Genomic DNA, 461,373 nt, shown 5'->3' with positions numbered 1-461,373 from the left:
AACCAACGCCGCGTTGGCGGACCAATCTCCGTGGGTACGGTCAGCTGGAATTTCAAGGGTAAAGGCGGGCATCGGCTCACCCGGCAGCTCGTTTGCTGCGACTGCACGCCCTACGGCGTTTAATATAGCTTCTCTTAGCTCATCCGTTGCTTGCTGTACTATTTTTGACATCTTTGTGTTCTGCCTCCTTGATGGTTATCCGAATTTCATTGATGCTGGACAAATCCGCATTAATATCCAGCGTATAATCTACGGCTAGCTCACCGCCTTTATCATGCAGGCGCGAGTCTACTTCACTGGTGAATACGCCTACGAGCAGTGCGCCAAAGCCGGTGTCATATTGGCACTGGTGGCGCTTCCCTTTTTCGAGAATTAAACGGGTGTTGCCACTGCCGCGCATTAAGGTAACGGTATTGTTGCCATCAACCTTTAATACAGAGGTGGTAGACTCGTTGTTGCGGTCAGCGTCGTATTCTTTATATACAATAAAACGTGTATCGCCCTTTGTTACATAAGAGCCGAGCGTAGTAAGCTTTATTTCTCCCACATCGTCGTCAATTTTTTGGCGGCCGATGATATCAATCCAATAGTTCTCTTGCATGGGGAACATCCTCTCCTTGCGGTATCTTCCGTAAGCCGAAAGTACCGTGGTTAGAAATAAACTTTCTCAAACGCAAGCTGAATCAGGCGGTCGAGTAAATCGGGGTAAGATAGGCCGGAGGCCTCCCAAAGCTTGGGGTACATGCTGATGCTGGTAAAGCCCGGCAGGGTATTAAGCTCATTGAGGAGTACTGCGCCATCGCTGTTACGCACAAAAAAATCAACGCGGGCAAGACCACTGCACCCGAGCATACGGTACGCTCTCATTGCATTTTGCCGCACTTCTTCTGCTGTTTCGTCTGAGATATGGGCGGGTATGAATAGTTTTGCCGCCCCGGTCTTGTATTTATCATCGTAATCGTAGAATTCTGCACCAGATGCAATTTCTCCAACAATAGATGCTTCCGGTCGGGAAAGACCCAAGACGGCACATTCTACCTCTTGCCCTACAATCGCTTCTTCTACTACAATTTTAATGTCTTCGCGTGCCGCAAGCTGAATGGCGGCATCCAGTTCCTCGGGTGAACTGACCTTGCTAACGCCGACGGAAGAGCCAGAGTTAGCCGGCTTTACGAATACGGGGTAGCCAAGGCGCGCTTCAATCTTTTTGCGAATTTTCTCCGAACTCGTTAGGTAATTATCGGTAAAGAACCACAAGTAATGTGCTTGTGGGATTCCCGCAGTTTCAAGCAAGCTGTTGGTAATCGCTTTATCCATACACACACCAGAAACAAGCGAGGAGCAGCCAACAAATGGAATACCTGCCATTTGCAAAAGGCCTTGCAATGTACCATCTTCGCCATTTTTACCGTGCAGTACCGGGAACACCACATCTACGGGAATGGTTTCAAAGCCGGTTTCGGTTTGTGCCAAAATACCATGGACGGTGCGGTCCGGCGAAATGAGAGCAGAGCGGTTGGCGGGGTGGTTTTCCCAGCTTCCGTCTTGCATTTGTTCGGAATCACCCGTAAACAGGAGCCAGCGGCCTTCCTTTGTAATACCGATTTTCACAACATCATATTTATCCTGCGGAATATTTTGAATGACAGAGGCCGCGGAAACACGCGAAACCTCATGCTCGGTAGAGCAGCCGCCGAACAAAACGGCGACAGTAGTTTTTGACATGATATTCCCTCCGTATCCTTGCAAAATCGCGAGCGCTCCGGTATGGTGTACACTGCTATATCATACGCCGGCCAAAGCACGGTTCATGCACTGCGTTAAGATACAATATTTCAAATATATATCATAGCATAAGTGGGTGTTGCATGCAATGCGAAATTCGTTGTAAACAATATGAAAACTGCCATCACCCCAAATGAATTTTGCATGGAGTGAGGGCAGTATCTAAATTACAGAGTTTTAGTCTTCTTTGTACTCACCAGCGAATAGCATTTTAATACAGTGTGCAATATACAAGAGAAAGACAAACCAAAACAGACAGGTGAGTGTGTATTGAATATCTATGGATGGGCTGCTGAAAAAGCGAGCTGCTATTCTAGGCAACTTTGTAGAAGCGTAAAGGATGAAGCCGATGAGAACATCACGAGCAATATTCCTTTTGTTTAAATACATCATTGATTCTCTCCTAGCAATATTTACTGCATTATTTTACGTTTTATTTTGTAAGATAACTATGAAGGGAGTTGCGTTTATTTTGCTTCCATAAAAGAAGAAAGTGAAAATTGTCAAATATCTTTTCTCGCTTTACAAAATTAGCCCTAGTGACAATCTGTAAAAAGTAGTGTATACTTAATTACGTATTTTTGTATTTGCAATCGTTTCTTTTGTACTGTATTTGGACAAGATTTGGACAAGCAGAAGCTTGTTCAATGGTTGCTTTGCCATAAAACCGATTTAAATCGATGGATTGATTATAATAGCAGGAGTGATGACAATTGGAACAAAAAGCATTTGACCTGATTGCCGAAAAGGTACGTTCCGTTCTTGTGGAGCAAGGATTCGAAAGAAAGGAGGACGTACAGGAGGAACAGGGAAAAGCTGCGATGTATCTCAGTGAGGATACGGCATACAGCGTGCTGTACGAGAAGAAGGCCAAGCTGTTTCACCTGCGCACCGGCTCAGTAGCCGACGGTAAAGAGGACAAAGAGTGGAAAAAGCTTTCCACTTGGGTATTTGACCCCGAAACAGACTCAATGGCGAATGCAACGAGCATTGCAGAGGATTTTGCTGAAACACTGGGCGGCAGCAGCCGTAAAGAAATCGTTCGCCAGCAGAAAAAAAGAAAGAAAAAGGATGAGGACGCAACAACCGACCCGCTCTTTTTCTTTAACCGCTTAGCCAGTATTTTCCCTGAGCTGCGTGGTGAAATTGCAGAAGAGAAAGCAACCTATGGTACGGTGCGCAGCGTTACCTTTACACGTGAGCATGTAGTTGGCCGTGTAGAGCAGCTTGCAAAAACGTACCCGAATACCGAGCCGTTTAAAAAGCTATGCAATGTTTTAAATGATATGTACGAGCATGGAGATCTGGATGTTCGCTCTTTGATTACCATTGTGCTTCTCAATGGTATGAACGACGAACAGGCCGTTGAAAGCCTAAGTAAAAATTTCAGTGAGGATCTTTTAAAGGTATACAACAAAGCAAAGCTCCTCAAGGGAAAAAAGGTGAAACCGGAGAAGAAGAAAAAGAGCCCAAAATATTCCGGTGAAATGGTACAAACTCTGAACGATCGATTATAAGAAAAAACAGAGCGCCCTGTGCAGCTCAAAAATCAACGTGCAGGCGCGCTCTGGCTTTCTTTTTATGAAATAATAGTTGACCGCTAGAGATTTCTATGCTACAATATATAATACCTCAAAAGGGGTTATTTTTTTGCGCCCTTTTAGAGGGAGGCCGTGGTCCTTTAACGGATCCAATATTTTTCCGTGAAACGGGAGGTGCCGTCATGAGAGTAAAAGTCACATTAGCCTGCACAGAGTGCAAACAGCGTAACTATGACACAATGAAGAACAAGAAGAACGACCCGGACAGGCTTGAGATGAACAAGTACTGCAGATTCTGCAGAAAACATACTGTTCATAAGGAAACGAAGTAAGTCGGAGGGAGAAAACAGATGGCTGAAAAAAAACCGAACCCTCTCGTCAGCTTTGGCCAGGGCGTGGCGAAGTTTTTCCGCGACTGCAAAAACGAACTCAAGAAGATTGTCTGGCCTACCCCAAAATCGGTATTTAAGAATACCGGTGTAGTTCTGGCAGTGATTATGATTATCGGCCTGTTCATTTTCGGTCTAGATACCGTATTTATGAATCTGTTAGGACTGTTTATGAATATTGCGAAGTAAGCGGAGGAAATAACTATGCCGGAAGACGTCAGGTGGTACGTGATTCATACCTATTCCGGGTATGAGAACAAAGTGGCATCCAACCTGGAAAAAACGGTGGAAAATCGTCAGCTTCAGGATTTGATTCAAGAAATCCGCGTTCCGACTGAGATGGTTACTGAAATCAAAGACGGAAAAAAGCGCGAAGTGGAGCGCAAGATTTACCCCAGCTATGTTTTGGTTAAGATGGCCCTTACCGATGAATCCTGGTATGTTGTTCGCAATATTCGCGGCTGTACCGGTTTTGTAGGACCTACCTCCAAGCCGATTCCACTTTCTGATGAGGAAGTGGCGCGCATGGGCGTAGAGAAGAAAACCGTGGAGGTTTCGTACCAGGTGGGCGACTCCGTCCATATTGTGGACGGCCCGCTGGAAGGATTTGTTGGTACAGTCGAGGAAGTGGATCTGGACAAAAACCGTGTTCGCGTTACGGTTTCAATGTTCGGCCGTGAAACACCAGTTGAGCTTGAGCTTGATCAAGCGGAGCTGGTGGCTGAGTAAACAACAGTTTGGTATAATAAGCGGTATTACCGCTCATTATGAGGGGCTTTGCCCCTGTGGGAGGGACGACGCATTTGCGGTTGTTCCGCCATCTACCACGAATTTTGGAGGTGCAACAAAATGGCTCAAAAGGTTACGGGCTTTATTAAGCTCCAGATACCCGCTGGCAAGGCAACCCCGGCTCCCCCGGTAGGCCCTGCTCTTGGTCAGCATGGTGTCAACATTATGGCATTTACAAAGGAATTCAATGAGCGCACAAAGAACGACGTTGGTCTAATCATCCCTGTGGTGATTACGGTTTACGCAGACCGTTCTTTCTCGTTCATTACCAAAACTCCGCCTGCTGCTATTCTGATTAAGAAGGCATGTGGGATCGAGAGTGGTTCGGGTGTTCCGAACAAAACCAAGGTTGCAAAGATTACCCGTGAGCAGGTCAAGAAGATTGCGGAGCAGAAAATGCCCGATCTGAATGCCGCGAGCGTAGAGACTGCCATGAGCATGGTAGCAGGAACCGCACGTAGCATGGGCATTGAAGTCGTAGATTGATCACCCGGGTGGGAGGAATAATCCGATTTTACCACTCAATAGGGAGGAAAACCAATGAAACACGGTAAGAAATATGTAGACGGTGCTAAACTGGTAGAGCGCGCAAAGCTTTATGATCCTCAGGATGCTTTGGAGCTGTGCGTAAAGACCGGCACCGCAAAGTTTGACGAAACAGTTGAAGTCCATGTAAAGCTGGGCGTTGACGGCCGCCATGCGGACCAGCAGGTTCGTGGTGCAATCGTTCTGCCGAACGGCACTGGCAAGCAGGTTCGCGTTTTGGCAATCTGCAAGGGCGACAACCAGAAGCTGGCTGAAGAAGCCGGTGCTGAGTTTGTCGGCGCAGAAGACATGGTTCAGAAAATTCAGTCTGAAAACTGGATGGACTTTGACGTGCTGATTACCACACCCGACATGATGGGTCTGGTTGGCCGCCTTGGTAAGGTTTTGGGCCCGCGCGGTCTGATGCCTAACCCGAAGGCCGGTACTGTTACCCCGGATATCGCGAAAGCGGTTAAAGAGGCAAAGGCCGGTAAAATCGAGTATCGTCTCGATAAAACCAACATCATTCACTGCCCCATTGGCAAGGTTTCTTTCGGTACCGAAAAGCTGCAAGAGAACTTCTCTGCTCTGCTCGGCGCGATTGTGAAAGCAAAGCCTGCTGCTTCTAAGGGCCAGTATGTGAAATCCTGCGTTGTGGCTTCTACCATGGGCCCTGGCGTAAGAATTAACCCCAGCAAGGTTGGCGGAATGTAATTTTCCCCCAGTATTTGCAAAACGGTTTTTTCTTGACAAGCTTTGGGAAAAATGATATAGTATATAAAGCTGTTCTTTGTCCAAAGACAGCAGGTGCGTATGCTTAATGGAACCGTTCTTTCGGTTTCGGCCTGCCGAGGAAAGAGCCGTTCACTTTTGTCTTAATGATTTGTTAAGTGACGCCTTTCCTGCCCTGCAGGAAAGGCTTTTTTATTTATTTGAGAGTGCTGTTAAGCAGCATTTTTAAATAACAATACGCACGATTCCTTTGGATCGATGGAGGTGAATACATTTGCCAAGTGAGAAGATTTTAGCGGAAAAGCAGCAATATGTTGCTGAACTGAAAGAAAGCCTCAAGTCCGCATGCGTCGGTGTGATTGTCAGCTATAAGGGAATCACAGTGGCAGAGGACACCAAGCTCAGAAAAGAACTGCGTGAGGCTGGCGATACCTACCGCGTGGTAAAGAACACCCTGTTGTCCCGTGCTCTAAGTGATGCTGGGATCGAGGGTCTGGACCATGTACTGGAAGGCACGACCGCAATTGCTTATAGCAATGACGATTATGTTTCTGGTGCAAAGATTCTGTCTGCTTTCGCAGATAAGAGCAAGAGTTTTGAAATCAAGGCAGGTTTTGTTGACGGAGCTCCCGTTGATGCTGCTGCAGTAAAAGAGTTGGCGCAGCTACCTTCCAAAGAGGTATTGGTTGCAAAGGCTTTGGGTGGCTTGAATGCTCCCATTACTGGTTTCGTTACCGTGTTGAACGGTACAATGAAAGGCCTCGTAGTCGCACTCAATGCGATTGCCGAGAAACAGGCTGCAAATGCCTAATTGCTTAAATATTTTTTAAAATTGATTTGGAGGTTTCATTATGTCTGATAAAGTTGTTAAGTTGATTGAAGATGTTAAGGCTCTGACCGTTCTCGAGCTCTCCGAGCTCGTTAAGGCTCTTGAAGAGGAGTTCGGCGTTTCTGCTGCTGCTCCGGTTGCTGTTGCCGCTGCTCCCGCTGCTGCTGCTCCTGCTGCTGAAGAGAAGACCGAGTTCGACGTAGTGCTGAAGTCCGCTGGCGCTAACAAGATCCAGGTTATCAAGGTTGTTCGCGAGATCACTGGCCTGGGCCTGAAAGAAGCAAAAGAGTTGGTTGACGGCGCTCCCAAGAACGTGAAAGAGGCTGTTTCCAAGGACGATGCTGAGGCTATTAAGGCTAAGCTGACCGAGGCTGGCGCTGAGATCGAAGTGAAATAAGTTTTTCACTTTTATGAAGGATGCTGTGGAATTCCACAGCATCCTTTTTTTATCTGTTTTTCTTCTTGAAGTTATCTAGAATAAGAAAATAACACAAAACAAAGAAAAAAGGTACGAATGGCAATACTCTTCTAAAATACCAAACAGTTGACAAACATGCAAAATATGGTAGGATTTAATATGCTTCAATTTACTGTTCTATTTTAAAATGAAACCATGTTGTGGAGCAGTAAGCGAAAATATGATTGATGATAGAAGGAAGTGCTGATATGTCGGCTAGGTATATGAAAAAATCGTCGGGCGTGAGCAGAGGTTGGGTGATTCTTTGCTTATTGTTGGCGGCGGTTGTAGGAGCGATTGTATTTTTCTGGGTGACACAAGGGAGAGCACCGTTTTCACCTGCTTCGTCGCAGGTAGGGAGCCAGCCAGCTGCCTCAAGTGTAAGCGAAATATTGTCTGGAGCAGAATCGGCTGCATCTCAATCAGCCAGTTTGTCCTCTGTATCGGGAGAAGCAGTGGTATATACCAATCAAGAGCTGGGTTTCTCCTTTGCACTGCCACCGGAATATGAGGAATATTCCATATTAACTGGAGAATGGAAAGGCGACGATATAAAGAATACTGGAAAGAAGGCTCGCACTTTTCGAGGGCCTCAGGTGACAATACGTGACCCAAGGTGGACGCAGCAGGTGCCGCGGCAAGATATTCCCATTATGGCTTTTACGTTGGAGCAGTGGAATCAACTCCAAAATGGAGAATTTGCAGTTGGTGCTGCGCCCGTAAATCCCAGTGAATTGGGTAGAAACACCAAGTATGTGTTTGCATTGCCTGCCCGCTACAATTATGCCTTCCCGGAGGGATATGAAGAGGTGCAAATCATCTTAGATGGAAATCCGTTGACTGCATTTTAAAGCAGGCACGATGAAATGGAAGCAAGTGTTTTATAAAGATGGAAGAAAGAGGTCAACCCGCATGGGCTGACCTCTTTCTACTAACATAGCTAAGTACTGTTTTTATTTCTTAATAACGGGAATCCATACTTCAAACTGAGCGTTCATAGGGTCTGCATTCAGATACAATTCAATATCCGGACCATTGTCGTATTCATAACCAGAGGTGGGGAGCCACTCTGTAACGATACGCTGCTCCAGCTCTTGAATGGCCTTGGGGCATTGCCCGGAGCCAGAGAAGATAGCCCAAGTAAATGCCGGTACATGGTATTCCTCCAGCCCATTATCTACGGGCTGTGTACTTGCCACTGCAATAAAGTATTTCCAATCATCGGAGCAGCCACATACGCTAGCCCCCAGAATTCCCTTTGGTTCGCTGTCCATCATCATGGGGAACCGCTGCAGGGTACCGTCCATAGTTGCTTTTTGCCACATTTGCGGTACAATTTCAAAGTTCTTTTCAATTTCTTTGTGTAGAGGCTGTGAGACCCCTACAATGCGGAATGCATCTTTCTTTTCAATACGGTAATTCAATTCTTCCACTCCTTTAATTGTGATTGTGAAGCTGAGAGGAGGGAATGATTTAATTGTCGCTTTCTCTCGAACGAGAGAGGGGGCAATGCCGTGCACGCTTTGAAAAGCCCGGTTAAATGCAGTGGGGGAGGTATAGCCATACTTCAGTGCAATATCGATTATTTTTGCATTTTCCTCCTGCAAATCGACCGCGGCACGAGACATTCGCCTTCTGCGAACATATTCCGAAAGCGGAACATCCGCCATATAAGCGAACATTCTTTGAAAGTGATACGAGGAACAGCAGGCAATTTGCGCTAGCTGCTCGTAGTCAATTTCGTCTGTGAGGTGTTCCTCTAAATACGCGATGGTTTTGTTCAATCGGTGAATCCAATCCATATCATTCACTCCTTACCAAAAGTATAGCGAAGAATCGAGGAGCCGTCCTCTCTATTTCTGCACCAAACAGAGAGGTTCGAGTTTTAGTCTTAGTCTTCAAATGGATTTTTTGCATCGGTTACTTCTTGGATGATTACGATTGGGTCTGAAATAAGCCCATATTTGGTATCCTCCGGGTATGTTACGGCAATGGCAGGCTCACTGCCTGCATAAGCAATCATGCTCTCCATAGAGTCCCATTTTGTGCAAAGGAAGAAGTGGGCAAATTCACCTTGCTCCACTACTTTTAAGAAGGCACCTTGGTTGCCCTTGATGGCTAGAGTATCTTTTACACCGGTTTCGTATTCATATTTTTCAAAACCAGCTTTATGTTGTAACGGAACCATACCGTGCCAAGTTCTTGAAATCATAATTATTTCCTTTCATGTCTGTGTTTTATAGTTGTTCACTCATGCTATAATTGGGGTCCAGAAAATGCAGGTGTTTTGAAAAGGTTAGTACAATCAAATTTTCTATTATGTCATTCATGAAATAAGTTGGTAAATCCTTGCTCTAGCATGTTAAAAAGATTTGGTTCAAAATCAAAGGTTAGTTTACAAGCTTCCATTTTGCCATATTGACTACCAAACTTCTTTATGAATTCTTTCAGTAATCGAGTATTCTTTTTGCTTGATGAAAGGTGCATTGGTACTCGCTTTACCAATCGCTATAAAACATGGCATTAAGTAATTCTCGGGGAAGTTTAGCACCTTTCTTGCCCAGTCACCTTCCTCTCCCAAAGGGATACGTAAAGCAGAGGAATACCCCTCGGCGGTAGTTGCAAGCAACATATTCTCAATGCAGCACCAAATGGAAGCAAATCCGTTTAGGTGAGAAAGGTTTTCAGGATGTAGTACATCTGTTTTTTGTTTCAATAAGGGAATAATCACGCAAGCAGCTTGGGTTAACATTTGATATTGCTTTGGTATAGCCTCTATGTAAGCGTTTTGCTGACAAGCATCGTTTAGATTCCAGTCCCGCAATATTTCATGCACTTCTTCGGTGGATATTTGCTCTGGTATTCTCTTTACTAATTTCAAAACGATATGCTTATCCTTAATAACAATGAAGTGCCAGTCTCTCATATGGTCGTTGGTAGGTGCTTTCATTCCTGCCGAAATAATTCTTTCAATCACTTCATCATCAATGGGCTCGCTTTGAAAATCCCGAATCGTACGTCTCGTATCTACTACCTCGTAAAAGTCTTTGCTCATAACACCAACACCTCCTGCTAAATTGTCTTCTTATTATTTCCTATAATAACATAATCTGAAAATCAAAATCAATTTTATAAAAATAAAAAAAGCCAGCCAAAAGGCTGGTTTTTTACTGGAGCGGATGATGGGAATCGAACCCACACGGTCAGCTTGGGAAGCTGAAGTTCTACCACTAAACTACATCCGCAATTCTATTATTATATAATCCACAACTATTGAATTTTATCACATTCCTATTTTGTTTTCAAGGTGTTTTTTGAAAATATTCATTCGTTTTTGCTTTACTTAACATAATTTTTAAGGCAACAGTAAAATATTTCCTTTTTATTCCACACTTTCCACAGAGTTATCCACATACAAGCTCTGGTCACATGGGAAAATGTTAGATTTTAATCGGTTTTCCCCACCAGTTATTCACACAATAAGTGGAAATCTACATCATTTATTAGTTTACATAACTCTAAAAACAGAGAATAAAAAAAGGGAGCCCAACTCGAATTCTGTCGGGCTCCCAAAAGAAATTGGTCGAATATTATGGCAAATTATGCCAATTTGTTACTGCTTCGCCTTAGAGCGAACTTCTTCTTTTGCTTTCTCAATAAAGGCAGACAAAGGCATGGTACCAATATCACCATCGCGGCGGCTACGAACGGCAACAACACCGTTTTCCACTTCCTTATCACCAATCACGAGCATATAGGGAATCTTCTCAAGCTGAGCTTCGCGAATTTTATACCCAATCTTCTCGCTGCGGTGGTCACAGGTAACTTCCAAACCGGCTTCTTCCAGCTGGTTCTTAATTTCATCTGCTTGGTCATGCAGGCGCTCACTGATGGGTAGTACACGAATTTGCTCGGGCATCAGCCACATGGGCAGTGCACCGGCATACTTTTCAATCAGCAGTGCCAAGGTACGCTCATAGCAGCCAAGAGAGGTGCGGTGGATGATATAGGGGTTCTTTTTCACACCGTCCTTATCCACAAATTCCATGCCAAATTTTTCAGCCAGCATCTGGTCAATTTGAATGGTGATGAGAGTATCTTCCTTGCCATGCACGTTGCGAATCTGAATATCGAGCTTGGGACCATAGAAAGCCGCTTCACCAACACCAACCGAATACTGTAATCCCAAGTGGTTTAGAATGCGCTCCATCACGCCCTGCGCCTCGTCCCATTGCTCTGGTGTACCAATGTATTTATTGGTATCTTTGGGATCCCATTGGGAGAAACGGTAGCTGACGTCTTCATGCAGACCGAGTGTTTCCAACATGAAGTTGGCGAGCTCTACACATCCTCTGAATTCGTCTTCGAGTTGTTCGGGAGTGCAAATCAGGTGACCTTCCGAAATAGTGAACTGGCGCACACGAATCAGGCCGTGCATCTCACCGGAGTCCTCGTTGCGGAACAGGGTGGAGGTTTCACCCAAGCGCATCGGCAAATCACGGTAGGAGCGCTGGCGGTTGAGGAACACTTGGTATTGGAACGGGCAGGTCATGGGGCGCAGTGCAAAAACTTCCTTGTCCTTCTCCTCATCACCCATGACGAACATTCCCTCACGGTAGTGATCCCAGTGGCCGGAGATTTTATACAGGTCGCTCTTTGCCATCAGCGGAGTTTTGGTTAGCTGGTAGCCGCGCTTTTTCTCAGTATCCTCCACAAAGCGCTGGAGGGTTTGCAGCACACGCGCACCTTTGGGCAGCATAATCGGCAGACCCTGACCAATATAATCCACTGTGGTAAAATACTCCAGCTGGCGGCCAAGTACGTTATGGTCGCGCTTCTTGGCTTCTTCCACCTTTGCCAAATACTCCTCAAGTTCAGAAGCTTTGGGGAAGGAGATACCGTATACACGCTGCAATGCCTTATTTTTGGAATCGCCGCGCCAGTAAGCGGAGGTTGCCGCAGTTAAGCGAACCGCTTTAATGCTGCCAGTAGAAAGCAGGTGAGGGCCAGCGCAAAGGTCTACAAAATCACCTTGGCGATAGAACGAAATATCTTCGCCCTTGTCTGCGTGCTCTTCAATCAGCTCTACTTTGTAAGGCTGGTCGTTTTCTTCCATCAGCTTCTTCGCTTCGGCAGGAGATAGGAAGAAACGCTCAATCGGCAAGCCTTCTTTAATAATCTTCTTCATCTCGGCTTCAATTTTGGGTAAATCTTCGGGAGTAAGGGTACGGGGGAGGTCAAAGTCGTAATAGAAGCCGCGCTCAATTGACGGGCCAATCGCAAACTTTGCTTCAGGGAACAAGCGTTTTACGGCCTGCGCCATAATATGAGAGGTTGTGTGCCAGTAGGCCTGCTTGCCGTCTTCCTGCTCAAAGGTGAGGATTTCAACGGAACAGTCCTCTTGCAGGGGAGTGCGCAAGTCAACAACCTTGCCGTTGACACGCCCGGCACAAGCGGCCTTGTAAAGGCCTGCGCCAAGGGATTTTGCCACTTCTGCGACGGTAATGCCAGAGTCGTACTCTCGAACATCGTCTTTCAGTGCTATTTTAATCATGGTGATTCCTCCTGATTTGGTTTTTCGTTTGCAAAATATACCGACTATACTTTCCTTTTAATAAAGAAAGGAGTCGTCCATATTGTTTTGATATGAAAAATGGATATAAAAAAAGCCCCACCCCATACTCCTGGGGCGAGACTTGTAATCCCGCGGTTCCACCCGGTTCGGCAAAACAGACGCTTTGCCCTCCTTATGGCCGATAACGGTGCCTGCCGTCACGCCTTAAACAAACAGTTATTCGGCGCGCGCTCCAAGATGGTAATCGAAATTCCATTTGCCACTCCCGCTTTCAGCCGATGACGGGCGCTCTCTGCTGCAAAAATGTTGAATTTGATCTTCTTTTCAACGCTTTTCTGTATTCTGTTTTCATACTACCACCCGCCATCGTCCTTGTCAAGTGAACAGATTCGTGATTTTTCACGATTTTGCACCATATAGCAATCAATTTTCTTGACAGAGGGGCTGTAAAAGTAATACAATTAGAAATAAGATGCGCCTGATGGTACATCTTTGGGATTGACGCACCCAATTAACAACAAAAGTAATAAAAAATATGGAAAAATTAACAGCAAGGAGGTGTCCGTAATTTGAATGTTCCCCTTTGGTTATGTTTGATAATAGCGCTTGGTTGCGCTGTTATTTTTGGGATAGTTGCTTTTTTCGCGGGAGTAAACCACAGAAAGAAAGTTGCGGAATCTGTGATCGGTTCAGCTGAGCAAGAGGCAAAGCGCATTGTAAGCGATGCCATTAAAGCGGCTGAGGCAAAGAAAAAGGAAACGATTCTTGAGGGTAAAGATGAGATTCACAGGCAAAGAACGGAATCGGAGAGAGAACTAAACGAGCGCAGAAAAGAAGTACAGCGGCAAGAGCGCAGAATTCAGCAAAAGGAAGAAACCTTGGACAAAAAGCTAGAGGGGCTTGAGTCGAAGGAGAACGCGATCAACTCCAAGAATAAAAAAGCGGATGAAAGGCTTGCAGAAGCAGAGGCCGTGAAAAAGAGCCAGTTTGATATGCTGGAGCGAATTTCGGGTCTTACTGTGGAACAGGCCAAGGAATATATGCTAAAAAGCCTTGAGGACAAGTTGACGCACGAAAAAGCGGTTAAAATACGTGAGTTTGAGCAGCAGGCAAGAGAAGAAGCAGAGAATAGTGCACGTGAGATTATCTCGCTGGCCATTCAGCGCTGTGCTGCCGACCACGTGGCGGAGGCAACCATTTCGGTTGTGCCGTTGCCGAACGATGATATGAAGGGCCGAATTATTGGCCGTGAGGGACGCAACATTCGTGCCATTGAAACAATGACTGGTGTTGACCTGATTATTGATGATACGCCAGAAGCCATCACGCTTTCCTGCTTTGAGCCGGTTCGCCGTGAAGTAGCCCGCATTGCTTTGGAACGCTTGATTTCAGACGGACGAATTCACCCCGCTCGCATTGAAGAAACCATTGAGAAGGCTCGCCGTGAGGTAGATGCCACCATTAAGCAAGAGGGTGAACGTGCCGTTATTGAGGCCGGCGTAAACGGAATCCATCCCGAACTGATTAAGCTGCTGGGACGGCTGCGTTACCGCACCAGCTATGGTCAGAACGTATTAAACCACTCGCTGGAGGTAGCGTATCTTTCCGGTATTATGGCGTCTGAGCTTGGGCTTGACCCAACATTGGCACGCAGAGCCGGTTTGCTGCACGATATTGGCAAGGCGCTTGATCACGAGATTGAGGGCTCGCATGTGGATATTGGTGTGGATGTAGCGAGAAAGTTCAAAGAGAGCGAAGCCGTAGTACATGCGATTCAGGCTCACCACGGTGATGTGGAAGCGAAAACCGTAATTGCCTGCCTAGTACAGGCGGCAGATGCCATTTCTGCTGCGCGCCCCGGTGCTCGCCGAGAGAATCTGGAAAATTACATTAAGAGGCTGGAAAAACTGGAATCTGTGGCATCCTCCTTCAATGGAGTGGAGCGTTGCTTTGCGATTCAGGCCGGCCGCGAAATTCGCATTATGGTGAAGCCGGATGTGGTGAACGATGACCGCATGGTATTACTGGCTCGCGAAATCTGCGATAAGATTGAGCAGGATTTGGAGTACCCCGGACAAATTAAGGTTAATATTATTCGTGAAAGCCGAGCGATTGAATACGCGAAATAATGCGCTTTTGCGAACCGCTTGCCAGGGGAACCCTTTGGCAGCAGGAGAGGGAACAATTTGTTCCCTCTCTTTTTTTATGTTCTATCCTTTTTGTTTTCCTATTGTGTTATTTTCCTAGGATGGTGTACAATATCTATATATTAAAATTTCGTACACATAGACAAAGCAGCAGCAATAAGCCGCTGCGCTTGCCTCATTTTTTAGAATAGAAAGAGTGAAATTGGATGAATATTCTAGCAATCGGTGATGTAGTTGGTAGCATTGGCTGCCGGTACCTGAGAGAACAGCTCCCTCGCCTGAAAAAGGAGAAACAAATTGATTTGGTAATTGCCAATGGAGAAAACTCGGCAGATGGCAACGGGGTTACACCGGCTTCCGCAGATTTTTTATTTTCCAGTGGGGTAGATGTGATAACAACCGGTAACCATAGCTTTCGCCGCAAAGAAAGCTATGAGCTGTATGATGATTGCGAAACACTGCTTCGCCCCGCTAACTTTCCCAGTGGTGTACCAGGGCACGGCGTGTGTATAGTTGATATGGGCCGTGTGCAGGTGGCTGTAATTAATGTGATGGGTGTTTCGTATTTAGAAAGTCTGGAATGTCCCTTTGCAACAATGGACCGCATTTTAAGCGATCCCAATCTCCCACCGGTTCGCTTGGTCGATTTTCACGCAGAGGCAACCGGAGAAAAAGGAGCAATGGGGTATTATCTTGACGGTAGGGTGTCTGCGGTATTCGGAACGCACACCCATGTGCAAACAGCGGATGAACAGCTTTTACCACAGGGAACGGCATTTCTCTCCGATTTAGGCATGACAGGGCCGATTCGCTCTGTGCTTGGTGTGAAGCCCGAGTTAATCATTCAAAAGCTGCGCACTCACATGCCCGTTCGTTTCGAAATAGCCGAAGGTGCTTGCCGAATGGATGGCGCAATTTTCCATATTAATGAGCGGAATGGAAACGCAATTTCTGTAGAAAGGGTGCAAATAACGACATAATCGACAAATATTGCGCGAACTTATATTTTATTATGATTTATATTAACAAAAATCTCTTGCCAAAAAATAGTTTTTGATTTATGATAGAAGTGCAACTTAAGAGGCGGGAGGTTATGAAAATGGAAGTATTAAAAGTATCATCAAAATCCTCACCCAATTCCGTAGCAGGGGCTATTGCAGGTGTGATTCGTGAGAGCGGTGCCGTAGAGGTACAAGCGGTAGGGGCAGGAGCCTCCAATCAGGCAATCAAGGCAATTGCGATTGCCCGTGGTTATCTCGCACCGTCTGGAATCGACATTGTGTGTATCCCCGCCTTTGCCAGTATCAATATTGATGGTGACGAGCGGACTGCAATGAAACTAATAGTGGAGCCCAGGTAATGTGCTGCCGCAAAATCTTTCGGTGCTTTACCGAATCGGCTCAAATGCGTTGGAGTAAATCCGGGTAAAAGCTCGGTTGATATTCCGTTTAGAAATGCCACAGGATGCTTTTTTATCCTGTGGCATTTCTTTTACAGGGGACGATACCATATTTTCAAGTCTGCCGCGCCCAGCGGGAATAAATGGATTGAATACGGGTCAACATTATGTTATAATATGTAAATAATTATAAGCAGGTGGGAATTCGGTTCGCCATACTTCTGCGGCGCTTTTGCAAAGGCAGCCACGGGCTTTCTCATTTGTATAAATGTGATTTTCTGAAACTGCAGTGCCTTTTCAGGCAGTTTCTCTTTCCAAATTATCTATTGAAGAGGAGATGCGACACAATTGATCAATGGAGCTGAATTAAAGAGCGCTATCTTATCTGGCGCCAACCATATTGTTCGGAACAAAGCTCTTGTAGATGGGCTAAATATTTTCCCGGTTCCGGATGGGGACACAGGCACCAATATGTCTATGACGATTTCAGCCGCTGCAAAGGAGCTGGAAAAGCTGGATGGCGAAACTGGAATTGGCGCTGTTGCCCATACGGTCGCCTCTGCCATGCTGCGCGGCGCACGCGGGAACTCCGGCGTTATACTTTCTTTGCTGTTCCGTGGTTTTTCAAAGGGGCTCGAGGGTTTGGAGCAGGCAACGGGAAGTGACTTGTGCAAGGCACTGGGTCTTGGTGTGGATGCCGCCTACAAAGCCGTTATGAAGCCAACCGAGGGAACCATCCTGACAGTGGCTCGTGTGGCCTTTGAAAAGGGACAGGTTTCTGCGGAGCTGGATGACGACGCTGTGAGCGTTTGGGCAGCAATTTGCAAAGGTGCGAACGAAGCGCTCGAAACCACACCGGAGCTTTTACCGGTACTGAAAAAAGCCGGTGTTGTGGATGCGGGCGGTAAAGGGTTATGCCTTATTTTTGAGGGAATGCTTTCCGTGTTCCAAGACGGCGTGATTTTGGACAGTGAGCAGAGCGTATCTTCTTCGGATACAGCGGGCGTAATAAGTGCCGCGGAGGAATTCCACCGCAATGTGGCGGCAGAATTTGACCAAGAGATTACCTTTACCTATTGCACCGAGTTCATTGTGGGTCGTGACCCTGAAATAGATACAGACCCGCAGGATGATTTGCGCCCTTACCTTGAGGGGATTGGCGACTGCGTAGTCGTAGTAGATGACGAAGAAATTATTAAGGTGCATGTGCATACTGAAACACCGGGTAATGCGCTGCAAAAGGCATTGGAATACGGCCAGCTTCTCACCGTAAAGATTGAGAACATGAAAGAGCAGCACCGTGTAGCCGCGGAAAAAAATCAGGCGAATCAGGCCAATCAGGCGGCTTCGGCACCGGTAGAAGAACGCCCCGCTGCACCGCAGATTGCAGAGCCGGAAGAAGAAATCGGTTTTGTTGCAGTCACCGCAGGTGATGGCTTGCGTTCCTTGTTTATGGATCTTGGCTGTTCACAGGTAGTGAGCGGAGGCCAAACCATGAACCCCAGCACGAATGATATTATGGCGGCGGTTCTTGCTACTCCGGCAAAAACAGTAATTGTGCTGCCAAACAATAAAAATATTATAATGGCGGCAGAGCAGTCGGTTCCCCTTGTCAAAGACCGCAAGGTAGTGGTGTTGCCAACCCGCACCATTCCGCAGGGGCTTTCTGCAATGCTGGCGTTTGACCCAGAGGTTAGCGTTGAGCGTAACACTGTGGTGATGATGGAAGCTGCCGGTTCCGTAGCAACTGGTCAAGTAACCTTTGCTGCGCGTGATTCTGAGTTTGGTGGTCACCGCATTAAAGAGGGCGATATTCTCGGCCTCAAAAACGGGAAGCTGGAAATGATTGAGAAAGATCCCGTGCATACGGTTGTAAAGCTAACCCGTTCCATGGTGAGCCGTACCACTTCATTTGTCACATTGATTTATGGAAAAGGGATTACGGAGATTCAGGCACAGGATGCGTATAACCGTATTAAATCGAAAATCGGCGGAGACGTTGAGGTCACGCTGGTAGACGGTGGTCAGCCGGTGTACTACTTTATCGTTTCCGTGGAATAACTTCCGTTTGGAGAAGACCTGCCATGGCATCGTTGTTTCAAAAAGAGATACTTGAATTAAAGGGCGTCGGCGAAAAGCGCTCCCAGCTGTTCATCAAGCTGGGGGCGCCTACGGTCGGCGCTCTTCTGCGCCTTTATCCGCGTGATTATGAGGATTGGAGCAACCTGGTACCTTTGGCGCAGGCACCGGCAGAGCAGGTATGTGTGGTTCGTGTTACCGTGGTGTCCGCAGTGTCGGAGCAGCGCATCCGCTCTGGTATGACGCTCTATAAGCTGCGGGTAACCGATGGCCAGCACGATGCGTTAATCACCTATTTTAACAATCGTTATATAAAAGAACTGTTGGTTGAGGGGAGAGAGTACCTCCTGCGCGGGAAAGTAACCGGCACACTCCTGCGCCGCGAGATGGCATCTCCCGATTTTATGCCAGCGAATCGACCGTTGCCGTTGCGCCCGATATACCGGCAAACTGCCGGGCTTTCATCTCGCCAAATTTCTTCCGCAGTTCGCTCCGCTCTTGGATTGCTGCCAAACCCACTGCCAGACCCACTGCCAGACCCACTGCCGGAGCCAATGCGAGAAGCCTGCCGCCTGTGCGGCCTGCGGCTTGCTTTAGAGAATATTCATTTTCCCAAAGACCGTGAAGCGTTGGAGCAAGCACGTCGCAGGTTGATTTTTGAAGAGCTTCTCATATTGCAGCTTGGTTTGTTACGCATGAAAAGCCGCGGTCGTCAGCAAACCTCATTGCATATGGAAGTGGATGCCACCGAGGAGTTTTTTAAATCTCTTCCGTTTATACCCACCAATGCGCAAAAGAGAGCGGTTGCGGAGTGTATGAGGGACATGCAAGGGGAATCACCCATGAATCGCCTTTTGCAAGGGGATGTGGGTAGCGGTAAAACTGCCGTAGCAGCCGCGCTTTGCCACAGTGCAATTGCTTCTGGAATGCAGGCAGCGTTTATGGCTCCCACAGAAATTTTGGCTCGCCAACACTTTACTACCATGAGCGGATTGTTAGAGCCGTTTCACCTGCGAGTAGCTTTGCTCACAGGTTCGATTCCTGCTGCTAAGCGACGTGAGATTTTGGAAGAGTTGCAAGAGGGGAAAATTCACCTTTTGGTAGGTACCCATGCGATTTTAAATGAATCGGTAGCGTTTCGTCGGCTCGGTCTGGTGGTAACGGATGAACAGCACCGTTTTGGGGTCGCGCAACGTGCTGCGCTTACCCAAAAGGGGGATCATCCGCATATTCTCGTTATGTCTGCTACACCCATCCCGCGCACCTTGGCGCTGATGATTTATGGTGACTTGGAGCTTTCTGTACTCAATGAGCTTCCGCCGGGGCGGCAAAAAACAGAGACGTATGTGATTGATAGCTCCAAGCGAGCCCGTGCATTTGGTTTTCTACGTAAAAAGATTGATGCCGGGCGGCAGTGTTATATCATATGCCCCCTCATAGAAGACAGCGAGAGCGATATGGCGTCTGTAACCCAGTATGCCAAAGAGCTTCAGGAGAAATGGTTTTTTGCCAATACAGTAGGGGTGCTTCACGGTAAAATGCGCCCTGCTGAGAAAGAGCGTGCCATGGAGGATTTTACTGCCGGACGCACCGATATTTTAGTTTCTACTACGGTTGTAGAGGTTGGTGTGGATGTGCCGAACGCAGTAGTGATGCTGATTGAAAATGCGGAGCGGTATGGGCTTTCTCAGCTGCACCAGCTTCGTGGACGTATTGGGCGTGGCACCGAGAAATCTACCTGCATTCTGGTTTCGGACGCACAGAATGAGGAAGCACAGAAGCGCTTGCGTGTGATGTGCGAAACCACAGACGGCTTTCGAATTGCGGATGAAGACCTTCGCTTGCGTGGTCCGGGTGATTTTTTTGGGGCACGGCAGCACGGTTTACCAGAACTGAAAATAGCGGATATGAGTGCCGATTTTGCACTGCTGCAGCTAGCGCAGGGGGAAGCAAAAGAACTGCTTACCCGCGACCCAGCGATGGAGCTGCCAGAGCACCGCGGTTTACGGGCAGAGGTTCGCCAACTGTTTACTTCCTTAGAATAAAAGACTTCTGCTTTGTTTCGTCAATTATATTTATTTTAAATAATGAAAGCAAAAAGCCGCCGGTTTAACCGACGGCTTTCCTAATATCTTTATAAAAATTACATATCACGGTATTTTTTAACTTTGCGTAGGCGCTTTCTCTTTTTGTTATAAAGCAATGCCAAAACAAGGTAAATAATCACCAGAGTCACAATGATGGCTGCGATGACGATGAACCAAACCGAGGTTACAATCTTTTTCACCACATCGGCCGAATGCAAAAGCTCACTGCGCTCTACCGACTCCGATGCGACCAGATTAATGGTAGTTAACTCTTGATTCGCATAAGTAAGTACTGCGGTTCCCACAACCTGCCCTTTTTTAATAGGAGCTTCCACTTGTTCGGGCAGCTTTGGTGTAATCAAAACGCTGGAGGCAGAAACACCCTTTGGCAATATAGTCGCATAGCTTTTTTCAGCTACGAGAAGCAACTTGTCTTTGTTCCAGGCGTAATCGAGCTTAACTTCTCCCACGCTGGTGCCGCTTTCGACAACGGTTTTAATTTGCAGGCTGCTAAACGCCCATTCATACAGCTTTTTGGAGTCTATCATTTCACCGCGGGTGGGAACGCTCTTTCCACTAGAGTCAATCTTCGGGGCGTGCAGTGCAACCGCCATGTAGCTGTATCCATCACGGATTGCGGTAGAAACAAGGCAGTACCCTGCCTGATCGTGCGAGCCGGTTTTCACACCCTTGGCGTAGCGGTAAAAGTAGTTGCCGCCTGTGTAACGGTCAGTTAAATAGTTCGTAGTTACCAGAGTGCGGGGCTTGGGGTATTTGTTCGTTGCGGGCAGCTCGTACCGCGTTTGTGAGGTAATATCGGTAAAGTATGGTAGAGTCATTGCGTATTTTGTGATGGTATATAAATCGCGTGCAGTGGTATAGTGTTGTTCATCATGCAGCCCATGCGGGTTTGCAAAGTGCGTATTTTTACAGTTTAGCTCCTTTGCTTTTTCGTTCATTAAATCAACAAATTTGCTAATGTCACCGCCGCCCACGTAGTCAGCTAAAACCATAGCGGCATCGTTGCCGGAGGGGACCATAAGGCAGTTTAGCAGTTGTAATGCGGTAAGCTCTTCGCCCTCCAGTACGCCGGATAGTGAACTTCCGGTGCCTTGCAATTGGTCGACTACCGATTTTTTCACGGTAATTTTGGTTCCGCTAAGGTCTTTAATGTGTTCGGATGCCACAATAAAAGTCATTATTTTTGTTGTGGAGGCAGGCTCCATCTTTTTATCTGCATTTTGTTCGAATACAACGGTGCTGGTGTCGAGATTTACGAGCAGAGCCGCTTCAGAATTTAGAGAAAAATCTATATTATAAGCTGCCGCAGAGACTGGCGCCGACGAGAAAATTACACAAACGGTCAGCAAAAAAGTCAATACGGGTGTTAAGCATTTTTTCATGGAAAAATGGCCTCCAATGTGATATGATAAGGAAGAAATAAGGTAAGCGCAACGTTATGTTTTGTATGTAAGATACCAGCAAAAAAACGCTTACGCAATCAGTATAACAGCTAAATATGAAAAGATAAAGATTTCGATAAAAAAAATAGAAATATTTAAAAAGAATGGGCGGGAACGGTCTTGATTTATCTAACGGGAGATATGCACGGTGAACTGGAACGCTTTCAGTCGCCGGAGGTTCGTCGGCTTCGCCGGGGCGATAGTTTGATTATCTGCGGTGATTTTGGTTTTTTGTGGGATGGTGGAAAAGCCGAGCAAAAGGTGCTTAAAAAGCTTGGCTCAAAAAAATATAATATTCTGTTTGTGGATGGCGCACATGAAAATTACGAGCTTTTAGAGCAATACCCGGTTACAGAATGGAACGGGGGAAGGGTGCAGCAAATTAGCGGGAACCTGTATCATCTAATGCGCGGGCAGGTGTTTACACTGGAGGGCAAAAAGTTCTTTACCTTTGGCGGTGGGGAAAGCAAAGACCGGCAAATGTATAAGGATGTTGGCCGTTGGTGGCCGCAGGAGATGCCAAGCAGTGAGGAAATGGAAGAAGGAGTCGAGAATCTTTCAAGGCACCAAATGCAGGTGGATTATATTGTAACGCATGAGCCATCGCCGCGCATGCGAACGCTAATAGACGAAGCACATAAGGTTAGCCCTTTGGAGATGTATTTTGAAGGGCTGGTTCGCTCCGTAAAATTCCAAAAATGGTTCTTTGGCTCCCTTCATACCAATCGAAGTCTTACAGGCAGCCACATTTGTTTGTTTGACCAAGTGGAAAAGGTAGACGGTAGGAGCGGGCCTTTGCATTACAGGTAATAAAGATAAAAAAATCCGTTCTGTGCGGTGAGGCAAGGAGCGGATTGCAGGTTCTAATGAAAATACGGCAGGAGAACGATGATCGCTTCGTTCCCCTGCCGTATTTTTTTATGCTCATGGAAAGTTTGGGGGAGGTCCCGTCATTTCCCGTTATAGGTGTAATTTTCGATTTCAACCTTATCCACTTCCTGGTATGGAGCAAGAACGGAAACCATTTTCACCGGTTTATCATAATTATTAATGCAGTAATGTGTCTCGTGTGGCTCAATGTGAATAAATTGGCCGGGGGTCAGGTGGTGCACCACACCGTCTACCACAATATCAATTTCTCCCTCAATAATATAAAAGTTTTCTTCCATTACATTGTGAAGGTGCGCTTTAAAATCTTGGCCGGGCATAAACTGCACGAGAGCAAAATTCATGCGTGGCCCTTTCATTAGGTACTTTGGCCCGCTGTCGCCAAAGCGGTATTCCTTCTCATTTTCATCAATAATATACATAAATCTCATTCGTCCTTTCTTCTATTGTAAGCCGGGTGCGCTCCACATGGGCTTTGTTAGCTTTTCATGGCAAAGAGCAAGCTGTGCTTCGTACAGTTTGCGCCATACACCATACATTTGCATGTAAATGACGTGGTTTTCTTCGTTTGGTTGGTATTCTTTATCCCACTTTACCAGCTTTGCCGCGGCTTCAGTGGCATCACTATAAATGCCAACGCCTACGCCAGCCAATATTGCGGCACCCAGAGCAGTGGCTTCCTTTACAACCGGTACTTTTACCGGGAGCCCCAACACGTCTGAAAGAATTTGGCACCAGAGTGGACTTTTTGAGGCGCCTCCGGCAAATACAATCTCTTTGGGCATATTTTGTGTTGCTTCTTGAACCAAGTCAAGGTGGCCCTTTGTCACCATTGCGGTATTCTCTAAAATTGCCCGGTAGAATGTATACCGGTTAAACTTTTGCGGGTCTAAATCAAAATTCGTAAAGGTAGGCGCGGCATGCTGCCAACGAATGAAGTTCATTACGTCGGAGAAGGTGCACATCATACCATAGCAGCCTGCTGGAATTTGAGCGGCCTTTTGATCCATTAAATAATAAGGGTCTTTTCCCAGCTTTTCGCCTTGTTGTTTTTCCAATTCACAGAAGCCGTCACGGAACCACCGCATTACCAGCCCGGGTTTAAAGGCAAGAGCCTCGTACTGCCATACTCCGGGAATGGCATGACAATTCACACGAACACGACAGTCAGGGTCTGTTTTCCCATTTGCGGTGTTGCATTCGTACTGCCAGAAGCTCCCGCCGAATACCGCCGCCTGCCCGGGGTTGACTACGCCAACACCGATGCAGCCAAGCTGCGCGTCTCCGCCGCCGGAGACAACAGGGGTACCTACTGCAAGGCCGGTTTGCTTTGCGGCTGCTTCATTCACAGAGCCAACCACCTTACCGCACTCGGTTACTGCAGGGAAGATGTCGGTGCGAAGACCGCATTTTTCAGCGATGGAGGGATCCCAGTCCCGCTTATGTAAATTGAAGATTCCCGTGGTAGAGCCGTTGCTTGGTTCTACGGCGAGAATGCCGGTGAGCTTATGAATCAGCCAATCGTTAAACATGCCAACGGCTGCGGTTTTTTCATATAATTCGGGCATTTTGTTTTTTAACCATAACAGGCGGGGGAGTGCGCTGAGCGCGTAGGTTTGGCCAGACTCCAAATAAATCTCTTTTTCCATTTTGGGGTTGCGCTGAATTAATTCAACCACTTCATCTTCGCTGCGGGCATCCACATTGGCGCAAGCCCATATCTCTTGCCCCTCTGCATTGTAAAGAACAATGCCCTCCCGCATACAGGTGGTGGATATTGCCGCCAGTTCCGCTGGGTCAACTCCGGTTTTTTCCAGCACGCCGCGAATACACCCGCAGGCAAGCTCCCAGTTGGTTACCCAATCAAAATCCATGCTGCCGGGGTATTTGGGGTCTTCCTTGTGGTCCCATTCCTGCTGTACAACATCTACCTGGTTTCCATCCAAATCAAACAGCACAGCTCTTACACTGCCGGTACCGGCATCAACCGCCATCAAATAGTTGCGCGCCATACTCCGTTTCCTCCCGTCTGAAAGTTTATTTCATACAAAAGTGGTGTGCTCTTTATTCTGCTGCTTCACCATCGATTAATGCCTGAGCGGTTTCTTCGTCGGTGATGAGTATATCGAGGTATCTTCCGCGCAGTGCTGCGCGAATACCCTCAACCTTACTTTTGCCTGCCGCTACACCCACCACATTGTCGAGTTGGCGTAGGGTCTCTAGTGGTGTGCTAATCAGGCGGTCTTCAATTCCGGTATGAACTGGGTTGCCGTCTTTGTCAATAAAGTGGCTAAGAACATCGCCAACCGCCCCGCGCATTGAAAGGTACGTAAAATCATTTTTGCTAACAATTCCATTGCTCATGATGGTAGCGTTCTCTGCCATACCGCCGATGCCGATTAAGGTCATGGAGGCGAGCTTTGCCATGCGCATAATCTCCGTTATAGAGGGCTCCTGCATCATTGCCTGCACCATTTCGGGAGAGGACACAAGCAAGGGAGCGGGTAGAAGATACAGCTTTGCATTAAAGATATGCGATTGTGTGTTCGGCAGGTAATAATTCACGCCGCCGGTAAGCGATACCACGGATACGGGAAATTCACTCAGTGTTGCCAAATGGTTTAATACACGGCTGAGCGTATCGCCGTAACCCATATTAATAAAGGAATGCTCTGTAATACGGTCGCTTACATACATGGAGGCAGCTTGTGCGATGGTCTTGTTTACATCGGCAGCATCCGGAGGGGTGGGAACAATAAAGGTATCCTTTAAATCCCATGTTTCAGAAAGCTGGCGCTCCAGCTCCATGCGCTGAACCCCATCTTGGTGTATCTTAAATTGGATGACACCGTCCTGCCTTGCCTTTTCCAATAATTTAATCACGCGCATGCGCGAAATGCCCAGCCGTTCCGAGATTTTTTGCTGGGTCATATTTTCAACATAATAATACCAAGCGGTTTTCACAACGAGTACATCTTCATAATTCAAAAGGGAGCACCTCCAGAGTTGGTTTTGTTTTCCTATCATACCATTCCCGGCGGGGGGGAGCGTCAAGAGCCTCTACCCCCAGGAGGATAACCGGGAATGCTCCGCCCAAGATACTGGGAGGTAACATCTGTACGGAATTGATACAAATGTTACTACGTAAATCATTTGTTTTCAATTTGTAGTATAGCAGGTAACGATTGTAGTGTCAATTGCTAAATGCAATGCATTTTAAAACTATATAAAATGCCAATATATGGTTTGCTGATATTGGATTTGTTGTTTTTATTACTTAAAATATGAGATAAATACAAAAAAATAAAAGGAATATTATCTAGTTTAATGCCTCGTTGCCCGAAAAACCCCGTTGACAAGGTAACAAAAATATCGTATGATAAAAAAGCAGATAAAAATTCAATTTAAAAACAATTGTATTATTCGCTGTTACATATGTCGTTGTAAAATAAAGAAAGCGTTCGAGTTTAAGGTGTATGGAGGGGGAAAAATGGCGCAATCCCAAACGGAGCGTTCCGTCCAGTCTTTACTTTGTGTTCGTGGAATCTGCAAAATGTTTAGCATGAATCAGGTGCTAAAGGGTATTAACCTAGAAATTCACCCCGGTGAAATTTTAGCGTTGATTGGTGGTAACGGAGCCGGAAAAAGCACTCTAATGAAAATCATTATGGGTATTTACCAGCCAGATGAAGGTGAAATTGAAATTCGAGATGAGAAGGTTGCTCTTACAAAGCCCTCAATTGCGTTAACGCACGGTATTTATATGGTGCCGCAAGAGCCGATGCTTTTCCCGAACATGACGGTAGAAGAAAATATTTTGGTTGGTGTAGGGTTCGATGCTCCCGGAGCGGAGCTTCGCCGGCAGCTGACCCAACTGATGGATGATATTGGCTGGCATTTGGATTTGAGCCGCAAAGCAAGCAGCCTTTCCATCGCCGAGCAGCAGCTCGTTGAAATTCTGCGTGGGTTGCTGCGCAATGCTGAGCTTCTCATTTTTGATGAACCCACCAGCGCCCTTACTTTTGACGAAGTAGAAAGCTTATTCCGCTGTATACGCGATTTGCAGGCAAAGGGAATCGGTATGATTTACATAACACACCGTCTTACCGAGGTGTTCGACATTGCCACCCACGTTGCAATTATGTGCGATGGCGTGATTACGCTGCACGGGCAAATTGGTGAATTTACGCGCGAAATGCTGGTAAAAGGGCTGCTGCCACCGAATATGCAGGAGCAGGAGATTAAAGCCACTACGGGAACTTGCTCGGTAAATTATACTGATGCAGAGCCAATCTTTGAGCTGCAAAATTACTCTGGCTATGGTTTTCGTGGAATTAATTTAAAAATATACCCCGGCGAGATTCTTGGTGTTGCCGGTGTGGTTGGTGCGGGGCGCACCGAGCTTGCCACTACCATATTTGGAAAAGATAAGGTATTAGGCGGCCGTGCAATCCTAAATGGAAAGGACATTACCGGGCTATCCACCAAAAAGGTGCTCGAAGCCGGGGTGAATTATGTTCCCGAAGACCGCCACCTCAACGGCTTGTTTAAGATAAGTGACGTGGCGGCAAATACGACCTCTGCAATATTAAACCGCATGGTAATGGGGAAGCTGTTCCTCAACCGCAAGGCGGAGCAAGAGCTTACGCAAGAATACATAGAACATTTTCGTATTAAGGTAACCGGCCAAGAGCAGTTAACCGGTAGCCTCTCTGGTGGAAACCAGCAGAAGGTGGTTATTGCACGGGCGCTTTCAACAAAACCAAAGCTGGTTATTTTAGATGAACCAACCCGTGGCATTGATGCTGTGGCGCGCGGCGAGGTTTACTCCATCATCCACCAGCTTAAGGAGCAAGGTGTTGCGGTGATGTTGATTTCTTCCGATATGGAAGAAATTGTAGAGCTTTCAGACCGCGCCGTAACAGTGTACCAAGGAAAAATCAACGGCGAGTTCTGCAAAGAGGAAATCAATCAGGATAACCTGATGGCCGCCGCCTTTGATGTGATTCAAAGAGAGCAGGTGGTTTCATGACACTGCTAAAAAGAATTGGTAAGGTTCGAGAAATCAGCAGTTTGTTTTTCTTAATTTTATTGTTTGGTTTGGTGGGACTTGTAAATAGCGATTTTTTATCTCCCACAAGCTTATTTAACTGTTTTAACGACAGTGTGGTCTTCACTCTACTGGCAGTTGGCATTGCATATGTAATTTTAACGGGTGAAATCGATGTTTCCATTGGTGCCACGTTGGGGCTTTCTGCGGCTGTTGCCTCCACCATTCTTCGTGATGGCGGCAGTGCGGTGGTTGCCGTGCTGGCATCGGTATTAGTGGGGTGTTTGGTGGGCTTGTTTAACGGCTTTGGCATTGCAAAGCTGGGGATACCCTCTCTCATCTTTACCCTTGGTACAAATGGTTTGGTGCGCGGCCTAGTTTACGTGTATACTGGCGGCGCTTGGGTAGAAAACCTGCCGGCAGGCTTTACCAAAATGGCGAATGTTAAGCTCATTGGCGAGCTTACTACGTTTTATGCGGTCGTATTAGTGGTAGTAATTGCAGCACACTTGGTGCTTACCAAAACACGGCGTGGTAAATATTTTATTACCGTTGGCGATAACCCCGCTGGTGCAACCATGGTGGGTATTCCAACCATGCAAACAAAGATTATGGCGTATGTACTGTGTGGCTTATTTGCTTCCATTGCCGGTATTCTGTATTCCTCGCGCATCGGCTTTATTACTCCCACAGCGGGCAATGGCTACGAAATGAAAGCAATTGCGGCCTGTGTTTTGGGTGGCGTTAGCCTTTCGGGCGGTCTGGGTAGCTTAATTGGAGCTTCCATTGGTGCGGTTATTATGTCTTCCATCAGCCGCATATTGGTGTTCCTCGGTTTCTCATCCGATTACGACAATACCATTACCGGTATTTTATTAATCGTAATCGTGGTAGTTGACGCAGTTGCGCAGAACCGTGCAGCGGTAAAAACCCGCCATGCGCGGCTGGCGTCTCGTTCCGGCCCGCTGAATGAGGAACCCGGTGAGAGGAGGGCTGCGTCATGAAGCAAAGCTTGATTGACCGATTCAGCCAAAAAGTAAAAAGCTGGGAATCGGTGTTACTGTTGATTCTAATTTTAGAATTTGTCATCTTTGGCCTAAAAAATCCCAAATTCTTAAATCCCAATGTACTATTGGGAAGTGTAAATGACATTATTTCCATCTGTATTATTTCTTTGTTTGTTACCTTTGTCATGATTACAGGTGGAATCGATATTCAGGTGGCGTCCATTGTTGGCCTTACCTCCATAGTGGTTGGCGTTACGTGGCAGGATTTTGGCGTAAATATTTGGGTGGCCTGTGTGCTTGCGATTCTTGTTGCCGCGCTGTGCGGTGCTGTTTCTGGATTTTTTGTTGCCTACTGTGGCGTACAGCCTATGGTGGTAACGCTTGGCGGTAGCTTCTTGTACAGCGGAATCGCGCTTTTAATTTCAAAGCTTTCAGCGACACAAAGCTACAAAGGCATTAGCGGCTTTCCGGAAGGCTTTACTCTAATTGCTTCGTTTAAGCTGTTTGGGGTAATCCCAAGCCAAGTGCTCATTTTTGCAGGTCTTACGGTGATTGCCTATTTGCTGCTGCACCGCTCCAAATATGGGCGCAAAGTATTTCTGATTGGGATTAATCCCAGAGCAGCCGAGTACTCCGGGCTCAACAGCCGTTTGATTATTTTAAGCACCTATGTTCTCTCGGCAATTAGTGCGGCAATAGCTGGTATTGTACTTACCTCGTATTTGGGTACGGCAAAGAGTGATATTGGCGTAACTTTTACCCTGCCAATTATTACGGCGGTGGTTTTGGGTGGCACGCTGAGCACCGGTGGTAAGGGTAGTGTAATTGGTACCGCATTGGCGGCATTGGTCATTGGTATTTTGCGGTTTGGTTTGCCGCTGTGCTTTAAAATTAATATGCAGTATCTCGATATTCCCGTTGGGTTACTGCTGCTGATTGTTATAACGGGTCGTGCACTTTCTTCTAACCCCAAGGTGATTCGGTTCATGGCAGGTAGAATTCCTCGGCCATCCGAGCTAAAGAGTTGAGTGGTCCTTATAATGCGCGTTTTGGCAAAAAATCGCCATGCAAATAAAAAATTAGGAGGCTCTTTTCTATGAAAAAGGTACTTGCATTTGTCCTTGCGGCAACCATGGCTTCGCTGCCGCTCACAGGCTGCGCAGGCAACAGCGAAAAACCCGCTGCATCCAGTGGTACAACAGCTTCTCAGACCGCCGGTGGAGAAACCGGTAAAGGTGTGGCAGGCAAAACAGTAGTATTTATCCCCAAATTGACTGGTAATGCGTTCTTTGAATCTGCAAATGCCGGTGCACAAAAATATTCCAAAGAATGGGGCTTTACCGTTAACTATCAGGGCAGCCCGAGTGCCGCTGTTGCGGATCAGGTGCAGGTTGTGAACAACGCCATTTCCAGCGGAGCGGATGCCATCTGCATTTCTTCCGTAGATGCGACCGGTTTGGATTCCGTCCTGAAAAAAGCAAAGGATGCTGGTATTACCGTAGCTACTTGGGACTCCGACGTTTCTTCGGATGCCCGTTCGCTGATGGTTTCTCAGGGAACACCAGATATTCTCGGCAAAATGCTGGTTGATATGGGCGCCGATTCTCTAACCAAGAGAGGCAAAGATATTAAAAAAGATAAAATCAAATATTGCTGGCACTATTCGCAGGCAACCGTTGCCGACCAGAACTCCTGGCAGGTAGCTGGTGAAGAATACATTAAAGCAAACTACCCCAATTGGGAAAATGTAGCTCCCAGCAACTATTACTCCGAGCAGGATGCAGAGAAAGCCGTTTCCATCGGTTCCTCCATCCTCGAAGCACAAAAGGACATTGACCTGATTATCTGCAATGACTCCACGGCACTTCCCGGACAGTTGAAGGCTGCGCAGAACAAGGGCTTAACCAAAGATAAGATTACCATCACTGGTTTTGCTTCCCCGAACTCCATTCGCGACTATGCAAAAGCAAATGTAATTGAGCAGTGGGGCCTGTGGGATTGCGGAATTCAGGGCGCAATGGGCTGCTATCTCGCCGCATACCTAGCTGCGGGTAACACCGTTAAAGTAGGCGACACCATCGATATTCCGAGCATTGGTAAAGTAGAAGTAAAGGCAAACGACAGCTTAGTACCGAACGCCAAAACCGGCGACAGCAACAACGGCGTTGTATTGCTGCCAGAGCGTGTTGTATTTACAACTGCCAACGTAGACAATTACAATTTCTAATTTGTTCGTTTTCAAGTGGAATAAATGAATGAAAGATAGCTGAGGCGAGAATTGAAATACGGGCGCGGCGCGATTGCTTTCCGGTGTTTTACGGCAAGTCTATTGCGCCACAGCCTACACGCGAAAACTCGCACGTTACGGACTTTTTATGGATAAAGGAGATCAATGATTATGGCTGACAAAGACGGCAACAAAGTTGCAAAAGATTATCATGTGGAGGTTCCTTTCGCGAATCAGGGTGGTTTTCATGTGAAAGGCTCAAACAATTTAGATTGGGGAATGAAAAAGCACTTAGCTAATATTTTCGACCCCAAAAGCGGCAACACGGTGATGTTCGCCTTTGACCATGGCTATTTCATGGGCTCCACCGCAGGACTGGAACGTTTGGATTTACTGATTCCAGAGCTTTTACCGCATATAGACGTTCTAATGGGCACACGCGGTGCGCTTCGCACCTGTGTCCCTCCGGAGTGCCGAAAAGCAATTGCCCTGCGTACCACTTCCGGTTCCTCCATGTTAAACGATGACCTTTCTCATGAAGTGATTGCGGTAGATATTGAGGATTCCATTCGCATGAATGCGGACTGCATGGCGGTGCAAACCTTTGTGGGAGCAGACGGTCAGCTTTCTAGCTTAGACAATTTGTCCCGCAGCATTAATGCTGGTTTGCGCTATGGCATCCCGACCATGGGTGTGGTAGCAGTAGGCAAGCAGATGGAGCGTACCGACCGTTTCTTTAAGCTCGCCACCCGCCTGTTAGCAGAGCTGGGTGCCAATATTATTAAGACCTACTACTGCGAGAACTTTGAAGAGATTGTGTCTGCTTGCCCAGTGCCGATTGTTGTAGCAGGTGGTAAGAAGCTGCCGGAGGATGAAGCGCTTACGCTGGCGTATCGCTCCATCAGCGAGGGTGCGCGCGGCTTAGATATGGGCCGTAACATCTTCCAGAGTGAGTACCCCGCCGCTATGGCGGAGGCAATTGGAAAGATTGTGCACCATGGCTTTACCGACAAACAGGCATTTGAGTTCTATCAGGATGCGATTCACCAGTAAAACGTAACGTTGTTCTGGCTGTTGTCATCAATGCAGTGAAAAAATGAAAACTATCGATTACCCCTTATTCTAATTTTGGATAGGGGGTATCAGTCTCTTCTAGAATAAAAAAAGAGGTGAAATACCATGATTGAAAAGAAAAGATTCCACACCATTGAGGAATTGCAGAGGCTCCAGTATTTTGCAACCAAGTGTTCTTGCGACGTAGGCCTGCATTCTGTTGATGGCAGCATTATTGTGGATGCAAAAAGCTATATTGGAATTTATGCTCTTAATTTTAAAGAGCCGGTTTTGGTCGTGAGTGAGTCCAAGGAATTTTTTGATATGATTCAAGGGATTGGCGAAACCTTAAAATAAGCTGTATTTTGCTGATTTTAAGAAAGAAATCACTGTGAGCAGTATTTATAGTTAAAGAACGGCAGAAAATTTAAAGAATAAAAAGGTGTACCCAAGTTTTAACTTTGGGTACACCTTTTTATTTGTGTGTGTATTTACGAATGGAAGATTTTGTTTTATATTAGCAATATTAAGATTGACTTAATTCGTAAGCGCTGTGGATGGGTGTGAAAGAATGTATAAAAATAAAGCTCCGGATGGAAGCAATAATATATGTGGAAAGCAAATGAAGAAATTCCGGGAACAACTGCCAGAAAAAGCTTCTCAAAAGCAATTTTCAGACATGCTTCAAATTGCCGGGTTAGATATTGACAAGAATGCCGTTCAGCGTATTGAAAGCGGAGAACGCTTTGTAACGGACATTGAGCTTAAGGTAATTGCCAAAGTATTGGGTGTAAACTATCAGGATTTACTGGACTAAAACAGGGAAAAGCTTATTGCCCATATGGCAGTGTAACTTCATTGATATCTTAAAAATAGAACAGACTCGCGGGTGGGCTTTCCGCGAGTCTGTTCTTTTCTTATTCTATATTAACGAATGTAATCGTTGCCTACTAATAAGCCACTGATTACATCAGTAGGTATCACAAAATCCACAACACCCATATAACCGGGCGCTACTTCATACTTATCAAAAGAGATTACGAGCTGGTGGTCTTTGTTAATATAAAAATTCTGTTCTGCTGAAATGTTCTGGAACAGCACGGTACCATCTTCATCACTCACACCTTTTACCCAATATATTTTATCGGGGTCCGCCTTGTTTTGGTCAAGCATCTGCTGGCGAATATTCTTGCTGATGACCTCGACATACTTATCGTTTTGGAACAAGCTTGGTAACGTAATAAGCACTTGATTTGTTTTGTCCACAGTATCGTATTTCATTGTGGTAGAAGAGGAGCCAACCGTGTTGACCACATAGCGGCCGAGCGAAAGAATGGTGCTGTCGTCACATTTTATTTCATAGCCGCTGTCGATTCCAAGGTAGCCTCCACCATTTTTCTTGAGCTCGCCAACCTCCGCTTCAAATTCTTCATATAGTTTTTTGTTCTCTTCCATATACTTTTGGTTCAGGCTGTTTTGCAGAGTCGGGTTGCTTTGCAGGCCCTCCACGGCCGGTGTTTTTATATTGGCATGGTAAGTGCCGTCGTCCATCGTATACTCACGGAAGGTAAGCACTTTTACTAGGCTACCTACAACTGGTACATTTCCCATGGTAGCAGCAAATACAGGGCTAATGTTTGCGCCAGTCGCTATGATGGTAAACGCTGCAGCAACAGAGGCTGCGGCAATTCGAATGCCTTTGTGGCTATGTTTGTTTTGCATGGTACTTCTTCCACTCTCCAGCAAGGTTTTTCGAACAATAAAATCCAGTTCATCTGGAATGGGAGTCTCTTGGTATTGCTGTTTAAGCTGATCCAAATCTCGTTGATTCATAAGGGATACCTCCTTTACTCTGTTTCACTCATTTCCACGCGCAGCAACTTTAATGATTTGTAGAGACGTGTTTTCACCGTGCTCAAATTTTCATTTAAAATGGTAGCAATCTCTTCTAGGGTTAAATCTTCAAAAAAGCGCAGTACAACAATGCTGCGGTAAGCACTTGGCAGGCGACTTAGAGCCTGCTTTAGGTCTATGTTTTCATATTGGTCGTCAGTGGCTGTGCAGTTCGCGTGCAGCATAATGTCTTCCTCTGGTTCCGCCTCTCGTTTTTTTCGGCGAAGAAAATCAAGGGATGTATTTACTACAATTCGGTAGAACCAAGGGCGCACGGCGTCGGCTTTGTTCAGCGATTGCTTACCGGTCATCGCTTTATAAATCGATTCCTGCACAATGTCGAGAGCGTCGTCTTTATTATGCACGTAGCTGTAAGCCAGCCGGTAAATTTGGTTTTGGTTTGCTAAAACGTATTGCTCAATTAGTTCTTGTATGTTGCTGTCACCCATTCGTACGAAATGCTCCTTCCCGTATCTGATGGCGCCATCAGTTGTCTTACATATAATAGACGTTTTAGCGCATACAAAAAGTTTTGATAATAAGAAAATATATTTGAAAAATATCTTACTTCCTATTTTGCCCCGAGAATCATCATAAAGAGGTTTGCCTTCGCATAAATTGATAAAAGGAATAATCAGCCGAAAATTCGGCGTTTGTTTTATGCTCTTAAATTTGTATTGCCGAGCTTACCGCGGTTTTATTAATGCAGAAGGAGTGAGAAAATTGTTTATCATTTTAAAAAAGAGGCATGTGGTTGCAATATTAGCGTGCTGTTTGCTGTTAATTGGTGGACCAATTGCTTACCGTTTTACCGCGGGTACGGCGGTTGCGACTGGTGGAGCCGTAAGCTGGGGGCTCAGCTTTCAGGGGCCGCAGGGCAATACGCCAGTGGTAGATGCCAGCCAAGATGAATTAAAGCCTTACAATGCATATTATATTGGCGATACCAACGATAAAAAAGTTTACCTTACCTTTGATTGTGGGTACGAAAATGGGTATACGGCTTCTATATTAGATACGCTCAAAAAACAAGATGTTAAGGCTGGATTTTTTGTAGTTGGCCATTATATTGATACCAGCCCCGATCTGGTAAAGCGTATGGTGGCAGAAGGGCACACGGTAGGCAACCATACCTTCCACCACCCAGACATGGCAAAGATACAGGATAAAGCCTCGTTTGAAAAAGAAATCAATTCACTGGAGAATGCTTATCAAACAGCAACGGGTCAACCTATGAAGAAGTATTACCGACCCCCGCAAGGCAAATATAGCAAAGAAAACTTGCAAATGGCAAACGACTTAGGCTACAAAACTATATTCTGGAGCCTTGCCTATGTAGATTGGTATGTAGATAAGCAGCCAAGCCATGCGGATGCAATGAAAAAGCTGACCTCACGGATTCATCCCGGAGCAGTGATTCTACTACATAGTACTTCTAAGACAAATGCTGAAATTCTTGACCAGCTTATCACTGAGTGGAAAAATCAAGGGTATACCTTTGGTACGCTCGATGAGCTAACTGCAAAATAAACACTTGAAAGCTCTGCCATTTCAATGGTAGAGCTTTTTCATATTACAAATTATTAACGTTCTCTATTACTACGTAAAAACAGCTTTGCAAATGATGCAAATTGTATATCTGTTTAACTAGGAATCGTGGAGAGCATGAAAAAGCATTTTGAATATCACAGTAGCATGTATATCATCAGTATTATTATTTTTGCCTAATTAAGGAGACTGTCTAAATGGAAAATGAATTACAAAAGGACTTTTCGTAAAATCAATTTAGTGAAAGACCTCTTTTTCAAATGGAATTTATAATGTATATTGTAATTACTGGTAGAGAGAACGTGTCAAAATACAGCGGAAATGCTTGCATTTTCACGCTGTATGCATTACAATAGAAAAGTTGATTCATAAGCTGAATTTTTGGCGGAGTGAACATCAAACACCGGCTGTGTATAGGAAAGCAATGGCTTTAATCGTACCTGCGCAGCTGTGGGCGGTGGGAAAATGAGAATGAGAAAAAAGGCGTGGGCGCGCCCGGAGCTTGCTCATTGCCCGTATTTTATCAGCGACCCGGAACAATGGAAAGGGCGCTGGGCACAGTGGTTTACCGAAAAAAAACCGATTCATTTGGAATTAGGCTGCGGTAAGGGTGTGTTTTTGGCTCAGCTTGCGCCTTTGCACCCGGAGGTTTGCTATATTGGTGTAGACCAAAGCCCAGATGTATTGGGTGTGGCACGCAGAAATTTAGAAGAAGCGTATGGTAAACTGGAGAAACCAGTTCATAATGTTGCTTTAATGGCGCATTATATTGAAGACATGCCAAAGGTGCTGGAGATTCAGGATCAAGTAGAGAGAATCTACATTAACTTTTGTAATCCCTGGCCAAAGGTACGGCACCATAAACGCCGTATGACGCACCCCAATCAATTGGATTTGTACAAGCCGTTTTTGGCAGATGGTGCACAGCTTCATTTTAAGACAGATGACGATGACCTGTATGTTTCCACTTTGCGGTATTTGGAAGAAGGCGGTTTTACCATACTGCGTTCTACACAAAACTTACATGCGGAAGATTGGGAGGAAAGCCCCTCTACGGAGCATGAGCAAATGTTTACAGCGCAGGGAATTCCAATCAAAGCGATCATTGCTCTTTGGCAGTTAAAAAAGTGATTCTTGCAGGTTTTGGTAAGTGAACCTTCGTTTTTTGAACAGTGATACTAAAAAAATCATGTGTGGTTGAAAATATTAAACATTGATGAAGAACAAAACGCATAATATTAGTTTTCAGTTGCAAATGATGCTTGGCAGGAGTATAATTTGTAGAAAGATTTTATCAGGCATAGCGGCTCTTTGTAGTTGTTTTGCTTTCACAGTGTGAAGTGATGAACTTTTTAACATTTTAAAGCGTGGCAGTAACTGCTGCCCGCCGCTTTTGGCCCGGCTGATTTATAGAACGAAATGAGCGTAGTCGGACAAGAGGGAAGTCCGCAATATGTATTTTCGGCTTAGCCGATGATATATTACATTATTTTTTAGGAGGAAAAACGATGAAACAGCGTATCTTGGCCGCTGCAATGGCTGCGGTGATGATGGGTACTGCACTGACCGGTTGCGGCAATAAACCGGCGGAAAGCGCTTCTTCTGGTGCTGCAAACACAGGTGCAGAAGAAATTGTAATTGGTGGCTTGGCTCCCTTAACGGGTAATGCTTCCATTTACGGCATAGCAGTGAACAATGCGATTCAGCTTGCGGTAGAACAAATTAACCAGGATAAAGGCGTTCTTGGCAAAAAGATTAAATACATTTCTTACGATACGAAGAATGATGCTACCGAAGCAGCCAATGCTTACAACAAGCTCGTTCAGAACGATAAAATCGTTGCGCTGGTGGGCGATGTTACTTCTACTCCCACACTAGCAGTTACATCGGAAGCCGTTAAAACCGGTATTCCTATGATTACCGCTACCGCGACTGCGGAGGATGTAACCCTCGCGGGTCCGAATGTTTTCCGTGCCTGCTTTACAGACCCCTTCCAGGGTGACCTAATGGCGAACTACGCCAGCAAGAAGCTCAACGCAAAGACCGCTGCCATTATTTACAACATGGCGGATGACTACTCCGTTGGCTTGGCAGAAACCTTTGAGAAGACTGCGAAAGATCTTGGTTTGCAGGTTGTAGCAAAAGAGAGCTACACCACAAATGATGTTGACTTTAAAGCACAGCTTACAAAAATCGCTGCAAAAACTCCGGATGTATTCTTTGTTCCGGTGTATTACCAGGATGTTGCGCTGATTGCTTCACAGGCAAGACAGCTCGGCATTAAGTCCACCCTGATGGGCGGCGACGGCTGGGACGGTGTTATTAAGCAAATTGGTAAAGACAATACCTCCAACGTAGAAGGCGCGTACTTCTGCAGCCAGTATTCAGCGGAATCTGACGACCCGAACCTCAAAAAGTTCCTTGAGGATTATAAAGCAAAGTACAATACAGAGGCCAATATGTTTGCTGTTTTGGGCTATGACGCTTTGCACATTATCGTTCAGGCGATTGAAGAAGCTGGTACAACTGATTCCAAAGCAGTGGTAGAAAAGCTTACCGCTATAAAATACAGTGGTTTAACTGGTCAAGTCGTTTATGATGAAAATCGCAACCCGATTAAACAGGCAGCGATTCTCCAGATTAAAGACGGCTCTTACAAATTCCTCGAATACTTTTCAAAATAAAGAATAACTGTGATAGTCTGGTGAAAAGAGGGCGATTGCATCACCCTCTTTTTGCCGTATTGAATCAAGGAAGGTGCGGACATGGGGTTTATTTCACAGGTGATTAACGGCTTGGGGCTGGGTAGTATCTATGCTCTTGTGGCGTTGGGTTACAGCATGGTGTACGGAATTGTTCAGCTCATTAACTTTGCACACGGCGATATTATTATGGTGGGCGCATATGCGATGTTCATAATGTTAACAGTCGCGGGTGTTCCTCTTTGGGCTGCGGTTATCGGCTCTATTATATTCTGTGTGGTTGCCGGTATGTTCATTGAACGCGTTGCGTACCGCCGCCTGATTAATATGAAAGCACCCCGCATTTCGCTGTTGATTACAGCAATTGGTGTCAGCATTTTTCTTCAGAACCTCTCTCAGCTGCTGTTCACCTCCAGCGGGAAAACGATTCCCGCTATGTTTGATTTTGGTACGCTCGAAGCAGGTGCTCTGCAAGTACCCTCTGCCAGCATTATCAATATTCTTACTTCAGTTTTGATGATGATTGGCTTGAGTTTTCTGGTTAATAAAACAAAAATTGGCAAGGCAATGCGCGCTACCTCGGAAGATGCAGACGCTGCCAGATTGATGGGTATTAACACCAATCATTCCATTGCATTTACATTTGGCCTTGGCTCCGGCCTTGCGGCTGTGGGCGCTGTGCTGTACTGCAACACATACCCAATGATTACCCCCTATATGGGTGGCCTTTTAGGCCTAAAAGCTTTCGTTGCGGCTGTTTTGGGCGGCATCGGCAGCATTCCCGGCGCTATGCTGGGCGGCTATGTGTTGGGTGTTGCGGAGAGCCTTACAAAGGGTTACATCTCTAGCAGCTTTACCGACGCCGTAGTCTTTGGCATCCTCATTCTTGTTTTGTTGGTTCGCCCTGCGGGCCTGCTCGGCAGGAATGTTAGCGAAAAGGTTTAAGGGGGCGCAAAGAAGCATGAATCGAAAAAAAGCCGTTGTTTACGGCGTTATCTTTGCTATAATCGTGGCTATTTACGCCTTGGTTACAGCGCTTACGAGCGCTGGTGTGCTCAATACGTATTACTCCGGCATTCTCATTATGGTTTGCATTAATATTATTTTGGCAACAAGTTTGAACCTTTCTACCGGTTTTTTGGGTCAGCTCATTTTGGGCCATGCCGGCTTTATGTCCGTTGGTGCTTATGCCGCTGCGCTTTTCACCCTGCGCGCCGGTATGCCGGATTCGATCGATTTTCCGGTTGCTCTCATTGTAGGCGGATTGACCGCCGCATTGTTCGGCCTCATTATCGGTATTCCCGCATTGCGCCTGAAGGGTGACTATCTTGCGATTATTACGCTGGGATTTGGCGAAATCATCCGCGTTATTATTATTAATCTCGGGTTTACCGGTGGGGCAAGAGGCCTGCGTGGTATTCCCAGAGATACAAACTTCACTTGGGTGTTCCTGTTGGCGGTGCTAACGGTTGCTATCATTTTTGCGTTCATCCACACCCGGCACGGCCGCGCGGTCATCTCCATTCGTGAAGATGAAATTGCTGCCGAGGCTTCCGGTGTTAATACCACCTACTATAAGCTGCTGGCGTTTATTATGTCTGCTTTCTTTGCAGGGATTGCCGGTGGTTTGTACGCACACCATATTGGTATTTTGAACCCAACTAAATTCGATTTTAACTATTCTGTTGAAATCTTAGTTATGGTTGTTTTGGGTGGAATGGGCTCGATTACCGGTTCGGTCATTGCCGCCGTTGTGCTTACCATTTTGCCGGAGGCACTGCGCGACTTTGCAAGCTACCGCATGCTGGCGTATTCCATTGTACTCATTTGTGTAATGTTGTTCCGTCCCTCCGGTTTGCTGGGACAATATGAATTCTCTTTAACCCGCTTGTTTGATAAGCTGAGCGGCTCAAAGGGAGAGAAAACGACGAAGAATTCCGCATCTGGCGGAGAAAAGGGGGCGTAACGGGTGCCACTTTTAGAAACGAAACATTTGGGAATTGCATTTGGTGGCCTTCGCGCCTTGGAAGATGTGAATTTTAAACTAGAAGAAAATCAGATTATGGGGTTAATCGGCCCAAATGGCGCTGGTAAAACCACTGTATTTAATCTGTTGACGCAGGTATACCAGCCAACGGAGGGTACCATTGAGCTGGAGGGCAAAAGCATTATCGGTAAGAAAACCTATGATGTTACCCGTGGGGGAATTGCCCGTACGTTCCAGAACATTCGCCTGTTCAAAGACATTTCTGTTTTGGACAACGTTCGCATTGCTATGAACTACCAGATGAAGTATTCGGCGCTTGCTGGTATTTTGCGTTTGCCCTCCTATTGGAAGGAAGAAAAGGCAATGACCGAGCGTGCGATGGATTTGCTCTCTGTTTTTAACCTGCAGGATTTGGCTCATTCCAAGGCCAGAAACCTGCCCTATGGTCAGCAGAGAAAGCTTGAAATTGCCCGTGCTTTGGCGGCTTCTCCGAAGGTTTTGCTGCTGGATGAGCCGGCTGCCGGTATGAACCCAACCGAAACACGCGAGCTGATGGAATCCATTCAGCTGATTCGCGACCGTTTCTCTATTTCCATCCTATTGATTGAGCACGACATGAGCTTTGTCATGGGAATCTGCCAGCACTTGGTTGTGCTGGATTACGGCAGAATTATCGCAGAGGGCAACGCGGAAGACATTCGCACAAACCCCAAGGTAATTGCGGCGTATCTGGGAGGAGAATAACATGGGCGCAATGCTTTCAGTGCAGGATTTGGTCGTGAATTACGGCTCGATTCGTGCCATTAAAGGAATCTCATTTGAGGTAAATCAAGGGGAAATCGTTACTCTCATCGGTGCAAACGGTGCGGGTAAAACGACGACCCTGCATGCTATTTCTGGATTAGTGAAAACCAAAGGCGGTACCGTGAATTTTTGCGACAGTGATTTGCTTGGTACCGAGCCGCATAAAATTTTGGGGCTTGGCATGGCACACGTGCCGGAAGGCCGCCGTGTCTTTTCTCGTATGACAGTTATGGAAAACCTCCAGATGGGCGCATACATTCGCAATGACGCCTCTGGCATCTCTGAGGACTACGACATGGTGTTTGACCGCCTGCCACGCCTCAAGGAGCGCCGTAAGCAGGCTGCGGGTACACTTTCGGGTGGCGAACAACAAATGCTTGCCATTGGTCGTGCGCTCATGGGGCGCCCGAAGATGCTGCTTCTCGATGAACCCTCTATGGGTCTATCACCGCTGTTGGCGGGAGAGATATTCAAAATCATTTCAGATGTTAACGATACCGGCGTTACCGTTCTTTTGGTTGAGCAGAATGCAAAAAAGGCGCTTGAGATTGCAGACCGTGCCTATGTGCTGGAGACCGGCAAGGTCGTTATGTCTGGCAATACCGATGAGCTTGCCGATAACGAAGAGGTTCGCAAGGCTTACCTGGGTGGCTAATTTTTATATTTTAGACGAATAAGAGGCGCAGATTTAATAAATCTGCGCCTCTTATTTAGAACAAGGAAAGAATATAAGAATTGCCATCTATTGCCTGTTGTTGCAATTCTACAATTGGCATAATCTTACCATATAGGTAATTGAGTAATTAATGCACTAATACCACTGGATATAAGACTGCCAGAAACTTCAATTGCCAATTCTTTAATAGTATTAAGAGCTTTTTTAATTTTCGAAGGTTCTTCATCTCTTTTAACCATTTTAATAGCGTCTGCTACAGCCTTTTTGATTTCATCTGATTTATCACCAAAATCCTCTAGAAAATCGTCACTTTCAAACGATTTGTTTATTTTATAAAGAATTTTCAACACTTGCTCATAATCAAAATTGTTTTCTACCACCATACTTTGTGCTGAATTATTAATACCCTGTAGCAAATGTGAACCTATAACATCACCACCAATGTATAGTGTGTTTATTACTTGTCCCTTTTCCATATAGTCCTCCAGTCTAGCCGCCGCATTACCAGCGTCTTGCATTGTTACAAAATAATCTCTACCTCGCCCATAAATTTCTTCAGCTACTTTAAAATCAGGATTGCCATAGTCTCTCCAACATTTTAAATCTCCTTTATAGGTCTGCCCATATTCACGATTAAATTCTACTGATTTCTGACCAATACTTCTCAGTAAATTAACTTCTTTTTCCGTTATGCAACTGTTCTCAATAGCGGATTTTATTAAAGTTAAGTCAAATAATATTGTGTTAAAATAAGAAATTGTGGAAATAACAGTGAGTTGAAAGTCAAAAGCAATTTTATCCCAAAAACCACTTTGATGTAATATGTTTTTTTGTTCCAAAATAAAATTTTTTTTATTATTAGTATAATTTATCCAACCTATTATATCTTCAAGTATATCGTGTAATGACTGCTCCTCGTATGAAGTTGCCCCACCAAATATTCCTTGAGCCATAAAAACACCCCTTCAATATATAATATTTACATTACCTACATTTTACTATTCAAGCATTATCCTATTGAGTTGTTTATTATTCCTATAACAACAATCAATCCATCCCGTGACCTGCATGCAGTCATTTAAAATCTATATTTTACATCCATTATATACCAGCACACCATACAACTCAAGAATCAAGGATGCATTCTCTATATTGCTTTAAGAATAAACCACAAATAAACCCCATTCAGCATATTCAAAGCATTGTATAGACAAAAAGAAAAAGCCTTGAAACCCAATGGCTTCAAGGCTTTTTATGGCAGGGGCAGAAGGACTTGAACCCTCGGCACGTGGTTTTGGAGACCACTGCTCTACCAACTGAGCTATACCCCTATCTTATTCTGTAAAAAACAGAAGTGCGGATATTATAGTATCATTTTATGGATGTTCTGTCAATATGTGTGTTGCATTTTTTCCTATACAAAGATTCTTTCTTAGCACTTGACATCTTTCTTATCACCCGGTATAATTATTTTTATGTTATACGGGATAACTAATACCCCTGCCTGGTGGCGGAGGGGAGGGAAAATAAATGGCTGAAATCAGAATCAAAGACAATGAATCTTTGGACAGCGCTCTGAGACGCTTTAAGAAGCAGTGCGCCCGAGCCGGAGTGATTGCCGAGGTTCGTAAGAGAGAAGCTTACGAGAAGCCTTCGGTAAAGCGGAAGAAGAAGTCTGAAGCCGCACGTAAACGCAAGTTTAAGTAAGTTCAAAGTGGATGAAAAGCGGGCTGATTCAGCCCGCTTTTTTAACCATATAAAGAAGTTTTTGGGTAGAGTTATGTGAGAAGAGGAGAGAGGGTATGTCGTTGTTCTTGCCTACGGCTGCGGTGGACAGAGTTACCGACATTACGCCGCAAATGATTAGAGGGATGGGTGCGAGCGCCATAATATTGGATGTGGACAATACCCTTGCCACCCATGGCTCACCAGTGCCGCTAAAAGGCACTGTAGAGTGGGCTCGTGCCATGCAAGAGGCAGGCCTGCTGGTTGTTATTGTTTCGAATAATTTCAAAGAGCGTGTAGCGCCCTTTGCTGATAAATATGGCTTGCCCTTTTTGTGCGTGGCCTTAAAGCCCCTGCCGTTTGCCTATTGGCGGGCAGCTCGCTTTCTGGGCGTTCCGCGCTCCCAGGCGGTAGCGGTGGGCGACCAAGTGTTTACCGATGTGATGGGTGCAAATCTTGCCGGTGTGAAATCGATTTTACTGCGCCCCAGTGACCCAGAGACGAGTATGTCTTTTCGTGTTCGCAGGCGTTTGGAAGAACCAATTCGCCGTAAGATGGAGCAGCGCCAAGCGAAAGAGAAAAATAGTCGGGAGTGAAAAAAGATGGGTAAAAAACGGGTGCTGGTTTTGTTGGGGCCTAACCTGAATATGGTAGGGGTCCGCGAAAAAGGCGTGTATGGAGATGAAACTGCCCAGAGCATTGAAGCGCAGATTCGCGAATATGCGGAAAAGCTGGGCTTTGAGTGTGAGATTTTTCAGTCGAACTGGGAGGGCGCCCTTATTGATAAGATCCATGAGGCGAAAGGTGTGTTTGATGGCGTGGTACTCAATGCCGGCGCACTAACCCATTACAGCTATGCACTGCGTGATGCAGTTGCCTGTTTGCGAATCCCATTTATTGAAACTCATATGTCGAACGTGTTTGCTAGAGAGCCGTTCCGTGCCCACTCGGTATTGTCTGAGGTTTGCGCAGGCGTTGTCTGCGGGTTTGGCAAGAATAGCTACTTTTTAGCGCTGGAGGCTCTGAAGGGCCTGATGTAACGAAGGGAGTCTTATTTCATGATAACCGCCGTGGAACAATTGCAGCAGGTGCTGCGGGATCATATGCTCGAGCAGGAGGCGGACGCCGCGCTGGTAACGTCCTCACAGAACCGCTTGTATTTAACCGGCTTTCCATCTTCGGCTGGTTGGGTACTCATTACAGCACAAAAATCCTACTTTATTACGGATTTTCGCTACTTTGAAGCGGCCGAGCGTCATGTCAAATCTTGCGAAGTTGTTTTAATGAGCCGCCTCTCCGAAAACCTTCGTGAGATTGTACAGGCCCACGGTATTAAGAATGTTTTGGTGGAATATGCTAGCCTTAGTCTTGCAGATGCAAAGAATTACCGCGATATGTTTGGTACAATGGGCGTGCAAACGGTGGAGGACAGTACGCTAGACCGCCTTTTGCGTGGTCTGCGAGCCATTAAAACACCTCAGGAGCTGCAAAAGCTGCGCGATTCTCAGGCGATTACCGACGCGGCTTTCTCGCAGGTGTTACCCATGCTGCGCCCTGGGCTAACGGAGCGTGAGGTTGCGCTGGAGATTGAATTCTTTATGCGCCGCAGTGGTGCCGAAGGGGTTGCGTTTGAGCTGATTGTGGTCTCCGGTGCAAATGGTTCTATGTGCCACGGTGTGCCTTCGGAAAAGAAAATCGAGTCCGGCGATTTGGTGACCATGGATATTGGTGCCTTGCTTGACGGCTACCATTCCGACATGACCCGAACTGTAGGAATTGGGCATTTGTCGGAGGAGCAAACGCGTGTGTACCATACGGTGCTTACCGCTCAGCTCGCCGCCATTCAAAAGGCAGCTCCTGGTGTGGTATGCAGTGAGGTAGACCGTGCTGCACGTGAGATTATTGACCGGGATTACCCCGGAACCTTTGGTCATAGCACGGGCCACGGAGTAGGGGTAGAAATACATGAATGGCCGAATTTTGCCCCCAGCTGCCAGGAGGTTTTACAGCCCGGCATGGTAGTGACCGTAGAGCCTGGAATTTACCTGCCTGGTAAATTTGGAGTGCGAATTGAAGACATGATCGCGATTACCGAGGACGGCTGTGAGGACTTAACTGCCTCCGATAAATCGTTGCTTATTCTACCATAAAACTCGATTCACCAATAAATACCATCGAAAAATAAGACGTTTTTTCTTTATAGAATATCATTTACAGGCGTAAGTGGAGTTTTGCCTCCAATTTACGCCTGCATTTTTTGTAAAAACACGTAAAAAACAGTCATAATATGCTTTTCCGTCTCAAAATAGTCAAAAGAGTGTTGATATTGTCAACTTGCACGGTGTATAATAAAGAACGCAGAAGTCTACGGATGTGGGCTGTAATATGTATGTAACGGAGGAAAAGTGAGATGTTTGAAGAGCTGATTGCACAGCTGGAGGGCAAAAACAGAAGACTTGTGTTCACAGAAGGTTCGGAACCCAGGATTCTGAGTGCGGCCGTTCGTCTTCATCAGCAGGGGATTCTCGTGCCGGTGCTGCTCGGCGACCCGGCTGAGATTGAAGCCGCCGCAAAAGAAGGCGGTTTTAACATTGAGGGGATTGAGATTGTAGACCCCGCTAATTTCGAGAGATTCGACGAAATGGTAGACAAAATGGTGGAACTGCGTAAAGGCAAAATGGATGCAGATGCCTGCAGAGCTGCACTTGCCAAAGGCAACTATTTTGGAACCATGCTTGTAAAAATCGGCTATGTAGATTGCCTGCTCGGTGGCGCAACCTACTCAACAGCAGACACGGTTCGGCCTGCTTTGCAGCTGATTAAAACAAAGCCCGGCAACAAAATTGTTTCAAGCTGCTTTATTATGTACCGAGTGAAAGACGGTAAGGAAGAGAAGTATGCAATGGGTGACTGCGCAATCAACATTGCGCCGAACGAAGATGAGCTGGTTGAAATCACTATGGAGACTGCTCGCACTGCCCGCTTGTTCGGTATTGACCCGCAGGTTGCATTGCTCTCTTACAGCTCCTTTGGTTCTGGTAAAGGCGATTCGGTTACCTTAATGCAGAATGCTACGGCTAAGGTTAAGGAAGCAAACCCCGATTTCCCCGTGGATGGCGAATTGCAGTTTGACGCTGCGTTCTCTCCCGAGGTTGCGAAAACCAAGGCAAAGGGAAGCACTCTTGCCGGCCATGCCAATACCTTTATTTTCCCGGATGTAGATGCCGGTAATATCGGTTACAAAATCGGCCAGCGTTTGGGCGGTTTCGAAGCTTACGGCCCGCTGCTGCAAGGTCTCAATGCTCCGATTAACGATCTTTCCAGAGGCTGCAATGCTGAGGAAGTCTATAAAATGGCAATCATCACCGCTGCACAAAAGTAATTTTGCGCTTCGGTGGTACCGAAAAGCCGCTGTACCAATACGGTACAGTGGCTTTTTCATAGCTATTTGCTTTTAATTGAAAAAATAGAGAAGAAATAGAATATAAGAGAACAAAAAATCCCTCTGGCGAACCAAAGGGATTTGTGTTTTATAGAAGTGGCTTTTACCGGCGCCGTGGCGGCGTGCTGGCGCTGCTGCTCTCATCAACAGAATCGGAGGCTTCAAACTGCATTTTGCGTCGGAGTAAAATATCACGCTGCTTCTCGAACACGTATTGCATCACGGCTTCTTGATCGCGCTTGTCGCGGAAGAAGAAACGGGAGCGGTATTCGTATTGACCATACAGCTCTCTGGATTCATCCGGTGAACCAGCATGCAGAACAATTGCTTCTACGGCAATCATATGGTCCTTAAGCGGTAGGGTACAGTCAATGGGCTCTTCTTCGGAAAGTAGGGTAGGCGAAAGAAAACACAACCCACCTCCACTAATATTTTCACCAGTAGCAAAGTGCACAGGGAGTACTCCGTTTGCATCCGCTCCAAGCATGGGGCGGGTATATGTAAAATCGAAGGTAGTATTTACGCGGTAGAACTCACGGCGCTGAATGGATTCCAGCTTACCGATTTGTATTTTCACAATGGCTACGTTATTTTCTACGTAGTTTGCAAGAACCTTGCCGTCGGTTCGGTATAGCCCGGTTTGCGCGTAAAAAATAAACTCATAATCCTCAAAGGTGGTAAGCCGAATGACTTGCCCTTTAAAAATGGGAGTATAAATTAATAGGGTTTGCTCATCTACAATGGTGTCAATATAGCTCATGTAAGAACGCTTGGGGCCGTCACTAACTTTAACGCTGATGTTGATTTTATCACCTGGGTTGATATAGGATGATCTCATGAAAGTTCTCCTTTCCCATATTGAATGGGAATGCAGGCTGAGCAATTCTCAGAGTGCCTTTAATTCCATTTATTTTTTATGGTATGAAGATATACAGGAACGGGTGATACGTAGCCTCTTAATAAGAAAAGTTACAGTTCATTGACTTTAGATACAGAAAGGATATGGAAAGCACGCAAGTGCAAGATGTATCGATTATAGTAAAATTTTGGTTCTTTTTGTATTATACCATGCGCGATGCAATCGCACTATCTAATTTAAGAAAAGAATGAAAAATATTTTTTATAAAAGAATTCGTGAAAAGCGTATGGAAACGTCGTGTTTTCTAAACTTTATCAGATAATGCTTGAAAAACGGGAAAAAATATTATAAACTATGGGATAGTAAATAATAATTTGGAGGAATAGAACCCATGATATCAGCAGGCGATTTTCGCAATGGCGTGACCTTTGAAATGGACGGCAACGTTGTCTCCATTATAGAATTCCAGCACGTCAAGCCTGGAAAAGGCGCGGCGTTTGTCCGTACCAAGATTAGAAATGTAATCTCCGGAGCTGTGACAGAAAGAACCTTTAACCCCAATGATAAATATCCCACTGCCTTTGTGGAGCGCAAGGACATGCAGTATTTGTACAGCGACGGTGATCTGTACTATTTCATGGACAATGAGACCTATGAGCAGATCCCGATTAATAAGTCTGTTTTGGGTGATAACTTCCGTTTTGTAAAAGAAAATATGGAATGTAAGGTTCTCTCTTACAAGGGCAATGTGTTTGGGGTAGAGCCGCCCAACTTTGTTGAGCTGCAAATTACCGAAACAGACCCCGGCTTTAAGGGTGACACTGCAACCAATGCAACTAAGCCTGCTACACTGGAGACCGGCGCTGTTATTCGTGTGCCGCTGTTCATTGACCAGGACGAAATGATTCGTATTGACACCAGAACCGGTGAATATATGGAGCGTGCATAACGCATAATCTTTATTGATTATCACGTTGTGCGGGCATTTATTTTGCTTTACGGTGCAGGCAAAAGCAAACGCTTTGGGCGCTGAAAGAGCATGGAATCATCCGCTTGCCAAACGGTTTATCTTTTTGGCAAGCTTGATGATATATGATATATTAATGAAAAGGGGGCATCATTATGACCAACACAGAGAAAGTGGCTTACATCCGTGGCCTGACCGAGGGTCTTGAGCTGGATACGGACAAGAAAGAGGTTAAGGTACTCAATGCAATTATTGATTTGCTGGATGATATTGCGCTGACCTTGGCGGATATTGAGGCGGATCACGAAGAGTTGGCAGATCAGCTCGATGCTGTTGACGAGGATCTGGGTACGCTGGAGGAGGAATTCTACGGCGACGAGGATGAAGACGAGGAATATGATGCTGATGACGATGATTGTTATTACGAGGTAACCTGCCCGGCATGCAACGAAACGCTTTGCTTGACAGAGGACATCATCAATGAAGGCCATATCGATTGCCCGAGCTGCGGTGAAAACCTGGAGTTCGATTTGGAAGGCCTTGTGGAGGAAGACGAAGATGGCTGCGGTTGCGGCTGTGAGCATCACCACCACTGATATTTAAGTGGGACAAACCTACTTTGGGAAAACCGGTGCCGTGTGCACCGGTTTTTTCGTGAAAAGATGGCAGAAAACAATTTGATGATAGTTTGATGATAGTATAAGTGGGTTCCTGAAAGCTTGGCTTTGGCAATACAAAATGGTTTGCAAAATAGGAACAAGAGATGGAAAAGAGGGATTTCATGAACATGATGAAAAGAATCACAGGTTTCGTTTTGTCTGCACTTGTGCTGGCATTGAGTGCAGGTTGCGCTAGCCAGCCGGCTGCTTCCTCCTCTGCGGCTGTTCAGCCAGAGAGCAGTATGGCATCCGCTACTGTGGAGAAGAAAGCACTGCGCGTAGGTGTGCTCAAAGGCCCGACCGGTCTTGGTATGCTGCAGGTTATGGAAAACAACAGCCAGAAAACGGCTGCCAATGAATATAGCTTTACCGTTGCTGGCAGCCCGGATGAGGTTGTGGCAAAGCTCGTCTCCGGTGAGCTAGATGCCGCCGCTGTTCCTACCAACCTTGCGGCTACACTTTACAATAAAACGAATGGCAAAGTGCAGCTTGCCGCAATTAATACACTGGGGATTTTATATTTGGTCACCAGTGATGAAAGCATAAAGAGCATTGCAGACCTAAAGGGCAAGAGCATTGTGTCCTCCGGTCAAGGTGCTGTGCCCGAATATGCTTTGGATTATATCTTATCGGCAAACGGTCTGAAAAACGATGTAAAGGTACAATACCTTACCGAGCATAGCGAGGTGGCCTCGCAGCTTTTGGCAGGTAAAATTACGGCGGCAGTTCTGCCAGAGCCGTTTGTAACACAGGTAACCACCAAAAATGCAAAGCTGAAACCCGCCTTGAATTTTACAACGGAATGGGATGCCGCTGTGAAAAAGGCCGACCAAGGTGCGAGTGTTCTTACCATGGGTGCACTTGTTGTACGCAGTGAGTATACAGAACAGAATCGCGGTGCATTCAACGGCTTTTTGGCGGAGTACCAAAAGTCGGTTGAATATGTGAATCAAAACCCACAGCCGGCAGGTGCTTTGTCTGAAAAATACGGGATTATGCCTGCCGCGGTAGCGCAAAAAGCAATCCCCAACTGCAACATTGTATTCATCGCAGGAGAAGATATGCGTGTGAAAGCGGAAGATTTCCTCAAGGTTCTTTCGAACTACAATCCCAAATCCATTGGCGGTGCTTTTCCGAAGGATGACTTCTATTACCAGAATAATGCCGGATGAGTAGGGCGGTTATTCCTCGTGTGGTGCGTACACTGAGCGTAGCAGTGTTTTGGCTTGCCGTGTGGCAGCTTCTTTACCAAAGTGTGGGACAGGAGATACTGTTGGTGTCTCCTGCCCAGACTTTGCTTCGTATTATTACATTGTCACAGCAGGCAGATTTTTGGCTTTCTGCGGGTGTTTCGCTCTATAATGTGGCGCTTGGCTTCTTGTGTGCATCATTTCTGGGAATTGCGTTTGGGGCACTTTGCAGCCGGTTTCATTTATTATATGAGCTCATTTACCCGCTGCTGAGTGCGGTAAAGGCTACACCGGTTGCTTCTTTTATTATACTGGCGCTTGTTTGGATTCAGACGCCTCAAGTACCGGCATTTATTGCGGGTCTTATTGTGTTGCCCATTGTTTTTAGCAATGTGTGCCAAGGGGTTGCCTCAACGGAGCGTGAACTGCTGGAGATGGCACACGTTTTTCGTTTGAGCTGGTGGAAAACATTGCGGCACGTTTATATTCCAACGGTAATGCCTTATTTGGCGGCGGCATTTACAACGGGGATTGGTTTGGCGTGGAAAGCCGGTGTTGCGGCGGAGGTTTTGGCAAATACAAGAGAGTCCATTGGCGGTCGTATTTACGGTGCGAAAATCTACTTGGATACTACCGACCTATTCGCGTGGACGGTTGTGGTCATCGTGATGAGTGTGGCATTGGAACGGCTGCTTTTGGTGTGTCTTCGCCGCATACCTTGGGGGGAGGGGAAACGTTGAAGCTGGAACAGTTAAACCTCCGGTTCTCGGAGCGCACCGTGTTAAAAGATTTCTCTTTGGAATTGCCAGACACCGGTACCGTTTGCCTATTTGGCCCCTCCGGCTGTGGCAAAACAACATTGCTTAACTGTATCGCGGGAACTCAGAAGCCAGAAAGTGGGAGTATGTTAGGGCTTTCGGGCAAGAAAATATCGTATGTATTTCAAGAGAGCCGACTTTTGCCTTGGTCCACTGTACAAGAGAACATAGAGCTGGTGCTTCCTGCGGGAAGTGAGAAAACCGCACGCGAGTGGCTGTCTGCCGTGGGACTGCTTTCGTATGCCGGGCAGTACCCAAGGGAGCTTTCAGGAGGGCAGCGGCAGCGAGTGTCTTTTGCGCGCGCTCTTGCATTTGGTGGCGATGTATTTTTGCTCGATGAACCGTTTCATGCACTCGATTATGCAGCCTCACAAGAGATGGCAGAGCTGTTAAAGCAATCTTTTTCAAATGCACTCAACATTTTAGTTACTCACAATCAAGAGGAAGCGGAGCGGCTTTCCGACATCATTTATTTTTTAGAGGGTCCGCCACTGCGAGTGGTAGGAGTGCAAAAGTGCTCTCTGCAATAATATGGTTCGTTTTCGGAATAATAGAACGAAAGCGAGTATCGGAAGTCGTCGAATTCACGAATTTCATATTTCTTTTGTTGTTTGATTGTGATATACTCTATGAGTTGATATTTTACAATGGCATTCGGGAGTAGTTTACATGAAGAGTAAAAGGGTTAGTTTTTTTTACACGGTGTTGCAAATAATGTTGGACATCGTGTGTGTCTATGCCAGCTATTGGATTGCGTTTATTCTGCGGCTGGATAATAATATTACCCCAAATTATGTGGATGCTTTCCATCGCTTTATGCCTTGGGCGGCAGTTATTTGTGTTGCAGTTTTTACGTTTGCAAAGTTTTATACGACCATGTGGCAATTTGCCAGTGTAGATGAGCTGATTCAGATTTGCTTTGGTACAGGCTTTGCCAGTGTACTTTTGCTTGTGCTGGGCTATACCTTGTTTAATCCAGAACGTTTCCCATTTACGGTGTATGTAATGGGTGGTATTTTACTGCTTTTATTTGTTGGTTTTTCACGCTTTAGCTTCCGTCTGATGCGTAGAGCAAGAAAAAAGAACCAAATGGCAAGAAGCAAGGACAAGGAAGAATTCCACCGTGTTATGATTATTGGGGCAGGTGAAACCGGCTCTATGATTATAAAAGAAATGAAAAGCGCGCCTGAAACCAGTGGTATACCCGTTGCGGCAATTGACGATAACCGTGCCAAGCGCGGCAGCCGCATTCATGGTGTAAAGGTAGTAGGTGGCCGTGAAAGCATTGTACGCATGGCAACTCGCTACAATGTAGATCAAATTTTGCTTGCGATACCAACTTCGAAAAAAAAGGATTTGCAGGAAATACTGCATATCTGTTCCAAAACGGGCTGTCAACTGAAAACCGTACCAGAATACAGTGAGGTTTTGGAGAACGGCGTAGATACAAAATCCATTCGCGATGTGGAGATCACCGACCTGTTAGGGCGAGATGAAATTACACTGGATGTTGATGAAATCTGCGGTTATCTTAAAGATAAAACGGTTCTTGTAACCGGCGGTGGCGGCTCCATTGGCTCTGAGCTGTGCCGCCAGATTGCACTGTTTAATCCGAAGAAAATTATCATATTCGATATTTACGAAAATAATGCGTATGACCTGCAAAATGAGCTATTAATGCGTTTTAAGCGCCTGAATTTAGAGGTTTTAATTGGTTCTGTACGCGACGCAAGCCGCCTGAACCATGTGTTTGAGGTTTGCCGCCCAGACGTTGTGTTCCATGCGGCGGCGCATAAGCATGTGCCCTTAATGGAGCTAAGCCCTGGCGAAGCGGTAAAAAACAATGTGTTTGGCACATTAAATGTGGCAAAAGCGGCAGATAAATACGGTGTAAAGCGCATGGTATTGATTTCTACCGATAAAGCGGTAAATCCCACAAACGTAATGGGTGCTACTAAGCGCATTTGTGAGCTGATTATTCAGTACTTTAGCCGTAACAGCAAAACAGACTACGTGGCTGTTCGTTTTGGCAACGTGCTGGGCAGTAACGGCAGTGTCATCCCATTGTTTAAAAAGCAGATTGCCTCTGGCGGACCGGTAACGGTTACCCACCCAGACATCATTCGCTATTTTATGACGATTCCCGAAGCAGCGCGCTTGGTTCTTCAAGCGGGCGGTATGGCAAGGGGCGGTGAGATTTTTGTGCTCGATATGGGTCAGCCTGTAAAAATTGCAGACCTTGCACGTAATTTGATTCGTCTTTCGGGCTATGAGCCAGACCAAGACATTAAAATTGTTTATACCGGTCTACGCCCCGGCGAGAAGCTGTTTGAAGAGCTGTTGCTCGACAGTGAGGGCGGCTGCGCAAAAACCTCTCATGAGCTGATTTACATCGGCACGCCGATTCCATTCAACGAGGCAACGTTCCTCAGCGAGCTGGATGACCTTCGCCACTGTGCGGGCATTAACAACGTAAAGATGATGGAAATCATTCATCGTTTGGTGCCAACCTACAGCGGCCATGCGGAGAAGAGCGATGCTCTTGCACAGGTGGAGGAAGAGACAGAAGAATAAAGCTTTTGCTAACGAAAAGAGCTAGTGGCTTTTGGCCGCAGGCTCTTTTTTAATATTTATTAATGGCGGTGTAGAAATTCAAAGATGGGTATGGTAAAATTATACAATAAGATAAAAACGAGAGTTTTATGCATATTACAACCGATTTTGGAGCAGATGAAATGCAAATAATCCGCATTTCCATTGCGCAGACATGACATTATCATTCTCATTTGTACTATTTTTATATATTAAAGCCAAAGCGTATCAAAAATGTAACTTCCGTTCTTAAACAAAGATTTCAATAATACACGGGAGTAAAAGGAAATTAATTAAAAAAGGGGACAGTTCTATGAAAAAGTTGTTTTTGTGCTCGTCTTTTCAGGATGTTGCGAAATTTTTGCCAGAGTTTATCCCAAATGACTTGGAGGGAAAGACCGTCACATTTATTCCGACTGCCGCTTTACATGAGAAGGTCAATTTTTTTGTAAAGTCCGGTAAAAAAGCTTTAGAAAAAATGGGGCTAACGGTAGATGAACTGGAGGTTACGACAGCAACTCCATCTGAAATTATTGAAAAGCTGCAAAAGAACGATTTTATTTATGTTTCGGGTGGGAATACGTTCTTTTTGCTTCAGGAACTGCGCAGAGTTGGTGCAGATAAGCAAATCGTTGAGCAAATAGAAGCTGGAAAGCTATACATTGGGGAATCAGCCGGTTCCTTGATTTTGGCTCCCAACATTGAATATGTAAAACAGATGGATGATTGCAAAGAGGCTCAAGAATTAACAAGTTTTGATGCTCTAAATGCAGTCGGATTTTATCCTTTGCCGCATCAAAATAGTTTCCCGTTTCAAAAAGTAGTAGAAAAAATTGTTGCGAATTACAATGAAAAAATACCGTTAAAGACAATTACAAATGCGCAGGCCATCCTTGTGGACGGCAGCGACGTTAAAATTGTGGGATAAAAGACCAAGGCAGTAATTTTTCGCTTTGCTGAAAAGGGCTGATGCAGATAGAATCCCGGGGAGAGATAGAAATGAAGGTTTTGGTAAGCGCTTGTTTGGTAGGCGAAAACTGTAAATACAACGGTGGCAATAATTACGATGAACAGGTAATGGAGTTCTTAAAGGGGAAAGAAGCGATTCTTATTTGCCCCGAGTTATTAGCTGGTTTAGGAGCACCGCGTAATAGCTGTGAAATTGTAAATGGACGAGTGTTTGATAATCAAGGTAACGACTTGGACGAGGCTTTCCGGGAAGGGGTTCGGCTTTCCCTTCAAAAAATAGGGGATGGGACAATCGATTTGGCCATTCTTCAGCCAAGGAGCCCAACCTGTGGCGTTCACCAAATCTATGACGGTACCTTTACTGGTAAGCTGATACCCGGGCAAGGCGTATTTGCCGCTGAATTAATCAAAAATGGTGTTCGGGTGATTGAGCCCTCGGAACTACAAACGATCCCCGAAGAGTGAGTTTGCAGTTTTCCAGTTCTGGCGGGAGTTGGAGGTAACTATTGGTAATTGCATATTTACTATTGTGGAGGGGCTAGACTGTCTTTATAATGGAAATAAATCCAATGTAAAATAATCCATGGAAAAAGACGGTATGACTGCGCTAACAAGTCAGGCCCAAACTGCAAGAGGAGAAATGTAATGAAAAAGCGACCTGTATGGGGAAAATGCTTAGCCGCGCTAATGACCGCCGTAGTACTGGTGCTGTCAGCAGTTCCGGCAGGGGCACAGCAAAGCACAGCAGCTCACACGCTAATGATGGACACCAGAAGCTACCAAATGGCACCCGGTAATCTTTACGATGTTAGGGTGGCCGTTAGCGGTACGAACACCAGCCAGTCGGATGTACGGGTCTATTCTTCTCGTGACTCCGTGGCAAAGGTAAGCCGCATTGCCGGAACAGATCGCTACCGTGTTACTGCACTGCGGGAGGGAACGACCTATATTACCTCTGAGGTGTATGGTGTTCACGCCTCGGTGCGGGTTACGGTTACAAAGGGCGTAAAACAGCAAGGGGAAGCGTGCAGAGCGATTACTGTAATTGGAACAGCCTCTTCCCAAACAGAAATGCGCGCTGTATGGATTCCCTACATGAGCCTTGATATGAGCTCACAGGCAGACCATAGCGAGGCAGCGTTCCAAAAAAGGTACGATTCACTGCTTGCTCAAGCGAAAAATAGCGGGATGAATACCGTGATTGTTCATGTGCGTCCCTTTGGGGATTCTTTGTACCCGTCTTCTTATTACCCATGGTCGCACTTGCTTACCGGTACACAGGGGCAAGCACCGGGGTATGACCCACTTGCTTATATGGTTCAGGCAACTCACCGTGCGGGCCTGAAATTCCATGCTTGGGTGAATCCGCTACGCATTTCGCTGAAATCGTTACCAAGCTCTTTTTCTTCGGATAACCCTGCGGTACAGTGGAAAAATGATTTCTCCAAATCGAATTGGACAATGAGCTGGAACAGCGAATGGTATTATAACCCCGGTGTCGCTGAGGTGCGTGACCTTATTACATCCGGTGTGCGAGAAATTGTTCAAAACTATGACGTAGACGGCGTTCAGTTCGATGATTATTTTTACCCCACAACCGCCACTTCGATAGATAGTGAATCGTATCAAGCAAGCGGAAGTTCTCTGCCGGTGCTCGACTGGCGCCTACAAAATATTAACACCCTGGTTTCTCAGGTATACACAGCGGTAAAGCAAACAAAGCCCAACGTATTGTTTGGAATCTCCCCACAGGCAAATCTTCAAAACAACCGGAATATGGGTGCTGATGTTGCCACTTGGGGAAGCCAAACCGGGTATGTGGATTACCTTTGCCCGCAGCTCTATGTGAACTCTAGCCATACAGTAATGCCGTTTGAATCTACGGCGGCAACATGGCGCAAGCTGGTATCGAACCAAAATGTAAAGCTGTATTTTGGCCTGGCGTTGTATAAAGCTGGCTCAAATGTGGATGGCGGCACATGGTTAACGCCTAGCTCTGTTATGGCATACCAGATTCAGAAGAGCAGAGGCCTTGCTTCCAATGGCTTTATGTTGTATTCCGCGGCCTATTTAGAGAACAGCCAGACCCGTACTGAAATGGATCAAGTAAAAAAGCTGCTTCGATTATCTTAAGCAGCGTGTAAAAAAGAGGAGCGGTTTTATAACCGCTCCTCTTTTTTAGCCTTATATCATAGAATATAAACTAGGTATTGAAGTGCATATACTTACGTGAAATCTTCCGGTAGCTAATTAAAGATGTTTTAAGTTAACCAGCATGTTATGAGAAAAAAACGAATACAGTATAAGTAATCGTTTAAAAAGAGTAAAAGGTATAGCTAATAGCTATAACAGTGTATAGAGAATAAGAGTTACCATATATGTTTACTTATATATTATAATGAGGTTAACAAAAGTATTAGGGAGGGCTTCACAATGAGCAAAAGATTCCACACGGTCGGTAGTTTACTGCGCCCCCAAAACCTATTGGGCTACAAACATCAAATCGAAGAGCGGGATGACATTACGTACCCATTCTACTCCGATTTTGAAGGCTATGAGCAATGCGAGCTTGAGGCAACCAAAGAGGTTGTAAAACAGCAAATACAGCATGACCTTGTGATAATAACAGACGGTGAGTATTCAAAATCGATGTGGCATCTGGATTTTGTTTGGGGCTTTGAAGGCGTGAGCCGCTATATTGCAGACCATGGCTATTTCTTCCGAGATAAAGACGACACCCAAAAATACGAAACACGCCGTGACATTGGGTTGCGCATTACTGCGCCCCTAAGCGGTAAGAACCACCATTTCATAGAGGTGTTTAAGCGTTTGCAATCCATTGCAGGAGAAAAAGAAACAAAGCTTTGCATCCCCTCGCCATCCCACATTTTCGGGGAACTCTCTTGGTCGGATAATATTGGTGGGAAAGATTCCGTCTATGCTACCACGCAGGAGCTTAAAGCGGGTTTAGTAAAGGCATACAACGAGTTTATTGCGGAGTTTGCCGCAGCAGGCGGGAAGATTTTGCAGATGGATGATTGCTTGTGGGAGCTTTTTGCAGACGACAATCCCAATTCCCCTTACACGGGAGAGAATGTGGATCAAGCTACGGTTCATGCCTTGGCATCCGAGTTTATCGACATTAACAATACCGTGATTGATTATGGGCACAGTCTTGGCCTGCAAATGTGGACGCATAACTGCCGCGGCAATTACGATTCCCGCAATATGGGAGGCGGTTCGTACCTCAAAATTGCGAATCTGTTCTTAAAGCAGCTCAAATATGACCGCTTCTTCTTAGAGTGGGATGACGACAGAGCAGGCTCTTTGGAGGCACTCGCCGTATTCCAAGAAAAACCAAATACCGACATTGTGCTTGGTTTGCTTTCCAGTAAAACGAATACGCTGGATGATGAAGAGCGTGTATTGCGTTTGCTCAATGAGGCAGCGCAAATCATCCCAAAAGAGCGTCTATTGTTATCTCACCAGTGTGGATTTGCCTCCTGCGACTGCGGCAATGAGCTCACACATGAAGAGCAGTGGGCGAAAATTGACCAAGGCCAGAAAATAGCCCTAGCATTTTGGGGAGAATAATTTAAAAATTTAATCTATGATACAAAAAAAGCTGGGTTTCTTTTTTTAAAGGAAACCCAGCTTTTTATGAACTGAAACACTTTGGTTAATAATAAAAACGTATAAATTTAATGTTGTAAAAATCGCATGCCAAAAGGTCATCCGAATCCGATTCGTTAATTAGAATATAGTTTGCGCCAACACCCAGCAATGTGCCCGTGCGGTCTGTCATGGTATTTGTGCCAAGCAAAAATTCAACGCGAACCCGGCGCCCAATTTGGGTGCGCAGGAATCCGTTTAAATATTGCAGGCTTTCTACTGTCATTGGCATGGGCTGTGTTAGGTCTGTAATTGCACCGGAAAAGCTCTCTGGTGGAGAGTTGGGTACAAACCCTGTCGGACCGGTGGTAGCTCCCTGCGTAAGTGACGCAGAGGGAGATGCGCCAGCGGGTTGTTGAAAATCTACCTGCTGGTATGGTGTAGTGGTAATTTGGGGAGTCATATTGGGCATGGTCTGTGGCGGGATTTGAGCCGCCATTTGAGCCTGCGCACTCGTGGTGGGCTGCATATTTTGTGCAGCGGCCTGCGGCCATCCACCCATTCCGCAGGATGGGCAAGGGCCAGATTGGGAATAAACCGCACTGTACCCCATGTTTGGTTGATTCATGGTGTCGTCACCTCATTATGTGAGTTTGTATTTTTCTGTGGGCGCGTAAAAGCAATGCTGATAAATATGGCTGTAAAAGGCACCAACGCCTCCGGGTGGGAATGAACTTGGGCAGGTAGGACGAAATGGATTAAAGTAGAATAGGCTGTTGCCTATGCCGGAAAATAAATCGCCAGCAATAATTGCGTCTGCGATTTCGTAGTGAATCTCTTCTGGATCCATATTATAGATATTTTGTGCGTTGTATTGTCCTCCTACCGTTGTCATCATGCAAGTAAACTGGCCGGGTTGTTCAATGATGTTACGGATGCTGCCGCCTTGGCTGACTCGAAAAAATTCGCCGTATGGAACGTTGGCTCTATTTGCCACTACGGTAGCTACCGCTTTCATTCCGGTATCGCCTTCGCCACCGGCTTCGCATTTTATCAGCCTTGCGAGCAATTCTCTTTCATTATAGGGCATATAGCTCATTCCTTGTTTGATACAATTTGCGAAAAATAGCCTTAACACAGTATATGGTTGTACTTTGATTCTGACACAAAATACTTTTTTAGCAGCAAACCCACATAAACCGCAGTGGAAGAATTATACTAATCAGTACCGTAATCTCATTTTTTGAATCAAAATGGATGCGGTTATAGGCATATGGCAAATTTTGCGTTTTACAGTTAGCAAAGAAAAGAGGGGGAGCATGAAAACCATTGTATTGTGTGGTAAACAGAGCGATACGGCTCTTTCGCAGGTGCTGCTCAAAGCTCTGTGCCGGCATGGTCGGGTGCAGTATTTTAACGGAACGTATTTGAAAAGTATTCCCGGTGAAGCGCCGGGCGTTTTTTGTATTTACGATTGCGAAAGACTGCCAGTGATCAACACACCAAACACCATTTTAGTGTTCAAAAACAGCTTTACACCCAGCGCGGGGAAAAGAGAGCTCCCTTATGGAATATCTGCTGTGTTTAGTTCGCGCTGTGAAAAGGCAGCCGAACAGCTTTTGGGCGAACCTGTGATTCCGGTGGCATGCGGTACTTCTTCCAAAGATACGCTCAGTGTTGCCAGCCTTACGGATGGTAGCGCTTGTGTAAGCCTTTTGCGAAGCTTATGTACCCTTACCGATGAAATCTTAGAGCCAAAAGACATTACCGTGGTTTTGCAAAATGAAATTGGAACGTATTCGTTGCTGGCTGCCTGCGCTGTATGCCTATTGTGTGGCATCGATTCAGAAAATGGATATTTTTTTTAATATTACAAAAAATTGTCAGTTATAAAAAATGTTTGATGGCACACAATAACTTTGCAGACGCACAAAGAGTTTTACAAAAAATTATTTAAAAAAAAGATTAGGAGTGTATTTTATTATGGCAAGCAATAAGAATGTTGTTCCTCAGGCTCGTGAGGCACTGAATAAGTTTAAGATGGAAGCTGCTTCTGAAGTTGGCGTAAACCTCAAGCAGGGTTACAACGGCGATTTAACATCCAGAGAAGCTGGCTCCGTTGGCGGCCAGATGGTTAAGAAAATGATCCAGTCCTATGAGCAGAACATGAAATAAAATCTGCTAAATGAAAGGAGCCTCATATCCAACCGGATATGAGGCTCCAATTTTTTAAGGAGGAGAGGTTTTTAAAAACAAATCAATCATTCTTAGCTTTCATAATCTTCTCGAATGCGCTGAAGGTCCGATTCGGAATCTGCTTTAATCCCGGTTGCGAGTAATAGTTGGTCGGTTTGTGGAAGAGAAGAAACATCCACGTCTATTATCTCAAACGGGGTATTCTCTTCGTTTTTAAAAATCCCGATTTTACCGTCATAGCTCCTCACCCAAAAGCCGCCCTGCTGGCTCGCCATGGCAGGCAGGTTACCGTTTTCTTGACTTGATGGGGCATTTGAGGTAAAATGAATCTGATTTTCTGCTGCAGAAGGGGCGAGATTGCCGCTCACCTGAGGACTGAAATGTGCAATCAGCATCAGGCCGACCAGGACCAATACGGTACACACGGCAAGACTGACGAATTTTTTCAAAAGGAATCACCTCAGCGATAGTATTAGTTCATGATGGGAAATTTATACATATCTGCAAGAATATCGGTATTTTGTGCCATCCTATAGATAGGGAACGGTTCCGGGCACAGTATAAGAACAGCAAAAGGAGGTGACCGCCTATGAGAAAAACCGATTTAAACAAGTACGTTGGTGCACCAGATACCAGCCGAGCCGGGAGTGCATCCATCGCCGCGCGCATTGCTGCAAGGGGAGTTGGCAGTATAGTGGCGGTTCTGGCAGTTGCCGGAGTAATTGTACTGGTTTTTTTAATCTCTTTTGTCATGAGTTTTCGCAATGAATCCATCAAAATGGATCTCAATAATTTAAAACTCAATTACACCAGCTTTATTTATGTGAATAACGAGTCGGATCAACCGGTGGAATACCAGCGGCTTTACAGCTCTGAGAACCGCATTTGGGTCGATTACGATAAAATTCCCAAAGACATGAAGAATGCGATGGTTGCAATTGAAGACAAGCGCTTTATGGAACATAACGGGGTAGATTGGCGCCGCACAGCCGGTGCAGTTACCACGCTGTTTACCAAGGGTGGCAGCTACGGTGGGTCTACAATTACACAGCAACTGGTAAAAAACATTACTGGCGATAACGAGGTAAGCCTCACCCGTAAGGTGAAGGAGATTTTTCGTGCCGTGAATTTGGACTCCCGTTATTCGAAGGAGCAAATTCTGGAGGCATACCTTAATGTAGTCAACTATGGCAGCGGGTGCCAGGGAGTACAGGCGGCTGCAAACCTGTATTTTGATAAAGACATCAGCCAGGCTACGCTCGCTGAGTGTGCGTCCATAGCGGCGATTACCCAGAATCCGTACAAGTACAATCCGCTTAATTTTCCAGAGAATAATAAAAATCGCCAGCAAATTGTTCTCAAAGAAATGCTCGACCAGCAAATGATTAGCCAAGATGAATACAACACAGCCATGGGGGACTCGAACCACATGGTGTTCGTGGGCAATAAAAACGAGAATGTAGTCAACGACTCACCGGTATGGAACTGGTATGTGGATGCTATGTTCGAGGATATTGTAGAAGACCTGCAGGCGACTCAGGGCATTTCGAAAGAAAAGGCCGTTTATATGATGTACCACGGCGGCCTTAAAATTTACAGCGCTATGGACCCGAAAGCGCAAAGGGTGGCAGAGGAGGTTGTCTCCGGCAACGGCATGCCGTCTGATAAAAAAATACAGTTGGGCTATTATATGATGGACTACAATGGGCGTGTGCTTGCCACCATTGGCCGCCGCGGTGAGAAAACCGGCAACCGCCTTTTAAGCTACGCGACAGACAGCCAGCGACAGCCCGGTTCCTCCATTAAGCCAATTGCTTCCTATGGCCCGGCAATTGACATGGGAGTTATCAATTATTCCTCCATTTTACCAGATGAGCCAGTAGACAATTATTTTGGCCCTGGAAAACCCGGCCCGAATAACTGGTATCGTAAATTTTATGGTTCCATTACGGTGCAGCGCGCGTTAGAAATTTCTTCCAATGCCGCCGCCGCACGTCTTGTAAAGAAAATTACCCCCAGCGTTTCGTATCGCTTTTTAACCGAGCAGCTTCACTTCACGCATTTAAACCCTAAAACGGATAGCGTGCAGATTTCGGCGATGGCAATTGGTGGTATGAATGGTGGTGTAACAGTAAAAGAAATGACCGCTGCTTACCAAATGTATGGCAACGGCGGCAAATACTTCAAACCGTTTACCTATTACTATGTGGAAGACCACGATGGGAATGTGATACTGGACAACCGTCAGAATGCGGGAACACAAGTGATTAAATCCTCTACGGCGACCATTATGAACCGTGTTTTACGTACCGTTGTATATGGTTCAGAGGGTACCGGTGGCGGAGCCGCCGTAAGCGGTTGGGAGGTATTCGGTAAAACCGGTACAACCGACGAAGATAAGGACAGCTGGTTTGTAGGCGGTACTGCTCAGTGTGTTGCTGGCATTTGGACGGGATATGAAACGCCAAAGTCTCTGTCTTATAACCAAAAAGAAAACTATACCCGGTATGCCACGAAAATCTGGAAGAGCATTATGACCCAGTATTTAGACGGAAAGCAGAAGGTGTCTTTCCCCACAGATTCCAATGTAGTTTCTGCAACCTTCCGTACCGATAACGGAAAGCTCTCTGGTGCAAATGTCGGTGTTGCTACGAAAACCGGTTGGTATGAACGTGGCAACATGCCAGAGGTAGACACCAGTCCACCAATAAATTCGGAGGTTAATTCCGAGGTGATTTCCGAGCCGGAGAATTCCGAACCAGAGAATTCACAAGGAGAATCGCAAGAGGAGTCCACTCCAGAAACAAGCTCTAAGCCGGACTGGGAACCATCAAAGCCATCGAAACCGGAAAATCCGCAGTCGTCTGCGCCCTCGTCCCATTCGCCTGCAAATGGGAATCACCCAGGGCAGGACAACAACGGCCTTTGGCTTCCGCCAGATACGTAAAAGAGCTCCGCAGAATAACAACGTAATCGCTAAAAGCGCCTGAAAAGAGATTTTTCAGGCGCTTTTTTTCCATTCCTTTGCATTGCTTCGTCAAAGCGTACTGCTTTTTTAAAAGTAAGATTCAGATTTTTACACTTTTTCCTATTGAAATGTACGTCGGAAAATGATAAACTGTATTTTATTACAATACAATAGTTCGTGGGTGGTGGACAATGAAAGAGTCAACTTTTTTTCTGGTGGATAAAAAGGTTCTGCCAAAGGTGTATTCCAAGGTTGTGGAAGCCAAGCAGTATATTATGAACTCTGAAGCCGCCAGCACGTCTGAAGCGGCACGGATGGCAGGAATCTCACGCAGTGTATTTTACAAATACAAAGACTCCGTGTACCCGTATCAGCCAGAGGCGACCAACCGTATTTTAACTATTCAAGCGGTGCTGTTTGACCGCCCCGGTGTTTTAATGTCGCTGGTGTCTGAGTTTTACGGAGCGGGAGCCAATATTTTAACCATTAATCAGAACATTCCGGTTGGTGGGAAAGCAATGGTTTCCATCTCAGCCCGCATTAACAATATGCTTGGGACCATAGACGAATTGCTTGCGCTGCTTCGCAATGTGGAGGGCGTGTGCAGTATCGACAACATTACAGACCAATAAATCGAATTATGCTATTGAAATGAATCCTGTGGCTTTCAAGTGGCTTTTTAAAAAGGTTCTTTCCCTGCTATGTAGGATGGAGGAACAACTTACAGGGAAAATTAGATAAGGGGTGTGGATAAAGTGGTAGAAATCGCAATTATGGGGTATGGTGTAGTTGGCTCTGGTGTGGCAGAGGTACTAACCAACCATACAGAAAATATTGCAAAACGTGCAAAAGAAGAAATACGAATCAAATACATTCTGGATTTAAAAGAATTCCCTGAGGATCCGCTGGCGGATCGTTTTACAAAATCATTTGACGATATTTTGAATGATCCGGATGTAAAAGTGGTAGTTGAGGTTATGGGTGGCCTGCACCCGGCATATGATTTTGTGCGCAGCTGCCTGTTAGCAGGTAAGAATGTGGTTACCTCCAATAAAGAGCTGGTAGCGGCAAAGGGCGCCGATTTACTTGCGCTGGCACAAAAGCAAAATTTGAACTTTTTGTTTGAAGCAAGCGTTGGCGGCGGTATCCCGATTATTCGCCCCATGAGCCAGTGCCTTGCGGCGAACGATGTCATTGAGATTGATGGCATCCTCAATGGAACCACTAACTTTATATTGACAAAAATGATTCGTGACCAAATGGATTTTGAAGATGCTTTGGCACTTGCGCAGAAGCTTGGCTATGCAGAGCGCAACCCCGCCGCAGACGTAGAGGGCATGGATGCCTGCCGCAAAATTTGCATTTTGGCTTCCTTGGCATTCGGCAAGCATGTGTACCCCGACCAGGTTCACACAGAGGGAATCACCAAAGTCACTTTGGCAGACGTGGAGTACGCAGAGGTTTGGGGCGGTGTCATCAAGCTGATTGGCCGTGTAAAGATTCTGGAAAACGACCAGATTCATATTATCGTTTGCCCCATGTTTGTTCCTCGCAGCAGCCAGCTAGCCACTGTGGATGATGTGTTCAACGGCATTCAGGTGCGCGGCGACTCCATTGGCGATGTTGTGTTCTATGGCAAGGGAGCCGGTAAGCTGCCTACCGCCAGTGCAGTAGTAGGTGATGTGATTGATTGTGTGCGTCACTTTAAAGCACGCAAGTACCTCTATTGGGAAGATGCCGTGCCGAACTATGTGCGCGATTACCGTGAGGATACCGTTGCTTTTTATGTGCGTGGAAAATTTGAGGATGCTGCTTTTGCATTGGGTCAGGCTGAGGGCGTATTTGGAGCCGTTCGCCAGCTTGTGCGTAAGGGAGCAGAAAAAGATGAGTTTGCTTTCGTAACAGAGCCAATGGTGGAGGAAGAATTCTTGCATTCGTTGGAAGTGATGAAGGGTGAAGGCATCGAGATTCTTTCCACCATGCGTCTTGGTGATTTTTAATTCTGTGATTCTATAGTTTTATTATATTGATTCTCTATTTTTAGAAAGAGGAAACCCCATTATGATTCGAATACAAGTACCGGCGACCAGCGCAAATTTGGGGTCCGGTTTCGATGCGCTGGGAATTGCCCTGAGCTTGTACAATCAGGTTTGGATGGAGCCAAGCGATACGCTTCAGATTTCCAGCAGAGATGCAACCGAAGTACCCCAAGATGAGCATAATTTAGTGTATTGGGCGGCAAAACGCTTATACGAGCGTTGCGGGCATAGCCTGCAAGGCATGCGGATCGAACAAGAAAATAACATTCCTATGGCGCGCGGCCTTGGTAGCAGTTCCGCTTGTATCGTAGCGGGCTTGCTGGGTGCCAATCATTTACTTGGGAATCCTTTGAATCAGCAGGAATTAATCGATTTTGCCGCTGAAATTGAGGGTCACCCTGACAATACCACGCCGGCGCTTTTAGGCGGCCTAGTTACCTCGGCGATGGAGCAGGGGAGAGTTTACAGCGTTAGCGTTCCGGTTTCCGATAAAATTCGGTTTGCGGTGTTTGTACCTCCCTTTGAGCTGAAAACGGAGAAAGCCCGTTCGGTTTTACCGAAGGAATATTCAAGGGAGGATGCGGTTTATAATCTATCGCGTTCTGCGTTGATGACGGCCTCTCTCTTCTCCGGTAATTTGGAAAACCTGCGTGTTGCGGTGCAAGACCGCATTCACCAGCCCTACCGAAAGGGGCTCATTGACCACTGTGATAAAGTATTCGATTTGTGCGAAACTCTTGGCTCACTTGGTACCTATGTGAGTGGTGCGGGCCCAACCATTATTGCAATGGTGGAGGCCGAGCAGGCACAGAACTTTGCACAACGTGCAAAAGCACGTATGGCTGAGTGGGGAGTAGCGGATTGGGAAATTTCAGTTCGCAGTGCAGAGGCACATGGTGCAAAAGTATTTGAAGAAGCCAGTAAAAACGAATGATTTCGCAATATATAATTATCTAATATTGGAGGACAGAACGTTATGAGCTTGATTGTTCAGAAATTCGGCGGCAGCTCCGTGGCAAACGCGGAACGTTTGCGCAACGTTGCCGACATCATCACCAAAACGTATTCCCAAAATAACGACGTAGTCGTTGTGGTTTCTGCGCAGGGGGATACAACGGATGATTTGATTGCCAAGGCAAAAGAGGTAAATCCTCGCCCGTCCAAACGTGAGATGGATATGCTGTTAACAGCCGGTGAGCAAATGTCTGCTTCGCTTCTCGCGATGACCATTGAGCAGATGGGCTTCCCGGTGGTATCTCTTCTTGGCTGGCAGGCTGGTTTTCAAACCGATACCGCCTATGGCTCTGCCCGCATTAAGCGCGTGGTGCCGGACCGCCTTAAGAAAGAGATTGATAAGCGGAACATCGTTATTGTTACAGGCTTTCAGGGTGTGAACCGCTACAACGACATGACCACGCTCGGCCGCGGCGGTTCCGACACAAGCGCAGTTGCCATTGCTGCTGTGTTGCACGCAGACCTGTGCCAAATTTATACGGACGTTGAGGGTGTATACACTGCCGACCCCCGTAAAATTCCCAATGCAAAGAAAATTGATGTGATTTCCTACGATGAAATGCTCGAGTTGGCTACTCTCGGCGCGCAGGTGCTGAACAACCGCTCTGTGGAAATGGCAAAAAAATATAATATTGAGCTGGAGGTTTTGTCCAGCTATAACCGGGTACCGGGTACGATTGTGAAGGAGGCAAGCAAAATGGAAAAAATGTTGATTAGCGGTATCGCAAAGGATAATGGGGTAGCTCGTGTAGCAATTATTGGTGTACCGGATCGCCCCGGTTTGGCGTTTAAGGTGTTTTCAAAGCTCTCTGCAAAGGGTGTTAATGTCGATATTATTCTGCAATCCATTGGTCGCAACGGCACTAAGGATATTAGCTTTACCGTTTCGGAAGACCACCTGCAAGCTACCATGGAGGTTCTTACCCCTTATGTAGAGCAGATTGGTGCTTCCAGCGTGGTATACGATGAAGACGTTGCCAAGGTTTCTATTGTAGGTGCCGGTATGGAAACACACCCCGGCGTAGCCGCTATGATGTTTGAATCCCTGTTTGAGTCCAACATCAACATTCAAATGATTTCTACCAGCGAAATTAAGATTTCAGTTCTGATTGAGCGTAAGGATGCCGATAAGGCGGTTGCGGCAATCCATAACAAATTCTTCCCCGAGGTCGTCGATCAATAAGCCTCCTTAAAATTTTTCTCTCTTTTTAGCGGGAAACAAATTTCATTATAAGAGCAGGAGCTAGCGCGGTTGCGCTAGCTCCTGTTTTTATGCTACAATATAATTGTAAATATATATAATTAAATATTAAATTATTAATTGATTTTGAATGAGGTAGGAGTATGATTTTTAATATATCCTTTATTAAGATGTTGATACTTGTCGGTTTAATGGCTCAATTGATATGGATGATGAGGCAAACATGAAAAAAGTATTGATTATTTTTATAGTTGAAAACATTTTTCTTTTTGTATTCTGTTATTTCACAATGGATTTAGGCCATTTGCTAGTGATTGATTATTTTTTATTAACGTTACTAATTGCTTCCTGGCTCATGTTTGCAATTCGTCTTTATAAGTTTCACAAGCGGTAAAGAACATGCAATGAAAGAAGGAGTTTTCACAACAGTGAAAACTCCTTCTTTCTATACTACTATGGTTGGGATTTTTGCTTATCTTTAAAACTTGTCTTCTTCTGTATCCATTTTGTAAGCAGGGAACCCACTATAAAAAGAAGAGAAGAACCGTTCGCAGGGTAAAAGGTGTAGAAAGGGTCGCGTAAAAAGTCAAAGCTTTCAGCAAAGCATAAATAACTCAATAAAGTAAGAAGCAAAGACAAAAGAAAATAAATTCCCGCCTGAGAAAATAGCTGCTTGACAGTGCTTTTTAAACGAAACTGCGTTAGAATCCCCATGGCAAAGCCGTAGAAATAAAAGCCAAAGAAAACAAAGGGCATGTAGAACAGCCAAATCCAGATCCATATAACATCGCTTTGCTTTGATATAAAAATACTGGTAATGGACAAAAACAGAAACAGTGAGTAAGAAACCTGAAAAAATCGGATACCTAAAAATGTCTTTTTTCTCTGCATCATTTCGTGCCTGCCTGCGAACGAAGTCGCTTCCATTTGCGTATTTTCCCACGAAAGGTTTGGAATGGGGCGGCCGAGTTAATGTGAATCCACCGAGCCAACGGCCAGTTTAATTTATCTCCCGTCCATCGTCGTGCGCCTTGCACAAATAATTCCTGCTCGGTTAGGTTTGTTACCCAACGTAAAAATGTATCTTTTTCCTTGGCAAAGCGCTCGCGAAGTTCCTGTAATGTAAGGCCTTCGCAATTGCGGTAAAAATCTGCATAAAGCTCGCCCAGTCGGTTCCATTTGTAACCGGGAGCAGGCATTTCGGGTATCTTGCCAGAAAGCTCTGTTTTATCCCAGCTCACCACCAGAGGGAGCCAGCCAATTTGGTAAGAAAGCATTTGCGCAGGGGTTTTATCCACACCCTCCAGTAAAAGGTCTTTGTCTTCCTCTGGTATCCCATCAAACTCGGTGATGAATAGCTGATATTTTTGCTCAATGGCTTCTAACAATTCATCTTTGTTTTTATAATCGTAGCTTGCCATAGAAGCCTCCTGTCCGTTACAGTTCGGGAGTTTGTCCGTAAATGCCCTGCACGACAACCTCACCGGAGTTGATTTCGATGCGTTCGCCGTCTTGCTTTTGCACGACCAGCTCGCCGCCCTCGGTAATGTCAACTGCTGTACCTATAATTTTTTGAAGCCCGCGGGTTGCGCCTACCGTACGGTTCAGGGAAACGCAGCTTTCTTTGTAGGCCTTCAGCCATTGGTTACTGCCTTGTACAAAGTATTCCTCATATAAGGCTTCAAATTCCTTTAGGATTTCTTGCAGTAAGGCCACGCGAGAAACCGTTGCCCCCGTTTCAAGCCGTAGCGAGGTTGCTTTTACCTTGAGCTCTTCGGGGAATTCCTCATCGTTTACGTTCACACCAATTCCAACTACTGCAAAATGAACACGGTCTATTTCGGCAGTCATTTCGGTTAAGATGCCGCAAACCTTTTTGCTGCCGATGACAATGTCGTTCGGCCATTTAATCATGGCATCGCACTCCGTTTGTGTGCGAATGGCGCGGCTTACGGCAAGTCCCGCCAGCAAAGTTAAGTTCGAAACCTGCGCGGGTGCGGCGTCTGGTCTTAGCAATATGGAAAACCAAAGGCCAGATTTCGGAGGGCTTTTCCAGGGGCGACCCAACCGACCTTTACCACCGTTTTGCTGTTCTGCTACAAAAACGGCACCATGTATCTCACCATTATGCGCCTGGCGTTTGGCTTCTTCATTAGTAGAATCGATTTCTGCAAACACGCTTACCCTTTGGCCAAACGCATTTGTTTTGAGTTCACCCTGTATTTCCGTAGGCGTGAGTGCATCGGAAGAATTCACAATGCGGTAGCCGCGGTTGGTTACCGATTCAATAACATAGCCGCTTTCCCGCAGGCTGTTGATGTTTTTCCATATGGCAGAGCGTGAAATCCCAAGCTTTCGGCTGAGTTCCTCGCCGGAAAGGTAATCTGTGCTTTCTTTTAAGTATTGAAGAATAATTTCTTCCTTTTTCATATTTCATTCTCCGTCCTTTTTCATACGCTTCTTTTTCCATTATAGCCCGTATGCCACTCAATAGGCAAGCATAGAACAGCAAACACAAGTATTTTCGGAAAATCATGGGACTTTTTTTCAAATAGTGTTATAATAAAGTACACCGAAATAATTACACGGTGCATGCAAGGATGGTGATGCGTGTGCTGGGGCAGCTGTAGAATCTGTACTTTCTCTTTTTGAGGAAGAGAATGGTTTTATGGTGCTTATCATGTTATAATATTAGAATAAAAAGGTACATTTAACGTAGTGTTTTACTCGTGTTAGAGATAAAATAGCGGGAGGGATACGGAATGGACATAAGACCCGGAGATGTTTTGCAAATGAAAAAGCCGCATCCCTGTGGCAGTAAGGAATTTTTAGTGCTTCGCGCCGGTATGGATTTTAAAATTCGCTGCAAGGGCTGTGGGCATGAGGTAATGGTACCAAGGTTGAAATGCGAAAAAAACATTAAGAAAATCTTGAGAGAAGAAACGCAAGATACATTGTAGCTACCAAACCAGTTCGAGCTGTTTTGTAGAATACAGGCAATAAAACAATAATTAAGGTGGTAGCTTACATGTTTGAAAATCTAACCGTGTTTGTAAACCGGCTGGAGGAGTTAAATCAGCGTATGTTCGACCCCGCCGTAGCGGCAGACGCAAAGGGGTATGCCGAGCTGATGAAGGAATATAAAAACCTGGAGCCTATTGTAGATAAGTACCGCGAGTATTTAAAAGCCGTTCAAACCGTACAGGAATCAACGGAAATGCTCGGGGAATCTGGTATTGACCGCGACATGAAAGAGATGATTCAGCAGGAGCTTGACGACGCCAAGCAGCAGATTGAAACAACGGCAGACGAGCTGAAAATTCTGCTTTTGCCGCGTGACCCCAACGATGACCGCAACGTCATTCTGGAAATTCGGGGCGGTGCAGGCGGAGAAGAGGCAGCTTTATTTTCGGCTCGGCTCTTCCGTATGTACAGCATGTATGCAACAAGACGTGGCTGGAAAACCGAGCTGCTAAATGTGAATGAAACAGAGCTTGGCGGGTATAAAGAAATTAGCTTTCAAATCACGGGTGACGGTGCGTATTCGCGCCTGAAATACGAAAGTGGCGTTCACCGCGTTCAGCGAGTGCCCGAAACCGAAACACAAGGGCGCATTCATACCTCAACCGCAACAGTAGCTGTATTGCCGGAGGTTGATGATGTGGAAATTGATATTAACCCCACCGACTTGCAAATTGATACCTACCGTGCCAGCGGTGCGGGCGGCCAGCATATTAATAAAACGGAATCGGCAATCCGCATAACCCACTTGCCCACAGGCACGGTGGTGGAATGCCAGGATGAGCGAAGCCAGTTTAAAAATAAAGACAAAGCAATGAAGGTTTTGCGCTCACGCTTATATGAAGCAAAGCAGAGAGAGCAGGATGCTCAGGTAGCACAGCAAAGAAAATCCCAAGTTGGCACAGGTGACCGCTCCGAGCGGATACGCACCTATAATTTCCCGCAAGGGCGGCTGACCGACCACCGTATCGGCCTTACGCTTTACCGGCTGGAAGAAGTACTCAACGGAGATATTGACGAAGTAATCGATGCGCTGATCACAGCGGACCGTGCCAGACAACTGGAAGAAACGATGGAACGTCAGGAGTATTAAGGCAAATTCATGGATGAGCAAAAAACAACTCTGCGCCTTTCGGCGAGCAGGGAACAAGAGATAAAAACGGCTGGCAGGCTGCTGAAAGAAGGCGGCCTTGTTGCCATACCCACAGAGACGGTTTACGGCCTTGCGGCAAATGCGCTCAATGGCAGGGCGGTTGCCGCTATTTTTGCTGCCAAAGGGCGGCCTATGGACAATCCCTTGATTGTTCATATATCTAAAATAGAACAATGGGCTCCCTTGGTAAATGAAATACCGCCGCGCGCAATGGAGCTGGCAAAGCAGTTCTGGCCGGGCCCACTTACCATCATTTTGCCAAAGTCTGCGTTGATTCCCGATGAGGTGAGTGCGGGGCAGGCAACGGTTGCAGTGCGTTTCCCCTCACACCCGGTTGCCCGTGCGGTGATTGATGCCGCAGGTGTGCCGCTGGCAGCGCCTTCGGCGAATCTATCCGGCAGCCCAAGCCCAACGGAAGCCCAGCACGTTCTGGCGGATTTAGATGGCAGAATTGATGCGATTTTAGATGGTGGTGCGTGTGATGTTGGGGTAGAGTCTACGGTAATTACCTTGGCGCAGGAGGTTCCACGCCTACTACGCCCGGGTGGTATTACACCGGAACAGCTGTCGCAGGTGTTAGGAGATGTTGAAGTTGACCCTGCGGTTCTCAATCCGCTTGCTGCCGGAGAAAAAGTTCTTTCACCTGGCATGAAGTATAAGCATTATTCTCCGCGAGCAAACGTAGTGTTAGTAAAAGGAACTCTTTCTGCTTATAGCGATTACGTGAACAGCCATGCCAAAGAGGGTGTATTTGCACTTTGCTACAATGGTGAGCAGGGCGCACTAAACGTTCCTGCGGTTGCCTACGGCGAGCAGGAGGATGCTTCGCAGCAGGCACGGCATTTGTTTGATGCACTTCGCAAACTCGATGAATTGGGTGCAAAGGTTGTTTATGCCCGCAGTCCGCGGCCAAGCGGTGTGGGCTTGGCAGTATATAACCGGTTGATACGCGCAGCGGGATTTGAGGTGGTAGAGCTTGGCTAACTCAGTGGTAATAGGCCTTACCGGGCCAACCGGCGCGGGAAAATCAACCGTGGCAGGCATTTTTGCCGAATTGGGCTGTGCGGTAATTGATTGCGACATAACCGCGCGGCAGGTGCTTGTGGACTGTAAGCCCTGTGTGCAGGAGCTTTGTGAGGAATTTGGGCAAGATATTATTACGGAAAGCGGCAGTGTTGACCGAGCGCTTTTGGCACGCCGCGCTTTTTCTACCCCAGAAAAGTCTCACCGGCTCAATGCAATTACTCACCCGTGGATTTTGCGTAGGGTAAAGGATGAAATAGAGCAATGGAAAGAAGCCGGTAAGGAGTTTATTATTGTGGACGCTCCCCTGCTGTTTGAAAGCGGTGCCGAAGCGTTTTGCGATAAAACCCTTGCAGTCATCACACCAATGCCATTGCGATTAGAGCGTATTATTCGTCGAGACCAAATTGACCGCGAAATGGCGCTTTCGCGAATTCGTGCCCAACAAGAGGATTCTTATTACACGCAGCGCTCGGATGCTACCCTGCGCGGTGAGGAAGAGCCTGGGGAACTGCGGCGGCAAATGGCCGCTCTTCTAGAAAGGTGGCGCAGATGAAAATCCTTTATGCAAACGGTAATAAGAGAAAAAAGAAGAAACGAGTTCTACCTGTTTTGCTGTTTCTGTTGTTTTTAACTGGAATTGGTTATTTTTGTCTGTCTCAGAGCTATGAAATTTTTAAGAAACAACAGTATCCACTGGCATATCAGGACATCATAGAGAAGGAAGCCAAAGAGAACGGATTGGAGCCTGCCCTGGTGTACGCCTTAGTAAAGGCAGAAAGCAATTTTGACGAAGATGCAAAATCTCGTGCGGGGGCAGTGGGGCTAATGCAAATTACGCCTAAAACGTTTCAATGGCTGCAAACGAAGCTTCCCGGGCAATCGGTCATGGATGAAAAGGCATTGTTAGACCCCAAAATCAATGTAAAGTATGGCTGTTACCTTTTGGCACTGCTCAAAACACTTTATACCGACCAAACAACGGTGCTGTGTGCCTACAATGCCGGTATTGGCTCGGTTGACCGCTGGCTAGCAGACCGTTCCATTTCGCCAGATGGTGTAAAGCTTGAGAAAATCCCATACCCAGAAACAGCGCACTATGCCAAAGCAGTCACGGAGAATTATAAAATCTATCAGGAATTATACGATTTTTAGTTCCTGTTTGAATAGATACTAACAATTTGCAAGGAAGAATCTACTTTATTATTATGAAGCAGAGGGCGCCTGATGAAAAGCCATATGGCTTTATTATGACGAAGGAGGTATTTGCTATGGCGAAGAAAGAAGAAAAAAAGAGCGAGAAGAAAACCACGGAAAAGGAAAAGACAGAGGTAGATAAACTGCGTGAAGAGCTTTTAATCAACCGTAAGAATGGCTTTTTCTCAGTTACTGATGAGCAGGTAAAAGAAGCGGATGAATACTGCGAGGGCTATAAAGAATTCCTCGACCAGTGCAAAACAGAGCGTGAGTGCGTTGCGTTTGCCATTAAAGAGGCCGAGAAACGCGGTTATCGCGAGCTCGATTCCAAAGCCGTTTACAAACCCGGCGATAAAATTTATTACAACAACAGGGGTAAATCGATTGTATTGGCGGTGATTGGTAAAAAGGGTTGCCGTGAGGGTGTGCGTATTTCTGCCGCTCATATCGATTCCCCTCGTCTCGATTTAAAGCCTTACCCGCTTTATGAATCCAATGATTTGGCTTTGCTGAAATCTCACTATTACGGTGGCATTAAAAAGTACCAGTGGACGGCAATTCCGCTTGCTATGCACGGCCGCATTGTGCGCAAAGACGGCAGCTTTGTTGACATTCGAATTGGTGAAGAACCTGGCGAGCCGCAGTTCTGCGTGACAGATCTTCTCCCGCATTTGGGTGCGGAGCAAATGTCGAAGCCGCTATCAAAAGCCATTGAAGGTGAAAACCTGAATATTCTGGTGGGCAGCCGACCCGTTCGTACCGAGACAGGTAAGGGCGAAAGCCTGTTTAAGCTCAATGTAATGCGTATCCTCAACGAAAAGTATGGGGTAACGGAAGAGGATTTCGTTTCCTCTGAAATTGAGTTTGTTCCCGCTTGGCATGCACAGGATTTAGGCTTTGACCGCAGCATGGTAGGTGCTTATGGGCACGATGACCGTGTTTGCTCCTACCCGGCGCTCATGGCGATTCTGGATTGCAAAACTCCGGAGCATACCGCCATTACCGTTCTTGCGGACAAAGAGGAAGTGGGCAGCGACGGCAACACCGGCCTGAACTCCTCGTTCCTGCGCTATTTTGTGGAAACTTTAGCGCAGCAGGATGGTGTAGAAGCCAGAGATGTCTTCACGCAATCCCAGTGCCTTTCTGCGGACGTTTGCGCGGCATATGATCCCATTTATGCCAGTGCCTACGAGCCGGCAAACTCCTGCTACCTGAATAATGGTGTTTCGGTTATGAAATATACCGGTTCGCGCGGCAAATCCGGCACATCAGACGCATCTGCCGAGTTTATGGCTCAGGTTCGCAACCTGTTCTTCCAGCACAATGTGTTGTGGCAGACGGGCGAGCTTGGTAAGGTAGACGCAGGCGGCGGCGGAACGGTTGCCATGTTCATTGCAAACCTAAATGTGGATGTTGTGGACGTTGGTGTTCCGGTGCTTTCCATGCACGCACCGCTTGAGATTGCGGCAAAGCTCGATATTCATATGGCGTATCGCGGTTTTAAGGCATTCTTTGAAACACCCATTGGCGAATAAATCAATAATTAATAGGTGGAGCTCTCTGCAAAGAGGGCTCCTTTTTCTAGTTTATACGAAAACATAAGGTTGGCATCTTTGAGCGTTGTGTGCTAGAATAGCAGAAAGAATGCTCGGATTCTTCTTTTACATAGCAGAACGAATCCGCTCTATGAAAATGTAGAATAGGGAGAATGCGTGTGAAGAAACAGATTCAGGGTGCAGTTTTTGATTTGGATGGAACCTTGCTCGATTCTATGGGAGTGTGGAAAGAAATTGACCAAGGCTCCTTAGGTCGCAGAGGAATACCCGTGCCAGAGGATTACGCGCAGGCCGTAGCGCTCCTTGGCTTTTGGCAATCGGCAGAGTATACCATTCGCCGGTTTGGCCTAAGTGAAACACCAAAGCAATTAACGGAGGAGTGGAACGAAATGGCTCTGGATGCTTACCGCTTTCGCGTAGAGCTAAAGCCCGGCGCCAAGGAATACTTATCTCACTTACGGGAGCGGGGCATAAAGCTGGCAGTAGCTACTTCATCTTACCGTGAGTTGTTTTTACCCACTTTAGAACGTCATGGAATATCAAATTACTTTGATGCAATCGTTACAGTGTCGGAAGTAAGCCGAGGCAAGGGCTTTCCCGATATTTATGAAGAAGCGGCTCGAAGAATTCAGTGTCTCCCACAGGAATGCGCTGTATTTGAAGATTTACCGGATGCAGTGCGCGGCGCAAAAGAAGGCGGGTTTTACACAGTGGGTGTATTTGACCCATACAGCGCAGAGGAAGAACCGCGCCTGCGGGAGCATGCAGACCGTTTTATTCACGATTTTCATGAGCTGTTATAACGTATTTTTCAAAGTCTTTTATTATTAACAGAATGAATTCTCTTTGTTGAAAGACTCGCCGGTGAATAACTGTATTGCCCTAGCCGATACTATGGGCGAGGTGATGTTTGTGTCAAAACAAAGTGTGTATTTTAAAATACCCGGGCTTCATGGTATTCATGAAATCAAGCAAATTAAGCGCGATTTAGATGAAATTCCGGGCGTATTATCCGTAAGTGCAAATGAGCAGGATGACCGAGTTGCAGTTGATTACGACAGCACCGGTACGAATGTATCCGCAATCGAAAAACGCCTTAAGGGAATTTGTAAAAGCGTTGAGCTGCTTGGTAACGAAGACCACATCATGTAAAGAACAACCCTGTGTGAGCAGGGTTGTTCTTTTGCTAATTTGAATGTTTTCAGGCCGATTCACTTAGGATAAACCATTGGAATTTGTGCAAGCTAATTTTGAGGTGATTCTTGTGATTGAAAGTGGTACCAATGGGCTGATATTCCCAATTGCGTTCCGCGAGTTTTTTGATGGGGACGCAGGGATGAAAGATGATTTTTTATCCCTACCAGAAGATGCGCAAAAGCAAATACTGCGAGAGGAATTCCGTACCGGAGCAGATCTTCATGACTGCATAGAGCGGTTTAAGTTAAAACAATAGGAGAGGCATTAACATGGAACCGAAGAAACCCAAAAGTGTATGGCCGATTGAGGAGCAGGGAGAAAAACCAATTCCCGAAGATATATACCCGGTAATTGATACCGACCTGGCTCGTGATAATTTGGAAAATAATATTCCGGACGCCGATTTGCAGGACTTATAATTGAGAATAAAAATGTAAAAACGCACTTCACAATTGTGAAGTGCGTTTATTTTATAAAAAGTACTTTGAATTGGAACTCAATGGAAGAGTGACATGGTGAGGAATAGGGTAGACATTAAGGAGGCAATTAAAGAAACAACGGTAATTTGTGTGTTAATGGAGGGACCTGCGGTATCCTTAAAGGGATCGCCAACGGTATCGCCTACCACAGCGGCTTTATGCGCATCACTGCCTTTGCCACCATTGTGACCAGATTCAATGAATTTCTTTGAGTTATCCCAGAGTCCACCGGCGTTGCTCATAAACAGAGCCAATAACAAACCGCTGACGATATTACCGGTTAAGAAGCCACCAATGGCTTCCACTCCGCCGATAAAGCCAACAATAATGGTCGAAAGAATCGCCATTAATCCTGCGGGGATGAGTTCTTTTAATGCACCATGCGTGGCGATTTCAATACATTTGTCGTATTCCGGAACAACATCCGGGTCGCCTTCTTTCAGGCCTTTGATTTCACGGAACTGGCGGTGAATCTCAGCAATCATTCGCTGAGCATTGCGGTCAACACCAAGCATCAGCATAGCGCTGAATACGGCAGGAATTGATGCACCCACCAGCATACCAAAGAATACAGTGGGGTTCATAATATCAAACCCGGTAATGGGTACAAACCCGGCAATGGATGCGCCGGCTTCATTTACCTCGCTAATAAATGCGCCTAACAATGCAATTACAGTTAGGCCAGCGGCGCCAATGGCAAAGCCCTTTGTGACTGCCTTTACGGTGTTACCGGCGCTGTCCAGCGAATCGGTGATGTCGAGTACTTCGTCACCCAAATCGCCCATTTCAGCAAGCCCGCGGGCGTTGTCTACAATCGGCCCATACGCATCGTTCGAAATAATCATGCCGACTATGGAGAGCATTCCTACGGCAGACATTGCTATGCCGAACATGGGGTAGTTGCCGCCCAGCGGTTCACAGATTTTGTAAGCGGCCAGAGCAGAAACGCCAATGCCAATCATGGCCGGTAACGTGCTGATAAAGCCAAACGATACACCGGATAGAATTGTAAATGCAGGTCCGGTTTCCGAAGCATTTGCAACGTGGTGTACGGGCGGTCTTGTATCGTCTGTAAAATAGTCGCTTGCAATACCAATGACAACGCCAACAAGCAAACCAATAATACTTGCGCCCCAAATTCTCCACTCCAAACCGAAGAACCAGGTTGCCAAAGCGGTTAATAGAGCAAAAATAGCGGTGGTAACGTACGTGCTGCTATTGAGTGCTCGAGTGGGGTTCCCGTTTTTACCCATTCGCGCAGTCGCCACACCAATAATGGAGGCCAATAAGCCGGTTGCTGCGTAACAGAAAACCGTGGCCGCGTTTTGCGTGCCGCCTGCCGCTTTATCTAGTGTAACTGCCATAACAAGAGCGGCAGCCATCGAAGCAACGTTTGAATCAAACAGGTCGGCTCCCATACCGGCAACATCGCCTACGTTATCGCCTACATTGTCCGCTATTACAGCAGGGTTACGGGGATCATCCTCGGGGATGCCAAGCTCAACCTTACCAACCAGGTCTGCGCTTATATCTGCCGTTTTGGTAAAAATACCGCCGCCGGCCTTTGCAAACAGGGCAAGGGAGCTCGCGCCAAAGCTAAAGCCCAGAAGAGACGTTGTGCTATTGGTTAAAATAAATACCAGTGATACGCCCAATAGGGTACTGCCAACGACCGCCATGCCCATTACAGCACCGCCGCGGAACCCGCACATAAATGAGGGCTGAATCCCTTTTTGTGCTGCTTCTGCCGTCTTTTTGTTGGCGATGGTAGCAATTTGAATGCCGATTTTACCTGCCGCAGCAGAAAATACGGTACCTGCCAAATAAGAGACTGCCATAATAATATTAGCAGTTACATCGCCTGTCCACACGGGGGATGGCAAAAACACAAAGATGAGTACGGCCGCAGCGCCTGCAAATTTAGCAAGCACGGTGTATTCCTTTTTTAGGAATGTATTGGCACCACCGCGGATTAGCTCGCCAACTTTGGCGATTTTTTCATTGGAGGATGGCTGCCGCTCCACCCATTTATACAGCCATGCGGCGAAAAGAAAAGAACAGAGAGAGACGATTACAGATACAGCTAGAAACAGATTTACGTTGTCTTTCACAGTATGTCAACTCCTTGCCTTGTTAAAAAATAATCGAAATTGACCATATTGTAGCACAGTTGGTGTCCTTAAACTATCTTAAATAAAGATAAGAAAAAAATAATTAATTGTGTATTTTTCTGATTTTTTTTGATTTAGTGATGGATTTAACAAATTATTCTGCCAAAAATTGGCAGTCTTGATTTTGGCTTGTACTTTCCATAAAAAGCACGTTTTTTGTAAGTAAAAATAGGAATTCATAAGGGTTCATTTGTATTGCTTCTATTCATTTATTTAATAATCAAACATTCCCTGTAAACACTAATCACTGAGGTGATTATACTTGAATTTTCAAAAAAGCAATCATGAAATGCCGGCAGGCTTGCGTATGGCACTAACTGAAAATTTGGAGGCGCTAAACCAATTTACGGCAATGCCTTCAGCTGCACAGGATTCTTTTATTATAGGTGCAAAGCAGGTTTCATCCAAACAGGAAATGCGCTCTTATGTAAAAAATTTAACACAGGCAGAGTAATTTTTTTTAATTTCATAAAAATGAAAAGAAGCCTTCATAAAGGCAAACCGTTTGCACACACTAGCTTTGAGGTGATGGTATGTCTTATATTGACCCTAAAATTAAGCCGAAATTTGAATCTCTTTCCATCGATTTGAAAAATGAGATTCTTGGTCGTGATGTAAAGCTATACACCATGAACGACTTAATGCGATGCTTGCAGGAAATTGTAGACGGTAAATAAGAGTTACCAGCAAGAAAAAACAGCGTTCTTACTTTTGGTAAGAACGCTGTTTTTTTAAGTTTAATAGCTGCCATCTCCACCCATCAGCCTCACCATTTCTTCCACTCGTTCAATTGGGAAGGGGGGCTCACATAACGGCTTCATAGCGATGCTCATCAGCTTCATGGGGTTATCATCAGCCGCAACACGGTTTGATGAGAATTCCCCGCAACGTCGGCATCGGTGAATAATGGCCCATTCGCCGCCTTTGCGTACCCAAACGGCTACGGGTTCCATAATTCCGCCGCAGTCAGAGCTTCGGTCGCCCGGCTCAACATCCAAATGCAGGCTAGAGAGGCAATTGGGGCAATGGTTACGGTGGTCGCTTCCTGCCCCAGCGGGTATAACCTCACGGCCACAAACCTTGCAGGTAAATATATCATTGCAGGCGTGTGTTTTCAAATACCCTTTTTCGTACTGCTTACGTTTATTTTCACGGTTCATAAATGAACTCCTCCAAAAAGTGAATGTTTTCCTTTTGGGAGGAATGCGGATACAATTAGTCGCAAACCTCCCGGTTTACAACTATATCCATAGAATTAAACAGTTTCAAAAAATAGTCTCCTTCTTTTTCATGTTATTAAAGGTGGTTCTAGACCCAGAAAATAAAAGATCTGGATACACCCAAATCATAGCACAAGGTTTGAAAAAAGAAAAGATAATTTTTTCGACATTTATTTTTGTAAAAGCAAAATAAGACGCACCCCACAAAGTGGAGTGCGCAGTTGGCATAAAATTTTACTTGAGTACGAATCTATCGCTAAATGTTTTTTTCTCGATAACACCATTTAAGCCCTTGGAACTTGTAATTTTATATTGTTCACCTTTCGAAAATAGCCCCGAGATGTCTTCAAGTTCGAATGTTTCACCGAATAACTTGCTGGTTACCAGTTTTCCTGTAAACGTTTTTCGTAGCTCGCCTAAATCTTCGTCAAAAATACCGTCTTCACGATACAAATGAACATCTGCGCCAACCGTTTTAAAATAGAACTCCATTCAAAAATTTCTCCTTCAAATGTAAAGTTTCAGCGTCCATATATTGAGAATGATACCATTCTTGTTACATAAAGGGAAGATATTGCTCCCTTTTGAAAAAGATTCTATCTTTTAAGCTGTTGTTCTATTCTTTGTCCATTTTCTTCTTTTAGAGATACACAAGTTGTACGAGAATGAGGAGAATGTAAAATTAATATTCTAAGGAAAAAGCACAGCAAAATTCTCTTTAATTCGTAATCCGGATAAGGGGAGAATATAAAATTTACTCTTATAAAGAGTCAACTGGAACAGAGATTAATAAAAGTATTGCAGGTTGCGACTATTATCAGTATCTATAATAATAAAGAGCGGTCAAGATTAAAACCTTGACCGCTCTTTTTTTGGTGGAGATGAGGGGAATTGAACCCCTGTCCGAAGACCGCCTACCAAAGCTTTCTACGAGTGTAGCCGGTGTTTTTACATTCCCTCCACACAGCGCCCGTCGGCAGGCTCTGTGCTTTAGTAGCCTTTAATCCATGACCGGGTTAAAGGCGTAGCCCGGTTCATGTTCACCGCTAAATGACGCTCTTATCCAGGCCGCGGTACTCCCGGTAAGAACGAGCAGCCTAAATTAGGCTGCTAAAGCAACTTTATTGTTGTTGTTTAATTTTAAGTTTGCGGCTTTTAAAGCGGTTCCGCGCCGCTACTCGCTTACTTAGGCTCACAACCCCCGTCGAAACCATTACATCCCCATATATAATAAGATTCAGGTTTCTTCTGGTATTATGCCCTGTTTTTGTCTTTCATAGCACGTTCAATATCGCGTTTCGCAGCTTTCTCTGCTAAATCTTGCCTCTTGTCGTATAGCTTTTTACCTTTGCATAGGCCAACCTGCACTTTTACCATAGAGCCTTTAAAATACAGCGAAATGGGAATCAGAGAGTAGCCGTCCTGCTTGACGAGGCCGAACAACCGCATTATCTCCCGTTTGTGCATTAGAAGGCGGCGCACACGAAGAGGGTCTTTGTTAAAGATATTCCCCTGCTCATAAGGGCTGATGTGCATGCCGTTGATAAGAAGTTCCCCGTTTATAACCGAACACCAAGCATCCTTCAGGTTTACGCGCCCTTGGCGCAGCGATTTTACTTCGGTGCCCGTCAGTTCAATGCCGGCCTCCATGCTTTCTTCCACAAAGTAATCATGAAAGGCTTTTTTGTTCTGAGCGATGGTTTTGGTTGCTACTTTTCCGGCCATTCCAAAAAAGCCTCCTTTGTTTAAATTTCTCTGCGGCCTTCCATTGCACGGGTCAAGGTAATCTCATCGGCGTATTCTAAGTCGCCGCCAACGGGAATGCCGTAGGCCAAACGAGTTACCGTAATCCCCATAGGCTTAAGCAGCCGTGAAAGGTACATAGCGGTGGCCTCACCTTCAACGGTGGGGTTGGTTGCCATAATAATCTCTTTTACGTCGTCTTTCATACGCGCGAGCAGCTCTTTAATGCAAAGCTGTTCAGGGCCTACGCCGTTAAGAGGGGAGATGGCACCGTGCAATACATGGTATAAGCCCTTAAATTCATTGGTGCGCTCCAGAGCAAATACATCCCGCGGGTCTTCTACTACACAAATAATGGAGTGATCTCGCCCGCTGCTGCGGCAAACCGGGCAAAGCTCTTGATCGGTAAGGTTGCAGCAGTCTTTGCAGTAATGGATTTTCTCGTGCGCTTCGCTGATGGCTTTGGTAAATTGCTCCGTATCCTCTTTGGAGAGGCCAAGAACATAATAAGCAAGGCGCTGGGCGCTTTTATGGCCGATACCGGGCAGTCGTTCAAACTGCTCAATCAGCCGCGCTAGCGGCGCTACATAATACGCGGGCATGGATTAAAATATACCGGGTACGTTAAGTCCACCGGAAAGGGATTCCATGCGCTCGTTTTTATCGGTAACGGCAGCACGAAGAGCCTCGTTGGTTGCAGCCATAATCAGGTCCGAAAGCATTTCCACATCCTCGGGGTCTACAACCTCGGGCTTAATGGTAATCGACTTTACCTCCATTTTGCCGGTAACAACAACCTCTACGGCGTTTCCGCCGGAGGTAGCAGTGTACTCTTTTGCTTCCAGCTCTGTGGTAGCGTTGTCCATTTCTTCCTGCAGCTTTTGCGCCTGACGGGCAATCTGCTGTAAGTTTGCGGCTCCGCCTTTGCCGTAGCCTTCCGGTAATCTTGCTTTCATATCGAAAAAACCTCCCGTTTATTGTTGTATCACTGGGATTCCCGCTGCCGCAGCGTTTTCAGCCAAGGCTTTCAGCGGGTCCTGTTCATTTTGTTGTTCTGCTTGCGGCTTTTTGTAAGGCCCCAATTTATAAGTACGCCCTGTTACCTGCTTGATTGCATCGCGCATTTTATCTCGCTGTGTGGGTCTGCGAAGCAGCTCAAGTGCGGTAGGGCTTGGTGCGTCAATTAAAACATATTCCCCGCTTACATAAGCAGTAGAGCCCGCGAACGAGGCGGCAACCACTCTGGAGTAGTCCTTCATCGTCTGCAAAATCTCCGGCCAAATGTCGAGCGGTTGGGCGGTTGCTTGCAAATCCTCCAAAGAAAGAGGTGTGCCCGGTTCTCTTGCCGGTTGTGCGGGTGAGCTTGAGGCTCGTACCTCCGGTTCCGTTATCACTTCGGGGAAAGAGGGTGGAGTAAGTACCTCCGGCTCATAAGGGGCAGGGGGCGGCTCTTCCAGCCAAGGTGGTGCATCGTTTCTCTCCTGCTTTTGTACCACGGGTGAGGCAGGGGTAGGGAGTGGAGCTGTAACAGCCGGAGCCGCAGTCGCCACAGCAGGAGATACCGATTCCTGGCGAACGGCAGGGGTAGGAGCCGAAACTCCCTTTTTCTCCAGCGCGGCGATTCGCCGTACCAGTGCGTCGGTACCGGAATCTAACTCCGGGGAGCAAAGCCGAAGAACGGCCATTTCCATTTCAATTCGGCGGTTCCCACCACGGAACATTTTCTCCAGCGTTTCCTGCATGGTGTCTAAACAATGCAGGATGACCGGGAGAGGGGTGGGCAGCGCCCGTGATGACATCGCCTCATATTCCTCTTCGGGAACAGCCAAAATGTCTCTGGCGTCCTTCATGGTTTTCAGCAGCATTAATCCGCGAAAATAACCCGAAAGCTCTTCGCAGAGCCTTGCCATATCCTTTGAGGAGGTGTACAGCTCGTCTATCACAAGAAGAGCGGCGGCTGCATTTTTCCCAGTAATGGCGTCTGCCAAGCGGAATAAGTGCTCGCGGCCCGCCAAACCTGCTGTTTGGGTAACGATATCTAAGGTTACATTGCGGCTGCGACCAAGGCATTGGTCAAGCAGTGAAAGTGCATCGCGCAATGCGCCGTCGGCTAGTCTGGCTAAAAGCAGTGCTGCCTGTGGCTCAATGCTGGCGTTTTCTTCCCCTGCAATGTAGGTAAGGCGGTCTGCAATATCCGCCGGGGCAATTCTGCGAAAATCAAACCGCTGGCAGCGAGAAAGAATCGTTGCAGGGAGCTTATGCACCTCAGTGGTAGCTAAAATAAAGATGACGTGTTCCGGCGGTTCTTCCAGTGTTTTGAGCAGTGCATTGAATGCACCAATGGAAAGCATGTGAACCTCGTCAATAATATAAACGCGGTACTTTGCGGCTGCCGGTGTAAAATTAGCTTCTTCCCGAAGGGAACGAATATTTTCTACGCCGTTGTTGCTGGCGGCATCTATCTCCACTACGTCCAAAACAGAGCCGTTGTCGAGCCCACGGCAAATATCGCATTCGCCGCAAGGGTCACCGTCTTTGGGGCTTAGGCAGTTTACCGCCTTGGCCAATATTTTGGCGCAGGTGGTTTTACCGGTTCCCCTTGAGCCGGTAAATAAATACGCATGAGCCAAACGGCCAGAAACCAGCTCGTTTTTTAGTGTGGACGTAACCTGCGGCTGCCCTACAACATCTGAAAACTGCCGAGGCCGCCACTTTCGGTATAAAACCTGGTACATTGGGAGAAGTCCACCGCCTTTGCGCTAATAAACCGAAAGCAAGACAGCTCGCCCCAATTGACGATACATGCAATAGGATATGCGGACGAACAGACACAACCTGCATCGCACCAGCCAATCCGCTTAATGCTGCTCGGTTCCCCGCCTGACATGGTTCACGGCGGCCAGCCGTACAGAGCCCGCCCGCCCGCATATCCTATTGCACGTAATTCTGCCTTGCTTTATCATAAGCTAACTAAAATAGTATAAACGATTTCTGCAAAAAAAACAATACTTTTCTATGATTCAATAAGCCGCATGTCCGACTTTTTCGCTCTTATTTTAACAGGTGTCAGAAATTTTTGCAACCGAAAATAAGGGTTTTGTGTTATAATAATCGAAGTTTTAGTTTCTAGGGTGCCACATTGCATGAGCTTATTCGCTGTAATTGTAATGAATTCAAAAAATGTGTTTTGATCAGTCTCTACTTTTTTCGCATTGCTTGCAGACAATGAATTTATGATAAAAGATCGGTACAGAAAAGTGCAGTGAAAATGGAGGATAAAATGAAAATGACATGGGAAGAGCTAGAGCCGGCATGCTTGCAGTGCCGAAAGTGCGGTTTATGTGAAACACGCACCAATGTGGTGTTTGGTGTGGGTAATCGGAATGCAGACGTTATGTTTATTGGGGAAGGCCCCGGTGAAAATGAGGATTTGCAGGGCGAGCCTTTTGTGGGAAGGGGAGGGCAGCTTCTAGATAAAATGCTTGCAGCAGTAGACCTTGACCGTCACACGAATATTTTTATTGCAAATATTGTAAAATGCCGCCCGCCAAAAAACCGTGATCCAGAGGCAAAGGAGCAGGACGCCTGCCTGCCTTGGCTGCGCAATCAGGTTGCTTTGGTTCGTCCCAAAATTATTGTGTGTTTAGGGCGTGTCGCTGCGATGAAGCTAATAAAGCCAGACATGAAGATAACCAAAGAGCATGGGGAGTTTTACGAGCGAAACGGTGTGCTGATGATGGCAACGCTGCATCCAGCGGCATTATTGCGCAACCCAAACAATAAGCCCGCTGCATTCGAGGATTTTTTAAAGCTGCGTAAAAAGCTGGATGAGCTTCATCTTGCTCCCGCACCAGGTGATCTTCCATTCTAAATAAAAATAAAACAGTTTGAAAAGGGTCGGCACAGGATTGTGCCGACCCTTTTCAGATCCTGTGCGCTGGAACATTCTACCAATTACTCTTGAATACGTTGATTTTACAAGAAAACGCACATTTTCTACAAAAAACGTCAAAAATTCCGTGGGATTCTCTACTGCATATCTGCTGTTATTTAATAATGATTTTCTTTATTGAGCCGATATATCGTGTAAGCATCTGTTAAGGCTAAAAGTGATGGAATAAATTGTGGGAGAACATTAAGCCGAAGCAGATGAAAAATAGGGGGTATGCAGCGTGAATGAAAAATTAAAACGTAAGAAAAGCCTGCGAGGGAAAATCATTTTATTCGTTGGTATTCCGGTCATTTTATCTTACTTGATTGTTGGTTCTGTTATATTAATGATTGTAAGAGATAATGTGAACCAGTTGACCAACCAGCAGTTGGCCTCCGATTCAAAGGCGGCATCAAGGCAAATTGAGAACTTTTTTCAGCAATACATGGCTTTGCCAAGCCAGTTTGCCAAGAATGTTGAAATAGCAAAAATGATGACAGCTACTGCCCAGGGGCAGGCGCTTGAGCAAACTACCCAGTTTGCCAGCCTGACGGATACAATGAAAGGCATGGCAGGGAAAGATGAAAACATTCTATCTGTATGGATGGCAGATGTAGACGCCAAGCAATATGTGGATTCAAATGGAGAGAATGCCAAAAACTACCCAACCTCGGAGCGGCCATGGTTTCAGCAAATGAAAGCACGGGGCGGCCTAACCATGACGGACCCATATGAAGACTTTACTACCAAAAAACAGGTGGTGTCGATTGTAACTCCGGTGTTTCAGCCAAACACCAATGAAATTATCGGTGCAATCGGGCTCGATTTGGTTTTAGATAGTCTTGAAAAGAGCATTAGTAGCTATAAGCTTGGTGAAACCGGATTTTACATTTTGGTTTCGGCTGGAGGGCAGGTCATTTACCACCCCGTTCATGAGAACATTAATAAAGGAATTGCAGATGTAAGCTTGTCTGAAAATTTCGTAAAAGCAACTACTTCACACACCGAAGGCCTCGTTGAGTATCTCTCTGGCGAGGCAAAGACGCATGGTTATCTTTCGCCCGTTGGAGATACCGGCTGGATGCTGGCAACCGGTCTGCCGGATGCGGAGTTCTATGAAAGCTTTAATCAGCTTGTGTGGATTTGGGCAATCGTAATGCTCGTGTCGATGAGTCTTGTTCTGTTAATGATTCTACTCATTTCTAGCCGTTTGGTAGCTCCCATTAAGCTGTTAGAAAAAGCGGCAAGTGAGGTAGCAGAAGGGAACCTGAATGTTACGGTTTCAATTAAATCGCAGGATGAAACTGGCCAGCTCGCTCAGGCATTTGAGCGCATGATTGCGCAGCTTCGCGATTACCGTGATTATATTCAGGAGATCACAAGTACCTTAGACACAATGGCAAAGGGCGATATGCGCATTCATTTACAGCAGGAATATGTAGGTGAATTTGCACCCGTAAAAACGGCACTGCTTGGAATATCCGATTCACTGCGCAATACCCTTTCGTTTATTGACGAAGTGGCGGCGCAGGTGCATTCCGGCGCAGAGCAGGTATCGAGTGCGGCACAAGCTCTGGCAGCCGGTGCAACACAGCAGGCCGCCAGCGTGGAGGAGCTTTCCTCCATGATTGCCCATATTGATGATTCGGCGAGAGAGAACGCCAAGAATGCCGAAAATACGGTTGCTGTATTCGAGCAGTCGAACCAAAAGTTCCAGTCCATTAGTACAAGCGTGCACATGCTGGAAGGCCATATGCGCGACATTAGCGATTCCTCTGCAACCATTATGGGAATTACCCGTGCGATTGAAGACATTGCATTCCAGACCAACATTCTGGCACTCAATGCCGCGATTGAAGCAGCGAGAGCTGGTGCGGCCGGTAAGGGCTTTGCCGTGGTAGCCGATGAGGTTCGTAATCTGGCAGCAAAATCTGCGGAAGCGGTAAAACGTACGGCAGAGCTGCTTGCAAAATCAAACCAAACAGTAGAGCTGGGTGTTTCGGCGGTTAATGAGGTTTCTGGTTCCATTCAAACCGTTATTGAGCTGGGCAGCAAGACCAACGAAGCGGTAGTAGGCATGGGCAAATCCGCGCAGGAGCAGGCCGAAGCCGTAAACCAGATTTCAGAAGGCTTATCTCAAATTTCTGCCGTGGTACAAACCAACGCAGCCACAGCCGAAGAAAGCTCTGCTTCCAGTGCGGAGCTTACCAATCAAGCAGAGGTTCTCCATAATGAAATTCGTAAGTTCCAGCTTCACGAGGCGGAAGAGTCACCATTGGATTTTGCTACAGAAAGGGACTTTGACTTCTAATTTCCACTCAGGAATATAGACGGATTTAATTCGAATTTAGCATTATATATGTGGATAACGACATGAAGTTGAGCGTTTTCTACAAAATACTACAATATTTTTCTTCACCATGTTCTGCCGTTTTTGAATAAAGATTCCATTTTAGTAGCCGATATACCCTTTATGTGCCCGGGTGATTTGATGTCTGCTGGCAAATTCCCTCTCAAAAGCAGACGAATACAACCGGGTAAAAGACTGGGGGATATGGTGTGATAAGAAAAAATACAAATGGACGTAGAAAAAGCTTACGCAGCAAAATCATTTTATTTGTTGGAATACCTGTTATGATCTCTTATCTAATTGTAGGTTCTGTTATATTAATGCTTGTAAGAAACAACATTAGCCAATTGACTAATCAGCAGTTGGCGTCTGATTCCATAGCGGCTTCCAGACAAATTGAAAACTTCTTTCAGCAGTATATGTCTTTACCGGGTGAGTTTTCAAAAAATGTAGCGATTCAAAAAATGATGACCAGCACGGGCAAAGGGCAGTCAATGGAGCAGTACCCAGAGTTTCAGAATTTGAATGAGACCATGAAGAACATGGTTGGCAATGACGACAACATTCTGGCACTTTGGCTTGCAGATGTGGATGCAATGCAATATGTCGACTCCAAAGATTCTGTGGAAAATGATTACCCAGCTTCGGAACGCCCTTGGTTTATAGAGATGAAGCAGCGCGGCGGGATGACCATGACGGACCCGTATGAAGACCTGACGGCTAAAAAGCATGTGGTTTCCATTGTTACCCCGGTGTTTCGCGAAAACACCAGTGAAATTATTGGTGCGGTTGGCCTCGATTTAATCCTCGATAATTTAAGCGAAGACATGCAAAGCTATAAGTTAGGAAAAACCGGGTTTTATGTATTAATTTCGTCTGGCGGGCAAATGATTTTTCACCCAGACAAAGAAAACCTAGGGAAAGAAATAGCGGATGTTGCTTTCTCAGAGAATTTTAAAAAGGCTGTCAATGCAAAAACGGAAGGGCTTATAGACTACACCTCGGCAAGCACACACAGCTATGGGTACCTCTCTCCGGTTGGCGACACCGGTTGGATGGTGGCAACCGGACTGCCGGATGCAGAGTTCTTCGAAAACTTTAATCAGCTTGTTTGGATTTGGGGAATGGTAATGCTAGTGTCCATGATGCTGGTACTGCTGATGATTCTGCTTATTTCAAGCCGTTTGGTTGCTCCCATTAAGCTTTTGGAGAAAGCTGCAAGTGAGGTAGCCGAGGGTAACCTAAATGTATCGGTCTCTGTTAAATCCCAAGATGAAACCGGCCAGCTCGCGCAGGCATTTGAGCGTATGATCGCACAGCTTCGCGACTACCGCGGTTATATTCAAGAGATTAGTACTACGCTCGATACCATGGCAAAGGGAGATATGCGCATTCACCTGCAATACGAGTATGTAGGCGAGTTTGCCCCTGTAAAAACAGCTTTGCTCGGTATATCCGATTCACTGCGCAATACCCTTTCTACCATAGACGAAATTGCGGCACAGGTTAATTCCGGTGCGGAGCAGGTCTCGAGTGCGGCGCAGGCATTGGCAGCCGGTGCAACACAGCAAGCCGCCAGTGTGGAGGAGCTTTCCTCCATGATTGCCCATATTGATGATTCGGCGAGAGAAAATGCCAAGAATGCCGAAAATACGGTTGCTGTATTCGAGCAGTCGAATCAAAAGTTCCAGTCCATTAGCAAAAGCGTTCAGATGCTGGAAGGCCATATGCGCGACATCAGCGATTCCTCTGCAACCATTATGGGAATCACCCGTGCGATTGAGGACATTGCGTTCCAGACCAATATTCTGGCGCTCAATGCCGCCATTGAAGCGGCGAGAGCCGGCGCGGCAGGTAAGGGCTTTGCCGTAGTGGCGGATGAGGTTCGCAATTTGGCGGCAAAATCTGCGGAAGCGGTAAAACGTACGGCAGAGCTGCTTGCAAAATCGAACCAAACGGTAGAGCTGGGTGTTTCGGCGGTCAATGAGGTTTCTGGCTCCATTCAAACCGTGATTGAACTAGGAACACAAACCAATCAAGCGGTAGTAGGCATGGGCAAATCCGCGCAGGAGCAGGCGGAAGCCGTGAATCAGATTTCGGAAGGCCTGTCTCAAATTTCTGCCGTGGTACAAACCAACGCAGCCACAGCCGAAGAAAGCTCTGCTTCCAGTGCGGAACTTTCGAATCAGTCTGAAATACTGCACCATGAAATTCGCAAGTTCCAGCTTCATGAGGCAGAGGAGACTTCCGTATCGACTATGGAAGAAGCGCAGGCAGGTTTTGAACTGGACGAAAGTTTTTAAAAAACAAATTAATGAAACGTAAGCATAAGTAAAAAAGCCGTATCTTCCCTTGAGAGGATACGGCTTTTTTCTTGATAAAATCTAGATTAGCAATTGCAAATAATGGGGATATATGGAGATATTTGGCGACTCAAAATTTCTTTAAGGAAAAAATCATAAATTAAATCTCTGTTTTTTATTAAATTTTTACAATTGACGAACCGATATACATACCAGAGGATACGGATAGAAATGGCAGCTATCTGTATAGCACTTTTAAATAGACCGGCAAAAGGTACTTTTTCTGTTTAAGAGTGGAATGAAAGTTTGAAAGGGAACAAAAAATGAAAAGAGAAAATCAAACGCAAACCAAAGGAACGGCAAAGCGAGGTTTTCAGAGCTTGGGAGCTCGGATGATGGCTTTTATCGGCGTTCCGGTACTACTTTCTTATGCAATAATAGGGGCAATTTTGCTAAGCTTAGTGGGTTCCTCGGTAAGTCACTTAACAGAAAATGAGCTTCAGGCAAAATCGGAAAGTGCTTCGTACCAAGTAGAACAGTTTTTGATGCAGTATTCGCAAATTTCAAGCAGACTTTCCCAGAATGCAGATTTACAGCAAATGATGACAGATGCAAATAAAACTCATTACATGAGTGATGATGCAAGGTTTGCAAACTTGTATCAAACCATGCAGAACATGCGTGGTACCGATAAAAATGTACTCTCCATTTTTATTGCAGATTTGGATGCAGAGCAAAGCATTAACACAAATGGCGGCAACAACAAACAATACAAAACCTCCGAACGCCCATGGTTTATTCAAATGAAGGCGAAGAATGGTGTTACCCTGACGGAACCGTATGAGGATATTAATACAAAACAGCAGGTAGTAACCATAGCCTCACCGGTTTATAAAAAAGGAACCTCTGAAATCATTGGTGCGGTTGGGCTGGACCTTACCTTAACCAATTTGAGCGAGGCAGTGCGGAACTTTAAAATCGGCAAAGAGGGATATTACATTTTGGTATCTGCCGAGGGTAACATAGTCTCTCACCCGAAAGATGATTACCTGAACCAGAATATTTCAAAGACCGACTTAACGGAATCGATTGTAAAGAATTTTCAAAACAAGACGGTGGGGTCGGTACAGTATACCTCTCATACCGTACAAAGCCATGGCTATACCTGTGCGGTAGGTGATACCGGCTGGATGGTCGCCACCGGATTGCCAAACCAAGAGTATTTTCAGGAATTTAATGCGGTTCGTTGGGTTCTTTTGATTAGCTTTGGCATTGCATTGGGTGCTATTTTACTTCTGTTAATCTTTATTTCCAGAAGACTGGTTGCCCCCTTGCGCAAGCTGACGGTTACCGCTAACCAGATAGCCGATGGAAATTTGGATGTTGAAATCGTAGTAAAAAGCCAAGATGAAATTGGGCGTTTGGGAGATGCGTTCAGCCGAACGGTGTCTCAGCTTTCCAATTACAGGGGTTATATTCAAGAGATTGCCAGTACGCTGGAGACAATGGCGGATGGCGACATGAGAATCCATTTGCAGCAGGAGTACGCAGGAGAATTTGCTCCGGTGAAAAAAGCCTTGTTAGATATTTCTTCCTCACTCGGTGCCACTCTTTCCTCCATAGACGAAATTGCGGCACAGGTTAATTCCAGCGCAGAGCAGGTTTCGAGTGCGGCGCAGGCATTGGCAGCCGGTGCAACACAGCAGGCCGCCAGCGTGGAGGAGCTTTCTTCCATGATTGCACATATTGATGATTCGGCGAGAGAAAATGCCAAGAATGCCGAAAATACGGTTGTTGTATTCGAGCAGTCGAACCAGAAGTTCCAGTCCATTAGCAAAAGCGTTCAGATGCTGGAAGGCCATATGCGCGACATCAGCGATTCCTCTGCAACCATTATGGGGATTACTCGCGCGATTGAAGACATTGCATTCCAGACCAATATTCTGGCACTCAATGCCGCTATTGAAGCGGCGAGAGCCGGTGCGGCAGGTAAGGGCTTTGCCGTAGTAGCCGATGAGGTTCGCAATCTGGCGGCAAAATCTGCGGAAGCGGTAAAACGTACGGCAGAGCTGCTTGCAAAATCAAACCAAACGGTAGAGTTGGGTGTATCGGCCGTCAATGAGGTTTCCGGCTCCATTCAAACGGTAATTGAGCTGGGCAGCAAGACCAACGAAGCGGTAGTAGGCATGGGCAAATCTGCGCAGGAGCAGGCCGAAGCCGTGAACCAGATTTCGGAGGGATTGTCTCAGATTTCTGCCGTGGTACAAACTAATGCCGCCACAGCGGAAGAAAGCTCTGCTTCGAGTGCTGAACTATCGAATCAGGCGGAGGTTCTCCATAATGAAATCCAGAAGTTCCAGCTTCATGAGGAAGAGGAGAACGTAACGGAAAATCCCGAGAAAGAGAATGACCCTTTTGCGGATTTTAATTTCTAATCACTTCATGCCTTAAGTAAACATAAATACTCAAATAAAAATAAAGAGTGCCTTGCTTTTTCGCTTGAAAGCAAGGCGCTCTTTCCTATAATTAGATATGAATTATTAAATAAAAATCCCCTGCATTTCGCAGGGGATGAGAGTGAACGCTATTTCGGTTCAGCAAGAACCTCTATGAAACGGTTGGAAAGCACATCGTATTCGTGGTGCTTTAAAATATAATCTTGCCCGCGCTTGCCCATAACCTCCAGCTCTGCCTTTGGGGTTGAGGCAAGAATCTGTGCGGCGCGCGCAATCTCCGCAGGGTCTTCCGGCGGAATGGAAATACCGCATCTCGCATCGGCAACCATGTCGTTGCCCGCCTCAATGGCGAAGATAACAGGCTTTGCCGCCATCATGTAGTCCATCAGCTTATTGGGGCTCACGCCAAAGCGGAAGAGCGGCTGGCGCTGCAAGCCAACATACAAAGCATCCATCTGCTCCAGTAAACCGGGAACCTCGTTCCGCTTCACGGCGGGCAGAGCTTCTACCACGTCGCTTAGCTCCAGATCCTTAATTTTTTGAATCAGGCGGTCACGTTCCGGCCCTTGGCCAACCAGCAGCAGCTTTATTTTTTTATCGCGCAGCAGCTCTCCGGCTTCTAGGTAGCTGTCGAGTGCATTGGCTACGCCATGTGCTCCGGTATATCCAATCAGAAAATAGCCTTCCTCATGGTAACGGCTCAATTTTTCCGCATAGACCGGAGTATCGGTTTCCGCAGTTTCCCAATCCTCTTTCACAATTCCATTCGGGATGCACACAAATTTATCTGGCCGCATGCCGTGCTCAATCATGTGTTCCTGCGCGTTCGGCAAAATAGAAACAATGGTATCGCAATGCTTATAGCAGTAATTCTCTGCCGCCTGCATCAGCATAATGTACGGGTGGTATTTGGGAATTCCCCCCAGCTCCATTGGGCTGAGTGGCCAAAGGTCGTGTACCTCGTAAATCAGCTTTGCGCCATGCTTGTTTGCCATTTTACGCAACGGGTAAATTTCAAGCGGATAGGTGGAAGAGGCAATAATCGCATTTGGCATGCCGGTTTGGGTAATCGCGCTTTCAAAGGTGGAAAGCCCACGGAAAAAAGAGAGCATGTTTTTAATACGCCCCATTCCGTTACCGTGGTATTCCGGCCCGGTAATCCAAAAATAGCGGATGCCGTCAATCATTTCTACCCAGTAGGGTCTTCCTTGCGGGTCGGGATTATCGCCGCGAAGGTGGGAATAGGAGGAGGCCACAATCGTGACCTGGTGCCCCTGCCGTACCCAGCGTTTTGCCATGAAATACGGTCGGTATTCCATGCTTTTGCCGGTGCCGGCGTAGTGATTGGACAAAATGATGTTCATGCCGCAGCCTCCTTAGTTGTTTTGTGAGAGAAGTGCCGCCGCAATTTTCTCGCTGGCTGCGCCGTCTCCAAACGGCATCAGCCCGCGTGCTGCGGGGTCTGGAATCGTGTGTAGTGCTTTCTCAAGAATATCCTCGGTTTCAAGCTTTGCAAGAATGTTCCAGTTGCCGACCAGCGTTTCTACCCATTCGGTCTCCTGCCGCAATGTAACGCAGGGAACCTCCATAAACCATGCTTCCTTTTGCAAGCCGCCGGAATCCGTCATTACCTGCTTTGCTCCGCTGGTTAAGAGCAGCATTTCGAGATACCCCACCGGGTCAATTAGGCGGATATTGCGAAAGCCCTCTTTCGAGATGGCTTCTTCCGCTAGCGCGCGGGTACGGGGATGAATTGGCAGAACCACAGGCTCAGGTAGCTGCTCAAATGCGCGGAAAATACGAACCAAGGTTGGCAGGCCACCGTCGGTCGTTTCTGCTCTATGAAGTGTAGCGAGGCGGTACCCTTTGGGGGTGATGCCGAGTTTTTCATAAATTGCCGCTTTCTCCGGGTTAGCTTTTGCCAGCTTCAGAAAATGTAAAACCGAATCGAGCATAACGTCGCCTGTGATGGAAACGCCAGCGGTAACGCCCTCTTTTTCTAGGTTATCTGCCGCAGTTTGGGTGGGGCAGAACAGCCAGGTAGAAATATGGTCGGTGAGTACACGGTTTTGTTCCTCCGGCATACGGCGGTTATAGGAGCGCAAACCTGCCTCTACGTGCGCCACGGGAATATGCAGCTTAGAAGCCGCCAAAGCCCCGGCCAGTGTGGAGTTGGTGTCCCCGTAAACCAGAAGAACATCTGGCTTCTCAGCGAGCAGAACCTCTTCAATACGCATCAGCATTTCGCCGGTTTGCTTGCCGTGCGAACCAGAGCCAACCCCCAAATTGTACTTAGGGCGGGGGATGGAAAGCTCCTCAAAAAATACGTCCGACATATTGTGGTCATAGTGCTGGCCGGTATGCACAATAATTTCTTCACATGCGGGAGCCAGTGCGGCAGACACCACAGAAGCCTTAATGAACTGCGGTCTTGCCCCAACAATCGTTACGATCTTCACTGGGCGGCCTCCCCTGAACGGTAGCGCACGTCGCTGTCGCTCATATCGAGGGTAGAGAATTCCAAATCATCAAATGAAACAGCCTGTCCGGTTTTCTGGGATTTATAAGCCGCCAAAATAATCTTGAGCGCCTTAATTCCCTCGGTCCCGCTAACAAGAGGCTGCGTGTTGTTGTTAATGGCTGCGATATAATCGGCGTATAGCGCATTGTGGCCATGGCCGTATACGTCGGTTGGGTCTGTTCCTGCCATTGCAGATACCGCCTGATCCTGTGCGGCGGGTGCAGAGAAATTCCATGTTTCTACACGGTTAACCGCAAGGCCGCCAATGACAACCGCACCGGTTTCACCGAAGATAGAAAGGGTTTCTTCCAGATTCTTGGGGTACACGCAAGCGGTGCCTTCAACTATACCGATAGCACCGTTCTTAAAGCGTATAATAATAGCGCCAAAGTCTTCTGCATGAATGTCGCGCAGGTAGTTGCCGGTCATTGCCATAACGGTTTCCGGCTCGCCGCCAAGGTTCCATTGCAGCAGGTCAATGTTATGAATGCACTGGTTCATCAGTGTGCCGCCGTCCTGCTCCCAGGTACCACGCCACGGAGCCTGCTCGTAATAAGGCATGGAACGATTCCACAAAATACGGGCAGTACCGTTTACCAGCTTGCCGAAGCGGTTTGCCTCTACGGCATGGTGAAGCTCTTGAACCGGAGCGTTAAAGCGGTTCTGGTGGCAAACCGCGAGCTTGAGGCCACGGGAGTTGGCTTCCTGAATCATGAGCTGCGCGTCGTGAGTCGAGAGTGCCATCGGCTTTTCTACCAAAACGTGCTTGCCGCGGCGCAGGCAGTCCAATGCGATTTCCGCGTGGTAGCCGCTTTCGGTTGCAATCGAGCAGCAGTCAATCTCTTGCTCTTCGAGTGCTTTTTTATAATCGGTGTAAACGGCAGGGCGCTTACCGGTTTTTTCTTGCAGGCTGTCGGCCTTTTGCTCTGCCCGTTCCTGAATGAGGTCACATACGGCTACAAGTTCCATGAGTCCATCGTTTTCCGCCGCTGCGTCTATGTGGTTTTTCGAGATTCTTCCGCAGCCAATCAGCAGGAAATTCAGTTTTTTCATAACGTTCCCATCCTTCATTTTACATCCAATATTTTCGTTTCTTACGCAGCAAAGAGCGCTGGCCCCGCCGGCGCTCCTTGCCTTGTCTTTGTCACAGAAAACAGCCAAGCCATGAGCGGGCTTATTTTCACCATTTTAATAGGGAAATGCTGTTTGTACTTTAAAAACCATGTTTACAGTAGTTCAATGTTACTTCTGTCTTCTACGCCCTTCATTGCGTTTCTGGTATCGAAAATTGCTTTGGAGAGAGACTGAATCCGGTTGTAATCAAAGCACTCGTGAGCAGTGCAAACAATTACAATGTCCGCATTTTTCAGCTCGTCGTCCGTCAGCTCGGTAAGACCTTGGTGAACCTTGCCCTTGTGCTTGTATTCTGAAATATAGGGGTCAAAGAAGACTGCGTCTGCGCCCTGCTCCAGCAAATGGTCAATTACATTCAGAGCGGGGGACTCGCGGTAGTCGTCAATATCATTTTTGTAAGCAACGCCCAGCACCAGAACGCGTGCACCGTTCATTGCAATTTTATTGCGGTTTAGAACCTTCATTGCACGGTCTACCACGTATTCGGGCATGGCGGTGTTAATTTCGCCGGAGGTTTCAATCAGGCGGGTGTGGTAATCAAACTCGCGAGCCTTCCAGGTAAGGTAGAAGGGGTCAAGCGGAATGCAGTGACCGCCAAGACCCGGGCCCGGATAAAACGCCTGGAAGCCATAGGGCTTTGTTTTCGCAGCGTCGATAACATCCCACACATTAATGCCCATGCGGTTGCAAATAATCGCCATTTCATTGGCAAGGCCAATGTTAATGTTGCGGTAGGTGTTCTCGAGCAGCTTCTCCATTTCTGCAACAGCAGGGGAGTCAACCTCGTAAACACCGCCCTCGAGAACGTTGCGGTACAAAGCAGCGGCAACCTCGGTGCTGTCTTTGCCTACGCCGCCAACAACCTTGGGAGTGTTTTTTGTTTTGTACTGCTTGTTACCGGGGTCAACACGTTCGGGAGAAAACGCAAGGAAGAAGTCCTCTCCGCACACAAGGCCACTTTCCTCCAGAATGGGCTTCAACAGCTCTTCTGTGGTGCCGGGGTATGTGGTGGATTCCAAAATAATCAGCATGCCGGCGTGCATGTATTTGGAAACGGACTCTGTGGAGCCCTTTACATAGCTGATGTCGGGCTGCTGATATTGGTCGAGCGGAGTGGGTACGCAAATGGCAACGCAGTCTACGTTGCTGATAAAGGAGAAATCGCTGGTGGCGGAAAGCTTGCCGCTTTTTACCACATCCTCCAAAGCGCTGTCTACCACGTCGCCAATATAGTTATGCGCGCGGTTTACCTGCTCCACCTTCTGCTCCTGAACGTCGAAGCCGATGGTTTTGTAGCCGGCCTTGGCGATTTCCACAGCGAGGGGCAGGCCGACATAGCCTAACCCAATAATACCAACTGTGGCGGTTTTGCTCTCTATTTTGGAAAGAAGCTCCGTCTTGCGATTTGACATAGTTTGTTACCTACCTTTTTGTTTGCATTTCTTTCACTTTTATCATCAGGCGGAACACTCCGCCGTCTTGTGTAACTATTATTCTGCCAGTGCGTTGAGTGCCTCTGCCACATAGGTGACAATTTCAGTGGTGATATAGCCGTGCATGGGCAGGCTGAAAACACGCTTGCTCAAGCTTTCGCTTACCGGGAAATCACCCTCCTTGTTGCCGTACTCTTCATACACCTTTTGCAGGTGAAGCGCTTTGGGGTAATAGACCATGGTGGGAATGCCTTTATCGGCAAGGCCCTTCATTAAGCGGTCGCGCTCTTCGGTGGTTTTTGCCTTGATGGTATATTGTGCCCAACTCGACACATAATTTTCCGGTACGACCGGAACATCAAATTTATCCTTAAGTAAAGAGGTGTACAGTGCCGCCGCTTTGTTTCTGGTTTCGTTCTCTGTATCAAAAGCGCGAAGCTTTGGCAGCAGAATCGCAGCCTGAAGAGTGTCGAGGCGCGCATTGAGGCCAACGCGAACATTATCGTACTTAAAGCTTCCCTTACCGTGTACACGGATAGAGACAAGCAGATCGTACATTTCTTTATCATCTGTAAAAATGGCACCGCCGTCCCCGTAGCAGCCCAAAGGTTTTGCCGGGAAGAAGCTGGTTGCGGAAACATCGCCGAACACGCATGCCTTGCGGCCTTTATTCATGCCGCCAAAGCCCTGTGCCGCATCTTCGAGCATCCAAAGGCCAAATTCCTTGCAAATGGCTTCCAACTCATCGTAATCAGCCGTTTGGCCAAAAAGGTCAACCGGAATAACGACCTTGGGGTTTAGCTTGCCTTCTGCCTTTACGCGCTCAATCTGCTGGCGCAGAGAAGCGGGGTCAAGGTTAAAGGTGTCTTCTTTTACATCGCAGAAGATGGGGGTCGCGCCCATCAGGCTGGCTACCTCAGCAGTTGCTACAAAGGTAAAGGCAGGTACAAACACGGCATCGCCTGCGCCGACGCCCCAAGCCATTAACGGCATTTGCAGAGCGTCGGTACCGTTTGACACACTTATGCAGTACTTGCGCCCAACGTATTTGCAAAGCTCTTGCTCTAATTCTTCTACCTGCGGGCCGGAGATAAAGTGGCATTCTTCCAGAACCTTCGCAATTCCTGCATCAATTTCCGGTTTCAGGCTACGGTACTGGGCCGACAAGTCGTTGAATTCAATTTTCTGCATGTTTATTGTTCCTCCTTCAGGCCTTCCGGCGTTTGTGTGTACTGCCTGCCGCATTTGGGGCAGTGCAGAGCTTCCTCCAGCGTTTCACCGCATTCACAGGCCCAGCCGCGTTGCCGGGCGGGGCTGCCCATCATAATAGCGTGCGCAGGAACGTCTTTAGTAACCACGCTGCCTGCGGCAATAAACGCGTGTGCGCCTATGCTGTGCCCGCACACTATGGTTGCATTAGCGCCGATGCTGGCACCCTCGCCTACCGGTGTGCGAACATAAAACTCAGTACCGCGCTGTGGGTATTTGCAGCGGGGGCGCGGTACATTGGTAAATACCATAGAAGGGCCGCAGAATACATAATCACCAAGCTCTACGCCCTCATAAATAGAAACATTATTTTGAATTTTGCAGTGATCGCCTACGGTTACACCAGGGGCAATGAATACGTTTTGCCCTAATGTGCATCCCCTGCCAATTTGGCACCCGGAAGAAATATGGCTAAAGTGCCAAACCTTGCTTCCCTCTCCAATGTTACAGCCATCATCTGCGAAAGCACTTTCATGAACATAATAATTTTTCTCGCTCACTATGAGTAACCGCCATTCTTCGGCAGCAAAATAGAAATAGCCGGGTAGCTCGTACGCAGCTGCCGAATTTTGCGCACGGTTTCCGATTTTCTCTCTTTCCGGCTTTCTTTTGGCGCAATCCCTTATTATAGAATAAACCGAAAGAACTGGCATAGGAACAACCTGCCGGTAGTCATAACCGCCGGGGCGCTTAAAACCATGCTCTTCAGGCATTCATAATGCTCTTTTGCTAATACCGTCAAGTTATTATATCGCTATTATTTACCAGAGTCAATCGTTTCAATCTGCATTACCGTGGATTCATATTGACAAGAATTTCCGTTCGTATTATCATAAACAGTAACTTTCGTCTAGTAAATTGTAGAAAACCGGATATTTTGCGTATTCATTCCTGCTCGGCCAATCCGGTGAGAGCCTAAGCAGGGGAAAGGAACAGTTATGAGCAAGTTTGTTAGCCGCGATACGTTTATTCCCTATAATGTTCCAGACATTACAGAGGCAGAAATTGATGAAGTGGTTGCCACGCTGAAATCCGGCTGGCTTGCCAAAGGCCCCCGTACCATGCAGTTTGAGAAACAGTTTGCGGAGTATTTGGGCGCAAAATACGCTGTGGCAATGAACTCCTGTACAGCGGCTCTTCATATGTCACTAGTCGCACAGGGGATTGGCCCTGGAGATGAAGTAATTACCACGCCAATGACCTATGTGGCTACTGCAAATACAATTATTCACACGGGAGCTACTCCCGTTTTGGCAGATATTGATTACCGCACTACCTGCATTGACCCGGATGAGATTGAAAAGAAGATTACACCGAAAACAAAGGCTATTGTTCCCGTGCATTATAGTGGACAGGTGTGCGACCTCGATCGCATCTACGATATTGCAGAAAAACACAATCTTTTTGTTTCTGAAGATGCGGCTCACGCTCTTTGGAGCCGCTATAAAGGCAGACTCATCGGCAATTCGCTCAAGGGTGCCGCTTCCTACAGCTTTTATGCTACCAAGAACCTGTGCACGGGTGACGGCGGCATGCTGATAACCGATGATGAAGAAACTGCAGTAAAAGCACGCATGTTCTCCAACAGCGGTATGAGCCAGAACGCCTGGAATCGTTATGCAAAGGGCGGCACTTGGAAGTATGATATTGCTGAGTTTGGCTACAAAAACAATATGTTCGATATGCAGGCCGCTTTGGGTCTTGTACAGCTCCGCCGCTTGGAGGAGATGCAGGAGGCTCGCCTGAAGATTGCTGCCCGCTACCAAGAAGCCTTCGGCGCGATGGATGCCATTGAGGAGCCTTTTGTTCCCGAGTACACCACGCACTGCTGGCATTTGTATGTGCTTCGCATTGTGCCGGAGGTGCTCACCATTGACCGTGACCAGTTCATTACTGAGCTGAATGCACGCAATATAGGCACCAGTGTTCACTTTATTCCGGTGCACAATATGTCTGCTTATACCAAGCGCTTCGGCTATAAGCCCGATGACTTCCCGAACACGCAGAAGCATTTTGAGCGCTGCTTATCGTTGCCGCTGTACCCCGGCCTGACCGATGAGCAGGTACAGTATATTATTGATGCGGTTGCAGATATTGCTGCAAAATACCATAAATAAGTAGAATAGTATTGAAAAACCGCCTGTTTACACTTGATAAACAGGCGGTTTTTGGTTTCGTATTTTGGCTATTAAAATTACTTTCTGAATAATACCCTACCAGCACGCGGGAGGGTAACGCATTGCTATCTTGCTTTGCCTGCGCGTGAAGCTGGTAGGCAGTAAAAAAACAGACGACGGAAATAACGGCCAATAAAAAAGCCAGTACTCCGAGCCACGTATCATTCCGCTTCTTATTCGGCAACAGTACCCTTCCCTTTCAGCGGGAGAACCCGCAAGGATATGGTTTAAGTGTTGCCAGTATTTGTAAAATCATTCGCTTGCGGTTCCGGAATATAGGGGTCGGATAAAAAATGAGTCAGTATTTTTAGGTGCCGCTGTTCATCTAAGATAATTCGGGCGAACAAGCGCTGAATTTGGTCTTCTGTTATTTGGCAAATTAGCAGCTTGTAGTGAGAGATGGCATCACGCTCTCCCTGTATATCACGTAACAGAATGCTTTTGAGCGTAAATTGGTAATCTGGGAACTGGCCGCTCCAAAAATGGCCGGTCACACCGGATTGCAGCAGCGGCTTTCCCCCTAAATTGAGGATGAGCTTGCCCAAAAGCTCTAGGTGAATTTTTTCAACAAGTGCAATTTTTTGATAAGCGCGGTATATTTCAGGATATTTTTCCAAATAATAGCTGTGTACCAAATACTGATTCACTGCGGTCAATTCAGATCCTCGTCCGGCGTAACCATCCGAAATTAAAGTGGCATACCGAAGGTTTGGTTCCGTTATGACTACCTTTGGGTACGGTAGGTTCACCTGGTAAGGAAAAAGCGTTGCTTGAAGAACGTTTTCTGGCATAGTAATCCACTCCCTGTAAATGGTGGACGGCCTCTCTTATAAGGGTATGAGGATACCGATTGTTTCGTGCAGTTTTTGCCTGTTTTTAGGCCAGAAAATGCCAAGAAATACCGCAGAAAAAGAACAGCAAAACATGGGAAACTGTTTGACAAAACGGCCTCTCCATGATATACTAATCTTGCATTCTAAATGATGTACGAAAATGAGCTCACATCTTGATGTAAGTCATTGTCCGTTAATGATTTATGCAAGATATGGGCTTTTCTTTTTACAGTTTTGGATACAACATTTTTTCAAGGAGGTGCTTTTCTTATGGAGAAAGGTACAGTTAAATGGTTTAATGCAGAAAAAGGCTATGGCTTTATTGCCAACGACAATGGCGGCGAAGATATCTTCGTTCATTTTTCCGCTATTGCTGGTCAGGGTTACAAGTCACTGACTGAAGGCCAGAAGGTCACTTTTGAAGTGGAAACCGATGCTCGCAACGGCAAGCTCAAGGCTGCCAATGTTGAGATTGCTCAGTAATTCTTTTGAATTGAGCTAAAAAGCCGTTCCGCATGGGGCGGCTTTTTTAATTTGCTACCCACCTCGATTTAATGTTGGCTATCCTATCATAGAGTATAAACAAAGAGCCCCACCAGTAATACACTGGTGGGGCTCTTGTGTTTTCTACCGTTCTTCAAGAAATGCTTCACTATATACAAAATTTCGTTTTTGTTTTGCACGGTATAATAAATCATCTGCTTTGTCTAAAAACGTATTTGTGTCAGAGCCATACTCACTCTGGTATTCTGCTGCACCAAAGCTGGCAGTTACCTCAATTTGCTTGGAATCATTATAAATATCCATTTGCTCTACGTTGTGGCGTATTTCTTCTAGAATAGTAAATGCTTCTTCTAGCTTTGTGTTGGGGAAGCAAAGAATAAATTCATCACCCCCAAAGCGGCCTAAAAAATCGTAAGGGCGCAGGGTCATTGAAAGACATACAGCAAAGCGCTTTAGAACGGTGTCACCGAAAATATGGCCATAGGTATCATTAATGTTCTTAAAATAATCAATGTCTGCAATGGCTACGGTAAGTGGCTGGTTTTCCCATCGAGCCTTATTCATCTCGGCACTTAACATATCAATAAAGCACCTGCGTGCCAGCGCTCCAGTTAAATAGTCGTGCATGGCAAGAAATTCGCTTTCCTCTTGGCTTCTGCGTAGCTTTGCCTCGGTTTGCTTATAATCACTTAGATCACGAATCGATAAAACAGCAAGCCACTCACCATTCTTGTCCTGAAACAGGGAGGAGGCGTAGTCTGCAACAAACTTACTGCCGTCACTGCGAAGAAGGGTTAATTCACTGCGCGCTTTACCGTACTTTTCACGCTCCTGTATGGCGAGTGCGAGTTTCGGGTCACCTAAATCCACAATTCCAGCCCGCCCTAAATAACAAAGCTCCTCCTCGGTTCTTAAAAAAAGCTGGCATGCGCTTGGGTTCGCCCGGTAGATTCTTCCCTTAGGGTTTGCAATTAAAATTGCGTCCGGACTATTTTGAAAAATACGCTGATAAAGGTCTTCACTCATTTCAAATTTCATTCGATTTCTCCCATCGTATACTGAAGGCGTGGGCTAGGTTTCTCAGCGTCCGGGTAAAGCAGGTGGGATTCTGCTTGCTGCGCAGGCTGATTCGCATGCAGTGGAAAGATTGCTGCAAGCGAGGTTCTGAAAATGCCATTCAGATTTATTATTAAAAATATATCGAAATTAAAGCCCGGTGTAAAGTGGGAATAAAGAAGAAAAATAATAAAATTTATTTTTTATTTCTGCCAGGTTTTTTTTGAAATATAGGGATTAAAAAGGCATAAATAATTGAATTTTTTCATTGGTTTTTTCTGCAAGAGCAGGTTCGTAGCTCGCATGTAACATTGTTTAAACCTTCCTGATTCTGGATATGCTATAAAACGGGAGGGATTGAACATGAGCAAGCGTGTGGCTGCTTTTTATTCCATTTTTATGGTCTGTTTGTTATTACTAGTCACAAACCTTTACCGGCTCTCAACAGGTAACCAGCTGGCAGAAGCGGCTGACCGCCAAAGCAGCTACCGTTTAACAGTGGCTTCTGGGCGAGGAACTGTTTACGATACTAACTTAAAACCACTAACAGGTACAGAAACCGGCTATACAGCCGTAGTGAACCCCACGCCAGAGGCGGCCTCCATTTTGGCAGATGTTTTGCCGCGCGAGCGAATGGAAGAGGTTTATACATTACTCACGAAGGGCAAACCGTTTTTGCTTACCCTGCCCAAATCGGTTCACGCCGAGGGCATTGATACCTTTGAAACATACCACCGTTATAAAACAAACGACCAAATTGCCGCCAATGTAATTGGGTATTTGGATGGCAGTAATATCGGCGTGGCGGGAATGGAAAAGGCATATCAGGATTATTTATCCGCCGACCCTGGCGGAATAACGGTAAGCTACCGGGTAGACGCCGTAAACCGTGTATTGTCCGGAGAAAATAAAGAGATTAAAGACACCTCAGAGAAAAATAAAAGGGGCGTGGTACTCACGCTTGATGAAGAAATACAAAAAATTGCGGAGAAGGCGGCAAAAAAATACCTGAAAAAAGGTGCCGTTGTGGTTACGGAGGTACCCAGCGGAAAAATCCGAGCCATGGTAAGCCTGCCAGATTTCTCTCAAAACGATTTAAAATCGGCAATGGAGAATCCCGATTCTCCGCTGATGAACCGAGCAATTTCTGCGTATAGTGTTGGTTCAGTGTTTAAGGTGGTTTCCGCAGCAGCGGCTCTGGAGAGCGGCGTTTCACCCGAAACCACCTTTACCTGTACCGGCGGTATTGAGGTTGGCGGGGGAGTTTACCACTGCTTTAATGGTAAGGCACATGGCACGCTCAATATGCAGGGTGCGATTGCCCACTCCTGTAATAGCTATTTTGTCCGCTTAATGCAGCAAATTCCCAATGAAACACTTCTTCGCATGGCGCAATCGCTTGGTTTTGGACAAAGCCAAAGCTTTGCTCCGGGGTACTCCAGTGCGGCGGGCAGCTTGCCGGAACAAAAGGAGCTGCTGGTACCACGTGCACTGGCAAACTTTTCGTTTGGTCAGGGGAAGCTGTCTGCAACTCCAGTTCAAATTGCAGGTTTAATGAACGCAGTCGCTTCCGGTGGTGTGTATACTCCACCCAGTTTGGTGGAGGGACTTGTGGACGAAAAATTGCAGTATGTAGAAAAGACAAAAAGCACACAGGCAGTACGTGTTATGTCGCAGGATACAGCGGCACAGCTACGGCAGTTTATGGGTGCCGCAGTGGAGGAGGGAACTGCCAAAAAGGGTAAGCCGGTACTCGGCGGAGCAGGTATTAAAACGGGCACGGCGCAAACCGGGCAATATGTGGGCACAAAAGAAGTGGAGCAAGGCTGGTATGCAGGATTTTTCCCTCTCAATACACCACGGTACAGCATTGTGGTGCTTTCAGAGGACGCACAGGGTGCCAGTGACGGAGCCCCCGTATTCCAAGAGATTGCCAACGCTTTGCTTTGAAAAACCAATTGACAATACACCTATATCGTAGTAAAATCGGAATTGATTTTGTAATAGAAAAAAAGGCGTTTATGGGAAAAAAGCTGTTTTTGTGTTTGCAGCAGAGAGAGGGTTCCTCCGGCAGTTTGTCGGTTAGGCTGAAAGACCCTTGCAATCAGCAGGCAGCGAGCCCCTCCCGCAGCCGCCGGGTGAAGAGCTCGGCCGTTCCCCGCGTTAAGGGGGTTGAGTGGCGCGTTTCGCGCAATTTGGGTGGTACCACGGGCTTTCTCCGTCCCATTTCGGGCGGTGGAGGTCTGTTTTTTTGTGCGTTACCCTCACCAAAACCGTTCTATTATTTCTTAAAAAAATAGCTTTAAATTGCGGGAGTTCAGCCGCTTTTTGGAGCGGCATTTATAATCAGACAGGAGAGTTTCATAACATGCAGTGGACAGGATTAAACGAGATTCGCGAAAAGTATCTTTCTTTTTTTGAATCCAAAGGGCATTTGCGCCTGAAGAGCTTTTCTCTGGTACCCAATGGCGATAACAGCCTTTTGCTGATTAACTCGGGAATGGCGCCCATGAAAAAGTATTTTACCGGTGAGGTAACTCCCCCTAGAAAGCGTGTAACTACCTGCCAAAAGTGCATTCGCACACCAGACATTGAGCGTGTTGGCATTACGGCTCGCCACGGAACCTACTTTGAGATGATGGGCAATTTCTCGTTTGGTGATTACTTTAAGCATGAGGCAACGGCTTGGGCATGGGAGTTCTGCACCAAGGTGATGGCTCTGCCCGAAGACTGTGTATGGGTCACCATTTATCAGGATGATGACGAGGCGTTTGAGATTTGGACAAAAGAGGTTGGGGTTTCTCCTGACCGTATTGTGCGCCTTGGCAAAGAGGATAACTTCTGGGAGCATGGCTCTGGTCCCTGCGGCCCTTGCTCTGAGCTGTACTTTGACCGTGGGGAGAGCTATGGCTGTGGTTCGTCCACCTGTGGCCCGGGCTGCGACTGCGACCGCTATGTCGAGTTCTGGAACCTCGTGTTCACCCAGTTTGACAGTGACGGCAAGGGTAATTACACTCCCTTAGACCACCCCAATATTGACACCGGCATGGGTCTTGAGCGCCTTGCCTGCATTATGCAGGGGGTAGACAATCTCTTCTTAGTCGATACGGTGCAAAATATTATGAAGCACGTAAGTCGTATTGCCGGAATTCAGTACGGTGAAGACAACCAAAGAGATATTTCTCTGCGCGTTATTACCGACCACATTCGCAGCACCACCTTTATGATTGGTGACGGTGTTATGCCCTCCAACGAGGGTCGCGGCTATGTGCTGCGCCGCTTGCTGCGCCGCGCGGCTCGCCATGGTAAGCTCATCGGCATTAACCGCCCGTTCCTGTTTGAAGTAGCGGAAACGGTAATTGCTGAAAACAAGGATGCCTATCCCGAGCTTTCCGAAAAGCGCGACATGATCGTAAAGCTCATTCACGTAGAAGAAGAGAGCTTTGCCCGTACCATCGACCAAGGCTTACAGCTTTTGAACAACCTGATGCAGGGGATGGAAGGCAAGGTGTTCTCCGGTGAGGACGCATTCCGTTTGAACGACACCTACGGCTTCCCTCTTGACCTGACAAAGGAGATTGTTGCGGAGCAGGGGCTGACCGTAGACGAAGAAACCTTCCGCAAATTGATGACCGAGCAAAAGCAGCGCGCTCGTGCAGCCCGTAAAAATGCAGGAGCAGACGCTTGGGCAGGCGGTGCCAACGGTACCGAAGAGCTTCCCGCAACTACATTTGTGGGGTATGAAGGTCTTACCTGTGAGACCGAGGTTCTGGCTGTCATCAAAGACGGCGAGCGTGTGGATGCCGCAGAAATGGGCGACGAAGTAACGCTTGTGCTTGCACAGAGCTCTTTCTATGCGGAAAGCGGCGGCCAAACGGGAGACACCGGAATCATTGCAGTGGGTGAATCTAAGTTCACTGTAACGGATACCACCAAAAATCCCAGCGGGATTTTCCTTCACCACGGTAAAGTGACGGCAGGCTGCATTTCAGAGGGAGATGCGGTTACCGCAACGGTAGATGGCGAGCGCCGCACCGCGATTATGCGTAACCATACCGCAGCCCACTTATTGCAGGCGGCTTTGCGCCGTGTGCTGGGTGCTCATGTGGAGCAGGCGGGCCAGCTTGTAACAGATGAGCATGTGCGCTTTGACTTTACCCATTTCTCTGCAATGACTGCGGAAGAGTTGCAGCAGACCGAAGCCATGGTAAACCAAATGATTTTGCAGGGGATTTCAGTCGAATGCCGTGAAATGCCCATTGAAGAAGCAAAGAAGCTTGGTGCGATGGCTCTGTTCGGCGAAAAATATGGCGATGTGGTTCGCGTTGTCAGTGCCGGCGAGTTCTCCCGCGAGCTGTGCGGTGGTACACATATCGATAATACCGCAAGGCTTGGCTTGTTCCGCATTGTGTCGGAAAGCTCAGTAGCGGCGGGTGTTCGCCGTATTGAGGGCGTTACCGGTAATGGCGTTTTGGCATTGCTCTCCCGTCAGGCAGAGATGATGCAGGAAACGGCTGCGGCTTTAAAGCTGAGCAATGTATCTGATTTGGTACAGCGTGCAAAGCAGGTAGCCGTAGAACTGAAAGAAAAAGACCGTGAGATTGAAAGCCTGAACGGCAAGCTGGCTTCCGTTCGCATTAGCGGACTTTTGGCAAATGCCCAGCCGGTGGGTGGCGTGCGCGTGATGACGGCGATTCTCCCCGGAACAGGAGCGGATGCGCTGCGTGCCATGTGCGACCAGATTAAGAGCCAGCAGGCAGATGTAGTTGCCATTATAGCAGGCGTAACGGATGGCAAGGCTACCATTGCTGCAACAGCAGGCACAGAAGCACAAAAGCTGGGTGTGCATGCGGGTAAGCTGGTTGGCCCCATCGCGAAAATTGCTGGTGGTAACGGCGGCGGTAAGCCAGATTTGGCGATGGCAGGAGCAAAAGACCCCGCTAAGCTGGAAGAAGCACTGGCAGCAGCCAGTGAAATCATTGCGGGCATGCTAAAGTAATAATATAGAAGCATGTTTTTGAAATAATCTTTTTTATAATTTGGCAGCAATTGCATGAAAAACACATATGCTGTATATGGTTCTCTTTTGGGCTTTTGCTGCCGAATCAAAGATTTTTCAGTTTCCATCAACGTTTAAGTTATCGATCGTAGAATAAGCTTTTTATGTAAGGAGGAATTTTCGATGGATTGTGTATTCTGTAATATCGCAAATGGCGAAATTCCCAGCAAAAAAGTATATGAAGATGAAAAAATACTCGCATTTCACGATTTGGACCCCAAAGCACCGGTGCATATCCTCATTATTCCCAAACAGCACATTGCTTCTGCTTGGGAGATTACCGGTGAAAACAGCGGAATTATTTCTTATATTTTCGAGAAAGCGCCGCAGCTTGCCAAAGAGCTTGGCCTTGCAGGTGGGTTCCGACTTGTAAACAACTGCGGCAACGACGGCGGCCAAACCGTACAGCATTTGCATTTTCACTTGCTAGGTGGTAGGTCTATGGAGTGGCCTCCCGGTTAATGGCACTTCCTTTTTTATTTTATGTGAAGAAAGGTCTGTAATTAGAATTATGGCACAAACATATCAAATGACCATCGCAGGGTGCAAGAGAGAGCTCCCGATTTGCCCCATTGATGAACACCTCGACATTGCCGGCTTTGTCATGTTTGGCGATGTAGAGATTACGGAGCGCGCAGCAGAAGAACTGCTTGCCCGCTGCCCGGAGCACGACGTTGTAATTACAGCAGAGACAAAGGGAATTCCCCTCTGCTATGAAATGGCACGCAGAGGCTGCCGTCGTTATGTAGTGGCGCGCAAAAGCGTGAAGGCTTATATGCGCAACTGCATTCATGTTGAGGTAAAATCCATCACAACCGACCACGTGCAGGATTTGTACCTCTCAGAAGAGGATTATAAGGACCTTGCCGGGAAACGTGTACTGATTGTAGACGATGTCATCAGCACCGGTGAATCTTTAGCTGCCATTGAAAAGCTGGTTCACGAGTTTGGCGGCAATGTAGTAGGCCGTGCCTGTGTATTGGCAGAGGGCGATGCCGCAAAGCGCGACGATATTATCTTTTTAGAGCCGCTTCCCTTGTTCTTTAAATAATTGCTCCAAAGGGTTACCAATACGGTAAACCGGGGTTTTTCGGGAGGGTTTTTCCATGCGCCCCTTCGCACTCATCGGTTTTAGTTACCTGCTGGCGCAAACGGCAGCGGTGTATTTTGGTGCGGCGGGCGCACTTACCATGGGCTGTGTTTGTGGGCTGGCCTTTTGCGTATTGGCCTGTGTGAGAAAAACCCGTTCCCTTCGTACCGTTCAGATGGCGCTGCTTTCGGCAGCAGCGGCGTTCGGCTTGTTTTACGCGTATGCTCAGGCAGTGGTTTTACCCGCTCAGCAAATGAACGGGCGCGACGCAGTGCTGACGGGTACGGTTTGCGAGCTGCCCGTCAGCGCCTATGGACGGTATTATTATGTCATTGAGGTTCAGCATTTGGAGGCAGAGTCGGCTCCCTATGTGGAGCGGGTACGTATTTCTGCCCAGAATGCACTGAGTGTTGAGCCTTACGACACCATACAGGCCAAAGCACATTTTTACACACCACGCGGTGGGGAAGGGTTTGACTCCCCCTCGTATTATGCCTCCAAAGGCATTACCCTGTTTGGTTACCTATATGAGTACGAGCCGGTGAAGATTACCCCCGCAAAGAGTAAGCCGCCGTATTCGGCTGCGCTCTCCTTGCGGCGCGGCATGACCGGGGCTCTCTACCGCTTGCTGCCCGTTAAGCAGGCAGGCCTCTCTGCCGGGGTGCTTCTGGGGGATACCTCTGGCATTGGCGAGCAGGTAAAGTCCGATTTTCAAACGACCGGGGTCACACATATTTTGTCTGTTTCCGGTCTTCATATGACGACTATGGCGCAGTTCTTCCTGTTGTTTCTTGGCTTGCTTCGTCTGCCGCGGCGTGCCGGTGCGGCACTGGCTATGGTAGGGGTATTTGCGTTTATGGCGGTAACAGGCTTTGTGCCCTCCGTACTGCGGAGCGGCATAATGAGCCTGATTTACCTGTTTGGGATTGTAGTGCGCCGCCAGGCAGATTCCCTCAATTCATTGGGAATCGCCGCGTTGCTGATTGGTTCGGCAAACCCGTATGCCGCGGCAGATTTGGGGCTGCTGCTTTCCTTTTCAGCCACGCTTGGAATGATTTTGTGCGCGGGGCCGCTCAGTACTCGCCTACGAGCTATGTATGAAGCCGTTCCGGTCGGGCGTTCTGTGCTCGACGGTGTGAATTCAGCGGTATGTACCACAATTACAGCGACCATCTTTACCTTGCCAATTCTCATTTTGTCCTTTGGCTCGGTTTCACTCATATCTCCTATTTCAAACGTATTGCAAATACTGCCTTCCACCTTGTTGATGGTGAGTGCTGCGATCGGCGCCGGGCTGTATGTAGCAGGTCTGCCCTTTTTAGCGATGCCGTTCGCCTTTGGTACCGGTTTGCTCTCGAATTATATGATTGAGTGCGCAAACTTGCTGGGTAAGGTTCCATGGGCAAGCATTTCGGCTTCTTATGGGTTTGTACACTTGTGGCTTGCCAGCTTGCTTTTGCTTGCGGCAGTGCTGTTGGTATGGCCACCCTCGTATCGGGCAAAGCAGTGCGCTGTTCTGCTTAGCAGTATTCTGCTGTTGTGCGGCGTGTTCTCTTACCAGCTTTCCATGCGAACCGTAACAAGGGTTGCGGTGTTACAGGAGGGTGACGGTATTTGTGTTGTGTTAACGCATCAGGGGCATGGTGCGGTAATTGGCTGTGGAGGTTTTCAAGCATCCACTGCCCGCAGTTATCTGCGTGGGCAAGGGGTAAGCCAGCTTGATTACATACAGCTTTTGAGTGATAATAAGGATGAAGCTCTGCTCGCTTCGGAGCTCGTCTCTTATTTTCAACCGAAACAGGTACTGTTGTGGAAAAACGGGCAGGAGAATGAATTTCTACAAAAGCAGCTCATTCATGCGGAGCGCGTAGAGTATTATGATAGCAGGGCAGAGATAAAGCTGTGGGATAGCATTCTTGTGGAACAATATAAAAATGGCCAGCAAAGCTATACGGGAATTACAGTGAATGGGGTAAGAATACTCCTAGCATCGGCGGAAAGCCGCGCGAACCGGATTCCTGCTATATGGCAGCAGGCCGATTTTGTGGTGGCGGATGACCTGCCGCGCAATATGGAGGCACTTGCGCCGCTGGTAACGGTGCTCTCTATGTCGGAGGAAACCGCGCAGTTTAACCTGACGCATCTTGGTGATATTGGGCTTGTATCGGCTTCCACTGGTGATGCAGGCCATGTAATAATCGACACCCGCCCGGGAGGAAAAATCGTGTTAAGGAGGAGCGTCTGATGCCGGAACTTACGGAAGTCCAATGGAAAAAAGCTGCTGACCGTTTGGAGCTGAACGGTCTGTACTTTATATATGGAGAAGAGAAGTACATCATTTCCGCCTATTTACAGCGGTTGCTGAAAAAAGTGTCGGAGGGCCCATTTGCCGATTTTAACGTTCAGCGTTTTTCGGGTGATGGCTTGTCGGCAGACCGTGTAGCGGATGCGGCAGAGGCTCTGCCGATGATGGCGGAGAAAAAGTATGTGCTCATCCACGATTTGGATGTGGAAAAGCTGCCGGCACGGGAGCTCAATAAGTTGTATGAACTGGTGGAAAACCTGCCGGAAAGCACGGTTTTACTCTTTTTTCAACCAACACTTGTGATGGATGTGAAAAAGTCTGCCGCATGGAAGAAATGGCTAACCACCGTGAAAAAGCAGGGAACGGTATTAGAGGTGCGCCCGCGTGACGGGGCAGAGCTGGAAAAGCTGTTGTGTGCTTACGCGGAGAAACGCGGCTGTACGCTTTCCCGCCAAGATGCAGGCTTTTTGATTACCCAATGCGGAAAAGAGCTGCAATCTCTTTTTCATGAATTGGACAAGCTGTGCGCATACATAGGTGGCGGCGCAATTACAAGGACGATCATTGACCAAATTGCCGTAAAGAATTTAGAAACAACGGTCTTTCTGCTCTCAAAAGCATTGGTTGCGGCTCAGTATGATAAAGCCTATTCTTTGCTCGATTTGCTGTACCAGCAGAGGGAAGAGCCGGTTGCCGTATTGGCAGTCCTTTCGTCTGCCTATGTAGATATGTACCGTGTGCGCGCATGCGTGCAGGGAGGGCATAGCTCAACAGAGCTGGCAAGCTATTTTCCCTATAAGGGCAAGGAGTTTCGCCTAAAAAATGCAGAGCGAGATATGAAAAGCCTTTCTTTGGAAAAGCTAAGGGAGAGCCTTTCTGTTTTGTTAGAGACTGATATTGGGCTGAAAAGCTCACGAACCAACGACCGAATTTTAATGGAGAAGCTGATTGCCCGGCTGCTGCTGATTGCCGAGAAGGAGCGAATAACTTGATTAAAATAAAAGAAGCCGTGATTGTGGAAGGGAAATACGATAAAATAAAGCTGTCTTCGATGATCGATGCTTTAATTATCGAAACGCGCGGCTTTCAAATATTTAAGGATGAGCAGCAGATGGCGCTCATTCGCCGCATGGCAGAAACACGCGGCCTGCTCATTTTAACCGACAGTGACTCTGCGGGTTTTATGATTCGCCACCACCTGATGAGCGCAATCCCGGAGAAGCAGATAAAGCACGCTTATATACCGGATGTTCTGGGCAAGGAACGCCGGAAAGAAAAGGCCTCCAAAGAAGGAAAGCTAGGGGTTGAGGGTGTTTCAAAGCAGCAGATTTTAGAGGCACTTAGTCGAGCTGGTGTTCTTTGTGAAGAGGAAGATTGTGCAAATGATGTGGCTGTTCCTACACGTAAAATAGAAAAAACAGATTTATTTAACGATGGGTTAACCGGCGGCGAAAATAGCACAAAAAACCGGAGACGTTTGCTCCAACACCTAAGTTTGCCAGAACGTTTGGCTACAAATGCTTTGCTGAAAGTGCTTAACAGCATGATGTCCTACGAAGAATACCACGAAATGATAGAAAAACTTTTGAAATAAATCGAATTTTAGTTGACAAGCCTTTCATCGGAATGCTATAATACTCTTCGTCGAGTCGGCATTTTGCCTTTTCGAGATATGCGGCTGTGCTGGAATTGGCAGACAGGCACGTTTGAGGGGCGTGTGTTTTTAACGTATGGGTTCAAGTCCCATTAGCCGCACCAATTCTTTTTTAACCTGCATGATTACTGAATTATTTAGTAATCATGCAGGTTTTTTTTATGACTATTTGTTTGAATTTACGTCCGTACAAGACTTTTACGACACTTGGTACCTCATTTAGATTTCAAATAATAATTTAGTTTGGTTTAACAATTTCTACAAATATAATCTTTCTTTACGTTTTCTTTTTGAAAATCAAAGTGCTATAATAAAAGAAAATGAACACTAAACAAAATACGTCATTTCAAGGATTGTGAAGAGGATTTAAAATATGATAAATTCAAAAATTCGAATAGGCGTAATCGGAGATTATGACGGCCGTCCATCCCATATAGCAACGAACGAAGCAATTACACATTGTGCTTCTTTTTTGGGCTTAAAACAGAAAACACAATGGCTTTCCACCGAATGTTTAGAAGCGGTTAATAAGCAAGAACTAAGCGACTTTGATGCTTTTTGGTGTGCTCCGGGCAGCCCGTATAAAAGTGCACAGGGAGCAATGAATGGAATCCAGTTTGCAAGGGAAAATAACTACCCTTTCATTGGAACCTGTGGAGGCTTCCAGCACGTTGTATTGGAATTTGCTCGCGATGTTCTTAACTTACCAGAGGTGAAGAAAACCGATTTCGATCCATATGTTCCAAATCCATTTATTTCAGCTCTCAGCTGTACGCTGATTGAAAAAACTAGAAACATTTTTTTAACCCAAGGTACAAAGGTTGCACAGATTTATAATGTAAAAAGTTCAGAAGAACGTTATAATTGCAGTTTTGAATTAAATGACCAATTTAAAGAACAAATGCTAACCCATGGCTGGGTAATTGCTGGAGCTGACGAGGCTGGCAATACAAGAATTCTTGAACTACCTCGAAGCAATTTTTTTATAGCGACACTGTTTCAACCTCAATTAAACTCAGTGCCTGAAAATCCTCATAGACTCATTCTTGCTTATTTAAAGAGTGTGCATGAATTTAGCCAAAGGCGAATCTAAACAAAGAGCCGGAGTTAATTAACTCCGGCTCTATTTATACTAAAAAATGTATGAATCATGTATTCAATTAATGTTTGCAAGGTCCTCTTTGAGCAAGCCGTAAATGTAATAATCACACCATGTACTCACCATTTTGCCTTGCCGAATCAGCCCTTCTCTTTGAAAACCACATTTTTCAAGTAGCCTGATAGAAGCGGTATTTCGAATATCTACATCCGTCCAAAGTCGCTGAAGCTCTGTGTTCTCAAAGCAAAACTGGGTTACAGCCATGAATGCTTCATGGGCGATCCCTCTACTGTGGTATTCGTTGGAGAGGCGTATTGCTACCTTAGCCATACGGTCGTTTTCAATCAAATAAACCCATAGCTCCCCAATTGCCTTTTGATTCTCTTTCATTGCAATTCCAAGATGAAAGCTTTTAGTGGGCTTTTCCTCTTTGGAAAATAGTAATTCGGGATTTTTATCCGTTTTCCCCGGGCCTTTTCCCCAATAGGTATAAAGTGATTTGTCCGGCATCCACTCTTTCAAAGCAGGAATATCAGAGGGCTGCAACGGTCGAACGGTAAGCCGCTCAGTTTCGATGATTGGTTTATTGGTTATATAATCTGTCAAAGACATCATATCGCTCCTTTAAAAATAAAGAAATAAAACTTTGTTTGCCATTCAATTCAATACACACTTTCTTTGCGTGTCTGCGAGCAATTGTACTTTCTAGGTTACCAATAGGGTACGATTCGTATAGAAAGTTCAGTGTATGAATGATTGGTTCGTTTTCAATTGTTCTATCTTTATCGAGCTCGATGTTTTTATTGTAGCAAGTATTTTTTATACTTCAACCCTTATTTTCGAATTCTCCAATTTGGTAAGATTACAGGTCAAAGGTTTTACGAAATGCACTGGGTGTAATGCCATGAACATCTTGAAATGCCGCCGAAAATTTGGCGGCGTTTTCATAGCCGCACTGAGCCGCTATATTTTTAATATTAAGTTCATCGTCCGCCAGTAGCTGCATCGCTCGTTTCATTACCGCTTCCCGTTTATAGTGGTACAGTGTTTTGCCATAGAGGCTTTTAAAGCTAATTCGAAGCTTGCTTTCACTCATTTCTGCTATAATACAGAGCTCTTCCGTAGAGGGCATCGGCAGCGGATTTGCATCGATTCTCTCCTTTACACGGTAGAGCTTTTGTTCGTTTTCCCATGTCACATAGTGGCGGCGATTGCGTTTGTGCAGCTCCATGTCTCTGTTATGTGCAAACAGGCACAGCAGCTCCATGGCCTTGCAAAGGTAAGCGGGTGGCGGCAGTCGGTTGCCGCGAACTCCCCAGCGTATCTGCTCCATAACAAGCATAATGTTCGGTGTATCTATGTGGTGCGGCATCCATTCTTTTGCATCATCTAGCAAAATAGGGTAGCTGATTTTGTTGTTTGTTAGAAACGAAGAGATACAGGAATCAAAAATCAATACGCTGGTAAAGCAAACGTGTTCTCCTGCCGGAATGGTAATTCGTAGCGGCTTACCATTGCCAATTACAAGTTGTGTAAATGGCTTTAATTTACGGGCAGCTTTTCCTTGCTGTGTTATGGTAATGGTGCCTTGGTCGATGCAGAAGACCAACAGAAAGTGCCGAGAGGTGCGAATGGTGTAATCTATCTTTTTATCATATTGAAACCAAGCGCTGGCGGCAAATAAGCCCTCACCAGCATGGAGCTCTCTTATCCAGCCGTTTTCCCAAGTACCAGGAAAGAAGTATTCTACAAAATCGTTATCGTGGGTTGTTTTCAAATGGTAGTGCTTTGCCATTGCCCCCCAGCCCTGCTCGTATTCGTTTGTCTTGTCCAATTTGGTAGCCTCCTGCGGTATGTTTGGTGGAATTAGTATAGCATTGAATCAAATTACATTGCAATATAATAGAATCCAAAATGGGATAATTATAATCCAAAACTATTTCATTGCTTTGTTTAAAATATAAAAAAATTGTGTGAATGCTAGGGGTTTAAGCGCAGAGCCTCAAATGGAACTTCTGCAGTTTCTCTGGTTTTCCAATTGACAGAAAGTTGTTCTAATGATACGATTGTATTTAGTTAGCGTAATCTAACCAAAGGGTCGCGCAAAAATAAAAATAGAAGTTAAGCCAAGGAGAATGATGATGAACAGAATCGGCAAGAGAATTGTCCCTGCCATTTTAAGTTTCGCAATGATATTTGCTGCCACGGGTTGCCAGAATACCAATCAAAATGCAAGCCAGCCGCAGGAAAGTGCAAGCTCTGCAATACAGGAAGAAAACGGAATTCGCACGGTTTCTACCGTGATGGGAGACATTAAAGTTCCCGTTAAACCCAAAAATGTGGTGGTAAACTGGTACATAGGCGATGTGTATGCGGCGGGACTCAATGTAGTGGGTTACTACTGCTGGGCGCAGAAAACCATGCCTTATTATGATAAAATGATGGAAACAAAAAAAATCGAAAAGTGGGAGCCGGAAGAAGTAATGGCGCTGGAGCCCGACTTGATTGTTACGTACGATAAGGAAGATTTTGAAAAATTCAATAAAATCGCTCCTGTATTGGTAATTGAAGAAAGCGTTGCCTCTGAAGAGCGTGTTAAAATTATTGGAGAAGCAACTGGTACGGAAGAAACCGCAAACAAAAACATTGCTGTTTTTCAAGAAAAGCTGGCAAATGCTCAAAAAACCCTCCAGACTGACCGCTTTCAGGGAAAAACCTTCAGCATATTAGAAGACTGGGGTCCATCGGGTGAATGGTCTGGTATTGCTTACGAAACAGGCTCCCGTGGCGGTGCGCTCATGTATCATTATTTGGGCCTGAAATACCCAGACAAGCTTGCCGCATTAATTGAAAGTTCAAAGCAGCAAAGAGGAACCATTAGCTATGAGGTCGCTCATGAATATTTTGGTGACTATATTCTGTGGTTCCACCAAGAGGGCAAAGATTCGGAATATATGAAATCTAAGATTTGGAATAGCATTCCTGCAGTTGCTGCTGGGCATGTCATTGAAATTCCCGGTGAATACCAAGGCTTGTTCTACTATTCTGATGTTCTGAGCCTGACGGAACAAATTGATTTTATTGATAAAGCTTTTCAAAATTTAAAGTCTTAACAAGCCATTAACTTTATAGGCCAACAAAGGGCTTATGTTAGCCATATGAAACAACGGATAGAGAGGATTCTTTTTCATGCAACAACTCCCTGCAAAACAGCAGCTGCGCGGTAGAGCGCGCTTCACACTGTATATGCTGGCGGGTGCGGTGCTTTTGGTACTCATGTCGGCGGCATCAATCAGCTTTGGTGCCGCCGACATGAGTCTGTCTACCGCGTGGGGTGCTGTTTTTCACTTCGACCCAAACCTGACAGAGCATAATATCATACAAACTCTTCGTTTTCCCCGCACTGTGGCAGATGTGATTGTTGGGTGTAGCCTTGCCATCTGCGGTGCGCTGATGCAGGGAACTACCCGGAATCCTTTAGCCGACTCGGGGCTGATGGGAATCTCTTCGGGTGCAACCTTTGCAATTGCGGCTTGTATGGCCTATTTTCCCGGGCGCACCTATGGCCAAACTATGCTGTTTGCCTGTATGGGTGCTGCCGTTGCAACCGGGATTACCTATTCCATTGCTTCCATTGGTAAACGGGGAATGACCCCGCAACGGTTGGTTTTGGCCGGCATTTCCATATCGATGCTGTTTGGTGCGTTTTCGCAGTACATTTCTATAAAGTATCATTTGGGGCAGGCTTTGGCATTTTGGACGGCAGGTGGAACGGCAAACGCCAAATGGAGCGAGCTTGCCATTGTTGCTCCTATTTTTCTGATTGCTACCTTGGCGGCAATTGTGTTATCCCCTAGCGTTACCGTTATGAGTTTGGGGGAAGACGTAGCTACGGGGCTTGGGCTGAAAACGGGGCTTATCAAGGGTGTATCCACCATCATTGTGTTGCTTCTTACGGGGCTTTCTGTTGTAGTGGTTGGGCCGGTAGGATTTGTAGGGCTGATTACCCCTCACATTGTTCGCCATTTGGTGGGGGTGGACTACCGCTACATTATCCCTGCTTCCGGTGTGTATGGTGCGCTATTAACGGTGTTTGCCGACCTAATGGGAAGATTAATCAACAAACCGTATGAAACTCCATTGGGAATTATATTTGCCGTAGTGGGGGTTCCTTACTTTCTCTACCTTGCACGTAAGCAAAGGAGGGAGTTTGAATGAGTAAATCCTCAAAACGGCGCTTCACCATTCAAAGGGGCGTTTATGTCATCCTGTTTCTAGCAGTATTAACGCTTGTCATTGCAGTGGTCGGAATGAATTCTGGTAAAATGAATCTTTCTCCCTCAGAGGTTCTCCAAGTCATATTGGGGAAGGGAACCGGAAGGCAGAATTTAATCGTACTAGAGTTTCGGCTTCCCCGTATTATACTTTCGGTGCTTGTTGGATTTGGCATGGGAGCATCCGGCTGTATTATGCAAAGTTTGCTCCGCAACGATATGGCTAGCCCCGGCACGTTGGGTATAAGCTCTGGCTCCGGATTATTTGTCCTTATTTTTGTCGTGTTTTTCTCAGTTCAGGGGATGGCGTCGGCAATTATGCTCCCTCTGCTTGCCTTTGTAGGAGGAATTACGGCGGCCGGTCTCATATATTTATTGTCGTATCGGCGCGGGAGAGACATTTCTCCAACCGGGCTTATTCTTACCGGTGTAGCACTTTCCAGTGGGTATGGAGCGCTTACTACGCTATTAACGCTCAAGCTTGACCAAAATCAGATGGATTTTATTCAGCGCTGGAGTGCCGGTAGCCTTTGGGGAGACAAATGGAGCTACCTAGCGGTTCTTGCCCCATGGACATTGCTGTTGCTTTGCTATGTGTTTTATAAGTCGCAGGTACTAAACACGTTGCATTTGGGCAACCAAACGGCAACAGGTTTGGGTGTGGCGGTTAACCGGGAGTTTTTGGGCCTTTCTTTTGCGGCGGTTGCATTGTCATCCGGCAGTGTGGCACTTGGCGGCAACTTTTTCTTTGTGGGAATGATTTCACCCCATATAGCCCGGCGATTGGTTGGTCCCAATCACAAGGTATTTCTACCGGCTACCTGTCTGGTTGGTGCGGCAGTCGTCTTATTGGCGGACACCATTACACGCAGTATTAGTATGGGAACCGATGTTCCTACGGGGATTGTAATTACCGTACTAAGCACACCATATTTCTTATATTTGCTTGCAAAGTCGAACTGATGGTACGGTATTGGGAGCAATAGAGAGGGAGGAAACATGAATCACACAGGGAACAGCATAACAACTGAAAATTTAGATATTGCTTACGATGAGGCTCTCATTGTAAAAGCGTTGGATATGAAGATACCGCACGGGAAGATTACATCCATTATTGGCCCCAACGGGTGCGGAAAGTCTACGGTTTTAAAGGCAATTGGCCGTATTTTAAAGCCTCAAAATGGTTTGGTCTATTTGTCCGGGGAGGACATTCGCAAGCTCTCAACCAAAGAGGTAGCAAAAAAGATGGCAATTTTGCCGCAAACACCAACTGCACCCAGTGGGTTAACCGTAGGTGAGCTGGTGGCCTATGGACGTTTTCCGCATCAGCGTGGTTTTGGCAAGCTGACTCCAGAGGATAAGGAAATCATTCAATGGGCATTGTCAGTAACAAAGCTGACAGACTTTGAAAACCGGGAGGTAGACACGCTTTCTGGTGGGCAAAGGCAAAGGGTATGGATTGCAATGGCTCTGGCACAGCAAACCGACTTAATATTGCTAGATGAGCCGACCACATATCTTGATTTGGCGCATCAGCTTGAGGTGCTGGAGCTTCTCTACGACCTTAACCGCAGGCAGGGGTGTACCATCGCAATGGTGCTTCACGACTTAAATCTTGCCGCCCGTTTTTCCGACTATATGATTGCCATTCGGAGTGGAAGCATTATAAAGCATGGTACCGCCAAGGAGGTAATGACTTCGCAGGTACTAAGGGATGCTTTTTCAATTGATGCACAAATCGTATATGAGCAGGGCTCTGGCAGACCGGTCTGTCTTACCTATGATTTAATACGTACAGATGCCTCTGCCTTAAAGGAGGCTATTGCAGTATGAAGACCACCCTTCGCGTTTTACGGGAAGCGAAAAAATATTGGGGGCATTTTTCCCTTGCACTACTGGCTTTGGTTATCTCAACCTTTGCGGGCTTTTACACACCTTGGGCACTTCGTGAGCTAACCAGCCTTGCAACGGATGGCTCAGCTCATTTTGCTGCCGAAGCTTTGCGTATTGGCCTATTGCTATTGCTTGCAACGGCGTTGCAGGCGGCGGGCAGCTCGGCTTCCGGTTATTTAAACCATTATGCGGCTTTGCATTATGTAGCAGATTTGCGCGGGCGGCTTTACCGAAAACTTCAGCATATGAGCCTTCGCTATTTTCATAAGAGCCGAACAGGCGATTTAACCGGCCGGGTTGTGAACGATACGATGGACGCAGAAGTACTGCTTGCGCATGTTATACCGGATTTCATCGTCAATATTCTAACCTTCCTGGGTGTGGGCACATTGCTTGTTACCATTAACCTAAAGTTGGCTCTCGTAAGCCTCATAACAATTCCATTTCTTTTGGGTATTACCATTTGGCAGAGCGTTCATGTTTCCCCTACGTGGAAAGAAAATTCCAAAATTCGTGGGGAACTTTCGGGAACGGTACAGGATAATCTCTCTGGTATTAAAGAAATTCAAATTTTTAACCAGCAGGAGCAGGAAGAAAAAAAGGTGGAGAACCTATCTTTGCGCCATAGCCGTGCTTACCTAAAGGCCAGCTTTTTCTTTGAAACAACCTACCCACTGTTGGCATTTGTAACAGCGTTGGGTACCGTTATTGTAGTCGCATATGGCGGTCATTTGGTTGGTACGGGAGAAGTAAGCATAGCCGATATTGTAGGCTTTGTTATGTATCTTTCCATGTTCTACGCGCCAGTCAAAAGCTTTTCTAGCCTAGTGGAGCGCGCGGGAGAGGCCACTGCCGGGTGCCGCCGTGTATTTGAAGTAATTGACGATACACCCGATGTAAAGGAGAAGAAAAATTCTGCGATTTTACCCCGCGTAAAGGGTGAAATTCAGCTTCGCAATCTTTCCTTTTCGTATCAAGAAGATATGCCGATTTTGCAAAATGTGAACCTTACCATTCAGCCAGGGGAAACCGTTGCATTAGTCGGTACAACCGGTGTGGGCAAATCCACCATTGCAAATCTTCTAAACCGGTTTTACGACCCCCAGCAGGGAGCGGTTTTGATTGACGGTGTGGATATTCGTGACGTAACCCTGACCAGCCTGCGAGATAATATCTCGATGGTATTGCAGGACACCTTCCTGTTTAATGGTACGGTGTATGACAACATTGCTTACGGCTGGAAGGAAGCAACAAGGGAAGATGTGATTGCCGCTGCAAAGGCCGCCAATGCACACGATTTTATTGAAAAAATGGAAGATGGCTACGATACGGAGATAGGTGAGAGAGGGATTCGCCTTTCCGGCGGGCAGAAGCAGCGCATTTCTATTGCGCGCGCCATACTGCGTAATTCGCCCATTCTAATTCTGGATGAAGCAACCTCTGCACTTGATACAAAAACCGAGCAGGAGATTCAAGCGGCGCTAGATGAAATTGCAAAGCACCGTACAACATTGGTCATTGCACACCGACTTTCCACCATTCAAAGTGCCGATAAAATTATTGTACTGGATGGTACTGGTATTGCGGAGCTGGGAACCCATGAGGAACTGATGGCGCAAAAGGGAATTTATGCCCGTTTGAATCAGGCAAAGGCTTCATAAGCCGTTTTCTGGAGGTGACGACAGAGGTGCAATTATCAAAATCGCAGGCGCATTACATCAAGGCGGTTTATGAGCTTTCATTGGTTAGAGGGTCTGTTCGCGTCATAGACATTGCCAATCGGCTTTCTGTAAGTAAGGCAAGTGCAAGTCTTGCGGTAAGCAGACTTACAAGCAAGGGTTTGCTATTCAGAGATATACAACGACACGTTTTCCTTACACAGATAGGGGAACGCGAAGTGATTCGGCTGCTGGATAAATTTGAGCTTTTACTTTGGCTACTGGTCACAGTCCTTGGTGTTAATTCAGAGGCAGCAAAGCAGGATGCTTGTTCTATGACGTACCTGCTAAGCAAAGAAAGTATCTGTGCAATATGCCGCTTCATAAAAAAAGAGGCATACGAGAGGAGCCTGTGCATACGCTGCCCTGTTACCTCACAGGTTTGCTGCCAAAGCGTTTCTGGCTAAGTTAACTGGTGACTATTTTTATTTATGAAAACAAAGTAAATGATTGAGGAAAGCTCGGGCGTAATTTGCCGGAGCTTTCCGTTTGATATGTGAGCTTTTGCATGGGGCACGTGGGGTTCTTCCCATTGCAATAAACACAAAGGGGTCTTAAAAAGATAGCAAATGCATAGCTGTTGTATTGATAAACTCTATTTCAGATTGACAAATGGTGCTTACCTTCTATAATTTAGGTAAGCACCATTTATTGTTAATGAAAAGCCTTGTAAAACCGAAACCTGCTAGTGAAAAGAATTCACAAGAAAAACGGGAAAGAAGGGCAAATAAAAATGAACATGAGAGAGCGCATGACCAACGGGCAGCTATTCCGCATTAACGATGAACTAATGGCAGATATGCTTCGTGCTAGAAAGCTCCTGCGACTTTATAATGCCTCAACAGAAGGGGATTGGGAGTACCGCACCAGCATTTTGCAGCAGCTTCTCGGTTCTATGGGTGAGGATGTTTTCTTCGAGCCCAATTTTCGCTGCGATTACGGTAGCCAAATATACATAGGCAACCATTTTTACGCCAATTTTGATTGCGTGATTTTGGATGGTTGCCCTGTTACCATTGGCAATCATGTTATGCTTGGGCCTCAGGTGGGTATTTATACGGCATCACACCCCATTGATGCAAAGGCACGAGCCAGTATGATAGAGCTTGGCAGTCCAGTCACAATTGGTAATCATGTTTGGGTCGGAGGGCACACGGTTATTAAGGGTGGAGTAGAAATCGGGGATGAAAGCGTAATTGGTTCTGGTTCGGTGGTGACAAAATCCATTCCAGCGGGTGTCATAGCCGTTGGGAACCCTTGCCGAGTGCTGCGAGAAATTACGCAAGAGGATGCTGCCATTTGGGAGGAACGAAGACTTCAATTTGAACGTGAATTTGGTTTGCAATAAGAATATTCAGAAGCCTCCGTTTTTTATTCGGGGGCTTCTTTTTTGTCCATCAAAGAAAGAAGATTGTACAGTTTGGTTTTGCTTATTTTAAAATAAAGAATCATTTTTGTTTTTTGTGAATTTTCCTCAAAGTTAAGCCGTTTTTTGTCTTTACTTTCGGTTTGACACCGCAGCAAAGCTCCGATATAATAAGGCTATAAACCTGTAAATTAATGTAAATAAAAGTCGACATGCTTTTCCAGCGAACCCTTACATTGCAATACGAAAATGATACAAATCCAAACTTAACATTGCTCAAAAATCTTATTATAAACTTGATTAAAGGGGTAAAACTTATGATTCATTGGAGAAAAGAATCGGAAAACGCGACACGGTCGTTAGGAGAGACAAACAAAATGCCATTTTTCCGTAAAATTGGTTTTCAGCTAGCTTTATTTGCTATTTGCTCCATTTTGGCAGTGGGTAGTATCAGCGTTCTATATATGTCTTACAGCAACCAAAAAGTAATTCAGCAAATCGACACGGAGCGCAGCCAAATGGCAATTACTACTTTAAATGCAATTACAGAAGATTACGCAACAAAGTCGGCGGTGGATGCCAAGAAGCTGGCGCTTGAGCCGGGTGTAATCACTGCGCTGCAACAGGGAAATGCGGCAGCGATTCAATCGGCTGTTACAGCGTCTCTCAAAGAAATGGTAATGGATGTAGACTTTGTTACGGTCGTTAACAGCCAGGGTGTGGTAATTGCCCGCACACATAGCGATAAAACGGGGGATATACTAGCTAGCCAGCCCGATATTGCAAGTGCCCTGAAGGGTGAGGTAACAACCCATACAGATGTAGGTAGTGAAATTCAGCTTGGCATTCACTCCGGAGCACCCATTAAAGATTCTGAGGGGAAAATAGTAGGCGCAATTTCTACCGGCTATTCTTTGGTGGAAGAAAAGTTTGTAGATAAAATGAAAAATATGACCGGCAGTGAATTTACTATTTTTGTTAATGACGAGCGTGCCAACACCACGATTGAGGACAAAGGCAAGCGTGTGGTCGGTACGAAACTGGATGCAAAAATAGCGAAGCAGGTATTGGAAGAAAAAGAGCCGTATTACGGTTCCGCTACCATTCTTGGTAAACCCTACGCTACAGCCTACCAGCCGATTATTGACACCAACGGTAAAGCAATTGGTATTTATTTTGCAGGCGTATCTCTCGAGGAAACAAATGCCGCGGTACAAATGGCTGTACTCATCGCCGTTGTGCTTGAGATACTCTTAATGCTCGTTACAATTGTATTGCTGATTCGGTTCGTAAGGCGTAAAATCTCACGCCCCTTGGAAGAAATGGCGGAGGTTGCGACCCAGCTTTCGCAGGGCAACCTGAATATTGACCTAGACTACCGTTCGCAAAACGAATTTGGCGTGCTGGCAGAGGCGCTTCGTACCACAGTTGCTTCCCTGCAAAGCTATGTTCACAATATTTCAGAAAAGCTGAACCAAATGGCAGAGCGTGATATGCGTGTGCAGATCGATTTGGAGTATGTAGGTGACTTTAAGCCGATACAAACGGCACTGGTGCAAATTTCAGGCTCCCTGAATGAAACACTTTCGCTTATTGATATTGCTTCGCAGCAGGTGAATACCGGAGCAGAGCAGGTTTCTGCCGCGGCACAGGCCCTGGCTGCCGGTGCTTCCGAGCAGGCGGCTACGGTGGAAGAGCTTACAGCCTCCATTGCTACGGTCGAGCAGCAGTCGGAGGAGAACGTACAGAATGTAAGGCAGGCTACCGAATATGTGGAGCAAGCGGCTTCCGGCATTCGGCAAAGCAACGACGAAATGGTAAAGCTGACCAGAGCCATGGAAGAAATACGCCAGTCATCCGACGAGATTTCGAATATCACTAAGGTGATAGAGGATATTGCCTTGCAGACGAACATTCTGGCTTTGAACGCGGCAATTGAAGCTGCACGTGCCGGTGCGGCAGGAAAGGGATTTGCTGTTGTGGCGGATGAGGTGCGCAATTTGGCGCATAAGTCGGCAGAGGCGGCGAAACAAACTGCGGTATTACTCCAAAACGCAGGCGCAACCGTGCAGGAGGGTAGTGAAACCGCTGAAAATACCTCCCGCGTGCTTTCCGAGGCAGGGGAAAAGGCAAAATTGATTAGTGAATCCATTGGGCAGGTAGAGAGAGCATCCATAGAGCAGGCGAGCGCTATCGAACAAATTACGCTGGGGCTATCGCAGGTTTCTTCTGTGGTGCAGAACAATGCCGCAACGGCAGAAGAGAGCTCTGCCTCCAGTGAAGAGCTGGCTGCACAGGCGCAGGCATTGCAGGAGGAAGTCTCAAAATTTGTTTTGGAGCGGCCTTCCACCGGTAGAAATGATTCCATGGAATATAACGACTTCTTTTAAAAAGAGTTGTTCAGTCAAATGAAAGCTTAATGAAGATGAATAATACCGGCAGGTGACCATTTTAGGGCACCTGCCGGTATTATGTTACCCATTTGTGTTTGTTTTGGTATTCAAAAATAGCAGAAAAGGTCTTATTTCACCTGTGTTTTAGAGTGAATGGAAGAATATTCCTGTGTTTTTCAACAAATCGTGCACCAAAATCATGCAAAAAAATAGAAATATAACTTGTAATCTTCCAAGGATTATGTTAAACTGTAACCAATTTGTTACAGTTGTAATATTTTGTAATGAGAGTAGTTCGCAAATTCATGTAAAATTAGGGAGGATTTCAGAAATGCAGAAATTATTGGCGGCTTGCGCTGCATTTGCCTTTTGTCTGTTAACCATTACTGGTCTGTGCGAACCCGCACAGGCGGCAGAAGTAAAAACCGGCGTTGGCTTGTCCGAGCATGTTCTGAAAGCCCATACAGAAAATTGGAAGTATAGCTACGGTTCTTATGGCCAGCTACGAAATGGCAGCCGCTATACCGATTGCTCCGGTTTGATTAAATCGTATTTATGGTGGACGGGTGAAAAAACAAACCCCAATTCCAGCTTGATGCAAGTTCCGGGTACTGGCAGTGGGATGCTGAGTTCCGCGAAAACGAAGGGTACCATCAATTACAGCAACTGGTCGTCTCTGCCCAGAACACATGGCCTTATTTTATTCCAGCCCGGTCATGTTGGCGTTTATGTTGGCAATAACGTTGGTATTGATAACAGAGACGTAGGCTATAATATGAAAAAAGAGCCGGTTTTTGGTCGTGCAAAAAATAAATGGACAACTTGGTTTAAGCTGAGCCAGCTCAGCTACCCCACTACGGGCTTTGTTACATATGATGGAAACGAATATTATTATGAAAACGGCGAGTACGCCATAAAGACAACTCGTACCATTGGGGACAAAATCTATACCATTGGCGCAGATGGTATCATTACCGGCAGTGCATTAACTCCGGCGGCACAGGCACTTCAGGCAGCGGCTCTCGCACAGCCTACTGAAAACAAACCTACCACAGCAGCGGTACAGCAAACAGTAGCGGGTGACCCCATTCCGGACGATGTGATGCAGGCCGCTGAGGCCTTTTTGGCACCAGTTCAAAAATGATAAATGGCGCTCCGTACTCCCTTTATACATAAAAGGCTTTACAATGGGGGTATACTGAATAGTAGGAGACGCCCACGTGTAATTCAATCGCACCATATTTCATTTGAATCTATTGCGGCAGGGCGGTTTTCCGCTTTGCCGTTTTTATTTTTAGAAGAAACGCAGTGAAAAGCATGAAAATCAAAGGATATGGGAGAAAAACCAATTAAAACCCGCATAAATTGAGCGATATATTCAAAAAATATCAAAATTCGGTAAAAAATCAAATAATATCTTGACAATTCGCATTTTTCACTCTATTATTTTAAAGTGTTGCTTGAATGTGATAAACATATCTTTCCCCCGCCTTTGGCGGGGGAAAGATATGTATTCGAGTCTTTTATAGCAGCACCTTTTACTAGTTGCGTATGCATCTAAAAATCGGCTTTGCTAAGTTGCCGCAGTCAGCAGTGATTGTGAAAAATCCTTTGCGGGGGGCAACAAATACGGCGAGGCTGGGCTTGCGTTCGAGCCAATAATGGTTTGAAGCAACTTTATATTTACCGCAAAGGGGATGCACTAATGGAAAATAATACAATTATTTCATTACAAAACATTGATGTGTCGTTTGGCAAAGAGAATGTGCTGAAAAGCTTCAATCTCAATATCCGCGACGGTGAGTTCGTTACGCTGTTAGGCCCGTCGGGCTGTGGCAAAACGACAACTCTGCGTATTATAGGCGGATTTGTAAAACCAGACACAGGCGATGTTTTTTTTAATGGCAAAAAGATTAACGACCTTCCTGCACATAAGCGGGAGGTAAATACGATATTTCAAAAATACGCGTTGTTCCCGCACCTGAATGTATTCGAGAATGTAGCGTTTGGAATGCGTGTTCACAAAAAGCCGGAAGCGCAAATACGTGAAACCGTTATTCGCATGCTTGAGATGGTAAACCTCAGCGGCTTTGCCCGCCGTAGTGTGAACTCTCTTTCTGGTGGCCAGCAGCAGCGCGTGGCAATTGCACGCGCGCTTGCCAATGAGCCAAAGGTGCTATTACTCGACGAACCCTTGGGCGCACTCGATTTAAAGCTTAGAAAAGACATGCAGACTGAGCTGAAAAAAATTCAACAACAGTTGGGAATTACGTTTGTATTCGTTACGCATGATCAAGAGGAAGCCCTCTCCATGTCGGACACCGTTGTGGTAATGGACAAGGGCAGAATCCAACAAATTGGCACCCCGCAAGATATTTATAACGAGCCGCAAAACGCCTTTATTGCAGATTTTATTGGAGAGAGCAATATTATAGATGGTGTGATGCACCGTGATTTTGTAGTGGAGTTTGCAGGCCGCAAATTTGACTGCCTCGATAAGGGTTTTCGCCCAATGGAACCGGTGGATGTTGTCATTCGGCCGGAAGATATTGAAGTGGTATCTCCCGTTGAAGGGCATATCTCTGGCATGATTACTTCTGTAAACTTTAAGGGTGTACACTACGAAATGATAGTGGATGTGCAGGACTTTAAATGGATGATTCAGTCTACCGATTACCAAGAGGTGGGCAATGAAATCGGCCTGATTTTGCAGCCGGATGATATTCATATTATGAAAAAATCCGAATACTCCGGTACATTTGGCGATTACAGCACCTTCAGTGACGAGATGGAGGAGGATTCTCAGCCCCCGGATGAGGGAGAGGAGGCCGAGAATTAAATGATTAAATCGAAAACTTCATCGGCGCCTTATCTTGTATGGATGGGCATTTTCATTATCGTACCTATGATTTTGGTGGGGTATTTTGCTTTTACCGACCAACAAGGCGCCTTTACCGTAAAAAATATAGCAGAGGTCGGCCAATACTCCAATGTGTTTCTGCGGTCCATTTGGCTTGGGCTGATTGCTACCGTGATTTCATTGGTGATGGGGTACCCACTGGCTTACCTAATTTCACGAGCGAACTCGCACCGGCAGGGCATTTTAATTATGCTGGTGATGCTCCCTATGTGGATGAACTTCTTGCTTCGCACTTATGCGTGGATGACTCTGTTAGAGGATAACGGCATTATTAACACCTTCCTTGTTGGCCTTGGCTTTGGCAGGCTGCACCTGATTAATACAGCAGGTGCGGTGGTGCTGGGGATGGTGTATAACTATGTGCCCTATATGATTCTGCCGATTTACTCGGTGCTGACAAAGATTGACCAGAGTGTGGTGGAGGCCGCACAAGACCTTGGCGCCGGTCGGCGAAAGGTGCTCCTTAAGGTGATTTTGCCCATGAGTATGCCGGGTGTTATTTCAGGCATTACCATGGTTTTCGTACCGTCTGTGAGTACATTCATTATTTCAAAAATGCTCGGCGGCGGCGGTAACCTTTTAATTGGCGATTTAATTGATATGCAGTTTTTGGGCAGTGCCTATAATCCTAACCTTGGCTCTGCAATCTCTCTTGTTTTAATGCTGCTTATTCTCATTTGTATGGGCATCATGAATCAGTTTGACGAGGGAAATGAAGATGGGGAGGGGATGTTGATATGACGAAAACAGTATCCCGTTTCTATATGGCACTGGTGTATTTGTTTTTGTATGCGCCTATCGTAATTTTAATCATTTTCTCTTTTAACGATTCTTCTACCATGAGCCGTTCGGTTTGGTCTGGCTTTTCCCTGCGCTGGTATCGTCGCCTGTTTGAAGACCGCCTCATTTTAGAGGCACTGCAAAACACGCTGATTATTGCACTTGTATCAGCGCTGGGAGCAACGGCGATTGGTACGGCTGCTGCAATTGGCATTAACGGCATGAAGCGTTGGGCGCGGAAAGCGGTAATGAATATTACGAATTTCCCGATGGTGAATCCGGAAATCGTTACCGGTGTATCCCTAATGCTGCTGTTCGTGTTTTTTGCCCGTGCGCTCGGTGGAGTGTCTTTGGGGATGGTATCGCTGATTCTAGCGCATATCACATTCTCTTTGCCCTATGTCATTTTATCGGTCTTACCGAAGCTGCGGCAAATGGACCCGCACCTTTATGAGGCGGCGCAGGACTTAGGCTGCCCTCCGGTTATGTCCTTTTTTAAGGTAGTGTTGCCCGAGATTATTCCCGGTGTTGTAACTGGAATGATTATGGCGTTTACACTGTCGATTGATGATTTTGTCATCAGCTACTTTACCAGTGGTACTACGCAAACACTGCCGATTTATATTTATTCCATGACCAGAAAACGAATTAGCCCTGAAATCAACGCGCTTTCTACGTTGCTGTTCGGTACCATTCTGGTGCTGCTGCTGATTGTAAATGTTCGCCGTTCGAAGGACAAACAGCAGGAAGCAGAGAGGGAGGAGGCATAGTCAATTGAAAAAAAGATTGGCGGCTTTTACGCTTTCATTACTCTTTTTACTGCCTGTTATACTCCCGTTTTCTGCCAATGCGGCAGAAGAGTCAGCGCCCAAAACCGGTGTAACCATTAATGTGTATAACTGGGGAGAGTATATCTCAAATGGCGTGGACGGCAGTATTGACGTAAACAAGGAGTTTACCCGTAAAACCGGAATTCAGGTTAACTACACTACCTTTGAGAGCAACGAGAACCTGTATGCAAAGCTTGTAAGCGGCGGCGCAAATTACGACGTAGTCATTCCGTCCGATTACATGGTTTCAAAACTCATCAAAGAAAAGCTGGTGCAAAAGCTTGATTATAAAAATATTCCAAACTCCAAATATATCGATGCGAATTTTCTAAAGCCGGTCTACGACCCTACCAATGAATATTCCGTGCCTTATACATGGGGTGTGGTTGGTATTTTCTATAATAAAAACCACATCAAAGAAACGGTAGATAGCTGGGATATTTTGTGGAATGAAAAATATGCCGGAAAAATCTTAATGTTCGATAACCCGCGCGATGCGTTTGGAATAGCGCAAAAACGTTTGGGCTTCTCGTTTAATAGCAATAATCCAAATGAGTGGGAAGAAGCGGCTATGCTTCTCAAACAGCAAAAGCCACTGGTTCAGGCCTATGTTATGGATCAGATTTTCGATAAGATGGCGAGTGGAGAAGCATGGCTTGCTCCCTATTATGCAGGGGATGCCGCAACGCTTGTAGATTCGAACCCCGAAATTGGGTTTGCAATACCCACCAAGAACGGGACAAACTTTTTTGTAGATGCCATGTGCATTCCATCCACTGCCCAAAATAAAGCGGCAGCGGAAGCCTATATTAACTTTTTGTGTAATCCTGAAATTGCGGCGGCGAATGTGTCGTACATTGGGTACTCTACTCCAGAGAGTGCGGCAAAGGCACTTTTACCGGAAGAAGTTCAAAACAACCCGATTTATTACCCGCCCAAAGAGATTTTACAACAGTCAGAAACGTTTGCAACTTTGCCGGAAGACACCAACCTACTGCTCGATACCCTGTGGGCAGAGGTGAAAATGGGCGGGCCAGGGCAAACGGCTACGCTTATTGCAATACTTTCTGGTTTCTTGCTGCTTTATATTGCAGTCGTGCTATATAAGCGCCATAAACGTAAATGGGACTTGCAATAGGATTGATTTTATAGAAATGCTTTTGGTGAACGGTTCAGCTCACCAAAAACATTTTTTAATGGAATGATTTGTGTTTATATATTTTTAGCTGCTTGTTCTGCCTAATGTTTATTGTTTTGTATAAAGTCTTTTACGCTAATTTGTTAGAATGGCAGAGAAAATCGAATTCCTTTCCCAAAGTATGACAAGCTGCATATTATGGACAAAAGGAGGAATTTGAAATGCCGATGCCTTTGTGGTGGTGGCTTTACCCTTCTTGCCCACAATGTGGAAGGCCACCTTACCCCCCTTACCCCCCATGGACGCCTGGTCCTCCCGGCCCTCCATGGCCCCCCGGACCGCCCGGACCCCCGTGGACGCCTGGTCCGCCAAGACCCCCATGGACACCTGGTCCGCCAAGACCCCCTAGATTTCGATAATCGTATCGTACCTTTTTGGAGCACATGAATAGACAGGCATAAAACGGAGATATTCTCCGCTTTATGCCTGCTTTTTTATTTATAGCACAAAGTATTAAGTTGTGAAAATAGGTACGTAAGACATAACCCCTTCATTTAAAAACCAATCTGTAAGGTTTTCTGCTCTAAAATAGAACTGTCAATTAAAGTAATGGGCAGTCGTTCTTCTTCCGAGAAGCCGATGGTTTCACCGTCTTGCAAGAGGACGTCCTGTTCCAATACATAACCAACAATATCGTACAAGAACTCCATCACTTCGTTCGGGTCGTGCAGGCTGTTGAGCACTTCCATATTTCTTTTATTAAACTGCTCCATACCAAACGTATAGGCACTAACAGTTTTACCATCTTCACTGTAAATACCGAAGAATACCAGGTTTAATATGGGCAGTTCATCTTGATCCAGAGTAGTTTTCGCAGCATTTATATAAAAATCTGGCTCAAATACCGTGCCCAATGTGTTAATTGCGGTTGCGTGGGGCAGCTTCAGGCAGCTGCTGCAAATCTTAACAAAGAGCTTAGCGGCTTCCTCCACAGGCTTCTCTTTGTTCATTAAGGCAACTAGAATATGTGCTTTATGCTGCTCGGCAACTTCTACGGCCCCCGGCCATCGGAAATTGGTTTTCGCATTCTTTACCGCTTCTTGGTCGGGAATCGGCGCAGGCATTAAGCTAATCGCGAGAGTCATGCCATTTACATCGGCAACAAGAATTTGTCTATCCTCATTCATGCTGGTTTCTGCAAATGAAAGATTCCAATCCTCCCGAATGAGTCGCTGCAATAATTCATTATCGAGCTCCGCTTTATCGAGAAGAATAAAGCTTGCAAAGGTTTTGGTTGGTGTAGCGACGTCTTTTTTTTCATCCAGATTTGCTGTTTCCATAGAATTCTCCCATCTTTATATTGCATTTTATAAATTTATTTATTTTCTAAATAATCAATTACTCCGGCAAATAGAGAGCCGGCCTCAATTTCTTCCTTGTTTTGAAAAGATATGAGTGCTTCTTCTTGAGAAGGAACAGTCAAATCGTACCCTTCCTTTAAAACAACGAACTTGGCTATTCCGGGTGCAATGGCTTTTACCGGGCAGCGGTAAATACACCTCATGCACATATGGCATTTACCACCGAATTGCGGGCGGTGATTCTTCATCGTGATATTACCGGAGGGACACTCCTTGGCGCATAAGCCACAGCCAATACAAGAGCTTTCTGCTTTTAGAAAACGCCCCCATATTTTTGCGCCATAGGTTTCGATTCTCCCGATGTAAGACAAAATTAAGTCTGCTTTGCGGGGAGAGCTTCTTTGAACGGTTCCGCTTAAAAGCGCATCTATCGCATTTTTCACCTTATTCGGCAGAATTTGAATTAACAGGGTGGCCAGTGGCTCTTTTGTTTTTGCTGCAAAGTTTGAGGGCATGATCAGCATACTCTCGTACACAACCCGGTAGCCCTTTTTCTCCAGTCCGCGAATACAGCTCACTCTGCACGCTGTGTTTGGTGAAACCTCACCTCCGCCAGAAACAGAGATTACTGCTGCGTGTGTTCCCGGTGCTTGCTCTAAGGAATTAAGCCACCGGTATACTGCGGCTGGCGCATGAAAAGCATGAACGGGAAACAAAAGGATTAGTAAGTCTTGCGCAGTATTTTCTACCGAGCGCCCGTCCATAATGTGCTCCATTGCGGCTTCAACGCCGTTCTCAAGCAAATAACGCTGAAAATAGTTAGCAGCCATCGCAGTGCCGCCCGTACCAGAGTAATAGGCGATTTTCGCTTTGGAGTAAAGGCTCATAGCAGTATACCTTCTTTCAAAATAAGCATTGATGAAAGCTGCTTTGCAAAGATACAGGCTAAGAATTACTTTATTCTAATATATTTCATCATACCATAAAAAATAAATGACGTCGATTCATACAATTAAAAAAGCTATATGCTTTTGCAATCTTGCTTTCTAACATGGATACAAAAAAACAGCATGCTGGTATGTTGGCTAATGTAACAGAATAACTGTTAAAATTTTTTTTGCAACAAGAAACGATTTTATGCTACAATTAATGTAAATCTAAGTGGAGCGAGGAACAACTATGAAACATGATTATACACGAATGCGAAGAATTCTGATTCGTACTGCTCTCATTATTCTTGGCGCTACACTTTCATCGATTGGGCTTGAGGTTTTTTTAATCCCCAATAATATTATTGATGGCGGAATAGTGGGTGTTTCCATTATGAGCAGCTACATAACGCACCTGCCTTTGGGGATTTTTACGTTTTGCCTGAACCTCCCGTTTTTAATCATGGGTTACCGGCAAATTGGTAAAACATTTGTTATTTCTACGTTGTTTGCAATTATCTGTCTTTCCATTGGTGTTTCGCTGCTTCACCCAATCTCTGGTCTCACGCACGATGTATTTCTCGCCGCGATTTTTGGGGGTATTATCAATGGCGCCGGCGTTGGTTTAATCATTCGTGCCGGTGGTTCTCTGGATGGAACCGAGATGGTAGCCATTATTTTTGATAAGAAAATAAGCTTCTCCATTGGCGAAATCGTTATGTTTTTTAATGTATTCATTCTTGGTTTTGCCAGCTTTTTGTATGGGTGGGACCGTGCCATGTATTCACTGGTTGCTTATTTTATCGCCTTTAAGGTGATTGATATTGTGGTAGATGGCTTTGACAATTCAAAGGGTGTCATGATTGTTTCAGACTGCTACTCCGATATTGCAGATGCGCTGACCGCCAGACTTGGCCGTGGCGTTACATTATTGGAGGGGCACGGTGGTTATTCCAAACTGGAGACTACCGTGATTTATGTAGTGGTATCTCGCTTGGAGCTTACCAAGCTAAAATCCATTGTTTTAGGCTTTGATTGCGACGCCCTAATTACAATTGGTAATGTAGAGGTTGCCGGTAAAAAGTACCGTAAGAAAGCAATCCATTAAATTAGAATAGAAGAGCCTTCTGCCCTTTTCATTAGGTGCGGGAGGCGTTTTTGTTTAGAAGGCTATCCTTTGATTTGCTATGCTTATAACAACTTGTTCAAATTCTTTTCATCACAATTTAAACGTTTCATCATTTTATTGCAATAATCTATACACATGAGTAGGGTATAGTAATATCAATGAAACAAAACACTGCATCCCAGCCCGGCGGAGTGGACGGAATACCGTGCCGCCGGGCAGCAGACGAACAACAAGTGCCTGTAAAACAGGATTTTTATAAAATAACTCTTTTTGTTTTCCTTCCTCTAGTGAACCGCCCATGGATTGGGCGGTTTTCTTATTTCTGCATATGATAGTTTGGGGTGGTGATTAAAAGTGTGTAACCAGGGGAATGACCTTGTTTTGGCAGCAGCTACCATAGCTATGTCTATTTCTCAGGGAAGAAGTGCAAATGAGATCAATATTATGAGCTCAATTTTTACTGCAATTGGGGATAACCTCGCTATTATCGCTGCAAAAGAGGCTGCCTGTTCAGACACCACGAATACATCCAATACTGCAAACACAACAAGTACAACAAATACATCAAATACGGCTAGTACTACCAAAAAGTAAGTACAAAAAATCCGCAGCCCTAAACAGGGAGCGGAATTTTAATAGACAAAACTATGAGAGCTTATGGCGAGGATTTTCCGTAACCACCCTTGCCGCTTGGTAAAGCGCGTTTAATAAATCAGTTTCATATTGAAGGGAGAAAGCCTCCAGCTTTGCATATACTTCTCCTTCATAGGTTGCTACATACTTGGGTGGTAGATGGTTTAGGGCAAATGAAGCAATGTCCATTCTGCATTTGTCGCATTTGCAGCAGTCCAGCATATCGATGGTTTCATCCAGCTTTTGAAGAGCTATGGATTCCATAATGTTTTTCAGTGCAACTTCCATATTTGCCTCCCTCTGCAATTGGTACAACGCGTTTTCACAGAATGCGTTCTTTACCATATTTTAGCATTTATTTTATTATGTGTAAATTAGAGTTTGTAAATGAAAAGCAGGGGTTGTCCTTTAGTGATATTTTCGCATATTGGTTTTGTGAATGCTTTGATTGCAATGGGGGAAAACTGGGCTTGAGGTGATTAATATGCCAAAGGACAGCCAGCCAGACCCCAAAGGCGTTCGCGAACAGAAAAGCAATGGTCAAACTCCGATTACACAGGAGAATCAAAACCAAAATAAGAATGCCAAGAAGCAATCCACAAAACCAAATGATGTATGATTGAGAAAAGCCGCCCGGTATGGGTGGCTTTTCCTTTGCAATATATTTTTATATATAACACAAGTGCGACTGCCACCGCAGAGAAATTCATCTTTCTTTTCATTCGCCCCTCAAGCCGGGACAGGCTCTCCTTTTCTTGATGAGAAGAAAAGGAGGAAAGACGTCCCGTTGGCGGTCATTTTTAGAGCGCTCTCGTCCGCTCGCGGAGACATGTTATTCAGCCTGAATTTTATACTATTTACGAGCGGCAACGCAAAACCTTACGTACAATCTGCAACGCACAGGCTTGTTCCTGTGCGGAAATAAGATGCAGAGCGGGAGCTCACTCGGATTCCAAAGGCAGAGCCTTTGGTCGTTGAGAGGGAATCCAAAGGGAGAGAATCGATACTCTCCCTTTGGAAGGCCTTTGCCTACTTTCACCCTTTCGTGAAAGTAGGTGCCCGCCCCGGCATGAGGGGCAAAGCCTTGCGCCAGCAGAATTCTCTGCGCCTAAGCGCAAAACTTCCTTTACGAACAAAAGCAATAACTCCCTGAATCAAAAGGAAGATTGAATATGGCATGAGGGGCAAAGCCATGCGCCAGCAGAAGTCTTGTGCCCGAGCACAAATTTTTTAGCCAACAAAGGCAACCACTTTTTATATTGAGAAAGACGGCTCATGGTATGAGGGGCAAGCCCTGCGCCAGCAGAGCGCCTTGCGCCATCGCACAATACTTCTTATATAACAAGCCATTTATAATAGCAGATTTTAAAGCGGCTAGTGCCGCAGAGAAATTCATCTTTCTTTCATTCGCCCCTCAAGCCGGGGCAGGCTCTCCTTTTCTTGATGAGAAGAAAAGGAGGAAAGACTCACCAAAGGCTCTGCCTTTGGAATCCGTTTGGGAAACGACCCCAAACCGTAATACAATAGCTACTGGTAAGGCGCTCCATTAAAAATGCCCACTCTCCTAGCCATGATAAAAAAATGAGCAACCCGATTCCGTCCGTCGGCGGTCATTTTTAGAGCGCTCTCGTTAGCTCGCAGATGCCGTGCGATAAGCTTTGCAAAATTAAAATAAAAAAAGCCGGATTTCTAAAAATCCGACAAAACAATGAAGAATGTGATATTTTTTCCCAAAATTCAATTTTAGCATTGCTTTTTCTGGCAAATACTGTTAAACTATGGGGGTAGGGCACATATAAGTGCAAAGCGAGGATGGGTGCTCGAACACCCACCCCCTGCTACGGAGAACACACCTCCATAACAACAGCTTACGCTGCGGATTGCTTCACAATTATAACCCATTTGTTCCCACTTGTAAACAGCGAGGGGAACACAAAAAGGAACATTTTCTGTTCTGGTTGTGAGATGCACTGATAGAATGAGCGCTTGTTGTGGAACTGACCCTGAAAGAGGAGGGTCTATCCGTTACAAGCGCTTTTTGTTGCCTTACAGACAGGGCAACGCGGAGCTGGGGCTCACGGCGGTTCACAAAAGTGATAAGCCGTGAAAGATTGTGGGATTTAATATTGCATTTTTAACAATAACATCACTGAGCACACACATTCACTTTCCACTCCCAGGAAAAAAGTGAACAAGCAAAAGTACCCCTGAGCACAAGAAAGAACCCCTGAGCATATGGAGGAATAAATAGAATCCCCCAGCTTCGCCGCGCTATTGTCTGTAAGAGTATAACGCCGCCGCACAATCGCCCGTGCGGCTCACGCCGTTCCTTCATTGGAACGGCGTTCTTTTTTGCCTGTAGAGCTACCGTACGGATAGCAAACGAACGAAAGAAGCTATTTTATCGTCTTTGTTCGACGAAGTCACTGAAAAAATATCTAAGAACAACAAAACTTGTTGGAAATATAAACCAAATATGCTAATATAAAAATACAACGTATACCTATTTCATACATATATTCATACTGCTGGAGGAGATAAATTGTTTTGCTTTAACTGCGGCACTAAAATTTTAGATAACAGCAAATTCTGTTACCATTGTGGTCAGAAAATAGCACTTAGTGAAGAGGAAAAACAGCAAATTTTAAATGAAACACAGCAAAACTCAACCACTGAACAAGTTCAAAGAGGAACAGATGCACCAAAGGCTCCCGTTTCTAATTCAAATGAAGTAAACCGTTCCACACAAAGTAATACAAGCTCACCCAATGACTCCGCGGCTTCTACCAATCTTGAAGAAAAGAATAGGAAGGCTGCGAAGCATTTTGTTTTAGGTGTACTGGGTTTTGTTCTGGTTATTATCCTATTTGTAATAATAGGGCTTAACTCAGAGCCAGCGTATTCTTCAAACTACAAGTTCACAAGCAATGGCTCGAACACAAGTACATTAACGCCAGAACAAAAGAAAATACGAAAAGCCGTAACAGAAGACATTTTATACAATGTTGAAAACACGGTAAAGAATGATTGTGAGCTTCCTGATACTGCTGTGATAATGCATGATAAATCAAAATGGAATATCGAAAATTCACTTTTTACTTTTGGTGGAACCGTTTCATGCCAAAATAAAGAGGGGTTAGAGAAAACAGAACCATTTACCCTAAAATTATTTATCAGTGAGAAAAAATTATTCAGGGTTTATGCAAAGTTGGGAAGTAAGGAGTTCTATAATATACAAAACCAATACAGTACGATGGGAGCAATCAAAAATTCGGATACGCAAGAGATGGATCTGACAAAAAATATGGAAGGCAAGTTATTAACAATTCACGACAAAGATTATGAAAAGGCAACGCTCGAAGAATTTCAGAGAATTAAAACTGGAATGACTTACGCAGAGGTATGCGATATATTTGGCTCTTTAGGCACGCTTTCCGGGCAAACAAGTGAAAGTGTAAATGTTTATACTTGGGCAGGGAATGGGGAGAAGGACTCTCAAGCGATCATTACGTTTATCGGTCAAAAGGTGTTTTTAACAGCACAGGTTGGATTAAAATAAGAAGAGTATTTGGAGGAGAACGCGTGTACTGTAAATATTGCGGCGTCAAATTACCCGAAAACAGTAAGTTCTGCATCAGTTGTGGAAAAAAGATTGATGATGGTGTAGCACCAGTAGAATACTATGCTCAACCCATAGCAGCTCCGGAAGCTCCCCAAGTACCCGAAGATTTTCAAGTTTCTGAAGTATATGAAGCTCCTGAGGTATATGCAGCTCCCGTCCCCCCAGAACCAGAACCGAAAGAGAATTCAGAAAGTAATGGTTGCGCCTGGCTGTTTATTATTTCTTTTGTCATTGTTATATTAATTATTATAGTAGCTGCGTTAAGTGGTGGTGATGGCGACTTAGATGAAACCCAAAAAGCAGCGTCAGCCACAGTTAGTACAGCAGCAGAGGTGCAGAAAGAGGCACCCCCGCCGGAACCCTCTCTCACACCAAGAGAGCAGGAAATAAGAGCGGTATTTGAAGATAATGCATTATATTGTATTGAAAAAACCATAAAGAAGCAACTGAAAAACCCGGACACAGCTCATTTTACACACGATAAAACAAGCTGGAAAGCACATAACGCAATTTTCACGGGGAGTGGTACTGCTACATACAAAAATGCAAAATCGAATACTGTGACGGAGCCTTTTACCGTAACTGTAATAATGACGACTAAGAGTTTTTTCTCGCTCTATGTAAAACTAGGAGATACCATTTCCGTGAATGATGTAAAAGGTGTAAATAGCCTTGGTCTGGCTACAAAATATGGCTCGTCTATTTTTGGAGTAGAACAGTCAAACTATATATTTGGTAAAGATGATGTCGATTTAATCGCTATATATGACAAAGACTCCGACAAAATCACCTTAGACGAATACAACCGGATTAAAAGTGGAATGGGTTATGATGAGGTCACCGAAATTGTTGGCTCGTATGGTACAGAAATGGCACGTTCTGAAATTGCAGGGTATCAAACATTTATTGTCTCTTGGGATGGAATAGGAAGCTTGGGAGCCAATGCAAATGTTACGTTTAGTAGTGGCAAGGTTTACGCAAAGGCTCAATTGGGGTTACAATAAAAATGAAAAGCCGCTCTCTTTTGCACATGCAGAAGAGAGCGGCTTTTTTACCTGAAAGCAAGCTCAATATATTGTTTTATTTGCTCTAGCGCGGTTTGCTTTTGCGTGAACTTATTTTCGGTTCCGTTAACCCTAGAGAGAATAATATGTTATAATTAAAATGAAAATAATAAAGAAGGTGTATCTATGGATTTATTTACATTCATCATTATGTTGTTGGTTGGTTTTCTATTTTTATACCTTGGCTGGAAAATTTGGAAAAAAGAGCAAATCACACTCATTCATGACTATCATTATACGAATGTTACCGAAGAAAACAAGAGTGCGTATACCCAAAACATTGGTAAAGCTCTAACTTTAATGGGGATAGGAACCTTACTTACAGGTGTAATAAATCTTGTAACAAGCACAGCATATGGTTGGGCTGTATTTGCGGTTTGCTTTGTGGGCGGCCTCATTCATATGGTGATGACACAGAAAAAGTATAATCACGGAATCTTTTAAATAAGAATATTTCAATTTAAGTCCTCATTTAGTCCTCTTAAAATGAATAAGAGCCCGAATGTCATCAATTATAGAATAAAGAAAAACCGCATGAGCACTGAAAATTCAGCGTTCATGCGGTTTTTAAAGCTGGTCCGAGTGGCGAGACTTGAACTCACGGCCTCTTGACCCCCAGTCAAGCGCGCTACCAACTGCGCCACACCCGGAATTGCAACGTGGATTATTCTAACACATTTGTAGAGAAAAGGCAATCCCTTTTTTGAAAAATTACGAAGTTTTTGTAATATATCGTTTTCTCTTGGTTTGTAACCTTGATTTTTACGATTGTGAAGTCTAAGATGAAAAGAAAAGCTATGTGGAGGAAAAAAGAAGTGACGAAGATAGAGCAATTCCAGCAGATGATTGACGAGAGCAGCCGTATTGTGTTTTTTGGCGGTGCAGGTGTTTCTACGGAAAGCGGCATTCCAGATTTTCGCAGTGTGGACGGGCTATATAATCAGTCGTTTCGTTACCCGCCAGAGCAGATGCTTAGCCACACCTTTTTTGTAAAACACACTGCAGATTTTTTTGATTTTTACCGTAAAAAGATGCTCTGCTTGGATGCAAAACCAAACGCCGCGCACCGTAAGCTCGCAGAGCTTGAGGAATGCGGCAAGCTATTAGCTGTTGTTACACAAAATATTGATGGTTTGCACCAACAGGCAGGGAGCAAGCAGGTATATGAGCTGCACGGTTCAGTACACCGTAACTATTGCCGAAAGTGCCAAACAGAATACGATGCCGAATTTATTCTGAATAGCAAAGGCATTCCCTGCTGCACGTGCGGGGGCATCATAAAGCCAGATGTTGTTTTATATGAAGAAGGACTAGATGAAGACGTTGTAAACGGTGCGGTACGCGCCATTCGCAACGCAGACATGCTTATTATAGGTGGAACATCGCTCGCGGTGTACCCGGCGGCAGGGCTAATCCATTCCTTTTCCGGCAATCGATTAGTGGTGATAAATCAGTCGCCAACCTCTGCGGACCGCAACGCCTCTCTAATGTTAAACCAACCAATTGGAGAAGTATTGGAGCAGGTAGTTATCCGGTAAAATAAATATCGAAAAAAGGGTGATTTTTGGTTGACATAATCTTCCTATTGTTTTAAGATTAGAATAGAAATAGGAAGGAGATATTAAAAAGAATGAGACTAAAAAAAGGTCCGAATTCAAAAAAAACGAGAAGAAAGATTGTTTCTGCTGCGGCAGTAATGCTGGCAGTTGTTCAAATGTCTGCAACGGCATCCGCAGCCGTTCCGGTATTTGGCCAGCTAAGCTTAACAAATATGGTGGCAACCTCATTAATGAGCGATTATTCGAGAACGGTTGCTCCGGGGTTAGTAGAAACAAGATTTACTTATACAAATTTGAACAGCAAAATCAATGAATGCTTTATGTTGGAATACGACCCGACTGCGTCACAAATTGATATTACGGTTGGTACTCCAAACGATGCTTCTTATGCAAGTGGTTACAGTTCTGCCACTGTACGTGCACAGGCTGCCGCAGCAATGGCAAAAGGCAAACCTGTGCTTGCTGCCATTAATGGTGATATGTTTAGCATGAAAACAAATCAACCATGGGGTGTCGTGGTAAAAGATGGTGTTGAGTTGCAAGGTACTGTTTCATCCCGTGCATATCGTTGGAATTTTTTTGGAATTAAGAAAAATGGCACTCCTATCATCGATTCCAATGAAAATTACATAAAGTACAAAGATGAATTGCAAAATGCCATTGGTCTTTATGATACGCTTCTTGTAAAAGACGGAAATGTGGTAGCGCAAAAGGATGAAGACCAAAGAACTTTTTCGCCTCGACTTGGTGTGGGTATCCGCGCTGATGGAACCTTATTCTTTATCATGGTAGATGGTCGCCAGTCTCAATACTCTACCGGAGCTACGCTCAAAGAGTTTGCACAGCTTATGAAAGACATGGGCGCAGTGCAGGCAGGTAATATGGATGCTGGTGGCTCCGCTACGCTGCTCAGCCGCACCATGGGTTCTAGTACTCTAGTGCTGCGCAATAAGCCCTCAGACGGCAAGGAGCGCCCCGTACCGAACTCATTGCTGTTTGTAACAAAAGCACATTCCATGTAATTTTTAAAAACATAAAAGATAAAAGAAACTCCTTTCTTCTAAAAAGCGGATCTTCATCCGGCTGATTATAGAAAGGAGTTTCTTGTTTTTTGCTATTTTTTAGCTGGCAGATTTCATCTCCAGCCGGAGTTTGTCGCTGATCATCGCGATGAACTCGCTATTTGTTGGCTTTCCACGCGTATTGTGAATCGTGTACCCAAAATAGGAATTCAGGATGTCGATATCGCCTCTGTCCCAAGCTACCTCAATGGCATGGCGGATTGCCCGCTCAACACGAGAGGGTGTTGTTTCGTAGCGCTTTGCAACACTGGGGTACAGCTGCTTTGTTACTGCGTTTATGATGTCTGGAGTTTGTACAGCCATGATTATAGAATCTCGCAGATAATGGTACCCTTTAATGTGAGCTGGTACGCCGATCTGATGAAGAATTTCTGTAACCTGGATTTCGAGGGATGGCTTGCCTTTTTGTGCCGGTACCGAAGCCTGTTCCGATTTGGGGGCGATACTGCCGCATATTTTCAGTATTCGTTGTGCTAATTCCTTTGCGTCAAATGGGGCAATTACAAAATATGCAGCTCCGGAAAGCATTACCTCACGCTCCAGCGTGGGGCTGCTGAATGTAGACATGACGATGAAGGAAGGCGCCTTTGAGGCGTACTTTTTTCGGATCCCATGAATTACTCCGATCGCATCCAGTCGGGGCATGAACAGGTCCAGAAGAACAACGTCGGGTTGTTCCAGATCAATATGATCCAAAACCCGGAGTCCATCCTTTGGAGAATAGACGACATCAATACCCGCAACTTCAAAATCATGAGAATAGCTTCGAGCAAATTCGTCAGTGTCATTAGAAATCAGCAGTTTTAAATGTTTTTCCATGAACATATCCCCCTGTTTTTTAATTTACAGGCTTATAATACCATATATTGGCATTTATGGCAATAGCTTACACAATATTTTTTGCACGAATTTGGTAATTATATTTCAAAATATAAAAATATTTCGTGTTAAGATGCACTTTTTAGTCTCTCGAAATTTGTTTTTTCGGAGATTTCCATCATATTTTCTGCTAATATTCCATAACCCCGCGTGGGATCATTCACAAATACGTGTGTAACTGCGCCTACTAATTTGCCATTTTGCACAATAGGACTTCCACTCATTCCTTGCACAATTCCTCCTGTTTTACTTAAAAGGGTGGGATCTGTTACTTTTACAACCAGATTTTTTGTTTTTGTGCCATCTTGGTAGTTAATAGAGTCGATTTCAATCGCGTAAGGTTTTGGTGTTGAACCATCAATTGTGGTGTAAATTTGTGCAGCACCTGTTTTTACCTCCTGTTTTGTGGCAAGGGGGAGCGCCTCAGTTGCAACAGGGGAAGTATTCAGGGTGCCATACACACCGCCTTCTGAGTTTGCTTCTAACTGACCTACGGGAACATCGTTGTTAAAATAACCTCTCAATTCACCAGCACGTCCCTTTTGGCCTTTAACAATACCGCTAATAGTGACTGAAACAACATCGCCATTGCGAAGCGGCATAAGCTCATTGGTGTCTACGTCACATATTCCATGCCCCAAACCGCCAAAAGAACCGGTTGCGGGGTCGTAGAATGTTACGGTGCCAATACCTGCCGTGCTGTCTCGCACCCATAAGCCACCTTTATAGCTTTTGTCTACGTCGGATAAAATAGGGTTTAGAGTTGCCGTTAAAGTCTCTTCATTGCGCTTGATGGTCAAATTCATGGGGTTACCGCTGCTGCTTTCAATTAATTTTGCAACCTGATTATTTTGCGTAACCTTTTTGCCATTTATTTCGGTGATAATATCGCCAACCTTTACGCCTGCTACTGCGGCGGGGTTCACCATTTTACCATCGCTTTCAATGTCGGCCACACCGACCACCATCACACCGTTCGTAAATAATTTGATGCCGAAAGGAGTACCGCAAGGCACCAAAAGCTTTTCATTCACTACCTTTACATTGACCGTTTTTACAGGAATTACATCAAACAACATCAATTGCGCTTGGTAGTTTTGATTTGCGGATTTTAAGGAAGATGCGGTAATATCATTGTTATTTGCCGCATCTGTAATGCTAATGCCGGTTTGATTTAATCGCAGCTTCGTACCTGCTGTAACGCGGTATTGATCGGGCAGGGAGTAGTGGTAATACCCTACTGCGGAGCCTGCAATCAAGGTTAAAACGGTAAGCAAACCGGTTAATCGTTGAAAAAATCTTTTTCCTTTTTTCAAACATTCACCTCCTTCCGCATTTAATCTGTGTCAATTCGGAGGCTTTTATGTTGTCAAATCCACATTTTTTTGGATTATCATGGAAAAATAATTTCCGGAGCTAATACCGTAACGATTAATGCCAGAATTTTAAAGAATTGGCTGAATTTTAATTGTAATAAGCAAAATGGCACATTACTACGTTGCTTTCGAAACATAAATCACTATTTTTAGTGTTTTTACTAAAATGGTTATTTACCAATTCTTTATTGGTATAATTAAAAATCACTTTCTTCTTATTTATAAAGTAAAGCCATTTTTATTCTAAATTACTTAAATAGTATCTGCAAAACCAAATGCAACTATTTAAAAATTGAAATGCTGTAATTTTTTCAATAAAACTGCAATAAAAAAGCCGCCGCTATTGCGGCAGCCCTTTATGGTTTATTTGAATAGAGACATAGGGTCAATTAACTTACCAGACTGTTTCACTTCTAAATGCAAATGTGGTTTTTCTACCGATTCAATTGGCAGAACGTTAATTGAGCCAATTTTTTGCCCAGCGTCAATGGAATCTCCCTTTTTCACGAGGAAGGTATCTCCCAAACCGCAGTAGTAAGCAGTAATATTATTGCTGTGCTGTATCACAACAACATTACCAAGGTTACCGTCTGCGTATAGGTCCGTTACCTTACCGGCGTCAATTGCCTTTACGGGGTCACCAATTTTAGAAACAAAATCGGTACCATTGTGTACGCGCCAGTCGAGCATGGTATCGGAATATATGGGGTTGTCTCCGCTAAAGTTTTTCGTTACAGTTTCTCCCACCGGGAAAACATAAGACTCCGGCTTAGCAGCGGTTGCTTTTGCGGGCTGTTCCTTTTTGGGAATGTTATTGCCCGGTGCCTGAGACGAAGCGGCCGGTTTGGAAGAAGATGGAGCTACGGACTGAGGCTGGCTGGATTCGGGCTGAGGAGCCTCCTCTGGCTTGCTGCTGGCATATACGCCAGATTGTGTACGACCGGTAGGCGAAGTAGAGTACGAAGACGTATCCTGTGGGTTCGCATATTTTACTACACTGTCATACGTTGTCCATGCGGCAACACCAACGGCTACCAGGCATACACCCAGCGCGACATAAAAACCCTTGTTGCTTTTCTTTGGGGATTGATTTTCTGATTTAAAATGCAGACTGCTCATCTAATTAGCACCTCCGCAGATATTTTGACCAGAAAAAACACCAAATATGCCGCTCAATAGAAATCTACAAGGAAAATATCAAAAAAGTTTTTTATTGCGTAATTCTTTTAAAAAGTTTCATTTCATAAGCCAAGAAAATCAAAGAATATGCACTCGAAAATAAAAAAGATAGTACTTCTATTCATTATAATCAAAATAATCAAAGAAAATTTTTTATTACTTTCATATGATGTATTTTATCATGTCAAATAATCAGCAGATTTTAGAACAGCCATAAGTAACAGACTTTCCCTTCTATGTATCATTATTTATAGGTTTTGAAAAATGACAGAAAAAAGACCGAATCCAATTGATTCGGTCTTTTTTCGTTAGCTTGAGGGGTATATTGAGGAGGGTAGAACTTTGTATTCGGATGGTGCGGCTCCATCGTTTGAATACACTCATATTATAAGTTGAATTCACTTTCCAGTTGTTAATATGCTATGAATATTCTTTTAACTTTTGCTCTCATGTTATTTTGCATTAAAAATAGTTAAAAATGCAGGGTAAAACGAAAAAAGTGTGAAAAATTCACAAACATTTGTTTGCAATATAAAACACACTGTGGTATGATAAAATAGAATTGGAATACCTGGGAGGAAATGGTATGAAAGGACTCAGCAGCAGCCAGAAAAAGATTTATGAATACTTGAAAGATAGAGCGCAGTATGGCTTGCCGCCATCGGTAAGGGAGATTTGCAAAGCCACCGGGCTAAAATCAACCTCTACCGTACATCTGCACCTGAAAACGCTGGAAGAATTGGGCTACATTCGGCGTGAAGCCGGGCTTAACCGAGCCATTCATATTGAGGGAGCAGAGCAGGTGAGTCGCGTGCCGATTTTAGGCAGGGTGACCGCTGGAGTGCCCATACTTGCGCTCGAAGAGATTGAGGGCTACTTGCCGCTCGTTGGCCACCGCTACCCTGAAAAAGAGCTGTTTGCACTGCGTGTGCAGGGTGAAAGCATGAAAAATGCTGGCATTTTAGATGGCGACTATATTATTGCGCACCGGCAAGAGACCGCGGAGAATGGACAAATCGTGGTTGCACTTATTGATGATGAAGCAACCGTAAAACGGATTTTCTTTGAGCAGGAGTACGTTCGTCTCCAGCCTGAAAACCCGGCGTTTTCTCCTATCTTTTCGCAAAGCGTTATGGTGCTTGGTCGCGTAATTTCTGTTTACCGCTATTATTAATCATACAGATATTGAAGTATATTTTAAAACGGACAATTAGCAAAGCTTTCAAAGGGGAAAAGAAAAAGTTATGGTGAGCAAAGGCGATATTGTGGTTTTCGGCTCGTATCCACTAAGCGGCGAAAATATTTCCGAAAAAGAACCCATTGAATGGCTTGTGTTAGATAAAAGAGACGATAAAATTCTTTGCGTTAGTAAATATTTGCTCGATTGCAGACCATACCATGAGGCGTTGGAAGAAATAACATGGGAAAAGTGCACCTTACGCAAATGGCTGAATGATGTATTCACACTCGTTGCTTTTACCGCGGAAGAGCGAATGAAAATTGTACTTTCTAATGTGGAAAACCCTGCTCAAAACACGCAAGATTTGGTTTTCTTATTAAGCTATGATGAAGCCGAGGAATTTTTAGATTTAGAACACCGGGCAGCCAAAACAACCGCATATAGCCGTGCTCAAAATGCATGGCTACAACAAGAGGATGCCGATAATACGGAGCTGAAAGAGAACGGTACTTGGTGGTTGCGTTATTACGGTGAGGCGAGCGAGGAATCTGAGGGAGAGTTTGAATTTATGAGCTGTGTGAATTATGATGGCGTGATTGAGCCGGCAGCAGAGTCTGTGAATAACAACTCTTGTTGTGTTCGACCTGCCGTGTGGTTCACTCTCTAATGTAACACTCTTCTTCAATGTGTGTTTTAAATGATGGAATGATATTTAGCATGCCACAGAGCATTTGTAATGACCCTCAAAGGTTATTACAATATTTGAATTAGTAGCCGAGAGGGCTTACTGTCTGTAAAATAACAGACGGTAAGCCCTCTTATTTTTTTGAATTGTTGTATTAATAAAAAAGCTCTTACAAGTGTTTCCGTTACCATCGAGAGTACTTCTCTTCTTCAAGTGAAGTAACTGGCGGCGTAAGTCAATGAATGTTGATAGATTAGAGCATCTCTCTTTTCCGCAGGAGTTATTCATGCCTTTTGGCCGTGAAAATCATTGGGATAAAAAAGCCAAGAACAGCCATCAGACTGAAAAACAGTTTTCCGCTTTCCCATAGCTCAGCGGAAAAAAGGCGGTGAATCAGCAGAAATAGTAAGGGGAATAAGACGGGTATCACCAGCATCCATATACGCCCGACTCGTAAAATATACGGCCAGTTGCGGTTACTGAAACGAATTCCGGCCATATTCATGCGAAAAAAACCGTCGCTGTAAGTGTGAATGTTATTTTCATCATAATAAGAGGGCAAAGTTTCTTTTAAAAATAGGTGAAACCATCCCCCGAAGAAAAAGCACAAACCTTCTATTAGTAATAGGTTTTCCACTAACTCCTGTGGTGAAAAACCTGCTGCTAACAGCAAAAAAAACTCCAAAACAACCAGTAACACACAACCGAAATAAAGATAACCTCTTCGTTTGCGTCGGTCTCGCTGGCTGTGGCGCTCCTTGGCGGAAAGACAAATGGTACCAGTTACCAGCTGTTCTACTTGATCCACGTTTAGCTGCTCCGGAACACAAATGTGTTGGCCACTTAGCAGCTCCGTAGTGGTTACTTCTAGTAAATTTGCCAGTGGAATCAAAAGGGTAATGTCGGGCATGCTCAGCCCGCGCTCCCATTTGCTGACGGCTTTATCGGATATAAATAGCTTTTGAGCCAACTCTTTTTGAGTAAGGTTTTTTTGCTTTCGCAGCTCAGATACAAATGCGCCGAATTTTTCTTGGTTTATCTCATAATTCATCTAAGAAACGCCTCCTTACCTGTATCTTACCGCGGTGGCGGTTGTTAGGCAATCAACCGGTGGTAGAATTTGCTTATTTCAGCGTTTTTTACTCAACCATAGGTTTCTTTTAGAAAAGAGATAGAAATGAAAATGGTCGGGAAAATATTCCCGACCTACTTAATCTGCAAGCTCTATTTTTTTCACAGCGACGGCAATCCGCTTTTTCTTTTGGCAGTCCGGGCATTTTCCATAGATGGTAAGACTATGGCGCTCAATTTCAAAACCGGTTGCCTTTGCAAGCCGCATCTCCAATGGGGAGAGAGGGCAGTCATCAAGTTTGATTTTTTTGCTGCATCCGGTGCAAATTAAGTAATGGTCGTGGCCTTCTGCCAGAGCATAGCGAATGATGCCATCTTCAAAATTTATTTTTTGTAAAATACCGGCGGAGGTAAATCGCTCTAAATTGCGATATACAGTAGAAAGAGCCAGTGGCGGGAAGGACGGCTTAAGCAGAACAAAAATATCCTCTGCCGAAACGGGGTCCCGGCTTTTCTCCATAAAACGCAGGATTGCTTCTCGTTGCTTTGTGTTTTTTAGTTCTGCCATGTGGGTTCCTCCTTATAAACAAAGGGGGCTTGCCCCTCTCAATAAATTAATCATAGCTCGGAATTTGAAAAAATGCAAGCAGGCGCATATTCACTAATGGGAACTTTTCGTGTATAATAAGTGCGGATTAAGAGATAGACCAATTTACTTTAGAACTCTTTTAAACCTTTTATTTCTTTGTGAAAAAAGCAATGAGATGGAAAAGAACGGATTGAGTAGATTGAAATCGGTTGGAGGCTTTCATCTTTGGAAAAAATTTATTTGGATAACGCAGCCACCACCCGCGTTTGCGAGCCGGCGGTAGAGCGTATGCTATATGTGATGACTCAGGCATATGGCAACCCCTCATCCCTACACAGCATGGGATTTGAAGCGGAACGCGAGTTGACAGCCGCTCGTGAGGCAATTGCGGGTAGCCTTTCGGTTAGCCCTGCGGAGGTGTATTTTACCTCCGGCGGAACAGAAGCAAACAATATTGCCCTGTTCGGTGCGGTAAAGCGCAACGGCCGTCGTGGAAAACATATTGTTACCACAGCTGTGGAGCACCCCTCTGTGCTGCGCGTGATGGAGCAGCTGGAGCAGGAGGGCTACACGGTAGAATACCTGATGCCAGATTCTTCCGGGCAAATTTCTACGCAGCAGGTGGAACAAGCGATAACTAGTGATACCATTTTGGTTAGCATGATGATGGTAAATAACGAGACGGGTGTGTATATGCCGGTGGAAGCCGCCGCGAACGCAATTCGCCGCAGTAATTCTTCCGCCTTATTGCATGTGGACGCAGTACAGGCCTATGGTAAGCTTGCCTTAAAGCCCGCTCGTATGGGGATTGATTTTATGTCGGTCTCTTCCCACAAAATTCACGGGCCAAAGGGAGCGGGCGCTCTGTATATCGCGGGGCAAAAAAGCTTCCCTGCCAGAACCTTTGGCGGCGGGCAGGAGAAAGGGGTTCGCCCCGGCACCGAGGCGCTTCCCGCAATAGCGGGCTTTGGTGCGGCCGTGCGTGCCCTGCCAAACCCCAAAGAGCTAAAGGCTCATTTTGAGGAGTTGAGAGCTGCACTGCGTGAGCAGCTTTCCCAGCTGGATGGGGTTGTGATTCACTCCCCTAAGGATGCAATGCCGTACGTGCTCAGCTTTTCCGTTCCCGGAATCAAAGCAGAAACATTGCTGCATTTTCTAGCTTCCCAAAATATATTTGTTTCGAGCGGCTCTGCGTGCTCCAAAGCAAAACCTAGCCATGTGCTAACGGCAATGGGTCTAGCCCCCGCTCTGGTAGAGTCCTCTTTGCGGGCAAGCTTTTCCCGCTATACCACTTTGGATGAAATCAATGCGCTTGCCGCTGCTTTAAAACAGGGGATGGAGCAATTGGTGAAAAAATCGTAAGGAGTTTTTATGAAGGAAATTATTTTAATTAAATTGGGTGAGTTGGTACTTAAAGGGCTAAACCGCAAAAACTTTGAAGCATCACTCGTTCGCAATATTCGCCACCGTATCAATAAGCTCGGGAATTTTGATATTCGCGTTGCGCAGTCTACCATTACTATTTCTCCTAAAGGGGAAGAGGATTTAGACGAGGTTGCAGAGAAAATCGGTAAGATTTTCGGCATTGCAGCATATTCCCGTGCGTGCGTGGCAGAAAAAAAGATGGATTCCATTTTAGCGGCATGCCCTGAATACCTTGCCGATGATTTGAATGGTGTAAAAACATTTAAAGTAGAAAGCAAACGCTCCGATAAAAGCTTTCCCCTAAAATCCCCTGAAATTTCTGCCGAGGTTGGGGCATATATAATGGAGAAGTTTTCCCACCTGACGGTGGATGTGCATAACCCGGAGTTGGTGGTAACCGTTGAGGTTCGGGATTTTGGCGCATACATTCACGGCAGCTCCATCCAGGGTGCAGGCGGCATCCCCGTGGGAACCGGCGGGCGCGCGGCTTTGCTGATTTCCGGCGGAATTGATAGCCCGGTTGCCGCATGGTGCATGGCAAAACGCGGAGTGGAGCTTTTCCCCGTGCATTTTGCAAGCCCGCCCTACACTAGCGAACGCGCTGAGCAAAAGGTAGTGGATTTGCTGACAAAGGTAGCTGATTACTCCGGTCGCATGGTGCTTCGCATTGTACCCTTTACGAAAATTCAAGAAGAGATTCTTGCAAAGTGCCCGGAAGAGCTGTTTACCATAATTATGCGCCGCTTTATGATGCGCATAGCAGAACGCCTTGCAGTAGACAACGGCTGTGAAGCCCTGATTACCGGTGAAAGCCTTGGGCAGGTAGCGAGCCAGACCATGCGTGCCATCGCCTGTACCGAAGCAGCGGTAGATATGCCGGTGTTCCGCCCGCTAATAGGTATGGACAAAACGGAGATTATCGCAATCTCCCGCAAAATTGATACCTTTGAAATCTCGATTCAACCGTTTGAAGATTGCTGCACGGTATTTACACCCAAGCATCCCAGAACCAAACCCAACCTGCATTTTGTGGAGCAGGCAGAGGAAAAGCTGGATATTGAAGCGCTGGTGGAAGATTGCATTGCAAATGTAAGATTAACGAAAATAGGATATTATCATTCCGCAGAATAAGGAGATGCCAAATCAATGAAAGCAGAAATCATATCCGTAGGTACCGAGCTGCTGCTCGGGCAAGTGATTAACACCGATGCTTCCTATGTTGCTCGCGCTTTATCTGAGCTGGGAATCGATATGATGTTTTCTTGCACCGTAGGCGACAACAACGGCCGTTTAAAAGAAGCACTCACCAATGCGCTGGAACGCAGTGACCTGGTTATTACCACTGGAGGGCTTGGCCCCACGGAGGATGACCTGACCAAGGAGGCCATTGCAGAGTGCGCCGGTGTTCCTTTGGTGTTGCACGACGAAAGTATGGAGCGCCTCAAAGAGCATTTTGTGGGAAGATATATGGGGCAAAACCAAATCAAACAGGCAATGCTGCCGAAAGGCGCTACGGTTTTATTAAACGACCGTGGCACAGCACCGGGTTGTGCGGTAGAGACAAAAGACGGGAAAATTATTATGATGTTCCCAGGCCCTCCTTCCGAGCTGGTGCCAATGCTTCATAATTACGGAATTCCTTATTTAATGAAACGTGAGAATGCGAGCATTTTCTCAATGAATGTGCATGTATTCGGTCAGGGCGAGGGTGCGGTCGCAGAGATGCTCTCCGACATGACGGACGCCTCGAACCCTACGGTCGCCACCTACGCCAAAGAGGGCGAAATGTATGTTCGCGTAACGGCTAAGGCGGAAAATGCGCAGAAGGCGGAAGAAATGTGCCGCCCGGTTGCAGAGCAAATTCGTGAGCGAATTGGCGACTGCGTGTATGGCATTAATGTGGATTGCTTAGAGCAGCTAATCGTCAATTTGCTAAGTGAACGTAAATTAACGATTGCAACAGCGGAATCTTGCTCCGGCGGTCTTTTGGCAAAGCGTATTACGGATATTCCGGGTTCCTCCAGCATATTTGAAATGGGAGCGGTTACCTATGCAAACCGCATTAAAACCCTGCTTCTCGATGTACCGGAGGAAATGCTGGAAAAGCACGGTGCCGTTAGCGAAGAGGTTGCCGCCGCAATGGCGCAGGGAGTTCGTGAAAAATCCGGAAGTGACATCGGTATCGGCATTACCGGCATCGCCGGGCCGGATGGCGGAACAGACGAAAAGCCGGTGGGTCTCATTTATGTTGGCTTATGCGATAAAGAGGGTACCGTGGTGCGGAAGGTAAAAGTATTCAGCCAGCGCCGCCCCCGCAATTATTACCGAAATACAGCGGCATCTTTTGCACTCGATATGGTTCGCCGCCGCTTGGAGGAGCTACCTTTATGATGGATATTCGAGCGCAGTTAAAGGCTGTGGAAGCAGTGAGAAAAGGGGTGCGCGGGAATCTGCGGCACCTTTCACCAATTCCCTTTGTACCGGAAAAGCCCCGCTACCCTGCTGGGCTTTCTCGCAAGCCTTTGCCGCGTTCAACACCGGAGGCACAGGGTGTGTCTTCAGTGTATTTGGAGCGGTTTCTACGGGAGCTCGATGCCTGCTCCGAGATAAAATTGCACAGCATCGTGGTTCTTCGCCATGGCAAGCTGATAATGCAGGCCAATTGGCGGCCTTACTCTGGTATTTATGCGCAAATGGTGTATTCACTGTCAAAATCCGTAACCGCAATGGCGGTAGGCATGGCGGTGGAAGAAGGGCTGTTTTCTCTCGATGACCGCATTGCAGAGCTGTTCCCCGATAAAGTGCCACCACCGCCATTTCGCAGCAATCGGGTTGGGAAAATCACAGTGCGCCACCTGCTGAACATGACCTCTGGCATTCGGTTTAATGAAGGGAATAGTGTATTTGAACGTGACTGGTTGAAAGCGTACTTTGCCTCAGACTGTGCCTACGAGCCGGGTGAGCAGTTTACGTATAACAGCATGAATTCTTACGTTTTAAGTGCGCTCATACAAAAGAAGACGGGTGAGGGATTATCTGACTACTTGCTCCCACGCCTATTTGACCCACTGGGAATCGACCATGTTGTGTGGGAACGCTGCCCAATGGGAATTGAAAAGGGCGGCTGGGGCTTGTTCCTGCGCCCAGAAGATATGGCAAAGCTGGGTCAGCTCTACTTGCAAAAGGGATTGTGGACGGTTGACGGTGAGCCACGCCGTTTGCTTTCGGAACAATGGATAGCCGAATCGACCGATATGGGGATACGTACCTCCATGGGCGAGCACCAAACCGCCTACGGCTTCCATTTGTGGGAGTTCCCCATACCGGGAGCTTATCAATTCAATGGTGTGTTTGGGCAGTATGTGGTGGTCATCCCTCAAATTGATATGGTGATTGCCATCACCAGCGGGAGTCATGCCCTATTTGTGGATAAAAGTGCTGAAATTATCCAAAAGTATTTTGGCAGTGATGAGGCTTTTCCGGAAACATCCTTGCCGGAAGACTTGCGTGCACTGCGCTCATTAAAAAAGACACAGACGTCACTCTCGCTTTTTCCGGATACAGTTCCGGTACAGCGTCGCCGCACGTTGGTGGAGCGACTGGAGCATAAGCTTTTCCCGGAGCGTTCGGTACCGCAGCTGAGTCCGGATGCCAAATGGATGAACGGCCGCAGCTATAAGCTGGAGAATCAGTACGGTTCAATTTTACCTTTTATTTTTTCGGTGGAAAAAGACAGCTTTCTTCCTGCGATTCAGCGGTTATCGTTTGCATTTGCTCCTGATTTCTGTACCATTGAGTTTTCAGATGGAGAGGAAAAGCAAACCATAAGAGCTGGTTTGGATGGCGAGCCGAGACGCTGTGTGCTAAACGTTAACGATGAGATATACGTAACGGGTAACTTGGCACGCTTAACACGCGATGAAGAGGGCAGGCCGGTATTAAAGCTTTATATCTCATTTTTAGAAACACCCAATACCCGTATCATGAAGTTTATATTCAGCGGAGATCGTATTTTGGTGCGTTTTCAAGAGATTCCCTCTGTTGATAACGCGGCAAAGCTGTTGGCTGATTTGCTGGGTAATTCTGGCGGTAATATGGAAAAAATGCTCTCCGAACGCCTTGGCGGAGAACGTGTACCCGGCTATCTACGCCGAATTGCTGTACCGAAGGCCAGCGGTAAGCTGGATTTAGAGGCTTCGGATAATTAAATGAGTTTCAATAATTAAAAAAGAGATACAGTTTACTGTACCTCTTTTTATTTTATATTATTAAAAATAAATATAAATAATTTGACACTATGCTTTTACTGTCCTATAATCAAATACAAATGTATTTATTTTAAATGAATAAGAAAGATGCCAGGGGGGAGCTGTTTTGGAATCTGAAAAAGAATCAGTAAGGGGTCGTTGCTCTCGATTTTTGAAAAGGAGGATTCCTCTGCCCATTTATTTGATAATTGTTCTATTATTTCTATTCGTATCCGCTGGTATGATGAACCATTTAGAACAGATTAATCCCTCCGGCAAGCTATTTGGAATGTATCGATCTCTACCAACTTCAGCGGTGTATTATAATGCCCGTTTTTTTCACAATGAATTTAAAATTGAAAGACTTTCTCAAAAAGATCCCAATCAAAAAGAGCTTGTATTGGAAGGACGCTATGAGCATTTGAGAGAAAATCTTTATTTGCTTAAGCCTGAAGACCCCTCAAAAAATATGATTGTGGTTTTAGGTAAGCGTAATTTCTATTTTTACGATTCAAAAACAGATAGTATCCCACATTTTTATTAGCTGTCAATTTGTTAGCCTAGATTCTAGCAGGAGGTTGATATGGATAGAAAAGCAATGCGAGAATGGTTTGGTCGTTTTTGTCAGAAAACAATTTCTTTCCCAATTCTTATGATTACGGTTCTTTTATTCTTAGGCTTGTTTGTTGGAATGATGAACAAGATAGACCAAAATACACCTTCTGATTCAATCGATGGCCAATACCGATTGAAATCTTCTTTATCCGATTCTTATACCGCCAGTTTCAATGGAGATAAGTTTCAAGTAAAAAGGTTGGAATCTGCGGTAGAGGGAGAAAACAGAGAAAAGCTTTTGTTAGAGGGAACCTATGAGCATGTAGATGAAAATCTTTATCTGCTCAAAGCGAGCGACCAGACACAAAACGCAATTATTGTTTTAGGCAAAAACTCCTTTTACTTTTACGACGTAGAGAAGAGTACGGAAGTTCAATTTTACCGGCATTAAAAAAGGGGTTCATTCCAGTATTGGAATGAACCCTTTTGGTTTATATTAAAGAATCGCTTTCTTTTAAATATAATGAAGAAATTAATCTACAATAATGCTTTCGCCTGTCATTTCTGGCGGCTGAGGTAGGCCTAGAATCTTGAGCATGGTGGGGGCAATATCTGCCAGCTTGCCGTTTTCACGCAGCTTGCAGGGGTAGCCCACAACACAGAACGGAACCGGATTTGTGGTATGTGCGGTAAAGGGGGAACCGTCCTCCTCGTACATTTTTTCGGCATTGCCATGGTCTGCGGTAATAATGGCTGTGCCGTGCATGCGCTCAATTGCCTCAACAACACGGCCTACGCAGGTATCTACGGCTTCCACAGCGGCTTTTGCGGCATCAAAGACACCGGTGTGGCCTACCATATCGCAATTGGCAAAGTTTAGAATGATGACATCGTACATGCCGCTGTCAATCTTCTCGACCAAAGCATCGGTTACAGCATATGCACTCATCTCCGGCTGTAAGTCATACGTGGCAACTGCAGGGGATTTAATGAGTACACGATCCTCTCCGGGGTATACGGTCTCTACGCCACCGTTAAAGAAGAACGTGACATGCGCATACTTCTCCGTTTCGGCGATGCGTAGCTGGGTCATGCCCAAATCGGACAGATACTCACCCAGTGTGTTTTTTAGGCTCTGCGGGTGGAACGCAACATCAACATTCGGCATGGTTGCATCATACTGTGTCATGCAGACGTAGGTAAGAGGGAAGAAACCGTTGGCGCGCTCGAAGCCCGTAAATTCCGGGTCGACAAATGCGCGAGTCAGCTCCCTTGCACGGTCTGGGCGGAAGTTAAAGAAAACCACAGAATCATTGGCGGAAATGCGACCTTCGGGTCCGCAAACAATGGGTAGAACGAACTCGTCAGTAACGCCGTCTGCATACGATTTTGCAACGGAAGCCACGGGGTCGGTGCTTTGAACGCCCTCGCCCATTACCATTGCGTTGTATGCTTTTGAGACGCGCTCCCAGCGGTTATCACGATCCATTGCATAGTAGCGCCCTGCTACGGTTGCAATTTTACCTACACCAATTTCCTGCATTTTAGCAAGACAATCCTCTACAAAGGCTTTACCAGAGGAAGGAGGAACGTCTCGGCCGTCCAGTAGGGCATGAACATAAACTTCCGTTAAGCCGTGCTGCTTTGCGAGCTCCAATAGCGCGTACATATGGCTGTTGTGGCTGTGCACACCGCCATCGGAGAGTAGACCAATGAGGTGAAGTGCAGTGCCTTTCGCCTTTGCAGCAGCTACCGCTTTGATAAGAGCGGGATTCTTATAAAAATCACCGTCTTCAATTTCTTTTGAAATTCGAGTAAGTTCTTGGTATACAATGCGCCCCGCGCCAATGTTGGTATGGCCAACCTCAGAGTTGCCCATCTGCCCGTTCGGCAGGCCAACATTAAGGCCGGATGCCCCAATTTGTGTGATGGGGTTCTCACGGAAAAGGCGATCCAGATTCGGTTTTTTTGCCGCCATAATGGCGTTACCATATTCCGGGGCATAGCCGAATCCATCTAAAATCATTAAAATCAAAGGTTTTTTCATAAAAGGTTCTCCTTTGCGATACAGTTAAGGGATTAGCCCTCCGTGGCAGCGCGGATAATCTCCGCAAAATCTGCGGCTTTCAGTGAGGCGCCGCCAATTAAGCCGCCGTCAACATCGGTTTGAGTAAGCAGCTCATCGGCATTTTTGGCATTCATCGAGCCGCCATATTGAATGGTGAAAGCCTCCGCAGCTTGTTTGTCGTACAGAGCGGCGATAACCTTGCGGATTGCACCACAAACCTCGCCAGCTTGTTCGGCGGTAGCCGTGCGACCTGTTCCAATTGCCCAAATGGGTTCATAAGCAATGATGACGCGGGAGAGCTCTTCTTTTGTTACGCCTAACAGCGCAATCTTTGTTTGCAGAGCAACCAGCTCTTCAGTAATGCCCTGCTCACGCTGTTCGAGTGTTTCACCTACGCACAGAATAACCGTAAGACCAGCATTCAGTGCGGCACGAATGCGTTTGTTGACTGTTTCATCGGTTTCACCAAAATAGGTGCGGCGCTCACTGTGGCCGATAATTACATAAGTAACACCAATGGAGGTAAGCATGTTCGCGGCAATTTCACCAGTATATGCGCCGCTTTCCTCCCAGTGGCAATTCTGTGCGCCAATTTGAATGTTGGTGCCTTTTGCAGCCTCTAATGCTGCGGGAAGATCAAGGAACGGAACGCATGCGACGACATCGCATTTTGCATTCGCAACCAATGGTGCGACTTCACCTAATAAAATTTTTGTCTGTTCCGGGTTTTTGTTCATCTTCCAGTTACCGGCTATTACGGCTTTTCTTAGATCTTTATTCATAGGAGGGATCATCCTTTCTATCTGTTAGAAGCACCGCGATACGGATGCTCCGTGAAGAAAAGGGCAGACGTGCCGCCTGCCCTTTTGCATCCTTAGTTTTTATCGTTCAGGCAGGCAATGCCGGGCAGCTCTAATCCCTCAAGGAATTCCAGGGAAGCACCGCCGCCGGTAGAGATGTGAGTCATTTTGTCCGCAAAGCCAAGTTGTTCCACAGCTGCTGCGGAGTCACCACCGCCAATAATTGAGATTGCACCGCTTTCGGCTACCGCTTTTGCTACGGCCTCGGTACCTGCCGCAAAGTTTTTCCACTCACTAACGCCCATCGGGCCGTTCCATACAACGGTACCAGCGCCAACCAAAGCAGAAGTAAACAATTCTTGTGTTTTGGGCCCAATATCAAGCCCCATCCAGCCATCGGGAATTCGGTCGGAATCCGAAATCTTGTGGTCGGCGTTTTCGTCGTATTTATCGGCAATCACGTTATCCAGCGGAATGAGGAATTTTACATTCTTCTCTTTTGCTTTTGCCATCATTTCCTGCGCCAGTTCCAGCTTGTCATCCTCGCAGATAGAGGTGCCAATGGAGTAGCCGAGTGCCTTCATAAAGGTGTAAGCCATACCGCCGCCAATGATGAGCGTATCGACTTTATCCAGCAAATTGCTAATTACGCCAATTTTATCGGATACCTTTGCACCGCCCAAAATGGATACAAAGGGGCGCTTGGGATTCGCAAGAGCGCCGCCCATAACGATAATCTCTTTCTGAATCAAATAGCCGCATACAGCAGGCAGGTAAGCTGCCACACCAGCGGTGGAAGCATGTGCGCGGTGTGCAGTACCAAACGCGTCGTTTACGTAAATTTCAGCCAAAGACGCCAATGCCTTTGAGAAATCTGGGTCGTTCTTTTCTTCTTCCTTATGGAAACGCACGTTTTCGAGAAGAGCCACTTCGCCTTCCTTTAAAGAAGAGCAAATTGCTTTGGCGCTGTCGCCAATCACATCTTTCGCCATCTGCACAGGCTGGCTGAGTACCTTAGAAAGGTATTCAGCAACGGGTGCCAAAGAATATTTGGGGTTGAATTCTCCCTTCGGGCGACCCAAGTGAGAGCAGAGGATGACCTTTGCGTGGTGGTCAATCAGGTAACGGATGGTTCTGAGAGCCTCATCAATACGCTTGGGGTCCGAAATTTTTCCTTCGCCGTCAAAGGGAACATTAAAGTCACAACGGACCAAAACGCGTTTGCCCGCTACGTCAATATCTTCCACACTCTTTTTGTTCAGATAGTTCATATGCTGCACTCCTTATTTTATAGAAATGGATACTTCACGGTTAACGTGGGTTGTAATGCTAAGAATAATCATTGTAAGCAAGTTTTTCTATGAAGTAGCAAATGGTTTTGCTTGTATGGGACACACTATTGTTAAATAATTAATTATCTCATACTATTTTATAATATATTTCATTTCTTTTCAAGTGCGTAGGGCTTTTTTATTCGATTACCGCACAAAATTACCATTCAAAGCTTCGCGGCTGACCAATTTGATTTAAACGGGGGTAATCCCATTGGCGAAGCACCTCATAAACGCCTATTGCCACAGCGTTTGAAAGATTTAGGCTGCGTGCTTCTTCCAGCATGGGAATTCGCACAACGGAATCGGGATTTTCTTGCAAGAGGGCTTCCGGCAGGCCGGCGGTTTCTTTGCCAAACACAAGGTAGCTGTTGTCTGGGTAGGTTGCCTGCGAATGGTTACGGGGCGCTTTGGTTGAAAAATAGAAAAAATGCCCGGAATTTTGTTTGAAGAAATCGGACAAATTATCATAGTAGCGAATATCGAGCAAATGCCAGTAATCTAGCCCGGCACGCTTTAGTTTTTTATCGTCAATGGTAAAGCCCATTGGCCCAACTAAGTGCAGGGTAGCTCCGGTTGCGGCACAGGTACGCGCCACATTGCCCGTGTTCTGGGGAATCTCGGGTTCTACCATCACAATATTTAGGGTTGCCATGTTTGGGTAATCCTTTCACGGTTAGTTTGGGAATTATTGTCGTTTACCATACCAATCATAATGCAAGCGACAGAAAAAGTCTATTGCTAAAACAACAAAAAAATCAAAAAAATACAAAGTTCAGCGAGAATAGGCGCGTATCTCATCTGATTTTATATAGAAAGTGAAAAAAGTTAGTGTTGCAAAAAGGCTTGGAATCATTCCCCATTGAAATGGTTTTGCCATAATCTTTCTGATTATCTATCGAGTGTGGAGGGAATAAATAATGTTGGGTCTGAAAATGATCTACACCATATGGAGGGTATGCGAAATGTATAATGAAACAAAAGGATTCATGAAAGGCATTAGTGCAGGGCTGGCAGCCGGCATGGCAATTGCCAGTGTGGGCAGCAAAGCGATGAAAGGCAACAACCGTCAAATCAAACGCACAGCCAATAAGGCAATGCGTAAAGTAAATGGCGTGCTGGACAACATGGAGTATATGTTCAAATAAAAACAGCCCAGGCACGGCTGCCGTAAAACGGATGCGGAACTTCCGCTTTGTTTTACGGCAGCTTTCTTTTTGAAGAAAATCGCAAAAAACCGCCACGTTTCCCTTGCCAAAGAAACTTGCATCAGATAAACTAATTTAATGTAACATAAATCGGTTTTGTTTTGAGTATTTCACTACTCTTAGAATGAAATGGAACAATTGCATACTTTTCGATTATAAATATGATGATCAGGCATTGGGAGGTTTCGAGCCATGCAGGTTTCGGAGCAAGAGATACTAACAATTTATTATAAAGGGTACAGCGCCCTCGCTTCACTGCACGGGTTGTTGTACCAAGCCCGAAAGGATTTTTTTGAAGCTGGCGGGTTACATAAGAAAAAAGAACGTCTTTCCTATTTAGAAGATGGCCTGATGGTACAGGTGCGCTACACCTTGTCTTCGAGCAGCTTTGCTTGGGAAAAACACGTAGACCGCCGCCTGATGGAGCAGGTAAGCTCTACGCCGGACGTATGGCTGCTTTCCTATTATAATGAAAACGGTTCGCTTCGCAGCAGAATCCAATTTAATAAGGAGCATCATTTGGAGCAGGCGGAATTCTTTGCGCCGGATGGCTCAGTACAAGAGCTTCTCTCTGCTTCCACAGAGAAGCCGGGTACGCTAACACTCACACGCAAAGAGCAAAATGGGGATGAGAGCCATACCGTGCTAGTTGCCTGCCCCATTTTTATGGGAACCGCAGAACAGGCAAGGATTGATTCGGAAGTGGGCGAGCCACAGGTGATTGCTGCCCGACTGGACGGTGATGTGTGTTATTGCTCGCAGGAGGAATACCAAAAGCGAATTGAATTGCAAGAGCGGCTGAAAAGCGGAGCAATCTCGTTAATCCCTATTTTTACACCGGACAAGCCCGCTTCTGCTCCTCCTACTGTAGAGGAAAAGCAAGACGAAAAAAAGAAGTTTTCAAATCCTCTCGAGAATCCGGAGCCGCACATTGGCGTAGCTGATTTAATGGAGCAGATACGAAAAATGGAAGAGGGCTTGGGCATCCGCCATGGGGAAATATGCAGGAATTCTCAATTGATGCAGGATTTACCAAAAAAAGATTCCACCCAGCCGGATGTTCCAGAAGCGCAAAGCAATCCTTCGGAAAAAGCAACTCCGGAGCAAGAGGAGAAAACACCTCCCGTTCGGTATACGGTGGCAAAGTGCGGGTTTGATGGAACCGTGCGCGCACCGGGGCTGTCTGCTCCCATAGCACCGGAATTACCAGAGGCGGCAGAGGAAATCCCGCGGGCGGTGCACCACATTGTCATCAGCCAAACGGAGCATTACCTGTATTATGGTGAGCTGCTGGGCGGGGAACGCCACGGCAGGGGCAGAACCGAAATGCCGAGTGGCAATACCGCCTATGAGGGAACGTATTCTCGTGGCATGCGGGATGGCTTTGGCTCTTTCTATTATAGAACGGGCCGTTTGTGCTATGCCGGTTCTTGGCGTAACAATCTTCGAGACGGTGCAGGTGTGGGCTTTCGACCGGACGGCAGCGGCCTGTATGCCGGTATGTGGCAGGAGGACCGCCCCGGTGCTTCTGGCGCAGTGCTGGGAGCGGATGGCGCGGTGTGCTACGCAGGTGCGCTCCAAGATGGGCAGCGCCACGGCGTGGGCGTCAGCTTTCGCAGAAAGGATGGCACTCTGCTGGTGGCTCGCTGGCAAAACGGCGTACCTAGCGGCGAGGTAACGCTGTTTGATGCGAACGGCTGCATCTGTTATTCCGGCGAGTGGAAAAACGGAGTGCGCCATGGAGTGGGTACCTCTTATACCCCAAATGGACAAATTGAATTTTCGGGCAAATGGCAAAACGGACGACCGGTTAACGGCGAATGAGAAAGTGAGAACCTGCCTGCAAAACAGCTTGTTCCAAAAAAATCCCATGCAGCGCATGGAAAGAAAAAAGACAGAAAAATGTAATAATTCATAAATTGTTAACAATTAGTCTATGAATTGGACATAACTGAATTTGCCATGGAAAATACTGAGAAACCTAGGCGTACCAAGGCTTCGCGGGGTGTTAAAATTTGAAAAAAAGGCAAAAATGTCCTTGACATTCTGTCCGCTATCCCGTATAATTCAACTAAACATATAAACGGTGTGGCTGTAAGTTTCTTACGGAACGGTGGTTACTTCCGTTTGTTCTGGGGGGCGAAACCCAGAGCTGCCATGTATGTTTACGTTTCATAAGCACAACGCAAATACGCACAACAAAAACGATATTTTTAAGGAGGACTAAAAAGGATGAACAAAACCAAAAGCAAAGTTTTGTCTCTGGTTCTGGCTTCTGCCATGATCGTTTCAAGCTTTTCATCCCTGAACTTTGCATCCGCTGCTACTTCTACTCGTGAGAATGGCAGACTGACCGTTGACACTGATGAGCTGTACTTGGTGAGCAACAGTAATCAAGATGGTCTGATTAACATCGATGAGTTCCTTGGCGACCCGACAGTAAAAACTTATGACAACGAGGAAGCAAGTGATGTTGAGTTTGTAAGCTTCACTCATGCATCTGGTGACCGCATCGTGAAGTCCATTAAGGATAACACCAAGGGCGATAACGATGTTGAGAATGCGCTTTATTTGTCGAAAGACGCAAAGGGCAAAGAAGTTATCACTGTTACCTATGAAGGCGAATATGATCGTGATGACAAAACCGTTAAAGTAAGAGCAAAGAAAGACATCACGATTTATGCTAACCCTGTAGGTGCTCAGATTGTTGCAAAAGTAACAGATAATGAGATTGTAGATGATAAGCCTGATTCTGTTGAAGTTGCTTCCACCAATGATAAAGAATTGACCTTTGGTGTGTATGAGGCTTCTCAGGTTTCGGATTCTTCTATGCATGCTAAGTACACTTTAGTTACAACAGACAAGGGCTTTACTGTTAAAACAACAAGCGATAAAGCTTTTGCTCTTAATAAAAACGTTAGAGTTCCTTTTGAAGCTGGCGTTTACACTCTTCCCACTACCTTTAAAGAGGTTGGTGAAGGTAACGATACTGTAGATTCTGCCCGTGAAGCTCTTGCGGATGCAAAGGCAGCTCTTGCAAATTATACAGCAGGAGACTTTACTGCTCTTGAGGAAGCTGTAACTAAAGCAAAAGATGAGTTAAAAACTGCTCAGGATGATGAAAATTATAAAGACCTAAGCAAAACCGATTTAGAGAAAGCTGTAGCTGACGCAAAAGCTGCCGATGATGCTGCTTCTACCGCTGAAACGCAGGCTGCTCTGGCGGCTGCACAGGATAAACTTGAAAAATACAATACTGCTGCAGCTACCGTTGTTACAAAAACTGCTGCTGTAAAAACTGCAGAGGATGATCTAGCAGATGCTAAAGCCGGAGATGTAACAAAGAAGGCTGCTCTTGAAAAGGCAGTTACTGATGCTAAGACTGCTTTAGATTCTGCTCTTAAAGGCGACAATGTAAGCAAAGTAAAATATGCTTCTACTGGCACAATTTCCACTCAGGCTACTCTGAACACAAAAACAGATAGCGATAAGAAGGACACCTACAAATTTACTGTTGCTAAGCAGTGGACTGTAAATTACAGTGGCCTGGAGATTAATAAGAAGGGTAGTTCTACTTATATTAGTGAATATGGCGAGTCCATTGATTTTGATAGTGATAAGTGGAGCACCGAGCAAAAGTCCAAAGCAATTTCCATCACTGGCTATGATATTAAGCTAGCTGATAATGTTACTGCTCTTGATGTAAACGGTGGTAAGGTTGGTAAAATTACTGGTAATGATGCTGCTAGAATTACAGTTGATGGAGCTACTACTGGTGACATTGAGTCTAACATAATTGACATTGACGACGGTAATGTTGGTACCTTGAAGCAAAAGGGCAATAACCCTACAATTACTATTGACGAAGGTAAAGCTAAGGAAATCGACGCAGACAAGGCTGTTGTTACCATTAATGGTGGCACAATTGCTGGTGATGTCAAGGGTAAAACTGTTGACATCGACGCTGATGATGATGAAATTGCTACCACCATCAACGGCAATGTAACAGCAAAAGACAAAGATGAACCCAAAGTTGAGATTTCTTCTTCTAGCGATGCTCTTGTTAAGATTACTGGCACTGTAAAGGGCGAGATTTTCTTGAATGACGAGAACGTTTCTATTAATGTAGTTGATGCTGACTACGAGAATGATCTCACATTTGATGATTTCACTGGTTCAATTAGCTCTATCATCAATACTTCCGATGTAAATATTGATGTTTTGGGTGCTTCTAAGGTTGTTGTAAAAGGTACTTTAGATGCTGGTTCCATCGACATTGAAGATGAAGATGGTATGCTCACAATTGCTGGTGGCCGCATCAACAGTGTATCTGGTGATGGTACTTTGGCAGTTCCCGCTGGCAAGCTGTTCATTGAAGACAGCATGGAAGACATTACACTGAAGCTCACCGATGGTTTGTCTGCTGGTGCAACTGCATTCCAGGCTTACTCCAGTGCAGTCAGCGTTGATGATTTCAAAACACTCGGCTACACAGTTGAGCAGAAGGCTGCAAATAGTGATGTTGATAAGTTTGTAATTTCTGCTGTAACTTTTGCTGGTGTGCAGCTCAACAAAGCTGATCTCTCTATTGCTAAAGGCTACTCTGATACTTTGAGCGTTGCTAACTATCCCACTGGTACTGCACTGCCTGCTGGCGCTTCCATTCATTGGGATATCGATGCAAATGATGATTATTTCACCATGACCACCGATGGCAACACTGCTACTATTAAAGCACTTGACTTTAACAAGGATTATGCAACTGATAATAAAGCAACTGTAACTGCTACTGTTGTTGATGAAAACGGCAATTCTATTGACGGTTATGTGTCTGCTTCTGCTACAGTTATTGCTACCGCAGTTCCTGCTTCCACTGTTACTGTTGACACTAAGACAGTTAACATGGGCACTGGCTCTGTATACCAGTACATTGCAAAGTCCTCCACTGGCGCAGTTATGACTGCTGCTTCTTCCGACACTCAGATCGCAACTGTTGAGCTCTTCAACGCTGCTGATGCTCGTGGCTACAAGTTCCAGATTAAGGCTCTTGCTGTTGGTACCGCAACCATCACCACAACTGATGCGAACGGCGCAACTGCAACCACAATCGTGAACGTTTCCAAGGTTAACGGCACACTGAAGGCTGATACAACTTCCTACACCTTTGCTCCTGGCAAAGCATACGATGTGAAATTCTCCACCACCGGCACAACTGCTGTTCCGGTTGTTACCGTAAATGGTAAGGTTGTTTCCATCGCTCCCCGCGGCAATGGCGTTTACAGAGTAACCGCTCAGAACCCCGGTACTGCTTATGTAGTTGCTAAGGTTGGCGATACCCACGTATCCGTTAAGTTTGTTGTTGCTAATGGCGCAGCATCTGCCGGTGTAAAGGGTAACAACGTTTCTAACCTGAAGTAATTTAAGTTACTTTTGAGTTCGAAGTGAAGTAAATAATTACTGTTAGCTGTATTTGCGTTGCGGCGGTTTGGATTTCATCTTCCAGACCGCCGCTTTGTGCGTGTGCGCGCGAAATGTGCCAAAATAAGGGGGCTGCCGTATGGCAGCCCCCTCTTGTGCGTTTTATTTTACTAGTGTTGCGCCGGGGTAATACCAAGCAAGAATTTGCTGGTAGTTGGAGCCATGCTCTGCCATGTATTCGGCACCTGCTTGGCTCATTCCGACTCCATGCCCGTAGCCCTTTACCGTAAAAGTGAATTTCTCTTTCGCATAGGTAACCGTGTAATTTGCTGACCGCAATCCGAATGCTGTACGTACCTCACCGCCCTTTACGGTTTTGCCACCAAGTGCCTGAGTTATTACCGAGCCGGAAGAGGTTCTTTCGGCTTTGCCAAACCATTTCGTGGGGTCACCATTTAGCGAGATACCCCATTGCTTTTGCGACGCCTGCTGCACCTGCTGTGGCGCTAACGTAACCGTAGTGTTATAACCACTGGCGTAAACATCCCCCGGGCTTGCAACGGGTACGAGGTAGCTGTAATCGCCGCCCCAAATATCCTTTGCCGCCTCCGTGTTGCCGGATGATATGGCATAGTAGGTTGCGCAAATTAACTGCCCGTCGCTCTTGAGCGTTTGCCCGTATACGGCATCGGCAACCTGTCCCAATGTTTTGTAATAAGTATCAAAGTTCTTGCCCCAGCGCTTCTGCATTTCCTCTTTGGTGGTGTAAAGCTTCCAGCCGGAGATGTCTGCCGAAAAATCGGCTCCTTTGAGAGCGGCATCCGGCTTCTCCTTTTGCTGTGCGCGCAAGCGGCCGTAATAGGTGTATGCACTCACCGCCTGCGCCTTGAGGGCCTCTACCGGGCTTTCAGGAGACATCTCAGTTGCTACGGCGCCGTACAGGAACTCCTTGTCGTCCACCGTGAGCACTTTGCCGGTGGGCTCATCCAGAATCTTAAATACGGCGGCTGTTTTCGTGCTCGGCGGTGTTTCTGTTTTCGACTGCGATTCAGGTGCAGGTGGTTGGCTGCTTTCCACACGAGATGGAGTAGGGGGAGAGTTACCTTTATCTGGTACCTTTGCGCCCAGAGCAATTAAGGGGATGAGCAGGAGGAGAAGAAATAGAACCAAGCACCATGCAGTTTTGCCTTTCATACGGGCTCCTTTCCCCGCAAAGCCGCCACTTGTATTGACTTTGCGGGATACGTGATATAAAATGATGAATAGATTGAAAAGTGTGCCAGAAACGGGGAGATCGCAGAGCGACCGCCGGGCTGAATAGAAAGGGCCTTACTAGAATGATAAAAAAAGTATGGATCGTATTTGTGGTTGCTTGCGTATTGGCAATGCCAGTTCGCCTGTACCAATTAACCAATTTTGTAGACAGTAAAACGGGCTTTTTTACGGATGGAGACGTTACGGCGGGAGTGGTGTCTGCCGCATTGATATTAGGCTGCGCAGGCATTTTGCTTCTTGTGCGGCGAGAGAAGCAAGTCGCCTTTACCTTTGGGGATTTGTCCGGCTTTCCGGCAGTTATTTTCGGCGGACTCAGCGGAGCCGCTTTACTCATATTTTCGGTTCGCCAGCTCATGCTTGTGGCGGGCGGGCGCGACAATTGGTACGACGACCCTACGCAGCAGCTCCCCATTTGGGTGCAGCACCCGGGGCTTTACGGCTCGCTGGCGCTGCTAGGCGCTATGGCAGCAATCAATTTTTTAGTGCTCACTTATGGCTTGGCAGTTGGCAGAAATCCTTATAAAGCCTTACCTGTGGCTTCTCTGTTCGTGCCGCTTTGGTCTTGCCTCGATTTAACGGTGATGTTCGTTCGTTATACCGAGGTTGTGAACACCATTGAGAGCCTGTATTCTATGTTTATGGTAATCTTTTTGCTCCTATGCCTGTTTGCGCAATCTCGTTTTTTAGCCGGAGTGGATGACCTTCGCAGCCGCAGGCTGATGATTTCCTCTGGCTTGTGCTACAGCCTGTTGGCACTCACGGTTACCGTGCCGAATCTATTGATGTATGCGTTGGGCAAGGGTGAATTTTGCTCCATGAGTATGGAGAGCAGCGTTTTGTACTTGGTTATTGCACTGTTTTTACTTTCGCTGGGTGTAAAAATCTCTGCGTTGGGGAATGCTCTTGCAAAACACCAAGAAGCAAATATAATTAGTTAATTTTTTCGCAAAGTCTTGTATTATTCCTGAAAATCATATAGAATAATGGAAAGACAAGGAAAGCTTTAAATCGATTAATAGGAGGTTGTACTATGTCTATTAAAATTGGCATCAACGGATTTGGCCGCATCGGCCGTTTGGTATTCCGTGCGGCGGTGGCTCAACCAGATGAATTCGAGATTGTTGGGATTAACGATCCCTTTATTGATCTGGATTACATGGTGTATATGGTGAAGTATGACACAATGCACGGCAGATTTGAGGGCGAAATCGGCACGAAAGATGGCAAGCTGCTTGTAAACGGCAAAGCAATCAATGTTCATGCTGAGAAAGACCCCAAGAACATTCCGTGGGGTGCTGACGGCGCCGAGTATGTTGTGGAATCCACCGGTGTATTTGCAACAAAAGAGAGTGCTTCCGCTCACATTGCCGCAGGTGCAAAGAAGGTTGTTATCTCTGCTCCGGCTAAGGATGAGACTCCCACCTTTGTGTGCGGCGTTAACCTAGATGTTTACACCTCCGATATGACAGTTGTTTCCAACGCGTCTTGCACAACCAACTGTTTGGCTCCGCTGGTAAAGGTGATTAACGATAAGTTTGGTCTTGCAGAGGGCCTTATGACTACCGTTCACTCCACTACCGCTACCCAGAAAACAGTAGACGGCCCCTCCGCAAAAGACTGGAGAGGCGGCAGAGCTGCGTCTGGCAATATTATTCCTTCTTCCACTGGTGCTGCGAAGGCTGCAACCTTGGTTATCCCCGAGCTCAAAGGCCGCTTGACTGGCATGTCTTTCCGCGTTCCCACCTTGGATGTATCTGTGGTTGATTTGACCTGCCGTTTGGAGAAAGATGCAACCTATGAAGAGATTTGCGCAGAAGTTAAGCGTGCCTCTGAAAACGAGATGAAGGGTATTTTGGGTTATACAGAGGATGCCGTTGTTTCCTCCGATTTCTTGGGCGACCCCCGTACCTCTATTTTCGATGCAGAAGCGGGCATCATGCTGAATTCCAACTTTGTTAAGCTGGTTTCTTGGTACGACAATGAGTGGGGCTACAGCAACAAGGTGCTCGATTTAATTAAGCACATGTTCAGTGTCGATCATAAATAAAAGTGGCTGTTTTAAGCCGTTTTTGAATACTACAACAAAATAGTAGTAATTGTATTTTGTTGTGCTTGGTGCGATAAAATCCACTGAGTTAAAACAATGATACAAAAATAAGACCGTTCCTTTTTGATTAGTGATCTAATCGAAAAGGAACGGTTTTTTATGTTGCAGTAAGATATACCGATTCATTTTAAGAAAAGATATGCTGTTTGTAGCGTCAGGTAAAGTATCCGCTAAACTTAGTGCAATTTACAACTTCATAACATAACGATGATATAATAAACTTTGGTGGTGATGATATGGCGAACATCTTGATTGTGGAAGATGAATATACAATAAACGAGTTAATTAAAAGAAGCTTGCAGCTTGTGGGCCATACATGTTTTTGTGTGTATGATGGAAAAGCTGCACTGGAAGAAATGCAAACAGATAGATATGACCTTATTCTTTTGGATGTTATGCTCCCAGAGCAGGATGGATTCTCTCTGTTCGAGAAGGAAAACCGGACACCAACTATTTTTTTAACCGCAAAAGATAGTTTAGTCGATCGAATAAAAGGGTTTTCCTTGGGTGCGGATGATTACATTACAAAGCCCTTTGAAATGCTGGAATTGACTGCGCGTGTCGAAGCCGTTTTACGGCGCACCAGAAAAGACACCAGAGTATTTGAACTGGAAAATGTTCGAGTGGAGTTTGATGGACGTTTGGTTTACCGTAACCAGCAAATGGTTGATTTAACACCAAAAGAATATGAATTATTGGAAGTTTTGATTACGAACCGTAATATTGCCCTTTCACGCGATAAGTTGTTGGAGCTAGTGTGGGAATATGATTTTGAGGGCGACTGTCGGACCGTAGATGTACATATTCAAAAGCTCCGGAAAAAATTGGGGTGGGAAGCTTGTATAAAAACAGTGTACAAGCTTGGGTATCGGCTGGAGGTGCTGGCATGAAGCGGCGAACCTTTTTCATGACATTGCTGCTATTTGTCATTACTATTCATGTCGGCATCATGCTCATCGCTTTCCACACTTATCGCGAGACGGTTGGGCAGGCCAAAGAAAGCTCCTCTGCCTTGCATTATTACATTTCATCAGGGCTGCTTCGGGATATTACCGCTCTTGACAGCCGCGGTGTTGATTATAAACAAGGCATTGCCGATTTATCTCAGCCTTACGGTATTCTAGCAAAAAATCAAAAGGCAGGCATCGCTATTTATGATGAAAATGCGTTGGTTTACTCAAGCCTTGGTGAAAAAGGTGAGGTGGGTTTTTCCGAGCTACCCCAAAACAGAGACCGTCGAATCACGCTGAAAAAGAATGGTGGCAGCTTGAGTGTTTGGGTAGCTGGTCGTTTGCCGGAGCCCTATAACAATTATGCGCTTATTTACCGCTCTGATATTTCTAGTACTCTACAAGGCTGGAACCGCATGAAAAACACGATGTTTGGTGTTGGGCTAATTATCTCAGGATTTTTGGCAATTGGTTTGCGGGTGCTCTTAAACAGGCTGTTCCAGCCATTAAGTGATATATCCAATACATCCAAGCGGATTGCCGCAGGCGACTATGCTACTCGCCTTACCATAAAGGGAACTGATGAGCTAGCGGCCATGGCAAACAGCTTTAACCAAATGACCGACGAAATACAACGGCAAATGCAGGAACTGGTTGCTACGGCGGAAAACAAACAACTTTTTATAGATAATTTTGCTCATGAACTAAAAACACCATTAACTACAATTTATGGGTATGCTGAATATTTACAAAGAGCTGCTATTTCAGAGGATGAGAAGCAATTTGCCTTGGAGTGCATTCTGTCTGAGAGCAGCCGGATGCAGGCAATGGCTTATCAAATGATGGAGCTGGCAAATCTGAGAATCGATCAAATTCATATGGAGCATCTTTCTGTAGAAGATCTGTTTCAAAAGGTAAGGCAAGCCATGCTGCTAAAAGCATCGCAAAAGAAAATTGACTTGCTGTTCTATTGTGAGATACAGAAGATTTATGGCGATGTGAATTTGTTGGAAAGTTTGCTAATCAATCTGATTGATAACGCGATTAAGGCTAGCAATCCGGGTAGTCCAATTATGGTGAAAGCTTTTGAATATGACGATGCACCAATCATTACTGTGGAGGATAAAGGAAAGGGAATTCCGCAAAAGGCACTCTCCCAAGTGACCCAGCCATATTACCGGGTGGAAAGGCATAGGCATCGTAGTGATGGCGGAGCCGGGCTGGGTTTGGCAATTTGTGAGCAGATTGTGGAGCGACACAAAGCAAAGCTGACTCTTACCAGCAACCCCGGAGCTGGAACAACAGCAACGATAACTTTTACAACTTTAACATAACCTGATGATAACTTGCCAATATTGCAGATTTATTCTTATGTTGTAGTAAAACACAATACAATTTAAGGAGATGTTAGGATGGAATACAAAAATGAAAAAAGGAAAAACGGAGCTGGTAAAACCTTTCTTGCCGCTATTTTAATGCTCGGCGCTGTCACCGGGATATTTCAAGGGTTGACCCAAGTAGCTGTAGCTGCTGAGAGCAGCAAAGTAACTACACTGGCAACCAATTACCCTGTTAGCTCCAACACTGCTGCAACACCGGCACAAAGTAAGAATCAGGATGGATACGTAAAGCCGAACTACACCGTCGTAAACAACGACCTTGAGTCCTACCGGAACAGTAAGCCCACCGCGAACGATATATCGCGAGACAAAGCTGCTGAAATTGGTGCAAAGGCACTTTGGTCCGTTTTTAAGCTTAACCTTAATGGAAAAACCATTGAAATGGGGTATAATGCTGCTCATGACACGATTCGCGCAAAATGGTCGGGTGAATTTTGGGTCGATGGAAAAAAGGGACCGGAGCACCCGGTTTACATCTTTACAATTGATGCCATTACAGGAGAAGTCTATACGGCGGGTTATGGCAGAATTATTTCTGCAAAGGTCAATCTCGGTTACGATGCAAATCTCGCGAAAAACCCTACCGAAATGGAGAACATTGCAAAGCAATATGCAGAAAAGCTTAATGTGGTAGGTGGTGCTGTAAAATCTTCTACCATTGCCTCGCAAGGCTATTCTTACAATGACCCTACTGTAAACTTCCGTATTGTGGGAGAAAACGGCCAACTGGCCATCATTCAATTGTCCCGATATGACAAAGCGCTTTTGGATGTTAGCTACAATGGTGACGTATTGGAACAGGATGCCACCATCAAGCAACTTGATAAAGAGTTGGCAGAAATGGATAAAGCACCGAAGAGCTCCAGTACTGCGGTGTTAGAATCGAAAAGCAAATAAGCTTGCTACAAACTTCAACGAAATACTCACATAAGGGCAGTCTGTATCCTTAGAAACTCTGAAAAGAAGCGGATGTTTTACACTATTTAACGCTTGTAAGAAAATAAAACCGTTCCTCTTTGGTTAGTTCTCTAATCGAAAAGGAGCGGTTTTTTTGTATTACATATAGAAACTATTGATTGTATATTTTTATGGTGTATCTTAAAAATAAACTAATTCATTTTTTATAACTGGCTGACAAAACGTTAGGCTTATATTATAATACTTACAACCATATTGTGGGAATTGGGATGTTTAAGAAAGCTCTAAACATCGAATGACCAATCGTTTTTAATCCGCTGTGAATGTCTTATACTCAATAATAATAGAAGCAGGAGTGGTTTTATGCAAGAATCTCATCCGTTGTTTGGGGAGCTGGAATACGATGAATATGAAGGATTTATTACAAAGAAAGTCGTTCTGTTTTCTGGCGAGGAAGCAGAAATAGAATTGGTAATATCAGATCCATATGAGGAGGGTGAAATTCAAGAGGAACACTGTGAAGCTTATGAAGCAATGCTTGCAAACTGGGACAAAATAGTGCCGGATGTTTTACAGGCTATTATCAAATACCAAAATGAACATTGGAACGATAGTGATCATACACAAAGCTACCCAATGTTCAAAACGGTGGATGATGTGTTGGAACATGTTAAGCTTATTAGTATTCGAATCGATGCGCAGCCTCATGAGTCCCTGGAGCTAGAAGGAAGATTTGTTGTATTGATTTTCAGTGCGGAGTGGGTTAATAATGATTACGAGCTTTTAAGTGTTGCTCTCGTCAATGAGAAAGTGATTGAGGTCACCGACCAAGATATTTAAGCGGAACGGTATAGTTGAAACAAACACGAAGGCAAAAAAGCTCAATACGGATTTGCTCTGCGTTTCGAAGTAAGAAAGACGGTATATGTGCGAAAGCACGTATACCGTCTTTCTAAAATTACGATACTTGTAGTCAAATAATAGTAACAAAGTTTGTGTTGGGATTCGCTAGTTATAACGGGAAGAATAACGAAAAATAGGCAGTCCTCTCTTTCTACTAAAATATGACAAGGTGACTCGAGTAAGATACAATAATGTGGTCTAAGTTCCAAGGAAGCAATATCTCTTAATGCCAAAACTGCCTACCAAGATTTCACTCATTTTGTCGAGAAAGAAAAACGCAAATCTCTTTACTCATTACATAAGCATTTTCTCTATTATTTGTAATATATAAACAAATTATTGAGATTACCAATGAATTTGTTTTAAGAAAATTACTAAAACTATTGAATTTTTAAGGATTTATGGTATGATGAAAACAGAAAGCTCTGGAAGGAAGTGGATTCACATGTCATTCATAGCACAAAGCTCTAATTTGCCTCTTTTTCTGTTTCATCAGGGTACAAATTACAGAGCTTATGAGTATATGGGCATGCACGAAGCGGAACAGGACGGGTCCCCCTGCATGGTGTGCCGTGTATGGGCTCCGAATGCTCTTTCGGTTACCGTTGCAGGCGAGTTCAATGACTGGGATGCCGACGAGCATTCATTGAAGAAAATCAGCCAGGGCGTTTGGGAGGGTACTTTGCCTTTTGTATTGCCCGAGTTTACCTCCTACAAATACTGTGTAGAACAGGTGGATGGTACAAAGGTATTTAAAAGTGACCCTTATGCATACCATTTTGAAAATGGGTTTGGGAATGCATCAAAATATTATTCTCTACCGCAATACCAGTGGAAGGATGCCGCATGGAAGCGCAAGCAAGCGCAAAAGCCCCATTATAACCAGCCGGTTAATATCTATGAGCTTCATGCCGGTTCGTGGCGTAAAAATGCGGACGACAGCTCCTATACCTACCGCCAGCTTGCAGAAGAGCTGATTCCCTATGTGGTCGAAATGGGTTACACACACATAGAGCTAATGCCATTGACCGAATACCCATTTGAAGGCTCTTGGGGCTACCAGGTTACCGGTTATTTTGCACCTACCTCTCGCTATGGAACACCGGCAGATTTTATGTATTTTGTAGACCAGTGCCACCATGAAGGTATCGGTGTAATTCTTGACTGGGTTCCGGCACACTTCCCAAAAGATGAAAATGGCCTGGCTCGTTTTGATGGAACCCCTTGCTACGAATATAAGGACCCGAAAAAAGGGGAGCATAAAGACTGGGGCACTTTGGTGTTTGACTACGGCCGCAGTGAGGTCATCAGCTTTTTAACCTCCAGTGCTGTGTTCTGGCTGGAGCAATACCATATTGACGGTATTCGTATGGATGCCGTAGCCTCAATGCTATATCTCGACTACAGCCGTGAGGCGGGGGAGTGGCTTCCCAATGAAAAGGGTGGCCGTGAGAATCTGGAGGCAGTCACATTTATTCAGAAGCTCAACGAAGCAGTGTTTGAGGCTTCTCCTCATGTAATGATGATTGCGGAGGAATCAACCTCTTGGCCGCTTGTTTCCCGCCCTACCTATTGCGGCGGCTTGGGCTTTAATTATAAGTGGAATATGGGCTGGATGAACGATATGCTTCGGTATATGTCGCTAGACCCCATTTACCGCAGATATAACCACGATAACCTCACGTTTTCATTCTTCTATGCTTTTTCTGAGAATTTTATCTTACCCATTTCTCACGATGAAGTAGTACATGGAAAATGCTCACTGATTAATAAAATGCCCGGTTCGAATGAAGAAAAGCTGGCCGGTGTGCGTGCCTTTATGTGTTATATGATGGCGCATCCCGGAAAAAAACTTATCTTTATGGGAACGGAGTTCTGCCAGTTTGTAGAGTGGAACAACGAAAAGCAGCTGGAGTGGTTTTTGCTGGAGTACCCACTGCACCAGCAGGCGCAAGGCTTTTTTAAGGCACTCAACCACTTCTATTTGCAAACCCCCGCTTTGTGGCAAATCGATTTTTCGTGGGAAGGCTTTTCATGGATTTCGAACGACGATTACACCCAAAGTGTGATTTCGTTCCGCCGAATTGACCAAGCGGGGAAAGAACTGATTGTTGTTTGTAATTTTTTACCCGTTCAAAGGGAAAACTACTGCATTGGTGTGCCGTTTGACGGTATTTATGAAGAGGTGTTTTCTTCTGACCAAGCAGAATTTGGCGGTACAGGCATTAGCAATGGAGATTCTATTTCGGCTCATCCCGTTCCCATGCACGGGTACAATCAAAGCATAAGCTTAACACTGCCGCCGATGTCTGTATTCTATTTAAGATGCAAGCGCCGCCGCCCTAAGAAAAGCAGCGGTAAACGACTGAAAGATGAAAGCAGCGAAATAAAATAGCGGCTCTTTTAAATACAAGCCAAGGAGGTAAATAACGATGTTGCCAAAACAAGAAGTAGTGGCTATGCTGCTGGCGGGCGGGCAAGGTAGCCGCCTGGGGGTGCTGACCAAAAATCTAGCGAAGCCAGCGGTACCTTATGGTGGCAAATACCGTATCATCGATTTTCCGCTTTCCAACTGTGTCAACTCCGGTATTGAAACAGTGGGCGTGCTTACGCAGTACCAGCCTTTGGTACTCAATGACTACATAGGCAGCGGCCAGCCGTGGGATTTAGACAGTATGGATGCTGGAGTTCATATGCTTGCACCGTATCAGCGTGGGCGTAAAGCAGACTGGTACAAGGGAACGGCGAATGCAATCTACCAGAACATTCCGTTTATTGAAAGGTACCATCCTGATTACGTTGTGATTCTCTCTGGCGACCATATCTACAAAATGGATTACTCTAAAATGATTGCTTACCATAAGGAAAAGGAAGCAGACTGCACCATCGCGCAGTTTGAGGTGCCGTGGGAAGAGGCCTCTCGTTTTGGAATTCTCAATACAAGGGAAGATGGCTCCATTTATGAGTTTGATGAAAAGCCGAAAAAGCCGAAAAGCAATAAAGCTTCCATGGGCATTTACGTTTTCTCTTGGAACAAGCTAAGAAAGTATTTGGAGCTCGATGAAGCCGAGGCGAAATCCTCCAACGATTTTGGTAAGGATTTGCTGCCGGCGATGCTAGAGGCCGGTGAGAGAATGTACGCCTATGAGTTTACCGGTTACTGGAAGGATGTTGGTACCATAGAAAGCCTGTGGGAGTCCAACATGGATTTGCTCAACCCACACACAGAACTGGATTTGGGAGAACCTTCTTGGCGAATTTATTCCCGTAACCCGGTGATGCCGCCGCATTATCTGGCGCCGGAGGCAAGCGTGCAGAACTCATTAATCGCGGAGGGCTGCAATGTATACGGTGAGGTGGATTTTACGGTTTTGTTCGCGGGAACGTATATTGCACCGGGTGCAGTGGTTCGAGATTCCATTATCATGCCGGGCAGCCGAATTGAAGAGGGTGCCGTAGTGCAATACGCAATTGTTTCTGAAAATGCCGTAATCGGTAAAGGTGCCGTGGTAGGGGCAAGACCCGAAGAAATGGATGACAAAACCAAGTGGGGAGTAGCCGTAGTTGGTGAAAATTGTGTGATTCATCCGGGAGAAATAGTACCCGCAAAGGCAATGATTGATGCGGAGGAGGTGGCGAAATAATGCGCGGAAATAATGTAGTAGGGTTATTGTTTTCAAATGTACATGAAGAAAGAGTGCGCGAACTGACTGAAAAACGCGCAATGGCCTCTGTTCCGTTTGGCGGGCGGTATCGGCTTATTGATTTCCCCCTTTCCAATATGGTCAACTGTGGCATCAATAAAGTGGGTGTGATGACCAAAAGCAATTACCAATCGCTCATGGATCACCTTGGCTCTGGTAAAGCGTGGGATTTATCTCGTAAACGTGAGGGCTTATACATGTTGCCGCCGTTCGGTGCGCAAAGCTCCATATCCAATAGTCGTATCGATTCGCTTACGGCTGCATTTCGCTTTCTTTCCAGCTCAAAAGAGGAATATGTTCTGCTCAGTGACTGCGACACAGTTGCCAATATCGACCTGAAAAAGGTGATAGCAGCCCATATGGAAAAGCAGGCAGATATTACAATCGTTTATCGCTACGGGAAGATTCCCCCTAAAATATCGAGTGTTGGCGTGTTGCAGCTTGACCCCGAATTCCGCGTGAGAGATATGCTCATAGACCCACACGTAGAGGGTGAGTGCAATTACAGCATGAATATAATCCTTATCGGCCGCCAATTGCTGATGAAGCTGGTAGAAGATTGTGTAAGCCGAAACTTGTACGACTTCCCAAGGGATTTACTGCAAAGGAATATACCGCATTACCGTGTGTATGCCTATGAGTTTACCGGCTTTATGCAGGTGATTTCCTCCATGAATTCCTATTTTGAAGCTAACATGGCACTCATGCTGCCGCAGGTGCGCTCGCAGCTTTTCTGCCCGGACCGCCCCATTTACACCAAGGTGCGCGACGATATGCCCGCGCGCTATGGCCTTGGCTGCCATGTGTCAAATTCGTTGATTGCAGATGGCTGCCAAGTAGACGGCGAGGTTCATAATTGCGTGCTGTTCCGCGGCGTAAAAGTTGGCAAAGGCGCAAAGCTTGAAAATTGTGTGATTATGCAGGACAGCATTATCGGGAGGGACAGCCGCCTGAATTATGTTGTAATTGATAAAGATGTTGAGATAAAGCAAGAACGCTCTCTCATGGGATTCCAGTCGTACCCCGTATTCATTAGTAAAGGAAGCACCGTATAATTGACAGGAGGCGTTGTGATGAAAGTATTATATTGTACCAGTGAAGCTCTTCCCTTTGCCGCTACCGGTGGCTTGGGAGATGTGGCAGGTTCCTTGCCCCAAGCATTGCGCCGCCGTCTCATCGGCTGCCGTGTGGTAATGCCGCTATACGATGATATTCCGCAGGAGCTGCGCGACCAAATGCATTTTGTTACCAGCCTTTCGGTTCCGGTTGCATGGCGTAGGCAGTATTGCGGCGTATTTGAGGCAAAAGCGGGCGGGGTTATTTATTACCTAATCGACAACCAATATTATTTTAAACGCCCCGGTTTATACGGCCATTACGATGATGCGGAGCGGTTTGCCTTTTTATCGCGCGCGGCACTGGAAATGCTGCCGGCTATTGATTTTAAACCCGATATCATTCATAGCAACGATTGGCAAACGGCAATGGTTCCCGTGTATTTTCGTTTGTTTTATGCAAATAATCCTTGGTATGAGGGAATTAAGACGATTATTACCATCCATAATATTCAGTACCAGGGCAAATACGGGAAGGAACTGATTCGTGACGTTCTGGGCGTTCCGGAATCTGCTGCTCAGCTATTGGAATACGATGATTGTGTCAATATGCTCAAAGGCGGTATTGAGTGCGCCAATTGGGTAACCACCGTTAGCCCTACCTACGCAAATGAGATACTCGATTCTTGGTTTGCTTACGGGCTCGAGGGGATTTTAAATTCACGTTCCTGGAAGCTTTCCGGCATACTAAATGGGATAGACAATGTACATTACGACCCGGAGAACGACGCAACACTTGCCGCACCTTTCAGTGCGGAAGACCCGGTTGGCAAGGCGGAAAATAAGCGTGCCCTGCAAGAACAGCTTGGCCTTGCACAGGATGCAGATGCACCGCTCGTTGCCATGGTGACACGGCTTGTGGCGCAAAAGGGGCTCGATTTGGTACGAGATTCGTTTGAGCGCGTTATGCAAGAAACAAACGCACAGTTTGTGTTGCTTGGTACTGGCGAATACGAGTATGAATGTTTCTTCCGCGATATGCAGAGCCGTTATCCCGGACGTGTATGTGCGTTTATTGGCTTTGCGCCGGAGATTTCACGCCGTGTATATGCCGGGTGCGATATTTTCTTAATGCCGTCCAAAAGCGAGCCTTGCGGTCTTTCGCAAATGATTGCTCTGCGCTATGGGGCAATCCCCGTGGTGCGTGAAACCGGTGGCCTCAAGGATTCCATCCAGGACAGCGGCGATGGGGAGGGCAATGGCTTTACATTCCAAACCTACGACAGCGGCGATATGGTTTACGCCTTATACCGCGCGCTGGAGGGCTACGCGAATCAAGAGGGCTGGGATATTTTAGTGCGCCGTGCCATGGCATGCGACAACAGCTGGGGCCGTTCAGCCAATGAATACATTCGACTTTACAGGGAGCTGCTGAAACAGTGAGTAGAAAGCATTACACACCTCGATATTCCAAATACAAACGAAATAATTTTCCCGTGCTTCTGCTGGTAGGTCTTCTGCTGGCAGGGGCAGGGGCTTTTGCCCTATTTGGGCCTTTTTCTCCGTTTAAAGTGACAACACCAGTCCCTAGTGTATCAAAACCTGTGGCGTCGTCATCGGTTCCGCAGTCGCAGGCATCCTCCTCGGCATCTTCAGAGGTTACTCCGCCTGTGGTTGAGGGGGTAGGGATTTTTAAGGATGCTTACCCCAAGGCATCGCAAGCTCTTGCGGGGATGTCTGTAAAAGAAAAAGTGGGACAAGTCTTTTTATTCCATGCGCCCACTACCGGAGACGTGCAAACGGTAACGAATTACCAGCCGGGCGGTTTTTTTCTCTCTGCAAACAGCTTTGAGAAAAAAACTCCGGAGCAGGTACGTGATATGCTGCTAGGGTACCAGCAGGCCAGCAAGGTGAAAATGGCGCTTGCAGTTGACGAGGAGGGTGGCACCGTTACGCGCATAAGTCAGTTCTCTGTGTTAGCACCCAAAAAGTTTCGTTCCCCGCAGGTGGTTTTCGCAAACGGCGGGTTTGACGGTGTGAGTAAGGATACCATCGACAAAGCTGATTTATTGCTCTCTTATGGTATCAATGTGAATTTAGCCCCAGTGGCAGACGTTACCTTTGAGAAAAGCGCCTACATGTTTCCTCGAGCATTTGGGCGCAACGGGACACGTACCGCCGAATTTGTAAAAACGGTAGTGGAAGCTGCGAACAGCAAAAAGCTTTCCAGTACCCTTAAGCATTTTCCGGGGTACGGGAGTAATCCGGATACGCACACCGGTGTGGTGACGGACAATCGAGAGATGAAAACGTTCCGCGACAGCGATTTTCTGCCTTTCCAAGCGGGAATAGAGGCCGGCGCGCCCTGCGTTCTGGTTTCGCACAATATTGTAACGGCAATGGATGGAGAAAACCCGGCGTCGCTTTCCAAAGAGGTTCACCGCATTTTGCGGGAGGAGCTAGGCTTTACCGGTGTTGTCATGTCGGACGACCTCTCCATGCAAGGCTTGCGTGAGAAAGCAGGGGAGAAAAGTGCCGCACCTGCCGCCTTTTCGGCAGGGAACGACTTGCTTCTCTCTACTGATATTTCGGGAGATTTTGAAGCGCTGTATGCCGCGGTGCAGAACGGGACCATCACACAGGAGCGGCTCGACGAAAGTGTGCTGCGCATTTTAGCATGGAAGTATTCCATGGGAATTTTGAGCGAATAAAACATTAGTAAGCTTTTTAAGAATAGCAGGGAAAAGAGAGTGTTTATGAGTAAGTATGACCCTTTGTGGAAACATTTGAAGGAAGATGACCGCAGCCAATTTCGCCTCAGCTTTGATGAAATTAAAGAGGTTCTCGGCTTTGAAATTGACCATTCCTTTTTGAATTATAAAAAGGAAGCGAAAGACTATGGCTATCAGGTTGGGAAAATCTCGTTAAAAGAGAAGCATGTTTTGTTCCAAAAATTGAATGAAGAGCAATAATCGAAATTAGCAATACTGAGAGTATATATTTTTTGTAATAATTTTAAACTGTACTATTTGTATAATAACTAGCAGAAGCATTCATATGCTAATCCCCAAGGGTTTTCCCTTGGGGATTTTTTGCTGACTAAAATTTCATTGAAGATTTGCTTAACTTTTGAGTTGGTTGCGCGAGGATAAAGCTTGCAATAAGAGATACAGATTTAACAAACTGTTCTATTGGCACAAAAATATTAAACTTTAGTAAAAAATAGTTGACATTATTGTGATTTGGGATTAGTATATTAACAGAGTAAATGAATTAACTCCGTGAACTCACTGAAGCAAGAAAAGGATGGCAAGCTAAAATGACAGGAGCAATCGGTAAAAATAATAGTGACTTGATTGAAATGAATCGCTCCGCTGTTGTGAAAATATTACAGCAGCAGGAGGTGTGTTCCCGGGCAGATATTGCCAGGCAAACGGGCCTTTCACAAGCGGCTATTACCAAAATAGTAGCCTCAATGATGGAGATGGGTACTGTAGTCGAAGTGGGAATTATTACGGGCAGCGACAATCGCCGTTCCATTGGGCTTCGCCTCAATGCAGATAAGCACCAAATTATTGGAGTGAAATTTGCAAGACAGATGTTTGCGGTTGGCGTGTTCGATATTTCAGGTAAAATATATACCCACACCGAAACCAAGTATCCTCTCGATGAAGAGCCCCAAAAGGTTCTTTCTGCCATGAAAAAGCAAATACACGAGATGCTGAACAAATATGAAAATGTCGTTTCCATTGGTCTTGCGGTTCCGGGGCCCTACCTAAGAGAAGAAGGACGCATTGCAGTTGTTACGCAAATGTCTGTTTGGCACACGATTAATTTTATAGAAGAATTTAAAGAAGAGTTTCATAAACCCGTTTTTATTGAGCACGATGCCAACGCAGGTGCGCTGGCGGAGTGGTTGTTTGGAGGGCACACCCAGCCACTGCACACACTGGCTTATTTTTTGGTAGGTGATGGTGTCGGTGCCGGAATCATTGAACGCGGCCGCCTTTTTCTGGGCGTGCAGGGCACCGCATGTGAAACCGGGCATATCAGCATAGACGTTCACGGCCCGCGCTGCGAATGCGGAAACTATGGTTGTTTGGAAATGTATTGTTCGGCATCCGCTATCTTAAAGAAAATACGAGAGCGGTTACCCGAGTGCCTTCCCAGTGATAATCCAAAGTGCAGTGATGCCTGCCTTTCTCTTTTTGAGGCAGCTCGCGGCGGTAATAGAATCGCGCTGGATATTGTCCGCGAAACCGCAGAGTATATCGGTTACGGCTGTGTCACACTGATTAATGCCTATAACCCAGACATTATTATTATAGGCGACGCTGTTTCAAAGGGTGGAGATTTACTTCTGCCGATTGTACAGGAAGTGGTAAGGCAGCGCGTTATTCCCGAGCTGCACACGAAGGTTCGAATTCAAATTTCTGACCTTAAGGTGGACCCAACGCTGTATGGTGCTGCCGCCACAGCAACGGATAAGGTTCTGCAACTTCCAAGCCGGTTTTCGGAAGCTGGAAGAAAGGAGCAAGAGAATTGATTCATCCCGAAACAATGCAATATCAAATAGTCTTCTGCGATATTGACGGAACGCTATTAGATTCCAACCATTGTATCTCGTCGGGTACCAAAGAGAAAATACAGGAACTTGATTCCATCGGTATTCCTTTTATCCTAATTTCGGCTCGAATGCCTTCGGCGATTTTCTCTGTGCAGCGCGAGTTGGGGATTCGGGCACCCATTGTTTGTTACAGCGGTGCGCTAATTCTGGATGAGCACGGAGAGCTTATCCATACACTTGGCATTGACCGGGAAAAAGCCATTCAAATCGATGACTTTGTAAAGAAAAACTACCAGCAGGTTTGCTGCAGTACGTATTTCTACAATCACTGGTTTTCAGACAATATTCAGGATAAATGGATGGTGCAGGAACAGAGCATTACGTCTTGTGTTCCGAAAGAAGGAAAAATTCCCGAATTTGTTCCGCAAGCGGGGCAAGTACATAAGCTTTTGTGTATGGGGGAAGCGAGTGAGATTGAAGACCTCGGCCATGCACTAATAAAAGAGTTTTCTGGTCTTTCCGTTTACCGCTCTAAGAATACGTATTTAGAAATCATGAATGGAGCGGTCTTAAAATCAAGAGCAGTAACGTGCCTTTGTGATTACTACGGGGTTCCCATTGAAACGGCCGTGTCCTTTGGCGACAATTTCAATGATTTAGATATGCTTCTTGCAACCGGTACTTCTTTTGCAATGGGTAACGCACCGGAAGAAGTAAAAAGGCAAGCACAAAATGTAACGTTCGATAACGACCATGAAGGAGTGCTTGAGGGACTAAAACAGTTGAACTTTGCAAAAAAACACATATGATATTTGCTTGCACCATGCAAGCGTATAGGGAGTGTGGTCATGGAACATCCTTTAATCCTACAGATGCAAGGTATTACCAAGCTCTTCCCGGGCGTGCGTGCGCTCGACAATGTGACGCTCGAGGTACATAGAGGTGACGTTCACGCAATTTGCGGTGAAAATGGCGCGGGAAAATCAACGTTAATGAAAGTTCTGTCCGGTGTTTATCCCCACGGCTCCTATGAAGGTAAGATTATTTTCATGGGCAATGAAGTTGCTTTCAAGGACATTAAAGAATCTGAGAATGCCGGCATCGCAATTATTCACCAAGAGCTGACAATGATTCCGGAGCTTTCCATTACCGAAAACATCTTCATGGGAAATGAGATTGTTAAGCATGGGCTGATTGATTGGAACACGGCACGGCACCGCACCGTAGAGCTGCTGGAACGAGTGGGGCTGTCAGTGGAGCCGGACACTCTCATTAAGCATTTAGGGGTAGGGCAGCAGCAACTGATTGAAATTGCCAAAGCTCTTTCTAAAAATGTAAAGCTTTTGATTTTGGATGAACCAACCTCCGCGCTCAATGAAGCGGATTCGGAGAACTTATTTAATCTCATGCGGGGTTTAAAAAGCAAGGACATCACCTGCATTATGATTTCGCACAAGCTCAACGAGATTGCAGAAATTTCGGACGCTGTTACCGTTATTCGAGACGGACGAACGGTTGAAACCTACGCGGTAGAGGCGGGTCATGTGGATGAAGACCGTATCATTCGCTCTATGGTGGGGCGCTCCATTGAAAACCGCTATCCTGAGCACGAGTCACATCCCGGGGAGGTTATCTTCGAGGTGTCGGACTGGACGGTCGACCACCCGAATATTCCGGGGTGTCAGGCTTGCAAAAACTCCAGCTTCTTCGTTCGAGCAGGAGAAATCGTCGGTTTTGCAGGGCTTATGGGTGCGGGAAGAACCGAACTGATGCGTTCTATATTTGGGCGCAACTATGGGGTGTACCTTGGCGGTACGATTAAAATTAGAGGGAAAGAAATTCACGTTCCCTCGGTTGCCTCCGCCATCCGTCAGGGCATCGCATATGTTCCAGAAGACCGGAAGAACTTAGGGCTCAATCTGCTCGACAGTATTCGGAGCACGATTGTTTCTGCGAATTTAAAAGGTATATTGCAAGGACACCTTTTAAATTTAGACAAAGAATTTCAGGTGGCAGAAAAATACCGCCACTCTCTGAATATTAAAACGTACAGTGTCAACAGCGGCGTTAGCACGTTATCCGGTGGAAATCAACAAAAGGTTGTTCTTGGCAAGTGGATGTTTACCGAGCCGGATGTTTTAATTTTGGATGAACCCACTCGCGGAATTGATGTTGGCGCAAAGTACGAAATCTACCGCCTGATTCATAAGCTTGCGGATGAGGGGAAGGCAGTCATTATAATTTCTTCGGAGCTGCCTGAACTGCTTGGAATATCCGACAGAATCTACACCATTTTTGAGGGAAGCATCACGGGCGTGCTAGACCGAGCGGAGGCGAATCAGGAAAACCTGATGAGGATGATGACGAGTACCTCTGGGTCGGAATTGAACGCAGGAAAGGACAGTAGAATCTATGAAACATGTTAAGAAAGTATTTGGCGGCGGTCTGCGGCAGTACAGCATGGTAATTGCTTTAGTGGCACTTACCCTTATCTTTAATATTACTTCCGGCGGGAGAATGATTACGTCTTCCAACTTTCAAAACTTAATCTCTGGAAACGCTTATGTATTGGTACTGGCGATTGGAATGCTAATGGTCATTGTCATTGGGCAAATTGATTTGTCTGTGGGTTCGGTAGCCGGTTTTTGCGGTATGGTGATGGCACTCACAGCGCGGGATTTGGGATTGCCGTGGTGGGCCGCGGTACTGCTCAGCTTGGCAATAGGTGCTGCAATTGGTGCGTGGCAGGGATTCTGGCTCTCAAAGCTTGGAATTCCCGGTTTTATTACCACACTGGGCGGTATGATGATTTTTCGCGGTGGCGTGATCTGGATTTCAAAGTCGATTTCCGTACCGGCTCCGGCAGAACTAAAAGTAATCGGCGCGGGATATTTGCCCGATTGGGGTCCTGCTTTTACGGGAATGAACAATTCCACATTGCTACTCGGAATCCTTGCCGTTGCTGCTTATGCTTTTATGGAGCTTCGCAAGCGTGACCGCTTATCGAAACTTACCGGAAAATCAGAGGAGCTGTGGCCGGTGGTGGTTCGCATTTGCCTCGTCGGCATTGTAATTGGTTACTTAACATGGATTTTCGGCACAGGGCGTCCCGGCACATCGTTCCCCGTACCGGGCTTAATCCTTGTGATTCTGGTCATTATTTACCACATCATTACGGAGCGTACCCGCTTTGGTCGCCACATTTATGCGGTTGGCGGTAACAAAAGCTCGGCGGCTCTCTCCGGCGTGAATGTCCCCAAAACCTATTTTCTAACAATGCTCAATATGTCTATGCTGGCTGCATTGGCAGGAATTATGTTTGTAGGCCGCTCCACTGCGGCTGGCCCGTCTGATGGAACCGGATGGGAACTGGATGCCATTGCATCGGTCTTTATTGGCGGTGCGGCTGTTTCCGGTGGTGTGGGTACCATTATGGCAACGATGGTTGGCGGTTTGGTGATGGCAGTTCTCAACTCCGGGTTGATGCTGATGGGAATTGGTGCGGACCGCACACAGGTGATTAAAGGTCTTGTTCTGCTTGCCGCAGTTGCATTTGATGTTTTCAATAAGCAACAGGGCCGCGCGTCTATTATTGGAAGGCTGTTCCCTACAAAGGAAAGCACCCCCAAAGAAGGTAACCCTGCTGATAGCAGTTCTTAAGAGACTGATGGCCGGGCCTTACATATTAGTCGAAGGACTTAAAACAGGAGGTTAGTATGAAAAAGAAAAAAAGCTTATCCCTGTTCCTCGTGGCATCCTTTATTATGGCAGCACTCACCGGCTGTGGCGGCACAGCCTCCAACACCAGCTCTGCGGCACCCGCAGCACCGTCCGCTGCAGCTTCCGGTGAAAAGGGTTTTGCAGCCGATGCAACCATCGGCGTAGCACTGCCTTGGCTTGGAACGCAAAACTGGGCAGAAGCGGATAAAATGTTTAAGGAGCAATTGGAGGCTGCTGGATTTAAGGCAATTGTTCAGCATGCCGACAATAAGGTTCCCCAGCAGCAACAGCAAATTGAGTCGATGATTCAGAACGGCGCCAAGGTAATTGTTGTTGGCCCCGTCGACGGTTCTCAGCTTGGTGCAGTTTTGGAAGAAGCAAGCGCAGCCGGCATTAGTGTAATTGGCTACGATCGTCTGCTGGAAAACACAACCGGTGTCGACGGAGTCGTACAGTTTGGCAGTATCAAAACCGGTGAGCTGCAAGGTCAGGCTTTACTGGATGGCTTAGCTGCTCAAAAGGGCAAAGGCCCCTATAACATTGAACTGTTTGGCGGCGGCCCTGCTGACCCCAACGCCCCGAACTTCTTTAAGGGCGCGATGAAAGTGCTCCAGCCCAAAATTGATGATGGTACCTTAGTGGTTGTCTCCGGCCAGAAAGACTTTACGCAGTGCGCTACTATGGATTGGGATAATTCGAAAGCGCAGGCTCGTATGGATTCCCTGCTTTCCGGTTTCTACTCTGGCAAAGAAATCCACGGTGTTCTTTCTCCCAACGATGGCATTGCCCGTGCGATTATTACCGCTTCCGAGCAGGCCGGGCAGAAAATCCCCGTTGTTTCAGGTCTTGATGCAGAAAATGAGTCCGTTCAGTGGATTTGGTCTGGCAAACAGTATTCCACTGTTGCCAAGCCCACCGATGTTCTGGTAGGGAAAACAGTTGAGATCATTAAAGGCTTGCAGGCAGGTAAGGGAATGCTCGCTCCTGATACAACCGTAAATAACGGCAAAAAGGATGTTGGTGTGTATGAGCTCGCACCTGTTGTAGTTACAAAAGAAAATGCAAAAGAGGCATTTGCAAATGATGCCGGACGCATGGCACTTCTGAAGTAAAAAAGTACAAAATAAGAGAAATATCTTCATGACTTTCTATTCCAATTAGAAATACTGTTTTCTCTTTTGTGAAGGGACGGTGAGGGATGATTCCTTTGCCGTCCAATTCATAGAAGCACATATTTCAGAGAAGAATTTTGATTCATAATGATTCTAAACGAGTGTTACAAAAACACGACACTTGTACTCCTTAAGTAAAAAGGGTGTAGAATTGAAATTTATACTTCTTTTGTGGTAAAATAAGACAACAGTATAAAATGGTGATTCATATTCATGAAGCTTGCCGGAAGTTATCGCAAAAATGGTTGTTTCGAGCGATGAAAGCAGGTTTTAAATTTGGATTTATAGTGCAATATTTTGGTGCTGCAAAGTGCCTGCTGTCATTTTAGATTAGCTCGACTATAATTATTTCGGGAGTGATTGAATGTTCGATATCGTCGCATTGGGTGAGCTGCTGATTGATTTTACATACCATGGCATAAGTGAGAACGGTACACGCCTATTTGAGCAAAATCCGGGCGGAGCGCCTGCGAACGTATTGTGTGCTGCCTCGAACTTAGGCCTGAAAACATCGTTTATTGGTAAAGTGGGTAAAGATATGCACGGCGAGTTTCTGCGCAAGGTGCTGGAAGAAAAGGGCGTTGATACGTCCGGATTAATTAGCGCAGAGGATGTGTTTACAACCCTTGCCTTTGTGGAACTGTCTGAAACAGGCGAGCGTAAATTTTCTTTTGCACGAAAGCCGGGAGCAGATACGTGTCTGTTAGCAAGTGAAGTAAATCGTGAGCTAACAGAAGCGTGTAAAATTTTTCATTTCGGTTCCCTCTCCCTTACGAACGAGCCTTCGCGTTCTGCCACAATAGAAGCGGTGAAATCTGCGAAGAAGGCAGGGGCGATTATTTCTTATGACCCCAACTATCGTGCTCCATTGTGGAACAGCGAAAAGGAAGCCGCAGAGGTAATGCAAAGTGTTCTTCAATATGCAGACATTGTGAAAATTAGTGATGAAGAAGTCGGTATGATTACAGGAGAATCCTCTCCCGAAGCTGCCGCCAGCCATCTTTTTCAAAAGGGAATTTCTTGTGCGGTAGTAACACTTGGCAGCGATGGTGCTTATACCGCAGTGAAAGGCGCATCTGCTCTTGTTTCTGTTCCCGATGTTCCAGTGGTAGATACCACAGGAGCAGGGGATGCTTTCTGGGGTGGTTTTCTTTATCAGCTTGCGGTAAGCGGGCTTCGCCCCAATGAGCTTCATGAAGAGCAACTCCAACAGTTTACGGAGTTTGCCAATGCGGTTGCCACACTGTGTGTTCAAAAGCGCGGGGGAATCCCTGCAATGCCCACAATTCATATGGTTACAGATTTTTTGAACCGAAAAGAGGGATGACGATGAAACGCAGTGAGATTAACAAGGCGCTGGCAGAAATGGAGGCGTTCGTAAAGGAATACCGCTTTGCTCTGCCGCCCTTCTGTTCCTTTACACCGCAGGACTGGAAAACCAAGGGCAGTGAGTATGACGAAATACGCGATAATATGCTGGGCTGGGATATCACAGACTACGGTTTGGGCGACTTTAACAGAGTCGGATTTTCACTGATTACCATTCGAAACGGAAACTTAGCAAAAAAAGAGCAATATGCCAAGACCTATGCCGAAAAGCTGCTCTATTTACGCGAGGGCCAATACTCGCCGATGCACTTCCACCGGAGTAAGATGGAAGACATAATCAATCGCGGTGGCGGCAATGTGCTGATTCGCGTGTACAACTCCACTCCCAGTGAAGAACTGGACGAGGCGGGGGAGGTTTGTGTTCATATGGATGGCCGAGTATTTACGGTTCCCGCAGGAACACAGGTGCGCTTAATACCGGGTGAGAGCATTAGCATACAGCCGTATTTGTACCATGATTTTACCGTAGAGGAAGATACAGGGCCGGTGCTGTTGGGCGAAGTAAGCCAATGTAACGACGACAATACCGATAACCGTTTCTTAGAACCGATTGGCCGATTCCCCACTATTGAGGAAGATGAGCTACCCTACCGTTTGCTCTGCAACGAGTACCCGAAGTCGTAATTTGTATTGGGAAATGAGCGGCGAATGGTATTTTATAGTAATCATAAATACAAAAGCCTGGTTTTAACTTACCTCGTGGTAAGTTAAAACCAGGCTTTCTTATTTCTATTATTCCTTAAGAATTACAGCTGTAATTCTTAAGGAATAATGTTGTTGCATTTTATGCCGTGCCGTATAAAGCTATGGCTCGAATAGTAGTGTCGTATGAATCAGTTGCATCTGTATGATAAGGAAGTGTATAATGAGGTATGCTGTAACTTGTAAAGACCCCCGCGCTTTTGTATTTCATTGTCTAGTATTGACTTGTTCACATAATTCAGTTACAGTGTTAATAACCCCCAAAAAGGATTTCCTTTTAAGAATAATAACCATGGTGTTTATCTAAAACATATTCTTTGGAAATTCAGGTCGTTAGAAAAATGGCTTTAAGGAGCATCCTCAAATATTGAGGTTAGACAACCGAAAAGAGACTAAAAAAAGAAGAAGCAACGACTTAAGAAAGTAACGCTGCTTCTCCTCAATACTAGATATGTATTGTTTTCTAGGCTTTATGTTACATACTATTTATCCAAATGCCTTAGTCCCATGCGGGATTCAGCACTTTGTACCAAATGGAATAGAGAACCGGCAAACAGCGGGTATTGTTCTTGAAGTAATTCCGGAGAGAGCAAAGGAGCTTGTTCCTTTTTTAACCCTTTTTCCTGCTCCAAATCTTCACCACTTGCAACATATTCTGCGTTTGCCTGTGCAATGGAGAGTGCCGCGTCGGAAAGTCCTTTGTCTAAACCGTGTGGCGCTACAAACATGCCTTGTGGATTTTTGGGGTTTGCCGAATAAATAATACGAAATGCTTTATAAACAGCAAGTGTCAAACAGGCAGAAATCTCAGTAGTAAGTGCCTTGTTTCCACATTTTTGTAGCTGGCTGAAGATAATATTCAACGAGTTTGCAAGCAGCTTTTTATTGAGTACCGGCAGTAAGCTGCCTTTCATTACATTTTCTTTTCCAACAGTATCCGGCTCGGGGATATCCTCTACGGTAAGGGTTGCCCCGCTGCGGTCTGGGGTGCGCCCCAAGAGATAATCGCAGGACACATTGTAAAAATCGGCGGCTCGCACTACAAAATCAAGCCCGCATTCGCGAATGCCTTTTTCGTAGTGAGAAAGCAGAGCCTGCGAAACGCCAAGCTCTTCCGCTACCTTTTTTTGACTATATCCCTGCTCTTTCCGCAGTAAAGTCATGATTCTGGAAAAATTACTGTTCATTGCCGGAAAACCCCCGTCGAAATTTGTATCTCTTTAACGTATTGTAAAGTATATAACAAATACAACGGATTGTAAACCGCTAGATGTCGTAGCAAGAAGTAAAAAAGGAGCAATATCTTATGAAGTCATATCTAATCCACGTAATTCGCCATGGAGTTACCGAGGCAAATGCCCTTGGCCAGTATGTAGGGCGTACCGATTCCCCCCTTTCGGAGCAGGGGATTGAGCAATTAATGCAAATGAAAGAGCAGCAGGATTACCCCGCTGTTCAGGCATATTACAGCAGCCCTCTTGCGCGCTGTGTGCAGACCATGCAGATTATATACCCAGAGACGCAACCTAATCTGATTGAGGATCTTCGCGAGTGCGATTTTGGCGATTGGGAGGGCAAAACAGCCAAGGAGCTGGAAAACGACCCCGAGTTCCTGCGCTGGATTGAGAGCGGCCAGCAGGCGGCACCCCCTAACGGAGAAGACAGCAAAGCATTTATATCGCGTGTTTGCACCGCGTTTGAAAAGTTGGTGGAGGAACTGCTTAGCTCAGGCACGACAAGCGCTGCGGTAGTTATGCACGGTGGTGTTATGATGGCACTGCTTTCTGCCTATGGCTTACCCCGTGCTTCTGCTTATGAGTGGATGACTGAACCGGGTTGCGGCTACACCCTGCGCATTACTCCCGGGCTATGGATGCGCTCTATGGTAGCAGAGGTTATCGCTACTATTCCCAATGGTGAGCAGGGCACTCTTCGGGAGCATACGGTTATCGATTTGGCGAGAGAAGCGGCAAACCGTGCCTATGGCAAAGAAGAGCATTCCGAAAATTAATGGTTGACAAATCGAAAACCTACTCATATAATAGTATCAATTTCATAGACCATTTGGTCCCCCAAAGACTTTGAAGGGAATAAGACATTTGGCAATGCAGTCAGAGAGCCGGCGGTTGGTGCGAGCCGGTGCGGAGCCCAGTGTGAATAGCTCATCCCGGAGTCGCCGGCCTGAAGAACGTTTTGTAAGGCCGGACGCAATAGGCAGCGTTAACAGCCGGAGCCTTGTTAGAGGCTTTTTAAGGGTGTTCTGCGAAAGCAGATTACCGAATCAGGGTGGTACCGCGGGTTTGTCTTACACAAATTCGCCCCTGACTCAGCACTTAGCTGAGTCAGGGGCTTTTTTTGTTATTATGCCAATTTACAATGGGGAATTCAGCAAATGGTGAAGTAATTAGATTCATGTTTAAAAGGAGAGATCAATTATGGTAACAGGCTTTCAAAAGTATATCCCCTTTCAGCCGGTTCATCTGCCAGATCGTCAATGGCCCGAAAACACCATCCGCAAAGCGCCCGTATGGTGCAGCGTAGACCTACGCGACGGCAACCAGGCACTGGTAACTCCCATGAATTTGGATGAAAAGCTCTTGTTCTTCCAAACCCTTGTAGATATTGGCTTTAAAGAGATTGAAGTGGGCTTTCCCTCCGCTTCAGAAACGGAATACGAGATGCTGCGTGCCTTAATTGACCAGAATCGAATTCCGGACGATGTTACCATACAGGTTTTGGTGCAAGCTCGCCCACATTTAATTCACAAGACCTTTGAGGCAATCTCAGGGGCAAAAAATGTGATTATCCATCTTTACAACTCCACATCTACCTTACAGCGCAAGGTTGTTTTTAACACGGATATGGATGGGATTATTGACATTGCGGTCAATGGTGCGAAGCTGGTTCGTGAGCTGACGGAAGAAGAAGTGAAAAGGAGCGGCGCAAACGTTCGCTTTGAATACTCACCGGAGAGCTTTACCGGCACGGAGATGGATAACGCCATCCGTATTTGTGAGCGGGTGCTCGATGAGCTCAATGCCACACCAGAGAATAAAGTGATTCTCAACTTGCCCAACACCGTAGAGGGGAGCACCCCCAATTGCTATGCAGACCAAATTGAATATTTTTGCCGGAATATGAAAGGGCGAGACCGAGCGATTATCAGCATTCATCCCCATAACGACCGTGGCTGTGCGGTCGCAGCTACCGAGCTGGGAATGATGGCGGGCGCTGAGCGTGTAGAAGGAACCATCTTTGGCAACGGCGAGCGTACCGGCAATGCAGATATTATGGTGGTTGCCATGAACATGTATACGCAGGGCATTGACCCACAGCTCGATTTCTCTAAAATGAATGAAATCCGCAAGGTGTACGAAAGCTGCACCAAAATGGTGGTTCACGAAAGGCACCCCTATGCGGGTGAGCTGGTGTTTACGGCGTTCTCGGGCTCGCACCAGGATGCCATCAAAAAAGGTGTGGATTATATGGAGAAGAGCCGCTCGCCGTTGTGGCAGGTTCCTTACCTGCCTATCGACCCCGCAGACGTGGGACGCGAGTACGAACCGATTATTCGCATCAACAGCCAGTCTGGCAAGGGCGGTGCGGCATTTATTATGCAGCAGATGTTTGGCTACAACCTGCCAAAAGAAATGTACCCCGAATTTGGTATGGTGGTGCAAACCGCTTGCGACAACCTCGGCCGCGAGCTTCAGCCACAAGAGATTTACGATTTGTTCCAGAAGGAATATATTCAGATTCGCTATCCCTACAACCTCAAAAGCTACCGGCTGTATGAAGAAAATGAAGCCGACGGTGAGACCATCGTTCACTTTGAGGGTGTTCTGCGCTTCCACCACGAAGACCATAAAATTAGCGGCGTAGGTAACGGACCCATCGATGCGTTCTTTAAAGCTCTGGGTGGCGTTGGCATTCAGAACTACCGCTTTGTATCGTACCATGAGCATGCGGTCTCCAAGGGCGCAGACTCCAAGGCGCTGTCTTATATTCAAATGACAACACCCGATTACAAAACCGTGTTCGGTGTCGGTCTGGACAATAACATCAGTCTGGCATCCATTAAAGGTATTGTTTGTGCCATTAACCGTGCGCAGCTTTCGACTGCCAGCAATAACTTCTAAAGAAACGTTTGGTTCCCCTGTGCTATGCAGGGGAACACAGCATGTTCTCATAGTAAAAAGAATGGAAGCGTTAAGGAGGAACACAGATGCAAAATTATCGCATTGCCGTACTCAAGGGTGACGGAATCGGGCCAGAAATCGTGGAGCAGGCACAACGGGTGTTGGATTGTGCTGCACAAAAATTTGGATTTACCGTAGCATATACGCCTGCACTGCTTGGTGGCTGCGCCATCGATGCAGTGGGAACAGCTTTGCCGCAGGAGACGATTGATACCTGCAAAGCTTCCGATGCCGTTCTGCTCGGCGCGGTGGGAGGCCCAAAGTGGGATGTACTGCCCGGCAACCAGCGGCCGGAGACAGGACTTTTGGGAATTCGCAAGGCGCTTGGTCTGTTTGCGAACCTGCGCCCCGCGGTTATTTTTGAGCCGCTTCGGGGAGCATCCCCCATTCGGCCAGACATCATTGGTTCTTCACTTGATATTATGGTTGTGCGTGAGCTCACGGGTGGTATCTATTTCGGGGAGCGTGGAACAAAGCAGGTAAATGGGGCAGAGGCTGCCTACGATACCGAAATGTACAGTGTTCCTGAAATTGAGCGCATTGCCCGTGTGGGCTTCGATATGGCTCGCAAGAGAAATAGCCGCCTGTGCAGTGTAGATAAAGCAAACGTGCTCGATTCCTCCCGACTTTGGCGCAAAATAGTGACTCGAATCGGTGAAGAGGAATACCCGGACGTAGCGCTTAGCCATATGTATGTGGATAACTGCGCGATGCAGCTGGTGCGTAATCCCGGCCAGTTCGATGTCATCGTGACCTCTAATCTGTTTGGCGATATTCTGTCTGATGAAGCTTCTATGATTAGCGGCTCCATTGGAATGCTCGCCTCCGCCAGCTTGGGAGCGGAAAATCCGGGTATGTATGAGCCAATACACGGTTCGGCGCCGGATATAGCCGGTCAGGGAATCGCAAACCCTCTGGCAACCATTCTTTCTGTGGCGATGATGCTCCGCTATTCCCTCCATCAGCCGCAGGCCGCCTCCGCCATTGAGGCGGCGGTAGACGCCGCCCTGCGCCAAGCCCGCACCTCGGATTTAAAGGAAGAAGGGCTGAAAACCGTAAGCTGCGAGGAGATGGGAACGCTTGTCTGCGAACTGCTGTGAGAAAGAGGTAGGCTTTGGGGAAGAGAATCCGGAATTGCCGGATCTTAGCTTTCAGAGGGGGCTGAAAGACGGCCTGCCAATTTGTCTTGGGTACCTTTCGGTATCGTTCGCATTCGGGATGACAGTGGCTCAAAGCGGGATGCCGATTTGGGTTGCAATCTTTATTTCCATTACCAATGTAACCTCCGCTGGGCAGTTTGCAGGGTTTGACCTGATTCTGCATGGCGCGAGATACCTTGAAATTGCCATTACTACCTTGGTAATTAACCTGCGGTATTTTTTAATGTCACTGTCCCTTTCGCAAAAGATAGATAGTGGGATGACCACACTTCAGCGGCTTGTGCTTTCGTTTGGAATTACAGATGAGATTTTCGCCGTAGCCATTCAGCAGCCGGGAATGGTGGGGGCACGGTATCTTTCCGGATTAATTACCACACCGCTTGTGGGTTGGACGATGGGTACCTTTTTAGGAGCGGCCGCAACAGGATTTCTTCCAGAGAGCTTTCGAACTGCCCTTGGAATTATGATTTATGGGATGTTTATTGCAATCATTATACCTCCGGTGCGGGTGTCGCGCCCAGTGGCAACGGTGGTGGTGCTCTCTGCCGCTTTAAGCTGCATATTCCGCTATATTCCTTTGTTCCATGGTCTTTCCTCCGGTTGGGCTACCATTTTATGCACGCTCATTGCCTGTACGTTTACCGCACAGCGTTACCCGGTAAGCTGCCCGGAAAGCGAGGGTGCACAATGAATACGGCTTATGTAATCTCCTGTGTTTTGCTGATGGCAGGGGTAACGTATTTGATACGGATGCTGCCAATGGTGGTTTTTCGGCAAAGGCTTGAAAATCGCTTTTTACGCTCCTTTCTAGCTTATGTTCCATATGCGGTGCTCTCTGCGATGACCTTTCCGCAGATTTTATATTCGGCAGGTGGTATGGCGGCTTCCGTAGCAGGACTTATGGTAGCACTTATTCTCGCGTTTCGCGGCAAAGGACTTTTGGTGGTTGCACTGGGGGCAGCAGCGGCAGCACTGCTTACACAGCAGTTTTTATTGCTATAATTTTAGATATGATTGGAAAAAGGCTTCTGCAACCAGCAGAAGCCTTTTTCTTTATATGCACTTGAAGGAAACTGCGCTTTTGTTTTCTTGAGTTATATGGTAGAATATATTATTAATATTTTATAGTATAAAAAAGCTGAATAACATGTCTCTGCGAGCGGACGAGAGCGCTCTAAAAATGACCGCCGACTGACGAAATCGCTATTTGCTTCTTTATTATGGTTATGAGAGTGGGCATTTTTAATGGAGCGCCTTTACAGTAGCTTTTGTTATACGGCTTGGGGGCGTTCCCCAAATGGATTCCAAAGGCGGAGCCTTTGGTGAGTCTTTCCGCCTTTTCTCCTCATCGAGAAAAGGTGAGCCTGCCCCGGCTTGAGGGGCGAATCAAAAGAAAGAAGAAATTCCCTGCGGCACTAGCCGCTTTGAAATTTTCTTTCGTGCTTGTGTTAAGCTACCTTTTCAACTTAGAAAGTTATTGCTTTGTTAGAATTAATAATATTGCGCTCGGGCGCAAGGCTTCTGCTGGCGCAGCGCTTGCCCCTCATGCCGGGGCGGGCACCTACTTTCACGAAAGGGTGAAAGTAGGCAAAGGCCTTTCAAGGGGAGAGTATCGATTCTCTCCCCTTGAATCCCCTCTCAACGACCAAAGGCTCTGCCTTTGGAATCCGAGTGAGCTCCCGCTCTGCATCTTATTTCCGCACAGAAACAAGCCTGTGAGTTGCAGTTTGTGCGTAAGGTGTTGCTTTGCCGCTTGTGAATAGTATAAAATCCAAGCTGAATAACATGTCTCTGCGGGCGAATGAAAAGAAACAAGAATTTTTCTGCGGCACTGGCCGCTAAAATATCTTGCATTTTAAATCAATTATTACATTATTAAAACTCCATTTACTAGAATTAAGAAAGGAGCAAAGCAATGAGCACGGAATATTCCATCTTACAAAATACCGCTTTGTTCCGGGGAATAGAGGAAAGCGACCGAGAAGCAATTGTCTCGTGCTTGACCAACGGTGTTCGGGAATGTATGAAAAATGAAGTTATCTTGCTGGCAGGTGACCCGGTAGAGTGGATTGGCGTTGTATTAAAAGGCCGAGTGCAAGTGGTGAAAGAAGATTTGTTCGGCAATCGTTCGATTGTTACAGAGCTTAGTGCGGGAGATATTTTTGGGGAATCTTTGGCGTGTGCACAGGTGCGCCAAAGCCCGGTTTCCGTTATAGCCAGTACAGACTGCAAGGTAATGCGGCTTTCTGCGGAGCGGCTACTTACGCCATGCCCAGCTATGTGTGGGCACCACTCTACGTTGCTGCGTAACATGATGCAGCTGCTTGCTGAAAAAAATGTGTACTTAAATCGAAAAATGGAAATCCTATCACAAAAGACGACGCGCGAAAAGGTGATGGCTTACCTTGGCGAGCAGGCACAGCGGCAGGGTACGTATTCTCCCGTAATTCCATTTTCACGCGAAGAGCTTGCCGATTTTTTATGTGTAAACCGCAGTGCGCTTTCCAAAGAGTTGGGGCGCATGCAAAAAGAGAACATCATACGTTTTCATCGCAACCAATTTATTTTATCTACGGACAAGCACGCAGACTAACATACAGCAATGACCATCACATGGTCTAAGGGCCATAAAATAGCGGAGGTTTCATGAACAGTTTATCCAACATTTCTACAATCAAAGAGATATTAGGTCGCCATGGGTTTCATTTTAGCAAGGCCTTGGGTCAAAATTTTCTCATTAACCCCATGGTTTGTCCGCGCATGGCGGAAGAAAGCGGTGCTTCACCAGAGAGCGGTGTGTTAGAGGTTGGCCCCGGTATTGGAGTGCTAACGCGTGAGCTTGCGGAGAGTGCGCAGAAGGTGGTTTCTGTTGAGCTTGACCGCCGTTTGCTGCCAGTATTGGAAGAAACGCTGGCGGATTATGATAATGTAACCATTGTGAATGAAGATGTGCTAAAGCTCGATATTAAGGAGCTGCTGGAGCGTGAATTTGCAGGTATGCCGGTGTCGGTCTGTGCGAATCTTCCCTACTATATCACTTCACCAGTTATCATGCGATTTTTGGAAGAGCGGCTCGATATAACCGCCTTAACCGTCATGGTACAAAAGGAAGCCGCAAGGCGCATTTGCGCAAAGCCGGGCACGCGCGAGTGCGGCGCAGTTACGATTGCAGTGCATTATTACGCAGAGCCAGAGATTTTATTTGAGGTATCTCGTGGCAGCTTTATGCCAGCTCCCAATGTGGATTCCTCCGTTATTCGCCTTACCCTACGCAAAGAGCCGGCTGTAAAAGTAGAAGATGAAGCTGGCTTTTTTAAATTGATACGTGCGGCATTTGGTCAAAGAAGAAAAACCATGCTCAACTCCGTTTCGGCCGGCTTATCTCTGCCAAAAGAAACGGTTGGCACTGCGCTCGATGCCGCGGGGCTTGACCGCCGTGTTCGTGCCGAACAGCTTACCATGCAAAATTTTGCGGATTTGTTTGCTTGCCTGAATTCACAAAAGGAGTGATTCTGAGTGCTAAACACAGATGAAAAAATTGCAAAATTCTTTTTTGCGTTTGGGTTACTGCTTGCCTTGGGTGCGATGGTTCTTGGTCCGCTGGATATTCGCAGCTGGTCCATTGCCTGTGGGGTAACAGCATCTTTTGTGGCGCTTGCCGGTATGTTCTTTGCGTTGCAGAGCTGGAATGAACCGGATGAAGTGTTTATAGAACAGCCGGAAATGGCTGTTACGATCAAAGAGCAAGCGTTACCAGAAGTACAGCAATCCCCTGTGGAAAGCAAAAAAGCTTCCAATGAAGAGAAGCCTCCAATAACCTAACCCAACGAACCCCTTTTAAGCGACTTAGAAGAGGGGCAGTATGATTGATATTGGGCAAAACCGGCAGGAATGATTCCCGCCGGTTTTTCAGCCTTAGCAGTAAGGCTGTGCCGCCATACAGCTACGCCGGTTCTGCGGAGCTGTATGTTCAATCAGCCCGCATGCGATTTTGCTGCCGGAATCACCGGATGGCTGTGATGTAAAATTATCCGGATGAGAGTGGATGATAACGGTACGCCCAATCACCTGTGAGACCGTGAAACGGTCGGTAAAGAAAGACAAATAGGCAAAACCGTTATTTCCAAACAACGGTGGCATATCACCTGCGTGTGCCGGGTGCGGGCAGTTCTCCGGATTAAAGTGCCCACCGGCGTCTGCGAAAGGGTCGTTTTCGTTCCCGGTGCATGCCTTTCCCTCGTGAATATGGAAGCCGTACACGTTCACCGGGCAGGGGCTTTCCCCTAACGGCAGGCCGCGTACCAAAGCGGAAACAAGAACACCGTTCTCCATTTGGTGTAACTGCATGGTCCCGTGTAGCTGCGGGTATGCGTTACTTCCTTTTATAATGGCTTTTGCATCGGGGTATCGTCTTGCGGCATTCTGAAATGTATAAAAATCGAGCACAACAGCACCTCCTGCTCTATTGTATGCTTCTCTAAAAGAAAGTGATAAACAAAAGCCTGTGTGGTGCAGGGGGCAGGAGCGAATACTGGTTAATTAAAGTGGCACTTAGAAAATAGCCATTAGTTGACAACTCCCTAAAATCATCGTATTCTAAAGCTAATTCATAAGCAAAGGAGAGGCGCTTGGGTTGATTTATCGGATAGCGATGCCAATGAAACAGCATCTGGTCACATATCTTCAGGAGAATCAATTGCAGTTCCCAGAGCACGTTGAAATCACATACTTTATTTACGAGACTATAGAGCAGCTTTGCGAAATCTATGAGAAAATTCACGGCGATTTTCAGGGAATCATAACGAGTGGTGTTATTCCAAACCATGTACTCGAAGAGCTTCGCCAAGGGGATTCCCCATGCCTGAGCTATTTGGATATTGATATTGAAAACACGTACCGTATTCTCCTGCGCGAAAGCATTCGCCGTAATCAGCAGGATTTTTCGCGCGTTGCGGTAGATTTTATTGCAGATAAAATGACACTGACGCAGGCGATTGAACAAAATACGCTAGATGCAATCGCAAGGGAATACGACAATACCTTTCGTCATTTTAGTTTAAGTGTTATTGAAGAAGAGGAAAAGCGATTCTCGCATTATGTGGAAGAAAAGTTCCGTGCGGGGGAAATCGATTTTGCTGTAACCTACCTCTACTCAACCGCGCAGCGTATGAAAGAAATGGGCTATTCGTGCTATTACATTTACCCAAGCCAAAACGCGCTCACCAACACGGTTAAAGAGGTTGTGTCTAAAATTGATGCCGCCCGAGCCAGAAAAAGCTACCCTGCCAACGTGTTAATCTCCTGCGCGGAGATGATGACACGAAAGTATGGTAATTCCGAAATGAAGTTTTTGGCGTATAAAAAAGAGATTTTAACGCTGGTTAGCCCTTACAGTGGCAGCCTCACTGTAAAAGACAGCCGGGATGGCTTTGAGATTTACACAGATTGCGATACCCTTGCAAAGCTGACTGATCACTTTTTAGGCTGCCCTTTTTATACTCACCTACAAAAAACGCTGAATTTTACCGGAGCCATCGGCTACGGAATCGGGCGTAACTTTTACCAGGCACGCATGAATGCGATGGATGCGGTTCGCCATGGTGAAAATTTTGGTGATGAGACCCACCGGAGCTTCCTGATTGATGAAGAAAATAAGATTGTATGTATGACCCCCAGTAACGAGATTGACCTCATAATCTCAGACGTGGAGAGCGATTATATTTACCGTATGGCGTCGCAGGTAAAGCTTTCACCCGAAACAGTTTCTAAAATCATACATGTGCTCAAGGAAGAAGGTACCGATGAAATCTCATCTCTCGATTTAATCAATCGGTTGGGGATTTCTACGCGTACCGCTAACCGTTTCCTAGCCAATCTATTAAAGTATGGTAAGGCAGAGGTAATTGGGCAAAAACGAATTGTACCAAAGGGCAGACCGGTTAATATTTATAAAATTCTGCTGGAATATTAAGATAGAATAATGGCAGGAAAGGGGATTGCAAAAATGGCAAACGATGCGCAGCCTTGGCTGGATGAATATTTGCTCTCAAAACCCGGCGTGACCAAAGATTTCAAAGAGGAGTGGGGATGGCTGCGCTACCAGGTGGGCGGAAAGCTGTTTGCGGCTAGAATGCGCCCCGGCGCTGAGCACGACCCGCAGTATGCGGGAAAAGACCTGCTGAATGTAAAGTGTGACCCCATGTATGCTGAGCTTTTGCGCAGGGAGCATAGTGAAATACTACCCGGCTTTTATATGAATAAGCAGAACTGGAACGCAATTTATTTAGAAGGCGATTTATCCCCGGAGCTTTTAAAGGAATTGTGTGATGCTTCCTACCGGTTGGTATTTGAGAAGCTCACGAAAAAGTTGCAAAAGGAATTATTGGGAGGCACGGTATGACCCGTGTTTTATTGGATGCAGACGGCTGCCCGGTGGTAGAGGAAGCCGTGCGGATTTGCCGCCGTAATGGGGTCGAGTGCCTGATTTTATGCGATACCTCGCACCAGTTTGAAAAAGAGGGTGCAAAAACACTGGTTGTGTCCAAAGGGGCAGACAGTGTGGATTTTGCTTTGGTAAACTTGCTACAGCCCGGCGACGTGGTTGTTACGCAAGATTATGGTCTTGCGGCGATGTGCTTGGCGCGTGGTGCAAGAATTCTAAATCAAGATGGAATGGAATACACCGCAGAGAATATCGATGCGCTTTTGCTTGCCCGCCACACGGCAAAAAAGATACGAAAAGCTGGAGGTCGGCTGAAGGGACCGCGGAAGAGGACAATCGAACAAGACCTTGCTTTTCGTAATGCACTGGAACAATTACTTGGGGAAACTTGAGAGGACGCACCTCATACTGTCATATGGCAGAATGAGGTGTTACTTATACAGTATGAAATACGCAATAGGCAGAGGAGGCACCCAGCTTGGAGAAAGAAGAGATGATTTCGCTTTGCTTACAGCTTGGCGGGTGTTATGTAGATTACCCGTTTGACGACGTATGGGCAGCCATACGGCATAGAGAAAGTCGTAAAACCTTTGCGTTTATTTATGAGCATCAAGGAAACTTGTGCGCCAATTTAAAATGTGAGCCAATGGATGGAGATTTTCTTCGTTCTGTTTATACCGGTGTGAAACCGGCTTACCACATGAATAAAATGCATTGGAATACGGTACTGCCCAACAGCGACGTGCCGCTGCAGGAACTAAAAGTGATGGTCAATAAAAGCTACGAGCTGACAAAGCCTAAGCGTAAACGAAAGAGAAGTGGTGAGTGCGCTACGATGGATCAGCAAACAATCAGTGGAACGGTGTGGGAGCTGGAAACAGACAGGTTGGGTTTTCGCCGCTTACAGCAGGACGACCTAGCGGTATTGCGGCCTATTCTGGGAGACGAGAAGACAATGTACGCATGGGAATATGGCTTTACAGATGCGCAGATTAATGAGTGGATTGAGCGGGCACAGGAGAGGTACCAGTCCTGCGGGTATTCCTACTTTGCCGCGATTGAAAAAGGAAGCGGAGAGCTGATTGGCCTGATGGGAGTTTTACCAGAAGAAATCAATGGGGAGCACTTTTGCGGGCTTGGCTATATCGTTGCACGTGCATATTGGGGAATGGGCTATGCGGCAGAAGGCGCGGCCGCTTGGATGCAATATGCCTTTGAGAAGCTGAGCACAGAACAGGTGATTGCCGAGATTCGCCCGGAGAACACGGCTTCTCGCAAAGTAGCGGAGCGGCTGGGGATGAAAATTATAGGTGAATTCACAAAGCACCATCATGGCAAAGAAATGCCGCACCTCATCTACGCAAAGCAAAATAAAGTAGAACCCAACTAGAAATAATTGTACTTTGCAGGAGGAGAGAAAGTATGGAGAGTCAGTTAAAACCGGGGATTTATCGGCATTTTAAGGGCAATGAGTATGAATTACTCTATATTGCAAAGCATTCTGAAACCCTAGAAGAAATGGTGGTTTACCGTGCGTTGTATGGGGAGCATGGAGTTTGGGTGCGCCCTGCCCATATGTGGAGTGAAACTGTGGAACGGGACGGGGTAGTTACCCCACGCTTTACTTATATTGGTGATTAAAACAAAAAGCCCTTGTCCAGAAAATCGGACAAGGGCTTTAGTAATTATTAGTAATTAGAGGATAGGTTATTTTTGCACCTTGCGTTTATATTGAATGAGTCCTTTGGCTTCTAGATCGTCTAAAAACGCAAGGCAACCCTCCATAATATCGTGATAAGTCACTTCAAAATTACCGGTAAACCATGGGTCTGCAATGTCGCGCGGGTGCTCTGTAAAATCGAGTAATCGGTGTATCTTTTTCGTATCTGCCTCACGGAGTATACGAGTCATGTTATTTAAATTTGAGGTTTCCATCCCCAATAAATAATCATACGATTCCCAGTCGCACTGCGTAATGTGAATTGCTCGCTTGCCCGCACAAGAAATATGCTGTTCCGCAAGTTTTTTTACCGTTCCACTGTGCACCGGATTGCCAATTTCTTCTCGGCTGGTTGCGGCGGAGTCAATGATGAGCTGGTCATCACAGCCGCGTTCTTTTGCAAGGTGCTTAAGTAAAAACTCAGCCATGGGCGAACGGCAGATGTTCCCAAGGCAGACAAATAACACTCGTACCATAAGAATCTCCTAACAATTATCTTTGAAATAGAAAAGCTTTTAAGACCATTATAACATGAATCAAAGTTTTCTAACAAGGCATGGAAAAGGATGGTAGTTGAGAATGCTTGCCCCAATCTGCGTTCACTGGTATACTTTATTCATAAGAAAAAATTAGCCGGAATAAACCGGATTTTGAAATAGGAGGACTTTCATGAGACCAAGCAGAAGAATGTCGAAAGAAGAAGCAGAGCAGTTGTTGCACGAAGGAACCCATGGGGTGCTTTCGGTTGCCACCCAACAAGGGGAGCCGTACGGCGTGCCGCTCAACTATTTTTATGTGCCAGAAGAGCAGGCAATTTATTTTCACTGTTTTGTGAAAGGTAGAAAAATAGAATATTTAAAAGAGAATGACCGTGTAGCGTTTGTGGTCATTGGCAAAGAGACGATCATACCGGAGAGGTTTGTCACACATTACGACAGTGTTATGGTAGAAGGCCATGCTGAAATCATTTCAGACCCAGAAGAAAAAACAAAACGACTGATTCAGCTTTGCGATATTTTCGCTCCCGGTGTTCTTGAGCGCAGGGATGAAGTCATTCGAAAACAGTTACCGGCAGTTAGTATCGTGAAAATTCATATAGAAACGCTTACCGGTAAGAAAAACAGGGATGATTAATCCGCATGATTTTACGTAAGTTAGTGCCCCGTAGTTTTGGTTTATACAAAGCTATGGGGTGCTTTTTTATAGCTAAAAGCCGAATTTACTTACTTAAAAAACCGCGCAGACCAGCATAGCTTGCTCGTTCAATAAATTGTGCGATTTCCTCCGGATTTTTTTTCATTCCTGCTAAAATCCACTGCTGTATAACAGAAACACTTCCATTTACGGAATAGCAATACAGCATTTCTATTTGTTCCTCATCTTCTTGTAATCCGGCTAGCTTCCACTCCGCAATGGTCTTATCGTGCGCTAAATAAATGATTCGTCTTAGAAAATCCTTATCTCCATTTTCTGTAAAAAGCACGTTGCAAAGATCGCTGTTTTTATAAATTGCACGGCAAATTTCCGTTAAAAGGGTCGAGATTCGGTCGTTCTTTAAAGAACGTTCAATTGATTGCTTAATTTGCTCAAAAAGTTCATCCTCAATACTCTCAAGCAATTCTTCAGGGCTATTGTAATGCGTGTAAAAGGTGTTGCGATTTATTTTGGCATATCGGCAAAGCTCAGTTGGTGTTATTTTTGCAATAGGCTTAGTTTTAATTAACTCCAAAAGAGCTTCTCGAAGAAATAATTTGGTGTATATGACTCTGCGATCCATTTTCTCATTGCTTTGCGGCATATCTTTCTCCTTTATCTGTTAGTTAACGAACACATTTTATAATAACTGATAATAAATAGACGGTTTTAAACGAACACGTTGTTGATTAAATAACATGATGTAAGTATAATTAAAGCATAAACAAAAGTCAAGTGAACGCCAATAGCCTTAAGTGATTTTATAATTTTCTATAAAGGCAGTATATTTGTACACGAATACAAAATAACTTGGAGGTATGTAGCAATGAAAAAATACGATGTTATTGTCATCGGCGCAGGTCCCGGAGGTACAACGGCGGCAAGTCTGCTCGCTCATTCCGGTAAAAAGGTGCTGCTTTTAGACAAAAATCCAAAGCCCGGCGGAAGAATGATGACAATCCATAAGGACGGATTTTCCTATGAGATGTTCCCTATAAACTGTGTGCCGCAACACAATTCTTTATTTGAAAAGCTCAGTAAAACTTTAGGAAAGCAAGATGAAGTAAAACTGATTTTAGGAGACGATTTTGGCATTGGCAAGCTGTTTTACGAGAATGAAAACGGAAAAATAACAAGCTGGCGAATGGGCTATCAGTTCCCCGGAGTGCTAAAAATACTCGGTTTTCTCGGCGTAAAGCCGTGGCATTTTAAGTCACTTGTGCAAATGGCACGAGTGGCAGGGAAGCTGCGCTCTATGAGGGAGGAAGAGATTAACGAGCTATACCAGATTTCGGCGATGGAGTACCTAGACAGCCTTGGCCCTATGCCTGCTGGGTTTCGTACCTTTTTGCTTGCCACCTTTGGTGAGGGTGCTTTTGAAATGCCGTCTGACCATGTAGCGGCAGGCGAGATGGTTAAAATGTTCCAACAGACCATAGCGGGGAGCGGCGGCCGTTATTATGAGGGCGGCGTCGGTCATTTCTTTGAAGTGATGGCGTCAACCGTTTTAGAAAAAGGCGGAGATCTTCAAATGAATACAAGGGTAAAATCCATTCAAATTACAAACGGAAAGGTGAGTGGTGTAACCACAGAATCAGGAGAAACGTATAACGCTCCCGTTGTGATTAGCAATGCCGGTATACGGCAAACGGTCGTAAAGCTTGTCGGTGAAGAGTTTTTTGAGAAAGATTATGTTGAGAGAATTAAGGCGCTTGAGAGCAACCTTGCTTGTGTAGGCTACCGCTATTTTACGAGCCGCCCAGTATTAACAGAACCAATGAATGTGCTGTTCCCCGAGGGGTGTGCCTCAAAATACGAGGAATTTGAAGCCATAGAGCGTGGTGAATCAAAGCCAGAGCGCGGGTATATTTATCTTGGTACTACTTCGCTATATCCCAATATGGCACCCGTAGGGCAGCAGGTTATTTATGCGGTTGTATCCTGTATGCCAGACCCGAAGGTAGACCCCAAGTGCTACCTGGAATACATTGAGCGGGGAGTTCGAAAGATTGCACCGGAGTTGTACGAGCCCGGCGTTATCAGTCGTACTGAAATTATGACTACGGCAATTGTACCTGGCCTTGGAAATGATGCAATATTCCCTGGGCAAGGTGGTGAATCTTACGGAATAGCAAACTCGTTAGGACAAGCAGGACCACAACGCCCGAAAGCAGAAACACCGATTGATGGTCTGTATATTGTGGGCAACGACGCAGAGGGCTTTGGTCTTGGAACCCACCAAGCAGTAGATTCGGGATTTAAGGTATATGAAAAAGTAATGGAAAGGATGGAAAAGGCATGAAAAAAACAACTTATATTGTAACGGGTGCAGCAGGGCACCTAGGCAGCTATGTAGTAAAATTGCTGTTGGAGCGGGGAATGGAGGTTCGTGCGCTACTGCTGCCCAATGAGTCCATCCCATCGTTTATTGAAGAAAACCGAAGTTTACTACAGGAATACACAGGGAATGTTTGCAACTTTGCATCTCTGCCCCCTCTATTTGAGGGAAATGGAATGAATGAATTTATTGTCATTCATTGTGCTGGTATAGTGTCAATAACGCAAAAAGAGGACAGGCGTGTTTACGATGTAAACGTGAGTGGCACGAAAAATATAATAGATGCCTGCCGGCAGTATGCAGTAAAACGATTGGTATACATTAGCTCTGTTCATGCCATTCCGTCTTTGCCGCATGGGAAAATCATGCGGGAGATACCTTCTTTTTCACCAGATGCTGTTCCTGGTTATTACGACAAAACAAAAGCAATTGCAACACAAATGGTATTAGATGCAGCCATAAAAGGTTTAGATGCGGTTGTGATTCATCCCTCTGGCATTATTGGGCCTTATGGCCTTCCAACAGGGAATATGGCGCAAATGTTTATGCTTTATATGCGCGGGAAGCTTCCTGCCGCAGTACAGGGTGGCTTTGATTTTGTAGATGTTAGAGACGTGGCGAACGGTGTTATTTCAGCTGCAACCAACGGGGAGTCTGGGGAATGCTACATCCTCTCCAATCGATTTATTCATTTAAGGGAAATGTTTGATACACTTGCAAAAGTAAGCGGACGGAGCAGACTGAAGATGAACCTGCCTATATGTCTTGCAAAAGCAACGGCTCCCTTTATGGAGCTCTACTACCGACTAGCGGGTAAAACACCGCTTTTTACACGGTATTCCTTGCGTACATTATCTGAAAATGCCATGTACTCCCATGAAAAGGCAAGTAACAAGCTTGGCTACCAAACTCGACCTATTATTGAGACAATTACCGATACTGTAACATGGATTAAAGAAATGGAGTAATCATTAAGCGTGAAGATGAAGGCGGCAGATTTTATACTGCCGCCTTTTTTATCGTTTTTTGAGTGTTCGTTTTCTCAGGCAATGGTATTAAGAGCAATGAAAGGGTAGTATTTACACTGCTAATATTTTTCGGTATACTTATGTGAAAGAATTATGAAGGCTGTGAGAGGAGATGCTTATGAAAACATTAATCGTAAATGAGATTGAGGGTTTCCCAATAACGGCTGAAGAGAGCTTCGACTTGTGTACAACAATGGTAAAAGATTGCCTTGGCTGTTGGAGCTGCTGGTGGACGACGCCAGGCAGGTGTGTGCACAAAGACCTAGATAATTTTTATAAAGAGTACCTTGCCGCAGATCAAGTGCTCTTTTTTGCAAAGCTAAACCGTGGTTTTGTAAGTGGAAATATGAAAACACTGCTCGACCGGATGATTCCTCATTTTCTGCCATACTGTGTTTTTGAGAACGGTGGCACCCGGCATTCACCACGCTATGAAAAATACCCGAACATTGCGTTTTATTACGATGGTGAATTTGAAGAGGAGGAAGATCGTGCACTATTTACGGCTTATATCCAAAAAGTGTTTGATCAGTTTTATTCCCCTCGAATTCATATTGCCCCTTTGTCAAGCTATGTTGCAAGTGAGGAGAGTGCCGTATGAAAACCCTTATTCTAAATGGCTCGCCCAAGGGGAATTCAGAAAAGAGCGGGAGCTATTTTCTCGCGAAAGCGTTTGTAAGCCAAATGGAGCACCCTTGCGAAATACGCGCTCTTGCGACTGAAAATCAGGAAGAATTGGTACAGTACATGGGCGGATTTGACCACATTATCCTCATTAGCCCCAATTACATTCATGCACTCCCTGGCATTGTAATCAAGTTTTTAGAAAAGCTTACCCCGCTAGAAAGCTCCAATAGAGCGTTTGGCTTTATCATACAATCTGGCTACCCGGAATCTGCGGAAAGTGAACTTATCGGCAAATACGTTACGAAATTGGTACAAAGGTTAGGGTATGAGTGTTTGGGTACCGTAATCAAAGGAGAATGTGCGGGAATTGCTATCATGCCTAATATGTTCCAAAAGTTGGCGAAGCGATTTGCCGCATTTGGAAAAGACTATGAGCAGACAGGTGTTTTCTCGAATGCTTTTATTGAAGAATTTGGTGAACCATATCGGCTCTCCGATTCTAGCATTCGCAAATTAAACATGCTAGATAAGATTGGTGTTGCCAAAATCGGCTGGCATAAAATGCAGAAAAAACATGGAGGCTATGAAAAGCGGATGGATACCCCATTTGCCCCAGCAACGCAAGTAGAAAGAACATAATTTGATTTTAAAGATTTGCAACCAAAGCAAGACCGCCGTGTGAAAAACACGGCGGTCTTTTTTGATAAATCCACTGAATCAATAGAGAGATTAATACACTTAAAGGTTCTCAAAAAGCGGCTCAATGTGTTCTTGAATCAAGCGAATTCGATCTGTAACATTCGGTAGAAAAAGAGCTGCTATGGCAATGACCAAGCCTTTCTTTTCGTTCACGTAAACCACGTTGCCGCCGTCTCCTATAGCGGCATAGATGTGCTCTTTTTCATTGATTACCCACCAAAGGTAGCCGTACGAAAGCTCACCCCAACGGCTGTGCTCCTTTGTGCTTTCCACCACCCAAGAGGCAGGTACAATCTGCTCATCATTCCACATGCCACCGTTATAATAGAGCTGGCCTATTTTCGCCATCTCCTCCGGTGTTAAGAAGAGCCCCCAGCTTGCAGGGTTGCGCCCTTGAGGGTCTGCCACCCACCCACAGGTGCCTTTGGTGTTCATTAGGGTATTGTGCTCTTCCTCAGTGCGTAAAAACACATTGTGGGGTACGTGAATTCCCAAAGGGATAAACAGATTTTCGTTGGCAAATTCGAGAGTAGAGGTACCCGTTGCATTTGCCAAAATGCCCGATAAAATATGTGTTCCAACAATTGCGGCGTATAAAAATTCTCCGGTATATTCGCCCCCTAATAAATCCAAAGCGGCGGTAACCCAGTCTTCGCTTGCAAAAAACGCCGCGTAAGGCTCTTCTTTGTATTTATAGGGAGCTGTCATCGTAAGCAAATGCCGTATCGTAATGTTTTGTATAGTGGTTTCGCCTTCCGGAATGGTGTAATCCGGGAAAAAATCCAGCACCTTTTGTTCCACACCTTTGATATAGCCTTTTTCAATGGCAATGCCTATCAATGTGGAAAAAACACTCTTTGTTACAGAGAAGATGTGAACGGCATCCTCGGGGGTATAGCTATTCCAATATTGCTCATATACCTTGCCACCGTTCTTCTCTACCAAGATGCCGGTAATATTGCTGTAGTCATTTTGAATTAACTGCTCAAAGTGCAGAATACTTGTGTTTTTCATGCGGTTTTGTTCCTCCTTTTTGAATAAAAGGATATCCTTGCTATTAAGCATAAGGGCATTAAAAATCATTTGCAACCCCTATTTTAAAATAATTTAAAGAAAAAAGACATTAGCGTTTTTCACGTTAATGTCTCTTTTAAAACCGAATGCTATTAAAAATAATAAGCTTTTATTTAAACAACTGCTTTACTTGCGAATTGGCTGTTATACAGCTCTTCGTAGAATCCTTTTTTACGGAGCAGTTCTTGGTGGTTCCCTTGCTCAATAATGCTGCCGTTTTGCATCACCAATATTAAGTCAGCATCTCGAATGGTAGATAATCGGTGTGCAATTACAAAGCTGGTTCGCCCCTGCATCAGCTGTTTCATTGCTTTTTGAATTTCTGTTTCTGTTCGAGTGTCGACGCTGGAGGTGGCTTCATCCAAAATTAGCATGGAGGGATTCGCAAGAATCGCTCTGGCAATGGTAAGCAGCTGCTTTTGACCCTGCGAAACATTGGTGCCGTCTTCGTTTAAAATGGTTTGGTACCCTTGCGGCAAGGTTCGAATAAAGTGGTCTGCGTGTGCGGCCTTGGCGGCGGCAATCACTTCTTCTAACGTTGCGTCGGGGCGGCTGTAAGCAATATTCTCTTGTATGCTCCCTTGAAAAATCCAAGTGTCCTGCAATACCATGCCAAACATTTTCCGCAGAGAGCCACGTTGAAACTGTGTGATATTCACATCGTCAATTTTTATTGCTCCGCCTTGTATTTCGTAAAAGCGCATCAAAAGGTTTACTAGAGTGGTTTTCCCCGCGCCCGTAGGGCCAACAATAGCAATGGTACTGCCGGGGGTTACCGCTACGTTCATGTTTTCAATAAGCATAGAATCTTCACGGTAGCCAAAGGTTACATTCTCAAAGGTAACCTTTCCGTTTACCTGTGCAAGTTGTTTTGAATTTTCAGTATCGGGCACCTCTTCTTCTTCGTCTAAAAGCTCAAAAACACGCTCAGCGGAGGCAACGGCAGATTGCAGCATGTTTAATATATAAGAGATTTGCGTCATAGGCTCGGAGCACATATCTACATACTGAAAGAATGCCTGAATACTGCCGAGCGTAATTGTGCCCTGTACCGCAAAAATACCGCCAACAACTGCAACGACCGCATAACCGATTTTACCAATAAAGCGAATCAATGGCTCAATGGAAAAGGCGGTAAACTGCGCTTTTCGGTTGGCATTGCAAAGCTGTTCATTCACCTCTGCAAAGGCGTTGATGGTCTTTTCTTCGCCGCTGAAAGCCTTTACAACGACTTGCCCGGTAAAGGATTCTTCAATTAGGCTGTTTAGTTCGCCAAGGTGCTTCTGATTATCTGCAAAATGACCCTCAACCCTTTGCGCGATTTTGGTTGTTATTACCATAGAAAGCACAAGTGCCGCAAGCGTAATTAGGGTTAAAATAGGGTGTATGATCAGCATGATAATTACGCCTGCTACAATGGTTACGGCAGAGGTAATAAGCTGCATCAGCCCTTGCTGAAGGCTATCTGCTACCTTTTCAAGGTCACTGGTGGCACGGCTTAGCAAATCTCCCTTTTTATGGGCATCATAATACTTTAGGGGTAAACGGTTGAGCTTTTGGCTAATTTCTTTGCGAAGCCCCATTGTAAGGGTTTGCGCCACGCTAGCCATATGAAACTGCTGGAGATAAATAAATAGAGAGGTAAAAACGTAGACACCCAGCAGAATGAGGATGGTCTTTCCAATGGTAGTAATGTCTACCTGAAATTTGATGCCAGTTAATAAAGAGGCCTTTATGCCATCGGCCAACTGATTAATGATACTACCCATGATTAAAGGAGCCGCAAGGGTAAGTGCGGAACTAACGAGAACGGTAATGAGTATGACTAGCAGCTTCGTTTTTTGTTTGAACAAGTATTTTAATAGGCGTTTGGTGGTTAATTTTACATTTTTTGCTCGTTCTACGGAGTTATCCATCCCCATATCAAACCCGCTGATTTCTGGGCTGTTATTATCACTCATTTGTTTCACCTCCTAATGCTAGTTCTTCTTCCCGCAGCTGGGAAGCAGCTATTTGCTGGTATACATCGCAGTGCTTCATCAAATCTTTGTGCTTGCCAATGCCTGCAATTTTGCCGTCGTCCAGCACAATGATACGGTCTGCTCCCATAATAGTGCTAATGCGCTGTGCAACAATAATTAGGGTTGAATTCCCAACCTCCTCCTTGAGTGCCGCTCGTAGCTTTGCATCGGTTGAAAAATCGAGAGCAGAGAAGCTGTCGTCAAACACGTAAAACTCGGGTTTGCGGATAATGGCACGGGCAATGGCAATACGCTGTTTTTGCCCGCCAGAGAGATTCCCGCCGCCCTGTGCAACGGGGGAGCTGTAGCCATCCTCCATATTGATAATAAAGTCATGCGCCTGTGCAATTTTGGCGGCGTGCTCCATTTGCTGCTCGGTCGCGCTTGCCATGCCATAACAAATGTTTTCTGCAATTGTACCACTGAATAAAAAGGTTTTTTGAGGAACAAAGCCGATTTTATCTCGAAGCTCTTTTTGCTTCATTTCTCGAATATCTACACCATTTAGGAGAATGCTCCCACTTTCTATTTCATAGAATCGCAGAATCAGGTTTGCAATGGTGGATTTACCAGACCCGGTTCCACCAATAATCGCAGTTACCTCGCCCGGCTTTGATTCAAAGGTTAAGTTGCTTAATACAGCCTCCTCGGCATTTGGGTAGCGGAATGTAACGTCTTTAAATTCCAAGTGCGCGTGTTCTTGTGTTTTGGAAGAGGGAATTGTGGGGTCCGTTATGGTAGGCTCTATCGAGAGAACCTCATTAATTCGGGCAGCACAAGCTTGTGCACGCGGAATATACATGAACATCATAACGCCCATAATAAGAAAGATTAGAATCAAAAAACAATACTCGACCATGGCGATAATGTCACCAATGTGAATCGCTCCCTCAGCGGCGCGTACACCACCAATCCATAACACACCAATAATGCCACCGTTTATAATCAGCATTGCAATCGGCTGTAAAACAGCAATCATTTTATTAATTCGAATGTTGTTTTCAGCGTAATCAATCGCCGCACCATCAATACGTTCTTTTTCATAGCTCTCCCGGTGGAATGCGCGAATCACACGAACACCAATAATGCTTTCCCTTAGGATCCGGTTAATGTTATCCATTTTTAATTGGATTTGTTTAAAAAGCGGAATCACTTTTTTACCCAGTAGTGCGGCAGCCACTACAAAAATCACCATAGTTGCCACAATGATGAGCGACATTACCCGGTCTTTTGCAAATGCTAGGATAAGCCCGCTAACCGCCATCACTGGGGCGGGCAGCAAAAGCAGGACAAATAAAACGGCACTATCGCCAATAAGCGTTACATCGCTCGTTGCACGGGTAATCATGGATGCAGTACCGATTTTGTTAAAGTCGTTGAGCGAAAAGGTTTGCACCTTGGTGAAAATAGCCCCTCGAATGTCTCGAGCAAGTCTGGCAGAAATATCTGCTCCCAGGCGATTGCTCCAAACCGTTACCCCTCCGGTAAGAGCAGAAACAAGCAGCATGAACGCGCCTGTTTTGATGATGTAAGGAATATTACCGACTAAAATTCCCTTGTTTACAATATCTGCTGTGAGAGTAGGGACATACAGGGTTCCCACTGTCATCGTAAAGGTTAAAACAATGAGTGTGATTAATGCGACTTTATAAGGTTTTAAGAAACGAAAAAGCTGAATCATAAGTAACTCCCTGCTTGTAATAATTGATTTCGCTCTTTATAATAAGGTATAACGTAACCAGATAGTCAAGGGGGTATTTTAATTTTATTATGGCTAAATATTTAAGTGACTATTTTTCGACGGGTGAATTTGCAAAAATATGCGGAGTAAATAAAAGAACCCTTTTTCACTACGATGACATTGGACTGTTTCAGCCCGCCATTACCGATGAAAAAGGGTACCGTTATTATTCTTCCGAACAGTTCGATATTTTTCTGATTATCACGATGCTCAAAGAGCTAAGTGTTCCACTGCATGAAATGAAGCAGTATCTGGATGAAAGAACGCCGGAAAAATTGCAGGAATTATCTCGCCAGAAGATTGTAGAAATTGATCAAAAAATTGCAAAGCTTCACCAGATTAGGCACCTGCTGACAGAATCCATTCAGGTTACCGAGAAAGGGATTCATGTAGACGACCAACAGATTTTTCTGGAGGAACAGGAAGAAGAGTACCTGATTCTCAGCGATTTATTGTATGAGATTAGTACAAAGGATTCGATTCAGTGGATGCATGAATTCAAGCGCTTTGAAGACCAGGTTACTTCAGAAAGTACGTCTTTTGTAGGTACAATGCTGAGCCGAGAAGATATTCTAAATCGCAACTACTTTCATAATATTTATTTCTTTGCCAGAACAACGAAAAGGAGCGATGCTACTTTTATAAAACCCAAAGCTCTTTATTTAATCGCTTTTCACCGGGGAAGTTATAAAACAATTGGCGATACCTACGAAAGAATCAAAGGCTATTGTATTCAAAATTCTTTTCAAATCGGCGATTTTTCGTTTGAAGATAGCCTGTTTGATAATGTTTCTCAAAAAGAGGAAGACGGCTATTTAATGCAGATAAGTATTGCGGTTGAAAAGATAAAATAATTTGAAAACAACCTGCTTTTAAAGCAGCTTTTGTGCCCATTCTACTGCCTTGGCAGCATTTTCTTCAGGGTGTTTCTTGGGGTCTTGAAAGTCTATTTCGCCAATAAAATCATTATTAGGGATAGTGGCTTTTATAGTTGCCATACACTTTTTGGCTCCGCCGCCACCATGGGAGGCGAATAAAGCAATCCGTTTGCCGGTAATTTGGTATTTGCTGAAAAAGGTTTTTAAGGGAGGAGCAAAAGAACCGGCCCACACAGGTGTTCCTAGAATGATGGTGTCGTAGCGGCTTAAATCGATGGGGTCGTTTGTAAGTTCTGGTTTCTCTCCAAATAGAACACTTTTTCCGCCCCAAAAGAACTTTTGAAAGCCTTGCTTAGGGTATTCTTTGCTGGTTTTGAGTTCGGTTAAATCGGCACCTACCGTTTCCGCAATGGTTTTTGCAATCAGTTTCGTATTGCCTTCGAATGAAAAATAAACAACTAATGCAGCCATACATAAATCTCCTTTTCTATAATCATATTTTATGATTGCCTCTTCATCGGCTTCGGATTTTCCCCGGGGCCGATGTTTTAATACATATCTATAAGAGAATAAGGGAAGTGCAGCATTCTATTATTCGTTTTTTTCATTGTTTCTTTCGAGAATTCTTCGTTTGGCTTCCTCTGCCCACTTTTCCATAGCGGAATAAACATAAACGCCGCACAGAGCCGTGAGCTGGCTGTAAAAACACTCCACTTCTTCCGAACGTTCATCCATTTGTACCATGTAACTGTTCATTTCTTGAACGAGCCTTTTGTTTCGAGTTTTAAACTCATCCAGATGGGTGAGCAGTGTTTGTGTTTCCGCATTTTTACCAAATGAGATTTTAAGCAGTATTTCGTAGCGCAGCTTCTCTATTTGCGGCTCTTTTTTCAGCCAGTTGGTTAGCTCGAGCCGACCAGCGTCGGTAATCTGGTATATAATTTGCCCGCGTCCATTTTCGAACTTCGCCTCCGGTTCGCAGTTGGCATACCCTTCGGCAACTAGCTTTTTTAAGGTTGGGTATATTTGCCCGTAGCTCTCCTGCCAAAAATAGCTGTATTCGTTTTCAATCCACTTTTTTATGGTATAGCCGGTTTGCGGCGAGTGCGCCAAAATACCCAGTATTACAAATTTTGATAGTCCTGTGTTTTCTCTGATGACAAAACCCTCCTCTATAATATATCATTATGATACATCCAGTTTTATAAAATGTCAATTAAATAGTTGACATTTAGTCAGTACTGAGTATACTATAAATAGTCAGTGCTGACTAAAAGGAGATATAAACATGATTCCACTTTATATTTTGGGCCTTTTACTGCGTTTTGGCCCGCAGCATGGGTATCAGATTAAAAAAATGCTGGAGGAGCAGCTGGAAGATTTTACGCAAATTAAGCTGCCAACGGTGTATTATCATCTAGAAAAAATGCAGGCCAAAGGGTTAATTACCGCCCATAGCGATAAACAGGGCGCACGGCCAGAAAAAACAGTGTATGAAGTAGGGGAGGCAGGCGCCGCGCACTTTCAGGAGCTTCTGTTACAATCACTAAAAATAGAGTACCGCCCAACCTTTGACATTGACGGTACCATTTATTTTTCCGATTCTCTAAAGGAAGGTGCTTTGGCGGAGAGCCTGAGTGCTCACATAGATAATCTACAAGCAATAATTGCGGGTCTTGAAACACATTGCAACGAAACCTTAGGGTATATTCCCGCGCAATATAGAACCTCTGCAAAAATAATTTTTGACCATCATCTTCTGCATTATAAAGCAGAGCTGGAATGGGCATTGCAATCTCGAAACAGCTTAATAGAGGAGGCAAAGAAATGATGAAATTGCGAGTGATTGAAACGAACGAGGGAATTCAGAACGAAGTAACCGTAGAAATGTTCGACCAATTTGCACGCGGTATGCGCGACAAGGGATGGAACGGCGTAGACGCTATGGCGGCCTCCGGTCTTACTGGCGGCAATATGCTAGAGCTTGGACCAGGGCCTGGCTATGTAGGGTTAGAGCTGGCAAAAAAGCTGAATGCGGTTAGCCTTACCGGGTGTGAAATTAGCCCCGCTATGATTCAATTTGCAGAAAAAAACGCCACAGAGTACGGAATTAAAGCCAACTATGTTCTAGGGAACTGCATGGAGCTGCCGTTTGAGGACGAAAGCTTTGATACGGTTTTCTCAAATGGCTCATTGCATGAGTGGGAGAATCCTATTCGTGCATTTAATGAGATTTACCGGGTGCTTCGCACTGGCGGTCGGTACTGTATTACGGATTTGCGGCGCGACGTACACCCGCTGAAAAAGGCGATGATATTCTCTTCTACCCAACCAAAAGAAATGCGCCCCGGATTTATCAGCTCATTAAATGCCGCATATACCATATCTGAAATTACAGAGCTTTTGCGCAACACTGACCTGAACAAAGCAACGGTTACTGCCGATTTTTTTGGTCTTTGCATCTGTGGGGGAAAGTGAGTGCTTTAACTTATTTATATGTTAAAAAAGAAGTGGTTCTAATCTCATTTGAGATAGAGCCGCTTCTTTTCATGATGATATAAGTAATACATTATTTTGCCGGCACGCTATGGTTCAAAAAGTAATCAATGTCTTTTGCAATGTGGAGGAGTGCATGCCCCGCACCGGGTATCATTTGCACCTCTGCGTTGGGTAGCAGGGTGTTAATTCGTCTTTCGGTTTGTTCGGCATAAAGCATGGTGTCCTTTTCCCCCAGGATACAAAGCACAGGCATGGTTAGTTTGCAAATTTCTTTGCTCTTAAACAAAGGAATTTTCTCAAGCCTTGGTTTAAAATGCCTTGCAATTGATGTGGTGTAATGAATTGCCGATTTTGGTGGGATTACATCGCCGTATAAAGAGTGAGCAATGATGAACCTGCCCTGTTTACCGAGTAGCATAAGCGGCAGCGATTTTAGCATAAATGAGGCTCTTTGTTTCCCGAATCCGGATGGATTAATCAGTACAAGCTGCGATACCTTTTGAGGGTAACGAATGGCATACGCTGCCGATAAGTGACCTCCCAAAGAAATGCCCACAAATGCCGCTTGGGGAAGATTTAACCCTTTCAGAACATCATCGAGCCAATCCGTATAGGTTTCATTGGCAATCGAAAGCTGATTCTCTGCGCTTTTCCCTGGCTCGCCAGGAATGTCGATGCAATACACACAGTGGGAATTGCATAGCTCCCTTACGGTTGTCATCCACATGGCAGAGTTAGAACCGGAGCCATGCAGCAAAATCACCGGTGGGTTTTGTTTCTCTCCGCTTTGCAGCACAAAGGTGTGCCCTAAGCACGTAATGATAAAATGCTGTTCATAAGCTACCGGCCACCGAGAAAGCATGTTGTTATAGGCATTTAAAACGGCGGTTCGTCCTTTTTCTGTTTTGTAAATGTTATGGTTACCCATGCGTTAAACCTCCTGTATACCCATTAACCATTGCTCTGCCTCGTCAGTAGAGTAAAAAAACCGGTACTCATTGCTTTTATTTGCTTCCAACATCATTTCGCGGAAGCGCAGAGGTAGCTCGAAATTTTCCTCCAATACAAAAGCTGTTCGAATTTGGTAATTCACAAGCTTTTGCAGAATTCCTCCGGCAGAGCCGGAAGAGAGCTGAAAAAATTTACCGGAGAGTGCCTGTGAGGGAATACAAAGATTGTTTGTATTGTTTTCGGCACATAGACACATTAGGTCTATGGCGTGTTGTTCTGTTTCAATACGGTTTTCAGCGGTAATAATATTAAGGTAGCTCCCTGCGTTACAGGGGATGATATGATACGTTACATTCATGTTTGCGTTGCTCCTTTTTTAGTTTGCTCCAGCAATTCAGTTCGTACAGACTTTACCCAGTCAATTTCGAATTTGCAGGATGAAATCGCATTTTCAGCCATTTTGTTCCATAAAAAAATTTCTTTTTCATTACGGTCGGGGTAACCCTTACGCCGCTCGTGTTTTTCTTTTTGGTAGGCAAGCTGAAGAGTAAGCTCTTCTTCATATTTGCAAAGCAGCTGCATTGTCTCTTCATCATTCAAAACACCGGACCATGCAAGCTGAACAAAAAATGCTTTCTTAAATTCCGGCGCTTCCGGTACGGTGAGTACCCAATCTTTTAAAGCATTTTGACCCTTATCGGTAATGGTATATGTTTTTTTGGAGGGTCCACTTTTCGGCTGCTCCAAGATTGAGCTAACAAGGCCATCTCCAAGCAATTGAAGTAGAGATTTATATATTTGATTATTATTACCGCTCCAATATAGAATTGCCGAATCTTCCATCAGCTTTTTTATATCATACCCGGTTAAAGATTTCCAACTCAAAAGACCTAAAATTGCGTATTTAATCGACATTGTGATTCCTCCTGTTATAGTAGCCATATGTTAAAAGTAACATATGGTGTTCTATTTGTCAATTTATTTTTTAATTTAAATATTAAAGAGGGATTGCTTTTAGCTTCCGCTTTCTAAAATTAAAGAATAAAACCTGACCGAAGGTGTCAAGTTATGCTATGTATAATAACAATAAATAAGAGAAGGGGGTATATGAGATGAAGCACGAGTGGAGAAAGCATGAAAAAGAAAGATACGGCGCAAAACAAACTGCTAGAATTGTGACAATTCCGTTGCAAAAATTTATTATGATAAGTGGTAAAGGCAACCCAAACGAGGCTGATTTTTCAGACAGAGTTTCAGCATTATACACATTAGCATATGCAATTAAAATGGGGTATAAATCTGCAATTTTGAGTAAAGAAATTGTAAGCGATATATTGGATTTTACGGTCTACCCACTTGAGGGAATCTGGAAGCAAAAAGAAGGAGCAGAGCTGGTAAAAGAAAATTTGGAGTACACCATTATGATTTGTCAGCCCAATATTATAACAGATGAAATGGTACAGGAAGCATTAGAACGAGTGAAAAGAAAGAAGCCGAATCCGCTGTATGAAGAGATTAACTTTGAGGCAATGCAGGACGGTAAATGTATTGAAATTTTGCATGTTGGCTCGTTTGATGATGAACCGGCTTCTTTTAGTAAAATGGATGAATTCGCAAAAGAAAAAAGTTTAACGCGTGTGGGTGATTCTCATCGAGAAATTTATTTAGATAATGCAAATCGCGTTGAAGTAAGCAAACGCAAAACTATATTGAGGTATTGTGTAACGTAAATAAAATGGATTGTTCCTCCATATTAGAACAAATAATAAACCTCTCATTACGGTACATAATGAGAGGTATTCTGCAATAAAAGGCTAGAAAGTGCTGGACTTTAATGAAATAAAATGTTCCTCTTGACATAAAATTTTTATTCGGCTACGCTTTAAACAAGAGATGGCGCCAACTCTCAATTCAATAAAATGGAGAGTTAAATATGTATCATGTTAGATGCAGCGGAACACATTATGAAGCAGGGTACCGTTGGGGGTGCCTTGTACGCAAGAACGGAAAAAAGCTGGATTCTTGCCCAACCTTTGCGCTTACAGAGGAAACTTATGCTTTTGCAAAGGAATGTGTGACGGAATACGAAACGCATTTCCCAGAGGTGTTGGACGAAATAAAGGGCATCGCAGAGGGAAACGGGGTCCCGGTAGAGACTCTGCAAGCCTTGCTGTTCAGTATGTACTGCTTTTCGTTTGATAACAAATGCACCTGCTTTGCTTTTCGCACTCCGGATGAAATTGTATTTGCCAGAAACAGCGATTTTCTAGTAAGCCTTGAAAAGCTTTATATGAACTGCCTGTACCGCCTAGAGGGAGCCTTTGCCTTTAATGGCAACACAACTGCCTTTGTACAAATGGAGGATGGAGTCAATGAGCATGGCTTAGCAGTTGGATTAACCTTTGTGTACCCTCATGTTCGAAAGCCTGGGCTTAATTCGGGAATGCTGGTGCGCTGCCTGCTTGAGAAATGCCGCACTACCGCACAGGCAATTAATTTGCTGCACTCCCTGCCAATTGCCTCAGCACAAACGCTTACCATCGCAGACAAAAGCGGCGAAATCGCCGTAGTGGAATGCAACCCCGTAGCCATTGAGGTGATTCGTCCTCGTGAGGGAGAGGGATTTGTAGCAACGGCAAATAACTTTAATTCTGCTCCCATGTATCCGTTCCGAAATCCGGACATTGACGATTGGAGATCCGATGAGCGCTATCAAACCGCGCGAAATGCGTTGGAGCAAAACAGGGAAAGCTATACGGTACCGTTTGCACAGGACATCTTAGCCGGGAAATACGGCTTTATGTGCCAATATGACCGAAAGAAAAATGCCGACACGGTTTGGTCGGTGGTATATGATCTCAAGCGTAAGCAAATCTGGAGGGTGGAGGGCAACCCAGCCCGAAAGCCTTTTGAAGAAGATAAAAGAATGAAGCTCGAATATTGAGTTTTCGAAATGATTGTTCCATAGATGAATGGATAAAAAATATACGTAGAATTTTGAGAGAGAGAAAGCCGAGGATTCGCCTGAATGAAAAATGACCGTTTGTTTCAGCTATTGTATTTGCTTTTGGAAAAAGGGACTTATACGGCGCCGGAGCTTGCACAAAAGCTAGAGGTGTCGGTGCGTACCGTGTACCGCGACGTAGAGGCACTCTCTATGGCGGATATACCGGTTTGTACTACGGTGGGCAAGGGCGGCGGAATCTCACTTATGCCGGGGTACACCTTTGAGAAAGCACTGCTTTCCGGCGAAGAACAGAACCAGCTTCTGTTTGCGGTGCAAAGCCTTCAGGCAGCCGACCAAGAGGTTGGTGCACTGCTCAGCAAGCTGGGCTCGGCATTTCAAAAGCCCACACAAAATTGGATTGAAGTAGATTTTTCACGCTGGGGAATGCGGCGAACCGATACCGCCCGTTTTGAGCTGCTAAAGAATGCGATTCTGGGGAAGCAGGAGCTTTCACTGCTATATTGTGGAACAAATGGAGAAACCAGCGAGAGAGTGGTTCATCCTCTCAAGCTAATTTATAAGGACAAGTATTGGTATTTGCAGGCTTTTTGCCTGAAAGCACAAAATTACCGCGTGTTTAAGGTTGGCCGTATCATTGATATGAGCACCACGGGAAAAATATTTGAGCAAGAGTATACCCAGGCCTTTCCATCTTCCATTGAAATGCCAATGGAGAGCGGTAACGGTGTTACTCTAAAATTACTATTTTCCAAACGTGTATCTTTTCGGGTATATGATGAATTTGAGCATAGCAGTATAACACCGCTCGAAGATGGCAGCTTACAAGTTGAGGTTGTCTTCCCTCCGGATGATTGGGTGGTAAGCTATTTAATCTCATTTGGAACTGAGGTTACCATTCTTGCACCCGAAGAAATAAAGGCACGGGTGGCGAATGAAGCAGAGAAAATTTGTTTGCAACATAGAACGTGACATGCAGTTGTCAGCTTTTGAGTGATACAATAATCTTACGAAACAATTATTTGGAAGGAGATTATAAAATGGAACAGAAATTTTGCCAATGCTGTGGAATGCCAATGGGAACCGGAGAGGATCTATACGGTACAGAGGCAAACGGCAATAAAAGCGAAGATTATTGTAGCTACTGTTATGAAAACGGCCAGTTCACATTTAACGGCAGCATGGAGGAAATGATTGAAATCTGTGTGCCGCCTATGGTAGAAAGTAACTCTTTTATGAATGCCGAGCAGGCACGCGGTATGATGCACCAATTCTTCCCGATGCTTAAGCGTTGGAAGAAGGACTAAGTATTGTTTGCAAATCTTAGCTTGCGGTCAGCTTCTTCCTGGGGAGTGAAATAGGATGCACTATAAACAAGTAAAATCAATTTTATCTCCCAAAAACGGGATGAACTTATACCGTGGCTGTACCCATGGGTGTATCTACTGCGATTCCCGCAGTGATTGCTACCAAATGCAGCATCGTTTCGAGGATATAGAGGTAAAAGCAAATGCAATTACCCTACTGGAAGAAGCACTGCTAAAAAAGCGAAGCCGCTGTATGATTGCAACCGGTTCGATGAGTGACCCCTACCTTCCACTTGAAAAAACGGAGCAACTAACGCGCCGCAGTCTTGAACTGATTGACCGCTATGAATTCGGCTTTTCGGTCATCACAAAATCAGACCTAATTTTACGAGACATTGACTTGCTGCAAAGCATCCACCGGAAAGCAAGGTGTGTGGTCCAAATGACGCTCACCACCTACGATGAAGCGCTGTGCCGTAAGCTCGAGCCAAATGTAGCGACTACGGCACGGCGCTTTCAGGTGCTAAAAGAGCTGCAAAAAGCGGGAATTCCCACCGTAGTTTGGATGACCCCCATTCTGCCGTTCCTCAATGACACCAAACAGAATATTCAAGGGTTGTTGGAGTATTGCGGGGAGGCTGGTGTACAGGGGATATTAACGTTTGGTATGGGGCTAACGCTAAGAAGCGGTAACCGGGAGTATTATTACCAAAAGCTAGACGAGCATTTCCCCGGTGTAAAAGAGCAATATATTCGGAAATACGGCACAAGCTACCAGCTTGGCCTACCCAATTCCCATGAGCTTGACGCCATAGTAGCAAACTTTTGCAGAAAAAACCATATGCGCTTTGAAACGAGTTCGGTGTTTGAGTACCTTACTCATTTTGACGATTCCGGTGGGCAGCTTTCCTTATTTGATGCACAATAGTTTAAAATCGGGGCGATGTTTTTCGCCCTGATTTTTTTTGCTTTTCATTATTCATATTTTTATTATTAGAATATAGAATTTCCAAATACTGGTAGTTATGGTATACTGTGCTTACTTTTCGCTGAACAGAATTTTTGTTAACATATCCTTTTATTACAATAGAAATCAAATGGTATGGGAAGTGAAAGCATGCCCAGTTCATCCAATCAAAAAATGAAGCTGCTGTATTTGATGCGTATTTTTTTGGAACGCACAGATGCAGACCACTCGATGTCCATCCAAGAGCTAATAGCGGCACTGGCGGAGTATAAGATTTCTGCCGAGCGAAAATCGATTTATTCCGATATTGAGCTGCTGCGGGAATTTGGGCTCGACATAGAAATGAAGAGAAGCAAAACGGTTGGCTATTACGTTGACGCGCGAGAGTTTGAATTGCCAGAGCTAAAGCTGTTGGTTGATGCCGTGCAAAGCTCCCGTTTTATTACCGCAAAAAAAAGCAATGAGTTAATCCGAAAGCTAGCGGCTTTAACAAGCAAGCCGCAGGCAAGCCAGCTTTGCAGACAAGTGTACGCTACATCTCGACCCAAAACCATGAACGAAAGTATCTACTATAACATTGATGCCATTCATACCGCAATTCAGTCGGGCTATAAAATATGCTTTCAATATTTTGATTACAATGCTTATAAGGAGCGGGTTTACCGCAAAGAGGGTGAAAACTATTGCCAAAGCCCCATCGCACTGTGCTGGGAGGACAATAAATATTACCTTATCTGCTACAGTTCCAAATACGAAAATTTTGCGAACTACCGTGTAGACCGAATGAGCAATGTAACCGTTTGCGAAGAGACCGCACAAAAACCGCAGGATTTTGATGTAACAGAGTACACAAAGCAAATGTTTGGCATGCACAGCGGTGAGTTGGTAACGGCTACCCTGCGGTTCGAGCAAAGCCTTACAAATTCTGTTATGGACCGTTTTGGTCCCGACGTCCCTTTCTGCAAAAAGGGTGATTATATTGAAATTTGTGTGGAAGTTTTGAGTAGTCCCGTGTTTTTTAGCTGGATGTTCCAGTTTGGCGACAAGGCAGAAATCGTAGCCCCCAAAAGCCTTATCGCTTCTATGAAAGAGTTATTGCAGCAGCAAGCGGCAAAGTACCAGCAATAAAGAAAAAGGGCATTCCCGATGAATACTCGGGAGTGCCTTTTTTCTACAAACAGCTTACACGGCAGTTGCTTCACTTGCCTTGAAATGGTATGATTACAAAAGAAAAAACGTGCCGTAGCATCACCGTAAAAAATGGCGTAGCGGCTTTTTAATAAATGGGTATTGGGGAGCAATATGAAACGACTGGCAGTTGGAATTTTGGCTCATGTAGACGCAGGGAAAACCACTCTTTCAGAGGGGCTGCTTTATACCTGTGGGCGCCTGCGGCAATTGGGACGAGTAGACCATAAAAATGCTTTTTTAGATACAGAATCCTTGGAGCGGGAACGTGGAATCACCATCTTTTCCAAACAGGCGGTTCTGCCAATCGGGGATTTGGAAGTAACCCTGCTCGACACACCGGGGCATGTGGATTTTTCCAGCGAGATGGAGCGCACCTTGCAGGTGCTTGATTACGCAATTCTTGTCATTAGTGGTGCAAGCGGGATTCAAAGCCATACCAGAACCCTCTGGCGGCTTCTTAGTCGCTACCAGATTCCGACCTTTCTTTTCATCAACAAAATGGATTTACCCGGGACAGAGCGAGAGCATGTATTGCAGGAGTTAAGAGCCTCTCTTTCGGAGGGCTGTGTGGATTTTGGAGCAAAACAAAGCGGCGATGAGTGGATGGAAAACATTGCAGTGTGCGACGAAGAAGCGATGAGCCGTTACTTAGAGAAAGGCTCGCTTTCCAATTCAGAGATTGCCGAGCTTATTGCAAGTCGTAAGGTGTTCCCTTGTTATTTTGGCTCTGCCTTGCGCCTGCAAGGGTTAGAAGAGCTAGTGAAGGGATTTTCCTCCTACACAAAGCTACCGCAATACCCGCAGAATTTTGCCGCACGTGTATTCAAAATTACCCGTGATTCGCAGGGAAACCGTTTAACGCATGTAAAGGTAACGGGCGGTACCCTGCGTGTAAAAATGCCGCTAAAAACGCAGGATAGCGAAGAAAAGGTGGATCAAATTCGCATTTACTCCGGCGCGAAATATCAGTCAGTGGAGCAAGCACCTGCCGGAACCATCTGTACAGTAACGGGGCTGAACCAAACCCGTGCAGGGCAGGGGCTGGGGGAACAGCACGCGGGGGAGGCACCCGTACTCGAACCCATGCTAACCTACCGGGTTTTATTGCCTCAGGGGTGCGACCCCCACGGTGCCATGCAAAAGCTAAGTGTACTAGAGGAAGAAGACCCACAGCTTCACTTGGTTTGGAACGCACAGCACAGTGAGATTTCACTGCAACTAATGGGTGAGGTTCAGCTCGAGATTTTAAAAACACTCATATTCGAACGCTTCGGCCTAAGCGTAGAGTTTGGGTCGGGAAGTATTGTGTATAAAGAGACCATTGCCGCACCCGTTGAGGGGGTGGGACATTATGAACCACTGCGCCACTATGCCGAGGTGCATCTTCTGCTGGAGCCGGGAGAGAGAGGGAGCGGTGTTCAGGTTTTTTCCTCCTGTCCCGAAGATTTGCTCGGCCGAAGCTGGCAGAGGCTGGTTTTAACACACTTGGAGGAGCGGGTTCACCGCGGTGTTTTAACCGGAGCTCCTATTACTGACCTGCGTATTACGCTGGTGGCAGGGCGCGCCCATGTAAAGCATACGGAGGGCGGCGATTTTCGCCAAGCCACCTACCGCGCTGTGCGGCAAGGGTTGATGAGTGCCGAAAGTATTCTGTTAGAGCCATGGTACGATTTTCGTTTGGAGCTTCCTGCGGAAAATGTAGGACGCGCCATGACGGATATTCAGCGCATGGGTGGGAGCAATACCCCGCCGGAGCCGGAGGGAGAGCTGACTCTCCTTACAGGCAGTGCGCCCGTGGCTGGCCTGCGAGACTATGGTCGAGAGGTATTATCTTATACCAGGGGCAGGGGAAAGCTGTCTTGCTTTTACCGCGGCTATGAGCCGTGCCAAAATGCACAGGAAGTGATTGCAGAAATTGGCTATGAGGCGGAGCGTGACCTTGCGCATCCGGCAGATTCCATTTTCTGCACTCACGGAGCAGGTTTTTCCGTACCGTGGAATAAAGTGCGGGAATACATGCATGTTGAGAGCGGCTGGCAAAGTGGTGGTGAGGCAGAGCAAGAGAAAGCGGTTTTACCTATTCCGGGGAGAGTACCTGCATCTTACACAGGTGGTTTGGAGCAGGATAAGGAATTGCAAGAAATATTTGAGCGCACCTATGGCCCGGTAAAGCGGCGCGATAGGATGCCGCAAAAACCGGTTATGGGGGCAATTTCGCCTGACAGACCCACTGAGCCGATTCGCCCAATTGCAACCGGACCGGAATACCTGCTGGTAGACGGTTACAATATAATTTTTGCATGGGACGAGCTAAAAACAGTGGCTCGCGAAAGCCTCGATACCGCACGGAAGCTGCTGATGGATTTGCTCAGCAATTACCAAGGCTACCGCCAGTGTGAGGTTATTTTGGTGTTTGATGCGTACCGTGTTCCGCGGAATACCGGCGAGGTGCAGCGTTACCATAATATTAGTGTGGTATATACCAAGCAGGCAGAAACCGCCGACGCATACATTGAGAAAACGACCTATGAGCTAGCGCGCAAATACCGTGTTCGTGTTGCAACCTCTGACGGCATGGAGCAGATGATTATTCTGGGGCATGGGGCACTTCGGGTGTCTGCCCGCATGTTCCACCAAGAGGTGGAGGCAGTAGGAGGGCAAATTGCGGAGCTACTCGCTCAGATTAACCGAACGGAAAAGTCACTCCCAGTTCAGGCTGCATACCAAAAGGCGCAAAGCAGTAAGGAGACAAAACCGAAGAAAAGTCTTTCTTAAATTACGGTAGATTGGTTGACGTAAGGAAGCATCCGTTCTATAATAAATTCGAAAATAGAAATAACGGCGGTTGTTGAATGGTATTTTCAATAAGCCTTTCCCAAAAGTGGGAAACGGTGTTAGAACGCAATTAAAAAGGAGCGGTTAAAAATGGATGCAACGTGCGCATATTGTGTGGAAGGCGAGCTGCTAGATAAGTTTGGTATTAAAATTTGTGAGCTCGATACCTCAAAGGTATATTTGTTCAAAGAGCAATCTCATGAGGGACGAGTGGTCGTCGCTCATAAAAAGCATGTGAGTGAAATGATTGAGCTTACCGACGAAGAGAGAAACGCTTATTTTGCGGAAGTTAACCGTGTGGCAAAGGTGATACACCAGTTGTTTCACCCGGAAAAGGTAAACTACGGCGCATATGGAGATACTGGCCACCACCTGCATTTTCATTTGGTTCCAAAGTACCGTGATGGAGCTGAGTGGGGCGGTACATTTGCCATGAATCCCGACCAGGTTTATTTTGATGAGAAGAAAAACGCAGAGCTTATCAGCCGCATTCGCGAAGCACTTTTGGCAGACTAATTTCATTTTATAGTATATAATTTTAGAAAGTGTTTTTCTAAAGAAGATACAAAAAGAAGCTTATCAACATTATTTAAAAAAATGTTGATAAGCTTCTTTCTTATTATTATAAGATTAGTATTTTTAGATATTTTGCAGGCTCTGCTCAATATCTTCTATAATATCCTCTATATTTTCAAGACCAACCGAGAAACGAATCATACCGGGGTTAATACCGGCGGCTACCAGCTGTTCATCGGTTAACTGGCGGTGGGTTGCACTGGCAGGGTGCAGTACGCAGGTGCGAATGTCTGCCACATGCACTTCAATGGAAGCAAGCTTTAGGCCATCCATAAGCTTTACAGCATTGTCTTTGCCACCCTTAATGATAAATGTGATAACGCCACTTGTTCCTTTTAGGTACTTTTTCGCCAAAGCGTGGTATTTGTCTCCCTCTAAACCGGGGTAAATGACTTTCTCAATTTTGTCAGAGGCTTCCAGATATTTTGCCACGGCAAGTGCATTGTTGCAGTAGCGCTCCATGCGCACAGCAAGTGTTTCAAGCCCTAAATTTAACAGGAACGCAGAGTTTGCCGCTGGGTAAGCACCGTAATCGCGCATAAGCTGCATTCTGGCTTTAATAATGTATGCCGCTTTACCGTAGTTCCCTACATAAGTAATGCCATGGTAAGATTCATCCGGCTCGGTAAAATCTGGGAATTTACCGTTCGTCCAGTCAAAGTTGCCGCTGTCTACAATTACGCCGCCAACCTGCACAGCGTGGCCGTCCATATACTTTGAAGTAGAGTGCACGATAATATCTGCACCAAATTCAAACGGCTTGCAGAGAATGGGCGTAGCAAAGGTGTTATCTACAATCAAAGGAATGCCGTGGCTGTGCGCAATGCGGGCAAACTTTTCAATGTCGAGCACGCTTAAAGCAGGGTTCGCGATGGTCTCACCAAAAATAAGCTTGGTGTTTTCACGCACAGCGGAACCAATGGTCTCTTCATCCGCATCGGCATCCACAAAAATACATTCAATGCCATAGTTTTTCAAAGTTACAGCAAACAGGTTTAAGGTTCCTCCGTAGATTTGAGAGGTGCTAATGAAGCTGTCTCCCACTTTACAAAGGTTTAAAATAGCAAGAAGGGTAGCGGCCTGACCAGAGGAAGTGCACATAGCACCTACTCCGCCCTCCAGCTCCGCAATTTTTTGCTCCACTGCCATCACTGTTGGGTTGGCAAAACGCGAATAAATGAGAGCTTTGGTCGGCTCATCGAAAACGTCTCCCACCTCTTGGGTAGAATCGAATACATAGGTGGTGCTTTGAACAATGGGAACCATTTTCGGCTCCGAATTTTTGGGTGTATACCCGCTGTGAATGCACTTTGTTTCGTCCCTCATGCTAGTTTTCCCTCCTGGTTAATAGTAAATCTGCGAGAATGGTTTTCCGAATAGGCTTATCATACCGTATAGAAGAGCCAGTTTGCAAGCCGATTTGTGATTGCTATGCGATGAAAGCCTTACTTTGGCAGGGGTTAGGTATTGGTAGATACGGTGTCCCAATCGTCGTTATCGGTGTTTTTCCCAATCAGCCAATTAAGCCCCCAATGCCGCTCTACCACTACGCTGGAGTTCAGGCCGGCAGGTGCTTCTTTACCGTGTATACGGGCTTCCACGCATGCCCAGTCGTAGCGGAATATCAAATCGGCTTCATCTAAAATTTCTTCTATACTGCGGGGTGAGGTGCTTTGTAAAAACTCCTCAAAGCTATTGCAGGAGCTTACGACTTCAATAGCATGCTCACAGTCACAAATTTGGTCTGGGTACTTTAGCTCATTCACTAGCCCCAGTGCCCAAATCAACGGCCAATAGGCTTCGTATTTCCAACCTAAATTAACAGCATCCTGTTTTGCTGGCTCACCAAAGAATATCTTTCTCTCTGCGGGGGTCAATTCTTCGGTAACGCCATAGGTCTCAAGCATGGAATGAAAAAATTTGCGAGATTCCTCTACGTCTCCATCGTGGGCAAGGTCGCAGGCGACCTGCACACTGAGCAGGCACGCAATGGCACGCTTTGCAATTTCTTCTGGAGTACGTGGGGTTACATCGATTTCAATGACTGGAAGATGCTCAATGTAAGGAACACCCTTTTCTTTTAAAATAGCAATGGAGCGCGCTTTACGTTCCTCCTGCTCAGGAGTAACCGATTCCCTGTCATAAGGAGGAGGGGGCTGCTGTGCTTGCTGCTTTTGCAGTTCCTCTGCCTGTTGCATCCAGTACGCACGAATCTTTTCAACCATTTGAATCGATTTTTCTACGGCCGTTTTAGAATCATACGGTTCCATTTCGCTAAACACATGCCCGCAGTGCTCGGTATCGCCAGGCTCATAGCCTCCGCAAACACCCAGTAGCCATTTGCCTAGAAAGCCTTTCTTGTATTTAAAGATATAGTAATGGTACTCATGTAAGTCAAATTCACCAGCACATTCTATTTTTGAGGGAGGTGCGCCGAGCTCGTGTTCATCCGCCAGCCATGCGGTCATGGCCTGCATAGCGCTTTGCATTTGATTCTGATCCATGGTTGCGCTCCTTTTCTGTGGTTTGAGTTGTTAGTATATTACCATATATTTCTTTTTAATAAAAGGAGGATGACAGAAAACGCATTGACAGCACACAAAAGGAGTGTTACAATCTATTACCAATGGTAATTACCACTGGTAATAGATTGGAGCGAGTAACTTTGGCGATCCGCAAACCCATCACAAAAGAACAGATAATTAATAGAACACTAGAGCTGCTGCAAAACCGACGCGATGTGCAGAACCTGAACATGCGTGAAATTGCGCGGGATTTGGGCTGCGCCCATACAAATCTGTATAACTATTTTTCATCGTATACAGAGCTATTGTGGGAAGCGCACGCTACGTGCATGGAGAAAATGTTAGAACAAATCTGCATGGCAGTTCACACAACGCTTGCACCGGAGTGTAAATTGCAGGCTTTTTTTAATGCCGTGGTGCGAGTGTATTTAGAAAATACGGGTTGGTTCCGCCTTGTTTGGCTTGAGTATTTGGGGGAGCAGCAGCCAGAGAGCAATATGCTTGCGGTGGCAGCAGCCCGAGGGCAAATGAACGGTATGGTGGCACAAATATGGCAAGGGCTAAGCGGAAGGCCGCCTGTTGCTACGAAATTAGAGGAGACAGTGCATTTTGTACACTGCTATATTGTCGGAGAGATTTCGAATTATATTTCTGGACGCCGCCTTATTAAAGAGGAAGAGGAATTTTGTCATTCCGTTGTTCGCCAAGCGGTGCAAAGCACTATGTTACTGTTAAAGGAGGAGTGATGTGTTTTGGGGTTTGAGTTAGGATTTTTAAATCAGGGTTTAATCCTAAAACAAGCGGTAGGGGACATTTTAAAGTGTAATGAAATCTCTGCCCATTTTGGTTTGCAGTTAACAGAACAGCAGGCAGTACAGCTGGTGGAAACCCGCTCATTTGCACTAAAAAGAGAGGGGAGAATTGAACTTGGCGGAGGGGTCATACAAAAACTCATTTACGCATTTAGTGACTCTCCGTACCTGATGAACCAAAATTATGAGTCTACGCTTCACGAACTTGTGGAGCTGTTTTATTTTTATAAGAATGAAACGGAAGACCGCATTAGCGATGACGAGCTAATTGACTATATGAAACAGGCTTATGATGGCCCCTGTGCGGGTTCTTTGCAGCTTTTGGCAGGCAGGGAGCTGTACCGCCTTGCAGAAAATATACGGTGGGGGAGGCCTGCCGAATACAACGAGGATTTGAATGATAACGAAGAGGAGGATGAAGAATGAACTCGCTGGAACGAATTAGCCGAATTGACCGTTCACAGCTTAGTGGTGCACACTTTGTTTCCTCCTTGCTTGAGCAGGCCTACCATACCGAAGTGCTAACGGTGGCGCAAATCGAGGCTATACAACTGGCGTGCCTTTCGGTTTTGGCTCGCCAAACCCAGCTATATAATGGGCTTGATAGCAGCTCGGTTCGGGTGGAAGAGGCAGAGGGAATTATGGAATCCATCTTGTTTACCATAGGTATTGCCCTTAAAGAATATGAGAATCCTGACGATGCCGCCCAAGCACTGCTTAGCGATGGCGCAGAGGCTTTGTTTCTTCGCGGCAGCAAAAAAATAGACAGACTACTCAAAACAACAAAGCTGATACATGTGAGCTTGCTGCGCCGCCTCTTTGTTACGCCGAATGTGTTTTACCGCTCAACCCTCGAAGATGGTATCAACGGCTTTTTTAAGCTGTACCGCCCGCAGTTTTCGGCACAACAAATCCATATTACGGCAGATTACCCATTGCTGCAGCCCGTAGAGGATTTAGCCGGTATTGAATTGATACGGGAGTATTTAGAACGGGCAGACAGTGAAAACCAGTTTTGCGCCTGTTTTAACCCGGCTGCGGTGGATGCACTTTTTTGTGGATTGCCGATCGACTACCGGGAGCTTCCTGTGAATCTATGCGGCCCTGTTCTCACTGCGGCAATTGGTTGTGCATTGTGCGGGAAAAACTTTTATACCCTGAGCGTTTCGCAGCAGGATTTGCTCTTCTTGAGGGATAAACTAATTCCAATGCCAAAAGAAGAATTATTGCAACTTTTTGAGGCTGTGTTCCATAAAATTTGCGAAGCACTGTCTCTGCCGGAGAGAACAAAGGAATATCTTATGGCGGCATTGCCCGGTATAACGGTTGAGGTAGAGAATGCGGTTCACAACAATACCATGAGCAGTATTTTTTATATAGCGCGTATTCGGCAGAGTGGAAAACGCTCGTAAATTGTTAAGCTTTGCAAGAGGCAATGCCCCAAGTAAATAGACGTTGGGTACTTTGAGCTGGAATTGACAAGAGGGTTTAAACCTCCTATGATAATTGTGTGAACGGCTGCCTGCCGCTTTGGGTAGAATCAGCTGAAAATGGGAATGCAAAAGGAGCAATAGCGAATGAAAATAACAGTCATCGGCAGTGGGCGTTGGGGCGGATTTATCGCATGGTACCTTTCCGGCTTGGGGAAAGAAGTTACCATCTACGGCAGGCCAACCAGCGAGCAGTTTACAAAGCTGCGGCAAACTCGAACAAACGGGCTTGTTACTTTCCCCGATACCGTTCAGTTTTGCGATGATTTAGAAAAAGCAGTACAAGAAGCAAAAATCATAGTCATCTCCATTCCATCTCAAAGCCTGCGAGGGCTCATGCAGCAGCTTTCTTCCCTTTCTTTGCAAGGTAAGACGGTGGTGCTTTGCATGAAGGGAATTGAAGCCTCTACCGGTAAGCGTTTAACAGAGGTTGCAGGGGAATTCCTTACTCCCGATACGGGAGTTGCCATTTGGGTTGGCCCCGGCCATGTGCAGGATTTTACTGCCGGAATACCCAATTGCATGGTAATCGATAGCAAAAGCCAAGAGACCAAGCGGTTTTTAATCGAGCAGTTTTCTGGCAGTATGATTCGTTTCTATTACGGGGAAGACCTTCTTGGAAACGAGGTTGGGGCGGCCTCGAAAAACGTAATCGGCATTGCCGCCGGTATGCTGGATGGCCTAAATAAAACGGCGCTAAAGGGTGCGCTTATGTCTCGTGGCACCCGTGAGATTGCCCGCTTAATTAAGGCAATGGGCGGCAACGAGATTTCTGCTTATGGTCTGGCGCACCTGGGCGATTACCAGGCAACAGTGTTTTCGCCTTACAGCCACAACCGTGCCTTTGGTGAGCGTTTTGTAAAAGGCGAGCATTATGGCGAGCTGGCAGAGGGCGTTGCCACCACTCGTGCGATGCTTCGGCTGGGCGAGCAATATGGTGTGGAACTGCCCATTTGCAAAGCGGTTGAAGCTGTCATTCACAGCGGACAAGCGGCAGACAAGGTGCTTTCTGATTTATTTTTGCGCAGCCAAAAGGCGGAATTTTAAAGAGAAATAAAATAAGTCATCATTCATTTACTGTTCCTTTCTTGACAAATACAAAAAACGAACTATACTATTTCATATACTTAACTAATTAATAAATAGAATTTTATTTATATGGTGTAGTTTCGCCCCCCGAATAAAGAGGGTTGCGTACATGGTTTTACTTTTATGGGAATTTGTTAAAGTAAGGGTTCAACAAAATGGGGGAGGGCTAGTATGTCTGCCAAAAAACGTACAGACGAGCTGTTTGTCGTGTTACATTATTTAAAAAGAATGAAGGATTTGATTCCTGAGGTACCGGGTGTACCGCAGGGTGAATTCATGATGATGCACAAAATACATTGCTGCTTGCAGGAGGGTGGCTGCCAAGGGAATGTACCGGGTGTTAAGGTATCGAAACTAAGCTCTAACATGGGAATGTCGATGCCGGCGGTATCTCAAATGCTCAAATCTTTGCAAAAAAAGGGCTTGGTTACCCGTACCGCTGCTACTGATGACCGCCGTGTTGTATATGTGGCACTTACGACAGAGGGCGAACGCGTATTCTCAAATGCGATTGACCGATTTTTAGAGCGTGTAGATGCGGTAGCGGCTCTTTTTGGGGAAGAAAAGATTAACCAAATTACTGTGCTGCTGGAGGATTTGGGTCATGCCGTAGAGCGTGTACGTGCAGACCAGCCTGAAAAATTTGCACAGCATATTTAAAAAGTATGGACAGTTGGCACTTTTTCCGCTATACTACTGGATGATAGAAAAATAGTGAAACAATAGCACAGAACAGGCACACTTTGAAAGCTCCGTTATTTTCAAGGTGTGCTTCTTTTGAGCGCGCGGGAAAAGAAAGGAAGTCCGGAATGAAGCACCTGATAGACCCGTTGGATTTTACCGTAGAGGAAACGTTCGAGCTGCTCAAAGTAGCAGACCAAATAGCGCTGAATCCCTCCGCCTATGCTGAGGCGTGCCGCGGCAAAATATTGGCCACGCTGTTTTATGAGCCAAGCACGCGAACCCGGCTAAGCTTTGAATCAGCCATGCTGCGCCTTGGTGGCAATGTGCTGGGCTTTGCCTCCGCAGAGAACAGCTCGGTAAGCAAAGGGGAAAGCGTGGCAGATACCATTCGTGCCGTATCGTGCTATGCAGATATTTGCGCCATGCGCCACCCCAAGGAGGGTGCACCGCTGGTTGCTTCTCACTATTCCAGCATTCCGGTTATCAATGCAGGGGACGGCGGTCATCAGCACCCGACCCAAACATTAACGGATTTAATGACAATCCGTCGTAAAAAAGGTCGTCTAAACCAAATGACCATTGGCCTTTGTGGCGATTTAAAGTTTGGTAGAACCGTGCATTCTCTCATGAAGTCCCTCGTGCGCTTCGGTGACATTCACTTTGTTCTCATTTCACCCGAAGAGCTTCGTGTGCCGAGCTATATTATGCAGGATGTTCTTCTGGCGAACAACGCTTCGTTTGAGCAAGTGTTCACGCTAGAGGAAGCAATGCCAAAGCTGGACATTCTATACATGACCCGTATTCAAAAAGAACGCTTCTTTAATGAAGAGGATTACGTTCGTTTGAAAGATACCTGCATTTTAACAGCGGACAAGCTTCGTGCGGCAAAGAGCGACCTTGCCGTACTGCACCCGCTGCCCCGTGTTAATGAAATTACGCCGGAGGTAGACAACGACCCCAGAGCGGCCTACTTTGAACAGGCACAGAATGGCGTTTATGTAAGAATGGCCTTAATCTTAAAGCTTTTGGAGGTGGCGGCATGCTGAATATTGATAGCCTCGAGCACGGTATTGTAATCGACCACATTCAAGCAGGCTCTGGTATGCAGGTGTACCACTTGTTGGGGCTGGATTCTCTGGATTTAAGTATCGCCATTATTAAAAATGCCAAGAGCAATCGACTGGGTAAAAAAGACATTATCAAGATTGAGGGAAAAACGGATTTGAATCTTGACATTCTGGGGGTAATAGACCATAATATTACCATCAATGTGATTGATATGGGGAAAATCGTTGAGAAAAGAAGCTTGGAGCTTCCAAAGCAAGTAACAAATGTGATCCGCTGCAAAAATCCGCGCTGCATTAGTAACGCGGAGGAGGGCGTTGATCATATTTTTCGGCTTTGTAATGAAAAATCGCAGCTTTACCGCTGCATATACTGTGAACAGGAGTTTCAAAAATGAATATTTGGCATGATATGTCTCCCAAAAGAATTAACCCTTCCGATTTTATTGCGGTAATCGAGATTTCGAAGGGCAGCAAGAAAAAGTATGAGCTGGATAAAGAAACCGGTATGATTATTTTGGACCGTATCCTTTATACCTCCACTCACTACCCGGCAAACTATGGCTTTATCCCTAGAACCTACGGTGATGACCGTGACCCGCTCGACGTTCTTGTGCTTTGCTCTGAACCCCTTGAGCCCCACACTCTGGTTCGCTGCTTCCCCATTGGTGTTATTTCTATGTTAGACGGCGGCCGTAGTGACGAAAAAATTATTGCAATCCCGTTTAACGACCCCACCTATAACCAGTATCAAGACATTAATGAGCTACCTACTCATATTTTTGATGAGATGTCTCATTTCTTCCGTGTTTACAAGGAACTGGAGAACAAAGAGACTGCTGTTAAAGAAGTAAGCGGTCGTGAAGAGGCTGTACGAATTATTGAAGCGGCTTTGGATAGCTATTTAGAAAATTTTTGCAAATAAAAAACGAAGAAGCTCTCTTGATGAATCCCGATAATGGATAGAGTTTGGGAGGAGTTTACAATAGAAGTATCCGGCTATGAGCGGAGCGTTCCGCTTACTCTGTTGTATTTTGCCGGGATTTACCGATGCTTCCGGTCGTTTTTTTCGCTAATCGGCACTGTGTTGGGAACCTGCTTTAAAGCTGGTTGCCGCCAAATTGCCGGTTGGCGTTTTTTTATTTTGAATAGAGAGGAGAAAAGGAGTTGAATACAAAAAAACGAAATTGCGGTAAGCTTTTGAAAGTTTTGCTGTGGGTTTTGTTGGGAGCAGCGTGCTTTTTTGTTTCACAGCCGCTTTTGCGCATCCCTTTACTGGCGCTATTGAGCAAAAGTGTAGGCTTTACCATGTTTGCTACGCTCGACCCCATATTAGCGGTGGTTGTGATCGGCCTTTCTGCCGGTGTGTTTGAAGAGGGCTTTCGCTTTTTATGTAAGCAATTTTTGCTTCGCCCCGCCAAGTGCACCATAGCCCAGCCCCTGCTGTTTGGGCTGGGTCACGGAGGGATGGAAGCATCTCTTGTATTGGTTCCTCTGTTTTTACAAGGCTACACATTTGGCGATTTAAAGATGGCACTTCTTGAGCGGGTTCTCGCTGTGCTGCTTCACCTGTTTTTAACAGTAATTGTTTGGAATGGGTTTCAAACTGGCCAGCGCTTTCGCTACCTTTTGGTAGCCATTGTGTTACATGGAGTGGTGGATTCTGTTTTGCCTTTGCTTACCAAGTATGGAATACCGGTTGGAATTGTAGAGTTGATTTTTGGAGCAATGGTTTTGTGTATTGGTGCATATGTGTTTCTGTCTCGAAAGCTTTATTTACAAGGAGGAATACTTAGTGGAACAGAGAAAATGGAAGCTTAACAAAGTATTTGCGATTACTGTGGTGTTGACGCTGTGTGTTGCAATTCTTACTGCGTGCGGTGGGCAAAAGCCGCTTTCTTCCGATTTTGATACGGATAAGGTAAAAGCTGCTACATCAAAGGTAATTACAGCGGTAAATGAGCAGGACGGCGAAGCCTTGCGCGAAATTAGTGATGATGCAATGAAAACAGCATTAACAGATGAAGCACTTGCTCCGGTCTTTCAAGCAATTGCAGAGGGCGGTGTGTTCCAAGAGGTAAAAGAAATAAATGTATCCAGCTCCACAGATCCCAAAACAAAAGTGGAATATGCGGTAGCAGTTGCAAAAGCCCAATATGAGAAAAAGGCATTCGTATACACCATATCCTTTACAAAGGATATGAAGCTGGCCGGACTATTTTATAAATAAAGAGTTCAATTGCATAGATTTTGGAGCGAGAGAGATTCTTTCGCGGTTAGGCTGTAAGTAAGTTAATAAAAGTAAGACGGAACCGGCATGCTCCACTAAGCAGTGAGTAACGGTTCCGCTTTTCTTTTTAATAGAAGAATAAATAAAATATGAAAAAAGGGATTGACTCTCACGTAACGTGATAGGGTATGCTGTAAACAACAACGAGAAGGATAACGACTTTTACAATAGGGTGATTGATTGTAAAAGCTAGGTTTCGAAAGGAGTTTAAGGATGAAAACAGTAAAACAAATTTCTTTGTTAACGGGTGTCAGCGTTAGAACTCTTCAATTTTATGATGAAATTGATCTATTTAAGCCATCCCAAGTGACCGATGCAGGCTACCGATTATACGATGATGCTTCTCTAGGGGTATTACAACAGATTCTATTTTTTAAAGAGTTGGACTTTACGTTGAAAGAAATAAAAGAAATTATGGATGACGCAACATTTAATAAAATGGAAGCTTTTAAAAAGCAGAAAGCTCTCATTCAAATGAAGCGAGATCGACTCAATAGACTGCTTAATTTATTAGAAAAACTGGAAAAAGGAGAAACAGTTATGGATTTTGAAGAATTTGATATGAGCGATTATTTTACAGCACTAGATGAGTTTAAAAGAACGCATACAGATGCAATCGTGAAAAAGTTTGGAGATTTAGATAAATTTGATGAAATGGTGAATGAAATAAAATCAAAGGAATTAGAGATTGCAGAACTGGCGGTTAAGCAATATGGTAGTATAGAAAACTATGTGAAAGCTTCGGAAAAGAATCTGGAGAAAATATTGGTTGAGGATGCAGAAACAATTGATGTTGAACAATCAATTGCAAAGACGGATTTGCTTACCCGAAAGCTTACTGCAGATTTCAGTAAGGATGTATCTGCAAAAGAAGTTCAAGAAGTGGTTCGAGAACTAGTCGACTGGTGTAATCAAAGTAACAGCAGCTTTGATGTAGGGGAAAATTACTGGACATCTATGATTGAAAACTACCTTACCAATCCAATTTTCATCAATGTTACCGACAAAAAATACGGTGTAGGTGCATCGGAATATATGGGGAAAGCATTGCAACATTATTTTGGAAAACAATAACCAATATTCCAATATTTAAATGAACTGTTTGGGTCTTTAGATAAAGTAAGAGCCGTTGCATCTTAAATTAAGACGCAACGGCTCAATTTCTTAATAAGTTAGGTAAGCTTTGATAGAACTGGATTCGGCTTGCTAAGGAATATTTGCTCATTGTATGTGCTTACATATAAATTCCGTGCAAAATTCTTCTAATTGCTTTAGCCCTTTTGCTTCAACAGGAAAGTGCCCTGCTCCCTCCAATATGTGTAGCTCCTTATTGCAAGCAAGTCTATCAAAAAACAATTTGCTAAGGCGAATATCTGTCCAACGGTCGTTTTCGGGGTGTACCAAAAGAAATGGACACTGAGTAAAACATTCCGGCTCAACATCAATAATCGGATTGAGCATAGAGTGAATGAACGATAGCGGTACACTTGCGCCGGATGATTTTTTGTCTCTCATCAGCAATTCTGCAAGGTCATTATTGTTTGCTATTGCCCTCATATTCGCCACCAGTTTCATAGGTATTTTTAACGAACCGATTATTCTGTGAGTGGCAGAAAGCAAAGCGTTTCCAATCACCGCAATAAAGGGACTGCGAGCTGTCATTTTTCTGATATGCTTATTTCGTTGATCGAGAATACAGGTTGCAATGATACCACTTATATCGGAACATCTGGTTGCTACTTGGTAGGCAAGCATTCCTCCCGCACTTAACCCGAAAAGAAAAATTGGTACCGTATCGCGGTGAAACTGATTCACCACTTGAACTCCGCAATCCACCCACATATCGTAAGTAATGCTACCGCTATATTTCGTACACCCATATAAAGGTAAATCTGGACAGATTATTTCAAATCCATTTTTCATCAACGGAAAAGCAATAAACGAAAGTAGCCGACCATTTCCACCTACTCCGTGAAATAGTACAATACGTGCCAGGGGCTTTTCAACCGTGTAATGGTCAATATGCAAATTTATGTTCCCAATAGTCATGAATTTCTCTAGTGGAGCGGTATTTGAAGTAAGTCTATTATCTAAGGGTAAATGTTTTTGCACATCTTTCCAACAACTATCGTTTTTATAGTCCACTGCTTCACCTCGAATCACAAATGTGAATTCGGTACCAAAGTATAAAATGCTTCTACTAACTTTTAAAACAGTTTATTTTACAACCACTCATCGCAATCTGTAGCCATTTGTTGCAGAATTTCTACGAATTTTCCAACATGGTAGCCATCGCAGACCGCATGATGGCATTGGATGGCAAGGGGCATCTTGATTTTATTGTTTTCCTCTTTATATTTCCCAATGGTGAAGATCGGCAAGAGATACTTCCCGTCTGAAAAAACATTGATATTAAACGCTGAAAAATCCAACCACGGAACGCTGGAGATAGTAAAAGTATTGGGTGCAACATGCTCCTGTGGAAACAGCTTTCCATTGGCATACTGTGCTGTATTTTGCAAATAAGCACGATAGAAGGTATCAAAACAGTGGGTATGCTTTGTCCATATGGTTGAAAAGGTTTTTGTATCCGAATTCAAAACGGTATATACGGGGTCGATTATCTCCCAATAACCCAAACGCTGTTCGGCATTGACTGTCATTCGAAACTCCGGCAATTGATTTACCACAGTAGAAAGCATAAAAATTTGCGCGGGGTAGGCTTTTAATCCTCGTTCTTTTAAGCGAATTTGCAGATTTGTAATATCGATGTCTACCGTTATGCTATAAGAGCAACGAACATTGTTTATATAATGTTCGTAGTGCTCTTTTCTTGCCCATTGCTCCATTTGTATTTCAATAAAGTTCATAATATTAGCCTCCTAAAATTATAGAATGTATTTTAAGAGGCATTATTTCTCGTTTTAACCATTTTCATGTACCTCCTTAATGTTAGAAATAATTTGAATCCATAGAGTTATTTTGTTTAAGATTATCGTACCATAAATTTTGGTAGACTTCTATCGTCTTAATATGGAAAAGCACCGGAAAGTACATAACGACTTCCCGGTGCTTTGTGCGTAAAAGGATTATATCAGTTTCAGCCATACTTCCATGTTTGTGGTTTCAGGCGAATGGCTCGCATATCGCTCCGCACAAAAGGCCTCGGTTTGCAGCTTGTGGTTCGGTAGCCACGTGTTGTAAACATATTGTTGTGCTTTGTAAAGGGCATCCATAACAAGTGTCTGAAAGTTCTCCGCTTCAAAGGAACAAATGAGATACTTGCCTGGTGGTAGCTCCCAAAGCATAAATCCGTTCGGTGCCTTTGCATGACCAGACCTTGCACCTGCAAAATAGCTGAAGAAGCCATCCTCCAAGCACGGATATGCCACACCAATTTCTTCAGTATTCTCAGCAAGTCCAAGTAGGGTTTGTTTCTGCTCATGAAAGCTACCCCAAAGAGCTTCCAGCGGGTCAATGCCAGATTCAATCCCCAGTCCTTCTATAAATGGAATCGGTATGTCCTTTTTTACGCCAGTAAAATAAACCGGCTCCGCAATTTCCCGTCTGTTTATTTCCAGAACAATTCCGTCAGTGATTAAGGGCACACCTTCATCAATCAGAGTGTAGTAAAGCGAAAGCTCGGGCTTTGTCATATGGTTCAGTGTTTGCGGGTTTTTCCGGTATTCGTCCGGTGTCATCCCGAAGGTGCTTTTAAAGGTGCGGGAGAAGTGCTCGTGGGAGGAGAAACCAAGGCCGATTGCAATGTCCAAAATGCGCTTGTCTTTTTGGAGCAATGCCTCCGTTGCCTTTGCCATACGGCGGAGTTTTATATACTCGGCAACCGGTTTTTTAACCAGTCGGCGAAACAGCCGCTGATAGTAAAAAGGGGATAAAGATGCCATTTTTGCAAGACTTTCTATGCTGATTTCTTCATCCAAATGATACTCAATGAATTCTATGGTTTGTTGTATTTGTTCCCATGCGTGCATATGAACACCTCCTTCTCCACCAGAATATCATGCTGGAAGGTCCCGCGCTTGATTGGGAATGCCTTTTTAACTGCTCTTTAAGATTTTACCATGAAAGTGAAATTGGGCCAACGTGAATATTAAGAAGTCGTCAATATCCTATCTTGCTCCAAGGCTTTCGTTACAGTGGTCTACCATTCAGAGATAAAATGAAAGAAGCGGCTGTGTTCTTCGTAATTGAAAACACAGCCGCTTCTTTTTATATTTATTTGGAGGTTGGGATTGAGGGTATATTAAAATGAGTGATGAATGTTTAAATAGTGTCAAGTGCCTGCTGCAAATCGTAAAGAATATCATCAATATGCTCTGTGCCAATGGAAAGGCGAACGGTATTGGGCTTAATCCCCTGCTCCTGCAACTCCTCTGCGTTTAGCTGAGAGTGGGTGGTAGACGCCGGATGAATCACCAGCGATTTTACGTCCGCTACATTCGCGAGCAAAGAAAAAAGCTGAAGATGATCAATGAATTTAGTAGCTTCTTCGGCGCCGCCCTTTACCTCAAAGGTAAAAATAGAACCCGCACCATGGGGGAAGTATTTTTGATACAGAGCGTGGTAGGGGCTGTCTTTCTGGGCAGGGTGGTTTACATGCTCAACCTTCGGGTGGTTCCTCAAAAAGTCAATGACTTTGAGGGTGTTTTCCACATGGCGTTCCACGCGAAGAGATAGAGTTTCAAGCCCTTGCAGGAGAAGAAACGCGTTGAAAGGAGAAATGGCACTGCCCGTGTCACGCAGTAAAATCGCACGGATTCTGGTTACGAATGCGGCGGCTCCTACATCTCTCGAAAAGCTCAAGCCGTGGTAGCTTGGGGTTGGCTCGGTAAGCCCGGGGAATTTACCAGAGGCTGCCCAGTCAAATTTACCAGAGTCAATAATAACACCGCCAAGCGTCGTGCCGTGACCGCCAATAAACTTAGTAGCGGAGTGAATTACAATATCTGCTCCATGCTCAAGGGGGCGAAACAGATTTGGGGGAGTAAAGGTGCTGTCTATCACCAACGGAATGCCATTCTTATGAGCGATGGCGGCAATTTGCTCTACGTCGATTACGTTGGAGTTCGGGTTGCCGAGGCTCTCTATGAATACTGCTTTCGTATTCTCTTGAATGGCTGTCTCAAAGCTTCCGTTTTCGTCGGGGTCCACAAAGGTGGTGGTGATGCCATACTGCGTCAGGGTGTGAGCCAGCAAAGTGTAAGTGCCGCCGTAAATGGTTTTGGCGGCAACAATATGGTCGCCTGCCTGTGCCAAATTAAGAATGGTATACGTTACAGCAGACGCACCCGAGGCCACAGCCAATGCGGCGACTCCTCCCTCTAAGGCAGCAATTCGCTTTTCAAATACATCCTGTGTACTATTGGTCAGGCGGCCGTAGATATTGCCTGCATCCGCCAGACCAAAGCGGTCTGCCGCATGTTTGCTGTTTTTAAATACATACGAGGTCGTTTGGTAAATGGGAACAGCTCTTGCGTCAGAAGCGGGGTCCGGCTGCTCCTGGCCTACATGAAGCTGAAGTGTTTCAAATTTCCATTGATGATTTGATTGATTGCTCATTACAAATTCTCCTTTAAAATAAAGTGTGGGGTTCAGTACGCTTTTCGGGAGTTGCCGCACATTCGACAACCAACCAAGTGGTATAGTGTGTAGGAATTTAGTTTCATAACGGACAGCTCCTTTCTAAAAATAACCGAACTGATTTACCACGCAAGAGTGGAGAAAACAGAGTACTACTTAAATACAATATAAACATATATAATTAATATGAATGCGTTTTCACTAGTATACTAGAGAAGGAGGGAAAATGTCAATCTTTTTTTGAAATATCTGCATTTTCTTCTGAACTACTTTTTAATGATGCTTGTACTTTCTTTTGCGCTGTCGTTATAATCTGGCGAATACGCTGCATGGATTCCGGGCTCTGAATGGAGCGCATGCGGGGGAACGCTTCGATAATTCTGCGGTGCATGGGGTGCGTTTGCGATTCCAAAAATTCCTGCTTGCTTTGCAGCAAACGAAGCCGAATCCGGTTTTCGTCATTCACAAAATCAAGAATAGAGCTGCGCAGTCGCTCCACGCTGTCTGTTTGCAATTCGTCCTTTTTCTGGCGAAGCTCTTCTAGGGTTTGGCGAAGACTGAGTAGGCTTTCTGCTTTTAGCTCGTCTGCCTTATCGCGCAGCTCATCTAAAGAGTGCTCCAACTCTGCCAAGTTGGCTTCTGCCGCGGTGGCAGTGCGCTCGCGAATTTCATCTAAAATGATTTGCAGCTGAGCAAGCTTGCCGTTCATGCGCAGGATTCCCATGGTTGTTACTGTTGCGTCCAAAATAAAGTACACAAACAACCCTCCCGCGAGTGGGAACGTTGCAGTGCGGGGTAAGTCGCTAAGCAGGGAGTTTACCAAGGGGTGCAGTACCTCCAGCACAAAGGTAGACATTACACCAAATAACAGAGAGTTCGTTAGGCAAACACGCCCGTTAATTTGGTATTTATGATTCGAGTAGTCCCACCAAGAGGTGTGGAATAGCTTTTCTAGCAGAACACTGGTGAGGTATTCTAATACAGAAGTGAGAATTACGGCAGAGAAAAAAACCGCAACTAATTCCATTGGGAATGCAAAAATACCCTGAAGAGGGGTAAGCGCCGCTAAAATAAGCAGTGCACCAAACCCGTATACCGGGCAAAATGGGCCATTTAAAAAGCCCCGATTAATCCATCTTTTTTTCGGTACGGAGCAGTAAATACTTTCACATAACCAGCCTATCATGCTGTAAACAGAAAAATAAAGTGTTAGTGTGACAAACGTTTGCATGGGGAGCCCTCTTTCTGCTGAGATTCTAAGTATAGATTCTGCATTTCAGTTTAGGGACTTGCACTTCGTTTGTCAATTGGAATTTGTTGTGAGAATAGCAGGTGCACTGCGCCCTGTTAAGGAATGCACCCAGAGAAGGTCATCCTTCCCAAGGCTGCCACACAAAATTAAGAATAAAGTATAGAGCAAAGGCGTTAGCAGCACTTGCAAAATAACACACTGATAGGGAAGCAGGAGCGAAAAAGGAGCGAATCGCAGCATTAGAGTGACGAGTAAAACGGAAAGTGAAGTACACAGTATCGGTTTTAACACCCAATCCATCATTTGAATCGGCACCTGTGTGACTTTGATTAAGCGATGGATACTAAGGCTTGCATTAAAAATGGTGCTGAAAAATACAACGGCTATGTACCCCTTCATTCCCCAAACGGGAATGAGGGAGTAAATGAGCACCACGCGCAGTGCGGAATCTGATAAATTGTATTTGAGGGAGCTCATTTGCTGGTCGAGTCCTTTTAAGATGCTGTCTACAATACCGTCTAGGTACATGAGCGGAACCAGCGGTGCCAGAATGCGAAGCAAAATTCCCGTTTGCTCGTTCTTATAAAAGGTAAGCCCTATGTCACGTGAAAAGCCAAGAAAAATGCCCATGATTAAAAAGGAGAAGAGTAAGGTCATTTGCATGGCACGCCCAGTTGCACGAGCAATGGTACGCTCTTTGCCAGAGGCATTGGCTTCTGCCATTTCAGGGATTAGAAGTGCTGCCAAAGCAGAAAGAAGCGCCGCAGGGAAATAGAGAACCGGCATCACCATTCCTTGAATCACACCGTACTGTGCCATTGCGCTCAACGCATTGGAGCCGTTCTTTCGCAGTCCGGAGGGGATAAGCAGATTTTCTACTGCATTTAAGATATTGCGGGCGGTGTAACCGGTCATGGAGGGGAGAGCAATGCGTAAAATTCCCCACAACGCTCCCTTGCCGCGTGATCGGTGGCGGCGCAGGCGGCGAATGTCCCAAAAGTAAAGAATACCGTTAAATAGGCAAGATACCATTTCACCTGCAGTGGAACCCAGCATCAAAATGAGGCAGGCACCCTCCAATGTTTGAGGAGCTAGGAGGGCAAACAGTGCCACGGCAATGCCAATGGTGGCAAGTTGCTCTAAAATCTCTGCGGTAGCAGGGCGCAGTGCTTTGCGCATAGCAATAAAATAGCCGCGTAAGCTGGCAGAGATAGCCATGAAGGGCAGGCCGGGTGCCAGCATTTGCAGCGGGCGGGCGGCAGCTGGCTCATTGAGCAGAAACTCTGCAATGGGCTGAGCGAGGAATAACAGTACCGCCATGGCGGCAAGACTTAAGGTAAGCGAGCAGGCAATTCCTTTTCGAACAGCGCCCTTTGCGTAGCCGGGGTCTTCCTTCGCCATAGCTTCGGCTACCAGCCGGGTAACGGCTAGGCTGATGCCAGAGGTAGAAATGGTAATCGCTAAAATAAATACAGAGAAAATCAGCTGGTAAAGGCCAAGCCCCGCCGCCCCAATGCGATCCGTAATAAACACGCGGTACCCAATGTTCAGCATCCGCATAAAGAGCGAGCCGGCTGTTAAGATTAAGGTGTTAATTAGAAACTTGCGTTTATTCATAAGGTAAAGCACCAATCCTGTTCTCTATAAATTCCGTAGGCGTATGGTCAAATGTATTCGTACGCCCGGGAAAAATATGTACAATTCCTGCACAATCGTGTACAATAAGGTGCAGAACAGAAAGGGGAACCGTATAAAATGGAATGGACCGAAGTAACCATCACCGTGCCAGCCAATTGTGTGGATGTGGCAGGCGACATTGCCCAAATGGTAGTGCCCTACGGTATTTATATTGAAGATTATTCAAACTTAGAGCAGGAAGCGTGGGATATTGCTCACATAGACCTGATTGATGAGGATTTATTAAAGAAAGACCGCACCAAGGCACTGGTGCATGTGTATATTGACCCAAAGGAAAACCCCTCAGAAGCCGTGGCGTTTTTAAGCGAGCGCTACCGTGCCGAAGGAATTGATTTTACTATTGATACCGGTTCTTGCCTCGAAGAGGACTGGATTAATAACTGGAAGAAATACTTTAAGCCAATGCCCGTGGGAAACCGCCTGTTAATTCGCCCAACTTGGGAAGACGAATACGATGCTGGCGACCGTGCAGTGCTTCACCTCGAACCCGGTGTAGCGTTTGGAACCGGAACGCATGAAACCACCCGTTTGTGCATGGAGCTGTTGGAGGACTACATTACACCCGGCAGTGAAATGCTCGACGTAGGCTGTGGCAGCGGAATTTTATCGATTGCGGCTCTTTTGCTGGGGGCAAAGCATGCCATTGGGGTAGATATTGATGAGGCGGGCGTTCGTACCGCAATTGAGAACGCACGTATAAACGGTATGGAAGAACGCTTTACCGGTATTCACGGCAATCTCACAGACAAGGTAAGCGGTCAATTCGATGTGGTCGCTGCCAACATTGTAGCCGACGTAATCATTTTGCTGACGAACGATATTCGTCAGTTCCTAAAGCCCGATGCTGTGTATCTTATCAGTGGCATTATTGATACGCGCGAGCAGGATGTTCTTGCCGCCATTGAGAAGGATTTTGAAATTCTTCAGCGTCGGGAAGAAAAAGGCTGGGTAGCGATGGCTCTTCGAGCAAAAGAATAACTTTTACAAGTTGCTACTCGTGGTAGATTTTAAATAGCAAAGGCACGTTTCTATTACTAGAAACGTGCCTTTTTATACTTTATGTATATAAACGTTGATAGAATTACAAGATTAATGACGTGTACTCAAAAGTTCTAAAGATTTTTCTCGCAGTTCTTCTGTGGCACTGCGGGGGTCAGCGGCTTTCATAATGGCAGATACAACCGAAATTCCGGCAATTGGTATTCCTTTTAGAATGTCACAATTATTGGCATTCAGCCCGCCGATTGCCACCACAGGAATAGAAACACTGCGGCAAATATCATCAAGTGTGCGAACGGGCGTTAAAACGGTTTTTACCTTTGTAGTGGTGGGGTAAATGGCCCCAACTCCAAGGTAATTGGCTCCTTCCTTGGCGGCTTGCTGTGCCTGCTCCACCGTCTTTGCGGTTGCACCCACAATTTTATCAGAGCCAAGAATCGCACGAGTACAAGCAACGGGAAGGTCGCTTTGCCCCACGTGCACGCCCGCCGCATCTACTGCCGCGGCAATGTCTACCCTGTCGTTAATCAGAAGAGGAATATTATAACGGTCACTGATGAGTTTTACTTTTTGCGCCAGATGATAAAAATCACGGCTGGTTTTTTCTTTCTCCCGAATTTGCAGCAGGGTAACCCCTCCCTGGCAGGCGAGTTCAATCTTTTCGAGAAAGATGGACTCATCGATTCCCGTGCTGTCGGTCACAAGGTAAACGGTAAGATCAAGCATGGTGTATCCTCCCTTTCTGAATGGTAATATTCATTGCATTTTCAAGCTGTGTATCAGTAACAAGGTGTAAAAAATCCATGAAACGAAGAAAGAAGCTTGCGGGTCCCGGCTGCCCCTCCTGCGCCAGCTCTCCGCAAATGTTTAGGTACGAAATTGCCAGAATCGCAGCGGCAAAAGGCTCCCCCGCAGAAAGAAAACCAGCAGTGAGTGCGCCGAGCATACACCCGGTTCCTGTAAGTAGAGACATGCTTTCACAACCGTTTTTTAATATAGCGGCAGTTGTTCCGTTCGTTACAATGTCGATAGCTCCTGTGCAGGCAATCACAGCGCCGGTGTCAATCGAAAGCTGATGGAGTGCGGCAATGTGTTCCTCCAGCGTTTCTTCACGAACACGGTCTTCTTCGCCTGCATCAACGCCCTTAGCGTGGCTTTCGAAACCGGAGAGAGCCTTTAGCTCGGAGCTGTTGCCCTTAATGATGCACGGCCGGCACTCCTCAATAAAATCACGTGCAAAGTGAAGGCGCGGCTCACTGCATGCTACCCCCACGGCGTCGATCACACAAGGGATGTTATTTTCCCGAGCGGCTTTGCCAGAGAGCATCATCGCCTGCATGCGCACCTCATTGATATTCCCTAAATTAACGCTAAGTGCTTGTGCCTGCTTGGTAATTTGCGCGACCTCCGGTGGGTATTCCGCCATAATGGGTCGTGCTGAAATAGAGAGCAAGGCGTTGGCACAGTCTTTTATCACAATGGGGTGCGTAATGCAGTGAATGAGTGGTTTTTGTTGTTGCACTCGGTGCCTGATTTGCAGCAGCTCAGAGGTTTCGAATGTTGGTTTTGTGAGATTTATCATATACCTTCGCCCCCAATTGTTTTTGTATTACGGTGAGCATTCCTGTTTTCGCGAGTGCGTTTAAAAATACAAAGGCAATACTTCCGCCGATGATTGTACCGCCAAGGAAGAGCGGAATGTAAAATGCCCAGCCGATTCCCTGTTTGCCCACCAGCAGTGTCATTACTGGGTAAGAAGCAAGGGAGCCGATAATACCCGTGCCAATGATTTCACCAATCACGGCAAAGATGAGCTTGCCGCCAGAGAGCCGGTACAAAATACCGGAAAGTGCTGCTCCGAATATGGCACCAGTAAGAGCAAGCGGAGGGATGCCCATCAGGGTCATACGCAGAATGCCAATGGTAAAGGCGCACGCAAACGCATATCCCGGCCCCAGAAAAACAGCACACACAATATTAATAAGGTGAGCCATGGGGCACATTCCCTCAATACGCAGAATGGGGGAGATAACAACACCGATTGCGACCATCATTGCCAACATGACCAGCTTTAAAAAACGCGGATTTTCTTTCATACATCATTCTCCTCAACATAGAATATAGCCCATATTTCAGCTTCTTTTGATGAAATACAGATAGACCATATTGCGGGATTTAGCGGCGTTTCGGCTCGTAAGGGCGCAAAAAAAGACAAAGAAACAGCAGGCCGGTACGGCGCCAACGCAATATTGGCCGGTCGAAGCTTTATTGCTTCCTCTCAGCCCGAAACACGGGCTCCCTCGCTATTTCATTGTCTTTTTTACCGGCCTAGGGAGCTCCCCCTCTGCCGGGTACTTGGTTTGGAAATCTCCATTTTGCGGCGAATCAAAATGGGCGGCGCCAAGTAAGGCGCCGCCCATATCACATGTTGTGGTAACAGCATAACTCCCTACGTTGGCATAATCCAAATCAGGTACGAGGGTATCAGGTTCATTCCTTTTTCTCAGCCCGAAACACGGGCTCCCCTGTTATTTCCGCTTTAGTATAGCACAGCCCTGCGGGGCTGTCAAATCAAAATTTAGCGTTGTTTTAGGTTTCGATAGGAGGTGTATCGGTACCCTGCTGGTCAGCCTCAGACACCGGAAAGGGTGGGGGCGTTTCTAGCAAGCTATTGTCTAACTCTTTACTTTCTTTGCTGGAAAGCTCTGTTTCTTCCGGCTCGGGTGTTGGTAACAGTGGGAATGTAATCGAGGCGCAAAACAAATCGGCATCCGTGTGAATGGTAAAGCTGCCGCCGCAGGCCTCTGTAAAGCTTTTAGCAATAGAAAGCCCAAGGCCGGAGCCGTCGGTACTGCGAGAGTCGTCTCCCCGTACAAAGCGCTCCGTTACATCCGGCAGGTTATCTAAAAGATAGCGGGAAGTGTTTTTTACCTGTGTGATTGCAGTACCGTCTTTTACGGTGAGCTGAATGAAAACGCGAGAGCCCTCGAGGGAATACTGCAGCGCGTTACGAATCAAGTTTTGGAACACACGGTACATTCGGTTGCCGTCCGTTAAAATATATACCGGCTCCTGCGGTAAATCCAGACGAAGAGCCAAATGTGCAGAGGCAACGGATTCCTCCATATCGGCAAGTGTTTGCTCAATAAGCTTTTGCAATATCAACGGCTCGGGGTGCAGCTCAATGTTCCCCGTACTGGCTTTGGAAACCTCGAAAATATCTTGCACCATCTTTTTTAGGCGGTCAGCTTTGCCTGCCAGTATTTCAATATAATCCTGCACGTGTTCCGGTAAGTCGCTTTCCTGCCGTAGAAGGCCAATGTAATTGATAATTGAGGTAAGCGGCGTTTTAATATCGTGCGATACATTCGTAATCAACTCAATTTTCATTCGCTCTGCCCTAACCTGGTCCTCTACTGCGTGGCTGATGCCAGACTGAATCAAGTTTAGGTCTTCCGCCGCAGGAGCAAGCGCAGAGTCTTCATTAAGCAGAAGTGGTGGCGTTTCGGCACCGGCCTTCATTTCTGAAATACGGTCAGTCAGCTTTGCAAAGTCGGCTAACATGCCTGCGAAAAAGCGGGTGTACAGCAGCAGTACTACTAGTGCAGCTGCCGCAGTAATCCAAGCAGCAAGGGAAGAAGTAACGATACGATATACCCAGAATAAAATTCCCTCGGTAACGGCAAATAAAAGAAATCCACTAAACACACGCTGCTGAAAATGCTTTTTCATCTGGTGCGATAGGTACCAGCTTTTTGTACTGCGGTAACTGTTGTGCAAGTAAACTTTGTGGTTATAATGCAAATCGTTAACCAAAAACAGCACTGTCCAGAACAGGAGCAATAAAGGGAAGAGAGTTGCTTTTAGGTTATGCTTTTCCCAAAGAGGAACAGCGCAGGTGTAAACCACCCATGCAAAAAAGAGCATTTTAATTTCGAACCAAACTCCACTGCTTACTTGGGCGATTTGGCGGTCCACTTGTATCTTTTTATTTCGGTTAAACAAGTAAAGCACAAATAAAAGCAAAGCAAGAACGATTGCCGCAGCACTGCCAAACCAAAGAGCCTGCAAAGAGAACAATTCATCTGTTGCATTCGATAGTACGGCAGAGCTACGGTCAGTGCGAAGGTTGGGGGAAACGACCATAATCAATGAAAGGTCGGAAAGCCTGGGGTAATCCGACCACAAATCCCCGTCTTTATCGGCAAGTTCAGAAAAATAAGAGCGGTAACCGTCCGTATCAATCATAGCGTCGGTATCGTATACACGAGTACCGCCCCGCTCGATGACGAGACTGTCACCATCAAACAACAGCATAAAATTGTAACCGTCGGGAGCGCCCATTAGGTAGCTTTGCAGTAGCCGAGCATTGCGGGCGCTTTCTGGGTCGGTAGAGCCGGTGTTGCTGAGGGTGTTGCGGGAGTTTTCCTGTGCAAACAGTAATATATTTGCACTTTCCCATTTTAAATTGGGATACGATTTTGAAAAGGTACCTCTCTGCTCATCATCTGCCAAATCCATAAGAGCAGCATATGCTATTTCGCTTACATCTTTGCGAAAAGCATTAGTTTCTTGAGGGTTGTTATCAATTGCGGTATTGAGAGACTGCTTGGCTTGTGCCACAGCCGTTGAACCTGCCAAAACCGTTTGCACCGTGGCGCTTACCGCAGTAAACGCAATGCTGACACTGATGATAAAGCAGAGCCAAATGAATAGATTACTGCTTTTCCGGTTTGTCGATTTTGTATCCAATCCCCCACACCACCTTTAAATATTCGGGTTCCTTTGGGTTAATTTCTATTTTTTCACGAATGCGGCGAATGTGAACCATCACCGTGTTTTCAGCCGAGAAAGCCGGCTCGTTCCAAACCCGTCGGTAAATCTCTTCTGCCGGGAAAATCCGCCCGGCGTGCTTCATTAACAGCTCAACTATTTTTGTTTCGGTAGCCGTTAAGCGTACCGGCTCGCCGTCTGCGGTGAGGGTGTGGTTGTCCGTATCAAAGGTAAGGCGCCCAATTGTAATTAGGTTTTGCGACGTAGAGTGAATATCGCCCAGCGAGGTATAACGGCGAAGCTGCGATTTCACCCGGGCAACCAGCTCCTGCGGATTAAATGGCTTTGTAACGTAGTCATCTGCTCCCATAGAGAGCCCTAAAATTTTATCGCTGTCTTCCGATTTTGCAGAAAGTACAATAATGGGAAGATTGCGGCTTTCGCGAATCTTTAAGATGGCAGCAAGACCGTTTTGCCGCGGCATCATTACATCAATTAAAATAAGGTGAATGTTCCGGCTCATGGCAAGCTCTACGGCTTGAATGCCATCGTAGGCGCACAAAACCTCGTAGCCCTCTTTCTCTAAATAAATGGAAATGGCACGAACAATTTCTTTGTCGTCATCCACTACCAGAATACATTGTTTTTCCATCTTAGGTATTCCTCCAGACTGAATCACATTGGCATAGCCAGTTTTACTCTGCGCTATGTGGGAGCGGTACTGTAAAGCGGCATATATGTAAGCAAAATAGCACGTATAATCTAATCATAATACAAAAACCTAACAAAATTAAAGCAGTTTTCTTACAGCTCTCTTACGATTGTTTTGAGAGGCTTCCCTTTCATCAAAGAAAATGTTTTGATGAAAGTACACTTACTTGCGATGCTTTTTTATCAAGTGAAAACATGCGTAAAACAATTATAACACAGCATGGCTTTCTGTGTCATCCCGGCGTTTTTTGGTAATGTTATTGATTGGGAAAAAGTAATAGGGAAAAAAGAACAAAAGAAAATAAAAACCGCGAAAGCTTCTGTTACTTTTACATCTATCATCCCACCCCAAATATGGTATAATTGCGGCAGGCAGTTTGTTATGCTGCATTATGAATAAATAAGAGCAATATAAGACCGGAACAATGGTGTTCTGGCGCCAAATTCATGCAAAAGTCAGGAGTGTGTATTGCGCATGCAAACACCCGAGCTTTCTTTGATTCTGCCTGTGCGGGATGTTGAAATAGAATTACCTGGGATTTTACGCTCCATAGAGGAGCAGGTTGGCGACGCGGCAGCGGAGTGGATTATTGTAGACATGGGCTCGGAAGACCAAACGGTGCTGCGCGCGGTACAATACATTAAGGAAGAACGCCTGCACGGCTTTGTCATTCAAAATGGCAGAGAAAGCGTTTCTGCCGCATTGAATACCGGCATGCAGAAGGCGGCAGGGGAGTATATTACCTTTGTGTTTGCAAGGCGGCTGTACAGTGGGTACCTTGCTTCCTATATCGCGGCAGCGCGGGCAACAAAGGCAGATTTTCTCTACGGCAGTGTGGAGACTTCCGCTGAGCAGGGGAAGGGAAAGTCTTTGGCAACAGACGCTCTTTCTTGTGTTCTGCAAATGGTGCAGGGTCGCCAGCGGATTGATATTGCGGCACTGATGGTGCGAAAAGGGTTTTTAAAGCAGCAAAAGCTGTATTTTCAAGAAAGCTGCAGGCATGGTTACAGTGAGGAATTTATGTATTGCTGTTTGCTTTCTGGTGCAAAAACGGTAAAGGTTCCGGTACTTCTCAAGCGCAAGAGCGAGCTGGAGCTGTGGCGCCCAAAGGCTGCACCTGCCGGCCGCGAAATCTTTCAGGCGATAGAAGCGATGCTGCGGGTGCAGGCGGTGATTGAAAACCGCTGCTCGGAGAATCACGAGCTGTGCGATAGCTTTGAAGAGCAAAAGCTGCCCGAAACCGTAATGAATTGTGTCGATATTCTACTACGAGAGGGCCTCGGCTATAATGCGGTGCGTGGCTACCTGCGAGTAGAGGGGTACGACCGCCTTTTGGTGCAGGGCAAAAGAACCAGCCGTACTTTACGTGCTCGCATTCGGCTGTGGAAGCTGCTTCCGTGGATGTACCGCCCATCAGTTATAATTTAAAAAACCAGCAAGCCGCTAAGCTCGTGCGAGTTCTTTCTCGTGCCGGTTTAGGCGGCTTTTTCACCCCTGTTTTTAAGCTGCTCCAAGCCCTCCCATGTCTTGCCGCAGAGCGCAGAATATGTTATACTCTATGGATACCGTAGCATAGGAGGTTGCTTTTTTTGACAGAGAAGCTGATTGAGACTACGCGGGAATTAAACCGTGAGCAGCATATAGAAGAAGTGGCGCAGATTATGTCCATCCGTGCCCGCGGTGCAGTGCCAATGGCGTGCGTACGAACCTACGGCTGCCAACAGAATGTGGCAGACGGAGAAAAAATAAAAGGACAATTGGAACAAATGGGCTTCTCTTTTACAGAGGACGAAGAAGAGGCAGATTTGATTCTCTTTAATACCTGTGCAGTGCGCGAGCATGCGGAAGACCGTGTGTTTGGCAATGTAGGTGCTTTAAAGAACATAAAGCACCGAAACCCTTCTCTTCTAATCGCGGTTTGTGGCTGTATGATGGAGCAGGAGCATGTGGCGGAGAAGATGAAGAAAAGCTTCCCGTTTGTTAATTTGGTGTTTGGCACCCATGTTATTCATAAACTACCGGAGCTTTTGTTCCGTACACTCACAGATGGTCGGCGTGTGTTTGAGCGCGGCGACGACAGTGAGGATAAAACGATTATAGAGGGTTTGCCCATCCGCCGTGACGGCTCGTTTAAGGCGTGGGTAACGGTAATGTATGGCTGCAATAATTTTTGCACCTACTGCATTGTACCTTATGTGCGTGGTAGGGAGCGCAGCCGTAAGCCCGAGGCGATTCTCGAAGAGGTACGCTCACTCGTAAGTGCAGGCTACCGAGATATTACCTTGCTTGGGCAGAATGTAAACTCATACGGCAAAGAGTTGACTCCAGCTATCAGCTTTGCAGAGCTTCTGCGGCAGTTAGATGAGATTGAAGGGGATTTTCAGCTTCGCTTTATGACCTCCCACCCAAAGGATGCTACACGTGAATTGATTGATACGATTGCGCAGAGCCGTCATATTTCTCACCATGTGCACCTGCCGTTTCAGTCTGGCAGCAACCGGGTGTTAAAAGCAATGAACCGCAGCTATACGCGTGAAAAGTACTTGGATTTGGTGGCCTACGCCAAAGAGAAAATTCCAGATTTATCGCTTACCTCCGATATTATTGTGGGCTTCCCGGGGGAAACCTATGAAGAGTTCTGTGAGACCGTAAGTCTTATTAAAGAGGTGGAATTTACCTCGCTGTATACCTTTATCTATTCACCCCGTGTGGGTACCCGTGCGGCGGAAATGCCAGACCCCATTCCCTACGAAGAGAAATCCCACTGGCTTCGCGAGCTTCTTGCTGTGCAGGAAGAAATTGCAGAGAAGCGCTGCTCGGTGATGGTTGGTACGGTACAGTCGGTTTTGGCAGAAGAAAGAAGCCCCAAAACCGGGCTTTTGGCTGGGCGCAGCGGTGGAAATATTATGGTGGAATTCGCTGGTGGAGATGAGTTGATTGGCCAGTTCTGCCAAGTACGTGTAACGGCTGCCCGAATTTGGCTTTTAAATGGGGAATTGGTATAATCACCACTGCTCTTCCGTGATGGGTGTATTTAGACGATTCTGCGATAGCGCTTTTTTACGGGCATGCTAGTATCGATTCCCTAATAAGCCGCGAATAAGGCTTAGCTAGAGGCGAAAAGCAGCGCTTTTTAAAAGTGTTTTCGGTATGGATACAGCCGCCTTTCGGCGACGCAAAATGTTATGAAATTTTTAGGAGGTACAATACCATGGACGTTATTGAGATGGCACGCCAGCTTGGCAAAGAGATTCAAAAGGATGAAAGATACCTTGATTTTCAAAAGGCTCGCAAAGAGAGTGAAGAGAATGAGGAGCTTCAGCAGATGATTGCTGACTTTAACCTCAAGAGAATCGCCATTAGCCAAGAGGGTGGTAAGACTGACCGTGACGAGGATAAAATGCAGCAGCTCAACGAAGAATTGCGCACCACTTACGACAGTGTGATGAATCACCCTGCTATGATGGACTTTAACCTTGCCAAGGAAGATATGGATACGATGCTTCAGCGCATTAGTGCTATTATTAATGCTTCTGCGGATGGAGAAGATCCCGATTTGGCAGACTACCAGGCCGGCGGATGCAGCTCTGGCGGTTGCTCCAGCTGCTCTGGCTGCCACTAATCATACGCTTTGCTGAAAACACGTTCCCCCGCTATTTAGCGGGGGAACGTGTTCCACAGCTTTTATTTTAGAATCAGCAAACAGACGGGGGATGGAGAAATGGCGGATCTTTCGCCAATGATGAAGCAATACTTTGAGATTAAGGAACAAAATCCGGATACCCTGCTGTTTTTCCGGCTGGGTGATTTCTATGAAATGTTCTTTGAGGATGCAAAGCTGGCTTCTAGGGAATTGGAATTAACTTTAACGGGGCGAGACTGTGGACAGGAGGAACGTGCGCCGATGTGCGGTGTACCGTTTCACAGTGCAGAGAATTACATAGCGCGCCTGGTTGCTAAGGGCTACAAGGTAGCAATCTGCGAGCAGATGGAAGACCCCTCAGCGGCAAAGGGGCTTGTAAAACGCGCGGTCATTCGCGTCATTACCCCCGGTACGGTAATGGAAAGCAGTATGCTTGACGAAGCAAAGAACAACTTTATATGTTCGGTTTACGTAGGAGGAACAAATGCAGGCGTTTGCTTTGCAGATATTTCTACCGGTGAGTTGCATACCACCGAGCTTGCGGCAGATTCGCTGCGCGAGCTGGAAACGCAAGTAATAAATGAACTGGCACGCTTTTCTCCCCGCGAGTTACTCATTAACCCCGAAGCGTTGCAACTAACGGGACTTGGCAAGTTTGTAAAAGACAAGCTTAGTGCATCACTGGAGTGCTTGCCGCAGGAGGAAACGACCGGCGCAGAAGAGCTGCTAAAAGCGCAGTTCTCACCGGAACGGCTTGGTGACTCCGGCATTTTGGCAGACCTCTTAACTGCAAATGCAGTTAGTAATTTGCTTTTATACCTCAAACGAACCCAGCGCACAGGTTTGGAACGTATGGATACCATTGAACGGTACTCCGGCTCACAATTCATGGGGCTCGATTTATCGGCCCGGCGCAACCTGGAACTCTTGGAGACAATGCGTGGCAAAAGCAAGCGTGGCTCCTTACTCTGGGTGCTCGACAAAACCAAAACGGCGATGGGCAAACGGCTCATCCGCGTATGGATTGAACGTCCACTTCTCAATCCGGCACAAATCATTCGCCGCCAAAATGCGGTGAAGGAGCTTACAAAGGACAGCATGTTCCGCGATGCAATCGCCGAGCAACTTTCTGGAATCCACGATTTAGAGCGTTTGATGACCCGCATTGTATATGGCTCAGCCAATGCAAGGGAACTGCGCTCGTTGTGTGCTGCGCTGTCACAATTACCAGAGCTTCGGCAGCGTTTGGAGGGTGTTTCTTCCAATCTGCTACAAGAAATATGCGGGAAGATTGACCCGCTGAACGATGTTGCTGCATTGGTGGAAAGCGCCATCGTAGAAGAACCTCCGTTTTCCATCCGTGAGGGCGGGATGATACGCCCCGGCTACCACAGTGAGCTTGACGAGCTGCGAACCGATATGGGCAGCGGCAAAGAGATTATTGCTCAGCTCGAAGCGCGGGAACGTGAGAAAACGGGAATCCCCAAACTAAAAGTAGGCTACAACCGGGTATTCGGTTATTATATTGAAATTTCGAATTCGTACCGCGATAAAGTGCCGGACGAATACATAAGAAAGCAAACGCTCACCAATTGCGAGCGTTTCATTACACCGGATTTAAAGCAGCTCGAGGGTCGCATTCTAGGCGCACACGAAAAATCAGTGCAGCTGGAGGGTCAATTGTTTGAGCAGGTTCGTACCGCAGTAGCGGCACAGCTGGAGCGGGTACAAGCAACAGCCGCCGCCGTAGCACAGTTGGATGTTCTTACCTCCTTTGCGGCTGTTTCCGTTGCCAACGGTTACCTGCGGCCGGAAGTAAACCTCAGCGGAAAAATAAAACTAAAAGAAAGCCGCCACCCCGTTGTAGAGCAGTTGCTGGACGGCGGGCCGTTTGTACCAAACGACGTTGAGCTTGATCCTGACGAAAACCGTGTTGCCATTATCACTGGCCCGAACATGGCTGGTAAATCCACCTACATGCGTCAAATTGCACTTATTGTGCTCATGGCGCAAATCGGCTGCTTTGTGCCTGCGCAGTCGGCTGAAATTGGTGTGGTAGACGCTATATTTACCCGCGTGGGCGCTTCGGACGATATGGCCTCCGGACAGTCTACCTTCATGGTGGAAATGGCAGAGGTAGCCGATATTCTAAAAAATGCGACCAGCCGCAGTCTGTTAATCCTTGACGAAATTGGGCGGGGAACCTCCACCTTTGATGGAATGAGCATTGCCCGTGCCGTGCTTGAGCATGTAGCGGACAAGCGTTCTCTGGGGGCAAAAGCGTTGTTTGCAACGCATTACCATGAGCTAACGGTCATGGAGGAGCTTGTCTCCGGTGTGAAGAACTATAACATCGCCGTTAAAAAGCGTGGGGATGACATCACTTTCTTGCGCCGTATTGTACGTGGTGGGGCAGACGACAGCTTTGGTATTGAAGTAGCAAAGCTTGCGGGGGTGCCAAACTCCGTTGTGAACCGTGCCAAGCAGGTACTGCGTGAACTCGAAAGCGGGCGGCCGGTTACCCCCAAGGGAGCCGCAAGAAAACAGCGGGAAGAAGAACCCGCACAGCTTTCACTTGTGCCGCAGCAAGAATCCAAAGTGGTGGAGCGCCTGCGCACGGTAGACGTCAATACGCTAACACCCATTGAATGTATGAATGTACTCTTTGAGCTGAGTCGTCTCGCACAAGAGTGAAGGGATAAATGAACCGATGCAGGGAGGGAAATAGATGGGGAAAATTAACTTACTGGACAAGCACGTAGCCGAGCTGATTGCCGCCGGTGAAGTAGTAGAGCGCCCGGCTTCCGTGATTAAGGAGCTGGTCGAAAACTCTATTGATGCCGGTGCAACCAGTGTTTCCGTTGAGATACAAAACGGCGGCGCTGTCATGATGCGTGTAACCGACAACGGCAGCGGCATTGCGCGGGAAGATGTTCCCACAGCGTTCTTGCGCCATGCGACCAGTAAGGTGCTGCATGAAGAGGATTTGGAATCCATTGGTACTCTTGGCTTTCGTGGTGAGGCATTGGCCTCCGTTGCAGCAGTGGCAAGAATTGACCTGCTTACCCGCACCGAAGAAGAGCTTGCCGGAACGCACTATGTTATAGAGGGCGGCGAGGAGCAGGCCTTTGAGGATGCCGGCTGCGCACGCGGAACGGTTCTTACTGTGCGAGATATTTTCTTTAACACCCCTGCAAGAATGAAGTTCTTAAAGAAAGACACCGTGGAGTCGAACGCCGTTGCCGCAGTCATGGATAAAATCGCACTCTCTCATCCGGAGATTGCCGTTCGCTTTGTGCGAGATGGAAAAGAAACGCTGCGTTCCCCCGGGGATGGTCAGCTTAAATCGGCCGTATTTGCGGTGTTTGGCCGTGAATTCACCGCAGGGCTGATTCCGGTAGAATATGAATTGCAGGGCATAAAGGTCACGGGTTTTGTGAGTAAGCCCTCCCATGCCCGCCCCAACCGCAGTATGCAGCAGTTCTTTATCAACGGGCGCACCATTCGAAGCCGCACCGCGCAGGTAGCATTGGAACAGGCATTCAAAGGCTCATTGATGGTTGGTAAATTCCCGGCCTGCGTGTTGCACATGCAAATCCCGGTACAGGCAGTGGATGTAAACGTTCACCCCGGTAAGCTGGAGGTTCGCTTTATCAATGAACGCCCCGTGTTCGATGCGGTGTATTACGGAGTGAAAACGGCACTCACTAAGGGGGATTCCCCCAATAAAATAACACTGCCGGTAAAGCCAGAGCAAACCGAACCGCAACCCATTCGTGCAAGTGCATCCCCTCTGCCATTTGATGTGCCAGATACAAAGCCACAGCAAATTGCAATGCCAGCCATCTTTGGAGCTGCCACTCCGGCTGCTCCTGCACTTCATGACAGTGCATTGGAAGATCCGGTTGAAATTGCCGTGCCGACAACGCCTGCGTATCGTAGTGCAGAGGTATCCACCTCGCCATTTAAAGAGGGACGCAGGTGGCAGGATGCTCGTTCCGCTCTTCCGGTACATACCCAAGAAAAAGAACCTGCGTTAACAAGTCCTGAGCCGGAGGAATGGAGCATGTCATCGAGTGGCGAGGCAGTACCCGCCAGCACGGCATTTGTTCAAAGCTCCATAGAAATACCGAACCAAAAGACAACCGAACCACTGGAAAATGAACCGTCTGTATTACCCCAAACCGTGGAACCACTTGAAGTGCAGTCTTCTGTACCGGTGCAAGGGGATTTTCGTTACATTGGTCATGTGTTTGGTACGTATATCCTCTTAGAGCGTGATGGAGATGAAGGCGAAGAGCTGGTGATGGTGGACCGCCACGCGGCACATGAACGCCTTCTATATGAACGTCTTAAGGAACAAAGCGGAACGGCATTTTCACAAATGCTGCTAACTCCCGTTCCAGTTTTATTAGAGAAGAATGAATATGCGGCTGTTTTGGCTTCGCTGGAATTATGCGAAACAGCTGGTTTTGAAATAGATGATTTTGGCGGCGGTACCGTTCTGGTACGCAGTGCGCCGTTGTCGCTAACCGGGGAGGATATTCCCGATGCGGTGATGGAGATAGCAGGTTACTTGGTGCAGTCTCGAACAGATGTAACTACCGAGCACCTAGACTGGTTGTATCACAACATTGCCTGCCGTGCGGCAATGAAAGCGCATGACGACCGTTCCCCGGAGGAACTCATTGCTTTGGTGCGCCAGCTTGATGAAAACCCACAGCTACGCTATTGCCCACACGGTCGCCCGATTTCCATCGTGCTTACTCGAAAAGAGCTAGAGAAGCAATTTGGCAGAGCATAACGTTAGTGCAATGTGAAAATTTGAGAATTTAATTGGTACATTTTTTATTTCCAATAAATACTCCTAATCATGGAGAATGGAAACAAATGATGCTATTTTTTGAGAGGAGGAAGCTTATGCCGGAAGAAAAAATACCACTGCTTGTTGTGGGCGGCCCAACTGCGAGCGGGAAAACACGCCTTGCCGCAGAATTGGCGCTTCGTCATAATGGCGAGGTGGTCTCTGCGGATTCCATGCAGATATACCGCGGGATGGAGATTGGAACGGCAAAGCCCACTCCGGAAGAGATGCTGGGTGTACCGCACCATCTCATGGGCTTTGTAGAGCCTGGCAAATCTTTTTCAGTGGCAGATTATGTGGCTCTTGCTAAGAGTACCATTGAAGAGATTCACAGCCGCGGTAAGCTGCCGGTTTTGGCGGGCGGTACGGGGCTGTACATTCGCTCGTTAATCACCAACACCCAGTTTACCGAGGTAGACAATGACCCTAACTTGCGAGCGCAATTGCAAAAGCGAGCAGAGCAGGAGGGAGCAGAGAGCCTATTGCAGGAGCTCGCCGAGTTCGACTCCGAATCTGCCCAGCGTATTGAGCCACGCAATTTGCCCCGGCTGATTCGTGCCATTGAGCTATACCGTGTTACAGGAGTTACCATGACAGAGCATTTGCGGCGTTCCCGCCTTGCGCCGTCTCCCTATCATTCGTGTTTTTTATGTCTTGGCTTTCGTGACAGAGAAAAGCTCTATGAGCGTATTAATTTACGGGTAGATGAAATGTTCGAACGTGGATTGGTGGAGGAAGCAAAGCAGATGCTTGATATGCCCAGCGGTGCTACGGCAATGCAGGCAATTGGCTACAAAGAGCTGCTGCCGTATTTTCGTAGTGAAATTACTCTGCTACAGGCAAAAGAGACGATTCAGCGAGAAACCCGCCGCTATGCCAAACGCCAGCTTACGTGGTTTCGCAGGGAAGAGCAGGCAAGGTGGCTGTATGTAGATGAGTACCCGCAATGGGAAGAACTCTTTACCGCCGCAGAAGAAATTATGGGGAGGGAGCTGCATGAATAATCCGATTTTAAAACGCCTGGTTTCGGGCCTAATCGGCCTGCTGCTCCTTTTTTATATTGGGAATCAAATATACAATGCTAGTTATAGCGGCGTAAAAACAGAAACGGCTGTGTACGCCAATGCGGAAGATATGGTTCAAATGACGGGAACCGTCATTCGCAAGGAACAGCTTCTTCGCCAAAATGTGCAGGGGGTTCTCACGTATCCTTTGGGAGAGGGGGGTAAAATTGCAAAAGGCGGCGTAGTTGCAGAAATATACGATAGCGCAAAGGATGCAACTCAGCAACAGCAAATGGAATACCTCACCGCAGAGATTGCTCGCCTGCAAAGCCTGAGTAACCCGGGAGATACGTATGCAGCAAACCCCGGCTCGCTGACCAAGCAAATTAATCAAAGCCTTTCTGAAATATTAACCTCTTTGCAAAGCAAAGATTATAATGATTTGCCCTCGCAGAGAAATACCCTTTTGTACCGTATGAACGAGCAACAGGTGGTTACCGGTGTAACCAAAGATTTTACTGCCCGCATCGCAGAGCTGCAAAGCCAGCTCAGTGCAATACCCGCCGCCAGCGGCAGAAAAATGGGGCAGGTGAAGTCCCCGGTTTCCGGCTACTTTGTCAATGCGGTGGATGGATATGAATCGCAGTACAATTATGCCTCTGTAAAGGAGCTTTCCGTAAATGACCTGAAAGCAAAGAAAAAGCCGCAGGTTTTGGGCGGCGACGTCATTGGCAAGGTGTGCGAAGAGTTTAACTGGTATTTTGCGGCCGTAGTCAATCAAGATGATGCCCTAAAGCTTAAGGAAGGCAACCACGTCACCATTAACTTCCCGTTCGCAGTGGGTAAAACGGTTCCGGCTGTCGTGCTAGCTGTGAACCAGCCGAACCACCAAGGGGATGCCGCCGTTATTCTGCGTTGTTCTTATATGGATACTGGGATCGCTTCGGTTCGTGATGCTACCGTTCAAGTACAAGCCGGAACGTATTCCGGTATTATGGTTAGCCAGAAGAGCATCCATTTTGAGAAAATCACAAAGGAATTCAAGCAGGAAGACGGTAAGAAGAAAACGGTAACCAAAGAAGTGCAAGGCGTTTATGTGATGCATGGCAATTCCATTGAATTTGTGCAGGTGATTCCACTGATGAGCAGCGGCAGTTATGTAATCTGCAAAGAACTCAGCGACACAGATTCGGAGTGGAAGGAGCTTATGACAAAATCCTCCATACGGTTGTACGACGAGGTTATTTCAGAAGGGACGGAGCTATATGATGGAAAAGTCGTTAAGTGAAACGGAACAGGATTACGCAGAGAAAATGCGTGACCTGGAAGAGAACCTGAAGGTAGTTCGGGAAAATATAGAAGAAGCCGCCGTGAAATCCGGCAGAAGTGCGAGTGAAATTACCTTGCTTGCGGCTACTAAAACTGTGGCGGTTCCGGTGATCAACCGTGCGGTGGAGCTTGGTGTAACTCATATTGGTGAAAACCGAGTACAGGAGCTGTGCGATAAACTTCCCAGCCTTGCCCCGTGCGACCGCCAGTTTATCGGCCATTTGCAAAGTAATAAAATAAAATTTTTAATTGGTCAGGTAAGTTTAATTCAGTCTGTGGATAACGAAAAGCTCGCCAAAGAAATTTCGAGGCTCTCTGTCACAAACGGTACGGTAACCAATGTATTGGTCGAAGTAAATGTTGGGCACGAAGAAAATAAATCTGGTATTGTGCCAGAACAGCTCGAAGAACTGATGGTAAACATTTCCAGCCTTCCCGGCGTTTTGGTACGCGGGCTCATGGCAATCCCGCCCGTATGCGAAAATCCGGAAGATTCTATGCCATATTTTTCGAGGATGCAGCAATATTATGTTGACATCAAGGCGAAAAGAATGGATAATATTCACATGGATTTCTTATCCATGGGCATGTCGTCGGACTATGCTCAGGCTATCCTTTGTGGAGCTAATATGGTTCGAGTGGGCTCGGCTCTTTTCGGACCAAGGAAATATCAAATCCTTTAATATAATTAGGGAGGCAGTGTAAAATGGCCGGATTGGTTCAAAAGTTCAAAGATATGTTAGGCGCTCCTGAAGATGAGTATGAGGATGAAGAATATGTGGATGACCGTGCCGAAGAGATTATCTCTGGCTCGGAGAACCATGCAGATACAATTCGTGAGCGAGAAACAGTAAGGCGCGGCGGCAGTACTGGAGGCAGCAATAAGGTAGTGAATATACATGCTACCACGCAGCTGCAAGTGGTATTGTTTAAGCCGGAGCGGTTTGGGGAAGAAACCCGTGCCGTAGCGGACGAGCTGCTGAAAATGCACACCGTAGTACTTAATCTGGAAAATACCAATAAAGACGTAAGCCGCCGTATCATCGATTTTCTAAGCGGTGTGGCTTATGCGAACGGGGGTAAAATTAAGCGTGTTGCGGCAAGCACCTTTATTATTACCCCTTACAATGTAGAGCTAACCGGCGACGATGTGCTGGATGAGCTGGAAAACAACGGCGTTTATTTCTAATGAAGCGGAATTCCCCTGAGGAGAATGCCATACTAGAGGCAAGGCTTCTGGATGCGGTGCGTCTCTGTTCCCGGCGGTATGAGCCGGTATTTGTGGGCTTTCTCTCAGAAGCGGAGGCCTTCTTGGCACAGGGTGTACTGCGCCGGGAGGGCTTTTTCCACTATTTGTTCTGGGGCGGCTTTGATGGTGCCGAGCGTGTGATGTTCGGCGCGTTCCCCGAGTATTTAGAGCCGCAGCCCGAGCTGTTCCCCCTTGCCGCCGTTACCGCCTCTTTCCGTGAGTGTGACAAGCTCACTCATCGCGATTTTTTGGGTTCGTTAATGGGGCTTGGCATTACACGCGACACGGTAGGCGATATTTTAATCGAGCCGGGCCGCAGTGTTTTGTTCTTGCGGGAAGAGATGGCCTCCTACGTGCAAACACAGGTGGAAAAGGTTGGCCGGGTAGGGGTAAAGCTTACACCCGGCTTTCAGGAGCCACTGCCGGGTGGGCTTGGTTTTGAGCCGTTTTCTTCGGTCATTGCATCCCCCAGGCTCGACTGCGCCGCTGCGGCGGCACTTCGAACCAGCCGGGAAAAGGCGGCGCGCCTGGTGGAATCAGGTGGAGTGCTTTTGAACGGAGTGCAAATTTTGTCCGTTTCTGCTGTGGTAAAGGAAGGGGACCGCCTGTCCGTTCGGGGAAGCGGTCGGTTTATCTTGGATCAGGTCGGCCCCGAAACAAAAAAAGGCCGTGTGAACTTGAGTGGAAGAAAATATAGATAACAGGAGGTTTTTGTCGTGCTTAATCTCAACGATATTATTAATGTAAGCTTTCGTAAATCCAATTTTTCGGGCTACCGTACCGAGGATGTTGACAGCTTTATTGACCAAGTAAAGGATTCTTACGACCAGCTTTTAAAGAAAACCATGGAGCAGGCAGAGGCATATGAGTCGCTGGCTACGGAAAAGAAAGAGCTGGAGAAGAAGCTTTCTGTTCTGGCAGTAAAAATTGAAGACTACCGGCTGGAAGAAAGCGAGATTAAGAATGCTCTTGTGAGCGCACAAAAGCTCGGCGAGTCTTCCGTGCGGGAAGCACGCCATAAGGCAGAAATCATTCTGAAGGATGCCAACTTAAAAGCCGAGCGGATTCTCGGTGCTGCCAAGGCAGACGTTGTGGAGCAGCAGCGCGAGCTGGATGACCTAAAGAAAAAGGTCATTGAGTTCCGCACAAAGCTTCTAGCAATTTACAAAGAGCATTTAACTCTTATCGATGCAATTCCCAGCCGAAAAGAAGAGTTTTCGCATGAGGAAAAGCCCGCTGCTTCTGTATTAGACACCGAACAGCAGCAGGAGGAAGAGCCGGTGCCGGAGGCGCAGCATTATATGCCGGAAGAGCCGGTTGTTCACGCAGACCTGGAGCCGGAATACACCCCGGTATCTGAAAAAGACGATTTTGCGGTGGACGCAGCCGTATTTGACACAGAATTCCCAAGCCATGACCTGCGTTACGATGTATTAAAATTTGATGAAGTGGATGAATCCGGAGTATAATATATATATTACCCGCGTAGCGGGGCCGGAGTATTTCATAGACGGAGAGAGGACGGAGAAATCCGCCCTTTTTTCCTGAAAGAGAGGGAGTTTCTTTTGCCTTATATTGCAATCTGTTTATCCTTTGCCGCCGTTGCGGCAGGAGTTGCCATAGACCAAGTTCTGAAAAGCATAGTAATCCAGCAGTTAAAACCGCTGGGGCAAATTGAGTTAATACCGGGGTTCTTTAACCTTACTTATGTAGAAAACCGCGGTGCGGCGTTCGGTATGCTCGCAAATCACCAATGGCTGTTTATTGTAGTGACTGCGGTGGTTTGTATTGCCATTGCTGCTGCGATTATCTTTTACCAGAATCATACTGCTCTTACCCGAACAGCGCTTACTTTGGTATTGGCTGGCGGCATCGGCAATATGATTGACCGCCTGCATACCCAGTATGTGGTAGATTATATTCACTTTCAGTTCTTCCCACCGGTGTTCAATTTTGCAGATATTTGTGTAACCGTGGGCTGCGCTCTGCTGATTGTTTACCTGCTCTTCTTTACGGATGAAAAGGGAAGACCCAGACAGCCGGGGCGGTATTCCAAATACGCACACTATAATCAAAACAGAAATCACAGAATGGGTGGTTAAGGTGCAAAAAAAGCTGCTGGTAATAGGAGCAGAGCATCAGGATGCCCGCGCAGATTTGGCAGTAAGCGAACTGCTGGAGGATGTGACGCGCTCCGGTGTGCAAAAGCTTATGCTATCTAGTGCCGTAATGCGTGGCGGCCGTCCACTTTCCAAAAACGACCGGGTTGCTGAGGGGGATACCATTGAGGTTCTTCTGCCTGACCCTGCCCCGATGGAGCAGGCAGAGCCAGAGAACATCCCGCTCGACATTGTGTATGAGGATGACGACCTGCTTGTAGTGAATAAACCAAAGGGAATGGTGGTTCACCCGGCTCCGGGCAACTATGATAAAACCTTGGTAAACGCACTGTTGTATCACTGCGGCGATTCCTTGTCGGGCATTAACGGCGTCATTCGCCCCGGCATTGTGCACCGTATTGATAAAGATACCAGCGGTCTGTTAATCGTTGCAAAAAATGATTTTTCGCACCAAAATTTAGCCGCACAAATTAAGGCGCATTCCTTTACCCGGGAATATGAGGCAGTTGTTTACGGTCATTTACGGGAGGAAAGCGGTACGGTTGAGGCTCCCCTTGGGCGTCACCCAAACGACCGCAAGAAGATGACCGTCACAGAGAAAAACAGCCGCCATGCGATTACGCATTATCAGGTGTTAGAAGAGCTGCGTGGCTTTAGCTATGTGCGTCTTCGGTTGGAGACAGGCCGCACTCATCAAATTCGTGTGCATATGGCCTATTTGGGGCACCCGGTTGCGGGTGATGTAGTGTATGGACCGAAAAAGGTGATTACTTCGCTCGGCGGGCAATGCCTGCATGCAAGAACCATCGGCTTTTGCCACCCGCGCGATGGTCGCTACATTGAACTTACCAGCCCGCTTCCACCATATTTTACTGCTTTTTTAACACGTTTGCGGAATGAATCGGCTTCTTCTTACCAATAAGTAGCTGGGAATAAAAGCAGAATTTGTTCCTGAGCAGATGCACAATGAGGAGGATTTCTCTTTTGAAGTTTCAAGATGTATTTTTGGTATCGGATTTAGATGGTACCCTCATTGGTGAAAACCACACAATACCGCAGCGCAATATCGATGCGATTCGGCGCTTTCAGGAGCAGGGCGGTCGCTTTGCCATAGCAACGGGACGCTCCATAGATTCCGGTGCTCGCTATTACCGCAGAGTGTTCCCAAAGGGTCTTTGCGTGATGCTCAATGGCTCTATTTTATACGACTGTGAGCTTGACCATATTGCGGCTGTGTTTTCGCTTCCACCCGAAGCAAAGGAATATGCGCGCCGTTTGGCAGAACACTTTCCAGAAATGGGCTATGAGGTCTTTACGCAGCGTGAGCAGTATGTTGTAAAAGAGAACCAGCTCGTAAATGAGCATATGGAGCATGAAAACCTGCCTTGCACCCCCGTGGAGGATGATAGCATTACGGAGCCGTGGTGTAAGGTGCTGTTTGCCGCTGAACCGGATGTTAAACAGAGAATGCACGCATTTACGGAAACATTCGCACACCCGGGTGTGCGCTTTGTGCAGAGCGATGCCCGGTTTTTAGAAATGCTGCCGGAGGGTGTGGATAAAGGCAGTGCTTTGGAAGAGATTCTACGCCAAACAGGATTGAAAAGAGAAAAATTAATTGCCATTGGCGATTATTATAACGATATTGAAATGCTAAAAACGGCTGGCTTTGCCGTAGTACCATCCAATGCGCCGGAAGAGCTTCAGCAGATGGCGGACTTAGTGGTGGGCGATTGTCGTTTTGGTGCGGTAGCCGATTTGATTGAATATTTAGAACGCGCTTAATTTGCTTATGGCGGTGGGAATATGGATAACGATGCCCGTCAAGTACGGTGGCTGCTTGCCATCGCTGTCTTTCTCTGCGCGTTAATCATTGGGTATAATGTTCTTTTTGTGCCGCAGGTTACGCTCACTACCGTAGTAAGAACGGATACCTCTTCAGCGGTACAAGCAAAGGCTTCTGCCAATGTGAAGCAGACGGAGAGCTCTCAGCAGGAGGCCTACGAGCCGGAATCTGTGGAGAAAACAGCTTTGGTTAACCTGAATACAGCGGATGCCGGGCAGCTGGAAACATTGCCCGGTGTTGGACCGGTAACAGCAAAGAGGATTATAGCCTACCGGGATTCCGTTGGCGCCTTTCGCACGAAAGAGGAACTCATGCAGGTAGATGGCATTGGGGAAAAGACGTTCGAAAAACTACAAAATTTTATAATAGTAGAAGATGAGAGTAGTGAGGCAGTAGCATCAGCCGACAGTATGCCATAGACGGGTTATTTATTCGATTAAATGCAGTGCGCATCGAACCGGTATGAAGAACGCCGTTCCATAAAGGAACGGCGTGAGCCGCACGGGCGATGTGTGCGGCGTTATACTCTTACAGACAATAGCGCGGCGAAGCTGGGGGATTCTATTTATTCCTCCATATGCTCAGGGGTTCTTTCTTGTGCTCAGGGGTACTTGTGCTTGCTCACTTTTTTCCTGGGAGTGGAAAGTGAATGTGTGTGCTCAGTGATGTTATTGTTAAAAATGCAATATTAAATCCCACAATCTTTCACGGCTTATCACTTTTGTGAATGCCGTGAACCCCAGCTCCGCGTTGCCCTGTCTGTAAGGCAACAAAAAAGCGCTCGTCACGGATAGACCCTCCTCTTTCAGGGTCAGTTCCACAACAAGCGCTCATTCTATCAGTGCATCTCACAACCAGAACAGAAAATGTTCCTTTTTGTGTTCCCCTCGCTGTTTACAAGTGGGAACAAATGGGTTATAATTGTGAAGCAATCCGCAGCGTAAGCTGTTGTTATGGAGGGACCTTCTCCGTAGCAGGGGGTGGGTGGTGGTACACCCATCCTCGCTTTGCACTTCTAAGTGCCTTACAAAATATATTAAACCACATTTTACCAAATAACGCAATAATAAATTTTAATTATGGGAAAAATCATCACAATCTTCATTGTTTCGTCGGATTTTTAGAAATCCGGCTTTTTTTATTGCTATTTTTAGAGTGCTCTTGTCCGCTCGTAAAAACATGCTCGGAAGCTAATTTCTTTCTTCATTTATGAGCGGTAAATCAAAACCTAATTTGCAATCTGCAACGCACAGGCTTGTTCCTGTGCGGAAACGAGATGCAGAGCGGGAGCTCAGTCGGATTCCAAAGGCAGAGCCTTTGGTCGTTGAGAGGGAATCCAAAGGGAGAGAATCGATACTCTCCCTTTGGAAGGCCTTTGCAACCTTTCACCCTTTCGTGAAAGGTTGTGCCCGCCCCGGCATGAGGGGCAAAGCCCTGCGCAAGCAGAAGCCTCGCGCTCCGAGCGCAACATTATTAATTTTAGCAGAGCAAAGACCTTTACGAAATTAAAGGAGTATCACATGGCATGAGGGGCAAAGCTCTGCGCAAGCAGAATCCTTGCCCCGTAGCGCAATACTTCTTTACTAATAAAACAACAACTTGAATTTAAGACATAGCCTAGCCCCCGGCATGAGGAGCAAGCCCTGCGCCTAAGCGCAATACTATTTTTAATAGCCAAGCAAAAACTTGCTAGATTTAAAGAAAAAGCATGTTTAGCATAAAAAATAGGTGAGGTTTACCCTCACCCAATCGCTGTATTTTTATTTCTCTATTATCTTACAATTACAGAATCTTTGGTGCAACAATCACTTGCAAAAAAGAAGTTTTCAATAACAATGAATTTGCTTTTCAGGAAACGGACAATAGTTCCAACCAATAGTGCTGCAATTAATGTACCTTCTCCAATACCTGTAATCTTGTGGAATAAAACCAACCCAATCAGGCCAGCTATCACGGTGAATAGCGTATCAATTGCTACCTTTGTTTTCCCAAAATCCGTATGTAAGGTCATGGATATTGCCTTTACAAAAGCTTCTCCAGGAAGCAATACGACATCTGCCATCATTTGGGTGTTGACTCCTATGGCTAATAGCATACAACCAATCAAAAGAGAGATCAGTTTCTCCCAATAGGCGCTTGGTGTTAAAAAGGTTAATAGATTCATTGTTAAATCCATAAACCATGAGAATGCGATGGAAGCAGGTATTTGCAGATAATACTGCTTTGGAAAGTCTTTCTTTAATAAAAGCAACTGTATGATGATGAGAACAGCGCTCATGTACAATGTGAACATTCCAATTGTAGGTTGAAAGCCAAAGCTCAAGGCATAAGGGATGCTTGAAATGGGCGATGTTCCGAGACCTGCTTTGGTTACAAAGCTAATGCCAAAATCCGTAATAAAAATACCAACTAAAAAAATGAAATAACGCTTTAATGTATCATGCTTAGTCAACGAGTTCCTCCATGGTTCCTGAATTATGTGTAAAGCTGCTTATTCTTAAGCAAGAGAACTAATAACAAAAAACGTTCCAATTATACTGCTTTTGTCGAATTTTGTCAACAAGAATTAACCATAACTGTGGTTAACCTTTTGGATTAAAACTAACATTGCTTATAAATGGATTGTATATTAGAAGATTAGTTGGTAAAATAATGAAAGAAAAGGAGGCGTTGTTTATGGCGGTGAATCCCCTGCAAGATATTATGAATCATTACATGTGGTGCTTTGGTTCGTATTTCATTGCAATGACCATTATTCTTTTCAATGCGGCACGCAGCTTATACTTTTTTCTTAGAAGTAAAAAGCGCTCTATATACCCAAAGAGAGGTCTCCTCGATTTGTTGATAAGCCTTTTGTGCGGAGTATCTTTATATATGGGGCAAATGTTTCAAGGTGTTTTGGCGGATAATAACGTGCCTGGGCTCTACCAATGGTCAAGCTATCTATGGCTGTTATGTTTAGCCTCACTTGCACTTTTTGTGGTACAGGCGGTATTTTATATCAAAACGCCCTCGGTTCGCCCCAGACCCGTAATAACAGAAGAAATTCCAGCACTGCATGATGAAAGCGAGCCCAAGCCACCCGCTGAACAAGATACTTGATAACAGTTGTAAATAAGCGCAAAAACTACGTTAATAGCTTTAAAGAATCCAAAAAAGGAAGCACTTGCAGTTGCAAGTGCTTCCTTTTAAAATAGGCTAAGTTTTTATTTTAGTCCCCAAAGCTGATTCCGATATCTCGTGCGGACTGAATCAAATCGCAATCCAGCGGTACTGCCTTGAGCTTGCCGGCTACTTCACTGAGCGGCACGGGAACAATCTTTTGGTTTTGCAACGCCACCATACAGCCAAAATGACGGTCTTGAATCATCTGTGCGGCGGCAGTACCCAGGCGTGTTGCCAGAACACGGTCATAAGGGCAAGGGCTGCCTCCTCGCTGGAAATGCCCGGGGATGGTTACTCGAACCTCATTGCCGGTTCTCTCACCAATCTCCTTTGCCAAGCGGTAGGAGAGAGAGGGTTCTGTCATTTTGGCTCGTTGTGCCTTAAATTCTTTCTTAGAAAGCGTGGCTTCTTTTACAGAAAGCGCACCTTCCGCAACGGCTAAAATCGAGAACTGTTTGCCAGAGCGCTTTCTTTGTTGCAACGCCCGGCAAATGGAATCAATGTTGTAGGGAATCTCCGGTAACAAAATGGCGTCTGCGCCTCCAGCAATGCCAGCGTGCAGTGTTAGCCAGCCGACCTTGTGTCCCATTAGCTCCACGATAAATACGCGACCATGTGAGGTGGCGGTGCTGTGAATGGAATCGATAACGGTAGAGGCAATTTCAACTGCGCTTGAAAATCCGAAGGTCATTTCGGTATTCCAAAGGTCATTGTCAATGGTTTTGGGCAGTGTAATCACATTGAGTCCCTCGCTGCTGAGCAGGTTAGCGGTTTTATGGGTGCCGTTGCCTCCTAATATAACCAAACAATCGAGGCGCAGCTTTTTATAATTGCGCTTCATCTGTTCCACTTTTTCACTTTGGCTGCCCTCGGGGCCGCGAATCTCTTTAAATGGTTGGCGAGAGGTACCAAGGATGGTGCCGCCCAGTGTTAAAATACCGGAAAAGTCGCGCGGGTTCATCTCCCAGTAATCGCCCTCCATCAGGCCACGGTAACCATCGCGAAGCCCGAAGATGGTTACATCCTCCTCAAATTTTTCGTAAAGAGCTTTTCCCACTGCACGTATTGCGGCGTTTAGGCCTTGGCAGTCGCCTCCGCTTGTCAGAATCCCTACTCTCATGAGTTGTGTTGCCCCTTTCCTTATTTGAGCCGCTTTGCCTTATCCGCATCACGAATCGGCTCCATCAGCTTGCTTTCCTCTGTTTTTTTCAGTTCCGATACATTTTTCTTTGCCATAGTAGAGAACAAAGACTGACAATTGATGGCGGCCTTGCCACGGCGGCGGTTTACTTGTAGATAAGCCGTGTCTGGCTGCATCATGCGTGTATTTACATTGTCGCTTTTCATAATTTCTAATATATCAAATGCACGGCGTTTTAAATCCTCACCCTCAATGGGGAAGACCAGCTCTACACGTCGGTCTAAATTACGGGGCATCCAATCTGCACTGCCCATGTATATTTTGGGTTCCCCCGCGTTCTCAAATGCAAAAATACGGCTGTGCTCCAAAAGCTGCCCCACGATGCTTTGTACAGTGATGGTTTCACTCATCCCCGGCAGGCGAGGAATGAGGCTGCACATACCTCGCACGATTAGGTGAATGGGCACGCCCGCCTTTGAGGCTTCGTACAATAGGCTAATTATTTGCGAATCAATGAGGGCGTTTACCTTTACTGTAATTCCGCTCGGAAGACCCTTCTTGGCGTTTTCGGTTTCCCGACGAATCATCCGTGCAAAAAAGCTGCGCATACTCTGCGGAGCTACTACAAATTTGCGGTACTCCGGCGGGCGGGAATAGCCGGTAAGTACGTTGAACAGGGAGGAAGCATCAATTCCATACGGCTCACGGCAGGTGAACACGCCAATATCGGTATAGATTTTTGCGGTAGAGTCGTTGTAGTTGCCGGTTCCCATGTGAACATAGCGGCGGATTCCATCCTCTTCCCGCCTTACTACGAGTAAGATTTTACAGTGGGTTTTCAGGCCTGCTAAGCCGTATATCACATGGCAGCCGGCTTGCTCCAGCTTTTTCGCCCAGTTAATGTTGTTTTCTTCATCAAATCGCGCTTTTAGCTCGACTAATACGGTTACTTGCTTCCCGTTTTCTGCCGCACGGATGAGAGCGCCGATAATGGGAGAGTGCCCACTTACGCGGTACAGGGTTTGCTTAATCGCCAATACATCCGCGTCGTCGGCAGCACGGCTGACAAAATCGACCACACATTGAAAGCTTTCATAGGGGTGGTGTACCATCCGGTCTTTTTCACGAATGGCTTCGAAAACATCTTCATATCCCCAAAAAGCCGCTGGTGGGTATACGGGCTTAATGGGGTCAAAGCACAGCGAATCGTACCCGGGAAGTGATGCAAATTTGGTAAGGTAGGTAAGGTCAATCGGCCCGGGAACCTCAAATAAGTCGTGCGATTTTAAATCGAGCATTTCCACAAGAAAATCTTTGATATCAGGGTCGCAGTTCTGCAATATCTCAAGTCGAACAGGGCGCCCCCGCTTTCTCTTTTTAATGGATTTTTGCACTTCAGTGAGCAGGTCTTCCGCATCCTCGTCAATTTCCAAATCCGAATTTCGGGTTAAACGGAAGGGTGAACATGCCTCAATTTGGTGCATGCTAAATAGTGTATTAATCTTATACGATATCATATTCTCTAAAAGCACAAAAACCTTGCGTTCTGGGTCGGGAATCTGCAAAAAGCGAGAGAGAATAGAAGGTACCTGTACCACGGCAAACAGAGATTCCTCTTCCCCTTTTAGGCGAACTGCCAGATTAAGGCTCTTATTTGAGAGCATGGGGAACGGGCGGCTGCGGTCTACCGCAAGCGGCGTTAATACAGGGAAAAGAATTTTATCAAAATAATCGGAGAGGAAGAGTTGCTGCTCCTCATTTAAATCGTTTGGGGTGCTAAAGAAAATATTTTCTTTTCGCAATGTAGGCAGTATGGAGCGGTGCAAGGAGTTATACTGCTGCTCCGTAAAGGTTCGAATTTTGCGAGTCAGGCGAATCATCAGCTCTTCCGGTGTAAGGCCGGAAAGATCCGGTATTTTGTAGCCGGACTGCACCTGCGCTTTTACTCCTGCAACGCGAACCATAAAAAATTCATCCAAATTAGAAGAAGTAATTCCTAAAAAACGCAGGCGCTCCATCACGGGGTTTTCTTTTTCAAAGGCTTCTTCCAACACGCGCCAGTTAAAGTCCATCCAGCTCAGTTCCCGATTCACAAATGGGAACTGCTTGTTTTCGTTCATTGTTTTTCCCCTTTCCTCAAAGCATTAGCGTTTTTATATTCAGCACAGGGTGAATCCCGAATACCTCCTGAAAAAATGGCGCACATAAATCGAACGCCCATTTTTCAAGAGTAAGGTTTCCGTCACTGGAGCTTGTAATCACAAGCCGGTCTTTTTCAAGCTTAATTGCAATGTCCTTAAGTTTTTGTGTCTGCGATTTATCTAACGCATTTGAAAGGCGGAAAATTGCCACCAGCTTTGAAATCATAAGGCGGGTTTGTTTATCGAGCCGATTAAATTCGGGGTCGTCATCACTGGGAACGTTGTATTCATCGTAGCTTGATAAAAAGGCAACCATCAGCACTTCGCGATCCGTCAGGCCGTAGATATCAATGTTCTTTACAAGGTCAAATGTACTGTTGAGGTGTTCCTTCGAATTAATATAATACCCTGCGTCGTGCAGAATGCAGGCCAGCTCTAATATGAGCCGGCTTTTATAATCCATCCCATGTATTTTCTTAGTTTTGTCAAAGATACGGCAGGAGAAACGGCGAACGGCATCCGAATGCGAGGGATTACAGCGGTAACGGTCTGCAATCCACTGTGCACAGGAGATAGAGCTGTTAATGACATGAGTCTCGTATTCTTTTTTGCTTTTGGGTACGAGCATCTGGCGCAAAATCGCATCCCAAAGCTCTATTTTGGGGCAAATCACCCGGTCGGCGTGCGTCAACTCAAGGAGCTGCATATAAATCACAAGCACCGGGTACAGCACCTGCGCACTTGCGTCTGTAATGTCGTATTTGGCGGCAAGGGTGTCCGGAGTCATAACGCGAACCTCTTGCAGCAAGCGGCCGATGAGCTCGGACTGTATGACGTAATGCCCCTTTTCAGGCTTTACACCGCAAATACGTGCAATCAGCTCAATTTCGCTCCCTGCAAGCACAAGGTTGCGAATGCTGTTCAAACGGCCGGGGATGGGGATATGCCGCACGGTAAGGTTCAGGTATTCCTCCACCACCGTATCAAAATCGCCGCTGTTTTCTTGAATGCTGCCGAGCATGTTATACAGCTTCATTGGCCCGATTGAGATGTTCTGGGAAAATATCATATTGGTTCCGTCAAAAATGGAAAGACCAATACTCCCTGTACCAATAAAAGAAATGAGTGTGTTACCCGCCGGAAAATTCGGCATGGATTTTATAGAGTTTAGTATCTCGGAGTAGATGAGCGTTTTTTCTTGGTCATCCTCCAGAACCTGAACCGAAATACCATTTTGTATTTTCAACTGGTCGGTAATGTAATCGCGGTTTTTTGCTTCGCGCAAAGCGGTGGTAGAAACCACACGCGGCTGCTCAGCACCATATTCCTTGAGTACGTCGCTGTAACCATGCAAAGTAGAAGAAAGCTTCCAGAGGCTCTCAAAGCTGATTTTTCCACCGTGAAAAACCTCAGAACCAATTTTAATGGGGTATTCTAACCGGTCTAAGGTTACGATATTATCTTTTTGCAATTGTGCGATTTTCATTTTCAGCATGCTTGAGCCGATGTCGATTACAGCGGCTACCTTACCGCCTTTTTTACGGTTCATGTACACAGAGCCTCCAATACTCAGCAAGATTTCATTAGTATTCTCTTAAATTGCTGGAATTCTTTGAAACGCTTCGAGAAAAAACAGATTTTCTATTCTATTACTGAATGGTAGCGTAGGTTCTTATTCTGTATTCTACAATAGAGCGGTAAGAGCAAAAATATTGTAATTTATTATAGCAAAGCGTATTCTGAATATCAATTCGCTCCGTTTTAAAATTTCATTTAAAATCAAGTTATATTTAGTGTGTTAAAATTGGACTTGCCGTAAGAGTAACAGCTTTGTTATTGCAAGAACGCATAAAAATGTGGTATACTTTCTAAATATGAAAGATCGGGTGATGTGCGTTTCCCCCGAAAACACCGGGCTGAACCGGAATGCCCGGCGTTACCCGCCGGAAATGGCTATGGCGCCAACCGGCGGGATAACGCCCGCTTTGTGTGTCCATAATAGCATTATGGAGGAACCAGTATGACTGACTTTGAGCTATGCATGAACTGTATGACGGAGCGCCCGAGCGGCGAACCTTGCCCTCACTGCGAGTCTTCGGCAAATGAACCGCAGCGCCCTGATGCCCTGCCACTGAAAACAATGCTGCAAAACCGGTATTTGGTTGGAATGGCGCAAAAGGTGAATGGAGAGGGCATCTCCTATATTGGCTATGACAGTGTGCTGAATATTAAAACTCTTATCCGTGAGTTTTTTCCTCAAACCATGGGCGAGCGCCTGCCAGACGGTAAAACGGTGCGCATTATTGACGGCAGTGAAGTCACTTTTGGAGAATACCGAGAATCCTTTTTAAACGATGCCCGTGAGCTGGCTCACATGCGGCAGCTTTCTGCCGTAGAGCAGATTTACGACATATTTGAGGAAAACGGAACGGCTTATACCGTAGCGGAATGGGAAGAGTGCATTACGCTGCGCTATTTTGTGGAGCGCCGCGGTGGAAGTATTGATTGGAATGCCGCCCGCCCCTTATTTATGCCAGTGCTGTCTGCACTCTCTACCTTGCATTCCAAGGGAATAAACCACCTTGGTATTTCACCCGATACATTGGTGATTTTGCAGGATGGCCGCATGAAGCTCACCGATTTTGAGCTGGATGTGGTTCGCCGTATGGACACAGACCTCCCGCCAGATTTGGTAGCGGGCTGTGCTGCGCTAGAGCAGTATGTAATGAATTATGTACCGGATGAATCAACGGATGTGTACGGCTTTGCGGCATGTCTGTTTTTTGCACTGACGGGTGCACTGCCGCAAGATGCTTTGCGCCGCAAGACCGATTCCCGCTTGATGATACCCACCAGTACACTTAAAAGCTTGCCGCCTTACGTGATTACCGGCCTTGCCAACGCATTGCAGGTGATGCCCTCCAAGCGCACTCCTCATTTTGAGCGTTTGCGGGCAGAGCTTTCTGCTGCGCCAACAGTCACGGCAAAAATAGAGCAGCCACTGCCGCCGGAAATCCCCATGGAACCCGAGCCTACTCGCAAAGGTATTCCTGGAATGGCTTGGGCAATCGGTTCTGGTGTGGTTTCTCTGGCTGTTTTTATCTGTCTGGGAATTTTCTGGCTGTTTCCACCTAGCTATGGCAGTCCCGCTGGAGTGCCAAATTCGGCTGCAATGAAAGCCGAAATAGAGTCGTATGACTCCGATATGCCAATGGCTGGAGCAGGGGCACCGGCCGCAGGGGGCGGGGGCACTTTAGGTGCTGAGCTTTCTGAAGCTGACCGTTTACCGGTACCAAACCTGGTAGGGCAGAAGCTCGATGATATTCTGGCTGCGGAAAGTGCCGGAACTGAAAGCTACGATATTTTAGTATCTGACAAAGAGTTTAATGACACGGTCGCCGAAGGCAGAGTGATTAGTCAATCTCCCGCAGAAGGGGAATTGGCTCCTGCCGGTGTAAAAATAGTGGTAGTAGTAAGCCAGGGTGCAAAAATGCGAGCACTCCCCGTAATTCGTGGAATGAGCCTTGAGGACGCATCGCTTGCGGTGGCAACTTCGGGCTTAACTCCTGCAAAACGGGATGTTTTTGATGATTCAATTCCAGCAGGGCAAGCAGTGGGTTACCAAAACCAGGAGGCTGGTGATACACTGGAATACGGCGCCCATGTAGTTATATTATTAAGCAAAGGGCCGGATCCATCTGTATTGGGCGGTCCCACTAGAAGCGGAGGATCTTAATAACAATGGTTAAAGTTGCACTAATCGCATATACTCCGCAGCCGGAACAGACGGTGGCAGCTGCCGCTAAGCTCTGTTATTCCGCTGCGGGTGTGGAACATATTATGGACGGGCTTACCGAAGAAAAAACAGCTCGTTTTGTGGAGATGCTCTCTGAAATTGGGCATGAAAGCCCCATTGAGCATGCTTCATTTACATTTGCAATTGAGGGTGTATCGCGTGCGTTTTTGGCACAGATGACCCGCCACCGCATTGCCTCTTACAGCGTGCAAAGCCAAAGATATGTGGCGGAGCATCAGTTTGGCTATGTTATTCCGCCTGAAATAGAGAATATACCGGAGGCAAAGCAAGAGTTTATTGCCTCTATGGAGGACGCGCAGCGCCGATATGAGAACATAACGCTTATTTTGCAAGAAAAGCACCAAGCTGAAATGATTGCTCAGGGTAAAAAGCCGGAGGAGGCTGCCCGTGCTTCCTTGAAAAAAGCAATTGAGGATGCTCGATTTGTATTACCAAATGCCTGCGAAACAAAAATGATTTGCACTATGAATGCTCGTTCACTCTATAATTTCTTTTCGCACCGTTGCTGTAACCGTGCACAATGGGAGATTCAGGAGGTTGCGGTTCAAATGCTGCGTTTGGTGCGTGGTGTAGCACCAAACCTGTTTTCTCACTGCGGGCCACCCTGTGTGTTTGGTGCTTGTCCCGAAGGGAAAATGAGCTGTGGAAAAATGACTGAGGTTCGCGCATTTTACCAGAATCTGGAGTCGAAACCGTGAGCGGGCGTCTCATCGTAATCGAAGGGCTGGATGGCAGCGGAAAAGCAACCCAAACCGAACTGTTATGTCGGGCGTTGGAGCTAAATAACGTTCCGCTAAAAAGGGTTTCTTTCCCGGATTATCAAGAAAAATCCTCTGCGCTTGTAAAAATGTATTTGGGTGGTGAGCTTGGTGCGCACCCGCAAGAGGTAAATGCGTTTGCGGCCAGTTCTTTTTACGCAGTGGATCGCTTTGCGAGTTATGTGCGGCATTGGCGGCAAAACTATGAAGCGGGCAATTTGATAATTGCAGACCGTTACACAACATCGAATATGGTGTACCAAATGACAAAGCTGCCCCACTCCGATTGGAATTCTTATCTGGATTGGGTTTGCGATTTTGAGTATAATAAGCTTGAGCTTCCCTCACCGGATGCCGTGATTTATTTGGACGTGCCTTTGGCGATTTCTCAGCGGCTGCTGCGGGAACGGTACGAGGGTGACGAAGCAAAAAAAGACTTGCACGAACAAGATACGGCTTTTTTGGCGGCTTGCCGGGAAAGTGCCTTGTATTGTGCCCAAAAACTAGGTTGGCTGGTTCTCTCTTGTGCAGAAAACGGCCAATTAAAGCAAATACAGCAAATCCATGAGGAAATCATGGAAAGCGAAATCATAAAGGAATGTGGCTATGTTAAATTTTGAATATGCAACGATCGAGGATCGCGAATGGCTTCAGCCAATTTTGGCGGCCAGCGGCAAAATGGGGAGCGAGAATGCGTTCGGTACCCTGTTTATTTGGAATGAATCGTATCATTCCCGTATTTGCCGTCAGGATGGATATGTGCTTTTGTCCTCGGGCGAGCATTTTCACACGTATAATTTCCCCTATGTGGCAGACCCCGCCAATGCCGGCAGTCTCCAGGATGCGTTGCAGCTTCTGATGGATGATGCGGCGGAAAAAGGGTACCGTTTTCAAATGTGGGGCATGACGGAGCAGCAGGTTGCCCGCATGGAAGAAGCAATGCCCGGCGTATTTGAATTTAGTATAGATAGAGACGGCGCAGATTATATTTACAATAGCAGCGACCTCATTGAGCTTGCGGGTAGAAAATACCACGGTAAGCGCAATCATATCTCCAAATTCAACCGCCAGTACCAGTGGGAATATGAAGATGTAACGGTCGATACGCTCGAAGCTTGCCGAGAGGTAAGCCGTGAGTGGTGCAAACAAAATGGGTGCGACCCCGAAAATGGGCTCGACAAAGAGGTGCGCGCGCTTCGTAAAGCGTTCGCAAACTTTAAAGAGCTGAAGCTTTCCGGTGGGTTAATTCGAATTGACGGTAAGCCGGTGGCTTACACCATTGGGGAAGAAATCAATCCGCAGGTATTCCTGCTTCATTTTGAAAAGGCACTCGCTGGGTACGACGGTCTATATGCTGTGATTAACAACGAGTTTGCCCGCCGCAATTTGGCAGGCTACCAATATATTAACCGTGAAGAAGATTTGGGGCTGGAGGGCTTGCGTAAAGCCAAGCTGTCTTACTACCCTGCTATTATATTGGAGAAGTACCGTGCGGTACTGAAGGGAACGGAAAAATGAGCGGCAGAATCATCAAGCTGGCCCATTGGGGCATGCAGCCAGAGCTAGAAACGATTTGGCAGGTATGCTTTGGGGACCCCAAACGCCCGACCGCCTTCTTTTTTAATAATGCCTTTCAGCCACATACCTGCCTTGTGTATGAGGTTGACGGCAAGGTGGCTGCAATGGTGCACATGCTGCCGGTGAGTATGGCGCAACCAGGGGGCATAGTGCGCGGCCATTACATTTATGCAGCGGCCACTCTGCCACAGTACCGGAAGCAGGGCTGCATGGGCGCTTTACTGCGGGCGGCGGCACATTTGGGTTTACGGCGCGGCGAGCATTTTTCATGTTTGCTGCCATCGAGCAATGCTTTGTATGATTACTACGCAAATTATGGTTATGAAGAAACTTTTTACACCCGCTTTGTAACGCTTTCAGCAGAGGAGCTGTCTTTGTTTTCTTCCGCTAGTGTACCGCGAGGTTCCATTATTCTAGGTTATAAAACAATGAAAGAAGTACGCAATAAGCGGCTTTCATCGATTATGGGTTCTGTGCTGTGGGGCGAAGAGGCTCTTTATTTTGCGGAGGGCTTTAACCGCCAGTACGGTGGCAAGCTGGTTTCTTCCCAAACAAAAGAAGGCGCTGCTTGGGCACTTTGCCGCTCAAGAGAAGATGGCTCCTGTGAAATAACGGAGCTAGTGGCAGATAAAGCGACCTTCCCGGCGCTAGCGGGCAGACTTCTTACTGAAATGCCTGCAAGCAGCTATCACCTGCGACTCCCCGTAGATGATGTTCTGCTCCCGCAAAGAGGAGAGATCGAGCGATTTGGAATGCTGCGGCCAATCAGGCCGTTAGAATATAACGGCAGGGTCTACCTTGGCCTTACGCTGGATTAATAAATAAGGGGTTGTGACGGATATGACATATTTATTTTTAGCGAATGGATTTGAAGAGCTGGAGGCTTTCACACCGATCGATTTGCTTCGGCGTGCCAATGTTCCAGTTCAAACAGTAGGAGTCGGCGGCAAACAAATCGTGGGTGCCCATCAAATTCCCGTAATCGCAGATCTTGAAGAAAGCGAAATTTCTTTGAGTGACCTCGATATGGTCATTTTGCCCGGCGGTTTACCGGGAACACCAAATTTAGAGAAGTCCCAAATTGTAAAGGATGCCGTAATGGCTGCGTATGAAAAAGGTGCTTATGTGGCGGCAATCTGTGCAGCTCCTTCTATTTTGGGACATATGGGACTGTTAAAGGGTAAGCGTGCCACGGTAAGCGACGGCTTTGTTTCGGAAATTACTGGAGCAGAGTATACCGGCGAGCTAGTTACAATGGGTGGAAAAATTATTACGGGGCGTGGCCCGATGGCTTCAGTCGCATTTGCGCTGCAGCTGGTTGATCTTTTGGCGGACAAGGATGCCGCGGAAAAGCTGAGGAATTTGATGCAATGCCAGTAAAGAACATCAAAGAAATTAAGACAGGTCTGCGCAGCAAATATCGCAGACTCAGAGAAGACCTGTCGGAGGAGGAAAAGCGGAGCCTGGATTCTGAAATTCAGTCGCGCCTACTTTCTTTACGGGAATATAGTCAGGCAGATACGGTATTTACTTACATCAGTAAAGAGCTGGAGGTTGATACCCTTGCCATTGTGCGGGCGGCATGGGCAAACCAAAAGCGTGTAGCGGTTCCCCGCTGTATACCAGGAACCAGAGACATGGAGTTTTATTACATTCGTTCCTGGCAGGATTTAGAGCCTGCGTCTTTCGGTGTAATGGAGCCGGTAGTGGAACGCTGTGAACGAGTGGAAGACGAAAGCAAGGGCTTTTGCTTGGTGCCCGGCTTTAGTTTTGACGTGCAAGGCTTTCGTCTTGGGTATGGCGGTGGGTATTACGACCGCTTTTTATCGCGGTTCGGTGGCTTTACAGTTGGTATATGCTATTCCTTTTGCGTTCAGTGGAATTTACCGCACGGCTATTACGACAGGTCGGTCGATCTTTTAGTAACAGAAAAGTATGTACGCCGTACTTCGGCAAAAGTAAGATAGGGGGTCTGTTATGCGCGAAGATGAAAATCGGCGGCAGAACCGTAGCAATGAGCAGCAGAATCGTGCCCGGGATTTTCGGGTAAACATCAATGATGATGCGTATCGTGCTGATTCTGGTGCGCAAAGTGCTGGTGAGCCGGACGTGCTGCACAGCTACAGTAGCCCGCAGACACGCAAAGCAATGGTGGAATCTGAAATGCGCGCCATGAAAGCAGAGGAACGTGCCCTCAAAGAAAGAAGCCGAGAAAAGGGACGCCGTAATCGCAACTTTTTCCGCATGATTTGGGTAGCGATGGTGATTATTCTCGGTATTGGTATTGGCCAATACCTTGTAACTGGCATTGCAGATATGCTCGCTTACCAAAAGCAGCAGACCAAAGTGACGGTAGACATTCCCAAAGGCGCCAGTGTGGGTGAAATTGCGAAGGTGCTTTATAAGGGCGGCGTGATTAACGAGCCTGGCTTCTTTCAACTGTATTCTGGTATTACCCGTGCAAACAATGCTTATATGAATGGTACCTTTGAGTTGGAAACAGACATGGATTACGAGGCGATTATCAATTACCTTCAAACCGACAACAATCGTACCGATATTGTTAAGGTCATGTTCCAAGAAGGTTTAAATGTGCAGGAGATTGCCGCACTAATGGAGAAAAGCGGCGTTTGTTCTGCCAAAGAAATCTTAGAGTATGCGAACTCGCAGGATTTCAATAATTATGAACTTATTAAATCGCTTGGAAATGCCAGCAATCGCTATTATATGCTGGAAGGCTACCTGTTCCCAGACACCTACGAGTTTTATAAGGATGAGGACCCCAAGCAGGCACTGGGCAAAATGATTAACAATACCAGTAAAAAGCTTACAACTGCCATTCGCGATAAGGCGAAGGAGCAGGGGATGAGCATTGATGAAGTGCTGAACCTTGCCTCCATTATTCAGGCGGAATCGGCGGATGAAGACGATATGCTACAGGTCTCTTCTGTACTGCACAACCGCTTAAAGAATGGTGTAGCAACGGGAACACAAAAGCTTGGCTGCGATTCTACCATATTCTACCCCTACCGCACAAAGGCACAGGTGCCTGAGGCGCAGAGGGATACGTACACGAGCCGGTACAACACCTATGAGATTACCGGGCTTCCTCCGGGGCCAATTGTGAACCCGGGTATTGCCGCAATTAACGCGGCGCTGAGTCCGGCAAAAACCGATTATTATTACTTCTGCCACTCTGCGGATGGTAAGGCATATTATGCGAAAACCGCAGAGCAGCATCAGAAAAACTTAAAAAAGGCGGGTCTAACTAAGTGAAGATGGAACTATTGGCTCCTGCGGGAGATTACGAACGGCTGGAATCTGCTCTGGCCTTTGGAGCAGACGCTGTTTACTTGGCAGCGAAGGAATTTGGAATGAGAGCCGGCCCTGCCAATTTTTCACCCGAGGAGCTTGCGGCCGCTGTTGAGGCAGCACACCGACAGGGTACCCGTGTTCACATGACCTGTAATGTTTTGCCTCGTGTGGATGAAATGGACCGCCTGCCGGATTTTCTGCGCCATGCGCAGGAGGTAGGCGTAGATGCTTTTATTATTGCAGACCTTGGCGTTATGAGATTAGCGCAAAAGCATGCACCCAATGTAGAGCTGCATGTGTCTACACAGGCGGGTGTGGTAAACCACGAAACGGCGAATGCGTTTTATGAGATGGGTGCTTCCCGTGTGGTATTGGCAAGAGAGCTGAGTATGGATGAAATTTCACAAATTCGTGCCAAAACTCCCTCAAAACTGGAGCTAGAGGTGTTTGTGCACGGTTCCATGTGTATGTCTTTCTCTGGTAGGTGCTTACTGTCGAATTACATGACGGGTAGAGATGCGAACCGTGGCGATTGTGCACAGCCCTGCCGATGGTCTTACCGGCTTGTGGAAGAAAAACGCCCGGGTGAGTATTACCCTATTGAGGAAGATGAGCGCGGAACATACATTATGAATTCTCGCGATATGTGCATGATACGCTACATTCCGGAGCTGCAAAAGGCGGGAGTAAGCAGCTTGAAAATTGAGGGCAGAGCCAAATCGGCCTATTATGTTGCAGTAACGGTCAATGCGTACCGCAATGCAATTGATTTCTGCCAGGAGCACCCGGGTGAGCCGCTGCCGGAATGGATTGCAGACGAGCTCAACAAAATCAGCCACCGGGAATATAGCACCGGCTTCTACTTTGGCCAGCCGGGGCAGGTGTACCAAAACGGCGGATATGTGCGTGAGTATGACGTCGCTGCGGTCTGTGAGGGCTGGGAAGACGGTGTTGCCACCTTGTCGCAGCGTAACCGCTTTTTCCCGGGTGATACATTGGATGTGTTAGAGCCTGGCTCAAAGCCTACTATAATTACACTAGGGCAACTGTTCGACGCGAAGATGCAGCCCATTGAAGCGGCTCCTCATGCAATGATGAAGGTCTTAACCAAAACGGAGCAACCGATAAAACCCGGTGCGTTGCTGCGGCGTAAACGCGGTGAATGATTGTGTAAAGATAAAAGGGCAGAAAGCCAACAATGCTTTCTGCCCTTTTATAAATGATGAATTGTCAAGACAAGTGCGCCACTTCGTGAAGAAAGACTTGAATGGGGGATTTCCACCCCAAACACTTACGAGGTCTGGAGTTGATGAGAAAGAGGTTGTGAGTTAATTGTTCTTGGCAGACCAAAGCAAGGTTTGTTTTCTTAGGATAAAACTCCCGCAATAGACCGTTGGAATTCTCGTTGCTTCCACGCTGCCAAGAAGAGTAGGGGTCAGCAAAATACAAAGTTAAACCCAATTGTTCTTTAATCGCTGTACAGCAAGCAAATTCTTTACCACGGTCTGTCGTTCCAGTTTGAAAAGCACCCTTTGGAAGGATATTGTAAAGTGAAGTAATGGCTGTTTGCATAGAAGAAGCAGTTCTATCTGGTGTTTTGAAAGCAGTGTACAGACGGCTTTTCCTTTCTACAAAGGTAGCAAAACAACCTTTGCTTTCTCCACGGCTGGAAACCATACTGTCCAGTTCCCAGTGACCAAAAACTTCTCTGCTTTTGACCTCGTGTGGTCGCTCAGAGATGGGTATTCCCATAGAAAACTTACCACGCTTTTCAGTCTTTCTGCGACTACCCTTTTGCCGTAGGTTCCGCACGGTAACTGCTGAAAGAACACCAGAATAAAGCCAATTGTATATGGTTTTAAAACTGACTCTTCCTAATGTTACTGTATGGGCAATTTGTTCAGGTGACCAAGTTGCCCAAAGCTTTTTTGTGATTGTAGCAACTAAATCATCCGTGCGTTTTCCCTTGGGTTTAGAATGTTTGCGTCGAGTACTGTATGCAACCTGTGCATGCTCACCGCCATAGCCTTCACTGGTCGCATTACGGTGAATCTCACGGTCAATACTCGAACGATGGCGACCTAGCCTTTGCGCAATTTTTCTGTGCGAGTAACCTAGTGACAATAATTCTTCTATCCTGCCGCGCTCATATGTGGTAAAATGGTGGTAGCTCATACTGTTGCCTCCGTTTGAATGTTGTCTAGACAACTCCATTCTACACGAAGTTTTCAGTATGGGCTATTTTTTACCCTATATCTCTGGCGCACTTCATTTTACAATCTATCAAATAGAATTATTATCTTGAAATTGTATTTTTGCCGTTGCTTTTTGCCTTATACAGCTTTTTATCTAGCTCCTCAAAAAATTCTGTGGCAGAGAGCTCGTCTGTTTTATTGATTGTGGAAACACCGCAGCTTATTGTAAGGGAAACCCTGTTGCCGCGAAGCTCAAAGATTTCCTGTTCCATTTGTTGGCGGATTTTTTCTGCAATGCGAAGCGCCGCTTTTTTGTCGGTTTCCGGCAAAACCATTAAGAATTCATCGCCGCCGTACCGGGCTACCCAATCTTTTTTATCACGGGTGTTATTTTTTAGAATCTGAGCGGCTCTTTGCAGTACCTTGTCACCCATTGTGTGTCCGTTGGAATCGTTAATGGATTTAAACTCGTCAATATCAATTAACATGGCAGAAAGAACGCCATGGTTTAATGTGGTGGAATAGAGATCAACCGGTAATTTTTCGTTAATAAAACGCCGGTTATATATTTGGGTAAGCTCATCCGTTATCGCAGCCTGATTCAGGTGCTCAATTATCTCGCTAATTTCTTGAATGCTTTTTCCTTTTAGGTCTGGTACGATACCCGTTTCAGAAATATCCTTTAGCATTTCAACAATATAAGTAACTTTGTTGAGCACAATTGGTGTGGCGAACACCATAAATATTTTATCTTTATTGTATTCTATCTTTAAAAAGGTATCATTTTCATTCGCAGCGCGCATGGAAACGCAGTTGGCACAGTGGCTGTTCTTTTTCCATAGTTCGTAGCAAATGCTTTCCTCAATCAGTTCTGTTTGGTTGCAGGACAGTGTAACAACACGTTTTTTGAGTGGATCAATAATACGAACCAGATTATACATTTTATTGAATTGCTGCAAACATTGCATGAGCTGCTGTGTGTTTTCCATTAAGGGCATTCCACGATAACCTCCGGCTATTTCAGTGCATGAACTGCTCAACATCGCTCTGGCGATAGAAAACGTCCAGTTGTTGAATAAAGATATTATAACATGTAGATATATACTGTTCAAGCGTAATAAAAGCAAAAAATGCAAATTGAGAATGATACGTTTTCTTAAGTATAAGTATGGTCAGTGTTTCTTGGCTCTAGTAATAAGGAGGCTTTATGGATATTACACCAAAATTTGAGATTGCAGTGGTTGGCGGCGGGGCCGCAGGGCTGATGGCTGCATGTGAAGCAGCTAAGACGCTACGTAGTGGCCTTGTTGCCTTGGTGGAGGCTGCCCCACGTGTTGGTAAAAAGCTACTTGCCACGGGAAACGGCAGATGCAATATTACAAATCAATCAGCCGATTGGGCGTTGTACCATGGCGAGGCGACGCTCGCCCAAAAGGTGTTTGAATCCATTACTCCTGCGGAGGTTCTGCACCACTTTGAAGAGATGGGGCTTACCTGCCGAGAAGAAGAGCAGGGAAGGGTGTACCCACAAAACGGCCAGGCTTCTGCCGTGTTGGATTCTCTTCGCTTTTCGTTACAAAAGTACGGTGTAGTAGAGCTCTGTGGTTCTGCAACAATAAGTATTGAAAAAAAGAAGAAGGCTTTTTTGCTTCACCAAGAAAATGGAACAACCATTCAGGCGCATAGGCTTATTTTGGCGCAAGGAGGAAAAGCCTCGCCTCAAATCAGCTCTGAGCAAGGCGTGTCACTGGCGGCTGCGCTTGGCCATAGCCAAACGGCACTCTTTCCGGCTTTGGTGCAGGTAACGGTTCCTCCGACTCTTGTTCGTGCGCTTAAGGGTGTGCGGTGCCCCGGCGCAGTTCGCTTTCTGGCAGATGGTCATGCCGTAAAAGAAGAATTGGGAGAAATCCAGTTTACCGAGCGGGGGTTATCCGGTGTATGTGTGTTTCAGCTATCCCGCCTAGCGTCTGAATTTGCGGCACTGAAAACCGTTCAAGGCAAGGCGTGTTCGAATGCAAAAATCGCCATTGATCTTTTGCCGGAAAAATCCTTTCAGGAGGTTTGCGACCTGTTACGCCGTTTGGCGTTGATTTACCCGGAGCTGCCAGCTAGGGATATGCTATTTGGCGTACTGCCCAAACGCATTGGTCAGCAGGTAATTACAACAGCACTGCAAGACAAAGCGGCAGAACCGGCAGGAAAGCTAAAAGTACCAGTTATAAAAGCAATAGCCGCTGTGCTAAAAGGCTGGGAATTCCCGGTCACCGGAACGCTCCCTTGGCAGCACGCACAGGTAATGGCAGGGGGCGTGCCTTTATCAGAGCTATGGGTTCCCTCAATGGAGTCTCGTATCTGCCCCGGTGTGTATATGGCTGGGGAACAACTGGATATTGACGGGGACTGCGGTGGCTTTAATTTGCACTGGGCATGGATAAGTGGTATGGCAGCCGGCAGAAGCGCCGCAGAGGCGGCAATGGAGGAAACCAAATGATTAAAATAGCAGATATTACCTTACCCCTTTCTGCGGGGAGAGACGAGCTGGTAAAGCAGGCTTCCGCTCGCCTAAGCTTGCCGGAGAAAGAAATACTATCCCTTAAAATAATCAAAAAATCGGTGGATGCCCGAAAAAAGCAGGATGTCCATTTTCAGTATACCGTAGGTGTGACACTAAAAAGCGGAGAAGAGAAGGCAGTTGGTAAAAGCCGGGATGCGAAAATCTCGCTCGTGGAGTCTTACCACTACGAGATGCCCATATGCCGCAGGCTTGTAAAACGCCCGGTAGTGGTTGGGTTTGGCCCGGCAGGGATGTTTGCAGCGCTCATTTTGGCGCAGGCTGGGCAGCGACCTATCGTGTTGGAACGCGGTGCCGACGTAGAGAAACGAACTCGCCAGGTAGAAGCTTTTTGGAACGGCGGCGCGCTGAATCCCGATAGCAATGTACAGTTTGGGGAAGGCGGCGCTGGAACATTTTCGGATGGCAAGCTCAATACCGGAACAAAGGATGGGCGTGCCGGTAAGGTGTTTGAGGAGCTGGTAAAGGCGGGTGCCCCCGAAGAGATACTATATGAAGCAAAACCACATGTGGGTACCGATTTACTTCCCGGAATCGTAAAAGCGATTCGGGAGCAGATAATAACTCTAGGTGGTGAGGTTTGTTTTGAATCTAAGCTTATTGAAATGATTTCGCAACAAGGTAAAGTAAATCGAGTTGTGGTGGAGCGTGATGGAGAAAGACAGACCATTGAAACACAGCATGTAATTTTAGCGATTGGTCACAGTGCGCGCGATACCTTTGAAGCAATTTTGGAACAGGGAGTGACAATGGAGCAAAAACCTTTTTCCATTGGCGCACGTATCGAGCATTCGCAGGCGGAGATAAATCGTGCGCAATATGGTTCGTTTGCGGGGCACCCCGCGCTGGGCGCCGCAGATTATAAGCTAGCTGTTCATTTAGAAAATGGGAGAGGGGTATATACCTTCTGCATGTGCCCCGGCGGTCAGGTGGTTGCCGCTGCATCTGAACCGGGAAGACTGGTAACAAACGGAATGAGCCGTTGGGCTCGCGACGATATAAATGCGAATGCAGCACTGCTCGTTGGTGTGAATTCTACAGATTTTGAAAGTGAGCATCCACTGGCAGGAATGCATTTTCAAAGAAAGTGGGAAGAGGCCGCATTTCGTGTCGGGGGCGGAGATTTTCGTGCACCTGCCCAGCGTGTTGGCGATTTTCTAAAAGGCAAAGCATCGCATTCCTTTGGAACAATGCCGAGTTACCGCCCGGGTGTTGTTCCGGCAGATTTATCATCCTGCTTGCCCACATATGTAGTAGAATCCATGCGACAGGGAATTTTGTTAATGGAACGCAGATTACACGGATTTTCTAATCCGGATGCCGTACTGACCGGTGTTGAAACACGTAGTTCTTCTCCCGTGCGAATTATCCGTGGAGCAGATGGCCAGTCGCTCACCCTTGGCGGCCTTTACCCCTGTGGAGAAGGCGCCGGGTATGCAGGTGGAATTGTGTCTGCCGCAGTAGATGGAATCCGTGCTGCGGAAGCTGTTTTAAATTCTGGGGAATAGAAAATACTTGGAAAACGGCCACTCCCGCACCCTATAAATTTGTGTGAAGTCCGAATGAGTGCGGGTCTGGCTGGGTATGCTAACGGCATGTGACTTTAGCACACCGGCGTTTTTAAATATGTAGGCTTCCCAGAAGCGACAGATTTCCTACTTGTATTGCAAAACATTCCAATATTTATAGGATTTTTTTTAGAAACCTATTGACATTCGTTGGAATTTTGCTATAATAAATGACGTTGCTTCTGGCAATTAAATAGTTTGATGCGGAATTGTGTAATGGTAGCACGACAGACTCTGACTCTGTTTGTCTGGGTTCAAATCCTAGTTCCGCAGCCATATAGCCTCGGGAAACCGAGGCTAGCTTTTTTCGAGGTGTGGCTCAGCTTGGTAGAGCGCTACGTTCGGGACGTAGAAGTCGCAGGTTCAAATCCTGTCACCTCGACCAACGAAAAACCCGCATAGATGCTGGAAAATCCAGTGTTTATGCGGGTTTCTTTTTGCCTCTAGTATCATGATAAAACATTACTAAAAACAACGAAAAATTAGTAAGATGCAAGTCAAAAAAACAATCTTCACATCTCTTTCAAGAGATGTGGAGATTACTTTTTTACCCTCCACAAACCATTGGTCCTCTTCGAGTCATATATAGCGTTATTGTTCCTGAATTTCTACTGCTTTTTTACTTTTGGGACAATTGATTTTGAACATCCTTCTGTGAATCCATCTTTTCGTACAAAGGAATACACCTTATTGGAGAATTCTATGATATAAAGATGATTCGTTTGAACCGTTCTCTTGATGTCCTTATAAAATAGTGTTTGAACTGTTTCTGCCCCGAGCATTGTCCCTAAACGATCCAAATAAAAGATCATCCTCCCAGTACTGTTGTGAGTCATGTCATACTGCTTATAGCGTAATCCACCAAGCCAATATGGAAACACAACGTATACGAAAATGGAAATGATCAAACAGAAAGTCATCAGGATCAATAGTGATCCTGATACGATGCAAGTATTTAACAGGGCTGATACAATAGCAACCGCATAGATAACCGCCACACAAATAATTACAATCGTAAAAGTTACTTTAACCGACTTTTTCTTGATTGCCTTCTCAAATTCAATAAAAATCAGATTTACATAACGATAGATTATTTACTGCCAAGACGTCATTGTGGTTCATGTTTTTAGCTTCCTATCTCTGCACGACGAATGCAGCGCATACCATATGTATTACAAGCACAATGATGTATGGATTATCAATCAAACTAAACGTATTGATCAATTAAAGCGATGTTAGTTTCTGTACTTGCTGCAAAGTTATTATTTTGACTTGCGCTTGCGGCATTATTCCACGCTTCATTATAGATACCCAAAAGTTCTGATTCACGGGCGTTTTCTGCCTTTGTTCCATAAGAGATCCATCTGCCATTTGAATAAGAAGCCACCATTTCACCATTGCTGTCGTAAAATTCAGCGTAAGACACGTCAGTTGCTTCTTTACAATACTTAACGCTGCCAAGCAAATAGTCAATCAGGTTAAGTGTTTTAGGCTGTGGATTGTTATTTTTTAATATTGCTTTTAATCCACTAGAGATAATATTCTTTCTGTCCGGAGAAACAGTAGAGACATAACTTTTTACCAGGCTTCTAAACCCAGCGGAATCTGACTGAAATTTTCCGTCAGATTGGTCTTTTTTTGCCTGTTCGATGATGGCCTCTTTGTATTCTCCATCGCTCATGGCAGGAGCTTTCTTCGTATTAAAGTTAAAATTGCTATAATTCGGAGAAGGTATACTTCCGGACTTTTCAACACCGGATAGTAAGCTGTTTTTTGCGAATGTACTATAATTTTCTACGCGCATTTTATATCTCCTTACTCTTTATTTTAACACATAGGAACAGACCATATCTGTAAGATTCGGAATCATGGCAGACTTATCACAAGGACGGCCAACTATCCATATGCTGTGAACGACCTCTTCTGCATTCTTAAAAATCAAAAAGGCCGCGTTATATGTATTGGTGACTCTTATTCATCTTCGGTTTTCATTAAATAGCTGCGCGATATGGTGAATCATTTCTGTCTCGCAATGGTTAACGAACTCATGCTGAATTCACCACCATCTCTGTTTCCATTTTACATAACAAGATTGTATAAGTCAACAAACAAGAGTTTGTGCTCTTATTCTTTAAAAAACAGAGAACCTTCTAATACCACGTATATATGAGAGGTGAGATTTGTAATTTTACTCTTGACAGAACGCTGTTCTGTGATATAATTTATACAAAACATTGTTCTGTGAGAAAGAAGTGTTATGATGCGAATTGTAAAAGCGCCGGAGATACGGCGGCAGGAGCTCATAGATATTGCTTTGAAGCAATTTATAGAAAATGGCTATGAAAAAACGTCAATACGCTCTATTTTGAAGGAAGCGGGTGGAGAAATTGGCATGTTTTATCATTACTTTAAATCTAAGAACGAAATATACGAGGCAGTTTTAGAGCATTACAATGAGAAGTACGTTACCAAAGTCACCGAAATTATTGATGCTGACGGCTTGAGTTTTGACGAGAAGTTGAATCAGTTATTGACCGGTCTGCCAGATTCAATTTCCGAATATCGCCTGATGAATACCAAAAAAGTGAATGCTGAGATTATGACGGCATTGCATTCCAAAACATTGCTAAAGGTGGTTCCTTTGTTTGAGCGGATGATACTTGAAGGCTTAGAAAAAAAGAACTTGAATGCACCTGTACCAAACACTCGCTTGCTTAGTCAATTTATTCTTTTTGGCATAAGTGCTGTTATTCATGATCGTGAGGTAAATTCGATAGAGGAAAAATACAGCCATATTAAGGCACTTATTTCAATAACATTGGGTACAGAGTTATAAATGAATCAACATGTAGGAGATAACAGATTGAAAATATTAGTGTTTGGAATAGGTGTATTAGGCAGTTATCTTACTCATGAATTGCTGAAGGCAGGACATGAAGTTACTGCCTTTGCTCGCGGTCAACGTTATACTGATTTGCAAAATAACGGACTCGTTATTCAGCATGTTAAGCAGAAACGAAAGACGATTGATAAAATATCCGTTATTAATCATTTAGACGAGCATGACGAATACGACATCATCTTTGTCGTATTACAAAAGTCACAGCTCTTTGAGGCATTGCCTCTACTGGCGAAGATTACGAGTAAACGAATTGCCTTTATAGGAAATAATGGAAAAATCGAAGAAACCTTAACAGATTTTCGGAGAATGTCTACCGCTAACCCAAAACTGTTGTTTGGTTTTATCAGCTGCGCAGGACGCCGGGATGGAATTACAATTCATAACTGGCATACCAATAAAGGCAGAATGGTGATTGCTCCCTTTGAAAAAGATTCTCAGACGGAGGCATTTATAACAAAACTGCTTGATGGTACTGATATACAGCCGATTTTGAAAAATGATATAAGCGCCTGGTTAAAGCACCACAGTGCTATGATTACTCCGCTGGCCCTTGCCATACAGTGTGAAAGTACAGCCGGACGCAATTTAAGGAAATCGCAAGCATTGTTGATTGCTGTCAATGCTACCATAGAAGCAATCCAGATGTTTGAAAGACAAGACATTCGAAATGAGCCGCCTCACAGCAAGAGGTTAATGAACTGGCCAGCGAAACGGTGGCGGTGGATTCTGGCGCGGCTTCTTGCTACAAAAACAGGGAAAATCATGGCGATTGACCATTCTCGGGCTGCTATTGGTGAAATTGATTTATTGGCTCAGGAGCTTTTGGACTATTCTAAGAGGTATCAATATCCATTACCTTCTTTGGAAAAATTGTATCGAATGGCAAAAGAAAAGAACGCACGGAATCTGAAATCCTGACCTGGCGTATCTTTTGTTCCCTAATATGCGCCTTAATCTTGCTTCATGTTTTCAGCGGCAAAAGCAGCCCGACTATATACTGAAGTTGTGAAAAACCATGCCAGTCCGCCAAGGGGGCGATGCGTCCTTTAAAAAAATTGAGGGCAGCCACAATGCGGCTGCCCATTTTTGTATTATCCAAAACAACGTTCACAGCATCTGTGGCAACGTCGCCGGCAGCATTCATTACGGCACCAACGGCAACGCTCATGGCAGCGACGACGATTATCGCTATTACTATCGTTATCTCTGTGATTGTCACAATCATCCGAATCCCAATCATCACGCCAAAATCTGCGGCGATTGAAAGAATCTTCAAGCATTATAGGAACCCTCCTTTCTCAAGGGGTTTGTACATAATATGGAGCCTGTGCTAGGCTTGTCAATGTGCAGATATGGGATGTTTGCTACGAATATCATAGAAAAATTCTGCTGTAATACCAGATATTTTATCTAAGCAAGCAATAATTGTGAAGTGCATCAATGCCTAGGGAACGAACACTGTGTTAAATCCAAAAGGGAACTGCAAATAGGAAAGTATGGCACACCCACCTAGTGGTAATTATTCCAAATGAACGTTACACTGCTTTGCTTGCTTAAAAAGGGGTAATAAAAAAGCGCCTAGCTAAAGCAAGGCGCTCTATGGATTATTATTTTATTTGGATATACGGATGTTTTGTGTTCGAAATTTCTCTAAATTCCACTCGAAAGCAATCTAAAGATTCTATTAATGGCAACAGTTTTTTATGGTTATAGTTCCGAGAATCAAAATCAGGGAATTTTTTATTCATAGTATTCCCGACAATTGCTAAGGATGCCCAACCGTTCTCATCCGCTTGTTCCTCAACAATTTTTTTAAGCTCTTTAATCAGGTCCTCGTGTTTCATGATGCCTTGAATAAGTGGATTGGCAACTTTCAATTTGGTGTTAGAATCTTCGCTTTTTAATACCAATGATTCTAAATATTTAAAGGTTTCACAAGCTGTTTTAAAAGGCTTTGGAGTTTTAGATTCGCCCATCCCTATTACAAACATTCCAGACTCCCTAAGTCGCGATGCTAGTTTTGTAAAATCACTGTCACTAGAAACAATGCAAAACCCATTCACTTTTCCGGTATATAAAATATCCATAGCATCAATTATCATAGCAGAATCAGTCGAGTTCTTCCCATTTGTATAATTGTATTGCTGTATAGGGGTGATTGAGTGCTCTAATAGCTTTTCTTTCCACGAAGATAATTGTGGCTTCGTCCAATCTCCGTATATTCTTTTATAAGTTGGGATACCATAATTTACAATCTCATCTAAAATAGCAGATATGTATTTATGTGAAACATTGTCTGCATCTAGCAATACTGCAATCTTTTTCTCCTGTTCCAAACCATCCCGCCCTTTTTATTCCATAATATGTCAAATATTTACAAAAGTCAAGAGGGCGCGCTTTGTGATTTATACTATGGCGCCAAAAAACACCTTTTAATTTTCTCAAATTTTTATATTGTTTGTTGAGAAATAATAAAAGCAACTAATCCTATTCTACGACCATTGCAGATTTGCAGAACGCATTCAGTATGGAGATTTATATTTTTATTGTGATGGCTTTCAATATATATTAGCTATACGGCTCCCTTGCCCAAGTCTTTACGGCAAGGTGTTCATACCAGGTACATATCCATGCTGTATTATGTAAACAAATATATTAATGGAGGTCTTGTTATGAGCCGGAATGAAAAAGCAGTTTTAAAAAGCAAATTAGCAGTGTATACTGCCTGCTATCAGCAGGCGAAAAAAACAAAGGACCACAAGCGGATGGATCTTCTGGACACGATAATGAATGATTTAAAAAATGAAATTTCTATGTTAGTTGATTAGAGAGAAGCTCTTGCTAAAGCAAGGGCTTTGTTTTTTGTATATAGGGTTTATCTTTTAGGATAAAGGCTTTGTATTCGCATAAGCTAATTTTGAGGTGATGATATGGATCATAAAACAAAGTCTTTAAATACCGATGACCGGGCAAGCAACAAAGGAATCAGCGCAGACATTGCGAAAAGCAAGCCTGAAAATCAAAATCAAGATCATAACACCAAAAAGGTTGCTTTGGGTCCTAACACAAAACGTTGATAAAAAGAGCTCTTAGCTTACGGCGAGAGCTCTTTTTATAGGAACAGCAGAGATTTCTTAACGTAGATTCCGTCTTATCCTTAGCCCCACGGATTCTCTGCCAATATTAATAAAATGGTAGGTTGTTTGCCTCGCATACTTTGTGATTAGAAAGCTATACTAAGCTTAAAGTGAGGGAATAAGATATGATGCATGATACCGAATTGCTACAATATGTGTATAAAACTACCGATATGGGCTGTAAGGGAATTGAATCTGTTCAAAACTACGTTCAAGGTACGGCTCTAAAGGAAAAGCTTAGAGAACAAAAAGAGGAATATCAAAAAATTCGTGCGCAGGCTCAAAGCTTGCTTGCGTTAAGAAAAGAGCCACCGAAGAGTGTGGGTGCTGTTGCCGAAATATCTGCAGATGTTATGGCAGCTGGTAAGATTATGGTTAACCATACGGACTCAAAGATTGCGGAGATGACGATTCAAGGGAATCAAATGGGCGTAAATAAGACAATAAAGCATCTGCATGATTATAGTGGAAGTAATGATATTGTACGTGCCTTGACCCAAAAGCTGTTAGCCACAGAAGAAGCAAACGCAGAACAATTAAAAAGATTTTTATAATTTGATTAGATAAAAAATAGTAGATAAAAAGTATGAATAAACGGCTCTTGCTTTACAGCAGGAGCCGTTTTCGTTATCTATCACTTGAGATTTTAAAGACATCAATCTCGTTGTTATTACTCTTTAATATGATTTTAAGAAGATAATTAAATCACATCTTTTTATTTTGCTGATGCCTAAAAAATATAGCCATTTCAACAAGTTTCTGTTTGTTCTCTTTCGTTAGATTCTTAAATTCATTTAACATGGAATTAGTTAAATCATCATAGTTGTCGTCCTCTCTACACAAAAGTGATAAGTTTGACTCTTTCTCTAACATATCGTTACTTACATATGTGGGAAGGATACTATACTTTTCTTCCAATTGTATTATACATTTTTCAAGTAACTCGATAGATATTATTTCATCGAATTTTTCATGAATATGCGGTTGAGGTGTATAACTACGAACTTCAATTCTAACACAACAGTTATTGGTATCAAAAGTTTGGCAATAAACAATAAGAACATATGAATTTCCAAACTCTTTGCTAACAGCCAATTCTGGAGCATAAACACGTAGTTTATATCCGTTCCCTAAAAAACTTCTTAATTCCAATAAATCCTTTGTTGGATTATAGCGATGTGATTCGTTGCCAGTTAAGTAATCGACAGTAACTCCAAAAAAATCCGCCAATGTTTGCAGTGTTTCTATTGATGGCTGTGTAATTCCATTTTTCCATCTACTTATTGTAGCTTGGGTAATTCCGGTCTCTTTAGAAAGACGATAAGGGGTGACATTTTTTAATTTCATCAAATTGGATAATATTTCAAACATATTTTGTGCACCTCGTTAAACTTACTTAAAGTTAAGTATATGCATTGACAAATTAATTAAAAACTATTAAAGTTAAATTATAAGCTTACTTAAAAGTAAGTAAAACGAGATCGGTAAGCTATATTTTACTTACAGTAAAAGAATTATATAACTTTATGTAAGTATTTTCAATAGCAAATTACTTAATACGTGTTTTAAAAACTAATTTATTTAGCGTTCTGTGTGCGTACCAAATACTACTACAGTCATATTTATAATTTTATAAAAGTGACTATTAAAATGTTTTAAGAGAGAAGGTGTAATTAAATTGAAAATGTAGATAAAGGACATATGTAAAAATGCAATCTGAATAAATAAACAGAAATCCTTTTGCGGGAGGTAATCGGATTGAATATTAGGTGATATTTGAGAATTGGTGCCACACAAATTGGAGTATAAATAAATACAGTAAAATATAATTAATGAAAAGGGGTAAAAAATATGGATAAAAAATACGCTGAGTTCGTTGGTGTAGATAAACTACACTACGCAAAGATTACCGAGGACAGTGAAAAAAATTATGCTACAGAGACACCCAAATATCTTGCACCAATCGCTGAAATAAGCAGTGAGGTTGAGATTGAGAATACTTCTACTTATTATGACAATAAAGCGGCTTTTAACTATGTTTCAGAAGGAACAACTACTTTGACTATTACGGTAAGTGGTGTTCCGGCCAAAACAGCAGCGGAACTTTTGGGTAAGGACTACGATGAAATTAATGGTATGGTACTGGATGACGGTGTACCCACCCCACCGAATGTAGCTTTGTCATTTCGCTTTAACAAGGGTGCAGAAGACTATCGCTATTATCAATACCTTAAAGGAACTTTTTCTGGTGGAGCTGAAGAAGCAGCGTCCAAATCTGGTTCTGTTGATGCAAAGACATACGAACTAACGTTCACAGCTGTCGTAACCACACATGAATTTAAGGTTGGGGAGAAACAAAAGGGTCTTAAGCGTATTTTTGCCGATACTGATGATGCCAACTTTAAGTCAGCTATTGCTGCGGGATGGTTTGAAAAGGTACAAACACCTATTTTGGGTGAATAAAAATAGGCCGGTTATTACCGGCCTTATAACAATTACAGCTCAACGTGTGAATAAAGGGCGATAACATATCAAAAGGAGTCAAATATGAAAACTCTTACACTAGAACTTGGTAAAAAATTATATACTGCAAATCGAGTAACGGCTTGGCAGTCGAGAGAAGCTTTTGCAATAAACCGTGAATTGCTTGATTTTGTCAAAAGGGCAAAAGCGTTGGATAATCCAACAGAGGACGATATGGCTGATATTTTAAAACAGATGGAAGAGAGCAATGATAGAAAAGCAAATCTTATCTGCGAAGTATATGGATGTAAATTTTCTGCAGATGAACTTTTGAAAGCATTAACAAGTGAAGAAGTTGATACGCAAATTAATAATCTTGTATATGGAATCATGGGTATTGTACAAAAAAACGAATAAGGGGTAAACAAAATGCCCCTGAAGAAAATGTAGACCCTGAAATGGTATTGATTGGATTATATCGAGAAATTGCAAAACATTATACCTGGAGTTTATATGAAATTGATAGAACAAATTTAGAGACCCTTCTTGATTTCTTATGGTACCAGGATCCAAATACTCGAATAATAAAAGGAAGAGAATTTCGTAGAGCGCCCGGTGTACCAAAGTGGTTGTGAACAAAAATAGTAGTTTTCATTTTACCTGTTTATTTTCTATAAGATTATTAATTTCTATATATTATTAATTATATTCTGGTACGATACGGTCTATATATGAAAGCTGGTGAATAAATGGCAATAGACAACAATCCGCGTGATGAAGAGAAAGAATATAAAAAGCGAGCTCAATCGTTGACAAACGCACAAAAAAATCTTTCAACTGAAACGCAAGCTCTCTCAAAAGCCTATGAACAAAACAACCAATCGCAAAAAAGTCTTTCTTTACAGAACAAAACATACGCAAAACAAATTGAACAACAAAAGAAAAATATTGATGGGTTGAAAGATGGGTTAGTTGTCTCCTCAAAAATATATGGCGAAAACAATGAGAAAATACAAAATTGGCAAAAGACGATAAAAGATGCGACTGCGGATGTAAATAGTCTTGAGCATAAGAATGAGAGCAGCAGTAAGGCTTTAAATAAAGCGGATAAATCAACTGGCGCTTCTTTAGATGTGACAAACGATTCCCAAGACGTTGGTCAAAGTTCAAATGATACTAATAAAAAGACTGGTAAAAAATCTTTTGTTAGTGTTATGAAAGATATAGCCAGCGCTTCCAAGGATATAGCGGTAGAATTTATCGAGAGTGCAGCTAGCGTTAAAGCAGAAAAATCACAATTTGAGCAAACATTCGGAGATATAAGCAATGAGGCAGAAGCAGCTGTACAGAGAGTAGGGATCTCAACTGGCATATTAGATACTAGGCTAAATAGCACCGCTTCTTCTATTTATGATTTTGCTCACTCAAGCGGTGGTACGGCTACTGAATCGATGGGGTTTATGGAAGAAGCTCTACAGGCGGCGGCAGATAGTGCAGCCTATTATAATAATAGCTTGGAAGACGCCAGTGTTACATTGCTATCTTTTATAAAAGGAAACTATGAAAATGATACTGCTCTTGGGTTATCCGCTACGGAGACAGATAGAAATGCAAAAGCTACCGAACAGTTTGGTAAAAAATTTGATGATTTGTCTGAAATACAAAAGCAACAAACATTATTAAAAATGGTAACTGACTCGCAGAAGTTAAGTGGAGTTATGGGACAAGCATCTCGTGATGCAGACAGTTGGGATAATGTACAGGGGAACTTAAACGAAACGTGGAGGCAGTTCCAGGCGAAAATTGGAACGCCTCTACTGGAGAATTTGATTCCAATTCTTCAAGGTTTAACAAGTGGATTTCAGGATTGGATGGCGTCAATAGATGTTGATAAAATAACTGAGCAAGTAACGGGTCTTTTTACAATCATTAAGGATAATGGTGCAACTATTGCCTCGGTTCTTGCAACTGCGTTAGTATCTTTTGGTACATTTCAAACGGTCTTATTAGCTGCAAAAGTGCCAGCTCTCGCAATGCTTGCAGTAACTGAAGCTCAAAATGCAGTTTTGGCTATACAAGCAGTTCGAGCGTTAGGTGTAAAGGGAGCTATGGAGTTATTCTCGGGAACTACCAAAGGGGCAAGTGTTGCACAATGGCTTTTAAATGCCGCAATGAATGCCAACCCTATCGCGTTAATTATTGCTGCTGTAGCAGCTCTTGTCGCTGGAATCATAGTTCTTTGGAATACCAATGAAAGTTTTAGAAATGCGGTTATTGGAGTATGGGAAAATATTAAGCAGGTAATTTGTGATGTGGTTACTAACATAATTAATTTCTTTACAGTTACGATACCTGAAGCGTTTAACTTACTAAAAGAGCGATTGAGTGGTTTGTCTGAGTGGTGGTTCGGATTATGGGAATCCGTTAAGCAAATATTTACAGCAGTATGTTTCGCAATATTTTCTTTTGTACAAGAACAAATACCACAAGTTATTGAAAGTTTTTTAAGTTGGTTTTTTGAGTTGCCAACAAACATTGGAAATGCGCTCGAGGCAGCGTTTACTACTTTTCTTGATTTCGGCGCATCTATATTGGGGTGGATTACGTCAGAGTTGTCTGATATTATGCAAGGTATATATGGCTGTTTTGGGTTACTACCTGAACAAATACAGATATACTTACAAACGGTTTTAACAAACATCATTATTTGGGGAATGAGTTTTTATACCTCAGCATCAACCGCTGTGACCAATACGGTTACTTCTATATGGACTTGGTTCTCACAGCTTTCTCTACAAATTCAGACAATTTTAACTACAATCATAACAAATGTGATCTTATGGGGAGTGAATTTATTTACTTCAGCAACCACAGCAGCAACTAATACGGTTACTTCTATTGGAACATTGTTTTCGCAGCTCCCCATGCAAATATGGACGTTTTTTACGGACGTTGTTAATAAGATTATTCTTTGGGCTCAGAACATGGTTACAACTGCAACAACTGAATTACCAATGTTTGTAGGGACAGTAGCTGGAATCATTGGAGAATTGCCAGGCAGAATGTTAGAAATTGGTACAAACATTGTAGAAGGAATTTGGAATGGCATTTGGGGCTCAATGGATTGGCTGCAAGGCAAGATTAGGGGCTTCGCGAATAATATTATTGATGGTTTTAAAAGGACCTTAAAAATACATTCTCCATCCCGTTTGTTTGCAGATGAAATAGGAACAAATATAGCTCTTGGAATTGGCGTAGGATTTGAAGATAGTTTGAGAGTGGTTGCATCAAATATGGCATCTGCTGTGAGTGAATTAATTCCACAAATGGATTTGTCTGTTCCGAGTACGCAGTCTGCGATCTCTACTGTTGCTGGAAGTAGCGGTTCAATGGCACCTGTCATCAATTACAATGCAGTATACAACAGCCCGTCAGCACCGACTCCAGCGGAAGTTAACCGAATTAATCGTTTAAATGCTCAGCGGCTGGCATTAATTACACGGAGGTAATGGCATGGTTATTACCTGTATCAATCAAAATGGAGACAAACTTAGATTGGGGTGGTTTGCTCCTCTCTTTGTAAAATCCGTAAGTGGCCTTGGAGCGGATTTTACTGTGACGACAACCAAAAACAGTGGACAGGATGGTGTGAATTTTATTGACGCCACTGCTAATCAACGCAATATTGTTCTTGTGTTGGATGTACTTAAAGCAGATTATATTGAGCAGCGTAACCGCTTGTATCAATTTTTTCAACCTCGCGCTGAGGGGGAAATCTGTTACGAAGAAGAAGATGTACGACGTAAAACCAATTACTATGTTGAAAGTATTGAGCCGAGCGGAGACGGAATTTTAAAAACAATAACCATCTCTTTGCTTTGCCCTAATCCCAAATGGTACGCGCTCGAGGCTAGTGTAACAGAGCTTGCATCTTGGGAAGGGTTGATTGAGTGGCCCTTATCCTTTTCTGAAAAGTTCGAAATGACCCGTAAAGTTAATACATTAATAGGAAATGTTTACACAGAAAGTACTGTGCCTATAGGATTGTCTGTAATGTTTCGTGCTTCTGGTACAGTAGTAAACCCCTCCCTGTATGATGTAAAGCGACGAAAGTTAATGCAGATTAACATTAAAATGTTCAGTGGGGATATTATTACAGTCACAACAGCAGATGGAGATAAACGCGTAAAGCTTCTTTCAGGAGGAGTCACAAAAAATATTAACAACTTAATGGCATACCCACCTCAGTGGTTAAAAGCATACCAGGGTGATAATTTGTATCGATACAATGCAGAGGATGGAATAGATAACTTATCTGTTACCATTCTATCTACACAGACTTATTGGGGGGTGTAATATGGAGATTTATGTGTATTCCCCTAAGGTTGAGCTTCTAGGTGTAATAGATGGATACAGCTCCTTACGGTGGCGTCGTCGATTTTATGAACCAGGAGAATTTGAGCTGCACTGCGCATCAACCCCAGAAAACCTAGCTTTACTGAGTGCAGGGAATATTCTTCATCGTCTGGATAGACGGGAGGCAGGGGTCATTGAAGGCATTGTAATAGAAGCTGATTCATTAAGCAGCGAGAAGGTAACTGTAACTGGGCGGTTTGGTTCAGCTTTGCTTTGCCAACGGATTATAACTCCAACCATTCATTACAGTGGCACTGTAGAGGGTGGTATGAGAAAAATCGTTCTAGATAATGCGATTACCCGGCCAATTGGTAATTTTACACTTGGTGAAGAGTTGGGCGATGATAGTGTATGTACTTTTCAAGTAACAGGTAAAAACATTCAGAACACATTATCATCGTTAGCAAAAGCATCTGGCTTAGGCTATCTTGTTCGATTGGATGTTCCAAATCAGCAATGGGTATTTGAAGTGTATAAAGGCATTGATAAAAGTGTTACTCAGAGTAATTTTCCGTATGTATTGTTTAATGGAGAATTTGGTAACATCACCGGGCCAAAATACACCTATAATGAGCAGTCGTATCGAAACTACGCTTATGTTGCTGGACAGGGAGAAGGAGATACTTCCTTTATCGTAGAAGTAGATCAGACGAATGGCGAATCTCTGCGAGAGCTATGGGTAGATGCCAATGACTTGCAGCGTACAGAAGACCAGAGTGATGAGGATTACTGTGCTCAGCTTACTCAACGAGGAAAAGAAAAGCTAGCAGAAATGACTTGCTTTGAAAATTTTGAGGCCGACGCGGTAGATACGGCAAATTTCGAGTATATGGTGGACTGGAATTTAGGCGATATTGTTTCTTTTGAACGGTGGAATTTGTTGCTTAACCAACGGATTACAGAAGTAGAAGAGGTTTATGAAAACGGAGTTGTCACAATTACCCCGGTGTGTGGAACCTCACTGCCGGAGACATTGGTATTGGAGGATGGTTAAATGGCCGAAACTAGTGGTTTTTTTGCTTCAGTAAATGGAGACCGAACATATAATACAAGTTTTTTAGCACGCTGGATAGCCTCAATCATTGGAAATGGCGTTTACAATGGAGAATTGAGTGTTAGTGCTGTAGGAGGTGAAATGGCGGTTACACTGCCAATTGGTAGAGCGTGGATTAATGGCTATCATTATCGTAATGATACTGTTAAAGCTCTTACAATTGCAAATGCAGACGGAATACTACGCCGAAAAGATACAATTGTGCTGAGGTGGGATGTAAATGAGAGGAGCATATCAGTTCATGTTCTGCAAGGTACATTTGCCAGTACACCAGTTGCGCCGAAAATCATCAGGACAGCAGAGCAGTATGATTTAAAGCTAGCAGAAATCAACATCCCGGCGGGTGCAACGGCAATTACACAGGCGATGATAATTGACACGCGCTTAGATAATTCTGTTTGTGGAATTGTAACAGGAGTTGTAGAACAGATTGATACGACTACCTTTTACAACCAAATAGCAGCTGATTTAGCTTATTTTAAATCTTCCAAACAATCTGATTTTGAAGTTTGGGTTGAAGGACTAAAAGATATTCTGGATGAAAATACAGCGGGAAATCTTCTTCAGCTTATCTATTCCGTATCGGATGAAATGCGCAGAGGGATTAATCGAAGTACTGGGAACATTCCACTTTCTCTTGAAGGTGGGGATGCTGCTATGGAAGTCGGAATGTCTGTGAAATTCAATGAATTCGCGGAAGTAATTGCTACGGATGGAGACGACGGAACCGGAATTATATCTATGGAAACCTTAGGCGGCAAACTTGAGTTTGTTGCTAAAAACATACTATAAAGGAGCTTAATTATGAATATTATTTTGGCACCAAAAACTTATGTGGATGCTCAGACCTTTAACAAATTCTCTGTTTATGGTTTTAATTCAAATGTTGGAAGTTCCCCGGAACAGGTGAGCGATCTCAATGGCGTTCCGGCCGCCTCCTTTCAGGCGAAAGAAGACCGAGAATTGCTGATGGAAACCGATTGGGCTCAGCGTACCGATATTCCTATTTCTCTGGAGTATTATATGGATTCTGCGCAGAGTGCGCAGAAAATAAGCTTGCAGCTTGCCTACAGCTTTGATGGTGCAGCCTTTGTTTGGCTCAATGCCGAGGTGATTGAAACACCGCCCGACACAGCCATTCATACCATTGCGCTTTCTAATCCCATTAGTGTTTCTGCAATACCCGCAGGAGATGGACATACATTACGAATTAAAATTAGACGTGTTGGTTCCAGTGAGGTGGACACTCACAGCGGCAACTTTTGTTTAACCGCAGTAAAATATTACCGAGCTGTGTAAAAGGAGAATTGAAATGATTAGTAGTATATCAGGTATATACCCCGATATTGCTTGGGATATTGTCCCGAGTGTGACTGACGGTAAGCTTCAGCTTCCGACTGCAGGTGTGCAGGTATGCAACGTTACATACCAAATGCCGAAGGTAGAAATGGAATTAAAAGATGGAGTTGTGTATTTAACTCCCAATGGATATGTGTTTATTACCGATGAAGAAGAACGCTCCAGCTTAGAGCCCTTTCCGAATCAACAAAACTATTGGCTGTGTGATGTACGGGTTGTAGATGGAAAAGAACAAATTCTAACTTTAAAGGCGGTGCTTGAAGAATGATAATTATGGGGGCTCCTAAGGAGATTACACCAGAGACTTCAGAAGATTATGTTATTAATAGTGATGGCATTGAAGTGTTTGCGAGTCAGTGGCAACGCAAGCACTGGGGAGATGTTCCTCATACGCTTTCCACAGAACAGGGATTGGCTGTGGAAACGATTGCAGCAGGAAGCCAAAGTGCAAAAATTTATTGTGCAAGCGGTACCTTAACAGGTAGTGTGAACCGAACAGCGATGGTGAAAATCGGGAAAAATTATCACCTAATCGCCGTAGGCGGTACAGCAACTGCGAATAAAGTACCGGTAACAATTTACCCGCAGGCACCGAGTGGTGGTTATGAGTTTGGAACACCTCTTACATTTTGTGATTCGTCTCTTGAAGTACATGATTTTGTGCTAGGCGACAGCACTTGGGTATACCAGCCGGGGTTTAGAGCCTACCAGTTGATTGACCCGCCCAGCTGTGGTTACCTTAACCGACCAAAAGGGTTTTTTGTGACTAAACGTCCGGTTGGTACAGAGGGTAGAGATTATAACGTTGTTACGTTCCATCCTTTTTATGCGGCAAAATACCAAATGTCTGACGCAAATTCTACATCATCCGCTCATGGTTCTAGCGGTATTGCGGTTTCTAAATCCTGGACTGTACCGTGGGGTTATATTTCGTTTGATGATGCCGTAATTGCCTGCTCAAAAACAAATTCTGTGATTGGGAAAGATATCCCTACAAGAATGATTCGTGATGACGAGTGGGTTTCACTGGCAATTTATGCACAGCTACTGGGCCCGAATGTATTTGGCAGCAACTGTTGGGGGCCATTTGGAAAAAATCGCAGTGGTTACGTGACTGATATAGATGATATCTCCATAACATTTACATCTGACCCTACTTCGTCAAGCAGAGCACTAACTGGTTCAGGGGCAAAATCAGGATGGAAAATTGGTCAAAACCTTACCACGCATACAGGTCGCGTAAACGGAGTATACGACCTCAACGGTAATGTCAGCGAATGGACGTCTGGTCTTAAGCTCAAGTCTGGGTCCGATGGCTACGGAGTCTTGTTTGTTGATGAGATGGATACCGGAGTGCAGCTTCCAAGCGCGGGAACGGGTAGCAATGTAACAGAACTCCATACTGATTTGAAAGTGGCAAAACACGCAATTGCTGGTGCATGGAACACTCCCGGACGAGCTGAATTTGGATTTGATTATCAATATAATGGGAATCAAGCCAATGCAGAATATGTACCGTATCGTGGTGGTACTTGGAATTCGGGAACTAATGCGGGTGTATTCTGTGTTCTGTTTGACCGTACACGTACGTATTCTAACTACGGCGTTGGTTTTCGCGCAGCATTTGAAGCCTGATAAAAAGAAGCTATCATCATTGGTAATTAGTCTGATAATGGTTACGTTATGCACGCTTAGAGCATAATTTATCTTAATAAGCATTTTGAGAATACAATTAAACAGAAAAGGTCCGCTGCTGAATCTTTCAGCAGCGGACCTTTTCTGTTTTTATGTAGATAAGTATTCGATGAGAATCTGTAAGCAATATATAAAGAATGAAAAGAAAAAAATTTAAGCTGTTTCGTGTAAAAAAGAGCCTTTTAAGCACAAAGGCTCTTTTTTATTTTGTTAGATGCTATCTTTAAAATGCAATTTGTAGAGATTTCTACATACTTTCGGTGTAAAGGTGTGATGGAATGGAAAAACGCAGGCGTGATGATGCGCCTCTATTTGCCCCCAATGCTGAGGGGAATGTTTGGCCAAAGCAGTTTTGCCTTGCTTTTGAGCCAAGGGCTGATGCTCCAATAGGGCTGCGTCAGTGCTGGTACTGCCGATATGCTGACTTTCATCTTGATAAACCTCGTGCGCTAGAAGTAGGCGTGTGCTACTGGCCCAAAAGAATATCCAAATAGCAAGATGAAAAATTTCGAGCTTCTGATTTTTCCTTTAAGGAAGAACCTCTCAGAGGTTTACTTTGCGTGGTACTCATTAAAATGTAATTACTCCACCCAAGTTCCCTGTGAAATTTTAAGTGTGATGGATATGTTCGGATTGTCCGCGCCAACTACCTTTAGTTTATATAATCCTTTTACTACTTTTAATTCACTATCCTCTGAAGAGACACTACCTGCTGATTTACGGTTCCCCCCTCCACCGGCTATCCTTAGAACTGTTTGGTCAGGACGAACCAATACTATCATTCCTTTTCCAAATTCATCATAAATTTTGTAAGAAAAATGAATCGTATCTTCTTCTTTTGCTTCATATTGCCAAATGGTTTTTGCGCCACTGAAACCTTCCGCTGTGTATTGATAGGAACCGTTTTCTAACTTTACACTTTCTTCTTTTTTAGCCTTAAATTGATCCTGCATTGCTATTTTTTCTTTCGAATCAAAGATATCATCATACGGCCCTTTGGGTACGTACCCAATATAGAAAACAGTCAAACATACTACCAGTAACGCAACTGCAATTACTACTCTTTTTCTCATATAAAACTCCCCCTGATGATATCATTAGTTTAATTAGCAGAATTACTTTTTATGGAAATGCTGTATAGTCATCCCCCATAATATCTGTTCCACTGCTGAATGAAATTCCTAATCCGACACTATCGCCGCCAATGCTGATTGATGGAACTATTTTAAATAGTCCTGCATTTTTAACTTATAAAAGAATTTTTCTTAATTATATAACATTTTTACACATAATTCATTACAAATAATAATCATGTATAAATTATATTTATTATTTTATAGCGACTGATACGAATTTGGATTAAAATTATCTTTATAGCAAAGTTAACTCATGGTTTATAAGTCTTTATGTAAAATTGTGGTATAATAATTAAAATCTAAAAAATAGTAGGTGAATACGGTTTCTGTATTGATTATCAATAATTTAGAATAAATTAAGATTGAGAGGATCTATTTGTGCAGGGTATATTGGTAGGTTTTTGTTCGTTTCTTTTAATTGGGCTTTTTCATCCCCTTGTACGAAAGGCGGAGTATCATTTTACCAAACGTATTTTTCCTCTTTTTTTGCTAGTTGGGTGTGCTTGTTTATTGGGGGCATACTTGATACATAATTCGTTTTTCTCCTCCATTTTAGGGGTAGCAGGTTTTTGCTGCTTTTGGAGCGTGAAAGAGCTGTTTGAGCAAGAAAAAAGAGTGGAAAAAGGCTGGGCTCCTCAAAACCCAAAACGTAAAAAATAATCGAAGGTTGGTTTTCAATAGCTTGGCAAATGGATTACTTAGTAAAGGAGATGGCGCAGGAATGTTGAAACAAAAGGTGTTAATCATAGAGGATGACCCGAATATCGTGCGCTTTTTAGAGCTGGAGCTATGCTACGAGGGGTATTCGGTAGAAAAAGAATATGATGGCCAATCGGGCCTGCAACGAGCACTCAATGAAAACTATGACTTAATTTTGCTAGATATTATGTTGCCATCCCTTAATGGGATGGAGGTATTACGCAGGCTTCGCCCGCAGTGCCAAACGCCGGTAATACTGCTCACTGCGCGCGATACCGTAATGGACAAGGTGCTTGGTTTAGACGAAGGCGCGGCAGACTATGTAACAAAGCCCTTTGCCATAGAAGAGCTGCTTGCCCGTATGAGAGCGGTACTTCGCCCTACGAATGTACCTAAGCGCGAGGAACAACCCATCGTAGAAATCAAAGACCTTAAAATAAACAAAAATACCAGAGAGGTTTTTTGCTGCGGTGAATTAGTTGAGCTTACACGGCGTGAATTTGACCTTTTAGCCTATTTAATGGATCATCAAAATGTTGTTTGTTCCCGCGATCTACTCATGGAACAGGTATGGGAGTACGATTTTCGCGGGCAAACCAATTTGGTAGATGTATATATTCGCTATCTGCGTACGAAATTAGATTATCGCTTTCATAAAGAATTTATCTATACCATTCGTGGTGTGGGGTATATTGTGCGTTCATAAGAAACTTTGCGTTTTGGCTTTAACATCTCTCATTAAAGGAATAAAAAGATGTTCAAATATTTGCAAGCATTACGTAAAAAAGCAAAGCAATCCATTGTTTTTAAAATGGCAGTGGTTTACGTTGTGCTGTTTAGTTTTGTATTGCTGATTGCAGCAGCGGTAACAAATATTGCTTTCGCAAAATACGATGCCCGTTTTGATGAACTGGACAGAACAATGTCCTTTGTGGTAAGCAGGCTGCAAACCCACCAAAGGCAGCCTTTTAACTTTGATGAGTTTGCGCGGTATAGCAAAACCATGATTGTAATCACCAACATTTCTAAAAATGAAACCATTCGTTACGGTGAGATAGTAGAAGATACATCCCGTAGAATGCAGATTGAACGCCAAATTAACCGCCCGGAGCGTCGTATGACTATTAAAATTGTTAGTACGGAGTATGCGGATGTACCACTCAAAGGCAGGGCAGCAATTGTATTTGTATTTACATTGGTGGTTCTACTTCTATCCGCGGTGTTTTTAGGTTCGCGCAGTACCAAAAAGCTGCTTCAGCCAGTATATACCATGACGCAAACGGCTCGCTCCATTACCGCAAATGACCTAAGTGTACGTATCGACGAAAAGGATTCGAGTGATGAACTGGGGGAGCTGGCAAGAACTTTTAATGAAATGCTAGACCGTTTGGAAGTGGCGTATCACAAACAAAACCGGTTTGTATCGGACGCTTCACACGAATTGCGCACGCCGCTTTCCGTTATTTCTGGCTATGCGAATTTACTGCGCCGCTGGGGAAGTGCCGACCCAACGGTACTGGAAGAATCCGTAACAAAGATAATTGAAGAGAGCGAAAATATGCAGCACTTGGTCGAGCGCCTGCTCTTTTTAGCACGGGTGGACCAGCAAACACAAGAGCTGAATCCGGAATACTTTAATGCCAGTGAATTAATGAGCCAGGTTTTACAGGAATCGCGTTTGATTGATGATGCCCATACCATTCTAGAGCAAATCGAACCAAATGTTATGCTAACGGCTGACCGTGCGCTGATATTACAGGCGGTGCGTGCTATTATGGAAAACAGCATGAAATATACACCCCCGGGCGGTACAATCACTCTTTTTTGCGGATTGCAGGATGCACGGGTCTGCCTTGGTGTATCCGATACGGGTATCGGAATTCAGGAAAAGGATTTGCCCTATATTTTCGACCGATTCTTCAAGGCGGATGAATCACGCTCCCGCTTGGCGGGAGGCACTGGATTGGGGCTTTCCATTGTGAAGTGGATTGTAGAGCGGCATGGCGGCAAAGTGATTGTCACGAGCGAATATAACAAAGGCTCTGAATTTCAAATCCTTTTACCGGAACTTACGGTGGAGGAGCCTGATGATGTAACCAACCATATTGAAAATGATGCAAAATAGCGCGTGTTTTCTAAATGGAATGATAATTGAAAACGAGCTTACCGTCCGTAAATCTGGCGGTAAGCTCGTTTTCATTATTCACTTAAAATGATATTTATTTCTACTGGAGTCTTCCGGCAAGCTGCTTTAAGGCAGCGATGTCAATGGCGCTACTTTCCGGCTGAACGTGCTCCCGGAGTACCGCGATTTGCGGCTGGCTCTCTTTCAGCCACCGGAATACGGTTTCAAGGTCTATACAGCCTTCGCCTATGTTGCGCCATATCTTTTCGCCAGCTTCAAAAACAATGTCTTTAATATGGGCAACGGCAATTTCATTGCCCAAAAGGCGGAAAAAAGCATTATAAATATCGGTTTGCTGTGCAACCGTATTCTCCAGTATTAGATTCACTGGGTCGATAATTACCTTTAAGTGGTCGGAACCTACTTCATCCAAAAGCTGGCGGGTAAGCTCTGCACTGTGTAGGGTATGGTCCGCTACTGGTTCAATGGCTACCGTTACATTTTGGCGCTCGGCTTGTTCTATCATTCGCAGAACACTATCCTTTAAATATTGATAGCGCTCTGCACGCAGGTGTGCCTCTGTGTAAGGGTTCAGGCGGGTTGTTTCGGTTCCCACAAACGGTACGCCAAGCTCTTTGGCGTAGGTAAGGGCAGTTATAAAATGCCTTACCTGCTGCATTCTGGCTTCCTTATCTGGAAGAGAGGGTTCAATGTAGCACCCGAGTATGGGAATCTCTACTTGGTTTTTAAAAAAGCTATTCTGAATTTCAGTGAGAATCGCCGGAGTGATTTCTTCCCATTGATAAACACCTTCAATTGCCTTGGTGGGAGCAAGCTGTACGGCCTCAAAACCGGCATTATGAATAAGAGAAGATAATTCTTTAGGGGTATGACGCCCAAAATCGTGTGCTCTCACACCAATTTTCATGTTGCCTCACGCTCCTTTCTCAGCAGCTCTGCAAAGGCGTAGAGGAATGGTGCAATCCCCTTTGCGTCGTTGCTTACCTTTGGTTCCGAGATATAATACGCGTAGCTGCCATCTCGTAATTTGTAGTCTCCTTTTCCGGGGTAACCGCCTAGCCCAGCCACCAGGCAAATGTCTTTTAACTCATAACCGGCATCTGTTTTCACAAATTTATGGTTTAGTACGGATTCAAAAATCTGTTTGCCGTCCTCCCAGTAGTAGGAGGGCAAATACCCAAGGCGAACGGCCTTTAAAATGGCATAGGCAATCGCGCAGGATCCGCTGGTCTCCAAATAATTGCCCGTAAAGTTACCAGCATTGGTTACTTGGAAAAAAAGCCCCGTCTTTGGGTCTGCATAACAAAGCAGTGCATCAATCAGAAGGCGGAGCTGCTCTTGCAGTGTTTGGTATTCATAGAAAAACATTTCATCCATCTGCTCTGTGGTGTCCACCAAAGCCATTGCATACCAACCGAGGGAGCGGGTCCAAAAATTGGGACTGCACCTGGTTTCAGGATTTGCCCAGAAGCTTTTTCGGCTTTCATCGTAGCCGTGGAAGAGCAGGCCGCTTTCCGGATTTCGCATATTTTGAAACACATTTTCAAACTGGGTGAATACATCGCGATAATTCCGGTTTTCGTGAAACCTGCGTTCATAGGCCATATAAAAAGGCTGTACCATATAAAGTCCATCGAGCCAAACTTGATTCGGGTACATTTTCTTATGCCAGAAGCTCCCGCTTTCGGTTCTTGGCTGGTGTGTAATTTGGGAATACAGTAAATCAATTGCCTTGCGGTACTTTAACTTGCCGGTAAACTCAAACAAATCGAATAAGACTTTCCCCTCATTGATATTATCGCAGTTATAGTCTTCTTCACAGTAACCGGCGATGGTTCCTTCTTCATCAATGAGAGAATCCACGTACTTCTCCACAAACGTTGCGTAGCGCTTTTCGCCGGTGGCATGGAATAAATCCAATATGGCTTTGAGCATACAACCATCAATATAATTCCACCCAGCCTTGCGCTTCTCTAAAATAGCTTCTTGATTCCATGCCGGGCAGGATGGGGATGTATTTATTAAAAATGATTCCAAATACTCAATTACATCACTATATTTCATGGCGTATCGTCCTCCTGCTGGGGGTGATATAAAGCACTTTCCAACTGGTTGTTTTCAAATGCGAAGCCCTGTACATGATTGGTATAAATGCCGAGCACAGGGGAGGGAACAGGGTCATCCATCATATCGGGGCAATCTAGTATTCTTTCCTTAGCAAATTGGAATCGGCAATCTTCAACCGTTACATTGTGAATGGGGCTCTCTGGTAAGCCATATAAGAAGACCGCACTGCCTTTGATTTGCTCGGCGCAGATACCGGAAAGCGTGATATTCCGAATCATCGGCGTTTCTCTTCCAACGGGGAGCGGTTCTTTTAGTTGAACATAACTGCTGTGTCCGTCTGGATCGCAGTGGTAGAACATGTTTGTCACAAAGCAGTGCTTTACCTGCTCCATTTTTACATGAGACACGCAGATGTCGTCTACAATGCAGGTATTCCCACGGCCTCTCCTTGTTTTTATGCGAATGCCGCGGTCGGTGCGCAAGAATAAGCAGTGCTCCACCAAAACCTTTGTTACTCCGCAGGATATTTCGGAACCGATTACAACACCGCCATGACCTTCCTCCATAAAACAACGCCGTATGGTAATGTTTTGGGAGGGACGCAAATGGCGGCGAGCCATAAACAGCTTGCCAGATTTGATGGCGATGCAATCGTCACCCACTTGAAAGTGGCAACCCACTATCTCTACGTTGTCACAGCTTTCTGGGTTTAGGCCATCTGTATTGGGTGAATTAGGGTCACTGCGTATGGTCAGGCCATAAAATTGCAAATCACTGGAATACAGCGGGTGCAGGTTCCATGCGGCACTGTTTTGGCTGGTTAAGCCGCAAACTGTAATGTTACGGCAGTGAACTAAGCTAAGGTTGCGGGGGCGGTAGGCCAGCTTCTTTTTCTTTGGGTCTATCCACCAGTTTCCCTCCAGCCCGCTGCCATTGAGGGTACCGGTACCATAGATGCGAACGTTTTGAACATCCTTCCCGTAAATGAGGCTGCAATAGCAGTCAAGCGGGCTGCCTTCCCAAGAAGCATTGATTTCAGCGGCCGTATGGTCATAGTTTTTTTGGTATCCCTTTAAAATAGCAAGGGAATCGCGATTGGGGTTTTGGCGAAGTACAGCACCTTCCTCGAAATAAAGGTCAACATCACTTTTTAAAAAAAGATGCTCTACCAAATATTCTCCACGCGGGAAGATGACAACAGAATGAGGCGGAGCCGAATAAATCGCCGCATGAATGGCCGCCGTGTCATTACGGATGCCATCTCCTGCGGCGTTATAGTCTTTGATATGTATGGCGTATTCACATGGCTCGGTTTGCAGTGTTATGCATACTGGTTCGCCAAAGCCGTGCACCTCCAGCTGGTATACGGTGTTGGGGGTAAGGCCAAATAAACAAATAACCGGGTCGTTGCCCGTTTGTTGGGGTATGCCGTTTACAATCAGCGTGTAAGGCTCTGTGGTATAGTAGCAGCCATCCTGCTCCAGTTCCAGAACAAAGCCAAAGGGAGTGGTAGTAAGAACGTTTAGCATAGGCTACCTCTATTTTTTATAGCAAGCGGTGTTTTTTCTTCTGCGTACAACTCTTGTCTCCGTAGCGGCTTCATGCCCGCCGGGTTTTCCAAAAATCATGGGGATGCAAATAAGGTAACAGCTAAAGAGCTTACAGAAGATTTCTCGCTGCATGATAATCGATTGTGTTAAGGGGCGATCTTCCTTGCAGGATTGTATTTCTAACCCAAAGAATGCTTTGCCAACGGTTTGGTTTACGCTTAGAAATGGAATTTGCACCGCAACCGCAAGTAAAATCGCTGTAATCAGGGTTACAACTGCGCAGACTGTTGTGCTGGGCATCAGCTGTTTTAGGAGTGGGAGAAGAAATAGGAAAGAAAAAACCAAAGCAGCAATGCTGACCAGCCAGTCTATCATCTGCGCGAAAAGCCGAAGTAAGCGCATGTGTTTTTCCTCCTGTCCATTTCAATCCGTAACTTGATAAAAAGTGGAATCGTATCCCTCGTTCCAATAGCGAGGGATACGACCCCGTTTGTGTGTGGGGGGATTCATATTATTCTTTTCCGCCGGAATTAGCAACGCCATCTACAAAATAGCGGGAGCCGGCAAAGAAAATTGCAATCATGGGCAACAATGCCATGAATGAGGCAGCAAATAGCTTTCCATAAACAATCATAGTGTCGCCATCCAGCTGTTGCTTGAGAATCATAGACATCACCATTTTATCTGGTGTACGCAGGTAAATCAGCGGACCTTGGAAGTCGTTCATGCCCCACATGAAGCAGAGCAGGCCAACGGTGATGATAATGGGCTTTAAAATAGGGACTATTACGTAAATTAGGGTTTGTAAATCGTTACAACCGTCAATCACGGCTGCTTCGTCCAGCTCTTTTGGAATGGAACGCATAAACTGAATCTCCATAAAGATAAAGAACGAGCAGGTGCCGGCAGCAAAAATATCTTGTACATACAGTGCTGCAAATGTGTTGAGTAAGTTAATATCGCGAAACAACAGGTACAGCGGAATGCGGAAGGCAAGCTCCGGCATTAATAAGGTGACAACGATGGCTGTAAAAACAAATTTCTTACCTACAAACTTTTTTCTAGCTACCACATAGGCGGTAAGCGTAGAAGAGATAATAGTGAAAATAGTTTTGGGAATTAAAAATCTCATGGTATTCCCAAAGTAGAATGGTAGGGTATGGTCACTTTTAATATTCCATGCCATTCGAAAATTCTCGAACGTGCCGCGTCCTTCCGGCGGGAGAATTGCCAAAGTGCTGAAAATATCAATGTTCTCCTTAAAGCTTGAGCCTACCATCCAAAGCAGAGGGTAGATGAGGAAAATACCAATGACAATCAGCACACCATAACGAATGGCAGCATTCATAGAAAAATTACCGACTCGATTCATATTCCGCCCCCTTTAATCATTATAGTAGACCCAATATTTTGAGGACGAGAATACCAGGGCCGTTAAGGTGCCGATGATTAGCAGTAAAATCCAAGTCAGTGCGCTGGCATAACCATAGTTACCGTTCATAAACGCCTGGTCATATATGTAGACATTCAGGAAGTAGGTTGTATGGTTTGGCCCGCCCTTCGTAATTAAATAAGCGGAGTTGAACTCCTGGAAGGCTTTTACAAGAACGTTTACCATGTTAAACAGCAGCATGGGGGTAATAATGGGAAGCGTAATGCGGAAAAGCTGCTGGGGCTTGGTAGCTCCATCCAGATTGGCTGCTTCATACAAAGAGGGGGAAACGTTCTGGAGCGCTGCCAGGAAGATGAGCATTGTGGAGCCAAACTGCCAGGTTTTCAGCAAGATTAGCGTAATAACCGCAAAGCTCTCATCCGTAAGCCAAAAGATAGGATTCACGCCAAAGATGCCCAGGAGCATATTGACCGGCCCGTTAATGTCGAATAGCTGAATCCACAAAATCGAGACCGCTACATTCCCTCCTAAAATGGAGGGAATGTAATACGCGGTGCGAAACAGGTTTACGCCTTTGAGTTTGAAATTCAGAATATATGCCACAAAGAAGGAAGTGACGAGAACACAAGGGGTACCGATCAAAACATATTTCATGGTAGCGATGATGGAGGCCTGAAATACGTCGTCATCCGTAAAGATTTGAGCGTAGTTACCAAGCCCGATAAATTCCGGGTCACCCAATATCGGGTATTCCATCAGCGAGTACACAAATGAAATCACGATGGGGTAAATCTTAAAGATGATAAACCCAATCACCCAGGGTAAGAGCATCAAATAGGGCGCAAAATTCCTTTTACCGGCCCTCATTTAAAGAGCTTATTCAGTTCTTCCTGCTGCTTTGCAATGTACTGTTTTGCAGCATCGGCTGAACTGAGCTTACCGGAACGGTAGGCCTCCAAAGCGGAATAGCGGGCGCCGCGCACGTTGGAATCTTCAAAGTACGGGTCCATAACCGTTTGAGGGTACTTCGCGAGCATGTCGTAGCCATCCTTCATAATACCCTTGAGCAGGCCAGCTTTTTCCTGAATGGCAAGGGTCGCCTTGTTTGAGGAAATACCAATGCTAGTGCCCAGAGCAGTAACTGCTTCTTCATTGGTGAAGTAGAAGTTGAGGAAGTCTGCCGCTACTTCGGGGTGTTTGCTATTCTTTGAAATGGCATAGCCAAGGTTTGGCTTTACATAGATGTTCGGGGTTTGGCCTGCGGTTTCTACAATGTAGGGAGCAATTGCAATCTCTTCTTTTGCTTTACCGCCCTTGTAGGAGTTCAGGTATTTATCCATTGTGCCAATCCACTCATAGATGCTGCCGCCGCGGCCGCTGGTCCAATCGGGGTTGGATTCGTTTGCCATTGCATTCTGCTGCTGGAAGGTGGGCATAGCACCTGCCTGTGCAAATTTGTTGTATTGCTCCAAAGCCCAGGCAACCTCTTGCTCGGTGTACTGTACCTTGCCAGCTACCTGCATTACCTTACCGGTTTTGTTATAAAGCATTTGGGCAATAAATAAATCGGGGCATTCCTTGCCAATGTTCAGCAGGGCGTATTTGTTTTCAGCACCGGTAGCGGTGTTACCCTTGCCGATTACCTTGCCGGCATCCATCAGCTCATCGTAAGTAGTGGGGTAAGGAAGCTTTGCCTGCTCAAACAGAGGCTTGTTGTAAAGGTATGCACGAGCCGTCATACCATGGGGAACCGCGGCCTGTTCGCCGCCTACTTCCATGGCTTTCAGGTAGTTGGCATCCCAGTTTGAAAGCTCTAAGTTCTTGCTGACCGTATTAAGGTCTAAAAACACGTTTTTGCCCTTGCCAAAGGAGTGTACCCAGTTATAGTTTACCTGCATAATGTCGGCTTCTGTTTGGCCGCCAAGCTGGGTTAGTATATTTTGCTGCCAGCCGTCCCATGCGCCATATTCCGGCTTAATGGTAACGTTGGGGTGCTTATCTTGGTACAGCTTAATCACTTGCTGAATTGCCTTATGGCGGTTGTCGGAGCCCCACCAAGAGAAACGAAGCTCTACGGGCTCGCTTGTGATTCCGCTTGCTGCGGTGCTCGTGTTACCGGAGGCTTCCGGTGCTTTAGACTGGGTGGAATTACCCTGACATGCAGTCAGTAACATAGAACTTGCCAGCGCACAAGACAGTACGCCTGATAAAAATTTCTTATTCAATGATAGACCCTCCTTAATAATAAAAGAAAGTTTTCGTATTTTGAACAGAAGCCATCTTTTAATACCGGCTTCTGCCAAATCCGGAAATTAAGGGTTCGACTGGTCGCTCGGAATAAAATATTCTTTGAATTCGCCTTCAATTTTTTGAGAGAGTACCTTTAAGTTGCCATGAAGATGCTCGTGCATGTGATTGCGAAGGGTAGTTAGATCTTTTTCTTCCAGCAGCTTATAAATTTCAATATGCTCTTGGTATAGCTGCAAATAGCGGGAAGTTGTCAGCGTATCTAAGATACGAAAGCGGGTGTAGTACACCTGGCAGTCCTGAATAATATCCCACATTTTGGTGCGCCCTGCCTTCTGGAAGAGAAGGTAATGGAACTGGCTGTCAATATCATAGAAATTTTGGGGATTCGGGTTGTCGTGCTCAATCATCATAAGCTGCTGCTGAAGATTGGATTTTAGCGCGTGCATTAAATCTTCATATGAGCCTTGCTCCACAATGCTTTTCATCACATCTATTTCCAGAACATAGCGCATATAGATAATGTCTTTAATGTACTGCATATCCAGCAGCGTTACATAACTGCCTTTTTGCGGGAGGATTTCTATGTACTTTTCTCCCTTTAAGCGTAAAAAAGCAGTTTTTACCGGAGTACGGGAAACGTGGTAGCTGTTTGCAATCTCGTTTTCGCTAATCATTTGGCCCGGCTTGAGCTTCAGGTTCAGAATGTCTTCTTTGAGCGCATGGTAAATGTCGTCACTGCTCATCGATTTCAAATAGTTGTTCAAGATTTCCCTCGTTTCTTGGTAAGACAGCAATACTTGTATACTTGAATGCAAGATTGAGACACCAGATGTGATTTTTCGTTTGATTTCTGATATGACTATATACCCAACAGCATGTATTTGTCAATAGTTTTTTAATTTATATAAATATTTTTATCTATTATGCAAGCAAAACGTTCCAAATAGAAAAAATAATTGAAAACGACTAATTTTTCTTTTCATGAGCACTTATTATCAAATGTAAAAAACAATCTAGCGAAATAGAACTGTTTTGTAAATTATATGATATGGTTTTTATTCTTATTTACAAAACAATCTCTTTGATTTAGCGATTTACACTCTTGACAGAGCTCCGGGGGGTGGTATATGATGGTCGCAAGAGAGTATTTCTTACAACTTGTATTCAAGTATACAAGAACTTGTCGATTTTTCATTGATTTCTAGACTTAAACTGTTTTTAACATGGAATTACCCGGAAGAAAGGGAGCTTGATATGGATATTCGTTACTCAGCGAACCAAAGGGATGTCAAAAGGTACACGACAGACGAGATGCGAGCAGAGTTCTTAATTGAAAACCTGTATGTACCGGATGAAGTAGTGGCGGTGTACAGCCATGTGGATCGTATGGTCACCCTGGGGTGCATGCCCGTAAAGGAAACGCTCCCCATTCATAAGGGGATAGATATTTGGTCGAGCTTTGGTACCGATTACTTTCTCGAAAGAAGGGAAATCGGCATATTTAACATTGGCGGTGCTGGGGTAATTGAAGCGGATGGAAAGCGCTTTGAAATGGGTTGTAAAGACTGCCTATATATCACCATGGGAACGCGCAGTGTCACCTTCTCCAGCAAAGAAGAGTCAAATCCCGCAAAATTTTACATGGTAAGCGCACCGGCTCACTGTGCATATGAGACCACCTTTATTGGGATTGCTGACGCCGCAAAAAAACCGCTTGGGAGTATGGAAAGTGCAAACAAACGAGTGATTAACCAGTTTATTCATCCGGACGTTTTAAAAACATGCCAGCTATCAATGGGGCTAACGGTGTTGGAACCCGGCAGTGTGTGGAACACTATGCCGGCACATACCCACGAGCGCCGTATGGAGGTTTACACCTATATTGATATTCCGGATGATCAGGCAGTATTTCATTTTATGGGTACCCCCAGCGAAACGAGACACTTGGTGGTTCAAAATGAGCAAGCTGTGATTAGCCCAAGCTGGAGCATTCACTCCGGCTGCGGAACTTCAAACTATTCTTTTATTTGGGCAATGGGCGGAGAAAACCAGGCGTTTGATGATATGGATACAGTGGACATCGCCAACCTGAAATAGAAGGGGGAGTCTTAAATGGAATTGCAAGCGATGTTTTCTTTGAAAGGAAAAGTTGCGCTTGTTACCGGTGGCTGCTATGGAATCGGCTTTGCGATTGCAAGTGGATTAGCAGCAGCGGGAGCCAAAATTGCATTCAATGGAGTTCATGAGGACTCCGTTGCCCGGGCAAAAGAGGAATATGCGAAGGCGGGTATTAATGCAGTTGGCTTTGTGTCGGATGTAACGGACGAAGAACAAATGAAAAAGATGGTTGCCGATATTGAAAACCAGCTTGGTTCCATCGATATTCTAGTAAATAACGCCGGAATCATTAAGCGTATTCCCATGTGCGAAATGGAAGTAAGCGAGTTCCGGCAAGTGATTGATGTGGATTTAACCGCACCGTTTATTGTTGCTAAAGCGGTAATACCGGGCATGATAAAAAACGGCGGCGGCAAAATCATTAACATTTGCTCCATGATGAGTGAATTGGGAAGAGAAACCGTATCGGCATATGCGGCCGCCAAAGGCGGGCTTAAAATGCTGACCAAAAATATTGCTTCTGAGTATGGTGAGTATAATATTCAGTGTAACGGCATTGGTCCCGGTTATATTGCTACGCCGCAAACTGCCCCTCTGCGGGAAGATGGGCACCCGTTTAATTCTTTTATCATCGCAAAAACACCGGCAGCTCGTTGGGGGGAACCGTCCGATTTAGTTGGGCCTGCGGTATTCTTATCTTCTTCTGCTTCCGATTTTGTAAATGGACATATTTTATATGTAGACGGTGGTATTCTTGCGTATATTGGGAAGCAGCCGAAATAACCCATTTTAAATTTTTGCAGAGTATTTTCATTTTACCTTTATGTTAACTTTTTTCATATCCTCCATAATAAAAGCGAGGCTTTCGAACAATTCGAAAGCCTCGCTTTTGTGTAAATTAAAAAACTAGAAGTTATAAACTAATTAAAAAATCCTTTAAGTATAAATATTATATGTACTATTTATAAAAACACTGTGATAAATTAAACTGGATCAGGGGAGCCTCGGGTTCTTTTTGTTTTTTTACGCCATTCTTTATGCCACTCAGCAAAAGAATCCCCAACATGCTCCAGCGCTTCTTCGCGTGCCTTTACAGCGGCACTAAAATTACGGTATGCGCCAAGGTAGTACTGCCTGCCATTTAGGGTAATGACCGCGGTCCACCGGTTTGCGCCCCCTTTGCGCTTTTTTAAATAGATTCCACGTACGCCGCTTGTATTATTCATTTGCGGTTTCATCAATTGTTGTTTTATATAGTCGTTATTCTTAGTTTTGGGTATACAACCACAATTCACTTTAATTCCCACCGAAAGCTCGGTAGATGACGCAAATGTAGTTGTGCCACAATCACAAAGGCAACACCAAAGAACGCTAGAACCTTTTCTTTTTCCACTGTCTTCCAAAACGGTTAGCATTCCGAATTTTTTGCCAGAGAGTTCTAATTTGTTTGGCATAATGATTTCCTCCGCGTATTTTAATTACAATTAAAATATTTTGCCGAAATCTGCCGGAGCCCGAATAGTAAAAAATCCAAAAGTATGATTCTGTTAGAAAAAAGAATCTCACTTTTGGATTTGCTTTGGCGGAGAGGATGCGACTCGAACGCACAATGCCTTGCGGCACACCACATTTCCAATGTGGCTCCTTACCATTAGAATACCTCTCCGTATCGTATCAAACCTGCCCACTTGGGCTGACGACTATGTTATTATAGCGAACCTTTTTACAAAAATCAAGTCTATTTTTCAATATCGTGTAAAAATTTTTTAATTGTTCCTGTTTCTGAGTAGGAATGCTATAATATCTCTATATTCGAAGTTTTAGTTAATACAATATTTCTTGCTACACTCTAGTAGAAAATTGCTTAAGCCATCTTAATAAAAGGAGTAAAGCAAGTATACTGTTCCCCAGAATACAAATCTTATGATTAAAATGGTATACTGAAAATAGAAAATCGCGGCAGTTGACCGCTGGTTCTATTTATTGAAAGATGAACGGAGGAGACTTGAGATTGGAACGAGTTGAAATTATAAAAATTCTTGCGGACCCTCAAAGCTACGATGAGAAAGCGATAACGGTGTGCGGATGGGTAAAAAGCATTCGAGATTCCAAGGCGCTGGGGTTTATTGATTTAAACGACGGCAGCAGCTTTGCAGGGCTACAAGTTGTGTTTGAAGCGCAAAATGTAAATAATTTTGCGGAGATTGCCAAACAAAACGTAGGTGCGGCACTTTTTGTAACCGGCACACTGTTTCTTACTCCACAGGCAAAGCAACCGTGCGAACTGCATGCCACTGAGATAAGAGTTGAGGCAACTTCCTCTCCTGAATATCCGCTGCAAAAAAAGCGCCACTCCGTGGAGTTTTTACGTTCCATCGCTCATTTGCGCCCGCGCACGAATTTATTCAGTGCTGTTTTTCGTGTTCGTTCTGTTGCTGCCTTTGCAATACACCGCTTTTTTCAGGAGCGTGGCTTTGTGTATGCCAATACGCCGCTCATTACGGCCAGCGACTGCGAAGGTGCAGGCGAGATGTTCCATGTTACCACGTTAGACCCTGTGAATCCACCTTTGCGTGAGGATGGCACGGTGGATTACAGCAAGGACTTCTTTCAGCGGCACACGTCTCTCACTGTCTCTGGCCAGTTGGAAGGCGAATGTATGGCACTAGCGTTTGGTAAAATCTATACCTTTGGCCCAACTTTCCGTGCGGAAAAATCATATACAGCACGCCATGCGGCAGAATTTTGGATGGTAGAGCCGGAGATTGCGTTTGCCGAGCTTTCCGATGATATGCGCTTAGCGGAAGATATGCTGCGCTATGTCATTCGTTCTGTACTTGATGCTTGCCCTGATGAGCTGGATTTTTTCAACCGCTTTGTGGATAACGGTTTATTGGAGCGCCTACGCCATGTGGCAGACTCTGAATTTGCACATGTAACCTATACACAGGCAGTGGAGCTTCTCGAGCGCGAAAACAGCCGCTTTGAATACCCGGTTTCTTGGGGGTGCGATTTGCAAACCGAACACGAACGCTATTTAACAGAGCAAGTATTCGGCAAGCCGCTTTTTGTTACCGACTACCCAAAAGAGATTAAAGCATTTTATATGCGTTTGAACGACGATCAAAAGACCGTAGCTGCGATGGATCTTCTTGTGCCGGGAATTGGCGAGATTATCGGCGGCAGCCAAAGGGAAGAGCGGCTAGAGCTTCTAAAAAGCCGCATGCAGGAGTCTGGTCTTTCCGAAGAGGAATATTGGTGGTATCTTGATTTGCGCCGTTATGGTGGGGCGAAGCATGCTGGGTTTGGCCTTGGGTTTGAGCGTTTGGTTATGTACCTTACCGGCGTTTCCAATATAAGAGACGTTTTGCCGTTCCCGAGAACGACCGGTTCGGCAGATTTTTAAAAATATAGAAAGATAAGAGAAGGCTCTTTTTGCTCACAGCAGAAAGAGTCCTTCTGTTTTTTTAAAGAACAAATGCAAAGGAAAGTGAGAATAATAAGAAGAAAAGCTACAAAAAAAGCAATTTGCCATATTTTTTAGTCGAAAACCGGGTAAATATCACAAAAATGCAGGAACGATAAAATTAACTTGCGTTTTTGTTCTGAATATATTAGAATAAGAATGCTTTCATTATCATTTATGCAGGTTTGGAAAAGGAGATGCTCAAATGGAATATGGTTTATTGTCCAGACAGGAACTGGAACAGGAAAAGCAAGAGGTTCAACAGCAATATGATGCTTTTAAGGCACAGGGCCTGAAGCTGAATATGGCCAGAGGGAAACCCTCTCCCGAGCAGCTGGATCTTTCAATGGATATGCTCAATATGCTCACTTCAGATTCCAATATGATTGCTTCCACTGGAGACGATCTTCGCAATTATGGTATGCCGGAGGGTGTGCCTGAACTGCGCGCAATTTTGGCTCAAATGATGCAGGTTAAGCCCGAGAATGTTATCATTGGTGGCAACTCCAGCCTGAATATGATGTTCGATTTTATTTCTTGCGGAATGACACACGGCTTTTCTGGCTGCAAACCGTGGAGCAAGCAAGAAACCATAAAGTTCTTGTGCCCCTCTCCCGGGTACGACCGCCACTTTGCCATCACTGAATATTTTGGTTTTGAGCTGATTTTAGTGCCGATGAAAAATGGCAGCCCCGATATGGATGTAGTTGAGCAGCTTGTTGCTGACGATGCTACCATTAAAGGCATGTGGTGTGTACCAAAATACTCAAACCCGCTCGGAACTACTTATTCGGACGAAGTAGTTCGCCGCATCGCCGCTTTAAAACCCGCCGCACCAGATTTTCGCGTGATGTGGGATAATGCGTATTGCGTACACCACCTAACCGATACACCGGATGAACTGCTCGACCTGTACGCGGAATGCGAGAAAACAGGCAACACAGAGCTGCCGGTATTCTTCTGTTCTACTTCTAAAATTACATTCCCGGGTGCGGGCATTGCTGCCATGGCGGCAGGAGAAAAAACATATCAGGATTTCAGAAAGCATCTTTCGTTCCAGACCATTGGTCCCGACAAGCTTAACCAGATGCGTCACCTGCTGTACCTGCGTGACATGAATGGCATTTTGGATAAGATGAAGCACCATAGAGAAATTATTGCACCGAAGTTCGAGGTTGTGCTCAATACGTTGAGCAGCGAGCTGGGAGATAAAAATATTGCCTCTTGGACGAACCCGAACGGTGGCTATTTTGTGAGTGTGGATGTGATGGAGGGCTGTGCAAAGCGCGTAGTTCAGCTTTGCAAGGAGGCCGGTGTGGTTCTTACCGGTGCCGGTGCGGCGTTCCCCTACGGGAAAGACCCGAAGGATACAAACATTCGTGTTGCACCGACTTACCCGTCTCTGGAAGAAATGAAAAAAGCGATTGCAGTATTCTGTGTTAGCACTAAATTGGCTGCTTTAGAAAAACTTCTCGCTTAATCAATTCCATCGAAAGATATGCAAAGACCACAGCTGTTTGGCTGTGGTCTTTTTTAATAGTATTGGTAATTGCATTTAATTAAGAAGTTAAAGTAAGCATACTTTATAGTTGAAACTTAAACAGATATTCCACACAATTACGCTATGTTGTTGATTACGACTTTTGGTTTTATAGAAAATCGTTACATATGAGGGTGTGTTTGGTGGAAGCAAAAGTATCTACTCATCACATTCTTTATTGATATGCTCTTCCGATTGCGCTGAAATGAGTTCTATTGTTTTAAGCCAGTTGTCCAAAAGTGTGAGTGTTATTTTTTCGCCATTGTGGTATAGCTCAACCTTTGCACCAGTATGGAGAAGTTGTTCTAGAAGTTCACGAAAAACCATTTTTCGGTCTATCTCATTTAAGTCTTCCACTACATCGTAGTACTCTAAGTCGAACTCTAGTGCAAATGCGCCATTCTCTATTTTCTTTTTCAGGTCTTTTATAGAGAGAGTACGGTCAAATTTGCGGATAAGTGAAATGTAAGAAACGGTTTGAGAATCCGGCAGTATTTTGCATTGTATGAGATCCATTGCGTTGATACACCTCTTTCTATATTTACGCCGTAATGAATGCAAGATTATAGTGAATCGCTTATTTTAGCAATGCCGTATGCAAATTGTATCATTTATACCAAAATAATGCCAGTAAATGGCGGGAATCGGCGCTTTTCCATTGACTTTTAGCCGGTATAATCTTATAATAAAGTTTGTTATAAACGCGGCTGCGGTTCCATTTGGAACGCAGCCGCGGAAACATTAAAGCTATTGGAGGATATTTGCATGAAGCGAATAGGAAAACCGGTGTTTTTCATCGTCGCCCTCCTTATCCTGCTTTTTACCTACACCGCCATTTTTGGGGTATATGCGCAAAACGGGGATAATCGCACTACATATGTTAAAGGTGCGGGCGATATTCGATGGGGCATCGACATCCGTGGAGGAGTAGAGGCTACCTTTACACCTGATACCGGAAAGGGAGCGACGAAAGAGCAGCTTGATGCGGCAAAATCAACCATTGAACTGCGTTTGGTCAACAACCACATTACGGATTATGAAATCTACACAGATGATCATAACGACCGTATCATTGTTCGCTTCCCGTGGAAGAGCGGTGAACAGAGCTTCGACCCAGAGGCTGCCATTCAGGAGCTGAGCGCCACTGCACTGCTTACCTTCCGTGAGGGTGCAGAGTACACAACCACTGAAACCGGTTCCGACGGCCAGCCGGTTTATAAGACTCCAAAGGGTACCACAAAAGAAAAGATTATTCTTCAGGGTAACGACGTAACTTCGGCTCAGCCGCAGGTATATCAAGACCCCAATTCCGGTAAAACCCAGTACTTAGTAGCGCTGGAATTCAGCAAAGAGGGTTCTACCAAATTTGCGGAAGCAACCGAGCGTTTGGTGGGACAACCCATCTCTGTTTGGATGGACGACACCATGATTTCTTTCCCCAATGTAAAAGAAGCCATTACAGACGGTAAGTGTACCATCGAGGGCAATTTTACAGCAGCGGAGGCATCCTCGTTGGCTGCGAAAATCAGTGCTGGTGCATTGCCATTTAAACTCATTACGACTAACTTCCAAACCATCAGCCCGTCACTCGGTAGCACCTCGCTGGATGCAATGCGCTGGGCCGGTATTATCGCGTTTGCGTTAGTGTGTGTATTTATGTTGGTAATGTTCCGCTTGCCCGGCATTATTGCAATTATTGCACTGATGGGTCAAGTTGCTGTTTCGTTTGCAGCCGTTTCTGGCTACTTCCCGTTCCTCAATAGCTTTACGATGACTTTGCCCGGCATCGCCGGTATCATCCTATCCATTGGTATGGGTGTGGATGCAAATATCATCACGGCTACCAGAATCAAAGAAGAGCTTTGGGCCGGTAAAACGCTGGACGGAGCGATTCAAAAGGGTAACGCCAATAGCTTCTGGGCCATTTTCGACGGTAACATTACCGTTATTATCGTTGCGGTCATACTTATGCTGGTATTCGGGCCTACCAACCTGTTCTCAGCTTTGTTTGGTTCCTCCACAACCGGTGCTATTTATTCCTTCGGTTATACGCTGCTGATTGGTACCATTGGCAACTTTATCATGGGCGTAACCGCAACCCGTTTGATGACCAAATCCATTTCCGGGTTCCGATTCGCTCGCAGCAAGTGGCTGTATGGAGGTGCAGATAAATGAAAACTTTTCATATTCGTTTTTATGAGAACCGCAAGATTTACTTTGCGATTTCACTGCTCCTAATGGGCGCCGGCCTTATTTTCAACATTATCTTCGGCACCCAGCTCGATATTCAGTTTACCGGCGGTGCGCTGATTAAATATTCTTACTCGGGTGAAATCAACCAGGAAAAGGTACAGGATATTGTTCAGGCTACTACCAATAAGCCTGTTACAGCAAGTATCAATAAAGATGTGAAATCGGCGAGTGATGGTAAATCGCTCAACAATGTGTCCATATCTTTTTCTGGGACAGAATCCTTAACATTACAGCAGCAACAAGCAGTAGCTGCTGCTTTGGCAAAGGAATATCCGAACGCTAAATTTGCTGTTGTGGAGTCCAGCTCCATTAACCCAGTAATGGGCCGCGATTTCTTCTTTAAATGTCTGTTGTCCGTATTTGTTGCTGCGTTACTGCTTATTGTTTACATTGCGTTGCGCTTCCGTAAAATCGGTGGTGCTTCTGCAGGTACAATGGCAATTATTGCGCTGCTACATGACGTGGCTATGGTGTATTTCACCTTTGTTGTGTTCCGTATGCCAATTAACGATAACTTTATTGCGGTTGTTCTTACCATTCTCGGTTATTCACTCAATGATACGATTATTATTTATGACCGTATTCGTGAAAACCGCAAGCTGATGGGCCCGAAAACCGATTACAGTGTATTGGTAGATACCAGCATTAACCAGACCCTTACCCGTTCACTGTATACCGCAGGCTGCACCTTTGTTGCAATTGCAGTGGTGTATGCGGTTAGCGTCATGTATAATCTGGATTCTGTGCAGACCTTTGCTCTGCCGATGATGGTTGGTATTCTTACCGGTTGCTATTCTTCTATTTGTGTTGCTGGCCCGCTGTACGTTATGTGGCAGAAGCATAAGCAGCAGAAGAAACAAAAAGCAGCTGCTACCAACTAAGAAGTGTTTTACAAGTAAATGATCGAATGATGGAACCACCCCAAGTGCTATCACACTTGGGGTGGTTTTTTTGTTGGATAAAGCAGTACTTTTCTATGATTGAGGAAATTCTGTAACATTCCATCGCATAAGGACGATAGAATATAGAAGAGGTCTTTATAAACAGATATATCTTAAAATGAAACTGGACTGGTGTAACGTTAGCTTTAAAGTACATACTTCTCTGCAAATCGCATCTCCCCGCATTATCTGAGCAAAAGATTTATAAAAATTTCATAGTAGCTCTTAAACATCTAGTGATGAGAATTGCACAGGAAACTACAAGCTCACAGATTTAATGAAGGTAGTTTTAGTTTAAATAATAAGGAGAAACAGAATGTCTACCACAGCACTGAAACTTCTTGCACTTGTTATTATGGTGATTGACCACATTGGTCAGCTTCTCCCCAATATGCCAATTTGGCTGCATTGGGTTGGGCGGCTATCCTTCCCAATTTTTATGTTCTGCTCTGCACATGGGTTTTCTCATACGAGAAGCAAGAAAAAATACATATTGCGGCTTTATTTTGCCAGTGTAATCATGGGGATTACCAATACTGTGATTTTCTATTTAACCAGACTGATTCCCCATTTTTCAAACCCTGCAGGAACAATTGATAACAATATATTCCGCCCATTGTTTTGCTTAAGTATTCTCTATTATTTAATGGATTGCTTTTTCCGGAATGACGGAAGCTTCAAAAAGCAGCTACGCCTTTATGCCTTGTGGCAGGGGGGAGCTTATTTGCTCCTAATTTTTCTGCCAATGGTCCTCCCTATTACTACACCTATTACCATGGTAATAGAGTTTCTGCCCACACTGCTTGGTAGCATCTTTTATATGGAGGGCGGCTGGGTGTATTTGCTGTTGGGCATGATTCTCTATTGGGCAAAAGATGATAAAAAGCGTTTGGCTCGCGCCTTTACAGCCTTTTGCGTTGTGTTCTTTTTGTTGCTTGTTACCCAGTTTGTACCGCATTGTCTTGCCCAGCTCATTAAATATAGAGCATTTCATCTTCCCAATTTACATTCCTTTTTATATGAGATTTGCATGGTGCACGCAGGAATTACACCGGGCTATAATCCAGACCCGACTGCCATTCTCTTTAAAGAATATCAATGGATGATGCTTGGGGCACTTCCGTTCTTACTTCTGTATAATGGGGAAAAGGGGAGAGGTTGGAAATACTTTTTCTACCTTTTCTATCCCTTACACATCTACGTGCTGTTTTTTATAGGAGGAATTCTATCGTAAAATAAAAGCCCTTATACGCACTATAAATTACTCAAAAGAAACAGACGGCAAAAAAGCCCTCAATTGTAGGATAAATAAAACTACAATTGGGGGCTTTTATATCTTATTCCAGCTTTTCTGCTGTTTTATAATGGTGCTTTTGCGTTAGGGCATAGTAATTTAAAAAGCTCTTTGTCTGTTCTTCCAGCGTTAATCCACTCATCGTACGGGCAACCAGTTTTTTCATAGCTACTTCTTTTTCGGGAGGGATAGAGACAAAGTTCTGCAAGATTTTTTCAAGGTTGGTATCGGCATCATACGCAAAGCCGTTTACCCCCTCCACCAATACCTCAGCACAAGCACTGCTTTTCGGCAAGATGACTGGTAAACCACTTACAATGGCTTCTAGTGGAGCCGCTTTCATCGCGTCCGATTCCGAAGCGCTGAAAAACACACTGCAAACTTGGTAGCATAGTGGTATTTTCTCACGCTCCATCTCCCCAGCAAACGTAACATGTGAAGAAATTCCGAGCAGATTTGCTTTGCTTTTCATCTCGTCATATTCAGGGCCTGTCCCAACAATCGCCAAGTGGAGTTTAGGCAGGCTTTTACAAACAGATGCCCAGCAATCCAGTAGGGTATCAACGCCATTGTCTTTGCCAATGGTGCCTACAAACAGAACTCCTGTTTTTCCGGTTATCCCGAGTCGTCGGGAAATCGCTGCATAATTGGAGTCTTCTGTCTCTTTTTTACGCAGCAGCTCTGTGTCAATACAAAGGGGAGAGACCGTTAATTGGCGATGCTTACACAATGGCCGAATTTTATGCAGGATTTTCTGCGAGGGGCTCGTTACCAAATCTGAGAAAGCAAGCGCTTTACGATAAGTGCTTTCGCAAAGCCGCTTCCCTATCATACGCCGAATTCCCTTACCGTAAAAACCTTCACTAATGTCGTGCGTGCTTTGCACGGTAGTAATAAGCGGCAGGTCGTGTGAAAGAGCGTATTTTAAACCAAGGCTTCCTACGGAACAGAACGTAAATAGGTGAATAATATCTGGGTCAAAATCATCAATAAAATCTTTTAGTCGATTGAGCTTTGTCCGTTGACCGGTTTGGCCATAAATGGTGTCGGCCGGTTTGGCAGGGCCAAATAGGGTATGCTGTTCTAAATAGCATTCGTCCGATTCTACGTCTGTACTTACTACCAGAACCTCTTGCCCCATGCGAATGAGTGAACGAGCAAGCAGCAAAACCTGTGTTTCAACCGCACAGGTTTGCGGCAAATATGTTTCAGTAAAAATAGCGATTTTCATAATTCCTCCCGTCTCCCGGTTAACCGTGCTAAAGTTTGCGTGGTTAACCCGCAAATCATCCAGAATCGTTTCATCTTATCGCAGTGATGCGGCTCGGCTTTGCAGCAGCAAAAACCATACCGCAGAAATAGTCTTTCGTTTTTGTCTTACATAAACTTGTCCAATGCCAATATTATAGTATAGCAAAATCGATTTGTCTTGCGGATTTTGAATTTTATTTTTTACTTTTTATCGGGGCTTCTTAACATCCATATAGTTAGAGGAATCTAAAAATGATAGTGAGCAGGAATTCGAGATAAAAGCCTTTGCAGATAAAACGTGTTGAAAGAACTGGGGGATGAACAGGGTTTTCGTGTTCCGTCATTGAATTTTACCCTGTTTTAAGCTATAATAAAGGTAATTGTTTCACAGGTAAATAATACACTTTACTTTTAATTTTTAGCAGGATTCCCGGCGTTTGAAATAGAGTTATTGGTAATGCGTCTTTTTATTCAAACGGCGGAAAATATGGGAGTGATAATAATGAGCGGCCACGAAAATTATGTTACACAGCCAACCTATACTGTTCCGCTTGCGAAGATAATAAAGGAGCTTTCTCTAACCCCTGTATATATGCCGGTCGACCCAGAAAAATTAATGATTTCTTCCCGTGAAGTGAATCGTCCGGGATTAGAACTAAACGGCTTTTTAGATTATTTTGATTCACACCGTATTTTGATTATGGGGAATACGGAAACAGCCTTTTTAAGTAGTTTTTCACCGGAGGAGCGGCAGGTTTCATTAAATAAGCTGCTCTCGAAAAAATCACCGGCAGTGATTGTGGCACGCAGTATTGAGCCAATGCCAGAGCTATTGGAAGCAGCGCAAATTTATGGCGTTTCGGTTTTTACCTCATCCGAGCCAACCAGCGATTTAATGGCTGCGCTGGTTTCGTATGTAAACGTTGAGCTTGCACCGCGCATTACGCGCCATGGTGTGCTGGTAGAGGTATATGGCGAAGGTATCTTTTTGGTTGGCGACAGCGGCGTTGGTAAAAGCGAAACGGCGATTGAGCTTATTAAACGCGGTCACCGGCTTATTGCAGATGACGCTGTGGAGATTCGCCGCGTTTCTGCGAAGTCTTTGGTGGGTACTTCACCCGAGAATATCCGTCATTTTATTGAGCTGCGTGGCATAGGCATTATCAATGCTCGCCGCATTTTTGGTATGGGTGCCGTTAAGGTAACTGAAAAAATAGATATAGTCATTAGTTTGGAACAATGGGATAGCTCTAAAAACTACGACCGTATGGGTCTTGAAAATGACTATACTGAGATTTTAGGCATACGTGTTCCGATTCTAACCATACCGGTAAAACCAGGGCGGAACCTTGCGGTAATTATTGAGGTAGCTGCCATGAATAACAGGCAAAAGAAGATGGGTTATAATGCTGCACAAGAGCTACTTAGCAGCCTTGGCCTGGATTCCACACTGATGGAGCCTACGGAAAAGAAGCTGAACTTTGATTTATAATGAAAGCCAAGAAAGCATGCGATTGCGTTCAGTGAAAACAATATTTATTCACTTTTGTTAATTGCGTCATTTTTAGTGACGAATGGTGGCCATTATGGCGCAAGGTTTTAGCATAAAACCGGAGCAGATGGCTCCGGTTTTTCATGCGGGCAAAAAATAGAGGAGGCATCTATGGAGCGGATTGAACAATTGGGGGCTGCCGCAGAGCAGCTTGGCTGCGAATATTCTTACAATGAGCCGATGAGCCGGCATACCACGTTCCGTATTGGCGGCCCGGCAGATTTATATGTGTCAGCGGGTAGCCGTGCTTGCTTGCAGCAGATGGCGAAGCGAGCCAATGAACTAGAAATACCTTATATGGTGATGGGCAATGGCTCGAATATGCTGGTAAGCGATGCTGGAATTCGCGGAATGGTGATTGCACTAACGGGCGAATTTAATGAAATTACCCGAACCGACCAACACGTGTGCTGTGGCGCGGGTGTTCCGCTTTCAGCATTATGTACCTATGCTGTGAACCATTCACTCTCTGGTGCAGAGTTTTTATGGGGGATCCCCGGTACCGCAGGTGGGGCGGCATTTATGAATGCAGGGGCCTACGGCGGAGAGATGAAAGACATTCTATTTTCTTGTGAGCATATGACGAATGAGGGTGAGTTTGGTACCCTCACGGGTGAGGAACTGGAGCTTTCGTACCGACATAGTGCATACAGCAAAAATCACGCCGCCATCCTGTTTCTTCATTTGCAGTTAAGCGAGGGAAACCAAGAGGAAATAAGGGCGAAAATGAATGATTTGATTGGCAGAAGGCGTTCGAAACAGCCGCTTGAAATGCCAAGTGCAGGCAGTGTGTTCAAGCGCCCGCCCGATCATTTTGCGGGAACCTTGATTGAACAATGCGGCCTGAAAGGGCAATGCGTGGGTGGTGCTGCGGTGAGTAGTAAGCATGCTGGTTTTATTGTAAACCAAGGCGGTGCAACCTGTGAGGATGTACTTCGACTGATTTCTGTTATTCAGGCAACAGTTTTAAAACAAACCGGAATTGAACTGGAGTGTGAAGTACGCAAGATTGGGCAGTGACCAAAGGTATAGCTCATTTTAAGCTAGATGAGTGAGAATGAGGGGGAATTTTAAATGGAATTTATTATTGTGACCGGGCTTTCCGGTGCAGGAAAGTCTAGAGCGGTAAATGCACTGGAGGACATTGGATTTTACTGCGTGGATAATATTCCACCAAAGCTGATTCCTACCTTTTACGATTTGTGCAGTCAGGCAAAGGAGGGGTTCCAGCGCGTAGCCGCTGTAACAGATATTCGTGGGGGCACGCTGTTTGAAAGCCTTTCTGAAACACTGGCACTCCTGCGCGATGAGGGGAAGAAGTATAAAATCCTTTTCTTAGATGCAGGGGATTCCGTTTTAATCAATCGCTTTAAAGAGACGAGGCGCAAGCACCCATTGGCGGAAGAATACCTTGGCTCGTTAGAGCTGGCTGTTCAGATGGAGCGCAAAATATTAAAAACGGTTCGGGAGTGTTCCGATTATATTATCGATACTTCGTACCTTTCTCCCGCGCAGCTCAAAGAGCGTATTTCCAGCCTGTTTTTGGGCGACGCTTCAGCTGCACTGATGATTCACTGTGTCTCCTTTGGCTTTAAATATGGTTTGCCACCGGAAGCAGACCTTGTATTTGACGTGCGCTGTTTGCCAAACCCTTTTTATGTAGAGGAATTAAAGCGCCAAACCGGCTTGGATGAACCGGTACGCGAATACGTTATGAAGTGGGATCAAACCAAAGGCTTTATCACCCGATTTCTGGATATGATAGACTACATGCTGCCCCTGTACTGCGATGAAGGCAAAAGCCAGTTGGTGATTGCGGTAGGCTGTACGGGCGGCCGTCACCGTTCGGTGGCACTCGCACAGCTTTTATATAACCACTTACTTGAGCATGGCAAGCGCGCCAGTGTAAACCATAGAGACATTCATAAATAGGGAGAGAGCCATGTCCTTCTCGTATGATGCGAAATCAGAAATGTGTAAGCTGGAGTCAGAACAATCCTGCTGTGAAAAAGCGGAATGCTATGGCCTTTTGCTTTGCGCCAAAAGCTTTTCATTACAAGCCGTTACCCTCGTAACAGAACACTCGTTGGTTGCACGCCGTGCCGCACAGCTTGCAGCACAAACTACAGGAGCAATTGTGGACGTGCGAACGGCGGTTTCGTTCCACCGCAGCAGCTATACGCTGCTTGTGCAGGAGGAAAGCCATCGCAGCCAGGTGCTCTCAGCGTTTGGACACAGCGGGCAAGAGATAAGCCTGCGGGTGAATTTAGCGAATCTTGAAAACGACTGCTGTAAAGCGGCTTTTTTGCGCGGGGTGTTTTTATCCTGCGGTACGGTAACAGACCCGAATAAAGATTATCATTTGGAACTGATTCTTCCTTACATGAATCTTGCCAAGGATATTATGTCCCTCTTGCGGGAGGGGATAGATTTTCACCCTGCGCTGGTAAACCGCAAGGGTGCGTTCGTGGTGTATATCAAAGGCGGAGACCGCATTGCAGACCTGCTCACCTATATGGGAGCAGGTGGAGCCGCCATGGAGCTAATGCAGGTTCGCATGCTTAAGGAGGTTCGAAATAACGTAAACCGCAAAACAAATTTCGAAACCGCGAATATTGATAAAACAGTGGGTGCTTCTGTGCGGCAAGTAGAAGCAATTGAAAAGATACGAGATACCGTTGGGCTAGAGGTCTTACCGGAGGAGCTCCGAGAAACCGCAGAGCTTCGGCTGGAGAATCCAGAGCTTTCCCTGCGAGAGCTGGGGCAGCTTTTCCAGATTCCAGTGAGCCGTTCGGGGGTAAATCATCGGCTGCGCCGATTAATTGAAGAGGCAGAAAACCTCAAGTAATTGTCGACGGTCAAGGCGTTACGCTTTGGCCGTCGGATTGTATGTGTGCTACATCGGTTTTCCGCACAGGAAATAAGCTTGCGCACAAGAAGGAGAGAAGTGCGCAAGGGCGCAGGCATTCTGTTGGCACAGGGCTCTGCCCCTCATGCCGGGGCGGGCACCTACTTTCACGAAAGGGTGAAAGTAGGCAAAGGCCTTCTAGGGGAGAGTATCGATTCTCTCCCCCAGAACCCCTCTCAACGACCAAAGGCTCTGCCTTTGGAATCCGAGTGAGCTCCCGCTCTACATCTATTTTCCGCACAGGAAACAAGCCTGTGCGTTGCAGTTTATATGTAAGGTTTGCTTTTCTGCTCAAAAATTAAAAAAAGTTGCGATATATGTCTCTGCGATCTGACGAGAGCGCTCTAAAAATGACCGCCGACGGACGGAGTCAACTTACTTGTTTTTTTATCATAGTTAGGAGAGTGGACATTTTTAATGGAGCGCCTTTACAGTAGCTAAGGTTTTACGGCTTGGGGTCGTTTCCCAAACGGATTCCAAAGGCGGAGCCTGCCCCGGCTTGAGGGGCGAATCAAAATAAAGAAGAATGTCTTTGCGGTGGCAACCGCTTAATAATTATTTATTCTTTTTGTAAGAAGATTAGCAATATGCGCAAGCTTTCTGTTGGCGCAGGGATTGCCCCTCATAAGATTTTATTAATGTAGCTAATAAATTAAGCATCAAGGAAGTAAAGGAAAGGAGGACAAGCGTATGGGTTTTGTACATTTGCATCTTCATACAGAGTACAGCCTGCTCGATGGAGCATGCCGTATCGCCCCCCTAATGAAGGCAGTAAAGGAGCAGGGGCAAACAGCAGTAGCCATAACAGACCACGGCGTAATGTACGGTGCGGTGGATTTTTACAGAGCGGCCAATCAAAATGGCCTTCATCCGATTATCGGGTGTGAGGTATATGTGGCACGCCGCACTCGTTTTGATAAAGTACATGGTTTGGATAATGATTCATACCATCTGGTATTGCTTTGTGAGAATAATATAGGTTACCAGAATTTAATACAGATCGTGTCGCAGTCTTGGACAGAAGGGTTTTATAGCAAGCCCAGAGTCGATTTAGAACTTCTTGAGGCGCACAGCGAGGGGCTCATTGCGCTATCCGCCTGTTTGGCAGGGCAGATACCCCGCCAGTTAACAAATGATGATTACGCAGCCGCACGGGAAACGGCTTTGCGTTACCAAGATATTTTCGGCAAAGGGAACTTTTATTTAGAAATGCAGGATCATGGGATCCGTGAACAGAAAATTGTGAATGATGGTATTCTTCGGCTCTCAAAAGAAACGGGGATACCTCTTGTTGCAACGAACGACTGCCACTATATCCACCAGCGGGATAGCCGAATGCACCTCATTCTTTTGTGTATTCAAACCAACCATACCATTCAAGACCCTGATAAGATGGAGTTTGCTACCGACCAATTCTACCTGAAAAGTGAAGAGGAAATGCGGGCTTTATTTCCGCAGGAGGCATGTGATAATACGGTTGTTATTGCAGAGCGCTGCAAGGTAGAGTTTGAGTTTGGCAACACAAAGCTGCCTGCATTTCAAACTCCAAATGGGGAAGAAAATGCTGCTTTCTTTCGCAATTTATGCTTTGAGGGTCTACATCGCTTTTATGGAGAACAGCCTGACCCATCGATTATTGAGCGGTTGGAATACGAGCTGCGTGTAATTGAAAGCATGGGGTACGTCAATTATTTCCTAATCGTATATGATTTTATACGGTACGCAAAATCTGTCGGAATTCCGGTTGGCCCGGGAAGAGGCTCCGGTGCCGGCAGCCTGGCTGCTTACTGCGTGGGGATTACCGGAATTGACCCCATCCGCTACCAATTGTTGTTCGAACGCTTTTTAAATCCAGAGCGAGTCAGCATGCCCGATTTTGACATTGACTTTAGTGATGAGCGTCGCGGAGAAATGATTGACTATGTGGTGCGCAAATACGGAGCCGATCACGTAGCGCAAATTGTCACGTTTGGTACAATGGCTGCCCGCGGCTCTCTTCGTGACGTAGGCCGTGCAATGGCAATCCCCTATAATGTAGTAGATTCGGTTGCAAAACAGGTTCCGATCGGGTTAAATGTAACGCTTGAAAAAGCCCTTGCCGCATCCTCGGAGCTGCGAGCCCGCTATGAATCTGACCCGCAGATTCATGAGTTGGTGGAGATGGCACGAAAGGTTGAGGGGATGCCCCGCAATGCCTCCACTCATGCGGCTGGTGTCGTAATTACCGACCATCCCGTAAGTGAATATGTTCCGCTTGCAAAAAATGGAGATTCCATTGTGACGCAGTACACGATGACTACCTTAGAGGAGCTTGGTCTTTTAAAGATGGATTTTCTGGGTCTACGCAATCTCTCTGTGCTCAATGACGCACAAGAGGCGATACAACGGGTGGACGCGTCATTTTCCATTTCAAAGATACCATTTGACGATAAAAAAGTCTTTGAGATGCTTTCCGCTGGCTCAACGGACGGTGTGTTTCAGTTTGAATCGGGTGGTATGCGCAGCATGATTATGCAGCTCCGCCCAGAAGCAATTGAAGATTTGATTGCCGTTATTTCGCTTTACCGCCCGGGGCCAATGGATTCTATCCCCAAGTACATTGAGAATCGGCATCACCCCGAAAAAGTCACCTATCGCCATCCCTTGTTAGTTGATATTTTGAAAGTTACGTATGGCTGTATTGTGTACCAGGAGCAGGTCATGCAGATTTTCCGTTCGCTGGCTGGGTATTCCTTTGGCCGTGCAGATATTGTTCGCCGTGCCATGTCTAAAAAGAAAGCCTCCGTAATGGAGAAAGAGCGTTCGATTTTCTTATATGGTCTTGTGGCGGAAGACGGTACGGTGGAAGTGGATGGCTGTATTCGCCGTGGAGTGAGTGAAGAAACCGCTAAAGCGATTTTTGGTGAAATGGAGAGCTTTGCATCCTACGCATTTAATAAATCTCATGCGGCGGCATATGCAACCATCTCATACCAAACAGCATGGCTGAAGTGCCATTATCCACGGGAATATATGGCGGCTCTGCTGACCAGTGTGCTGGATAATACCAATAAAATCGCCATCTATATCGCCGAGTGCTCCCGTATGGGGATTCGCGTTCTGCCACCCAATATTAATCAAAGCCGCCGTGGCTTTACCGTTTCAGGGCGGGACATTCGCTTTGGCTTGCTGGCTGTGAAAAATTTGGGTGACGGTTTTCTTAGAAATTTAATTCATGAGCGCGATGCAAACGGCGGTTTTGAATCCTTCTATCAATTCTGCAAGCGCATGTATGGCAAGGACTTAAACCGCCGTGCGCTTGAAAGCTTAGTGAAGTGCGGTGCTTTGGATTCCTTAGATTATAACCGCAACCAAATGCTCTCGAATATACAATCGGTGCTCGATACACTCGATTCGGATAAGCGCAGAAATGTGGATGGTCAAATCGGCTTTTTTGATACGCCACAGCTGCAAGCAGAAGAACCAACGTTTTCGATTGACCCATTGCCAGATTTTTCGGACGCAGATAAGCTAGTGATGGAAAAAGAAGTAACCGGCATGTATCTTTCCGGCCACCCAATGGGAAAATACTTGCAAATGTATGAGCAGATTGGCGCAACGCCCACAGGTGAGCTCTTGGAGGATGCGCAGGAGCAAACCGGCAGGCACCCGGATGGAGAAATAATTACCTTGCTTGGGGTGATCTCATCCGTTAAGCTAAAGGTAACTAAAAATGGAAGTCGCATGGCGTTCGTAATGCTTGAGGATATGTACGGCTCGTTAGAGATTTTGGTGTTCCCAAATGTATTGGAGCGGTATGGGGAGCTGGTAGCGGAAGGCAACGTTGTGGTGGCGAAAGGACGGTTGAGCCTAACGGAAGAAAAGGACGCGAAGCTAGTGTGCGATTCTCTCTCTTCGCCCCCGCAGGAGGGCGGCAAAATGCCGCAGACTGCTTCACCGGAGCAAATATCGCCTGCGGCAAAACGGCAGTCCAAACGGCCCGGGCTGTATTTAAAGCTGCCATCTCAAGACTCTTTCTGTCACCGAAAGGCAATGCAATACATTGCCGTGTTTGACGGTGCAACTCCGTTATATCTCTATTTTGAAGACACGAAAAAGCTAATGCAGGCACCCATGCAATACCGTGTAAGTGTAAATGACATTTTGCTGGGGGCACTCAGTGAGCTGCTCGGCGAGGAGAATGTGGCATTGGTGAAATGATGCAACATTTATCCATATTATCGCTACTTTCCTCCATACAATCGCCCGCATAGTGATGGTATAATAACGATATAAAGTTTCTTTTAAAGCAAAAGCAAGTACCATTAGTCGACATCAGCTCAAACCAATTAGCTGAATACAACAGTATCATTGAATCGGGAGGGTCTAAGATGGGGAAGAAGCAAATCGCAGTACTCACAAGCGGTGGCGACGCACCCGGAATGAACGCGGCGGTGCGTTCCGTTGTTCGAACTGCAATTTCCAGCGGAATGGGTATTTATGGAGTACACAGAGGCTATAACGGCCTGCTCAATTGCGATGTGGAAGAAATGAACCTGCGCAGTGTTTCAGACATTATTCACAATGGAGGAACCGTACTCTATACGGCTCGTAGCCCAGAATACAACACACCGGAAGGCGTAAAAAAAGCGGCGGATAACTGCCGCAAAATGGGCATAGAAGGCTTGATTGTAATTGGTGGTGACGGTTCGTTCCGTGGTGCACGCGATTTAACCGAGGCGGGCATTCCCTGCATTGGTGTACCTGGCACGATTGATAACGATATTGCTTGCAGTGAGTACACCATTGGTTACGACACCGCAATGAATACCGCAATGGAAATGGTAGATCGCTTGCGCGACACCACAGAATCGCACGACCGTTGCAGTGTGGTTGAGGTAATGGGTCGCCGCTGTGGTGACATTGCGCTCAATACCGGTATTGCGGTTGGCGCTATGGCAATTTTGGTGCCAGAGCAGCCCTACGATTTTGAGCGAGATATTTACCAGAAGATGCAGTACACGCAAAAAATCGGTAAGCGCCACTTCATTATTGTGGTTGCGGAAGGTGCCGGCTGCCATGTGGAAGACCTTGCAAAAGAGATAGAGAAGAATACGGGCATTGAGACTCGTGCAACCATTTTAGGGCATGTGCAGCGCGGTGGTTCGCCCTCCTTGCGTGACCGTGTTGTGGCAACACAAATGGGTTACCATGCGGTAAAGCTACTGGAAGATGGAAAAAGCAACCGTGTGGTTGCCATGCAGGGCAGTCAAATTGTTGATTTTGATATTACCGAAGCCCTGAATATGGAGCGCACTTTTGATAAAGAACTATATCGAATCGCTCTCAAAGTATCCATTTAATCCTTTTTATTGTAATATTAAAAGCTGCTGTTCTAAATTCAGAACAGCAGCTTTTTTGCGCTCAATTAAAAGAAAGCGTAATTAGTCAAACAACATCGCCAGCGAAGAGGGCAGTGCGAGAAAGGCAGCGTATGTAGTGAGTAAGGTAATCAATATTCCAGCTGCTGTTAGCACCCAGGGGTGCCGGTAGTCTTTTCCTACTATGCTTTTGTCTCGAACACTCCATAGCGTAATGGCAAGCGTAAAGGGGAGAACAAATCCGTTGATTACCCCAGCAATGACCAGTAAAGCAGTTGCTTTGCCAATGGTAGCAATCAGCAGCGTTGCTAAAGCAATAAACCCAGTAATAAACCACGTTTCATTTTTTGCAATGGTAGGATGAAGTGTTTTTAAAAAGGAAATTGAAGTATACGATGAACCGATAATAGTGGTAATACCGGCACAGAATAGTGCGACGCCAAACAGGCGTGACCCCAATTCCCCTGCACCAAGTAAAAACGCTTGTGCTGCGGGGTTCTCAGCAGCTTCGATTGCCGCGGCAGCTGCTTTCCCTCCGGCGGCACACACCCCAAATACCACAAGAAAAATTAATATGCGCGAAAGCCCTGTAATACCGCAGGTTAGGAGCGTGCTTTTTCGAATTCCTTTCAGGTTTTCTTGACCAGAAATGCCCGCATCCAAAAAACGGTGTGCTCCGCTATATGCAATGTAACCGCCGGTAGAGCCGCCTAGCAGAGTAATGAGAGGAACCAGAAGTAAAAGAGGCTGTTCTGGAAAAAGCATGCCGTTTGCCACACGCTGGAGCGGTGGATCCGTTTGAAAGGACATAACCAGCAGAATGAGTAGAACCATCACGCTTAGCACTTGAGATGCACGGTTAATTCCGTTTGAAGCATTCTTCATCAGGAACAATGAAATCGCCAGACCACTGGAAAGAAAATAACCTACCATAAGCGGGAGGCCGCAAACCGCATTTAATCCAAGAGCAGCACCGCCTACGTTGCCTATTGCAAACGTAAAGCCGCCAAAGGTAACTAAAATGGCGATTATATTCCCGGCACCGGGCAGCACACGGTTCGCCAGCTCTTGCCCCCGTAAGCCAGAAACGCCTAAAATACTCCAAAGATTCAGCTTTGCAAAGGTATCAATCACAATCATGGCAACAATGGCCGCCGCAAGGCTTTGCCCGTATTGTGCGGTAAATAGAGAGGTTTGTACCATAAAGCCCGGCCCAATTGAGGAAGCGCCGGTCATAAACGCCGCACCGATTAAGGCGGAGCGTAATTGTTTTTGTTCAGGTGTCACTGCTTTCATGCGATTCTCCTTTTCAAAGCGAGCACTGGGATACTTCCCGTTCTAGTATCGTACCGTTTTGAAAAGCGAAAAGCAAGAGTTGTAAAGAAATCCATTGAAAACTGATGTAATGTTTAGAAAGGGAAGAACTGATTTTACTAAATAGAAATGTAATGCTCTCTTACACGTTGGTTTCTGGAGGTAAGGCATTTTGCGAGCGAGGAGGGCCCTGCTCTTTTGTTTCGTTGTCATTTTCGTAATCCGGCTCACTTTGTAAATCTCGGTAAAATTGGTATTGCATTTCGGTAAGGTGCTTCCAATACCGTTTTTGCATGTGGTTCATGCGAAGCCGTAAATTCTCACGGTCCCGAATACTAATCGAATCGTAAAAGGTATGCCAAAGCGTTCGGTAACGCTGCTCAGTTTCATCTGGTTCTGGTGGCTCAAATGCAAGTAAGGGCAATATCTCATAGCGTCCATTTTGGTAAACCAAGGCTTGGTCATTGGTTTTATCGTAGATTAAAAAGGTCTCATTACAAAAACGCTTGCTAAAATGAGGCGCTAAAAGAGGCAGAACTTGATTTTTCGGCTCAATTACTGACCACAACGCTCCCTGCGAAACGGAAAAGCGAACAAAGCCTTCGTATTGGTGGCTTTCATGCTGTAAATGCAATACTGCCTTGTTTAAGGTGTGAACGGCAGGGTCTGTTAAGTGGTTCATTACCTGAGGGCCGTAACGAAATGCCTGCCGAAGAAAGCGGAGAATCCAAACCTCTTTTTGTGGCAGACAGGTTAAAAAAGCCCGTTCTGCTAAATGCTTTGCATTCGAGCCAATCTTAGGCAGCATAGCCGTTTTTACGCGCTGAACCTTGTTTGGGTCGGTGGCGATTTCCACAGCCGGGTACAGTGTTTGCTGCACTGTCTCGTGTGAATACACTGCCTGCGGTATCTCTTTTCGCTCATAGGTCTCAAATAAGCAGCATAGTAGGCCGTCCCAACTGCCGTCGTAACGGTAATCCCGCACTACTGGGGTCCCGGAAGGCATGAAATACCCCCTTCCCATAACTGAGGAGCCGTCTCTTTCGGGAAAAAGGAAAGCTGTTCTCCCTGCGGTTCGAACAGTGCTTTGCAGGAATCCGATACTAAGGCACGAAGCACAGCATCATGGGTAAGCGGCGGCGGGCGCTCATCGCGTCCCGCTCCATAGATAAAATATCTGGCGCGTTTCATTACAACGCCCAGCTTTCTCAAATCATCTGTTCGCAGTGTCCCCGAGCGGCGAGCGGCGGTAATTCGTCCCGCGCTTTTTACACCAATGCCCGGAACTCTTAAAATGGCTTCATAGGGAGCGCGATTTACATCTACTGGAAATTGCTCCAAATGGTTCAGTGCCCAGTTGCATTTGGGGTCTAGCATGGGGTGGAAGCTTTGGTGTGCTTCATCCAGTAGTTCATCTGCTGAAAAGCCATAAAAACGCAGCAGCCAATCTGCCTGGTATAGCCGGTGCTCGCGTAGCAGAGGGGGGCGAACCGTAAGGGCAGGCAGAAGAGGGTCGTTTGAAACAGGAATATATGCCGAAAAGAAAACACGCTTGAGTTCGTATCGGCGGTATAACCCTTCTGTAAGCTTCAGAATTTGAAAATCACTGTCCGGCGTTGCGCCAATTATCATTTGCGTACTTTGCCCCGCCGGTGCGAATTTTGGGGTATGGCGGTAACGAACCAAATCAGTTTTGTTTTCTTTGATTCTCCCCGTAATAAAGCCCATCGGCTTTAAGATGTTGGTTTTGGATTTATCCGGTGCGAGCAGGGCAAGGCTCTTTTGGGAAGGCATTTCAATGTTTACGCTCATGCGATCCGCCAGAGAGCCAAGTCGTTCGATTAAAAGGCTATCTGCTCCGGGAATCGCCTTTGCGTGAATATACCCGTTAAAGCGGTATTCCTCACGAAGAATGCGAAGCACCTCAATCATCCGCTCGCAGGTGTAATCAGGAGATTTTAAGATTCCAGAGCTGAGAAATAAGCCCTCAATGTAGTTCCTGCGGTAGAAGTTCATGGTTAAGTCCGCCAGTTCCCTCGGCGTAAAGGTGGCACGGGGAACGTCGTTGCTTCTGCGGTTGACGCAATATTTGCAGTCGTAAGCACAGCTATTGGTCATAAGTACCTTTAGCAGAGAGATACAGCGCCCGTCTGCTGAAAAGCTGTGGCAGATTCCTCCGGAGACGGCACTTCCCATACCGCCGTTTTCAGAGGCTCCACGGTCTACTCCACTGGAGGTGCAGGCTACGTCGTACTTCGCAGAGTCCGATAATATTTGAAGCTTATCCAACGTTTGCAAATGCCAAACCCTCCTTGCTTTTTACTGGTAAAAATAGAATTAAAAAAAACCTCTTTTATTATACTGGAACGTATGTTCTTTGTAAAGATAAAAATTGAGGTTATACTAAAAATGTTTGTGTGATAATAAAGCTGTATGTAACTACAAAGCAAATAGTTGCTTTGGTAAAAGTCGAGCGCTAAAATTGCTTGGGAATAGCCGTACTCCTGCATTTTTTGTTCTGCCTTTCCTTCAAAAGTATCAGTGCTCATATTTTGCAAGCAAGCACTATGATAAGCAAGGGAAAATAGTATTTGCTATACTGGAAAAAAGTGGTATACTTCAAATAACTATTCTTTAACAATCTTAAACAAGGGAAACCGGAATTATAGGAGGGGAATTTCAGTGAAAAACGACATTCGAAAGATAGTGCTGGTTGGAACCGGATTTGTTGGAATGAGCTTCGCCTATGCGCTGCTAAACCAAACCGCATGCGATGAACTCGTATTAATCGACCTTGATACTCTGCGTGCGGAAGGCGAAGCAATGGATTTAAACCACGGTGTTGCGTTTTCCGGCTCCCATATGAAGATTTATGCCGGCAGCTATGAGGACTGCAAGGATGCCGATATTGTTGCCATCTGTGCCGGAGTGGCCCAAAAGCCGGGAGAGACCCGCATTGATCTTCTTCAGCGGAATACGGCGGTTTTCCGCTCCGTGGTGGCCCCTGTGGTTGCGTCTGGTTTTAACGGAATCTTTCTGATTGCGACAAATCCGGTGGATATTATGGCGCATGTAACACAAAAGCTTTCCGGCTTTGACCCCCGCCGTGTGATAGGTTCGGGCACAACGCTCGACAGTGCCCGCCTGCGTTACCTGCTTGGCAGCTACCTTCGAACAGACCCCCGCAATGTGCACGCCTATGTAATGGGGGAGCATGGCGACAGTGAATTTGTGCCTTGGTCGCAGGCGATGGTAGGAACAAAGCCCGTATTAAAAATAGTAGAAGAATCTCCTGAAAAGTTTTCTCTGGCCGATTTGCAAAACATTAGTGAGGACGTAAAAAACGCCGCACAAAAAATTATTGCGGCGAAAAAATCGACGTATTACGGGATTGGTATGTCGATGGTGCGGATTGTAAAGGCGATTTTTGGTGATGAGAACAGCATATTAACTGTTTCTACTTTGCTCAACGGGCAGTATGGGGAAAAGGATGTGTATATTGGTGTTCCCAGCTTTGTGAACCGAGAGGGAGTTGCCGGTATATTAGAGGTTACATTAACAGAAAAAGAGCTTGAAAAATTCAAGCTCTCATCCAGCGTTTTAAAGGATGCCTTTGGAAGCATCCGCTTTGAAATCTAGTTTATAGTACGGCCACCATTTCAATTTCCACCAAAGCACCCTTAGGCAGGCCGGCTACCTGCACGCAGGAACGGGCGGGGTAGGGTTTTTCAAAATAAGTGGCGTACAGTTCATTTAAAGCGGCAAAATCATTAAGGTCTGTGAGGAATACGTTCACTTTCACTACCTTCGAAAAATCTGCGCCAGCCTCTTCTAACACTGCTTTTAGATTCTGGAACACACGGGTTCCCTGCTCTTGTATTCCACCTGGTACCAAAGCGCCGGTAGCTGGGTCAATTGGAATTTGACCGGACGTATACAGGGTATCCCCAATTTGTACGGCCTGCGAATAAGGGCCAATGGCGGCTGGTGCGTTGGTAGTGGCTATTTCTTTCTTCTGCATGTTACATTCCTCCTGACAATGTTACAAGATGACTCTATCAACCAAAAAAGCGTTCCTAAAAGATGGTCACGCTTTATGGCTAAAGCTTGTTTAATTTTCACTTGCCCAGAACGATACTGCCAGCATTCCCGGCCCAACATGAGCACCGATGACCGGGCCAATGTCGCAAATAATAATCTCTTTTGGGCGGAATCGGTCGCGAATTTCGGTCTTGAGCTGCTTCGCGTCTTTTTCACTGTTGCCATGCCCGATTAAAATAACTTGCTCTGCCGGGTTAATCCCAGTTTGTGCAATTCGGTCAATCAGGGCATCCATCGATTTTCTACGGCCGCGAACCTTTTGTGCCGCAACAAGCTTGCCTTCGCTGTCTACGTGCAGTACGGGCTTAATTCCCAAAGCGGAGCCAGCCAGTGCGGCAACCGAGGAAATGCGGCCGCCACGGCGAAGGTGATTGAGGTCATCCACAGTAAACCATTGGGCAATGTGCAGGTGACTTTGCTGTGCCCATGAAACCATCTCATCAATTGTGTAACCCTCTTGCTTTTTCTGCGCAGCCAATAGCACAAATAAGCCTTGACCAATGGAAGCGCATAAGGAATCGATGCAAACAATTCTCTGTTCGGGGTATTTTTCCTGTAATTCAGTGGCTATAATGAGGGAAGACTGGTAGGTACCGCTCAAACCAGAGGTAAAGCTCAAATAGAGCACGTCCATACCAGCTTCGAGTATAGCCTCAAAATATTTCATATAAGTAAGCTGGTTTACTTGTGAGGTAGAGGGTGTTTCTCCTGCTGCCATCCGCTCGTAAAAAGTAGCAAAGCTCATTTCACGTGCGTCTGGGTAGTGCTGGTAGAGGGTTCCTCCAATTTGAAATTCCATAGGAATAACGCGAACATCCAGCTTATCTAATACTTCCGTGGGAAGATCACAAGTAGCATCGGTAATTAAAGCGTAATTTTTCAATCAAGTGGCCTCCTCTTACAAAGGGATTTATGTCCCTGAATCTATTAAAAATATAAAAAAGATGAAACATACTTTTTATTGAGATACCAATACACATGATTTTCTGTTATTATAGCAGAAAATAAACGTTTTGAGGTAATACAAACGTGTTTTTTTACGTTAATTAGCAAAATGAGCCTCATTTAGAGGATACCCATATAAATTAGAAAGCTACGCTTTTGAGTGCGGCGTGAGGTTATTATAGCATCCGAGCTTAACAATCATGAATTGAGAAGAAACAAGTCATTATATTAAGGCTGATGCTTCAATGCTCTCCCAGCCGCCCAAAGCTTTGCTTTGGCAAGCGGCGTGAGGTTATTATAGCGTATCCCCACTGGTTTGACAAGAATCCCCTAATCGCAAAGGAAGGACTGTATGAAGAAGATTCTGCAAAGTTTGCTTAGCCGCACCTCTATGATTGCATTTGCAATTTTAGTTCAAATTGCGGTACTGCTGCTGATGATTACACAGTTTAGCAGTTATTATGTTTGGTTTTACGGCATTTGTAATGTAATTAGCATTGCAGTACTGCTATGGATATTGAATACCGGCGAGCTTCACCCAACCTATAAGTTTGCATGGTGTGTTTCTATTTTACTTTTTCCCATATTTGGCGGTCTCATTTACCTTATGTTTGGTCGCAGCCGCCATAATCGGTTCATTCGGCGCAGTGTTTCACTTGAAAACCAAAGCTTTCGCACCTATTTAAAGCAAGACCCACAGATTTTGGAAAAAATTAGCCAATTGAATGCAGATGCCGGTGCGCAGGCGCAGTATTTGCAGCGTTACTCCAATTGCCCTGCCAGCCGGAATGACTCTGCGGTCTATTTTCCAAGTGGAGAAGCGAAATTTCTTGCATTGGTGGAGGAACTCAAAAAGGCAGAGCACTTCATTTTTTTAGAATACTTTATCATTCGTGAAGGCGTTATGTGGGACACTATACTCGAAATCCTTGCGCAGAAAGCCAAAGAGGGTGTAGAGGTTCGCGTAATGTACGATGATATGGGCTGTTTATTTACACTTCCCTTTAAATATAGCCGCCGCCTTAATAAAATGGGGATTCAGTGCTGTGTATTTAACAGCTTTGTGCCGTTTTTATCTACTTTAATGAATAACCGTGACCACCGTAAAATTGTAGTGATTGATGGTAAGGTTGCCTTTACCGGCGGTGTAAACCTTGCCGATGAATACATTAACCTAACTCCCAGGTTTGGAAAATGGAAAGATGCCGCAGTGATGATTCGCGGAGAAGGGGTTTGGAATTTTACCGTAATGTTCCTTTCCTTATGGGGGTTTGAGCGTAAAATTACAGAGGACTATGAAAAATTTCGCGTCGAGCCGGAACCGGATGAACTATGCGAGGGTGGTTACGTAATTCCTTATAGCGATAATCCGCTGGATTGGGAGCCGGTATGCCGAAATGTGTACCTGAACTTGATTAGTCGTTCCAAAAAATATCTTTATATTAATACACCTTATTTAATACCGGATAACGAGATAATTACAGCGCTTTGCAATGCCGCCAAAAGCGGTGTAGACGTGCGCATTATTACGCCGCATATTCCAGATAAGAAGCTGGTTTATAGGGTCACTCGTGCAAACTATGAGTTCCTAGTAAAAAACGGAGTCAAGATTTACGAGTACCTACCGGGTTTTAATCATGCGAAAACCGTTGTATGTGATGATGAATACGGAATCGTTGGCACAATTAATTTTGATTACCGCAGCTTTTATATGCACTTTGAATGTGCGGTGTGGATGTTCCGCTGCCCGGCAGTTGGCAATATGCGAGATGAATTCGAGATGTCACTTTCGCAGTGCAGCCAAGTAGTGCATGCTGAATGCCGCACCAGCTGGTATACGCGTGCCTTTAACAGCATATTAAATCTGTTTGCCCCAATTATGTAAGAGAAAAAGAAATAGAGATTCATTAAAAGAAAACCCAAGTTATCATAGCGATAACTTAGGTTTTTTTGTGCAGGATTCTTTTATTTGAATTAATTATAGTCACAATTTGTGAATTAGGAAAATAAACTCTCTTTATTCCTACGGTCTTGCAATGGATTACTGGAAATGGGTTTGCAGAATAGGCTTTCTGTTTAATTTCAGAAGAGAACAGGCACTTGGATTATTCTGCTGGCATATTCTGTTATGGGATAAGCTTTAGATTTAAGCGAAAGGGGAACACGAGAAGAATGACAGATAATCAGTACCTGCAGTATATGCAAAACCTGCAAAACACGCAGGCAATGCAGAACTCGCAGGGCGCGCAGAGTAACCCCAATATGCAAAGCGTGCAGGGCGCGCAGAGTAACCCCAATATGCAAAGCGTGCAGGGCGCGCAGAGTAACCCCAATATGCCAAGCGTGCAGGGCACACAGAGTAACCCCAATATGCAAAGCGTGCAGGGCACACAGAGTAACCCCAACATGCCAAGCGTGCAGGGCGCGCAGAGTAACCCCAATATGCCAAGTGTGCAGGGTGCACAGAGCACTCCGAACATGCAGAGTGTGCAGGGCACACAGAGTACTCCGAACATGCAAAGCGTGCAGGGCGCACAAAGCACTCCGAACATGCAAAGTGTGCAGGGCGCACAGAGCAACCAGAATATGCAAAGCGTGCAGGGAGCGCAGAGTACTCCTAATATGCAAAGCAGTTCAAACATGTCGAATATGCCAAACATGCAAAGCAACTCGAACATGCAAAATATGCAGAGCGTTCAGGGGATGCACAGCATGCAAAGCTGTGAGTTGACGGTAGAGGTAACTCCTCTCCCGGCGCAGACCGTCGTAGCCATGGCTTATGTACCCTTCCAGCAATTTGATACAACGTATCCGGCAGAAAAGGGGTTTACCCAAGGCACTATTTTCCCAGATTTGGATAAACCGTTTACAGGGAAGAGGGGTGTGTTAAGATGACGGAACAAGAAAGACTCATGCGGCAAATTAACTCGTATCGCTTTATGTCGTGGGAGCTGCACATCTTTTTAGACACCCACCCTAACAATTGCGAGGCAGCGAAGAAACTAGAAGAAACCCGAAAGAAGATTGATGAATTAACAAAGAACTATGAGGATGCCTACGGACCCATGGGAGAAACCAGCAACCAAACCAGCCGGTGGGCTTGGATAACCGGACCGTGGCCGTGGGAAATTGAAGAGGAGGTGGATAACTAATGTGGGTTTATGAGAAAAGATTGCAATACCCGGTAAAGATTAAAAACCCCAACCCTGCTCTGGCAAAAATCATTATGACACAGTATGGTGGGCCACACTGCAAGTAGGTATTAAAAATGAATTGCATTCTTCAAAATTGATATATAAAAGTTCTATTTTCCTAGAAAGATTTATTAACATACGCATAGACAAAATCGAGTGAGAATATTTTATATAGGAAAAGGAGATGAGGTTTTGGGCTATTATGTAACAGTGGAAGCCAATGTGAAAATCTTCGTAGAAGATGTGAATCCGGGTGGTGATAAAACCATACTGTTTGTTCACGGTTGGCCGGGCAACCATACTTTATTCGAGTATCAATTAAATCAGCTCCCCAAACTAGGGTACCGCTGCATTGCGATTGATTGCCGCGGATTTGGCCTCTCCGATAAACCATGGAGCGGTTACGACTACAACCGTTTGGCAGATGACCTGCGGGCGGTCATTGAGGCTTTGCAGCTGCGGAACATAACGCTGGGCGGTCACTCCACCGGCGGCGCTATTTGCCTGCGCTATATGGCAAGACATAACGGGTATGGGGTATCCAAACTGGCGCTGTTTGCCGCAGCCGCCCCCAGCCTGATTCAGCGGCCGAATTTCCCCTATGGTTTGCAAAAGAAAGCCGTGCTCGATATTATTCAAGGAACGTATAAGGATCGCCCCAAAATGCTAATTGGCTTTGGTAACATGATATTCTACCACTGCGTAGGCAAGCCCATTTTAGATTGGATTTTTCAATTGGGGTTGCAGGCGGCAAGCTGGTCAACGGCAGCTATTGCAAACACTTGGATAAATGAAGTGCTATTTGACGACATGGCAAAAGTGAATGTACCCACGTTGATTCTGCACGGCTTAAACGACCGAGTGTGTTTATACCCGCTAGCCGTGGCACAGAATAAAGGGATTGCAAACTCGAAGCTGGTGCCTTTTCAGCAGTGCGGGCATTTTCTGTTCTATGATCAAATGGAGCGGTTTAACCGCGAGCTGATTGCTTTTACACAAAATGATGGAATGGGCTTAAAGGGAAAAGAGAACAACGCCTATTACAAATAAAAAGGCCTGATAATACAGACGTTTTCCCATCATACTCTTGAATTTTTTAGCTATGAAGATATAATGGAGCTATAAGGCAGATTTTACAAAGTTCTGCATAAAATGCGAGATAAAACGCATACACTAGTGCCGAGGGGATTCTATAAATTAAGAAGAAAGCAGGGGAGAAAATGTTTTGCTTCACCATTCGATGGAAACCGCTGATTGCCAGCCTTGCTCTTAGTTTGGGCACCGGCGCCTTAGCTGGTTTTGTAACCAAAGATAGTTATGGGCTATACCAACAAATTCAGCAGCCACCGCTTTCGCCTCCAACCTCTGTATTCCCAATAGCGTGGGCAATCCTATACTTTTTAATGGGCATTTCTGCTTATTTAATTTACACATCGAGCTGTGAAGGCAAACGGCAAGCGCTCATGGTATATCTCATTCAGCTTGCAGTAAATTTCTTCTGGTCGATTATCTTCTTTAATTTGCGGGCTTTCTTCGCGGCTTTCCTCTGGTTGCTTTTGTTATGGGTACTCATCATCATCATGATTCGTTTGTTTTCTCAGTGCCGTAAATCAGCGGCATATCTGCAAATTCCTTATTTCCTTTGGACTACATTTGCGGCGTACTTAAGCTGTGGAGTATGGCTATTAAATTAAACAGAGCCCGTTTCACCGCACTCGTTTATGGGTGCGGTGTTTTTTTGTTCTATAGGCTTTGCAGCCTGGGGTGTAAAACGGAGCAGATTTCAGAAAAATGAGCAGACAATTGCTCACTTATCTGTTGTCGCATCGCCTGTTCGTACCCATCGCGTTCACTTTGCTCTATGTAAAACTTTGTATCATTGCAGGTGCATTGGTATTCTCCGTTTTCTTTTGTTAATTCCACAACGCTTTTTGCCCAGGGTAGCTCCGCTTCGTTCGTAAGGCGTATTGATGTAGTAACGGTAAAGTATTCTGATTTGGCCAATTTCCCCACCTCCACCGTAAAGCTTATGGGGGTACCCATTTGTCCTATGACATCCTTAGGAATACATAACAGAAGAAAGAGAGGCTAAATCGGCAATTGAATAATTGGAGTGAATTTTTCATATACAGTTAGAGAATCGTTAAAGAATGGGGCGAGCAAAGCAAAATGAGAATAGCGGCGGCGTATATCCGAGTTTCTACCGAAGATCAAGCGGAATATAGCCCTGACAGCCAAATTCGGCTAATACGCGAATATGCCGCACGAAATGGAATGGTTGTACCGGACGAATACCTGTTTGCAGACGAAGGCATTAGCGGTAAATCAACGAAAAACCGCACGCAGTTTAACCGAATGATTGGTATTGCCAAGCGCAAACCAAAACCGTTTGAGGCAATATTGTTGTGGAAGTTCAGCCGATTCGCCCGCAGTCGGCAAGACAGCATCGTTTATAAAACAATGCTTCGCAGGCAGCTGGGGATTGATGTTATCTCCATTACCGAAGCACTCGGTGATGACAAAATGTCTATTCTTATGGAAGCAATCATTGAGGCAATGGATGAATATTACAGCATCAATTTAGCGGAAGAAGTTACCCGGGGAATGAGCGAAAAGACGGGGAGAGGGGAGCCAGTCTCCATTCCGTCATTTGGGTACCAAATGGTAGAAAAACGATATATCATTGAGCCGGAGCAAGCGGAGCTTGTTCGTATGATTTTTAAAGAGTACCTGGCGGGGAAGAGTGTTACCGGTATTGCGCGCAAATTGAATGCAATGGGCGTAAGGACAAACCGGGGCAACCCATGGGCAGGGAGAACGGTAGAATATGTTTTGAACAACCCCGTTTATCTTGGTAAAATTCGCTGGACTCCAAGCAGAGGCGAGGCCAAGGGCAACGGCACAACCAAAACAATTCTGCCCGGTATCCACGAGCCAATTATTGATGAAGAAACGTGGAAGAGGGCGCAGCGGAGAAAAAAACAGCGGCAAGAGTATTGCTCACACGCAAGGCAAGAGCCATTGCGGGGGGAGTACCTTTTACGTGGCCTAGTGCATTGCGCAGCCTGCCGAGGCATGCTTGTGAAATTAGGGAAAGCAAATCTGCAATGCGTGAACTATAATCATGGTCGCTGTAATACATCCCATAGCATTTCCATTCAGAAGCTCTATTCCTTAGTTCTAAGTGGTATTCGTGAAGCGCTAAGTAAAGACAGTATTTTAATAAGTCCGTTATGCACGGCCGAAAGTACAGATGAACTGTACCGTGTTACAGAAAAAGCAATCAGGCACCAGCAAAATCGATTATTACGGGCGAAGGAGGCGTATGCTTCCGGAATCGATACGCTGGAAGAATACAAAAACACCAAAGATTGTATTAGCAAAACCATTCAAAAGCTTCGCTGTGAGTTTAATTTGCAGCAAAACAGAGAGCCGGAAGCAAAGCCCTTTGAGGAGAGCATACTGAGTCTTTTAGAAAATAAAAACATTAGTAATAAAATAAAAAATGAATTACTTCGCTCGTTTGTTGACCACATTGTGTTCGACCGAAGAAACAAAAGCATTGAAATTGTATTTTACCAGTAGAAAAACATACCTTATTACAGTGTGGTGGTCCAGATGGGGAACTCGGCGCATCGCTTCGTTATTTGAGTCAGCGTTATACCATGCCGTACCCGGAACTAAAAGCAATATTAACCGATATTGGTACGGAAGAACTAGGGCATCTCGAAATGGTTGGCACCATTGTGTATCAGCTCACGCGCAACCTGACTCCGGAGCAAATTAAGGAAGGCGGCTACGACGCCTATTTTGTAGACCATACAACAGGTATTTACCCTGTAGCGGCGAGCGGAGTACCGTTTACGGCCGCTTACTTTGCAGTTAAGGGAGACCCAATTACAGACCTGCATGAGGATTTAGCAGCAGATGCTGCGAATACAGATAGACTACGAAGTAGTATTGCAAACAAATTATGAGAAAGTGAAGCGGAGATGAAAGACTGTTTTAAAACGAGTGTATTTAGCCGAGAGACGAAAAAGAAGCTTTTCGGGGAATGGTTTCCTTGTTAAGGGCTTGTCTTTTTCATAACTAGCTGTTAATATTAGTATGATTTTATTTTGATTTAGGAGAATACAATGGTTAATGATAGTTTAAAAGAAAAGGCATACCGCCTGATCAAAGAAAAAATTATCAATTGTGAATACATGCCATCCTCTTTTTTGGTAGAAAATGAATTGATGGAACAGGTGGGAGCTAGCCGTACTCCCATACGTGAGGCGCTCAATAAATTAGAACAGGAAAACCTCGTTCGCATTCTGCCTAAAAAGGGTGTGGTGGTATGCGATATAGTGCTGGGCGATATTAATAAGATATTTGAGGTTCGCGAGTTGGTGGAGCCGTATATTATTCGCAATTACGCTGCCAACATTTCGCGCGAGGTTTTGCTAGCCGTAAAAAAGAAGATTACGGTCATTGAGATGGCTGGAGAAAGAACAACCGTGTATGCGGCAGATAACGACCTGCACCAAATGCTAATCAGTGCCAGCAATAACGCTTATTTTTCGGAGCTGATGTCGCGCATTTATGCACAGAATCATCGCATCCGTATTTTATCGGGGCAAAAAATAGAGCATCGTATTCAAGAAACCCACGAAGAGCATATGTTAATTTTTTCCTATTTGTTAGATGAAAAGTATGAAGAGGCAGCGGAGGCGATGAAGGAACACCTACAGCGCTCGAAACTTGCTGCTATTAATGCCATGATGAGCTAATTGTATTGTGCAATTTTAACAAATCTTTTTCTGCTTGTTTTTGACTTCTATTCATTGACTTTATATAAATTTTGCTGTATTCTGTTACTTGCAAAGGGCATAAGGCCTATAAAATGCCGGTGCTGTCATACAGCATTTATTTTTTTACCGCATCTTGTATACATGTTGTATACAAGATGATGGGACAAACTAAATTAAAAAGCAGAACGGCATGAAAATTGAAGGAGGAATAAGAATGAAAAAGAAGGTACTTTGTTTGGCATTGGCTGCTACGATGGCACTCAGTGCAGCGCTGACTGGTTGCGGTGGAGTAAAGGTGGATGGCGAACAGAAAGCTCCCGCTGCTTCTTCCGGTTCGACTGCAACAGCTGCGGTGAAAAAACCCTATGCGGATCCTGTTAAAATTGCATTTGTTCCCAACGTAATTGGTGACTCGGTCGCTACTGCTTGGGGCGACGGCGCACAAAAAGAGCTGGCTGTGTTTGAGAATGTTACTTTCCAGCGCTTTGATGGTAAGGCTTCTGCTGAAACTCAGGTGCAGATTATGCAGGACCTCGTGAACCAGAAGTACGATGCAATTATTCTTCAGGCTGCCGATTCCGCTGCTTTGGCTGGCTCTGTTCAGCAGGCTGAAAAGGCTGGTATTCCGGTTATTACTTTGAACCTCGATGCTTCCACTCCTCATGCAGGCTTAATCGCGATGGTTGACTACGAGGCCGGTGCGCTGGTAGCAAAATCCATTGCAGAATCCATTAATAAGCAGGGCAACGTTGCTATTATTCAAGCTACACCCGGTGCAACCCGCGGTGAGATTCTGGAAGCTGGTTTCCGTGATGAAATGAAGAAATATGAAAATGTTAAAATCGTAGACGCACAGAGCGGCGAATGGCTAACTGAAAAGGCAAACGTTGTTATGAACGATTTCCTTACCAAGTACAGCAAGCTCGACGCTGTGTTCTGCCACAACGATGCAATGGCTGAGGGTGCCGCTCAGGCTGCCGAGGCTGCCGGCCGTTTGAAAGACATTAAGATTTGGGGCGCTGATGGCGAGAAGAAAGCACTCGAGTACATTGAGCAAGGCAAAATGGCTGGTACCATTTACACCAACTGCTACGACCAGGGCGCAACTGCTGCTCGTTTGGCAATGTATCTCATTGGTTCTGAAGCAGATACAAGTGCTTATACCCAGACTCCTATCATCAAAATGGCTCCCATTGTTGCTACCAAAGAGACCGTATCTTCTATCAGCAAAGACATTCGCTGGTAATTTTTGACTAAGAGGGCAGCGAGGTATAAAAACAACTCTCGCTGCCTTTGCTTTTTAAACTTTCAATTTGATCGAAGGAGGATTCGATTGTGCGTCAGGAAACCGTTCGCAGATTGGTTTCAGTAGGTATGCTGCTCGTTTTGGTTATGATTTTTGGTTTGAGCAGTCCTTACTTTTTTACCGCTAACAATCTGTTTACATTATTAAGAGAAAGCGCAACGGTCGGTATTATTGCGGTTGGTGTATCATTCGTTATTATCACTGCGGGTATTGATTTGTCTACCGGTGCTTTGGTTGGCTGCGTATCTATGTTATGCGCCAATTTGCTTTATTACACAAACATTCCGGCCCCGATTATCATGCTGATTGCCGTTGTGGCTGGTACAGTTGGCGGATATTTGAACGGAGTTTTGGTGACGCTCCTTCGTTTGCCAGACTTTATCGCAACTCTTTCTACCCAGTTCCTATTCCGTGGATTGGCACTCATTTTGGCCATTCGCACCGCAACCGGTATGATTAGCAACCGCGTGATTGATAACCCCGCCATCTTGATTTTGGGCGGAAGCATCAACGGTGTGTATTTGGCAATCATTGCGTTCTTTATTATTGCAGTCGTCGGGCAGTTCTTACTGAAACGAACAAAGCTTGGTGTTTATACTTATGCAGTAGGTGCAAACCGTAAATCTGCCGATTTGTCCGGCATCAATACAGACCGAATTAAGCGTTCTGTATTTGCACTCACCGGTTTTTGCTGCGGTGTTGCTGCATTGTTCCTCATGGGTAAAATGCGCAGCGTAACACCAGACACCGGCATTGGCCTAGAGTTCGACGTTATTGCTGCCGTAGTCGTTGGTGGCTGTGCGTTCAGCGGTGGCCGCGGCGATATTTTTGGTACCGTAATCGGTACGTTGTTTATGGCTGTTTTAACAAACGGCATATATAAATATAACCTGCCAACTGCGACCCAGCTGATTATTAAGGGTGCAGTCATCGTGGTAATGATTGTATTTGATTCTGTGTACAACAAATACATGGAAGAGAAGAAAACGAAAGCTCAACAACTTACGGACGAGGCAAAGGAGGCGGCGTAGCAATGGCAAGAGAAACTCTGCTTCAAATGTCGGGCATTGAAAAAAGCTTTAACGGCGTTCGTGTGCTGAAGGGTGTTGATTTAAACATCGCCAAAGGAGAAGTACATGCCTTAATGGGTGAAAACGGAGCCGGTAAATCCACTTTAATTAAGATTTTAACCGGTGTTTACCCCAAGGATGGCGGTGTAATCCACTTTAACGGCAGCGATTGTGAAATCACAAGCCGTAACGATTCCTCTAAATTGGGAATCGGCGTTATTTACCAGGAATTGAGCCTGATTCCTACCTTGAGCGTTGCCCAGAACATTATGCTGGGGAAAGAAAACAACGTGTTTGGGGTCCTTAAGATTAAGGAGATGCACAAAAAAGTAAAACAGCTGATTGAAGACTACGATTTTGGTTTTTCACCAGATGATATTGTCGAAACCCTTAGCATTGCGCAACGGCAGATGGTTGAAATTTTGAAAGCACTCAGCGAAGATTCCTCTTTGATTATCATGGATGAGCCGACGGCTTCCTTGAGCAGCAAGGAATCGGAGCAGCTTTTTGAAATTATCTGTCAGCTTCGTGAAAAGGGGGTTAGCATTCTATATATTTCTCACCGTTTGGAAGAAGTTTTCCGCTTAGCAGACCGCTTGACCGTTCTTCGTGATGGCCGTAAGGTAGATTGCCTTGAAAAAGAGCAGATTGACCCGTCCGAAGTGATTCGGATGATGATTGGTAAAGAGCTGAGCGAAAGCACCGCTTCAAACAAGCTTAAAAAACCCACTTCTGAGCCAATGCTCGAAGTAAAAGGGATAACCCGTAAGGGTGTTTTTGAAAACATTCATTTTACCCTGCATAAGGGGGAGATTCTTGGTATTGGCGGTCTGGTTGGTTCCGGCCGTACCGAAGTATTGCGCTGCATTTTTGGCGCAGATAAATACGACAGCGGTACCATTGAATTTGAGGGCAAGCCGCTCACCGGTTCCGTTGGTCAGCGCATTCAAAAGGGCTTTGGCTTGGTACCGGAGGACCGCAGAACGCAAGGCTTTGTTCCGCTTCTCTCCATTTCGCGCAATGTGGCAATAACCAATTACGACAAGCTGAGCAAGGCAAGCGTCGTAAATCTTTCTGAAGAAAAGAAGATTGGCGTTGATACAGTTCGCCAGCTTGACATTCGCCCAAATAATGCTGCTGTACCGGTTGGGAATCTCTCCGGCGGTAACGCACAAAAGGTAGTTTTGGGCAAATGGCTGACACGTGATTTAAAGGTACTGCTCATTGATGAACCAACTGCTGGTATTGACGTTGGCGCGAAAGATGAAATCTACAAGATTATTGAAAATCTCGCTGAAAACGGCGTTTCTGTTATTTTGGTTTCCTCCGATTTGCAGGAGCTGCTACGAGTATCGCAACGTATTCTGGTGTTCCGCAAAGGCCATATCTTCAAAGAGTTTAGCGATGGTGTCATTACCCAGGAAGATATTCTGATGGCGGCATCTGGTATTGACGGAGAGGAGGAGTCCAAATGAAACTGTTGCAGAATTTGCAGCATAAGAGCATAAAGGAATGGATGGGATTTCTTCAAAAACCGTTAATTCTAATCGGCCTTATGGTTGTACTTACCATCATTCAGCCGGGCGTGTTCCTCACCGGCAGTAACTTTATGAGTATTTTCCTTGCCATCTCCATTTATGGTGTGATGGTTTGCGGTACGATTTTTCCCATTCTGCTAGGCGGTATCGACCTTTCCGTTGGTGCGGTTGCCGCTATGAGCGGTGCCTGTGTGGTTCTCACTGTTATCCATTTTGGGTACAGCACAACAGGAGTCATTCTGGGCGTGCTGCTTGGTCTTGCGTCCGGTATGATTGCAGGTCTTGTCCACGGTGTTTTGGTAGCTAAATTTAATGTTCCGGCATTTTTAATTACTTTGGCTTCTCAGAACATTATTTACGGTATTGCACAGCTTCTTACTGGCAACCAAGTTATTAACTGCCTGAAACCTGCCTCCTTTACCTTCATCGGCGGCGGTAGACTGTTGGGGATACCATTCTCCATTTACATTTTAACCGTAGTGGCACTTATTTGTTATTTCATCTTAAACCATACCACGTTCGGCCGTAAAATTTATGCGGTTGGCGGCAACGATGTTTCGTCTGACCTTTCTGGTATATCCAGTAAAAAGGTAAAGGTTGCAGCTTATGTTATCTCTGGATTTACTGCAGCCTTAGCCGGTATTGTTTTGGCAAGTATGAACCAGCAGGCAATTGCGAAAGCGGCTGCCGGCTATGAAAATGATGTTCTTACCGCCATTGTTGTGGGTGGTACCAGCCTCATGGGCGGTGAAGGCTCTTTGCAGGGTGCTATGTTCGGCGCACTGTTGGTTGGTATGCTCAGTAACGGTCTGCGCCTAATGGGTGTGCCCTCCACTTACCATAGTGTGGTAAAGGGCATTGTTATCATTGCAGCCGTTGCAATTGATGCTTACTCTCGTTACCGCAGAAGTGGCTTGCAGCGCAATAGTAAGCTGTTTGGTAAAAAAACATGCAGCCCGGTACAAGATAAGAAAAAGAAATAATTTAGAGTTCTTTCCGATTGTTCAAAGAAAAGAAAGGAGCTTTTTGCATGAAGGTAATCGACGCCCATACGCATGTATTTGAATCCTTAGCTGGATTCGGCGCAAAGGGTGAATTAAGAAGCCTTGGCGCAGGCCGCGCACGTTGGGCCAACGGTGAGGAGATTCAGATGATTCCGCCAGGAATGGGAGACAGGGAGTTTACTCCCGAAACTCTCATTGCTTTGATGGATCAGCATGGAGTGGAGAAGAGCGTATTACTGCAAGGCAGTTTTTATGGTTTTCAAAATGACTACACTTATGAAGCGGCGCAAAGATACCCCGACCGTCTCATTGCGAGTGCCACCTTTGATCCTTTCTGCAAACAAGCAGATTCTCTTTTGAATCGTTTTCTAACGGAAAGAAAGATTCGTGTAATTAAGTTTGAAACGAGCTCTGGCGGTGGATTGATGGGGTATCATACCGATTTTGCCATCGACGGAGAGGTATTCTCCTCAATCTTTCAAACAATTGCTAAATCAGGGGCAACGCTGGTGCTCGACATCGGCAGCCCCGGTATGGCAAGCTTCCAGCCGGAGGCGGTAGCGAATGTAGCCCGCAAATATCCACATATGAATATTGTGGTGTGCCACCTGCTTGCCCCTCGTCTTGGCGATGATAAGGCTCTGGCAGAGGGCCTTAAGAGCCTTGCACTCGAGAATGTTTGGCTCGATTTAGCAGCAGTGCCGTGGAACGTATCTCCTGAGCAATACCCGTACCCCACTGGAATTCACTATATTGAGCTGGCAAAATCCATTGTAGGTGCTGAAAAGCTAATATGGGGAAGTGATGTTCCCAGCCCCTTAACCCGCGATAGCTACGAGCACTTAATGAATTATATGCTTGGCGCTTTTACCCCGCAAGAAGCAGAAAATGTATTTTACAACAACGCAGTAAAAGCATTTTCACTGTAATAAACTATACTCAAGGAAAGTCTGTGTGATCCCTAATGAAAATGAAGTACATTACGATTCCCGAGCCTGGAAAGGTTAAAATCAGAGAGACCGAGCGTCCTGAACTGCAAGAAGGGCACGCTGTTTTAAAGCTCCTGTACGGTGGCATTTGCGGTTCTGATATGGGAACGTATAAAGGCACTTTTTTATATTCTGAATACCCCCGCATTCCCGGACATGAGTTTTCTGCAGAAATTGTTGAAATTGGTGAGAACGACCGCGGCCTGAAAGCGGGCATGATCGTGACGGCGAACCCTTATTTTAACTGCGGCAAATGTTATTCCTGCCAGCGTGGGTTTGTAAACTGCTGCACCTCGAACCAAACAATGGGTGCACAACGTGACGGTGCTTTCTCACAGTACATCTCCATGCCGATTGAGCGCATTTATGACGGCAAGGGTTTGTCTGCTAAAATTCTGGCTTCCATTGAGCCGTTTTGCATCAGCTACCATGCCGTAAAGCGCGCTAGTGTTAAGGCTGGCGATAAGGTGCTGGTCGTTGGTGGTGGCACAATCGGGTATTTGGCAGCCGCTGCCGCTAAAATGGTAGGAGCCGAGGTTTATGTAAGTGATATTTCCGAATCTAAGCTGCACTTTGTAAAAGAGCTTGGCGTTGACGGTACTATTTTGAATACAAGTGAAGAAGCATTCAACGAGCAGGTAAAAGAGATTACCGGCGGCAATGGCTTCGATGTTTGCATTGAAGCAGTTGGTCTTCCTTCCACCTTTATGAACTGCATCAACGCGGCTGCATTCCGTGCCCGCATAGCTGTGGTGGGAATTGGCAAACAGAGCCTCGATTTCTTCTACTCCATCATCCAGACGAAGGAATTGGACATTTTCGGCTCCCGCAATGCCCTTAAAGAGGATTTTGAAGAACTTATCGATTTTGTGAAAGACGGAAAAGCCAATTTGGAGCCGATTGCATCTGCTGTTTATGAATTTGAGGATGCAGAAAAGGCATTTAAAGAAACGGCAGAACTCGGCGCACAGCGCCTCAAGGTTCTAATCCGTTTTGAATAAAAGTACATTTAAATGCTTATTCCTAACAATTTGATATAAACTCGCTTGAATCACCATCTATTTCCGTGGGGGGAATGGGTGGTGATTCTCCTTTTTTCGTAGAGAATCCCGCAGGAGCACTTACACGCAAAGCTTTTCTTTGCGAAACAACGAATACAGTACAAACCCCTTTACATATGTTGTAGCAAACAGACGGGGGTGCTTGTATGGTAAAAACGGACTATATATGTGAGAATGTATTTCAAGGCAATACGGAAGAAGAGCGCAGCCAAATGCTGACCGATATTTTTACAAAGCTGATTCAGTATTACGAAAACGCAGAGTCAGCCTCTCAGGTTTTGGTATAATGCAGAGGGGAACGAAATGAAAGCTGCCATCTATTGCAGACTCTCCGAAGAAGATAAAAACAAACGCTCCGAAATGCAGGACAGCGAGAGCATTCAGAATCAGAAATCGTTATTGATTCAATATGCGATTGAACACAACTGGGAAGTCTTCCAGATTTATTCGGACGACGATTACGCTGGTGCAGACCGGAATCGTCCGGCCTTTCAGCAGCTTCTTGCCGATGCAGAACAGCGTAAATTCGATATTGTACTGTGCAAAACACAATCCCGCTTTACGAGAGAACTCGAAATGGTGGAAAGCATCATTCACGGTAAATTTGTAGAGTGGGGAATACGCTTTGTAAGTGTGGTAGACAATGCAGATACTGCGTTAAAGGGGAATAAAAAGTCTCGGCAAATTAACGGGCTTGTTAACGAATGGTACTTAGAGGATTTGTCAGACAATATAAAAAGTGTGCTGACGAACCGTAGGAAAAACGGAATCCATATTGGCTCGTTTGCGTTATATGGCTACCAAAAGGACCCTCAGAAAAAAGGGCACTTAGTCATTGACCAAGCTGCCGCAGAGGTAGTGCAAGAGGTTTTTACATTGTTTTCTCAAGGCTATGGAAAAACCGCCATTGCAAGAATGCTTAACGAAAGAGGTGTGCCCAATCCTACGGAATACAAGCGGCTGTGTGGGCTGCGTTACCAACAGCCCAAAACTCAAAATAGTACGCTATGGCGCTATTCTGCAATCGCGGATATGCTGACCAATGAAACCTACATTGGTAACTTGGTACAGGGCAAATACGGGAGCGTTTCTTATAAAAGCAAGCGCAATAAGCCGCAGCCCAAAGAAAAGTGGATACGGGTAGAGCATACGCATGAGCCGGTAATTGATTTAGCACTGTGGAACCGGGTACAAGCGATGCTCGAGCAAAAAGCAAAGCCCTTTACAGATGGAACAATCGGTCTGTTCGCCAATAAGGTGCGCTGTAAAAGCTGTGGTTATGGCATGCGCTCGCAAAAAAGCCGGGGGAAGTATTACTTGCAATGCTCCACTCGTCATATGAAGAGGGGGGCATGCCCCGGTGCATTTATCTCTGTAGATGTGTTAGAGCAGCTTGTTTTGGCGGAGCTGCAGCACCATGTGGCACAGTATTTGCAGGTAGGAATGCTCCAAAAAAATGTGCGCCTGCAAGATCGGCAAGAGAAGCAGAGAAATAAACTGCAATATCAAATAGATCGTGACCAAAATCAACTGGAGACTTACAGCCAAGGTCTAAAAACCCTGTATCTGGATAAGATAAACGGTTTGGTTACTGAGGATGTATATCGCGAATTTTTCAAAGACTTTTCCCGAAATCAAAAACGTTTACAGAGTCAGCTTGAGAAAAAGCAGGCAGAGTTCGCTATGCTGATTGCAAAGCAGCAAACAGATGGCAGAAAGAAGACAAAGCTGGAAGATTATCTGCGAGTAGAGCGTTTGACCCGCCCGATGGTCGAATCACTGATTGATTGTATTTATATTTCAGCACGTGAGCCCGGTACAAACCGCAGAACCATAGAAATACACTGGAAGTTCTAGCAATGTAGTCGTTACAAACGCGCAGCAGAACAAAAGGCCCGCACTACCTACGATAACATCCTTCGTTTCTGCGATGATCCAGACGTTATTGACCCCATTCGTTTCCTGCGCCAGAGAGAGGTTGTGCACTACCAGCGCTTCGGCGAAGGCCTGCGAATTACTACTGACCATTTAGACAGCAAGAACTTTTATGCGTTTAACCCGTCGTTTGATAAGAAGCCAATGCAATAAGATTTTAACTTAGTAGGATACGGCAAGATTGCCGTATCCTTTCTTTTAATAGAAGACTGCCACTTGCTTTTTAGAAGCAAGTGGCAGTCTTGGGCGTAGTGTATATTTGATGGAATACAGTCAAATTCATAAATCGCAATCGCTAACATTAAGTTGGTCTGTCCCCGGACATTGTACCAGATACAATGTTAGTTTCCTGTGTAACCCCGTGACGTAAATTAGGTCATAGTAGGAATAACGCTCTGTTTCTTTGGCAGCTTAAGCCCTTCTTCTCTCCAGACACGCTCCACTCGGTTGTGATTGGTCAGGATCCCTCGGTTGAGGAGCAACGCTTCCACCATGCGGTAGCCAACCTCGCCGTAGTTGCAGGCAGTTTCTATGACGGCAGACGTACCGGATGAAATCGATAGGCGGTTCGTCTTACGCTAATTGCCGAACAACCCCGCCGCTCAGTCAGTCCTTACGTTAGTATAAGTGTTAAAATTAAAGGAATCTATTCTAAGTCTCGCCGTTACTGTATATTAAGAGCCTGCAATGCTCAAAGTCGCAGGCTCTATTGTTTTTTTAGGATTTTTTTAATCTAAATTATTTTGTTTTAAATGCTCTGTACCCCACTTATTCATTTCATCCAGAATTGGTTTTAGAGAGCTTCCAAGTGCGGTAAGAGAATATTCGACTTTTGGAGGAACCTCAGGATATACCTTTCTATATATGATTCCATCCGCTTCCAATTGCCGTAGCTGCTGTGTTAACATCTTCTGACTTACACCTTCAATCCCTTTATAGATTTCTCCAAACCTTTGTGTACCATTATGGAATAGATTCCTAAGTATAAGCACTTTCCATTTGTGACCAATCAAGTCGACTGTATGGGCAATAGGGCATGATTTATCACATGGCATAATTCTTACTCCTATCAATGAGATGTATTACTTACTTTTTGGTTAGTATAACACATAATAGTGCCTTCTTGCAAAAAATCCGTAACAATATTATAGTGAACTTACAGCAGTTACCTTTTAAATTAGTTAATATAGATTTGAATTGTTAATGATAGCTGAATACTGACGTTTGGAGTAATGTATAATGAAAAAAATCAATATTAGTGATATTCTTGAGTTCACAGCTGATAAAAGTGCACGTAAAGCAATCTTTAAAGAAGGCCAGCTGGATACAGGGCTTTTGCTTTACACACCGGGACAAACAACACCCGACCATAAGCATTCGAATATTGATGAAGTCTTCTATGTAATTTCTGGTGAGGGAACAATCACAATAGAGGGCGAAGAGATACTTGTAAAAGAAAAGGATATTATTTTTTCCCCCAATGGTGAGACGCATGGATTTAATAATACCGGTTCTGACAATTGGGTAGTGCTACAGATTAAGATTGATACTTCTAAAAACGATTAATCTTATTTGAAGCAAATTCAGATAGTAAACAGGAGGTACTTTATGTTTACGCGAATAGACCATGTTGCGTTTTCTGTAAAAGACAGGCAAAAGTCAATTAAATTTTATGAAAAGAACTTTGGTTTCAAAAAATATTATGAACACGATGTGCCCGGTGTATCAAACCTTGAAAAGGTCGTTTATCTTAAGTTAGGGGACACCGTTTTAGAATTTGAACATTGGACAAATGAAAAGCAAAATAGGGGTTACCATTTCTGTCTTATTAGCGATGATTTTGAGTCGGATTACCAAAAGCTGAAAGATGCAGGAGTTCCAGTTGTAACAGAACCACATCTTCCAGAACCCAGAACACCTCAAGAAGCAGGTTGGAAAAGAGTCGTTTTTCAAGGTCCTGATGGTGAATTGATAGAGTTTCGTGGATGAAAGTAGTAACACCGTGTTATGCTTTTTATATCAATTCAAAATAACAATAAGCTTAATTAATCCTCCTAATCCGATATCCACTTGACACAGTAGCGCAGAATAAAGTTACTCCCCACTGCCGGTCTTGAAGAGTTGGCAGAAGGGAGTAATTTTATTTAGAACGCATCTTTAGGTGCCTTATTCTATTAAATCCATAGCAGTCGTTTTAAGCTTTGCTAAAAGTTGAAAATTGCCCCCCAAACTACAGCACTAACCACGGGAAGTATGTAATGGTATATAAAATTTGTAACATCAGTATCTAATGGATTATATTATCTATAGCTTTGATTCTATCCAACATTTTGAGCAAGAATTTAAAGATTATTTAGAATACTAAAATAATCACCGTAGCAAGACTAAACGGAAGGGCTTACCGCCTGCTATTTAAAGACAATAAGCCATCTCGGTTGCATAAAAAATTTACATATAACTTTTTTTGGATCACTTCATTATAGGATGATGTAGTCATTTTGGGATTTTTTGTTTTTTGCAAAAAAAGAAAAATTGCTTATTTGCTGTGTAAAAATTTTGTTTCTTTGCCGCAGCACGTGATATCTAATTTGTGCATTGCTCTGGTGCAGGCAATGTACAATAGGCTCCGGTCAATCTGTGTTTTATAAAAATTATCTGAAACATCGGGTAGAATAACCTGATCAAATTCCAGTCCTTTTGACATATGGACAGACGTGATGATAATACCGTCTTGATATTCGTCGCTGCCAAAATCCAATAGAATCACATTGTCATACACGGGATTCAACTGTTCAAATAACCACTGTGCCTGTTCTTGCGATTTGCAGATAATTCCCAGCGAAGCGTGTTCTGACTGTTTAAATCCATCCATCAAATTCTTTATGATAGAAAGCTGTTCTTCTGGATTTTCACAAACCGTTATGGTGGGGGCTTCGCCGTGACGTTCCACCGGAATCAGCTTTTTGTTGTCTAAAATCTGTTGTGTAAATCGGCTGATTTCAATGGTAGAGCGGTAACTGCGGCATAATTCCACACATTCACATCCATCAAAATAGGGCTGGATTTTTTCTGCGGACGAAGAGGTGTAAGGGTTTACGCTTTGAAAGCTGTCACCCAGAATCGTCATTTTACAGGAAAACAGCTTCGATAAAACCGCATATTGAATGGGCGTGTAATCCTGCATTTCGTCGACCAACAAATGTTGAATATGCTTGTAATTTTGCTCGATGCCCTCAAAATACAATTTGGTATACAAAAAGGGAGCAACATCGCAAAATTCAAAGGTATTCTTTTTGACCATGCAGAACAAATCCTGTTGACCAATGGAACGGTAAAAATCTTGATACAGCAAAAGCGTATCGTTAAACGGGAACATTTTTTGAATGCTACTTCTGACCTGTCGGGCAACGGCGGCATCTACCTTTTTGGCGGTATTTCGCTTGTAGCGCTCAATTAAATCATCGGCGATTTTACGAAGCCTTTTTTTAATGGGCAGGCGTTTCAACAGCATATAATCCAAACGGAGTTTTTCTTTTGAAACAACAATGCCCTCTATGGAAAGGTCGGTCGGTAGAAACAAACGCTTGTCAGCGTTCTGTAAATACGCTTGCAGCTGTTCCACAAAGTCATTGGTTGCCTTAAAGCCAATTCTTGCAATGGTTTTTTCCTCTGCATGTTCCAACAGGCTTTCTACCTGCTCTGAAAACGTCTGATAATCGTACTTTTTGCTAAGAAGATCGATTGCAATGTCATCAAATCCCATTTCAGCCATATTTTCTTCGCCCAATTCGGGCAGGACGTTTGAAATGTAGTTGCTGAATACCTTATTCGGGGAAAGAATCATTACATTTTTCGAGGTCAGCGTTTTTTTGTAACGATACAGTAAAAATGCCACTCGATGCAATGCGATAGAGGTTTTACCCGAGCCGGCGGCCCCTTGTATGATTAGTACCTTTGCCTCTTCGTTACGTATGATTGCATTTTGCTCCCGTTGAATGGTGGCAACAATGTTCTTCATCTTGTCATCCGAATTTCGGCTGAGTTCCTTTTGCAGAACTTCGTCACCGATGTTCAGCGAACTTTCAATCATATATTCCATTTCGCTGCTGCGAATTCGATATTGCCGTTTCAGCGTCATGTTGCCTTCGATTTTACCAATGGGTGCTATATAGTATGCGGGGCCGGTTTCAAAATCATAAAACATACTGGAAAGCGGAGCACGCCAGTCAAAAATAATGTTGTCTGCTGTGGCAGGGTCTTTAAAGGTGTGCATCCCAATGTAAAAGGTTTTCTCTTGGTCTTCGGTCACTTTGGCGAAATCAATTCGCCCAAAGTAGGGGGATTCAATCAGTTTTTCAATCTGCTCGCGTTCTGCGACAGCTCGTTCGCCAAAAGCCACGCTATCGTAAATAGCGGTTCGATTCGCTGCCTTTTCGGCAGAATCCAGTTCCGCTAAGTTTTCATGGATATACCGTTTGGTTTCTAATATTCCGGTTGAGTACTGGTCTATTTTGTTTTCAATTCCTTTTAATGCGGTTTTCAATATTTGCTGAACTTCTCGTAAGTGCTGTTTTTCATCAGCTTCGGTTTGGTGAATCATTGTTCATCTCCTTTTTCCAGTGCATTACAGTATACCATAAGTAAGGTGGAAAATAAAAAAGTTCCGAGCTTTTCTCTTAAATAAAAAAGGTGTAGTAACAGTATTGCCGTTTTTTAAAACTTAAAATACGAAAGCCAGTATAGTCGTTTCACTTGAAAAGAAAGTGCCGTTTTAATGTGCCAATTTTTAGGTTAATTGACTATCACTATGGTAATCAGAGGGATGGGAAAACAAATATGCTTACGGAAATTGTGTTGCCGCTTTTTATGCTTTGGTGAAAGTCTGCGAATTACTTGGACAGAAAGAATCTCTATAAGTTCAATCCGGCATTTTATAAGAAATAACGGTATTGGCGTATTGTCATGCCCATAACAGAAAAGACCCCGTTCGGTCGACTAGTTCATTCCTGTCTGGCGAATAGGGCCTTTGTATAAGAAATAGCTTTCACAAAATACCGGATGGAATGGGTTGTATACTAGAAAAAATCAAAAGGGCTCTACTGCATGTGTTTTACAAGCAGAGAGTCCTTTTGATTGTTTCATAAAAATATTTTTAGATTAATTCATAGAAGAGCCACTTTGTGTTTTTCACTTAGTTTTGTATCTTCCATGCGGAAGATAGTTAACAAGAAGAGCTATCACATTTTCAGGACGGCCTTGATTACCTTGCCGTTGTGAGAATCTTCAAACGCTTGATTTATATCTTCAAAGTTATAATAGGTGATTAGCTTGTCGAATGGGAATTTTCCCGCCCTATAATATGCAATTAGCTTTGGAATAAACAGCTTGGGAATGGAGTCGCCTTCTACCACACCAATTAAGCTTTTGGCTTCGCCCATCAGCTCCGCCTGTACATTGATAGTCAAATCACCTGTTGCACCGAGAACGACCGCGGTACCGCCAGAGCGCGCACAGGCAAGAGCCTTTCTTACAAAGTCTGAAACGCCACTGGTGTCGATTGCATAATCAGCTCCGCCATTTGTAATTTCTTTTATCTTAGCTACAATGTCGTCGCATTCCTTACGGTTAATGGTGTGGGTTGCACCCAACTCTTTGGCAAGTTCCAGACTTTTGGGGTTGCCGCCAATTGCAATAATAGTAGCACATCCAGCAATTTTTGCTGCCATAATAGCACTCATTCCCACAGTGCCACATCCATATACAGCAAGGGCAGAACCGAATTTGGGGCGCAGTCGATTCAGCACCGCACCTGCTCCGGTCTGTATTCCGCAGCCCAAAGGGCCAACAAGAGTAAGATCGATATCTTTATCAACCTTTACCGCACTTTTTTGATTTACTACTGCATAGGTCGCGAAAGAAGATTGTCCAAAAAAAGAAGAAATTTCTTTCCCATCCTGAGAAATTCGTTTGGTTTTATCCGCCATTACTCCACCAAAGTTGATCTCATTTAGATGGTCGCAAATGTAAGGCTCTGCTGATAAGCAGTGGTCGCACTCGCCGCAAAATCCAAAGGAAATTCCCACATGGTCGCCGGGCTGAAATTCGGTTACCTGACTGCCTACTTGTTCCACAATGCCGCAGCCCTCATGGCCAAATACAGCCGGCAGCGGTACGGGAATAAACTGCTGCTGTGCAACTTCATCTGTGTGACATACTCCGCAGGCTACAATCTTAACTAAAAGCTCATCTGCCTTTGGTGCACTTAATTCAACCTCTTCAATGTGAAATGGCTGCCCTGCTTCTCGAACAATTGCTGCTTTACTTTTCATTTTCGTAACCTCCTATTATTAAATAAAAGTCCGGCGTTGCACCGGTAGGGGGATATATGTCACAGTCCAGATTTAACCGGTCTGATCAATAACGTGGGTATTGCACAGGCTGCAAATATAATTCAAAAAGGTTTGTACGGCGTAACTCGCCTTGCGATTGGGTTTGGTAATGAGGCAAACCTCCCAGGTGCAAGTGGGGTCTGAAAAAAGGACGGCTCGAGTGCCCGGCAGGCTATCGCAGATAAAAGAAACACTTACGCCGATCCCTTGATTGGCTCGGCTTAGTTTTTGTACGAGCATCATTTCCATGGTACTGCAATAAATTTGAGGTTCAAATCCCGCCTTACGACATCGATCTATAAAATTATGGTGCAGTTTAAATTCTTGGTTTACTAAGATAAAACGTTCATTCCGCAATTCTTCAAAGCAAACATTTTTTTTTTGCGAAAGAGGATTTTTTTCATTGATTAGAAGGCACATTTTGTCTCTTTTTAATACGCGGGAACAAAAGCGGGATTCCTCAACTGGTGCGATTGTAAACCCCACATCTGCTTGTTCGCTGTAAACCGCTTGTTCGCAGAGGGTGTCCGGGTATTCTTTAATAGATATTAATATATTAGGGTAATTTCTTTGAAAGTTCAGTAGCCAATCTGGTGGAAAAGAGCTGATGACTCCAAATGAAAAAGCGGCCTCTACTTTGCCTTGCTGTGATTCTTTCATTTGTGCAATGTCGGAGCAGACACATTCTAGCTCATCCAGAATAGGTGCAGCTCTTTTTTCAAGATACTCGCCATATTGTGTCAGCCGAATACCACTATTTGTACGGTCAAACAATGGCACGCCTAAATCAGATTCCAATTTTTGAATTGATTTGCTTAGTGCCTGCTGTGAAATATATAAGCTCTTCGCTGCGCTCGAAAAACTCCTTTCGCGGCAGATTTCTAAAAAATACTTTAGCTGCCTGTTTTCCACAACAAATCCTCCTATTTTAGATGAAATTGTTTTATTAATTGTAGCAATCGCTTATTATTTTGTCAATTTAATCCCGCTCTTTTAATCAAGTTTTATATTAATAACCAATAAATAAAAGTTGTACTAACAAATAAAAACTGTTTGTTTTTTACAATCTGTTTTTCTATAATGGAAGTATAGGCTTCGATTAGCCCATACCAATTTATAGGGAGGTTTTTTGTATGAATCGATATCCGCACGTATTCCAGCCTATTAAAATTCGAAATATGACTTTGAAAAACCGCATTCAGTATACGCCTATGGTGTGCTGTCTTTCTAATGCGGAGGGTGAGGTCACGAACGAAATGCTCCAGTTTTTAAGCGTTCAGGCAGCTACCGGGGTAGGTGTTGTGACCATTGGAGATACGCAGATTGACCATGAACGAGCTATGTGCTTTTACGGTGAACTAAATGTTCTGCATGACAAATACATTACCGGACTTTCCTTACTGTCGGAAGAAGCGCACCGTTATGGGGCAAAACTCTCCATTGAGCTTGCTCACGCGGGTCGCGGCGGAGTCCCCTCTATGAATGTAAAGCCTGGTTTTGCACCTTCTGATCTACCCATTCCGGGTTGTATGCAGGATTTAAAGGTAATGGATCGTGCTGATATGGATTGGGTGGTCGCAAAATTTGCAGAGTGTACTGCACGTGTTAAGAAGGCAGGGTTCGACATGGTGATGGTGCATAGTGGCCATAACAATTTGCTGGGGCAGTTTTTATCACCCGGCAGTAACCTGCGTACCGATGAATACGGTGGTTCACTAGAAAATCGTATGCGTTTCCCACTTGAGATTTTAAGAGCAGTGCGGCAGGCAGCCGGAGAAGATATGGTTATTGAAATGCGTGTAAGTGGGGATGAAATGACCCGAAACGGCCTGCGTTTTGAAGAAAGCCTAGAGTATGTTCGCCGAGCACAGGATTACATTGATTTAGTGAATTTCTCCTGCGGCAACGTGTTCATGCAGGAAGGCGTAAAGTATTCCGTACCGCTGTATTTACAAGAACATATGCAGAATGTCAAGTTCGCTGCGGCAGCCAAGAAAGTATTACATATTCCCGTTTCTGTGGTGGGTAACATTTACTCCATGGAGGATGCCGAGCAGATTATTTCCTCTGGGCAGGCTGATATTGTAGGCATGTGCCGTTCGTTGATGGCCGACCCCGAGCTAATTCACAAATCCAAAGAGGGAAGAGAAGAAGAGGTTCGTCCCTGTCTGCGCTGTATGGATGGCTGCGGAAAAATCTTCAATGGTCTGCCGGTGCGTTGTGCAGTAAATCCGGTGAATGGTCGCGAATATCGCTACCGTTACATTAAAAAGGCGGAACAGCCCAAAAAGGTTTTGGTAATTGGCGGCGGCCCTGCGGGAATGCAGGCAGCGCAAACACTTACCGAGCGCGGGCATGAGGTTGTACTGTTTGAGCAGGATGGGCAGTTAGGTGGTCTACTGCACGATGGCGGTGCCGTTACTTTTAAGGATTTAATGAGGCAATACACCGCGTGGGATATTCGTATGACTGAAAAGTGCGGTGCAAAGATTTATCTAAACACAAAGGTGACCGCAGAAATGCTAAAGGCAGAAAATGCCGACGCTGTGATTGTGGCTACCGGCTCTTCGTTCCTTAGACCCAATATTCCCGGTATTGACGGCCCGAATGTGAAGATGCTACGCAATGTGGAGCGAGAAAAGGCCGAAGTAGGGCAGAAGGTAATTGTGTGCGGCGGCGGACTTTCCGGTGTGGAGTGTGCGGTGAGTCTTGCCCGTCAGGGAAAAGACGTCAGTGTAATCGACCGGATTCCCGAAGCCGATTTCTGTAAGGAGATGTTCTCTATTACTCGAACTGCTCTGTTTGATGAAGTGAAAAAATATGGCGTCAGATTGATTGGCGACAGAAAAATCGTCAGCTTTACCGAGCAGGGTGTGGCTACTGAAGGTCTTAGAGGGGAAGAGCAGGAATTCTTTGCAGATACCTGCATCATTGCTATGGGTCTTAAATCCGAAAATGGATTGTTCAGTCAGCTACAGGAAGAACTCTCTATTCCGGTATATGCTGTTGGTGACTGCAGTTCGGTGGGAACGGTAAGAAGCGCAAATTTTGACGCATTTAACATTGCCGTGGAACTGTAAAGAATAAGATTGGTAAGACTAAATGCCTGCATGAATCTTTTTTCATGCAGGCAGTCTTTTAAATCAGAAAACATCAGCTCTGCCACTGCAAGTGATTCCGTATAGCATATGTTTAGGAGTATGAGTGGCTGAGAAATTGCTGGAAGAAGAAATTTTGTTGTTTCTTGAGATGTTTGCGGAAAGAGAATAGTATAAGGTTAATTTCACTCACTAGCTAAACGGATGATCATAACTATTATTATAGGGTTGTGGTAAATCCACCGTCTACGCTGATGCTCCAGCCGTTGATATAGTCAGAGGCATGGCTGGCCAAAAACACTGCTGCGCCCATTAAATCGTCTAAATCGCCCCATTTGCCAGCGGGAATACGGTTTGTAATCTTATTGTAGAAATTGGGGTCTGCACGTAACTCTCGATTCACTTCGGTTGCCAGAAAACCGGGGCTGATTGCGTTGGTTTGAATGTTATATTCCCCAAGCTCGTTGGCAAATACTTTGGTAAGTCCCAGAACACCGTGCTTCGCTGTGGTATAGGGCGGGCATTTTTTGTCCGCGGTATAAGAAAGAGCAGAACCAATGTTGATGATTTTTCCGCTTTTTTGCTCCATCATTATCTTCGCAACAGCATGGCTTAAATAATAAACTGCGTTCAAATCAACGTCGATGCACTGCTTCCAAGCCTTGTCGGGGTAATCGGGAAATTCATGAAAGCTGCTGACACCTGCATTGTTTACTAGAATATCAATTTTACCATATTCCCGAAGGCAGCCTTTTACCACGCTTTCAATGTAATTGGGGTCGGTGAGATCCCCCTGAATAAAAGCGGCTTTTTGACCCTGTGCTTCAATTAGTTCTTTTATTTCGTTTGTATCTGGGGTAAAGTGCGGAATATATAGGTCGGCACCCGCCTTGGCAAATGCCGTAGCATATGCCATCCCAAGGCCCATGTTGGCACCCGTAACAATGGCTACTTTCCCTTTTAGGCTAAAGTAATCCATAGAAAAGCGATTCAGCTGCTCATTCATATTTGATTCCTCCCTGTTATTAGGCGGCCAGAGCCGATTAGGCCCCAGCCGCAAAACATTTTTGATTATTACTTTTTCAAAAGCTCCAACGATGTTGCCGCAATCCCTTCGGGATCCATACCATAATAGTGATACACAGAGTCGGAGTCGCCCAAAATAGCAAATTCATCCGGCAGCCCGATCCTTCGGAACTTACCGCTAAAGCCTGATTCTAGCAGGGTTTCTGCTACGGCTCCGCCCAAGCCGCCATTGATGGAATGCTCTTCAACCGTAACAATCACCCCGGTTTCTTTTGCACACTTGATAAGCATTTCAGTATCAAGCGGCTTAATGGTATGCATATCGATGACACGGGCAGACACCCCGTGCTTTTCTTTCAGAATTTTTGCACCCATCATAGACCAGTACACACTAGAGCCAGCCGAAATAATGGTCAGATCGCTGCCCGGAATGGTTTCAATCGCCTTGCCAAATTCATACTCATAATTGGTGTCGGCGTACACATTTGGCGAACCTCCGCGGTCAATGCGGATAATCATGGGCCCCTGAAAGTCCATGGAACGGCGAATCGCCTTGCAGCATTGGTCAGCGTCAGCGGGAACTTCAATTGTCAGGTTGGGAATCGCGCGGTACAGCGCTAAATCTGCCACACAGTTGTGAGTCGGCCCGCCGCCGGCAGTAACACCCGCGTGTGTTCCAATCAGCCGCACATTTACGTCATTGTAGGCAATATCCGTGTGAATTTGATCCGCTGCCCGCAGGGGTAAGAACGGCCCAAATACTTGAGAAAACACGATTTGGCCTGAAAGTGCAAGTCCTGCAGAAGCGCCAACCTGATTTGGTTCCGCAATGCCAAAGTTAAAGCAGCGCTGCGGATATTTTTGAATGAGTTTACCGGCACTGGAAGATGGCGCTACGTTGTCTGAATAAGTAAAGACAAAATCCAGCCCGTCATCTGCCATACGCAGCAGCTCTTCGCCGTAAGCCTCACGGGCATTACTCAGCATTTGGTCAAAATCAAAAGTGCTCTGAACAGCCATTTATCTCACCCTCCTGTTTCTTTCTACGGATTCTAGCGCTTGCTCCAGCTGCTCTTTGGCAATTCCGCCGCCGTGCCATTTGTAGCTGTTTTCCATAAAATCAACGCCTTTGCCTTTTACCGTATTCGCAATGATAAAGATCGGCTTGCGCTGATATTCTGGTTCAGCCGGGGGAAGGCTTTGTAGCACCTCGCATACCTCATACATATTGTTTCCGTTGATTTCCCGCACGTCCCAACCGAAGGCCTCCAGCTTTTTATCAAGCGGATCAAGGTTCATAACAGTTTGAGTAAAGCCAGTCATCTGAACATGATTTCTATCTACAATTGCAACGAGGTTTCCCAACCGAAAATGCCCCGCAGCCATAATGGCCTCCCAATTGCTGCCTTCATCCATTTCTCCGTCGCCGACAATAACAAAGGTTCTCCAGTTCTTTTTCTGCTTGCGGGCACCCAAAGCAAGCCCAAGAGCAATGGGCAGGCCATGCCCCAGAGAGCCGGCGGAGGCTTCAATTTCCGGCAAATATTTGCGGTTGCAGTGCATCCCGAATTTTGAGTCGCATAGGCACTCGAAATGTTCCACCATATAATCCTGTGTGTACATTCCTAAATCCGAAAAAATGGTGTATAACGTTTCACTGCAATGGGCCTTTGATAAAATCAGCCGATCGCGGTCTTCCCATTTGGAGTTTTTAGGATCATAACTCATATAGTTGTAGTAGAGTGCCACAGCTACCTCTACCATAGAAAGCTCGCCCCCCAAATGACCCATACCAATGCGGTAGATGAAGTTGAGAAGATCTTTGCGGATTTTCACACTCTTATCCTCTAGTTTTCGAACCAGTTCCATATCAACACTTGTTTGATACATAAAAAGCACTCCTTTCAGTGTTTATTCACCCTCAATTTGATTGCAACGAATGAGGATTTTCGGATATTTACCAGAAATCTGTGCGCGGAACGCTTCTTCCGCATCATCAATGTCGTACACCTGTGAGATGAAGTCGTTGAGCTGCATTCTAGGAAGAATCTGTGCGGCACGTGGGAACGCGTAGGGTGCCACATAAAGTCCAGAGATGGTCAACTCGTGAAAATAGCAATATTGATACAGATTCAGGGGCATTTCATAGGTGTTGGGGTACATGGCGGCATAAATCAACTCGCCACCTTTTGCGGTAATTTCCGGCAGAGGAAGCACCGCTTTTGTAGAGCCAGAGCAGTCGATCACCACGTCGTAGCCACGGCCTTCAGTCAGTCGCATCGATTCCTGAACGACATCCTGCGTGGAGGGATTAATCGTATGATCGGCACCGAATTTTTCAGCCAGCGCACGCCGTTCTGCAATGGGTTCAATCAAGGTAAGGGAGGTAGCCCCCATCATTTTAACGGCTTGCAGTGAAAGCAGTCCGATTGGCCCGCCGCCGCAGATTGCCACACGCTGACCGATTTTCATGCTGATTTTATCCATCAGCCGTACCGCAATGGAAACCGGCTCGAGCAGGCAGCCTTGCTTCAGGCTAACGTCATCCGGTAGCTTATAGACTTGGGATTCATGCCATACGATGAATTCCGACATGCCTGGGCGGTTGTAGTCCCCGCCGTGCTCACAAAACTGCTGCTGACCGTTTTGGCAGTAGTAACAGGTGCCGCAGAATTTTAGGAAATTTCCCGCAACGCGGTCGCCTATCTTCAGCCCTTTTTTTACTGCTTTCTTGCCCAGAGCTACAATTACACCAGAGACCTCGTGTCCGATGCCAAATGGTGGTTCCCAGCCAAAGATGTTTTCTACCAGATGCGGGTCGGAGCCGCAGATGGCGCAGTAAGCAACCTTAATCTTAACATCCTCATCGCCCAGTGGTTGCTCGGGGATGTCTAGCACCTGTACCTTGCCACGGGTTTCTTCATTGGGGTCGCGCAGACTGCCTACTTTAACAACGGTAACTGACTTCATAAAAAAACCTCTCTTTCCTATCATTCAGACATTTCTTCTGTAATAAGGCCGTCACGCACGGCGATTTTATGTTGAATTTCTGCAACACGTTCTTCGGTCAGCTGATAAAAAGTCGCAAAAATTATAAATGTTATCACCATGACAATACAAGGAAGGATAGAGGACATCATTCGGATGCCTCCCAAGGCTTCTGCGGTTTGGATTGCATTCGGCACATATTTTACATGGTCCAGAATCATTGTGGGAATTACTCCACCAATCGTCATGGAAAACTTCAGTCCCAGACCAATTAGTGTCATTACAATTGCGGTAAGGCGGCGGCCTGTGTTCAGGTCGGCATACTCTACTGCATCAGTAATAATTGACCACAAGATTCCCATTAAAATGCCGTAGCCAAAGGAACTTACTCCACGCGAAATCATCATCATGCCAATACTGCCCGCAGGTACAAACCACAGCATTCCTGCACCTATGGCCCCTAGTGCCAGCCCTAGCAGAACGGTGCCTTTCTTTTTTATTTTGCGGCACAAGGCTGGAACAAACGGCACCCCTGCGACAGAAGGCAGCACGTTCATCATAGAAAACCAAGCGACCAAATCGGGACGTTGTGCAAAGTAGGTCATGTAATAAACACCAGAGGAGGACTGAATGGTATTAAACCCATAAACACCAAAGAACAGCAAAAATAGAATAACGCCGGGTTTATTGTGGCTAACCTGATGAAGAACGTCTTTTAAGCCAGCTTTTTGTTCGTGGGAGTGAACAGGGATGCGCTCCGTAACCGTTCGATAGGCGTAAAACAAAAGTGCTACCATAATCACAGCCATGCAGGCGGTAGTGAGCATATAGCCGCGTGCCAGAGTCATGTATTGAGAAAAGAACCCGCTAAGTAGTGGAATGGCGAGTGCTACAACTACGCCGCCGCTTTGGGCAAACATCATACGCATTGTTTGTAGCTTCGTACGTTCATCGGGATCCGCAGTCATAATAGAAGAAAGCGATATGTAAGGTTGAATAATGACAGTGTATAAAATGTTCAGTAAATTGTAAGTGATATAAGCCCATGCGAGCTTCCCGGCATAGCTTAAATCTGGCACTGTGTAGGCCAGTACCGCCATCACGCCGAATGGAACTGCACCATAAATTAAATACGTTTTGTATTTGCCGTGTTTGGGGTTCAGCCTTTCGGCGATGGTTCCCATTACCGGGTCTGCAAACGCGTCAAAAAAGCGAGACAGCAGGAACATGAGCGCCACGTCTTTCACTTTTAAACCGAAAATATCGGTGTAGAAAAACGTAATATACATCATAATGCATTGGAATACGAGGTTCATAGCGAAATCCACCAGAGAATATCCTGCCATTTCTTTGCGAGGAAGCTTGTAATACCCAGGCTGGGGGCCGGTTTTTTGCCAGGGCTCGCTTTGCTCTTTGGGTGGCGATATGCTTTGGTTCATATTAAAAACCATCCTTTCTCCCTTTGAGTTTTCAGTAGAACTGTGTGTGGTGGCAGATAAAATCGATGGAAAGAGTCGCTCTATTTTCAGTATATTAAAATAAAAAAATTAAACAATGTTTCAAATGGACGTACAAATGTTACATAAAGTCCTCTAAAACGAGGGTTGAATCTTATTTTTTGTTTGTGAAATAGTAAGCGTTATTTAAAATCACGAAAGGTTGCAATGGATTGAGCGGAAGGACAAGCGAGTTTATCGGATTGATTTAAAATCAATCTTTCATAAAGACCTGTTTTTGTTTTATTTGTCTAGCCTAAAAATTATTGTAATGACATGAATTTTATGGTACAGTCTGAACAAAGAAAATGGAATAAAGATCAAAATGAAAAAGCCGGTTTCTGGAAGCAAAAAACCAAAGCAATCGAATGCACAGGCAAACGGTTGCTTTGGTTGGCTCTGGAACGGGAGGAGAGAAAAGAAATGTATCATCAAAAGCAGTTACTGCTTTATAATTCCACGCTGACCAAACTACCCATGCTTTCCAGTGACTTAACGGTGAATTACATAGAAATGCTTGACAGCAGTTGCGTGGAGTTTCCTCATACACACTTGGATTATGAAATTTATTACTGCCTGGAGGGGGTTCTAAACATACAGGTAAAGGACACACGACTATCTCTTGAGGCAAACCATTTCGTGCTAATTTCTCCCGGATGTATTCACGGTTCTATTTATGAGCCGAATCGTGCCAAGAAATATTTTGTGTTTGTTTTTAATATTCCTAACCCGCAGGGTTTTAAAAAAAGTGAAGTAGTTGAAAAAAGTTTTTTTGAATTGTTTCATCAATGTTTTCTTCCTGATTCCTTTTTCCATGGAAAAGATAGAAATCACTGCCGCCGGTTAGTAGAAGCAATGAACCTTGAACTAGATGAGCGCAAGTACGGCTGGGAGCTTATGATGCGTAACCATTACCTCAATTTTATCATTGGGGTACTTCGCAATCTGATTCCGACCACACCAGCCGTCAAAGAAAATGAATTCGGCAATAACCTGGCCATTGAGATAACAAAATTCATGCACAATAATTATGATAAAAATATTACATTGCAGGATGTAGCAAATGCAATTTATGTAACGCCCCGCCATGTCAGTAGATTATTTTTGGAATATTTCGGGCAGAGTTTTCAAAAGACTTTAAGTATTTACCGCGTAAATTACGCGAAAAATTATCTACTTGATACAGACTATTCGATTGAAAAAATCGCAGGTCTTGTGGGCTTTGCGAGTGCGCAAAGTCTGTACAAACTGTTTCGGGAGCTGGAAGGAATCTCTATTTCAGAATACCGAGCTCAAAATCACAGCAATAAGTAGTAGAATTGCATTCGTGTATCAAAGGAATATTTTAATATGCGAATTGATGAAAAAAAGTATGATAAATAGCTGTATCATTGAATGTGTAGATAGAGCTTTAGTCTTGTACACGGGTCGCTTCTTGACAATAGGAGTATCTTCGCTATTCGTACAATTTTAGTTACCTGTTTGAAGATTTTGGTGCAGGTCTGCAATTCACAGACCATTAGAGAATAAGACTAATATCATTTAGTAAGAAATAGAAGAGTTAGTTTTTAAGAGAAAGGATACAGCGTGATTGCCGTATCCTTTCTCTATTAATTCTTAACGGGGACTTATAGCACTAGCATAGCGATGAGTATTTCAGTGGTTAAAAATGAAGATTTAAAATAATAGATTGACAAAAATCAAAGAGCCCCCTACAATTAGACTGAACGTCAGTCTAATTGTAGGGGTAATTATATGCGAATAGTTAAAGATGCCGATGTGCGTAAAAATGAAATATTAGATGTCGCTGAAGAGCTTTTTCATAATAACGGGTTTGATAACACAACAATAAGTGCAATCATCGAAAAAGCCGGAATTGCGAGAGGGACGGTATACTATCATTTTAAATCAAAAGAGGATGTTCTAAACGCTCTTATCGAGCGACATTGCGAGAGGCTGTTAGAGGATGCAATGCAAATTGCGAAGGATACCAGCATTCCGGTGATGGAACGCCTCGTTCAAACCCTTATGGCTATGAATGGAGAGAAGAATGGAGCGCCAAGCGTACTTACCCAGCAAATGCACAGGCCGCAAAATGCGTTATTACACCAGAAAACCCACCAAACCATGCTGGAGGGTATTCCACTAATCCTGATGCCAATTATAGAGGACGGCATACGGCAGGGTTTATTCAATACGCCATACCCTTATGAGAGCTTAGAAATGATAGTCGCACATGTGAATACTGTTTTCGATGATTATTCTGAAAAACTCACTCAGGAAGAACTGCACAAAAGAGTGAAGGCATTTATATTTAATTTGGAACGAATCTTTGGAGCGGAAACAGGAAGCTTTTACAGTATAAAAACACTATTTCATATGGAGGGTGGTGCGGATGAATAAAACCAGAAACAATTCTTTTCTAAAATTCGGGATGCTTTGCTCCGGCGCTTTTATCGCTGCAATAGGCAACGGAATTAGCTCTTTTGGTCTGGGAGTATATGTATTTCAGCAAACGGGGCTTGCGTCCTCCAGCACACTAATTACCCTGCTCGCTTTTTTGCCGGGACTGTTGCTTACTCCTTTTGCAGGGGTACTTGCTGATAGATACGATCGTAGGCTTTTAATGATTCTTGGGGATGGCCTCTCTGCTTTTGGGCTAATATATATCCTAATTTGCATGATGATGGGAGAAGCACAGGTTTGGCAAATCGGAATTGGAGTAACGATTAGTTCCATTTTTTCTTCCCTTATGGAACCCTCGTTTAAAGCAACGGTAACAGACCTTTTAACTGAGGAAGAATATTCAAAAGCCAGTGGCCTTGTGCAGCTCAGTGGCGCTGCAAAGTATTTAATATCACCACTCATAGCCGGTTTTCTTCTAACGGTTTCTGATGTAAAGCTTTTGCTTGTTATTGATATCTGTACCATTTTTATCACGGTGACAGTAACCACTATTGTTCGAAAAGGTCTTATTTCGAAGGATATGGTTGCAGGTGAATCCTTTCGAACAGAGATAAAAACAGGAATGAAAGCACTGACCAATAATAAGGGTGTATTTGCACTGGTGCTGTCTGGAATCGGAATTTCTTTCTTCCTGGGCTGTGTGCAATCTCTTTATACGCCTTTGATTCTTGGGTTTGCCGACAGCTCGGTGCTTGGTTTTTCCACTACCGTTTCCGCGTCTGGTATGCTGGTAAGCAGCCTTATTCTGGGAATGATAGCCGTAAAGAAAAACTTCACCAAGGTGCTATCTATATCACTTTTTCTTGCAGGAATATTCATGGCAGGCTTTGGCCTTCGTGAAAATATTGTATTGATTTGTATTTTCGGTTTTCTGTTTTTCTCTATGCTTCCCTTTGCAAATATGAGTCTGGATTATTTGATTCGCACCAATATTTCAAATGATGTACAGGGTCGGGTTTGGGGGCTGATTGGCATCATCTCGCAGCTTGGCTATGTGCTTGCCTACGGCCTTGTAGGGCCACTTGCCGATTTTGTTTTTATCCCCATGCTTACACCCAATGGAATCCTCTCCAGTAGTGTGGGTAAGCTTATTGGTACAGGAACCGTTCGGGGGATTGGGCTTTTAATTATACTAGCCGGGTTCTTACTTTCTGTAACAGCGATTCTTTTGTATCGTATTCCATCGATTCGAAGATTAGAAAAAAGAGGTGAAGTATGTACCGAAAACTAATTGCAAATGATTTTAAAAAGAGTAAGCTCATCTCGATTACAATCACGGCTTTTATTTTACTCGCGGCACTGCTTACTTCTCTTGCGGCAATCCTCTCCGTGAGCCTGTTTACCTCAATTAATGGTATGATGGAGAATGCAAAGACAAGCCACTTTTTGCAAATGCATTCGGGTGAAATAAACATGCAGAAGCTTTCCTCTTTTGCAGAAGAGCAGAACAATGTAGAAGATGTTCAGGTCTTACCTTTTTTAAATATAGAGGGGACTCAAATTAAAATTGGTGCAAATTCTCTCGCGGGTTCCATTCAAGATAATGGACTTTCTGTGCAAAGCGAACGCTTTGACTTTCTGCTGGGGTTAGATGGAACTAAGTTACAGCCCAATGAGGGTGAGATTTACGTTCCCATCTATTATTACAAAAGTGGTCAGGCAAGCATTGGTGACCGTGTTGTAATCCATGGGGTAGAATTTCAGGTAGCTGGATTTTTAAGGGATTCACAGATGAATGCTTCCATGATTTCATCCAAACGTTTTCTGGTGAATCAAGCGGATTTTGAAAGAGTGAGAGAATACGGGAAGCTGGAAAATCTAATCGAGTTTCGTCTAACAGAGCCTTCTGCTGCATCAGCACTGGAAGCGGCGTATCTTTCTGCGGGGCTTCCCGCAAACGGGCCGCCAGCTATCACCTATTCACTGTTTAAAATGGCTAACGCAATAGATGATGGGATTATGATTGCAATACTTATTCTGGTTAGTGCCCTTGTAATTATTGTAAGCTTTTTATGTATCCGTTTTACACTGCTTGCCAAAATAGAAGAGGATTACCGGGAAATTGGTGTGCTAAAAGCGATTGGAATAAGAACCCGTGGCATCAAACAGCTTTATCTTGTCAAATATGGTGCTCTTGCAGGGGCTGCCTGTATAGCTGGATTTTTCGTTTCACTATTTGCAAAAGAGCCTTTCTTAACCAATATGCGTTTGTATATGGGTGAGACTGGTGGAGCACAGCTTGGCATTGTATTTGGAATGCTAGGTGCATTGCTTATATTTGGCGTTGTAATGCTGTATGTGAATGGCGTTTTACAACGTTTTAAACGAATCTCAGCGGCGGAGGCAATTCGTTTTGGAGCACCACAGGAAAAATCGAAAGTCACAAAAGGCTTGCGGTTATCTGGTAATCGAATATTCTCACCCAACGTTTTTCTTGGCGTGAAGGATGTTCTGTTGCGCAAGAAGCTATATGTTACCATGCTCTTTGTGTTAATTATTTCTTCGTTTCTTATGATTGTGCCGCAGAATATCTACAACACAATTGCTCAGCGGAATTTTATGACTTACCTGGGCATAGGTGAATGTGATATGCGTATCGATGTTCAACAGACGGATCACATTACGGAAAAAACAGAACAGCTTGCTAGCCTTATGGCACTTGATTCATCGATAAAAGAGTACACCGTACTAACGAGCTATATGTTTGATATGCGCATGGCGGACGGTTCTGCTTCCAAACTCAAGGTGGAGCTTGGCGACCATTCTAAATTCCCAATTGCATATTCAAACGGCAGAGCGCCACAAGGTGAGGCTGAAATCGCTGTCTCTAAACTAGTTGCAGATGACAAAAAACTCAACCTGAATAACAAAATTACCTTGATGGTGGATGGCAAAGAAAAAGCCCTTACCGTATGCGGTATCTATTCCGACATTACAAACGGCGGTAAGACGGCAAAGGCTGTTTTTAATACAAAAGATGATAGTATACTATGGAGTATTATTCCGGTAAGGCTTCAAAATGGAGTGAACGTAAGTGGGAAAGTGACAGAATATAAAAATTCCTTTTCTTTTGCTAAGGTAGCAGACATTAACGAATACATTAGCCAATCTTTTGGCGGTATTATAAGTGCGGTACAAAAGGTCTCCTACGCGGCTATCGCTGCTGCCGCGGTACTCACGATGCTGGTGACGCTTCTGTTTCTGAAAATGCTGCTTACAAAAGATCGTTACTCCATTGCGGTGCTCAAATCCCTCGGGTTTAAAACAAGGGATATTCGTATTCAGTACCTAGCAAGGGTCTTTGTAGTTTTAGCCATTGGTGTATGTATCGGTACAATGTTAGCAAACACACTAGGTGAGCTAGTTGGCGTTGGGCTCATTGCATCCTTTGGGGCATCCTCATTTCGTTTTATGGTAAACCCGATGTTTGCTTATCTGTTTTCACCCGTCTTACTGTTGGCTAGTGTGGGCGTTGCAACGTGGTTAAGTGTGTCCGGTATTTCCACACTTAAAATACCGGATTTTATTAAGGAGTAGCTTATGAAGAAAATAATCAGCGGCAAAGGCATTGTGAAAACATACGGTAAAGGGAAGAAAACAGCCAACGCCTTAAATCATGTGGATATTGATATTTTTGCTGGAGAATTTATTGCGGTGATGGGACCGTCAGGCTGTGGAAAATCGACATTGCTGTTCGCATTGAGTGGGACCGATACCATTAACGGTGGTACAATTACCTTTGATAGTCAAGAGCTCTCAAAGCAAAGCGAAGATGAGCTCGCTGATATACGCAGAACACAAATGGGCTTTGTGTTCCAGCAGCCAACTATGCTAAAAAACTTAAATGTTTTGGATAATATTATTCTTTCCAGCTTGCAAGAGCAGAGAGGGAAAGCAAAGCCAATTCTCAAGAAAGCAAAAGCGCTGATGCAAGAAACGGGTATATCTGGGCTGGAAGACAGAGATATTACAGAGGTCTCCGGTGGTCAGCTTCAGCGTGCAGGAATTTGCCGCGCGTTAATGAATGAACCACAGATTTTATTTGCGGATGAGCCGACCGGTGCGCTGAATTCGAAATCTTCGGATGAAATTATGGGGCTATTTTCGGCCATCAATAAAGAGGGCACCGCAATTCTGTTAGTAACTCACGACGCAAGGATGGCATCCCGAGCCGAACGAGTTCTATTTATGAAGGACGGAAAGCTGGAGTCAATGCTTTCTTTGGGGAAATATGATGGACACAATATGGAGAATAGAATCAATCAAATTCGTTTAAAGATGCGTGATTTCGATATATAGCCTCTTTAAAATTGGAATAAAATTAATATCGCTAAAAGCAATATAAGCTTTTTAGCTCTATAACAAAACCCGCATGGCTACGAAAACCATGCGGGTTTTCTTATGCTGTGCAACACAGGTTTTGGAGGAGATTAAAATGCATAACTATATTATAAAAATCGCCTCCTAATTTATTATGTAATATACTCATAAATTTGAAATATTTTTTTGAATATTTGGTTGATTTATTGTTTAATAGCAGGTAAAATATATGTAATATTATGGTATATCGTGTCACATAAATATTTGTGTCATTGGATAATACTTCATTTAAAGAATAAAACAATCATTCTGCAAAGAAAGGAAGGGGTTTATGGAAACTTATTTGGCTCATATTACAGAAATTGATGGTGTAAAAGTAGAGCAGACCATAGCAGAGCATTCCTTCCATGTGGCAAATTATGCTGCCGAAAATCTGAAGGGAATGGGGCTTTTTTACACAGCCTATCTGGCTGGCCTTTTGCACGATATGGGTAAGTGTACCGCTAAATACCAGCAGTACCTAGCAAAGGCGGCAGCAGGGGAAGATGTAGTACGCGGCAGTGTGAATCACACCTTTTGTGGGTGCATTTATTTGATGCAAAAATACCATGTAGGTAAGCCACAGGGAATGGGTACAGTTACCTGCGAGCTGCTGGTCTATGCCATGGGCGCTCACCATGGCCAGTTTGACTGCGTAACATTGCAAAACACCAGTGGATTTGAGCACCGCTTAGAAAAAGACCCGAATGAGATTGGGTATGAAGAAGCGGTAAATGCCTTTTTGCTAGAATGTGTATCAGCAGAAGAAATTGATCGCTACTTTTTATTGGCACAGCAGGAAGTTACCGCTTTGTTTGAACAGATTCGAACTCGTTTTAATAAAAAAAGAACGCAGGTTTGCTTTTCTATGGGGTTAGCCGCTCGCATGCTTTTGTCGGCTGTGATTGACGGAGACCGCAGAGATACAGCGGAGTTTATGACGGGAACGCGACTGGATTACCGCAGTGGAACCAGTGAATTTTGGGCGGAACAAATCGCATATTTTGAAGATAAACTCTTACAGCACGACTCTCAAACACCGATTAATATGGCAAGAAGTAGTTTCTCAGATCAGTGCCGCGGTTTTGCTACGCAGCAAGGTGGTGGAATCTACCGCTTAACTTTGCCAACGGGAGCTGGAAAAACATTATCCTCCCTGCGCTATACACTTCACCATGCAAAACAATTTGGCAAAAAACGAATTCTGTTTGTGATTCCTCTATTAAGTGTTTTAGAGCAGAATAGTGCCGTGATTCGAGATTACATAAAAGACAAAGCCAGCCTAACGGAGCACCACTCCAATGTGGTGAATGTATTTGATAATTTGGATGAATTAAACCAGTACCAGCTATTAACAGAGACTTGGGACTCTCCCATTGTGATTACAACGCTGGTACAGTTTTTGAATACCCTTTTTTCGAACAAGACAACGGCAGTACGCCGAATGGGCGCATTATTGGAATCGGTAATTGTGATAGATGAGGTGCAGTCATTGCCCAAAAGAGCAATGAATCTGTTTACCATGGCACTTAATTTTTTGGTATACGATTGCGGTGCAACCGTAGTATTATCTTCTGCAACCACCCCTTGCTTTGATGAAACGGATTTTCCACTGCTTTATACAAGCCCAAGCGAAATTGTGCCGCACCAAAAAGAGCTTTTTGGTGTATTTAAGCGCACTGAAATAATAGATAAAACATCTCCCTATGGGATGGCGGTGGAGGAGCTAGCCGATTTTTCAGCAGAGGTATTTGCCCAGGTAAATTCTTTATTGCTGATTTGTAATACCAAGGAAAGTGCATTTAAGCTGTATACAGAGCTGTGCAATCGCTTGGAAGATTGCACAGTGTTTCATCTTTCCACAGCCATGTGTATGGCGCACCGAACTGATACCCTGAAAAAAATTAATGCCGCGTTGAAAAATCGAGAAAAGATAGTCTGTGTATCCACTCAGCTGGTAGAGGCCGGAGTAGACTTTTCGTTTGAAAGCGTCATCCGTGTTGCGGCGGGAATTGATAATATTGCGCAGGCAGCAGGGCGCTGTAACCGCAATAATGATTTTGGAGGAATACGCTCTGTTTATATTGTTAATTTAAAACTAGATGCGGAAAAGCTGCAAATGCTGCAAGAAATTGCGACAGCGCAGCGCTGCTCTATGCAGGTATTGCAACAATTTAAAGAAAACCCAGAACACTTTGAACAAGATTTGCTCAGTGAGAAAAGCATTTCCGAGTATTATCAGTTCCTATTTAACGATGCGGATATTAAGGGGAAGTTTGGATTCCCACAGAAGCTGGAGGATGGCTCAACGGAGAATCTGTTTGACCTGCTTGCGGCAAATGAGCGCCATACCCAGCGACCGGAATATAAGGGCAAGTATTTTATGAATCAGGCATTTTTAACCGCAGGGAGCTTGTTTAAAGTGTTTGATGAAAACACGATTGACGTTATCGTGCCCTATAACGACGAAGCGAAAGAGCTGATTGCAGACCTGTTTTCTCAAAAATCTGCTTACAGCGGTGCCTTTTTAAAACGTTGCATTGAGAAAGCAAAGCCCTATACCATCCAAATCTTTCACTATCAGAATGAAAAGCTGAGAGAGTACGGTATGCTCTCGTATACTCAAGATAAGCGTTTTACAGCTCTAAACGAGCAATGCTACCATAGCAAAATAGGTCTTGTCATAGAGAACTTTATTTTTTGAGGAGGGAATTTGGGTGCAGCATAAAAATAGTGTGGAGTTCGAAGTCTTTGGAGATTACGCTCTGTTTTCAGACCCAATTACTCGCGTGGGAGGCGAAAAATTCACGTACCAGGTGCCAACCTATGAGGCACTGAAAGGGATACTGCACAGCGTTTTTTGGAAGCCCACGTTGATTTGGGTAATCGATTCGGTGCGGGTTATGAACCAAATTCAAACAGAGACAAAGGGAATCCGGCCAATTAAGTACCAGCATGGCCCCAACGAAACCGCTAACGATTTATCATATTACACGTACCTAAAGGATTGCCGGTACCAGGTAAGAGCACATTTTATATGGAACGAAAACAGGCCGGAGCTGGAAGGGGATCGCAACGAAAACAAGCACCACAACATCGCAAAGAGAATGATTGAGCGTGGCGGTAGGCGCGATGTTTTTATGGGAACAAGGGAGTGCCAAGCGTATGTAGTGCCTTGTGTTTTTGGTGAGGGTGCCTCTTTTTACGACAGCACACCGCAGCTTGACTTTGGCCTGATGTACCATGGAATCACCTATGCAGACGAAGCGTACTCCGAGCAAACCAAAGGGATGCTTACGGTGCGATTATGGCGCCCGGTTATGAAGAATGGTGTGATTGATTTTCTTACCCCACAGGAATGTCCTCACCATCGCCCTGTTCGAGAGATGGCAATGAAGCCCTTTGGAATGGAAGAACGGAACTTCACTCCAATAGAATCTGAGGTGGTTTAAATGGCATGGATGAATACGCTCTACAAGACCTATGAATCAAACAAAGAAATGGCTGGCAAGCCAACACAGGGTGCACCGCTTTCTCTGGTAGCCCATATGACGGCGAACGCACAAATCGAGATATGGATTGATCTGAATGGTGAGTTTCGTGGTGTTTATTCCATTCCCAAAGAGGATGCAAAAACAATCATTCCGGTAACGGAAAGCTCGGCCTCACGTTCAAGCGGTGTGGCACCTTACGCTTTGTGCGATATGCTCCCCTATGTTGCAGGGGATTTTGGGGGATATATATCATCTCAAAAGGAGAAAAAGAAAGCGGAAGAAAAATTTGAGAAATACCTTTCCGCACTCAAGGATTGGGTCGATTCGCCCTTTACGCACCCCAAGGTGCAGGCAGTTTATGCCTATACTGCAAAGCGGCAGATGACCCAAGATTTAATCAAATCTACGCTTCTGGAAGCGGAAAATGGAGAACTGCTCAATAAAAAAATAAACGGTAGTGTTTATGAAAAAGCACTGGTACGATTTCGAGTGCTTGGTACTCAGCCAGACGCTGTGTGGGAGGATGAATCGCTGTTTCAAAGCTATATCAAATATTACGCATCCTATCAGTCAGGAGAAAAGGACATTTGCTTTGTAACGGGGGAAATCGATGTTATATCTGTGAATCACCCCAAGGGAATAGTGGCCGCAAACTATGGTGCGAAGCTCATTTCTTCCAACGATAAAACCAATTATACCTTTCGCGGGCGCTTTACTACTTCTGGTGAAGCTTGTGCTGTTGGGTATGAGGCGACGCAAAAAGCACATAGTGCATTAACCTGGTTAGCCGCTCGCCAGGGTGTAACGGCGGGCATGCAGAACAAACGAACCTATATTTGCTGGAACCCAAATGGGAAAGAAGTAATGCAACTTGAAGACCCATTCGGTCTCGTGGATGATGATGCTCCTCGCTCGTATACCGAAGAGGAGTATAAAAAGCGTCTCATCCAAACCTTGCAGGGCTACCGGAATTTACTCGACAATAACGATGATATTGTAGTAATCGCGCTGGATGCCGCAACGACCGGGCGGCTTTCCATAACCTATTACAACGAGCTGAAGGGTTCCGATTATTACGACAGGCTTGCCGCTTGGTACAGCACTTGCCGTTGGTACTTTACTCGATTTACGAACGAGAAAAAACCCTATATTGAGGTGAGGACTCCGCCAAGCAGATTAATTGTGCGGTGTGCGTTTGGTACAGAGCAGGGTAATTTTATAGAAACGAGCGATGAGGTGATGAAAGAACAGTCGCAGCGAATTTTACATTGCATGGTAGACCGGCAGCCGCTGCCGAGAGATATTATGCACGCAGCAGTTCGCCGTGCATCCACACCACTGGCCTATTCAATCGGTAACCGAGAGAGACTTCTTTCCACAGCCTGTGCGCTGGTTGCAAAATATCATCATGATAAATACGAAGGAGTGAGTTACATGGCAATTGATTATGAAAATACAGACCGAAGCTATTTATTTGGCCGCCTGCTTGCTGTGCTGGAACAAGCGGAGCACAGTACGTTTTCAAGGGAAGAAACACGAGAAACCAATGCAATCCGTTTGCAAAGCGCGTATGTGAACCACCCGATGAGCACCTGGCAGATCCTTGAGGAAAAGCTCAATCCCTATTTTCAGCGCATGACACCCGGCTCCAAGCATTTTTATAAAGGCTTAATTGAAAATATTACGGAGAAGCTTTCAGAATCCGGAACGGAACAGCTCAATCGGCCTCTTAATGAATTGTATTTAATTGGTTACTATCTGCAACGGGCAGAATTTAGAAAATATAAATTAAATGAGAACAGCGATAATAAGGAGGCAAAATAAAATGAACATGCTTGAAAACAAAATTGATTTCGTAGCGCTTATTTCTGTAACAAATGCAAACCCCAATGGTGACCCTTTGAATGGAAACCGCCCCCGTACCACGTATACCGGTCATGGTGAGATTTCGGATGTTTGCATCAAGCGCAAAATACGCAACCGCCTACAAGATATGGGAAAAGCGATTTTTGTCCAGTCAGACGAACGCCGGGACGACAGCTTTGGCAGCTTAAGTGAACGTGCCAGCCAAACAATTACTACATATACCTCAAAGGATGACTACGCCGCGCAGGCATGCAGTAAATGGTTCGACGTTAGGGCGTTTGGACAAGTGTTTGCCTATAAAAAGGGCAAGGAGAAGGACGGTGTTTCGGTTGGGGTTCGCGGTCCGGTATCGATTCATCAGGCAGTCAGTGTTTCTCCTGTAGATATTAATAGCATGCAGATTACAAAGAGCGTAAACAGTGAGCCAACGGAAGATGGAAAGAAAAGCTCAGATACGATGGGCTCAAAGCATATGGTGGAATTCGGGCTCTATCAAATCAAAGGTGCCATTAACGTTCAGCTTGCAGAGAAAACTGGATTTACTCAGGAAGATGCGGAGGCCATTAAAGAATGCCTGCGTACCCTATTTATTAACGACACTTCTTCCGCAAGGCCGGACGGAAGTATGGAGGTCGTTCGCCTATTCTGGTGGCAGCATAACAATAAAATTGGCCAGTATTCCTCGGCTAAGGTGCATAACACCGTGCAAGTTACACTCAAAGAGGGGGTTACGTCTCCCCAAAGTGCAGAGGATTATGAAATCACGCTTCTGCCGCTGGAGGGTCTTGAGGCCGAAATCATAGATGGAATATGAAAAGCTACGAGGAAGATGATTTTCTAATGCTGTCGGGCATTCAGCATTTTGCTTTCTGCCGCCGGCAGTGGGCGCTGATTCATATTGAACAGCTTTGGGAAGATAATCTTCGCACGGTTGAGGGCGATTTGCTGCACGCAACATGTCACGACAGCTATTCCTCCGAAAGCAGAAAAGAAGTGTTTATATCAAGAGGAATGCCTATTTTCTCTCGCAGCTTAGGTGCTAGTGGGGAATGTGACATTGTTGAATTCCGCAAATCCTCTAAGGGAATATCCTTGCATGGGCGAACGGGGCTGTATACAGTTTATCCCGTAGAATATAAGCACGGTGAGCCAAAGGATAGCGATGTTGATATTCTTCAGCTTGTGGCACAGGCCATTTGCTTAGAAGAAATGCTTGGCTGTGAAATAAATGCCGGAGCCATTTTCTATGGGAAAGTAAAGCGGCGGCAAAAGGTAGAAATCACAAATGAGCTTAGGGAGCGGGTCAGGGCATTGTTTGCTGAAATGCATAGCTATGTTCAGCGTAGTTATGTTCCTAAGGGGAAATTTACAAAAGCATGTAATGCTTGCTCGCTCAAAAATTTATGTTTACCAAAGCTCTGCAAAATTAAATCCGTAGAAGAGTATTTGGATAAAAACCTTGGAACGAAAGAGGTGGGCCTATGAAAAAGCTTTTAAATACGCTGTATATTACAACGGAAAATGCCTACCTCACGTTAGACGGGGAAAATGTTGTGGTACAAAGTGATGGGAATACTTTAGGCCGGTTGCCACTGCATATGATCGACGGTATTATGGTATTTGGGTATATTGGTGCTAGTCCGGCGCTTATGGGCAAGTGTGCAGATATGAATAAATCACTTGTGTTTTTAAAGCCCAGCGGCCGCTTTTTAGCAAAGGTGACCGGCAAGTCTTATGGTAATATTCTTCTACGCCGAGAGCAGTACCGTGTTTGTGATGATTCTGAGCGCTCACTGGCGATTGCAAAGAACATGATAGCTTCAAAGCTAGCAAACAGCAGTGCTGTTATTAGCCGTGCTGTACGTGACCATGCACTGAGAATTGATACCGAAAAATTTTCTCAGGTTGGTGAAGCTCTACAAAACGGAAAGGTAAACGCTTACCGTGCATTGAATGCTGATTCGCTCCGAGGATTAGAAGGAGAGTGTGCAAGCCTGTATTTCTCCGTCTTTGATGAGATGATATTGCAGCAGAAAGAAGATTTTTATTACAGTGGTCGTTCGCGTCGCCCTCCAATGGATAATGTAAACGCCATGCTCTCTTTTTCGTATAGCCTGCTGACCTCTATGTGTGTAAGCGCACTGGAGGCAGTTGGCCTGGATGCATATGCCGGTGTTTTTCACACAGAAAGACCGGGAAGATGCTCTCTTGCGCTAGATTTGCTTGAAGAATTTCGAGCGCCCTTTGCAGATCGTTTTGTACTGACTAGCATTAATAAAAAAAGCATTTGTGATAAAGATTTTGTATCAAAAGAGAATGGAGGGATTCTTTTAACTGAGGAGGGGCGCAAGAAATTTTTATCTCTATGGCAACAGAAAAAGAAAGAAGAAATAATCCATCCATTTTTACAGGAAAAAGTAGAGTGGGGGTTATTGCCTTACGTGCAGGCAATGCTTTTGGCTAAATATATTCGGGGAGATATTGACGAATATCCTCCCTTTCTTTGGAGGTAGCCGATGCTTGTGCTTATCACCTACGATGTGAATACAGAAGATGCCAAAGGAAGTAAGCGGCTGCGTAAGATTGCGAAAATTTGTGTGAATTATGGTCAGCGCGTACAAAATTCGGTATTTGAGTGCCTGCTCACACCTGCGGAAATAAGTATTGTAAAGAGTCAACTACTTACCGTTATGGATGAAAAGAAAGATAGTTTGCGTATTTATCATCTGGGAAATAATTATAAAAGCCGAATCGAACATTATGGAGCGAAACAAACGTATAACCCAGAGGATTTAATGGTGCTTTAACGCGAACCATAAGTGCCCATGCTTTTACTGGGGGATTCGCACACGAATTTTCGTTTAATAGAGCAAGTTAAAAATGATTACTTGCGAGTTTTTCTTATTATTTTAAACAATACAACTGATTAGAAGAATGTAGTATGAAATAGATTGGTTGTTTTGCAGTCGCCCCTCGCGAGAGGGGCGTGGATTGAAATCTTTTGGTACGGCGGAGGCTGTTGACGCGCATCGTCGCCCCTCGCGAGAGGGGCGTGGATTGAAATTTTGTTGTTTGACGTAGGGACTACTACTTATATAGTCGCCCCTCGCGAGAGGGGCGTGGATTGAAATCCAAGAGGGCGTTTCCGGTCAACGGTGCTTTTGTGTCGCCCCTCGCGAGAGGGGCGTGGATTGAAATGATAAACCGTACATGCTCACTCATAGCAAGCTGCAGTCGCCCCTCGCGAGAGGGGCGTGGATTGAAATTGTTTGCTAGAATCAGAAGTACTTCCGATTTTCTTGTCGCCCCTCGCGAGAGGGGCGTGGATTGAAATAAACTTTACATATTGGGACGATACTTTTGGCATAGTCGCCCCTCGCGAGAGGGGCGTGGATTGAAATTCCTTTAGCATTATATGCCGTGGTGCTACGGCGGTCGCCCCTCGCGAGAGGGGCGTGGATTGAAATTATTTTGGCGGCATGGTTTTATCCGATTTGTTATTGTCGCCCCTCGCGAGAGGGGCGTGGATTGAAATTGTCTTTCCGCTATTTTGATAGCGCTATCCCTGTGGTCGCCCCTCGCGAGAGGGGCGTGGATTGAAATTCATCATAGTCCCTCCATCGTCATGGAGGCGGCGGTCGCCCCTCGCGAGAGGGGCGTGGATTGAAATTAAATCGCTTGTTTTTAACGCGGCCGGAGCTATGTCGCCCCTCGCGAGAGGGGCGTGGATTGAAATCGCACCGTCATTATGGAGTTTGTCGTACCATTTCGTCGCCCCTCGTGAGAGGGGCGTGGATTGAAATTACAATGCGCTGGACAGTGAAGACGTAAACTACGAGTCGCCCCTCGCGAGAGAGGCGTGGATTGAAATTCAACCCCGTCGCAAGGCGGGGCTGAGAAAACGTTACCTATCATACCAGAAAGCAGTGTTGAAAGCGTAAAAAGAAGGTATTGGTTTCAAACCAACACCTTCTTTTTATATAGCGGCAACCTGCAACGTGAGATATAGGAGTAACCACCCTTTTAAATTTCTCTTGCAGCTGTTTCACTTCTCCAATTGCTTTAAACAGAACTAGATACTCGCGTTTATAATCTAGATTGCCGTTTTATGGAAAAAGGTTGCAAAATTGGAAAAAAATGTGGTATCGTTATGAGTACATCAACACTTTACTATTACCATGGAGCTTATAATAAATTAAGCTAGAAAAGGATGGTAACGAAGAGTCTAATGTAAATACTAGTAAAAGAGTGAGGGTTTGCCATGAATGAAAAAGAAGTTTCAGAAATTCGCCGTCGCTTTCGACCCGATAAAAATAATATTCGAAGCATTCGCGGGTGCTATGTGAATAAAGAGGGTGAAATGATTTCACAATTAAATCAGTCCCTTGCGCTGATGCCACAAGAAGAAGCGGAGAACTGCATATCTATTTTAAAGAAAACTCTTTCCGGTACGCTGAATAAGAACCTGCTAAATATTGAGTTTTCCACACAACAGGTAGTAGACAGTGAAGAACACCGTTTGCTGATGGCGTTAAAGGACTCGTCGCTTAAGGATGAGGAGGTAATTGAGCAATTCTTTCAAAAAGTAATTCAGTCCGTTCAAATGGACGAGAATTATTTGATCCTTTTGACCCATGATACGTATGACGTTCCTTTTCGCTCTAAAGATGGAGAACGGCAGGACGACAATTCCTCCGAAGTGTATTCTTACATTCTTTGCAGTGTGTGCCCCGTTAAGCTTACGAAACCAGCACTGGGGTATTACGTTACCGAGAATGCGTTCCGGAACAGCAAAACCGATTGGGTGGTTTCTCCGCCAAAGCTTGGTTTTTTGTTTCCTGCATTTGATGAACGCAGTACCAACATATACAGTGCACTTTTTTATGTACAGGATACCTCCGAAACCCATTCGGAATTTGTGGATACGGTCTTTCACTGCAATGTGCCTATGCCTGCGGATGAGCAAAAAGAAATGTTCCAAAGTATTTTGTGTGAATCGCTTGAGAAAGAGTGCGATTTTGACACCGTGTGTGCCGTGCAGGAGCACTTAAAAAATATGATTGAAGAACATAAGGCGAACAAGGAGGAAGTACCTCTCACCATCTCCAAAAGCCATGTTTCCAGAATTTTGGAGACGCAGGGAGTCTCCAAAGAACATATTGAAAGCTTTGAACAGCAGTACGATGAACAATTTGGCAGTGACACAAGCCTGAGCCCCAAAAATCTGGTGGATTCCAAGCAAACCGTTGTCTCTGCACCCAATATTAAGATTCAGATAAGCGGGGAAGGCGATCAAATGGTTGAAACTCGGGTGATTAATGGCATTAAATACATTCTAATCCGTGCGGAGGACGGTGTTGAGGTTAACGGCGTTCCGGTACATATTACTTCGGATTAAGACAACCCCTCGGTAAATATGTACTACAGGCATAAGTGGAGTGCCGGAAAATGGAGTAGAGAATATGGCGATAAGAAATGATGTGTGTTTAATTGCGGATTCTTCGGGTGGTCTTCCACAGGAAGTCGTAGAACAGCACCAAATTATTGAAGTTCCGTTTTATTTTAAGTTCCAAAATACAGGTTATTACTGCGAAAATGTAGATTATAGTACCGGTGATTTTTATCGGCATATGGAAAAAAGCCCTGAAGATGTGCCGCAGACTGCAGCGCCCAATGTGAATGATTGGGTTGCAGCTATGGAAAAGCAATATGACAAAGGTGCAAAAAAGCTGATTGTTACCACTATATCCTCCAAATTATCATCCAGCTACCAAACGGCGTGTATGGCCAAAGAGGTATTTTCAGAGGAACATAAAGATGCGAAGGTTGCTGTCATCGATTCCAACACCTGCGCATGTGGACAAGCTTCTTTTGAGATTGCAATTGCCAAAATGATTGAAAGCGGAAAAGATTTTCAGGAGATAGTGAGTAGGGTAAGTGAGGCCGTTACTAATATAACAACGCTGTTTGTTGTTAATAATTTAAAATACATGGAAGCTGGGGGAAGAATTGGGGGCGCAACGGCTTTTTTGGGTAAGCTTGCTCAAATTAAGCCCGTTTGTGAATTTATAGAGGGTGCGGTTCGTCCGGTAAAGGCCGTCATTGGCCGGAAAAGCTCGCTAAAAACGATGATGGATATTGCGGCCTCCCGTATATCGGACTGGAGCCAGCTAATAATTACGGTTCAAAATGCTGAGTATATGGAAGACGCAGAGTATGCGGTAGAATACCTAAAAAAGATGACCTCTTACTCGGGGCAAATTTTTAGGAGCGACTTAGGTGTAGTCGTTGGCGCGCATTCCGGCCCGGGAGCAGCCGGAATCGGTTTGGTACAAGCAGGCTCTCTACTGCGCTAGTTTTTTGATTGGATAAAACCCGTTACAGGCAGGATAACTACTTAAACGGTTTGTGAGAGTAATGTTCTTTAAAATAGCAGAAAGATGCCGCCCAGACCATGGGCGGCATCTTTCTTTATAAGAGGTAGTTATTTCAGCAGTTTATGCTGCAATGGTACTCTTATTATTTCAGGTTCAAAGCTTCCTTCAGCTTAGCGGTAATGAACACACCGATATCGCGGGAAGCATCCGTGGACTGAGCGCCCAAGTGAGGAGTAACGATGAAGTTCTCGCACTCAAACAAGGGAGAATCGAAGCCTGCACCTTCACCCAAGCCGCCGGCTGCGAGCTCGTTTTCCATAACGTCAGTTGCATAGCCACCAATTTTATTGGCTTTGAGAGCTTCGTACATATCTTGTTCGTTTACAATGCCACCGCGGCTCATGTTCAGAACCACAGCACCGGACTTCATCTTCTCAATAGAAGCTGCATTGAACAAATCCTTAGTGTCGGGAGTCAAGGGGATGTGAATGGAAATATAATCAGCAACCTTCAGCAGCTCATCAATCTCCATACCCTTGGAGTGCTCTTTCTCAAAGTCTTCGGGCTTGAGGAAGGGGTCATAAGCCACAACATCCATCATGAATGCACGGCCCAGTTCGCCTACGCGGCGGCCAATGCGGCCAAAGCCCAAAATACCAAGAGTTTTGCCTCTCAGCTCGCTGCCAACAAACTTGTATTTATCCCAGTTCTTGTTTACCTTAACATCAGCATCTGCAGGGATGGTATGGCGAGCCATATCCAGCATTTTGGAGAGGGTCAGCTCTGCAACTGCGTTTGCATTGAGGCCGGGAGCATTGAATACCTGAATGCCCTTGGCTTTAGCGGTTTCCATATCAACATGGTTCAGGCCAACGGAGCAAACACCGATTACCTTAAGGTTTTTCGCTGCATCCAGAATTTCTTTGTTGATGGCGGGGTCTACACGCATAACAAGAACATCGTATTCAGGAATCAACTTTACAAGCTCCTGCTGTGAGGGAAGCATATGGGTGTCAACCTGCATGTACTTGCCCAATTCCTCCGAGATAGAACTATGGACTGCATCAATAATGAGACATTTCATGAGAATCTTCCTTTCATTTGTATCACAATTTACGGTGTATTCATGGTTTCCCACACACGAAAACAAACCGCTGGTTCATGAATTACAGTAATAATAGGTATAACCACATGGTAAAACAATCAGCGTAATTTCAATAAAGATTTCATGCTGATTGCTGAAAACCCGTCTTTAGTCGGAGTGTTGTTACATAATAAGCGAATTATGTCGAAAATTATAATATAGATATAATCGGATACATTGTAGCAGTTGATTTCTTGTTTGTCTAATATAAATAATCGGAACCAACTATACGATTATTTTTATATCTTTTTATTAAAATTAATATAAGTCAACAAAAAGTTTAGATAAAAACCAGCATAGTGTAGAACGCTTATCTGTTTATTTTTTATAATAAATTAAGAGTTACAAATAAATTCAAAATAAGTCAAACACGCTTTATATTTCTCTATTATAATTTCTTTCACTAAAAATAGAAAGAATTATTTACACTCCATTTATTTTGATTATTATTTACAAGCGAATGAAAAAACACGCCTATGATAATTAAAAATTCCATAGGCGTGTTTGAGTGGAGAGGAATGTTTAACGTTGCCAAACATACTCAAAGAGTGATAGCACCATTAAAAAAAGCAGATTCGCCGCTGTAAACAGCTTTAAGAACCGTTGGGTGCCCTCTTTATATACAGCAACATAGAATTTATAAGAAATAACACTCGCCATAGAGGCGATTAATGTGCCAAGGCCGCCAATGTTCACACCAATAAGTAATTTGTGCGATTCTTGGGTGAAACCCGATAATAGAATCGCAGCCGGAACATTGCTGATAAACTGACTGCTGAGGATAGCCGAAAGCATGGTGCTCCTTTGTGTAAAATAAGACAAAAAGGAGTGTACCGGAGGGATGTTGCCCAAGTTGCCTACAAACACAAAAATGCAAAAGAAGGTTGCCAGTAGGCTGTAATCGACGCCAGCCAGAACTTTTTTGTCAATGGGAATTAAAACAGCTAGCACGAGTAAAAGAGTAGCCTGATATGGCAGCCAGTCGAACACCGAGGAAGCAGACAGCAAAAACAATGCATTATACAGCAAAATTCGTTTTGGCCGTGCGGGGGTTCTTTCTGGCATTGCAGGTGGGGTTAGCACCTTTGGAGTGATGAGCAGGCAGCTGAAAGCCAACAGTACACCGCCTACAAGACCAATAGGGAGCATTGTCATAAAAAAATCTGCAACTCCCATGTGAAAACGGGAAAACAAATAGAGATTTTGCGGGTTACCAAATGGGGTCATCGCAGAGCCCACATTCGCCGCGATGGTTTGCAGAACCACAATGTAGGCGCTCCACTCGTCCAAAGCACAAGCAGACAGAATTGCCAATGTAATTGGAATTACCGTAATGAGTGCTACATCATTTGTGACCAGCATTGATAGAAAATAGCTGGCGAATACAAGAAAAAACGTAAGGGCACGTGAGTTTGTAATGCGCGAACAAACAAGAAGAGAGATTTTTTCGAGAATGCCCTCCCGCTGAAGACCAACCACAGAGGCCATAAGGCAAAATAGGCACGATAATGTTTTAAAATCGATATAACCCAAATAGTCTTTTGATGGCGGCACAAGAACGATAGAGAAGATTGCCAGTAAAAAAGAAGAAAGCAAGATGGGTTCCTTTGCGAACCAATGCTTTGTTTTTGACATCAAGTTTGCCATCGATATAGATTGTAGATTCAATAAATTCACCGTGATTTCCGTTTGATTGCTTCAAAGAGCGAAATGAACAGGCATCATCATACCACAAAGGGTTTGAAAATAAAATGTGTAATTTAAATAGAGTGAATTTGAAATATTAAGGTCGCAGAGTATGTTTGCACAAATGTAGATTTACAAAGAGTTTCTATGTTTTGATTAAGTACACCGCAATGGGTGAGAAGAACAAAATAATTATTCTGATAGAGGGTGTTGCAGCAAAAAGCCAACATCTTTTCGGATGTTGGCTTTTTAAATAGAAATTTGTTTCATATATGCCCCTGTTTTATTAAGAGGAGGGCTGTGTGCTTAATTTATTCTCTTTCTGCCGCTGAAACATGGCAGCTGCCAACAAAATAAGCGGAATGAAGATTTGGAAGGGGAGGGCGTAGAAAGAGTAGGTTTCAAAAGCCCATGTTACCATTTCCATTGCATTGGAATATACCGTGTAGCTAAACAAAATCATTAGAATCCCAACCGGTATTACGATAGAGCGAAAGCTATTTAATCCTGTCAGTTTTTTTATTCCCATACAGGCGGCCAATAAACATACGCTGATTTTAATAAAAGCACCAACAACGAATACGATGGATACTGTTACTTCAATTCTTTGTAAAAAGTCGCCGATACGAATTCTGCCCACTGCAATATAGGAAGGGAAATAAAGTCCCATCTCCTGCACCGCACCTAATACCAAAATGTTGCGAAAGGTAACTGCCAAAATAATCACTACGCCGGCAAGGAAACCGCCTAAAAAAGGCTTATAGGGCACTTTTTTATTTACAGGGCAACAAAAAACAGTAGCAATTAAAACGGTTTCTGCGAACGGAAAGGTATAGGTAGAAAAGGCGCCCTCCAGCACAGGCTTCCACCCATCTGCCAAAACGGGTGTGATAAATTCTGGATTTAACTGCGGAATACAAAGAAATTGCACAATAACAATAATGAGTACCATAACAGGCAGCAGGAAAAAAGCACTGCGCCCCAATACCTCAATTCCCTCCCTTACAATCCAAATACAAGAGATACCCATGAATATAAGGGGTACCATCATTGGAGTTTCGGGCATAGCCATCATGTTTACAAATTCCCCAAAGTTGCGCAGTACCAAAGAACCCAAATGAAAAGCGTACCACGTATAAAGCAGTACAAAAAATTGACCGACCCATTTGCCAAATACCAGTACAAAAATATCGAACAGGTTTTTACCGGGGTATAGCGAAAGCAGCTTCATATATAACCATATTGTAGGGATTGCTGCCGGCAAAGCAACTAAAATCGCAATCCATTTATCTACGGTAACCTGTGTGGCAACACCAACAATTAATGAGCTGCCAATTACAAATAAAGTAACCATGCTAAATAGCTGGCGGTTCGCAATGCGTTCTTGTTTCATAAATTATCCTCAATTTAAATGATAAATCATATTGATTAGTTGCTTTAATGGGCCAGCCGGGCTGGGAATATCCATTCCAAAGGAAAGCAAGACGGACACGATGAATGAAATGGCAAGGAGACTTGTGGAGACCCAAAAATCTTTTCTCGGTTTTTCTTTATAGATGGGAACAATATCTAATAAAACAATTAGCCCGTAAACGAGTACGACCAAAGCGAGCACTAGCCAACACCTCCGGGCATTGTTTTTTTAACGGTAGCGCTGTTTTTAATGGAAACCTGCGTTTCAACATTTACTTTTAGCTTGCTAAATGTATCATCCCAATTCGGCTCAAGTGCTTTCCACTTTTGCGGTTCTGTACGGTAAATATAATTACCGAAGCCGAAAACGTCGAACTTGTATTTGCTCTGGACCAATTGAATGGTATTTTCAATTCTTTTTTTCAAGTATTCTTGAGCAGAGCGTTCTAAAGTATTTGTTAGTTCGTTACCAATTTCACCAGGCGTACCATGCAATTCATCAATGGCGGCGGTTGTTTCAATGTGCACGGTAATCTCCGGTTTCGAGTCGTTCCACTTTGTTTCAAACTTTGTTTTATTATTAAAAATTTCGAGGGAAACAAACTGTTCTTTCCCTTGATAGGAGAAGGGATAAACCAACAGTCCGCCTTTTATTTTATTCTCGATGAATAGATAGTCTTTCGTCTGGTCACCGTCAAGAAAGCCAGCAAAATTAAAATTGTGGAACAGTGCAGTTCCCTCTATGGATGGCGTTTGGCCTTCGCTGTCGTTCCACAGGCTAACGCAAGGCACAGTAGGGTAAATCCCAGGTGAAATCAAATCGTTTACATATTTCCATGTTTGAGTATGATTCGCCTTAGATAAACCATCTTCGTTGAGAATCATGGATTCCAGCGTATAGGATAAAATTTCGTCTGAAGGGTTTTCCACCTGTAGAATGTCCTTTGCCGGAATTCCCTGTGCCACAAACATTTCAATGTCTGTTCGGGTTTCTCCGTCACGCGCCAGCCAATCCATAACATTAGACATTTCATCCCGTGCAATTTCTTCACTGAGAATAATGGATTTGGTATGGCTCCAATACAGTTTTTTACCAACAATAGAGATTCCGTCGCGAACGGCATCAAAAATGGTTTGGCCAGAGGTATGAATAATACGGGAACCTACAATTCGCTCCTTACCGCTTTTGGCTTCTGCAATCTCAATAGTAAGCTCAAAACGGTCATCGGTTCCCTTGTCAATCGCCATTCCCGCTACAATTGCCAAATCCTCCAGCAGGCGGTAGTTCCAGCAGCCGCAAAGGCTGGAAAGTATGGAAACAATGAGCAGTATTGCGATCGATTTGCGCAGTAACGTCATTTTATTTTCCTTTCTTTGCGTGCTTCTTCATTCGTGACCTGTTTTTGGATGCAATAATTTGAGGGCGCAGTTTCATATACCACCAAGGCCCTCGAATTAAAGTGTCTTTAATTTCTGTATAGCGAACAGAACCTTCCGTTAGCATATAGGGAACACCAAACGAACGAATACTCATTAGGTGATTGAGAAGGCAAAGTGCCCCGAAAATAACACCGTAAATACCCATAAAAGCAGCGAGAATTAAAAATACAAAACGAAGAATTAATATAGCACCCTGTACCTTTGTGTTCATAAGGGCTGAAATTCCCGTTAGGGCAACAATAATAATCATAGAAGGCGCAATAAACTTTGCGTCAACCGCGGCTTGCCCAAGCACCAGCGCACCAACAATACTTACAGTTTGGCCGATTGCAGTAGGCATTCGTGCACCAGCCTCCCGCAGTATTTCAAACACGATTAGCATTAAAAAGGCCTCTAAGACCGTAGGGAACGGTACATCGGAGCGCCCCGCTGCAACACTGAGGAGCAAAGGGGTAGGCAGCAACTCCTGGTGGAAGTTTGTAAGGCTTACATAAATTGCAGGTACAAACAAAGCCATCATGGCTCCAAAAATGCGCAGCAGGCGGTTAAAAGAAGAAAATATAAAGTTGTTGTAGTAATCCTCCGGCGTTTGGAATATCTCTGGAAAAATAAAAGGGACGGTTAGCACAAAGGGGCTGCCGTCTACAATTAAAGCTACTCTGCCCTCCAAAATCTTGCCCACCACAGAATCGGGCCGCTCGGTATACCCAATGGTATCAAAGGGAGAGAGGGGGGAGTCTTTGATTAGTTCTTGTATATAGCCGGAATCAACAATGCCGTCAATCTCGATTTTATCGAGCCGATTTTCCAATTCTTCTACTACTTGATCCGAAGCAATGTTGTCTAAATAACAAATGCACACCTTTGTCTTAGTAATGGTGCCAATGTTTTTGTATTTGAATTTTAAGTCTGGAGAAATCACTCTTCTTCGTATCAGCGAAATATTAACTAGAATTTGCTCCGTAAAGCCGTCGCGTGGGCCGCGTACCGCCTGCTCGGAGCTGGCTTCCTGTACAGGGCGGCTTGCAAGATTTTTACAATCGATAATCGTTGCATGGTCAGAGCCATCCAGTAAAAAAATGGCATCTCCCTGTAAGACTGCATCCGTAATTTCCTCAATATTTTGTGTTAGAAAGAGGTTACTTGCTGTAATGGATTTTTTTTGCAACTCTTCAATATACCCCCCGCGTGTGTAACGGGGAATTTCGCTGCTTTGAATTTGCTGAATGACATATTGGTCAAGTATTTGGTGGTCGATCATCCCGTCTACAAAAATAACGCAGCCTTGTAAAAGTCGCTGTGTTTTATTTTCCAGCATTCGGTATTCAATGGTTTCATCCGGATCGAAAATGTTGCGTAAGATTTTCAAATTCTCTTCTAAAGAAGACGTTAATAGTGCGTTTTCCTTTTGTGTTGTATTTGGGTTGGTATCATCTTCTGGATTCTTTTTCTTTTTTCTAAAATTCATATAAATCACCTGATGCTATTTTTTCCAATATTTAAGCATTTAAACGTGTAACTATTGGAAAAGAGCGAAAGTAAGAAAATATTAGTTGATTAGTTGGTTAAAAAACCAAACTGTTTTCATAATTCTATACTTGAAATTAAAAAGGGGTTAAAATGGTAGCAATAACTAAAAAGAACCACTGGCTCTGCCAGTGGTTCTTTTTACTCAAAAATAATTGAAAAAATTATTCAAAAGTCTTGCGGTCTTGCTCCGGTGTCTGTTCCAATGGTGACGGTTCAGGTGTTCCGGGCACCGCCGGTGAATCGACGTTTGCCGCTCCTGCGTTTATTTGACCAAAGGGGCGATAGGTAACCGGCCCAGAAGGTGCTGCTGTTGCAGCGGCAGCTTGGTTGTAGCCATACGCTGTGTTTCCATACACCGTGGGGGCTTTAAACGTATAAATCACTTGAGTGTCACACAGGCGGTCGTGCAAAGCCTGCTTTGCTTCACTAGCCCCAATCATCAGGTAACCAATGAATAGTAAAGATGAAAGGTAACGCCCAATCGTTTCACGGTAGAGAACATTCACAAAGGTGAGCTTACTGTCGTCACAAGTAACAACGCGTAAATTCATCAAACGCTTGCCAATGGTAGCTCCTGTTGTATAGGTCATTACAATAAAATAAACAGAAGCGGCAAGGTACAGCAAAATATCGTAAGGGGTGAAACGAAACAGGATGGGGCTTAAAAACCAGGAATGAGGGTTCGATGCCTGAACAAATAAAAGCGGCAGTCGAACCGTAAGCAGTAATACTGCGCCAATGAGAATCAGGTCAATCAGGTAGGCAGTTAGGCGCACAAAGAAACCGCCCCGAATCGGTGTGTTATTCTCCAATGGCTGCATAATACATTGGCACCCCACTCTCTTTAATTTCCATTAGGTCGGCCAGCTTTTCTGCATCACTGCGGCTGTATTGCTTCGCCATTGAGAAAAGGGAAGCAAACGGGGAGGTTGTGTAATTAGGGGTATAGAAGGTAACGTTGTCACCCAGCGATTTTTCAAAATCTGCCTGTGCTACTTCGTAATCTTCAATTTTATCAATCAACTTGTTTTCCAATGCCTGCTTTGCGGTGTAAATACGGCCGTCTGCAAGAGGGCGTACCTTGGCTTCCTCTAAATGGCGACCCTTTGCCACAATGCTTACAAAGGTATTATAGGGCTCATCCACCAAAGACTGGAATATCTGCTTTTGTTCCTCCGTCATGTCAATTCCGGCGCTGCCCATTGCTTTGTTTTTGCCGCTCGTAAACAGCACGCTCTTAATGCCGATTTTATCCATCAGCTCTTTGTAGTTCGACAAAGAAATGATTACGCCGATGGAACCGGTCCAAGTTTGGCTGTTGGCAATCACTTTGTCGGATGCCATGGAGATATAGTAACCGCCGGAAGCCGCCATGTTTGCCATATACGTCCAAACAGGGCGATTGGTTTTTTCTTTGTATTTGAGCAGGCGGTTGTAAAGCTCGTTGCTTTCATAAACACCGCCGCCTGGTGAGTTCACATAGAGAAGAATTCCTTTGTTGTTGGGGTCTGCTTCAAGGCTGTCAATCAATTTTAAGGTACGGTTGTGGTTATAGCCCTCATCAGGGAACAAAGAAGAAGAGGAGGAGGCTTGGATGGTTCCTTCTACCGTTACGACTCCCACAAAGGGACTGGTTGGAAAATCAAATTTCTCTTCTTTTGCTGCTTTCAACATTTTCTCAATATAGCTGGTTTGCTGCTGCTGTCCTGCAAAGCTGCGCAGCATCATACTGGAACCGCATACGAATACAAATACGAGCGCGGCTGCAATTAACCCCGTAATCTGCTTTTTGTTCATGCTTTACCACCTTTTCTGAAGAGGCCGCTATTCCCACAAAATAAAATTCAACAATTTAAATTACAAAAGACCCAAAGCACGCCTTGATAAATAATGCAAAGCTGCAAATTCGTTGCACGCAAAAGGTTACCGTGCTTTTATGTTCGAACCGGTGGGAATGGAGAAAGCTCTTCTGAGTTTATTTCTATGTCTATATGAATATGATATCGGCTTTTTCTTCCATTTGTCAAGGGATATCCCATTTTTCCTGTTATGTAGGTGGGGATAATAATTCTCTGCAAGATAATTAAACGTTTTGCGGTGAATTCCGACAAATCTCCGCTTTCGGTTCTAATTCGTCCACCCGGGTTAATATATATAATCAATGCAAAGGCAGTTGTGGGCGATAGCCTGAAAATCAAAGCGGGAGTTGATATGTTTTGGAGTGGCAAAGTTTGTCCAGAGAGGAATGTGTCCGGCAGTTAAAAACAGACCCAAAACGGGGACTTACGTTTCCGCAGGTAGAGCAGCGAAGCAGAGAACATGGCCCTAACGAACTGCAGGAGGGCAAACGGCCAGGTTTAATTGCAAAGTTTTTGGAACAATTCAAAGACTTTATGGTCATTATCCTTCTAATTGCAGCGGCAGTATCATTTTTTACTTCGCTGGTTCGCAATGAGAATGACTACATAGACCCCATTATTATTCTGTTAATTGTGGTTGTGAATGCAGTAATTGGTGTGGCACAGGAGAGCCGTGCTGAAAAGGCGATTGATGCACTGAAAAAGCTGTCTTCTCCGGAATCGATTGTTATGCGTGATGGCAAGAGGGTTAAAATTCCATCCAAAGAAATTGTACCGGGAGATATTGTTTTTCTTACCGAGGGCGATTTTGTTCCCGCTGACCTGCGTATTCTAGAAGCTCACAATCTTCGTGCGGAGGAATCTGCACTTACCGGGGAATCAGTGCCGGTTGAAAAATCGGCGGAGTTAGTTTGCGGCGAGCGTACGCCGCTTGGTGACCGCAAAAACATGCTGTATTCCAGCAGCAGTGTGGCAGCCGGGCGTGGTGTTGGCGTTGCGGTTGCAACCGGAATGGAAACACAGGTTGGTAAAATTGCCCACATGATTCACTCGGAGGAAGCCCCCCAAACGCCACTGCAAAAGCGGCTGGCTCACACCGGTAAAGTTTTGGGAATTGGTGCCCTCGCCATCTGTGCCGTGATTTTCATCATGGGTCTGCTTCAAAGTGTAGAACCGTTAGATATGTTTATGATTTCCATCAGCCTGGCGGTAGCGGCAATTCCCGAAGGCCTGCCGGCGGTGGTTACGATTGTGCTGGCAATGGGCGTGCGCCGCATGGCAAACTGCCGTGCAATTGTTCGCCGGATGCCGGCGGTGGAAACACTTGGCAGTGCGAGCGTCATTTGTTCTGACAAAACCGGAACACTGACGCAGAATAAAATGACAGTAGTTGAGGTTGCTGGTTATGACGGCCTGCTGACGAAGCAAGACCCACAAGCAAGGCGAGTTTTGGAGCTGGCAACACTTTGCAATAACTGCACCGTTTCCGGCGATAAAATTCAGGGCGACCCAACAGAGGCGGCGCTGCTAGTAGCTTCTCCTGTTTCAAAAGAGCAATTGGAGCGCCGTATGCCCCGCGTGCGAGAAATTCCCTTTCAGTCTGCACGTAAGATGATGACCACGGTGCATCGCCTTGATAATCAGCAATTCCGTATAATTACGAAGGGTGCGCCAGACTTGTTACTGGAACGCTGTACCTCCTGCCAAAGTGCGAACTTTGCAGCACCAATGGATTCTCAGGTACGGCGTGATCTTCAGCGCAGAAATGAACAGATGGCCTCCCGTGCACTGCGTGTTCTTGGTGTTGCATACCGAGATGTAAACCAGCTCCCACCGGAAAGCGAGTGGGAAAAGGACTTGGTGTTCTGCGGCTTTATTGGTATGATTGACCCGCCCAGACCGGAAGCCCAAAAGGCGGTTCATTTGTGCAAAAAAGCAGGCATTCGTGCAGTTATGATAACCGGTGACCATGTGGCTACTGCGGTTGCCATTGCTGGTAAGCTAGGGATGATGGGTGCGGACGATAAAGCGCTCACCGGCCAGCAGCTAGACCAAATGGAGCAGCGTGAGCTGGAAAAGAACATTTATCAATATTCCGTGTTTGCCCGTGTTTCACCGGAGCATAAGGTACGTATTGTAAAGGCATTCCAAAAACGTGGTGAAGTAGTGGCGATGACCGGTGATGGTGTAAACGACGCTCCGGCGCTCAAAGCGGCGGATATTGGCTGCGCGATGGGTATTTCGGGTACCGATGTAGCAAAGAGCGCGGCAGATATGGTTCTTACCGATGATAACTTTGCGACAATTGTAGAAGCTGTGCGAGAAGGCCGCGGTATTTACGCGAATATTCGCAAGACCATTCACTTCTTAATTTCCTGCAATATTGGTGAAATCCTCACTGTTTTTATGGCTTTCTTATTGCACCTGCCACTTACCCTGATTGCCATTCAGCTTTTATGGATTAATCTGGTGACCGATTCACTCCCGGCGCTTGCACTTGGTGTGGAGCCTATTGAAGACGATGTGATGGAACAACCCCCGCATCGGCAAAATGAGAGTGTTTTCGCAGGTGGTATGGGGTACAATATTTTGGTGGAGGGTTGTCTCATTGGTGCGCTGGCTCTTCTTGCCTACAGTATCGGTCGCGCCTTCTTCGACATAGACCCTTCGTATCCCATTATTGGGCGCACAATGGCGTTTGCAACACTAAGTCTTTCTCAGCTTGTACATAGCTTTAACATGCGCTCATCGCATTCGCTGTTCCGCATTGGGTTCCTCAGTAATCCGCAAATTTTAGTGGCCGCGGTTATCTGCACGTTCATGCAGGTTTCTGTCATTGCGTTCCCACCAGTTGCACAAATATTTAAAACTGCGGTTCTCAGCGGTGGCCAGTGGTTTGCAGTTGCAATCCTCTCTCTTGTACCATTTGTGATAGTAGAAGCAGAAAAGGCATTGCTTAACTCTACATATGGTAAAAAAGAAACAAAGAGACGAAAGATATTGAGGAAAAGTTAAAAAGTGAATGTGATAATGGGATGTCATATTGAAAACGTTTCATAAATCTCGTATGATGAATGATAAAGAATTTGTGAATATTTTTCACAAAGAAAGGGGAGTGGCCGTTATGGTTAAAAATGTTGGAAAAATCATCGTATCGCGTCAAAACAGAGTATTGGAGTATTATATTTTTGGCGACGAGAAATCCGGCTTTGGGGTTCGCATTGTACAAAGGGGTACTGTCAATGCCCAAGCCGAATATGCAAATGTATGCAGCACAGAAGCACGCGCGATGGCCTTGGCCCGTACCCTAGCAACGGGTACGGTATGTCCCGGACATTTGTGTAACATTATGGATGACGGTGGTTTCTAACGAAAGAAAGACACCTGAAAGACACTGCGATTCATTGACAATTTTATGAAAAATAGAGTATACTAAAGGCGTTATCTCTTTAGTGATAAAAGATTGTCAAACGAAAAGGAGTGTTAATTGTTATGGCAAAATATGTATGTGATGCTTGTGGTTATGTATACGATCCGGCAATTGGGGATCCTGATAACGGAATCGCTCCCGGAACTAGCTTTGCAGATCTTCCTGAAGACTGGACCTGTCCGGAATGCGGGGTATCAAAAGATATGTTTAGCCCCGAATAAAGGGCAAATTTACGCCCAGTAAGCGGGAAGGATGTTTCAGTCATGGCAACGAAGAAATTGGCGGACCACATTTATTCGGTCGGGGTGTTAAACCCTGGTTTGCGTGTGTTCGATATTATTATGGATTCTCCCTATGGGAGCAGTTACAACGCATACCTGGTTACCGGCCAGAAAAATGTGCTGATTGAGACCGTTCATGCGGATTTCTTTGAAGAATATCTCGACAATATTCAGAGTATTATCGATATAAGCGAAATCGATTACTTGATTATGAATCACACGGAGCCGGATCATTCCGGAAGCGTGGCAAAGCTGATTGCACTCAACCCCAACATTGAGATTTACTCTACAATGGCGGCGAAAAAGTACATTACAGCAATCGCGAATCAGGAGTTCCGTTTTCATGTTGTAAAATCGGGAGAGACTTTAGATCTGGGTGACAGGTCGCTGCAGTTTATTGTGGCGCCTCTTCTGCACTGGCCAGATTCCATGTTTACGTGGGACGAAAAGAGCGGTTTACTGTTTACCTGCGATTTTCTTGGAACTCATTTTTGTGAACCCACAATGGTAGATACCAACATGCACTACCGGGAGAAATACTTGGAGCAGGTTCGGCACTACTACGAATGTATTTTTGGTCCGTTCAAGCCCTATGTGCTCAGCGGTCTAGATAAAATCAAAGACCTGCCGGTTCGTATGGTTTGCACTAGCCACGGCCCATGCCTTGTGCAAGGGATTCAGGAGATTACGGAGCTTTACCGTAAATGGAGCCAGCCTGCAGAGCGCGACCTTCGCAAGATTGCGATTTTGTATGCTTCTGCTTACGGCTGCACCAAGCAATTGGCAGAGGCAGCCTATGAAGAGCTTGCTGCTGACTCTGAGCTGGATGTGAAGCTGATCGATGTGGTTTTCACTCCTTTTGAAGAAACGGTAACCGCCGCAAATGATGCGGACGCACTGCTCGTAGGCTCTTGCACCATTAACCGTGATGCGCCAAAAATAATTTGGGATGTACTTTCCAGCATTGATGCAATCAACGTTCGTTCAAGACCTGCTGGGGCATTTGGTTCCTTTGGCTGGAGCGGCGAAGCAGTTGGTATGGTGCGCTCACGTATGGAGCATTTAAAGTATAACTTTTTAGGGGAAGGAATCCGTTCCAATTTCACCCCAACCGCAGACGATTTGGCGAAGATGAAGTGCTATGCGCGCAGTATTGCCGACCAAATCTCTGAATGATTACGCAATAAAATGAATGGCAGCCTCTCACCCGGTGACGAATAGGCACCTGGTAAGAGGCTGTTTTTTTAATCTTTATTTCATTGTCTTTTGGGATAATTATAGTATTCTATTTATAAAGATGGTTTTTAAAAGTGAAGTAGCATACCGGGACGGCAGAAGCCGGTTTTACGGGTATAGGTACCCAAGGAGGAACCAATGGATTTTTTTATAGTTGAGGGAGATATTACTACTTTTCAGGTGGATGCAATCGTAAATGCTGCCAACACTTCTCTGTTGGGTGGCGGCGGAGTGGATGGAGCCATTCACAAGGCGGCAGGCCCCGCGCTTTTGGAGGAATGCCGAGGGCTGCGTGGCTGCGAAACGGGGCAGGCAAAAATAACAGGAGGCTACCAGCTTGCGGCAAAGTATGTCATCCACACGCCTGGACCTATTTGGCGAGGCGGCGGAGCCGGGGAAGAGGGATTTTTGGCTTCTTGTTACCAAAGCAGCCTCAAACTTGCAGAAGAAAATTGCTGTGAAAGCATAGCTTTTCCATCCATCAGCACAGGTGTTTATCGTTTTCCGCTGAAAACGGCTGCTTATATTGGGGTAAGAGAGATTCTTGCTTTTTCCAAAAAAGCAAAAGTGGTAAAAGCGGTTACCATGGTCTGCTTTGATGAACAAACAAAGGCCGCCTATGAACTTGCTTTGCAAAATGCAATGTAAGCGTAGTATTTATAAAATATATCAATTTTAAGATTGCAACTGAGCTTAATGCCTTTCATCTTTAACAAGTGAAAAGATAACCAGCATATCGTTTAAAGTGACGATATGCTGGTTTTACTATTTTGTAATTTAAACTCATAAGTGTTACGACGACAGCAGATGGTATATCGCTTTTTCTGTTTGCGATTCTAAAACCGCATAATTTAATCTATCGTGTGAAAAAGAACTTCTCTCACGGCACAATGCGTCCACCAATATACAAGACGTATATACTTTTTCAGGTAAATCATCAGAGACAATATGGTTCCTTTTTAATATCTCAACAATTCCAGTAACATATTCATTTTCAAAATTGCAAAAGTACTGATTAATTTTTTTGTCTTCGATCATTACCGTTCTTAATTGAGCTAAAGCTTGATTTGAAGTAGCATATACTTCAATATAGATTGAAATCCATCTCTTTATAAAAATGGAAAGCTTGAACGGCTCTTTTAGAGTATTTAATTTTTCAAATAAATCATTAGAAAAAGAAGTAAGATATTGTTCAAAAGCTGCAATATAAATGTCACGTTTATCGCGAAAATAACTGTATAGCGCACCAGTAGATACATTTGCACGTTTTGCAATTTCTATTGTATTTGTTCCGTGGTAACCCTTTTCGCAAAATAATTCAAAACCCGCTTCTGAAATTTTTCTCATCTTTTCAATGGAACGTTTTTGGATTGGCTTGCGTATTTCTTTCATTCACCTCACCTCAGGCTCATTATAACTTATGTATTCACTTTAGGTCAATAGAATATGAAGTTTTATTCGCGTTTGGTTGACGAGGCGTTCTATTCGTGCTATTATTGAACACGAAGTTTTATTCATGTTTTAATGGAGGGAATAGAATGAGCTTTTTTGAATTAGCAAAAGCACGTTGTACCACACGTGGATTTACGGACAAAATCATTCCCCAAAGTGATTTAGAAAAGGTTTTAACGGTTGGACATGTTGCACCTACGGCTTGCAATCGGCAGCCACAACGTATTATAGTAGTTCAAACTCCAGAAAATTTGACTAAGGTAGAAAAAGCATATCATTTATTTGGCTCTCGTTGTGTTCTAATCGTATGTAGGGACACTCGAAATGAGCTGATACGCCCTTTTGATCAAAAATGTTCGGGCGATTTAGACATTGGTATTGTTTGCGACCACATGATGCTTGCAGCAAGGGAATTAAATATAGGTAGTGTTATGGTAGGTTTGTTTGACCCCAATATTATTCGTAAAGAGTTTGAAATACCAGAATACATAGTGCCCACTGTGTTATTGATTCTAGGGTATCCCCTAAATGGGTTCCTAAATCCGGAACGCCATGTAACTGAAAGAAAATCACTCTCCGATACAGTGATGTACGAAACATATACAGAGTAAGTTAAATTATTCAAGTGCTCATATATGGAAATGCTTTCATGAGCAAAAAAGTCACCGATGAATTTGCCTGCAAAATGCAAAGTAGAAAGAGTTACTGGGGGCAAAATAATAGACGAAAATATGATTTTCTTTTCATCGCAAAAATAGCACCTACCGAAAAGGCAGGTGCTGTTTTATTCTTTTATAACTTCCGTTTTATAAGCTTGGCAGTTCCCCCTGAATCAATACCGCGCGGCAGGGGGAGGCCTCCAAGCCCCGAAGCTTTAACGGCAGGGCAATCAGCAGGTAGTCACCATCCGGCACACCGTCAAAAACGGCGCCCTCCAAAATGGGGATATTGGCGCCCAACAGTTCTAAATGAACGGAACGCTCATCTTCCTCATTTCCAATCGTGATCGCATCTGTGCCTACTAGCAGAGCACCGCTGTCTGCCAGAACAAAGGCTGCACTGCGGTCAAGGTATGCTTGTCCGTCACCATGGAGCAGTATGCGTTTTTGGCAGTGGGTTAAGAGTGCTTCCATTTGTTCTCCTGTCACAATCCCATCTACGGTAATGACTGTGCAGGGGCCAATAAAATTACTGGGGTGTAGTCGGTCTATCGTGTCTCCGTCCTCCAAAAAGTGCCGCGGTGCATCCAAATGAGTACCGCTGTGAGAGCCGGTATAAAATGCAGAGAGGTTATAGTCGTCGCCGGTATCAATACGGCTTACCTGTTCGTACCATGGAATGGGGTCGCCCGGGTATACATCGGCAGAAAACAATTCGCGGGAGATGTCATAAATTTTCATACGCACCCTCCGTATCTATTTGGGTTCCAATCCGGGAGTCAGAGACAAGAAAAAATAGGAATTATGTTAATTTAGTTCGGGTAACACACGGCAAACCAAGTCGATGCCACGCTGTGCCGCAATGGGTGCAAAGGTGGAATAATCCATTTTTGCGTCATCGTCTGCATTGTCTGAAATGGTGCGCAGCACTACAAAATCCACGCCGTTTACATAGCATACATGCCCAACGGCTCCGCCTTCCATTTCGCACGCCATTGCCTCAAATTCGCTGCCCAGCTCATGCAGCTTTGCAGAGTCGCAGATAAACTGGTCGCCTGTCGCAATTACACCGGTATGTACCGCACCCTTATAAACCTCCGGTGCCGTACGCGCCAGCAGCTCAACGAGCTTTTGAGTTGCAGGAATTTCAATGACGCCTAATCCGGATAAATACCCTCGTTTATCGCCAAGGGGAGAAGTATCCATATCGTGCTGTACAACACTCTTAGAGATAACCAGGTCACCAATGTGAACGTTCTCACCAATTCCTCCTGCGACTCCGCTGTTAATTACAATGCGGGGCTGGTAGTGGTTAATCATGAGCTGCGTGCACAGTGCGGCGTTTACCTTGCCGGGGTTACAATGGGCGACGACACATTCTACACCGGACAAAAGTCCCCTGTAAAACTCAATACCAGCAATAGACTGTGTTTGTGGGTTTTGCAGCCTGTTCTTAAGCCCCTCAACTTCAATGGGCATCGCACCAATAATTCCGATCATTTGCGTTCTCCTTCACCGGATGAGAATCCGTTGTTTTCTTTTGATTATAAAAGATTTATATAGGAAAATCAACGCTTGCCTTGCGAATCGCTGTTTTTTAGCCATACTACAGCCCATTGGCTGAGTCGCTTTTTCTAGTATAAAAATCGATATGGTTATGTAAACTAATTGCTTTTCTATTGTTCGCGTCTTTTTATTCTATTAAAGAATTATCAATTGAGAAACAACCGATATAATGGGATAAAGTGCTAGTTAAAATGTGCCGTTTTTACAGGGGGAACGAACAATGCGTAAACGGGTATTGGGTTTTTTGCTTGCTATGGGAATGCTATTTGGAGTAACTGGCTCACATGTAGCAGCCTATGAACCACAAGCGGCCGTAAATGAATTGCAGACAAAATCGTATGAGGCAACGAAAATAAAAACGGAGCAGGCTGCGTTTCGTGTTTACCTCAGTCCGTCTCCGCAATACTATAATATGTATCCAGATGGCAAAACAGAAGAAGATTATATGCGCCAAATTGCAAACTGGATGGCGCAATATTTAAATGAATATGGAATTGAAACCCTCATAGCTCCCTCGAGTGCACAAGTGCCTGTGAGCGAATGGGGAACCATGCTGCAAGCCCGGGCAAAGCAGGCAGACCAAAACAACTGCACGCTTTACCTTTCTATCCATTCGAATGCGGCACCGGAGGTGGAGGTTGGGCAGTATAACGGGTGTTTTGTGTATTACCAGACCGACCACCCCATGAGTGGGCTGTGGGCTAAAATTGTAAAGGACAATTTTATATATCCTGAGCGTGATCGAATTAAGCTTGCCAATAACCAAACGCTTACTGAGATGGCTTTCCCTGAGATGCCTGCGCTTTTGGTGCAAACCGCGTTTCACGATAATCCCCGTGACGCAGATTGGATTATGCACAACACCAAGCGCATTGCCGCGAACTTATCTTACTCCATTGCGCAGTACCGCAAGGAGTATTACGGTGTACCCATTAAAGAAATCACCAACCCCAATTTGCAAATTCCCTTTTTATAAGCAACACTTTCGCTGCCAAATAATATTTTTTAAAAAAGTTCAGCCGGCCTTACGGTCGGCTGTTTTTCTGGGTATATACTGGGCATATAGTATTAAGGCTAGGTGTGGTGTAGTGTGAAGCTGACAGGGTGGTTCTTGCTTTCCTTAGCAAAGAGCGTTATAATAAACTATTATCCGGTAAAATGGTTACCGGAGCCAGCCGATAGCCTTCAAGCGGCAGACCACTCACTGTGAGCGGAGTCGGCCGCTTTCTCTGTGTTTTAATATAGAAAGACCAACGCCGAGCCAAAAGCCTTATTGGGGCTAGCTGTCGGCTTTTTTAGGAAGGAATTATGTAATATATGAATTTTCAAGAACTCAATTTAATCGCGCCTATTTTAAAAGCGTTGCAGGAGGAACAGTACGAATCTCCTTCTCCCATTCAGGAGAAAGCGATCCCCCCCGCACTTTTAGGGCGCGATGTATTAGGCTGCGCGCAAACGGGAACCGGTAAAACGGCTGCCTTTGCCGTACCGATTCTGCAAAGACTTAATGCACAGTCTACTGAGCCAAAAGGGCAGCCGTGCCCAATACGTTCGTTGATTTTAACTCCTACCCGTGAGCTGGCGATTCAAATTGGAGAAAGCCTTCACGCCTACGGGCGGTACTTACCGCTTCGCAGTGAGGTGATTTTTGGTGGTGTGTCTCAGGTTGGGCAGGTCAATAGCCTAAGACGCGGGGTAGATATTCTAGTAGCTACTCCCGGCCGTTTAAACGATTTAATTCAGCAGGGATTCATTGATTTAAGCGCCGTTCAGGTTTTTGTACTCGATGAAGCAGACCGTATGCTCGACATGGGCTTTATTCACGATGTTAAACGTGTTATTAAGCAATTGCCGCAGGAGAAGCAAACGCTGTTTTTCTCAGCAACAATGCCACCAGAGATTACACAGCTAGTGGATTCTTTACTGGTGGACCCGGTAAAGGTTGCCGTTACCCCGGTTTCATCCACAGCGGATGCTATTGAGCAATGCCTTTACTTTGTAGACAAGGGGAATAAGGCAAAGCTGCTAATCGATTTACTAAAACAGATGAAAATCGATTCCGCTTTGGTATTTACCCGCACCAAGCATGGTGCCGACCGTGTGGTGCGTGAGCTTGCTCGTGCGAAGATTCAGGCGCAGGCTATTCACGGAAATAAATCGCAATCTGCCCGCCAGCTTGCACTTACCAGCTTTAAAAGCCGCAAAATTCGGGTGTTAGTTGCAACCGATATTGCCGCTCGCGGTATCGATATTGATGAGCTTTCGCACGTAATCAACTACGATTTGCCGAATATTCCCGAAACGTATGTGCACCGTATTGGCCGTACCGGCCGCGCCGGGCTCGATGGAATTGCCATTTCATTTTGCAATATAGACGAAAAGCCTTACCTGAAAGATATTGAGAAGTTAATTGGCAAGCCGATTCCCGTGATTGAAGAGCACGCGTACCCTATGGAGGTATTCACGCTGACCCCCCCTAAACAGCAAACGGGGCGCCCACAGCGGGCACAGCAGAATCAAAACAATGAAAAGCCCCGCAAGCAAGGGGCTTCTCAGCGGCAGGAGCGCTCCAAACCAATCGAGCAGCAGCCTGCACCAGCCAGTGTACCAAAGCAGCAGGGGCAGGCAAAGCAGGCCTCAAAAGCCAAACCGCCGCGCAAGCGCAAGGAAGTGGCTTCGCGTTCGACCCATGCGGAAAAAGAAGTGACTGCTACAAAGCAAGGGGAGAAAAAACCCGGCGCAAAGAAGCCGCAGCCACAAAGGGATTCTCGCCCCGCAAAAATGGAGAAGCGCGCACCGAAAATGCCCGCTGCAAAAACAGAAACAGTTCGCCAGCCGCAAGTGGCGGAGAAACGGGAAGCACAACGAAAAGACGGTGCAAATCGTGCAATCAAAGAGCAACCGCAGCGCCAACCTGCATCTGAGAGCCGCCGCGAACCCGCTATGGAGAAAAAAGGAGAGTACCGCACTTCTCTTGGCCCGCGTAGAAAAGGGGAGCCGCCGCGCCCGCTGATGACGAGAGACCAATCGGGCAAAAAGCCTGCCGACCAATTTTTATCGGACAAGCCGTATTTCCGTAAGGGATAAGTTGCTCTTTGCAGGTAAATAGTAAGAAAAGCCAGTGAATCAGAGTACCCTTGCAGAAAGCATGCGCTGCTTCCCCTGCTCTACATCGGGTTACGAGGAGATTGGCAAAAAAAGAGATATCAGCCGGCGGAACGAAGCTTCTGCCGGCTTGTTTTGGCTAAATAAGGAGCCCTTATGAACTCATTGCAAGAATTACAGGAAATTGTATCACCGCTTTTGGCTTGGTACGATAAAGCCGCCCGCGTGTTGCCTTGGCGCGAAAACCCCGAACCATACCGCGTGTGGGTGTCTGAAATTATGCTTCAGCAAACACGTGTAGAGGCGGTAAAGCCATACTATGAGAGGTTTTTAACGGCATTGCCTACGGTGGAGACATTGGCAAATGCCCCGGAAGAGCAGCTGTTAAAGCTGTGGGAAGGGCTCGGGTATTACAATCGCGTTCGTAATTTACAGCGTGCCGCTTGTGTAATGGTAGAGCAGTACGGCGGGCAGGTTCCCGCCTCGTTTAATGCGCTTTTAACGTTACCGGGCTTTGGCGAGTATACCGCCGGTGCGGTTTCCTCTATCGCATTTGGGATTTTAGTACCTGCGGTGGACGGCAACGTACTACGGGTCATCTCGCGCCTCACTGCGGATTCTCGTGATATGAAGAATTCTACGGTGAAAAGAGAGGTTACCGAAGCCGTGCAGGCCATTCTTCCCAAACGGGTGGGCGATTTTAACCAAGCACTTATGGAGCTGGGGGCAACGGTATGCTTGCCAAACGGTGCTCCGCAGTGCCTTGTTTGCCCGTTAAATCGCTTGTGCAAGGCATTTGAGCAGGGAATTGCTGCAGAGCTGCCGTTAAAAACGGCAAAAAAGCCCCGCGTGGTGGAAGAGCGAACGATATTCCTTCTATGCTCACAAAATCGGGTTGCCCTTAGGCGGCGCTCCGCTAAGGGGTTGCTGGCAGGGCTGTGGGAGCTTCCCAGTGTAACGGGCAAGCTTTCTGCGGAGCAGGCAAAGGGAGTACTTGCCGAATGGGGAGAAAAAGAAGCAGAGTTAACTCCCCTGCCACTGGCAAAGCATATCTTTTCGCACCGCGAATGGCATATGACTGCGTATGGTGGAAAGGTGCCGAAACCCTTTGGGGAGCTTGTATGGGTGACCTATCGGGAGCTATTGGAGGAATACTCGCTTCCATCTGCGTTTAAATCTTATGCGGACATGCTGAAAGATTGGATTTCGGTTGATATTTAAAATTCTGGTTAGTATAATATGGTAGAGAGGTTTTGCGGAAAAAGGCATGAATTCCTGTTTTTTCTGGCTGTTTACAGCCCATAAAATAGGAGCCTTTTTCAAACGGAATAATGGTAGAGCAGAAACCGAGTGAAAGAAGCGGGGGCGTTGGGAATGGACAGTAGGGTAAAAACCTTTTTTGAAAGCTTACAAGGTAAAAAAGTAGCTTTCTGCGGCATAGGCGGCAGTAACATGCCATTAATTCGTATTTTTTTAGAGCATGGGGCAAAGGTACAGGCGCGCGACCGGCGGCGAAAAGAACAGCTAGGAGATACGGCAAAGCAGCTGGAAGAAATGGGTGCCGAGCTTTGCTTGGGAGAAGACTACCTGCAAAATTTAGATGCAGATATGATTTTTCGTACACCCGGTATGAAATTCTTTTTACCGGAGCTCGACCAAGCCCGCAAAGAGGGGCGTGCCGTAACCTCTGAAATGGAAGTGTTTTTTGACCTGTGCCCGTGCAAAATTTATGCGGTAACCGGTAGTGATGGTAAAACAACGACCACCACAATCATTTCAAAGTTGTTAGAAGCATCTGGTAAAAAGGTACACCTTGGCGGTAATATCGGCAAACCATTGCTGCCTGAAATTGTTTCCGTTGAGCCGGAGGATGTAGCAGTAGTAGAGCTTTCCAGCTTTCAGCTCATCTCTATGCGCAAAAGCCCAGACGTTGCGGTGGTAACCAATGTGTCGCCAAATCATTTGGATATTCATAAAGATATGACCGAATATGTGGATGCTAAAAAGAACATTGTGCGGCACCAGAATGCATTTAGCCGTGCGGTCATCAATGCAGACAATGCAATGGCGGCTGGCTTTGCGGAATCGGTGCGAGGGCAAGTTCGGCTGTTCAGCCGCCGCCGTGCCAGTGTTTACGGCGCTTGGCTGCGTGAGGATGGTATGATTTTGGTAGGTGATACCGAGGTTATGCCCGCTTCTGACATTCGGCTGCCTGGCATGCACAATGTGGAGAACTATCTGGCGGCAATTTCAGCCGTATGGGGTGAGGTTGAGCCGGAGGACATTCGCAAGGTAGCCAGAGAATTTTCAGGAGTACAGCACCGTATGGAGCTGGTTCGTGAGCTTGGCGGTGTAAAATACTACAACGATTCCATCGGTACCAGCCCCACGCGTACCATCAGCGGAACACTGTCTGTATATCCAGATAAAATTATTTTACTGGCTGGCGGTTACGATAAGCATTTACCATTTGAAGAGCTTGGCGTTGCCATTGTAGAAAAAGTAAAGCTCCTCATATTAATGGGTCAAACAGCGGATAAAATAGAAGAAAGCGTAAAAGCGGCACCGAATTACCAGCTTGGTAAACCTGAAATACTGCGCGTTAACGGGATGGAAGAAGCCGTACAGGCGGCTTATGGTGCGGCAAAGGACGGCGATATTGTATCGCTTTCACCGGCCTGCGCCAGCTTTGACCAATACACAAGCTTTGAGGTGCGCGGTTACCACTTTAAGCAGCTGGTAAATGCGCTGCCGGGAACACAAAAGAAAGAGGAATAAACATGAATCATTTGCAGGAGCTTTTGTTTCGCCTTTGCTCTGCGCCCGGTATGTCCGGCGCGGAGGGTGCGGCTGTAAAAGCGGCGGAGCAGGAGCTAAAACAATACGGAACCATTTCGTATGACGCCTTGGGGAATCTCGTATGTGAAATGGGCGATTCTACTGCCAAACGTCGCATTTTGCTGGATGCACACATCGACCAAATCGGCCTTTTGGTTGCCGGCATTACCGAAAAGGGCTTTTTGCGCCTTGCCGCCTGCGGCGGTGTAGACCGCCGTGCCTTGCCGGGTACTACGGTTACCGTTTTTGGGCGTGAAGTACTGCGGGGAGTGGTGTGCTGCCTGCCGCCGCACTTGGTAGAAGGTAGTGAAGAAAAGGTAGAGCCTGTTGATAAAATGTTTGTAGATGTTGGCCTTACCAAAGAGGAAGCGGAGAAACTAATTACCCCCGGTGATCGTATTTTGTGGGAGGCAGTGCCACGTGCTTTGCTTAACAATCGATTTACCGCGGCGGGTCTCGACAACCGTGCCGGTGTATGCACACTCATTCGCTGTGCGGAGTTGCTGGCAAATGAAAAGCTGGACTGCTCGGTCACGATTTTACTGAGCACGCGGGAAGAAGTTGGTGGTCAAGGTGCAAAAACAGGTGCGTTTGCACACGAGCCTACGGAATCCATTGCGGTAGATGTCAGCTTTGCCGGACAGCCGGGAGTGCCGGAGCAAAAAAGCGGAAAGCTCTGCGCTGGGCCGATGATTGGTGTTTCTCCCACGCTGGATCAAGAGATGAGCAATGAACTGGTGCGATTGGCAAAGGAACAACAAATTCCATTCCAATACGAAGTAATGGGCGGCAAAACAGGCACGAATGCAGATTCCATTGGTACGGCGCGTTCGGGTGTACGGTGCGCCTTAGCTTCGGTTCCCCTGCGTTATATGCACACGCCGGTAGAAATCATTGATACAGAGGATATTGAAAATACGGCGAAGCTTTTGGCGGCGTATGTAAAGGAGGGGAAAACATGGCAGATATAACACTGTTAAAGCAGCTTTGTGAGCTTTGCGGTATTTCAGGCAGAGAGCATAAGGTTGCCGACGTTATCATCAAAGAGATTTCCCCCTATGCAACTACACTGCAAAAGGATGCTTTGGGCAATATCATCGCCTTTAAGAAGGGTGTAAAAGAGCCGGCGGTACGCTTAATGCTCAGCGCCCATATGGATGAGGTTGGCTTAATGGTCACTTACATCGGTGAGAATGGCCTCCTTAAATTTGCAGAGGTTGGCGGGATTGACCGCCGCATTCTGTGCGCGAAGCCGGTTCTTATTAACGGAGTTATCCCGGGCGTCATCGGTGCAAAGCCTATTCATCTGTTAGAGGGAGACGAACGCGGAAAATCGGTACCGGTGTCCGATATGTATATCGACATTGGCGCAAAGGACAAGGAGGAAGCGGAGAAGTACGTTTCCCCCGGGGATTCCATTACTTTTGATGCCGGCTTTCATAGTGACCGCGAAACAATTATTTCTCGCGCACTGGATGACCGTGCAGGCTGTGCCATCTTAATTGATATGATAAAAGAAGAACTGCCGTATGATATGACCTTTGTTTTCTGCGTGCAGGAAGAGGTTGGTTTACGCGGCTCGGCGACGGCGGCGTATACGGTAGACCCGCAGGCGGCACTCGTAGTTGAAACCACCACAGCGGGTGATATTGCCGGTGTAGAGCCAAATCGCCAAGTGTGCCACGTAGGGCAAGGCCCGGTGCTCTCTTTTATGGATCACCGCACGATTTATGATAAGCCCTATTTTGATTTGGCAATGCAAATTGCAAAAGAGCAAAATATTCCCTGCCAAACCAAGCAGGCGGTTGCCGGCGGCAATGATGCGGGAGCCATCCACACCACGCGCGGTGGAGTGAGAACTATGGCGGTTTCCGTTGCGTGCCGGTATCTGCATGGCCCTGCAAGCCTCATAGCAGAACAGGATTACCACGACACCGAGCGCCTGGTTCGTGAGCTTGCCATACGCATGGCGGCAGGCGAGGGCACACTGTGATTCGGCTGCTGTCGGAGATAGAAATCCCTTTGCTTGAGCAGTTCTGCGAGGGGAACCCGTTTGGCTGTAAAATTGCCGGTTTGCAGAGAGCCTATGGCCTTTCTCTTCCGTTTGCACGATTTTGGATTCAAACCAATGAATCAGAACAAGTGACCGCGGCCGTATCCTCCTTGGATGGCGCCGCGGTTCTTCACTGGGTAGATACAGCAGATGCGGACGAGCTCAAAGAGTTTTTACTGGCTTGTGGTTGCCGCACTCTGCTGTGTGAAGAAAGAGCGGCTCTTGCTTTGTATGGGGGTTGTGAGCAATCCGGTGAGATATTACTGTCACGGCCATCGAGAATGTCCGAGAAGGAACACCAGCTTGCTTTGCTTGACGAAGTGCCAGTTCGGGATGTATTCTCCCTTTTGTGCGATTGCGGCGAACAAAAGCCGGAGCAGTTCGAGCCATTTTACCTGGATGTTTCACATCGGTTTCGCCATGAGGCATTACTCACACAAGGTGTTATTTCACAGGAAAGAGTGATCGCCTGTGCATTAGCAGGCAGCATCACCGAAACCGATGCCGTTTTAACTGCGGTAGCGGTGCAACCCGAAAAACGGCGCATGGGGGTGGGGAGTAGCATGGTAAAGAGGCTTCTATACCGGCTCTCACCCAAGAGTGTCTACGTGCTATGTGAAAACGAAAGGGCCATCCGTTTTTATCAGTCTCTATCGTTTGTTCCGGCAGGTCGATGGGCAGAGCTTTCTTTATAAAACTTAATATAGTAATTATGCAAAAACTTTGAGCAGTTAGATTAATCCTCTAAAGTAAGATTGGATGCGCAAAAGTATTCCATAGATTCAAAACATAAGGGAGCAGGAATCATGAATTTTCCTTTTTTTCAGTTAGACGATAAAATACATGCTGCGTCAGAGCAGGCAATGCAGCAGCTTGAGCCTGTTTTTCGCAAGATAGATGCGGTCACTGGTTACAACCAACAGAAAATGCTGGCTGCGTTTAATCGTGCAAGAGTGAGTGAAAGCCATTTTGTTGGCTCAACGGGGTATGGTTATGGTGACCGCGGGCGCGACACATTGGATGAGGTGTACGCGTATGCTCTCGGTGCAGAGGATGCCTTGGTGCGTGCAAACTTTGTGAGCGGAACACATGCACTAACGGTGGCCTTATTTGGAGTTCTTCGCCCCGGAGATACCATGCTGAGTGTAACGGGGATTCCCTATGATACTCTTCGCGGTGTACTTGGAATTACCGGAGACGGTAACGGTTCATTGAAAGAATTTGGCGTAAAATATGAGCAGGTCGATTTACAAGAAGATGGTACACCGGATTACGAAGAGATGGAGCGCAGAATTCACCCCGGTATTAAAATGGTATATATTCAGCGTTCCCGCGGGTATAGCCTGCGCCCGTCCCTCTTTGTGGAAGAGATTGAACGAATGGCAAAGCTAGCGAAGCGCCTTGCTCCCGACTGCATCGTAATGGTGGATAACTGCTATGGTGAATTTGTTCAAACGGAAGAGCCAACTCAGCATGGGGCAGATTTGATGGCAGGCTCCCTCATTAAAAATCCAGGCGGCGGAATTGCTCCTACTGGCGGATACATTGCAGGCCGACGTGATTTGGTGGAAAGCTGCTCCTACCGCTTGACGACTCCCGGCACCGGGCGCGAAATCGGTTGTACACTCGGCAATAATCGCGAACTGTTTTTAGGAGCGTTTCATGCTCCCAATGTAACGGGAGAGGCACTCAAAACTGCCGCATTTGCATCGGCACTCTTTTCAAACCTGGGGTACGATGTAACCCCCCATTGGGATGAGCCGAGAGCAGATATTATTCAGGCGGTGCTTCTGCGTGAACAAGAGGCTCTGGTAGCGTTTTGCCAAGGCATTCAGAAAGGAGCTCCAGTGGATTCTTTCGTAACGCCTGAACCATGGGACATGCCTGGCTACGACTGCAAGGTGATTATGGCGGCGGGTGCGTTTACGCTGGGGGCTTCTATTGAGCTTTCTGCTGATGCACCATTGCGCGAGCCGTATGCTGTGTGGATGCAAGGAGGCCTGAACTTCCACAGCGGTAAACTGGGTGTGATGCTGGCGGCGCAGTCTATGCTGGAACAAGGAATTCTTCCGATTTAAAGCCGGAAAATTGATATGGATTAAATTAATTTTGAAATGTTTAAAAATTTCTCTTGCAAAGATTGCATTCTTTGGTTATAATATATTAGCTGAACAGCAGAGGAATATTTCTGCTGTTTATATGCGGGTGTGGCGGAATTGGCAGACGCGCCAGATTTAGGTTCTGGTATCTCCGATGTGCAAGTTCAAGTCTTGTCACCCGTACCAAATTTTATTACCGGGAATCCAGCATTTATGCGGGTTCCCGGTTTTCCTTTGTCTTGAAAATAGGGTCTTGGGGTTTATTTGGGGTTTACGCACGAGATTTCAGGGGAAGGGCAGAGGCTATTGCCTCAGATGCTGCAGCTTGGGATTTTTCAAAAGTATGGGCATATATGTTCATTGTGGTAGATACTTGAGAGTGACCTAAAGATACGGAAACAGTCTTTACATCGATACCGCTAGTTATAAGTAGAGAAGCGTTTAAGTGCCGAAGACCGTGTAAAGCTGATTTCGTGCAGCGGAGCCCTGCGCGCTCACAAATTTTTCTCATCCAGTTATAAGATGAATTAGGGTTTATCGGCCTGCCGTTCCAAGCGACAAAAAGACGGTCCGAATTCTCCCACTGATCTCCAACTTTTAGTCGCTCTGCACTCTGCTCTAAACGATGCTTGCGAAGAACTTCAATTACTTCATCGGGCATTTTTAGGCTTCGCTGCGATTTCTTTGTTTTTGTTGTGTCAGTAAACGTTCCCTTGCTTTTGGTGTACTCTGAGGTTCTGCGAATGCTGATAACACCTGTTTCAAAGTCAATGTCTTTCCATTCGAGCCCACACAACTCACCGCGCCGAAACCCTCCATAAATAGCCAACACGAAGAACGCTTGGTAATGGTGGGGTTCTTTCGCTAGAATATCCAGAAAGAGCTGTGCTTCTTCCGGCGTATAGCAGTCTATTTCCTCTTTTTCTCCGGGTTTAATGTGAATAGCATTGCAGGGATTTGTTTTGGCTACCCGCATCTGAATCGCATAATTAAAAACAGAAGAAACGAATGAAAGATAGTCTTTTGCTGTTTTAGGCATCATCGGCTTGTGCTCTTTATTCCCGTCGAGTAGCAAGCGAACCAACCTTTGTATTTGGGTGGGAGAAATCTTATCCATTTTAAAGGATCCAATTGTTTTGCAGACCCGTTTCCCCATACGACGATACTCAACGACTGTTCGGATGCGAAGGTTCTGAGCGGCGTAATCTTCCAAATACTGTTCTACGAATTCTTCGAATTTTACGCTTCGTTGCTGAATGGTGCCTTGCTTGCATTCTTCATCAAATAATACAGCTTGTCGATTCAGCTCCTTTTCGATTTGCCGTTCCGTCATTCCGGGGTCTGGTGTCCATGTCATGCGCTGCCGCTCCTGGTTCCCTCTGACGGTGTAGCCACAAGAGGATGTGATTCGGTAGCTTTTTCCACGTTTTTCAATGGTTGCCATAATGTAACCTCCTAAAACCGGGTATAAAAATACCCGGCCTATTGATTTTTGGCCGGGAGGTTGGTACAATATATTTGCGTTATATGTATCGGCCCCGGCCGATCTGCCGCTCTATCCTGGTGCAAACAGGGTAGGGCGGTTTTTTTTTATGCCATTTTTCGTTGTCGTACAGAAAAATAATAATCTAGTGCTTTTTGAATGAACGGCTCCGGCATATCAAAATATTCTGCTAGCTGCCATCTTTCGGCGTAGCCTTGACTGATAGCTCCGCTCAATTCATTAAAAGGTATGTACCGCTCAATAGCCCAACGGTTTGCTTTATACTCATGTTTCTCAATTAAGTCTAAAGGACTGCTTACTTTATGGGTGCAACCGGTAGCACAGTGACCAAGTTCATGAGCGAGGATACGTTTCATTTCTGGAATAGTTTGTACCCGAAAAGGGTCTAAGAAGATTGCATATCGATTATTTAATTCGATTGTAACGCTGGTTTCTTTTCCTACATCATAAGTGTATAGAGCAACCTGCTGCGCCCACATATCGTCATACAAGGTATTTAATTCTACCACGCAAAAATCTCCATCAATATTATTCGTTATTTTCTTTGTCCTGTTGTTGTTTAAAGAATTTCGCCATCTCGAGAAGCTTCTGTTTGTTCTCTTGTGTCAGTTCTTTGGATTCGTCCAGAAAGGCATATGTGAAATCATCGAAAGTGATTTCTGGCTCGCCCTTTGCTGGGATGAGCTTTTTTATTTTGCTTTTTAATGTTTCTTTTTTATCGAGTTGCGTCCAATACGAACCTGACATGCCCTCTTTTTCTCCATACTTGGCTATCAGAGCATTTCGAACATCTGAACTAAAGCGGTGTTTCTGACTGTGTAAAAAATAGGGAACGTATTCCTCAAATGAGATGTGAGATAAGTCACAATCACTTTCCACGCTACGAGAAAAGTATGCAAATATGCATTTTTCAGCCGCTTTCAGCCGCTCTTCAAAAGGATTGGCAGTATTTTTTTCGTATTCAGAACACTCATATCGAATCTCTCTTTCATCATCATTCCAAAAGCCAAACTTTTCTTTTGCTTTCTTCCATTTTTCATGGTGTTCTAAATGCTTTTCTACATCACTTGGAATTCTTGGGGAATAAAAGTAATTGCATTCTTTACATACTTCAGCTTCTGGCAAAAGGCTATCAACTGAAACACCAAAATAATTGGCTATTTTGGCTAGAGTATCTGCTGTTAATGACTTCTTTCTTCCCTTTTTCAAGTCGGTCAACGAGCCTCTGCTCGCCCCAGACCTTTTACACATTTCAGTGATATTGATGCCTTCCTCTTTGCAAAGTAGGTCAATTTTTTCGTATAAAGACAACACAAATAAACACTCCTATTTGTAATATTTTACAAATTTACGCGTTCGCTTAAAATTGCGTTGACTTTTACGTCTACGTGTAATATCATTAGCACATAAGCAACGCAATCACGTAAATATTTGGTGTGGTAACTATAATATATTACATGATTACGTAATTGTCAACTTATTTTACTAAAGAAAGGAATGTTTTTATGCCCAAAAGGATGTTTACCCCTTTTGGAATCGAAGTCAAGACGAAATTACTTTGCATTGGCAAAAATCAAGAATGGCTGATTTCAAAAGTAAAAGAGAAAACGGGTATGTATGTTGATAGTTCGAATCTTTATAAGATTATGACCGGCCAACTAAGCAGCCCGAAGATTGAATCGGCAATTAAGAAAATTTTACAGAATGAGTAACAGAAAGGAGAACAGTATGAAACTTACTATCGAAATTGAAGATTGTGATCAATTTAGGCTTACTCCCTCTTATGTTTACAGATTGTTATGCAAAGAAATCTGCGCGAAAACAGCGACCAAATATCACATTCCTGAATGGGGATTATTTGATTCCTGTGACCATGCCGCAAGAGGCGCTTATTCTCACATTAAAAACAGAAAAAACAATGTTACACACCTTATCTTGACTCACTCAGACGCTGAAGTTTGTTCAGAATTATTCAGACAATTTGCCGAAGTGTGGGCATTGAATATTTCTCTACGCTAAAAAACTCAATGTCGCACTGGATGAAATTTTGAAAGAGAGGGAAACAACATGAATTTACAGCTTATAAAATCCGAAAGCTTTGGCTCCGTGGAAACGGACATCTACAGCAACGGAAACGACATGTTTATGACTATTGACCAGTTGGCGGGGTGCTTGGAGTATGCAGACCGCAAGGGTATCGAAAAACTGACGGAGCGTAATAGTTATCTGAAAAACTCCGAGTTTTCAACTACCGTCAAACTGTCGGTAGTTGAAGGAGGACGCAACGTAACCCGCGAACGTACAATTTTCACCGAGGACGGCATCTACGAAGTGACAATGCTTTCCAGCCAACCTAAAGCAAAAGAGTTTCGTGCGTGGATTCGCAAAATCCTTAAAGGTCTGCGACGTGGAGACGCGAAGCTTGTTTCCACTGTAAAAGAAAATGAAGTCGCTGCCCGACTTAAAAATGCTCAGGCCCGCAAAGCTGCTCTCTATGTCAAGATGGCAAACAATGACGCTCTTTCTCCAAAATACAAACAGGTGCTTTTATCGTATGCCACCAAGGAGCTCAATGGCGGACAAGCTGTACTCCCACTCCCCAAGACAAAGCGAGGTTATTCTGCGCAAGAAATTGGCGACATATTCGGACTGACTGCAAATAGAATTGGCAGAATCGCAAATGAGCATCATTTAAAAGTTGATGGGTTTGGAGAGCTCCGTAAAGACAAGTCGCGTAGCAGCTCGCGCGAAGTTGATACCTGGGTTTACTTTGAAGAGGCAATCCCGGAATTTGAAAAAATCCTTGGTAAAAAATCTGCTTAATCCCAGTATACCTAAAACTCAATACTTAATTCAAGAGGTGCGAAATTCATTGTCCTATTAAGCGGACAGTAAACAGTTTAAAGGAGGTGACTCGGAATGCCAATCCCCCGCATGAGGCTACTAAAAGAAGCTGCTGCAGAAATCAAAACCGTAGACCCTGGAACCGCAGTGACGCCGTATTTTATCCGGCAGCTTGCGCTAGAAGGCAAAGTTAAATCTGTCATGGCTGGGCGCAAACGCCTTATTAACTTGGATGATTTGCTGCAGTATCTGGATTTGCAGCAGACATCATAACCACCGCCTGCACCCGCTGCGGGTGGCATCAGGACAAGTCCTGTAGAACGGAAAGGAGTGAGTGAAATGAATGAAAACGTGAGGACCGCTCTAAAACAATTGCTTTCCGCACTGGAAACAGCAGCGGATGCCGAAAGCAGCACCACAGCCGAGCTGAACGCCTATTTTGTCATGGAGCAAGAAGTCCAAAATGCGGCGAATCATTGTGCGCAGTCGTTACATTGGGCTAGAAAGGAGTGAACCACCATGTCTGTAAAAACATTGCAAGGTTACATGGAGCTATGCCGTCATTACGGTTGGAAACCTAGTTGGGAGGGCTTGCACGCATTCAACCGAGGTGAAAGAAAGAGGGTGCTGCAAAATGCGAAATTACTGTGATTGCTGTGGCGCAATTTTAAATCCGAGCGACCGCAACGGAATATATATCGCAGATGTTGCAATATGCGACCAGCGATACACCTTATGCCGAGCCTGTATGCACGTTATCGCATGGGTATCAGGCAAAAAGAAAACCGCCCCTGATTGCAGTCAGGAAGCGGCACACTAGAAAATAACTATATCAAAATACTAATCTGAAAGAGAGGATTTGTCAAGATGCAAGAGAACATAAAGCGAGCAATTGAGAACCTCACCGCACGGCGCAATCAGGTGCGGGACGAGCAGCTCACCACCATAGCCATGCTCAAGGAATGCCGATTTATTGATTTGTCCCACATCGAGCTAATTGACAAGCGGTACAACGAAAAGCGAGCAAATATTGACCGCGAGATTATGGAAATGCGGGCTCATTTGGAAGAATTGGAGGCTGCGGGATGATGTCTGATGACTACGGCCTCTACTGGGCTGAAAGAATGCGCGACCGACTTGAACCACCTAGTCCGCTTGAGTCAGACGATGAATTGCAGGTGACGGAGCTGTGAGCCGCCGGAAGTATCGTAAAGGGCCAAAAATCACAAGTTTAAATGAACTCATGGAGCAGGATTTTGTTTACTGGAACAATAAAATCACTCCAAAAGGCTGGTTCCAAAATTGGATAATGTGCATGGCGAACCGGGCCATAAAGAACGGTGTTTTAAGACAAGCAATAAAAGTTGAAAGAGAGGAATAACCATGGACAACCAGAAATCAATTCTCGAAATGGCGCGCGGTGCCATTATGGAACGTGCTGACTATGAAATGGCCAAGGTCATCGAAAACATTAAGGACGTCAACACCAGCCCCACCAAGAAGCGCACGCTCACTCTGACGGTAGAATTTACCCCTGATACCGAGCGCCAGCAAATCAGCGTGAATGTGGTAGCAAAATCCAAGCTGGAGCCCACCAATCCGGTCACAACCACCCTGTTCCTCACCGGCGAGGGTGAAGATGCTACCGCTTATGAAATGGTCCCACAGGTTCCCGGTCAGCGCTCCATCGACGGTAGCGAACAAGCCGAGCCACCCGCTCTTCGTATAGTTAAAAACGCTTAATTAAATTAAAGAGGAGGTTTCTATTATGGATATGACAAGAGATTTTTTGAACGGAATATTGGATAACGCTGCTCCCCACGAGATTGATTATGCCGGGCGAAAGTTTGTAGATAGGCATATGGATGCTTTGCCACAGACCGTTACAGCTTCTGCTCTTAACACCAGTACCCTCACATCTATTGTCGACTACATAACAAGTCAAGCGGATGCCGAAGCGTTGCAGTGCGCTGGTAAGTTCATCGTGCATGTTGTGGGTCACGATTGTGTGAAACTATACAAGGAACTGAATGCTGACAAGAAGCGTGATTCGTTGATTTCTGCCAGCATTGACGGTTGCAAGTTTCAGTTCGGACAGTTTATGAGCGTAGAACAGTTTATCATCAATCTTCAGGCCCTGTTCGTTCAGGATGATAATACGGCAAAATTGCTGAAATTTATCAGCTCCGTCAAGGATGACACAAGTGTCCAGCAGAAGGACGATGGCGTAACGCAGAAGATTGTTGCAAACAGCGGTGTATCGCTCGCAGTAAGTGCTACTGTACCGAATCCGGTAGACCTGCGCCCCTACCGTACATTCGCGGAAATTGAGCAGCCTGAGAGTGCATTTGTATTCCGCGTTCGCAAGGATGAACGCTATGGTGTAACGGCAGCACTCTTCGAAGCGGACGGCGCAGCTTGGAAGAATGAGGCAATCCTCGAAATAAAGGATTTCTTAAAGAGTAGTTTGCCAGAAGACGTAATCATTTTGGCGTAAGAAAAAACGAACGGCGGCGGGCAAAACCGCCGCCGAGATTTTAAGGAGGAATCCAAATGGATGAATTGGCCCCTATCACACAATCTGGTGCTTTGAGTGCCTTTACCGATAAAGAATCCTTTAACCAGCTTGCCCGCGCTGCGGCAGCCTTTGCTAAGACCTCTATCGTACCGGATAATTACCGAGGCAAACCAGAAGATTGCATGGTCGCAATCGATATGGCAAACCGCATGGGGGTTTCCCCACTAATGGTCATGCAGAATCTGTATGTTGTCAAAGGTAAGCCCTCTTGGAGTGGGCAGGCCTGCATGAGCCTGATTCAAGGCTGCGGAAAGTTTCACGACGTTCGCCCGGTTTATACCGGCACCGTTGGTGCAGAAGATCGTGCTTGCCATGTTGAGGCAATACGGATTTCAAACGGGGAACTTGTTCAAGGCGTCGAGGTCAGCATGCAGATGGCAAAGGCCGAAGGCTGGACGTCAAATGCCAAGTGGCGCAATATGCCGGAGTTGATGCTCGCATACCGTGCGGCTGCGTTCTTCGCCCGGGTACATTGCCCTGAAAGGCTCATGGGCGTTTATGTTGAGGGTGAGGCTGATGATATTCAGCCGGACAAGCGTGTAATTGCAGATCCCCTTGCCCCGGTTGGAGAGGACGGTGAGCTGATATGATTTTAACCGCAGAAAACTATTTCAGCCCCCAAAACCAGCTCACCTACATGGGCGCCTCACAGTTCAAATCTTTCCTTGCTTGCCCCGCTGCAGCACTCGCTGAAATCCGTGGCGAATACCGGCAGGAAGAAACGACCGCCTTACTGGTCGGCTCCTACGTTGACGCTTATTTTGAGGGAACGCTTGATTTCTTCAAAGCGCAGCACCCGGCAATATTTAAAAAAGACGGCGGCCTAAAATCCGAATATGTACAGGCTGAGCAAATTATCCAGCGCATCGAGCGTGACCCTATGATGATGCGGTACATGGCAGGAGAAAAGCAGGTTATCATGACCGGCGAAATCGCTGGTGTGCCGTTCAAAATTAAAATCGATAGTTTCCACCCCGGCAAAGCAATTGTTGACCAGAAGATTATGAAAGACCTTGAAGACATCTGGAGCCCCACAGAAGGGCGCCGTGTCCCGTATTGGCTCAATTGGGGCTATGACTACCAAGGCGCTATTTACCGTGAAATTGTCCGGCAGAACACTGGCGACACGCTACCGTTTATGATTGCGGCCGCTACAAAACAAAAAACAACCCGGCTACAAATTGGCCAGATTGTTCCGGAGCGACTGGACTATTGTCTGGATATTATAAAGCACGAAGCACCCCGATTCGCTGCCATTAAACGCGGAGAAATTGAACCAGAGCAGTGCGAGGAATGCGATTACTGCGCAGAAAAAGCTGTGTTGAGTAACATCGTTGAGTATCGGGAGGGCGCGTGATGGATAGATTGACCGCACCATAATGGAGCGATCGACACTATCACGTGTAAGCGAACGTGTATCCAAAACGCAAAGACATGGAGCCGGCTTTTCAAAAAATCGTTGATAGGCTGGGGCGATACGAAGACACTGGGTTAGCCCCAGAACAAATCAATGCTGCATTCCTTGCAAAGCAGAATTCGAAAAAGTTGACTGCATACCTGCCGTTTGGCCTGATGGGCAGGATAGGCTCAAACTGTTTTGCCCAGTTTGCCATTAAGACATTTCATCGAATGAAAAATACTGCTCTAAATGCGGTCAAAAATTAGATTGGCGCGAAAAAAATGTGCTCTAAGGCTATGACACCTCAGAGCACGGGATTATTGCTTAGGCTTAGTATGTACATGGAACCCGAAAATCTTCAAATCGACAATCGTTTCAGAATTGCATTGTTTTAAGACTAACTTAATAGCGGAATAACAAAAAGTTAGTATCAATGCAATTGCTAGTAATTCCCAAATACCGAACCTTGAAATAGTGAAAAAAGCAATTTTAACCGTAATTAAAATTACCCCCTTATTGATATTTACCGTTAACATTGGTAAGATGCCGGCCCTAGTGGGCGGAACTATAGGTAATAACACCTAAAGGACGGAATATCATATAAGACTATTTCATGGAATATTATACCACTTTCACTTTAACATATCTATAAAAATTAAAAAGAATGGCAAAAAAAGTGGATAAAATGCGCAAAATCAAGAGCTGCATTAGATTGGAGTGAAAACAATGGATGAATTGATAATGAAATGCGACCTCAATTTGCTTAATGATCGCATAAATAATCTTAGCGTTGGACTTACGACGATGCCCGAAAACGGCACTATGCAAGCCAACAAAACGTTCCTACTGGCAATCCAAAATTATATGTGCGAATTATTAAGGGTGCGGCGTGAAATGGATAACCGCAGCGCCGCCCCGGAAAACAAGCCGCTGACGCTGGAACAGCTCCGGCAGATGGAGGGGGAACCGGTGTGGACGGTAACTCGTGGTTTAGAGAGTTCAGGCCGGTGGGAACTAATAGAATTTTCAAAATGTGATTTTAAGGGCAGAGAGGTTATTACATTAGCCAACATCGACGAGGGACAATATGACGGGTTTGCTGACACATACGGCAAAACGTGGCTGGCCTACGCCCGCAAGCCGGAGCAGGAGGTCTCCTCATGCTAAACGCATCGGTACTTATGGGGCGCCTGGTTGCAGACCCTGAGCTGCGGCACACATCCAGCGACATAGCCGTCACCAGCTTTACGATTGCGGTTGACCGTGACTATCAAAAGGCCGGCGCTGAACGCCAGGCGGATTTTATTGATATTATCGCATGGCGTTCTTCCGCGGAATTCGTATGCAAATACTTCCGCAAAGGACAGCTAATTGCAGTTCAGGGCTCAATTCAAACTCGCATGTATCAGGACAAGGACGGAAACAAGCGTAAGGCTTTTGAAATTGTGGCAGATAAGGTGAGTTTCTGCGGGAACAAATCCGATAGTACCGAAAAGGGACAAGGGCGCAGCTACCAAACCGCTACATCGGCGCCGAACATAAACCCAGATCCGGGGGATTTTCAGGAGATTCCCACGGACGATGATTTACCTTTCTAAGCAATGTATGGTGACATTTTTTCACAAATTAAATCTTCCCTCACCATGGCAGATGTCGTGGAACATTACGGCTTTGAGGTCAAGCGCGGTGTGATGCTCTGCCCTTTCCATAGCGATTCGCACCCATCTTTAAAAGTCTATCCCGGTTCCCGTGGCTGGCACTGCTTTGTTTGTGATGCGGGTGGCTCAGTAATTGACTTTGTAGCCAAGTTGTTTCACCTCAACGCCCGGCAGGCCGCTATCCGGCTGGACAATGATTTCCGACTGGGACTGTCCACCGAAAAGCCTGACCGGCGCGAGGTTGACCGGTGGGTTCGGGAACAGCGAGAGAAGCAGGCTGTTCTCGACGCCTACCGCGCCGAATATGACGCAAAATGCCGCGAGGCATACCTGATTCGCTCTATGCAGAAGCCGCCGCCCGAGAGCCCATTGTGGGGCGAATATGCGGCACTGATGGGGCGGCTGGATTATTTAGATAACTATTATTTCATTCAAAATCACTGGAGGTGACGGGCATCACAAATGGATAATCAAGAATTAAAAATTTCCGCACCTCAACCTGAGTACACGCAGGATGATTTTTTAAACGGAACGGCTCCGTTTGAAAACGTTTACGCTCTGCATAATAACCCATTTCAGGAAAAACGAGCAATCGCACTAATGAGTGTAGTTGCAAAGTCAGTAGGAGTAAGTGGGTTCAAAGCTCTGTATCAAGATTATGTACGCTCTTTGAAAACCTTGTCATGTGTTGATGCCGAAAATGTTTCGCAGTTTGCAGATCAACCAATAGATCTTGATACCGGCGAATGGAAAGCGGATGAATCTGGTGTTTGGAAATACGCGTCGCAGGGTGGAGTTGAAGTTGCCTGCACCCATCCAATTTTGCCGATAAAGCGACTGCGAAACATTGATACTGGCGAGTTGAAGGTCACGTTGGCCTTTCGCCGCGGGATGAGAAGCAAAAAAGCCTGGACGGAAATCACCACAGATTTTAATACAGTTTCCAATTCTAAAAATATTACTTCTCTATCTCAAATAGGGATATCGGTTACGTCTGGAAAGAGGTCTCAGAATCTCGTGGACTACATAGCGGATACCTTAGATAAGAATTACGACCTTATTCCAGAATTTAAGAGCACATCTCGTATGGGCTGGAATGAGGAAGGTTTTTCCCCCTATGTAGATGAGGTTGTTTTTGATGGAAATCCCGGATTTGAAAAGATTTTTAAATCCATTAGGCAGGTCGGAAAATATGACGTTTGGCTAAAAGAGGCTATTTCTGTACGAAAATACAGCGTAACTGCAAAGATTGTTCTTGCAGCGGCGTTTGCATCTACTTTAATTGAACCATGCGGCGTACTTCCTTTTTTTGTCCACTTGTGGGGCATGGATTCTGCAACCGGAAAAAGCGTGGCACAAATGGTAGCTGCGTCCGTGTGGGCAGAGCCAACCGTGGGCGGAGATTATTTCAAAACCTTTAAAAGTACATCAGTGGGATTTGAGGTTATCGCCGGGTTTCTGAATTCCATTCCAGTTGTGATCGATGAGCTTCAACTTGCAAAAGATTCCAAAGGCAAAGTGATATTTAATGTCTATGAGCTGGCGTCCGGTTCTGGCAAGCTGCGCTCTAATAAAACGCTAGGAATCGCCGCAGCCCTCACCTGGGCGAATTGCTTCATCACGTCCGGAGAAACGCCTCTCACGTCTGAAAATGACGGTGCGGGTGCTGTGAACCGTGTGATTGAGATTGAGTGTAAAGCCGAAAACAAAGTGATTGAAAACGGGCACAAAACAGCAGGAATCTTAAAAGCGAACTACGGTTTTGCCGGTATGCACTTTGTTCAGATGCTTTCAGACCCCAAGTCTATTGATGAAGTAAAGCAGCTATATGAGCAGTTCTACACTGACTGCATGAACAATAATACCACCGAAAAGCAGGCCATGGCAGCAGCGATTCTCGTAACAGCAGATACGCTTGCCACACGCTGGATTTTTAAGGATGGACAAGCTTTGACGGTAAGCGAAATGGCTGAGTTTCTCAAAAGCAAGGAAGCTGTATCTGCGGCAGATCGCGGCTATCAGTATATGTGTGACTGGGTTTCTCAAAATGGAAACAAATTTCATGGTGCTTCTGACAACACGGATACTTACGGACTGATCGTAAATGAAGGCGAAGATGCCGGGTGGGTCTATATTATTCGCTCGGTGTTTAACAAAGCTTGTTCAGATGCTCAGATCAATGCAAGAGCCTTGCTTGGAAATCTACGCACACGAAAATTGATTCAGACAAAAGAGAAAGGGTTCACGAGGTCCAAACGGATTAATAACGTGCGGACGGATTGCGTTGTCATGAAGCTTCCTGATGATGACCGTGAGATCACCGCGGACGATGATCTTCCTTTCGATAATTCACTTTTATAGGCGCGGCACTCGTTCCGCGAAAAGTTCCGCGTTAAAAAGTTAGGCGAAATGCGGCCTGAAACGGTGCTGCGGAACCGCGGAACCTGCGGAACCGGAAAATGCACATATATAAGAGAGAAAAAAGAAACATCTAAAATCGTTTGTATATTCTCGCTCTCTTATAGAGAAGTTGCGAAAAAGTTCCGCGGTTCCGCACTAGCCTTGCAACCCGCATAAACACTGAGATTTTAGCGCGGAACATATAGTTCCGCAACGTTCCGCAAGTATATGAAAATCCCACAAAAGGAGGTTATAAATCTTTGAAAGAAATTAAACTACGTGATTATCAGCGCGAATGTACTGATATCATCAATAACATAGACCCCGGAGCATATCTCATTCAGATGGCAACGGGACTCGGAAAGACTGTTACATTTGCAAATGTTCAACGGAAAGGCAAAATGCTGATTCTTTCGCACCGCGAAGAGCTGGTACGGCAACCGCTGAAATATTTTGATTGCTTGACTGGTGTTGAAATGGCAGGTAATCACGCTTCACCAATGGATGAAGTTGTTTCCGCATCGGTTCAGACCATGACACATCGCTTGGAACGGTTTGCACCGAATGAATTCGATATTATCGTTTGCGATGAAGCGCATCACAGTGCCGCGAGAACGTACCGCAGAATATTCGATTACTTTACTCCGCGTCTACTTCTCGGCTTCACTGCCACGCCCAATCGCTCGGATAATGCCAAGTTGAACGATGTGTACAGCGACATCATTTTCCAACGTGATCTCAAGTGGGGTATCAAAAACGGTTTTCTCTCCGACATCTATTGCCGGCGGGTAAATATCGGATATGACCTGAGGGGAGTGCATTCTCGTGGTGGAGATTACGCACCGGGTGAGCTTGAAAAGGCGATGGACGGCACCGCGGACGCCATTGCAGAAACATATCGTACTATGGCATCCGGTGCTACTCTGGTATTTGCTGTGTCGGTTCAGCATGCGAATGATATCGCAGCAAAAATTCCGGGTGCTGTGGTGGTAACTGGAGAAACAAAAGACCGAGCAAGCCTTATTCAAGCGTTCACTGACGGGAAAATCCCGTGTATTGTTAACTGCATGGTATTTACCGAGGGAACCGATATTCCCCGTGTAGAAACGGTAATTGTAGCGCGGCCCACACAATCAGATAGTTTATACACACAGATGGTTGGACGTGGCTTGAGGTTATATCCTGGTAAAGAACGGCTCAATCTGATTGATTGCGTTGGCGTGTCTGGTAAGGCTTCTCTCTGCACGGCACCGTCACTACTCGGCATTGACCTGAAAGATGTGCCGGAACGCCGACTATCTGAAATGGATGGCCTACTCTTTAAACTACCTGAGAAGATAGAACGTGCCGCAGATTGCCCTGAGAGCTGGATTAAGAACATTCAGATTGTTGACCTGTGGGCACAGGAGCAGAAATATAACACCCATGGCGTGAACTTCTTTAAGATGCCTGACGGCTCTATGGCGTGCAGTCTAATGAACCGCGAGAAGATAGCAATTCCTTGCCAAGATGAATTGGGACGCGTTCTTTTCAATGGCCGCCTGATGCCGATGCAAAGTGCTCTGGACTTTGCATACATCAAACTGACTACAAATTACAAAGACCAGGAATATATCTGGAATCTTGAAAAGGCCAAGCATTGGGGGAAGGCTCCTGCCAGTGATAAACAGCTCCAGCTGATCCAACGCCGGTGCAAAGGGTTTGACCCGGCCGGGCTGACAAAGCTGCAGGCCAGTCAGATTTTGAACCGGGTCATGAGTGGAGGGAGGCGGTCGGCATGAGCAAAGAACGTATTCATATCACAAAACCCGATGACCGCGAGTCTGTAATTGTTATCCTTGCCCGGAATGGTTATACCGTCCGACAAGGCCGCGAAAAAGACCACGGAACTGGTAAAACAGTCGCTTTTGTCGAGTATTGGAAAGGAGCTGATGAGGCGTGACTGAAGCACAACATCAAACCTGCGTATTTAAATGGGCTGCACAGCCTTCTATTCGCTCAAAATGGCCTTGCCTGAAATTACTCCACCACGTTCCAAACGGCGGTAAACGCGACAAGATAGAGGCAGCACACATGAAGCAACAGGGTGTAAAGCGTGGAATACCCGATCTCGATCTTCCTGTCGCCCGCGGTAAATATCATGGCTTGCGCATCGAAATGAAGGATGACACGGGGCGTACATCGATTGAACAAGACTGGTGGCTCGGTGAACTCCGGGAGCAGGGTTATTTCTGCGAGGTATGCCATGGGTGGGAATCAGCCGTTCGCGTTTTGGAGTGGTATCTTGGTCTTGGAGAGTTCCGGCTATGACCCCCGAGCAAATTGAGCGCTCCGCAATGCATAATGACGATCTTCCCGCCGGTCTTACTCAGCCCGAGCAATTCCTTTACATGTCGTTCCGGTGTCTGTACTCCAGCTACCGAGCCGGGACGATTACCCGGGAGCAGGCACAGTCAGAGAAGCACGAGCTGCTATCTGAATACGATAAGGCAATGCGATTGCATGAGATATTTAAGGACACCTGCCAAGCACAGGTAAAGCTTGGAGGCTTATCAAAAGAGGTTGAGCAAGGTGATTGCGAGAGGTGCAAAAAGATTATGAGGATATTGGATGGGAGGGAAAGGTTATGACCCATTATCTTAAAATTCTGCCGGAGTATTTCAAGGACGTGGAATTCGGCACTAAAACATTCGAGCTGCGTCGAAACGACCGTGATTATCATCCTGACGATATGCTGGTGCTACAGGAATGGACATTTGAAGGAGGATACACAGGCCGGGAGCTTACACGGTATGTGCCGTATGTGCTATATGGGCCAGTGCTTGGTTTGGACCTTGACTGGTGCATTTTATCTTTGCAGAGAGTGGATGTAGCGACTAATAATCTAATTACCAATGTAAGTAAACAAGAAGCTTCAAAAATCATAGCCAAGTATTCGCCTCACGGCCTATTTTGGTGTATCGATGGAAGTAAATTTATAGGAATAGACAACTCCACTGGTGATGCGTGGACTGAGGAATTTGAAACTTTTAAACAATGTGAATCTTGGTTATTAAGGGGGTATTAGAAGTGACCAAAAAAGAACTATCTCAGCTGCGCGATTTAAAGCGTGAGATTCAGCTGCTAAAAGAGCAGCGCGCAGAAATCCGAAATAATATGCGCAGTATGAAAACACCAAACTGTGTGGAAGCATCGAGCAAATACCCGCCGTACCAAAAGCATAGCGTTACGGTTTGTGGAGTTCCTCCTACCGAAACCGCGGCATTTAACGATGAAGATGCCCGACTTCAAAAAATCAAGTTGGCAATTGCGGAACGTGAGCGCCGGCGCCAAGAGGAATACGACAAGCTTGACCGGTTTATCGAAAGTATTGAGGACAGCGAAATTCGACAGATAATTATGCTGTACTACATACAGGACCTAACATGGCAACAGACAGCATTTAAAATCGGGCACCACGACGAGCAGTATCCTAGAAGAAAAATTGACAGATTCTTAAATTGTACGAAATGTACGTATTAGATACTGTAAAATAATATTATGGGAATTTTGTATCAAACGCTTGGCGCATAGCCGGGCGTTTTTTCATACCTTTGTGCGGGTCCTATGAAAGGAGCCGTATATGAACTACACCAATAAAATATTTAATATGGACTGCCTGTCCGGTATGAGTATGTATCCGGATAAAAGTATCGATATGATACTTTGCGATTTACCGTATGGTATTACGGACTGCAGATGGGACAGCTTGCTTCCATTTGACCAGCTGTGGCAGCAGTATCTACGCATCATCAAGGACAACGGGGCTATTGTTTTAACAGCATGCCAGCCATTTACCACAAGATTAATCAGTAGCCAACCGAAGTTATTCCGGTATTGCTGGTACTGGAAGAAAAATATGATAACCGGGTTCGCGAACGCAAAAAGGCAGCCGCTACGATGTGTAGAAGAAGTTTGTGTTTTCTATAAGCATTTACCCACGTACAACCCGCAGGGAATCATCGTACTGGATAAGCCTATTATACAACGGGGGAAAAAGGCACCAGCGCATGGTGATTTTGTTTATGCAGCAGACGGTAGCTTATCTCACGATACAGAAACCTGTGTTGTACATTATCCACGCCAGCTACTGGAAGTAAAATGCGAGAGAGGTCTTCATCCAACGCAAAAGCCAGTTGCTTTATTTGAATACCTCATCCGAACATACACTAATCCAGGCGACCTTGTGCTGGATAACTGCATGGGCAGCGGCACAACGGCAGTCGCTTGTATCAATTCTGGCCGCAATTATACCGGGTTTGAGTGGGATAAGCAGCATTTTCAGACGGCTACACGTAGAATAAAAGCGTATAATTAATATGTTGACTTTATAAATATTTAGTTTTAGTATAAGGTTAATAAATTGTAGGAGCCAAAAGATGAAAAATAAATATTATTGGCCTTATCATACAGCCATAGATATTCTACCTATATTGATTGTTGCATCGTGTATATTAGGGACCATTGTGACAAAGGCATCTGCAGAAAAAGGGAATTACTACTCAGTATATTTTTTCCCTTTGCTTTTTTTTGTAATACCTGGCACTATATTGATTACTCTTCTTTTGACTTTTGTTAAAGTAACGGAAAATGAAATTATCTTCTTCAAACATGGTTTCTTACGCCGCAAAATCAAATTCTGCGATGTTACAGAATGGGGCTTATATATAAAATATGGAGGAAACGGAAGAACCGTAAGCCTTTTATATATCACGTCAATTCCTATTTCTGAGTTAAAATCCGGAAAAGTTATTAATAAAAAAGCTTTGAGGCATAAAAACAAGCGAAATTTTATCATTCTTGGATATGATGATAAGAGACTAATAACTTTTCTGATAGAGAACTTCCCCAAAAATTATAATAAGGAATTTTTATATGAAAAATCCGATTATTTAGGTATAGTTGATGAAAGTAAAAATCCATTGTTTAGGAATCTCCGCTAATAGTTAAGGGCGCCCTATGAGGCGTCCTTTTTCATACCCAATTAAAGGAGGTGACAGTAGTGAAGTGCATTATTTGCCCATGGAACGATTACCACAAGGCGGGTGTGCCGTACTGCATGCTGCCAAGGTGTTTATATCAGGAGAAGAATCCAAATGACAGAAAAATACATCCGCCAGCTAATAGCAACAGGACGTATACATGAATTTTACGTATCTCCACCGTGGCGCAAACTACGCCGAGAAGTATTGAAAGAAGATAATAACGACTGTCAGATATGCAAGAGCAAAGGAAAGTATGCACGAGCTAACCACGTGCATCATGTTAACTATGTGCGGTTGCATCCAGAGCTAGCGTTGAGCAAAACATATGTGGATGGCAAAGGACAAACCAAACGTAATCTTATAAGCGTATGTCATACTTGCCATGAAACAGTATGTCATCCGGAGAGGTTGAGAAAATCAAAGCCCGAACCATGGGCGGAGGATTGGAGTTGATTTATGTGATTATTGTAAAGGTACCCCCGGTCAAATAAAACGTAGTTTAATCTGGACGGCGTTACTCGGGTGGGTTGGTGACAAATGATATTTACCTCGCGCACATAACGGAGGGGGTGGTATAAGTGGTAAATGAAGCAACACAAAAACATCTCAACTCGGAACTATACTCAGAAATCAAAACCGATCTGCTTGACCAGCTCGACCGCAATGGAACAACCGGAAAATATTACGTTGATCTGGTTTGTGATTACATGGATTTGTGGATTACAAAAAGCTTGCTGGTTGAGGACATCCAAGAACGCGGTGTCAGCGTCGAGTATGATAACGGCGGCGGGCAGAAAGGCCGGAAGAAAAACGATAGCGTTGAGCAACGAATCAAGGTGAACGCCCAAATGTTGAAACTGCTGTCTGAATTGGGAATAAAGCCAACGCAGACAGGCGGTGATGGAGATGACGAAATGTAAGTGCATAGATGAATATATGCAAGCTGTGCGCTCTGGAAAAATCAAAGCGTCTAAAGAACTGCATCAAGCTATGGATTACATCGACCGCAAGCTTTCCCCTCCTGCCGACGTGCGAATTGACACTGGTAAAACTGAAAAAGCGATTGAACTCATTGAACGCTACTTTGAAATGACGCTCCTACCGTGGGAGCGTTTTATTATTGCCTTGGTACATTGCTACTATCGGCAGAACGACACGGTAGTTTTCGGTGAGTTTTTTATCATGATGGGTCGTGGCAACGGTAAGAACGGTTTTATCTCTGGCCTTGCGTGGTATCTCACTACCAAGTATCACGGTGTAAAGGGGTATAACGTAGATATCATCGCCAACAGCGAAGATCAGGCCGAAACTTCTTTTAACGACATTTACACTATGCTTGAGGATACTTGGGTAAAGTCGAAGAAATTCTTTTACAAATCCAAAGAGGAAATCCGAAATCTTAATACCCGGTCATATATCAGATACAACACGTCCAACGCCCGCACGAAAGACGGTAAGCGTTCGGCATGTTTAATTTTTGATGAAGAGCATGAGTATGAAAATTCGAAAACTATTGGTGTATTTCAGTCTGGCTTCGGTAAGCGTAAGCACAGCCGAATTTTCAAAATTACTACAAACGGCTATATACGCGATGGCGTACTAGATGAAGATTTGCGGCTTGCAAATGATGTGTTGGACGGTACAATCCCCAATAGCAGACTTTGCCCTCTTATTTTTAAAATGGACTCTTATGAAGAGTGTAATAACCCGGATTTGTGGGAAAAGTCTTGTCCGTCTATCAATTACTTTCCTGAACTCAAAATGCAAATGGATCAGGAGTTTATCGATAAAGATTATAAAAATCAGGTTCGGTTGGATTTTTACACTAAGCGAATGAACTTACCTCTAAGCGGGGAAGAAACCCCGGTCACGGAAGAAGAAAACGTAAAAGCCACAAACAAACCTATACCAGACTTGACCGGAAAAAACTGCATCGTCAGTATTGACTATGCGGCAATCAATGACTTTGCAAGTGCAAACCTGCATTTTAAAGTTGACGGTAAGCGATATGATATCAATCACTCTTGGTTGTGCCTGCACTCTAAAGACCTTAATCGCCTAAAAATTCCTTGGCAAGATTGGGCAGAAAAGGGCTGGCTTACGCAGGTTGATGAAAAAGAGATTAACCCGGATTTGATTGCTGAATGGATAGCAGAGCAGGCGCGGAAGTATAACATCAAAAAGCTGGCGTTGGATAACAACCGCTACGCCGTGGTGACTCGCTCTTTGCGTGCTGTTGGTTTTGACCGTGACGTTTATAAAAACGTTGTGTGTATCAGGCCTAATGACATCATGCGTACAATCCCTGTGATTGAGAGCGCATTTACAAATCAATCGTTTGTGTGGGGTGATTATCCTCCGTTACGCTGGGCGGTACGCAATACCAAAAAAGAAGCGCGAGGGCGCAAAGAGGGTACAGATACCGGGAATTTCTACTATGCTAAAATCGAATCGAAATCCAGAAAAACAGACCCGTGGATGGCGGTCGTACACGGAATGTGCGTTGAGAGTGTCTTGGAAGAAAATGAATCTACCTATGACGACATTCCGGTGATTATAGGATGAAAGGGGTGATGAATTGGGGCTTATATCTTTTTTACAAGAAAAGATGGGCGGTAAACATGTACCGGTTAGCGGTTTTGATTCTGCGCTGGTTGAGGAATACGCTGAGTTGGTGGGCGAACTGTGCTACCGTGAATTGGCTTTTTGGTCAGCAATCAACATGATTGCAAATGCGGTCAGCAAATGTGAATTTAAGACCTTTGTAAACAAAAAAGAAACACAAGGACCGGAATACTACCTGTGGAACGTTGAGCCAAACCAGAATCAGAACAGCAGCGGTTTTATTCACAAATGGATAGCGCATCTGTACCGGCGCAATGAGTGCTTGATTGTGGAGTATGGCGGTAGGCTGTATGTAGCTGATAGCTTCGTTAAAACGCCGTATGCGCTTTATGAGGATATTTTCTCCAATGTAACCATTGGAGATTTTTCTTTTACCAGAACGTTTACGCAATCGGAAGTTTTATACTGGCAGCTTGGTGAACGTGACATGAAAAAGGTTGTGGATGCACTGTATGCAGGATACTCTAAACTACTGGCGTACAGCATGAAAGCATACCAGAAATCGCGCGGGACAAAGGGCGTTTACCAATACGGCACGATTCCGGTTGCAGGGACAAAAGAGCGCGAAGCGTTCGACAATATTATCAATAACCAAATCAAAACATGGCTGAACAGCGATAACGCTGCCCTGCCCCTCGGCTCAGGGCAGGAATGGAAAGAACTCACACAAAAGACCTATTCCAGCGAATCCACCCGCGATATTCGCGCTATGGTGGATGATATCTCTGATTTTACTGCTAAAGCGGTTGGCATTCACCCGGCGCTATTGCGCGGTGATGTGCAAGACGTTGGAAACGCTCTGGATTACACATTAACGTTTTGTGTAGACCCTCTTACGGTCATACTGCAAGAGGAAATCAATCGCAAGCGATACGGTTTGAAAGGTATGCAGAGCGGGAATTATCTGCAAATTGACACCAAAACAATCAAGCATATTGACTGGTTCGATATTGCAAACAACGTGGATAAGCTGATTTCCAGCGGCGCACGGAGTATCAACGATATTTTAAAGATGGTAGATGAGCCAACAATTGATGAACCGTGGGCAAATGAACACTTTATTACTCGGAATTACATGCCATTTAAAGAAGCGCTTGAACAAGCAAACACTTTGAAGGGAGGTGAACAGAAATGAAAAAGTATTACTCTTTAGCTACGGCAGGCCGAGAAGCAGACCTTTATATCTTTGGCGACATTGTGGATGCGTTTGAAACCGGCCTGAATCAGGCGTGGGGCCTTGATGGACTCGGAGAAGTATCCAGTTTGTCCATTGCAAACGAGATTAAAAGTCTGGATGTGGATACCATTAATGTCCGCATTAACAGCTGCGGTGGCTATACATCGGAAGGACTGGCCATTTGCAACACTTTGAAAAGCCATCCGGCGAAGATTGTGACATATTGCGATGGCTTTGCTTGCTCTGCGGCGTCGATTGTGTTTATGGCTGGAGAAGAGCGTATTATGGGCGCGGCATCTGCATTGATGATACACAACGCTTGGAATCAGGCGGTGGGAAACGCTGCTCAACTCCGACAGCATGCCGAAAGGCTGGAAAAAATCTCTCAAGCTGCCGGGAATGCCTACGCAGAGAAAGTTAAAATCAGCCGGGAAGAGTTGGACGCTATGCTTGATGGGGAAAATCACGAAGGTACATGGATTTTGCCCGACGAAGCTGTAAAGATGGGTTTTGCAACCTCTGTATTATCTGAGCAGACAAGCGATATTGCCAATCAGAGCGCCATGAGCATGATATTGGAAAAGGTTACAGCGAGAAGCGCACAGACAGCCGCTACAATCCATATAGAGGCTGAGAAGGTCGCAGACATCGTGATGCAAAAGATTACGGCTGCGGCAAAGCAAGAGCCTGCTATCTCCACTGAAAACAACACGATGAAATTTTTGAATGCCCTACTGGGCGGAAAGGATTGAATAAATGAAGAATACTTATCTTAAGCCGAATATCCAGCTGTTTGCAATGAAATCGCTTGACCTTGTACAGAAAGAAAACGCTGCTATTATGCAGAAAATTAACCAGGCGGTTAAAGATGGAGACGACACCGCTTTTTCACAGGCTTTTACAGAATTTGCAGAATCTATCCAACAAGCAGTGCTCTCGGAAGCTAAAGAGCTGATGGCTGCAAACGATGTTGCAGTGTTGGCACAGCGTGGTGTGCGACAGCTTACCGGAGAAGAGACTAAATATTATAACGCTGTAATTGGCGCTATGAAATCTGGAAACCCAAAGCAGGCAGTTACAGATTTAGAAGTCGTAATGCCGAAAACCGTTATTGATTCGGTGTTCGAGGATTTGATAACTGATCACCCGCTACTCGACGCAATTGATTTTCAGAACGCTGGTGCTGTTACGGAGTGGTTGTTGAACGAAAATCCCCGTCAGCTAGCTACATGGTCACCGCTGTGCGCAGAGATTGTAAAAGAGTTGACCTCTGGATTTCGCAAGATTGATTTGCAGCAAAATAAACTATCTGCATTCCTTCCTGTTTGTAAAGCGATGCTTGACCTTGGCCCCGCGTGGCTTGACCGGTATGTTCGTACTGTTTTATCCGAAGCACTATATTTCGGTTTAGAAGATGGAGTTTTGAACGGTAAAGGGCAGACAGCTAATCTACATGAACCGATTGGTATGAGAAAAGATATGGCTGGTTCTGTAAGCCCAACAACTGGGTACCCCGATAAAGAAAAAGTTGTTTTTACTTCTTTCGACCCAATTACTTATGGAGCCTTGCTTGCAACAATGGCAAAAACAGAGAACGATAACCCTAGAATTGTTCAGGGAGTCATTTTAGTGGTTTCTCCCACAGATTATCTAACCAAGGTTATGCCTGCAACCACAGTGCGTGGTGCAGATGGTACTTATACGAATAACGTATTTCCCTTCCCAACAACTGTAATTCAGTCTACCTGCATTGCAGACAATGAAGCAATTATCGGCCTTGGCAAGCGTTACCTAATGGCTGCTGGTACTGGTAAATCCGGAAAGATTGAGTATGATGACAGCTATCACTTCCTTGAAGATGAGCGTATGTACTTGACAAAATTCTACGGCCATGGTCAGCCGAAAGATAACAACAGCTTTAAGCTGCTGGATATTACAAACCTTAAGCCCACTGTGCAGCAAGTGGTTGTGAACGAAGTCAAAGGCACGGTAAAAACAAAAGAACAGGCGTAGGCAGGTGACATAAATGCCACTACCCGAAGGACTGCTTAAAGCAGTGAAAAATTATCTCGATATTACATGGGATGACCCCGATGGCGATACAAAGCTGTCGGGGATTGTTTTGCGCGGAATGCGATATCTGAATAAGACAGCAGGTGCTGAACTGGATTACACAATAGAGGATAAGCCCCGGGAACTGCTCATGGACTACTGTCGATATGTGCGCAGTAATGCGCTAGATGAGTTTCAACGCAATTATCTGCATGAGCTTCTTTCGCTCCAAATTGAAACAGCGGTGAATGCCAGTGATTAAAGGCAAACCGCAAACGCACAACGACGGTACGGTGAGAGTTTACAGGGTGGACAATATTGCGTTGCCCGGAAATAAGCCAAAAGAGGGGCTTGTGTTAAAGCACACGCTCCGTTATAAAGAACGCACCGTAGGATTAACCCGTGTTCGCCTCGCCTTGCAGACGGGCGCAGAGGTGTCTTATGTACTGCGTGTACCGCGGTTGCGTGAGGTATCTCCGCAAGACGTAGCTGTCCCCAACGACGGGCTGCAATACCGCATTACAAGGGTGCAGTACCCGGAGGATACAAGCCCACCCAAAATGGATTTGGAACTGGAAAGGCTGGAATGTGATTATGCAGTGCCTTGATATGATACGGGACGCTTTACTGACTGTAACGGACAACGTGGGTCACTACGAAGCGTTTAAAAAGACGGACCGGTACATTGTTTGGGCAGAAGATGGCGAATATAGCGGTCACGGAGACAATAAACCCACAACCAGAGTTATGACCGGTACAACACACCTTTTTACAAAAATGGATAACGACCCGTTTTTTGATGCAATCGAAAACGCTTTTTCCGGACTTGATATTGCGTGGGGCCTGAACAGCATCCAGTACGAGGATACCACAGGATACACACATTACGAGTGGACGTGGGAGGTGGTGCGCTGATGGCACGATTTGCATTTAAGGCTGGTGATGAATGGGCTTTGAAATTATCCCGGTTAGCTGCTGGCTCTGATGAAATCGCGAAAAAGGCAATTTATGCGGCTGCTGACATTGTAGCGGATAAAATTAAAAGTAATTTAGAAGCGTTACCAGAAGATAAATTCCGTCACTTGCCCAATGGTGAGAAGTTTAATGGTCTACCTCAAAGCCAAAAGGACGACCTTGCCGAAAGTTTTGGAATTACGCCTATCACAATGGATAGTCAAGGAAATCACAATACCAAAATCGGTTTTGATGGCTATGGTAGCGCCCCAACAAAAGCTTACCCGCAGGGTGTGCCTAACCAACTGCTTGCACGCGCGGTAGAAAGCGGCTCGTCTGTGCGAGATGCTACCCCTTTTGTGCGCCCAGCCGTTAACGTCACCAAAAAACCAGCACAAGCAGAGATGGGCCGCGTGGTAGACGAAGAAACCGAAAAAATTATGAAATGAGGTATGTCAATTGGATAAAAAATACGCTGAATTTGTTGGTGTAGATAACCTCCATTATGCAAAAATCACTGAAGACAGCGAGGCGAATTACACCACCGAAGTGCCAAAATATCTTGCGCCAACTGCCGAAATAAGCAGTGAGGTTGAGATAGAAAACACGCCTACCTATTATGATAATGTGGCAGCCTTTAATTATGTTTCAGAAGGAACAACTACTCTAACGGTAACAGTAAGCGGTGTACCTGCTAATACAGCTGCAGAGCTGTTGGGTAAAGATTATGATGAGGCAAACGGTATGGTACTAGATGATGGTGTACCGACTCCGCCGGAAATAGCGTTATCGTTCCGCTTCAATAAAGGCGCAGAAGACTATCGATATTACCAGTACATGAAAGGAACTTTTAGCGGCGGTGCAGAAGAAGCGGCTTCTAAATCTGGCTCTGTTGATATAAAAACTTATGAGCTGACATACACCGCCGTAGTTACAACCCATAAGTTTGCTGTAGGAGGCAAACAAAAGGGGCTGAAACGCATTTTTGCGGACACTGACGATGTTAATTTTAAAGTGGCTACTGCCACCGGTTGGTTTGCAAAGGTACAAACGCCGATTACTACACCAGAAGGGTAACAAAACAAAAGGGGCTTCCTGAAAAATTAGGAGGCCCTTTATACAATTCTGCGCGTGCATGAGCGCAACGAATATTAAATTGGAGGTTATTTTATGAAAACTCTTACTTTACAGCTTGGGAAAAAGTTATATACCGCAAGCCGGGTCACCGCGTGGCAATCAAGAGAAGCTTTTGCAATTAACCGGGATCAGCTTGAGTTTGTGAGGAAAGCAAAATCACTAGAAAATCCGACAGAGGATGATATGGCCGATATTTTAAAGCAAATGGAAGAAAGCAACGACCGAAAGGCAAATCTTATTTGCGAGGTTTACGGAAACAAGTTTACCTCAGACGTGTTGCTCAAGTCATTAACGAGCGAAGAAGTTGACGAACAAATTAATAACCTTGTGTACGGTATCATGGGTATCGTACAAAAAAACGGATAAGGGGCGCAAAAAGCGCCCCGGATGATAATGCTGACCCTGAAACAGTTTTAATTGGTCTGTACAGAGAAATTGCTAAGAACTATACATGGAGTTTATATGAAATTGATAAGACAAGCCTTGAAACACTGTTCGACTTCTTGACTTATCAAGACCCGAACACGCGCGTTATTAATGGTAAAGAGTATCGGCGGGCGCAGGGAGTGCCGAAGTGGCTTTAATCGAACACGCTGACAACAACTGTGTATTTCCCGTCTACATCTTCTTCAATCGATTGCACAAACACTTCTGGTTCAGATTCAAGTAGTTCGTTCAGTTTTTTAGGAAAATAACCTATGTCAAGGCCGCATGCTGCTAAGTATTTTTCTTTTTCAAAATCGTAAGAATATTCTACGCTTTCCCCAACGGAACACAGAGCTATATTATCCTGAAATTCAGATTTGTTAGTACCTGTAAGTTTGTAAGATGTGAATTTAGCCCCTTTTTCCATCAATCGCTTATATTTTGGAGTTCTATAGAACGCTATAAACATTTTAGCGCTCAATTCCCCGTCGTATGCGGAAAGAACGGCTTTTATAGGTTCTGAACGGTTTATAAAATCTCTAATCATATCTTTTTGACGGTTTTCCTGCATCGAACCTATAAGTATATCGCCAATATATATGTATGTTTCTTCTGGCTCAATAGAAAATGTTAATTCTTCGCCACCTACGGCACTGCTCAAATCCCCAAGCACATTAAAAGGAAGATCTCTGTAATTATATTCTAGCTTGTATTCGCCTATAGTATCAGGGATACGTATGATAGGTTCTTTTTCAGGGACAGACGAATCAGGTTGGCGAGATATTTCTTGTTTTAAATTCTGCTGTTGTAAAGGTTGAACTTTTAAGTTCGAGTGTATGTTTTCGGTTAATTTTCTACGTTTTAACTCTTTTGAACTTTGTATTGCATACCAAATTAATAATACATTTAAAGCTAACAGAACAATTCCAATAAAAGGAACTGTGATTGCTGCAATAATAGAAAAAGGGGAAATAATTATTCCAAAGAGCCACCCGAGAAATCTACTTATTTTTAGGTTTTTATTAGAAACCTGTTTCAAATAAATCACTCCTTTTTCACATATTACCATACATTTTATGTATTTGAAATATATTTCAACCACCTTCTTTCGAGAGGGTGGTTTTCTTATACCTGATTTAGAAAGTTGGTGAATTAATGGGATACGATATAGGCCCTCGCATTGGAATTGAGGGTGAGGCGGAATTTAGAAAACAAATCCAGTCTATCACAACGGTTCAAAAGACCCTTGCTACCGAAATGCAAGCTGTAACCTCTACTTTTGATAAAAACGATAAATCTCAAGAAAACCTGACGGCACAAAACAAAGTCCTCACAAAGCAAATTGAAGCACAAAAGCAAAAGCTAGACCTTTTAAAAGATGGGTTGGCCGCTTCTGCCGAAAAATACGGTGAGAATGATAAGGTTACTCAAGGGTGGCAGCAGGCAGTAAACAAAGCAACAGCAGACCTTAATAAGATGGAGCGCCAGATTCAGGATAATAATAACGTTTTAAATAAAGTAGATGATGCTACCGATGACGCTTCTGATGGGGTTAAGGATTTTGAAAAAGCAGTACAAGATGCAAGCGATGGGAGTCTGAAATTTGCTGATGTTCTAAAAGCGAATATTTTATCTCAGGTAATAGTCGATGGCGTAAAAAAACTTGCAAGCGCTGCAAAAGACATGGCAAAAGATTTTATTGAGAGTGCCGCCGGTGTTAAGGCTGAAAAATCCCAGTTTGAGCAAACTTTTGGAGATATGGGAAGCTCGGCGGAAGCTGCTGTTCACAGAGTGGCAACCGCAAGCGGAATACTAGACACCCGGCTAAACAGTACAGCATCATCTATTTACGCATTTGCACGTTCGAGCGGTGGTTCTGCCACTGATTCCATGGGACTAATGGAAGAAGCGTTGCAAGCAGCAGCAGATAGTGCAGCTTATTATGATAAAAGTTTGGAAGACACCAGCGACACGCTGATGTCTTTTTTAAAAGGAAACTTTGCTAATGATGCAGCTCTTGGCGTGTCCGCAACGGAAACTACGCGAAACGCGAAAGCAACTGAACTGTTTGGAAAGAAATACAGTGATCTGTCAGAAATACAAAAGCAGCAGACGTTGCTTAAAATGGTTACCGACTCTCAAAAATTGAGCGGAGCGATGGGGCAAGCATCCCGTGAAGCGGACGGATGGGAAAACGTACAGGGGAACCTAAACGAAACGTGGCGACAATTTCAAGCAAAAGTGGGAACTCCACTTCTTGAAAACTTAATACCTATTATTCAGGAATTAACTGCTGGGTTTCAAGACTGGATGAAATCAATAGATGTTGAAAAATTAGGAGATATGGTTTCGAGTTTCTTTACTTTTGTAAAGGACAACGCTTCGTATATTGTTTCTGGAATTGCAGGAATTGGTGCGGCATTTGCAACATGGAATACGATTCAATTAGCAAATGGTTTAATTAGTTCTGCTACTAAATCTTTTACAAAATTTAAATTGGCCCAAGATGGCGCAACAATTTCACAATGGCTTTTAAATACCGCCATGAACGCAAACCCAATCGGAATAGTGATTGCCGCCATTGCTGCCCTCACTGCTGGATTTGTTGTTCTTTGGAACACCAATGAAGGCTTTCGAAACGCGGTTATCGGTATATGGGAGAACATCAAGGTTGTAATTGGCGGGGTGGTAACCTCCATAATAAACTTCTTTACAATTTCGATTCCAGAGGCGTTTAATTCTTTTATGGGTTTCATGTCCAGTGTTCCTGACTGGTGGGCAGGCGTATGGGATTCCGTAGCGCAGTTTTTCACGGACACGTGGAATGAAATAATCTCATTTATAACGGAGAAAATTCCCGAGATTATTGGAAATATCATAAATTGGTTCGATGAATTACCCACAAACATTGGTCTTTCGCTAGGGGCCACTGTTGCAGGAGTACTTAATTTTGGAGCAAGTGTGTGGACATGGGTCACAACAGAACTTCCTAAGATTATTCAGGGTATTGTCGACTGGTTTGCACAACTCCCCGGCCGGATATGGACATTTTTGAACACTGTAATAACAAACATTATCACATGGGGCGCAAATATGTACACCTCGGCAACAACAGCGGCAACTAATACGGTTAACTCCGTCGGAACATGGTTTTCGCAACTGCCGGGGAAGATATGGGCGTTTCTGGTTGATGTAGTAAATAAGGTTAAGAATTGGTCTCAAAATCTGCTCACAACAGCATCGACAGAAATACCGAAGTTTGTTGGCAAGGTCGTTGAGTTTGTTAGCGAACTGCCGGGCAAAATGCTGGAAATAGGTGAAAACATTGTAAAAGGTATGTGGGATGGCATTTGGGGCTCTATGGATTGGCTGCAAGGCAAAATTAAAAGCTTTGCAAATGGGATTATTGATGGATTTAAAAAGAACCTAAAAATTCACTCCCCGTCGCGTTTGTTTGCGGATGAAATCGGCACCAATATTGCGCTTGGTATTGGTGTAGGTTTTGAGGACAGCATGAGAGCTGTTTCCGCTCAGATGGCATCTGCTATTAGTGACCTAGTCCCCAATTTTGACTTATCTGTACCGGTAGCTGCTTCACCGGCTGTCGCGACCGCAGGCGGAATGAGCGGTGCAGGAGCGCCAATCGTTAATTATACCAGCAATTATTATAGCCCTGCTGCTCCGACACCTGCAGAAGTAAACCGTGTTAACCGCTTAAACGCACAACGGTTGGCCTTGATTGCACGGAGGTAACAGTATGGTTATAACCTGCATCAATCAAAAGGGAGATAAGCTCAAACTAGGCTGGTTTGCTCCAGTTTGGGTAAAGTCCATAACAGGGCTTGGGTCGGATTTTACCGTCACTACTTCCAAAAGCAACGGGCAAGACGGGGCCAATTACACCGGGGCTACTGCGGACATACGCAACATTGTTATCGTTTTAGATGTACACAAAGAAGATTATGTGGAGCAGCGCAACCGGTTGTACCAGTTTTTTCAACCGCGAGCTGCCGGAACTATCCAATACAGTGATGACGATGTGACTCGCAAGACGGGGTATTATGTAGAGAGCGTGGAGCCAAGCGGGGAAGGGGTGCTAAAAAACATCACTGTATCTCTGCTTTGCCCCAATCCGAAATGGTACGACATCGACGAGCAGCTCACGGAACTCGCTTCGTGGGAGGGCCTAATCGAATGGGATTTGGAAATCGCCGAGGAACCATTTGAACTTACTCGCAAAGTAAATACCCTCATTGGTAATGTGTACAACGGTAGTAATGTCATGCAAGGCTTAACAGTCAAGTTTCGAGCGACTGGCGAGGTAATTTCTCCATCACTGTACAACATAGATCGACAAGAGCTCATGAAAATAAATCTCACAATGCACCCGGGGGACATGGTGATAATAACCACTGAAACCGGGAACAAGCGTGTGAAACTAATCAGCGGTGGCGAGACCACTAACATAAACAATTATATGGCGTATCCCCCGGTATGGCTGCAAGCTTACCCGGGGGATAATTTGTATCGGTATGATGCAGAGAGTGGTATTGATAATCTTGATGTGAGTATCATCCACACACAAGCGTATTGGGGAGTGTGACATGGATTTACTAATTTATAGCCAAACCATTGTGAATATAGGCGTGATAGATAGCTTTTCCTCCCTCCGCTGGAGACGGAAATATTTTGAGCCGGGAGAGTTTGAGCTGCACTGCCCAGCTACCGCAGATAATCTTACAGCACTGGCTCCTGGAAACATCATCCACCGGACAGAACGGAAAGAAGCTGGCATCATTGAGGGCGTTGTTGTGGGTGAGTCCACGGCAGGTGGCGAAGAAATCACCGTCACCGGGCGTATGGGAACTAGCCAACTCTGCCAGCGAATTATCACACCAACGATTAATTACAGCGGTTCGGTGGAGCTGGGAATGCGAAAGGTAGTATCCGACAATGCAATCTTTGCTCGTCCGATTGCTCAACTCGCCCTTGGTGAGTTACACGAATACACTGAAACCTGCGCTTTTCAGGCGACTGGAAAAAACGTGCTGACTACGCTAACGGCTCTTGCAAAAGCGTCTGGTCTTGGATATATCGCTCGTTTGGACGTGCCGAATCGGCAATGGGTATTTGAGGTATACAAAGGTGCTGATAAAAGTGTGGTGCAGAGCGCCGGACCTTATGTACTGTTTAGTGATGAGTTTGGAAACATCACCAGCCCGCAGTATACCTATAACGAGCAGGCGTTTAAAAACTACGCCTATGTGGCAGGTGAGGGCGAGGGCAACGCCCGAGTTTTCGTTGAGGTAGACCAAACTAACGGAGAGCCCAGGCGAGAATTGTGGGTAGATGCCCGCGACCTGCAGAAAGGCGAGCTGACCGACGCACAATATCGGGCGCAGCTCGTCCAGCGCGGGTTGGAAAAGCTGGCAGAAGCTGCCCGAACCGAAAGCTTTGAGGCGGCCGCTGTGGACACCGCTAACTTTGAGTACCTCAACGATTGGGACTTGGGCGATATTGTGAGCTTTGAAAAGTGGGGGCTACTGCTCAACCGCCGGATAACGGAAGTTGAAGAAATTTACGAAAACAATGTAGCAACAATAACACCGGTATGCGGTACTCCGCTGCCGGAAACTCTTAATTTAGGAGATGATATTTAATGGCCGAAACAAGCGGATTTTTTCGGAGTGTAAGCGGTGACCGGAAATACTCTACAGACTGGCTGGCAAAATGGGTATCCAGCTTTATAGGTAGCGGTGTTTATAACGGGGAGCTTGCCCTATCTCCTGGTGGAGGTATGAGTGTAACACTCCCCGTTGGCAAAGCGTGGATTAACGGCTACTACTACTGCAACGATGCCCCCATTACCTTGCCAATTGCCAATGCTGATGGCGTATTGCATCGCAAAGACACGATTGTGCTGCGATGGAATGTAAATGAGCGCAGTATTACAACGCG

Annotated in this window: 448 protein-coding genes, 8 tRNA genes, 2 other RNA genes, 3 pseudogenes, 1 CRISPR repeat array, 1 riboswitch and 2 other annotated features (2 of these 465 cut by a window edge); of the genes and pseudogenes, 325 read left to right on the top strand and 136 right to left on the bottom strand. The window is 45.3% G+C overall.

The features are described from left to right. The 3 genes in view from argS to CAN90_RS13125 are tightly spaced (at most 50 nt apart) and all read right to left on the bottom strand, a layout consistent with a single transcriptional unit that may run on beyond the window. A protein-coding gene (gene argS / locus CAN90_RS13135; protein WP_085834245.1) for an arginine--tRNA ligase crosses the window boundary here: on the bottom strand, positions 1–171 show its start. Its footprint begins 1,521 nt before the window's first position; only the first 171 of its 1,692 coding nucleotides appear in the window; its start codon is at positions 169–171; its stop codon lies off the left edge, out of view. Next, positions 140–601: a YwiB family protein gene (locus tag CAN90_RS13130; protein WP_085834244.1), complete on the bottom strand. Its 462-nt coding sequence runs from the start codon at positions 599–601 to the stop codon at positions 140–142. The genes argS and CAN90_RS13130 overlap by 32 nt, the downstream gene beginning before the upstream one ends. Before the next feature lie 50 nt (positions 602–651). Next, positions 652–1,725, bottom strand: a complete 1,074-nt coding sequence (locus CAN90_RS13125; RefSeq protein WP_085834243.1) for a D-alanine--D-alanine ligase family protein — start codon at positions 1,723–1,725, stop codon at positions 652–654. A gap of 773 nt (positions 1,726–2,498) precedes the next feature. Here CAN90_RS13125 and CAN90_RS13115 point away from each other — a divergent pair. The 9 genes from CAN90_RS13115 (at position 2,499) to CAN90_RS13075 (ending at position 7,898) form a co-directional block, all read left to right on the top strand. Further along, positions 2,499–3,302 carry a DUF7674 family protein gene (locus CAN90_RS13115; protein ID WP_085834241.1) on the top strand — a complete coding sequence of 268 codons (804 nt, stop codon included), beginning with the start codon at positions 2,499–2,501 and terminating at the stop codon, positions 3,300–3,302. A 206-nt stretch (positions 3,303–3,508) separates the two neighbouring features. After that, positions 3,509–3,658, top strand: coding sequence for a 50S ribosomal protein L33 (gene rpmG / locus CAN90_RS13110; protein ID WP_020074232.1), 150 nt, complete (start codon positions 3,509–3,511; stop codon positions 3,656–3,658). A gap of 18 nt (positions 3,659–3,676) precedes the next feature. Continuing rightward, on the top strand, positions 3,677–3,904 hold the full coding sequence (gene secE, locus CAN90_RS13105; RefSeq protein ID WP_085834240.1) for a preprotein translocase subunit SecE: 228 nt from the start codon (positions 3,677–3,679) through the stop codon (positions 3,902–3,904). A 15-nt stretch (positions 3,905–3,919) separates the two neighbouring features. Next, positions 3,920–4,444, top strand: a complete 525-nt coding sequence (nusG, locus tag CAN90_RS13100; protein WP_085834239.1) for a transcription termination/antitermination protein NusG — start codon at positions 3,920–3,922, stop codon at positions 4,442–4,444. Between the two features lie 120 nt (positions 4,445–4,564). Beyond that, positions 4,565–4,990 carry a 50S ribosomal protein L11 gene (gene rplK, locus CAN90_RS13095; protein WP_085834238.1) on the top strand — a complete coding sequence of 142 codons (426 nt, stop codon included), beginning with the start codon at positions 4,565–4,567 and terminating at the stop codon, positions 4,988–4,990. Between the two features lie 54 nt (positions 4,991–5,044). After that, a complete protein-coding gene (gene rplA / locus CAN90_RS13090) occupies positions 5,045–5,743 on the top strand; it encodes a 50S ribosomal protein L1 (protein ID WP_085834237.1) in 699 nt (232 codons plus the stop codon). A gap of 62 nt (positions 5,744–5,805) precedes the next feature. Next, positions 5,806–5,964, top strand: a sequence feature (ribosomal protein L10 leader region). 71 nt (positions 5,965–6,035) lie between these two features. Continuing rightward, on the top strand, positions 6,036–6,572 hold the full coding sequence (gene rplJ / locus CAN90_RS13085; protein ID WP_085834236.1) for a 50S ribosomal protein L10: 537 nt from the start codon (positions 6,036–6,038) through the stop codon (positions 6,570–6,572). Between the two features lie 40 nt (positions 6,573–6,612). After that, complete coding sequence (gene rplL, locus CAN90_RS13080; protein WP_085834235.1) at positions 6,613–6,987, top strand: 50S ribosomal protein L7/L12; 375 nt, start codon at positions 6,613–6,615, stop codon at positions 6,985–6,987. Positions 6,988–7,256: 269 nt separating this feature from the next. Beyond that, on the top strand, positions 7,257–7,898 hold the full coding sequence (locus tag CAN90_RS13075; RefSeq protein ID WP_242953660.1) for a hypothetical protein: 642 nt from the start codon (positions 7,257–7,259) through the stop codon (positions 7,896–7,898). A gap of 102 nt (positions 7,899–8,000) precedes the next feature. Here CAN90_RS13075 and CAN90_RS13070 read toward each other — a convergent pair whose 3' ends face one another. From CAN90_RS13070 to thrS, 5 genes are all read right to left on the bottom strand, one after another. Then, positions 8,001–8,849, bottom strand: a complete 849-nt coding sequence (locus tag CAN90_RS13070) for an AraC family transcriptional regulator (protein WP_085834234.1) — start codon at positions 8,847–8,849, stop codon at positions 8,001–8,003. An 89-nt stretch (positions 8,850–8,938) separates the two neighbouring features. Beyond that, positions 8,939–9,259 carry a hypothetical protein gene (locus CAN90_RS13065; protein WP_085834233.1) on the bottom strand — a complete coding sequence of 107 codons (321 nt, stop codon included), beginning with the start codon at positions 9,257–9,259 and terminating at the stop codon, positions 8,939–8,941. A 210-nt stretch (positions 9,260–9,469) separates the two neighbouring features. After that, positions 9,470–10,102, bottom strand: a complete 633-nt coding sequence (locus tag CAN90_RS13060; protein WP_085834232.1) for a nitroreductase family protein — start codon at positions 10,100–10,102, stop codon at positions 9,470–9,472. Positions 10,103–10,218: 116 nt separating this feature from the next. Beyond that, positions 10,219–10,292, bottom strand: a tRNA-Gly gene (locus CAN90_RS13055). Positions 10,293–10,660: 368 nt separating this feature from the next. Continuing rightward, positions 10,661–12,601 (bottom strand): threonine--tRNA ligase, encoded by a 1,941-nt coding sequence (gene thrS / locus CAN90_RS13050; RefSeq protein ID WP_085834231.1) that lies wholly within the window; start codon positions 12,599–12,601, stop codon positions 10,661–10,663. 590 nt (positions 12,602–13,191) lie between these two features. Here thrS and rny point away from each other — a divergent pair. The 5 genes from rny (at position 13,192) to recG (ending at position 20,292) form a co-directional block, all read left to right on the top strand. Continuing rightward, on the top strand, positions 13,192–14,751 hold the full coding sequence (gene rny / locus CAN90_RS13045) for a ribonuclease Y (protein ID WP_479723226.1): 1,560 nt from the start codon (positions 13,192–13,194) through the stop codon (positions 14,749–14,751). A 224-nt stretch (positions 14,752–14,975) separates the two neighbouring features. After that, positions 14,976–15,749 carry a TIGR00282 family metallophosphoesterase gene (locus CAN90_RS13040; RefSeq protein ID WP_085834230.1) on the top strand — a complete coding sequence of 258 codons (774 nt, stop codon included), beginning with the start codon at positions 14,976–14,978 and terminating at the stop codon, positions 15,747–15,749. 119 nt (positions 15,750–15,868) lie between these two features. After that, entirely contained in the window at positions 15,869–16,129 is a 261-nt protein-coding gene (locus tag CAN90_RS13035) for a stage V sporulation protein S (protein ID WP_085834229.1), read from the top strand. Positions 16,130–16,516: 387 nt separating this feature from the next. Continuing rightward, positions 16,517–18,229, top strand: a complete 1,713-nt coding sequence (locus tag CAN90_RS13030) for a DAK2 domain-containing protein (RefSeq protein WP_085834228.1) — start codon at positions 16,517–16,519, stop codon at positions 18,227–18,229. Positions 18,230–18,252: 23 nt separating this feature from the next. After that, the gene (gene recG / locus CAN90_RS13025) at positions 18,253–20,292 is read left to right on the top strand and encodes an ATP-dependent DNA helicase RecG (RefSeq protein WP_085834227.1); all 2,040 of its coding nucleotides are present in this window, start codon (positions 18,253–18,255) and stop codon (positions 20,290–20,292) included. Between the two features lie 98 nt (positions 20,293–20,390). Here the strand turns inward: recG and CAN90_RS13020 are convergent, their stop codons facing one another. Beyond that, positions 20,391–21,737, bottom strand: coding sequence for a D-alanyl-D-alanine carboxypeptidase family protein (locus tag CAN90_RS13020; RefSeq protein WP_085834226.1), 1,347 nt, complete (start codon positions 21,735–21,737; stop codon positions 20,391–20,393). A gap of 180 nt (positions 21,738–21,917) precedes the next feature. Here CAN90_RS13020 and CAN90_RS13015 point away from each other — a divergent pair, with 180 nt between their 5' ends. Next, positions 21,918–22,607, top strand: a complete 690-nt coding sequence (locus tag CAN90_RS13015; protein WP_085834225.1) for a metallophosphoesterase family protein — start codon at positions 21,918–21,920, stop codon at positions 22,605–22,607. 140 nt (positions 22,608–22,747) lie between these two features. On the opposite strand, the gene CAN90_RS13010 is transcribed toward CAN90_RS13015, so the two are convergent. The 3 genes from CAN90_RS13010 to CAN90_RS13000 are packed head-to-tail and all read right to left on the bottom strand — an operon-like array spanning position 22,748 to position 25,673. Further along, positions 22,748–23,116, bottom strand: a complete 369-nt coding sequence (locus CAN90_RS13010) for a cupin domain-containing protein (RefSeq protein ID WP_341456306.1) — start codon at positions 23,114–23,116, stop codon at positions 22,748–22,750. A 12-nt stretch (positions 23,117–23,128) separates the two neighbouring features. Beyond that, on the bottom strand, positions 23,129–24,697 hold the full coding sequence (gene lsrK / locus CAN90_RS13005) for an autoinducer-2 kinase (RefSeq protein ID WP_085834224.1): 1,569 nt from the start codon (positions 24,695–24,697) through the stop codon (positions 23,129–23,131). A gap of 52 nt (positions 24,698–24,749) precedes the next feature. Further along, on the bottom strand, positions 24,750–25,673 hold the full coding sequence (locus CAN90_RS13000; protein WP_085834223.1) for a sugar-binding transcriptional regulator: 924 nt from the start codon (positions 25,671–25,673) through the stop codon (positions 24,750–24,752). A gap of 502 nt (positions 25,674–26,175) precedes the next feature. Here CAN90_RS13000 and CAN90_RS12995 point away from each other — a divergent pair. From CAN90_RS12995 to CAN90_RS12965, 7 genes are all read left to right on the top strand, one after another. Then, positions 26,176–27,717: a sugar ABC transporter ATP-binding protein gene (locus CAN90_RS12995; RefSeq protein WP_085834222.1), complete on the top strand. Its 1,542-nt coding sequence runs from the start codon at positions 26,176–26,178 to the stop codon at positions 27,715–27,717. Next, positions 27,714–28,739 carry an ABC transporter permease gene (locus tag CAN90_RS12990; RefSeq protein WP_085834221.1) on the top strand — a complete coding sequence of 342 codons (1,026 nt, stop codon included), beginning with the start codon at positions 27,714–27,716 and terminating at the stop codon, positions 28,737–28,739. Before CAN90_RS12995 ends, CAN90_RS12990 begins: the two co-directional genes overlap by 4 nt. Next, positions 28,736–29,770, top strand: coding sequence for an ABC transporter permease (locus tag CAN90_RS12985; RefSeq protein WP_085834220.1), 1,035 nt, complete (start codon positions 28,736–28,738; stop codon positions 29,768–29,770). The genes CAN90_RS12990 and CAN90_RS12985 overlap by 4 nt, the downstream gene beginning before the upstream one ends. 68 nt (positions 29,771–29,838) lie before the next feature. Beyond that, positions 29,839–30,969 carry a substrate-binding domain-containing protein gene (locus CAN90_RS12980; protein WP_085834219.1) on the top strand — a complete coding sequence of 377 codons (1,131 nt, stop codon included), beginning with the start codon at positions 29,839–29,841 and terminating at the stop codon, positions 30,967–30,969. Between the two features lie 171 nt (positions 30,970–31,140). Beyond that, a complete protein-coding gene (gene lsrF, locus CAN90_RS12975) occupies positions 31,141–32,022 on the top strand; it encodes a 3-hydroxy-5-phosphonooxypentane-2,4-dione thiolase (protein ID WP_085834218.1) in 882 nt (293 codons plus the stop codon). 126 nt (positions 32,023–32,148) lie between these two features. After that, positions 32,149–32,379, top strand: coding sequence for a hypothetical protein (locus CAN90_RS12970; protein ID WP_085834217.1), 231 nt, complete (start codon positions 32,149–32,151; stop codon positions 32,377–32,379). A gap of 214 nt (positions 32,380–32,593) precedes the next feature. Then, complete coding sequence (locus CAN90_RS12965) at positions 32,594–32,839, top strand: helix-turn-helix domain-containing protein (protein ID WP_085834216.1); 246 nt, start codon at positions 32,594–32,596, stop codon at positions 32,837–32,839. Positions 32,840–32,949: 110 nt separating this feature from the next. Here CAN90_RS12965 and rsiV read toward each other — a convergent pair whose 3' ends face one another. Further along, a complete protein-coding gene (gene rsiV, locus CAN90_RS12960; RefSeq protein ID WP_085834215.1) occupies positions 32,950–33,855 on the bottom strand; it encodes an anti-sigma-V factor RsiV in 906 nt (301 codons plus the stop codon). 14 nt (positions 33,856–33,869) lie between these two features. After that, positions 33,870–34,364: an RNA polymerase sigma factor gene (locus tag CAN90_RS12955; RefSeq protein ID WP_085834214.1), complete on the bottom strand. Its 495-nt coding sequence runs from the start codon at positions 34,362–34,364 to the stop codon at positions 33,870–33,872. A 274-nt stretch (positions 34,365–34,638) separates the two neighbouring features. Here CAN90_RS12955 and pdaA point away from each other — a divergent pair, with 274 nt between their 5' ends. The 7 genes from pdaA to CAN90_RS12920 all read left to right on the top strand — a co-directional run bounded on the left by pdaA (position 34,639) and on the right by CAN90_RS12920 (position 41,611). After that, on the top strand, positions 34,639–35,445 hold the full coding sequence (gene pdaA / locus CAN90_RS12950; RefSeq protein WP_085834374.1) for a delta-lactam-biosynthetic de-N-acetylase: 807 nt from the start codon (positions 34,639–34,641) through the stop codon (positions 35,443–35,445). Between the two features lie 483 nt (positions 35,446–35,928). Continuing rightward, the gene (gene trmB, locus CAN90_RS12945; protein ID WP_085834213.1) at positions 35,929–36,594 is read left to right on the top strand and encodes a tRNA (guanosine(46)-N7)-methyltransferase TrmB; all 666 of its coding nucleotides are present in this window, start codon (positions 35,929–35,931) and stop codon (positions 36,592–36,594) included. Positions 36,595–36,971: 377 nt separating this feature from the next. Beyond that, positions 36,972–38,147: an ABC transporter substrate-binding protein gene (locus CAN90_RS12940; protein WP_085834212.1), complete on the top strand. Its 1,176-nt coding sequence runs from the start codon at positions 36,972–36,974 to the stop codon at positions 38,145–38,147. 81 nt (positions 38,148–38,228) lie between these two features. Continuing rightward, a complete protein-coding gene (locus CAN90_RS12935; protein WP_085834211.1) occupies positions 38,229–39,110 on the top strand; it encodes a branched-chain amino acid ABC transporter permease in 882 nt (293 codons plus the stop codon). A gap of 16 nt (positions 39,111–39,126) precedes the next feature. Then, complete coding sequence (locus CAN90_RS12930) at positions 39,127–40,131, top strand: branched-chain amino acid ABC transporter permease (RefSeq protein ID WP_085834210.1); 1,005 nt, start codon at positions 39,127–39,129, stop codon at positions 40,129–40,131. A 3-nt stretch (positions 40,132–40,134) separates the two neighbouring features. Further along, positions 40,135–40,896 (top strand): ABC transporter ATP-binding protein, encoded by a 762-nt coding sequence (locus CAN90_RS12925; RefSeq protein ID WP_085834209.1) that lies wholly within the window; start codon positions 40,135–40,137, stop codon positions 40,894–40,896. A 1-nt stretch (position 40,897) separates the two neighbouring features. Next, complete coding sequence (locus tag CAN90_RS12920; protein ID WP_085834208.1) at positions 40,898–41,611, top strand: ABC transporter ATP-binding protein; 714 nt, start codon at positions 40,898–40,900, stop codon at positions 41,609–41,611. Positions 41,612–41,736: 125 nt separating this feature from the next. Here the strand turns inward: CAN90_RS12920 and CAN90_RS12915 are convergent, their stop codons facing one another. Both CAN90_RS12915 and CAN90_RS12910 read right to left on the bottom strand, forming a co-directional pair. Next, positions 41,737–42,585, bottom strand: a complete 849-nt coding sequence (locus CAN90_RS12915) for a hypothetical protein (RefSeq protein WP_085834207.1) — start codon at positions 42,583–42,585, stop codon at positions 41,737–41,739. 302 nt (positions 42,586–42,887) lie between these two features. Further along, a tRNA-Trp gene (locus CAN90_RS12910) sits at positions 42,888–42,963 on the bottom strand. A gap of 199 nt (positions 42,964–43,162) precedes the next feature. Between CAN90_RS12910 and rpsU the strand changes: the two genes are divergently transcribed. The 5 genes from rpsU to pta all read left to right on the top strand — a co-directional run bounded on the left by rpsU (position 43,163) and on the right by pta (position 46,739). Continuing rightward, positions 43,163–43,339 (top strand): 30S ribosomal protein S21, encoded by a 177-nt coding sequence (gene rpsU / locus CAN90_RS12905; protein WP_009060718.1) that lies wholly within the window; start codon positions 43,163–43,165, stop codon positions 43,337–43,339. Positions 43,340–43,434: 95 nt separating this feature from the next. Next, positions 43,435–43,953: a YqeG family HAD IIIA-type phosphatase gene (locus CAN90_RS12900; protein ID WP_085834206.1), complete on the top strand. Its 519-nt coding sequence runs from the start codon at positions 43,435–43,437 to the stop codon at positions 43,951–43,953. Between the two features lie 6 nt (positions 43,954–43,959). Further along, positions 43,960–44,397 carry a type II 3-dehydroquinate dehydratase gene (gene aroQ / locus CAN90_RS12895; protein WP_085834205.1) on the top strand — a complete coding sequence of 146 codons (438 nt, stop codon included), beginning with the start codon at positions 43,960–43,962 and terminating at the stop codon, positions 44,395–44,397. An 18-nt stretch (positions 44,398–44,415) separates the two neighbouring features. After that, positions 44,416–45,507 (top strand): M24 family metallopeptidase, encoded by a 1,092-nt coding sequence (locus tag CAN90_RS12890; protein WP_085834204.1) that lies wholly within the window; start codon positions 44,416–44,418, stop codon positions 45,505–45,507. Between the two features lie 260 nt (positions 45,508–45,767). Further along, entirely contained in the window at positions 45,768–46,739 is a 972-nt protein-coding gene (pta, locus tag CAN90_RS12885; protein WP_085834203.1) for a phosphate acetyltransferase, read from the top strand. Between the two features lie 163 nt (positions 46,740–46,902). Here the strand turns inward: pta and CAN90_RS12880 are convergent, their stop codons facing one another. Further along, positions 46,903–47,637 carry a flagellar brake protein gene (locus CAN90_RS12880; protein ID WP_085834202.1) on the bottom strand — a complete coding sequence of 245 codons (735 nt, stop codon included), beginning with the start codon at positions 47,635–47,637 and terminating at the stop codon, positions 46,903–46,905. Between the two features lie 412 nt (positions 47,638–48,049). Here CAN90_RS12880 and efp point away from each other — a divergent pair, with 412 nt between their 5' ends. The 10 genes from efp to CAN90_RS12830 all read left to right on the top strand — a co-directional run bounded on the left by efp (position 48,050) and on the right by CAN90_RS12830 (position 58,447). Continuing rightward, positions 48,050–48,607: an elongation factor P gene (efp, locus tag CAN90_RS12875; protein ID WP_085834201.1), complete on the top strand. Its 558-nt coding sequence runs from the start codon at positions 48,050–48,052 to the stop codon at positions 48,605–48,607. 173 nt (positions 48,608–48,780) lie between these two features. Then, the gene (locus tag CAN90_RS12870) at positions 48,781–49,221 is read left to right on the top strand and encodes a CD1247 N-terminal domain-containing protein (protein ID WP_085834200.1); all 441 of its coding nucleotides are present in this window, start codon (positions 48,781–48,783) and stop codon (positions 49,219–49,221) included. 185 nt (positions 49,222–49,406) lie between these two features. Further along, positions 49,407–50,456, top strand: a complete 1,050-nt coding sequence (locus CAN90_RS12865) for an ABC transporter substrate-binding protein (protein WP_085834199.1) — start codon at positions 49,407–49,409, stop codon at positions 50,454–50,456. Beyond that, positions 50,453–51,214, top strand: coding sequence for an ABC transporter permease (locus CAN90_RS12860; protein WP_085834198.1), 762 nt, complete (start codon positions 50,453–50,455; stop codon positions 51,212–51,214). The genes CAN90_RS12865 and CAN90_RS12860 overlap by 4 nt, the downstream gene beginning before the upstream one ends. Continuing rightward, on the top strand, positions 51,211–51,822 hold the full coding sequence (locus CAN90_RS12855) for an ABC transporter ATP-binding protein (protein ID WP_085834197.1): 612 nt from the start codon (positions 51,211–51,213) through the stop codon (positions 51,820–51,822). The genes CAN90_RS12860 and CAN90_RS12855 overlap by 4 nt, the downstream gene beginning before the upstream one ends. A 184-nt stretch (positions 51,823–52,006) precedes the next feature. Beyond that, positions 52,007–53,866: a polysaccharide biosynthesis protein gene (locus CAN90_RS12850; protein ID WP_242953659.1), complete on the top strand. Its 1,860-nt coding sequence runs from the start codon at positions 52,007–52,009 to the stop codon at positions 53,864–53,866. A gap of 331 nt (positions 53,867–54,197) precedes the next feature. Next, positions 54,198–54,812: a Type 1 glutamine amidotransferase-like domain-containing protein gene (locus CAN90_RS12845; RefSeq protein ID WP_085834195.1), complete on the top strand. Its 615-nt coding sequence runs from the start codon at positions 54,198–54,200 to the stop codon at positions 54,810–54,812. A gap of 71 nt (positions 54,813–54,883) precedes the next feature. Next, positions 54,884–55,318, top strand: a complete 435-nt coding sequence (locus tag CAN90_RS12840) for a 2-thiouracil desulfurase family protein (RefSeq protein ID WP_085834194.1) — start codon at positions 54,884–54,886, stop codon at positions 55,316–55,318. Positions 55,319–55,498: 180 nt separating this feature from the next. After that, positions 55,499–56,986: a glycoside hydrolase family 10-like protein gene (locus CAN90_RS12835; RefSeq protein WP_085834193.1), complete on the top strand. Its 1,488-nt coding sequence runs from the start codon at positions 55,499–55,501 to the stop codon at positions 56,984–56,986. Positions 56,987–57,286: 300 nt separating this feature from the next. After that, on the top strand, positions 57,287–58,447 hold the full coding sequence (locus CAN90_RS12830; protein ID WP_085834192.1) for a cobalamin-independent methionine synthase II family protein: 1,161 nt from the start codon (positions 57,287–57,289) through the stop codon (positions 58,445–58,447). An 85-nt stretch (positions 58,448–58,532) separates the two neighbouring features. Here the strand turns inward: CAN90_RS12830 and CAN90_RS12825 are convergent, their stop codons facing one another. Continuing rightward, the gene (locus CAN90_RS12825) at positions 58,533–59,093 is read right to left on the bottom strand and encodes a hypothetical protein (RefSeq protein WP_242953658.1); all 561 of its coding nucleotides are present in this window, start codon (positions 59,091–59,093) and stop codon (positions 58,533–58,535) included. 15 nt (positions 59,094–59,108) lie between these two features. Continuing rightward, a complete protein-coding gene (locus CAN90_RS12820) occupies positions 59,109–59,555 on the bottom strand; it encodes a cell wall hydrolase (RefSeq protein ID WP_085834191.1) in 447 nt (148 codons plus the stop codon). Positions 59,556–59,784: 229 nt separating this feature from the next. Here CAN90_RS12820 and CAN90_RS12815 point away from each other — a divergent pair, with 229 nt between their 5' ends. Beyond that, complete coding sequence (locus tag CAN90_RS12815) at positions 59,785–60,333, top strand: hypothetical protein (RefSeq protein ID WP_085834190.1); 549 nt, start codon at positions 59,785–59,787, stop codon at positions 60,331–60,333. A gap of 115 nt (positions 60,334–60,448) precedes the next feature. After that, positions 60,449–60,640: an alpha/beta-type small acid-soluble spore protein gene (locus tag CAN90_RS12810; protein WP_085834189.1), complete on the top strand. Its 192-nt coding sequence runs from the start codon at positions 60,449–60,451 to the stop codon at positions 60,638–60,640. A gap of 92 nt (positions 60,641–60,732) precedes the next feature. Here CAN90_RS12810 and CAN90_RS12805 read toward each other — a convergent pair whose 3' ends face one another. Continuing rightward, complete coding sequence (locus CAN90_RS12805) at positions 60,733–61,110, bottom strand: hypothetical protein (protein WP_085834188.1); 378 nt, start codon at positions 61,108–61,110, stop codon at positions 60,733–60,735. A gap of 140 nt (positions 61,111–61,250) precedes the next feature. Between CAN90_RS12805 and CAN90_RS12800 the strand changes: the two genes are divergently transcribed. From CAN90_RS12800 to CAN90_RS12780, 5 genes are all read left to right on the top strand, one after another. Further along, the gene (locus CAN90_RS12800) at positions 61,251–63,608 is read left to right on the top strand and encodes a transglycosylase domain-containing protein (protein WP_085834187.1); all 2,358 of its coding nucleotides are present in this window, start codon (positions 61,251–61,253) and stop codon (positions 63,606–63,608) included. A gap of 212 nt (positions 63,609–63,820) precedes the next feature. Continuing rightward, on the top strand, positions 63,821–64,261 hold the full coding sequence (locus tag CAN90_RS12795) for an ACT domain-containing protein (RefSeq protein WP_085834186.1): 441 nt from the start codon (positions 63,821–63,823) through the stop codon (positions 64,259–64,261). A 123-nt stretch (positions 64,262–64,384) separates the two neighbouring features. After that, positions 64,385–65,629, top strand: coding sequence for a homoserine dehydrogenase (locus CAN90_RS12790; protein WP_085834185.1), 1,245 nt, complete (start codon positions 64,385–64,387; stop codon positions 65,627–65,629). Between the two features lie 61 nt (positions 65,630–65,690). After that, positions 65,691–66,602, top strand: a complete 912-nt coding sequence (gene thrB / locus CAN90_RS12785) for a homoserine kinase (protein WP_085834184.1) — start codon at positions 65,691–65,693, stop codon at positions 66,600–66,602. 42 nt (positions 66,603–66,644) lie between these two features. Then, positions 66,645–67,865, top strand: coding sequence for an aspartate kinase (locus CAN90_RS12780; protein WP_085834183.1), 1,221 nt, complete (start codon positions 66,645–66,647; stop codon positions 67,863–67,865). A gap of 908 nt (positions 67,866–68,773) precedes the next feature. Here CAN90_RS12780 and CAN90_RS12770 read toward each other — a convergent pair. Together CAN90_RS12770 and CAN90_RS12765 are read right to left on the bottom strand one after the other, a co-directional pair. Next, positions 68,774–69,304 (bottom strand): ClbS/DfsB family four-helix bundle protein, encoded by a 531-nt coding sequence (locus tag CAN90_RS12770; RefSeq protein WP_085834181.1) that lies wholly within the window; start codon positions 69,302–69,304, stop codon positions 68,774–68,776. Between the two features lie 16 nt (positions 69,305–69,320). Next, positions 69,321–70,313 carry a biotin--[acetyl-CoA-carboxylase] ligase gene (locus CAN90_RS12765; RefSeq protein ID WP_242953657.1) on the bottom strand — a complete coding sequence of 331 codons (993 nt, stop codon included), beginning with the start codon at positions 70,311–70,313 and terminating at the stop codon, positions 69,321–69,323. A gap of 332 nt (positions 70,314–70,645) precedes the next feature. On the opposite strand from CAN90_RS12765, the gene CAN90_RS12760 reads away from it, so the two are divergent. The 10 genes from CAN90_RS12760 (at position 70,646) to CAN90_RS13770 (ending at position 77,449) form a co-directional block, all read left to right on the top strand. After that, positions 70,646–70,843 (top strand): DUF951 domain-containing protein, encoded by a 198-nt coding sequence (locus CAN90_RS12760; RefSeq protein ID WP_085834180.1) that lies wholly within the window; start codon positions 70,646–70,648, stop codon positions 70,841–70,843. A 68-nt stretch (positions 70,844–70,911) separates the two neighbouring features. After that, the gene (prfA, locus tag CAN90_RS12755; protein ID WP_085834179.1) at positions 70,912–71,997 is read left to right on the top strand and encodes a peptide chain release factor 1; all 1,086 of its coding nucleotides are present in this window, start codon (positions 70,912–70,914) and stop codon (positions 71,995–71,997) included. 9 nt (positions 71,998–72,006) lie between these two features. After that, entirely contained in the window at positions 72,007–73,041 is a 1,035-nt protein-coding gene (locus CAN90_RS12750) for an L-threonylcarbamoyladenylate synthase (protein WP_085834178.1), read from the top strand. Continuing rightward, positions 73,034–73,636, top strand: coding sequence for a dephospho-CoA kinase (coaE, locus tag CAN90_RS12745; protein WP_085834177.1), 603 nt, complete (start codon positions 73,034–73,036; stop codon positions 73,634–73,636). Before CAN90_RS12750 ends, coaE begins: the two co-directional genes overlap by 8 nt. Further along, positions 73,633–74,235 carry a lytic transglycosylase domain-containing protein gene (locus CAN90_RS12740; protein WP_085834176.1) on the top strand — a complete coding sequence of 201 codons (603 nt, stop codon included), beginning with the start codon at positions 73,633–73,635 and terminating at the stop codon, positions 74,233–74,235. Before coaE ends, CAN90_RS12740 begins: the two co-directional genes overlap by 4 nt. A 116-nt stretch (positions 74,236–74,351) precedes the next feature. After that, complete coding sequence (locus CAN90_RS12735; protein ID WP_085834175.1) at positions 74,352–75,812, top strand: aminopeptidase; 1,461 nt, start codon at positions 74,352–74,354, stop codon at positions 75,810–75,812. A gap of 179 nt (positions 75,813–75,991) precedes the next feature. Continuing rightward, positions 75,992–76,636, top strand: coding sequence for an HAD family hydrolase (locus tag CAN90_RS12730; RefSeq protein ID WP_242953656.1), 645 nt, complete (start codon positions 75,992–75,994; stop codon positions 76,634–76,636). Positions 76,637–76,739: 103 nt separating this feature from the next. Further along, positions 76,740–76,985 (top strand): heavy-metal-associated domain-containing protein, encoded by a 246-nt coding sequence (locus CAN90_RS12725; protein WP_242953670.1) that lies wholly within the window; start codon positions 76,740–76,742, stop codon positions 76,983–76,985. Positions 76,986–77,070: 85 nt separating this feature from the next. Continuing rightward, positions 77,071–77,286 (top strand): hypothetical protein, encoded by a 216-nt coding sequence (locus CAN90_RS12720; protein WP_242953669.1) that lies wholly within the window; start codon positions 77,071–77,073, stop codon positions 77,284–77,286. A gap of 13 nt (positions 77,287–77,299) precedes the next feature. Beyond that, on the top strand, positions 77,300–77,449 hold the full coding sequence (locus tag CAN90_RS13770; RefSeq protein WP_187138336.1) for a hypothetical protein: 150 nt from the start codon (positions 77,300–77,302) through the stop codon (positions 77,447–77,449). 77 nt (positions 77,450–77,526) lie between these two features. Here the strand turns inward: CAN90_RS13770 and CAN90_RS12715 are convergent, their stop codons facing one another. Then, positions 77,527–79,620: a sodium-translocating pyrophosphatase gene (locus tag CAN90_RS12715; RefSeq protein ID WP_085834173.1), complete on the bottom strand. Its 2,094-nt coding sequence runs from the start codon at positions 79,618–79,620 to the stop codon at positions 77,527–77,529. Between the two features lie 322 nt (positions 79,621–79,942). On the opposite strand from CAN90_RS12715, the gene CAN90_RS12710 reads away from it, so the two are divergent. Continuing rightward, the gene (locus CAN90_RS12710; protein ID WP_085834172.1) at positions 79,943–80,134 is read left to right on the top strand and encodes a hypothetical protein; all 192 of its coding nucleotides are present in this window, start codon (positions 79,943–79,945) and stop codon (positions 80,132–80,134) included. A gap of 79 nt (positions 80,135–80,213) precedes the next feature. Then, entirely contained in the window at positions 80,214–80,357 is a 144-nt protein-coding gene (locus tag CAN90_RS13765; protein WP_187138335.1) for a hypothetical protein, read from the top strand. Between the two features lie 60 nt (positions 80,358–80,417). On the opposite strand, the gene CAN90_RS12705 is transcribed toward CAN90_RS13765, so the two are convergent. The 8 genes from CAN90_RS12705 to ffs form a co-directional block, all read right to left on the bottom strand. After that, positions 80,418–80,840 (bottom strand): RNHCP domain-containing protein, encoded by a 423-nt coding sequence (locus CAN90_RS12705; RefSeq protein ID WP_085834171.1) that lies wholly within the window; start codon positions 80,838–80,840, stop codon positions 80,418–80,420. 294 nt (positions 80,841–81,134) lie between these two features. Beyond that, the gene (locus tag CAN90_RS12695; RefSeq protein ID WP_085834169.1) at positions 81,135–81,392 is read right to left on the bottom strand and encodes a hypothetical protein; all 258 of its coding nucleotides are present in this window, start codon (positions 81,390–81,392) and stop codon (positions 81,135–81,137) included. Between the two features lie 381 nt (positions 81,393–81,773). Then, positions 81,774–82,123: a transfer-messenger RNA gene (ssrA, locus tag CAN90_RS12690) on the bottom strand. A gap of 31 nt (positions 82,124–82,154) precedes the next feature. Continuing rightward, positions 82,155–82,625: an SsrA-binding protein SmpB gene (gene smpB / locus CAN90_RS12685; RefSeq protein WP_085834168.1), complete on the bottom strand. Its 471-nt coding sequence runs from the start codon at positions 82,623–82,625 to the stop codon at positions 82,155–82,157. Positions 82,626–82,645: 20 nt separating this feature from the next. Next, positions 82,646–83,245 (bottom strand): recombination mediator RecR, encoded by a 600-nt coding sequence (gene recR / locus CAN90_RS12680; RefSeq protein ID WP_085834167.1) that lies wholly within the window; start codon positions 83,243–83,245, stop codon positions 82,646–82,648. A gap of 3 nt (positions 83,246–83,248) precedes the next feature. Beyond that, a complete protein-coding gene (locus CAN90_RS12675; protein ID WP_085834166.1) occupies positions 83,249–83,599 on the bottom strand; it encodes a YbaB/EbfC family nucleoid-associated protein in 351 nt (116 codons plus the stop codon). Positions 83,600–83,617: 18 nt separating this feature from the next. Then, positions 83,618–85,378, bottom strand: a complete 1,761-nt coding sequence (dnaX, locus tag CAN90_RS12670) for a DNA polymerase III subunit gamma/tau (RefSeq protein WP_085834165.1) — start codon at positions 85,376–85,378, stop codon at positions 83,618–83,620. Between the two features lie 85 nt (positions 85,379–85,463). After that, an RNA gene (ffs, locus tag CAN90_RS12665) (signal recognition particle sRNA small type) lies at positions 85,464–85,563 on the bottom strand. A gap of 360 nt (positions 85,564–85,923) precedes the next feature. Here ffs and CAN90_RS12660 point away from each other — a divergent pair. The 4 genes from CAN90_RS12660 to CAN90_RS12645 all read left to right on the top strand — a co-directional run bounded on the left by CAN90_RS12660 (position 85,924) and on the right by CAN90_RS12645 (position 93,662). Continuing rightward, positions 85,924–86,514 (top strand): uracil-DNA glycosylase, encoded by a 591-nt coding sequence (locus CAN90_RS12660; protein WP_085834164.1) that lies wholly within the window; start codon positions 85,924–85,926, stop codon positions 86,512–86,514. A gap of 301 nt (positions 86,515–86,815) precedes the next feature. Further along, positions 86,816–88,885 carry a methyl-accepting chemotaxis protein gene (locus CAN90_RS12655; RefSeq protein WP_242953655.1) on the top strand — a complete coding sequence of 690 codons (2,070 nt, stop codon included), beginning with the start codon at positions 86,816–86,818 and terminating at the stop codon, positions 88,883–88,885. A gap of 248 nt (positions 88,886–89,133) precedes the next feature. Continuing rightward, positions 89,134–91,227, top strand: a complete 2,094-nt coding sequence (locus tag CAN90_RS12650; RefSeq protein WP_242953654.1) for a methyl-accepting chemotaxis protein — start codon at positions 89,134–89,136, stop codon at positions 91,225–91,227. Positions 91,228–91,550: 323 nt separating this feature from the next. Continuing rightward, positions 91,551–93,662 (top strand): methyl-accepting chemotaxis protein, encoded by a 2,112-nt coding sequence (locus CAN90_RS12645; protein WP_242953653.1) that lies wholly within the window; start codon positions 91,551–91,553, stop codon positions 93,660–93,662. A 149-nt stretch (positions 93,663–93,811) separates the two neighbouring features. Here CAN90_RS12645 and CAN90_RS12640 read toward each other — a convergent pair whose 3' ends face one another. From CAN90_RS12640 to CAN90_RS12615, 6 genes are all read right to left on the bottom strand, one after another. After that, positions 93,812–95,047, bottom strand: a complete 1,236-nt coding sequence (locus CAN90_RS12640) for a glycosyltransferase family 4 protein (RefSeq protein ID WP_085834163.1) — start codon at positions 95,045–95,047, stop codon at positions 93,812–93,814. A gap of 12 nt (positions 95,048–95,059) precedes the next feature. Beyond that, entirely contained in the window at positions 95,060–96,142 is a 1,083-nt protein-coding gene (gene wecB, locus CAN90_RS12635) for a non-hydrolyzing UDP-N-acetylglucosamine 2-epimerase (RefSeq protein WP_085834162.1), read from the bottom strand. Beyond that, positions 96,139–97,257 carry a Gfo/Idh/MocA family protein gene (locus tag CAN90_RS12630; RefSeq protein ID WP_085834161.1) on the bottom strand — a complete coding sequence of 373 codons (1,119 nt, stop codon included), beginning with the start codon at positions 97,255–97,257 and terminating at the stop codon, positions 96,139–96,141. The genes wecB and CAN90_RS12630 overlap by 4 nt, the downstream gene beginning before the upstream one ends. Positions 97,258–97,430: 173 nt before the next feature. Next, positions 97,431–98,750, bottom strand: coding sequence for a nucleotide sugar dehydrogenase (locus CAN90_RS12625; protein ID WP_085834160.1), 1,320 nt, complete (start codon positions 98,748–98,750; stop codon positions 97,431–97,433). Between the two features lie 78 nt (positions 98,751–98,828). After that, positions 98,829–99,962, bottom strand: coding sequence for a DegT/DnrJ/EryC1/StrS family aminotransferase (locus CAN90_RS12620; protein WP_085834159.1), 1,134 nt, complete (start codon positions 99,960–99,962; stop codon positions 98,829–98,831). 2 nt (positions 99,963–99,964) lie between these two features. Continuing rightward, positions 99,965–100,753, bottom strand: a complete 789-nt coding sequence (locus CAN90_RS12615; RefSeq protein ID WP_423236546.1) for a DapH/DapD/GlmU-related protein — start codon at positions 100,751–100,753, stop codon at positions 99,965–99,967. Between the two features lie 225 nt (positions 100,754–100,978). Between CAN90_RS12615 and CAN90_RS12610 the strand changes: the two genes are divergently transcribed. Then, on the top strand, positions 100,979–102,157 hold the full coding sequence (locus CAN90_RS12610; protein ID WP_085834158.1) for a DegT/DnrJ/EryC1/StrS family aminotransferase: 1,179 nt from the start codon (positions 100,979–100,981) through the stop codon (positions 102,155–102,157). Between the two features lie 287 nt (positions 102,158–102,444). On the opposite strand, the gene CAN90_RS12600 is transcribed toward CAN90_RS12610, so the two are convergent. Further along, positions 102,445–103,008 carry a ferritin family protein gene (locus CAN90_RS12600; RefSeq protein WP_085834157.1) on the bottom strand — a complete coding sequence of 188 codons (564 nt, stop codon included), beginning with the start codon at positions 103,006–103,008 and terminating at the stop codon, positions 102,445–102,447. Positions 103,009–103,320: 312 nt separating this feature from the next. Between CAN90_RS12600 and CAN90_RS12595 the strand changes: the two genes are divergently transcribed. Continuing rightward, positions 103,321–103,533, top strand: coding sequence for a cold-shock protein (locus tag CAN90_RS12595; RefSeq protein WP_085834156.1), 213 nt, complete (start codon positions 103,321–103,323; stop codon positions 103,531–103,533). 144 nt (positions 103,534–103,677) lie between these two features. On the opposite strand, the gene CAN90_RS12590 is transcribed toward CAN90_RS12595, so the two are convergent. After that, positions 103,678–104,592 carry a sensor domain-containing diguanylate cyclase gene (locus tag CAN90_RS12590; protein WP_085834155.1) on the bottom strand — a complete coding sequence of 305 codons (915 nt, stop codon included), beginning with the start codon at positions 104,590–104,592 and terminating at the stop codon, positions 103,678–103,680. 381 nt (positions 104,593–104,973) lie between these two features. On the opposite strand from CAN90_RS12590, the gene CAN90_RS12585 reads away from it, so the two are divergent. The 10 genes from CAN90_RS12585 (at position 104,974) to CAN90_RS12540 (ending at position 115,811) form a co-directional block, all read left to right on the top strand. After that, positions 104,974–106,560: a peptidoglycan D,D-transpeptidase FtsI family protein gene (locus tag CAN90_RS12585; RefSeq protein WP_085834154.1), complete on the top strand. Its 1,587-nt coding sequence runs from the start codon at positions 104,974–104,976 to the stop codon at positions 106,558–106,560. Between the two features lie 71 nt (positions 106,561–106,631). Continuing rightward, positions 106,632–106,910, top strand: a complete 279-nt coding sequence (locus tag CAN90_RS12580) for a hypothetical protein (protein WP_143750836.1) — start codon at positions 106,632–106,634, stop codon at positions 106,908–106,910. 68 nt (positions 106,911–106,978) lie between these two features. Further along, positions 106,979–109,609, top strand: coding sequence for an alanine--tRNA ligase (alaS, locus tag CAN90_RS12575; RefSeq protein WP_085834152.1), 2,631 nt, complete (start codon positions 106,979–106,981; stop codon positions 109,607–109,609). A gap of 183 nt (positions 109,610–109,792) precedes the next feature. Then, positions 109,793–110,131, top strand: coding sequence for a histidine triad nucleotide-binding protein (locus tag CAN90_RS12570; protein ID WP_085834151.1), 339 nt, complete (start codon positions 109,793–109,795; stop codon positions 110,129–110,131). A 49-nt stretch (positions 110,132–110,180) separates the two neighbouring features. Then, entirely contained in the window at positions 110,181–110,720 is a 540-nt protein-coding gene (locus CAN90_RS12565) for a phosphoribosyltransferase family protein (RefSeq protein WP_085834150.1), read from the top strand. A gap of 55 nt (positions 110,721–110,775) precedes the next feature. Then, positions 110,776–113,004, top strand: a complete 2,229-nt coding sequence (locus CAN90_RS12560) for a ComEC/Rec2 family competence protein (RefSeq protein ID WP_085834149.1) — start codon at positions 110,776–110,778, stop codon at positions 113,002–113,004. Continuing rightward, positions 113,004–114,056: a DNA polymerase III subunit delta gene (gene holA / locus CAN90_RS12555; RefSeq protein WP_085834148.1), complete on the top strand. Its 1,053-nt coding sequence runs from the start codon at positions 113,004–113,006 to the stop codon at positions 114,054–114,056. The genes CAN90_RS12560 and holA overlap by 1 nt, the downstream gene beginning before the upstream one ends. Further along, positions 114,053–114,658: a ribonuclease M5 gene (locus CAN90_RS12550; protein WP_085834147.1), complete on the top strand. Its 606-nt coding sequence runs from the start codon at positions 114,053–114,055 to the stop codon at positions 114,656–114,658. The genes holA and CAN90_RS12550 overlap by 4 nt, the downstream gene beginning before the upstream one ends. 80 nt (positions 114,659–114,738) lie before the next feature. Further along, positions 114,739–114,822 (top strand) — tRNA-Leu (locus CAN90_RS12545). 269 nt (positions 114,823–115,091) lie between these two features. Beyond that, entirely contained in the window at positions 115,092–115,811 is a 720-nt protein-coding gene (locus CAN90_RS12540) for a CTP synthase C-terminal region-related (seleno)protein (protein ID WP_200807583.1), read from the top strand. A 63-nt stretch (positions 115,812–115,874) separates the two neighbouring features. Here the strand turns inward: CAN90_RS12540 and CAN90_RS12535 are convergent, their stop codons facing one another. Together CAN90_RS12535 and CAN90_RS12530 are read right to left on the bottom strand one after the other, a co-directional pair. After that, entirely contained in the window at positions 115,875–116,429 is a 555-nt protein-coding gene (locus CAN90_RS12535) for a GNAT family N-acetyltransferase (RefSeq protein WP_085834146.1), read from the bottom strand. Between the two features lie 250 nt (positions 116,430–116,679). Beyond that, a complete protein-coding gene (locus tag CAN90_RS12530; protein ID WP_143750835.1) occupies positions 116,680–117,651 on the bottom strand; it encodes a helix-turn-helix domain-containing protein in 972 nt (323 codons plus the stop codon). A gap of 301 nt (positions 117,652–117,952) precedes the next feature. Here CAN90_RS12530 and CAN90_RS12525 point away from each other — a divergent pair, with 301 nt between their 5' ends. The 13 genes from CAN90_RS12525 to CAN90_RS12460 all read left to right on the top strand — a co-directional run bounded on the left by CAN90_RS12525 (position 117,953) and on the right by CAN90_RS12460 (position 133,129). Next, positions 117,953–118,930, top strand: a complete 978-nt coding sequence (locus CAN90_RS12525) for an ABC transporter substrate-binding protein (RefSeq protein ID WP_242953652.1) — start codon at positions 117,953–117,955, stop codon at positions 118,928–118,930. A gap of 76 nt (positions 118,931–119,006) precedes the next feature. Then, positions 119,007–120,035, top strand: a complete 1,029-nt coding sequence (locus CAN90_RS12520) for a FecCD family ABC transporter permease (protein ID WP_085834144.1) — start codon at positions 119,007–119,009, stop codon at positions 120,033–120,035. Further along, positions 120,032–121,054 (top strand): FecCD family ABC transporter permease, encoded by a 1,023-nt coding sequence (locus CAN90_RS12515; RefSeq protein ID WP_085834143.1) that lies wholly within the window; start codon positions 120,032–120,034, stop codon positions 121,052–121,054. Before CAN90_RS12520 ends, CAN90_RS12515 begins: the two co-directional genes overlap by 4 nt. Positions 121,055–121,090: 36 nt before the next feature. Further along, complete coding sequence (locus tag CAN90_RS12510; RefSeq protein ID WP_085834142.1) at positions 121,091–121,924, top strand: ABC transporter ATP-binding protein; 834 nt, start codon at positions 121,091–121,093, stop codon at positions 121,922–121,924. Next, positions 121,921–123,645: an ABC transporter ATP-binding protein gene (locus CAN90_RS12505; RefSeq protein ID WP_085834141.1), complete on the top strand. Its 1,725-nt coding sequence runs from the start codon at positions 121,921–121,923 to the stop codon at positions 123,643–123,645. The genes CAN90_RS12510 and CAN90_RS12505 overlap by 4 nt, the downstream gene beginning before the upstream one ends. Before the next feature lie 26 nt (positions 123,646–123,671). Continuing rightward, positions 123,672–124,109 (top strand): metal-dependent transcriptional regulator, encoded by a 438-nt coding sequence (locus tag CAN90_RS12500; RefSeq protein WP_143750834.1) that lies wholly within the window; start codon positions 123,672–123,674, stop codon positions 124,107–124,109. Between the two features lie 326 nt (positions 124,110–124,435). After that, positions 124,436–125,050: a sugar O-acetyltransferase gene (locus tag CAN90_RS12495; protein WP_085834139.1), complete on the top strand. Its 615-nt coding sequence runs from the start codon at positions 124,436–124,438 to the stop codon at positions 125,048–125,050. Positions 125,051–125,385: 335 nt separating this feature from the next. Next, positions 125,386–127,458, top strand: coding sequence for a methyl-accepting chemotaxis protein (locus CAN90_RS12490; protein WP_085834138.1), 2,073 nt, complete (start codon positions 125,386–125,388; stop codon positions 127,456–127,458). Between the two features lie 334 nt (positions 127,459–127,792). After that, positions 127,793–128,605, top strand: coding sequence for an NlpC/P60 family protein (locus tag CAN90_RS12485; RefSeq protein ID WP_085834137.1), 813 nt, complete (start codon positions 127,793–127,795; stop codon positions 128,603–128,605). Between the two features lie 561 nt (positions 128,606–129,166). Continuing rightward, positions 129,167–130,300, top strand: coding sequence for a spermidine/putrescine ABC transporter ATP-binding protein (gene potA, locus CAN90_RS12475; protein WP_085834135.1), 1,134 nt, complete (start codon positions 129,167–129,169; stop codon positions 130,298–130,300). Beyond that, positions 130,301–131,122 carry an ABC transporter permease gene (locus CAN90_RS12470; RefSeq protein ID WP_085834134.1) on the top strand — a complete coding sequence of 274 codons (822 nt, stop codon included), beginning with the start codon at positions 130,301–130,303 and terminating at the stop codon, positions 131,120–131,122. Then, positions 131,119–131,931 (top strand): ABC transporter permease, encoded by an 813-nt coding sequence (locus CAN90_RS12465; RefSeq protein ID WP_085834133.1) that lies wholly within the window; start codon positions 131,119–131,121, stop codon positions 131,929–131,931. The genes CAN90_RS12470 and CAN90_RS12465 overlap by 4 nt, the downstream gene beginning before the upstream one ends. Before the next feature lie 4 nt (positions 131,932–131,935). Continuing rightward, the gene (locus CAN90_RS12460) at positions 131,936–133,129 is read left to right on the top strand and encodes an ABC transporter substrate-binding protein (RefSeq protein ID WP_085834132.1); all 1,194 of its coding nucleotides are present in this window, start codon (positions 131,936–131,938) and stop codon (positions 133,127–133,129) included. 554 nt (positions 133,130–133,683) lie between these two features. Here the strand turns inward: CAN90_RS12460 and CAN90_RS12455 are convergent. Both CAN90_RS12455 and CAN90_RS12450 read right to left on the bottom strand, forming a co-directional pair. Continuing rightward, positions 133,684–134,469: a DUF4261 domain-containing protein gene (locus tag CAN90_RS12455; RefSeq protein ID WP_085834131.1), complete on the bottom strand. Its 786-nt coding sequence runs from the start codon at positions 134,467–134,469 to the stop codon at positions 133,684–133,686. Positions 134,470–134,504: 35 nt separating this feature from the next. After that, a complete protein-coding gene (locus CAN90_RS12450) occupies positions 134,505–135,377 on the bottom strand; it encodes an EFR1 family ferrodoxin (protein WP_085834130.1) in 873 nt (290 codons plus the stop codon). Positions 135,378–135,669: 292 nt separating this feature from the next. On the opposite strand from CAN90_RS12450, the gene CAN90_RS12445 reads away from it, so the two are divergent. Together CAN90_RS12445 and CAN90_RS12435 are read left to right on the top strand one after the other, a co-directional pair. Then, positions 135,670–136,527, top strand: coding sequence for a YitT family protein (locus CAN90_RS12445; RefSeq protein WP_085834129.1), 858 nt, complete (start codon positions 135,670–135,672; stop codon positions 136,525–136,527). A 402-nt stretch (positions 136,528–136,929) separates the two neighbouring features. Continuing rightward, complete coding sequence (locus tag CAN90_RS12435; RefSeq protein ID WP_143750833.1) at positions 136,930–137,142, top strand: DUF6774 domain-containing protein; 213 nt, start codon at positions 136,930–136,932, stop codon at positions 137,140–137,142. Positions 137,143–137,193: 51 nt separating this feature from the next. Here CAN90_RS12435 and CAN90_RS12430 read toward each other — a convergent pair whose 3' ends face one another. Continuing rightward, a complete protein-coding gene (locus CAN90_RS12430; RefSeq protein ID WP_085834127.1) occupies positions 137,194–137,469 on the bottom strand; it encodes a late competence development ComFB family protein in 276 nt (91 codons plus the stop codon). A 196-nt stretch (positions 137,470–137,665) separates the two neighbouring features. Between CAN90_RS12430 and CAN90_RS13890 the strand changes: the two genes are divergently transcribed. Next, positions 137,666–137,800 (top strand): hypothetical protein, encoded by a 135-nt coding sequence (locus tag CAN90_RS13890; RefSeq protein ID WP_278335050.1) that lies wholly within the window; start codon positions 137,666–137,668, stop codon positions 137,798–137,800. 322 nt (positions 137,801–138,122) lie between these two features. On the opposite strand, the gene CAN90_RS13530 is transcribed toward CAN90_RS13890, so the two are convergent. Continuing rightward, positions 138,123–138,317 (bottom strand): hypothetical protein, encoded by a 195-nt coding sequence (locus CAN90_RS13530; RefSeq protein ID WP_143750832.1) that lies wholly within the window; start codon positions 138,315–138,317, stop codon positions 138,123–138,125. Between the two features lie 1,406 nt (positions 138,318–139,723). Here CAN90_RS13530 and CAN90_RS12420 point away from each other — a divergent pair. The 3 genes from CAN90_RS12420 (at position 139,724) to CAN90_RS12410 (ending at position 142,311) form a co-directional block, all read left to right on the top strand. Next, positions 139,724–140,740 carry a zinc ribbon domain-containing protein gene (locus tag CAN90_RS12420; protein ID WP_159450386.1) on the top strand — a complete coding sequence of 339 codons (1,017 nt, stop codon included), beginning with the start codon at positions 139,724–139,726 and terminating at the stop codon, positions 140,738–140,740. Positions 140,741–140,763: 23 nt separating this feature from the next. Next, positions 140,764–141,807, top strand: coding sequence for a zinc-ribbon domain-containing protein (locus tag CAN90_RS13525; RefSeq protein ID WP_159450385.1), 1,044 nt, complete (start codon positions 140,764–140,766; stop codon positions 141,805–141,807). Positions 141,808–141,993: 186 nt separating this feature from the next. After that, on the top strand, positions 141,994–142,311 hold the full coding sequence (locus CAN90_RS12410) for a DUF3784 domain-containing protein (protein ID WP_242953651.1): 318 nt from the start codon (positions 141,994–141,996) through the stop codon (positions 142,309–142,311). 130 nt (positions 142,312–142,441) lie between these two features. On the opposite strand, the gene CAN90_RS12405 is transcribed toward CAN90_RS12410, so the two are convergent. Then, positions 142,442–142,517: transfer RNA gene (locus CAN90_RS12405), tRNA-Pro, on the bottom strand. Between the two features lie 165 nt (positions 142,518–142,682). Between CAN90_RS12405 and CAN90_RS12400 the strand changes: the two genes are divergently transcribed. Both CAN90_RS12400 and CAN90_RS12395 read left to right on the top strand, forming a co-directional pair. Beyond that, positions 142,683–143,405, top strand: coding sequence for an NAD-dependent protein deacylase (locus tag CAN90_RS12400; RefSeq protein WP_341456305.1), 723 nt, complete (start codon positions 142,683–142,685; stop codon positions 143,403–143,405). Between the two features lie 92 nt (positions 143,406–143,497). Next, positions 143,498–144,448: a phosphodiester glycosidase family protein gene (locus CAN90_RS12395; protein ID WP_085834124.1), complete on the top strand. Its 951-nt coding sequence runs from the start codon at positions 143,498–143,500 to the stop codon at positions 144,446–144,448. A 99-nt stretch (positions 144,449–144,547) separates the two neighbouring features. Here the strand turns inward: CAN90_RS12395 and spo0A are convergent, their stop codons facing one another. The 3 genes from spo0A to CAN90_RS12380 form a co-directional block, all read right to left on the bottom strand. After that, the gene (gene spo0A / locus CAN90_RS12390) at positions 144,548–145,327 is read right to left on the bottom strand and encodes a sporulation transcription factor Spo0A (RefSeq protein ID WP_085834123.1); all 780 of its coding nucleotides are present in this window, start codon (positions 145,325–145,327) and stop codon (positions 144,548–144,550) included. Between the two features lie 128 nt (positions 145,328–145,455). Next, complete coding sequence (gene spoIVB / locus CAN90_RS12385; RefSeq protein ID WP_085834122.1) at positions 145,456–146,703, bottom strand: SpoIVB peptidase; 1,248 nt, start codon at positions 146,701–146,703, stop codon at positions 145,456–145,458. Positions 146,704–147,126: 423 nt separating this feature from the next. Beyond that, on the bottom strand, positions 147,127–147,882 hold the full coding sequence (locus tag CAN90_RS12380; protein ID WP_085834121.1) for a M23 family metallopeptidase: 756 nt from the start codon (positions 147,880–147,882) through the stop codon (positions 147,127–147,129). A 646-nt stretch (positions 147,883–148,528) separates the two neighbouring features. On the opposite strand from CAN90_RS12380, the gene lexA reads away from it, so the two are divergent. Both lexA and CAN90_RS12370 read left to right on the top strand, forming a co-directional pair. After that, complete coding sequence (gene lexA, locus CAN90_RS12375; protein ID WP_085834120.1) at positions 148,529–149,116, top strand: transcriptional repressor LexA; 588 nt, start codon at positions 148,529–148,531, stop codon at positions 149,114–149,116. A gap of 70 nt (positions 149,117–149,186) precedes the next feature. Beyond that, the gene (locus CAN90_RS12370; RefSeq protein ID WP_085834119.1) at positions 149,187–149,789 is read left to right on the top strand and encodes a DUF6273 domain-containing protein; all 603 of its coding nucleotides are present in this window, start codon (positions 149,187–149,189) and stop codon (positions 149,787–149,789) included. 298 nt (positions 149,790–150,087) lie between these two features. Here the strand turns inward: CAN90_RS12370 and CAN90_RS12365 are convergent, their stop codons facing one another. After that, positions 150,088–150,858 (bottom strand): helix-turn-helix domain-containing protein, encoded by a 771-nt coding sequence (locus tag CAN90_RS12365; protein WP_085834118.1) that lies wholly within the window; start codon positions 150,856–150,858, stop codon positions 150,088–150,090. Between the two features lie 159 nt (positions 150,859–151,017). After that, positions 151,018–151,446, bottom strand: a complete 429-nt coding sequence (locus CAN90_RS12360) for a Fur family transcriptional regulator (RefSeq protein WP_085834117.1) — start codon at positions 151,444–151,446, stop codon at positions 151,018–151,020. Positions 151,447–151,692: 246 nt separating this feature from the next. Here CAN90_RS12360 and CAN90_RS12355 point away from each other — a divergent pair, with 246 nt between their 5' ends. The 6 genes from CAN90_RS12355 (at position 151,693) to CAN90_RS12330 (ending at position 158,145) form a co-directional block, all read left to right on the top strand. Further along, positions 151,693–152,829, top strand: coding sequence for a cysteine desulfurase family protein (locus CAN90_RS12355; protein WP_085834116.1), 1,137 nt, complete (start codon positions 151,693–151,695; stop codon positions 152,827–152,829). Between the two features lie 9 nt (positions 152,830–152,838). Beyond that, on the top strand, positions 152,839–154,023 hold the full coding sequence (gene thiI / locus CAN90_RS12350) for a tRNA uracil 4-sulfurtransferase ThiI (protein WP_085834115.1): 1,185 nt from the start codon (positions 152,839–152,841) through the stop codon (positions 154,021–154,023). Between the two features lie 15 nt (positions 154,024–154,038). Beyond that, entirely contained in the window at positions 154,039–155,283 is a 1,245-nt protein-coding gene (locus tag CAN90_RS12345) for a competence/damage-inducible protein A (RefSeq protein ID WP_085834114.1), read from the top strand. Further along, complete coding sequence (locus CAN90_RS12340) at positions 155,280–157,100, top strand: serine hydrolase domain-containing protein (RefSeq protein ID WP_085834113.1); 1,821 nt, start codon at positions 155,280–155,282, stop codon at positions 157,098–157,100. Before CAN90_RS12345 ends, CAN90_RS12340 begins: the two co-directional genes overlap by 4 nt. Before the next feature lie 166 nt (positions 157,101–157,266). Then, entirely contained in the window at positions 157,267–157,683 is a 417-nt protein-coding gene (locus tag CAN90_RS12335; RefSeq protein ID WP_143750830.1) for a hypothetical protein, read from the top strand. Between the two features lie 39 nt (positions 157,684–157,722). Beyond that, positions 157,723–158,145 (top strand): hypothetical protein, encoded by a 423-nt coding sequence (locus tag CAN90_RS12330; protein WP_085834111.1) that lies wholly within the window; start codon positions 157,723–157,725, stop codon positions 158,143–158,145. Between the two features lie 81 nt (positions 158,146–158,226). Here CAN90_RS12330 and gpmI read toward each other — a convergent pair whose 3' ends face one another. The 4 genes from gpmI to trmL all read right to left on the bottom strand — a co-directional run bounded on the left by gpmI (position 158,227) and on the right by trmL (position 162,548). Continuing rightward, positions 158,227–159,741, bottom strand: coding sequence for a 2,3-bisphosphoglycerate-independent phosphoglycerate mutase (gene gpmI, locus CAN90_RS12325; protein WP_085834110.1), 1,515 nt, complete (start codon positions 159,739–159,741; stop codon positions 158,227–158,229). 32 nt (positions 159,742–159,773) lie between these two features. Next, the gene (gene tpiA, locus CAN90_RS12320) at positions 159,774–160,544 is read right to left on the bottom strand and encodes a triose-phosphate isomerase (protein WP_085834109.1); all 771 of its coding nucleotides are present in this window, start codon (positions 160,542–160,544) and stop codon (positions 159,774–159,776) included. Between the two features lie 92 nt (positions 160,545–160,636). Then, on the bottom strand, positions 160,637–161,833 hold the full coding sequence (locus tag CAN90_RS12315; protein ID WP_085834108.1) for a phosphoglycerate kinase: 1,197 nt from the start codon (positions 161,831–161,833) through the stop codon (positions 160,637–160,639). 220 nt (positions 161,834–162,053) lie between these two features. Continuing rightward, complete coding sequence (gene trmL / locus CAN90_RS12310; protein WP_085834107.1) at positions 162,054–162,548, bottom strand: tRNA (uridine(34)/cytosine(34)/5-carboxymethylaminomethyluridine(34)-2'-O)-methyltransferase TrmL; 495 nt, start codon at positions 162,546–162,548, stop codon at positions 162,054–162,056. 310 nt (positions 162,549–162,858) lie between these two features. Between trmL and CAN90_RS12305 the strand changes: the two genes are divergently transcribed. From CAN90_RS12305 to CAN90_RS12295, 3 genes are all read left to right on the top strand, one after another. Beyond that, positions 162,859–163,041 (top strand): hypothetical protein, encoded by a 183-nt coding sequence (locus CAN90_RS12305; RefSeq protein WP_242953650.1) that lies wholly within the window; start codon positions 162,859–162,861, stop codon positions 163,039–163,041. A gap of 252 nt (positions 163,042–163,293) precedes the next feature. Then, positions 163,294–164,925: an MORN repeat-containing protein gene (locus CAN90_RS12300; protein ID WP_242953649.1), complete on the top strand. Its 1,632-nt coding sequence runs from the start codon at positions 163,294–163,296 to the stop codon at positions 164,923–164,925. A gap of 408 nt (positions 164,926–165,333) precedes the next feature. After that, the gene (locus CAN90_RS12295; protein WP_085834105.1) at positions 165,334–168,519 is read left to right on the top strand and encodes a hypothetical protein; all 3,186 of its coding nucleotides are present in this window, start codon (positions 165,334–165,336) and stop codon (positions 168,517–168,519) included. A gap of 162 nt (positions 168,520–168,681) precedes the next feature. Here CAN90_RS12295 and spoIID read toward each other — a convergent pair whose 3' ends face one another. Beyond that, positions 168,682–169,713 carry a stage II sporulation protein D gene (spoIID, locus tag CAN90_RS12290; RefSeq protein WP_085834104.1) on the bottom strand — a complete coding sequence of 344 codons (1,032 nt, stop codon included), beginning with the start codon at positions 169,711–169,713 and terminating at the stop codon, positions 168,682–168,684. 143 nt (positions 169,714–169,856) lie between these two features. Between spoIID and CAN90_RS12285 the strand changes: the two genes are divergently transcribed. The 19 genes from CAN90_RS12285 (at position 169,857) to CAN90_RS12195 (ending at position 192,303) form a co-directional block, all read left to right on the top strand. Next, complete coding sequence (locus CAN90_RS12285; protein WP_085834103.1) at positions 169,857–170,732, top strand: hypothetical protein; 876 nt, start codon at positions 169,857–169,859, stop codon at positions 170,730–170,732. Between the two features lie 92 nt (positions 170,733–170,824). Beyond that, entirely contained in the window at positions 170,825–171,841 is a 1,017-nt protein-coding gene (gene gap, locus CAN90_RS12280) for a type I glyceraldehyde-3-phosphate dehydrogenase (protein WP_085834102.1), read from the top strand. A 296-nt stretch (positions 171,842–172,137) separates the two neighbouring features. After that, positions 172,138–172,791 (top strand): response regulator transcription factor, encoded by a 654-nt coding sequence (locus CAN90_RS12275; RefSeq protein WP_085834101.1) that lies wholly within the window; start codon positions 172,138–172,140, stop codon positions 172,789–172,791. Next, positions 172,788–174,185 carry a sensor histidine kinase gene (locus CAN90_RS12270; protein ID WP_085834100.1) on the top strand — a complete coding sequence of 466 codons (1,398 nt, stop codon included), beginning with the start codon at positions 172,788–172,790 and terminating at the stop codon, positions 174,183–174,185. Before CAN90_RS12275 ends, CAN90_RS12270 begins: the two co-directional genes overlap by 4 nt. 78 nt (positions 174,186–174,263) lie before the next feature. Then, positions 174,264–175,148, top strand: coding sequence for a hypothetical protein (locus CAN90_RS12265; RefSeq protein ID WP_085834099.1), 885 nt, complete (start codon positions 174,264–174,266; stop codon positions 175,146–175,148). 384 nt (positions 175,149–175,532) lie between these two features. Beyond that, positions 175,533–176,009, top strand: a complete 477-nt coding sequence (locus CAN90_RS12260) for a DUF6985 domain-containing protein (RefSeq protein ID WP_085834098.1) — start codon at positions 175,533–175,535, stop codon at positions 176,007–176,009. Positions 176,010–176,517: 508 nt separating this feature from the next. After that, complete coding sequence (gene glgB, locus CAN90_RS12255; RefSeq protein ID WP_085834097.1) at positions 176,518–178,467, top strand: 1,4-alpha-glucan branching protein GlgB; 1,950 nt, start codon at positions 176,518–176,520, stop codon at positions 178,465–178,467. Between the two features lie 37 nt (positions 178,468–178,504). Continuing rightward, a complete protein-coding gene (locus tag CAN90_RS12250; protein WP_085834096.1) occupies positions 178,505–179,716 on the top strand; it encodes a glucose-1-phosphate adenylyltransferase in 1,212 nt (403 codons plus the stop codon). Further along, positions 179,716–180,831 (top strand): glucose-1-phosphate adenylyltransferase subunit GlgD, encoded by a 1,116-nt coding sequence (gene glgD, locus CAN90_RS12245; protein ID WP_085834095.1) that lies wholly within the window; start codon positions 179,716–179,718, stop codon positions 180,829–180,831. The genes CAN90_RS12250 and glgD overlap by 1 nt, the downstream gene beginning before the upstream one ends. 18 nt (positions 180,832–180,849) lie before the next feature. Continuing rightward, positions 180,850–182,274, top strand: coding sequence for a glycogen synthase GlgA (gene glgA / locus CAN90_RS12240; RefSeq protein WP_085834094.1), 1,425 nt, complete (start codon positions 180,850–180,852; stop codon positions 182,272–182,274). Then, positions 182,271–183,542: a glycoside hydrolase family 3 protein gene (locus CAN90_RS12235; protein WP_242953648.1), complete on the top strand. Its 1,272-nt coding sequence runs from the start codon at positions 182,271–182,273 to the stop codon at positions 183,540–183,542. Before glgA ends, CAN90_RS12235 begins: the two co-directional genes overlap by 4 nt. Before the next feature lie 45 nt (positions 183,543–183,587). Then, on the top strand, positions 183,588–183,803 hold the full coding sequence (locus tag CAN90_RS12230; protein ID WP_085834093.1) for a hypothetical protein: 216 nt from the start codon (positions 183,588–183,590) through the stop codon (positions 183,801–183,803). Between the two features lie 347 nt (positions 183,804–184,150). Beyond that, a complete protein-coding gene (locus CAN90_RS12225; RefSeq protein ID WP_085834092.1) occupies positions 184,151–185,377 on the top strand; it encodes an ROK family transcriptional regulator in 1,227 nt (408 codons plus the stop codon). Further along, positions 185,374–186,207 carry a Cof-type HAD-IIB family hydrolase gene (locus CAN90_RS12220; RefSeq protein WP_085834091.1) on the top strand — a complete coding sequence of 278 codons (834 nt, stop codon included), beginning with the start codon at positions 185,374–185,376 and terminating at the stop codon, positions 186,205–186,207. The genes CAN90_RS12225 and CAN90_RS12220 overlap by 4 nt, the downstream gene beginning before the upstream one ends. A 39-nt stretch (positions 186,208–186,246) precedes the next feature. Then, positions 186,247–187,824, top strand: coding sequence for a sugar ABC transporter ATP-binding protein (locus CAN90_RS12215; RefSeq protein ID WP_085834090.1), 1,578 nt, complete (start codon positions 186,247–186,249; stop codon positions 187,822–187,824). After that, positions 187,811–189,058: a sugar ABC transporter permease gene (locus CAN90_RS12210; RefSeq protein WP_085834089.1), complete on the top strand. Its 1,248-nt coding sequence runs from the start codon at positions 187,811–187,813 to the stop codon at positions 189,056–189,058. Before CAN90_RS12215 ends, CAN90_RS12210 begins: the two co-directional genes overlap by 14 nt. A 56-nt stretch (positions 189,059–189,114) precedes the next feature. Beyond that, positions 189,115–190,230: a substrate-binding domain-containing protein gene (locus CAN90_RS12205; RefSeq protein WP_085834088.1), complete on the top strand. Its 1,116-nt coding sequence runs from the start codon at positions 189,115–189,117 to the stop codon at positions 190,228–190,230. Between the two features lie 424 nt (positions 190,231–190,654). Then, positions 190,655–191,617, top strand: a complete 963-nt coding sequence (locus CAN90_RS12200) for a carbohydrate kinase family protein (protein WP_085834087.1) — start codon at positions 190,655–190,657, stop codon at positions 191,615–191,617. Positions 191,618–191,619: 2 nt separating this feature from the next. Further along, a complete protein-coding gene (locus CAN90_RS12195) occupies positions 191,620–192,303 on the top strand; it encodes a D-lyxose/D-mannose family sugar isomerase (RefSeq protein WP_085834086.1) in 684 nt (227 codons plus the stop codon). Between the two features lie 560 nt (positions 192,304–192,863). On the opposite strand, the gene CAN90_RS12190 is transcribed toward CAN90_RS12195, so the two are convergent. Then, positions 192,864–193,568: a helix-turn-helix domain-containing protein gene (locus tag CAN90_RS12190; RefSeq protein WP_085834085.1), complete on the bottom strand. Its 705-nt coding sequence runs from the start codon at positions 193,566–193,568 to the stop codon at positions 192,864–192,866. 119 nt (positions 193,569–193,687) lie between these two features. On the opposite strand from CAN90_RS12190, the gene CAN90_RS12185 reads away from it, so the two are divergent. The 8 genes from CAN90_RS12185 (at position 193,688) to CAN90_RS13845 (ending at position 201,562) form a co-directional block, all read left to right on the top strand. Continuing rightward, positions 193,688–194,392 (top strand): histidine phosphatase family protein, encoded by a 705-nt coding sequence (locus CAN90_RS12185; protein WP_085834084.1) that lies wholly within the window; start codon positions 193,688–193,690, stop codon positions 194,390–194,392. Between the two features lie 61 nt (positions 194,393–194,453). Then, positions 194,454–194,707: a binding site (T-box leader), on the top strand. A 109-nt stretch (positions 194,708–194,816) separates the two neighbouring features. Then, positions 194,817–196,520, top strand: coding sequence for a 2-isopropylmalate synthase (leuA, locus tag CAN90_RS12180; protein WP_085834083.1), 1,704 nt, complete (start codon positions 194,817–194,819; stop codon positions 196,518–196,520). 86 nt (positions 196,521–196,606) lie between these two features. Then, positions 196,607–197,680, top strand: a complete 1,074-nt coding sequence (gene leuB, locus CAN90_RS12175; RefSeq protein WP_085834082.1) for a 3-isopropylmalate dehydrogenase — start codon at positions 196,607–196,609, stop codon at positions 197,678–197,680. Continuing rightward, complete coding sequence (locus tag CAN90_RS12170; RefSeq protein WP_085834081.1) at positions 197,661–198,431, top strand: AzlC family ABC transporter permease; 771 nt, start codon at positions 197,661–197,663, stop codon at positions 198,429–198,431. The genes leuB and CAN90_RS12170 overlap by 20 nt, the downstream gene beginning before the upstream one ends. After that, the gene (locus CAN90_RS12165; protein WP_085834080.1) at positions 198,428–198,742 is read left to right on the top strand and encodes an AzlD domain-containing protein; all 315 of its coding nucleotides are present in this window, start codon (positions 198,428–198,430) and stop codon (positions 198,740–198,742) included. Before CAN90_RS12170 ends, CAN90_RS12165 begins: the two co-directional genes overlap by 4 nt. Positions 198,743–199,655: 913 nt before the next feature. Next, the gene (locus CAN90_RS12155; RefSeq protein WP_085834078.1) at positions 199,656–200,333 is read left to right on the top strand and encodes a Crp/Fnr family transcriptional regulator; all 678 of its coding nucleotides are present in this window, start codon (positions 199,656–199,658) and stop codon (positions 200,331–200,333) included. A 53-nt stretch (positions 200,334–200,386) separates the two neighbouring features. After that, entirely contained in the window at positions 200,387–201,250 is an 864-nt protein-coding gene (rsmA, locus tag CAN90_RS12150) for a 16S rRNA (adenine(1518)-N(6)/adenine(1519)-N(6))-dimethyltransferase RsmA (RefSeq protein WP_085834077.1), read from the top strand. Between the two features lie 6 nt (positions 201,251–201,256). After that, positions 201,257–201,562, top strand: a complete 306-nt coding sequence (locus tag CAN90_RS13845) for a hypothetical protein (protein ID WP_242953647.1) — start codon at positions 201,257–201,259, stop codon at positions 201,560–201,562. Positions 201,563–201,655: 93 nt separating this feature from the next. On the opposite strand, the gene CAN90_RS12140 is transcribed toward CAN90_RS13845, so the two are convergent. Beyond that, the gene (locus CAN90_RS12140) at positions 201,656–202,186 is read right to left on the bottom strand and encodes a superoxide dismutase family protein (RefSeq protein WP_085834076.1); all 531 of its coding nucleotides are present in this window, start codon (positions 202,184–202,186) and stop codon (positions 201,656–201,658) included. 187 nt (positions 202,187–202,373) lie between these two features. On the opposite strand from CAN90_RS12140, the gene CAN90_RS12135 reads away from it, so the two are divergent. The 5 genes from CAN90_RS12135 to CAN90_RS12115 all read left to right on the top strand — a co-directional run bounded on the left by CAN90_RS12135 (position 202,374) and on the right by CAN90_RS12115 (position 205,823). Next, on the top strand, positions 202,374–203,711 hold the full coding sequence (locus CAN90_RS12135) for a hypothetical protein (RefSeq protein ID WP_242953646.1): 1,338 nt from the start codon (positions 202,374–202,376) through the stop codon (positions 203,709–203,711). Positions 203,712–203,744: 33 nt separating this feature from the next. Further along, complete coding sequence (locus CAN90_RS12130) at positions 203,745–204,140, top strand: MmcQ/YjbR family DNA-binding protein (protein WP_085834074.1); 396 nt, start codon at positions 203,745–203,747, stop codon at positions 204,138–204,140. Next, positions 204,137–204,574 carry a YaiI/YqxD family protein gene (locus tag CAN90_RS12125; protein ID WP_085834073.1) on the top strand — a complete coding sequence of 146 codons (438 nt, stop codon included), beginning with the start codon at positions 204,137–204,139 and terminating at the stop codon, positions 204,572–204,574. The genes CAN90_RS12130 and CAN90_RS12125 overlap by 4 nt, the downstream gene beginning before the upstream one ends. Positions 204,575–204,660: 86 nt before the next feature. Beyond that, positions 204,661–205,572: a GNAT family N-acetyltransferase gene (locus CAN90_RS12120; RefSeq protein ID WP_242953645.1), complete on the top strand. Its 912-nt coding sequence runs from the start codon at positions 204,661–204,663 to the stop codon at positions 205,570–205,572. Positions 205,573–205,604: 32 nt separating this feature from the next. Then, complete coding sequence (locus tag CAN90_RS12115; RefSeq protein ID WP_085834072.1) at positions 205,605–205,823, top strand: DUF1653 domain-containing protein; 219 nt, start codon at positions 205,605–205,607, stop codon at positions 205,821–205,823. Positions 205,824–205,889: 66 nt separating this feature from the next. On the opposite strand, the gene CAN90_RS12110 is transcribed toward CAN90_RS12115, so the two are convergent. After that, positions 205,890–206,378 carry a low molecular weight protein-tyrosine-phosphatase gene (locus CAN90_RS12110; protein ID WP_085834071.1) on the bottom strand — a complete coding sequence of 163 codons (489 nt, stop codon included), beginning with the start codon at positions 206,376–206,378 and terminating at the stop codon, positions 205,890–205,892. Between the two features lie 193 nt (positions 206,379–206,571). On the opposite strand from CAN90_RS12110, the gene CAN90_RS12105 reads away from it, so the two are divergent. After that, positions 206,572–207,036, top strand: a complete 465-nt coding sequence (locus CAN90_RS12105; RefSeq protein WP_085834070.1) for a pyridoxamine 5'-phosphate oxidase family protein — start codon at positions 206,572–206,574, stop codon at positions 207,034–207,036. 85 nt (positions 207,037–207,121) lie between these two features. Here CAN90_RS12105 and CAN90_RS12100 read toward each other — a convergent pair whose 3' ends face one another. Beyond that, complete coding sequence (locus CAN90_RS12100) at positions 207,122–207,700, bottom strand: TetR/AcrR family transcriptional regulator (RefSeq protein ID WP_085834069.1); 579 nt, start codon at positions 207,698–207,700, stop codon at positions 207,122–207,124. A 222-nt stretch (positions 207,701–207,922) separates the two neighbouring features. Between CAN90_RS12100 and CAN90_RS12095 the strand changes: the two genes are divergently transcribed. From CAN90_RS12095 to CAN90_RS12080, 4 genes are all read left to right on the top strand, one after another. Beyond that, on the top strand, positions 207,923–209,398 hold the full coding sequence (locus CAN90_RS12095; protein ID WP_085834068.1) for a phytoene desaturase family protein: 1,476 nt from the start codon (positions 207,923–207,925) through the stop codon (positions 209,396–209,398). Then, positions 209,395–210,402, top strand: a complete 1,008-nt coding sequence (locus CAN90_RS12090; protein ID WP_085834067.1) for an NAD-dependent epimerase/dehydratase family protein — start codon at positions 209,395–209,397, stop codon at positions 210,400–210,402. Before CAN90_RS12095 ends, CAN90_RS12090 begins: the two co-directional genes overlap by 4 nt. A 178-nt stretch (positions 210,403–210,580) precedes the next feature. After that, a complete protein-coding gene (locus tag CAN90_RS12085; RefSeq protein WP_085834066.1) occupies positions 210,581–211,063 on the top strand; it encodes a flavodoxin family protein in 483 nt (160 codons plus the stop codon). Then, a complete protein-coding gene (locus CAN90_RS12080; protein WP_085834065.1) occupies positions 211,060–211,728 on the top strand; it encodes an NADPH-dependent FMN reductase family protein in 669 nt (222 codons plus the stop codon). The genes CAN90_RS12085 and CAN90_RS12080 overlap by 4 nt, the downstream gene beginning before the upstream one ends. Before the next feature lie 99 nt (positions 211,729–211,827). Here CAN90_RS12080 and CAN90_RS12075 read toward each other — a convergent pair whose 3' ends face one another. The 3 genes from CAN90_RS12075 to CAN90_RS12065 all read right to left on the bottom strand — a co-directional run bounded on the left by CAN90_RS12075 (position 211,828) and on the right by CAN90_RS12065 (position 216,564). Beyond that, the gene (locus CAN90_RS12075; protein ID WP_085834359.1) at positions 211,828–212,802 is read right to left on the bottom strand and encodes a serine hydrolase domain-containing protein; all 975 of its coding nucleotides are present in this window, start codon (positions 212,800–212,802) and stop codon (positions 211,828–211,830) included. Positions 212,803–212,975: 173 nt separating this feature from the next. Next, positions 212,976–214,823 carry an ABC transporter ATP-binding protein gene (locus tag CAN90_RS12070; RefSeq protein ID WP_085834064.1) on the bottom strand — a complete coding sequence of 616 codons (1,848 nt, stop codon included), beginning with the start codon at positions 214,821–214,823 and terminating at the stop codon, positions 212,976–212,978. Continuing rightward, the gene (locus CAN90_RS12065) at positions 214,816–216,564 is read right to left on the bottom strand and encodes an ABC transporter ATP-binding protein (protein WP_085834063.1); all 1,749 of its coding nucleotides are present in this window, start codon (positions 216,562–216,564) and stop codon (positions 214,816–214,818) included. Before CAN90_RS12065 ends, CAN90_RS12070 begins: the two co-directional genes overlap by 8 nt. An 89-nt stretch (positions 216,565–216,653) precedes the next feature. Between CAN90_RS12065 and CAN90_RS12060 the strand changes: the two genes are divergently transcribed. Beyond that, the gene (locus tag CAN90_RS12060) at positions 216,654–217,478 is read left to right on the top strand and encodes a MerR family transcriptional regulator (protein WP_085834062.1); all 825 of its coding nucleotides are present in this window, start codon (positions 216,654–216,656) and stop codon (positions 217,476–217,478) included. 18 nt (positions 217,479–217,496) lie between these two features. On the opposite strand, the gene CAN90_RS12055 is transcribed toward CAN90_RS12060, so the two are convergent. Then, a complete protein-coding gene (locus CAN90_RS12055) occupies positions 217,497–217,973 on the bottom strand; it encodes a flavodoxin family protein (RefSeq protein ID WP_085834061.1) in 477 nt (158 codons plus the stop codon). Positions 217,974–218,093: 120 nt separating this feature from the next. Further along, entirely contained in the window at positions 218,094–218,615 is a 522-nt protein-coding gene (locus CAN90_RS12050; protein ID WP_242953644.1) for a PadR family transcriptional regulator, read from the bottom strand. A 175-nt stretch (positions 218,616–218,790) separates the two neighbouring features. On the opposite strand from CAN90_RS12050, the gene CAN90_RS12045 reads away from it, so the two are divergent. Together CAN90_RS12045 and CAN90_RS12040 are read left to right on the top strand one after the other, a co-directional pair. Further along, positions 218,791–219,333: a PadR family transcriptional regulator gene (locus CAN90_RS12045; RefSeq protein WP_085834059.1), complete on the top strand. Its 543-nt coding sequence runs from the start codon at positions 218,791–218,793 to the stop codon at positions 219,331–219,333. Next, the gene (locus CAN90_RS12040; RefSeq protein WP_242953643.1) at positions 219,330–219,980 is read left to right on the top strand and encodes a class I SAM-dependent methyltransferase; all 651 of its coding nucleotides are present in this window, start codon (positions 219,330–219,332) and stop codon (positions 219,978–219,980) included. The genes CAN90_RS12045 and CAN90_RS12040 overlap by 4 nt, the downstream gene beginning before the upstream one ends. 91 nt (positions 219,981–220,071) lie before the next feature. Here the strand turns inward: CAN90_RS12040 and CAN90_RS12035 are convergent, their stop codons facing one another. From CAN90_RS12035 to CAN90_RS12025, 3 genes are read right to left on the bottom strand one after another with little or no spacing between them, the layout of a single operon-like run. Next, positions 220,072–220,929 (bottom strand): alpha/beta fold hydrolase, encoded by an 858-nt coding sequence (locus tag CAN90_RS12035; RefSeq protein ID WP_085834058.1) that lies wholly within the window; start codon positions 220,927–220,929, stop codon positions 220,072–220,074. Positions 220,930–220,932: 3 nt separating this feature from the next. Further along, positions 220,933–221,310, bottom strand: coding sequence for a DUF4180 domain-containing protein (locus CAN90_RS12030; RefSeq protein ID WP_085834057.1), 378 nt, complete (start codon positions 221,308–221,310; stop codon positions 220,933–220,935). Continuing rightward, positions 221,307–221,867 (bottom strand): PadR family transcriptional regulator, encoded by a 561-nt coding sequence (locus CAN90_RS12025; protein WP_085834056.1) that lies wholly within the window; start codon positions 221,865–221,867, stop codon positions 221,307–221,309. Before CAN90_RS12025 ends, CAN90_RS12030 begins: the two co-directional genes overlap by 4 nt. A gap of 197 nt (positions 221,868–222,064) precedes the next feature. On the opposite strand from CAN90_RS12025, the gene CAN90_RS12020 reads away from it, so the two are divergent. The 8 genes from CAN90_RS12020 (at position 222,065) to CAN90_RS11985 (ending at position 230,733) form a co-directional block, all read left to right on the top strand. Continuing rightward, positions 222,065–222,682, top strand: a complete 618-nt coding sequence (locus tag CAN90_RS12020) for a GyrI-like domain-containing protein (RefSeq protein ID WP_085834055.1) — start codon at positions 222,065–222,067, stop codon at positions 222,680–222,682. Positions 222,683–222,885: 203 nt separating this feature from the next. Continuing rightward, complete coding sequence (locus CAN90_RS12015) at positions 222,886–223,896, top strand: C45 family autoproteolytic acyltransferase/hydrolase (protein WP_085834054.1); 1,011 nt, start codon at positions 222,886–222,888, stop codon at positions 223,894–223,896. Between the two features lie 84 nt (positions 223,897–223,980). After that, entirely contained in the window at positions 223,981–224,889 is a 909-nt protein-coding gene (locus CAN90_RS12010) for a helix-turn-helix transcriptional regulator (protein WP_085834053.1), read from the top strand. A gap of 68 nt (positions 224,890–224,957) precedes the next feature. Continuing rightward, positions 224,958–225,224, top strand: coding sequence for a zinc ribbon domain-containing protein (locus CAN90_RS12005; protein WP_085834052.1), 267 nt, complete (start codon positions 224,958–224,960; stop codon positions 225,222–225,224). A 55-nt stretch (positions 225,225–225,279) separates the two neighbouring features. Then, positions 225,280–226,152: an SPL family radical SAM protein gene (locus CAN90_RS12000; protein WP_085834051.1), complete on the top strand. Its 873-nt coding sequence runs from the start codon at positions 225,280–225,282 to the stop codon at positions 226,150–226,152. A 189-nt stretch (positions 226,153–226,341) separates the two neighbouring features. Further along, on the top strand, positions 226,342–227,319 hold the full coding sequence (locus CAN90_RS11995) for a helix-turn-helix transcriptional regulator (RefSeq protein WP_085834050.1): 978 nt from the start codon (positions 226,342–226,344) through the stop codon (positions 227,317–227,319). 174 nt (positions 227,320–227,493) lie between these two features. Next, a complete protein-coding gene (locus tag CAN90_RS11990; protein WP_085834049.1) occupies positions 227,494–230,157 on the top strand; it encodes a translation factor GTPase family protein in 2,664 nt (887 codons plus the stop codon). A 150-nt stretch (positions 230,158–230,307) separates the two neighbouring features. After that, complete coding sequence (locus tag CAN90_RS11985; RefSeq protein ID WP_085834048.1) at positions 230,308–230,733, top strand: HIT family protein; 426 nt, start codon at positions 230,308–230,310, stop codon at positions 230,731–230,733. 123 nt (positions 230,734–230,856) lie between these two features. Here CAN90_RS11985 and CAN90_RS11980 read toward each other — a convergent pair whose 3' ends face one another. Both CAN90_RS11980 and CAN90_RS11975 read right to left on the bottom strand, forming a co-directional pair. After that, positions 230,857–232,119 carry an O-acetylhomoserine aminocarboxypropyltransferase/cysteine synthase family protein gene (locus tag CAN90_RS11980; RefSeq protein ID WP_085834047.1) on the bottom strand — a complete coding sequence of 421 codons (1,263 nt, stop codon included), beginning with the start codon at positions 232,117–232,119 and terminating at the stop codon, positions 230,857–230,859. Positions 232,120–232,253: 134 nt separating this feature from the next. Next, entirely contained in the window at positions 232,254–233,297 is a 1,044-nt protein-coding gene (locus tag CAN90_RS11975; protein WP_242953642.1) for a DUF4272 domain-containing protein, read from the bottom strand. A 161-nt stretch (positions 233,298–233,458) separates the two neighbouring features. On the opposite strand from CAN90_RS11975, the gene CAN90_RS11970 reads away from it, so the two are divergent. The 11 genes from CAN90_RS11970 to CAN90_RS11915 all read left to right on the top strand — a co-directional run bounded on the left by CAN90_RS11970 (position 233,459) and on the right by CAN90_RS11915 (position 241,821). Beyond that, a complete protein-coding gene (locus CAN90_RS11970) occupies positions 233,459–234,064 on the top strand; it encodes a TetR/AcrR family transcriptional regulator (protein WP_143750829.1) in 606 nt (201 codons plus the stop codon). Positions 234,065–234,070: 6 nt separating this feature from the next. Further along, the gene (locus CAN90_RS11965) at positions 234,071–234,556 is read left to right on the top strand and encodes a DUF6323 family protein (RefSeq protein ID WP_085834045.1); all 486 of its coding nucleotides are present in this window, start codon (positions 234,071–234,073) and stop codon (positions 234,554–234,556) included. Next, entirely contained in the window at positions 234,553–235,542 is a 990-nt protein-coding gene (locus CAN90_RS11960) for a DUF6179 domain-containing protein (RefSeq protein WP_085834044.1), read from the top strand. The genes CAN90_RS11965 and CAN90_RS11960 overlap by 4 nt, the downstream gene beginning before the upstream one ends. 165 nt (positions 235,543–235,707) lie before the next feature. Next, a complete protein-coding gene (locus CAN90_RS11955; RefSeq protein WP_085834043.1) occupies positions 235,708–236,667 on the top strand; it encodes an NAD(P)H-dependent glycerol-3-phosphate dehydrogenase in 960 nt (319 codons plus the stop codon). 213 nt (positions 236,668–236,880) lie between these two features. Beyond that, a complete protein-coding gene (locus CAN90_RS11950) occupies positions 236,881–237,369 on the top strand; it encodes a MarR family winged helix-turn-helix transcriptional regulator (RefSeq protein WP_085834042.1) in 489 nt (162 codons plus the stop codon). A 149-nt stretch (positions 237,370–237,518) separates the two neighbouring features. Next, positions 237,519–238,439 carry an aspartate carbamoyltransferase gene (pyrB, locus tag CAN90_RS11945; RefSeq protein WP_085834041.1) on the top strand — a complete coding sequence of 307 codons (921 nt, stop codon included), beginning with the start codon at positions 237,519–237,521 and terminating at the stop codon, positions 238,437–238,439. Beyond that, positions 238,433–238,855: an aspartate carbamoyltransferase regulatory subunit gene (locus tag CAN90_RS11940; RefSeq protein ID WP_085834040.1), complete on the top strand. Its 423-nt coding sequence runs from the start codon at positions 238,433–238,435 to the stop codon at positions 238,853–238,855. The genes pyrB and CAN90_RS11940 overlap by 7 nt, the downstream gene beginning before the upstream one ends. Further along, complete coding sequence (locus tag CAN90_RS11935; protein WP_085834039.1) at positions 238,852–239,382, top strand: inorganic diphosphatase; 531 nt, start codon at positions 238,852–238,854, stop codon at positions 239,380–239,382. Before CAN90_RS11940 ends, CAN90_RS11935 begins: the two co-directional genes overlap by 4 nt. Positions 239,383–239,624: 242 nt before the next feature. Beyond that, complete coding sequence (locus tag CAN90_RS11925; RefSeq protein ID WP_085834037.1) at positions 239,625–240,278, top strand: YhfC family glutamic-type intramembrane protease; 654 nt, start codon at positions 239,625–239,627, stop codon at positions 240,276–240,278. Beyond that, positions 240,253–240,687 carry a DUF3887 domain-containing protein gene (locus CAN90_RS11920; protein ID WP_242953641.1) on the top strand — a complete coding sequence of 145 codons (435 nt, stop codon included), beginning with the start codon at positions 240,253–240,255 and terminating at the stop codon, positions 240,685–240,687. The genes CAN90_RS11925 and CAN90_RS11920 overlap by 26 nt, the downstream gene beginning before the upstream one ends. Before the next feature lie 273 nt (positions 240,688–240,960). Further along, positions 240,961–241,821, top strand: coding sequence for a MerR family transcriptional regulator (locus CAN90_RS11915; RefSeq protein WP_085834035.1), 861 nt, complete (start codon positions 240,961–240,963; stop codon positions 241,819–241,821). Between the two features lie 147 nt (positions 241,822–241,968). Here CAN90_RS11915 and CAN90_RS11910 read toward each other — a convergent pair whose 3' ends face one another. The 6 genes from CAN90_RS11910 to CAN90_RS11885 form a co-directional block, all read right to left on the bottom strand. Next, the gene (locus CAN90_RS11910; RefSeq protein ID WP_242953640.1) at positions 241,969–242,892 is read right to left on the bottom strand and encodes an alpha/beta hydrolase; all 924 of its coding nucleotides are present in this window, start codon (positions 242,890–242,892) and stop codon (positions 241,969–241,971) included. Between the two features lie 77 nt (positions 242,893–242,969). Further along, on the bottom strand, positions 242,970–243,617 hold the full coding sequence (gene catA / locus CAN90_RS11905; protein WP_085834033.1) for a type A chloramphenicol O-acetyltransferase: 648 nt from the start codon (positions 243,615–243,617) through the stop codon (positions 242,970–242,972). A gap of 219 nt (positions 243,618–243,836) precedes the next feature. Then, entirely contained in the window at positions 243,837–244,739 is a 903-nt protein-coding gene (locus CAN90_RS11900; RefSeq protein WP_085834032.1) for an AraC family transcriptional regulator, read from the bottom strand. Between the two features lie 292 nt (positions 244,740–245,031). Further along, a complete protein-coding gene (locus CAN90_RS11895; protein WP_085834031.1) occupies positions 245,032–246,327 on the bottom strand; it encodes an O-acetylhomoserine aminocarboxypropyltransferase/cysteine synthase family protein in 1,296 nt (431 codons plus the stop codon). Between the two features lie 250 nt (positions 246,328–246,577). Next, on the bottom strand, positions 246,578–247,579 hold the full coding sequence (locus CAN90_RS11890) for a putative ABC transporter permease (RefSeq protein WP_085834030.1): 1,002 nt from the start codon (positions 247,577–247,579) through the stop codon (positions 246,578–246,580). Positions 247,580–247,651: 72 nt separating this feature from the next. Continuing rightward, on the bottom strand, positions 247,652–249,217 hold the full coding sequence (locus CAN90_RS11885; RefSeq protein ID WP_085834356.1) for an oligosaccharide flippase family protein: 1,566 nt from the start codon (positions 249,215–249,217) through the stop codon (positions 247,652–247,654). Between the two features lie 138 nt (positions 249,218–249,355). Between CAN90_RS11885 and prmA the strand changes: the two genes are divergently transcribed. Continuing rightward, positions 249,356–250,276 carry a 50S ribosomal protein L11 methyltransferase gene (prmA, locus tag CAN90_RS11880; RefSeq protein ID WP_187138333.1) on the top strand — a complete coding sequence of 307 codons (921 nt, stop codon included), beginning with the start codon at positions 249,356–249,358 and terminating at the stop codon, positions 250,274–250,276. Positions 250,277–250,387: 111 nt separating this feature from the next. Here prmA and thiE read toward each other — a convergent pair whose 3' ends face one another. The 5 genes from thiE to CAN90_RS11855 all read right to left on the bottom strand — a co-directional run bounded on the left by thiE (position 250,388) and on the right by CAN90_RS11855 (position 255,722). After that, positions 250,388–251,023, bottom strand: coding sequence for a thiamine phosphate synthase (thiE, locus tag CAN90_RS11875; protein ID WP_085834029.1), 636 nt, complete (start codon positions 251,021–251,023; stop codon positions 250,388–250,390). After that, positions 251,016–251,879, bottom strand: coding sequence for a hydroxyethylthiazole kinase (thiM, locus tag CAN90_RS11870; protein ID WP_085834028.1), 864 nt, complete (start codon positions 251,877–251,879; stop codon positions 251,016–251,018). Before thiM ends, thiE begins: the two co-directional genes overlap by 8 nt. Beyond that, entirely contained in the window at positions 251,842–252,393 is a 552-nt protein-coding gene (gene thiW / locus CAN90_RS11865) for an energy coupling factor transporter S component ThiW (RefSeq protein ID WP_085834027.1), read from the bottom strand. The genes thiM and thiW overlap by 38 nt, the downstream gene beginning before the upstream one ends. Before the next feature lie 333 nt (positions 252,394–252,726). Further along, positions 252,727–252,834, bottom strand: a riboswitch (TPP riboswitch). A 52-nt stretch (positions 252,835–252,886) separates the two neighbouring features. Beyond that, positions 252,887–255,049, bottom strand: a complete 2,163-nt coding sequence (locus tag CAN90_RS11860) for a sensor histidine kinase (RefSeq protein ID WP_085834026.1) — start codon at positions 255,047–255,049, stop codon at positions 252,887–252,889. Continuing rightward, on the bottom strand, positions 255,015–255,722 hold the full coding sequence (locus CAN90_RS11855; protein ID WP_085834025.1) for a response regulator transcription factor: 708 nt from the start codon (positions 255,720–255,722) through the stop codon (positions 255,015–255,017). The genes CAN90_RS11860 and CAN90_RS11855 overlap by 35 nt, the downstream gene beginning before the upstream one ends. A 534-nt stretch (positions 255,723–256,256) precedes the next feature. On the opposite strand from CAN90_RS11855, the gene CAN90_RS11850 reads away from it, so the two are divergent. The 16 genes from CAN90_RS11850 (at position 256,257) to CAN90_RS13520 (ending at position 273,346) form a co-directional block, all read left to right on the top strand. Then, a complete protein-coding gene (locus CAN90_RS11850) occupies positions 256,257–257,210 on the top strand; it encodes a glycosyltransferase family 2 protein (protein ID WP_085834024.1) in 954 nt (317 codons plus the stop codon). 161 nt (positions 257,211–257,371) lie between these two features. Next, positions 257,372–258,787, top strand: a complete 1,416-nt coding sequence (miaB, locus tag CAN90_RS11845) for a tRNA (N6-isopentenyl adenosine(37)-C2)-methylthiotransferase MiaB (protein ID WP_085834023.1) — start codon at positions 257,372–257,374, stop codon at positions 258,785–258,787. A 206-nt stretch (positions 258,788–258,993) separates the two neighbouring features. Continuing rightward, positions 258,994–259,404, top strand: coding sequence for a YlbF/YmcA family competence regulator (locus CAN90_RS11840; protein WP_085834022.1), 411 nt, complete (start codon positions 258,994–258,996; stop codon positions 259,402–259,404). 99 nt (positions 259,405–259,503) lie between these two features. Continuing rightward, positions 259,504–262,119, top strand: a complete 2,616-nt coding sequence (gene mutS, locus CAN90_RS11835; protein ID WP_085834021.1) for a DNA mismatch repair protein MutS — start codon at positions 259,504–259,506, stop codon at positions 262,117–262,119. A gap of 34 nt (positions 262,120–262,153) precedes the next feature. Then, the gene (mutL, locus tag CAN90_RS11830; protein ID WP_085834020.1) at positions 262,154–264,229 is read left to right on the top strand and encodes a DNA mismatch repair endonuclease MutL; all 2,076 of its coding nucleotides are present in this window, start codon (positions 262,154–262,156) and stop codon (positions 264,227–264,229) included. A gap of 116 nt (positions 264,230–264,345) precedes the next feature. Beyond that, positions 264,346–265,293: a tRNA (adenosine(37)-N6)-dimethylallyltransferase MiaA gene (gene miaA / locus CAN90_RS11825; protein ID WP_085834019.1), complete on the top strand. Its 948-nt coding sequence runs from the start codon at positions 264,346–264,348 to the stop codon at positions 265,291–265,293. Further along, positions 265,286–266,581 (top strand): biotin/lipoyl attachment domain-containing protein, encoded by a 1,296-nt coding sequence (locus CAN90_RS11820; protein WP_085834018.1) that lies wholly within the window; start codon positions 265,286–265,288, stop codon positions 266,579–266,581. The genes miaA and CAN90_RS11820 overlap by 8 nt, the downstream gene beginning before the upstream one ends. After that, positions 266,559–267,305 (top strand): YggS family pyridoxal phosphate-dependent enzyme, encoded by a 747-nt coding sequence (locus tag CAN90_RS11815; RefSeq protein ID WP_085834017.1) that lies wholly within the window; start codon positions 266,559–266,561, stop codon positions 267,303–267,305. Before CAN90_RS11820 ends, CAN90_RS11815 begins: the two co-directional genes overlap by 23 nt. Positions 267,306–267,328: 23 nt before the next feature. Then, positions 267,329–267,811 carry a cell division protein SepF gene (locus CAN90_RS11810; protein ID WP_085834016.1) on the top strand — a complete coding sequence of 161 codons (483 nt, stop codon included), beginning with the start codon at positions 267,329–267,331 and terminating at the stop codon, positions 267,809–267,811. Continuing rightward, on the top strand, positions 267,811–268,572 hold the full coding sequence (locus CAN90_RS11805) for a YlmH family RNA-binding protein (protein ID WP_085834015.1): 762 nt from the start codon (positions 267,811–267,813) through the stop codon (positions 268,570–268,572). The genes CAN90_RS11810 and CAN90_RS11805 overlap by 1 nt, the downstream gene beginning before the upstream one ends. Positions 268,573–268,587: 15 nt before the next feature. After that, on the top strand, positions 268,588–269,340 hold the full coding sequence (locus CAN90_RS11800; protein WP_085834014.1) for a DivIVA domain-containing protein: 753 nt from the start codon (positions 268,588–268,590) through the stop codon (positions 269,338–269,340). Between the two features lie 96 nt (positions 269,341–269,436). Continuing rightward, entirely contained in the window at positions 269,437–269,973 is a 537-nt protein-coding gene (gene lspA / locus CAN90_RS11795; protein WP_085834013.1) for a signal peptidase II, read from the top strand. Between the two features lies 1 nt (position 269,974). Next, positions 269,975–270,913, top strand: coding sequence for an RluA family pseudouridine synthase (locus CAN90_RS11790; protein WP_085834012.1), 939 nt, complete (start codon positions 269,975–269,977; stop codon positions 270,911–270,913). A 62-nt stretch (positions 270,914–270,975) separates the two neighbouring features. Continuing rightward, a complete protein-coding gene (locus tag CAN90_RS11785; RefSeq protein ID WP_085834011.1) occupies positions 270,976–271,776 on the top strand; it encodes a Cof-type HAD-IIB family hydrolase in 801 nt (266 codons plus the stop codon). Between the two features lie 21 nt (positions 271,777–271,797). Continuing rightward, a complete protein-coding gene (locus tag CAN90_RS11780) occupies positions 271,798–272,256 on the top strand; it encodes a ComEA family DNA-binding protein (protein WP_085834010.1) in 459 nt (152 codons plus the stop codon). A gap of 844 nt (positions 272,257–273,100) precedes the next feature. Continuing rightward, positions 273,101–273,346, top strand: coding sequence for a hypothetical protein (locus tag CAN90_RS13520; protein ID WP_143750828.1), 246 nt, complete (start codon positions 273,101–273,103; stop codon positions 273,344–273,346). A gap of 262 nt (positions 273,347–273,608) precedes the next feature. Here CAN90_RS13520 and CAN90_RS11775 read toward each other — a convergent pair whose 3' ends face one another. Next, the gene (locus CAN90_RS11775; RefSeq protein ID WP_187138332.1) at positions 273,609–274,289 is read right to left on the bottom strand and encodes a YczE/YyaS/YitT family protein; all 681 of its coding nucleotides are present in this window, start codon (positions 274,287–274,289) and stop codon (positions 273,609–273,611) included. Positions 274,290–274,513: 224 nt separating this feature from the next. Between CAN90_RS11775 and CAN90_RS11770 the strand changes: the two genes are divergently transcribed. Beyond that, positions 274,514–274,939 (top strand): hypothetical protein, encoded by a 426-nt coding sequence (locus CAN90_RS11770; protein WP_085834009.1) that lies wholly within the window; start codon positions 274,514–274,516, stop codon positions 274,937–274,939. A 109-nt stretch (positions 274,940–275,048) separates the two neighbouring features. Here CAN90_RS11770 and CAN90_RS11765 read toward each other — a convergent pair whose 3' ends face one another. Genes CAN90_RS11765 through CAN90_RS11755 form a run of 3 tightly spaced genes read right to left on the bottom strand, consistent with a single transcriptional unit; the run spans position 275,049 to position 279,833 of the window. Beyond that, complete coding sequence (locus CAN90_RS11765; RefSeq protein WP_085834008.1) at positions 275,049–276,122, bottom strand: 6-phosphofructokinase; 1,074 nt, start codon at positions 276,120–276,122, stop codon at positions 275,049–275,051. A 20-nt stretch (positions 276,123–276,142) separates the two neighbouring features. Then, a complete protein-coding gene (locus CAN90_RS11760; protein WP_085834007.1) occupies positions 276,143–278,263 on the bottom strand; it encodes an RNA degradosome polyphosphate kinase in 2,121 nt (706 codons plus the stop codon). A 16-nt stretch (positions 278,264–278,279) separates the two neighbouring features. After that, positions 278,280–279,833 (bottom strand): Ppx/GppA phosphatase family protein, encoded by a 1,554-nt coding sequence (locus CAN90_RS11755; RefSeq protein ID WP_085834006.1) that lies wholly within the window; start codon positions 279,831–279,833, stop codon positions 278,280–278,282. A gap of 325 nt (positions 279,834–280,158) precedes the next feature. On the opposite strand from CAN90_RS11755, the gene CAN90_RS13635 reads away from it, so the two are divergent. From CAN90_RS13635 to CAN90_RS11710, 10 genes are read left to right on the top strand one after another with little or no spacing between them, the layout of a single operon-like run. After that, positions 280,159–280,308, top strand: a complete 150-nt coding sequence (locus CAN90_RS13635; protein WP_159450384.1) for a hypothetical protein — start codon at positions 280,159–280,161, stop codon at positions 280,306–280,308. Next, positions 280,305–282,020: a PASTA domain-containing protein gene (locus tag CAN90_RS11750; protein ID WP_085834005.1), complete on the top strand. Its 1,716-nt coding sequence runs from the start codon at positions 280,305–280,307 to the stop codon at positions 282,018–282,020. Before CAN90_RS13635 ends, CAN90_RS11750 begins: the two co-directional genes overlap by 4 nt. 5 nt (positions 282,021–282,025) lie before the next feature. Further along, complete coding sequence (gene thyX, locus CAN90_RS11745) at positions 282,026–282,799, top strand: FAD-dependent thymidylate synthase (RefSeq protein WP_085834004.1); 774 nt, start codon at positions 282,026–282,028, stop codon at positions 282,797–282,799. Beyond that, positions 282,796–283,479, top strand: coding sequence for a dTMP kinase (locus CAN90_RS11740; RefSeq protein ID WP_085834003.1), 684 nt, complete (start codon positions 282,796–282,798; stop codon positions 283,477–283,479). Before thyX ends, CAN90_RS11740 begins: the two co-directional genes overlap by 4 nt. Beyond that, positions 283,466–284,377, top strand: coding sequence for a DUF2156 domain-containing protein (locus tag CAN90_RS11735; protein ID WP_085834002.1), 912 nt, complete (start codon positions 283,466–283,468; stop codon positions 284,375–284,377). Before CAN90_RS11740 ends, CAN90_RS11735 begins: the two co-directional genes overlap by 14 nt. Next, complete coding sequence (locus tag CAN90_RS11730; RefSeq protein ID WP_085834001.1) at positions 284,374–285,255, top strand: GNAT family N-acetyltransferase; 882 nt, start codon at positions 284,374–284,376, stop codon at positions 285,253–285,255. The genes CAN90_RS11735 and CAN90_RS11730 overlap by 4 nt, the downstream gene beginning before the upstream one ends. Before the next feature lie 22 nt (positions 285,256–285,277). Next, positions 285,278–285,817 (top strand): DJ-1 family glyoxalase III, encoded by a 540-nt coding sequence (locus CAN90_RS11725; RefSeq protein WP_085834000.1) that lies wholly within the window; start codon positions 285,278–285,280, stop codon positions 285,815–285,817. Continuing rightward, positions 285,808–286,404 carry a 5-formyltetrahydrofolate cyclo-ligase gene (locus tag CAN90_RS11720; protein WP_085833999.1) on the top strand — a complete coding sequence of 199 codons (597 nt, stop codon included), beginning with the start codon at positions 285,808–285,810 and terminating at the stop codon, positions 286,402–286,404. Before CAN90_RS11725 ends, CAN90_RS11720 begins: the two co-directional genes overlap by 10 nt. 10 nt (positions 286,405–286,414) lie before the next feature. Then, the gene (mltG, locus tag CAN90_RS11715; RefSeq protein WP_085833998.1) at positions 286,415–287,713 is read left to right on the top strand and encodes an endolytic transglycosylase MltG; all 1,299 of its coding nucleotides are present in this window, start codon (positions 286,415–286,417) and stop codon (positions 287,711–287,713) included. Further along, positions 287,710–288,918: a peptidase U32 family protein gene (locus tag CAN90_RS11710; protein ID WP_085833997.1), complete on the top strand. Its 1,209-nt coding sequence runs from the start codon at positions 287,710–287,712 to the stop codon at positions 288,916–288,918. The genes mltG and CAN90_RS11710 overlap by 4 nt, the downstream gene beginning before the upstream one ends. Positions 288,919–288,982: 64 nt before the next feature. On the opposite strand, the gene CAN90_RS11705 is transcribed toward CAN90_RS11710, so the two are convergent. Continuing rightward, positions 288,983–289,927: an IS30 family transposase gene (locus CAN90_RS11705; RefSeq protein WP_085833996.1), complete on the bottom strand. Its 945-nt coding sequence runs from the start codon at positions 289,925–289,927 to the stop codon at positions 288,983–288,985. Positions 289,928–290,048: 121 nt separating this feature from the next. Continuing rightward, positions 290,049–290,945: a GGDEF domain-containing protein gene (locus CAN90_RS11700; RefSeq protein ID WP_242953639.1), complete on the bottom strand. Its 897-nt coding sequence runs from the start codon at positions 290,943–290,945 to the stop codon at positions 290,049–290,051. A 209-nt stretch (positions 290,946–291,154) separates the two neighbouring features. Between CAN90_RS11700 and CAN90_RS11695 the strand changes: the two genes are divergently transcribed. From CAN90_RS11695 to CAN90_RS11680, 4 genes are all read left to right on the top strand, one after another. After that, a complete protein-coding gene (locus CAN90_RS11695; RefSeq protein ID WP_085833995.1) occupies positions 291,155–292,438 on the top strand; it encodes an aminoacetone oxidase family FAD-binding enzyme in 1,284 nt (427 codons plus the stop codon). Then, complete coding sequence (locus CAN90_RS11690) at positions 292,435–294,027, top strand: NAD(P)/FAD-dependent oxidoreductase (RefSeq protein ID WP_085833994.1); 1,593 nt, start codon at positions 292,435–292,437, stop codon at positions 294,025–294,027. Before CAN90_RS11695 ends, CAN90_RS11690 begins: the two co-directional genes overlap by 4 nt. A gap of 262 nt (positions 294,028–294,289) precedes the next feature. After that, positions 294,290–294,363: transfer RNA gene (locus tag CAN90_RS11685), tRNA-Gln, on the top strand. A 32-nt stretch (positions 294,364–294,395) separates the two neighbouring features. After that, positions 294,396–294,472 (top strand) — tRNA-Pro (locus CAN90_RS11680). Between the two features lie 822 nt (positions 294,473–295,294). On the opposite strand, the gene CAN90_RS11670 is transcribed toward CAN90_RS11680, so the two are convergent. Beyond that, complete coding sequence (locus CAN90_RS11670; RefSeq protein WP_085833992.1) at positions 295,295–295,891, bottom strand: hypothetical protein; 597 nt, start codon at positions 295,889–295,891, stop codon at positions 295,295–295,297. A 453-nt stretch (positions 295,892–296,344) separates the two neighbouring features. Here CAN90_RS11670 and CAN90_RS11665 point away from each other — a divergent pair, with 453 nt between their 5' ends. Both CAN90_RS11665 and CAN90_RS11660 read left to right on the top strand, forming a co-directional pair. Beyond that, entirely contained in the window at positions 296,345–296,923 is a 579-nt protein-coding gene (locus CAN90_RS11665; protein ID WP_085833991.1) for a TetR/AcrR family transcriptional regulator, read from the top strand. A gap of 27 nt (positions 296,924–296,950) precedes the next feature. Further along, complete coding sequence (locus tag CAN90_RS11660; RefSeq protein WP_159450383.1) at positions 296,951–297,907, top strand: ketopantoate reductase family protein; 957 nt, start codon at positions 296,951–296,953, stop codon at positions 297,905–297,907. Between the two features lie 43 nt (positions 297,908–297,950). Here the strand turns inward: CAN90_RS11660 and CAN90_RS11655 are convergent, their stop codons facing one another. Next, positions 297,951–298,265: a hypothetical protein gene (locus CAN90_RS11655; protein ID WP_085833989.1), complete on the bottom strand. Its 315-nt coding sequence runs from the start codon at positions 298,263–298,265 to the stop codon at positions 297,951–297,953. A gap of 331 nt (positions 298,266–298,596) precedes the next feature. Next, positions 298,597–299,325 (bottom strand): NYN domain-containing protein, encoded by a 729-nt coding sequence (locus tag CAN90_RS11650; protein WP_085833988.1) that lies wholly within the window; start codon positions 299,323–299,325, stop codon positions 298,597–298,599. Between the two features lie 336 nt (positions 299,326–299,661). Here CAN90_RS11650 and CAN90_RS13760 point away from each other — a divergent pair, with 336 nt between their 5' ends. The 3 genes from CAN90_RS13760 to CAN90_RS11645 all read left to right on the top strand — a co-directional run bounded on the left by CAN90_RS13760 (position 299,662) and on the right by CAN90_RS11645 (position 300,680). Beyond that, positions 299,662–299,817 carry a hypothetical protein gene (locus CAN90_RS13760; RefSeq protein ID WP_187138331.1) on the top strand — a complete coding sequence of 52 codons (156 nt, stop codon included), beginning with the start codon at positions 299,662–299,664 and terminating at the stop codon, positions 299,815–299,817. 102 nt (positions 299,818–299,919) lie between these two features. Beyond that, complete coding sequence (locus CAN90_RS13755; RefSeq protein ID WP_187138330.1) at positions 299,920–300,066, top strand: hypothetical protein; 147 nt, start codon at positions 299,920–299,922, stop codon at positions 300,064–300,066. 185 nt (positions 300,067–300,251) lie between these two features. Continuing rightward, positions 300,252–300,680 (top strand): hypothetical protein, encoded by a 429-nt coding sequence (locus CAN90_RS11645; RefSeq protein WP_085833987.1) that lies wholly within the window; start codon positions 300,252–300,254, stop codon positions 300,678–300,680. A gap of 151 nt (positions 300,681–300,831) precedes the next feature. On the opposite strand, the gene CAN90_RS11640 is transcribed toward CAN90_RS11645, so the two are convergent. Further along, entirely contained in the window at positions 300,832–301,497 is a 666-nt protein-coding gene (locus CAN90_RS11640) for a helix-turn-helix domain-containing protein (RefSeq protein WP_085833986.1), read from the bottom strand. A gap of 480 nt (positions 301,498–301,977) precedes the next feature. Here CAN90_RS11640 and CAN90_RS11635 point away from each other — a divergent pair, with 480 nt between their 5' ends. From CAN90_RS11635 to CAN90_RS11595, 9 genes are all read left to right on the top strand, one after another. Then, on the top strand, positions 301,978–302,589 hold the full coding sequence (locus CAN90_RS11635) for a major tail protein (protein ID WP_085833985.1): 612 nt from the start codon (positions 301,978–301,980) through the stop codon (positions 302,587–302,589). Between the two features lie 84 nt (positions 302,590–302,673). Further along, positions 302,674–303,006, top strand: coding sequence for a phage tail assembly chaperone G (gene gpG / locus CAN90_RS11630; protein ID WP_085833984.1), 333 nt, complete (start codon positions 302,674–302,676; stop codon positions 303,004–303,006). Between the two features lie 332 nt (positions 303,007–303,338). Continuing rightward, complete coding sequence (locus tag CAN90_RS11625) at positions 303,339–306,098, top strand: phage tail protein (protein WP_085833983.1); 2,760 nt, start codon at positions 303,339–303,341, stop codon at positions 306,096–306,098. A 4-nt stretch (positions 306,099–306,102) separates the two neighbouring features. Next, positions 306,103–306,945, top strand: coding sequence for a phage tail domain-containing protein (locus tag CAN90_RS11620; protein ID WP_085833982.1), 843 nt, complete (start codon positions 306,103–306,105; stop codon positions 306,943–306,945). 13 nt (positions 306,946–306,958) lie between these two features. Next, the gene (locus tag CAN90_RS11615) at positions 306,959–307,999 is read left to right on the top strand and encodes a siphovirus ReqiPepy6 Gp37-like family protein (RefSeq protein ID WP_159450382.1); all 1,041 of its coding nucleotides are present in this window, start codon (positions 306,959–306,961) and stop codon (positions 307,997–307,999) included. Beyond that, positions 308,000–308,851: a hypothetical protein gene (locus CAN90_RS11610; RefSeq protein ID WP_085833980.1), complete on the top strand. Its 852-nt coding sequence runs from the start codon at positions 308,000–308,002 to the stop codon at positions 308,849–308,851. 12 nt (positions 308,852–308,863) lie between these two features. Further along, a complete protein-coding gene (locus CAN90_RS11605) occupies positions 308,864–309,358 on the top strand; it encodes a hypothetical protein (RefSeq protein ID WP_085833979.1) in 495 nt (164 codons plus the stop codon). Between the two features lie 13 nt (positions 309,359–309,371). Further along, positions 309,372–309,686, top strand: coding sequence for a hypothetical protein (locus CAN90_RS11600; RefSeq protein WP_085833978.1), 315 nt, complete (start codon positions 309,372–309,374; stop codon positions 309,684–309,686). Then, a complete protein-coding gene (locus tag CAN90_RS11595; RefSeq protein ID WP_085833977.1) occupies positions 309,683–311,053 on the top strand; it encodes a hypothetical protein in 1,371 nt (456 codons plus the stop codon). Before CAN90_RS11600 ends, CAN90_RS11595 begins: the two co-directional genes overlap by 4 nt. A 368-nt stretch (positions 311,054–311,421) precedes the next feature. On the opposite strand, the gene CAN90_RS13885 is transcribed toward CAN90_RS11595, so the two are convergent. Beyond that, a complete protein-coding gene (locus tag CAN90_RS13885; RefSeq protein WP_278335048.1) occupies positions 311,422–311,544 on the bottom strand; it encodes a hypothetical protein in 123 nt (40 codons plus the stop codon). A 150-nt stretch (positions 311,545–311,694) separates the two neighbouring features. Continuing rightward, positions 311,695–312,186, bottom strand: coding sequence for a hypothetical protein (locus tag CAN90_RS11585; RefSeq protein ID WP_085833975.1), 492 nt, complete (start codon positions 312,184–312,186; stop codon positions 311,695–311,697). A 441-nt stretch (positions 312,187–312,627) separates the two neighbouring features. On the opposite strand from CAN90_RS11585, the gene CAN90_RS11580 reads away from it, so the two are divergent. The 3 genes from CAN90_RS11580 (at position 312,628) to CAN90_RS11570 (ending at position 315,073) form a co-directional block, all read left to right on the top strand. Next, positions 312,628–312,909 carry a DUF4491 family protein gene (locus tag CAN90_RS11580; RefSeq protein ID WP_085833974.1) on the top strand — a complete coding sequence of 94 codons (282 nt, stop codon included), beginning with the start codon at positions 312,628–312,630 and terminating at the stop codon, positions 312,907–312,909. 61 nt (positions 312,910–312,970) lie between these two features. Continuing rightward, positions 312,971–313,654 carry a response regulator transcription factor gene (locus CAN90_RS11575; RefSeq protein ID WP_159450381.1) on the top strand — a complete coding sequence of 228 codons (684 nt, stop codon included), beginning with the start codon at positions 312,971–312,973 and terminating at the stop codon, positions 313,652–313,654. A 48-nt stretch (positions 313,655–313,702) separates the two neighbouring features. After that, positions 313,703–315,073, top strand: coding sequence for a sensor histidine kinase (locus tag CAN90_RS11570; RefSeq protein ID WP_085833973.1), 1,371 nt, complete (start codon positions 313,703–313,705; stop codon positions 315,071–315,073). A gap of 100 nt (positions 315,074–315,173) precedes the next feature. On the opposite strand, the gene CAN90_RS11565 is transcribed toward CAN90_RS11570, so the two are convergent. The 8 genes from CAN90_RS11565 to CAN90_RS11530 form a co-directional block, all read right to left on the bottom strand. Then, positions 315,174–316,001: a sugar phosphate isomerase/epimerase family protein gene (locus CAN90_RS11565; RefSeq protein WP_085833972.1), complete on the bottom strand. Its 828-nt coding sequence runs from the start codon at positions 315,999–316,001 to the stop codon at positions 315,174–315,176. After that, positions 315,998–317,158, bottom strand: coding sequence for a glycoside hydrolase family 88/105 protein (locus CAN90_RS11560; RefSeq protein ID WP_085833971.1), 1,161 nt, complete (start codon positions 317,156–317,158; stop codon positions 315,998–316,000). Before CAN90_RS11560 ends, CAN90_RS11565 begins: the two co-directional genes overlap by 4 nt. Then, the gene (locus CAN90_RS11555) at positions 317,155–318,690 is read right to left on the bottom strand and encodes a glycoside hydrolase family 28 protein (protein ID WP_085833970.1); all 1,536 of its coding nucleotides are present in this window, start codon (positions 318,688–318,690) and stop codon (positions 317,155–317,157) included. The genes CAN90_RS11560 and CAN90_RS11555 overlap by 4 nt, the downstream gene beginning before the upstream one ends. Before the next feature lie 9 nt (positions 318,691–318,699). Next, complete coding sequence (locus CAN90_RS11550; protein ID WP_085833969.1) at positions 318,700–319,113, bottom strand: RDD family protein; 414 nt, start codon at positions 319,111–319,113, stop codon at positions 318,700–318,702. Between the two features lie 109 nt (positions 319,114–319,222). Continuing rightward, positions 319,223–320,083, bottom strand: a complete 861-nt coding sequence (locus tag CAN90_RS11545) for a carbohydrate ABC transporter permease (protein ID WP_085833968.1) — start codon at positions 320,081–320,083, stop codon at positions 319,223–319,225. Between the two features lie 12 nt (positions 320,084–320,095). After that, positions 320,096–320,935 (bottom strand): carbohydrate ABC transporter permease, encoded by an 840-nt coding sequence (locus CAN90_RS11540; RefSeq protein WP_341456307.1) that lies wholly within the window; start codon positions 320,933–320,935, stop codon positions 320,096–320,098. A 32-nt stretch (positions 320,936–320,967) separates the two neighbouring features. Beyond that, the gene (locus CAN90_RS11535; RefSeq protein ID WP_085833966.1) at positions 320,968–322,329 is read right to left on the bottom strand and encodes an ABC transporter substrate-binding protein; all 1,362 of its coding nucleotides are present in this window, start codon (positions 322,327–322,329) and stop codon (positions 320,968–320,970) included. Between the two features lie 87 nt (positions 322,330–322,416). After that, positions 322,417–323,118, bottom strand: coding sequence for a GntR family transcriptional regulator (locus tag CAN90_RS11530; protein WP_085833965.1), 702 nt, complete (start codon positions 323,116–323,118; stop codon positions 322,417–322,419). A 490-nt stretch (positions 323,119–323,608) separates the two neighbouring features. On the opposite strand from CAN90_RS11530, the gene kduI reads away from it, so the two are divergent. Both kduI and CAN90_RS11520 read left to right on the top strand, forming a co-directional pair. Beyond that, positions 323,609–324,451: a 5-dehydro-4-deoxy-D-glucuronate isomerase gene (kduI, locus tag CAN90_RS11525; RefSeq protein WP_085833964.1), complete on the top strand. Its 843-nt coding sequence runs from the start codon at positions 323,609–323,611 to the stop codon at positions 324,449–324,451. Positions 324,452–324,466: 15 nt separating this feature from the next. Beyond that, positions 324,467–325,255 (top strand): gluconate 5-dehydrogenase, encoded by a 789-nt coding sequence (locus CAN90_RS11520; RefSeq protein ID WP_085833963.1) that lies wholly within the window; start codon positions 324,467–324,469, stop codon positions 325,253–325,255. Positions 325,256–325,455: 200 nt separating this feature from the next. On the opposite strand, the gene CAN90_RS11515 is transcribed toward CAN90_RS11520, so the two are convergent. Continuing rightward, the gene (locus CAN90_RS11515; RefSeq protein WP_085833962.1) at positions 325,456–325,926 is read right to left on the bottom strand and encodes a hypothetical protein; all 471 of its coding nucleotides are present in this window, start codon (positions 325,924–325,926) and stop codon (positions 325,456–325,458) included. A 126-nt stretch (positions 325,927–326,052) separates the two neighbouring features. After that, positions 326,053–326,138, bottom strand: a tRNA-Ser gene (locus CAN90_RS11510). Positions 326,139–326,483: 345 nt separating this feature from the next. Between CAN90_RS11510 and asnS the strand changes: the two genes are divergently transcribed. Together asnS and CAN90_RS11500 are read left to right on the top strand one after the other, a co-directional pair. After that, positions 326,484–327,878, top strand: a complete 1,395-nt coding sequence (gene asnS / locus CAN90_RS11505; RefSeq protein ID WP_085833961.1) for an asparagine--tRNA ligase — start codon at positions 326,484–326,486, stop codon at positions 327,876–327,878. 265 nt (positions 327,879–328,143) lie between these two features. Beyond that, positions 328,144–329,418 (top strand): aspartate aminotransferase type Ic, encoded by a 1,275-nt coding sequence (locus tag CAN90_RS11500; RefSeq protein WP_085833960.1) that lies wholly within the window; start codon positions 328,144–328,146, stop codon positions 329,416–329,418. Between the two features lie 219 nt (positions 329,419–329,637). On the opposite strand, the gene CAN90_RS11495 is transcribed toward CAN90_RS11500, so the two are convergent. Further along, positions 329,638–329,994, bottom strand: a complete 357-nt coding sequence (locus tag CAN90_RS11495; RefSeq protein WP_085833959.1) for a hypothetical protein — start codon at positions 329,992–329,994, stop codon at positions 329,638–329,640. A 249-nt stretch (positions 329,995–330,243) separates the two neighbouring features. Here CAN90_RS11495 and secD point away from each other — a divergent pair, with 249 nt between their 5' ends. From secD to CAN90_RS11480, 3 genes are all read left to right on the top strand, one after another. Continuing rightward, a complete protein-coding gene (secD, locus tag CAN90_RS11490) occupies positions 330,244–331,653 on the top strand; it encodes a protein translocase subunit SecD (RefSeq protein WP_085833958.1) in 1,410 nt (469 codons plus the stop codon). Further along, positions 331,650–332,612 carry a protein translocase subunit SecF gene (secF, locus tag CAN90_RS11485; RefSeq protein WP_085833957.1) on the top strand — a complete coding sequence of 321 codons (963 nt, stop codon included), beginning with the start codon at positions 331,650–331,652 and terminating at the stop codon, positions 332,610–332,612. The genes secD and secF overlap by 4 nt, the downstream gene beginning before the upstream one ends. A 376-nt stretch (positions 332,613–332,988) precedes the next feature. Next, positions 332,989–333,906, top strand: a complete 918-nt coding sequence (locus CAN90_RS11480) for a TraX family protein (protein ID WP_085833956.1) — start codon at positions 332,989–332,991, stop codon at positions 333,904–333,906. A gap of 103 nt (positions 333,907–334,009) precedes the next feature. Here the strand turns inward: CAN90_RS11480 and CAN90_RS11475 are convergent, their stop codons facing one another. After that, positions 334,010–335,197, bottom strand: a complete 1,188-nt coding sequence (locus CAN90_RS11475) for a glycosyltransferase (protein ID WP_085833955.1) — start codon at positions 335,195–335,197, stop codon at positions 334,010–334,012. A 522-nt stretch (positions 335,198–335,719) separates the two neighbouring features. On the opposite strand from CAN90_RS11475, the gene hprK reads away from it, so the two are divergent. The 7 genes from hprK (at position 335,720) to pfkA (ending at position 345,019) form a co-directional block, all read left to right on the top strand. Then, the gene (gene hprK / locus CAN90_RS11470; RefSeq protein ID WP_085833954.1) at positions 335,720–336,709 is read left to right on the top strand and encodes an HPr(Ser) kinase/phosphatase; all 990 of its coding nucleotides are present in this window, start codon (positions 335,720–335,722) and stop codon (positions 336,707–336,709) included. 171 nt (positions 336,710–336,880) lie between these two features. After that, entirely contained in the window at positions 336,881–337,789 is a 909-nt protein-coding gene (murB, locus tag CAN90_RS11465) for a UDP-N-acetylmuramate dehydrogenase (protein WP_085833953.1), read from the top strand. A gap of 54 nt (positions 337,790–337,843) precedes the next feature. After that, a complete protein-coding gene (gene rapZ, locus CAN90_RS11460) occupies positions 337,844–338,701 on the top strand; it encodes an RNase adapter RapZ (RefSeq protein ID WP_085833952.1) in 858 nt (285 codons plus the stop codon). A 10-nt stretch (positions 338,702–338,711) separates the two neighbouring features. Continuing rightward, on the top strand, positions 338,712–339,617 hold the full coding sequence (whiA, locus tag CAN90_RS11455) for a DNA-binding protein WhiA (protein ID WP_085833951.1): 906 nt from the start codon (positions 338,712–338,714) through the stop codon (positions 339,615–339,617). Between the two features lie 99 nt (positions 339,618–339,716). Continuing rightward, positions 339,717–339,890: a hypothetical protein gene (locus CAN90_RS13630; protein ID WP_159450380.1), complete on the top strand. Its 174-nt coding sequence runs from the start codon at positions 339,717–339,719 to the stop codon at positions 339,888–339,890. A 477-nt stretch (positions 339,891–340,367) separates the two neighbouring features. Further along, on the top strand, positions 340,368–343,877 hold the full coding sequence (locus tag CAN90_RS11450; RefSeq protein WP_085833950.1) for a DNA polymerase III subunit alpha: 3,510 nt from the start codon (positions 340,368–340,370) through the stop codon (positions 343,875–343,877). A 170-nt stretch (positions 343,878–344,047) separates the two neighbouring features. Further along, positions 344,048–345,019 carry a 6-phosphofructokinase gene (gene pfkA, locus CAN90_RS11445; protein ID WP_085833949.1) on the top strand — a complete coding sequence of 324 codons (972 nt, stop codon included), beginning with the start codon at positions 344,048–344,050 and terminating at the stop codon, positions 345,017–345,019. 81 nt (positions 345,020–345,100) lie between these two features. On the opposite strand, the gene CAN90_RS11440 is transcribed toward pfkA, so the two are convergent. The 3 genes from CAN90_RS11440 to CAN90_RS11430 form a co-directional block, all read right to left on the bottom strand. Then, positions 345,101–346,333 (bottom strand): NRAMP family divalent metal transporter, encoded by a 1,233-nt coding sequence (locus CAN90_RS11440; protein WP_085833948.1) that lies wholly within the window; start codon positions 346,331–346,333, stop codon positions 345,101–345,103. A 160-nt stretch (positions 346,334–346,493) separates the two neighbouring features. After that, complete coding sequence (locus CAN90_RS11435; RefSeq protein WP_085833947.1) at positions 346,494–347,357, bottom strand: TIGR03915 family putative DNA repair protein; 864 nt, start codon at positions 347,355–347,357, stop codon at positions 346,494–346,496. Then, positions 347,336–348,649, bottom strand: a complete 1,314-nt coding sequence (locus CAN90_RS11430; RefSeq protein WP_085833946.1) for a putative DNA modification/repair radical SAM protein — start codon at positions 348,647–348,649, stop codon at positions 347,336–347,338. Before CAN90_RS11430 ends, CAN90_RS11435 begins: the two co-directional genes overlap by 22 nt. Before the next feature lie 384 nt (positions 348,650–349,033). Between CAN90_RS11430 and CAN90_RS11425 the strand changes: the two genes are divergently transcribed. After that, entirely contained in the window at positions 349,034–349,990 is a 957-nt protein-coding gene (locus tag CAN90_RS11425) for an L-lactate dehydrogenase (protein WP_085833945.1), read from the top strand. Position 349,991: 1 nt separating this feature from the next. Here CAN90_RS11425 and CAN90_RS11420 read toward each other — a convergent pair whose 3' ends face one another. Next, on the bottom strand, positions 349,992–350,372 hold the full coding sequence (locus tag CAN90_RS11420) for a RidA family protein (RefSeq protein WP_085833944.1): 381 nt from the start codon (positions 350,370–350,372) through the stop codon (positions 349,992–349,994). Positions 350,373–350,462: 90 nt separating this feature from the next. Then, complete coding sequence (locus tag CAN90_RS11415) at positions 350,463–351,335, bottom strand: DegV family protein (protein ID WP_085833943.1); 873 nt, start codon at positions 351,333–351,335, stop codon at positions 350,463–350,465. Positions 351,336–351,749: 414 nt separating this feature from the next. On the opposite strand from CAN90_RS11415, the gene cls reads away from it, so the two are divergent. From cls to CAN90_RS11385, 6 genes and pseudogenes are all read left to right on the top strand, one after another. Then, positions 351,750–353,282, top strand: coding sequence for a cardiolipin synthase (gene cls / locus CAN90_RS11410; protein WP_085833942.1), 1,533 nt, complete (start codon positions 351,750–351,752; stop codon positions 353,280–353,282). A 287-nt stretch (positions 353,283–353,569) separates the two neighbouring features. After that, on the top strand, positions 353,570–354,292 hold the full coding sequence (locus tag CAN90_RS13840) for a spore coat associated protein CotJA (protein WP_085833941.1): 723 nt from the start codon (positions 353,570–353,572) through the stop codon (positions 354,290–354,292). Further along, positions 354,289–354,549: a spore coat protein CotJB gene (locus tag CAN90_RS11400; protein ID WP_085833940.1), complete on the top strand. Its 261-nt coding sequence runs from the start codon at positions 354,289–354,291 to the stop codon at positions 354,547–354,549. Before CAN90_RS13840 ends, CAN90_RS11400 begins: the two co-directional genes overlap by 4 nt. Continuing rightward, a pseudogene (locus tag CAN90_RS11395) lies at positions 354,549–354,644 on the top strand (manganese catalase family protein); the annotation flags it as partial. The gene CAN90_RS11400 and the pseudogene CAN90_RS11395, both read left to right, overlap by 1 nt. Before the next feature lie 139 nt (positions 354,645–354,783). After that, the gene (locus CAN90_RS11390; protein WP_085833938.1) at positions 354,784–355,641 is read left to right on the top strand and encodes an alpha/beta fold hydrolase; all 858 of its coding nucleotides are present in this window, start codon (positions 354,784–354,786) and stop codon (positions 355,639–355,641) included. Positions 355,642–355,811: 170 nt separating this feature from the next. Further along, complete coding sequence (locus CAN90_RS11385) at positions 355,812–356,285, top strand: TspO/MBR family protein (protein WP_085833937.1); 474 nt, start codon at positions 355,812–355,814, stop codon at positions 356,283–356,285. Between the two features lie 49 nt (positions 356,286–356,334). Here the strand turns inward: CAN90_RS11385 and CAN90_RS11380 are convergent, their stop codons facing one another. Beyond that, the gene (locus CAN90_RS11380) at positions 356,335–356,595 is read right to left on the bottom strand and encodes a hypothetical protein (RefSeq protein WP_143750827.1); all 261 of its coding nucleotides are present in this window, start codon (positions 356,593–356,595) and stop codon (positions 356,335–356,337) included. A 165-nt stretch (positions 356,596–356,760) separates the two neighbouring features. Between CAN90_RS11380 and CAN90_RS11375 the strand changes: the two genes are divergently transcribed. The 12 genes and pseudogenes from CAN90_RS11375 to CAN90_RS11325 all read left to right on the top strand — a co-directional run. After that, positions 356,761–358,176 carry a recombinase family protein gene (locus CAN90_RS11375; RefSeq protein WP_085833935.1) on the top strand — a complete coding sequence of 472 codons (1,416 nt, stop codon included), beginning with the start codon at positions 356,761–356,763 and terminating at the stop codon, positions 358,174–358,176. Between the two features lie 17 nt (positions 358,177–358,193). Continuing rightward, positions 358,194–358,520, top strand: a pseudogene (locus CAN90_RS11370) (manganese catalase family protein); the annotation flags it as partial. 207 nt (positions 358,521–358,727) lie between these two features. Continuing rightward, entirely contained in the window at positions 358,728–359,363 is a 636-nt protein-coding gene (locus tag CAN90_RS11365) for a GntR family transcriptional regulator (protein WP_085833933.1), read from the top strand. A gap of 235 nt (positions 359,364–359,598) precedes the next feature. Then, positions 359,599–360,630: a sugar ABC transporter substrate-binding protein gene (locus CAN90_RS11360; RefSeq protein WP_085833932.1), complete on the top strand. Its 1,032-nt coding sequence runs from the start codon at positions 359,599–359,601 to the stop codon at positions 360,628–360,630. Positions 360,631–360,719: 89 nt separating this feature from the next. Continuing rightward, positions 360,720–361,721: an ABC transporter permease gene (locus tag CAN90_RS11355; protein WP_085833931.1), complete on the top strand. Its 1,002-nt coding sequence runs from the start codon at positions 360,720–360,722 to the stop codon at positions 361,719–361,721. Positions 361,722–361,723: 2 nt separating this feature from the next. Continuing rightward, positions 361,724–363,235, top strand: coding sequence for a sugar ABC transporter ATP-binding protein (locus tag CAN90_RS11350; protein WP_085833930.1), 1,512 nt, complete (start codon positions 361,724–361,726; stop codon positions 363,233–363,235). Further along, complete coding sequence (locus CAN90_RS11345) at positions 363,232–364,281, top strand: ABC transporter permease (RefSeq protein WP_242953638.1); 1,050 nt, start codon at positions 363,232–363,234, stop codon at positions 364,279–364,281. The genes CAN90_RS11350 and CAN90_RS11345 overlap by 4 nt, the downstream gene beginning before the upstream one ends. Before the next feature lie 47 nt (positions 364,282–364,328). Further along, the gene (locus CAN90_RS11340) at positions 364,329–365,231 is read left to right on the top strand and encodes an amidohydrolase family protein (RefSeq protein ID WP_085833929.1); all 903 of its coding nucleotides are present in this window, start codon (positions 364,329–364,331) and stop codon (positions 365,229–365,231) included. Positions 365,232–365,266: 35 nt separating this feature from the next. Further along, a complete protein-coding gene (locus CAN90_RS11335) occupies positions 365,267–366,292 on the top strand; it encodes a zinc-binding alcohol dehydrogenase family protein (RefSeq protein ID WP_341456304.1) in 1,026 nt (341 codons plus the stop codon). Positions 366,293–366,498: 206 nt separating this feature from the next. After that, entirely contained in the window at positions 366,499–366,639 is a 141-nt protein-coding gene (locus CAN90_RS13625; protein ID WP_159450379.1) for a hypothetical protein, read from the top strand. Positions 366,640–366,655: 16 nt separating this feature from the next. Beyond that, positions 366,656–368,209, top strand: a complete 1,554-nt coding sequence (locus CAN90_RS11330) for a recombinase family protein (protein ID WP_085833928.1) — start codon at positions 366,656–366,658, stop codon at positions 368,207–368,209. Positions 368,210–368,230: 21 nt separating this feature from the next. After that, a pseudogene (locus tag CAN90_RS11325) lies at positions 368,231–368,440 on the top strand (manganese catalase family protein); the annotation flags it as partial. 218 nt (positions 368,441–368,658) lie between these two features. On the opposite strand, the gene CAN90_RS11320 reads toward CAN90_RS11325, so the two are convergent. Both CAN90_RS11320 and CAN90_RS11315 read right to left on the bottom strand, forming a co-directional pair. After that, entirely contained in the window at positions 368,659–368,820 is a 162-nt protein-coding gene (locus CAN90_RS11320; protein ID WP_423236551.1) for an IS3 family transposase, read from the bottom strand. A 195-nt stretch (positions 368,821–369,015) separates the two neighbouring features. Continuing rightward, a complete protein-coding gene (locus CAN90_RS11315; protein WP_085833926.1) occupies positions 369,016–369,342 on the bottom strand; it encodes a winged helix-turn-helix transcriptional regulator in 327 nt (108 codons plus the stop codon). A 184-nt stretch (positions 369,343–369,526) separates the two neighbouring features. On the opposite strand from CAN90_RS11315, the gene CAN90_RS11310 reads away from it, so the two are divergent. Beyond that, on the top strand, positions 369,527–369,853 hold the full coding sequence (locus CAN90_RS11310) for a cupin domain-containing protein (RefSeq protein WP_085833925.1): 327 nt from the start codon (positions 369,527–369,529) through the stop codon (positions 369,851–369,853). A 42-nt stretch (positions 369,854–369,895) separates the two neighbouring features. Next, positions 369,896–370,276, top strand: a complete 381-nt coding sequence (locus tag CAN90_RS11305; protein WP_085833924.1) for a VOC family protein — start codon at positions 369,896–369,898, stop codon at positions 370,274–370,276. A gap of 547 nt (positions 370,277–370,823) precedes the next feature. Here the strand turns inward: CAN90_RS11305 and CAN90_RS11300 are convergent. From CAN90_RS11300 to CAN90_RS11290, 3 genes are all read right to left on the bottom strand, one after another. Further along, positions 370,824–372,887 carry a HelD family protein gene (locus CAN90_RS11300; protein ID WP_085833923.1) on the bottom strand — a complete coding sequence of 688 codons (2,064 nt, stop codon included), beginning with the start codon at positions 372,885–372,887 and terminating at the stop codon, positions 370,824–370,826. 637 nt (positions 372,888–373,524) lie between these two features. Continuing rightward, positions 373,525–374,616 (bottom strand): NAD(P)-dependent alcohol dehydrogenase, encoded by a 1,092-nt coding sequence (locus CAN90_RS11295; protein WP_085833922.1) that lies wholly within the window; start codon positions 374,614–374,616, stop codon positions 373,525–373,527. A 72-nt stretch (positions 374,617–374,688) separates the two neighbouring features. Next, positions 374,689–375,588 carry a LysR family transcriptional regulator gene (locus CAN90_RS11290; protein WP_085833921.1) on the bottom strand — a complete coding sequence of 300 codons (900 nt, stop codon included), beginning with the start codon at positions 375,586–375,588 and terminating at the stop codon, positions 374,689–374,691. Positions 375,589–375,809: 221 nt separating this feature from the next. On the opposite strand from CAN90_RS11290, the gene CAN90_RS11285 reads away from it, so the two are divergent. Further along, positions 375,810–377,756, top strand: coding sequence for an oxidoreductase (locus tag CAN90_RS11285; RefSeq protein WP_085833920.1), 1,947 nt, complete (start codon positions 375,810–375,812; stop codon positions 377,754–377,756). 238 nt (positions 377,757–377,994) lie between these two features. Here CAN90_RS11285 and CAN90_RS11280 read toward each other — a convergent pair whose 3' ends face one another. The 5 genes from CAN90_RS11280 to CAN90_RS11260 form a co-directional block, all read right to left on the bottom strand. After that, the gene (locus CAN90_RS11280; RefSeq protein ID WP_085833919.1) at positions 377,995–378,780 is read right to left on the bottom strand and encodes an SDR family oxidoreductase; all 786 of its coding nucleotides are present in this window, start codon (positions 378,778–378,780) and stop codon (positions 377,995–377,997) included. Between the two features lie 68 nt (positions 378,781–378,848). After that, entirely contained in the window at positions 378,849–379,820 is a 972-nt protein-coding gene (locus tag CAN90_RS11275; protein WP_085833918.1) for a transketolase family protein, read from the bottom strand. Beyond that, complete coding sequence (locus CAN90_RS11270; RefSeq protein WP_085833917.1) at positions 379,821–380,690, bottom strand: transketolase; 870 nt, start codon at positions 380,688–380,690, stop codon at positions 379,821–379,823. It lies immediately after the preceding gene. Between the two features lie 21 nt (positions 380,691–380,711). Continuing rightward, positions 380,712–381,770, bottom strand: coding sequence for a zinc-dependent alcohol dehydrogenase (locus CAN90_RS11265; protein ID WP_085833916.1), 1,059 nt, complete (start codon positions 381,768–381,770; stop codon positions 380,712–380,714). A gap of 20 nt (positions 381,771–381,790) precedes the next feature. Beyond that, entirely contained in the window at positions 381,791–383,227 is a 1,437-nt protein-coding gene (locus tag CAN90_RS11260; RefSeq protein WP_159450378.1) for an MFS transporter, read from the bottom strand. Between the two features lie 333 nt (positions 383,228–383,560). Between CAN90_RS11260 and CAN90_RS11255 the strand changes: the two genes are divergently transcribed. From CAN90_RS11255 to CAN90_RS11190, 14 genes are all read left to right on the top strand, one after another. Continuing rightward, complete coding sequence (locus CAN90_RS11255) at positions 383,561–384,598, top strand: AraC family transcriptional regulator (RefSeq protein WP_085833914.1); 1,038 nt, start codon at positions 383,561–383,563, stop codon at positions 384,596–384,598. Between the two features lie 441 nt (positions 384,599–385,039). Next, positions 385,040–385,687, top strand: coding sequence for a TetR/AcrR family transcriptional regulator (locus tag CAN90_RS11250; protein WP_085833913.1), 648 nt, complete (start codon positions 385,040–385,042; stop codon positions 385,685–385,687). Next, the gene (locus CAN90_RS11245) at positions 385,680–386,981 is read left to right on the top strand and encodes an MFS transporter (RefSeq protein WP_085833912.1); all 1,302 of its coding nucleotides are present in this window, start codon (positions 385,680–385,682) and stop codon (positions 386,979–386,981) included. Before CAN90_RS11250 ends, CAN90_RS11245 begins: the two co-directional genes overlap by 8 nt. Further along, positions 386,966–389,287 carry an ABC transporter permease gene (locus tag CAN90_RS11240; protein WP_085833911.1) on the top strand — a complete coding sequence of 774 codons (2,322 nt, stop codon included), beginning with the start codon at positions 386,966–386,968 and terminating at the stop codon, positions 389,285–389,287. The genes CAN90_RS11245 and CAN90_RS11240 overlap by 16 nt, the downstream gene beginning before the upstream one ends. Positions 389,288–389,290: 3 nt before the next feature. Next, positions 389,291–390,049 (top strand): ABC transporter ATP-binding protein, encoded by a 759-nt coding sequence (locus tag CAN90_RS11235; RefSeq protein ID WP_085833910.1) that lies wholly within the window; start codon positions 389,291–389,293, stop codon positions 390,047–390,049. A 352-nt stretch (positions 390,050–390,401) separates the two neighbouring features. Next, positions 390,402–392,813 (top strand): CRISPR-associated helicase/endonuclease Cas3, encoded by a 2,412-nt coding sequence (locus CAN90_RS11230; protein ID WP_085833909.1) that lies wholly within the window; start codon positions 390,402–390,404, stop codon positions 392,811–392,813. 13 nt (positions 392,814–392,826) lie between these two features. Beyond that, positions 392,827–393,561 carry a type I-C CRISPR-associated protein Cas5c gene (gene cas5c, locus CAN90_RS11225; RefSeq protein WP_085833908.1) on the top strand — a complete coding sequence of 245 codons (735 nt, stop codon included), beginning with the start codon at positions 392,827–392,829 and terminating at the stop codon, positions 393,559–393,561. Further along, positions 393,562–395,427, top strand: a complete 1,866-nt coding sequence (cas8c, locus tag CAN90_RS11220; RefSeq protein WP_085833907.1) for a type I-C CRISPR-associated protein Cas8c/Csd1 — start codon at positions 393,562–393,564, stop codon at positions 395,425–395,427. 1 nt (position 395,428) lies between these two features. Continuing rightward, positions 395,429–396,283, top strand: coding sequence for a type I-C CRISPR-associated protein Cas7/Csd2 (cas7c, locus tag CAN90_RS11215; protein WP_085833906.1), 855 nt, complete (start codon positions 395,429–395,431; stop codon positions 396,281–396,283). Continuing rightward, entirely contained in the window at positions 396,280–396,954 is a 675-nt protein-coding gene (cas4, locus tag CAN90_RS11210) for a CRISPR-associated protein Cas4 (RefSeq protein WP_085833905.1), read from the top strand. The genes cas7c and cas4 overlap by 4 nt, the downstream gene beginning before the upstream one ends. Further along, entirely contained in the window at positions 396,951–397,982 is a 1,032-nt protein-coding gene (gene cas1c / locus CAN90_RS11205; protein ID WP_085833904.1) for a type I-C CRISPR-associated endonuclease Cas1c, read from the top strand. Before cas4 ends, cas1c begins: the two co-directional genes overlap by 4 nt. Before the next feature lie 3 nt (positions 397,983–397,985). Further along, positions 397,986–398,276: a CRISPR-associated endonuclease Cas2 gene (cas2, locus tag CAN90_RS11200; RefSeq protein WP_085833903.1), complete on the top strand. Its 291-nt coding sequence runs from the start codon at positions 397,986–397,988 to the stop codon at positions 398,274–398,276. Between the two features lie 158 nt (positions 398,277–398,434). Next, positions 398,435–399,340: direct repeats of the CRISPR family, unit length 33 nt; unit sequence GTCGCCCCTCGCGAGAGGGGCGTGGATTGAAAT. Between the two features lie 390 nt (positions 399,341–399,730). Next, on the top strand, positions 399,731–400,867 hold the full coding sequence (locus CAN90_RS11195; RefSeq protein WP_085833902.1) for a DUF4317 domain-containing protein: 1,137 nt from the start codon (positions 399,731–399,733) through the stop codon (positions 400,865–400,867). Between the two features lie 64 nt (positions 400,868–400,931). Next, positions 400,932–401,825, top strand: coding sequence for a DegV family protein (locus CAN90_RS11190; RefSeq protein WP_085833901.1), 894 nt, complete (start codon positions 400,932–400,934; stop codon positions 401,823–401,825). 163 nt (positions 401,826–401,988) lie between these two features. Here CAN90_RS11190 and CAN90_RS11185 read toward each other — a convergent pair whose 3' ends face one another. From CAN90_RS11185 to sppA, 8 genes are all read right to left on the bottom strand, one after another. After that, positions 401,989–402,930, bottom strand: coding sequence for a D-2-hydroxyacid dehydrogenase (locus CAN90_RS11185; protein WP_085833900.1), 942 nt, complete (start codon positions 402,928–402,930; stop codon positions 401,989–401,991). 582 nt (positions 402,931–403,512) lie between these two features. Further along, entirely contained in the window at positions 403,513–404,625 is a 1,113-nt protein-coding gene (locus CAN90_RS11180) for an SLC13 family permease (RefSeq protein ID WP_159450377.1), read from the bottom strand. Positions 404,626–404,962: 337 nt separating this feature from the next. Next, a complete protein-coding gene (locus tag CAN90_RS11175) occupies positions 404,963–406,069 on the bottom strand; it encodes a GerAB/ArcD/ProY family transporter (RefSeq protein ID WP_085833898.1) in 1,107 nt (368 codons plus the stop codon). 9 nt (positions 406,070–406,078) lie between these two features. Beyond that, the gene (locus CAN90_RS11170) at positions 406,079–406,291 is read right to left on the bottom strand and encodes a hypothetical protein (RefSeq protein ID WP_085833897.1); all 213 of its coding nucleotides are present in this window, start codon (positions 406,289–406,291) and stop codon (positions 406,079–406,081) included. Then, positions 406,291–407,448 carry a Ger(x)C family spore germination protein gene (locus CAN90_RS11165; protein ID WP_085833896.1) on the bottom strand — a complete coding sequence of 386 codons (1,158 nt, stop codon included), beginning with the start codon at positions 407,446–407,448 and terminating at the stop codon, positions 406,291–406,293. Before CAN90_RS11165 ends, CAN90_RS11170 begins: the two co-directional genes overlap by 1 nt. 1 nt (position 407,449) lies before the next feature. Next, positions 407,450–408,997, bottom strand: a complete 1,548-nt coding sequence (locus CAN90_RS11160; protein ID WP_085833895.1) for a spore germination protein — start codon at positions 408,995–408,997, stop codon at positions 407,450–407,452. A gap of 223 nt (positions 408,998–409,220) precedes the next feature. Further along, a complete protein-coding gene (locus CAN90_RS11155; protein ID WP_085833894.1) occupies positions 409,221–409,880 on the bottom strand; it encodes an RDD family protein in 660 nt (219 codons plus the stop codon). Beyond that, on the bottom strand, positions 409,861–410,856 hold the full coding sequence (gene sppA / locus CAN90_RS11150; RefSeq protein WP_085833893.1) for a signal peptide peptidase SppA: 996 nt from the start codon (positions 410,854–410,856) through the stop codon (positions 409,861–409,863). Before sppA ends, CAN90_RS11155 begins: the two co-directional genes overlap by 20 nt. Before the next feature lie 434 nt (positions 410,857–411,290). Here sppA and CAN90_RS11145 point away from each other — a divergent pair, with 434 nt between their 5' ends. The 5 genes from CAN90_RS11145 (at position 411,291) to CAN90_RS11125 (ending at position 416,513) form a co-directional block, all read left to right on the top strand. Further along, entirely contained in the window at positions 411,291–413,933 is a 2,643-nt protein-coding gene (locus tag CAN90_RS11145) for a calcium-translocating P-type ATPase, PMCA-type (RefSeq protein WP_085833892.1), read from the top strand. Between the two features lie 109 nt (positions 413,934–414,042). Then, positions 414,043–414,288, top strand: a complete 246-nt coding sequence (locus tag CAN90_RS11140; RefSeq protein ID WP_085834351.1) for a DUF6514 family protein — start codon at positions 414,043–414,045, stop codon at positions 414,286–414,288. A 122-nt stretch (positions 414,289–414,410) separates the two neighbouring features. Beyond that, a complete protein-coding gene (gene rd / locus CAN90_RS11135; RefSeq protein WP_085833891.1) occupies positions 414,411–414,569 on the top strand; it encodes a rubredoxin in 159 nt (52 codons plus the stop codon). A 42-nt stretch (positions 414,570–414,611) separates the two neighbouring features. Next, positions 414,612–415,805, top strand: coding sequence for an FprA family A-type flavoprotein (locus CAN90_RS11130; RefSeq protein WP_085833890.1), 1,194 nt, complete (start codon positions 414,612–414,614; stop codon positions 415,803–415,805). Positions 415,806–416,003: 198 nt separating this feature from the next. Continuing rightward, positions 416,004–416,513 (top strand): O-acetyl-ADP-ribose deacetylase, encoded by a 510-nt coding sequence (locus CAN90_RS11125; RefSeq protein WP_085833889.1) that lies wholly within the window; start codon positions 416,004–416,006, stop codon positions 416,511–416,513. A gap of 144 nt (positions 416,514–416,657) precedes the next feature. Here the strand turns inward: CAN90_RS11125 and CAN90_RS11120 are convergent, their stop codons facing one another. Further along, positions 416,658–417,257: a TetR/AcrR family transcriptional regulator gene (locus tag CAN90_RS11120; RefSeq protein WP_085833888.1), complete on the bottom strand. Its 600-nt coding sequence runs from the start codon at positions 417,255–417,257 to the stop codon at positions 416,658–416,660. Between the two features lie 146 nt (positions 417,258–417,403). Here CAN90_RS11120 and CAN90_RS11115 point away from each other — a divergent pair, with 146 nt between their 5' ends. After that, a complete protein-coding gene (locus CAN90_RS11115; RefSeq protein WP_085833887.1) occupies positions 417,404–417,928 on the top strand; it encodes a nitroreductase family protein in 525 nt (174 codons plus the stop codon). Between the two features lie 195 nt (positions 417,929–418,123). Here the strand turns inward: CAN90_RS11115 and CAN90_RS11110 are convergent, their stop codons facing one another. Then, on the bottom strand, positions 418,124–418,717 hold the full coding sequence (locus CAN90_RS11110) for a cyclase family protein (protein ID WP_085833886.1): 594 nt from the start codon (positions 418,715–418,717) through the stop codon (positions 418,124–418,126). 66 nt (positions 418,718–418,783) lie between these two features. Beyond that, on the bottom strand, positions 418,784–419,476 hold the full coding sequence (locus CAN90_RS11105) for a 5'-methylthioadenosine/adenosylhomocysteine nucleosidase (RefSeq protein WP_085833885.1): 693 nt from the start codon (positions 419,474–419,476) through the stop codon (positions 418,784–418,786). A 286-nt stretch (positions 419,477–419,762) separates the two neighbouring features. Here CAN90_RS11105 and CAN90_RS11100 point away from each other — a divergent pair, with 286 nt between their 5' ends. The 9 genes from CAN90_RS11100 to CAN90_RS11060 all read left to right on the top strand — a co-directional run bounded on the left by CAN90_RS11100 (position 419,763) and on the right by CAN90_RS11060 (position 429,823). Beyond that, positions 419,763–420,518 carry an N-acetylmuramoyl-L-alanine amidase family protein gene (locus CAN90_RS11100; RefSeq protein ID WP_085833884.1) on the top strand — a complete coding sequence of 252 codons (756 nt, stop codon included), beginning with the start codon at positions 419,763–419,765 and terminating at the stop codon, positions 420,516–420,518. Between the two features lie 341 nt (positions 420,519–420,859). Next, positions 420,860–422,629 carry a DEAD/DEAH box helicase gene (locus CAN90_RS11095; RefSeq protein WP_085833883.1) on the top strand — a complete coding sequence of 590 codons (1,770 nt, stop codon included), beginning with the start codon at positions 420,860–420,862 and terminating at the stop codon, positions 422,627–422,629. A 174-nt stretch (positions 422,630–422,803) separates the two neighbouring features. Beyond that, positions 422,804–423,868: an A/G-specific adenine glycosylase gene (gene mutY / locus CAN90_RS11090; protein WP_085833882.1), complete on the top strand. Its 1,065-nt coding sequence runs from the start codon at positions 422,804–422,806 to the stop codon at positions 423,866–423,868. A 153-nt stretch (positions 423,869–424,021) separates the two neighbouring features. Then, positions 424,022–425,425, top strand: coding sequence for a UDP-N-acetylmuramoyl-L-alanine--D-glutamate ligase (gene murD, locus CAN90_RS11085; protein WP_085833881.1), 1,404 nt, complete (start codon positions 424,022–424,024; stop codon positions 425,423–425,425). Between the two features lie 2 nt (positions 425,426–425,427). Next, positions 425,428–426,456, top strand: coding sequence for a M42 family metallopeptidase (locus tag CAN90_RS11080; RefSeq protein WP_085833880.1), 1,029 nt, complete (start codon positions 425,428–425,430; stop codon positions 426,454–426,456). After that, positions 426,444–427,478, top strand: coding sequence for a M42 family metallopeptidase (locus CAN90_RS11075; RefSeq protein ID WP_085833879.1), 1,035 nt, complete (start codon positions 426,444–426,446; stop codon positions 427,476–427,478). The genes CAN90_RS11080 and CAN90_RS11075 overlap by 13 nt, the downstream gene beginning before the upstream one ends. Then, the gene (locus tag CAN90_RS11070; protein ID WP_085833878.1) at positions 427,475–428,233 is read left to right on the top strand and encodes a GNAT family N-acetyltransferase; all 759 of its coding nucleotides are present in this window, start codon (positions 427,475–427,477) and stop codon (positions 428,231–428,233) included. The genes CAN90_RS11075 and CAN90_RS11070 overlap by 4 nt, the downstream gene beginning before the upstream one ends. 111 nt (positions 428,234–428,344) lie before the next feature. After that, on the top strand, positions 428,345–429,616 hold the full coding sequence (locus CAN90_RS11065) for a methionine gamma-lyase family protein (protein ID WP_085833877.1): 1,272 nt from the start codon (positions 428,345–428,347) through the stop codon (positions 429,614–429,616). Between the two features lie 123 nt (positions 429,617–429,739). Beyond that, positions 429,740–429,823: transfer RNA gene (locus tag CAN90_RS11060), tRNA-Leu, on the top strand. An 85-nt stretch (positions 429,824–429,908) separates the two neighbouring features. On the opposite strand, the gene CAN90_RS11055 is transcribed toward CAN90_RS11060, so the two are convergent. The 3 genes from CAN90_RS11055 to CAN90_RS11045 all read right to left on the bottom strand — a co-directional run bounded on the left by CAN90_RS11055 (position 429,909) and on the right by CAN90_RS11045 (position 432,455). Continuing rightward, positions 429,909–431,081: a tyrosine-type recombinase/integrase gene (locus CAN90_RS11055; RefSeq protein ID WP_085833876.1), complete on the bottom strand. Its 1,173-nt coding sequence runs from the start codon at positions 431,079–431,081 to the stop codon at positions 429,909–429,911. 146 nt (positions 431,082–431,227) lie between these two features. Continuing rightward, positions 431,228–431,650 (bottom strand): M78 family metallopeptidase domain-containing protein, encoded by a 423-nt coding sequence (locus CAN90_RS11050; RefSeq protein WP_085833875.1) that lies wholly within the window; start codon positions 431,648–431,650, stop codon positions 431,228–431,230. Positions 431,651–431,669: 19 nt separating this feature from the next. Further along, positions 431,670–432,455 carry a helix-turn-helix domain-containing protein gene (locus tag CAN90_RS11045; protein WP_085833874.1) on the bottom strand — a complete coding sequence of 262 codons (786 nt, stop codon included), beginning with the start codon at positions 432,453–432,455 and terminating at the stop codon, positions 431,670–431,672. A 191-nt stretch (positions 432,456–432,646) separates the two neighbouring features. Here CAN90_RS11045 and CAN90_RS11040 point away from each other — a divergent pair, with 191 nt between their 5' ends. The 37 genes from CAN90_RS11040 to gpG (CAN90_RS10870) all read left to right on the top strand — a co-directional run bounded on the left by CAN90_RS11040 (position 432,647) and on the right by gpG (CAN90_RS10870) (position 455,355). Continuing rightward, positions 432,647–432,853, top strand: a complete 207-nt coding sequence (locus tag CAN90_RS11040) for a hypothetical protein (RefSeq protein ID WP_085833873.1) — start codon at positions 432,647–432,649, stop codon at positions 432,851–432,853. A gap of 16 nt (positions 432,854–432,869) precedes the next feature. Next, on the top strand, positions 432,870–433,160 hold the full coding sequence (locus CAN90_RS11035) for a hypothetical protein (protein ID WP_085833872.1): 291 nt from the start codon (positions 432,870–432,872) through the stop codon (positions 433,158–433,160). Between the two features lie 48 nt (positions 433,161–433,208). Then, complete coding sequence (locus tag CAN90_RS11030; RefSeq protein WP_085833871.1) at positions 433,209–433,964, top strand: BRO family protein; 756 nt, start codon at positions 433,209–433,211, stop codon at positions 433,962–433,964. A 96-nt stretch (positions 433,965–434,060) separates the two neighbouring features. Beyond that, positions 434,061–434,258 (top strand): hypothetical protein, encoded by a 198-nt coding sequence (locus tag CAN90_RS11025; protein WP_085833870.1) that lies wholly within the window; start codon positions 434,061–434,063, stop codon positions 434,256–434,258. Between the two features lie 66 nt (positions 434,259–434,324). Further along, complete coding sequence (locus CAN90_RS13620) at positions 434,325–434,498, top strand: hypothetical protein (protein WP_159450376.1); 174 nt, start codon at positions 434,325–434,327, stop codon at positions 434,496–434,498. A 121-nt stretch (positions 434,499–434,619) separates the two neighbouring features. Beyond that, a complete protein-coding gene (locus tag CAN90_RS11020) occupies positions 434,620–434,805 on the top strand; it encodes a hypothetical protein (protein WP_085833869.1) in 186 nt (61 codons plus the stop codon). A 47-nt stretch (positions 434,806–434,852) separates the two neighbouring features. Next, the gene (locus CAN90_RS11015; RefSeq protein ID WP_085833868.1) at positions 434,853–435,074 is read left to right on the top strand and encodes a hypothetical protein; all 222 of its coding nucleotides are present in this window, start codon (positions 434,853–434,855) and stop codon (positions 435,072–435,074) included. A gap of 100 nt (positions 435,075–435,174) precedes the next feature. Then, complete coding sequence (locus CAN90_RS11010; protein WP_085833867.1) at positions 435,175–435,366, top strand: hypothetical protein; 192 nt, start codon at positions 435,175–435,177, stop codon at positions 435,364–435,366. Positions 435,367–435,434: 68 nt separating this feature from the next. Then, a complete protein-coding gene (locus CAN90_RS11005; RefSeq protein WP_242953637.1) occupies positions 435,435–435,728 on the top strand; it encodes a hypothetical protein in 294 nt (97 codons plus the stop codon). Positions 435,729–435,753: 25 nt separating this feature from the next. Then, positions 435,754–436,482 (top strand): hypothetical protein, encoded by a 729-nt coding sequence (locus CAN90_RS11000; RefSeq protein WP_085833865.1) that lies wholly within the window; start codon positions 435,754–435,756, stop codon positions 436,480–436,482. A gap of 56 nt (positions 436,483–436,538) precedes the next feature. Then, complete coding sequence (locus tag CAN90_RS10995) at positions 436,539–437,153, top strand: hypothetical protein (RefSeq protein WP_085833864.1); 615 nt, start codon at positions 436,539–436,541, stop codon at positions 437,151–437,153. Then, positions 437,150–437,920, top strand: a complete 771-nt coding sequence (locus tag CAN90_RS10990; RefSeq protein WP_085833863.1) for a PD-(D/E)XK nuclease-like domain-containing protein — start codon at positions 437,150–437,152, stop codon at positions 437,918–437,920. Before CAN90_RS10995 ends, CAN90_RS10990 begins: the two co-directional genes overlap by 4 nt. 56 nt (positions 437,921–437,976) lie before the next feature. Further along, positions 437,977–438,228 (top strand): hypothetical protein, encoded by a 252-nt coding sequence (locus tag CAN90_RS13615; RefSeq protein WP_085833862.1) that lies wholly within the window; start codon positions 437,977–437,979, stop codon positions 438,226–438,228. Between the two features lie 460 nt (positions 438,229–438,688). Then, positions 438,689–439,129: a hypothetical protein gene (locus CAN90_RS10980; protein WP_085833861.1), complete on the top strand. Its 441-nt coding sequence runs from the start codon at positions 438,689–438,691 to the stop codon at positions 439,127–439,129. Next, entirely contained in the window at positions 439,123–439,560 is a 438-nt protein-coding gene (locus tag CAN90_RS10975) for a single-stranded DNA-binding protein (protein ID WP_085833860.1), read from the top strand. The genes CAN90_RS10980 and CAN90_RS10975 overlap by 7 nt, the downstream gene beginning before the upstream one ends. A gap of 3 nt (positions 439,561–439,563) precedes the next feature. After that, a complete protein-coding gene (locus CAN90_RS10970) occupies positions 439,564–440,070 on the top strand; it encodes a CHC2 zinc finger domain-containing protein (protein WP_085833859.1) in 507 nt (168 codons plus the stop codon). 12 nt (positions 440,071–440,082) lie between these two features. Further along, positions 440,083–441,981 (top strand): DUF927 domain-containing protein, encoded by a 1,899-nt coding sequence (locus tag CAN90_RS10965; protein ID WP_085833858.1) that lies wholly within the window; start codon positions 440,083–440,085, stop codon positions 441,979–441,981. Positions 441,982–442,280: 299 nt separating this feature from the next. Further along, positions 442,281–443,801, top strand: a complete 1,521-nt coding sequence (locus tag CAN90_RS10960; protein ID WP_085833857.1) for a DEAD/DEAH box helicase — start codon at positions 442,281–442,283, stop codon at positions 443,799–443,801. Further along, a complete protein-coding gene (locus CAN90_RS13610; protein ID WP_159450375.1) occupies positions 443,798–443,962 on the top strand; it encodes a hypothetical protein in 165 nt (54 codons plus the stop codon). The genes CAN90_RS10960 and CAN90_RS13610 overlap by 4 nt, the downstream gene beginning before the upstream one ends. After that, complete coding sequence (locus tag CAN90_RS10955) at positions 443,959–444,330, top strand: VRR-NUC domain-containing protein (RefSeq protein ID WP_085833856.1); 372 nt, start codon at positions 443,959–443,961, stop codon at positions 444,328–444,330. The genes CAN90_RS13610 and CAN90_RS10955 overlap by 4 nt, the downstream gene beginning before the upstream one ends. Then, positions 444,327–444,650 carry a hypothetical protein gene (locus tag CAN90_RS10950; RefSeq protein ID WP_085833855.1) on the top strand — a complete coding sequence of 108 codons (324 nt, stop codon included), beginning with the start codon at positions 444,327–444,329 and terminating at the stop codon, positions 444,648–444,650. The genes CAN90_RS10955 and CAN90_RS10950 overlap by 4 nt, the downstream gene beginning before the upstream one ends. After that, positions 444,647–445,087: a DUF3850 domain-containing protein gene (locus CAN90_RS10945; protein ID WP_085833854.1), complete on the top strand. Its 441-nt coding sequence runs from the start codon at positions 444,647–444,649 to the stop codon at positions 445,085–445,087. The genes CAN90_RS10950 and CAN90_RS10945 overlap by 4 nt, the downstream gene beginning before the upstream one ends. Before the next feature lie 2 nt (positions 445,088–445,089). Beyond that, entirely contained in the window at positions 445,090–445,542 is a 453-nt protein-coding gene (locus CAN90_RS10940; protein ID WP_085833853.1) for a hypothetical protein, read from the top strand. A 100-nt stretch (positions 445,543–445,642) separates the two neighbouring features. Continuing rightward, the gene (locus CAN90_RS10935) at positions 445,643–446,377 is read left to right on the top strand and encodes a DNA-methyltransferase (RefSeq protein WP_085833852.1); all 735 of its coding nucleotides are present in this window, start codon (positions 445,643–445,645) and stop codon (positions 446,375–446,377) included. A 61-nt stretch (positions 446,378–446,438) separates the two neighbouring features. After that, entirely contained in the window at positions 446,439–447,002 is a 564-nt protein-coding gene (locus CAN90_RS10930) for a hypothetical protein (protein ID WP_085833851.1), read from the top strand. A 153-nt stretch (positions 447,003–447,155) separates the two neighbouring features. Then, the gene (locus CAN90_RS10925; RefSeq protein WP_085833850.1) at positions 447,156–447,497 is read left to right on the top strand and encodes an HNH endonuclease; all 342 of its coding nucleotides are present in this window, start codon (positions 447,156–447,158) and stop codon (positions 447,495–447,497) included. A gap of 125 nt (positions 447,498–447,622) precedes the next feature. Next, positions 447,623–447,964: a P27 family phage terminase small subunit gene (locus tag CAN90_RS10920; RefSeq protein WP_085833849.1), complete on the top strand. Its 342-nt coding sequence runs from the start codon at positions 447,623–447,625 to the stop codon at positions 447,962–447,964. Further along, entirely contained in the window at positions 447,951–449,609 is a 1,659-nt protein-coding gene (locus CAN90_RS10915; RefSeq protein WP_242953636.1) for a terminase large subunit domain-containing protein, read from the top strand. The genes CAN90_RS10920 and CAN90_RS10915 overlap by 14 nt, the downstream gene beginning before the upstream one ends. Before the next feature lie 13 nt (positions 449,610–449,622). Then, positions 449,623–450,804, top strand: coding sequence for a phage portal protein (locus tag CAN90_RS10910; RefSeq protein ID WP_085833848.1), 1,182 nt, complete (start codon positions 449,623–449,625; stop codon positions 450,802–450,804). Beyond that, the gene (locus tag CAN90_RS10905; RefSeq protein WP_085833847.1) at positions 450,801–451,598 is read left to right on the top strand and encodes a head maturation protease, ClpP-related; all 798 of its coding nucleotides are present in this window, start codon (positions 450,801–450,803) and stop codon (positions 451,596–451,598) included. Before CAN90_RS10910 ends, CAN90_RS10905 begins: the two co-directional genes overlap by 4 nt. A gap of 4 nt (positions 451,599–451,602) precedes the next feature. Then, complete coding sequence (locus CAN90_RS10900; protein WP_242953635.1) at positions 451,603–452,859, top strand: phage major capsid protein; 1,257 nt, start codon at positions 451,603–451,605, stop codon at positions 452,857–452,859. 13 nt (positions 452,860–452,872) lie between these two features. Continuing rightward, positions 452,873–453,160, top strand: a complete 288-nt coding sequence (locus CAN90_RS10895; RefSeq protein WP_085833846.1) for a hypothetical protein — start codon at positions 452,873–452,875, stop codon at positions 453,158–453,160. Then, the gene (locus CAN90_RS10890; protein WP_085833845.1) at positions 453,153–453,506 is read left to right on the top strand and encodes a hypothetical protein; all 354 of its coding nucleotides are present in this window, start codon (positions 453,153–453,155) and stop codon (positions 453,504–453,506) included. Before CAN90_RS10895 ends, CAN90_RS10890 begins: the two co-directional genes overlap by 8 nt. Then, complete coding sequence (locus tag CAN90_RS10885; protein WP_085833844.1) at positions 453,493–453,813, top strand: hypothetical protein; 321 nt, start codon at positions 453,493–453,495, stop codon at positions 453,811–453,813. The genes CAN90_RS10890 and CAN90_RS10885 overlap by 14 nt, the downstream gene beginning before the upstream one ends. Further along, on the top strand, positions 453,813–454,301 hold the full coding sequence (locus tag CAN90_RS10880) for a hypothetical protein (protein ID WP_085833843.1): 489 nt from the start codon (positions 453,813–453,815) through the stop codon (positions 454,299–454,301). Before CAN90_RS10885 ends, CAN90_RS10880 begins: the two co-directional genes overlap by 1 nt. Before the next feature lie 10 nt (positions 454,302–454,311). Then, on the top strand, positions 454,312–454,929 hold the full coding sequence (locus CAN90_RS10875; RefSeq protein WP_085833842.1) for a major tail protein: 618 nt from the start codon (positions 454,312–454,314) through the stop codon (positions 454,927–454,929). Between the two features lie 93 nt (positions 454,930–455,022). Beyond that, positions 455,023–455,355, top strand: a complete 333-nt coding sequence (gene gpG, locus CAN90_RS10870) for a phage tail assembly chaperone G (RefSeq protein ID WP_085833841.1) — start codon at positions 455,023–455,025, stop codon at positions 455,353–455,355. A 214-nt stretch (positions 455,356–455,569) separates the two neighbouring features. On the opposite strand, the gene CAN90_RS10865 is transcribed toward gpG (CAN90_RS10870), so the two are convergent. Continuing rightward, the gene (locus tag CAN90_RS10865; RefSeq protein WP_085833840.1) at positions 455,570–456,454 is read right to left on the bottom strand and encodes a hypothetical protein; all 885 of its coding nucleotides are present in this window, start codon (positions 456,452–456,454) and stop codon (positions 455,570–455,572) included. A gap of 116 nt (positions 456,455–456,570) precedes the next feature. On the opposite strand from CAN90_RS10865, the gene CAN90_RS10860 reads away from it, so the two are divergent. The 4 genes in view from CAN90_RS10860 to CAN90_RS10845 are tightly spaced (at most 4 nt apart) and all read left to right on the top strand, a layout consistent with a single transcriptional unit that may run on beyond the window. Then, entirely contained in the window at positions 456,571–459,168 is a 2,598-nt protein-coding gene (locus tag CAN90_RS10860; protein WP_085833839.1) for a phage tail protein, read from the top strand. Positions 459,169–459,172: 4 nt separating this feature from the next. Continuing rightward, the gene (locus CAN90_RS10855) at positions 459,173–460,018 is read left to right on the top strand and encodes a phage tail domain-containing protein (protein WP_085833838.1); all 846 of its coding nucleotides are present in this window, start codon (positions 459,173–459,175) and stop codon (positions 460,016–460,018) included. A gap of 1 nt (position 460,019) precedes the next feature. Further along, positions 460,020–461,075, top strand: coding sequence for a siphovirus ReqiPepy6 Gp37-like family protein (locus tag CAN90_RS10850; RefSeq protein WP_085833837.1), 1,056 nt, complete (start codon positions 460,020–460,022; stop codon positions 461,073–461,075). Continuing rightward, positions 461,075–461,373: the beginning of a hypothetical protein gene (locus CAN90_RS10845; protein ID WP_085833836.1), read on the top strand. The gene runs 592 nt beyond the window's last position; 299 of the gene's 891 nt are visible here — the first part of the coding sequence; the start codon lies at positions 461,075–461,077; its stop codon lies off the right edge, out of view. Before CAN90_RS10850 ends, CAN90_RS10845 begins: the two co-directional genes overlap by 1 nt.

Origin of the sequence: Clostridium merdae, assembly GCF_900176635.1 — a bacterium.
GTDB classification, from domain to species: domain Bacteria; phylum Bacillota; class Clostridia; order Oscillospirales; family Acutalibacteraceae; genus Faecalispora; species Faecalispora merdae.
This window is presented reverse-complemented; position numbering and strand designations above follow the sequence as displayed.

Excerpts from the sequence above, each read along its gene's own strand:
- rpsU (WP_009060718.1), top strand. The coding sequence starts at position 43,163 with ATGGCTGAAATCAGAATCAAAGACAATGAATCTTTGGACAGCGCTCTG.
- CAN90_RS12370 (WP_085834119.1), top strand. The coding sequence starts at position 149,187 with ATGGTGAGCAAAGGCGATATTGTGGTTTTCGGCTCGTATCCACTAAGC.
- thiM (WP_085834028.1), bottom strand. The coding sequence starts at position 251,879 with ATGATAAATCTCACAAAACCAACATTCGAAACCTCTGAGCTGCTGCAA.
- CAN90_RS11975 (WP_242953642.1), bottom strand. The coding sequence starts at position 233,297 with ATGGATCAGAATCAAATGCAAAGCGCTATGCAGGCCATGACCGCATGG.
- efp (WP_085834201.1), top strand. The coding sequence starts at position 48,050 with ATGATATCAGCAGGCGATTTTCGCAATGGCGTGACCTTTGAAATGGAC.
- CAN90_RS11540 (WP_341456307.1), bottom strand. The coding sequence starts at position 320,935 with ATGCTCTTACCCTGGGTGATTGGGTTTATCATCTTTAAGATTTACCCC.
- CAN90_RS12600 (WP_085834157.1), bottom strand. The coding sequence starts at position 103,008 with ATGCCAGAAAACGTTCTTCAAGCAACGCTTTTTCCTTACCAGGTGAAC.
- CAN90_RS12985 (WP_085834220.1), top strand. The coding sequence starts at position 28,736 with ATGAAGCAAAGCTTGATTGACCGATTCAGCCAAAAAGTAAAAAGCTGG.
- CAN90_RS11310 (WP_085833925.1), top strand. The coding sequence starts at position 369,527 with ATGAAAAAAATCAATATTAGTGATATTCTTGAGTTCACAGCTGATAAA.
- CAN90_RS12890 (WP_085834204.1), top strand. The coding sequence starts at position 44,416 with ATGATAACCGCCGTGGAACAATTGCAGCAGGTGCTGCGGGATCATATG.
- CAN90_RS12590 (WP_085834155.1), bottom strand. The coding sequence starts at position 104,592 with ATGAAATTTGAAATGAGTGAAGACCTTTATCAGCGTATTTTTCAAAAT.
- CAN90_RS11705 (WP_085833996.1), bottom strand. The coding sequence starts at position 289,927 with ATGAGCTACCACCATTTTACCACATATGAGCGCGGCAGGATAGAAGAA.
- CAN90_RS11375 (WP_085833935.1), top strand. The coding sequence starts at position 356,761 with ATGAGAATAGCGGCGGCGTATATCCGAGTTTCTACCGAAGATCAAGCG.
- CAN90_RS11960 (WP_085834044.1), top strand. The coding sequence starts at position 234,553 with ATGAACTCGCTGGAACGAATTAGCCGAATTGACCGTTCACAGCTTAGT.
- CAN90_RS11175 (WP_085833898.1), bottom strand. The coding sequence starts at position 406,069 with ATGAAACAAGAACGCATTGCGAACCGCCAGCTATTTAGCATGGTTACT.
- CAN90_RS12580 (WP_143750836.1), top strand. The coding sequence starts at position 106,632 with ATGGGAAAAAAGCTGTTTTTGTGTTTGCAGCAGAGAGAGGGTTCCTCC.
- CAN90_RS11885 (WP_085834356.1), bottom strand. The coding sequence starts at position 249,217 with ATGAATAAACGCAAGTTTCTAATTAACACCTTAATCTTAACAGCCGGC.
- CAN90_RS10930 (WP_085833851.1), top strand. The coding sequence starts at position 446,439 with ATGAAAAATAAATATTATTGGCCTTATCATACAGCCATAGATATTCTA.
- CAN90_RS11365 (WP_085833933.1), top strand. The coding sequence starts at position 358,728 with ATGGTTAATGATAGTTTAAAAGAAAAGGCATACCGCCTGATCAAAGAA.
- rplA (WP_085834237.1), top strand. The coding sequence starts at position 5,045 with ATGAAACACGGTAAGAAATATGTAGACGGTGCTAAACTGGTAGAGCGC.
- CAN90_RS12005 (WP_085834052.1), top strand. The coding sequence starts at position 224,958 with ATGGAACAGAAATTTTGCCAATGCTGTGGAATGCCAATGGGAACCGGA.
- CAN90_RS11075 (WP_085833879.1), top strand. The coding sequence starts at position 426,444 with ATGGCAGATATAACACTGTTAAAGCAGCTTTGTGAGCTTTGCGGTATT.
- CAN90_RS10980 (WP_085833861.1), top strand. The coding sequence starts at position 438,689 with ATGGATGAATTGATAATGAAATGCGACCTCAATTTGCTTAATGATCGC.
- CAN90_RS12210 (WP_085834089.1), top strand. The coding sequence starts at position 187,811 with ATGAAACATGTTAAGAAAGTATTTGGCGGCGGTCTGCGGCAGTACAGC.
- CAN90_RS12520 (WP_085834144.1), top strand. The coding sequence starts at position 119,007 with ATGCAACAACTCCCTGCAAAACAGCAGCTGCGCGGTAGAGCGCGCTTC.
- CAN90_RS12750 (WP_085834178.1), top strand. The coding sequence starts at position 72,007 with ATGGATGAGCAAAAAACAACTCTGCGCCTTTCGGCGAGCAGGGAACAA.
- CAN90_RS11750 (WP_085834005.1), top strand. The coding sequence starts at position 280,305 with ATGACTGACTTTGAGCTATGCATGAACTGTATGACGGAGCGCCCGAGC.
- CAN90_RS12465 (WP_085834133.1), top strand. The coding sequence starts at position 131,119 with ATGACGAAAACAGTATCCCGTTTCTATATGGCACTGGTGTATTTGTTT.
- CAN90_RS11635 (WP_085833985.1), top strand. The coding sequence starts at position 301,978 with ATGGATAAAAAATACGCTGAGTTCGTTGGTGTAGATAAACTACACTAC.
- CAN90_RS12010 (WP_085834053.1), top strand. The coding sequence starts at position 223,981 with ATGAAAAATGACCGTTTGTTTCAGCTATTGTATTTGCTTTTGGAAAAA.
- CAN90_RS13075 (WP_242953660.1), top strand. The coding sequence starts at position 7,257 with ATGTCGGCTAGGTATATGAAAAAATCGTCGGGCGTGAGCAGAGGTTGG.
- CAN90_RS11280 (WP_085833919.1), bottom strand. The coding sequence starts at position 378,780 with ATGAATGAGCAGCTGAATCGCTTTTCTATGGATTACTTTAGCCTAAAA.
- CAN90_RS11900 (WP_085834032.1), bottom strand. The coding sequence starts at position 244,739 with ATGCACGCATGGGAACAAATACAACAAACCATAGAATTCATTGAGTAT.
- recG (WP_085834227.1), top strand. The coding sequence starts at position 18,253 with ATGGCATCGTTGTTTCAAAAAGAGATACTTGAATTAAAGGGCGTCGGC.
- CAN90_RS12760 (WP_085834180.1), top strand. The coding sequence starts at position 70,646 with ATGGACATAAGACCCGGAGATGTTTTGCAAATGAAAAAGCCGCATCCC.
- CAN90_RS12770 (WP_085834181.1), bottom strand. The coding sequence starts at position 69,304 with ATGGCAAGCTACGATTATAAAAACAAAGATGAATTGTTAGAAGCCATT.
- CAN90_RS12130 (WP_085834074.1), top strand. The coding sequence starts at position 203,745 with ATGGCAAACGATGCGCAGCCTTGGCTGGATGAATATTTGCTCTCAAAA.
- CAN90_RS11585 (WP_085833975.1), bottom strand. The coding sequence starts at position 312,186 with ATGAGAAAAAGAGTAGTAATTGCAGTTGCGTTACTGGTAGTATGTTTG.
- thyX (WP_085834004.1), top strand. The coding sequence starts at position 282,026 with ATGGTTAAAGTTGCACTAATCGCATATACTCCGCAGCCGGAACAGACG.
- miaA (WP_085834019.1), top strand. The coding sequence starts at position 264,346 with ATGCCGGAAGAAAAAATACCACTGCTTGTTGTGGGCGGCCCAACTGCG.
- CAN90_RS12270 (WP_085834100.1), top strand. The coding sequence starts at position 172,788 with ATGAAGCGGCGAACCTTTTTCATGACATTGCTGCTATTTGTCATTACT.
- CAN90_RS11435 (WP_085833947.1), bottom strand. The coding sequence starts at position 347,357 with ATGCCTTCCGGGACCCCAGTAGTGCGGGATTACCGTTACGACGGCAGT.
- thiI (WP_085834115.1), top strand. The coding sequence starts at position 152,839 with ATGAAGGAAATTATTTTAATTAAATTGGGTGAGTTGGTACTTAAAGGG.
- CAN90_RS11985 (WP_085834048.1), top strand. The coding sequence starts at position 230,308 with ATGGATGCAACGTGCGCATATTGTGTGGAAGGCGAGCTGCTAGATAAG.
- CAN90_RS12640 (WP_085834163.1), bottom strand. The coding sequence starts at position 95,047 with ATGAACATCATTTTGTCCAATCACTACGCCGGCACCGGCAAAAGCATG.
- CAN90_RS12705 (WP_085834171.1), bottom strand. The coding sequence starts at position 80,840 with ATGAACCGTGAAAATAAACGTAAGCAGTACGAAAAAGGGTATTTGAAA.
- rsiV (WP_085834215.1), bottom strand. The coding sequence starts at position 33,855 with ATGAATCAACGAGATTTGGATCAGCTTAAACAGCAATACCAAGAGACT.
- CAN90_RS11300 (WP_085833923.1), bottom strand. The coding sequence starts at position 372,887 with ATGATTCACCAAACCGAAGCTGATGAAAAACAGCACTTACGAGAAGTT.
- CAN90_RS12395 (WP_085834124.1), top strand. The coding sequence starts at position 143,498 with ATGAGACTAAAAAAAGGTCCGAATTCAAAAAAAACGAGAAGAAAGATT.
- CAN90_RS12275 (WP_085834101.1), top strand. The coding sequence starts at position 172,138 with ATGGCGAACATCTTGATTGTGGAAGATGAATATACAATAAACGAGTTA.
- CAN90_RS10895 (WP_085833846.1), top strand. The coding sequence starts at position 452,873 with ATGCCACTACCCGAAGGACTGCTTAAAGCAGTGAAAAATTATCTCGAT.
- CAN90_RS12230 (WP_085834093.1), top strand. The coding sequence starts at position 183,588 with ATGAGTAAGTATGACCCTTTGTGGAAACATTTGAAGGAAGATGACCGC.
- sppA (WP_085833893.1), bottom strand. The coding sequence starts at position 410,856 with ATGAACAAAAAGCAGATTACGGGGTTAATTGCAGCCGCGCTCGTATTT.
- rpmG (WP_020074232.1), top strand. The coding sequence starts at position 3,509 with ATGAGAGTAAAAGTCACATTAGCCTGCACAGAGTGCAAACAGCGTAAC.
- CAN90_RS12740 (WP_085834176.1), top strand. The coding sequence starts at position 73,633 with ATGAAAATCCTTTATGCAAACGGTAATAAGAGAAAAAAGAAGAAACGA.
- CAN90_RS11810 (WP_085834016.1), top strand. The coding sequence starts at position 267,329 with ATGGCCGGATTGGTTCAAAAGTTCAAAGATATGTTAGGCGCTCCTGAA.
- CAN90_RS11820 (WP_085834018.1), top strand. The coding sequence starts at position 265,286 with ATGAATAATCCGATTTTAAAACGCCTGGTTTCGGGCCTAATCGGCCTG.
- CAN90_RS11645 (WP_085833987.1), top strand. The coding sequence starts at position 300,252 with ATGATGCATGATACCGAATTGCTACAATATGTGTATAAAACTACCGAT.
- CAN90_RS10950 (WP_085833855.1), top strand. The coding sequence starts at position 444,327 with ATGACCCCCGAGCAAATTGAGCGCTCCGCAATGCATAATGACGATCTT.
- CAN90_RS12870 (WP_085834200.1), top strand. The coding sequence starts at position 48,781 with ATGACCAACACAGAGAAAGTGGCTTACATCCGTGGCCTGACCGAGGGT.
- CAN90_RS11725 (WP_085834000.1), top strand. The coding sequence starts at position 285,278 with ATGACATATTTATTTTTAGCGAATGGATTTGAAGAGCTGGAGGCTTTC.
- CAN90_RS11840 (WP_085834022.1), top strand. The coding sequence starts at position 258,994 with ATGGACGTTATTGAGATGGCACGCCAGCTTGGCAAAGAGATTCAAAAG.
- CAN90_RS11255 (WP_085833914.1), top strand. The coding sequence starts at position 383,561 with ATGAATTTTATGGTACAGTCTGAACAAAGAAAATGGAATAAAGATCAA.
- CAN90_RS12485 (WP_085834137.1), top strand. The coding sequence starts at position 127,793 with ATGCAGAAATTATTGGCGGCTTGCGCTGCATTTGCCTTTTGTCTGTTA.
- CAN90_RS11195 (WP_085833902.1), top strand. The coding sequence starts at position 399,731 with ATGAATGAAAAAGAAGTTTCAGAAATTCGCCGTCGCTTTCGACCCGAT.
- CAN90_RS11185 (WP_085833900.1), bottom strand. The coding sequence starts at position 402,930 with ATGAAATGTCTCATTATTGATGCAGTCCATAGTTCTATCTCGGAGGAA.
- CAN90_RS11285 (WP_085833920.1), top strand. The coding sequence starts at position 375,810 with ATGAATCGATATCCGCACGTATTCCAGCCTATTAAAATTCGAAATATG.
- CAN90_RS12535 (WP_085834146.1), bottom strand. The coding sequence starts at position 116,429 with ATGTCTTTGACAGATTATATAACCAATAAACCAATCATCGAAACTGAG.
- CAN90_RS12765 (WP_242953657.1), bottom strand. The coding sequence starts at position 70,313 with ATGAAAAAGGAAGAAATTATTCTTCAATACTTAAAAGAAAGCACAGAT.
- CAN90_RS11420 (WP_085833944.1), bottom strand. The coding sequence starts at position 350,372 with ATGCAGAAGAAAGAAATAGCCACTACCAACGCACCAGCCGCCATTGGC.
- CAN90_RS13060 (WP_085834232.1), bottom strand. The coding sequence starts at position 10,102 with ATGAGCAAAGACTTTTACGAGGTAGTAGATACGAGACGTACGATTCGG.
- CAN90_RS12445 (WP_085834129.1), top strand. The coding sequence starts at position 135,670 with ATGAAACATGATTATACACGAATGCGAAGAATTCTGATTCGTACTGCT.
- mutY (WP_085833882.1), top strand. The coding sequence starts at position 422,804 with ATGAACTCATTGCAAGAATTACAGGAAATTGTATCACCGCTTTTGGCT.
- CAN90_RS11720 (WP_085833999.1), top strand. The coding sequence starts at position 285,808 with ATGCCAGTAAAGAACATCAAAGAAATTAAGACAGGTCTGCGCAGCAAA.
- CAN90_RS12515 (WP_085834143.1), top strand. The coding sequence starts at position 120,032 with ATGAGTAAATCCTCAAAACGGCGCTTCACCATTCAAAGGGGCGTTTAT.
- CAN90_RS12825 (WP_242953658.1), bottom strand. The coding sequence starts at position 59,093 with ATGAATCAACCAAACATGGGGTACAGTGCGGTTTATTCCCAATCTGGC.
- lexA (WP_085834120.1), top strand. The coding sequence starts at position 148,529 with ATGAAAGGACTCAGCAGCAGCCAGAAAAAGATTTATGAATACTTGAAA.
- CAN90_RS12380 (WP_085834121.1), bottom strand. The coding sequence starts at position 147,882 with ATGAGCAGTCTGCATTTTAAATCAGAAAATCAATCCCCAAAGAAAAGC.
- CAN90_RS12340 (WP_085834113.1), top strand. The coding sequence starts at position 155,280 with ATGATGGATATTCGAGCGCAGTTAAAGGCTGTGGAAGCAGTGAGAAAA.
- CAN90_RS11620 (WP_085833982.1), top strand. The coding sequence starts at position 306,103 with ATGGTTATTACCTGTATCAATCAAAATGGAGACAAACTTAGATTGGGG.
- CAN90_RS13635 (WP_159450384.1), top strand. The coding sequence starts at position 280,159 with ATGAAAGATCGGGTGATGTGCGTTTCCCCCGAAAACACCGGGCTGAAC.
- CAN90_RS11295 (WP_085833922.1), bottom strand. The coding sequence starts at position 374,616 with ATGAAAAGTAAAGCAGCAATTGTTCGAGAAGCAGGGCAGCCATTTCAC.
- CAN90_RS10850 (WP_085833837.1), top strand. The coding sequence starts at position 460,020 with ATGGATTTACTAATTTATAGCCAAACCATTGTGAATATAGGCGTGATA.
- spo0A (WP_085834123.1), bottom strand. The coding sequence starts at position 145,327 with ATGGAAAAACATTTAAAACTGCTGATTTCTAATGACACTGACGAATTT.
- CAN90_RS12000 (WP_085834051.1), top strand. The coding sequence starts at position 225,280 with ATGCACTATAAACAAGTAAAATCAATTTTATCTCCCAAAAACGGGATG.
- CAN90_RS13610 (WP_159450375.1), top strand. The coding sequence starts at position 443,798 with ATGAGCAAAGAACGTATTCATATCACAAAACCCGATGACCGCGAGTCT.
- CAN90_RS12080 (WP_085834065.1), top strand. The coding sequence starts at position 211,060 with ATGAAAACCCTTATTCTAAATGGCTCGCCCAAGGGGAATTCAGAAAAG.
- CAN90_RS13130 (WP_085834244.1), bottom strand. The coding sequence starts at position 601 with ATGCAAGAGAACTATTGGATTGATATCATCGGCCGCCAAAAAATTGAC.
- CAN90_RS12020 (WP_085834055.1), top strand. The coding sequence starts at position 222,065 with ATGAAGCACGAGTGGAGAAAGCATGAAAAAGAAAGATACGGCGCAAAA.
- cas8c (WP_085833907.1), top strand. The coding sequence starts at position 393,562 with ATGGCATGGATGAATACGCTCTACAAGACCTATGAATCAAACAAAGAA.
- recR (WP_085834167.1), bottom strand. The coding sequence starts at position 83,245 with ATGCCCGCGTATTATGTAGCGCCGCTAGCGCGGCTGATTGAGCAGTTT.
- CAN90_RS12930 (WP_085834210.1), top strand. The coding sequence starts at position 39,127 with ATGAATCGAAAAAAAGCCGTTGTTTACGGCGTTATCTTTGCTATAATC.
- CAN90_RS11305 (WP_085833924.1), top strand. The coding sequence starts at position 369,896 with ATGTTTACGCGAATAGACCATGTTGCGTTTTCTGTAAAAGACAGGCAA.
- CAN90_RS10900 (WP_242953635.1), top strand. The coding sequence starts at position 451,603 with ATGAAGAATACTTATCTTAAGCCGAATATCCAGCTGTTTGCAATGAAA.
- CAN90_RS11160 (WP_085833895.1), bottom strand. The coding sequence starts at position 408,997 with ATGAATTTTAGAAAAAAGAAAAAGAATCCAGAAGATGATACCAACCCA.
- CAN90_RS11760 (WP_085834007.1), bottom strand. The coding sequence starts at position 278,263 with ATGAACGAAAACAAGCAGTTCCCATTTGTGAATCGGGAACTGAGCTGG.
- rplL (WP_085834235.1), top strand. The coding sequence starts at position 6,613 with ATGTCTGATAAAGTTGTTAAGTTGATTGAAGATGTTAAGGCTCTGACC.
- CAN90_RS13035 (WP_085834229.1), top strand. The coding sequence starts at position 15,869 with ATGGAAGTATTAAAAGTATCATCAAAATCCTCACCCAATTCCGTAGCA.
- CAN90_RS12965 (WP_085834216.1), top strand. The coding sequence starts at position 32,594 with ATGTATAAAAATAAAGCTCCGGATGGAAGCAATAATATATGTGGAAAG.
- CAN90_RS12620 (WP_085834159.1), bottom strand. The coding sequence starts at position 99,962 with ATGCAGAAAATTGAATTCAACGACTTGTCGGCCCAGTACCGTAGCCTG.
- CAN90_RS11690 (WP_085833994.1), top strand. The coding sequence starts at position 292,435 with ATGATTAAAATAGCAGATATTACCTTACCCCTTTCTGCGGGGAGAGAC.
- CAN90_RS11035 (WP_085833872.1), top strand. The coding sequence starts at position 432,870 with ATGAAACTTACTATCGAAATTGAAGATTGTGATCAATTTAGGCTTACT.
- CAN90_RS11155 (WP_085833894.1), bottom strand. The coding sequence starts at position 409,880 with ATGCAGCCATTGGAGAATAACACACCGATTCGGGGCGGTTTCTTTGTG.
- rd (WP_085833891.1), top strand. The coding sequence starts at position 414,411 with ATGGCAAAATATGTATGTGATGCTTGTGGTTATGTATACGATCCGGCA.
- CAN90_RS12105 (WP_085834070.1), top strand. The coding sequence starts at position 206,572 with ATGAGACCAAGCAGAAGAATGTCGAAAGAAGAAGCAGAGCAGTTGTTG.
- CAN90_RS12880 (WP_085834202.1), bottom strand. The coding sequence starts at position 47,637 with ATGAGATCATCCTATATCAACCCAGGTGATAAAATCAACATCAGCGTT.
- CAN90_RS11190 (WP_085833901.1), top strand. The coding sequence starts at position 400,932 with ATGGCGATAAGAAATGATGTGTGTTTAATTGCGGATTCTTCGGGTGGT.
- CAN90_RS12560 (WP_085834149.1), top strand. The coding sequence starts at position 110,776 with ATGCGCCCCTTCGCACTCATCGGTTTTAGTTACCTGCTGGCGCAAACG.
- CAN90_RS12225 (WP_085834092.1), top strand. The coding sequence starts at position 184,151 with ATGACAGGAGCAATCGGTAAAAATAATAGTGACTTGATTGAAATGAAT.
- CAN90_RS12970 (WP_085834217.1), top strand. The coding sequence starts at position 32,149 with ATGATTGAAAAGAAAAGATTCCACACCATTGAGGAATTGCAGAGGCTC.
- CAN90_RS11980 (WP_085834047.1), bottom strand. The coding sequence starts at position 232,119 with ATGAGGGACGAAACAAAGTGCATTCACAGCGGGTATACACCCAAAAAT.
- CAN90_RS12360 (WP_085834117.1), bottom strand. The coding sequence starts at position 151,446 with ATGGCAGAACTAAAAAACACAAAGCAACGAGAAGCAATCCTGCGTTTT.
- CAN90_RS11765 (WP_085834008.1), bottom strand. The coding sequence starts at position 276,122 with ATGAGAGTAGGGATTCTGACAAGCGGAGGCGACTGCCAAGGCCTAAAC.
- CAN90_RS12430 (WP_085834127.1), bottom strand. The coding sequence starts at position 137,469 with ATGGAAGTTGCACTGAAAAACATTATGGAATCCATAGCTCTTCAAAAG.
- CAN90_RS11350 (WP_085833930.1), top strand. The coding sequence starts at position 361,724 with ATGGCAAGAGAAACTCTGCTTCAAATGTCGGGCATTGAAAAAAGCTTT.
- CAN90_RS11120 (WP_085833888.1), bottom strand. The coding sequence starts at position 417,257 with ATGAAAGAAATACGCAAGCCAATCCAAAAACGTTCCATTGAAAAGATG.
- murB (WP_085833953.1), top strand. The coding sequence starts at position 336,881 with ATGGAGCGGATTGAACAATTGGGGGCTGCCGCAGAGCAGCTTGGCTGC.
- CAN90_RS12450 (WP_085834130.1), bottom strand. The coding sequence starts at position 135,377 with ATGAGCCTTTACTCCAAAGCGAAAATCGCCTATTACTCTGGTACGGGC.
- lsrK (WP_085834224.1), bottom strand. The coding sequence starts at position 24,697 with ATGGCGCGCAACTATTTGATGGCGGTTGATGCCGGTACCGGCAGTGTA.
- CAN90_RS12840 (WP_085834194.1), top strand. The coding sequence starts at position 54,884 with ATGAAGGTTTTGGTAAGCGCTTGTTTGGTAGGCGAAAACTGTAAATAC.
- CAN90_RS11670 (WP_085833992.1), bottom strand. The coding sequence starts at position 295,891 with ATGCGCGTAGAAAATTATAGTACATTCGCAAAAAACAGCTTACTATCC.
- CAN90_RS12155 (WP_085834078.1), top strand. The coding sequence starts at position 199,656 with ATGAGCACGGAATATTCCATCTTACAAAATACCGCTTTGTTCCGGGGA.
- CAN90_RS13765 (WP_187138335.1), top strand. The coding sequence starts at position 80,214 with ATGTCTTATATTGACCCTAAAATTAAGCCGAAATTTGAATCTCTTTCC.
- CAN90_RS11595 (WP_085833977.1), top strand. The coding sequence starts at position 309,683 with ATGATAATTATGGGGGCTCCTAAGGAGATTACACCAGAGACTTCAGAA.
- CAN90_RS12090 (WP_085834067.1), top strand. The coding sequence starts at position 209,395 with ATGAAAAAAACAACTTATATTGTAACGGGTGCAGCAGGGCACCTAGGC.
- potA (WP_085834135.1), top strand. The coding sequence starts at position 129,167 with ATGGAAAATAATACAATTATTTCATTACAAAACATTGATGTGTCGTTT.
- kduI (WP_085833964.1), top strand. The coding sequence starts at position 323,609 with ATGGATATTCGTTACTCAGCGAACCAAAGGGATGTCAAAAGGTACACG.
- CAN90_RS12490 (WP_085834138.1), top strand. The coding sequence starts at position 125,386 with ATGATTCATTGGAGAAAAGAATCGGAAAACGCGACACGGTCGTTAGGA.
- CAN90_RS11335 (WP_341456304.1), top strand. The coding sequence starts at position 365,267 with ATGAAAATGAAGTACATTACGATTCCCGAGCCTGGAAAGGTTAAAATC.
- trmL (WP_085834107.1), bottom strand. The coding sequence starts at position 162,548 with ATGGCAACCCTAAATATTGTGATGGTAGAACCCGAGATTCCCCAGAAC.
- catA (WP_085834033.1), bottom strand. The coding sequence starts at position 243,617 with ATGAACTTTATTGAAATACAAATGGAGCAATGGGCAAGAAAAGAGCAC.
- CAN90_RS12125 (WP_085834073.1), top strand. The coding sequence starts at position 204,137 with ATGACCCGTGTTTTATTGGATGCAGACGGCTGCCCGGTGGTAGAGGAA.
- CAN90_RS13125 (WP_085834243.1), bottom strand. The coding sequence starts at position 1,725 with ATGTCAAAAACTACTGTCGCCGTTTTGTTCGGCGGCTGCTCTACCGAG.
- secD (WP_085833958.1), top strand. The coding sequence starts at position 330,244 with ATGAAGCGAATAGGAAAACCGGTGTTTTTCATCGTCGCCCTCCTTATC.
- cas2 (WP_085833903.1), top strand. The coding sequence starts at position 397,986 with ATGCTTGTGCTTATCACCTACGATGTGAATACAGAAGATGCCAAAGGA.
- CAN90_RS11550 (WP_085833969.1), bottom strand. The coding sequence starts at position 319,113 with ATGCGCTTACTTCGGCTTTTCGCGCAGATGATAGACTGGCTGGTCAGC.
- CAN90_RS12610 (WP_085834158.1), top strand. The coding sequence starts at position 100,979 with ATGAGCAAGTTTGTTAGCCGCGATACGTTTATTCCCTATAATGTTCCA.
- CAN90_RS11570 (WP_085833973.1), top strand. The coding sequence starts at position 313,703 with ATGTTCAAATATTTGCAAGCATTACGTAAAAAAGCAAAGCAATCCATT.
- CAN90_RS10855 (WP_085833838.1), top strand. The coding sequence starts at position 459,173 with ATGGTTATAACCTGCATCAATCAAAAGGGAGATAAGCTCAAACTAGGC.
- CAN90_RS11025 (WP_085833870.1), top strand. The coding sequence starts at position 434,061 with ATGCCAATCCCCCGCATGAGGCTACTAAAAGAAGCTGCTGCAGAAATC.
- CAN90_RS12190 (WP_085834085.1), bottom strand. The coding sequence starts at position 193,568 with ATGAACAGTAATTTTTCCAGAATCATGACTTTACTGCGGAAAGAGCAG.
- CAN90_RS12645 (WP_242953653.1), top strand. The coding sequence starts at position 91,551 with ATGAAAAGAGAAAATCAAACGCAAACCAAAGGAACGGCAAAGCGAGGT.
- cas4 (WP_085833905.1), top strand. The coding sequence starts at position 396,280 with ATGAAAAGCTACGAGGAAGATGATTTTCTAATGCTGTCGGGCATTCAG.
- glgB (WP_085834097.1), top strand. The coding sequence starts at position 176,518 with ATGTCATTCATAGCACAAAGCTCTAATTTGCCTCTTTTTCTGTTTCAT.
- CAN90_RS11400 (WP_085833940.1), top strand. The coding sequence starts at position 354,289 with ATGACGGAACAAGAAAGACTCATGCGGCAAATTAACTCGTATCGCTTT.
- CAN90_RS12095 (WP_085834068.1), top strand. The coding sequence starts at position 207,923 with ATGAAAAAATACGATGTTATTGTCATCGGCGCAGGTCCCGGAGGTACA.
- CAN90_RS12860 (WP_085834198.1), top strand. The coding sequence starts at position 50,453 with ATGAGTAGGGCGGTTATTCCTCGTGTGGTGCGTACACTGAGCGTAGCA.
- thiW (WP_085834027.1), bottom strand. The coding sequence starts at position 252,393 with ATGAAAGAAAATCCGCGTTTTTTAAAGCTGGTCATGTTGGCAATGATG.
- CAN90_RS11565 (WP_085833972.1), bottom strand. The coding sequence starts at position 316,001 with ATGAAAATTGGTGTGAGAGCACACGATTTTGGGCGTCATACCCCTAAA.
- CAN90_RS12100 (WP_085834069.1), bottom strand. The coding sequence starts at position 207,700 with ATGCCGCAAAGCAATGAGAAAATGGATCGCAGAGTCATATACACCAAA.
- CAN90_RS11850 (WP_085834024.1), top strand. The coding sequence starts at position 256,257 with ATGCAAACACCCGAGCTTTCTTTGATTCTGCCTGTGCGGGATGTTGAA.
- CAN90_RS11935 (WP_085834039.1), top strand. The coding sequence starts at position 238,852 with ATGAATATTTGGCATGATATGTCTCCCAAAAGAATTAACCCTTCCGAT.
- CAN90_RS12365 (WP_085834118.1), bottom strand. The coding sequence starts at position 150,858 with ATGAATTATGAGATAAACCAAGAAAAATTCGGCGCATTTGTATCTGAG.
- CAN90_RS11345 (WP_242953638.1), top strand. The coding sequence starts at position 363,232 with ATGAAACTGTTGCAGAATTTGCAGCATAAGAGCATAAAGGAATGGATG.
- CAN90_RS12110 (WP_085834071.1), bottom strand. The coding sequence starts at position 206,378 with ATGGTACGAGTGTTATTTGTCTGCCTTGGGAACATCTGCCGTTCGCCC.
- CAN90_RS12920 (WP_085834208.1), top strand. The coding sequence starts at position 40,898 with ATGGGCGCAATGCTTTCAGTGCAGGATTTGGTCGTGAATTACGGCTCG.
- CAN90_RS11755 (WP_085834006.1), bottom strand. The coding sequence starts at position 279,833 with ATGAACCGTAAAAAAGGCGGTAAGGTAGCCGCTGTAATCGACATCGGC.
- CAN90_RS11915 (WP_085834035.1), top strand. The coding sequence starts at position 240,961 with ATGAAAACAGTAAAACAAATTTCTTTGTTAACGGGTGTCAGCGTTAGA.
- CAN90_RS11515 (WP_085833962.1), bottom strand. The coding sequence starts at position 325,926 with ATGCCAAACAAATTAGAACTCTCTGGCAAAAAATTCGGAATGCTAACC.
- CAN90_RS11475 (WP_085833955.1), bottom strand. The coding sequence starts at position 335,197 with ATGAAAATCGCTATTTTTACTGAAACATATTTGCCGCAAACCTGTGCG.
- CAN90_RS12470 (WP_085834134.1), top strand. The coding sequence starts at position 130,301 with ATGATTAAATCGAAAACTTCATCGGCGCCTTATCTTGTATGGATGGGC.
- CAN90_RS11030 (WP_085833871.1), top strand. The coding sequence starts at position 433,209 with ATGAATTTACAGCTTATAAAATCCGAAAGCTTTGGCTCCGTGGAAACG.
- alaS (WP_085834152.1), top strand. The coding sequence starts at position 106,979 with ATGCAGTGGACAGGATTAAACGAGATTCGCGAAAAGTATCTTTCTTTT.
- CAN90_RS11260 (WP_159450378.1), bottom strand. The coding sequence starts at position 383,227 with ATGAACCAAAGCATATCGCCACCCAAAGAGCAAAGCGAGCCCTGGCAA.
- CAN90_RS12345 (WP_085834114.1), top strand. The coding sequence starts at position 154,039 with ATGAAAGCAGAAATCATATCCGTAGGTACCGAGCTGCTGCTCGGGCAA.
- CAN90_RS12735 (WP_085834175.1), top strand. The coding sequence starts at position 74,352 with ATGGCGAAGAAAGAAGAAAAAAAGAGCGAGAAGAAAACCACGGAAAAG.
- CAN90_RS11020 (WP_085833869.1), top strand. The coding sequence starts at position 434,620 with ATGCGAAATTACTGTGATTGCTGTGGCGCAATTTTAAATCCGAGCGAC.
- trmB (WP_085834213.1), top strand. The coding sequence starts at position 35,929 with ATGAGAATGAGAAAAAAGGCGTGGGCGCGCCCGGAGCTTGCTCATTGC.
- CAN90_RS12565 (WP_085834150.1), top strand. The coding sequence starts at position 110,181 with ATGGCACAAACATATCAAATGACCATCGCAGGGTGCAAGAGAGAGCTC.
- CAN90_RS11940 (WP_085834040.1), top strand. The coding sequence starts at position 238,433 with ATGCTGAATATTGATAGCCTCGAGCACGGTATTGTAATCGACCACATT.
- CAN90_RS12300 (WP_242953649.1), top strand. The coding sequence starts at position 163,294 with ATGCAGGTTTCGGAGCAAGAGATACTAACAATTTATTATAAAGGGTAC.
- CAN90_RS11605 (WP_085833979.1), top strand. The coding sequence starts at position 308,864 with ATGAATATTATTTTGGCACCAAAAACTTATGTGGATGCTCAGACCTTT.
- CAN90_RS12725 (WP_242953670.1), top strand. The coding sequence starts at position 76,740 with ATGTTTGTGTCAAAACAAAGTGTGTATTTTAAAATACCCGGGCTTCAT.
- CAN90_RS11270 (WP_085833917.1), bottom strand. The coding sequence starts at position 380,690 with ATGTATCAAACAAGTGTTGATATGGAACTGGTTCGAAAACTAGAGGAT.
- CAN90_RS11545 (WP_085833968.1), bottom strand. The coding sequence starts at position 320,083 with ATGAATCGAGTCGGTAATTTTTCTATGAATGCTGCCATTCGTTATGGT.
- pta (WP_085834203.1), top strand. The coding sequence starts at position 45,768 with ATGTTTGAAGAGCTGATTGCACAGCTGGAGGGCAAAAACAGAAGACTT.
- CAN90_RS10935 (WP_085833852.1), top strand. The coding sequence starts at position 445,643 with ATGAACTACACCAATAAAATATTTAATATGGACTGCCTGTCCGGTATG.
- CAN90_RS12615 (WP_423236546.1), bottom strand. The coding sequence starts at position 100,753 with ATGCCTGAAGAGCATGGTTTTAAGCGCCCCGGCGGTTATGACTACCGG.
- CAN90_RS11275 (WP_085833918.1), bottom strand. The coding sequence starts at position 379,820 with ATGGCTGTTCAGAGCACTTTTGATTTTGACCAAATGCTGAGTAATGCC.
- CAN90_RS11130 (WP_085833890.1), top strand. The coding sequence starts at position 414,612 with ATGGCAACGAAGAAATTGGCGGACCACATTTATTCGGTCGGGGTGTTA.
- CAN90_RS11640 (WP_085833986.1), bottom strand. The coding sequence starts at position 301,497 with ATGTTTGAAATATTATCCAATTTGATGAAATTAAAAAATGTCACCCCT.
- CAN90_RS13625 (WP_159450379.1), top strand. The coding sequence starts at position 366,499 with ATGGTAAAAACGGACTATATATGTGAGAATGTATTTCAAGGCAATACG.
- CAN90_RS11950 (WP_085834042.1), top strand. The coding sequence starts at position 236,881 with ATGTCTGCCAAAAAACGTACAGACGAGCTGTTTGTCGTGTTACATTAT.
- CAN90_RS12795 (WP_085834186.1), top strand. The coding sequence starts at position 63,821 with ATGAAAGAGTCAACTTTTTTTCTGGTGGATAAAAAGGTTCTGCCAAAG.
- CAN90_RS11095 (WP_085833883.1), top strand. The coding sequence starts at position 420,860 with ATGAATTTTCAAGAACTCAATTTAATCGCGCCTATTTTAAAAGCGTTG.
- CAN90_RS12070 (WP_085834064.1), bottom strand. The coding sequence starts at position 214,823 with ATGAGTGATAATAACAGCCCAGAAATCAGCGGGTTTGATATGGGGATG.
- CAN90_RS12330 (WP_085834111.1), top strand. The coding sequence starts at position 157,723 with ATGGATAGAAAAGCAATGCGAGAATGGTTTGGTCGTTTTTGTCAGAAA.
- pfkA (WP_085833949.1), top strand. The coding sequence starts at position 344,048 with ATGGGGAAGAAGCAAATCGCAGTACTCACAAGCGGTGGCGACGCACCC.
- CAN90_RS10880 (WP_085833843.1), top strand. The coding sequence starts at position 453,813 with ATGGCACGATTTGCATTTAAGGCTGGTGATGAATGGGCTTTGAAATTA.
- CAN90_RS11040 (WP_085833873.1), top strand. The coding sequence starts at position 432,647 with ATGCCCAAAAGGATGTTTACCCCTTTTGGAATCGAAGTCAAGACGAAA.
- CAN90_RS12065 (WP_085834063.1), bottom strand. The coding sequence starts at position 216,564 with ATGATTCAGCTTTTTCGTTTCTTAAAACCTTATAAAGTCGCATTAATC.
- CAN90_RS12820 (WP_085834191.1), bottom strand. The coding sequence starts at position 59,555 with ATGCCCTATAATGAAAGAGAATTGCTCGCAAGGCTGATAAAATGCGAA.
- CAN90_RS11140 (WP_085834351.1), top strand. The coding sequence starts at position 414,043 with ATGGTTAAAAATGTTGGAAAAATCATCGTATCGCGTCAAAACAGAGTA.
- CAN90_RS11110 (WP_085833886.1), bottom strand. The coding sequence starts at position 418,717 with ATGAAAATTTATGACATCTCCCGCGAATTGTTTTCTGCCGATGTATAC.
- CAN90_RS10885 (WP_085833844.1), top strand. The coding sequence starts at position 453,493 with ATGCAGTGCCTTGATATGATACGGGACGCTTTACTGACTGTAACGGAC.
- tpiA (WP_085834109.1), bottom strand. The coding sequence starts at position 160,544 with ATGAATAAAGATCTAAGAAAAGCCGTAATAGCCGGTAACTGGAAGATG.
- CAN90_RS12510 (WP_085834142.1), top strand. The coding sequence starts at position 121,091 with ATGAATCACACAGGGAACAGCATAACAACTGAAAATTTAGATATTGCT.
- CAN90_RS11340 (WP_085833929.1), top strand. The coding sequence starts at position 364,329 with ATGAAGGTAATCGACGCCCATACGCATGTATTTGAATCCTTAGCTGGA.
- CAN90_RS11700 (WP_242953639.1), bottom strand. The coding sequence starts at position 290,945 with ATGCCCTTAATGGAAAACACACAGCAGCTCATGCAATGTTTGCAGCAA.
- CAN90_RS12305 (WP_242953650.1), top strand. The coding sequence starts at position 162,859 with ATGTATAATGAAACAAAAGGATTCATGAAAGGCATTAGTGCAGGGCTG.
- CAN90_RS12085 (WP_085834066.1), top strand. The coding sequence starts at position 210,581 with ATGAAAACATTAATCGTAAATGAGATTGAGGGTTTCCCAATAACGGCT.
- CAN90_RS12315 (WP_085834108.1), bottom strand. The coding sequence starts at position 161,833 with ATGAACTATCTGAACAAAAAGAGTGTGGAAGATATTGACGTAGCGGGC.
- glgD (WP_085834095.1), top strand. The coding sequence starts at position 179,716 with ATGCGCGGAAATAATGTAGTAGGGTTATTGTTTTCAAATGTACATGAA.
- secF (WP_085833957.1), top strand. The coding sequence starts at position 331,650 with ATGAAAACTTTTCATATTCGTTTTTATGAGAACCGCAAGATTTACTTT.
- CAN90_RS13620 (WP_159450376.1), top strand. The coding sequence starts at position 434,325 with ATGAATGAAAACGTGAGGACCGCTCTAAAACAATTGCTTTCCGCACTG.
- CAN90_RS11735 (WP_085834002.1), top strand. The coding sequence starts at position 283,466 with ATGTTAAATTTTGAATATGCAACGATCGAGGATCGCGAATGGCTTCAG.
- CAN90_RS12030 (WP_085834057.1), bottom strand. The coding sequence starts at position 221,310 with ATGAATGTAACGTATCATATCATCCCCTGTAACGCAGGGAGCTACCTT.
- CAN90_RS11245 (WP_085833912.1), top strand. The coding sequence starts at position 385,680 with ATGAATAAAACCAGAAACAATTCTTTTCTAAAATTCGGGATGCTTTGC.
- CAN90_RS11385 (WP_085833937.1), top strand. The coding sequence starts at position 355,812 with ATGTTTTGCTTCACCATTCGATGGAAACCGCTGATTGCCAGCCTTGCT.
- gpG (WP_085833841.1), top strand. The coding sequence starts at position 455,023 with ATGAAAACTCTTACTTTACAGCTTGGGAAAAAGTTATATACCGCAAGC.
- CAN90_RS11555 (WP_085833970.1), bottom strand. The coding sequence starts at position 318,690 with ATGCTAAACGTTCTTACTACCACTCCCTTTGGCTTTGTTCTGGAACTG.
- CAN90_RS10965 (WP_085833858.1), top strand. The coding sequence starts at position 440,083 with ATGGATAATCAAGAATTAAAAATTTCCGCACCTCAACCTGAGTACACG.
- CAN90_RS11250 (WP_085833913.1), top strand. The coding sequence starts at position 385,040 with ATGCGAATAGTTAAAGATGCCGATGTGCGTAAAAATGAAATATTAGAT.
- CAN90_RS12285 (WP_085834103.1), top strand. The coding sequence starts at position 169,857 with ATGATAAAAAAAGTATGGATCGTATTTGTGGTTGCTTGCGTATTGGCA.
- thrB (WP_085834184.1), top strand. The coding sequence starts at position 65,691 with ATGATTCGAATACAAGTACCGGCGACCAGCGCAAATTTGGGGTCCGGT.
- pyrB (WP_085834041.1), top strand. The coding sequence starts at position 237,519 with ATGAAGCACCTGATAGACCCGTTGGATTTTACCGTAGAGGAAACGTTC.
- cls (WP_085833942.1), top strand. The coding sequence starts at position 351,750 with ATGAAGAAGATTCTGCAAAGTTTGCTTAGCCGCACCTCTATGATTGCA.
- CAN90_RS11165 (WP_085833896.1), bottom strand. The coding sequence starts at position 407,448 with ATGACGTTACTGCGCAAATCGATCGCAATACTGCTCATTGTTTCCATA.
- CAN90_RS10970 (WP_085833859.1), top strand. The coding sequence starts at position 439,564 with ATGTATGGTGACATTTTTTCACAAATTAAATCTTCCCTCACCATGGCA.
- CAN90_RS12995 (WP_085834222.1), top strand. The coding sequence starts at position 26,176 with ATGGCGCAATCCCAAACGGAGCGTTCCGTCCAGTCTTTACTTTGTGTT.
- CAN90_RS12695 (WP_085834169.1), bottom strand. The coding sequence starts at position 81,392 with ATGGAGTTCTATTTTAAAACGGTTGGCGCAGATGTTCATTTGTATCGT.
- lsrF (WP_085834218.1), top strand. The coding sequence starts at position 31,141 with ATGGCTGACAAAGACGGCAACAAAGTTGCAAAAGATTATCATGTGGAG.
- CAN90_RS11575 (WP_159450381.1), top strand. The coding sequence starts at position 312,971 with ATGTTGAAACAAAAGGTGTTAATCATAGAGGATGACCCGAATATCGTG.
- whiA (WP_085833951.1), top strand. The coding sequence starts at position 338,712 with ATGTCCTTCTCGTATGATGCGAAATCAGAAATGTGTAAGCTGGAGTCA.
- CAN90_RS11105 (WP_085833885.1), bottom strand. The coding sequence starts at position 419,476 with ATGATCGGAATTATTGGTGCGATGCCCATTGAAGTTGAGGGGCTTAAG.
- CAN90_RS12980 (WP_085834219.1), top strand. The coding sequence starts at position 29,839 with ATGAAAAAGGTACTTGCATTTGTCCTTGCGGCAACCATGGCTTCGCTG.
- CAN90_RS12410 (WP_242953651.1), top strand. The coding sequence starts at position 141,994 with ATGGATTTATTTACATTCATCATTATGTTGTTGGTTGGTTTTCTATTT.
- CAN90_RS10925 (WP_085833850.1), top strand. The coding sequence starts at position 447,156 with ATGACAGAAAAATACATCCGCCAGCTAATAGCAACAGGACGTATACAT.
- CAN90_RS11520 (WP_085833963.1), top strand. The coding sequence starts at position 324,467 with ATGGAATTGCAAGCGATGTTTTCTTTGAAAGGAAAAGTTGCGCTTGTT.
- CAN90_RS11265 (WP_085833916.1), bottom strand. The coding sequence starts at position 381,770 with ATGAAGTCAGTTACCGTTGTTAAAGTAGGCAGTCTGCGCGACCCCAAT.
- CAN90_RS11000 (WP_085833865.1), top strand. The coding sequence starts at position 435,754 with ATGGATATGACAAGAGATTTTTTGAACGGAATATTGGATAACGCTGCT.
- leuB (WP_085834082.1), top strand. The coding sequence starts at position 196,607 with ATGCAAAATTATCGCATTGCCGTACTCAAGGGTGACGGAATCGGGCCA.
- gpG (WP_085833984.1), top strand. The coding sequence starts at position 302,674 with ATGAAAACTCTTACACTAGAACTTGGTAAAAAATTATATACTGCAAAT.
- CAN90_RS13885 (WP_278335048.1), bottom strand. The coding sequence starts at position 311,544 with ATGAAAGTCAGCATATCGGCAGTACCAGCACTGACGCAGCCCTATTGG.
- CAN90_RS11805 (WP_085834015.1), top strand. The coding sequence starts at position 267,811 with ATGAAGCGGAATTCCCCTGAGGAGAATGCCATACTAGAGGCAAGGCTT.
- CAN90_RS11625 (WP_085833983.1), top strand. The coding sequence starts at position 303,339 with ATGGCAATAGACAACAATCCGCGTGATGAAGAGAAAGAATATAAAAAG.
- CAN90_RS11855 (WP_085834025.1), bottom strand. The coding sequence starts at position 255,722 with ATGGAAAAACAATGTATTCTGGTAGTGGATGACGACAAAGAAATTGTT.
- rapZ (WP_085833952.1), top strand. The coding sequence starts at position 337,844 with ATGGAATTTATTATTGTGACCGGGCTTTCCGGTGCAGGAAAGTCTAGA.
- hprK (WP_085833954.1), top strand. The coding sequence starts at position 335,720 with ATGAGCGGCCACGAAAATTATGTTACACAGCCAACCTATACTGTTCCG.
- CAN90_RS12800 (WP_085834187.1), top strand. The coding sequence starts at position 61,251 with ATGAGAAAAACCGATTTAAACAAGTACGTTGGTGCACCAGATACCAGC.
- CAN90_RS11440 (WP_085833948.1), bottom strand. The coding sequence starts at position 346,333 with ATGAAAGCAGTGACACCTGAACAAAAACAATTACGCTCCGCCTTAATC.
- prmA (WP_187138333.1), top strand. The coding sequence starts at position 249,356 with ATGGAATGGACCGAAGTAACCATCACCGTGCCAGCCAATTGTGTGGAT.
- CAN90_RS11180 (WP_159450377.1), bottom strand. The coding sequence starts at position 404,625 with ATGTCAAAAACAAAGCATTGGTTCGCAAAGGAACCCATCTTGCTTTCT.
- gap (WP_085834102.1), top strand. The coding sequence starts at position 170,825 with ATGTCTATTAAAATTGGCATCAACGGATTTGGCCGCATCGGCCGTTTG.
- CAN90_RS12595 (WP_085834156.1), top strand. The coding sequence starts at position 103,321 with ATGGAGAAAGGTACAGTTAAATGGTTTAATGCAGAAAAAGGCTATGGC.
- murD (WP_085833881.1), top strand. The coding sequence starts at position 424,022 with ATGGACAGTAGGGTAAAAACCTTTTTTGAAAGCTTACAAGGTAAAAAA.
- CAN90_RS12015 (WP_085834054.1), top strand. The coding sequence starts at position 222,886 with ATGTATCATGTTAGATGCAGCGGAACACATTATGAAGCAGGGTACCGT.
- CAN90_RS12060 (WP_085834062.1), top strand. The coding sequence starts at position 216,654 with ATGGCTAAATATTTAAGTGACTATTTTTCGACGGGTGAATTTGCAAAA.
- CAN90_RS12865 (WP_085834199.1), top strand. The coding sequence starts at position 49,407 with ATGAACATGATGAAAAGAATCACAGGTTTCGTTTTGTCTGCACTTGTG.
- CAN90_RS12570 (WP_085834151.1), top strand. The coding sequence starts at position 109,793 with ATGGATTGTGTATTCTGTAATATCGCAAATGGCGAAATTCCCAGCAAA.
- CAN90_RS12295 (WP_085834105.1), top strand. The coding sequence starts at position 165,334 with ATGAACAAAACCAAAAGCAAAGTTTTGTCTCTGGTTCTGGCTTCTGCC.
- CAN90_RS12955 (WP_085834214.1), bottom strand. The coding sequence starts at position 34,364 with ATGGGTGACAGCAACATACAAGAACTAATTGAGCAATACGTTTTAGCA.
- CAN90_RS12165 (WP_085834080.1), top strand. The coding sequence starts at position 198,428 with ATGAATACGGCTTATGTAATCTCCTGTGTTTTGCTGATGGCAGGGGTA.
- leuA (WP_085834083.1), top strand. The coding sequence starts at position 194,817 with ATGGTAACAGGCTTTCAAAAGTATATCCCCTTTCAGCCGGTTCATCTG.
- cas7c (WP_085833906.1), top strand. The coding sequence starts at position 395,429 with ATGAACATGCTTGAAAACAAAATTGATTTCGTAGCGCTTATTTCTGTA.
- cas1c (WP_085833904.1), top strand. The coding sequence starts at position 396,951 with ATGAAAAAGCTTTTAAATACGCTGTATATTACAACGGAAAATGCCTAC.
- CAN90_RS11450 (WP_085833950.1), top strand. The coding sequence starts at position 340,368 with ATGGGTTTTGTACATTTGCATCTTCATACAGAGTACAGCCTGCTCGAT.
- CAN90_RS12200 (WP_085834087.1), top strand. The coding sequence starts at position 190,655 with ATGTTCGATATCGTCGCATTGGGTGAGCTGCTGATTGATTTTACATAC.
- CAN90_RS11240 (WP_085833911.1), top strand. The coding sequence starts at position 386,966 with ATGTACCGAAAACTAATTGCAAATGATTTTAAAAAGAGTAAGCTCATC.
- mutL (WP_085834020.1), top strand. The coding sequence starts at position 262,154 with ATGGGGAAAATTAACTTACTGGACAAGCACGTAGCCGAGCTGATTGCC.
- CAN90_RS11730 (WP_085834001.1), top strand. The coding sequence starts at position 284,374 with ATGAGCGGCAGAATCATCAAGCTGGCCCATTGGGGCATGCAGCCAGAG.
- CAN90_RS11360 (WP_085833932.1), top strand. The coding sequence starts at position 359,599 with ATGAAAAAGAAGGTACTTTGTTTGGCATTGGCTGCTACGATGGCACTC.
- CAN90_RS11065 (WP_085833877.1), top strand. The coding sequence starts at position 428,345 with ATGAATTTTCCTTTTTTTCAGTTAGACGATAAAATACATGCTGCGTCA.
- CAN90_RS10915 (WP_242953636.1), top strand. The coding sequence starts at position 447,951 with ATGACGAAATGTAAGTGCATAGATGAATATATGCAAGCTGTGCGCTCT.
- secE (WP_085834240.1), top strand. The coding sequence starts at position 3,677 with ATGGCTGAAAAAAAACCGAACCCTCTCGTCAGCTTTGGCCAGGGCGTG.
- CAN90_RS11500 (WP_085833960.1), top strand. The coding sequence starts at position 328,144 with ATGGAATATGGTTTATTGTCCAGACAGGAACTGGAACAGGAAAAGCAA.
- CAN90_RS12935 (WP_085834211.1), top strand. The coding sequence starts at position 38,229 with ATGGGGTTTATTTCACAGGTGATTAACGGCTTGGGGCTGGGTAGTATC.
- prfA (WP_085834179.1), top strand. The coding sequence starts at position 70,912 with ATGTTTGAAAATCTAACCGTGTTTGTAAACCGGCTGGAGGAGTTAAAT.
- CAN90_RS11330 (WP_085833928.1), top strand. The coding sequence starts at position 366,656 with ATGAAAGCTGCCATCTATTGCAGACTCTCCGAAGAAGATAAAAACAAA.
- CAN90_RS12040 (WP_242953643.1), top strand. The coding sequence starts at position 219,330 with ATGATGAAATTGCGAGTGATTGAAACGAACGAGGGAATTCAGAACGAA.
- CAN90_RS11230 (WP_085833909.1), top strand. The coding sequence starts at position 390,402 with ATGGAAACTTATTTGGCTCATATTACAGAAATTGATGGTGTAAAAGTA.
- CAN90_RS11815 (WP_085834017.1), top strand. The coding sequence starts at position 266,559 with ATGATGGAAAAGTCGTTAAGTGAAACGGAACAGGATTACGCAGAGAAA.
- CAN90_RS11080 (WP_085833880.1), top strand. The coding sequence starts at position 425,428 with ATGAATCATTTGCAGGAGCTTTTGTTTCGCCTTTGCTCTGCGCCCGGT.
- spoIID (WP_085834104.1), bottom strand. The coding sequence starts at position 169,713 with ATGAAAGGCAAAACTGCATGGTGCTTGGTTCTATTTCTTCTCCTCCTG.
- CAN90_RS13010 (WP_341456306.1), bottom strand. The coding sequence starts at position 23,116 with ATGAGATTTATGTATATTATTGATGAAAATGAGAAGGAATACCGCTTT.
- nusG (WP_085834239.1), top strand. The coding sequence starts at position 3,920 with ATGCCGGAAGACGTCAGGTGGTACGTGATTCATACCTATTCCGGGTAT.
- CAN90_RS11125 (WP_085833889.1), top strand. The coding sequence starts at position 416,004 with ATGGATTTTTTTATAGTTGAGGGAGATATTACTACTTTTCAGGTGGAT.
- CAN90_RS12260 (WP_085834098.1), top strand. The coding sequence starts at position 175,533 with ATGCAAGAATCTCATCCGTTGTTTGGGGAGCTGGAATACGATGAATAT.
- CAN90_RS12025 (WP_085834056.1), bottom strand. The coding sequence starts at position 221,867 with ATGTCGATTAAATACGCAATTTTAGGTCTTTTGAGTTGGAAATCTTTA.
- CAN90_RS11100 (WP_085833884.1), top strand. The coding sequence starts at position 419,763 with ATGCGTAAACGGGTATTGGGTTTTTTGCTTGCTATGGGAATGCTATTT.
- aroQ (WP_085834205.1), top strand. The coding sequence starts at position 43,960 with ATGGGTAAAAAACGGGTGCTGGTTTTGTTGGGGCCTAACCTGAATATG.
- CAN90_RS12265 (WP_085834099.1), top strand. The coding sequence starts at position 174,264 with ATGGAATACAAAAATGAAAAAAGGAAAAACGGAGCTGGTAAAACCTTT.
- CAN90_RS11560 (WP_085833971.1), bottom strand. The coding sequence starts at position 317,158 with ATGAAATATAGTGATGTAATTGAGTATTTGGAATCATTTTTAATAAAT.
- CAN90_RS11495 (WP_085833959.1), bottom strand. The coding sequence starts at position 329,994 with ATGGATCTCATACAATGCAAAATACTGCCGGATTCTCAAACCGTTTCT.
- CAN90_RS12115 (WP_085834072.1), top strand. The coding sequence starts at position 205,605 with ATGGAGAGTCAGTTAAAACCGGGGATTTATCGGCATTTTAAGGGCAAT.
- CAN90_RS12055 (WP_085834061.1), bottom strand. The coding sequence starts at position 217,973 with ATGGCTGCATTAGTTGTTTATTTTTCATTCGAAGGCAATACGAAACTG.
- CAN90_RS11480 (WP_085833956.1), top strand. The coding sequence starts at position 332,989 with ATGTCTACCACAGCACTGAAACTTCTTGCACTTGTTATTATGGTGATT.
- CAN90_RS12035 (WP_085834058.1), bottom strand. The coding sequence starts at position 220,929 with ATGGGTAACCATAACATTTACAAAACAGAAAAAGGACGAACCGCCGTT.
- CAN90_RS11600 (WP_085833978.1), top strand. The coding sequence starts at position 309,372 with ATGATTAGTAGTATATCAGGTATATACCCCGATATTGCTTGGGATATT.
- CAN90_RS10990 (WP_085833863.1), top strand. The coding sequence starts at position 437,150 with ATGATTTTAACCGCAGAAAACTATTTCAGCCCCCAAAACCAGCTCACC.
- dnaX (WP_085834165.1), bottom strand. The coding sequence starts at position 85,378 with ATGTACCAGGTTTTATACCGAAAGTGGCGGCCTCGGCAGTTTTCAGAT.
- CAN90_RS12495 (WP_085834139.1), top strand. The coding sequence starts at position 124,436 with ATGAACATGAGAGAGCGCATGACCAACGGGCAGCTATTCCGCATTAAC.
- rplK (WP_085834238.1), top strand. The coding sequence starts at position 4,565 with ATGGCTCAAAAGGTTACGGGCTTTATTAAGCTCCAGATACCCGCTGGC.
- gpmI (WP_085834110.1), bottom strand. The coding sequence starts at position 159,741 with ATGAAAAAACCTTTGATTTTAATGATTTTAGATGGATTCGGCTATGCC.
- CAN90_RS10995 (WP_085833864.1), top strand. The coding sequence starts at position 436,539 with ATGGATGAATTGGCCCCTATCACACAATCTGGTGCTTTGAGTGCCTTT.
- CAN90_RS12630 (WP_085834161.1), bottom strand. The coding sequence starts at position 97,257 with ATGAAAAAACTGAATTTCCTGCTGATTGGCTGCGGAAGAATCTCGAAA.
- thiE (WP_085834029.1), bottom strand. The coding sequence starts at position 251,023 with ATGCTTGATCTTACCGTTTACCTTGTGACCGACAGCACGGGAATCGAT.
- CAN90_RS11665 (WP_085833991.1), top strand. The coding sequence starts at position 296,345 with ATGATGCGAATTGTAAAAGCGCCGGAGATACGGCGGCAGGAGCTCATA.
- CAN90_RS12205 (WP_085834088.1), top strand. The coding sequence starts at position 189,115 with ATGAAAAAGAAAAAAAGCTTATCCCTGTTCCTCGTGGCATCCTTTATT.
- CAN90_RS13840 (WP_085833941.1), top strand. The coding sequence starts at position 353,570 with ATGACAGATAATCAGTACCTGCAGTATATGCAAAACCTGCAAAACACG.
- CAN90_RS13760 (WP_187138331.1), top strand. The coding sequence starts at position 299,662 with ATGAGCCGGAATGAAAAAGCAGTTTTAAAAAGCAAATTAGCAGTGTAT.
- CAN90_RS12990 (WP_085834221.1), top strand. The coding sequence starts at position 27,714 with ATGACACTGCTAAAAAGAATTGGTAAGGTTCGAGAAATCAGCAGTTTG.
- CAN90_RS12850 (WP_242953659.1), top strand. The coding sequence starts at position 52,007 with ATGTTGGACATCGTGTGTGTCTATGCCAGCTATTGGATTGCGTTTATT.
- CAN90_RS11695 (WP_085833995.1), top strand. The coding sequence starts at position 291,155 with ATGGATATTACACCAAAATTTGAGATTGCAGTGGTTGGCGGCGGGGCC.
- CAN90_RS12195 (WP_085834086.1), top strand. The coding sequence starts at position 191,620 with ATGAAACGCAGTGAGATTAACAAGGCGCTGGCAGAAATGGAGGCGTTC.
- CAN90_RS12540 (WP_200807583.1), top strand. The coding sequence starts at position 115,092 with ATGATAAATTCAAAAATTCGAATAGGCGTAATCGGAGATTATGACGGC.
- CAN90_RS11005 (WP_242953637.1), top strand. The coding sequence starts at position 435,435 with ATGGCCAAGGTCATCGAAAACATTAAGGACGTCAACACCAGCCCCACC.
- CAN90_RS11015 (WP_085833868.1), top strand. The coding sequence starts at position 434,853 with ATGCAAGAGAACATAAAGCGAGCAATTGAGAACCTCACCGCACGGCGC.
- smpB (WP_085834168.1), bottom strand. The coding sequence starts at position 82,625 with ATGGCCGGAAAAGTAGCAACCAAAACCATCGCTCAGAACAAAAAAGCC.
- CAN90_RS12940 (WP_085834212.1), top strand. The coding sequence starts at position 36,972 with ATGAAACAGCGTATCTTGGCCGCTGCAATGGCTGCGGTGATGATGGGT.
- CAN90_RS11770 (WP_085834009.1), top strand. The coding sequence starts at position 274,514 with ATGGCGGTGAATCCCCTGCAAGATATTATGAATCATTACATGTGGTGC.
- CAN90_RS13070 (WP_085834234.1), bottom strand. The coding sequence starts at position 8,849 with ATGGATTGGATTCACCGATTGAACAAAACCATCGCGTATTTAGAGGAA.
- CAN90_RS12505 (WP_085834141.1), top strand. The coding sequence starts at position 121,921 with ATGAAGACCACCCTTCGCGTTTTACGGGAAGCGAAAAAATATTGGGGG.
- CAN90_RS11315 (WP_085833926.1), bottom strand. The coding sequence starts at position 369,342 with ATGCCATGTGATAAATCATGCCCTATTGCCCATACAGTCGACTTGATT.
- CAN90_RS13040 (WP_085834230.1), top strand. The coding sequence starts at position 14,976 with ATGAATATTCTAGCAATCGGTGATGTAGTTGGTAGCATTGGCTGCCGG.
- CAN90_RS10945 (WP_085833854.1), top strand. The coding sequence starts at position 444,647 with ATGACCCATTATCTTAAAATTCTGCCGGAGTATTTCAAGGACGTGGAA.
- CAN90_RS12835 (WP_085834193.1), top strand. The coding sequence starts at position 55,499 with ATGAAAAAGCGACCTGTATGGGGAAAATGCTTAGCCGCGCTAATGACC.
- CAN90_RS10860 (WP_085833839.1), top strand. The coding sequence starts at position 456,571 with ATGGGATACGATATAGGCCCTCGCATTGGAATTGAGGGTGAGGCGGAA.
- CAN90_RS12810 (WP_085834189.1), top strand. The coding sequence starts at position 60,449 with ATGGCAAGCAATAAGAATGTTGTTCCTCAGGCTCGTGAGGCACTGAAT.
- CAN90_RS12250 (WP_085834096.1), top strand. The coding sequence starts at position 178,505 with ATGTTGCCAAAACAAGAAGTAGTGGCTATGCTGCTGGCGGGCGGGCAA.
- CAN90_RS12215 (WP_085834090.1), top strand. The coding sequence starts at position 186,247 with ATGGAACATCCTTTAATCCTACAGATGCAAGGTATTACCAAGCTCTTC.
- CAN90_RS11235 (WP_085833910.1), top strand. The coding sequence starts at position 389,291 with ATGAAGAAAATAATCAGCGGCAAAGGCATTGTGAAAACATACGGTAAA.
- holA (WP_085834148.1), top strand. The coding sequence starts at position 113,004 with ATGCCGGAACTTACGGAAGTCCAATGGAAAAAAGCTGCTGACCGTTTG.
- CAN90_RS11895 (WP_085834031.1), bottom strand. The coding sequence starts at position 246,327 with ATGAGCAATCAATCAAATCATCAATGGAAATTTGAAACACTTCAGCTT.
- CAN90_RS11955 (WP_085834043.1), top strand. The coding sequence starts at position 235,708 with ATGAAAATAACAGTCATCGGCAGTGGGCGTTGGGGCGGATTTATCGCA.
- CAN90_RS12915 (WP_085834207.1), bottom strand. The coding sequence starts at position 42,585 with ATGGCTCAAGGAATATTTGGTGGGGCAACTTCATACGAGGAGCAGTCA.
- CAN90_RS12585 (WP_085834154.1), top strand. The coding sequence starts at position 104,974 with ATGAGCAAGCGTGTGGCTGCTTTTTATTCCATTTTTATGGTCTGTTTG.
- CAN90_RS12625 (WP_085834160.1), bottom strand. The coding sequence starts at position 98,750 with ATGTCAAATCGCAAGACGGAGCTTCTTTCCAAAATAGAGAGCAAAACC.
- CAN90_RS12525 (WP_242953652.1), top strand. The coding sequence starts at position 117,953 with ATGATGATGAACAGAATCGGCAAGAGAATTGTCCCTGCCATTTTAAGT.
- CAN90_RS11890 (WP_085834030.1), bottom strand. The coding sequence starts at position 247,579 with ATGCAAACGTTTGTCACACTAACACTTTATTTTTCTGTTTACAGCATG.
- CAN90_RS12660 (WP_085834164.1), top strand. The coding sequence starts at position 85,924 with ATGAAAATGACATGGGAAGAGCTAGAGCCGGCATGCTTGCAGTGCCGA.
- CAN90_RS11055 (WP_085833876.1), bottom strand. The coding sequence starts at position 431,081 with ATGGCAACCATTGAAAAACGTGGAAAAAGCTACCGAATCACATCCTCT.
- CAN90_RS12185 (WP_085834084.1), top strand. The coding sequence starts at position 193,688 with ATGAAGTCATATCTAATCCACGTAATTCGCCATGGAGTTACCGAGGCA.
- CAN90_RS11995 (WP_085834050.1), top strand. The coding sequence starts at position 226,342 with ATGCCCAGTTCATCCAATCAAAAAATGAAGCTGCTGTATTTGATGCGT.
- CAN90_RS12075 (WP_085834359.1), bottom strand. The coding sequence starts at position 212,802 with ATGAAAAACACAAGTATTCTGCACTTTGAGCAGTTAATTCAAAATGAC.
- mutS (WP_085834021.1), top strand. The coding sequence starts at position 259,504 with ATGGCGGATCTTTCGCCAATGATGAAGCAATACTTTGAGATTAAGGAA.
- CAN90_RS12845 (WP_085834195.1), top strand. The coding sequence starts at position 54,198 with ATGAAAAAGTTGTTTTTGTGCTCGTCTTTTCAGGATGTTGCGAAATTT.
- thrS (WP_085834231.1), bottom strand. The coding sequence starts at position 12,601 with ATGATTAAAATAGCACTGAAAGACGATGTTCGAGAGTACGACTCTGGC.
- CAN90_RS12045 (WP_085834059.1), top strand. The coding sequence starts at position 218,791 with ATGATTCCACTTTATATTTTGGGCCTTTTACTGCGTTTTGGCCCGCAG.
- CAN90_RS12675 (WP_085834166.1), bottom strand. The coding sequence starts at position 83,599 with ATGAAAGCAAGATTACCGGAAGGCTACGGCAAAGGCGGAGCCGCAAAC.
- CAN90_RS13020 (WP_085834226.1), bottom strand. The coding sequence starts at position 21,737 with ATGAAAAAATGCTTAACACCCGTATTGACTTTTTTGCTGACCGTTTGT.
- CAN90_RS13065 (WP_085834233.1), bottom strand. The coding sequence starts at position 9,259 with ATGATTTCAAGAACTTGGCACGGTATGGTTCCGTTACAACATAAAGCT.
- CAN90_RS11115 (WP_085833887.1), top strand. The coding sequence starts at position 417,404 with ATGAGCTTTTTTGAATTAGCAAAAGCACGTTGTACCACACGTGGATTT.
- rsmA (WP_085834077.1), top strand. The coding sequence starts at position 200,387 with ATGAACAGTTTATCCAACATTTCTACAATCAAAGAGATATTAGGTCGC.
- CAN90_RS13770 (WP_187138336.1), top strand. The coding sequence starts at position 77,300 with ATGGAACCGAAGAAACCCAAAAGTGTATGGCCGATTGAGGAGCAGGGA.
- CAN90_RS11780 (WP_085834010.1), top strand. The coding sequence starts at position 271,798 with ATGGATAACGATGCCCGTCAAGTACGGTGGCTGCTTGCCATCGCTGTC.
- CAN90_RS10975 (WP_085833860.1), top strand. The coding sequence starts at position 439,123 with ATGCTAAACGCATCGGTACTTATGGGGCGCCTGGTTGCAGACCCTGAG.
- CAN90_RS12900 (WP_085834206.1), top strand. The coding sequence starts at position 43,435 with ATGTCGTTGTTCTTGCCTACGGCTGCGGTGGACAGAGTTACCGACATT.
- CAN90_RS11990 (WP_085834049.1), top strand. The coding sequence starts at position 227,494 with ATGAAACGACTGGCAGTTGGAATTTTGGCTCATGTAGACGCAGGGAAA.
- CAN90_RS13755 (WP_187138330.1), top strand. The coding sequence starts at position 299,920 with ATGGATCATAAAACAAAGTCTTTAAATACCGATGACCGGGCAAGCAAC.
- CAN90_RS12830 (WP_085834192.1), top strand. The coding sequence starts at position 57,287 with ATGAGCAAAAGATTCCACACGGTCGGTAGTTTACTGCGCCCCCAAAAC.
- CAN90_RS13890 (WP_278335050.1), top strand. The coding sequence starts at position 137,666 with ATGCCAAAGGACAGCCAGCCAGACCCCAAAGGCGTTCGCGAACAGAAA.
- mltG (WP_085833998.1), top strand. The coding sequence starts at position 286,415 with ATGCGCGAAGATGAAAATCGGCGGCAGAACCGTAGCAATGAGCAGCAG.
- CAN90_RS12455 (WP_085834131.1), bottom strand. The coding sequence starts at position 134,469 with ATGGAAACAGCAAATCTGGATGAAAAAAAAGACGTCGCTACACCAACC.
- CAN90_RS11610 (WP_085833980.1), top strand. The coding sequence starts at position 308,000 with ATGGCCGAAACTAGTGGTTTTTTTGCTTCAGTAAATGGAGACCGAACA.
- glgA (WP_085834094.1), top strand. The coding sequence starts at position 180,850 with ATGAAAGTATTATATTGTACCAGTGAAGCTCTTCCCTTTGCCGCTACC.
- CAN90_RS10905 (WP_085833847.1), top strand. The coding sequence starts at position 450,801 with ATGAAAAAGTATTACTCTTTAGCTACGGCAGGCCGAGAAGCAGACCTT.
- CAN90_RS12780 (WP_085834183.1), top strand. The coding sequence starts at position 66,645 with ATGAGCTTGATTGTTCAGAAATTCGGCGGCAGCTCCGTGGCAAACGCG.
- CAN90_RS12815 (WP_085834190.1), top strand. The coding sequence starts at position 59,785 with ATGAAAACCATTGTATTGTGTGGTAAACAGAGCGATACGGCTCTTTCG.